This window comes from Kiloniella sp. (genome assembly GCF_965205715.1).
In the GTDB taxonomy this organism is placed as follows: Bacteria; Pseudomonadota; Alphaproteobacteria; order Kiloniellales; family Kiloniellaceae; genus Kiloniella.
The window spans coordinates 1064443-1513947 of record NZ_CBDBHW010000014.1 but is presented as its reverse complement, the minus strand read 5'-3'; the positions used below and the strand labels follow the sequence as shown (position 1 = coordinate 1513947).

The following is a 449505-nucleotide window of genomic DNA, read 5'->3' as shown; positions in this document are numbered from 1 at the left end:
GCAAGAACCTCCCAGACTTCGTCCTGGAGTTCTAGAAAACGACGGGCGTAACTGAGCAGGATTTCACCCTTTGGCGTCAAGCGTACATTCGGTCGCTCACGGGTAAAGAGTTTATGACCGAGCATATCTTCCAGGCGTTTGATCTGCATCGATACTGCAGACTGGGTCCGGCCAATGCGCGAGGCCGCGCGTTGGAAAGAGCCTTCATCGGCGATGGTGATAAAGGATTTTAAAAGCTCGGGACTGATTTGACGATTCATAATCGTGCTTCAATTTAATTGATACTGAAGATAAGTTATATCAATTTGATTAATGGAAATCTAGGGCGAAATATAGAACCAATATCATCGTTCATAAGGATCTGATTTTATGTGGTCTCTTCTCGTTCTCATAGTTCCTCTGGCTTTTTCGCTGACTATTTCGCCTGGGCCAAACAACGTTATGGCGATGGCCTCTGGTACCAACTTTGGTTACTTCCGAAGTTTGCCAGTGATATCAGGTTTTGCTTTGGGGTTGGGCTCAATGATTTTATCGGCGGGTCTTGGTTTGGGGCAAATCTTTGTGGCCTTTCCCCTTGTGCACGAGGTTCTGAAGTACGTCGCCGTTGCCTATCTGCTTTATCTGGCCTGGAGAATTGCAGGGTCTGGCGGGGTAAAAGAAACCAACGCAGAGCAAAAACCGCTGAGCTTTATGCAAGGGATTTTGTTTCAGTGGGTCAACCCAAAGGCCTGGATGGTTTCGATATCTGCGGTGGCGAGTTTCTCTTTACCTGAGGCTGATCCTCTTACGCAGAGCCTATTGATTGCGCTGGTCTTTACTTTGGTGGCTTTTCCTTCTGTTTCAATCTGGGCGATTGTCGGCAGGATTATCGCGAAATACCTGCAATCACCAAAAGCCCTGCGGATCTTTAATATCTCCATTGCAGGGCTTTTGGTCTTGTCGCTTATCTTTCTATTTACATGATGCGCTCACTACCCAAAGGCGAGATCACGAAGCAACAGGGCAATGTCGGGAACGAAGATCAACAGAGCCGACATAAAGAACAAAATCAATATAAAGGGCAGAGTACCCCTGATGACTTCCATGTAAGGTTTGTTGAAAATCGCAATTGCGGTAAAGATATCGCAACCAAAGGGCGGCGTCGCCGAACCGATTGCCATCTGCAGGGTAATCATCACGCCGACGAGTACGGGATCTAGGCCAACAGCTGCCACGATCGGCACAAAAATCGGTGTCAGGATAACCAGCACGACCAGTGAGTCGACAAACATACAGCCAACAAAGAAACTTAGGGCAATGACAAACAGGACGTATTCTTTTGACGCATTCTCCAGGCTTAAAGGTGCGAGAAGTTCCTGGGGGATCTGTTCAAAGGAAACGTACCACGAGAAGGCCTGACCAACGCCTACAAGAATGAAAACTACGGCCGTAATCAGGCCGGTGCTTAAGGCGGCATCGACAATGTCTTTGTAGTTTAGCTCGCGGTAAATGAAACACTCGACGATGATGGCATAGAGCACGGAAAATGATGCGGCTTCTGTTGGGGTCACGGCGCCTGAATAGATGCCGCCGACAATCAGGGCCGGGAACCCGAGAGGGATCAGTGCTTTTTTGATCGCCTGAAGCTTTGCTTTGGTCGTTGTCTCTTCCACGAGGGCAATGCTGTCGCCCTGATAGACGCTATAGAAATAGCAGTAGGTCGAGAACAATAAGGCCAACACAATGCCCGGTCCAATACCGGCAATAAACAGTTCCCCGACACTGGTGTTTGCCAGGGTGCCGTAAAGGATCAACCCAATACTTGGGGGGATTAGAAAGGCAATGTCGCTGGCATTGATAATCAACGCCATCACAAAGCTGTCCTTATAGCCTGCCTGTAATAACTTGGGCCGCATTATTTGCCCGACAGACACCACCGTGGCCTGGGTCGAACCAGACACTGAGCCAAACAGTGTGCAACTGATACAAGCCGTTATTGGCAGGCCACCGCGCAGATGGCCAACAAAAGCCTCGATCAGGCCCAATAGATTATGCGCAGTGTGTCCCCGGGTCATGATGTCCGCTGCCAGAATGAACATGGGCACGGCGATCAGGGCATTTGGCGAAATCCCGGTGACCATCTGCTGTATGATCACACCTGTATCTATGCCAGAGAAATGCACAAGCCCGATCAGGGTGCCCACGACCAAAGGCACGACCATGGGGAAACTTAAGAACAAAAGGATGATCATCGATACGACGATGGTAAAGGTGATCACGTAGATATCCAGATCGCCAGCTACGATGTCAGAAAAAAAATCAATAAACGAACTCATAGTGGCCCACCGTTTGAAAATGTCATTTGGGTATCAATCAGCTATCTGTCACATCGTGTGACAAGTAGATCTCTTTATGGGTCACGTTCATAAAGAAGGCGGTTACATATTGCAGTCCGGCGACCCCAAGACCCACAGGAATAATCGAGTAAATGATATAGACGGGGAACTGTAGCGCAGGGCTTAAGCGATTGATTTCTTTTAGCTCTATAACGTAAAAGACGGCCTTGTAAGCCAAATAGAACATCAAGAGCCCAGTGGTAATGGTGATGGTCGTCATGAGGGCTTTCTTGGTCCCATAACCCAAAGCGTCATACATCGCCGTCATACGTATGTTGCGCCCCCTGCGGACCGCATAGGCAAAGCCGATAAAGGTAATCGCAACGATCAGGAACTGATTGAGTTCTTCGGAAAAGAACAAGCTCTTATCAAAAACATATCGTCCAATGGCATTCGCGGTGGAATTGGCCATCATCAGTAAAATGGAAAGAAACACGATAAATTTTTCTATCGTTTCCGTAATTCCGTTTATGTATTGAAGTATATTTTTCATAAAAACATGCCTTCGAAACTCTGTTATTTTGAACGTGAAAAAACCAGAAAGCCCCGGATAAGCGTGACAGTTGATTTGTTGGGCCAGCTGCACGCTTATCCGAGGGTCAACGAAGATTAAGAAGCGTCTTCAACTTCCTGGATTAAGTTTTCCAAGAGTTCTTGAGCACTTTTACGGGCAGAAGCTTTTTCAGCGTCATCGTAAGCATTTTCAACCACATCGAGATACGTTTCATGCAGTGTGCTGCTGAGTTTTTTGAAGCGGGCACGTTCTTTTTCATTCAGGATAACAACCTGCATGTTTGGACGCTCAGCGATGATTTTGTCCATGTTTTCTTGATTGATACGTAGCTGGTAATCATGGGCGGCTTGCTCGGCTGCGGTAATCGCCTTGCGTACCATTGCCTGTTTGTCCTCGGAAAGACCTTTGTACCATTTGCTGTTGGTTGAAACGGTACCGACGTAGGGCTGCTGGCCAGGGAACATCAGGAAGTCTTGAACTTCATGCCATTTGGCGTTGTAGATGAAGTAAATTGGGTTAACCATGCCATCAACAGCTTTGAGCTGAAGGGCACCGTAAACTTCACCCCAGGACAGAGGCGTTGGGGTCGCACCAAACGTCTTGTAAGTTTTTACCGGGATTGTTGAGGTGAAAGTACGGATCTTTTGACCTGCGAAGTCTTCAGGGCTGCGGATTGCTTTATTTGCACCCCAGACCATTTCTCCCTCAGAAATCATCGTTAGCAGCTTGAGATTTTTGTTTTCGAAACGATCGGCCAAATCTTTATAGATGGTTTTACTGCTGGTCAGTACTTTACGGACGACGTCTGTATCGGTTCCCAGTACATAAGGCACACTAAGCGCTTGTACTTCAGGAACATAAGACCCCAAATGTCCGGTGCCGACAGATACGAATTGGATGGTTCCTTTGGCGGCGAGTTCAACGATATCGTTTTCGGTGCCTAGCTGACCGTAATAATAAATTTTAACTTTCACATCACCGTCCGACTCTTTCTTGATCGTATCGGCGAATGTTTGCGCGAAGATGTCCTGTACATCATTTTTGTCTTCTTCCGAAGCAAACTTCCACGTTTCAGCTTGTGCGCCAAAACTGATGCCCAGTGTGAGCAACCCTGCTAATAGTATTTTCATTATAATTCCTCAAATTTAGTATTTGGTTTGATTTCGAGAGTGATTTCAGCTGATCCCGTACAAACCGCATGCAGGAATTTTTCTTCCTGTTCTTATAATGCGGTATCCCAAAATACGGCAGGAGAGGTACATTTTAGGGTTGCGCAAAGCACACCCGTCAACGGGTCACAATCCGTATCCGTTCCCAAAAGTGCTTAGCAGCCAAGCTTCACACTTAATGTCTGAAATTTTTCCCATAAATAACGAGGGCTATTTCACCAACCTCGATATTTTTACTCTTTCGAACAGCCCGCTGGAGAGGGATGTTTCAAAGAGAGCTGATGTCTAAAAAGTCGTTAGGCTTATCATCATGTGCTCCTGGCTCAAAAACAGGTCTGTATTCTTTTTATTATTTAGACCGGTGAACATTTAATGATTAAAATAATACAGCTTTGATGCGCGGAAAATAATACAATCCATTCATGTCCGTGATGAATTTCAGCAATATTCGATTGGAATGGGTCGAATGGGATCTGTCGTGGCAAAAAGGTCAAAATTTTGAAGGGGGCGAGATCACTTTATAACGGAAGTTTTTGCGGCGTTATCTTTGGGGTTGTTCCCGCGACCTGGAGTTTATGGCTCATTTCTTTTATTAATTCTCATGTAAACCATGAATTTAGCGTGAAATCATTCGTATTAAGAACGATTCTCATTGCAATGTCACAATCTTGTCTTATATTCCCTGTAGATATACCCGCGCTGGAAAAAGCCATTAAGGGAGGCTCGCAAGCCCCTTTGGCATTTCCCAGTACATCATAAGTAGCGGATATCATTTGCCACGATATTTTGTTGATCGTTGTTACCAATCTACCTAGCCGAATGGGGGGATTACATATGAGTAAACGCAAACCACCAAGAATTCTTTCCGTGGTCCGTACCGAATACCTAACACCACACATGCTGAGGGTGACACTGGGGGGTGTTGGCCTGCATGGTTTTCCGGAAGCGCAAGAGGGAGCGCATGTCAAAGTGCTAATCCCCGAAGGCGACTTGGATCCAGCTGCTTTTGTGGCCCAAATAGAAAACGGCCAACGACCGGTTCAGCGGACCTATACAATCCGTCATCACCGGGTTGAAACCAATGAACTCGACATCGACTTTGCCATCCACGGTGATGGCGGTCCGGCGAGTAATTGGGCCAAGACTGCACTTCCAGGCGACTACATCGGCCTTTTTGGCCCTGGTCCGAAAAAGATGACCTATCTCGATGCTGACTGGTTCCTGCTTGCCGCTGATATGACAGCGATACCTGCTGCGGCCGCTGCGTTGGAAGAATTACCCAAAGATGCTGTCGGCACAGCAGTGTTCGAGGTGACCTCAGAGGATGATCGTCAACCAATCGCGGCTCCGCGGGGCATCGATATACACTGGTTGGTGCATGATAATCCAGATAGACCGAGCACACAGCAGAGCGATTTTATCCGAGGTATGCGCTGGCGCCCAGGGCACCCGAGCGTTTTTGTCGCCGGAGAATCTGGTGTTGTGAAAGAACTGCGCAACCATCTGCACAAGGAGCGCGGTATTCCAAAGGAAGATACCTATGTCTCTGCCTATTGGAAAATTGGACTGCAGGAAGATGCGCACCAGATCCAAAAACGGATGGCAGCTGCTGCCTAGGCAAAGGTTTGCCTCTTATAAATTGGGTTTGAAGGGTGTGTCCGATAGGGGCGCAACTTCAAATTCTTTTTTATACTGCATACGTAAAAAAAGAGCATCTGGACGACATGTTATGGCGTCTCAGATGCTCTGAGTGAGCAGGCTACAGGGTGTGGCCGGCTTGGGAGTGTAATTTGTTATGTCGGTGCTTGCACCAACCCTACGCCGTACCTTAGGTGCTCGGGTGCGAGCGTTGGAGATGAATGGTCTTGAGCGTTGTCGGCAAAGGGTTGAAGCGTGGCTGTTGAGGCAAGCTTATCTTTTACCGCTTCACAGCGGAGCCCTGGGCGAAGGCCCATTTTTGAGATTTCTTCCCAGTAAAGTGCAGCCACACCTGCGACATGTGGGCATGCCATGCTGGTTCCACTCATTTTGGTCAGGCCGCCGCCCAGCTTTGCTGAAATAATAGAGGATCCCGGTGCGACAATATCAGGAAGACTGGTTGAGAAGTCTGCAAGAGACAGGGTTTTTGAGGAATTCTGACTGGTCGAAAGCTGTAGGGCACCGACCGAGATCACGTCTTTTGCAATACCGGGGAGGGTGGGGGCAATATAAGCACGTGGAAGGTCATGGTTGCCCAACAGAAATTGACCCTCTGAGAGATCTTCATTACCCGCTGCCGCGATAATAATGGCGCCGCCATTAATTTCTCTATGGCTTGCGATGAGATCCATCAAGACATCAAATAATATTAAATTCTGACGGTAGGCATCAAGAGCGATAGTAGTTGCTGCGTTATCTTGATACCCCTGTTTTCTAAGCTTGCTGACAAAGCCCTGAAAGTCGAGCTCAAGGGATAGGGCAATGATTTTTGCGCCGTTATTCAGAGCCCACTCAATCCCATGATAGAGCATATGGCTGTCACCACCTTTGGGGCCAATAACTTTGCCGATTAACGCGCGATCTATCCCCGGGGCAATACCAATCCTGTTACCATTGACGTCCTTGCCGAATATTGTGCCGGCACAGTGGGTACCATGGCCGTTATGATCTTCAGTTCCTGTGCCCGTAAAGTCTATTTCTTCAAGGAGGATGTCCTTAAAGGCTTCATGTGTCTGATCTATACCGGTATCAAGTAGGGCTATGGAGACACCTTCGCCGGTATAACGGGATTTATCAGCCTTGATTGTTGTTACGCCCCAGGTCGAAGATCCCTGTCGATAGAGGGCGTTATATAGCCCGTTTATCCCAGATCTATTGATCCCGCTACGCCCAGAAGTGCCCGTAAAACCAAAGGAGTTTAGTGCCTTGGGTCTGTCGTTTTTCTCAAGTATTAGGTTTTGGTTTTCATCATTCTTTTGTTGGGAACTGGTCTTTTTGTGGGGGCGTGATTTTAACTTTGGGTCCCTTCCCAGAGCGGGTTGAAAAGCTGGCCCGTTTAATTTTGTCGGCATAACGGGTGCAATAGCCAGTATTTCAGGGTCTTGTAGTGCCTCGGCGATATTCTCCAAAGCCAAGCTTTCGATCGTGATGTCGAACTCTTTAGGTGAAGGATCATTGGGTGATGTCGTTGCAAGAGGAACTTCTCTCTGAGAAGAAGGTTTATTAAGGGAGCAAGAGCCAAAGGCAGAAGATTGCGAGGATCTAAAGCCGCCTTTTGATCTTATAGCGGTATATTTTGGCTCTTCTCCGCTTTGTTGAGTAGAAAAAGATGCCGACCGCCAAGTAACCTGTTGATATGTATGGTTTCTGATAACTTTACATAGAGCAGGTATATGACAATCAACATCTCGCAGCATATTTTAGGCCTCAAAGGGCAACGTGTAAATGAAATTAAACTGGATGACGGCGGTGTTAAGATTGTCATTCACTGCAGCCGAGACGCGCGTAGGAGGGCTATAGACCCTGCTACAGGCCAGAAGGGAAGCATCAACCAGCATGTCCGCCGACAAGTAAACGACATCCCCCTTTTTGGGTATCCTTGTGTGGTCGAGATTGAGCTGGCGCAGGTTTATATTAACAAGGGCGAACGCCGCATTGAGGGGTGTGATTTTGTTGATAAAGGGTGCCGTTTCACTCACCGATTTTGCCGACTGATCAGTGGATTATGTCGGCATATGTCTATTCAAGCGGTTTCCAGACATTTGGATATACGATGGGAAACGGTCAAGAATATCGACAGGGCATACCTTATTGAAACTCTCCCTACGCTTGATCCTGCAGAGCTAACTGGCTTGGAATATATTGGTGTAGATGAAGTTGCCCGGGCGAAAGGTCATGACTACATGACGGTGGTCTACGATATGGTTGGCGGTCATCTGATCTGGGTTGAAGCAGGCCGAACTGCCGAGGTTTTTTCAAGGTTTTTGAAACAACTGCAACCAGATACAGCCTGCAAAATAAAGGCCGTAGCGATGGATATGGGGCCTGCCTACCAAAAGGCTGTCAGAGAGTCCTTGCCGTTGGCCGACATAGTATTTGACCGTTTCCACGTCATGAAAAACTACAGCAAAGCTATCCATAATCAGCGTCGACTTGAGTTCAGAAAGGCCGATCCAAGTGGTAAAGAGTTGATGAAAGGGACACATTATCTGTTGCTCAAAAATGCGGATAAGTTGAGTGAAAAACAAAGTGACAAGCTGCAAAGGTTGCTGGAGAGCAATAGCAACCTGAATGCACTTTACGTCTTGAAAGAACAGCTTCAGCTGCTGTGGAGTGCCGCTTCATTTGAGGCGATGGCGGAGCAACTGGAACGTTGGTGCCTGATAGCAGATCAGTCACAGATGCTCTATCTAAAAAAGTTCGCGAAATCCCTACGGAAACATTGTGTGGGCATCTGCAACTACGCCAAACACAAGCTCACAAGCGCCAGGATAGAGGCTGGTAATGTCAGTATAGGAATGATCCGTAAGCGAGCCAGAGGCATCAAGGATACCGAATACTTCAAACTCAAAATTAGACAATCATCCATTCCAGATAATCAATCTATGCTCTATTTGAAATCCTAAATCTACTCAACAAAGCGGAGAAGTGCCTATATTTTATTGGCGAGACATCATGCATTTTCTTTACTCGTTGGCCTTATACTGGGCGTCTTATCGCTAGCCCGGTTTTGTATCGAACTCTTAATGGCAACGATTATATTTCCCGATTTTTGGTGTCGGGTTTTACTGTACTCTTAGAGCTCTAACTCACATTCTTTATTCCTATTTTAGAGCCCTTTTTATTGGCACGGACAATGAGACCAATAAGCAAGTAAATGGGTATTAACCGATACTGGAAATTAAATTTTTGAATAAGGTTGATTTCCAGTGGCGTCTTAATGGATGCGAACCCCGGCTTTATCATCTTTTGTTGCCTGAGTAACAAGCTTTAGGCTGGGGGGTATTTACTTGTACAATTATTGAAGCCCATTTTGACGCTGGAGTGTTAGTGAAAAGACCGTGAAAAGTAATTTAATCCGGTAAACCCCCGGCTATGCCGGGGGACTCTCAATGGTTTGACCGTTCCCACGGTCTTACATTTCTTTGTTTATTGACCAAAATAACAAAGGAATTAGCCGATGAGAGATTACAAAAGCCTTGCACATACGAGATGGGATTGTAAATACCACGTGGTTTTCATCCCTAAACGCAGGCAAAAAGTTATCTATGGCAACCTACGTCAGTATCTTGGTGAAATTTTCCATGAACTGGCCGGGCATCGCGAAAGTAAGATTGAGGAGGGCCATTTGATGCCGGATCACATTCACATGTGTATCAGCATACCGCCCAAACATGCTGTTTCAAAAGTCGTTGGATACCTAAAAGGAAAAAGCGCGATTGCCATAGCTCGAAAATTCAAAAATAAAGCACGGAATTTCAAGGGTGAAAATTTTTGGGCCCGTGGATATTTCGTCTCAACTGTAGGGCTCGATGAACAGATGGTGAGGGAGTATATCAGAACGCAAGAAGAGCGTGATAAGTACTTTGACCAAATGGATATATTCAATCCATAACCGCTTTAGCGGTTCCCAATTTGCCCCTTTAAGGGGCTCACCCGCTTAAGCCCCCGGCTTTGCCGGGGGTCATTTAACTTCACACCAAAAGGAAATGGGGAACTCTTGTTAAGTTTATGAAATATAAGATGTATTATTGTGTGGAGACTGAGTGGAAGTTATCTGCAGTGGAGCGTCAGCATGTAAATATTTTGCAATCCTGATGAAAATCAAGAGTGACAGTTCGCCCATAACATTCGGTCGAAAATAATGACGGCTTATCGGGGGAAAGCAAATCTCGGTTCTTGGCTTAGATGGTTGCGCAGTGCGAGCGCTCCAAGAACCGAGACAAGTTGCTTGCGTTAGTTATTGAAGGCTCTTCTCCGCTTTGTTGAGTAGAAAAAGATGCCGACCGCCAAGTAACCTGTTGATATGTATGGTTTCTGATAACTTTACATAGAGCAGGTATATGACAATCAACATCTCGCAGCATATTTTAGGCCTCAAAGGGCAACGTGTAAATGAAATTAAACTGGATGACGGCGGTGTTAAGATTGTCATTCACTGCAGCCGAGACGCGCGTAGGAGGGCTATAGACCCTGCTACAGGCCAGAAGGGAAGCATCAACCAGCATGTCCGCCGACAAGTAAACGACATCCCCCTTTTTGGGTATCCTTGTGTGGTCGAGATTGAGCTGGCGCAGGTTTATATTAACAAGGGCGAACGCCGCATTGAGGGGTGTGATTTTGTTGATAAAGGGTGCCGTTTCACTCACCGATTTTGCCGACTGATCAGTGGATTATGTCGGCATATGTCTATTCAAGCGGTTTCCAGACATTTGGATATACGATGGGAAACGGTCAAGAATATCGACAGGGCATACCTTATTGAAACTCTCCCTACGCTTGATCCTGCAGAGCTAACTGGCTTGGAATATATTGGTGTAGATGAAGTTGCCCGGGCGAAAGGTCATGACTACATGACGGTGGTCTACGATATGGTTGGCGGTCATCTGATCTGGGTTGAAGCAGGCCGAACTGCCGAGGTTTTTTCAAGGTTTTTGAAACAACTGCAACCAGATACAGCCTGCAAAATAAAGGCCGTAGCGATGGATATGGGGCCTGCCTACCAAAAGGCTGTCAGAGAGTCCTTGCCGTTGGCCGACATAGTATTTGACCGTTTCCACGTCATGAAAAACTACAGCAAAGCTATCCATAATCAGCGTCGACTTGAGTTCAGAAAGGCCGATCCAAGTGGTAAAGAGTTGATGAAAGGGACACATTATCTGTTGCTCAAAAATGCGGATAAGTTGAGTGAAAAACAAAGTGACAAGCTGCAAAGGTTGCTGGAGAGCAATAGCAACCTGAATGCACTTTACGTCTTGAAAGAACAGCTTCAGCTGCTGTGGAGTGCCGCTTCATTTGAGGCGATGGCGGAGCAACTGGAACGTTGGTGCCTGATAGCAGATCAGTCACAGATGCTCTATCTAAAAAAGTTCGCGAAATCCCTACGGAAACATTGTGTGGGCATCTGCAACTACGCCAAACACAAGCTCACAAGCGCCAGGATAGAGGCTGGTAATGTCAGTATAGGAATGATCCGTAAGCGAGCCAGAGGCATCAAGGATACCGAATACTTCAAACTCAAAATTAGACAATCATCCATTCCAGATAATCAATCTATGCTCTATTTGAAATCCTAAATCTACTCAACAAAGCGGAGAAGTGCCTTATTGAAACCGATTTTTACAGTTATTGGGAGTGAAAAATGCGTGAATTTGCAGCTCGCACGTATTGCGTGTGCTTAGTGTTCGCTAACTGGTTGTTATTTATGAGGTAAAATTGTGAAAAATCGAAAATTATATTATATGCAAAGCTCAAATTTCACGGATTTAGGGCTAATAATTTGTGGTATTGCTGTTGTTAACTATTCGAATCGAAGCAAAAATGAAGAATAATCTTCATATATCAACATAAGATAACAAGTATCCTCAAGGCTTTTGAGGTGAAATTGTTCTAATAATTACGGTCGTTTTGTTAGCGGTCAATTATGGGAGATTGAATTAGAGAAACTGATTACTCGGCTCATTTCCAGAGTAGTTGATTCTCAATTCATTTTATTTATATGGTCAGGTTAATTATTGCAGACTGGCTTCTGCTTCCTCGATCTGGCGCGGTGTCAAATTTTTTGAAATTTTCTCTTTCAATGTATCACCATCGGTTACGCCATTGTTTGATGCAGTACTTGCCCAATAATAGGCTTTGATAAGGTCTTTTGCTGTTCCTTGACCTTTACTTAACATTACAGCGAGATCGTATTGCGCATTTGGAATACCTTTTTCTGAGGCAGAAGAGTACCAGTTAAAAGCCTCTTTCAGACTTTCATCTGTACCCTGACCATTGGCATAAGCGACCGCCAAGCTATACATGGCTTCAGCGAAACCCTGTTCCGCCGATTTTTTAAACCAGTCAAATGCCATTTGGAAATCTTGCTCAACGACAAGGCCATCAGCATACATAAATCCAAGCTTATACTGTGCTTTGGAGTAGCCTTGCTCTGCTGATTTACGAAACCACTTATAAGCTTCATTGCCATCGATAGGTCGCCCTTCACCCCGAGCGTACATAACACCGAGTTGATCCTGGGCTAAGGTATAACCTTGCTCGGCAGATTTGAGCATCCAGTTGAAAGCGACATCGGATTGAATGTGAGTTCCTAGACCTCTACGATACATACGTGCGAGATTGTATTGAGCCTTTGCCGAACCCTGTTCTGAAGCAGTGGTATATAAACCCAGTGCTGAAGTGTAATCACCTTTTGCATACGCCATTACCGCATCACTGTAATCATCGGCCTGAACTGTTGACGTAAATACAAGCATTCCAGCTAGGGCTAAACCAAGGTTTTTCATAAAGGTCTCCAAGATGTGGATGCTAAACAGGACAATTTCGCAGGGGTGGCGGTCGAGTGATTACTCTGCATGATTTATCATTTAACAGGTTTTCTCAACTAATTTTTGTGTTGAAAAATCACTGCTCATGATCCCTGCAACTTTTCATCAATATTTGTCGAAAGTAATTTTTTACAAGGTATTGATACGTAATGATGGATTATTTTGTCAGCGCATAACCTATATGTAGCAAAATGCCTGAAAGCCGCTCAATATCAGGAAAAATCCTTGCAAATTATAGACGTCAATCCGATTTGCAGGTAATGTAAAACCAACCTTGTCATTGAGTGATTAACCGATGGTAGGGCGGTTTGGGATGTTGCCGTTAAAGATTTGGGTCAGAGCGTATATTAAGCTCGTGTTGTCACGCCATCCTTATAAATCAAGCATCACCCGCGATAAATTCACAGGCTGAATAAGTTAGATTGATCCTGCAACGATGCCATAGTGTTATCGTTGTCTAATTTGCCGATGGATTAGCAGAGAAAGGGTGCGCTTGATCCTTTGGAAACTGATTAGGTCACGATCATATTCCAGACCATCCGCATAAATAAGCATATGAAATCAAAAAACAGATATCTAATGGGGCTGATGGCTTCCGTCAGTATCCTCAGTTTAGCTATGGTATTAACGCCTCTCAAACTCGATCCGCAAAACCTCAGTATTAATCTTCAAAATGCTGAAGCCGCAAAAGGGGGAAACGGGAAGGGACGTGGGACGGAAAAAGGCCAAGGGCATACAAATGAAGCTGGAGCCAATATCGGGAGTGGTTCTGAAAACGGCTCAGGAAATGGTAACGGCAACAGTAATGCCGGTAATGGAAACACTGGTGGCAACGGGAATAGCGGGAATAATGGCAAGGGTAACGGAACACAGGGTGTTAATTCTACAGCTGGCCTCAAGAGTAATGGCAATTCTGGTAATAGCGGTCCCAAAAATAATCATGGGGCCATATCATCCGCACTCGGCGCCTTAAATGCCGCTCATGCTTCCAAAACGGCCTTGGCCAATGCCGCGCCAACCTCCCGTGTTGGCAAACTTGCGACTTATGTGGACGCTCTTGAGTTCACCAACGAAGTAAAAGATCTGCTTGATATTGCAGTTGCAGAAGCTCTGGCTGCGCGAGCTTTTGCTGATGAGCAAGCTGCAGAGGCGGAAGCCGCTCAAGATGCAGCAGATGCTGCTCAAGCCGCCGCGGACGCAGAAGCTGCAGAGGCCGCTGCTGCCCAAGCCGCTGCTGATGCTGCTCAAGCCGCCGCCGACGCGGAAGCTGCAGAGGCCGCTGCTGCCCAAGCCGCTGCTGATGCTGCTCAAGCCGCCGCCGACGCGGAAGCTGCAGAGGCCGCTGCAGCCCAAGTCGCTGCTGATGCTGCTCAAGCCGCCGCGGACGCAGAAGCTGCAGAGGCCGCAGCTGCTCAAGCTGCCGCTGATGCTGCTCAAGACACAGCTGATACCGAAGCTGCAGAGGCTGATGCGGCCCAAGGAGCTGCTGAAACTGCACAAGATACCGCGGATACTGAAGCCGCTGAAGCTGGCGCCGCCCAAGGTGTGGCGGATACGACCCAAGATACAGCTGATAGCGAGGCTGCTGAAGCTGATGCCGCGCAAGGAGCTGCTGACACGGCACAGGATGAGGCTGACGTCGCGCAAGCCGCCGCTGATGCCGATCCTGAAAATGAGGATTTAGCTGTGGCTGCTGAAGTTGCTCAGGATGCTGCTGATGCCGCTCAAGCAACAGCAGATACCGAAGCTGCAGAGGCTGATGCGGCCCAAGGAGCTGCAGATACTGCACAAGATACCGCAGATACGGAGGCCGCCGAAGCTGACGCTGCTCAAGGTGTGGCGGATGCGACTCAGGATACAGCTGATAGCGAGGCCGCCGAAGCTGATGCTGCTCAGGCTGATGCCGATGCTGCCCAGGGCGATGCCGATGGTGAAGCAGCCGAAGCCGATGTGGCACAAGGGGATGCCGATACTGCCCAAGGTGACGCGGATACCGAAGCTGCAGAAGCTGACGGAGCCCAGGGTGATGCTGATGCTGCCCAGGGTGACGCAGATAGTGAAGCCGCGGAGGCTGACGCCGCACAAGGCGATGCCGATGCCGCCCAAGATAGTGCTGACACCGAGGCCGCGGAAGCTGACGTTGCTCAGGATGACGCAGATGCTGCTCAAGCAGAGGCTGACACCGAAGCTGATGAGGCCGACGTTGCAGATGCTGAAGCTGATGAACTGGAAGATATTGCCGCTGATGCTGATGCTGCCTTCCAGGCTGCTGCTGAAGCCGAGGCCGAAGCGCTCGTTGATGCTGCCAATAAAGAAGTAACCGACGAGGTCAAAGACGCCGTTGATGAATTACTTGGGGTTGAGAGCTCAATTTAAGGCAATTTTATCATCCTGAGAACAAAGCCAGGTTCATATGAGAAACGGACTTTGTTCTTATTTTGTTTTCCTATGCAATCTACTGACATAAGGTTGTCAGTAGGGCTCGGTTATGGTCTCGCGTATAAAATATTTATGATAAACCGGGTGAGGATTTCACACGGGTTCAATACCTATGAGGGGATATAAAATGACAACCGAAATCAAAACCACCCATTCCGAAACCATGACAGGAAGTTGCCTGTGCGGTTCAGTAAAGTTTAAAACCACGGGAGTGGATGGCAACCATGGGGTCTGCCATTGTGGGACTTGTCGCAAGTGGTCAGGGGGGCCGACCATGGGGGTCCACGTTGAAAGCCTGGAGTTTGAAGGAGAGGACAACGTAGCAGCATATATTTCTTCTGATTGGGCTGAACGTGGCTTTTGTAAAAACTGTGGCACCCATCTTTTTTATCGCTTGAAAGAAGGCAATATGATTGTGGTGTGGGCCGGCGCGTTTGATGACAATGAGGGGTTTAAATTAGAAAGAGAAATTTATCTCGATAATAAGCCTGCTGGCTATAATTTTGCCGGAGACCATCCCCGGATGACCGAACACGAATTTTTGAAATCCCTGGGAATGATCGAGTAAATCATTTTCAGAGGCAGGTTAAAGAAAAGGGGGGTCTTCCTCGAAGTTGAAACTCTCTTTTCTTTGAAATTGTTTATTGTTGCCAGTTACCCTGAAGCCCGTTTCGTGCCTGGTAGGGCTTCGTCTTCTTCAATGGTAAATTCCATTAAATCGACATCTTCTGATGGGGCGTTGGTATTCAGTTGAGCGGCCTGGGGTGAGGGGCGGGATGAAGCTTGAAGGCTTAAAGGCGTACGGTCTTTAAAAAGACCTTCTATGCGTTTTTGTAGAAGAAGAGGTGAGACTGGTTTGACTAAATAATCGTTTGCGCCAGCGATCACAGCTTTCTCAACAAACTCACGTTCGGAGTGTGCTGTTAACATGATAATGGGGAGAGATGAAATTATAGGATCCGGGTCTTTCCGGATATTTCTGACCAAATCAATTCCGGATGTGGGTTTCATCGACCAATCGATAAAGATCAGGTCTGGCGGTTTGATACTAACGAGTTCAAAAGCTTCTGTCCCATCTGAAGCTATGCGAACATTCTTAGCACCGAGGGTAACCAGCATAGTTTTGATTAGCTTCTGCATGAAGCTATCATCCTCGGCTATACAATAATCCAATAGTTCGAAATCTAAAGTCGTATTCATAACCAGACCTCACGCTCAGATGGTGCGAAATTTTCTTATGCGTACTTATGGTAGTGTAGTTTGGGGTGGTTATAAATTTCTTAACAAAGAGGAATTGATTTAGACAATTTGGAGGTTTTTTTCCCCTTAATCCTTTTTTTTGCCCTCACGCTCTCTCTTTCGTACTGCAGATCTGTGGACGGTATAGAAGGTTGAAGCGATGATGATACTTGCCCCGCCGAGGGTCCAGAGGGTGGGGATTTCTGAAAAGAACATGATCCCGATCCCGGTGGCAAAGAGCAGGCGCACGTATTCGACCTGAGCGACGGTGACGGCCTCGGCAACCCGGTAGGCCTGGATATAGAACCATTGCATGGCTGAAAGCAGAGCCGCGATGGTAATGATGAGTATCAACTCGTTTAGTGTCGGCGTGACCCAGTACCAGATCGCGGGGGGCATCATGAAAAGGGTAATGAGGATCGACTGATACATCATGATGGTAGAGGGTTTATCAACTTGAGAAAGTTTGCGTAAAATTACCATAATGGCGGCGACAAAAAAGGCGGAGACCAAGGCCATGATGGCATAGATATTCATGCCTTCTGTATCTGGGCGAATAATAACCAGCACCCCGATAAAGCCGACAAAGGTCACCGACCACCGCCTGATACCAACCACTTCCTTGAGAAAGACAATGGCGAGCAGGGTGGTGAAGAGAGTGCGGACAAAACCAATGGCTGTGACTTCGGCCAACGGCATGTAAACCACAGCAGTGAAACCAGCACTCATGGCGATAAAAGAGAAAATTCCCCGCAACAGGTAGAGTTTCCAGACGCTGGTTTTAAAGGCATCGGTGCCGGAGCGAAGGATCACAGGCGAGATCAGAATTAGGGCAAAGAGTTGGCGGATAAAAAGGATTTCAAAGACAGGGATACGCTGGCCGACAACCTTGATCAAAGCCCCCATAACAGCGCCGCTAAAGGTCGCAAGTAATACCAGGATCGCCCCGCGTACATTACCTGGTATGGCTTCCCATTTCCCTAAGAAATTGGGCAGGAAGTTATCAAGCCAATAGGTCGATACGCGTTCGGGCACAAGCTGCATAACAGCGAAAATCCTCTATTCTCCACTCCCTAAAATCAAATGATCGAGAGATGAAAGTCATTGGGCCTGCAATCAGCAGGTCATTGTTGAAAGGTGCCCTGTTAAGGTGAGCGCTGTCAGATCTTTGCTGATAGTTTGCAAAGGCTGGCCCATGAGAAAAGAAAAGCAGAGGCCAGTACAGGGACACAAAATAAAATGGTCGGAGATTTATCCGACGGGGGAAAGCTCTGACAAGAATGTCTATGAGCTTTAATGCTGGCCCTAACTTGCGCCCGTTTCACCGCGGATGCAATGGGGTTATATAAAATATATTTTGAGGTTAAAGCTCGAAGTTGAAGATTTCACTGCCGCCGATCACTTCTGAGGTGCCGAGGTAATTACGAACTTGTGGATCGATCATTCTTGAATTTGGGTCGTGCAGGCCAACCATTTTAAGGGCTTCTTTCAGGTCAGCATTGGGGCCGAGATACTTCCAAACTGATTTTGCCATGTAGGGGTGACGGCGTTGGCTTGAGACGCCAAATGTAACCCCGCGCATATAGGTGAGGCGGGATCTGCTCATGGGGTAGAGCACGGTTTCGACAATGGCGTCTTTGGCGAGTTCTTGATATTCGACGACAAAAATCCGGTTCCCCAACCAGGCTGCCTGTCCCGCATATTTGGAAAGGAACAGTGTGTTGTCTTCGGGATCGCGACACCGTTCGATGGTTTTGCTCTCAACGGTGCCGTTTTTTTCGGTAAGCACGGTCAGCGCGCACAAGATCTTTCCCTTCCAACTAAAGGAATGGAAATAGCTGAGATAGGCGCCGAGGTATTTAGACAGGGGGCGGGTTTGACCTTGGAAGGCCTTGGAAAGAGGACTGTGTGAAAAGCTGCTGTTTTTAGATTTTTCCTGCCGCTGGGTGATGACGTCGCTCAATTGAAACTCATCGTGTGGCAGGTATAAATCAGCCAACCTGACTTCAAAATAATCACAGATCTTGCGCATGTTTTTATGCGAGGGCGCCGAGGTGCCGCTGAGATATTTGCTGAACTGTTGGCGGTTTATCCCCATGGCCCGACAGGCTTCGGAAACGGACGCTTCAAAACTGCATAACAAGCGCAGGTTTTCACAAAAGTCAGATTGACCGACTTCAGAGCTAGTGGTTTTGAGTTTACTGGCCTCAGATTTTACCAACTCAAGAACTCCCGTTCGTAATATTGTTCAAATTTTTGCCCCGCCTTAACGCTTATCTGACCGATTTGTATACGCGGGAAATTATTTATTTTTGCTTTGTAGCACGCATTGTTAAAAAATTTAAGCGACTTTAAGCGAATTGAGCGCAAAAAAGCAATAAGTCGCTCTCATGTGCGAAATTGTCTTTGAAAATGAGCCGAGTCACTCTTGTTCTCAAGGGTGAAGAACGTTGGACCAGAGGCATACGAAATATCCAGGCGAAACACCCATCTGAAACATCAATTTATTAGATCCATAACAGGGGTCTTTAACCGGGCAGCCATTTATCGGACATCCATTATTGGGCATCCGTTCTCAGGGAGTGAGCACAAGTGAAGAAAACAAACATTGAGTGGACCAAAGTACCCGTTAGCCGACGTGGATTTTTACAAGGCGCATCCGCGCTTGGGTTGGTTGGAGCAACCGGCCTTGGCTTTGCAGGAAATGCCTTTGCGGGCGGTTCGACCTTAAAGACACGGTCCTACGCAGATATGCGTTCGCTGGATCCGGCTTTTTCTCAAGGGGTGAGCGATGAAGAAATTCAGGCACCGATCTATAACAAACTTATTCAGTATCAACCCGGCAGTAAGTGGGGCTGGCAGTTGGATGCGGCTGAAAGCATCGAGCAGGTAGACGACACCCATATCAACTTCGTGCTCAAAGATAACATCGGTTATACCAACGGTTTTGGCGCCATGACCGCCGAAGATGTGAAGTATTCTTTTGAGCGCATCATCGATGATAAACTTGAATCCACCAACAAGCCGGATTGGAGTGCGCTTGATCACGTTGAGGTAACCGGCGAGCGCACCGGGACTATTGTGTTGAAAAACGCGTTCTTGCCGTTGTGGAGCATCACGCTTCCCTACATTGGCGGGAACATCGTCTCGAAAAAAGCCTTTGAGTCCGTCGGCGGCAAAATCGATACCACGCCTGTTGCCTCCTCTGGCCCTTACATGCACAAATCCTGGGAGCCAAAACAGAAGACCACCTTAGTGCGCAACCCGGATTGGAAAGGCGACCCGGCAGCTTTTGATGAAATCCAGATCTATCCGATCGATGATGAAAAGGCATCGGAAATTGCTTATGAAGCCAGCGAAATTGACTTTACCCGAGTGAGCCTTGATTCCCTGCAACGTTTGAAATCTTCACCGCCTGCAAATTCTACCGTCGCCGAGTTCCCATCGCTGTTTTACGTTTGGGTCGGCATGTACCTGAATAATCCAAAACTTGGCAACCTCAAACTGCGTCAGGCCATTCAGTACGCCATCGATGTGCCTTCCATCATGCAGGCGTCATATTTTGATGGCGCGGCCCCTTCAACGGGTATTATCGCACCTGGTTTGTCAGGTCACCGCGCGCAATCCCTCACCGGAGCAGCGGCCAATATCCAAAAAGCCAAGCAGCTGTTTGATGAGTCCGGCGAGAGCAATGTATCCCTGGCTATTGATGTGCTCAACAAATCAACCAATGTGACCACGGCCCAGATCATTCAGGCCAACCTTGCGGCCATTGGCATTACACTGGATGTACGTCTGCACGAAGCGGCGACTTTCTGGAACCTTGGCGGCAATGAAGATCTGGAGTTGATCCTCAACCGTTATTCCATGACCCCTGATCCGTTCTATGCAACATCCTGGTTTATCTCTGAGCAGGCAGGTGTCTGGAACTGGGAACGTTTTGCCAATGAAGAATTCGACAAAATTCACACCGACGCACAGGGCGAAAAAGATCCGGCCAAACGCGATATGATGTATCGCCGCGCTCAGGATCTTATGGAAGAAAGTGGGGCCTATAAATTCATCACCCACGAGGCGACTTCCAACATTTACCGCAACTCAATTACCCCTGCGTTGAGGCCGGATGGACTGCCGCTTTACCGGTATTTCAACAAGGCTTGATCGTTCTCCCTAAGCGGGTGGTGGTCTGTTCCGATGACTGCCACCCGTTCTTTTTGGATTTGTTTTATTGGCATGAAAGACCGTCGTGATGCTGTCTTACATACTTAGGCGACTTGGCCTGGCAATGGTCATTACGGTTCTGGCCGTGACCTTGCTTTTTCTGATCATCCACATGATCCCCGGTGATCCCGTTAGCACCATGTTGGGGCCGCGTGCTTCACCAGAACTACGCGCTGCATTGGAAGAACGCATGGGGCTAAATCGTCCACTGATCGTGCAGATTGGCCTGTTTTTCTTCAATATGCTGAACGGGGATTTGGGAACCGATGTGTTTTCCAATCGTCAGGTTACCGATATCGTGCTCGGTCAGTTGCCCTATACCCTGACGCTGATTCTAAGCTCTATTATATGGTCTGCGACCCTAGGCATTGCCTTGGGGTGTTATTCCGCAGCCAACCGGAATTCCCTGGCCGATCGCCTGACCGGTATTCTTTCTGTCAGTATGATTGCGGTGCCGGCGTTTGTGGTCTCACTTTATTCCCTGCTGATTTTTGCAGTTAACCTGAAGTGGTTTCCAGCTATTGGCGCAGGCGAGCCCGGTAATTTTTCCGATCAGCTCTGGCACTTGGTTCTGCCGAGTTTTGCTATTGGTCTTTCATGGGTCGGTTACATCGCACGGTTGGTGCGGGCCTCCATGTTGGAGATCATGGGCGAGGGCCATGTGCGTACCGCGCGGTCTTTTGGTCTTCCCGAGCGCTGGATTACTTATAGCTATGCCTTGCGACTTGCGATCCTGCCGACGGTTACGGTGATTGGTGTCGGCATGGGGTTCTTGTTATCAGCGGCGGTCTTTACCGAAATCGTCTTTTCTCGTCCTGGTTTGGGCAAGCTGGTGATCGATTCAATAACCACTCGGAACTATCCGGTCGTCATGGGTTCTGTGTTGTTCTCAACCCTGATCTTTGTCGCCTCGACCACACTCGCCGACATAGTGAACGCGGTTCTCGATCCGCGTGTGCGATCTTCGAAATAGGACGGATAGTATGAGCGAACCTATAAAAAACAATTCAGAGATCGTCGAAATTTTCCGCCATCTCATCCGCGATCAACTCGGCCTGTTGGGCCTGATTATCGTCGTGCTTATTATTGGCAGTGCGCTTTTCGCACCGCTTATTGCGCCCTACGATCCCATCGCCATGAATATTCCTGATCGTATCCAGGGACCGAGTTTTTCTCATTTACTAGGCACGGATCAATTGGGACGGGATACCTTCTCCCGTGTGATTTATGGCGGTCGTGTCGCGCTTCAGGTTGCCCTGCCAACTATCGCCGGTGCGCTTTTTCTTGGGCTCCTGCTGGGCATGATTGCGGGTTACGGTCCCAAGTGGCTCGACAATGCAATCCTGCTCTTCTTTGATACCGTGCGTTCCTTTCCTACGGTGATGTTTGCCCTTGCAGTAGTGGCTCTGGTCGGTCCCAGCCTGAACACCGTGATCATGGTGATCATGGCAACCTCTATTCCTACCTATGGCCGTGTGGTCCGCACCATGACCCAGTCGATCAAAACCAGTGATTTTATCATCGCCGAACGGTCATTGGGTGCTTCTACGATCCGCATCATGGGTGTTCATATCCTGCCAAACGTATTGGGCCCGCTTGCCGTTTTGGCGGCGATGGATATTCCGACAATCGTTGGGCTTGAGGCCGGTTTAAGCTTTTTAGGTATGGGGGTCAAACCTCCGACACCTTCGTGGGGATCGCTGCTCAATGATGGTTATTCGCTGCTGCGCAATACGCCTTGGTTGATTATCGCCGGTGGTATTCCTTTGATCTTGATAACCCTGGGTTTCACCTTCTTGGGCGAAGCGCTGCGGGATGTTGTCGATCCTAAATTACGTGGACGCGGAGGGTCAAAATAATGCCAGAAAAATCAGGAAGTGTTCTCGATATTCGCGATCTCTCGGTGAACTATGACACGCCCCGAGGTGAACTGCAGGCGTTACGCCAGGTCTCCATGTCCATTGGCAAAAAGAAGATCGTCGGTATTGTTGGTGAAAGTGGATGCGGGAAATCAACCCTGATTTCTGCGATCATTCGCTTGATGGCATCCAACGCCACGGTTCAATCCGGTGAAATCCTATTCAAGGATCAAGACCTACTCGGCCTCAAAGAAAAGCAGATGCGGGGCTTGCGGGGCATTGATATCTCCATGGTTTTCCAAGATCCGATGCAAACTCACAACCCAGTTCTGACAATCGGGCGGCAAATGGTAGATATTCAGTATCGCGACAAGCTGTCAAAAGCTGATAAGAGAAAACGCGCCGCTGAAATGCTGGCTTTGGTTGGTATTCCCGATCCAGAGGCCCGGCTCAATCAATACCCATACGAATTTTCCGGCGGCATGCGGCAAAGGATTGCTATTGCCATGGCGTTAATGGCCAAACCCGATCTCTTGATTGCGGATGAGCCAACCACGGCGCTTGATGCCACCCTTGAGGTTCAGATCATCAAGCGGCTGGAAGAACTCCAAGACGAGATCGGTTGTTCGATCCTGTTTATTTCGCACCACCTTGGCGTCATTGCCGAGCTTTGTGATGAAGTCGTGGTGATGTACGCAGGCGAAGTGATCGAACAGGGATCTGTGCGCGATGTATTCCACAATCCGGCCCATCCCTATACGGCGGCTCTGCTCAAATGTGATCCTGGTCATATCAAGGAAAAAACCCGCAATCTGCCGACTATCCCAGGAGAGGTTCCGGATCTGGTCGATTTGCCGCCCGGCTGTATCTATCAGCAAAGGTGCACCAAAGGGATTGCTCGGTGTCAAAGTGCGCGACCTGAGTTCAGGCAGATAAACCAATCTCACGCCGTTGCCTGTCATTTGAATGAAGCCAGTCAGTTTAAAGAAGAAAGACAGCACAACGAAGAGGGCATAACATCATGAGTGCACTTCTAGAATTAGAAGATGTCTTTGTCAGTTTTGGTGTGCGTGGCAAAGGCTTGATGGGAAAACGAGGCAGCATCAATGCGGTCTCTGGTGTCAGCCTCAATATCGAACAGGGTAAAACCTACGGCATCGTCGGCGAAAGCGGGTCTGGCAAAACCACTCTGGCTCAGGCTGTGGCCGGACTGCATCATGCCAGTGAAGGATCTATTCGCTACCGTGGACAAGAGTTGCGAGATCTGCCCGAAGCGCAATTTCGCCCGCTGCGAAGTGAAATCGTGATGATGTTCCAGGATCCGATCGGTAGCCTCAGCCCACGCCTGACGATCCGATCTCTGATCACGGAACCTTTTCGCATTCAAGGCATGAAAGACCGTGATCTCGATGCCGAAGCGAGCCGCTTGCTTAAAATGGTTGGTCTGCCACAGGAATTTGCCAACCGCTATCCCTACCAGATTTCGGGAGGACAGGCGCGTCGGGTTGGTGTCGCACGGGCTCTCGCTTTGGAACCCAAACTACTGATCGCGGATGAGCCCACAGCTGGTTTGGATGTGTCGGTGCAGGGTGAAATGCTCAACCTTCTGGCCCGGTTACAGGACGAGTTGGGTTTAGCGATCATGATCATCACTCACAATTTGAATGTGGTGCGTCACATCACCGATACCGTCGGTATCATGTATCTGGGTAAGCTTGTGGAGGAGGGGCCGACAGAAGAAGTCTTCGCCAATCCGCAGCATCCCTACACTCTGGCCCTTCTGGCGGCCAACCCGGAACCAGACCCGGATGCCAAGCTGATGCGAATTGAGCTTAAAGGCGAGCCACCGAGTATTTTACAGCGCCCTTCGGGCTGTGAATTTCACAATCGCTGTCCCTTCGTCCAGACCAATTGCCAAAATGAGGTCCCGCTATGGGGGGGCTCAGACGCTGGTATAGCCCAACAAGCAAGTAGTACACACCGTTGTCATTACCCTCAAATCTGGAAAGATAATCAGGTCGTTTAAAATGAGTACAGAAAACAAAATTTATACCAACGGTCATATTATGACCGTCGATGACAACAACAGAGTGGTTGAAGCGGTTGGCATTTCAGGCGACCGCATTATCTCGGTAGGCAGCTTGAAAAAGGTCCAGGCTGAAATGGCTGAAGATGCCACGGTTGTGGATCTCCACGGCAAAACCATGATCCCCGCCTTTATCGATCCGCACGGCCACTTCCCTGATCCCGGCTTTATCGATCTCTATCGGGCCGATCTTGCTTCACCGCCACGCGGGGAAAGTACGTGTTTAGCTGACGTATTTCGTCTGGTTGGCGAAAAGGTTGGCCAAACTCCTGTGGGCGATTGGGTAATGGGCGCGGCACTGGATCATACCTCGCTGATGGAAGGACGGATGCCAAGTCGGGATGAGTTGGATCTAATCTCAACTGAACATCCAATCTGGGTCATTCATGCCTCTGGTCATTGTGGATCGGCCAACTCTCTGGCGTTAGAGCGCCAGGGGATAAGTGAAGATACTCAGGATATTCTCGGCGGTCGTTTTTTACGTGATGCCAATGGTAGACTCAATGGCCAGATTGAAGGCATTTCTGCTATGGCAGAGATGGGCGACACACATTTCCTGATCAATTCGGAAAGGTTCAAAGATGGCTTTGATACCTGTCGCGAAGAATATCTTCGCCATGGGGTCACTCTGGCTCAGAATGCCTGGGCGCCGACATCGCTTTTACAGATGTTTGCCGAAGTGGCAGAACAAGGTGACCCCGGTATAGATCTCTTGGTCTTGCCCATTGCCGAGATCGAGCCTGAATTCTCGGAGTCCGGTCTTGGGTCGCGCTGGCCCGATGATAGCTATATTAAATTGGGGCCGCGCAAGCTCTTTACCGATGGTTCGTTTCAGATGCGCACTGCCTATCTAACCGAGCCATTCTTTACTGCACAAGATGGCGGCACGCCGGACTGTGGCCTGCCTTATGTGGAACGCGAAGTGCTTTTTTCCGAAATCAAAAAACTGCACGACATGGGCTTTCAGATCCACACCCATTCCAATGGCGATGCCGGAAGCGATATGTTGCTGGACGCTTTGGAGGCGGCACTGCTCGCCAATCCGAGAGAAGATCACAGGCATACACTTATTCATGGCCAGGTCTTACGCGATGACCAACTGGCGCGGATGCACAAACTCGGCGTGACGGTCAGCTTCTTTAGCGCGCACATCTATTTCTGGGGTGATAAACACTATACGGACTTCCTGGGACCTGAACGTGCCAACCGGATTTCCCCGGCGGGATCTGCTGATCGTGCCGGGGTGCGTTATACCATCCACAACGACGCCGCGGTGACCCCAACTCGCCCGTTGCATCTGATGCATTGTGCGGTCAACCGCAAGACCTCTTCCGGGCGTGTGCTCGGTGAAGATCAGCGCATCTCGGCAACGAGCGCGCTGCGGGCGCATACCATTGATGCCGCCTGGCAGGTGTTTCAGGAAAACGAACGCGGATCGATTGAACCGGGAAAACTGGCAGACCTCGCGATCCTAAGCGATGACCCGATCGCGCAATCAGATACTCTGGATCAGGTCCGGGTGTTGGAAACAATCCGTCGCGGGAAAACTGTGTGGGAACAGGGTTAGTCTATGAGAATAATATGGTGCTGCCTTTTCAAGGGCGGTACCAAAACTCATTGCCAGATTGGGTGAAGTTATAGAGTGTAGAAGGCAAGAATTGGATCAAATCTCTGTTTTCTATAACAATATCTCTCAGGATAATAATGTGAGTGCCACGCTAATTAAACGACTTCAAAATTGGTATGCTTCTCAATGTAATGAAGATTGGGAACACTCATATGGTGTTTTTATTTGTAATATTGATAATCCAGGCTGGTCGTTAAAGGTAGAGTTGAAAGACACATATTTATACGAAACCAAATTTGAAGAAATTCACATCCAGCGGGATGATGAAGATAACTGGGCGGTTTGCAAGGTGGAAGAGGGTAATTTTCAAGGCTATGGCGGCCCCGATAATTTAGAAGAGTTATTGGGTATTTTTCTTGATTGGGCTGAGGCCAGTGAGAATTCCTGAATATTAAAATGAATAGATCTCTAGAGTGATCCCTGAGACATGATGCGGTCTATCTCACCAGATTTTTGCATGTGGTATATCTCATTATCCAAAGCTTGCATGAAATCTGGTAGATAGGGGTGTTTTCCAGATAACAGTGCAGGTTTTGAATAGCCGATATAAACGGGATCTTTTCCGGATACAGCACCGCTTATAAGAACGTTATAGGGAGTTACTCTGTTTTCGAGCTCTTTTGCCAGCTTGGTGTATTCTATCTGGAAGGCTGTTTTTTCCATGAGAAGGCAATCAACACGTCCCAACATACCGCTTTTGATCAATACTTCGCTTGAGGGGAATTCTGAATAGAGAATTTTCCCGGCTTTCACCAGTTGACGAAATTCTGTCCCGCCCCAACCATCAAAACCTTGAACATTACCAATGCGATATTTTTGAAAGTCCTTGGGCCAGATCTGATCGTCTTCTATGAGTTCTTCGCGACAGTAAATCTGGATGGTTTCAACGTAAAACGGGAGTGAGTAGGGATGTAGATAAGGCCAGTCATGGCCGTGGTAAAAAGCAGGGGCAAGCCCGATGCCCTGTCCTTGTTCCATCAAGTTCTTTCCACGCTGCCATGGGACGGGTTTTAGCATAACCCTGTATTGCTTCATACGGTCAAATGCGGTGCGAAGAATGTCGATATAAAGCCCACTTGCCTGTCCGTTTTTACCCGTAAAGCTATAGGGCGGGTAAGCGTCGTCGACATGCAAGGTGATGTCAATTGGCTCTAAGGTAGAGGCCATTGTTTTAAATGGAATAATCGCAAGAGTGAGGGAGATCAAAAATGAGAACAACTTTCTGCTCATCAATATTATTCCTCTGCTGAAACGTACTTTAAATACTCTTGAACACGTTACTTATTTATAGTTGAGGAATGTTAAGAAACGGTAAGGGGGATGGCGCTCAACATTGAAGCCGGATCTTCCCATCTAACGTCGTTTTGTTCTCTTAATTGATGTTAGGCCGCTTCTTGCTCGATGCATATTTTCTCGCTGCCTACCTCACTCAGGGATTCCTTGAGAAGATCACAGTAGTGAGGTCCGCCAGAGGGTGCATTTTTACGGAAATGTTTGCAGGTTTTACAGATGCCGAACGGTCTGTTGCCTTCTTTGCGGAGTTTAGCCAGCAGTAACGTTTCCAAGGCTTCTTCTATGGCCTTTTGTTCTTGGCTGGGCAGTTCGGCCACCACTGCCTGAAAGCTGAGCAGGGCGTCTTCTTTGGCAAGGTCCGATCCCGCAGCGGTTAAGTTAAGTCCAACCGAACGCTTATCGTTGGGGTCTTGCGTTTTTTCCACCAACCCTTTTTTTTCAAGTGACATCAGTGTTTGTGAAATCGTGCCCTTGGTTGCGCCGAGGTAGGCAGTGAGGGCACCGGGACTGCGTGAAAATTTGTTGGCCTGTGCCAGATAACGCAGGGCATCCCATTGTGCGGGCTTCAATCCTTCTGCGTGGCCTTCGTGATTAATCAAGCGCGAGAGACGCGCAAGCAGACTGATGAAATGGGCCTGTTTGGAATGGGGTGCTTTGTTCATATGAAAAATAGTATCGACTAAAAACAATACTTGCAAGTGAGAAGAATCGTGTTAGATGTATAAAGGTATCGAGTCGACACTATAAATGTGGAGTAAGAGAACATGACCATTTCAAAGAACAACAGCTTGTCAAACCTAGCCTCGGGAACTTTTCTGGCTGCAGCAATCGTCAGTACAAGCATTTTGGGTGCGATTGGAAATGCAGGCGCACACGATATCAAAAGCGCGGTGAACAAAGACATTATCCCGCCGTTTGATATCATCAATGCCTCGGCCAATACAGACGGCCGTTGGGCGACTTTCTTGATGGAACTCGCTGGCAAGACCGGATCTGTAACACCCGAAGAAACCGGTGCCTTCCGCGGTTCATCTGTATTTGCCTATGTCTGGCCAACCAAGATTGACCCGGCCGGGGTCGGGTTTACTTCTAACTCTGGTGTTCTGGCTCTGGCGATCACTTCGCATCCGGATTTTGATGATACGCCGCTTTATGATGAAAACGCCGATGGTGATCCGGCCAACGATGGTAAGACCTGGCATGCCCACTGGGCGGTGCTGGCACAGGATGCAGCTTGTGGCGCTGGCTTTAAAGTACGCGAGATTTCACCCGGCCAAGATCTTGTCCCTGCTACCATGCCCGACCTGCCCATAGCTTTGGACGCCCCAGGTCAGAGCCCGATCCTGTTTGAAAATCAGCTCAAGGTCACGCTTCCGGTTAAAGGAGCCGAAGGTGCGCATTTTGATGCCATGACAGCTGTATTAAACGTTTCAAACGAAGGCAGTGACAAGCCTTTGCTCTGTGTGAACCAGGCCCACGATGTAGCTTCTGGTGATCTTTCTTTCCCGGGCATCATTATGAAAAAAGGTGAGTCCAACCTCGCCAGTAACTGACTTCGTCAGATACTACTTAATAGAATACCTCGATAGGTGTCCCGGACAGACCAAACCTATCGAGACCGGAGACCTGTCAGGTATGTGATCCCCCCGTCCCTGACAGGTTTTTCTAACCGTCGAACAAAGACACAACCCAGGAATGATGGGAAATCAGAGATGAGACAGACTTTACAAAAAGCACCCGAACTTGACGTTCAACAGTGGATGAATTCGAAAGCTGATATCACTTTGCAAGGCTGCTTGGGGAAAGTGGTCTTGATAGAAGCGTTTCAAATGCTTTGCCCAGGCTGTGTCGAACACGGACTTCCTCAGGCTCAAAAAGCCTATCAGCTATTCTCTCCCGATGACTTGGTGGTCGTTGGGTTGCACACCGTGTTTGAACATCATGCCGCCATGGGCCCTGAAAGCCTGAAGGCTTTTTTACACGAATATCGGATTTCCTTTCCGGTTGGCATTGATACCCCGGCGGATAAAGGCCCCGTGCCAAAAACTATGGCAAACTACCAATTACAGGGCACTCCTAGTCTGATTTTAATTGATCGTCGAGGATACCTGCGTCGGCAAAAGTTTGGCGCAATATCAGACCTGCAGCTCGGAGCAGAGATCATGGCGTTGATCAAGGAAGAAGTGGTTGATCATATCAACTTGGAGAAAGGAGAGGAGCAGCGAGAAGAAAGTAAAAGATCTCAAACCGTTCTTTGCGATGATCAAGGGTGCCGAGTGTGAAAGGGGGAGTTACGAGCTCCCATAACAAAACGGGCGACCCAATGGGCCGCCCGTTTGTCGTTTCGCATTTCGCTCGTTGCTACTCTGCAGGGCTTTTCCCTGAGATGGAATCAGAGGTGAACTTTCTGATTTCGCCAGTTTTTAAACGGGCGAGGTAACTCGCGAGTTCCCGTTTAACAATCGGCATGAGGAAATAGAGCGCGGTGATGTTAACCACGGCCATGGCAAAGATCGCAGCATCTGAGAAATCGATAACCGGGCCAAGGCTGGCCGCAGCACCAATAACGATAAAGATGCAGAAGATAACTTTGAACGTTAGTTCTGAGCCTTTGCCTTCACCGAACAGATAGGTCCAGGCTTTCAGACCGTAGTAGGACCAAGAAATCATGGTGGAGAAAGCAAACAACACCACTGCGATTGCCAGAATATATGGGAACCAGTTGAACGCAGAGGCAAAAGCTGCAGATGTAAGGGCAACGCCCGATGCACCTGTCGCTGTAACGATTTTACCGCCTTCAACAATATAGTTGCCAGTTTCTGGATTGATCGTCAGCTGTCCGGTAATAATGATCACCAACGCTGTCATCGTACAGATTACAACGGTATCGATGAAAGGCTCGAGCAAAGAAACAACACCCTCTGTGATCGGCTCTTTGGTCCGAACGGCAGAGTGCGCGATCGCAGCAGAACCAACACCAGCTTCGTTTGAGAAAGCCGCACGTTTGAAACCCTGGATCAAGGCACCAACAAAACCACCTGCGATACCAAGTCCGGTAAAGGCGCCTTCGAAGATTTGACCAAAAGCCCAACCAATTTGACCGGCATTCATGATCAGAATAACAACGGCTGCAGCGACGTAGAGGATGCCCATGAAAGGCACAACTTTTTCAGTCACGTTGGCAATGGATTTGATACCGCCAACAATAACAGCGAAAACAACGCCAGCGAAAATCAGACCGGTAATCCAGCCCGGATAATCCCCAACAATACCTGAGATCTGCGCATGAGCCTGGTTGGCCTGGAACATATTCCCGCCACCAAGAGCACCGAGAATACAGAATACCGAAAACAGGATCGCGAGGTATTTACCACAAGGCAATCCACGTTCTTTGAAACCCTTGGAAATATAATACATCGGGCCACCAGAAACGGTGCCGTCTTCGTATTCATTTCTATATTTTACACCCAGGGTACATTCGGTGAATTTGGATGCCATCCCAAGCAATCCAGCCAGGATCATCCAAAAGGTTGCTCCGGGACCGCCGATACCAACAGCAACGGCAACACCCGCAATATTACCAAGTCCGACCGTACCGGACAAAGCAGTGGCGAGCGCCTGGAAGTGACTGACTTCGCCTGCGTCATTTGGATCAGAGTAATCGCCTTTTACCAAAGAGATCGCATGACCAAAGAGCCGAAATTGCACAAAGACAAAATAAAGCGTGAAAACGGTTGCCGCGATCACAAGCCACATTACGATCCAAGGAAAACTTGTTCCTGGAAAGGGTGCGAAGATAAAGTTTACAAACCACCCGGTTGCAGAAGAAAATCCGGCATTGATGGTCGCGTCTAAACTTCCGGCTTCTTGTGCATGAGAAAGAGATGCCGTGCTCAAAAGAGCAAAAACAGGTAAGAAAAAATTGAAAATCTTATTCATTGTTGCTCTCCTTATCCGACCACAGTGACGGGAACGCTGGCGTGCATGACGAGGTTCGCTGTTGAGGTGCCAAAGACACGCTTTACAAATCCACCTTCGGATGAACGGGCAACAATTATTTGTTCTGCTTTCTCCTCAACGGCAACAGCGTCGAGCAGGTCGGCTACGTCGCCGTGTCGGACGATGCCTCTGGCGGCAATTCCATCCGCGACTAATGACGATACGGCAGGATTAACGACCCTTTCCGTGGCCATATGAATTTCTTCTTCGCGACGTTTGTGCCGCTCTGAATTTTCTTCTGCTGTTTGGAAAGTATAAGGTGACCATTCGATCACATAGACCATAAGTAGTTCGCAATCCCCGATAAGGTTGGCGAGCTTTTTGGCATAGGCTACGGCACGATCACCTGATCCCGTGCCATCAAGACCTACGATTAATGTAGCAGGCATCTATTCCCCCTTGTTAGATGTAGCTGTATTATCAAGACCACTTGGTGCTATCCGATTAAGTGATCTTGTAAGACGGTTACAATTTTCCGATTAAGTATTTACCTGGTAACTACTTGGTAACCATAACTTAGGGGCGAAAAAAATGCGACATTTTTTCTACTAACAAGATTGCTTGGTATTTACGTTCTATTTCAAACTCTTACAAGAAAATTATTTAATAGTTCGTTCGTGAGCGAAACATCTGGCAGAAAGTCTTCTCTATAATCGCAGTCACAAATTCGAACCTTAAGGCCCAATCTCGGGTGTAAATAGATAAATTAAAGGTGTGATCGGTGAACAGTCAGGAACAACCAAATCTCGTCATTGAAATAGGGTTTCTCGCTCTATTAGCTTTGCTTTGGGGATCGTCTTATCTCTTTATCAAAGTCGCGGTCACTGAAATTCCTCCAATTACGCTTATTGCCATTCGCGTAAGTGTTGCAGCGGTATTTTTACTCGTTGTTATGTTCTTCAAGAAAGAACGGTTCCCGCGTGATGGCAAAACCTGGCGTATGTTGTTTGTGCAATCCGTATTTAACTCTATTGCTGCCTGGACCATTCTTGCCTGGGGGCAGCAATACGTTGATAGCGGCTTGGCGAGTGTACTGAATTCAACGTCCCCGATATTTGTCTTCTTTTTCACCTTGCTAATAACTCGTCATGAAACGGTCAACGGCATGAAGTTGTTTGGTGCTTGTCTTGGGTTACTTGGGGTTTTGTTTATTGTTGGGACTGATGTCCTAAACGGATTGGGCACACAAGTCGTAGGGCAATTGTGCGCAATCGCCGGTGCAATCCTTTATGCCTGTGCCGCTATTTACGGCAAAAACTTTCCCCACCTTTCGGCAACCGTAATATCGGCGGGCACCATGGTTTGGGCAAGCCTGTGTTTGGTTCCGCTCAGCCTGATTATAGATAAGCCCTGGACGTTGGAGCCTTCTACTCAAGCTCTTACAGCAGCTCTTGTTTTGGCCATTTTTTGCACTGGCATTGCCTTGCTGATTTATTTCCGACTGGTGAAAACCCTGGGGTCAATGGGCGTTGCCAGTCAGGCTTATTTGCGCGCCGGTATTGGTGTTTTACTTGGGGTCTTGTTTTTGGGTGAGGAAATATCACTCATTGTCGGCATTGGTTTGCTTGCCGCCGTTGTGGGTGTTGCCGCGATCAATATGCCCAAGCGCGCTGCGAGACAGAAAAAATTGTCGCGGCCCTGAAAACCGTCTTCTTAATCAGCCATTGCCATAGTTGTTGATCTTGACTTTAATATATATGAGTGTTCACCGTTTGTTCGTAGTGTAGATATGTAATTTCTCCTCACTAAACTTAATTCTCTTTTATGTATGGAGGCCTCCGCCCATGAATAGCCAAACCAAATCTGAAATCTTCCGCGATCTTCATTCTAAAGACGGCCTTTTTGTGCTGGCAAATGTCTGGGATGTTGGTAGTGCAAAGATGATGGCGGCGATGGGCTTTCCGGCTCTGGCCACCACAAGTGCGGGGTATGCCTTCTCGCAAGGGAAGATTGATTGGGTTGGGGCTTTATCCCGGGAAGAAGTGTTGGATCATGCTGGCGAATTGCTCAATGCAACCGACTTACCGGTAAGTGCGGATCTGGAAGACGGCTATGGTGCAACGCCGGAAGAGGTGGCAAAAACGGTCACGCTTGCCGGTGAAATTGGCCTCGCAGGCTGCACCATTGAGGATACAACAGGTAACAAAGAAAGCCCGATCTATGATTTTGGATTGGCAAAGGAGAGGATTGCTGCGGCAGTGGAGGCGGCAAATGCCTTAAGCCACCCTTTTATGCTCACAGCACGCGCAGAGAATTATTTGCATGGCCGTCCAGATTTGGATGACACTATAAAGCGGCTACAGGCTTTTGACGAGGTTGGTGCAGATGTGCTTTATGCTCCAGGCTTGCCCGATTTAGATGCTGTTCGCACCGTTTGCCGTGCGACGGATAAGCCGATCAATGTCGTAGCTGGTATTGGCCTGCCCGGTGTGTCGATAGAAGATCTCAGGGACGCTGGGGTCAAACGGGTCAGTTTGGGAAGCGTCCTCGCGCGGACGGCTATTGGTGCTGCCTTAAATGCCGCCAGCGATATTTTGGAAAAGGGCATCCTGAACGATGCTTTTGGGGCCGCGGCTACCTTTAGTCATATCGAAGATTTGATCTCGGCTGCTTCAAACAAAGCCTAAGTTTGGTAAAGTCCGGCGATCCAATTGCAAAACAGGTTTATGTCTTCGCGTTTTTCAGCACCTTCGCGGACAATCAGAAAGTGCGATCGTTGAAGCGGGAAACGATGTTCCAACGGAAAGGTCAATAAGCCCGCGTCGATGTATTGCTTGGCAAAGCTTTCCCGGACAAGGGTACTACCAACCCCGGATATCACGATCTGAAGGGCGACGAGGGACGAGTCAGCTTTGAGCCATTCCGGGGGCATTTCCAAACCAAGCCCACAGTATTCAGACAGTTTGTTCCAATCCCCTTCAGAGCCAATAATTTGCACGACTTCTGCCTTGGCAATTTTATCAATGGTGAGGTTACGACCAAAGGAGGCGGCAAAATCTGGATGGCAGGCCAGCGCGGCGTGTTCGTGGCCGAGGTGCCAGATATTGGTTTCCTGCCAATTTCCATGACCGTAGCGGATATCGATATCGATACTCTCATCATCAAAACGATCTGCCCAAACCGTCGTTGACAGTTGGATGAAAATGTCTGGGTTCTCAGCATGAAATTGAGCCAATTGAGGGGCCATAATAAGTGCCGCGTAAGAGATCGATGCCCGGACTTTGATCACGCGTTTCTTTTTGGTGCCAAACAATCCACTTGTGGCTGTCTCCATGTCTGAAAAAGACTTGCGAATGGGGTGGGCGTAAGCCTGGCCAATATCGGTGAGCACAACACCCCGAGGCAGGCGTTCGAAAAGTTGAACTTTTAGATGGTTCTCAAGCAACCGGATCTGCTGGCTGACGGCTGCGGGTGTCAAGTTCAATTCAGCGGCTGCCGCTGAAAAGCTACTGTGTCGCGCCGCAGTTTCAAAGGCTTTGAGCCAGGTGACGTGAGGGAGATCGGCCATAGCTTACCTTCAATGAAAATTATGCCTTAGGGTATAAAAGGGTTGTTTGAATTAATCCTAATCGCATGCAAATCATTATGCAACGCCGGGATTTTCTGGTGATGCAAAAGTAGCGAGCGCAAGAAATCAGAACCGTAGTGAAAGCCATGCAGATGACCACTGGAAATTATGATTACATTATCGTGGGTGCCGGATCAGCGGGTTGTGTCTTGGCCGACAAACTCAGTGAAAGTGGCCGTTACAAGGTTTTGCTGATTGAAGCAGGTGGCACGGATCGAAAATTCTGGATCAAGTTGCCGCTTGGTTATGGCTTTACCTTTTCAGATCCCAAAGTTAATTGGCGTTACAATGCTGAGAAAGATCCCGGCTTAAAAGGGCGTGACGCATACTGGCCGCGCGGACGTGTTCTCGGCGGTTCAAGTTCGATCAACGCTATGGCTTACGCTCGGGGATTACCTCACGATTTTGATGACTGGGAACAGGCGGGTGCCACGGGCTGGAACTGGGGACAAGTCGAACCGGAATATGATGCGCTCGAGCGAAACGATGAATTTGATGCCAATGGCAAGCGACAAACTCGCGGCGACGGTCCGGTCTGGGTCAGTGATCTAAGTGATCAGATGCATCCCTTTTCTCAAAGATTTCTCCAGGCTGCACAAGATATTAACTGGCCGGTGACCAAGAACTTTAACGGACCGGAAAAAGAAGGCCTTTCAATGATCCGCGCCACCGTGCGCAAGGGATTTCGGTGGTCGTCGGCGGATGCCTTTTTGCGTCCTGCCAAAAAACGCTCAAACCTTGAAGTGGTAACAAACGCGCTGGTGGAAAAGGTTACGATGCACGAAGGGCGTGCGAACGGTGTTCGTTATCGCATCGGGGATAAAAATCATGAGGCCTCAGCTACGCGAGAAGTCATCCTCAGTGCGGGCGCGATCAACTCTCCTCAATTGTTACAGCTGTCGGGCATCGGGCCGGGTGCGCTTTTAAAGCAGCATAATATTAAAGTAGAACGTGATCTTTCCCAAGTTGGTTTGGGGTTGCAGGACCATCTCGCGGTGTCGCACTACTATCAGTCAACGGAGCCCACTCTTAACAACAGGTTGGGCAACAAGTTCGGACAGCTCTTGGCGGGGATGCAATACGTTCTAACCCGTAAGGGTCCCCTGAGCGTACCGGTAAATCAGTGTGGTGGTTTTGTTCGCTCTGATGCGGCGACGACTGGGCCTGATGTTCAGGTCTATTGCAACCCGGCCTCTTATTCCGTGCCGGCAACTGGGCGACCGCAAATAGATCAAAAACCCGGTTTTTTACTCAGCGTGCAACCTTGCAGACCGACCAGTCGCGGGGAGATCAAAATCGCTTCTGCCAATCCGTCCGAAGCACCGATCATTCAGCCCAACTCGCTTTCAACAGAGCACGATCAACATATTGCTGTCAGGGCCAGTAAGTTGCTTCAGAGCTTGGCTGTATCACCAACCATATCCCAGGTCACGCGAGAGCGCATGGCCCCGGATATCACGACAATGGATGATAACGCGTTGCTGGAGAACTTTCGCGCCCGTGCGGGAACAGTTTTTCATCCCTCTTGCACCTGTCGTATGGGGCGGGATGAAACTGATTCCGTACTGGATGCGCGCCTGCGGGTCCACGGGGTCAGGGGCTTGCGTGTGATCGATGCCTCGGCTTTTCCCAATGTGACCTCAGGAAATACCAATGCGCCGACGCTAATGTTGGCGATGAAAGCTGCAAAAATGGTGTTGCAAGACGCCGAAATTTCAGTCTGAATTAAAACTTAAAATGACGATGAACAGGAAGATCTAATGCACCTGGAAAAAATTGAAACCTTTGTTGTCGGTAACCCGCCGCCCCGTCATGGCGGCCGCTATTTCATTTTTGTCCGCTTGACCACGGCTTGCGGAATTTCGGGTGTTGGCGAAATTTACAATGCCACCTTCGGGCCAGATCTCTGTGCGGCTATGGCAGAAGATGTGTTTGAACGTCAATTTGCCGGTAGCGATCCCCATCATATCGAAAAGCTGTGGCGACAGACTTATGGCGCGGGCTTTACCCAACGCCCTGATGTCACTGTCATGGGCGTGCTCAGTGGGTTGGAAATGGCCTGTTGGGATATCGTAGGCAAGGCCGCGGACAAGCCGGTTTATGAACTCCTGGGTGGTAAAGTTCACGAGCGTTTGCGCAGTTACACCTATCTCTATCCGACGACGGGTGATGTCTATCCCGATCCAAACCTGCCAAATGTTTATAACGATCCTGACATGGCGGCAGAAACCGCCCTGGAGATGGTGGAGAAGGGCTTTACCGCCGTAAAATTCGATCCCGCAGGACCTTATTCGATCTATGATGGCCATCAGCCTCGTCTGGAAGATTTGGAACGTTCTGAATTGTTCGTAAAACGTATTCGCGAAGCTGTGGGTACACGCGCAGATCTGTTGTTTGGTACCCACGGTCAGTTCACTGTGTCCGGTGCCAAGCGTATGGCACGCCGACTTGAGGCCTATGATCCGCTTTGGTTTGAAGAGCCGATCCCGCCGGAAAATCCAGCTGATATGGCAGAGGTTGCGCGCTTTACATCGATCCCGATAGCAACGGGGGAACGCCTTTGTACCAAACATGAGTTCGCACGCTTGCTCGAAGCGGGGGCAGCCTCAATTCTGCAAATGGATTTGGGCCGAGTTGGTGGACTGCTTGAAGCCAAGAAGATTGCCTCCATGGCTGAAACCCGGTCGGCTCAGATAGCACCACATCTTTATTGTGGTCCGGTTGTCGCCGCTGCAAACATTCAAATCGGTACCTGTAGCCCGAACTTTTTGATCTTGGAATCAATCGGTACGTTTGAAGGGCCATACACATCGTTCCTGAAGGGATCGATTGATTGGGAAGATGGCTATGTGATCCCGCCAACCGCACCAGGTCTTGGGGTAGAGTTGAACGATGAAGTGGTCGCAGCCAATCCCTATACGGGCAAAGAATTACATATCGAGATGGCGACCGAGCCTGTGGTGCAATAGCGCTTCTTCGATGATCAAACGACACCTTAGAATAAGAGATCTTTTATGATGCACGCTCTAAACAAACATGGCTCTTCTCCGCTTTGTTGAGTAGAAAAAGATGCCGACCGCCAAGTAACCTGTTGATATGTATGGTTTCTGATAACTTTACATAGAGCAGGTATATGACAATCAACATCTCGCAGCATATTTTAGGCCTCAAAGGGCAACGTGTAAATGAAATTAAACTGGATGACGGCGGTGTTAAGATTGTCATTCACTGCAGCCGAGACGCGCGTAGGAGGGCTATAGACCCTGCTACAGGCCAGAAGGGAAGCATCAACCAGCATGTCCGCCGACAAGTAAACGACATCCCCCTTTTTGGGTATCCTTGTGTGGTCGAGATTGAGCTGGCGCAGGTTTATATTAACAAGGGCGAACGCCGCATTGAGGGGTGTGATTTTGTTGATAAAGGGTGCCGTTTCACTCACCGATTTTGCCGACTGATCAGTGGATTATGTCGGCATATGTCTATTCAAGCGGTTTCCAGACATTTGGATATACGATGGGAAACGGTCAAGAATATCGACAGGGCATACCTTATTGAAACTCTCCCTACGCTTGATCCTGCAGAGCTAACTGGCTTGGAATATATTGGTGTAGATGAAGTTGCCCGGGCGAAAGGTCATGACTACATGACGGTGGTCTACGATATGGTTGGCGGTCATCTGATCTGGGTTGAAGCAGGCCGAACTGCCGAGGTTTTTTCAAGGTTTTTGAAACAACTGCAACCAGATACAGCCTGCAAAATAAAGGCCGTAGCGATGGATATGGGGCCTGCCTACCAAAAGGCTGTCAGAGAGTCCTTGCCGTTGGCCGACATAGTATTTGACCGTTTCCACGTCATGAAAAACTACAGCAAAGCTATCCATAATCAGCGTCGACTTGAGTTCAGAAAGGCCGATCCAAGTGGTAAAGAGTTGATGAAAGGGACACATTATCTGTTGCTCAAAAATGCGGATAAGTTGAGTGAAAAACAAAGTGACAAGCTGCAAAGGTTGCTGGAGAGCAATAGCAACCTGAATGCACTTTACGTCTTGAAAGAACAGCTTCAGCTGCTGTGGAGTGCCGCTTCATTTGAGGCGATGGCGGAGCAACTGGAACGTTGGTGCCTGATAGCAGATCAGTCACAGATGCTCTATCTAAAAAAGTTCGCGAAATCCCTACGGAAACATTGTGTGGGCATCTGCAACTACGCCAAACACAAGCTCACAAGCGCCAGGATAGAGGCTGGTAATGTCAGTATAGGAATGATCCGTAAGCGAGCCAGAGGCATCAAGGATACCGAATACTTCAAACTCAAAATTAGACAATCATCCATTCCAGATAATCAATCTATGCTCTATTTGAAATCCTAAATCTACTCAACAAAGCGGAGAAGTGCCACAAACATTATATCGATGGCGCTTGGGTTGATCCGATAACAAGCGTTTCTTTTCCGATCATGAACCCTGCCACTAACTCTCAAATTGGCGACGTGTCTCTGGGTTGTGTGGAAGATGTGAATATTGCCGTTGCCGCAGCCAAGCGGGCTTTTGAAACCTTCTCAAAGACAACCAAGGCTGAACGTCTCGCCTTACTCGAGCGGTTGCTAGAAATTGTAACCGCGCGCAAGGAAGAGATGGCACAGGCGATCACATCGGAAATGGGTGCGCCAATTTCCATGTCGAGGGATGCTCAGGCTGATTGTGGCATCGGCCATATCGAAAGTTTTATCAAGGCTTTCAAATCCCAGGAAACCCGTGAAACTCTCCCAAGTGGAGATATTCTCTCTCGCGAACCCATTGGTGTCTGCGGGCTGATCACGCCTTGGAATTGGCCGATCAATCAAATTGCGCAAAAGGTCGTGCCCGCGCTGGCGATCGGGGCAACTTGCGTGCTGAAACCATCGGAATATACACCGCTTTCCGCCGAACTCTTTGCTCAAATGGTGCATGAGGCGGGTTATCCGGCAGGGGTGTTTAACCTCGTCTATGGTGATGGTATGACCGTGGGATCTACGATGTCACGTCACCCGGATATTGCGATGATGTCCTTTACCGGGTCGACCCGTGCGGGTGTTGCGGTTTCCAAAGATGCCGCTGAAACAATTAAGCGTGTGACGTTGGAATTGGGTGGAAAATCACCCAACCTGGTCTTTGCCGATTGTGATCTGGAGAGCCGGGTTAAGGCATCGGTGATGCAGTGTTTTTACAACACCGGTCAATCTTGCAACGCACCGACCCGGATGTTGGTAGAGCGGAGCTGTTACGATCGAGTTTTAGAAATCGCCAAGCAAACCGCAGATGCTCAAAAGGTTGGTGATCCCGCCCAAGAAGGTGATCATATCGGACCACTTTTCGATCAACTTCAATATGATCGTGTTCAAGTCATGATAGAGCTCGGCATAGGCGAAGGGGCAACCTTGTTGGTGGGGGGACTTGGTAAACCAGAAGGACTGGAATCCGGGTGGTATGCCAAGCCGACAATCTTTGCCGATGTGAACAACGATATGCGCATCGCCCGCGAAGAGATCTTTGGACCGGTTCTAGTTATCATCCCGTTTGACAGTGAAGAAGAAGCCATTGCCATCGCCAATGACAGCGATTATGGCCTCGCGGCCTATCTGCAAACCGGGGACGCTGCACGGGCCGAACGTATTGCTGATCAGCTACGGGCGGGTGCGATTGCCATCAATGGTAAAGGCAGTAACTACGGATCGCCGTTTGGCGGTTACAAGCAATCGGGCAATGGACGTGAAGGTGGTATCTTCGGGCTTGAAGATTATCAGGAGCTCAAGGTGCGCTGTCCGATAACACTTTAATGAAACTGAGAGAAGTAGGACCACAAATTTGGGGCTTACTTCTCTCCCGTTAACTCTCAATTTTTACTATATACATCACCAAAGACCCAGTTGATGGGATAACTCTGCAAAAGCATCATCGATGGCGCGTTTGAGTTCGGTCTCGGTGTTGGAGTTCTGCAGCCAGGGGGAGACCGCAAAGTAGAAGTGGGTTTTTTGCTCGAATTCATCAATTTCCCGCCACACCAGGCCGGGGTTCTTCTGACAGAAAAGTTCTGCGATCAAAACGTTGCCGATATAAAGCGCATTGAATTCTTCGGCCATCTGCATGGCGAGGGTGGAATAGGGCGTTTCCAACAGGTTTTGGATCTGTAGATTGTGGCGCTGGACGATTTCCTGGTGTTCTAGATAACAGGGATCGCTTTTGGGTACCGAGATCATTTTCTGGTTTTGTAGATCAGCCACTGTAAGCTGTGTTTTGTCTGCCAGAGGATGTGCTTTTGGTAAAACACAAACCTGACGCGCTGAAAGAAAACGCCGATTTTCGATACTTTTATGATCGAGGGGTTTGGTGTGAAAGGCGACATCGGCACGGTTTTCAATGAGAGCGGCAACGGACTCTTCTTGAGACGCTGAGGTTACTTGAAAGTGCATACTGGCCTGACGTGGCAACCGAGTAAGTAAATGCGGCAACACCAAAGACGAATTTGAAAAAGAGGCGCATATACGCAACTGATTGACCTGCCGGGTCTGGCCGCGACGCCACTTGGTAAAGGTTTTGTCGATCCCTGTGAGCAACTCTTCCACGTCTTCGTGCAGGATTTTGGCCCGTTCAGTTGGGAACACCCGACCATTTTGGCGCATGAAGAGCTCTATCTCAAAGGTGTTTTCAAGCCTTTGGATATGTTGGCTGATAGAGGGTTGGGTAACCCCCAGGTATTCCGCGGCCTTTGTTATGCTTCCCGTATCCATTACCGCGGCAAAGGCCTCAAGCGATTTTAGGTGAGCGAGTTTGCTTTCTTTAAGGCTAAACATATGTGGCCTTCTCGTATTATCTGTTCTTCAATTAAGGTTGCAGTTTGCTCTTCTTATTTATGGCTGTGTCATTTTCCGTGAGAGATTGCCAAACAAATTCATTAAGAGCTATGCTATTAAAACAACCTATAAGTTCATAAGTTTATTTTATAAGATTGTCGACAGCTTCGTAAAGCTGTAGCCGTAGTTAACTGTGATTATGTATATATTGCCTGCGTTTTATGGGAATTTATCATGTTCGCAGATCTTGAAGCTGAATTATGAGTACATAAATAAAATCTATAATAAGTGCTCATCAGTCAAAAGAATTCACTTAAAGATCCCTGTTCGTTACCGACTACTAAAATATGATGCCCCTAATTTATGTGATTACCCAATAGATTACAGGAATATATTGATGTCCATTAGCCCGAAAAAGGCCGCGCTGGCCTTTGCCACCACTTTGCTTGCTTCGACTATTCTATCTGGGCCCCTCTCTGCCCAAGAAGCCGTTCAACCCGAAGCCACCCATGCGGTGGTGGCAAAGCAGTCAGTGAAATCCGAGAAATTCATGGTCGCCTCGGCCAACCCAATCGCCACCCAAGTGGGTTATGAAGTGCTGGAGCGCGGTGGTTCTGCTGCCGATGCGGCAGTGGCCGTACAGTTCATGCTCAACCTGGTTGAGCCACAAAGCTCCGGCATTGGCGGCGGTGCCTTTATGGTCTATTGGGATGCCACATCAAAAAGCTTGACGACCTTTGACGGTCGTGAAAAAGCCCCGATGTCGGCTACGCCGGACTATTGGCTAGGTGCAGATGGTCAGCCAGTGGGTTGGTTTGACGCGGTTGTTGGCGGTAGGTCCGTTGGCGTACCGGGAACGCTCAAGCTGATCGAAACTGTGCAAAAGAAATATGGTAATCAAGACTGGGCGTCTTTGATTGAGCCAACCCGTGCGTTGGCACAGGGTGGTTTCCAGGTTTCTCACCGTATGGCGAGCTCTATCGCCAAGGCTGTGGGTAAACGCAAACTCGAAGCCATGCCGGATACCCGGGCCTATTTCTTTGATAAGAACGGCAACCCGCTCAAATCCGGGACCTTGTTGCGCAATCCTGAATTTGCCGCTGCGCTTGCCATGATCCAAAAGGAAGGTTCCAAAGTTTTCTACGAAGGTCAGATTGCCAAGGATATCGTTGCCGCTGTTAAAACAGAGGAAAACGGCGGAGTGCTGACACTGGCTGACATGAAGGCCTATACCGTTGTCGAGCGCAAACCCACCTGTGCTGATTATCGCGGTTATGAAGTCTGCGGCATGGGCCCGCCTTCATCCGGTGCTTTGACCGTTGGGCAGATCCTATCGATCCTTTCCAACTATGACATTCCTGCTATGGGGCCGGGCGCCGAGAGTACGCACCTTTATCTCGAAGCTGCGAAATTGGCTTATGCTGATCGTGGTCTTTACATGGCTGACAGTGACTTCGTGAAAATGCCTGAAGGCCTGCTCGACAGTACTTATCTCAAAAGTCGTGCTGCTTTAATCGATCCAGCTAAAGCCATGGCCAAAGCAGATGCGGGGACGCCACCGTGGAAAGAGGCGAGCCTCTATTCGCCAGATACCCAGCTCGAACGTCCTGGCACCAGCCACTTCTCTATTGTCGATGGCGATGGCAACGTGGTCTCTATCACCACCACCATCGAAACCGGCTTTGGTTCTCGGGTGATGAGCAACGGCTTCCTGCTCAATAACGAACTGACCGATTTCTCTCGTGCGCCGGAAAAAGACGGCAAGCCGATTGCCAATCGCGTCGAAGGCGGCAAACGCCCCCGTTCTTCCATGGCCCCGACCATCGTCTTAAAAGACGGTGCTCCCGTACTGGCAATTGGTTCCCCCGGTGGATCACGGATCATCAACTACGTGGCCCAGTCCATCATTGGTATTCTCGACTTTGGTATGGACCCACAAGTCGCGATCAGCCAACCGCACATCGTCAATCGTAACGGTGCCACCGATATCGAAGAAGGCACCGATGCCGTTGCCATGATCCCGGCTCTGGAAGCCCTCGGTCACGAAACCAAAGTTCGTGATTTGAACTCCGGCCTGCATGTCATCCAGATCAACGACGGTGAACTGATCGGTGGCGCAGACACCCGTAGGGAAGGCACCGTAATGGGCGACTGATTACTCAGTAATATTTTGAAGGAACGCCGAGCCTGCTTTAGGCTCGGTTTTCTTTTGTGGGAAATTTAATCAGGGGAGAAAATGAAGAGGTTCTTAGTAGTTGTTGTTTCAATAATGTTGATGGTTTTCTGTTGGATAATCTACTTAGTAGATGAGGCATTTTCTCAGAAATGTGAAGGTCCAGGTTTTGACATTTTAAGAAATACGAAAATCACATCAATTGAAGTGATCATATTACCTGAAATAGATCCGAATTCTTCACTCAGTGAAGGGATCACTGTAACTCTAGGTGATGACAATAGATCTCGGGATGACTCATTTTCTCTAGATACAAAATTCATCGACATTGAAGATGCAGCGAAAATACAGGCTATCAAATCTTTTATCCTAGAGCGCGAGGGTGATTTAGACGGCTGGTATGCTACTGCACCTCATGGAGCTAAATATGTTGAATTATGGCACTTCTCCGCTTTGTTGAGTAGATTTAGGATTTCAAATAGAGCATAGATTGATTATCTGGAATGGATGATTGTCTAATTTTGAGTTTGAAGTATTCGGTATCCTTGATGCCTCTGGCTCGCTTACGGATCATTCCTATACTGACATTACCAGCCTCTATCCTGGCGCTTGTGAGCTTGTGTTTGGCGTAGTTGCAGATGCCCACACAATGTTTCCGTAGGGATTTCGCGAACTTTTTTAGATAGAGCATCTGTGACTGATCTGCTATCAGGCACCAACGTTCCAGTTGCTCCGCCATCGCCTCAAATGAAGCGGCACTCCACAGCAGCTGAAGCTGTTCTTTCAAGACGTAAAGTGCATTCAGGTTGCTATTGCTCTCCAGCAACCTTTGCAGCTTGTCACTTTGTTTTTCACTCAACTTATCCGCATTTTTGAGCAACAGATAATGTGTCCCTTTCATCAACTCTTTACCACTTGGATCGGCCTTTCTGAACTCAAGTCGACGCTGATTATGGATAGCTTTGCTGTAGTTTTTCATGACGTGGAAACGGTCAAATACTATGTCGGCCAACGGCAAGGACTCTCTGACAGCCTTTTGGTAGGCAGGCCCCATATCCATCGCTACGGCCTTTATTTTGCAGGCTGTATCTGGTTGCAGTTGTTTCAAAAACCTTGAAAAAACCTCGGCAGTTCGGCCTGCTTCAACCCAGATCAGATGACCGCCAACCATATCGTAGACCACCGTCATGTAGTCATGACCTTTCGCCCGGGCAACTTCATCTACACCAATATATTCCAAGCCAGTTAGCTCTGCAGGATCAAGCGTAGGGAGAGTTTCAATAAGGTATGCCCTGTCGATATTCTTGACCGTTTCCCATCGTATATCCAAATGTCTGGAAACCGCTTGAATAGACATATGCCGACATAATCCACTGATCAGTCGGCAAAATCGGTGAGTGAAACGGCACCCTTTATCAACAAAATCACACCCCTCAATGCGGCGTTCGCCCTTGTTAATATAAACCTGCGCCAGCTCAATCTCGACCACACAAGGATACCCAAAAAGGGGGATGTCGTTTACTTGTCGGCGGACATGCTGGTTGATGCTTCCCTTCTGGCCTGTAGCAGGGTCTATAGCCCTCCTACGCGCGTCTCGGCTGCAGTGAATGACAATCTTAACACCGCCGTCATCCAGTTTAATTTCATTTACACGTTGCCCTTTGAGGCCTAAAATATGCTGCGAGATGTTGATTGTCATATACCTGCTCTATGTAAAGTTATCAGAAACCATACATATCAACAGGTTACTTGGCGGTCGGCATCTTTTTCTACTCAACAAAGCGGAGAAGAGCCTGAATTATTAAGTAACGAAGAGGTTGTTGTATCAATAAGTTATTGGGATTTTTATTATTCGACTTCTCTCTGTCCTAATGGAATCAATAGCTTAGATGAAACAGAGCGTCTGTATTTTAATAAACTTCTGGGTGTGCAGTTTGATGAAGATAAGTAATTAAGTTTTACCGAAGTTCGTGGGGAAAGGGGATACGATAGGAAGCTGCCCATTTTCGTCCGTTTATCTCTACAGCAATTCCATTGTCACCAGTTGATTCTAAACTTTTAAAGGCTTCCAGATTCTCATAGGGCAAATATATGCTGTAAGAATCTCCACCCCATTTATAAGTGCTTGCTGAGTTAAGATCTGGCCAATCTTGCGGCCAGCTTATGGAATTTTTTGCATATTCAAACGGCCAAACCATAATTTCCACATCAGGAGGGTACCAAACTTGCGCCGTTATACTTTTGTGATTCATGAAATATTGATAAACTTTATAAAGCTGGGAGGGAACAATGACTCCAGTATTATTTTCCGAAAACCCCCCGTAAACAGATATGGATCTTTGCACGTTATTTAGGGAAAATTGTATGCGAGCTGTTGCTAGGTCAGAAGGCAAGGCTATGGTATCGTTTTCAGGTTCAGGGTATTCCGGGGCAAGGTCCTTAAGGTTATGTAAAACAGCTACCGCGTCTCTGACTTTTTGATCGTCTAATATCAGGTAACGATATTTACCTTGGCCCTGAGATTGATCCCAGAATATGGCCTTTCCATCTTCATATAGGGCAAAAATCGGTGAATCTGATCCAATTGCCATCAGCCAAGGATTTTTATCGTATATTGCAATGACAAGATCACTTTTTGCCATTGCCGTATGAGGAAGTAACAAGAAAGCTAGAACCAGATAAAACCGTTTTATCATGAATTTATAAGCCTTATTTCAAAGTCGACAATGACTTCAGCTCCATGATAATCACCAAGTATTTTATCAAATGGTGGCGCTTCTTTGTACCATCCGTCAGATCCGAGAGTTACAAAACGATCAAAAGTAATCTCTACATTTGGGGAACTCAGTATTTGGTCATTGAGGTGGTCTTGTAGCGGGAGGTTTTCTGTTGGCGTACAGATCAATTTATGGGTGGGAAGCTGTTCAGGAAACAGGACCCTTGAACTTGCGCCATTACAGTCTGCACCTTCGCCATAACACTCCAGTACCAAGCCTATTTTACCTAAGAACCCCTCAACGAGTAATTCCCAATTCGCCTGTTGCCAATCGATAAGAAATGATCCTGTGGTGTCAACATTGGAAAGGACTGTTAAAGTCTCCCAGTTCGATGATTGTAGCTGAATGTAATTTTGTAAGACTGATTTGATTTTCATAAAAATTAGAGGTTATTTTGTGAATAACAATTCGGCTTCGGATAAGCATTTTTTACTGTATAGGCCAAGTGTTGATAGTTTTTTGAGATGCATAAGGCCGATTATATCTTGAGTGTTTAATTTAATCGTGTGTTTTGAGTGAGATACAAGACCATTTAATATCTCTGAGTAATCTTCGTGATTGCCAAATTCCTTGTTACTTGAATCACAAATTGAAAATAGAAATGAAGTTATTTCAGAAGTATCCTTGGAATTTTTATCCGAATTTGGAAGCATGTTAAAATCAGCTCCGTAATCCAATAGCGTGTATAATGTGGCTTTACTCATGTTTATTTTATCGTCGAGGGATGCGTTCTTTTCGAACTGATAATAATCAGAGTTATCTAGAAAGTTATCTGCTCCCAAGTTCCGCTCTCTAATCAATTCACCCAAGATGAATAATGCATACTTAAGGGGGTCTGCATCAGGAAGGTTTACATCTGCTTTTCTCTCTAAAAGTAAGTTTGTTATCTTTAAGTCTCCTCCAACACTCAAATTTAGTGCAGTCGATCCGTATTTAGTTTGGACATTTGGATCGTAATGGTTGTTGAGCAAACATTCCACTGATGTGATATCGTTCGTAAGCACGGCCTGATGCAGTGGGTACTCAAAATCAGAAGTCGAGCAATGTACTGTTTTGGCGTGAAGTGCTTGACCTGTAATAATTGTGAGTAAAAACACAAAAGCAAATACTTGAAATTTCATCACTTGTTGTACAACACCCTGAATAATTGAGGTTAATGGTTGGTGGATGGTAGCTAATGGAGGGTTGTTAAACAAGTTAAAGTAGTGTGTTGTGCCAGAGTGAAGTGCATATCGTTGCTTGGCTTTTAATGATATATGAAGCAATTCCAGCCAAAATTGTTCCACTCTATAATTAACTGGCTAAACTCCGTCTTATTGCAAGAAAATCGAATTAAAACTTTGATGCCTAGAACACTTTTTTCTCTGGTGATTTGCTTTCTGTTCTGCTTGTGGAGCGGGGTGGCGACTGCTGCAACCCTACAGGTCAGTGTGTTTGATCTTCATCCCTTTGGTGGCCGGGATGCGGAGGGGAAGGTTGTTGGCATCATCCCTGAAATACTCAATGAAGTCGCTCAGGAAACCGGGCTGGATCTTGAGGTCAGGGTGGTGCCTTACAAGCGTATGTTTTACGAGCTCGAAACCGGTGAAGCGGATTTTGCGATATTTTTCAGAACGCCCAAGAGCGAGAAAATCGCGAGGCCAAAGGTTCTCATTTATACTCTGCGCAATATCGTTGTTGGCAAGCAGGGGATTGATCTTTCGGCTTATGAGGATCTCTATCGGCACACGATTTCAGTGCCGCGGGGTACTTTTTATCTAGAAAAATTTGATAATGATCTCGGATTGAGAAAAACACTTGTTCCCGGATTTTCCAATGCGGTAACCCAACTGTTACAAAACCGTGCAGAACTTGTGGCCGGGCCGGAAATATCCATTGCCTATCACTTGAAAATGCTCGGATCTTCAAAGGACATCCTGGGGCAGTCTTTATTCCTGAGCGATACGTCTGCCTGGCTCCAAGTATCTGAAAAATCCAAGAACCTGACCCCGGATATTATAGATAAATTAATCGGTGCGGTGAATAAACTCCACCAGGACAAGACCATCGAAAATATCATGCAAAAGTATAACTAGGGCTTGGTGAGAATAGAGCTCGCCTCTAATCCTGAGGCGGGTTCTATTTTTATGTTTCCTAGTTACCCATCAAGTGGCTGCCGTGGGGATTGTCGATGACCATTTTCCAGCCGCCGTCGTCTTGCTGGCGCAGTACCGCAACCGAGAGACCGGACTGAGTGATTTCCTGACCATCCGGTGTTTTGCCGAGCATGGACCAAGGCGCGAGGTGGACGGCGATATCTCCGGCAACGATGACCTCGTGACCGCTATAGGTAAAGTGTGGGTTGAGGGCTGAGAACTCGGCGAAGATTTGCTTGGCGACAGCGGGGTCGGTAACCGCGGTGCCGGGTTCAAACATGATCGCGGCGTCCTTTTCATAAGTCGACATCACGACGTCGAGATTTCCCTGTTCGAAATTGGAGGTCATTTTCTCGATCAGGGAGAGGACGTTATTTTGTTCTGGTGTCATTTCTGGTGTCATTTGAGTTGTTGTTTGTGTTGTCATAGCTTTGGTTCCTTTGGTTTGTGGATCAGAAGTTATTGTGTCTGCGAGGGTATTTACGGGCAGGGAATTACTCGAAAAAAGGCCGAGCAAAACCGCGCCCAAAAGTTGGGTTTTCTTGAACATTGCTGTCTCCGTTAAGTATTTAAGTATGTGACTGGGGTTAGTGGATCAGATCAGGTCCCAAGGTGTTGGAGGAGGGGCTTTTTGTCCTCATATCTGGGGTGTGGTCTGGATCGAGGATTTGTGTGAGTTTGAAAGCAAAATCATCCGGGCTGACAAATTCCGGGGTTGCACGCTGGAGCTTGAGTGTTCGAAGTTCTTGTTCCAATGACCGTACCCCGGATATGACGCTGTTGTAATCAGGGGCTGATTTAATGGCATAGCTTGGCGCGCGACCATCATCTGGATTGGGAATGCGGCCGAGTTCTCTCGCCGCGGGCAATCTACGTGGACAACTGCACTTGGCGGCTTCATTGGCGATACCGCAGTGGTTTGAGGTAAAGGCGACGACTTCGCTTCTGGCCCGCGATAACCGCTTTCTGAAATTAGCTTTGCTCAAGCCCAGAACTTCGGCGGCCTCGGCCTGGTCAAGGTCGAGAATGTCGCCGAGCACATAAGCCATCCTGTGCTTGAGATCGAGGCACAGCAGCATGGCCATAGTGCAGGATATGCGTAGTTCGTTGAACCAGACTTCGTCTTCACCAGAGGGCGTACGGGAGGTCTTTGCTTCTGGGACCAAGCCGCTTTCGAGATCGTGGCGGAACATTTCAAAATTCAAACCGTGATCGCGGTCCCGGACCTTCTTTGCTGTGATGAGATAGTTCGCCGCCACCCGATACACCCAGGTCTTAAAGGCACTCTTGCCTTCAAAGGTCGACAGTTTGGTCACCACGAGAATGAGGATTTCCTGTGTTGCCTCCAGTGCGTCATCCGGATTGACCAGCATGCGCATCGCCAGGTGGTGCACTTGGTCTTGAACTTCCCGTACTACGCCTTCAAGCGCCTTTTGATCGCCAGCGATTGCGCTTTTGACCATCCGATTTAATCTGTCACTCATCTCACAACTGCTTATCTGTTATATGGCAGACCCGGTTTGGTATTCTAAAGTACCGGTCTTTTTTTTGCCTTCTATATAATTAGACAACAGCAAGCGCAGAGGTGTGACAAATTAATTTCCCGTGAGATGATTTTTTTGAATTACGACGTGGTCAATCTAGAGCTTTTCCTCAGTCAAAAGCCGTCGCGACACCGCGAAAGTGTTCGCGTAACAATTCAAAATTGAGCACCAACTGGAGTTGTGTCAGAAGATTTTCGAGATAATGACATCCCGAGGTCTCCATGATGGTCTCGATAGTTGCTTGTATCATGTCTTCCGGCCAGTCATTATTTTCTATGTCTTGAACCGCATTGTCCCGTTTTCGTTTACAGGCATCCAGCAAGGCCTTAACTGCATCAACTCGTTCTTGATTGGAGGTAGCTGCTCCCAATCCTGCTATTAGTGGTCCTGTATCTGACAAGCCTTTTAGGGCATCCGCCTTGGCTCTATCTGCTGCCTCTCTGGCGTCTTCAGACATGTTGTCAAATACCTCGGCTAAATTACGAAAGTTATCTCCTTGCGCAGACATCGTGATCTCCTCTGCATTGAATGAATAAATAGAGGGTATCCCGTGCTTGCTTTGCGCTTACTTTTCGGGATCCCTGATAAAACAACTATGAAGAGCAGTTTATGGCCAAGCCTCGTTGGTATCAGCTTATTGGAGATTTTAAATTCTGTTAAACGCCTATTTGGTGAAATGCTAGAGGTGAAATAAGCCCAAGGAGCTAGCCACATCACGGGTGGTGTCGTGCAATCAGATTAGTGTTCTATCGACCTGACTGGGCCTGCACTTCACTGGTAATACAATGATCGGGGTAGCGAATGAGCCGGCTTTCGGTTGTTGGACTGGCAAAGTTGTGTTGCCATACGGCACCGGGCCAGTGGGTTTCCGCGGTGCCGCGGGCGGGCCAGTAGACCGAGGTGTAGAGGGTGCCAAAGCCTTTGGAGAAGTTGGTTGAATAGAGTGGTGGTTTCAAGAACGCGGCGATAAACTTGTCGGCGGGTTCTTCGTGCATGGTCAGGCGACGCAGGAGAAAGCGTTCACGCTCGACGGTTCCGGTTGCCCGGGCGTGTTGGTGCCATTCGACACTTTCCTGATGGTTGGTGGCAACCCGGGTGTCGGTAATGACGATCTCGCGATCAGGAGACAGATAGACGGTGATAAAGTCACCGGAACGATCCACACAGGTGATGTTGTACGCCATGTGACAGGGCACCCGGCGCAGCACTGATATGGCTTGTTTTGTGGTGTCACAAAACTCCAGGATATAGCGCAGGATCAAAGGTACACCGAAACCGTCACCCACGACCCGACGACCACCAAAGGTCAGCGACAGGGCAAGGCCGGCATCGTTCATGCCATCGACCACGCCCCACATTCCATCGGAGGTCGCGATCACCCGTTTGCCGTTCCAGGCACTATCCAGAATGATGCCGTCACTGAGTGCGGGGCTGTAATCGTAGTTGCGCACCAACATGGGCTCGTCGCCGAGCCACACGGCCTGGGAACAGCCGGAGAGATAAGGGGGAGGGCGATAGAAGCTGAGAAAACGTGCTGCGAGATCGCCGCCGCCGGCTAGTTCGCATAAAGTTTCGTAGGTGGGAACAAGCTCTGGCATGTGCTCTTTTAAAGCCCGCAGACCAGAGAGATAGGTTTGACGCGCGGACAGGCTCTCGCTCATAAACCACTTCTCATAGGCAGGCCAGAGCTTGTTAAACTGCTCTTGCCAGGCGGGACCCGCCTTGAGTTCGTGAATTTTATCGAAGATAAAATCCATAGTACGCTATACCACACTCGACTTACTTGTTTCTTATATTACAGAGCCCAGATAAGGTTTTATGTTATCCGGGCTCTGTCTTTAATATCGCGATCTTGTTGTTGCCTACATGATTTTAAAGGCAGGGTCACTGACAGGGAGAGCTTCAGCAGTCGGCAAAGGCTTGGCCTTAAACTTAGACTTGATGCCTTCGATCCACTGCTTGGAGCGCTTGTTGAGCTGGAAAGCTCTGTTCATCGCCCGTCCACGGGTCACAAGGATACCGAGATCTGCGCCTTCGTAGCGATAGTCGCCGACATTGGAAATACGGAGGAAGAACGCCTCTGTATCAGAGGAAACTGCCCGGCGGTGATAGTCAAAGCGGTTGAATTCGACACTGCCATCCGGCATCAGATTCCAAATGCCACTTTCAGGCGCTTCGGTGAGAATATCGACGCTGTCGTCGGTGTGTTTGATCACCATCTGACACCAGTCATCGATGTTATCACTATCGGCCCAACGGTTGTTCAGTTCTTTGACATCGATCTTGAAGGGAACGTTGGAGAACTCAAGCAGGTGGAACAGGAACAACGGCGCATCGGCATGGGCAAAGGCGGCGTGATTGGTCATGGAGCTCGCGCCTGTCACCCGTGGGTTACACTCGCCGAGGTAAACTTCACCATCATCCTTGTCGATCAAGAAGTCGAGCTCGAAGTAACCGCGGTAGCCTTCTTTGACCAGCTGGTCGCCAAACTGTTCGGTATAGCGGCGGGACTTTTCACGGATGTCCTCATCAAAGGCATCGGGGAAAATCTCATTGCCACACCAACCGCCGCGATAAGGGGTCAGCTGTTTGAAACCAACAAGTTCCGTCATCAGCGGACCGACAAGGGTACCTTCTTTGGTGGCACAGGCTTCAACCGCAGAACCGCGGTTGTTGATGCGCTTCATGATCTTGATTTCGCCCTGACCGACGATCTCTTTTTCATGACGCTTAAAGTCTTTTTCGGTCTTGATGAAGAAGGTGGTATGACCGGAATCACCAAAGGCGGACTGGAGAACCAAGTCTGTGCCTACTGGTTTGGCGACTTCTTGCAAGTGCTTCCAGCTGTTTACCTTACTGAGCACGTTTGGCACACTCGGCACGCCGGCGGCATTACCAATGCGGACGGTTTCGATTTTGTGATCGATCTTCTCGCGCAGGGATGCTTTGGGGAACCAGACGTCGATCTTCAGTTCTTTACAGATTTTTTCAATCCGGGCATCAAACATCAAGAACACCACTTTGGGTTTCTTTTTGCAGGCTTTGATCTGGTCGATGACTTCTTTGTGCTCGAGCAAATAGACGTTGATGTCTTCGATGGACTCAAATTCCTGATGTTCGATTTCTGTTGGTACAAACACGTTGGGGTGTCGGCCGTCAAAGCAATCAATATAACTAATGAATTTAAAGTTTCGGCACCATTCATCGATACCAAGTAGATTGAAGTTTGTTGCACTTATAAAAAAGATCGGCTGTTCGTTGCGATGAAAAAATCGCCGAATTTCCGAGATATTATCCAATGTTTTTGCCACCTTCTTTGGTGACTTTTTCCCAGTAGCCTTCGTTTTTTTTGCGACAATACTGTCCATATTTAAGCTCCCTGTTTTGGTATTTATATGTCTGATTAATTCAGTTTTATATTTTGGTTTTGATTTTCATTTCTTGTTTTGCATCTGGCGTTCGATCGCCTCTTGGGTAAATACCCGCAGTCCCAGTTCCGGGCGGTACCCATGGATTTCCTTCACATCAAGGTTGCGCAGGAATTCGATAATCTCGGTGCTGGCAACCTGACCGGGGACCAGAATTGGAAAGCCCGGCGGATAGGGGATGATAAAGGATGCAGAAACAACATCTCTTCCCTCTGCCATCGCGTTATCGATCGAATTGTCGTTCAGGCTGAGGTATTCACAGTTTTCGGCATCGTAGGCCAGGAAGAACGGAGTTCTGGAATCCCCTTCGGCAACTTCACCAGAGAGATCGTGCCTGAAGGCATCGTGGAAGCGAGAGAAATCCGGCAACGGCGGGAGTTCTTCCACCATTGATTTGACGTTGGCTTCGTGGATTTTACGTTCAGCCGGGCTCATGTCTTCGAGCTGCTGTTCGAGCTCGTGAGCAATTTTGACCAGTACCTCGATCAGATAGGCAACAGAACTACGCGTGGTGCCGATGTTGGTCATAAACAAGACGGAATTACGCGATGTCTTGTTTATCTGAATACCGTATTTATCCATCAAGATCTTGTTCTTGAAGGTATCGCCATCCATACCGGTGTCACCGACAAAGAGGGTGATCCGGGTGGCATCCAGACAGAATTCATCCTTTTCCCAAGCGTTCCAGATATCATTCCAGCCCTGATCAGGGTCGTAGTAACTTTCGATGCCAGACTGGCGATATTCAGCAGGGACCACATCACCCACAGTGAGAATGCGGAAGTATTTACGCAACATTGGATGGGTCATGATGCTCTGGCGCAGAACCATGGCCATTTCGACCTGCTTTTGCACCAGCTCGAACCCTTCCAATTCGACCTGACGACGGCCCACATCCAGCGAGGCCAGAATTTGGTAGTTTGGCGAGGTAGAGGTGTGGGTCATGTAGGCTTCGTGGAACGCTTCTTCGACCTTTGATTTATAATCCTGATCGTAGATGTGGATCATGGATCCCTGTCGCAACGCGGTCAGGGTTTTATGAGTTGATTGCGTTGAATATGTTCGAATGCGTACCTTATCCGGATCTGGATAGAGACGCCTGTTTGACCAGGTCTCGATGTCATCCGGGTCGAGCCCTTCGGTTTCGTTTTTGAAGGCCTCGTACTCTTCGCGGTAGCCTTCCGACTTGTAACGTGAGATGAGCTCTGAGGCAGAGAACATGGCGGTGCGTTGGCGATAAGTCGGGCCGAAACGGGCAAAACCAAACCAGGCTTCATCCCAGAGGAAAACCAGATCGGGTTTGATCGCCAGACATTCTTCCATCACCCGCTGCACATTGTAGATAATGCCGTCAAAGGTACAGTTGGTCAGAAGCAGCATCTTGACGCGGTCAAGTTTGCCTTCGCTGCGCAGACGCAAGAGTTTCTCTTTGATGGTGCGCAAGGGTACCGCACCATACATGGAATATTCGCTCAAGGGATAGGAATCTAGATAGACCACGTTGGCCCCGGCGAGGACCATGCCGTAGTGATGGGATTTGTGGCAATCGCGATCGACCAGCACAATGTCATCCGGGCGCACCAGTGCCTGAACCACAATCTTATTACAGGTCGAGGTTCCGTTGGTGGCAAAGAAGGTGACTTTGGAGCCAAAAGCCCGGGCTGTAAGGTCCTGAGCTTCCTTGATCGGGCCTTGGGGCTCAAGCAGAGAGTCCAAACCGCCGGATGTGGAAGAGGTCTCAGCCAGGAAAATGTTGAGGCCATAAAACTCGCCCATGTCCTGGATCCAATGGGACTTGATGATGGACTTGCCGCGAGAGATCGGCATGGCGTGAAACACGCCTGTTGGTTTCTCTGAATACTTTTTCAGAGCCGTAAAGAACGGTGTTCTGTAACGGTCATCAATGCCGCGCAGAATGTTCAGATGCAGTTCAAAGAAGTCTTCGCTGTTGTAGAAAACCCGGCGACAGGTTTTTCCAACTTTGCCGGCGATGTCCTCGACTGATTGATCCGTAACCAGGAACAGGTCCAGCTCTGGGCGGATACGGGAAATCGCATCAGCCAGGATGATGGCGTATTCACTGCTATCTGCTGTATCGATGCCGTCGACTTTTGCGTCACGCAAAAACTTGTTCAGGACAGGCAAGCCATTTTCTGAATGCAGATCAAATCCAAAACGGATCACAACCGATTGGATGCTGTGATTAAAAGACGCCGCGATCAGGGCATCGTCCAGACTTGGCACAAATACGGGCGCATAGGTAAAGCGGTCTTCATCGCTGCGCATGGCAGCCAGTGCCGAACGTTGTGCTTCTTGTTGAGCATCAGACAGGTCATCGACGATGAGGACTTCAAAATAGGGGCGTTTGCGCGCGCGGTCGAAATTGGCATAGCCGTCGGGCTCAATCGTGGCATCGCGATCGGCTTCGGTTTCGGTATCACCGTTGAGGTGGATATGTTTTCGCCTATATTCGCCACTTAAAAGGGCGGTGGCTATGCGCTTCACTTTGTTGGAGAGTTTTTGGTATTCTTCTTGCTGTTCGTCACGGATCAGTTGCTTGAATACTTGTTGACCTGGAAAGGCCCAGTAAACTTCGACGGGTGCGAGATAGTCGAGGAGTTCACGCACTTTTACCAAGTGTTTATCCGTATTGGGACCACCGTTTGCCAGCTGTTGGGCGGTGTTTTTTAGTTTATTCCAAGTGTCGATACGAAATTGTGAGGCATTGTAATAATGGCTGAGCGATTTCTTATTATAAATCTTCTTAGCTTTCTCCATATGTTCCTCTTCCCTGCTGCATCTTTTTTAGATGCTGGTTTTTTATTTTTTTATTGCCTGTTTTTAGTGCGTACTCATTTTTATTTTTTGTGACGAAGTTTTCTGCGAGCTTCGTTTCTATCGGTTAATGTTGGGTCAATTATGCGGGTGGCGGCGTGCCATCTGCAGTGGTCCAAGACTATCATGGTACTCGTGATTGAATTTGTCATCATCATAAACAGAAAAATCGACATTCTTGTCTCTGAAGCTCTTGAGAACCTGTCCCAATCCGTTCTGTCCGAGTGAGCGTTGGTGGCGAACCAGATCCATATCGATCTCGATCGGGATAATCTCTTCGCTGCCACGTGCTTCATAGAGCATGTTACCGCCAGGCCCGACCACACAGGATCGACCAATGCCGCCAGCCCCGATGCCGTTGATGTCAAAAACATAACACTGGAATTGGGCTGCGGTTGCGCGGGCGATTGCCAGTTCCACATCGCGGTCAGTTGTGCCGGTTAGGACCGGGTGTAGCAGAACTTCCGCGCCCATCGCGGCGAGGGTGCGTGTCGTTTCCGGGAACCAGATGTCATAGCAAATCGAAAAGCCAAAACGTCCAACCTGTGGGACGTCAAAAACCAGAAACTCGGTGCCGCCTGTAACCCCTTGCTCGTAAGGCATAAAGGGAAACATTTTGTCATAGCGGCCAACGACGACACCTTCGGGATTTATCACAACAGATGTATTGAACACAGCGTCTTCCCTGCGCTCAAACATTGATCCTGGTATGATCCAGATCCCGTGTTGCACGGCGAGTTCTTGAAAGATCTCTATCTGGTCGGTGATCGTTTCAGGGTGATTATCAATAAGCGGGCCAAAGGGAGCCAACTCGCTAAAAATAACCATGTTGATCCACGGAAAGCGCGCGAGTGCAACTTCTGTCCGCAGCTTCATGGCGGAAACGTTTTCATGCGTTGCAGATACATACATTTGTATGCCTGCAATAGAAAATGGCGTCATATGTTTCTTTTCACGTTTTTATTGCTGACGTAAGTGCCTAAATGTGCCCCAAATATGCAGGGTGATTAGATTAAATCTTCACCCCGCACAGGGTTTTATGCGTTACGTCAGGTACCAAAGACACCATTACCGAGCATCAGAAATGCATTGAGCAAGCGATGCTTCCAATACGTCCAAACCTTCGTCGACCAAGGCGTCTTCTGCCGTGAGAGGAACCAGAATTCGGATCGTGTTTCCATATATACCACAAGATAAAAGAATAAGCCCATTTTCCATTGCTTTGGCGCAAAGAGCCTTTGCCAAGGCAGGATCCGGAGCGTCGCCTTCCATCAATTCAAAAGCAATCATACCACCAAGATTGCGAATGTCACCTATGACGGCGCCTGCGTTGGTTTTTGAAAAGTCACGCAGTCGCGCAACAGTTTTTTCACCGAGCATTTCCGCTTTGTCGTTTAGCTTTTCAGCTTCGATCACGTCCAAAACGGCGAGGGCTGCCGCACAGCCTATCGGGCTGCCGCCATAGGTGCCGCCCAAACCGCCGGGAGCGGGCGCATCCATAATTTCTGCTTTACCAATGACACCAGAGAGCGGGAAGCCACCGGCGAGACTTTTGGCTATGGTAATCATATCTGGTTCAATGCCAGCGTGTTCAATGGCGAGGGTACGGCCGGTACGGGCAAAGCCGGTTTGGATTTCATCGGCAATCAGCAAGATGCCATGCTCATCACAAATCGCACGCAATTTTTGCATGAACTCGGGAGAGGCAATGTAAAAGCCCCCTTCGCCCTGGACCGGTTCAATGATAATCGCGGCAATTCGGTTGGGGTCAACGTCAGCTTTGAAAACGGTGTTGAGAGCAGCGAGTGAATCTTCTTCGCTGATACCATGATTGGCCATGGGATAAGGCACATGGAAAATATCAGCAGGGAAGGGGCCAAAGCCTACTTTATAGGGCACAACCTTACCGGTCAGACCCATGGTCAGATTGGTGCGGCCGTGAAAACCACCGGAAAAAGCGATCACACCCGGGCGCCCGGTATGGGCCCGGGCAATCTTAATCGCGTTTTCAACGGCTTCGGCACCAGTGGTGAGAAACAGGGTTTTCTTCGGTGTTGGTCCCGGAGCAATCTTGTTCAGGCGCTCAGCCAGCTCAACATAGCTTTCGTAGGGAACAACCTGATAAGCCGTATGGGTAAAGCGCTCCATCTGTTCTTGAACACGAGACATAACCGTCGGGTGACGATGACCGGTGTTTAGAACCGCAATGCCACCAGCAAAGTCGATAAAGCGTTTGCCTTCGACATCCCAAAGTTCGGCATTTTCCGCCCGATCCGCAAAAACATTGGTTGCTGTTGCGACGCCGCGGGGAACGGCGTTATCACGCCGTGCAGACAGAGAGCTATTATCCATAATACTTTACCTTACCTCATTACCGACACCAAAACCTGTTTTCGTCTTGGGTCTGATTGCCCTGTTTTTATTTCAGCCTAGCTGTTCAATGCTTCACTGATATCAATGACTGGAACTGCGTCTTGGTCAGAAAGAGAAGCCTCAATCACGACTTCTTCCGCACTGACTTCAAGATCTGCAACTTCAAGATCTGCTTCAGTCTCTACAGCCGTAAGCTCTGCAAAACGTTTTTCGATCTCGTCTTTGCTCAGGTTTTCGATCTTTTTGCTCAGGATCCAAACGTGGCCGAAAGCATCGACAATTTTACCTGTACGCTCACCCCAATAGGTATCTTCGAGCGGAAGAACAACAGCGGCCTGTGCTTCTACTGCACGGTCCCAGGCATCATCAATGTCCGCGAGATAAAGCTGAACCGCGTTGGAAGTGCCCCCAAGGGAGATCGGTGACAAGATGCCGTATGCTGGCATTTCATCGTTCAGGTGAATAATCGAATTTCCGATTTTGAGCTCGGCACGTAGAATGGTGATGCCATCTACGTCGACAATTCGGGAGAGTTCTTTTGCACCAAACACCGAAGCGTAAAACTCAATCGCTGCGGCTGCGTTTTTCACCACAAGAACGGGTGTAGATGTGTGATAACCTTTTGGTACCGGGTTAATCTTGCGCGCCATCTTAAGCATATCCTCTTTGACAGGTTCGGTCTGGATGGTAATATTCTCCAAACATCATGCCTCATGCTGTATCAAAAAAAGGAAGCTGTCAACACCATGGACCAAGATGTAAATTTGGGCGTTACAATGGCTGTCACTCAGGCCGATCTTGTTTATCTTCGTCAAACGGCAAGATTAGGTGAGTTTCCAGTGGTTTACCGTGTCCATCGTCAGCAAAAAGGTGGCGGTTTTGGCGATCAAAGCAAACATCCCTTTTCCTGGGGAGTACTGGTTTATGTGGATACACAACTCGCCCGGATAAATTCTGCGCGGGGCTTTGGGCGTGAGTGGAATGACCTAGCGCGGGTCGAAGTATGGCTGCGTGCACAAGGTTTCAGATATTGGTGGACCCGAAATGATCTCGAACCCGTTGGCGAATTCCAAGGTTTGGAAGAAGACGATGAAGAAGCCGGCACTGTGGAAAATCCTGGGAGCAATTTTCCGGACCCTGGTACCGAGTTCGGATATTAGGCCCTAATAAACAGACAATCTGGAAATTAATATGTCGCGCTGTAAAGTCGTCCCGGAACTGCTCTGTTCTAACCTGGATGTCAGTCTTGATTTTTATCTTAAGCTTGCGGGATTTGAAGTCCTTTATGACAGGCCGGAAAATCGTTTTGCCTATCTCGGACTGGACGGGGCCGAGCTTATGTTGGATGAAACACCTGAGATTTCCGATGATGAGGGTGACTGGTGGACGGCACGGGCGACCAAACCTTATGGCCGCGGGATCAATCTTCAAATCGAAGTCTCTGACGTTCAAGCTATTCATGACCGTCTCGCGGAAGCTAAGTGGCCCCTGTTTCGTCCTCTGGAAGATCAATGGTATCGCGCGGGTGATATAGAAGTCGGCAACCGAGAATTCCTGGTTCAAGACCCGGATGGCTATCTTTTACGCTTTTTTAGCGATCTTGGTGAGCGCACAACGCCGTAGTTTTCTCCTGATATTGTTAAAGCCATTCTCTATTGAAACCGTTGTGGGCAATAGGGCGAGATGTCGAATGGGGTTGGTTCGCCCCCAATCAGCGAAGCGACGATTTTTCCGGTAATACCCCCAAGGGTTAGGCCGACATGCTGATGGCCAAAAGCCAGGATGATATTTTTATCTCGGGGTGAAGGTCCTATGACGGGGAGAGCATCGGGCATACTTGGTCGGAAACCAAGCCAGGAACTTTCCCGAGCCCCGAGACCAGGGAGAGCTTGTTTGGCTGTTTTCTCCAGATAACTCAGGAGTTGTTCGGTGTAGTTACCTTGCAGTCCACCGAGCTCAACGGTTCCGGCGATGCGGATCTGGTTAACGAGCGGTGTCATGTAAAAACCTTTTTCAGCCCAACCTACGGGGCGATTAAGGCCTGTCTTTGATCCTGCCAACATGATGTGATAGCCGCGTTCGGTATCCAGGGGCATCTTACCTGAGAGCCAAGGCAACAAATCGAGGGCATGCGCACCGGCAGCGATAACGGCTTTGTCCGCCCGGATCGTCTTGTCACCGTATATGATACCAATATTTTCTGCCTCAGAGCTTTCTATTTCACTAACATTCCCAGATATGAAAGTTCCTCCCTGCGTCACAAAGTGAGCGGTAAGTCTTTTAATGAGCTTACCCGGAAAAAGAAACTGGAAAGCTTTGTCAAAGTACACTCCTCTATGGAACAGATGCTCTAGATTTGGTTCCATGTCATAGATCTCACCAGCACTAATTTCATGTAGGGACACACCGCGTTCTTGGCGGGTGCGAATATCTGGGCGCGCGGCTTCATAACCTTTGGCGGTATTGTACAAGTATAGACAGCCACGGCGTTTAATGAGATCTGTCGCATAGGCGTCTTCGATCAAGGGCATGAGACCGCTCTCGGCATGGGACAAAATTACGGCCAGTGCATCGATAATATGGGTGACTTTGTGGGGGCGACAGTTGGCCAGGAACTGCGCAAGCCAGGGGAGCATGCGGTGAATATAATTCCACTTGATCGCAAGAGGACTGTCTTTGCGTAAGATCATACCGGGTGCTTGAAAGGGGAGAGAGGGTGAGTTTATGGGGATGCAGGCATAATCGGCAAAGGTACAGGAACTGCCGCTGGCGGTACTCTCTCCGGGTGGTAGCCGATCGATAATACAAACTGATTTACCGCTTCTCTGTAGCCACAAAGCACAAGAAATGCCGACCATTCCTGCCCCGACAATGGCGACATCGTATTTTTGTTCTTTGTACCCGGGCATCATTCAAATCTCTAACTTTTACTCTAACTTATTCAGGCGCCGCAGAGAGCTTAACGTCTCTGGCGAAGGCCCATAAGGGCGATAATAATTGCTGGGTGCCAAGTTTTTATTGCCACCTTCGTTCTAGCACGTAAATATCTGGTTGTGTGAAAACATGTCCTACGCGTGAATATAGAAAGATTGATAGATGAGTTTGAGGAAATCCCTCCCGCCCATGAGCTGCCTCACAGCCTTTGAGGCGGCAGCACGGTATCAAAATTTTCGTCAGGCATCCGAAGAGTTACATGTGACCAGAGAGGCGATAAGTCGACAGGTTCGCTTGCTAGAAAAGTTTGTCGGTGGAGAGCTGTTTGTGCGTCATCACACCGGGGTGAAACTGACACCTACGGGCTTGACGTTATTCACGTCGATAACACCTTTGTTACAGGGATTGTCAGAGACATTTTCTGATATTTCAGTGTCGGAGAATTTATCAGAATGCCGCCTCAAAATCACGACGACGATAAAGTTCGCCACTCTTTGGCTATCCCGGCGGATCATAGATTTCAATGAAAAATACCCGCATATCAATGTTGAAGTTGTGGTGAACGATCAGATTTTGGATCTGAGTGAGAATAACATTGATCTCGCAATTCGGTATGGGGCGGGACAATGGGATAATGCGGATGTCATAGCAACACTGATTGACTGTGTTCACTATTTTCTGATTTGCAGCCCATCATTTTTGAAAAAATTACCGAGCCCAGCAGGTGTGGATGATATCGCAAAATCAAGGTTGCTTTATCTGACCGGAGATCCGCATGAGTGGGAAAACTGGGATGCCTGGTTTAACGCGTTTGGCGGCAGGGATATCCAGAAATCAAATATTATCGCCTTTGATAATTACACCAGCATTCTTCAAGCCGTGATTGGTGGGCATGGTGTGGCGCTGGGGTGGGATGTGGTTGTCAACGATCTCTTAAAAGACGGAACTGTTGTGTGCCCTGTAGAAGAGAAGGTGAAATCGGTAAATGGCTATTCCTTGGTTCAGCCCCCCTCAAAGCCGACCAGTCAGGTAATGCAGCTGTTCATTGATTGGGTGACACAAGAAGTTAGAGAAACGAAAAAAGGCCAATAACTAACTGCTTAAGCTTGATGTCATGGCCCCGTAAATCAGTTTTATACCAGTTAAAAACACGGCTCCGTAGATCAGGCGATAGAACAAAATGTGAGAAACACGTTTATTAAGCCAAACCCCGAGAAAAAATCCAACGGGGACAACAGGAACAAACAAAGCAGTTGTGATGAGGACCTCAAGGGTAAGTTGTCCGGTGTAAATATAAGCAGGCAACTTGGTTGCATTTACCAGAGCAAAAAACCACACCCCTGTAGCCGCAAAGGTCGCTTTGTCCAATTTTTTTGGTAACAGATAAGTGTGATATGGCGGAGATCCTGCGTGAGCGATATAGCTGGTGTAGCCCGCAATCGATCCCCAGAAAACACCAGCCGGGCTTGGGGCCGGGGGCTGGTTAGAGAACACTTTTTTTGGCCACCAACTGTAGAGACAAAAACTAACCGCGATCACACCAACCATCAAACGGACATCATCCGGATCGACAAATTGTGCCGTTGCGGCACCGACGAGAATACCGATAAATGCACCGGGCAGAAGCATTGAAAGGTTGCGCCAATCCGCATTGCTACGCCAGGCAAAGATCCCAATTCCATCCATGATGAGCAAGAGGGGAAGCATAATCGCTGCGGCGGTAATGGGGGACACGACGAGCGAGAGAATGGGGACCGAAAGAAGGGCAATCCCGCCAAAGCCCCCCTTCGATATGCCGGTGATGATGACGGCAATAAAGCCGACCACATAAAACCAGGGATCAGAAGGCAAATTTGATAACAGAGATGTCATTGGCAAAGAAGCAATCTTTCGTCGACACTAACTACCCAAAACCGGGAGGCGATGGGGCAAATAATTTTTAAATTTATGAAGATGGAAGCACGATGTTAACACTAATTTAATCCGGTAAACCCCCGGCTATGCCGGGGGACTCTCAATGGTTTGACCGTTCCCACGGTCTTACATTTCTTTGTTTATTGACCAAAATAACAAAGGAATTAGCCGATGAGAGATTACAAAAGCCTTGCACATACGAGATGGGATTGTAAATACCACGTGGTTTTCATCCCTAAACGCAGGCAAAAAGTTATCTATGGCAACCTACGTCAGTATCTTGGTGAAATTTTCCATGAACTGGCCGGGCATCGCGAAAGTAAGATTGAGGAGGGCCATTTGATGCCGGATCACATTCACATGTGTATCAGCATACCGCCCAAACATGCTGTTTCAAAAGTCGTTGGATACCTAAAAGGAAAAAGCGCGATTGCCATAGCTCGAAAATTCAAAAATAAAGCACGGAATTTCAAGGGTGAAAATTTTTGGGCCCGTGGATATTTCGTCTCAACTGTAGGGCTCGATGAACAGATGGTGAGGGAGTATATCAGAACGCAAGAAGAGCGTGATAAGTACTTTGACCAAATGGATATATTCAATCCATAACCGCTTTAGCGGTTCCCAATTTGCCCCTTTAAGGGGCTCACCCGCTTAAGCCCCCGGCTTTGCCGGGGGTCATTTAACTTGGACATTTCAGTGTAATCTTTGCTAAATGTCAATGAGTAGGAGCTCTACGCTTGGTTTCCCCCTTGCCATCTCTACAGAGTTTTGCCTCTTTAAACAGTCAATCTGACCCGGCTGATGTTAAGAGCGCGGTTGTTGCTGTCATCAAGGACTTACGCACAACGATAGAAAATACCCGCGACACGGCCAAGTCGCGTAAATCTATTGCCGAGCTCCTTGAGTTTCTTAATGGCCTTCATGCGAAAGTTCATCCTGGTCGGGTTGAGCTGGCACAATCAATTTCGCAAGAAATTATTCGGCACTTCTCCGCTTTGTTGAGTAGATTTAGGATTTCAAATAGAGCATAGATTGATTATCTGGAATGGATGATTGTCTAATTTTGAGTTTGAAGTATTCGGTATCCTTGATGCCTCTGGCTCGCTTACGGATCATTCCTATACTGACATTACCAGCCTCTATCCTGGCGCTTGTGAGCTTGTGTTTGGCGTAGTTGCAGATGCCCACACAATGTTTCCGTAGGGATTTCGCGAACTTTTTTAGATAGAGCATCTGTGACTGATCTGCTATCAGGCACCAACGTTCCAGTTGCTCCGCCATCGCCTCAAATGAAGCGGCACTCCACAGCAGCTGAAGCTGTTCTTTCAAGACGTAAAGTGCATTCAGGTTGCTATTGCTCTCCAGCAACCTTTGCAGCTTGTCACTTTGTTTTTCACTCAACTTATCCGCATTTTTGAGCAACAGATAATGTGTCCCTTTCATCAACTCTTTACCACTTGGATCGGCCTTTCTGAACTCAAGTCGACGCTGATTATGGATAGCTTTGCTGTAGTTTTTCATGACGTGGAAACGGTCAAATACTATGTCGGCCAACGGCAAGGACTCTCTGACAGCCTTTTGGTAGGCAGGCCCCATATCCATCGCTACGGCCTTTATTTTGCAGGCTGTATCTGGTTGCAGTTGTTTCAAAAACCTTGAAAAAACCTCGGCAGTTCGGCCTGCTTCAACCCAGATCAGATGACCGCCAACCATATCGTAGACCACCGTCATGTAGTCATGACCTTTCGCCCGGGCAACTTCATCTACACCAATATATTCCAAGCCAGTTAGCTCTGCAGGATCAAGCGTAGGGAGAGTTTCAATAAGGTATGCCCTGTCGATATTCTTGACCGTTTCCCATCGTATATCCAAATGTCTGGAAACCGCTTGAATAGACATATGCCGACATAATCCACTGATCAGTCGGCAAAATCGGTGAGTGAAACGGCACCCTTTATCAACAAAATCACACCCCTCAATGCGGCGTTCGCCCTTGTTAATATAAACCTGCGCCAGCTCAATCTCGACCACACAAGGATACCCAAAAAGGGGGATGTCGTTTACTTGTCGGCGGACATGCTGGTTGATGCTTCCCTTCTGGCCTGTAGCAGGGTCTATAGCCCTCCTACGCGCGTCTCGGCTGCAGTGAATGACAATCTTAACACCGCCGTCATCCAGTTTAATTTCATTTACACGTTGCCCTTTGAGGCCTAAAATATGCTGCGAGATGTTGATTGTCATATACCTGCTCTATGTAAAGTTATCAGAAACCATACATATCAACAGGTTACTTGGCGGTCGGCATCTTTTTCTACTCAACAAAGCGGAGAAGAGCCAATTATTCCGTTGCTCTATAGTAAAAAGAGCACTCAAAAAGTCGAAATTGACGATTATAAGCACTTACAGGCTGAATCGATGCTGATTAATCATTTGTGTAATCAGTTCGGGGATGTTTTGGCTTATATGCGGGGAGAACTGTCTGGTCATCCTGGTTTTCGTAAAGGGCGAAGAAGGGAGCTGATACCCTCTCTTTGTCTTTTTGATCCAGTTTATGCTTCTGGCCTTCGAGACTTGCTTAACCTGTTGCTCATCGCACGTTTTCGCAACAAAACTATCGAAGTTAATATCTATGAGCCGCTTAGAAGAGACTATTTAAATAAAGGCAAAAATGCCGCAAGTTTTTTTGACCATAAAAAGGATTATCTCTCAGACCAAATTAGTAAATTATTTAGCTGGTTAAACGAGGTTGAAGACAGATTATTATACAATCGTTCTTCCAACACTGGCGTAGATGATGCCGAATATTCCAAAGAAGAAAACCTGGTCCTGGAGCTACTCGACAAATTAAAGGTTCATTCCGAAGACAACAGATATTTCCTCCCCAAAGCGGCAGGATTTAAACTCATAAACTGTTTGTATAACTTGGACAAAAAGCGGTTTATTAGCGGGGTTAAAGCTCTTCAGAATGCAGTGAAATATGGAGATGATCATAATTATGTGGTTCGTCAGGTCGATAAACTCATCAATGAGATTGACGGGATTGATTTTGATGTGATTGCCCTTTCTGCCTACATGATCGGTGAAAAAGAGAGCTGTTTAAGTTACCGAGCCCTTCAGGATGCCTGTATCGGGTCCGCGAGAAACCGATCCGGTATGCTCGACGCACGGCCTTTGATCTCAGCGGAGTTGGGGCGTCAACCGATACATCTGGCGAAGATGATTACAATCACAGCAGAAGGGGTTACGGGCGATATCAGTGAATTTGAAGTCATGCTTGACCTCTTTAAAACAAATATCAAGGAAATCAATAAGCTCCGTTTTGAACAAGAGATTAAATCCTGTATCGGTATCTTACTTGGTTCGGACACGATGTATCCACTTGTTAAGTGGCTTGGGGATGAAAAGGCAGAGGAGGGAAGCTGTTTTCTACGTATGCAACAAGTACTAGCGGCAGTTAAGAAAAAGTGGGGAACACAAGATCTCATTCAGGTTTAATCTGTGTATGTCGCAGGATAAACACTCTTGGTAAATGACTTGTAACTCAATCCTTTAATAAACGATCGATAACCTTTTTGACCTGGCGTCGTTCTTCTGGCGGGTCGAGTTGTTTAGAAGCCTGCGCGGCCTGAAGCCAAACGCCGTCCATGTAGGCTTGCAGGGCACGTCTTGCGACTTCGCATTCTTCGGGTGGTAATAATAGTTTTAGCTCAGCATGAAAGTTGCTGCGGACACGGGCACGATTGATTTTGTGCAGGCGGGCGAGGGCGTCTTCGTAGGGCGCGTTGGCCCAAAATTGAGTCCAGACGCTACATTGTTCGACGGAAAAAAGCTTGTTGTCAAAGTTGCTTTGCGCCATGGCAATAAGGCGCTCACGCGGATTGCTCGCATCTGAAAGCCGCTCAAGCGTTGCGTCACGCAATATATTCAACAGCCGGCGCATGGTCGCGCCCAACAGGCCTTCTTTGCTGCCAAAGTAATAATGAATGCTACCTGCGGCAGTATCAGCTTCTCGTGCGATCTGAATGATGGTTACTGCCGCGTAGCCATGTTGATGGATCGCCGTTATGGCGGCATCGATCAGTTCGCCATGACGGATTTCCTTTATCGGCTTTCGGCCCATTCATTTTTTCCTGTTTTTTCTCACTCATGAATACTGAGCGTCATATTCTTTGCTTCGTTATAGATCAAAACGACCATTTTGAACCAGATAAAATATTTCAGGTATCACCCACTGACTAAAAGTCAATTCTCTACCTTCCCAGGAGGTAAGGGGAATTGCTGGATTTCCTTAAGGACTGGATACCCGTTGCCTTGGTGCCAAAAAATTGTCAGCAGCAATAATCAACAGACCATTACTGCTTGGATTCATCCTGTTTTAATTTGTTCACAGGCTGCGATAAGAAAAAAATATTCACTTATGAAATAAATACTTAAGTTTATAAATTGAATGACCATTCAATTTTTTAATTAATCAGCCAATTAATGTGTTATAACTGCCTCTTCAGCCTTGGAAATACGAGATAAATTCATGAACGTGATCTGAGGATTATCAGGTAAATCCGGGGAAAAACTTCGCATCGGTAAGTAATAAAAAACACTCTAAACAGTCCAGAAAACGGCTGAAACCGGATGTGAGGCAAAAAATCGATGGTTAAAGTCGCAATCTCGTTTGCGATTTAAATCCCGATCTAACTCACGGTCATCTTGGGGAGAAGAAAATGACCTTTATTTTATCCGCGGGAATTATTCTTGCGTTTGGATTGATCCTGTTTTGCCTGATCAAATGGTGGAATGTGCAGTGTGTTGGGGTTACACCAGTTCCTGTTTTTACCTTTATTGCGATCCTCTTTACCTCTGGCCTGGATGTTGGTCTGATCATGTTTCCGCTGACCGAGTTCGCGGGTTATGCAGATGTTACGACCAGCCCTGAATATGCTTTTAGTAATCCCTTGGCGATTGAGTTTGGCTATTGGGGATTTTTAATCTGGGGGTTTTACTTCCTGACCAGCTTCTATTTCTGTGTTGTTGAACCCCGGGTAAAGTTCTTTGAAATTCCGTTTGTGAAGTTGATCAATAACATTGTTATCGTTGGTACATGTGCTTTTACCGCCTATTTATTCCTGATAAATTTGCCTTGGTACGTACCGCAAGTTGGCGACGGTGAAAGCGTGGTCTTTACCTTCTATGTCATCGTATTCTGTGTGATCCTGGCCGCAGCCTATTCAAGCACGGACATCAAATACGTCAAGATTTTAAGCCTGGCATCGACTTGGATGTTCTTAGGCCTGATTGCCTTGATGTGGGCTAATGCCTCTATCGGTTTGGGTGAGTTCGGTACCACAATTGGCATGATTGGCAACTATTTCACCAACATTCACAACTTTGTCCTGCCGCTCAATGATTACCACGAGTTTTATCTCTTCTGGTGGTTCGCGTGGAGTATTATGATCGGTCAGTTTACCTCTCGTTTTGTCGGTGGACTGCGCACCTGGCAGGTTCTTGCAGCTTTGCTGGTCTTCCCATCGATCCCGCTCGCGGTCTGGTTTGCTGTCCTTTATTATTACCATGCAAACTCTCTTGATATCAGCACTTTCTACAGCCTTGCCATGGTCTTTGTTGGTATTACCTTTGTCATCAACTCGCTTGATTCCCTGATCCGGCTCTATTCCGATAACATGTCGATCACGGTCAGCAAGTTTGGTAAATGGAAGTACATTGTCGGAAACGTCGTTGCTCTCTTTGGTCTGACGATCCTGTTTGAGCTCGACTTCCTCCAGATCCAGTGGATCGGTGCTCTGGTTATCGGCATTTACTTTGCTTGCCTGGTGTACATTGCGGTTTTCAAACGCAAAGAAGTTATGGCGATCAAGGCTTCTCCGGAAGAGTGTGCGGTTGATTTTGAAAAAATCGAAACTGTTCACTAGACCCAATACACATTGCTGTATTTACCAAGAAAAGCCCTCGATCATTCGAGGGCTTTTTTTGCGTGAAGCTTCTTAAACTGAACCTGAGGCACGTCGGGTTTAAAAATTGTATATCCCAAAAGGAAATAACCATGCCCTTTGTATCTATCGCTCTTATGGCAGGACGCCCCGAAGAACAAAAACAAGCCGTCGCCCGTCGTCTTAGTGAAATTATGAAAGAAGAGATGGGGGTAGCGCCAGAGCATCTCTGGATACGGTTTGATGATACCCAACCGCACGACTGGTTTACGGGGCCTAGCAGCGAGGCCGAAATCAGTAAATGAAAAGACTATAGCTGAAAGTAAGGATCGCCGGACCTTGGATGAGGCCCGGCGATTATTTCAGCTTACTATAAAGTGCGGAGGCTTCTTACTCAGCAGGTGTCGCGGCATCTGCCGAAGGGGCGACACTATCTTCTGTCACGGCCTGATCTTCTGGGGAGCTCCTCGTAATTGTCCATCCCATAACACCGAAAATTATGGTGACAATTGGAGATAACCAGCAGAAGAAAGCGAAGGGTAGGTAGGCAATGGTAGCGACGCCAAGGGTTGCGGCCTGATAGGCACCACCGGAATTCCATGGCACTAGATTGGCGGTGACGGTTGCGGAATCTTCCACGGCACGGGAGAGGTTTTCAGGAGCAAGGCCACGGTCGCGGTAGGCCTGAGCATAGGTACGTGCGCCCATGACGATCGCCATGTACTGATCACAGAGGATCAAGTTGGCCCCAATAGAGGTAAGCACTGTCGAGACGATCAGGGAACCATCGGTTTTGGCCATGGAGAGCACCTTGTCGGCGATTACTTTCAACTGGTTTGTCCGCTCCATCACACCGCCAAACATCATCGCAACGATGATCAGGCTGATGGTGTACATCATGGAATCAAGGCCACCGCGAGAGAGAAGCGAGTCAACGTCTTCAATCCCGGTTTCAGAGGCGTAACCCCCAAAAGAAGCATTGGCGATCGCACTGTAATCAGCACCCTGCAAACCAATGGCACAGATCACACCGGCAATCACGCCGAGGGTAATACCCGGAATGGCTGGCATCTTGCGGTAAGAAACAAACAACACCACGAGAGGCGGTAGGATCAATACAGGATTGATGACGAAGTTTTCATCCAGAACCGTCAGCATGGTATTGATGCGTTCCAGATTTCCATCACCACCGCTGTACTGCAGACCGATGACAATCTCGATGATCAAGGTCAGGCCAAAGGTCACACCGGTGGTGTAGGACATGTGCTTGATGTGGGTGAAAAGATCTGTTCCAGCCATGGCTGGTGCAAGGTTGGTGGTATCGGAAAGCGGAGACATTTTATCGCCGAAATAAGCCCCGGAGAGCACGGCACCCGCCACGAGAGGGAGAGGAAAGCCTAAGCCCGCGCCAACACCCATAAGGGCAACGCCGATGGTGCCTGTTGTACCCCAGCTTGTCCCGGTTGCAAGCGATGTCAGGGCACAAATGATAAGGGTAGCGGGTAGGAAGATTGCCGGAGAAAGCACGGTCAAACCATAGTAGATCAATGTCGGAACCACACCTGCGAGGATCCAGACTCCGATCAGAACACCAACCACAAGCAAGATGATCATGGCGGGGAGGGAGTTGGTTATGCCGCGCACCATCCCGTTTTGAACGTTTTGCCAGCTAAAGCCGCACCGGAGCGCAACAAGACTAGCCACAATCACGCCGAGCAGCATGGGGATTTGCGGGTCGAGGCCATAGAATACGATGGAGATACTGATGCCAACCACCAGTGAAAAAAGAGAGAGCATTGCTTCCCAGAAGTGAGGCCTTCGGGCGCCTTCGGGTATCGTTGTTTTCATTGTTTAAGTCCCTGTTTAGATGAATTTTTTCCATAGGGAGAGAGCTCTCCCTTTTGCTAGGTTCAAAAAGTGCAGTAGTGGTGTTTTTTATTTTTTTTTATGAGGCTGTGCCGTACGCGTGACGTGACGCGCACGAAAAACGCTGGGTCTCAGACGATTTGTTAATTTGAATTATGTTGGGGCGGTGGTTTCCTGCGGAGCGATTGCCTCGCAAGAGTTTCGTCTTTGCCAAAATTTCGTATTTGAAGGGGAGGGAAAGATGTCCAAATCCATCAAACACGCGTTGAGTTCATCAGCGGGTATAGCCAAACATTCAATGCCTAAATAGTCGTGCGTATTCATTTAACTGATACCCCCGCTGTCGATAATTTCAATTATATTATTATCAAGTTGGTATGGGTTCTAGTTGTTAAATTGATCAAAATTGTTACCATATTGTCAAAATGAAAGGAAAAATGGTCAAAATGGATAAGCATGATGTCAGCCTTGTCGCTGAACTCCGCCGAAATTCGAGAATATCTCTCTCAAATCTATCGGCTGCTCTAGGTCTGTCACGGGCGACTGTGCGCAGCCGAATGGATCGCCTGATATCCCTCGGGACGATCCTCGGTTTTACCGTGGTATTAAAAGAAGACGTCGAGCAAAGCCCGATCAGGGGATTGATGCTTATCGGTATTGAGGGCAGGGGCACAGACCGCATCGCCCATCGGTTGAACGGTATACCCGCGGTCCAGGCCATTCATTCCACCAATGGCAAGTGGGACATGATCCTTGAAATCGGAACCGAAACCCTGGCCGAGTTTGATAAAATCCTCAACGACATCCGCCGCATCGAGGGCATCATGACCAGCGAAACCAACCTCCTCCTCGCCACTCGAATGGCGACCTCCAAAAAGACGCTTCAATAATAGGGAAGACATAGAGAGGAGGCGCTCAGAGCAAATTTTTGCAGCGGAGCCTTTTCGCAACCTATAGCGATATAGAAATTTTATCCCTGTGATTTCAGTTTAACTAGGTTTTTAAAGTTTTTTGAAAATTAGCCGAATAAAACAATGATCGAAAAACTCAATAAAGTCTGATTTTATTTTTTAAGAATTATGTAATCTTAGAGTGTTAATTTAAATGTGAACAAAGGCTATAAGGTCGATAGGTACCTACATATCCTTACCGCTCCCAAAAATATATGAACAGAATGTAAATTTTCTGGTTTTCAAGAATAGAAAATATGGCTGACAGCGGAAATAACTACGTCAGAGACAATAACTTCACCAAGGTTTTACGATCTCTAGCGACAGATTGCTCGCAATTTAAAACGGAAGCTTGCAAAGAAGTTTTTGAGTGGTGGCAATCCTACCAACCAGACATGCCCCAGAAAAATCAATTCGACATCTTGGATCATATAGAAAAAGCGCCCAATATTTTTTTAATTGCGGTTTTGGGTAACGGCCAGTTTCGATATTGCCTACATGGTGAAGAGGTGGTCAGGCTCGTAGGAAAATCTCAGGCTGGCACACTTTTTTCAGTCGATAACGCAGATAATGACTTGAGTAGGTTTGCCCGTTTCCTTGAAGAGTTATGCAGTAAAAAATCTGCAATGCATAGCTATGGGACTTTAGATGCACATGGAAAATCTTATTTGAATTTTGAGTCTCTTGATTTCCCATTAGTTGATGAGCAAGGGGTTATCACCCATACAGTTGGACTAATTACCCTGGTTGATTAAGAGAACTTAAGCAGTGAAACCAACCTGCTTCTCGCGACGAGAATGGCGACTTCTCAAAAGACGTTGCAGTAATCGGGAGGGCCGCGAGAATTCTAGTGTACGTTTGGGATTAGCCCACGACCCATCTCTTAGCTAATCATGAGTATCGCCAATTAGGGATGTGGATTGCATTGATGTACGTAGAGAGAAATTATCATACCATTCAGTTAGTTTTGGATGGTTTCCTCTAAATGTAGCGAGATCGCGAAACTCCAGCCAACTTAATGAAGTTGCAAGCGCAATTTGTCCAATGCTTAACGGACCCGTTAAATCAACTTGTTCTTCTATATAAGCGTAACTTGCTGAAAGTTTGGCAAGAAGCCCATCTAATAATGGTTGATAGCGCAGTTCTTCAGGGCGACGAACGGCCTCCCATCTGGCAAGAATACCAATCTCGGACAATCCATCTGAAAGTGCCTGCAGGCGCACAGCTGTAATTTGATCGGCTTCATTTATCGGAAATAACTTAGGCCCCTGATTAAATTTATCCAAATACTTACAGATTACCCCTGAATCAAAAATTGTTTCATCAGTGCCTGTAATCAGGATAGGAACTTTGCCCAAAGGATTAAGTCGGATAACTTCCTCGTTTCGTTGCGTAGGGCTTGTTTCATGGTGAATAACCTCAATCCTATCCGCCAGGTTAGCCTCATAGGCAAAGACCAATACCTTGCGAGCGAAAGGCGAATGCGTCTGATAAAGTAATTTCATCTACTTAAATCCTATAAAATAAAAGTACCTATTTGTACCATCCTGCCAGGTATGATTACCCTCTAGTAATACTGACTATCATATTAACTACGTATCAATGACCTGATATCGTGCTGAAATTAAGAGTAAACAGCATCGAAATAATCGAAGTGCAATTCGAACACTGCTTTGGAATGGAATTAACTTCAGTAATCTTAAATCTTGGGACTAATGGCCTTGTTGCAGTAATACTGTTGGCCGCGCATCAAAATACGAATTGAGGAGAAACCATGAGCGACAAGACAGCCTTTCTTTGGGATGAAAAGTGCTTTTGGCATTTTGGCGGTAACTATGCGCTTCTCGCGCCAGTTGGCGGGTTGGTGCAGCCGATGGTTTCTGGAGGTTTACCCGAAGCCCCTGAAACAAAGCGGCGCCTCAAAAACCTTATAGATGTGACGGGACTGTCTGATGAGATGGTGATGACGGGCGCTGATCCCGCATCCGTCGAAGACTTGCTTCGCGTTCATCCAAAAACCTATCTTGATACGTTCAAAGAGATGTCTGACAGTGGTGGGGGTGAGCTTGGTTTGCGCACGCCTTTCGGGCGAGGCGCCTTTGAGATTGCGGCACTGTCTGCCGGGCTTGTGTCCAAAGCCGTCGAAATGGTGCAAACGGGGCAGGTGCGCAATGCATACGCCTTGTCGCGCCCGCCGGGACACCACTGCTTACCAGATTATCACAATGGGTTCTGTCTGCTTGCCAATATCTCAATCGCGATTGAAGTCGCACTGGCAAAGGGGCTGGGGAAAAAGTTTGCTGTTCTTGATTGGGATGTGCATCACGGCAACGGAACCGAGGCGATTTATTTTGATCGCGATGACGTTCTCACAATTTCGATCCATCAGGACCGATGCTATCCCCACGACACTGGTGCGACGGACGCCGTGGGGCAGGGGGACGGTGCGGGCTTGAATATGAACATTCCCTTGCCACCAGGTTGTGGCCACAAGGCCTATCTGGATGTCATGGAGCGTTTGGTAATCCCTAAGCTGAAACAGTTTGACGCTGACCTCGTAATCATCGCTTGCGGCTTTGACGCTTCCGGCTTTGATCCTTTAGCGCGAATGATGTGCTCACCAGAGACCTATAAACTGATGACCCGACAGGTGATGGAGATCACGAATGGCCGCATGGTTGCTGCACATGAAGGTGGCTACTCAGAGCTTTACGTACCGTTTTGTGGTCACGCGATGTTAGAGGAAATGTCAGGATCAAAAATTCGCGCCGAAGACCCGCTCCATGCCCGTATCACAGGGCAACAGCCCGATGCCTATGCGGATGCTTTTCATACGGATGTTGTGACGCGTCTACACAAAGAGCTTGTGGAGGGCGGTGTTCTTTAATGGCATTTCAAGACTGAGGGAGCATCAGCTGGCCGTCATCGCCAGGGTAAAGGATCTTATTTTTTGATAAAGGCCAACTTTCTTAGAAGAAAGTTGGCCTTTATGCTAACGCGCTACCCCAACATATTTTTCAATGATCTTTTTATCTTTTCCGGCGGTTCGAAACTTCGCAAGATATTCATTGAAGGCGTCTCTTACACTCTGATCATGAAATCCAACCGAAGCCTCTATTTTGGGAAAGACATGGTGAGCGTCAAAAACAGTTAGATCCCTGTTTTTATCTTTTTTTCTATAAAAATAATAAAATATGTTTTCATCCAGTACGACCGCTGAATATCTCTCCATCATCAACAGGTCGGGCATGGCGTCGACATTGTTGATTTCATTGTAGGATACTGCTTTATCTGTTGCGTTGGTAAATTCTGATCCAAAATAACCGGCAGCACCGATGAAGGTTACAACCTTGTGGGCAGTTAGAGAGCTTAATCCATCCAATGAATGTGAATTCTTACTGAGTGTAAAAACGGTTGGTTTGTAATCAATTATCGCATTAGATGTATAATAGCCTTCTCTGTCTTCTTCAAAAAAAGCGGGAACGGTTACATCGGCTGCACCGTGTTCTACCATGTTCATCGCGCGCCTTGTCGGAACAAATTTTACCGTTGAACTATAGCCCATTTCATGAAGCACACTGCGCAATATTTCGAGATCCATCCCGCTTTTTTGAGCTTCAATGACATGGGGTGGGTAGTCGGTAGCGACAATTCTGATTTCTTTCGCATAGGCTTTAGTCGAAAACAGAATTACGAAAATGAGTAGGCAAAAAAACTTAGACAATGCTCCTCTCCCACGATCTACATTTTACTGGCTACCTTTTTCCGGCCACCTTTTTACTCGCCCAAGTATGCCAGTATAATATCAATTATAAGTTAAGTCGGTTTGGTTGCAAAAATTTCATCCGGGTGCAAAACTCCCTTTTCAAGACGTATTTCAGCACATACTCATAACAAACAATCTATCCTAATTTTCACCGATCAGCTTACAATTTGGGTGTTACTTGTTTTGCACTTGGTTCAGGGTTCATCCCCAAAAGGTGGTGGTTTCAGTAAAATAGGTTGGGGATCGGAAAATATGACAGCATCACCTCCCATAAAGCATTACAGCGGTGTTTTCACCGATACCCATAACTGGGATAAATTCGAGCATCGCCCGGGGGATGTCTTTATTTGCGTGCCACCCAAAAGTGGTACGACCTGGATGCAGTCAATCTGTGGGTTGCTGATTTTCGGCGATCCCGAGGCTGAAATCCCCTATGCAGAGATATCGCCGTGGATTGAGTTTCGTCTTAGCTCCAAGAGCATCGAGACCCGTCTTGAACGACTTTCGGCACAGACCCACCAACGCTATATCAAGTCGCACAGTCCCCTGGATGGCGTGCCATATTTTGAAGATTGCACCTATCTAATCGGTCATCGCCATCCGCTGGATGTGCATTTCTCGATGTGGCATCACATACAGAACATGAACCTGGGCCATAATGATCACCTTTATACCGATGACACCGCCGCCAATTTCAAGGCCTTCCTCGACAATAGTATAGAGGATGAGGGGCTCGACCAGCCAAGTCTAGAGCTGATCGCCCACCACCTGAAATCCGCGCGCGCGATGGCCCATCAGCGGAATGTTCATATGTTTCACTACGAGACGATGTCTCAGGATCTGTACGGCCAGATGCAGCGCGTGGCTACAGCGATTGGCGTTTCGCATCCTCCGGAACTGTTCGAAAAATTGGTTGCCAAAGCTACTTTCAAAAGTATGAAATCAAACGCGCTTCTGACTGCTCCGGGCATTGCCGGCGGTCTCTATAAAGACCCCAGTGCCTTCTTCAATAGCGGCAAAGGGCGCAAGTGGGAGGGTAAATTGAATGAGGCACAACTCGCCGACTACCATGCAAAGCTCGCGTCGTTACTAAGCGCTGAAGAGATGCGCTACCTTGAGACAGGGTTGGGGTAGTCATTCGTACTATGGGCTCATTAGCGCCATTGGACAAATAGGCGTTTATAGGTTTTGACCCTCATATTTCTATCTTGCTCGTAAAAGATCTGATCGAGAGGAGCCATTCCCTCCATCAGATCCTTTTGCTTCACTTATCGTCTTCGAAGTTTCAATAACTTGCCCAAAACGAGGCGCTCATAACGCGGTACAGACATCATTTTTTATGCACGAGATGATCGCCGAACGGATTATCAATCACCATCAACCATTTTCCGTCGGCCTGTTTGCGGAGCACGACAACGGAAAAGCCGCTTTGCTCAATGGGGAAGCCATCTGGTGTTTTACCTGACATTGTCCAGGTGGAAGAATGAAGCGCAATATCGTCCGCCTGAATAACGTCGTGGTTGGTGACGGTTATCTTGGGATTGATTGCCATGAATTGTTTGAAAGCCTCTCGTAACGCCGGCGTTCCCTTGGCAATCATACCGGGTTGACCGACTAAGACGCCGTTAGGCTCAAAAGTAGCGAGAACACTCTCTATATCACCTGCGGCAACTGCTGAATTATTGGTATCGGTTGTTGCGTGAATTTGGTCATGTTCCATTGCTTGGTCTTCCTGATTATTTTGTGCCTGAGCGTAAATTGGCAAAGCGTAAACTTGCTGGGTGCCAAGCAGTAGTACTGCAAGGCAGATTAGTCTTTGAAATGGTTTTGATTTCATTGGTGTGCTTCTGGTCTGTTCATTTGGTTACAGACGAAGACTAATATGACCGTGTGTCAGAAAGTGGCAGTAGTCATTTTTGCGCATTTTCACAAACTTCGGCCTCTCGCCAAAGCTTAATAAGCTCGTGGCGACGACGTGGATATCGCGTTGGTAATTTCGAAAGTGCATCAATCCGATCGGTGCGAAAATGCCGGATGCCATCTCTTAACTCACACCATGCCGAAATAATGCGCCCACCACTAAAATAGATAAGAAAAAATGGCCATATCACGCGCTCAGAACTTTTTCCTTTTCCATCACGGTACTGCAGGAGCAACTTACGTTCTTGTTGAATGGCCTCTCTTACAACTGCAATGTCAATCGTCTCAGGAGCCCACTCTTCACTCTTCCCAATGACGGAATATCGTGCTTCAACGCGATCAACAAGTTCAACAGGCATAACAGCGGTCAATTTCGCCATCGCTTTTCGTGCTGCTTCCGCGAGCGGTTTGTCAGCCTTGTCTGCGACCCAGTGTGATCCCAGAACGAGTGCGTCCACTTCTTCAGTCGTAAACATGACAGGGGGTAAAAGGAAACCTGGGCGCATGACATAACCAACGCCGGCTTCTCCCTCGATACCAGCCCCAAGTGCCCGTAATGAGTCGATGTCTCGATAAAGAGTCCGAATTGAAATGCCCAATGCCTGCGCAAGATCGTTACCCGAAACCGGGCGGCGATGGCGTCTAAACTCTTCTATCAAACCCAAAAGTCGTTCGGCGCGTGAAATGTTGGCCTCCCTTAAATCTGCTCAACGAGTGGTTGGTGCAATATTTATCAAATATGGTGCTTCACGCAAAGTACAGCAAATGTATGCCACAAAAATCGGTTTTTACTGGACCCGTCTTAAGGACAAGCAAAATGCTGTTGGGGTTTTTTACCTCTGTCCCACTGCCAAAGGGTGTTGTCTTCGCGTAAGGCAATACTTCCGGATTGGTCCGCCGCCACAGCGCGGACTGAATTAAGCACTTGTTTTGGGGTTAACCCAATATCTCGGCCCCAACTCCACAAGGTGTTATCTGCGCGTATGGCCAGACTGTGGCTGGAGCCTGTGGCGATGGCTCGTGCTTTGTGGAAAATAGGGGCCCATTTGATGGCTTTATCACCAATGCCATGGCTGCCGATTGGACCGTAAATATTTCCGCCCGTTCCAAAGACATCGCCTGTCTCGGCCAGATATATTGCATGTCCAGTATGTGCTTTGACGGATCGAACATTGTCGGCGACCTGAACAAAATGATCGGTCGATTGCAATTTCCCATCCCCATATTGCCCGCGATGCGCTAGCCCTTTGGCATGAAGGCGACCAGTGTTTGTCACATAATAATTGGCGCTGTCACCAATACTGCCAGAGAGGGCATTTTCGGAGATTTTTACTGGTGGCGTTACATCTCCTTCACCAAACCAACTTTCGGGCCTGGCCAGATACCAGAGGCTATCATTCTGTCGAATGGCCAAGACGCCACTGCGCCCCGCAACAAACCGCTTTACTTGGGAGAGAATTTCCCGTTTTTCTCCCGGGTTATCTTCCCAGCTAAGGAGAGTCCCATCCTTGGTGAGGATATAACTCGCATCCCGACCGACACCAACCTGGGCGACATTTTCTGCAACGACACTGGGCTTATCATCACTTTCCCATTGGTAAGCCGTTGTCGTGCAAAGCACCATTTTTCGATCGTAATAGGCGGCTAGTTGTTCGGATGAGCTATCGGCGTTTGCAACAGATATCCAGCTGAAAAGAAATAAAACAGCCATCGTTCCGACAATCATTATTGAACGTTCGATGACTTGGAGACGACGCTGGGAAACGTGCGTATTTATTTCAGTCATAATACACACCCATGAAAAGTTCTTTTAAAATCTCGCCAGGGTGTGTTGGCTCATCGGGCGTTATCGCGCTGGTGGTTTGCTTATTACTCATCTGAATTTTCCCAACATATTCAATAGGAAGATTATTCATTAGCCATTTATTTTGCAAGCATCTGCCGGGGCCGGTAAATCAAATTCTTTTAAGGTTCAACGTTTGTTAGTCCCGAACTGCTAGCCTCCTTCTGAGAGGCTAGTCTGTCAGCATAATCGCTGCCAAAGAAATCAGGCTTGTGTTTTGATTTAGACGTAGAGAGAAGTCTGATGATAAGGATCAATCTATATACCCTGTTGTACCTTGTACTTTTAATTTCCATTTCAGAACCAAGTGTTGCCGCACAGGACGTTGTGAAAGTCTGTGGTGAAGAATATCCGCCTTACAGCTTTTCAAAAACTGATGATAAGGGGCAGCCCACGCGAGAACTCACCGGTGCGACGGTTGATTTTTTTGAAGAGGCCAGCAAGCAGAGCCATTTTGATTTTCAGATTACGCTTATGCCTTGGGCAGGGTGCGTGGCATCGGTTGCCAATTATAAGGGCGAGGGCGACTTTGAAATGTTTATTGATGCAACATCAAATTCAGAGCGTTTGGCTAAATTTTTACCGTCCGATGCAATGTATAAAACTCAAAACGGCTTGTTCTATTCGTATAATAAATTTTCAGAAAAGCTATCTGACATTTCGATAAAAACCCTTGAAGGCAAAACGTTTTGCGGGCTTCTGGGAAATAACCAGGAATGGTTGACCAAGCTTGGTATTCCCCAACATTTAATAAATTACGACTTCACTAATCTGAGTGCTTTATTCAAGCAAACTCGCGCTGGTTATTGTGACTTTGCGGCCTATTCATTTGAGATCGTAATGGGGCAGGTTTTCATAAAGAAATTGGCCCTGAGTGATGATATCAATTTTGTAGAATTCCCAAAAAACAATGGCCAGGCAAATCTGTTTTATCATTGGGTCAGTAAATCTTCGCCCAGTCGGCAACAGATTATAGAAATACTGAACAGGCAGAAAGTACAATTAGAGGGAGGGGCCTACGAAAATATTTACCGGCGGTACCTCCCAAATGGAAGTGGATTACAATAAAGAGATTCTGATGTCGTGGGGTATACGCAACAGCACTCCTGGATCAATCTAGTCGGGGGTTCCGAGAGTACTTGGAAGCAACTGTTAAGGCTTGGAGAGAGGCTAAAATGGGTACGATAAATTCCCAAAATTCAGATGTCGGACTAGCAGAGGAATTAATTGGCGTCTGGTGGCTTTTAACCCGCGAAGACGTCACAGCCGATGGAAGCCAGCGTGTTGATCCCACTCTTGGGCCAAATCCCCAGGGCATTTTAACCTACACATCAAATCGTTTTGCTGCTCAATTCATGAAACGGGATCGATCTGAAAAAATGGCACCGGAACCTTCGACACGGGGTGTAAACAACACCGGAGCAATTGATGGGTATGACGCCTATTTTGGTACTTACGAGGTAAAGCCTTCAACCGGAGAAGTCATGCATAAATTAGAAGGTGCGTTGGACGCCAGCAATGTGGGCATTGAAGTCTCCCGCCAAATGAATGTCGAAGGAGATCGCCTTGTCATTCGGCTCGATACCACAACACCTGCTGGCGAGCCGATTACTCGAACCCTGACTTGGCGCCGCATTGGTTAGTTCTAAACCCAACGGATCAGAAACCTGCCTTTGTTGCTGGTATTTTCGACTGGCACACGGGAGTACATGACTTCTATCGTTATATTTCTTATGTTTTGATGCTAGATGACGCTATTAAGGGTAAAGTTAGCGCCACGTAGGTGCCTTGTTACAAGTAGCAACATAACTTCCGAGCTTTCATGCTGAAGAAAGTCACAAGGATCATGATTTGTCGATCGATCCATGCAAAGGAAGGCTACAGCAAATGAAATCAATTTTAGCAATGAGCGTCGGACTGACAGCACTGGTCGCGTCCGTTACAACGGCACAAGCATCTATACTGGATGATGTGAAGGCCCGCGGAGAAATGGTTTGCGGTGTTCACTTCGGATTAGCAGGCTTCGCTGCTCCTGATGATGACGGTAATTTTAAGGGTTTGGATGTTGATATCTGCAGAGGGGTCTCTGCAGCGGTTTTTGGAGACGCATCAAAGCTTAGTTATACCTCCGTAACAGCGAAAACTCGCTTTACCGCTCTTCAGGCTGGCGAAATTGATATGCTTTCGCGCAATACAACCTGGACATATATGCGCGATACATCCCTTGGTCTCGATTTCACTGGCGTCACTTATTATGATGGCCAGGGTTTCATGGTGCGTAAGGATTTGGGCGTAAACAGTGCTTTAGAACTTGATGGGGCATCTGTTTGTACATCGACCGGCACTACCACAGAGCTTAATCTCAAAGATTATTTTGATGCCAACGGCCTGAAATACAACGTTGTTGCCTATGAGAAAGAAGCTGAAGTCGTCGCTGCTTATCAGGCTGGTCGTTGCGACGTCTACACGACCGATGCTTCCGCTCTTGCTGCTGCACGTGTTCAGCTCACAAATGCGGATGACCACGTGATCTTGCCAGAGATTATTTCCAAAGAACCGCTCGGCCCGGTCGTGCGCCAGGGTGATGATCAGTGGGGTGATATCGTTCGCTGGACGCTCTGGATCATGGACACTGCTGAAGAACTCGAGATTTCATCACAAAACGTCGATGACATAAAAGCATCAACGAATGACCCCCAAATCAAACGTGTGCTGGGCCTCGAAGGTAACATCGGAGAGCCCCTCGGCCTCAGCGCTGATTTTGGCTATCAGGTTATTAAACAAGTTGGAAATTATGGCGAAGTTTTTGACCGTAATGTTGGCCCGAACACCCCACTTGGGCTGGAACGTGGCTTGAATGCAAGCTGGACCAAAGGCGGTCTGCGTTATGCGGCACCGGTGCGCTAACACTTACTCCCTGCGCCTGTAAGTATTGATATTTTTCTTACAGGGTTACTTTTCAGGCCGTGTTTTTACGCGGCCTGAACTTTCTTTTATTGATCAATCATTCCAGAGCATCCCCATGAGAATAGTACCACGTAGTAAAAGGCAGCGAATAGGCTTGGTGGCAGGTTCCGGGCCTGAAGCCGGTGTCGATTTATGGTCAAAACTGATCGGTGAGTCCAAAGCCCTTCTCGAAAACAAATACGAGGGTGATCTGGATGGGCCACGTGTTCACATCATCTCCTCTCCGGTTCTCGGCATGTCGATGGAGCTCGAGAAGAATGACCTTGCAGTGTGGCCAGAGCTTGAACGCGTGTTTGATGAACTGGCCGAGAAAGTGGACTATATTGCAATCGCCTGTAATACGCTGAACTATTACGAACACCAGATAAAAGCGAAGCCACGTAAGGCAACTTTTATCTCGGTCTCTGATGTCGTCACATCTTATCTCAAGGAACATAACGCGACGAGCATTGCTCTTTTGGGGGCATCGCCTGTAACGCAGCTTGACGATTGGTCGGTTTACTCCAGCCTGTGTGATCACTTTGATGTCGAGATACCAGAGGATATTTCGCAGCTGCATCGGCTCATTTATGACGTCAAACGATACGGCGGAACACAACCCGCCATTATAGAGCAGTTCGAGCAACTGGTCAGTGGGCTTCGCTCCAAAATAGTGCTGCTCGCCTGCACTGAATTACCGCTTATTCCCATAATAATGCCGGAACACAACGTGGTTGATGTCACTCAATTACTGGCGCGTGAGCTCATTGCACGCACTTATTGCCATGAAGCCAGCCAGGCTTGAGTGTCGAAGATCAAAAGGGACAAATTTTGCGTTATCTTGTTATACACACGGGTGGAACCATTGGCATGGTGCAAACACCATCAGGTTTTGCCCCGCAACCAGGCATCGTGGAAGCGGAAATTAAACGCCTAAATCACGAAGTCATACCTGACTCATCGTTGGATGTCGAAGCGCTTCGTCCACTCATTGATAGCGCCTTGGCTTCTCCAGCAGATTGGTCCCGAATTGCCAATACGATCAAAGCGAATTATGAAGCATTTGACGGCTTTCTGGTGACACATGGTACCGATACTCTTGTCTTTACGGCAGCCGCGCTTTGTTTCGCCTTACAGGGGTTGAATAAGCCCGTTATCCTTACGGGATCTATGCTTCCTCTGACAGTGGAGGGCAGCGATGGGACGGAGAACCTTGTCGATGCAATATCTGCTCTTGGCAAAACCCCTGCGGGGGTTTGGGTTCAATTTTCTGGAAACCTATTGCCTGGATCGAGGCTCATCAAGAAATCCTCAATGGATCTTGATGCCTTCACAGCAAGCAAACAGAGTTCAGAACCTTTACATTCTGGAAATACACTTACTCTTCACCCTTATCCTGATGTGAAAATCCCAATCCTGACGCTATCGCCCGGCATCTCGGGGGATATCCTGGACACCGTTCTTAGTCAGGTCGACGGAGTGGTGTTGAGGTGTTACGGCGCTGGTACGGCCCCTTATAGCCAGTCCCTTGAAAAGGCCTTTCGCGACGCGTTTAACCGAGAGGTTCCAATACTGGCCGTCAGTCAGTGCTATCAAGGCGGTGTGAATTTATACACTTATCAAGCAGGGGCGACCTTGAGAGAAAATGGCGTCTTGGATGGGCGAGATATCACTGCAGAAGCCGCATTTGTGAAGCTCTACCATGCCTTAGGACGGGGACGTGATTTTGACGAAATACGTTCGCTTCTTACCACGCCTCTTTGTGACGAAATGAGCCAGTTAAAGTAGGGCTGCTTCCATTAAATTGCGATCAGGGTCAAGGGTGCTTCGAAGTGTTTGTTGGATCTCCTGATGGATTTGCTCATCGCCGTAATCAAACAGACCACACATTTTCATGCTGTTGCGAATATCCACTGACTTTCCAAGAAACTGATAAACGATCCGGGTTGCTGCCGGTGCGCGCATCGCATGGGCAGCAACGCCTGACATAATACCGGACAGATACTGTATCCGGTTTTTGTAACTTGGATAAAGAATGGTATGCGTCACCTCGTTGCGGGTTAACATCTCCATTGTCGTGATGAAAATCCGATCTCCCAGCATGTAGATTATCCCCTCATATTTACAGGTAAATCCGTTTGCTTCGGGTTGATCTTTTTGCGCGATGTTTTCAAGCGACTTTATGTTTGCACCAAACGGGGTAATGTAAATTTGGGCGAAGCCTCGGAGTATTTTTCCAGGGTTCGACATGGAATTGTAATAGGTAAAATAATAGCCGACGTATGGATCCAGCTTTGTCCGGGAGCTTAAAACCACGTCTTCAACGGTATTGACCGGAATGTTTTTGACAACTTGTACTCGGCTACCATGTGGTTTGAGGCGAACGAGTTCTGAGAATTGTCCGTGTGGTAAAAGAAGCTCTGCCTCCTCAACGCCGAAAAAATCACACAGCTTGCGCATAAGGCGTAGCGAGGGCTGAGTTTGGCCGTTTAGATAACGGTTAAATTGCGGGCGGTTAATTTTGAGCTTACGGCAGACTTCAGCTATCGATTGATGGTAGCTGCACAGCAGGCGCAAGTTCTTTGGTAGATCTGTATACATCCCCTAGGTTTAACTAATTGTCGCTATTTATGCAACAAGTAGCATCATCAATTTGCTGCTAGCGAAATTGGTTTTTGTTCTGTCCCCGATCAAAATAGGAGGAACAATAGAACCCACAGGGAGTATAGACGTTGGTCAGCAACGAAAAACCGCCCAGCAGCATTCTGCGTTTCAATATATATGACTCGAAAGTGAGAGGGCTGATAAGTCAGATCATCGTGATCGTTCTGTTCACGGCCTTCTCTATCTATATCATCAATAACACGGCGGCCAATCTGGTTGATCGCGGTATTTCCACTGGCTTCAATTTCATCAATGCGCCGGCAGGCTATGATGTCAGTCAGATGCTTATTCTGTTCGAGGAACCGATTACCCATGGACAGATGTTCGTCATTGGGCTTCTAAACACAGCTGTCGTTGCTGTACTTGGGGTTTTTCTGGCAACCATCATTGGCTTGCTGTTTGGTATCATGCGCTTGTCAAACAACTGGCTCGCAGCTGGTGTCGCCTATGTTTACGTTGATTCCTTACGTAACGTCCCAATCCTTTTACAGATCCTGTTCTGGTACGGTATCCTTTTAACACTGCCGGGTGTCAGGCAAAGCATCGTCTTGGCTGATGTCATTTCGTTTAATAATCGGGGTTTGTTTTTACCAGCACCTGTTTTCAATCAGGGCTTCTCCCTTGTCCTCTTTGGGTTTATTTCAGGGCTGGTTATTACAATTGTCCTTGTGCTGTGGAGCAAGCGGAGGCAACGGTTAACGGGGCAGAGTTTTCCGGCCGGGTTTTACGGGACCTTACTGACTGTTCTTCTTGTCTTTGTCTCTTATTTCATTTCTGGATCCCCGCTATCCTGGGATATTCCCGAGTTGAAAGGTTTCAGCTTCAGGGGGGGATTTGTTATCAGTCCCGAGTTTACGGCACTGCTTCTGGCGCTTGTCTTTTACACCGCTACCTATATCGCCGAAATTTTACGTTCTGCGATTGAATCTGTTTCTGCAGGACAAAAAGAAGCCGCTGCCGCTCTGGGTTTGCAACCTGGGCAGATGATGAAACTGATCCTCATCCCACAGGCTCTGCGTGTCGCTATTCCTCAGCTTACAAGTCAGTATCTCAATCTAACAAAGAACTCATCGTTGGCTGTTGCCATTGGCTACCCAGATCTGGTCGCAACATTCGGTGGCACAACTTTGAACCAGACAGGCCAAGCCGTTGAAGTGATCGCCATTACAATGGCTGTTTATTTGATTTTCAGCTTGGTCATCTCCCTCTTCATGAACTGGTTCAATGCACATGTTGCACTTAAGGAGCGGTAGATCCATGACTATTACTCACGAAATCATCCCTCAATCTCCTGCGCCAGCAAACATCCGGACAAATGCTTTCACCGTTGTGCGAAAGCGCCTGTTTGGATCAGTTGGGGATACCCTGATAACTCTGATAATTTTGGCCTTTCTGGTGAAGTTTTTACCACCCGTTCTTGACTGGTTGTTTTTTTCAGCGGATTGGGTTGGTCAATCGCGAAATGATTGTACCTCCGGTGGTGCTTGCTGGGCCGTTATCTCTGCTCGCTTTCGGCAGTTTCTGATCGGATTTTATCCCGCAGAAGAAGCGTGGCGTGTTTTGCTCGCGGCAGTTCTCTTAATCTTAGCGCTGATCCCCTGCTTGATAGAGAAAGTACCTTACCGTCGATATGGTCTCGCCTTTGCAGGATTTTACCCGCTAATAGCAGCCGTACTTCTGGCAGGCGGTCTGGGGCTTGAAGATGTTGCAACCTCTCGCTGGGGCGGTCTTCTTTTAACGCTTGTTTGTGGGGTTGTGGGTATCGCGGTGTCGCTGCCGCTTGGAATTTTGCTCGCCTTGGGGCGGCGCTCGACCCTTCCGGTTATCTCGACACTTTGCATCTTATTTATTGAATTTATCCGTGGGGTGCCGCTCATTACCATTTTGTTCATGTCATCAGTGATGCTGCCCTTATTCCTGCCGCCAGGGACAACGATGGATCAAATGGTACGTGCGCTTGTTGGCATATCGCTCTTTGCGTCTGCCTATATGGCCGAAGTCATTCGCGGCGGCCTGCAATCCATTCCAAAAGGGCAGTATGAAGCCGCTGATGCTCTCGGTCTCAGCTATTGGCGATCTATGAGATTTATCATTTTGCCTCAAGCTCTTAAGATCGTAATCCCAGGCATTGTGAATACCTTCATCAGCCTTTTCAAGGACACCAGCCTCGTCCTGATCATTGGACTATACGACCTGCTTGGTATCGCCAACTCTTCGATTACTGATGCCAACTGGATTGGTTTGTCGAATGAAGTTTACGTTTTCACCGCGGCAATTTTCTGGATTTTCTGTTTTGCGATGTCGCGTTACAGCCTCTGGCTCGAAGACAGGCTGCATACCGGACATAAAAAAAGATAAGGACCCATAGCTATGATGACACAAGACGCAACTCTCTCTGCCAACCCAACCAGCATGCAGGTCTCTGACGAGGTCACCATTCAGATCTCAGATATGAATAAGTGGTACGGTGATTTTCATGTTCTTCGCGATATCAACCTAACGGTTAATGCTGGTGAACGCATCGTAATCTGTGGTCCTTCAGGATCGGGTAAATCAACATTGATCCGATGCATCAATCGCCTTGAAGAACACCAGTCAGGTCAAATTGTTGTGGATGGCATAGAGCTGACATCGGATCTTAAAAATATCGATAAGGTTCGTTCAGAAGTCGGGATGTGTTTCCAGCATTTCAATCTCTTCCCCCACTTAACCATACTGGAAAACTGTACCCTAGCTCCGATTTGGGTGCGCAAAGTTCCCCAACAGGAAGCCATCGACACCGCGATGCATTTTCTGGAGAAAGTGAAAATTCCAGAGCAGGCCAATAAATATCCCGGCCAACTCTCGGGTGGTCAACAGCAACGTGTGGCGATTGCAAGGTCGCTCTGCATGAAACCGCGTATGATGCTGTTTGACGAGCCCACATCCGCTCTTGATCCCGAAATGATCAAGGAGGTCCTGGACACCATGATTAACCTTGCTGAAGAAGGCATGACCATGATCTGCGTTACCCACGAAATGGGGTTCGCTCGCCAAGTCGCCAACAGGGTCATTTTTATGGACCAAGGACAAATCATCGAAGAGAACGAACCAAACGAGTTCTTCAATAACCCGCACAACGCCCGGACCAAGATGTTCCTCAGCCAGTTGCTTGGACACTGATTGGGGGAGGCATCCATTTTTCTCGGCTTTGTTGCAACATCAATAGACAAAGAAATTCAACTAGGAACTGGCACTGAAACAAATTCTCTCTTCTTTAGTTCCTAGTATAAACGGTGGTTTTAGACAATCCTATAAACCACCGTTTATCGGATTGGTCTTTCCCTTGAGGACGGCTCTTTCTGTAACGGTTGCTATCCCCAGGCGCGTGCATTTTTGGGAGATACGCCGAAGTATTTTTTGAACTCCCTGCTAAAATGTACTGGCTTGGTTTTCCTCATCAAGCAACCAGTTGAAAAAAAGGGTCGCAAGGCAGGCTGCGGTGAGTTGGACAGCTACAAACGCCAAAATGCTGGCGGGGTCGATGCCTGCAAAGGTATTGGAAAACCCACGGGCGATGGTCACTGCAGGGTTGGCAAATGACGTCGAGGACGTGAACCAGTAGGCCGCAGTAATATAGAGGCCGACAGCGTAGGGGATGGCCTCTACGCGACTTTTCAAGCAGCCAAGAAGAGTGCCAACCAATCCAAAAGTAGCTACAAACTCACCCACCCATTGTCCCATCCCGCTGCGCACGGTTGTCGAGGGATCAATCAAGGCATTGTCAAACATCACGTGGGCAACCAAGACGCCACAAATGCCGCCAAGGATTTGAGAGAAAATATAAAGGACGGAATTTGGTACAGAGATCTCTTTGCGTATGGCGAAAGAAAGCGTCACCGCGGGATTGAAATGAGCCCCGGAAATTGGCCCGAATACCAAGATGATCACAACCAGGATAGCCCCGGTCGGAATGGTGTTTCCCAAAAGGGCAATGGCCACATTTCCGTCGGCAAGGCGCTCGGCCATAATGCCTGAGCCGATAACCGTGGCTAACAGGGAAAATGTGCCCAGCCATTCTGCCATCAATTTGCGTATCATACCCTAAACTCCGGTGTTGAAATGGCTGTGGAGATGTAAATGATGGTGGACTGAACCACACAAGAACGACTGTTCTCGATATCGTTTAGGGCCGGGGGGCAAAGCTGTTGTTCACTGGTATGGCTCATCATGATGACTTTTGATTGACCCGTTTTATCAGATCCGGTCCGCTTTCATTGCGCTCACTATAACGATCCACCAGGATATCTTTGCTATCGCGTGTCAGTAGGGTGAACTTAACCAGCTCTTCCATCACATCGACCATGCGATTGTAATTAGAGGATGGCTTCATCCGCCTTTGGTCATCAAATTCCTGGAATGCCTTTGGCGTGGAAGACTGGTTCGGGATGGTTAAAAGACGCATCCACCGACCAAGAATGCGTAATTGGTTCACGGTGTTGAAACTTTGCGAACCGCCACTGACTTGCATGACGGCCAGTGTTTTTCCCTGTGTCGGTCTTATCGCCCCAAGGGATAAGGGGATCCAATCGATTTGGGTTTTCATAATGCCTGTCATCGCGCCATGTCTCTCAGGTGAGCACCAGACCATACCTTCGGACCAGTTCACCAATTCGTGCAGTTCTTGCACTTTGTGGTGAGATGAAGAGGCATCAATATCATCGACCAATGGCAATCCAGAGGGGTTAAAACTTCGAGTTTCGGCGCCGAGCCCTGTTAATACCCTGGCCGCTTCCTCGTTCATTAATCTACTGAAAGAGCGTTCTCTGAGGGATCCATGAAGCAATAATATTTTGGGAGCATGCGTACTTCTTACGGGTGGAAAGAGTTGGCTCGGGTCAATTTTGGCAAAGGCTTCGTTATTTATGTTCGGTGTGTCAGTCAAAATATAATCCTCATTTCGATATTTGCCGTAATATCGAAATATATAGTGTTTTGGTTATTCTCTTGTCAAGTCTCCTCATTTCGGGCGATAACGAATTATGAATCAAAGACTCGCTATTGAAGCCTTCGCGGCTTTTGCTCATGACTCCCGGATGTCGATATATAAGATGCTGGTACGCGAGGCTCCAAGCGGGCTTCCGGTCGGGGAAATATCCCGGCAATTAAACATTTTACCTTCAACCCTGTCAGGGCATCTGGCCGTCCTTAAACGTGCCGATCTGGTACAGTCAACCCGACATCACCGTGAAATCCACTACGCGGCAAACCTGCATACCATGAATTCGCTGGTTGGTTTTATGCTCGCGGATTGTTGCGATGGGCAAATTGAAAATTGTACAAAAATATTAACGTTGTTGGACGGCAATTAGACAAAGCGATTAGCCAAAGGCTTTCTTAATTTGCTCTTCTGCAGCGCTTTTATTCCAATTGTTAGGTTCTTTCGTGGTTTCATCATCATCAGCAGGATCATTTTCATCATCATCATCATAAAACCACGGCGCCCCTTCTTCTAGCCACTCACGTCTTACTCCGGCAATATCGCCGACACTTCGCACTTCAAGGCCAAATTGTGTTCCACAACAGCAACAGATATCATGATTATCATACATAGGTGCTGGATCTTCTTCTAACCCGGGCCAACCGCATACACAGCATTTTATTCCACTCATTTGGAATTCTCCTAAAGCCTAGTTTAATCTGCCTAGTATCGGGTACTACCATGCCTGGCTACGCCGCGCATGGTGGTTCGAAAATCTCTTCAAATCTTTTTCAAGCGCTTCTGGTTTCCGAAGATCAACGCTTTTGTGAACACGCGGGTTTTGACTGGAAAAGCTGTTACCCAAGCGCCGGATTTTGGAACTCCACCTTAAGGTTGCAGAATTTGTTCATAATCCTTAGGCCCTATTATCGTGTTTGAATAAAAGCATCTATATCTTTAATGCGTTCAACACTGGATGGATGTGTGGATAGCCATTGCGGTGGTTCGCCTTCGCGCTCTGACATCCATATGAAGAATTTTTTTAAACCTGCAGGATCAAATCCTGCATCTTGAACCAGTCGCAACCCAAATTGATCGGCAGAGCTTTCATGCTCTCGTGAATAAGCAAGGGACATAATCAGGTTTCCCTCAAGAAGTAGATCTTCGATAAAAGGCCCCGTTTCGCCTGCTAAGAATGCGACTAGGATATATATGCTGAGTGATCGGTATGTTTGACGTAATCCATGTTTTTCGATTACATGACCCATTTCATGGCCCAAAACGCCAGCCAGGACATCTTCTTCATCAAATTGGTCAACAAATTCATCCGTGATCACGATTGTGCCGTTTGGCAAAGCAAATGCGTTTGGACCGACTTCTGGCATGCTACGGAAAAGAAGTTTGAAATCTGATGTGGCAATCTCATCTTTATCTATTTGGGCTAACAGACGATCAAAAATTTCCCGTACTTTGTTTTGTTCTGTATTTTCTAGCTGTGTTTTCTCTGCCATCGTTAAATCGATAGTGCTGAGCGTTCCGCTATCAATTTGTGCCACAACCACTGGGGGGGTTAAGGCTATGGCTGCTGTAACTATAATATCCAATCCAAAACGCCATAAAACCCAAATAGCGAGGATACATGATAAGACTAGAGCAATTAATCGGGGGCGAAATTGTTCTAATTCGTGAAGGATCGAACCGCGCGTTTCCCCGGTGAAAGCATGAACGCCTTCATGGTCATCAGTTTCAAATAGAGTGCCGTCAGGAAAGGTCATGCGCCGTGGCGCAGAACCCAGTGGTGGGTCGATTGAAACTTCGGATAAGCATGCGCAGGTAATCACAGTGCCCTGTTTATCAACAATGTCTAATACGAGATCACCTTGTTTGACCGTTTCGGATTGTTGTGGAAACCGTGATAAGATCGTTGCAGGTATACGGTTTGATTGCAACGCCGGGTATGCCCTGCCGTTTAAAGCAGGGCATTGGTTTGTGTGGTGTTCTGTCATTGGTTTAAATTGGGAGACCAACGTCGATACTTTCCAAATCTGTGAATGCATCACCAAAGGCAGATGTTTCTGATTGCTGTGTGCCAATGAAATCATCTAGTGAACCTGCTGGGATTAAGGCTGTATTTTCAGCAAGATATTTTGACATACGCACTTGGGCCCAGGGGATCATCAAGCCCACGGTACATAGTACGACTACGAAATTGGACAAAGCCAGCCAAAGTAACATACCTGGTGAAACGGTAGAGTTGAACCTGTGACCGCCTGTTAGTGTTGTTGCATTGAAAACTATGTTGCGGATCATGGCGAAGTAAATCATTGCCGCAGGCATGAGTGCAACGAAGAATAACAGGTAAAACATACCAATAAGGGACATTGCGCCTGTTGGATCGTGTTCAAGATTTTCCATCGCATGGGCAAACTCCAAGAAATTGAACCCAGTGATAGTGATACTCAGGCCACCAACAACCACGATCCATGCAAGAGAAATCAGAAATGCTATATAGAATGGCCCAACTGAGCTGTCGAAGTGGAACTCTGCTGTGCCCAAACGGTAGTTATTGATAATAAATTTTTGATTGGCACGGCTTAAAAATGGGACCGTAGTATAGGCTGTTAGGAGGGTTAGAATTGGATAGATGAAAAAGATAAGGAATGCTTTTATTCCTGTACCGATGAAGTTAAATCGTACATTCGAATAACTTGTCATGCGAGCGTTGAACATTTGTAGAGCGTCAACCACTTTGTCCGGTTGCGTCAACCACCTTGGCCGCTTTTGATGCGGCTGTGATCTGACGTTTATTTACGATGCTTCAGGCATATTTTTCACCTTTTTGTTTGTGGTTTTCCGCAACATTTTTTTGAGATTTTGGGCGGCTTCCCATTGTCTGTAGCTGTCGATATTCATCTCAAGAATGGTTGAGTGGTGAACAAGACGATCGATTGCTGCAACGGTCATGGCCTTATCTTGAAAAATATTGTCCCATCCGCTAAAAGGTTGATTGGCAGCAATTGCAATACTTCGGTACTCATATCGTCTGGCGATCAATTCAAAGAGCACGGATGTTTCAGATATATCCCTTTGTGCATAGGTAATATCATCGAGAATGATGAGATCAAATTTATCGAGTTTTGCGAGGGCGTTTTCGAGCATAAGTTCACGTCTGGCAGCCTGGAGTTTTTGCACCAGATCACTGGTTTGCGTATAGAGCACACGGTATCCAGCCTCTATAAGAGCATAACCTACGGCGCATAGGAGATGAGTTTTTCCTCCCCCTGAATTTCCAATGGCAATCAGATTTGCTCTTGCGTCAATCCAGTCACCGGCAGACAAGGCTTCGACCTGCGCCTTTTTCACGTTAGGCAGCCGCTTGAAGTTAAAAGTGGCCAGAGTTTTTCCGCCCAGCAGGTTTGATGCGTTGAGATGGCGTTGAATGCGTCGCGTGTCCCTTTCGGCCAATTCATATTCGGCCAAAACGGCAAGGAACCTGGCTGCTGACCAGCCCTCCTTGTCGGATTGGATTGCGATATCTTGCCAGTGTTTGTGAAAGCTGGGTAATCGTAAGTCAGTTAGCATAAGAGGCAGCTTGTGCTGATCCACTTCAATGTTTGTCATGCCCGATCCTCCAACAGAGTATCAAAGACTGATAATGAAGGTTGAACCACGGGAATATCAGGAGGTAAATCCGTGTTCTTTTTTGTGATATTCAGCTTAAGTTTTTTTGCGCAAGGTAGCCTTCCTGCATTGATTTCTCTCGAAATCAGGTGCGCGACTTCGGCCTCACAAGCCTCTTCGTGCGCAAGGAAAAGTATCCCAACCATCTGACGACACGCATCTCTGCGGGACAACTTTTTCTGAAACAATGTCCAGGCCAGGGAGTACTCGGTTCTTGGAAAAATACTGTCACGATAAATAGAATTGGCGAGTGCCTGAGGTTTACGTTTGAGAGCATGAATGACGTGATGATAATTGATAACATGAATGCGGGGGCCTTTGCCGTGCCCCCGCTCACGAGAATGGCTGACGACATGAGTGCTGCCTAGATAGGCTTCTATCCGGTTATCGTAAATATGGACACGCAAGCGTTGACCAATTAGGCGAGAAGGGGCGCTATAAAAAACCTGCTTAACTAAAAAACCACTTGTTTTGGTAACTCTCGACACGACTTCAGTGTAATCTGTTGTTCGCCGAGGAGGTAACGCCTTGAGAGATTTCAACTCTGTTTGGATATCTTGGTCACGATGTTTGTTCCGTCTAGCAATCAGCTCGTCCAAAAATCGCCGATACTCATCCAAAGTGTCAAAGTCATTACTGCCACGCAAAATCAGGGCCTGCTTTATCGCAGTCTTAAGGTGACCGTGGTGAGATTCAATGGCACCGTTCTCGTGTGATTCCCCTCTGTTATTTCGACTGGCCTCCATACCGTAGTGCTCAACAAAAGCAGAATAACGTTTGGTAATGTCCTCCTTTTCCTCAACGCTCAAATTCCGAAAGGCCGCAGACAGGCTGTCGGTCCGGTGGTTTTCAGGAGCGCCCCCCAAGGACCAAAGCGCATTTTGTAAGTTCTCCGCAAGGGCTGTAAAACTCTCACCGCCAAGTACGACCCCAACATGTTCCCATCGGCTATATACCAGAACAAAATGATAGAGCCGATGCACCAAAGGATCTCCTGCAATGGTAATACTTAAGTCGGCTGCATCCGTGAAATCTGATTGGCCCATGTAACCCGGCTCAGGTGTTTGCCTGAAAATGATATCCTTTTCAGGGCCATTCAGAGCCCGCCATCCCCGAACTCGGCGCTCTAACGTGCGCTTGACACGGTCATCGGGAAAACGGAGCGGATAGAGGCTCTGTATGTGGCGCAACAAAGTAATGGGTTTGACCGAGTTGTCTTTATCCAAAATGGGAAGGATGTCCTTATCCCAGATATCTTCAAGCGGATCAGAAACTGTTCGCCCTCGCTTTATATTGCGTTGTGACGGTAAAGTCGCATCAACGTCAAATCGGCGGGCCGTGCGTTCGCTAAACCCTGCGCGGGCAGCGGCGGTTCGTTGACCATGAGTTTTTCTATCTGTCATGTAAAGTCTCAGTTGTTCATCTGTGATAAATTTATACGGCAAACAGGTTCCTCCAATTACATCTAGAGGTTCCTAATTTATCAACTCACAGCAGCTTGTAACTAACACCAAATTAAGCCTTGGCCGGTGGATCTGATTATCAAACGGGCACGCCCTTTTTAATGATCAGATCCACCGGCCAAGGTGGTTGTCGCAACCGGCCAAGGTTATTGTCGCTGAACACCAATGGTCGGAGCCGCAATTAGCACGATGTTAAAGAGTATATAAACGCCAATTATGATTAAACGACCAATTAGAATTTGTTTTCCTGTTGCGTGGTAATCAAAATTTCGATCTGCAACATATGTATGGTTTGCGAAATATTTTCTTCTGCGTACTTTTGCCCAAGCAGAATAAATACCAATTGTCATGATGCTAAGTAATAGGTTTACGATCCAAATCCCAAACCATTCATTTGCATTTCCTGAAAATTTGAATTTCTCAAAAGTGTCTTCTGACATAAGTGTCCCCCTAAATTAAGTAGGACATATTTGATTTTTTTACATTTAGTTGCAAGGGATTATCTAATTGCAACTAAATGTGTCAACTTTGTTGCGCCTCGAATTGAGATAGATAAACTCACTTTGCTGCTTTTGGCGAAGTAAGGGGGAAGCAAATTTGAGCAATAACAGAAAAACATTGGGCAAATCGATTAGCCAAAAGCTTTCTTAATTTGTTCTTTTCCAGTGCTTTTATTCCAATCATTCCGAATTCTCTTAAATCGCCTAATTTGATCTGTCTAGCATTGAGGACCTAATCCATCCCCCCCCAATTTATAGATGAAGCTGGCCTAAATAATCTTCTAATTCCATCATTATGTTGCAAAAATACAATTTCGTTAGTACGCGTAGTGTGACTTACTAAATCCCATACACTGTTGAAAACACATGCAGTAGAAAACTTAGAAGATACTAAAATTTGTCTAACAAAAGTCTATCGGCAGGTACTTGATAGGGGCATCGACATGGATAAACGTAATTAGATGAAGATCTTTCTCCGTCGTCTCATTTGGGCGAGTGTGTTTATCGGGCTGGTCTTTCCGGTGACGACGATCCTTGTGTATCGGGTGCTGCCGCCATTGGCAACGCGGCTCATGCTGATCAGAAGCACTCCCATGCAGTACGACTTTGTGGAGCTGGAGGATATCTCTAAAAATCTTGTTCAAGCGGTTCTGGTCTCCGAGGATCAACGCTTCTGCCAACACGCGGGTTTCGATTGGAAACAGATGGGAATTGTCTGGGATGAGTTGTTGCATAACGGGACGGCGTCGCGCGGGGCGAGTACGATCTCTATGCAGACGGCCAAGAACCTTTTTCTCTGGCCCTCGCGCAGTAAAGTTCGAAAAGCCCTCGAGGTTCCGCTGACCTTGATGTTGGAAACGCTGCTGCCCAAGCGTCGGATTTTGGAACTCTATCTAAATATCGCAGAATTTGGCGATGGTATTTATGGCGCCGAGGCCGCCGCACAGGCCCATTTTAATCGATCCGCGAAAGTAATGACACGGGGGCAGGCCTCTCGTCTTGCGGCGGTCTTGCCCAATCCATTGGACCGAAATGCCGGGCGTCCCAGCCAGAATGTGCAAAAGCGAGCTAACCGAATTGCCGGAAATATCCGGGTCGCTCCTACCGCCCTCTGGTCCTGCCTATAAGTCAGAGGTTTACTCTCAGACAACTATCCATAAAGGGATAATACTGGTTCACCTAATCTAAGTTCAGATTTTTAGAAGCAAGACGAGTTCACAAAAATTAACTTTATTCGGCACTTCTCCGCTTTGTTGAGTAGATTTAGGAGGCACTTCTCCGCTTTGTTGAGTAGATTTAGGATTTCAAATAGAGCATAGATTGATTATCTGGAATGGATGATTGTCTAATTTTGAGTTTGAAGTATTCGGTATCCTTGATGCCTCTGGCTCGCTTACGGATCATTCCTATACTGACATTACCAGCCTCTATCCTGGCGCTTGTGAGCTTGTGTTTGGCGTAGTTGCAGATGCCCACACAATGTTTCCGTAGGGATTTCGCGAACTTTTTTAGATAGAGCATCTGTGACTGATCTGCTATCAGGCACCAACGTTCCAGTTGCTCCGCCATCGCCTCAAATGAAGCGGCACTCCACAGCAGCTGAAGCTGTTCTTTCAAGACGTAAAGTGCATTCAGGTTGCTATTGCTCTCCAGCAACCTTTGCAGCTTGTCACTTTGTTTTTCACTCAACTTATCCGCATTTTTGAGCAACAGATAATGTGTCCCTTTCATCAACTCTTTACCACTTGGATCGGCCTTTCTGAACTCAAGTCGACGCTGATTATGGATAGCTTTGCTGTAGTTTTTCATGACGTGGAAACGGTCAAATACTATGTCGGCCAACGGCAAGGACTCTCTGACAGCCTTTTGGTAGGCAGGCCCCATATCCATCGCTACGGCCTTTATTTTGCAGGCTGTATCTGGTTGCAGTTGTTTCAAAAACCTTGAAAAAACCTCGGCAGTTCGGCCTGCTTCAACCCAGATCAGATGACCGCCAACCATATCGTAGACCACCGTCATGTAGTCATGACCTTTCGCCCGGGCAACTTCATCTACACCAATATATTCCAAGCCAGTTAGCTCTGCAGGATCAAGCGTAGGGAGAGTTTCAATAAGGTATGCCCTGTCGATATTCTTGACCGTTTCCCATCGTATATCCAAATGTCTGGAAACCGCTTGAATAGACATATGCCGACATAATCCACTGATCAGTCGGCAAAATCGGTGAGTGAAACGGCACCCTTTATCAACAAAATCACACCCCTCAATGCGGCGTTCGCCCTTGTTAATATAAACCTGCGCCAGCTCAATCTCGACCACACAAGGATACCCAAAAAGGGGGATGTCGTTTACTTGTCGGCGGACATGCTGGTTGATGCTTCCCTTCTGGCCTGTAGCAGGGTCTATAGCCCTCCTACGCGCGTCTCGGCTGCAGTGAATGACAATCTTAACACCGCCGTCATCCAGTTTAATTTCATTTACACGTTGCCCTTTGAGGCCTAAAATATGCTGCGAGATGTTGATTGTCATATACCTGCTCTATGTAAAGTTATCAGAAACCATACATATCAACAGGTTACTTGGCGGTCGGCATCTTTTTCTACTCAACAAAGCGGAGAAGAGCCCTTTATTCAGCCTTCAGCGGACAGATCCTGTGCAATCATCAATGCATTTCCATCCGGATCATAGAATGTAGCCGTGCTGACCATTCCCTCGATAGTCTCTGTCGGACCATCGAATTTAACACTAGCCTCCTCTAAAGCGCTTCGGGCTGTTGCGATATCCACAACGCCGAAAACAGGGACCGTATTCCCGGGTGAAGGTTCTGATTGTTCACCTAAACCAAGCGTCACGCCGGCGGCTTTCGTCTTTAATTCGCTCCATCCTGCTTCATCTGCGTGAAATAAGACCTCAAACCCGAGAATGTCCGCATACCATTTTGCGCTGGTGTGCCTGTCTCGCACCGACAGGGCGAGAGTTATTGTGTTTTCAAGTGTAATAACGGGCATTAGGCTTTCCCTTTTTCTAAAAGTATATATACTATACTATATGGACATAAAAGTACTTGTCAAATTGACGTCGAGAGCCTGGTCGCTGAAGGTCCTTGCACTGATGCATGAAGGGGTGCCGGGACGGCAGGCCCCTTTGCTTGCTGCCTCGGGTGCCAGTCGAACGGCTTTCGTGCATTCACTTTGTCATCTAGAAGGCTTGGGTCTTCTGGAACGCAACCCAGGGCATGGACATCCCCTCCGGCCAGAGTTTCGCCTGACACCGGTTGGGCAGACATTGGCACCCATCGCTCATAAAATAGAAGCAACCGTGGGAGATGAAACCGGAGCAATTCTGCTAAGGAAAATGTGGACCGTTCCGCTGCTGGCCGTGGCGAACAGGCCAAAAGTCTTTTCAGAGTTAAAGCGCGAACTGAATCCAATAACGGATCGTGCTCTATCTAAGTCACTCCGCGAACTTAACAACCAAAATTGGATTGAACGTTCTGTGAATGTGGAACTGCACCCCCCACGTCCCTATTATCAAGTCGTCAACGAGGGAGCGGAAATCAACCACGTGATTGGCTTGGCTGGGTGAGGATTGGTCAAAAAAAATTCCAAGGAGCCGACTTTGATGAAATCTGATGCCATTGAAATTGTAGTCGTAATTCAAGTAAATCAGGAATAGTGCATTCTTCTTTTGAGCTTGTATTCATCCCTAAATTTTACCGATGTCTTCGCGAGGTTTTCGGATAACGATGCTGTAATCGGGATGAAAAGGGATACAGTGATTTCGAGCATAAGAGTAAGGTAATGAAATGAGATTTAAAAAGAAGACAATTATCGTGACAGGGGGAAGCTCTGGAATTGGTTTTGGAATTTCCCGTAAATTTGCGCAAGAAGGGGCGCGGGTTGCGATCATCGCCCGAAACGAGAAAAGAGGGGGCGAGGCGGTTAGAGAGCTTCAGTCTTCTGGCTATGGGTGTGCATTTTTTAAGGCTGATATCACCGAAGAAAGCCAGGTAAAAGCCGCGATCTTATCGGTTGTTGAGCAGTATGGTGAGGTGCACACCCTCGTGAATAATGCTGGATGCGGCCTTATCAACAGCTCAATTGAAAGTGCGTCTACGATCAGCGAACGCCTTAACTTTTATCAAGGTGCTAATTTCAATTCAGCATATCTCGTCACCGCGCATTGCCTGCCATATCTGGCAAAAACATCTGGCAGCTCTGTTATCAACATATCTTCTACCGCTTCACAGCATGGTAATTGGGGGCTTTATGGTGTCGCAAAGGCGGGGGTCGAAGCATTAACCCGGTCATTTGCCGCAGAAGCGGCGCCTCTCGGCGTTCGTGTCAACTGTGTTAGTCCTGGTTGGATAGAAACGTCTCCAGAGCAAGCCGCCAAGGCGCAAGGAGCAGGCTCTTCTGATTGGACCTGCCCTCCGTCCTTGTTGGGGCGCATGGGCGAACCTGAGGAAATTGCTGGAGCGGTTTGTTTTTTTGCGTCCTCTGATGCGTCTTTTATAACCGGGCAAACACTTGTTGTTGACGGTGGCATGATGATCACGGATTACCCGTCTCAACCATCGTTGACTAGGATGGAAAACAGAGGTTTTTCGCAAACAGCTAATAAAGACTAATAAAACAGGCCTGTTCGTATTTTTATACAATCTGTGTCGGTTTTGCGCTTGTGCTCATTTCCAAATTTTGCCAACATCCGCGCGATGGTTCCTGGATATCTAAGCTGAATCCGGGATGAAAAGGGAATACGGTAAGGTGTAACCTTATAGGTGCCAATTCCGTGACTGCCCCCGCAACTGTATGTGGTTAGCCGCTCTGAGAGTGCCACTGGATTTATAAAATCCGGGAAGGTTCAGAGAAGCTTTGATCCACGAGTCAGGAGACCTGCCATCGTGTTATTAACTCAAACCGGGCGGGGTGCCTCGGAAAGGATGATAGACATGGCGACAGGTTTGTTCGCGTCACATCATATCGGTTTTCGACCCTCTTCGCCCGGGCACGGAGGGTGCCATGGAATTTATTACACGATATCTAAATCGACTCTTATTCAAATCTAATAAAGCGACTGTATGCCAGTATTTTGGCCTGATTCTTCAGGTCGATGATTTTGTTGCTAGTTGACAATAGTAGTTATGTTATAACATAACATTAAACGCAATATCATTCTAATTGAATAAGAAAATATGGGATATGACAAAAATAGCTCTAGAAGCTCGTAATCTCTCCTGGGGGGCGAACGGGGGCGGTGTGATTTTGCATGAGACCAGCTTTATGGTTGGTGCGGGCCGCATTCTTGGGGTTGTCGGCCCCAATGGTGCAGGTAAATCAATGTTGCTGCGATTGCTCTATCGCTTTTACCGTCCGCGAACAGGTCAGGTTCTGGTTGGTGGCAAAGATATCCAGACCATGGGGGCAAGGTCAGCGGCGCAACGCATTGCCGCGGTGCTTCAGGAACAGCCCACAGACTTTGCTCTGAGTGTAAGAGAAATCGTCGCGCTTGGCCGCACGCCGCATCGCAGAGGGTTATCCAGCAATGGTGCCCGAGATGCCGAAATCATTACATCGGCACTTTCGAAGTTGGACTTGCTCAGGTTTGCCGACCGTTCCTTTGGCACACTTTCCGGCGGCGAAAGACAGCGGGTCATGGTGGCCCGTGCACTTGCGCAAGAACCTAAGGTTCTCATCCTGGATGAGCCAACCAATCATCTTGATATCAGGCACCAACTTGAAGTGTTGACGTTGGTATCAGGACTTGGTTTGACCATCATCACCAGCTTGCACGATCTCAATCTGGCCAGTGCATACACCGACGATGTCCTGGTTCTGGCCGGGGGGCACAGTCTGGCCTTTGGTCCACCTGCAACGGTGTTGAACGAAGATCTCGTGTCCCGTGCCTTTCAAGTTAATACCCGGATTGAACGGCTGGAGCCCAGCGGTCAATCCCACTTTACCTATCATCTTTAAATACCATATTTTATCATTGGAGAACGCAATGCGTAACCTTTCACATTACTTTGGCCTATCCACTCTGGGGCTTAGCCTTGGACTGTCCTTCACAACGGCGAGTGCTTCTGATTTTCCGGTCACGGTGCAAAGCTGTAACCGCGACGTGGTTTTTGATGCGGCGCCAAAAGCAGCGGTATCAAACGATGTCAATCTGACAGAGATGATGCTGGTCCTTGGGCTGCGCGACAAAATGGTCGGCTATACTGGCATTTCCGGATGGAAAACCCTGGATGAAAAAATGCGCGATGGCGTGGCGCAATTGCCAGAACTTTCTGCAAAATATCCATCGAAAGAAGTTCTGGTTGGTGCCGATGCCGATTTCTACTTTGCCGGCTGGAATTACGGCATGAAAGTCGGTGGCGAAATCACACCGGAAACCTTGGATCCTTTTGGTATTAAGGTCTACGAGCTCAGTGAATCTTGCATTCATATCGGCGACAAACCAAAAGTATCCATGCAGGATATGTATAGCGACCTGTTAAACCTTGGGGCCATTTTTGGCGTGCAGGAAAAGGCCGAGCTCCTAGTCGCTAAATACAAAGACGACCTCACTTCTTTTCAATCCAGCCTTAAGGTAACAGAACAACCCGTTCGTGCTTTTGTTTATGACAGTGGCGAAGACAGGCCTTTCACCGCAGGCCGTTATGCGATGCCAACCGCGATGATTGAAGCCGCGGGTGGGATCAACATCATGGATGATTTTGATAAAAGCTGGGCCAAGGTCTGTTGGGAAGCCGTAGTCGAGCGCAATCCAGAGGTTGTTGTGATCGTTAACTATGGCAATGTCACCGCAGAGCAAAAGATTGAGTTTATGAAAAGTAATCCTGCTTTTGCCGATATCGATGCGGTGAAAAATGATCGCTTTGTCGTGCTGGAATATGTTGAGGCGACACCAGGTCCGCGCAATATCAATGCGGTTAAAAAACTCGCAACAGCCTTTCAGGCTCAGTAGATGAGCATGAGCAAAATGGAGCGGCCTCTATCAAAGGGGGCCGTTAGGACATCAGAGTATCATTCCCGAGTTCAAGACCATTCTGGTCAAAGCCTAGCAAGACAGAACCGATCACTTGTCTTGCTGTTTACGGGCGGAGGAATTTTTCTGTTATTCTCTGTTTGCGTTGCCGTCAGTATCGGGGCCATTTCGGTCCCGATGCAGACAGTATGGGGCATTGTCTTGAATAAGGTTGTACCGGGAATGATCGATCAAAGCTGGTCGGTCGGACGTGAAGCCATCGTCTGGGATATTCGGTTTCCCCGCACCATTCTGGCGGGGCTTGTCGGGGCAGGCTTGGCCTTGGTTGGGGCCACACTTCAGGCCGTAACCCGCAATCCTTTGGCTGATCCTCATTTGCTGGGCATTTCCTCCGGCGGAGCCTTTGGTGCCATCCTTGCGTTATTGCACACAGGTCTATTCCTCGGTCTATTAACTGTGCCGTTACTCGCATTTTTGGGTGCACTCTGTGCTTCTGCAATGGTCCTTGGCGTATCACGTCTGGCATCGGCAACCTCAGCGGATCGTCTTATCCTGGCAGGTGTCGCGGTCTCGTTTGTGGTGATGGCTGCTGCAAATGTTTTGATCTTTTTGGGCGATCCTCGTGCTACACACACGGTGGTGTTCTGGATGCTCGGTGGCCTCGGTCTGGCCCAGTGGTCTCAACTGATCTATCCTCTTGTCATTCTTGTCTTTTGTGGATTTTTTTTCTGGATTAAATCCGGTGATCTCAATGCCATGACCATCGGGGATGAAACCGCATCTACGCTCGGTATTCCTGTGGCCTATTTTCGGCTCACGATCTTTATCGTCGGGGCGCTTATTACCGGGGTGATGGTTGCTTTTTCCGGCATCATTGGCTTTGTCGGTTTGATGATCCCGCATATCGTGCGCATGATGGTTGGTGGAGATTACAGGCGCGTGTTGCCGACTTCTGCCCTTATCGGCGCGATATTCATGGTTTGGTCGGATGTCGCCGCACGTACCATCATGGCACCGGAAGATATTCCAATCGGCATTATCACCGGTCTTGTTGGCGGTTTGTTTTTTATCTGGCTACTCGGTCGTCGAAACAAAGTTTAATTTAATCCGGTAAACCCCCGGCTATGCCGGGGGACTCTCAATGGTTTGACCGTTCCCACGGTCTTACATTTCTTTGTTTATTGACCAAAATAACAAAGGAATTAGCCGATGAGAGATTACAAAAGCCTTGCACATACGAGATGGGATTGTAAATACCACGTGGTTTTCATCCCTAAACGCAGGCAAAAAGTTATCTATGGCAACCTACGTCAGTATCTTGGTGAAATTTTCCATGAACTGGCCGGGCATCGCGAAAGTAAGATTGAGGAGGGCCATTTGATGCCGGATCACATTCACATGTGTATCAGCATACCGCCCAAACATGCTGTTTCAAAAGTCGTTGGATACCTAAAAGGAAAAAGCGCGATTGCCATAGCTCGAAAATTCAAAAATAAAGCACGGAATTTCAAGGGTGAAAATTTTTGGGCCCGTGGATATTTCGTCTCAACTGTAGGGCTCGATGAACAGATGGTGAGGGAGTATATCAGAACGCAAGAAGAGCGTGATAAGTACTTTGACCAAATGGATATATTCAATCCATAACCGCTTTAGCGGTTCCCAATTTGCCCCTTTAAGGGGCTCACCCGCTTAAGCCCCCGGCTTTGCCGGGGGTCATTTAACTATTTTATGTAAAAGTCCGAGCTGATCTTGAAGGTGAGGCTACATTTCTTTGCCTTTTTACGACTGATTTTTGCCTCGTAAATCCGATTTATTTGTGAGGTGAAATTAATGTCTTTTCGCCCTTAAAATTCGCTATACAGCGCCGATCAAAATTGTCATGGTTTCCTCAAAATGGTGCGTAACTTTATGCGGGATGGGGACAGACTATGCGGACGATACTTATTCTAGAATCAAACTCGCCCGAGATCGTGGACCGAAATCGTGCTGAGCGAAGAGCGACTGCGGCTGATCATTATGAAGTCGCGTTAAAAGCAAATGCGCCGGATACTGTGGTCCGCATCGCAGAGCCATATCGCAAGGTGTTTACACAAGATGATCTCATCGGCATCGACGGGGTTGTTTTTACGGGTTCGGGCGTATCTTGGTCAACTAATGCACCAGAAGCCGCAGCTTTGCGGGCTGCGGGAGAGTTGGTCTTTAACGCAGGTCTTCCCACCATCGGATCTTGCAATGGATTGCAGTTAGCGGCGACCTTGTTGGGCGGGGATATCGGGCCTTCGCCCAAGGGCATGGAGATCGGCCTGGCCCAGAATATCAAGTTGACAGCTGAAGGACGCACGCATGCCATGATGGCTGGGCGCCGTGATGGGTATTGTGTTCCTTGCGTGCATCGTGATGAAGTGCAGCGTCTTCCCGATGGCGCGACGTTGATCGCGGGTAACGACCATTCCCCCGTCCAGGCCATGGTTTATAATACAAATGGCGTGAACTTTTGGGGCATGCAATACCATCCTGAATTATCGGCTCCAGCCATTGCTGACTATGTCAAAGATGGCAGGGGGATTTTTTCGCAAGCCCAAAACCTGATAGAAGATCTAATGGTGGCAGAAACGGACGCAAGCGCGGCTGCGCGGCTGGGCAGCCGGCCAGAAGATTTACTCGAAAAAAATAGAACCACAGAGTTGGCCAACTGGTTAAGCCTTGTTTGAAGGCTGAGCTAAAAGAGTAACTCTCAATCTTTCCCAAAAGTAGTTTACCCACCTAGAAAGGCTTGACCTTCCTCCTACTGGAAAGCTTAGAACGCTGACTTGTAGAGTATTATACACGCGTCGTGGATTAAGTTTAGGGCCTGAGAAGGTGTGGGGAAGATGAGAACGTTACATCTGGTTTTGGCTTTAAGCGCGGGGATCATTTTTGTGGTGCTTGGGCTTAGCGGATCGCTGCTGGTTTTTCGTGCAGAAATACGGCAATCAGAAGTGCCTGTTGTCGAGAACATAGATCTGGATACTGAAACACTCGATAGCGATGAGATCAGAGCCAAGCTGTCCAAGCAATACAATAATTTTGAGCTCCGCTCAGTACTGCTTCCGCGCAGGATCCAGGATCCTTATGTATTTTTGTTTCGACGTGAGGCCAATGGGACACGCCAGTTGGAAAAACTCTATGTTGATCCCGCGACTGGTGCGGCTAAACCTTTTGATCAACATAAGTCCAAGCTTGAGGCGTGGCTCTATCAGCTGCATGCCAATCTGTTTTTCAAGTCTTGGGGCAATCAATTGGTCGGCTATTCCGGGCTCTTTTCTTTGGTCTTGATCGCACTCGGCCTTATGGTCTGGTGGAGAAGTGTTCGCGGATCAGGCCTACGGGGTTTGAAAAGGTCGCTTTGGATACCTCGCCGGGCAAAGGGCAACGCGCTTTTGTCTTCGCTACACAAAGTATCTGGTCTTTACCTTTCGCCTTTGCTGATGCTCCTCGCACTTACAGGGGCAATGCTGGTGTTTCGAGAGAACCTTATCGATCCGCTGGAGGTATCAAGAGAGGCTTCCAGATCAGCTGGTGGTCTTGCTGAAAATCAAGGTAATGCGACATCCCGAACCTGTGTGCGCAGGGCCGGGCTCGAAGAGTATATTTATGCAGCCGAAAGTGCTTTTCCCCAGGCCATAGCAAGCTTCATTAAACTGCCCCGTCGTGCAGGCCGTCCGGTAGAAATAACCCTTCGCCATTCCAATGAAATATCTTCACCACTGGGACTGACGAAGGTTATGCTTGATCCTAGCTGTGGGCAAGTCCTCAAGGTGCTTGATGGTCGGGACCTTGCGCTGAGCCAGGTATTCACCGAAATCGTCGTAGCCCTGCACAACGGCGCCTACTTTGGCCCGATCGGCCGCGTGCTCTACCTCGCCCTAGGTTTGGTCCCTATGTTCTTCTTTGTAACGGGCACGGTTTTCTGGGTGAGAAAAAAGCGACGCAAAGCTGCGATCAGTAGGGTAACGCCTTAATAAGCCCCGACGTTTACGCGAGAGTGAAATGCGCAGTCTTAACCGGTGGTCGTTTCATCCTCATCATTGATAAGCCATTGCAGGAACGGCGCTGTCGTTCTGTCCGACTGAGTGTCTTCCCTGAACAGGCAGTGAAACCCTGGACCCTCCAGGGTGTGTTCTCGACAGAGTTGGACCAATTGACCTTGGGCGATGTCATCAGATACGAGCACGCGGGGAGCCAAGGCAATGCCAAGGCCGTTGATGGCGGCTTGCAGGCTGAGGAAGAAGTGGTCGAAATATTGTCCGGTCAGGGTTTGCGGTGCAGAGATGTTCGCGTTCTTAAGCCAACGGGCCCAGGCATCTGACCGGCTCTTTAAATGCAGCAGCTTTCCTGATTTTTTAAGGGATTTGGCGCTGGTTATGTGTTCTATCCCAGGCAATTTGGGCGATGCGACAGCGATCATGATGTCATCAAGAAATTTGTGACACTCATGTCCCGTACGCTCCATTTGATCCCGGCGGATGACAATATCAAAAGAGTTGTGGAGATCGTCGATGCTATCGAGCGGGGAAGTAACAATGTTCACTTCTGTCTGGGGGTGTTTACGTTGAAAAGAGGGCAGGTTGGGGATCAGCCAACGCATGGCGAATGAGGGGGTGGTGTTTACCCTTATCGCGGCATTTTTGTGTGAGCCAGCCATTTGTTCTGATGCCAAGGCCAGGCGATCAAGGCATGCCCTGATATCTTCGAGATAAGCACGCGCGGGTGGGGTGAGCTTCAAGGCGCGGCCTTGTTTTGCGAACAAGGGCTTTTGAAAATAGGCTTCTAGAATTCGGATCTGCTGACTGACCGCACTAACGGAAACATTCAATTCTCCTGCAGCCAGCGTAAGGCTTTCGTGGCGGGCGGCGGCTTCAAAAATTTTGATGGCTTTGAGCGGTGGTAATTTTCTCATACTTTAGTTTATAGTTAAGAAAAACTTCAATGTCTTTAGTTTATTTGAAATTGTTACCCAAAATCAAAAATCTTATATTTTAGATGTAATCAGTTACTTTCCTTTGCAATTGTGAAGTTGGCTTTTGCAATTACAGAGTTGGTTGTTTCGTAATTCTAAAATGTGAAAGATTTGATATGAATATCATCTCCGATCGATTTTCATCGGTAAAGCCTTCCTTGACCAAAGCTATGACTCAAAAGGCGGCTGCTCTTCGGGGGCAGGGGCGAGATATCATAACCTTGAGCCAGGGAGAACCCGATTTTCCGACCCCTGAGCCCATATGTGAAGCGGGTATTGAAGCCATTCGTGCAGGAAACACGCGTTATACGGCTGTCGCAGGGATTGAACCTTTACGCGAAGCCATAGTCGAAAAATTTTCGCGGGATAATAGTTTAAGTTTTTCTACAGATCAAATAAGCGTGGGGTGCGGTGCCAAGCAGATATTGTTTAACGCCCTGATGGTATCTTTGAACCCAGGTGACGAGGTACTCTTTCCCACTCCCTGTTGGGTATCCTACCCGGATATGGTCCATTTGGCCGGTGGTATTGCTGTGCCCGTTTCTTGTTTATTGGACACTGGATTCAAATTAACCCCTGATTTATTAGAAGCCGCAATTACCCCTAAAACAAAATGGCTCATGCTAAACTCACCGTCCAATCCAACAGGGGCGGTCTATAGCCGGGCAGAGTTGGAAGCCTTGGCAGAGGTCTTGAGAAAACATGCAAATGTTTGGGTTCTCTCTGATGATATCTATGAAAAGCTGGTTTATGAGGATGTCGAATTTACCACGCTGACCCAGGTCGCTCCTGATCTCAGGGATAGGATTTTGACCGTGAACGGCGTGTCAAAATCCTATGCCATGACGGGGTGGCGGGTTGGGTATGGCGCGGGACCGGCCCAATTGATCAAGGCAATGAACACCCTTCAAGGTCAAACAACGTCCCATACCAGCTCAATCTCGCAATATGCCGCGATGGAGGCTTTGCGGGGATCGCAAGACTTTATCAAGGCGTTTCGATCTACCTATCAATATCGACGTGATCTCGTGGTGGATGGGCTGAACAGAGTAGAGGGGATCTCGTGCCGTCGACCTGATGGGGCGTTTTATGTTTTCCCGGATTGTTCAGGGTTAATGAACCGACAGACACCGCAAGGGAAAATAATAAAAACGGACAGTGACTTAACAATGTACTTGCTGGAAGAGGCCGGAGTTGCGACGGTACCCGGTAGTGGCTTTTTGGCCTCACCGTTTATTCGCATTTCCTATGCAACGTCCACGACTGACTTAGAGAGAGCTTGTGACAGAATAGCCTCCGCCTGTAGCCTGTTAAAGTGATCTAAAATAAGAAAGAGAATACCTTAAGGAAACACCAGAATGAAGTTTTGCAGCTATAATGTTCAATACGGGATCGGCAAGGATGAGCAGATCAATTTTGACCGGATTGTCGCTGAAATAGGCTCCCCGGACGTAATCTGTCTGCAAGAGGTTGAACGTTTTTTACCAGAAACGGGTATGGGCGATCAGGTCGCAGAATTCTCGTCTCGTTTTCCAACCTATCACTGGGTCTATGGTCCCGGGGTTGATGTTGATGCCGATGTGATCGAGCCCAATGGCCATGTGCGCCACCGCCGCCGACAGTTTGGCAATATGTTGCTATCGAAAACCCCGATCTTGTCTTCGCGAAACCATGTGCTGCCGAAACATGGTCTATTGGATGCTTTTAGTTTGCAGCGTTCTCTTTTGGAGGGCGTGATCAATACCTCAAGCGGACCTCTTCGGGTGTTTTCAACCCATTTTTCCCATTGTTCGCCGCAAGAGCGCGCTGATCAGGCGATGGCATTGTTGGATATCATCCGTCATGGCCCGGCACAGGGCGGATCCTGGTCGGGAAATAATGCGTCAAGCCATTGGACTGATAGCGGTACTCCACCACCAATGCCACATCAGGCTATCGTTATGGGGGATTTTAATATGACGCCGTTAGATCCTGAATACGATTTACTGGTTGGTCCCTGGGATATCGCACATGGCCGGATGAGCAAGCTTGATAATTTGGTTGATGCCTGGGACTTCACCAAAAGCGGTTCGTTTGAACAGCCAACCTGCACAGAGCGTGCTCAGGGAAATCGCCCGGTGCGCAGTGTGCGTTTGGATTACGCCTTTGTGACCCCGGAACTGGCGCCAAAAATAAAGTCGATGTCGGTGGATGTTGAGGCCCAGGGCTCAGACCATGAACCGATTTTTGTCGAGCTAGAACTCTAGATTTCCTGAAAAGTAACTAGGTTAAAAGACACAGCTAACTAAAAGGCTAAATAGGATGACTAAAGGTAAACAGCTGCGCGAGGTTATCGCGCGGCGTGGACTTGCGCGCGTGATGGCCGCTCATAGCCCGCTTTCTGCAAGACTTGCTGAAGAGGCGGGATTTGATGGGATTTGGGCCAGTGGTTTTGAACTCTCCGCGCTTTATGGATTGCCGGATGTCAGCCTGATTTCCATGACCCAGCACTTGGATATGACCCGGGCGATGGCGGCACAGATCTCTTTGCCGATCATCGCAGATATCGATACTGGGTTTGGCAATGCGATCAACGTCATTCATGCGGTAAAGGAATATGAACGGGCAGGAGCCGCCGCAGTTGTCATCGAAGACAAAAGCTTTCCCAAAGTAACAAGTCTGGTGGAAGGCGGCAGGCAGGACTTGGTGCCAGTTAAGGAATTTCAGGGCAAGATTTCTGCCGCAATCGATAGCAGGACCAGTTCAGATTTTCTGATTATCGCCCGAACAGAGGCACTTATCGCCGGGCTTGGTGAAGCCGAGGCGTTGGCGCGGGCAAGTGCTTATGAAGAGGCTGGCGCGGATATGATCTTGGTGCATTCCAAACAAGATACCCCGGTTGAGATTGAGAGTTTTGTGCGCAACTGGCAGGGAAAGATCCCGATTGTTATTGTGCCAACGTCGTATCCGGAGATGACCGAGCAGCGGGCTCTGGCGTTGGGCAAGATCCAGGTGTTGATCTATGGCAATCACGCCATACGGGCCTCTACCCAGGCCATGCAGGAGGCCTTTGCCAATATCATTCACCACGGTGGGGCTCATGAGGTCGGGAAGAATATCGCATCTGTTAAAGAAGTTTTCCGCCTGCAGAAGATGGATCAGGTCAAAGAAAATGAGAGACGCTATCTCTAAACCAAGAGGTCATAAGTAGCTATTTTTTGTTGTGCATAGGCTTGAGGAGGTTTTAGGTTGTTTTTAGCCTTTGCCAGAGGAATAGAGTATTTATGAACACCAAAGATCTTGGAGACATCCTTGAATTTCTCCGTGCCAGTGAACCCTTAAAATCAACACTTCGGAGCGGTTATACCGCATCAGGGCGCCCCGAAAGTACGGCCGAACATACTTGGCGTTTGTGTTTGATGGCGTTGTTGCTGGAAGACGAATACCCTGATCTGGATATCCTCAAGCTGATGAAGATCTGTATTGTTCATGATTTGGGTGAAGCCATTAACGGGGATATCCCGGCGGTTGATCAAGCCGCTGACGCGAACAAGAATATCGAAGAACGCAGAGATCTGGAGCGACTGAGTTCAACACTTCCGAGCACCTTAAAAGACAAGGTTATGAATCTTTGGGATGATTATGACCAAGGGAAATCTGAAGAAGCTCGCTTGGCAAAGGCATTGGATAAATTGGAAACCCTGCTTCAGCATACCCAGGGTAAGAACCCGGATAATTTTGATTACGGATTTAATCTCAGTTATGGCAAAAAACAGACCGATTACGACGACCTAACCAGTAAAGTTCGCTCTCTCATTGACCGCGATACGGCCAAGTTGGCTGAAGGGAAATAGCATGAGGCTGATTGGTAGTCGGAGAGAAGTAAAGCTTAGGGAAGAATTGGTGGCGGGGCATCAACACTTATTTGCGAATGCGGATAAGAAAGACAAAAGCATACGATCCTTATTTAAAAAATTATTCGTCAATATGAGTAAAGAGCAAAAAGAGGATAAAAGAATTTTATCATGCCTTCGGTCAAATTATCCAAACATGGTAACAGCTTATTGCCTGCACTGGATACCTGAGCAAGGTGAAGATATTTACTTTTACCTTGTTGATCTGGACAATGTCGCGGTTATTGAAATCGATCGGTTGGATGATCGTGTAGAGATCATATTTGAAAATATGACATTAAGAGCATATCGAAAAGAGTTGTCAAAATCAGGTCGGTTACTACTGGCTGTGGCCTTAGATTTGGCCCAAAAGGATATCGATAATAATAAACATGTTCAGTGTATCGAACATATGCAGAAATAAGGGGCGGCGTCGCTCTTTATTCTGGAATAACTTCGCCGGAACCGCCCAATTCAGCAGGGAAGTCTTTTAATTTTGGTAATCCGTCTTTCATTGGGAGGACGGTTTCAGCGTAATTTACGTGAACGCCGGGCTCAAATTTTAACGAGGGAATTACGGCTGCGTATACATCGATGAGCCCAATTGGGGCATGCGCCGTCATTAAATGTCCTCCACAGCTGCTACAGAATTGTCGTTTACTGAGCTCACTCTGTTGAACATGGGAAATTTTATCTGCCCCTTTGGTGATTTTGACTGCTTCAGGTTTCCATAGGGTGAAGGCATTAACAGGACCTGCTGACCAAGAGCGGCAAGAACTGCAATGGCAATACCCCATGCCCTCTGGCTCTCCGGTTACCTCAATTTCAACGGCACCACAAAAGCAGGAACCTTTATAACTGTCAGCCATTTCTAAAAGTCCTCTTGGGATGATTGCTAGTTTGCAGGGGCATAAATAGTTTTTTGTTATGGCAAGTACCGATAATGGTCCAACAGTCTTTGCATGTGCTGCTCTCTGTATTCGCCAATCACGTTCCAGATTTTTTCAGAAATTTCCGGGTTTTCATTATAAAATCCGTGACTGACCATCATGTACCAGTCGTATTCGGCAAAAGGCGGTTTGATTTCCAGCAAGCTGTCGCCGAGTTTTAAATCATCTATTAGGCTGCGACCTATATCTCCCTCGATGATATAGGCGTCGAGGTGCCCATCGGCAACATGGCGCAAACCACTTGAAGGCAGGTGCACAGTGTTGGCTTCAATGCTGTGAACCTCGTGTAATTTTTTTACCACTACATACCCCAAAGGAGCGCCTATGGACCGACGCATGCTGGTGAATTTGTTTCCGTCCCAATTAAAGGGTGAATTTTTCTTTTTGAATAGGCTGTAAGTGACACGACGTAATCTTCGAATTGGATCTAATTCAATTGGGAGATTTAAGGCCTTTGATTTCATGGGGTATCGACCTAATATTTCTCGTTCTTTCAAATAGATAGAGGCAAATATGCCATCGATCTCGTTTTGCTCGAGTAATTTTAAGCAACGTTTCCAAGGGCGCCGAATGAATTTGGGTTTAAGGCCTGCCTGCTTAACCGCTGCAGTAATGATTTCAACCAGAATACCAGGGTTCTTTTCAGGGAAAACATTACCGGTTCCCATGATAAAGGGAGGGTATTCCTGTTTTTCAGTACAGGCGGTAAAGGTTTGTTTTGCTGCTCTAGCTTCTTGGCCAAAGAGCGGCGCAAAAAGCAAAAGGGTTAAGCTTACGGCAAGGAAAACCACATACTTCATACAAACTCCCTTTCTGACAGCATCTAAGAGTGTGCCAGCAAAGAGTTAACGAAGTTTTATATAAAACAGTTAATTAGGACGACTTTGGACTAAAACGAACATTAACGGAGCCCAAACCTTTAATTGTTGCTTCGAATTGGTCGCCAGGATTAGCCGTGGCAAATTTACCAAGCGCACCTGATAAAACGACATCCCCGGCTTTAAGCGGGTGACCTGCCGCAGCCATAGTACGGGCGAGCCAAAGGGTGGCATTGATCGGTGAGCCGAGACAGTCTGATCCTTTTCCTGTCGAAACGACATCGCCATTTTGTTTCATCGCCATTGCACAGCCGAGCAAATCGAAATCTCCCAGAACAACCGGGTTGTGACCGATAACAAATTTGGCACTACTGGCGTTATCGGCAATGGTATCGGTAATGCCGATATCCCAGTTTTTGACCCGGCTGCCGACAATTTCAAGGGCAGGCAGGGAATAGTCGATCGCTGATATTATATCGACAGTGCTCAGGCGCTCTTCTGTGAGATCATCGCCGAGGACAAAAGCGATTTCTGCTTCCACTTTGGGTTGGAGAACGTCACTCCAGGGGATTTCGCCCCCGAGCATTACATCCATATCGTGAAACAGCATGCCGTAATCCGGTTGATCGACGCCGAGTTGTTCCTGAACGGCCTTTGATGTCAAGCCGATCTTGTGACCGACCAGACGCGCGCCTTGTTCCATCCGACGGTGATTGTTGATCGACTGCACTTCATAGGCCGCCTTGATATCACTTGGGCCAATAAGGTTGCGAACGGGATCACACAACACGCCTGTTTTTTGAGCATCCCAAAGGTGATCAGCTGCTTGTTGAACCGAATTTGTCATGTCTAGGTCCTATCAAAACTTAGCGTAATACGGCCATCATAGCGCTTCCGCCCATCAGGCAGCCGCCAGACACGTAATTAATTCGTTTTTTCGCGGTCCCGGTAAAGAGAAGCTTTTTGGCTTTTGCAGCCGCGAGAACATAAGCCGCGAGCACGAGGGCGACGACAATTGTCGAGGTCGCGAGCAATATGAGGATCTGGAGCCCGGTATTGCCAGTGGGCACCATAAACTGTGGTAAGAAGGCCAGGTAAAACATGATGCCCTTGGGGTTCAGGGCTGCCGAGAGAAAACCAGCTTTGAAACAAGCTAGTTTCTTGCTTGGCTGAGGCTGATCCAAAGTGCTTGCCGGCGCTTTACGGGCTTCAATAATCTGGCAATAACCAAGATAAGCCATGTAAAACACGCCCGCCCATTTCACCACTTGGAACAGGACTTCGGACGATCCCAATATTGCGCCCAAACCCATCAGGGATAGAAGCATCAAAAAGATATCGCCGAGTAAAATGCCAACAATGCTGGAGAATGCCGCCGTAACGCCACGTGATAATGCTTGCCCTATGAGCAGCAGCACACAGGGCCCGGGTGCCAGAGTAACCACGGTGCAGGCAACAACAAAGGCAAGCCACAATTCAATCGACATATTGCGGGTTCTTTCTGGTTCTGAATTTGGTTTTTAGAGTACTGGTGAAGCCCAGCGAGAAGAGGCATTATTTTTAACATTGATTTTTATAGCTGACAACAATGTTGGATATTCCAAGGGGAGGGAGGTGCTTAAATCTGGGGAACACGATTTATTAATGACGGCTGGTATATTTTGATAAGGAATAATTTAGAAGATTAATAATATACGTAAGTTCAGGGTGTAGGGAGGGATCTATGGCCGACATTATTTGTCCGCAAAATCAGGAATTTTTTGATTATTGGAATAGCATTCATCCTGTAGAAACCTTGCCTAAACTTTCTTCCTTTCGGCCTGAAGCTGTTCCCAAATTACTTCCCGCCTTTACGATCTATGAGCTTGTTTCTCCTGATTGTATTTTGATTCGAAAAGGCGGAACCGCTATCCGGCAAAGAGGAAATTACGAAGAAAAGGGCAGTAATTATCTTGATCTGGTTGCTCCGGAACGGCGAGAAAAGGCTGCCGGGGCCTTCTTTGCTCTTTATGATCAGCCCTGCGGTATGCGGGTGATTATGCGCCACACATTAATGACGGGTGCTTATGTCACTTTCGAAGGGCTGGGATTGCCGTTCATTAATGATAAGGGAGGTAAACCTATTATTTATTTTACCAATCACGAAATTAAAAATCCCGACCAATATGTTCCAGCTTCAAAAAAGGCGTTGGAGGGAATGGTACTGATGCAGCGGGACTTTATCGATATTGGTTTTGGCGTTTCTGATTATAAATATTAAATTTAAAAAAATGACGATGATCTCTTGACCTTCCCCCTAGTGGAAACATTATCTATGGCTCATGAACAGAATTATTCACATATTGCTGGCCGTGGTTTTTGTGGTTTCTGCCCCTCTTATGGCGGCGGATGCCTATGATCATAATGGTAAAGTGGGTCACCACGGTATGGCTGGGACTAGCCTGAGCCATAACGCCGTGTCAGTAGATCAAGCATCTGTGGCCCCCGTATCCGTAGATGAGAGTAATTCTGTAAAAGACATTTCTGGTTTACTGGCTTTAATGGATGAATGTTTAAAAGTCTTTCATTGTAGTTCGCCAAACACGCTGGTTTCCCCTTTATCAGAGCAAGAGGCTGTGAGCTTTTATCAACATAGTCTTTGGAGCCTGCACAAAAGCGAAGCCTTTTTCTCTCAAACTCCAACAGTTGACCTCCGCCCGCCGCGAGTACTGTAACTCCTTACGGGACTATCCGGTTCAATACGAACTCAGGGTCATTGACCGAGAACCTTTAAAAGGTCTCGGGCCATAGCTGCCGTCGTCCCCCTACATTCAAAATATCAAATCTACTGAATATATTACTGCTGGAGTTGCAGATGAAATCTACTATTTTTGGCCATAAGGCCCTTATTTCGACTTTAACTGGTATCGCTCTTTCCATCGGGGTGGTCTCTTTTGCCGCTGCAAGTCCGGGACATGGAAGTGCAAAGAAACCAACCATCGGTCAAGAGGGCGAGGCGGCCCATGCCACCAAAACGATTGAAGTAAACCTCGAAGACAATTTCTTTACCCCGGAAAACATTACCGTCAGTAAAAATCAGACGGTGCGTTTTGTGATTAAAAACACCGGTGAGTTTGTCCACGAGTTTAACATTGGCACCGCGGCCATGCATGAATCTCATCAAGAAGAAATGATGATGATGGTCGAACATGGCATGCTTGAGGTCGACAAGATCAATCGTGATATGAAGATGGATATGGGCGAAGGTGGGATGATGTCCCACGACGATCCAAATTCAGTATTGTTAGAGCCGGGTGAAACCGCCGAGATCATATGGCAATTCCCAGAATCTGCCGAGCTTGAGTTCGCCTGTAATGTGCCTGGTCACTATGAAAGTGGCATGATGGGAGAGCTTACCGTTGGTGAGCCTGATCATGACAGTGTTGAGCTCTCAACCCATTAATTTCGTTTAAACTTTCTGATTTCTCAAAATTCAGTCCCGCCAGTACTTTCAGTTGAGTTCCGGCGGGCCTGAAGAGAAGAGCCGAAACAATACCAATAAAATATGGCAGGTGCTTTTTCTCAGATCCTAAGGGTGAGATTTTGTGCCTGATAAGGACAAATTCATGAAACAAGACAAATCTCGTCTTGCTTCTGCTGTGTCTGCGTTCGCCTTTGCCGGCGTGCTATGGACAGCAGGGGCGGAAGCGGCGGTTTATGATCTCAGCGTAGATGACGTGATGATCAAAACAGCTGACTTTAGCAAAAACGGCATTGGTTATAACGGGAGCTCTCCGGGGCCGATACTTCGTTTCACAGAGGGGGAAGACGTTACCATCAATGTAAAAAACAATCTCGATACCAGCAAGTCCATTCATTGGCACGGTTTGATCCTGCCAACGGACATGGACGGTGTGCCGGGGATCAGTTTTGACGGCATCGCGCCGGGTGAGACTTTTAGTTACCAATTCCCGGTGGTTCAGTCCGGAACCTATTGGTATCACAGCCATTCCGGGTTTCAGGAGCCGGATGGAGCATATGGCGCCATTGTGATTACACCGAAAAAGCGCGAACCCTTCAAATATGACCGGGATTATGTGGTTCAATTCACAGACAAACACTCGGACTCTGGCGCTCAAATTATGCGCAATCTCAAGATGATGGATGATTATTACAATCGTAGCCAACGTACCCTGGGCGACTTCTTTTCCGACGTTTCTGAAAAGGGATTTTCGGCAGCCATTGATGATCGTATGTCCTGGGGGGAAATGCGCATGACCCCGACAGACATCGAAGATGTTCAAGGGTTCACCACACTGATTAATGGCCAAGACCTAGAACAGAACTGGACAGGTCTCTTCAAACCGGGGGAAAGAGTTCGACTACGTTTCATCAATTCTTCAGCCATGGCCTATTTTGATGTGCGCATCCCCGGTCTGGAAATGACGGTGGTAAGTGCCGATGGTAATAACGTACAGCCGGTCAAGGTTGACGAGTTCCGCATTTCAGTAGCCGAAACCTACGACGTCATTGTCCGCCCCAAGGAAGATCGGGCCTATAGCATTATTGCTGAGTCCATGGGGCGAACCTCTTATGGAATGGGCACCCTTGCCCCCAAAGAAGGCATGAGTGAAGGGGAGAATGCAGAAGCACCGCAAATGCGTGAAGCCCCACTTCTGACCATGGCTGACATGGGCATGGACCATGCCAATATGAATAAGTCGGGAATGGATGGCATGGATCACTCGGAAATGTCGGGCGCAGACATGCCAAAAACAGATATGCCCATGAACAACATGAAGGACATGGATCATTCCAACATGTCGAAAACAGATATGAAGGGTATGGACCATTCGAATATGCCCGGTATGGATATGGGATCTAAGTCCGATCCGTTTTACGCGGCGGGTAGTGGGCTTGCGCCTGTGGCCGCTAACGGTGGGAAATTCCTCTCTTATTCAGATCTAAAAGCACAAAAGCCACTTTATGACGACCGGGAAGCAACCCGAGAGATTGAGTTGCGCCTGACCGGAAACATGAACCGCTATAGCTGGTCAATCAACGGGGTGAAGTACGAAGATGCTGATCCGATCCGTTTGCAATACGGCGAACGGGTGCGTTTCAAGTTCGTCAACGAAACCATGATGACCCACCCCATGCACCTGCACGGCATGTGGTCCATTCTCGATAATGGTAACGGCAAATGGAACCCGGTAAAGCACACCATCTCTATTGCGCCGGGAACCACGGTTTATTCCGAAACTGAAGTCGACGCTTCGGGGCAGTGGGCTTTTCACTGCCATCTATCCTATCACGCTGCGGCAGGCATGTTCCGTAAGGTGATCGTCGAAGGCGGCCCTGATGTGGCGACGGCCCCAGTGATAAATGCCCCAAAATTAAATGCGAATGAGGGTTAAGCCATGAATTCCATATATAAAAAAGTGATGCTTTCTGTTTCTAGTGTTTTGGGTCTGACATTAGCAACAGGACCTGCAACCGCGGGCGAAGATCCCTATGTCTATTACGGCATTAATTTTGAGCAGTTCGAATACCGTCTCGGGGACGAAAAGGATCTGCTGGTCTGGGATGGCGATGCCTTTGTCGGTACCGATGAGGTCAAACTTCGCTTACGATCAAGCGGGGATTATTCTCTAGATGACAGCGCTTTTGAAGCTCTCGAACATCAGGGACTGGTACAGGTTCCGGTATCCGATTTCTTTGATGCCAAAGCGGGTCTTCGATACGACAGCCCGGTGGGTGAAAATCGGGGTTATGCCGTACTGGGCTTTCAAGGTCTGGCTCCACAGTGGTTTGAAGTCGATGGTGATGTTTTCCTGAGTGAAAAGGGCGATCTATCCGCCCGGTTGGAAGTGGATTATGAATTGCTTCTCACCAATCGGCTGATCCTGACACCAACTGCCGAGATCGATGTAGCCTTTTCAGATGACGAAGAAATCGGTGTGGGTTCAGGACTGAGCTCTATCGAAACCGGACTTCGTCTGAGTTACGATCTGGTCGGTCGATCAATTGCACCCTATGTCGGTGTCAACTACGAACGCAGCTTTGGCCAGACCCGTGATTATGCCCGCGAAGACGGTGAAGCAGCCGACGACGTTGCCCTGGTCGCAGGCCTTCGTCTGTTGTTTTAAGGCATCGACAGATAAACACCCCCGGCGTCTGTCGGGGGTGTCTTAGGCCAGGGGTGTTCTCTTTAGAATTAACGCTTTGTGATCTAAAGAAGGGTGGTCTATAGCGGAGAGACGTCAACATAGACCTGATAATCCTGGATCAGATCGTTTCTCATCAGCAAGACAGTCGCGAAAGGAATGGTGAGTTCGCTGTCATCCAAGCGGGTGTAGTGCACTTGCCCGGTACAGATAATGTTATCTGCTTGCTCCCAAAGGCCGTCAAAACTGTGGGACATGGATTTAATGCTGGCAAAGAAAGCCGCATTGGCGTCGAGGACAGCTGATTTACCGTGCAACGCGTCAAAATTACCGAGTTGGAAGCGCAGGTCTTCGCCGAGAAACGTTTCTAGTTGATCGAGAGATCTATTATCAACGGCCTGATAGAGTTCGCTCACAAACTTGCGGGTTTTTGAGCTTACGGGGTTCTTATCTAACATCAGAAATAACCTTCTTAATATGAAATTGTCTTTTTAATTAAAGGGGCTCCATGGATCCTTTAGGGCGCGTCATAGAGATTGCGTTCGGCGGGGTTGTCGCTGAAGTACTGAATGAACTCGAATTGGAAACCCTGGGGATCAACAAAGTAAACTGTTTTGCGAAAAGGGTGATCGCCGCCATCTATATCGATTACATAACCTTTTGCCTCTAGCCGGGCGACGATGCCTTTTACATCGTCAACTTCAAAGCCGAGATGGGCGAGACCGGGTTGATGACCTGCGAGCTCTCTGTTGTCGCCTTCGCCGTTGTCGTTCAGGGTGATGTAAGTGGTGTCATCGCCCACGTGCAGCCAATAGCGGGGCTTGCCTTTCCAATTCATTTTGCCTTCGCCGCGGACGACCCATTTGGGAAAGGCGGTTTGAATGAAATCCAGTGTAGCGGCGATATCTGTGACAACCAGATTGGCGTGTTCAAAACGAACCATAACGTCTCTCCTCTTTATAAATACGGGCATCAATGTGTTTTATTTCTTGCCTGAAGTAGAGATAGTATGTTTCTTAAAAGATGATAATTGGTCGATATGGAAACATATTGGTGAGTAAAAGTTGACGATATAAAAGGAAGAGCTGTGCACGACAGTATTGGCGCGATCCCGGTTTTTGTGGCGGTGGTGGAAGAGGGCGGGTTTTCTGCGGCGGCGAAAAAGCTGCAGGTTTCCAAATCCGCGGTCAGTAAACGCATCACCCAACTCGAAGCCAGACTTGGTGTGCAGCTTTTGTACCGTTCAACCCGTAAGCTCAGTCTCAGCGAGGCGGGCGAACAGTATTTTGCCCACGCTGTGCAATCTCTTGCCGCTGCCCGTGAAGCCGAGGACGCGGTAGCGCAGATGCAGGGTGCACCGCAAGGGCGCTTGCGTATCAATACGACGATGTCCTTTGGCCGTCTGCACGTTGCGCCCCTGGTATCTGAGTTTCTCGGCAAGTACCCGGGTGTTGAACTTGACATGGTTATGGATGATCGGGTCGTGGATATGGTCGAAGGTGGCTTTGATCTCGCCATTCGGGTGCGTATGCTGGAGGATTCATCGCTTTTTGCCCGCAAGATTGCGCCAAGTCACAACCTGCTTTGTGCGGCACCGGATTATCTAAAGTCGAGAGGGACACCGACGCATCCAGAACAACTCCACGATCACAACTGCCTGCATTATGCCTATGCCAGCAGTGTGCAAAGCTGGCGGTTTACCAATCCCAAAACCAGCGAGAGTATTGCGCTGGATACCACGGGAAACTATCAGGTTAATAACTCTGAAGCGATGTACGAAGCCGTCTTGCAAGGATTGGGGATCGGCCGTATGCCGACCTTTATTGCTGGGCCTGATGTTGCGGCTGGAAAACTGGTCTCTTTGATGCCCGACTATATCTTGCCGAGCCAGACAATCTACGCAATGTTCCCCGAACGCCGTCATCTCCCCGCCAAAGTCCGCGCCTTTATTGATTTTCTGGTCAGCAAACTCGGCGGTGATGTGCCCACTTGGGACCAGCCAATATCTGGCTAAGTCTTAGTCTTTTACTGGCTCTGGAGCACCTAAAGCTCGGAGGTAGCGGGATACTGATCTTTTGACGGCTTTGTTGCCATCGCTTGCAACCGTACGTCCGGGAAAGGCGCCGTGGATGGTCTCGAAATCAAAGTCTTCAACCGCCTTGCCAATGTTGCGAACTGCCTGAGCGGGTAGGGGGATGTAGTTGGGATAGCTGCGCATAAAGCTGACATGGTGAAGATCGGCGACCACCTGCATGATATCGCCAGTAAAGAGCATCCCTTGATCTTGGTTCCAGTGAAGCACAGTGCCGCCTTCGAAGTGACCACCACACCGGATCAGGGTGAGGTCAGAGGTGAGGGCTTTAGCTTCTCCCGACCAGTGATGGATGGCAGGGTGCGGCTTTTGAACCCAGGCGGCATCATCTTCATGCAGGTAAACCGGGATGTCACCAAATGCTTCACTCCAACTGCCCATGGCAGTGTAATAGTGTGGATGCGAAATGGCGATCGCCGTCAATCCACCCTTGGCATTGATCCAATCAATTGTGGCGTCATCAATCATGGCCAGACAATCCCAAAGCACGTTACCTGCGGGTGTCTCAATGAGAAAAGCGCGCTGGCCAATTGCAAATCCGGGCTCAATGGTAAGAGCGTGAAGTCCCGGTGACATCTCGGTCCGAACAATGTGATGGTCTTGCCGCAGGGCTTCAGCCGTGGTCCAGGCTTGCCCAGTTACCGGAACGTATTGCCGTTCATCCTCACAGATCGGGCAACAGACCGGCGGCGTTTCGGCATCTGGAAATTGGGTGCCACAGGTTGCGCAAATAGGTTGTATCAAATCGGCCTCCGGAAAAGTCCTGAGCAGCGTTCTTAAATGTGAAGTCTGGGTTGCAAGTCTGGGTAAAGCTTAAGCGCAAAGCCCAAACTTGCAACACTGGGATAACGGTTTACTGCGGTGGGATTAGCACCAGCTTTCCGGGGTATTGTTTGCTGATGAAATCTTCCTGGGCGGTGGCGATATCGCTCAAGGGATAGGTCTTGGAGATCAGCGGTTTAATTTTACCGTCGTTGATGAGTTCAACCAATTCCGCGAAGACTTCTTTGGGTTGATAGGTGCTGCCCAAGAGGGTGAGGTCATTGAGGTAGATGGTGCGTAGATCTGCGGCCACGATGGGTCCGGCGATGGCACCGGAGACCGCGTATCTTCCGCTCGGTTTCAGCGCGTTGATAAAGTCCGGCCAGTCGTCACCGCCGACGAGGTCAATGACAACGTTATAACTTTGCGCCTGTGGTACCTCGCCACGGGCAATACAGTCCCTGGCACCTGCGGCAAGCACGTCAGCCTGTTTGGCAGGGCTTGCAATGCCAGTGATTTCTGCGCCGCGTAGCTTGGCGAGTTGAACCGCCGCCATGCCAACGCCGCCGGAGGCGCCGGTAATGAGTACTCTGTCGCCCGCAGCAACCTGAGCGCGGGTTAAAAGGCCCATGGCGGTACCAAAGGCGCAGGGCAACGCGGCGATCTCTTGATCGCTTAAGGGCGAAGCGCTGACATCAAATACCTGATCAGCAGGAAGGGTGCAGTACTGGGCAAAAGCGCCATCGTATTCAGAGCCGATGGTGACAAATTTTGTCGGCTCTTCTTTCGTGGGGACCGCTTGCACGGTCGCGCTGGTGACCCGCATACCGACCTCAAAATTGTTGACGCCTTCGCCTAGGGCAACGATTTCACCGCAGAGATCACCGCCTTGAATGAGCGGGAAGGGAAGTGCACCAGACCAGCCGCCGTCTTCGATCTCGGCGTCCGGATCTACATCGGCTGTGGAGTTGGTCACGGCGCTGGAGTACCAGCCGATCCGGGTGTTGACGTCGGTGTTGTTGACCCCGGCGGCCTTGACCCGAACCAGGACTTCACCCGCGCCAGGTTTTCGAACGGGGATATCGTCGTTCCAGACCAGTGTTTCTGGGCCGCCGTGACGGGTGAGTTGAACGCCGCTCATTGTTTCTGGAAGTGTCATCTTGTCCCCAATTCCCGTGCTTGTTTTTATGTTTGTTGCCCGAATTATAATCGTTACATTTTTTAAGTGTATCCTGAACGACACATTACAAGATATTTTTCAGGCGTTCTGTTCAAGGCTCGCCAAAATTGCATATTTTCTACAATGCTGCTTGCAATAAAGAATGAAAGCTTGCTCTATAGTCCAGAGTATCTTGAGAAAAAGTATCTTTGAGGCAGAGTCTTCCCAAGGCAATGTCTCTTTGCGACAGCGTATTTTCGAAAATGGATTAGGGTTATGGGCTCAGCTAACAACAATAGTTCTGGGGTTTCTTCGGCTGAAAACTTCAAAGGCGCAGCCTTGATGGTGCTCAGCCAGGCGATGTTTGTCTTCAATGATGCCTTTATGAAACTGGCTTCTGCTGATCTGTCTTTGTTCCAGACCATTTTCCTGCGCGGGCTCTTTACCACCTTCTTTCTTGGTGTTTTGGCCTGGAGAGCGGACGCGCTTTTTCGCCCGCTTTCAAAACCTGATCGCAAAGTCTTAGGGCTACGGGTGGTGGGTGAGGTCGGCGCAACGCTCTGTTATCTGACCGCGCTTTTTAACATGCCGATTGCCAATTCCACCGCGATCCTCCAGGCCTTGCCACTGGCGGTCACCCTGGGTGCAGCGCTATTTTTGGGCGAAGCCGTGGGCTGGCGGCGCTATTCGGCGATTGCTGTAGGTTTCATAGGGGTGATGATTATTGTTCGCCCGGGGGCAGAGGGCTTTAACGCTTATTCTTTCTGGGCTCTGGCTGCGGTGGTCTTTATCGTACTGCGTGATCTCGTAACCAAAAAGATTTCTGACGAAGTGCCCTCTATCTATGTCGCGCTTTTGACGTCGATTGCACTGACGATTACCGCGGCGGTTCTGCTGCCCACAACTGGATGGCAGCCGATAGAAACTTCCTCGCTGGGTTACCTTACCGGGGCAGGGTGTTTGCTTATTGTCGGGTATTTGTCTGTGATTGCCGCGATGCGCACCGGGGAAATCTCTTTTGTGTCGCCATTCCGCTATACCATTTTGATCTGGGCGATCCTGCTTGGCCTCTTCGTCTTTGGCGATCTGCCGGACAAATGGACCATTATCGGCAGCCTGATCCTGGTCGCAACGGGCGGGTATACCTTCTATCGCGAGCATAAACTGAACAAGCGTTTGGCGTTTGAACAATTGCATCATGATACCGTCGATCTCGGCGACTGGCCGGAAAAGGCTTCTGAGTTGGAACAGGCAGAAGAGCTGACCAACAGATAGCTCGTCAAAAAATAAGGAGTGCACGAGCACTCTTCGTAAAGCGTAAATATTAAACAAAGGAACGAGTAAGTGAGCGGCCCAGAAGGCATGACACCGGAAAGTATTCCAAAACCATCAGGCCTAACGGCCTCTGATGCAAAAGCGAAGGATTTGTCTGGCGGTAATCTCAAGGGGGCCGCTTTGATGTCGCTCGGCATGGCGGCCTTTGTCGGCAATGTCACCTTTATGAAACTGGTGTCTTTTGAGCTTTCTCTTTTTCAGGCCATCTTCCTGCGCGGGTGTTTTGCCGCTGTCGTGCTTGGCGGTTTTGCGCTTTATAGGCGGGAATTATTCATCAGAGTTTCAGGCACTGATGCCAAGGTTTTGGGTATTCGGGTGGTCGGGGAAATCGGGGCCTCGCTCTGTTACTTTATGGCCCTGTTCAACATGCCGATCGCCAACGTTACCGCAATTTTGCAAGCCCTGCCGCTGGTTATCACTCTTGGCGCGGCGATCTTCTTTGGCGAAACCGTGGGCTGGCGTCGGTATGGCGGTATCGCCTTGGGGTTCGTCGGCATCCTGATCATCGTCCAGCCGGGCACAGATGGTTTTAGTGTCTATTCACTCTGGGCGCTGGCATCGATGTTTTCTGTGGCAATCCGCGATCTCGCAACCCGGAGATTTTCCTCTGGTCTGCCGTCTTTGTTTGTGGCCTTTGCCACCATGGTCTGCGTTACCCTGGTCACGGGATTGCTGACCCCGACCATGGAATGGAAGCCGGTAACCTTAAGTACCGTGGGGCTGTTGGCCGGGGCTTCCTTTTTCATCATGATGGTGCACATCACCCTGATCCGTTCCATGCGCGTTGGTGAAGTCGCTTTTGTTACCCCGTTCCGCTACACCGTCATGGTCTGGGCCATTGCCCTGGGATATCTGATTTTCGACGAAACCCCCGACAGCGCCACCCTGATCGGATGCAGCATCCTCATCCTCACCGGGATCTATTCCTTCTGGCGCGAACGCAAGGTGAAACGGAAAACTGTAGAAAAAGGGGAAGATGCTTCTCTCTGAAGAGATTATTTAGCTTGGACGATCCGTATCGGGAATAAAAGGTTCAGGCTTTTCTTAATAAGCCAATTTTTTTGACATGGATCGCAGAATAAACCCCAAGAAGTATTAGGCCCGTACCTATGGTAATTCGCCAGGTCAGAATTTCATCAAGTAAAACGATACCAATAATTATTGCTGTTACTGGAATGACATAAGCCACCATAGTTGCTTTTCCGGCCCCCCATGTCTGGATGAGGTAGAAAAACATGTAATAGGCGAGGGCAGAACCAATCGCACCCATCCAAAATAGCGACACGTGAGTGGATAATAAAACCGGGAGAGTGAATTGTTCATCACTTATACCAACGGCGGCCCACATTATTATCGTTGCCGAAGCCATCGAAGCCGTTGCGAGACAAATGGGATGTACCCCTTCCATTGTCAGGCGTGAATATACAGCGCCAATAGCGTTGCTTAAAGCCGCAGTAATCAAGATTATGGTGCCATACCACTGTCCTGTGATGGTGATACCTGAAAAGCTAACGTTTTCACTGAGAAGTACCATTAAGCCCGCAAAACCAAACAGGCAGCCCAGTAATTTGGGGCCCGTGAGTTGTTCGTTCGATATCGCAAGAGCGGCAATTATCATTGTAAAAAGGGGAATAGAGCCGTGGATTGCACCAGCAATGACAGAATCAACCTCCTTCCCAGCCATGGTAATGAGGGTAAGGGGAAGGGCCGTATTTATCAGGCCTAAAATAATGAGGTGAAACAGGCTTTTCTTGTCTTTTGGAAATGTCACTCTCGACAAAACAGACATGGCACACAACACCACCAGCCCGAGTGAAAAACGCCAAGCAACGATGTTAAATGGTTCGAGTTCTCTCAATGAGATTTTAATAAAATAAAACGATGGTCCCCAGGCAAAGACCGACAATAGAATAAAGTAAATCCAAGCCTGCATGCTCTATAGGTCCTCATAAAATGAGATGATTAGTTAGAGGGAGTTTTAATTATATAGTCGCAATTGGTAATTGATTACCTTTGGGAGTGAGCGCTTTAAGGTAGAATTTTGTCGTTGACTATCTTGGTTGAAGTTAGCAATGATTTATTCACGCTATGGCTTTATTGGCTGTAGAGTCAACCTTAAACAGGGAGTGTTCTGATGAAAAAAATTGTGAATAGTACTGTTGTTGATGTTGTTTCCAGTAAAGAGTGTTCAGCGACAATAACCTTGGCCGGTTGCGACAACCACCTTGGCCGGTGGATCTGATCATTAAAAAGGGCGTGCCCGTTTGATAATCAGATCCACCGGCCAAGGCTTAATTTGGTGTTAGTTACAAGCTGCTGTGAGTTGATAAATTAGGAACCTCTAGATGTAATTGGAGGAACCTGTTTGCCGTATAAATTTATCACAGATGAACAACTGAGACTTTACATGACAGATAGAAAAACTCATGGTCAACGAACCGCCGCTGCCCGCGCAGGGTTTAGCGAACGCACGGCCCGCCGATTTGACGTTGATGCGACTTTACCGTCACAACGCAATATAAAGCGAGGGCGAACAGTTTCTGATCCGCTTGAAGATATCTGGGATAAGGACATCCTTCCCATTTTGGATAAAGACAACTCGGTCAAACCCATTACTTTGTTGCGCCACATACAGAGCCTCTATCCGCTCCGTTTTCCCGATGACCGTGTCAAGCGCACGTTAGAGCGCCGAGTTCGGGGATGGCGGGCTCTGAATGGCCCTGAAAAGGATATCATTTTCAGGCAAACACCTGAGCCGGGTTACATGGGCCAATCAGATTTCACGGATGCAGCCGACTTAAGTATTACCATTGCAGGAGATCCTTTGGTGCATCGGCTCTATCATTTTGTTCTGGTATATAGCCGATGGGAACATGTTGGGGTCGTACTTGGCGGTGAGAGTTTTACAGCCCTTGCGGAGAACTTACAAAATGCGCTTTGGTCCTTGGGGGGCGCTCCTGAAAACCACCGGACCGACAGCCTGTCTGCGGCCTTTCGGAATTTGAGCGTTGAGGAAAAGGAGGACATTACCAAACGTTATTCTGCTTTTGTTGAGCACTACGGTATGGAGGCCAGTCGAAATAACAGAGGGGAATCACACGAGAACGGTGCCATTGAATCTCACCACGGTCACCTTAAGACTGCGATAAAGCAGGCCCTGATTTTGCGTGGCAGTAATGACTTTGACACTTTGGATGAGTATCGGCGATTTTTGGACGAGCTGATTGCTAGACGGAACAAACATCGTGACCAAGATATCCAAACAGAGTTGAAATCTCTCAAGGCGTTACCTCCTCGGCGAACAACAGATTACACTGAAGTCGTGTCGAGAGTTACCAAAACAAGTGGTTTTTTAGTTAAGCAGGTTTTTTATAGCGCCCCTTCTCGCCTAATTGGTCAACGCTTGCGTGTCCATATTTACGATAACCGGATAGAAGCCTATCTAGGCAGCACTCATGTCGTCAGCCATTCTCGTGAGCGGGGGCACGGCAAAGGCCCCCGCATTCATGTTATCAATTATCATCACGTCATTCATGCTCTCAAACGTAAACCTCAGGCACTCGCCAATTCTATTTATCGTGACAGTATTTTTCCAAGAACCGAGTACTCCCTGGCCTGGACATTGTTTCAGAAAAAGTTGTCCCGCAGAGATGCGTGTCGTCAGATGGTTGGGATACTTTTCCTTGCGCACGAAGAGGCTTGTGAGGCCGAAGTCGCGCACCTGATTTCGAGAGAAATCAATGCAGGAAGGCTACCTTGCGCAAAAAAACTTAAGCTGAATATCACAAAAAAGAACACGGATTTACCTCCTGATATTCCCGTGGTTCAACCTTCATTATCAGTCTTTGATACTCTGTTGGAGGATCGGGCATGACAAACATTGAAGTGGATCAGCACAAGCTGCCTCTTATGCTAACTGACTTACGATTACCCAGCTTTCACAAACACTGGCAAGATATCGCAATCCAATCCGACAAGGAGGGCTGGTCAGCAGCCAGGTTCCTTGCCGTTTTGGCCGAATATGAATTGGCCGAAAGGGACACGCGACGCATTCAACGCCATCTCAACGCATCAAACCTGCTGGGCGGAAAAACTCTGGCCACTTTTAACTTCAAGCGGCTGCCTAACGTGAAAAAGGCGCAGGTCGAAGCCTTGTCTGCCGGTGACTGGATTGACGCAAGAGCAAATCTGATTGCCATTGGAAATTCAGGGGGAGGAAAAACTCATCTCCTATGCGCCGTAGGTTATGCTCTTATAGAGGCTGGATACCGTGTGCTCTATACGCAAACCAGTGATCTGGTGCAAAAACTCCAGGCTGCCAGACGTGAACTTATGCTCGAAAACGCCCTCGCAAAACTCGATAAATTTGATCTCATCATTCTCGATGATATTACCTATGCACAAAGGGATATATCTGAAACATCCGTGCTCTTTGAATTGATCGCCAGACGATATGAGTACCGAAGTATTGCAATTGCTGCCAATCAACCTTTTAGCGGATGGGACAATATTTTTCAAGATAAGGCCATGACCGTTGCAGCAATCGATCGTCTTGTTCACCACTCAACCATTCTTGAGATGAATATCGACAGCTACAGACAATGGGAAGCCGCCCAAAATCTCAAAAAAATGTTGCGGAAAACCACAAACAAAAAGGTGAAAAATATGCCTGAAGCATCGTAAATAAACGTCAGATCACAGCCGCATCAAAAGCGGCCAAGGTGGTTGACGCAACCGGACAAAGTGGTTGACGCTCTACAAAAGAGATATGTGCCCATGCATTTGGTGGCGGGTTTAAAAAAATTGTTAAAACGAGCTCTGTTAAAACTGTGTCGAGCAAGGACATAGAAGCTATTGCCTTTGGAGCTGGGATGAAAAAGATTAGTAAATCTTCCATGGTTAAAGCTGTGTCTAGCAAAGGCATAGATGCACATGCCGTTGGTGGAGGGATGAAAAAGATTGGTAAACCTTCCACGGTTAAAGCTGTGTCGAGTAAAGGCATAGATGCACATGCCATTGGCTCAGGGATGAAAAAGATCACCAGTTCTTCTGTCGTGAAGTCGGTGTCGAGCAAAGATATCAAGGGTCATGTTTACGGCGGAGGGATCTAACCGTAAGAGACAAAAAGAATAGCTCTTTTTGTGGGATGAGAAGGAGGAGTGTAACTCCTCCTTCTTTAGGTTTACTGCTGATAGTACTTATTTCAGGGCCTATAAATTCAATTTTTCTCAACTTAAGCGTATGTTTTTATTTCTTATTTTAGGGGGTATAAATTATATTTGAACACGGTATAGTAGAAAAATTATTTGACAATGCTTAGTGTGCAGGTCGATACTTTTTCGCGCACTGGCTTTAACGTGCTGTAGTGCGAACGATTAACAGGGAGTTTTTCTGTGAAAAAGATCGTTAAGTCTTCCGCTGTAAAGAGCGTTTCCAGTAAAGATATCAAAGGTTTTAATATGGGATCTGGAATAATCCATCCCCGTAAAACCATGACCAGGGAGTAACTTCATGAAAAAAATTGCCAAGGTTACTGCAGTTAAATCTGTATCTAGCAAAGACATCAAGGGAATTACCATGGGTTCTGGAGCAATCCATCCTCGTAAATCTATGAGTAAGGAGTGAGTTCATGAAAAAGATTGTCAAAGTTTGTGCTGTAAAATCTGTATCCAGTAAAGACATCAAAGGCCTCAACATGGGGGCAGGCGCAATCCATCCTCGTAAAACTATGACCAAGGAGTGATTTCATGAAAACAATTACAAAGGTTACTGCAGTTAAGTCGGTGTCCAGTAAAATTATCAAGGGTTTCAATATGGGCTCAGGTACGATCCAGCCCCGTAAAACCATGGCCAAGGTGTGAGCTGATGAAAAAGATTGCCAAAGTTTCTGCTGTTAAATCGGTATCCAGTAAAGACATCAAAGGTCTCAATATGGGGGGAGGTACAATTCATCCCCGTAAGATTATGAGTAAGGGGTGAATTCATGAAAAAGATCGTCAAGGTTACAGCAATAAAATCGGTCTCTAGCGTCGACATCAAGGGCGGTACCATGGGCTCTGGCCTAATTCATCCTCGCAAATCAATGAGTAAGGAGTGAAATTATGAAAAAGATTGCCAAAGTTTCTGCTGTAAAATCTGTATCCAGTAAAGACATCAAAGGCCTCAACATGGGAGCTGGTACAATTCATCCCCGTAAGATTATGGCTAAGGACTAAAATTCCTTCGTAATAAGTATGCTCAGTAAAGGCATCTGTACCGGACTAAGGGATGATGGAGAGATATATCATTCATATACCAACGATTGATTTTGGTTTGTTATCTAAACTTTTGTTGTCGCGAAAAGCTTTAACTGTGTCCTCTCGGTAATGCCGTTGAGGATTTTTTTTGAGTAGGTGATGGTTTTATGATTTCTTTTTACAAATGTTGGCCAGATTTACCCGATCCCATACTTCCTCGACCCGATTTGCGCGGGGAAATACCTGCCCGGGCGCTTAAGTTCTGTGAACCCTTTACCAGAGCGAACTCTAGTGGGGCTCTGATCTGCCCGCCGATGGACTTTACTCTGACTTGGACAGGGACTGAAATTCTTGCTGACTTAAAAGGTATCGAAGAAACCATTTTAGTCGAGAGACTATATCTGCCTGAGTTTGCAGACTATTGGAAAGAAAATGCACCTGCAAAGGCCCTGGAAGCCATACCACCGTTTTTAGAGGCCATACCCGAACGCGGCGTCATTCAAGTTTGGTCTGGTTTATTTGCCCGTACTAAGCCCGGTATTAGTTCCTGGATAAGATCCCCGGTTAACTGGGGAAATTCTGGTGCTTATTCTGTGCTGGAAGGCGTTGTTGAGACAGATTGGTGGGCTGGACCGTTATTTTTTGTCATTCAAATGCAAAAAACGGATTTCCCAATCTCTTTTTATTATGATGATCCCTTTATGCAGGTTGTTCCTGTCGACCGTAACCTGCTGGATTTAGGCAGTGGCAGTGTCCCTTTTGAGAATGTCACAGATGCACCTCAGGATTTTTGGGATTCAATGGTAGATTTTGCCGAAAAACGGAATTCAGGCCGACCGGGTTCTTATCGTAGAGAAGCACGAAAACGCCGGAAGGCCTGCCCGATGACAGGATCAGGTCTAATTCATGAAAAAGCGGATTAAAACTCTAAACAAAATGAAATCATAAAAATGAATGGTGTACTACATTAAAAATCTTCGGTGTGGCACACTTTATCAGCTAGGATCGTGAGCCAGGATATGACTTCCTTGCTTTCTGGCGAAAGCTGAGCGCTTGAGAGTTGTTCTTCACTTGCGTGTACCTTCAGGTCATTCCATTTTTGGCAAAAATCGCTAAGGTCTCGCGGATTAGGGGAATCCTGATCAGGTATCAAATTAAGGGTCGGGTCATTACTTCTGTTCACAATACTGTCCTATCTTCTATACCCAAGCCCCTATAAGAAAAGTTATTTTTCTTCAGGTTTTTTAATTGTTGCCTTCGAAATAGAAGTTCAACAGGGCTCAGGTGTTTATACTACCCGCCAATTTTATCTTTAATTGTTATATTGCCCATTATGAAGCAGTTACCAGTACAGGTAGCGTCCAAAAAGCGTGAAAAAAATGTAAATAGTTTTTTAACTTAGCGCAGAGGTGGTAATCTTTGTGAGCTTATGGGGGTAATTTAGAGGCACAACTTAGCGTGTCTCTAACATCAGGGAATAAGGTCTGGGTCAATAATAATGTTAAATAGCCCTGAAAACAGAAAACTTAGGTTACGTCTTTACGGAGCTTTCTCTGCCGAATGGTCGAGTGGCGGTAAACTCGATATTCGCAGCACGAAGCTGCGGGCGTTGGTCGCGTTACTGGCGACAGCGCCAGATATGAAACGGACAAGGTCCTGGTTACAGGACAAACTCTGGAGCCTATCCGGCCAGGAGTTGGGCCGGGCAAGCCTTCGTCGGGGGTTGAGCGATCTTAAACGGGCCATTGGGTCAGATTTCGAGGTGTTATTCGACATCTCTCATGATGATGTCGCTCTTTACCCGGATGTGATCGAGTTTGTTGGCGTTCCTGCTGAGGGAGAATTCCTCGAAGGGATTAATATTGCTGAAGCTGGTTTTACGTCCTGGGTGAATGATCAGAGAAAAAGCCGGCCGCAATTAATCTCCGAGCTTGAGTATTTTGCTCCATCAGAAAAAACGGGCATTCTTCCGGCCGTAGCAGTCCTCCCTTTTTTACAGAGTTTTCGTAGGGATGGCGAAGATGTTCTTGGTGACATGTTGGCTGAAGAGATTTCACGGGCACTTTCCAAATCTCAGTTGATAGATGTGATCTCGCACCTTTCTTCCCGCAATCTCAATATGCGTTTACTCAATCTTGCGGATGTAAGGCGAGCGCTTAATGTGGAATATGTTATCCATGGCAGCTACCGTCAGGACGGTGAACGCTTTCATCTTGATGCCGATTTTCTGGATGCCGAGAGTGGACGGATTATTTGGTCGCGGCAATTTTCAGCAAAAATGTCCGATTTTCTTAACGGTGGGGAGGAAATCGTCGCCGATATTTCCCGTCAAATCGGACAATCTATACTCTCTACTTCTATTGAATTGGCCACTAGTAAACCTTTGCCAGAAGTCGCCAGTCATGCACTCCTGGTCTCTGGCGTTAGTTTGATGCATCGTTTGAAGCTCGCCAGTTTTGCTAAAGCGCGTCCGTTGATAGAGGAAATTATCCGTAAATCACCCAAACACGCAAACCTCTATGCGTGGTTAGGCAAATGGTACGTACTCTCTATTCATAAAGGGTGGAGCAATGATGTTGTTAAGGATAGCCAAATAGCCTGTGATTGTACCGCCAGAGCATTGGATCTTGACCCTGATTGTTCCTTCTCATTAGCTGTCGATGGATTAGCACAGATCACGCTATACAAAGATTTTGATTTGGCTTTTAAACGTTATGATCGTGCTGTTGATTTAAACCCGAACGATGCGCTTGCATGGCTTTTGAAAGGAACGAGTCATGCGTTTCGCGATGAAGGTGACAGAGCTGTAGCGTATACCCAACGGGCCAGATCATTATCCCCTCTGGATCCGTATAAATATTACTATGAATCCCTTTCTGCTACAGCATTGATTTCTAATCAACAGTATGAAGAAGCATTAAAATTTGCCGAGAGTTCCTTACTGGAAAATCGACGCCATGTGTCAACCCTACGTGCAAAAACCATGGCATTACAATTCCTTGGTCGGGAACAAGAAGCTGCGGTAGCAGCAAAAGAGTTATTGATTATTGATCCCAATTTAACTGTATCAGGTTATTTGAAAAATCATCCTGCTTCTGAGTTTTCTACAGGGCAAGAGTGGGCCAATTCTCTTCGGGCAGCAGGGATCCCTGAAAATTAATAAATAGGTAAGCGAAAATATTAGTATGTTTGGGTAATTTTGCCAAAAAATGAACGAAAACAAATAGAGCAGGAGCTGGGTAATGTCGATTTTATCAACACAAACTGGGGTCACTGGTGTTACTGGTGTAACAGGAGTTACAGGCGTAACGGGAGTTACGGGTGTTACCGGAGTTACTGGTGTCACTGGCGTCACGGGGGTTACAGGGGCATCGGGAGCATCCCTAACTCCTGCTTTACTCTCTTCTTCTGATGCTATTCGAAATCCATGGAATTTACCTGAACCTGGTGTGGGGCCTCGTCCTATTCCTGCGGATCAGGTGGGTAATCTAGAAAAGTGGACACCTCAGGTCCGAGAGTTAACAATGTTAACAGATCTTCTATCCCGTCCTTCCTTTAAGACTGACGGCGAAGAAGGCGCAATTTCTATCTGGTTCCAGCATGACCATTCACATGGCGGATTGGACCATGCTCCTCACCCGGCTTACTCCAGACTGGTTAAGTTAACACGGCCAAGTGCAGAGGTATTTCGTGAACAACTGGAGTATGTCCGTAATTATGCCGACCAACGCGCTGAACGCGGTGCGGAAGTTCTGGCACAGGTTGGTTACCCGACAGAATTTTTTACCTCGGTTGTGCCTTTGAACCCGTCTGTCCATGCACATACTTTGCAGCTTATTAACCTTGTACAGCAGTATGCTTCCCATGTGGTGTTGAGAACAAAACACAGTTTGGCGTGTCGTCGCCCGGATATCTATTCGGCGCAAATTCAGCCTCTGATCCCGACACCCGGACATGGCACTCTGCCAAGCGGTCATTCGACTGAAGCCTTTGCAACCGCAACCGTATTTGGAGCGCTGCTTGATGGCACTGTTATGGATTATCAGCAAAGTCCTTCGATTAAAGATATGCTGCTCTCCGTGGCGGAACGCATTGCGGTTAACCGTACTGTCGCAGGTCTTCACTTTCCGGCAGATAGTACAGCTGGTGCCGCACTTGGGACGACGCTTGGGAACTATTTGCTTCAGATGGCTTCAGGTGTTGAAGGTGAAGTTCAGGCGCTTGAGTTTATTGGTAATAACGCGACCGGTGACTTTACCAAGGCTTCTGCTATTCCGGGTGATGCCACAGCTCCTGTAACCGAGTGGGGAACGTCTGAGGTTCATGCCGAGCCGGATAATCTGTTCCGTTGGCTATGGCTCAAGGCCAAGAGTGAGTGGGAGGAAGCTCCTGCAGCAGGTGGCTCACATGGCTGATATCTTTCAATGGCAAGATGATGGCGTGAAAGCCGTCGATCCCTATGAGGATTGGCTGCTGAACACGGGGAAGGGCTATGGCTTTCCCTTTGGCCCGCCATTGGAGACACATTGGCATACGGGAACCGAGGCCTCTGCAGACTTTACCGCAGGTGACAAAGATCCCAATGCCATATATCCCAGGCTCTATCAGCCTGTCGGATCCGAGCCAGATAAGTTTGAGCCGAGCTTTCGCCCCTTTGTTCTATGCGGTAGCCCGGTTACCGATACCCCGATTTCAGGAGGGGCTGGTAGCAATATAAAGCGGCGTCTGAGTGTGCCGCTTCGGGCTGCTAGCGTAAATGTGGGCTATGACCCTGATCAAGGTTCTAAGCCGAGCCCTCTGCTCGAAGGTAAAGCAAAAGTTGTGATCGGCGTGATTGATGATGGCATTGCCTTTGCCAATCGCCGTTTTCAATCTGCACTCGGAAGCAGTCGGGTCGATTTTGCCTGGGTCCAGGATGGTGATACGGTCCCGGGATCGGATGTTGCTTTTGGTCGCGAATACACCCGCGCACAAATTGAGGGTGCGATTGCCGAGCACACCGATACGCGCGGCTCCACCGACGAAGCCGCGCTTTATCGGACACTGGGCCTAACCGACAGCAAGCGGGTCATGCCCAATTCGCTGGATAACAAAGCCACACACGGGAGCCATATACTCGATCTCGCTGCGGGGGCTGATTACAATCAACATGCGCCTGAGGAACTGGAACAGGACCGCATTATCACGGTTCAGGTTCCCGCTGCTGTGACCTGGGATACCTCGGGCATGGGGCTGGATATGTTTATCCTCAGCGGCGTGCACTATATCCTCGAGCGTGCTGATCATATCGCACCGGGCTTGCCCGTGGTGATCAACTTCAGCTACGGCGTCTTTGGCGGCCCACACGACGGTACTGCTCTGTTGGAAAAGGCGATTGACGAGATCGTTGCGGCCCGAAATGAACGTGTGGCACCAACGTCTGTGGTCTTGCCTGCGGGAAATCACTATTTGGAACGCTCCCACGCAGTGATTGCAGAGAGTGATTTTTCCTTTACCGAACCTGCTGGAAGTCCGAGGCCAGTTGGCTCTTGTGATCTTCCATGGCGAGTACAGCCCAATGACCGGACGTCGAGCTATCTCGAAATCTGGATGTCCAAGCAAGGCTATGCTGATGGCGATATCGAGGTTGAAGTTATCCCACCTGGAGGCATCTCGGGCCATAAACTTTCGGGTGTGGCTAATACGGCAGTGGTGTTAAATCACGGTATCCGGTCCATTGCCCGGTTGTCCTATGATCGGTACGCGCCTTTGGATGCGGGGGACGAACGCGGCCGCTTTATGCTGACCTTGGCACCAAGCGACGTGCGTAACGACGGTGATGTTTCTGTTGATCCCTTGAAGCCTGCTCCATCAGGTATGTGGAAGGTCCGTCTGATCAAGACAACAGATAAGGCCATGCCAGAGCCGATCCACGCCAGAATTCAGCGCGATGCCAGTCCTTTTGGCTATCCTGCTTTGGGACGGCAATCGTATTTCGATGACCCGGACTATAAAGTCTATGGCGCTATGGGCAAGCTCGAGTTGGAGGATAATGATGACTCCATCGTCAAGCGAAGTGGGTCTTACAACGGCCTTGCCACCGGAGATGCTGTCATCGTTGTCGGAGGGCACGTAGAAAGTACGGGCGAGCCCGCTGTTTACAGTGGTGATCAACCCGCAACGATAGGTTATCCGGGCTCATCCGTTGGTCCAATGGTATCTGCGGAAAGCGATCGTTCTCCGGTCTTTCGCGGAATTCAGGCAACAGGTGTACGCAGTGGTGTTTCTGTCGCGCTCGATGGAACTTCAGTTGCGGCGCCAATCATCACCCGCCGAGTTGCTGCAATCTTAAAAGCTGGCAGTACCACACCAAAGGTCGACATCCTCAGTGAGGCAGAAATCATAGAGGCCGAACGTCGAGAACTCGGACACTTTGCCGAGCGCAATCCAACCCGGCAAGGCGCCGGACGTTTCCCGCAAGGGAAAATCTACGGCAGCTAACCGATAGTTGGGTTGCACTAGAAGAGGCCGGGCAATTTCTCTGTGAGGGGGAGAGAGCCCGGCCTTTTGCTGGAGAACTCAATAGTTATTCTTTGCCGAAAAATAGTCTCTTAAAGAATTTTCGGGTCTGTTTTCGGGTTTCTTTCCTACTGATGACTTCTTCCACAATAGTGGGAATGGGGATCTTTGAGGGGTCTTCCCCAAGAGCAGTAAGCCAATAGCGGCGCATTATCTCAAGGAGCTGTTGCCTATTAAGGGGTATAAGAATACTGCTGAGTAATTGTTCTTTTTCCGGAGTTTGATTATTTCTCCGAGCACTTAACTCCTCGTATATTCCGGTGCCTTTTTTATAGAACTGACATTGTTTGTAGATGATACGGATCGCCCGATTTCTTATGGGGAAAAGTAACCTAGGTACGTGAATGGTTTGTTTTATCTCCTCTATTCTTACAATATTCTGCCAATAAATGGGACGGTGTCTTATGAATTCATTATTTGGGAGGTAAAATTCATGGGTGAGGGTAAGTGCCGCCCCCTTGCGAAAGAACCTATAGAGGAAAAGAAAAACTCCTAGAAGTCCGAAGGAAACAACAAGGCCAGAGATTGCATACCAAACAATTTTCCTATGTTGAGGATCAATTTTTGGTTTGTAGGTCCGACTAACGGAATCATAGGGTTGGGAACTGCGCCAGCTCTCGGTGTCGAGGCTAAGCATCCAAATTCCTAAAGCCAATATCAGTAAATACATGACCAGACAAAAAACGATTTTCGTTTTACTGTATTTAATATGAAGATCCGGTAACGGCGTCTTTGTTTCTGGTGGCAACTTGATACTCGTGAAAGTTTTAATGACTTTGGGAAATACACATTGCCATTTGATATCTTAACTGACCGTGAAGTTTCGCAGATAAATCTTGTTAAGATTTAAAAGGGGATGGGGCCCGTCAAAAAGGGGGGAATCTGACAGGCCCCATCGGTCAGGTTTCGATTTCTCAAAACCTAAGAGGGTCGTGATATGAGCTTATTCACATATAAGCCCTATTATTGACTAATCAAGCAGGTGACAGCGCGCCCGCCTTGCTCTTGTTGGCGGCCAAAACCAGGATCAGAGCGGTAACACCACAAAAACACAGTGCGATGACCATGTGGATGACGGTCTCGTCATAAAGACGCCCGGCAGAAACAGATACCGCGACCGCGACCAGGCTGGAGATTGAGGCAATCACAGAAGCCCCGAGGCCAGCCATCTTACCAAGGGACTGCATCGCCATGGCATTGATGTTGCCAAAGAGAATACCAATCCACAAAAAGATGAAAAAGCCGTTGATCATGAAGATCGAGAAGGGCGGAACTCCTTGATAAGGCAAAGAAAATAAAAACAGTGTGCCCGTGAAAAAAATCATTCCGCACAAGGCTGCAACCACCATTCTGTGCATGCCAAAACGCATCACCAATTGAGAATTGATCAGCGAAGACAGCGCGACAGAAGATGCCAGGACGGCAAAGTAGAGCGGAAAGTTATCAACCACGCCATAGAGATCCTCGAAGATTGATTGCGAGGTGCTGACATAGACTAGAAGCGCGCCAAAGATCATGCCGCCGGATACGGAATAGCACATCACTTTTCCGTGCTTGAGGATCCGCCCGGTTGATATCATCAAATTTCTGGGAGAAAGCGGAATGCGGTTTTCCGGTTTCAGAGTTTCCGGCTGGCGGACCATGAGCCACAGTCCGGTTGAACATGACAGTACCAAAAAGGAAAAGAAAATATAACGCCATTCAGCAATGGCCAGGACCAGCTGTCCAAAGGCGGGGGCGATCATCGGGATCATGATGAAAATCACCATGATAAAGGACATGATCCGGGCCATGGCCGCGCCTTCGTACTGATCCCTAATCAGGGCGCGGGTGGCGATCTTTGGACCAGAGGCACCGATGCCCTGAATGATACGGCCGAGGATAAGGATTTCAAAACTTGGCGCGGTCATGGCGACAAGGGTGCCGATCACATAAATGCCAATGCCCATAAGGATCGCACCTTTGCGGCCAATAGCATCAGATATCGGACCAATGAAAAGCTCACCAAAAACCATCCCGAAAATAAATAACGAGATGATCAGCTGACTGTCGAGCGGATCAGATATGTAAAGGCTCTCACTTATCTGCGGCAGGGCGGGTAACATGGCATCGATACTCAATGCCGTAATAGAGGTTAGAAGGGCAAAAAGGATAATAAATTCAGGTAATCGTAATGGGCTCTTATTCATAATTTCACGTTTAATCTCTTATGACTTCCGGATAGTTTTTGGATCCTGTCCGGTGGGGCCACATCGAGCGACAGCTAAGGGTCGTTATCTCGATATGGCACGCTGAACGGCGGGGCGGTTTTCCATACGTTTAAAATGCGCGTTGAGACGCGGAAAAATAGCGATATCGACGCCGTCTCCCCCGAGCCAACGCGCGATGGTATAGAGATAGGCATCGCTGACCGTATAGTCTGCGCCCATCACCCAGGGTTTGTCTTCAGAGCCACTGAGATAGGTCTCTTCAATCAGGGTAAAAAGCGTCGTCATATTTTCAGGTACTTTGGCATGCATGTCATTGAGCGAGCTTTGCTCATTCGCCCAACGGCTGCCGCGAAAGCGGTGTGCGTGGGCAACGTGCACGGTAGAGCAGAGGAAATTATTAAAGGACTGGAGCTGTGCCAGTACAAAAATATCATCAAGCGGGGCAAGCGTGGCTTCGGGATAGCGCTGCGCCAGATAGAGCAGGATTGCCGGGGTTTCGGTGAGAATGCCAGATTCCGTGAGCAGAGCCGGGACCCTGCCTTTGGGATTGATAGATAGATATTCTGGTTTGTGTTGATCGCCATCCGCAAAAGAGACCTTTTTGACTTCAAACTCAGCACCGGTTTTTTCCCAGATTTCTTCTAGGGTGATGCAAGAGGCCAATGAGCAGGTTCCTGATGCGTGAAAAAGCGATAACATATTTAAATTCTCCAATTTTCTCTCCCAAAATAAGGAAGAGGGTGTGTGCGCGAATAGCCTTTGGGAATGATCGCAAAGGTATAGAAAACCAACAGTTCATCAGAACTGTGGGTCATATCGCCAGTTTCGTTGGATTAACCAGAATGGTGGGGTGATAAAAACCTGAAGAGGTTGTCAAATCCCTGGATAAAGATTTCATTATTATGAAAACCAATCCACCATCTGAAATCCCCCGAAGGAGATCCAACGTACTGTTCTTGTTTTTGGTTTTGGCTGGGGTCCAGTTCCTGTCGATATCAAATCAAAGTTAAAAGAGATGATAAGCGGGGCGGGGGCCAGTCGGCTGTTTGCTTAAACACACTGATTAAAGATCAGTGCAGCTTTAACATACAATTAGTTATGAAGTGCAATTGCATCAAACCATTTGCCCCGTTTGAGGTCAAGACGGAAACGAAAATCATATGGTTGAGTAAGGTAGCAAGCTATTCAATTACCACAAATATTTTACAATCTTCATGCTTTGAAAACATTTTACACTCTATAGTGTGTTATAGTGAGCTGGGGTGATTGAGTTCGCACAAGAGGACGAATAGGGTGGTGACTTGATCGAGATTAAAAACGCGAGAAACCAGCAATTTTATGATTACTGGCAAAATTTAGAGCGTAAGGGGGAGAGCATAATACCTCTCAAGAGTTCCTTTGTGCCTGAAGACATCGGTCATTTGCTCTCCAACATGATTGTTTATGAGCTCATTTCCAAGGATAACATCAAGATCCGCCTGCAGGGGACGGCAATTAACGAACGCTTTGGTCAAGACATGACCGGTGGCAATTATCTCGATTATGTTGAAGCAGAGCGCAGACCTGTTGCCTCAAGCGCTTTTTGGCTGATGGCACAACAACCTTGTGGTGTTATTGCAACCTTGGAACACGCCCTCTCCAGTGGTCGAAAAATCACCGTTGAATCCATTGGATTTCCTTTTGAAAATGATCGAGGGGATAACCCGATCATTATTTATCAAAGCAATGAAATCGAAGACTACAATCCTATTGACCATAAAAATGATGGCTTGCTTAAACTGATTTTCGTCGTCGATCGGCAAATTATAGATATCGGCAATGGCGCGCCGTCCTTTGTTGATTGAATTGTTGCACTTACAATATTTTTCCATTTTGCAAATCTCCTAAGAAGAACGCGTGAAAACCATTGACCTTTTTGTCTCAGGGTTTCAGCCTGTTTAAAATTAATGGTAGGAACAAAGGGGAAATTAAACGATGGATATCCTGATAGGGCTGGATTATGCCGGGGTTGCTGTCTTTGCGGCGACCGGGGCACTGGCGGCCTCGCGTAAGCAGCTTGATTTCATCGCTTTTTTGTTTCTGGCAGCTGTTACCGGGATCGGTGGCGGCACCATCAGAGATACGATTTTGGGGCAAACCCCGGTGTTCTGGGTGCAAGATCACATCTACCTTTTGATCTGCGCTGCTGTTGGTGCTCTGGTGTTCTTTACTGCGCACCGTTTTGAATCCCGCTATAAAGTCTTGCTATGGCTCGATGCCATCGGCATGGCGGCCTATGCCGTAAAGGGGGCCGAGATTGGTCTGCTAGCTACCGGATCATCGGTGATTGCTGTCGTCACCGGCATTTTAACCGCGACTTTTGGTGGGGTGTTACGCGACCTTCTCTCTGGCGAGCAATCGGTTCTGATGCGGCGCGAGATTTACCTCACCGCTGCCCTTTTTGGGGCGCTGGCTTGGGTGGTCTGTCATCACGCCGGGCTTAGCCCGGTTGTTGGGTCTAGTATCGGCTTTGTCGTCGCCATGGTGATCCGGGGGGGAGCGTTACATTATGGCTGGACGCTGCCGACCTATAAAGGAAAACCCGGCCGCACTATGGAAGAGATCGAGAAGCTTTAAATCGCTTTCGCTAGCTATCTCCGTCCTTACCCACCCTGTGTCTTATCCAGCCAGTGTATTAACCCGACCAATGTCTTTATCCTCCGAGTATGACAGGCAGCATGGAGCCGATGAGCAGCAGTGCCATGAACCGGTTAAAGATGACGATCCGATTGCCTTGCCCCAGGATCCGCCGAAGAAAAGTGCCTGATAATGCCCAGAGGGAAATACTCGGCAGGTTCACCATGGCAAAGAACAGGATGAGAAGCATTAAGCTTGGCAAATAGTTGTCCTGAGTGGTGAAGCTGACAGTGACAATGAGAGACACGGCCCATGCTTTTGGATTTAGGAGCTGTAACAAAGCGGCCTGTAGAAAGCTTACAGGCGTGTCATTTTTTTCGGGCTTGTCTGAGGGAATGGAAGCTTTACCCCTAGAATTTTCCGGAGAATTACCCGGAGAGTTACCGAGAGACTTGCTGCTTGCGATTTTCCAAGCGAGCCACAACACATAAGTAATACAGGCAATTTTGAGCCCGGCATAAAGCAGGGGAACCGTGTTCAGGAATTGCCCAAAGCCGAGCCCAACAACAAGAACCATGGTTAAAAAACCAAGGCTTATGCCAAGGATCAAGGGGATCGATCGGACAAAGCCAAAATTCACACCGGATGTCAGAAGTAGAAAATTACCGGGCCCGGGAGAAACCGAGGTAACAAAAGCAAAGCCTATCAAGGCGATCAGAGTTTCCAATGACATCAAGAATTCCTTTGGCGAAATAAACGTTAAAGGTCGTAATCAGGAAAAGGCAATTCTTTTGCTGATAGCTAAACTTGACAGTTGTCGGGTGGAATATCATTTTTGAGCAGTCTTTAATTTTTATTCAATCGTCTCAAAAGTCGGCCAAATGGATAGTTTATGACTGATAGTGACCTGTTAAGTGATGTGTTCTCTACCCTGCGCATAGAAAGTCAGCTTTATTTTAAAACTGATTTCAAAGGCAATTACGCAATTGAAATTCCACAAGAACAGCGGCGGATCCGTTTTCACCTCGTGCTGCAGGGACAGTGCTGGTTGACCCCAAAGGGCGAACCGCCGTTGTTGCTGTCAGAGGGCGATCTGGCATTGGTGCCGGATGGTATTGCACAGGTACTTTCTGGCACTTCTCCGCTTTGTTGAGTAGATTTAGGATTTCAAATAGAGCATAGATTGATTATCTGGAATGGATGATTGTCTAATTTTGAGTTTGAAGTATTCGGTATCCTTGATGCCTCTGGCTCGCTTACGGATCATTCCTATACTGACATTACCAGCCTCTATCCTGGCGCTTGTGAGCTTGTGTTTGGCGTAGTTGCAGATGCCCACACAATGTTTCCGTAGGGATTTCGCGAACTTTTTTAGATAGAGCATCTGTGACTGATCTGCTATCAGGCACCAACGTTCCAGTTGCTCCGCCATCGCCTCAAATGAAGCGGCACTCCACAGCAGCTGAAGCTGTTCTTTCAAGACGTAAAGTGCATTCAGGTTGCTATTGCTCTCCAGCAACCTTTGCAGCTTGTCACTTTGTTTTTCACTCAACTTATCCGCATTTTTGAGCAACAGATAATGTGTCCCTTTCATCAACTCTTTACCACTTGGATCGGCCTTTCTGAACTCAAGTCGACGCTGATTATGGATAGCTTTGCTGTAGTTTTTCATGACGTGGAAACGGTCAAATACTATGTCGGCCAACGGCAAGGACTCTCTGACAGCCTTTTGGTAGGCAGGCCCCATATCCATCGCTACGGCCTTTATTTTGCAGGCTGTATCTGGTTGCAGTTGTTTCAAAAACCTTGAAAAAACCTCGGCAGTTCGGCCTGCTTCAACCCAGATCAGATGACCGCCAACCATATCGTAGACCACCGTCATGTAGTCATGACCTTTCGCCCGGGCAACTTCATCTACACCAATATATTCCAAGCCAGTTAGCTCTGCAGGATCAAGCGTAGGGAGAGTTTCAATAAGGTATGCCCTGTCGATATTCTTGACCGTTTCCCATCGTATATCCAAATGTCTGGAAACCGCTTGAATAGACATATGCCGACATAATCCACTGATCAGTCGGCAAAATCGGTGAGTGAAACGGCACCCTTTATCAACAAAATCACACCCCTCAATGCGGCGTTCGCCCTTGTTAATATAAACCTGCGCCAGCTCAATCTCGACCACACAAGGATACCCAAAAAGGGGGATGTCGTTTACTTGTCGGCGGACATGCTGGTTGATGCTTCCCTTCTGGCCTGTAGCAGGGTCTATAGCCCTCCTACGCGCGTCTCGGCTGCAGTGAATGACAATCTTAACACCGCCGTCATCCAGTTTAATTTCATTTACACGTTGCCCTTTGAGTCCTAAAATATGCTGCGAGATGTTGATTGTCATATACCTGCTCTATGTAAAGTTATCAGAAACCATACATATCAACAGGTTACTTGGCGGTCGGCATCTTTTTCTACTCAACAAAGCGGAGAAGAGCCTTTTTGGCACTTCTCCGCTTTGTTGAGTAGATTTAGGATTTCAAATAGAGCATAGATTGATTATCTGGAATGGATGATTGTCTAATTTTGAGTTTGAAGTATTCGGTATCCTTGATGCCTCTGGCTCGCTTACGGATCATTCCTATACTGACATTACCAGCCTCTATCCTGGCGCTTGTGAGCTTGTGTTTGGCGTAGTTGCAGATGCCCACACAATGTTTCCGTAGGGATTTCGCGAACTTTTTTAGATAGAGCATCTGTGACTGATCTGCTATCAGGCACCAACGTTCCAGTTGCTCCGCCATCGCCTCAAATGAAGCGGCACTCCACAGCAGCTGAAGCTGTTCTTTCAAGACGTAAAGTGCATTCAGGTTGCTATTGCTCTCCAGCAACCTTTGCAGCTTGTCACTTTGTTTTTCACTCAACTTATCCGCATTTTTGAGCAACAGATAATGTGTCCCTTTCATCAACTCTTTACCACTTGGATCGGCCTTTCTGAACTCAAGTCGACGCTGATTATGGATAGCTTTGCTGTAGTTTTTCATGACGTGGAAACGGTCAAATACTATGTCGGCCAACGGCAAGGACTCTCTGACAGCCTTTTGGTAGGCAGGCCCCATATCCATCGCTACGGCCTTTATTTTGCAGGCTGTATCTGGTTGCAGTTGTTTCAAAAACCTTGAAAAAACCTCGGCAGTTCGGCCTGCTTCAACCCAGATCAGATGACCGCCAACCATATCGTAGACCACCGTCATGTAGTCATGACCTTTCGCCCGGGCAACTTCATCTACACCAATATATTCCAAGCCAGTTAGCTCTGCAGGATCAAGCGTAGGGAGAGTTTCAATAAGGTATGCCCTGTCGATATTCTTGACCGTTTCCCATCGTATATCCAAATGTCTGGAAACCGCTTGAATAGACATATGCCGACATAATCCACTGATCAGTCGGCAAAATCGGTGAGTGAAACGGCACCCTTTATCAACAAAATCACACCCCTCAATGCGGCGTTCGCCCTTGTTAATATAAACCTGCGCCAGCTCAATCTCGACCACACAAGGATACCCAAAAAGGGGGATGTCGTTTACTTGTCGGCGGACATGCTGGTTGATGCTTCCCTTCTGGCCTGTAGCAGGGTCTATAGCCCTCCTACGCGCGTCTCGGCTGCAGTGAATGACAATCTTAACACCGCCGTCATCCAGTTTAATTTCATTTACACGTTGCCCTTTGAGGCCTAAAATATGCTGCGAGATGTTGATTGTCATATACCTGCTCTATGTAAAGTTATCAGAAACCATACATATCAACAGGTTACTTGGCGGTCGGCATCTTTTTCTACTCAACAAAGCGGAGAAGAGCCTTTTTTTTAGGTAAAATTTTAAATATATTTGTCTTAAATTTAACAACTTGTTTTTGTATTATTCTCTTAGTATTTTCCCAGTGTAATCTCAAAAAGTACAAAACTCAGCAGTGATGAGACTATTTTCCTGGTTAAACCAGCATGAAAACACTGCGATATGATAAACGACTGTACTCTGAAACTGAGTATCGAATGATTTATCATTTAAGAATTTGAAGCAGGTGCGACAGGCTGGTGACAGGTGGATGACTGGGGGAAGTATGCCAAAAAACATAAACTATAAGGCTCGGCTGGCTTTGTTATCTGGCCTGCTGATATCAATATTTACCTTCTCTGGTCAGGCTGTACAGGCAAATGAGTCTTGTGGGCAACTTACTGTAGGTTGGCTTGACTGGCCGCCATATCAAATGGAAAATCCTGCTTTTCCTTCTGATGCTGTTCCCCAGGGAAATCCGATCGGTATTGATATTGCCGCCGCCGAAAAATATCTCGGCGCTCTTGGGTGTGAACTCAGGTACGTTAAAAAGCCCTGGGCTCGTCTGTTAAAAGAAATGGGTGAGGGCAGGCTTGATGTTCTGCTTGGTATGTCGGATACGGAAGAACGGCGCCAATATGCAAAATTCAGTAAAGCTTATCGCAATGAAACAGTTTGGCTGTTTATGAAGGCGGGACGTACAGAGTACGATCATTTCCGAGGACTAAGTGATTTAATCGGGACCAATTTTCGCCTTGGTATTTCACGCAATGCCTATCTCGGTGAAGAATTTGAAAAGTTGTCAGAAAATCCAAAGTTTCGCGAGCGCCTGTTTAAAAATATCGGCGGTGAAAATTTCCACATGCTCGTCGGAGGCCGGGTAGATGGTTTCATGGTCGATAAGGAAACCGGCAAGGCACGCATTAAAGCTGATGGTCTGGAAGGGCTTGTCGTTGCTCATGAGAATGTGAAGGTTGATTTGGGGTCGATCCATATCATGGTTGGCCAGAATTCGTTGTCTGATGAGCTCTTAACCCGCCTTGACGAGATTATAGAGCAGGATTTATCTCGTATCCAACAAAACGCCATGTTTAACTTTGCGGCTGACCCCAGTAGTTAAGATAACGCTCCCTTATGGTTTGTTTGGATAGCTTCTTTGGAGCGATATCACCATTTTCAGATCCTCTTAATCTTTCTCAGGCATGATCTTTATGAGCCAAGCTCTGAAATTTGATCAGGGAAGAGGAGAAAAGAATGAAAAAATACGAACTCGTGCTCGAACACAGTCGTGAGGATCTCAATGAAAAGATCACCTCCATGCTTAATGATGGTTGGGAAGTTGCTGGAAGTCTGACCATTAGTAAAGACGACGAAGGTTTTCCTTACCTATATCAACCCATGATCAAACACGATCTCGGTACCCCTCACTGATATAGATATTAATTTAATCCGGTAAACCCCCGGCTATGCCGGGGGACTCTCAATGGTTTGACCGTTCCCACGGTCTTACATTTCTTTGTTTATTGACCAAAATAACAAAGGAATTAGCCGATGAGAGATTACAAAAGCCTTGCACATACGAGATGGGATTGTAAATACCACGTGGTTTTCATCCCTAAACGCAGGCAAAAAGTTATCTATGGCAACCTACGTCAGTATCTTGGTGAAATTTTCCATGAACTGGCCGGGCATCGCGAAAGTAAGATTGAGGAGGGCCATTTGATGCCGGATCACATTCACATGTGTATCAGCATACCGCCCAAACATGCTGTTTCAAAAGTCGTTGGATACCTAAAAGGAAAAAGCGCGATTGCCATAGCTCGAAAATTCAAAAATAAAGCACGGAATTTCAAGGGTGAAAATTTTTGGGCCCGTGGATATTTCGTCTCAACTGTAGGGCTCGATGAACAGATGGTGAGGGAGTATATCAGAACGCAAGAAGAGCGTGATAAGTACTTTGACCAAATGGATATATTCAATCCATAACCGCTTTAGCGGTTCCCAATTTGCCCCTTTAAGGGGCTCACCCGCTTAAGCCCCCGGCTTTGCCGGGGGTCATTTAACTTAATATCGTGACCACTGTTATCTCGGTGCCTGCTGAATTGCTCTAGGACGTACCGATCATTTGAATGCGTCCAGCTTTTGCATAGGCTTCTTGCGCATCGTTTTAAAAAGCAAAAAAATAACCCGGTCGCGCACGACCGGGTTATTTTGTCTGTCGGAACTTCTTTTCTTACATATCAACAATCAACGCATTACTGGCGATTAAATCGTCGATTACTTCCAGATCGGTCAATGTGTTGGCAGCTGTTAGATCAACACCAAGGAGGGTGATGGTCATATCTGTTCCTCCACCATCGCCATCAACATCAACGGAAATCGTGGTGGTTCCGCCGGCTTCTGTAAAGCTGAGGAAATCTTCTAGATCGCCCGCTTCTTCACCAGTCAACAGATCGGCAAGGTGAAGGATATCACCATCTACCAGAGAGAAATCGAAAATAGTATCACTACCAACATCTCCAGCTGTGAACAGGAAGACATCTGACCCTGTACTGCCGAACATAAAGTCTGCGCCAGCAATACCATCGAGTACATCATCAAAGTCTCCGCCTATTAGGAGTTCTCCTCCGGGTGTACCCGTAAATGTAGCGCCATCTGGGCCCAGATTATCGATGTCGATGTCCTTGCTAATAATATTACTATCAGCTTCGGAATCATTGACGGTCACTTCCACTGTTCGTGTTGAGGCCAGACCACTAACATCTGGGTTTAAAGAAGTAGAGCTGTAGGCGACATGCTCAATCGCGTCTTCATATTCAGCTTTAGTACCTGCACGGTTAGTTCTAACTCACCCGTTAAAGCATCGTAGGTCGCAATAAGACTTCCTGCATAACCTGCGTCCATACTGAGGACATCACCAACGACAAAGTCGGTAATAACGATTTTCGCTGATTCCATGTCGTCGTCGTCAACATCTGTGAGCGTCAGATCAGAGAAGACAATTACAGCAGGGTCAGCTTCGGTATAGCTGACAGATCCTGGTGCTTCATCGACCAGAATAGGGGCATCATTAGATCCGGTGATTGTTACTTCGACATCTGCGGTACCAAAATTACCTGCACCATCTCCAACGGTATAGCTAAAGGTGGCCGTGGCCTCTTCACCCGTGCCAAGGAATTGATAGGAATCACCGAAATCATAAGTCACGGTGCCGTCGCCATTGTCGATGACAGTCCCAAATACGAGTGTGCTCTCATCGATTGAAGTGACAGTCATCACCTCACATTCAAATTCAATATCGTTGGCTAAGAGATCAATATCGACGGTGCCATCATCCTCACCCGCCGCAGCGGTATCATCAACGGCATAGGGGTTATTGTTGGTGCCATCGGTAAATAGGATGAAATCTTTGAAATGCACTTCTTCAAAGTTGACCAGGGTGTCATGATCAGCGTTGCGGGTATCGTCTATCGCGCTGAGGCTCGAGGGGACGCACGGAGTGTCAAATGTCAGAACATAATTGTACAGCTCGTCATAACCCGCGGCAGTATCGTAGTCGTCTCCGCCATCCATATCGTCACTGCCAAGTCCGCCTTTGACCTCGTCATCGCCGGATCCAGCCAGAATTTCATCATCGCCATCACCGCCTTTGACCATGTCATTGTCAGCGCCGGAATCTATAAAATCATTACCGTCACCACCGTGGATGTCGTCTTCGCCTTCATAAGTCCAGACATCATCATCGCCATCGCCGGCATTGACATAATCAATACCAATACCGCCATGAACTTCATCATTGCCATCACCGGCATTGAATTGAAACCTTCCGTCTATACCAAACCTAGTAAGAACGTTGTCGTCGTCATCGCCCCGGATGGGTCTGTTCCCTTTTCCGTGAAACCCTTTTTTCGACATGATTTGCTCCTTGAATTCTTTGTCCTCACCCCAGTTGATCTGTAGAAGCTTTTAACAAAACAGTAATAGGCCAGTTATTCCGCCCCAGGCCCCGGTAGTATTAGTGTGTCACGAATATTCTTTTAGGAGGATAGAACTGTATAAGAGATGAGGGTTTGTTGGTCCCTCGGAGCCGCTTTTCAGGAGGAGGCTTCAAACCACCTTAAGCTGCTGTGGTAAAGAGCTATGGTAGTGAGCGTTAAGGAAAAGGCATCCATGAGATGTCAGGTAAGTGTCAAAGGAGACGAACGCAAGTGAACCGCTGATGAGGTGTCGAAAACGGGTTAGATGATGTCAAAACCAGGGGGCTAGTACACAACTGGGATAAGTCCAGCCGAAACCTGATTACGGGCTGGACGGCATCCGGCATAGAGGCGGCGTGACCTTGACACAGGCTCTTTTATGGAACGTGAGAACCTGTCGCCCGAATGTTAAGGGAGAAGCTCAAGTGGAAGCACCATAAGAGCCAGAACACCGATGTCGGGCACAGGGGCGGAGTAGTTCGTAGTAGCGTTGAAGAGCTTGTAACGAGCTTGGAGCAAAGGGACTACCCTGTTTGAGTATGAATTATTTATCAACCAGTATTGGGATGAATAGATGACAAATACAAAGCCTTTTACAATTTCTAAACGGCTTGTTTGGGAAGCGTGGAAGAGAGTAAAAGCCAATGGTGGAACCCATGGTGTTGATTCCGTGTCTTTGGAGACATTCGAAGGGAAACTTTCGAAGAATCTCTACAAGATTTGGAACAGGATGTCATCTAAAATCTCGCGCGGATACCCCGTCCTTTAGGTCGGGGAGGAAGCGCGGCCTTTCTTTACGTTGCCACCGATTGGTGGTAGATTGCGTTTGAAACAGTGATAACCAAGCTGTTTCGCTTTTACCCAAACGGCGGTGGAACACACCGTTGCTGGACGTGGAGGGTAGCACTGGCTCCCCTGTGAAGCGTCAACCTGACGGGCTAACCGCCCCGAAAATCCCCTGCTTTCAAGCGGGGGAAGGTGTTAACGGGCACCTATTTCCCCCCGCCAGTTCGGCGGGTGGATATCCCGAAAGGAGATGGCCAGACAAGGCCGCTTGGTATTCCTACAGTTGGAGATCGGGTAGCACAGATGGTTGTTAAGATGGTGTTGGACCCGGAAATTGATCCAGTCTTTCACCCAGACTCATACGGCTATAGGCCGAAGAAGTCAGCAATTGATGCGGTGCGACAAGCGCGGCAACGTTGTTTCCAATATGGTTGGGTGGTTGATCTGGATATTCAGGGTTTCTTTGATAACATTGACCATGATTTGATGATGAAGGCGTTAGCCAAGCACACAAATTGTGTCTGGATACGTTTGTACATCGCAAGATGGCTGAAAGCGCCAGTGTCACTGACAGATGGTAGTATAGCTGAAAGAGACAAAGGAACACCGCAAGGGGGAGTAATTAGCCCGCTTTTGGCAAATTTGTTTCTGCATTATGCGTTGGATGTCTGGGTACAGCGACATTATCCAAAAGTTCGTTTTGAACGGTATGCGGATGATGGCGTCTACCACTGTTCTAGCCAGAGAGAAGCGGAAAAGCTTCTAAAGGTGCTAAGAGTGCGATTAAAGGAATGTCATCTAACACTTCACCCTAAGAAAACCAAAATTGTGTACTGTAAAAATAGTTTCCGGAAAGGAAAGTATGGGCAGGTCAGCTTTGATTTCCTCGGGTATACCTTCCGGCCTCGAAGGGCAATGTCAAAGTACGGTAAAATATTTACTGGATTTTTGCCGGCGATAAGTCGGAAGGCTCTTAAGCGGATAAATGTAACTATACGGAAATGGAATTTTCAACGTTGGAGTAAATATGATGTTGAAGACATAGCCCGTATATTGAACCCCGTTGTAAGAGGTTGGGTTAACTACTATGGACATTTCGGACGAACCGCTCTCAAGCGTGTAAAGGCTTTGCTCGAATTCTCGTTGATCAAATGGGCACGGAAGAAATTTAAGAAGCTGCGAAGAAGCTATCGAAAGAGCAAGGATTATATCAGGCGTGTGCAAAAGCAACGACCCGCCTTGTTTGTACATTGGCAACTAAGTAGTAAGGGATGAACAGGAAGAGCCGTATGAGTTGAGAGGCTCACGTACGGTTCTGTGAGAGCCTGAGGGTGCAACTCCCTCGGGCTACTCGACCTCTTGTATTTTGTTCCGGTATTTGTGTGCCACGGGCTCGACTAGTCTGGAGTATCGTGGTCAAGACAATTTGAGCCCATGTGGCCTCTGTCATTGGCGTTTAATTGCTAAGGATTTTTTCATGATTTTCTCACACCTTTTGGCATGCGGATGGCTCATATACGAATTGCTGTATGAGCTTTCCCACATGGGGTTAACACTGTTTTTTGTGCGAGCTATCTTCAGGGAGATTGCGAACCCTGCGAATACTGCGTTTGGGTAAATACAATCTTCTCTACCCTGGGGTAATCTACCTTGGGTAGAGAAGAGAAGTGTAGCTAAATTTTGTCAAAAATTGAAGCAATTTATCTCAAAAACCTACATACCATAGTATGTTTTGTTGAAAAAAAACTCAACTTACCAAGGAAGGTAAGCGTCGGGTTGCTGCCACTGCTTCGTCGATAAAACGCGAAATAATTCTCTCTACAGGCTCAATCTCATTGGCAAAACAGGCACTCTGACCATAGTCGAGCAAGCCCTGACTGGTATCGCCCGATGTGTAAGCTTCCTTTGCCAGGGAGCCACTGAGCAGGTGGGCAAAACTTTCGTAATCTTTGGCACCTTGGCGTTCGAGCTCTATCACGGCTTCTGCGGTTTCGTTGTGTAGCACACGGTGATGATTTTTGATCGTGGTCTGAACCACAAGGCTGTCTTGTCCGGTGCCTTCGACCATACGTTGTTTATAATCCCGGTGCGCCCAGATCTCTTCGGATACCAACATGCGCGTTCCCATGAGAACGCCTTCACAGCCCATGGCGAGAGCCGCCGTCAGTTGGCTGCCCTGTCCAATGCCACCGCCTAAAACCACAGGGATCGATAATTTTTGAGGACCATCTGCACCCTGAACCATGGAGCCAACCATCATATAACCGGGATGGCCACCACATTCGGCCCCGACCAGAATAACCGCGTCGACACCTGCGCGCTCTGCTGACAGGGCGAAACGAACGGCGGGCACCTTGTGAATGACTTTAATGCCGGCCTCTTTCATAAAGGGGACGATCTGCCCCGGGTTTCCTCCGGCAGTTTCAACCACAGCGACCTTTTCGTCGCGAACAACAGATAACAGATTATCCAACCTGCTATTGGCATCTTCGCGCGGGGAGATATAGAGGTTCACACCAAAGGCTTTATCCCCGGCAAGTGCACGGCATTTTTGGATTTCATCCCGAAGTTGTTTGGGGTCGGGAAAGGTCAGGGCCGAGATAAATCCCATGGCCCCCGCATTGACCACTGCCGAGACAAATTTCGCATCCGCAAGATGCATCATTCCACCACAGAGGATCGGGTGCCTAATGCCGAGAAGGTCGGTAATCCGGGTTTTAAAACCTTGCGCCATGAACGTGTACTCAAGTCAGGGTGTTGTCTTTATGGGCTCTCTTATCGAACCCAAACGGGAATAAACATTTGGTCTGACGTTACTGAGGGATTTCACCGAATGCAAAGCTATTTTTCCCCAAACAGAGCAGCGGCAAAGGCCTGTTTTGTAAGCTTATGCATCCTTCGTTTTTTCGGTCGAGATTGACATAAGGAGTAAGTCACTTACTGTTCTATCTTTAGTTGAAAAAAAGAGGCGGGTGATGGCGCAAGGCAATGTGACAGTTCGCACAGACAATATCCCCTTGGCGGTTGGCACTATAGTGTTCACCGTCTTGGCGCTTTCTCTGGGGGATGCGCTTATAAAGCTCACAAGTAGCAATTTCGTTATCTGGCAGATATTTGTTCTCCGCTCAGCTATGGCGATCCCGGTTTTATTGGTTGTTATGCGCGTTCAGCTGAGTACTGGCTGGCATTGGCCTGTTGATCTTGGCTGGACGGTGCTTCGCAGCGGGTTGCTGGTGTGTATGTGGATCAGCTACTATCTGGCCTTACCCCATTTACAGCTTTCTGTCGCGGCGGCGGCCTATTACACGCTGCCAATTTTCATCACGCTCTTCTCGGCCTGTCTTGTCGGCGATCGTATTAGCCGTTTTGGTTGGCTAGCGGTGTTTCTCGGTTTCTTTGGGGTGCTGCTGATCCTCAAACCCAGCTCTGGGGATTTCAATTGGTATGCTTTGTTCCCGCTTGCATCGGCAATGCTCTATGCGGTTGCGATGATTTTAACCCGGACAAAATGCGGTAATGAACACCCCTTGATACTCTCGCTGGCCCTGAACGTCGCCTTTGTCGTGGTCGGCGGAGGCGCGACGTTACTAATCAACTTGTTTGCGAGTGCCGAAGGCGGCAGTTTTCTACTCGCACCCTGGGTCGTGATGGGGATAGCAGAATGGGGGACCATGGTATTGCTCGCAGCTGCGATCTTGATCGGAAGCATCGGCGCGGCTGTTGCTTACCAAAACGGCCCGTCTTCAATGGTTGGTACTTTCGATTTTGCCTACGTTGGCTTTGCGGTGCTTTGGGGAATTCTCTTCTTTTCGGATGTTCCGGATCTCACATCGATCCTTGGTATGGGCTTGATCGTTTGTGCAGGCGTATTGTCGATACGGCAATGACGCAACTCAAAAACAAACCCCGCCAAAAATGACGGGGTTTTAGGGTAGTCAGAGGAGGTGAAAACCTCCTCTTTAGCGTTGTAGGGGCCCTATTACTTAGGACGCACGCCTTCAAAGAAGATTGAGATTTCAACTTCCTGAGCGGTTGGACCCATGTCCATCATGCCGTAATCGGCAACAGGAATGACTGTAGATCCTTCGAAGCCTTGACGCACATAACCCCAGGGATCATCGCCGCCACCGATCCATGTTACTTCCATAGAGATTGGGGCTCTTCTCCGCTTTGTTGAGTAGAAAAAGATGCCGACCGCCAAGTAACCTGTTGATATGTATGGTTTCTGATAACTTTACATAGAGCAGGTATATGACAATCAACATCTCGCAGCATATTTTAGGCCTCAAAGGGCAACGTGTAAATGAAATTAAACTGGATGACGGCGGTGTTAAGATTGTCATTCACTGCAGCCGAGACGCGCGTAGGAGGGCTATAGACCCTGCTACAGGCCAGAAGGGAAGCATCAACCAGCATGTCCGCCGACAAGTAAACGACATCCCCCTTTTTGGGTATCCTTGTGTGGTCGAGATTGAGCTGGCGCAGGTTTATATTAACAAGGGCGAACGCCGCATTGAGGGGTGTGATTTTGTTGATAAAGGGTGCCGTTTCACTCACCGATTTTGCCGACTGATCAGTGGATTATGTCGGCATATGTCTATTCAAGCGGTTTCCAGACATTTGGATATACGATGGGAAACGGTCAAGAATATCGACAGGGCATACCTTATTGAAACTCTCCCTACGCTTGATCCTGCAGAGCTAACTGGCTTGGAATATATTGGTGTAGATGAAGTTGCCCGGGCGAAAGGTCATGACTACATGACGGTGGTCTACGATATGGTTGGCGGTCATCTGATCTGGGTTGAAGCAGGCCGAACTGCCGAGGTTTTTTCAAGGTTTTTGAAACAACTGCAACCAGATACAGCCTGCAAAATAAAGGCCGTAGCGATGGATATGGGGCCTGCCTACCAAAAGGCTGTCAGAGAGTCCTTGCCGTTGGCCGACATAGTATTTGACCGTTTCCACGTCATGAAAAACTACAGCAAAGCTATCCATAATCAGCGTCGACTTGAGTTCAGAAAGGCCGATCCAAGTGGTAAAGAGTTGATGAAAGGGACACATTATCTGTTGCTCAAAAATGCGGATAAGTTGAGTGAAAAACAAAGTGACAAGCTGCAAAGGTTGCTGGAGAGCAATAGCAACCTGAATGCACTTTACGTCTTGAAAGAACAGCTTCAGCTGCTGTGGAGTGCCGCTTCATTTGAGGCGATGGCGGAGCAACTGGAACGTTGGTGCCTGATAGCAGATCAGTCACAGATGCTCTATCTAAAAAAGTTCGCGAAATCCCTACGGAAACATTGTGTGGGCATCTGCAACTACGCCAAACACAAGCTCACAAGCGCCAGGATAGAGGCTGGTAATGTCAGTATAGGAATGATCCGTAAGCGAGCCAGAGGCATCAAGGATACCGAATACTTCAAACTCAAAATTAGACAATCATCCATTCCAGATAATCAATCTATGCTCTATTTGAAATCCTAAATCTACTCAACAAAGCGGAGAAGTGCCGAGATTGGCTTGGTCACGCCTTTAATGGTCAAGTCGCCGTCCAGCATAGCTGTTTTGTCGCCGGTAGATTTCAGACCTGTAGATACGAAAGTTGCGGTTGGGAATTTAGAAACATCAAAGAAGTCCGCGCTTCGCAGGTGCTTGTCGCGCTCAGCGTGGTTTGAATCCAGGCTTGCAGTATCAACGGTGATGTTAATAGAAGATGCTTCTGGTTTGCTTTCGTCGAATTGGAGCTGACCTTCGAACTTGTTGAAGCGTGCTTGGATCCAAGAGAAACCCAAGTGGCTGATTTTAAACTGGATGTTGGCGTGAGCACCCTGTGTGTCCAGGTTATAGCTGTTGGCAGAAGCAGAAGTTAGGCCAGCGGCTAGACCACCTGTGACCAGTAGTGTTGCCAATACAGCTGATTTGATTTTTGATTTAAACATTACGTTTTCCTGATTGTTAAGAAGATAGAGTGTGAAGGCCGAACTGATATTTTCAATTCGGGTCCTTGATCATGCGAAGTAGGGTGCGGTCTTTATCTATAAAGTGATGTTTGAGAGCTGCGAGAACGTGCAGTACAACCAGACCCGCCAAAGACCAGGCGATAATTTCGTGGATGAGACCTGCGAGATCTTCCATACCCTTAACCGGGGGCAAAAGAGCGGGAACTTCGAAAAGGTCAAAAACAAAGATAGATCTGCCATCTGCCGTCGATATCAGATAACCAGAGATAAACAGGGCAAAGGGCAGGGCGTAGAGAACAAAGTGAGCCAGGGACGCGGCTTTATGTTCCCAAGGTTTTCCGCCTGGTATGGGGTTGGGGATGACACTTATCAGGCGCCAAACAAGACGTAGAACCATTAACACAGCGACCAGAATGCCAATCGACTTATGCCAATGCGGGAAGGTTTGGTAGTTGGCATCGTAATAAGTGAGCTCAACCATATATAAACCAAGGCCAAAGAGACCAATAGCCGCCAGGGCAACTAGCCAATGCAGGGATCGGGAAACCCAACCGTAATTATCCTGTGTATTGCGCATCATATGATCTCTCGGGTTGTTTTTAGTGTTGGTATTTATTTTCTTACTGCATCAAATATCGGATTGAACTTGATTTAAAAAAGTATAATTATTTTATTGAATTGATATAAAATATAGATCGAGTTGAAAAATGACCCTGGATCAATTGAAAGCACTTTGCGCGGTGGTGGATTACGGTGGCTTTCGAGCGGCATCGGAAGCTCTACACAAAAGTCAGTCAGCCATCAGTATCGCGATTAAAAACCTGGAGCAGGAACTCAGAGTTAGCCTGTTTGAGCGCGAAGGATATCGTCCCCAATTGACGACCAGAGGCAAGGTCATCGCGCAAAAAGCGCGCGCGGTTTTATCTCAGACAAAAGGCATATCGGACCTTGCGCATCATTATGCACAGGGAATAGAGCCGGAATTACGGATTGTGGTCAGCGAATTGATCGACATGCAAACGATCCTGGCTGCTTTAACGACAATACGTGAGCAGTTTCCCTCAACCCGATTAACCTTGTTTGTGGAGAACTTCAATGCCCCGCTTGAATTGATAGAAGAAAATCAAGCGGATATTGCCATTGGGGGAGATGCACTTCGAGATAAAATAGACCCCACGCTGTTTACTAAATTACCCACAGTGACCTTGATGCCGGTTGTATCTGATACATCTGATTATGCCCCTAAAGCAGCTGTAATTACGGCCACTGATATGGATGGCAGCACACAGGTTGTTTGTCAGTGATCGCAGTCGTAATCGGGATGAAAAAAACTATGGCGTGCTTGAAACCACCGTGCCGTGGCGGGTGAACGATTTTTTGACCAAGAAACAAATTATCCTCTCCGGCCTTGGCTGGGGAAGATTGCCCATGCATATGATTTGTGACGAATTGAAAACGGGCCGTTTGGTTGCGCTGAGTTCACCAGATTTTGGTTCGGTTGGGGTCGAAACCTTTATGGCCCGCACCCGCAGCCACCCCTTCGGCCCCGTCGCCGAAGCCTTCTGGGATTTGATGGCAGGGGAGAAATAATCAACTTTTTTGCAGGCTACGCAGGTTCACCCTTGGGCATGGTGGTGGCCTCTAGGTTTGCACCCTCCATTTTGGCATCGGTAAGGCGGGCATCTCTGAGGTCCGCCTGGCGGAGATCTGCACCCAACAGGCTTGCCCCAACCAAGTTGGCGCCGTTGCATTTGGCATTTACCAGTTGAGCCCCATCGAGTGTTGTCATTGAAAGATTGACTGCCCAGGCGCGAGTGGTGGGTTGTCCCGATTTATCCATCAGCATTAGCGGAACCAGGCTTGCATTGGTTAAATTGGCTTTTACCAGTGTAGCACCGCGAAGGTTTGCCCCCTCCATTCGGGCTTCGGTAAGGTTCGCATGGTTCAGAGTTGCACACGACAGATCAGCCATAATGAGCCTGGCCCCCGTCAGATCCGCACAACTGAGATTGGCACCGCGCAAATTGGCACCATCGAGGACACTATTCGAAAAATCCATATCGCTGAGATCGGCATTTTGAAGCGAGCAACGTTCGCCCGTGGTGCCGTTGCTATCCACCCAGAGTTTGTGGGCCTCAAGGGTGAGAGAAAGTCGTTCACGAATGCGGGCTTTGATTTGTCGTGGCGTTTCGCCATTATCATCTGGGTTAATACCAGTAACGCCGTCAAGGTTCGCCCCTGTCAATTGGGCACCAGCCAGATCGGCGCCAAAAAAGTTGACCTGTTGCAAGTCGGCACCCGCAAGGTTGGCCCCTTGTAAATTGACGTCACTCAGGTCAGCACCCACCAGTGTGGCGCCCCCCAAATCAGAGTTCTCGAAACTTGCGCCGGCAAGATTAGCCCCGGAAAGGTTGGCTTTGTTGAAATCGCAATCTCCAAACATGGCGCCCTGGCAATCAGCATTTAGAAGTGACGCCCCGGCCAGGCAGCCACCTGTTAGAATGATATTCTGCATATCTGCATCATCGAGTTCTGATTGGCTAAGGTCAGAGGAGATCACCTTGACCGCCTCACCCTCGCTATTAAGCAGGGTGCCGCGGCGCAGGTCGGCATTTCGCAGCTTTGTTCCGTGCAAAATTGCTTTGTAAAACTTTGTCCCCCTGAGATCGGCACGTGATAAATCGCTGTCGGTAAGATCGGCGCGGATAAAAGAAGCGCTGAAACCATCGAGATCCTGCAAATCCGAGTTGCTGAGATCACAGCCTTCTAGGTTTGAGCCCACCACCTTTGCGGAACGGAGGTTGGAGCTGCTAAAACTAAATCCACTTAAATCGGAAAGCGTAAGATCGGCACGCTGACCATCATTCTGATCTATAAGCCATTTTTCATGTTCATCAATAAGTGCAACGAGACTGTGTGGATCCATTATTCATCCCCATTTCGGCAAAAAAATCATCATATCAACCATAGGTAAATATTTCGTTTCTATTGCTCTTATATGGGGTGTTGGCGAGGTTCGGATAATCCTTTTGTTTCGAAGTCGCTTCCAGTCGGAATTAACCTTTCTGGGGTCATCTTATGCGCAGCAGTATTTTTACCATCTCAACCAGGGAAGAATAGCCCTGGGCTGTTCGTCAGCCTGCTTTGCAACTTCATGCACTTTTCCTGGATGCAACAGACCATCTGAACCCATAGCCAAAGCCTCGGCATGGATGCCGCCGCCGATCCATATGGCATCAATGCCAGCCTGTCTGGCGCCCCTGATGTCGGTGGAGAGGCTGTCGCCAATCATCACGGTCCGGGAGCGTTGAAATTCAGGGCTTTCAGCAAATACCCGTTCAAAAATAACTGGGATGGTTTGCCGTAACGCTCTACTGTGCCGCCCAACTTTTCGTAGAAGGCTGCCAAAGCACCTGCACAATGGATGACTTTCCCGCCCCTGTTGATAACGATGTCGGGGTTGGCACAGATCATCGGCAGGCCGCACGCCAAGGCTGATTTTAACAGCTCGGCATAATCTTCGACCCGCTCGGTTTTCTCATCGATCAAGCCGGTGCAAATGAGCAATTCAGCGTTGTCCAGAGTGACTTCCCGGCCGCCGCAGGCTTCCAGAGTGGGGCGACAACGCTCTGGCCCCAAGTGGAAATAAGCCGGACCTAGTTCATGATCTTGGGTTTCATCAACTTGGGTGTTATTTTTGGGGCCGTTGCCTTTAGCGGCGACGGCATTGGCTGTTACATCTCCAGAGGTCAACAGCCAGTCATACATGTCTGCTTTCACCCCCAGTTTGAGCAGATGCGCGGCAATGGCGTTACTGGGCCTAGCTGCATTGGAGAGTAGGACCACCCCGGCGTTTCGTTGCCGTAAGAGGCGCAGGCATTCGGCGGCACCGGGATAGATAGTTACGCCATCATGGACCACGCCCCAAAGATCAAGGATGAAGAGATCGTAATCATCAGCTATTTCTGACAGGCCGGTCAGGATTGGAATATTCATCTGAGATTATACCCCAACATTTCCCCCAAAATTCTCACCCGCACTTCTCTGGTGATTTACTAATTCGGTATAACCATACTCACCAAAACCCGATTGAATCACAACGGTTTTGCTGGATGGATTTTTCAATCACTGGACACAGCCGCGTTAGATAACGTTAGGATCTTTGGAGACTTACTTCCCTTTCCAAACGGGGTCGCGTTTTTCCGCGAAAGCAGTAATTCCTTCGACCGCGTCTTCAGACGTGACCATTTTTTGGTAAATCGGGCAGTCGCAGTCGCCCCCGGGTTTGACCTGGGCCATGGATTGTTTCACGGTCAGACCGTCCATATAGCCGAGAACTTCCTTGAGGGCCTGCAGGGCGAGGGGTGCGCCTTGGGCGACCTCCTGAGCCAGGGACATGGCTTCAGATTCAAGCTCTGCCACCGGAATAGCTTTATGAACCAGCCCCCAACGTGTGGCTTCTTCCGCGTCCATGGCCCGGCCGGTCAGGAACAGTTCCTTGGCGACGTTGGGTGGGATCATGCGAGGAAGTTTTTGTACAGCACCACCGTCGGGCAGGATACCGCGCTGCATTTCCGGTAGGCTGAAAAAAGCGTGATCGGCCATAAGCACAATATCGCAGGCGAGCACGATCTCGAACCCACCGCCAACGGCAGCACCATTGACGGCGGCAATGACAGGTTTGGTCAGGTCGTGGAACTCAGTGATACCAGCAAAACCTCCGGGGCCGTGACCGTGCACGGGATCAACTTCGAGCGCGAGATCAATACCGCCTTCATCAGCAGTTTCCTTGAGATCCCAACCGGCACAGAAAATCCGCTCACCCGTGCCGCGGATTATACCGACGGAATAGTCCGGGTTGTCCTGTAATTCGCGCAGGGCGGCATAGATCGCGCGGCTCATGGCCCGGTTGACCGCATTTGCCGGGGGGCGATTGAGAATGATCTCGAGCACCCGACCGTGTGCTTTGGTTAGGACCCAGTCTTCTGAGTTATCTGGCATCGTCGTTTCCCCCTCAGGCAGCATTGCTAATAGTTTTACACATCATGTCACGATAGCGTTTCAGGTGATAGCGCGGATCGCCAAAGGTGGCATTGATCATGGTGATGCGTTTGTAATAATGGCCGATGGGAAGCTCTGTCATCATGCCCATGCCGCCGTGAAACTGTATGCCTTCCTGTCCGACAGATCGTGCATCAAGTCCGACCTGATACTTCGCTGCAGATACTTTTTGCGCGATATCTTCCTGTGCAGTCGTATTTATGACGCCGTCCGTACTTTCATCAGGGAGATCAAGGCCACAGACGGCGTCATATACCAGCGACTGGCTGAGCTGGCATTTCATGTAAACTTCGACCAGGCGGTGTTGCAGCGCCTGAAATGATCCCAGGTTTTGTCCGAATTGTTCTCTGGTTTTAAAGTAGGCACCGGATTGTTCTGAAATCGCCCACATTGCCCCAGATGCTTCTGCGCATAACGCAACAGAGGCTTGATCAATGACTTTTTCCAGATGTGGATAAGCGGTGCCGATTTCTCCAAGTAGGGCTTTTTCAGGCAGTAATGCATCATCAAAAACGATGTCACTGGCGCAACCACCATCGTGGGTTCGATAGCTCTTTATCCCCAAACCAGCCATGGTCGGGTCGAGCAAAAACAGGCTCAGGCCTTCTTTGTCATCGGTTGCACCAGAAGTTCGCGCCACCAGGATGATGATATCGGCGGACTGGGCGTGGAAGACGGCGCACTTTGTCCCGTTCAGGCGATAGCCATTGCCCTCTTTCTCTGCAGTGGTAGCAACGTGCGCAATATCAAAACCAGAAGCGGGCTCGGCATAAGCCAGCGCCAGTTTCAGCTGACCAGCACCAATCTGCGGAATCAGGTCAAGCTTCTGATTTTCCAACCCTGCGGTCGTGATCAACTGCCCGGAGAGCAAAACAGTTGAGAGGAAAGGGCTGACCAAAAGCGCACGCCCAATTTCCTCCATGACAATCATGGTATCAACCGCGCTGCCGCCGAGGCCATCGTATTCTTCGGCAAAGGGCAGGGCGAGCCAGCCAAGCTCGGCCAGGCTCTGCCACAGCTCTTCGGTATAGCCATTGGGCTGATCTATGATCTTGTGACGGCCTTCAAAGGGATAGGTCTCTTCGAGATAACGACGGATGGAATCACGGAACAGGTTTTGCTCTTCGCTAAAGGTAAAGTTCATGTCCTATAGTCCCAGTACGGCTTTGGCGATGATGGTTTTCTGGATCTCGTTTGATCCGGCGTAGATCGAGGTCTTGCGGAAATTGTAATGCGCTTTTGCTATGGCTGCAGGGTTGTGCGCGGGACCTGTCGCAGTCTCATCAATTTCGGCATGGGCATGGTACCCCAGCGCCTGATGAGCCAGCTCGAGAATATCCTGTTGGATTTCCGTGCCCCTGACTTTCAGCATGGAAGCCTCGGCCCCCATTGATTCCGATCCGCCGGGACCAAACAAAAAGCGTTGCTCGGTGACTTCCAGCGCGCGCAGGGCGATCTCTGCCTGGGCGACCTCGTTCATAAAGTCCATATCATCGAGCAGGGTTTTTGTGCCTATCTTAATGGACTTGGCCAGCTTTTTTAGACGTCCAAGACTGGCGAGCGAGCGCCCGACTTCTGCGGTGCCAAAGCGTTCCAACCCCAAAAGATATTTGGCAACGCCCCAGCCTTCGTTTTCTTCGCCGACCCGGTTATCTACGGGCACGCGGACATTATCAAAAAACACCTGATTGACTTCGTGGGTGCCTTCAAAATTCTCCAGCGGACTGATCGTAACCCCTTCGGATTTCATGTCGATCATGAGGAAGGTGATGCCCTGTTGCTTGCGTCCGGAACTATCGGTGCGAAACAGGCCAAACATCCAGTCGGCAACATGAGCGTCGCTGGTCCAGGTCTTGGAGCCGTTGATAACGTAATGATTGCCCTCAAGTTCAGCCTTGCACTTTAGTGAAGCCAAGTCTGATCCGGCATTTGGTTCCGAGAAACCCTGACACCAGAGCTGATCGCCGGTGAGGATACCGGGCAGAAACTTTTCCTGCTGGACCTTGCTGCCGTATTCCATCAGGCAGGGCGCTAGCATAACCACACCATAGGGAATAGGCCGCGGCGCATCGGCAAGGGCGATCTCGCGCTCAAACAAATAGTGCTGCTCGTCACTCCAGCCCGCACCGCCGTGTTCTACGGGCCAGGAAGGACAGCCCCAGCCCTGTTTATAGAGCGCGTGATGCCAGCGTTGCATCATATCTTGAGGCAGGATCATCTCTTCTTCAGAGACCTTGGCCCGGATATCATCTGGAAGATTACTCTCGACAAAGCTTCGAACTTCCGCCCGAAAATCCTCGGCCTGAGCATCAAATTTCATATCCATCGCGCGTTCCCATTCCCGGCTCAATACTACAGACGAAAGCACTCTCTAAGGGAGTGTCAGGCTTCGTCGTTCATCGTTGTCATACCCCAAAAGACAACCATATATGGGACGGTAAAATTAAACATTATGCGACAAATGCTGCACAAAATTATTTACTCAACTCGCCTCGATCCATCATGCCGCGAATGTCTGTCAAAATATCTTCTGCCGCGTCAACGGTCATTTTTTCCAAAGAACTTATCAGGCCGTCGGTATCACCTTTGATGGCTTTTGCACCACCGACGATGGAGCGTTGTAAATCGTTCAGGGGCAGGTCCGAGCAATCCCTTTTCTCTTGATCACTAGGGATCGGTTTCGCGATTTTGGGAGAAGGCCAATCTTCCGGGGGGCGTTTTTCGGTGGAGGTAAATACCGACGTATGGAATTCGGGAGAAGCATTGCTACGCGCGGTAAGCGGTGGAAATTTACCAGGGGCCGTTTTGTTCCATTTGGCCTGCATTGTTTTAATAAATGATGTGTGATCCATCCGATCATTGACGACGGTGTTTTTGGCAATATTGGCGGAAACCATGATCATGGGTACGCGGATGCCCAGCCGGTCGTACTCGAAACCCATCCACTTTTTATAACTTTTCAAGTCAGGGGAAACCGCATCAGTGGGTGGAGCGACATGGTCATAACAACCCCCGTGTTCGTCAAAGGTGATGATTAAAAGCGTATTTTCCCAGTTACTGCCCGTGGTGCTGTTTGAGTTTTTGATCGCATTGTAAATGTCGAGTACAAATTTTTCCCCGAGTAGAACACTGCCTATTGCCTCTTTCCCATCTGTGAGCGTTTTATCGAACGCGGAGGGATGCATGTCATTGTGGTTACACATGAACCGTGGCTCTACAAATGAATAGGAGGGCAGGTTTCCGTTTTTGCAATCGTCCATAAAATCATCGGTGACATTTTTGAAATGAAAAATGTGATCATCAAGTGCCCTGAAATGAATTATACCTGTGAGCGGAATAATATCGTCGGTATAAATTTTCCAGGTGAGATCTGATTCAGAATCTTGAATTTGGTTGAAAATGGTTTTGCCAACACTGTCGTCCAACCAGCCAAAAGTATTTTCCATTTCATGTTTCGTTTCAGAAGAGGCGCCGTTGACCACATGACCCCAGGATGTCCCTGCATTCCAGAAAGCCCGGTTGCACCAGGTTTGACTGGGGACGGAACAGTACCACTGATCAAAAACCGCAAACTCCCGAGCCAGTGTTGTGAGAACCGGGATCGCGGCAGGGTCGAAACACTGCATGATTTGTGCATATTTATTAAAGGGCGGTGTGACGGGTGGTTTAGGGGTCTGGTTGTAGGTAAGGTTTTCAATGTAATCAGCGACAAACCCCTTCATGCCTGCCTGGGGGAGAGGGGAGTTTGGCAAATTGTAAGGTGGAGTTTTGTCTCCAGTATTCTGGGGATCTGGGGCGTTAAACAGCTGTGTATTGACGTGCGGATAGGTTTCGCCCGGATCGGGAAAAGGCTGATGGTAATCACAGGTCTTGTGGACGGCGATCTCTTTTATGTTGTCAGGAATGTTTGGAGAATTTGTGGGAATTGGGTTTGTCAGCCCCTTTTTGACAACGCCATCCTGAGTAACACCGTTGAAGGTTTTCCCGAGGGGGGCGTTCGCAGGCACTCCCTCAGGATAGAGAAATCCTAGAATATTATCGAAAGACCGATTTTCGAGCATGACCACCACCACATGATCAAATGAGTCCAGCATATCCTGCATATCAAATCATCCCCTCATAAGCCCTGATTGATTTACTCATCATCTTATTTATATAAGGATATGCGCAAGCTATAATTGTAAAATAATGTGTGGATAAAATACTATAAGAATAAAATGAAATTCAGGTTTTACCTTCAGAGCCATGACTAGATCTATGACCAGGGACGGTTCTGAAACTTATTCTTTAAAAAATCAACGAATACCCGGACCCGGGGCAGGGAAAGTCTGCCTGGTGGGGTGATGGCCCAGATCGGGACGGGTTCGGCAATGTGATGCTGTTCGAGCAGGATCTCTAAGGTGCCGGATTGCAGAGCGTTGCCGCACACCGTTTCCAGCAGGCGGGTAATACCCTTACCCGCGAGGGCGAGATCAAGCAAAAGGTCGGTATTATCGCACTTGATGTTTCCGGTGACATCGATGGAAAAGGGCTCACCCTTTAGCTCAAACTGCCAACGGGAAAGCGTGGGAAAGCCCGAGGTTGTCAGGCAATTGTGTTCTCGTAAATCGATCGGGGTTTGAGGGCGGCCGTGGCGGGCAATGTAATCCGGGCTTGCGCAGATATGGCGATCTGCTTCGGCCAGCTTGGTGCCGATTAAATTGCTGTCGATCAGCGCGCCGGGGCGAATGGCGATGTCGTAATTTTCTTTGATGATATCGACGTGCTGTTCGGTAATGTTGAGATCGACTTCAATCGCGGGAAAGCGTTCGAGAAATTCCGGCAGCAGCGGGGCGATCTGGTGTTTGGCGAGCGCCGCGGCAATGGTGAGGCGCAAAGGACCGGACGGGGTTTTACTTGAAGAAGCGGTCTCGGCTTCGGCGCGTTCTATGGCGGCGGCAATATCTTTTGCATGTTTGAGGTAAATCCCGCCCTCTGTTGTGAGGGTGAGGTTCCGCGTGGTGCGCGCCAGTAGGCGAACGCCCAAACGGTCTTCCAGCCGCGATATCGCCTTTGATACTGCAGAGGGGGTGAGGCCGAGATCCTCGGCAGCGCGCGCAAAGCTTCCCCGTTCAATGACCCGGAGGAAGATGGCCATGTCGATTGGAATACCAGCTAATTGATGAATATTTTTCACTTAACAATCTCAAATTTAGCAATTTATCAGCTTTGAATTCACTTGTACTCTGTTCTGCAAGTAGAGGGAAATTTAAAAGTGATCCCTCTTCGGGCGTTTAAAATAAAGGGAAATGAAAAGTGGCCATAGAATTACGGAAGCCAGAGGGCAACCCTTCCATGTTGCAGATGTTCACCCGCTATAAAGCCTGGGCCAACAATCTCACCTTTCAGACGATGGCTGAATTACCGCAGGCGGAATTGGTAAAAGCCCATCAGACAACCTTTGGAACCATGATCCATACCATGAACCACACCTATGTGGTCGACGATATATTCAAGGCCCATCTTGAGGGGCGTAAGCATAGCTATCGCGCGAGGAATACCGACACCTCGCCACCGCTTAACGAGCTAAGACAACTCTGCGAAGAAATGGACAGTTGGTATATCGAACAGGCCGATAAATTTAACGATGCACAATTGGCAGAGGTTATCGAATTTGAGTTTGTCGGTGGTGGCAATGGCGCGATGTCACGCATGGAGATCTTCTTGCACATCGTAAATCATGGGACCTACCACCGCGGCATGATCAGTGCCATGATGCACCAAATCCCTGTCATGCCCGAGGCCAATGACTTACCCGTTTTCCTGCGGGACGTCTGGCACGCCGGATAATATCGTTACTGGCGTTCACTGCGCCACATCCTTAACACGAACAGTATTCCAGGCATTAACGTGTTTGCCGAATATTAAACATTTTTACGCATTCTTAAAAACGTGGAGGCCAAGTTATGGTTCGAATACGTTTGAGCGTATGCACGATTTTGTTTTTGCTGGGTTCGTTTTTCTGGATGATGCCATCAGTTGTATTTGCGGATGGTCGAAGCTGTACTTCCGTACGGATCAATGGATCCTCGGAGTGGTATCCGGTTTCAATGTATTCAGAGGATACAAAAAAGTTTCATGGGTTAGCAATTGGAGTGGCGCGTGAAGTCTTCCGTCGTCTGAAAATTCCTGTAACCGTTGAGCCTAAGTTGCCCTGGAAAAGAATGCTGAAACAACTTCGCAATGGAGACTTCGATCTCTTGCTCGGTGGGTATTGGACCCAGGAACGTGCGCTTATCTATAGTTATTCAGACCCAATACTGAAAGATGAAATCGCCGTGTTTGTCCGAAAAGGAGAGGAGTTTCCATTGGTTGAACTCGCTGATTTAATTGGGCGCGTTGGCCTTCGACCTTTGGGTGGGTCTTATGGTGAAAAATTTGATCGCTATGCAAAAATATACTTGTCTTTCCATGAAGTTCCCGAAGACCTATCTATTACGTTATTAGGGGCCGGACGGGCGGATTATGCTGTGTTGGGCCGTTATGATGGTGTTCATCAACTTCGGGAAACGGGTGAATTGGACCGCATCGTGGATCTCCCTTGGCCAGTAGCCTCTAACGATGTTCATTTTATGTTGAGTAATCTATCCCCCTGCACCAACCTATTGGAGGATATCAACAAGGTGATCCGGGATCTCCACGAAGAAGGATTTATTCAAGAACTAGAGGCTCAATACCTTGGAGGGTTTTGAGGGTGCTTTAAAAGCTCATTGACAACATTGAACTATATTCCCAACTAAGTCAGACTGATCCCAGCTCTACCTCTTAACGTTTTGAATTTCCTTAAAGCGCAACGCAGACGGAATAGTTCATGATCCTCAATACCGAGAACAACTTTTCAAGTCTTGATCAGGCCAAGATGCTGGTCCATGAAACTGAAGGGTGGCGATTGGCGCCGGTGATCGACTGGATGTTTAGTCCTGAGGCGAAAACTCTGGAGCCGGATAAGTTAATACAGGGCTGTATTGATAAGTTTATGGAGGTCGGTGCGCCGATAAACCGCCTTCGTTATTCGGTTTGGTCAATCCACCCACAGCTTGCGCTTTATTATCTTATTTGGACTAAAAAATCGGGTAAGGTGGAGACGATTGAAATCCCTCATGGGGTCAGGGAAACCAGCGCCTTTATCGGCAGCCCGGCAGAGGCCATCACCACAACCCGAAAACCCCATAGATATCGGCTCGAAGATCTCGACCTCGAAAAAGAGCACCCGATTTTTAAAGAGCTTTACGAGCAGGGCGTTACTGATTATCTCGGCATCCCCCTGTTATCGGCCTCGGGTGAGGTGCATGTCATGTTTATCTCGACCGACAAACGACCAGGTTTCAGCGATCAGGATATTACCAAACTGATCCGCTTTAGTGACTTTTTACAGCCCAAAATGGAAGTCCTGTCCATGCACCGTTTATCGGTGGAATTACTGAACACCTACCTGGGCAAACGGACCAGTCATCAGGTTTTGGGCGGTCAAATCAAACGTGGGGATGGCGAACTGATCGAGGCGGCACTTTGGTACTGTGACCTGCGTGATTTCACGCCTTTAAGTGAGACCCTGTCGACAGATGAATTGCTCGACACTCTCAACACCTATTTCGAATTAGTATTTGACGCGGTCGATGCCTATGGCGGTGAAGTCCTGAGCTTCATCGGCGATGCCATGCTCGCTGTCTTTCCCAAAGAAACCGCCGGAACCATTGCCAATGCTTGCAACGCCGCGCTGAACGCCGCAGAAGAGGCCTTTGCAAGTTTAGCCGTCTTTAATCAGCAACGCCTGGAAGAAGGCAAGCCTGAAATAAAATTTGGTGTTGGCCTGCACGAGGGAACGGTGATTTATGGTAATGTCGGAGCCCCGTCGCGGTTGGATTTCACGGTGATGGGGCCTGCTGTTAATCGCACAGCGCGTTTGGAGAGCCTGACCAAAACAACCGGTAGCCCGCTTTTGATGAGCAAAGACTTTGTCGGGTTGGTTGATCGGGAAACAATGTCTCGCGGTTTCCATACCATGAAAGGAATTGAGGAGCCACAGGAAGTCTTTACCCTGCTTTCGTGCGAAAATTGCTAATTACACGGTGGTAGAGGCGTTGGAGCCGACGGTCCAATTAAGCGTTTGAAGGTTCTTGCAAAATAGTTCTCACTTCACTCAGTAACGGATCATTTGCCCGACCCTGGAGATGAGAAAACAGAACCCGTGCCGATTTATGAGCTTCGCATAGCAGGTCAACCTCTCCAAGGGATTGGGCGTCCACGGCCGTGTCGGTATGCAAGAGCCCGATACCTACCCCACCGGCAATTAAGGAGCGTGCGACGCTTTCCCGGTCGATATTGATAATGCGTTCGGGGCGGATTTGATGCGTTTCAAATAAGTTCTTAACTGCCTTACCGCAACAGCTATTGGCAGGAGGACATATCCAGGGCATTTGTGCCAGCGCCTGCCAATCCAAGGGTTTAGATCGTGGCACAAGCCCGGGTGCGGCTGCCAGATAGATACCAAAATGCGATACTGCGAGAGTTGATAAAACAGGATCGGGGTCCGGTGTCGGGTCGGACGTGCCGGCATCGTTGTAAAAGCCAGCATCCAGACTGCCATTTCGGATGGCATTGATCGTTTCGTGGGAGTCTCCATGTTTGACCGCCACTTCTACTTCTGGAAAGCGTTCAGAGAAAACCTTGATAAGACGCTCGAGAGCTTCTGTGCTCGAATTCGATCCCGCGCCAAGGTTGAGCTTTCCGCTTAAATGGCCTTTGATGCGCGAGGCCTCTTCTATCAGCTCCCGGTGCGCCCCCAGGGTCTGTTCTGCTTTGCTAAGCAGGCGCTTTCCTTCACGGGTCAGGCTCATTCCCTTGGGATTACGTTCGAACAGGGTGACGCCAAGGGTGTCTTCTATCGCCTTGATATGTGCGCTCACGGCGGGTTGGCTTAAAAAAAGCTGCTCTGAAGCCCGCGTAATACTGCCTTCGCGGGCCACAGCAACAAAAGTTTTCAGTTGGTGGATTTCCATTACATCCCTTTTGGGCTAACTCTTTTAAAGCACACACATTTAAGTTGGGCAAAGCGTTGTTACAGCAGCCCCAGAAAATACCACCACAGCATATCCAATGGGGTCAAGACAAGAGTGTTAACGGCGAACAACGCCAGACACATTTTGGAAATTGCGCCGATAGGGAGGCGGGCAAGCTGTGCGGCCATGATCAACGGTGGTGCCTGATAAGGCAGGAACACGTTGGAAAAGGCCAACACCTGGGTCATAAGCACAGTTGTTAGGGGTAACCCTGTTATATCGGCCAGGTTTTCAGCAATCGGGGTCATAACCGCAGGTACGCCCGGAAGGTTGGTGGCGATGGCAACCAGGGTGGATATCGCAGTAAGAGCGCTTAAGTTCCAAATCGGTTGATCCGCTGAAAAGCCAGCGTGGGCACTGAGGCTCTGAACCACCTTTTCCCCGAGGCCCGTGGTCGATACCACCGCGCCAAGCCCCATGATCCCGGCGACAAAAAGCAGGGTGCCGTAATTGATCTCTTCGTTGATACACTTTTTGGAGGTCAGGTTTGATTGCGGCCATAGGCAACAAAGCGCCACGGCGAGACCGATCCACCCCGGCAAAATGTGGTGGAGGGTATCGCTGAACCAGAGGGCGAGGGATAAGCCAAGCAAAACCACCAGGCGACATTCTCCTGCACTCATGGGATCAGACGTTGGTTTGGAAGCCGTATCGTAAGTTGGGGCACGATCTGGGAACATCCACAGGATAAGTATAATCAGAATGATGGATTTAACCGCACCGAGCACCGGAAAGTGCAAAATTAGATAATCCCAGTAGCTGATCTGATAACCAAAGAGGTTTTCAGCCATCCCCGCCAGCATCATGTTGGGCGCGTTGGAGGGAAGAACGGTAAACCCGGGGAGCCATGTGCCAAAGGCTGCACCGATCAGCATACCAATCCGGCCATTGGATAAAGCGGCGTAGCCCATGTGATCAGCCAGGGCGATGATGATCGGCACCAGAAGAACAATGCGTCCCATAGCTGACGGCATAACAAAATTAAGCGCCAGAGCAAAAAGCACGATCCCGGAAATGACGCTGGCATAACGGGTGCCGAGCATACCTGAAAGCAAGGCTGCGGCACGTTTGTCGAGGCCCGTATGGCGAATGGCGGCCCCCAAAATCAATCCACTGAAAAGCAGCCAAAAGGTAGAGGTCTGGAACCCGGAAAATATGGTTTCGGTCGGGGCGATCTCGAAAACAACAGCAGCCAGAAAAAATGCGAGCGCGGTCCAGTAAGCGGGTGCCAACGACGTGATCCACAGGCCAATGCAACAGACCATTAAGGTGGCCGCGGCAGACATCTGAAAAGGCAGGGTGTGGGCGGTCAACAAGCCAACCATGCCTGTTGAAACGATAACCCCCGTGATTTGCAAACTGCGCCCGGTCGGGGTTTTCGGGGTCTTTGCCTTTGAAATCGGGGCATTGCCCTTGTCAGTAGGTAATGCCTTCTCCAATTGGGGCTGCAATTGGGACTGTAGTTGGTTGGTCATAAAATTATTCGGCCTCTGATTTATGTTCTGTCACTGCCAAAACATAAATCTCAAGGTGTAAAATAATCCAATCGTTTGTCCGAAGGTGGCACCTCAGAAAAACTGAGGGGGTTAATACTCGTTTCATCTCCGTCGGGTATTGTGACAACAAAAGTATCTCTGGTTATGGTGTTCGATGAGTATAATTACTGTCTTCCTTCTGTCTGTATTAAAGCGTCTTAGTATTTTGTTACGGGTTCTATTTGTCCTCTCTGGTTTATTTTTGGGAGGTGTGGCATCCGATTTATCTGGAGCTCACGCGGCAGAGATCAGTTTTGTTGTTCCCTCTAATGCGACGGCTTCTTTGTCGATACAATATCAAGACATTGTTCGCGATTTTAACCGAGCCCATCCCGAGGACAACGTTAACTTTCTCCCGCGGTCGAGTTACAATCAAGTGCTTGATCTCATGCTCAGAAAAGAGACCCAAGGGATTTTCGCTGCCGAAATTGCAGAGCTCTATACCCTGCAGGATGCAGGCGCGATTGCAGCCATTGATAATTTCGTGGGTGGAGACGAAAAGTGGGGCCGGTATCTAGAGAGCTTCGTACCGGCTTTTCTCACCAATAGCCGCGATGATCAGGAAAGGCTCTATGCGTTGCCTCTTTTCCGCAGTACCCCGATCATTTATTACAATCTGGATATGTTAAAAGCAGCCGGGCTGAATAGCGGTCACCGGCCTAAGACATGGTCGGAGCTCACTGATACTCTTATCGTTTTACGCGATCACTTTAACAGGCCCCCCCTGGCCTTGCCGGGAGTGTGGCGAGAGTGGATTTTTGAATCCTTTGCTCAGCAAAACAACAGCCCTCTCTCCAGTTCCAGAAAGCAACTCAACTTTGATAACCCTCGCACGATAGAGGCGCTTGAACGTTGGGTTGAGTGGCACGATCAGGGCTTGGTGCTTTTGCCAGAAAACTGGCGTGATGGCATTCATGGATTTCTCCGGGAGATTTTCCCCGTTACCTACTATTCAACCGCAGGAATGGGATTGGCGAGAGAAAAGGCATCCTTTGATTGGATTACAGATGTCATGCCGGGAAATCCTGGTCCAGGTGCTGTGGTTGGGGGCGCAAATTTGTTTTTATCCTCTGGAATGGACCCAGAACAGCACTTGCTCGCCAAGAGATTATTACGCCATTTGCTCGTCGCCGAGAACCAGGCAAAAATCAGTGCTGTGTCGGGGTATTTTCCGGTGGTGAAGTCTGCATTCTATTTAACCGTATTGTCTGATCTCTATGATAGAGAACCAGCCTATATCAACGCGCGTAGGCAGCTTGATACCGCCCACGCCCGGATAATGGTGCCCAGACACAAAGAAATACGTGTTATTTTTCAACAGGCCATAGCAGATGCCTTTGGTGGACGCTATTCAGCGCAAGAAGCTCTATCAATTGCCCAGAAGAAAGCGAGCAAACTTCTGGCCGAATAAGTTTACATTCGCAGGCGGTTAACCTACCCGTAAGCCTTGGGATGATGGAAATTTGGCATCGGGGGCGTTTTATGCGTGCTTAAGGGTTAACTTAGGAAAGTATTTAGGGCGGTATATGCCTCGTCCGGTGCTTCTTCTGGAATGAAGTGGCCACTCTGGATCGGAGCATACTGCGGTTCTTTGCACCAGCCATCCCAAATTTGGCGGATATCGAAATGGCGTCCAACGATGCCTTTTTCTCCCCACATCACCAGTGTTGGACATTGGATTTGTCGTTGGGTTTTGCGATCTTCAATATCGTGTTGGCGGTCGATGCCAAATCCCGCGCGAAAACATTCGCACATTGCGATGGTCGCTTCCGGGGTAGAGGCTGCTTTGAGATAAAGCTCGAGGGTTGCTTCATCGTACGGAACCTGGCTTGGCGATAGTCCGGTTAAAATCTCTGACATAAACCCCGTGGGATCACCTCCGATAAGGGCTTCAGGCATAGGATGAGGTTGGGTCAGGAAGAAAAAGTAGTAATACTCCTGCGCGATTTCTGCAGTGGTATTTTTATAAAAATCATATGCGGGCACGACATCCATAACGGCGAGTTGTTCAACAGCCTGAGGATGGTCGAGGGCCAGGCGACGGGCGACACGTGCCCCGCGGTCATGGCCAACGAGGGAGAAAGATGTAAAGCCGAGCTTGCTCATAACCTGGAGCTGTTCGGCTGCCATGGAGCGTTTAGAATATTCTATGTTGTGTGCTGATATACCGGGCTTATGGGTTTCACCGCGGCCTCTGATGTCCGTGAGAACAACCGTAAAGCGTTCAGCAAGGCGCGGGGCAATGAGATGCCAGCAAAGGTGTGTTTGAGGATCACCGTGCAGCATGAGGAGGGGAGGGCCGCTCCCCCCAACCAGCGTAAGAACGTCTTTACCATCCACAGCGATTAGTTTTCGCTCGAAACCGGGAAGTAACTTTTGGTCCAGTTCTTCAAAGAGTGTCATTTAACCATACCTTGTATTCAGCAATGCCAGCTTCGTTACGGGCAAAAAAAGACCATCGCCCGATCTTGTTGACGGTTAGAAAGTCAGCACGTTTTAAAAGCTCTAAATGCCGGCTCACCGTTGGTTGGGACATCCCGAGTTTTTCAGTGATCAGCGTAACGCAAACGCCGATCTCCGACGGATCCCCTGTTTGTTGGTGGGCGAAGTGTGCGTTCGGGGACACCAGCCAGCCCAGAATGGATAGCCGGGCATCGCTTGCTAACGCTTTTGATTGTTCCAGTCGATTTGTCATATATCCTTATATATAGTTAAAAAGCTATTTGTAAATATATTTATTCATACATCATTTTTTTCATCCTTATTTTAGGAAGAGGATACGTCGTAAATCACGAAGTGATAACTGGGCTGAAGGATAGATAAAACCCAACCACCCGAAAGCCTCGGGATAAGGAAGGCCTCGCTGCCTTCGGGGGCTCGCTTCTTAGCAATTGTTGTGCAATTGACACGTAGCTCTTATTCTTCAAATGTTTAGTAGTGTCGGCAATTTGTTTTGTCGCTATGTGGGGGACAAGTCATCTCTTGATCCTCAGTATATTTTCGGAGTTCCTTTTGGCCATGAAATGCAACTATTTAACCCTTGAACAGTTGGAAGACGACGTGTGGCCAGAGCCTGATTTCGCTTCGAGGCTCGTTACGACATGCCACAAGTTGCGCAAAAAGCCTCTGGCAGATTTTGATGTCGAAGATCTACGTATAATGATTGGCCAGAACATTGGCTTACGGCACTTGCTGCCAATGGCGATTGACAAGCTACGAAAAAACCCACTCTGTGAAGGTGATTTTTATGATGGAGATCTTCTATCTCAAGTGATTACGCGCAACGGTTCAGAATTATCAAAACATACAGATATTGTTGAGCTTGTGCGCATTTGCGAAGCGGCTTTAGTTTCTGAAAATCCCATGTGTCCCGATGAGGTGCAGGCAGAGATACAAACATTTTGTCAATCGATAAAGATATAAGGCTGACCTTAGGTGCGTTTCCTGTCGGCACAAACTCAATGCCCCTATAAAGGAAAATGGTCTCCAGAGAGGAGATGCTTGCCAGAATTGTGACTATCCAATTCATAGAGCAATCTATCCACCAAAATAGCTCTAAGTATAAGGGTTTCAATCATGCTGGGATTACATGCTACCCACCCGCAAGTCTTGGGATAATAAAGACTTCGCTGTCTGCGGGAATGGGTTGGAACCAGTCGTCGCGGTAGATGGTGCCGTCGATGGCCACGGCGATGCCTTTTTCGATGAGGGGTTTTAGTTCAGGGCACTGCTTTTCCAGACCGTTGAGTAACTGGCGGATATTCTTGGCTTCTATTTCAAGCAAAGAAATGCCGCCAGCGGCCTGTTGGATTGATCCGGAAAGCGTGACCTGAACCATATTTCCCTCTGTAACAGTCGTTACTTATTCAGCAGCCACTTTGGCGTCATCAATTGCCTTGAGAACGCGTGGGGGTGACATCGGAAGTTCTGTGAGACGCACACCTGATGCAGCCGATACAGCGTTGGCAATTGCAGCCAATGGCGGCACGATCCCGGTTTCGCCAACCCCACGCACACCATAGGGGTGGCCCGGGTTTGGGACTTCGACAATAACGGTATCGATCATCGGAAGGTCTGAGGCCACAGGCATACGGTAATCGAGGAAGCCCGCATTTTGCAACCGCCCGTCTTCGCCGTAGATGTATTCCTCGTTCAGTGCCCAGCCAATGCCTTGAACCGCACCGCCCTGGAACTGGCCTTCGACGTAATCCGGGTGGATTGCCTTACCGGCATCCTGCACAACGGTATAGCGCAGGATATCCACGCGACCAGTTTCGGGATCAACTTCGGTATCAACGATATGGGTACCAAAACTCACACCCGCGCCATCGGCGTTGTATTCGTGGTGTCCGGCAATCGGTCCACCGGTTTTCGCCGCCGTTGCTGCAATTTCAGCCAGAGACATCGGCTCGAAATCACCTGCATTGGCCCCGGAAGGTTTGGCATGGCCATCTTCCCAGGTCACGGCTTCAGCCGGGATATCCCAGATCATGGCAGCGCGGCTGCACATTTCGGTGATGGCTTTTTGTGACGCCTTGATCACGGCCATTCCGCTGGAGAAGGTTACACGGCTGCCCTCGGTAGTGTCGTTATAGCCAAGTGACGAAGTGTCGGCGACAATGGTGCGGACTTTGTCGTAAGGAATGCCGAGCTCTTCCGCAGCCATGATGCACATAGCAGCACGTGAGCCCCCGATATCAGGTGTTCCCACGGCAATGGCGACGGTACCGTCAGCATTAATGTTGAGGGTAGAGCAGGTTTCGCCACCGAAGTTGAACCAGAAACCACTGGCAACACCACGACCCTGGTTGGGGCCAAGCGGCGCTGAATAATGCGGGTGATCTCTTGCTGCTTCGAGGGTTTCCACCAGACCACAGGAGCCAAATTTTGGACCGTAAGAAGACCTGCTGCCTTCCGTGGCGGCATTTTTCAAACGCAGTTCAATCGGATCCATGCCAATTTCACCAGCGAGTTCTGCGATTACAGACTCAACGGCGTAAACCGACATCGGCGCACCGGGGGCGCGATAAGCGGCACCCTTTGGACGGTTGGTGACGACGTCATAAGCAACTGTTTTTACGTTGTCGAGCGCGTAACAGGCAAAGGCCGACATGGCACCAAAATCAGCAGGCGCACCCGCAAAGGCACCGCCCTGATAGCGGAATTCACCTTCGCCCGCAGTAATGCGGCCGTCTTTGGTAACGCCGATTTTCACGTTCATGCTGGAACTTGCAGTCGGGCCGGAAGCCTTGAACACTTCATCCCGTGTCATGGCGATTTTCACCGGGCGGCCAGCTTTGCGAGAAAGCGCGAGCGCAACGGGTTCGATGAAGACGGTGGTCTTACCGCCGAAACCACCACCGATTTCAGAAGCGGTCACACGCAAGCGGGAGACATCAATGCCGAGCAAAGAGGCACAGACCTGACGAACGTGGAAGTGGCCCTGGGTACAGCACCACAGCTCACTCATGCCATCTGCACCGACATTGGCAACACAGGCGTGGGGTTCGATGTAACCCTGGTGGGTCGCTGCGGTTTTGAAATCGCGTTCGATAATAACGTCAGCCTGGGCAAAACCAGCCTCGACATCGCCGTGGCCAAATTCACTGCGCCCGGCAATGTTGGATGGTTTGGTTGGTGCGGGTGTGACACCAGAAGTGATCATATCCGCATGAAGCAAAGGTGCATCGGGCGCCATGGCCAGATCCACGTCGGTGACGTGTGGCAGGATTTGATAATCGACCTTGATCAGCTTTAAGGCTTTGCGTGCAACCGCTTTACTGGTGGCGGCAACCGCGGCAACCGCGTGACCTTCGTAAAGTGCTTTTTCACGGGCCATGATATTGCAGAGCACGTCGTGGTGATCAGCATTCGCGGCAAAGTCGTCGCGGGTGATGACAGATTTCACACCGGAAAGCGCTTCGGCTTCGGATGTATCAATGCTGACGATGACCGCGTGCGGGTGTGGGCTGCGCAGGATCAGGCCGACCAATTGGCCCGGCATGACCATATCCGCCCCAAAACGGGCGCGGCCTGTTACTTTGTCCATACCATCGGGACGTGGCGGGCGAGAGCCAACAACTTTGAAGGTCTTCGCTTTATCCGCATCAAACTCGGAAGTCGGTGTTTTAACGGCTTTTGGTGCGGGAGTGCTATCAGCGTCTGGATTACGTGCCATGATTATTGCCCTCTCATTTCAGCGGCGGCGTCCATAACCGCGCGAATGATTTTGTCATACCCTGTGCAACGACAGAGATTTCCAGCCAACCAGAAACGAACTTCGGTTTCGGTCGGATCGGGGTTCTTTTCCAATAGTGCCTTGGCTGCAACAACAAAGCCGGGTGTGCAGACGCCACACTGCAGGGCAGCGTTATCGAGGATCTTCTGCTGCACCGGGTGGAGTTGTGTGCCCTTGGCAACGCCTTCGATGGTGCCGATGTCGTGGCCTTCGGCCTCGGCACCCAGCATCAGGCATGAACAGGTCAGGCGACCATCAACGGTGACAGAACACGCACCGCAGTCACCGGATGCACAGCCTTCTTTGGACCCGGTCATACCGAGTTTGTCGCGCAGGACGTCGAGAAGGGTTTCTTCTACATCACAGACGAATTCAACGGCGTCGCCATTGATTTTAGTGGAAACATGAATACCGGACATAGTTATTTCTCCCCCCCGTTTGAGGCTCTTGTATTGGCTCTCACGTTGGCTCTTTCTTGGGCAATCTTGGCTGCGCGCACCGCGAGAACGCCAGCTACTTTAGTGCGGAATTCGATGGTGCCACGTTTATCGTTAATCGGCTTACAGGCGGCGGAAGTGGCCGCAGCCATCTTGTCCAGTGCCGCTTCGTCCAGCTTGGAGCCGATCAGCGCTTGTGCCGCGTCTTCGACCAGTAGAACCTTGATCGCGACAGCGCCAAGACCCACACGGGCGTGGGTGCAAACACCGTTATCATCCAGTTCGATACTGACGCCAACGCCAACCACGGCGATGTCCATTTCAGTACGCGGGATAAAACGCAGATAAGCATCGCCAGCACGTTTTGGACGGGCCGGAAGGAAAACGCTTTCAACGATCTCGCCTTTGGTCAGGGTGGATTTACCCGGGGCGACCGGAATGTCGATCACAGGCACTTCACGACGGCCAGCTAGCCCAACGATTGTGGCAATCGCATTGGCCGCAACCATACCCGGGACACTGTCTGCAGCAGGGCCACAGTTACACAGGTTGCCCACCATGGTGGCGCGTCCTTGCACCTGGGTAGAGCCGATAAGATCAGCGCCTTCCATAACGCCGGGCCACAGGGCGCAGAGGCCTTCGTGCTCGTTCATTTCGGCAGAGGAAACCGCAGCACCGATCCGATAGCCGCCGTTCTCTTCTGTTATTGAAGTCATGGCCGGGATGTTTTTGACATCGACAATGAGGTCAGGCTCAACCATTCCTGCGCGCAGTTGCACCAATAGATCAGTACCGCCAGCGAGGACACGGGCGAGACCCGCTTCACTAGCAAGCAAAGCGGATGCTGCTTCTATTGTTCGGGGGGATTCATAACGCATGTAGTAGATCCACTTGTTTCATCTCAACGAAAATTTCTTCCTGATCACGAATTTTAAGCCACCAACACAAATGTACTCAGTACGAATGTACTCTGTTAGTACTGGGGCCCTATCCGTTCATTTTGTATCTTTGATACCAGTAAATAGGGTGCAGGGGCTATTTGTAAACATCAAACAGACGACAAAGCCCATTTATAATCAATATCCTGCAATCTCGGACACCGTACGCTTTTTGCACTGTTTAAAAAGCGACATCGATGTCTCTAATGAGCAAGTGTTCAGTTTTGTTTGTGGTTGCCTGTGTTTGAGGGAGATCGCAGGAAACTCAAATGCCTCAAAATGGATATTATAAATTCATAGTCTTACAAGTCGGAGAGTGTATGCAATGCCTTAACGGAACGATACGATGCGACTCTCAAAATTTTTTCAGTCATCAATTTTCCACCAAAGTCTCTCGTCATCCAGCGGTGTATCTGGATGCAGAAAGGGATTTTCCAGTTCCAGTAGCTTCCGTTTTTTCATGCCTTTGAGCATATCTAAAACACTTTTGGTCGCCGGATGCTCTTTCATGTGTTTTTCAAACATACCGTTATCGAGCAAGATATTGAGCCCGATCGTTAATCGTTCCGCCAGCTCAGTGTCTTGTTTTTTTAGATAAAAATAAGTTGCGAAGGGATAGTGTATTAACCAGGTGTTCTCTATAACAAGGTCTGGAAATTTATCTTTGCGAGCAAGAAGTTCCAAATAGGGCTCGTGAACGGCGCGGGGAAAGAAATCACAACGACCCGAGCTGACCATTTTAAATAAGCCTTCATAGGTTGTTGCTTCGTGAACCCTAAGTCCTCCCTCTTTTAAGATATCGCTATCCGGCCATCCCACCCCCTGGCAAGCCGTCAACTTTGTCAGGTCGTCAATAGAGCGAGCCTTTTCAAAAACGTCCTTTTTGTCTGCCCTGATAATAAATATCCTGTAACCCAACATGCCTTTGGCGATGGGTATTCTGATCGGCAGAAGCATTTCGTCGCGCAGAGTAGATGCCCCGGAAAATGTTAGATTGATTTCGCCTTTTCCTGCGGCCATTTCCTTTAAAACGCGTTCTTGAACACGTACGGCCTTTGCCCATTGTATGTCATAAGGCCCATGGGTTTTAACCGTAGCATCAAGAGCTTTTCGGAGAAGTTGAACAGTATAGTCACTCCGGGTATCTGTCGCATTACGATCTGCGGGTAAGACTATTCTGGTTTCAGCCACCGCGATGCCTGGAAGATTAATAAGCAGGCAGCATACAAATATGAAAACCCTAATCAAAGATTGCATTCGCTGATTTCTAACTATTGCTGACACTGTTTACCCAAAGTATCACCCAAGCGTTAATAATTTAATCCGGTAAACCCCCGGCTATGCCGGGGGACTCTCAATGGTTTGACCGTTCCCACGGTCTTACATTTCTTTGTTTATTGACCAAAATAACAAAGGAATTAGCCGATGAGAGATTACAAAAGCCTTGCACATACGAGATGGGATTGTAAATACCACGTGGTTTTCATCCCTAAACGCAGGCAAAAAGTTATCTATGGCAACCTACGTCAGTATCTTGGTGAAATTTTCCATGAACTGGCCGGGCATCGCGAAAGTAAGATTGAGGAGGGCCATTTGATGCCGGATCACATTCACATGTGTATCAGCATACCGCCCAAACATGCTGTTTCAAAAGTCGTTGGATACCTAAAAGGAAAAAGCGCGATTGCCATAGCTCGAAAATTCAAAAATAAAGCACGGAATTTCAAGGGTGAAAATTTTTGGGCCCGTGGATATTTCGTCTCAACTGTAGGGCTCGATGAACAGATGGTGAGGGAGTATATCAGAACGCAAGAAGAGCGTGATAAGTACTTTGACCAAATGGATATATTCAATCCATAACCGCTTTAGCGGTTCCCAATTTGCCCCTTTAAGGGGCTCACCCGCTTAAGCCCCCGGCTTTGCCGGGGGTCATTTAACTTTAATCATGCCATTGTACATACTTGTTTTTGCAGATGCAGATATATCTGGTGCCACGTTCAGGCATCGTCCTCATGGTCGTGCTGCATTTTTTGGGATAGCAATTCAGGAATGTTCTCTTCCAGCTTTCTCACCTTAGCCCTCACACCATCTATAACCTGCTTTGCCAGAGGAGAGGGTTTCGCGTGTAACTGCCGGATCAGCTGGCAATTGCGCCAGCCCTTATGCGTATTGATTGGGCGAAAGCTGAGGCCAGAGTGAGAGCTCAGCTTCGCCGAGAGTGCAGGTAAAATCAACAAACCCAATCCGGCACGCGCCATGACTTCCATTGTCATCAAGCGTGACGCTTCAGCAGAGAATGAAAACTCTCTTCCGGACATCCGTTCAAAAATGCTGATCATCCGATTTGCCGAGGTATTGGTGGGCGGCCGTATTAATTCAAAAGTAAGGATCTCTTCAATATCGATTGGTCCATCGCCACCAATCGGATGCCCATCTGGATACACCAGACAAGGACGATCACTCAGCAGGAATGTACAGGACAGCCCATTGTCGTTGCCTGTCATCGAAGTGAGGGCAAACTCGACTTCTCCGGCGCGGACCATGTCATAGACACGATGGTCGTCAACTTCTCTAAATATCGGAAATATCTCGGTTTTTGCTTTGCGCATCTGCGCCACTGTCGGTGCCAGAAGATACGTCACCAAAGAGGTTGGGGTGGCGATCTGGATTGTCTGGCGTCCACCTTGTGAAATCGCCCGTGCTTTTTCAAAAATCAGTCCGGTTGAGCGTTCGAACCGCTCAAGGTCCGGCAGTAACGCTTGAGATTCTGGCGTTGGTAAAACCACACCTCGGCTGCGCTCTATCAGGCGAAAGCCCAATATTTCCTCCAGCCGTGCAATGTGTTGGGTGATCGCCGGTTGGGTCAAGTTCAACGCTTGCGCCGCCTTTGTATAGCTTTGCATTCGCAACACACTCAAGAAGCTTTGGACGAGTTTTGGGGGGAGGTCGTGTCGGCGCATAACGGGAGCTTATTATCTATAAGTTTTCTTTATTGGATTACTTTTAAATAAGATTTCATGATTAAACCAGAAGGTGAAACGAAACGCAAGAGGGGCTTCCATGCCCACTAGCGAAGTCAGGGTCGAAGCGGCAGGAATGTCAGTCATTCTGTGTCTTCGTGAATGAACGGATACTGGATCAACGATGAACACGTGTAACAAAATTACCATTGCAGTGTTGCAGCATAATGCGCGGCTAAAAGGACCTGACGAAAGGTTTGCGTGGCTGGACAAGCAGGCGCGAATAGCCGCCAGCAAAGACATTGAGTTGCTGGTTTGTCCTGAGCTCTTTATGACCGGATATCACGTCGGCGACGACTTGCACCAGTATGCGGAACTTGCCGATGGCGATTTTGCGCAACGTGTGAAATCACTGGCAAAGGAGCTTGGGGTTGCGATCTTGTACGGATATCCAGAGCGTTTTGGAAAAGCCGTTTACAACTCTGCAATCTGTTTTGACGGTGACGGCCTGGTGCTGGCAAATCACCGTAAGGTTGTTTTGCCGCCCGGCTTAGAGCCCAAATATTTTGAGAACGGTTCCAGCCTGACGATGTTCACGTTCAAATCGATTAAAATGGCGCTGATGATCTGCTATGAGTGCGAGTTTCCGGAAACAGTGCGCAATGTGACCGCATTGGGTGCCGAGGTCGTTCTTGTCTGTACGGCTTGCTCTTGGGATCAGGTGCCCAATTTTGTTGCCCCGGCCCGGGCCTATGAAAACGGTGTTTTCCTGATCTATGCAAACCACGCCGGCCTGGAAGACGGCGTTGAGTTTCCTGGTCTTAGCTGCATCCTGGATCCTTACGGGGGTGATCTGGCGCGCGCAGGTGCCGATGAAGAGGTCATATCAGCCTGCATCGATACCAGACTGGTCAGGAAAGCGCAGGAACGGCTGCCCTATCTTCGCGACCATAAGAAAATCCCCTCGTCCTGTGCCTGACCTGCAAATAAGCCAAGAATTTCAAAAATCCAAAGGTTTTACCATGAACATCAAAGACATCCGCATAACACCGCTACGTCTTGAGACCAAGGTCCCGTACGTCTGGTCGCAGGGGGCCGAAAACGCGTTCACAGTCAATCTGATCGAAATCGAAGCCGAAGACGGCACAGTTGGATATGGTGAAACAACCGCGGCACCAGATGCAGATGCGCAAAAAATCGTGCTGAAAAAATTGGCCCGTTCATACCTCGGCCGCTCTGTATTTGATTGTACCGCCGCCCAGGACGATGCCTACCGGAAGAACTTTCTTGTTTTTGGTGGTAATATGCAACGCTATGCCAACCAACTGTTTTGCGGGTTGGAGATGGCAGCACTGGATCTTCAGGGTAAGCTCTTGGATCGTCCTGTGTGGGAGTTGTTGGGGGGTGAAAAGCGCAAGGAAGTTGGATATTTCTACTTTCTGCAAGGACAAAGCACAGAAGAACTCGCCGCGGACGCTAGAGCGGGCGCGGATGCTGGTCACCCGATCATATATCTGAAAGTCGGCATTTCACCTGAATATGATCTGGCTAACATCAAGGCCGTCCGCAAAGCCATCGGTGATGAGCACAGATTGCGTCTGGATGCCAACGAAGGGTGGAGCCCAGCACATGCCCTTCGCATGATCCAGGCAATCGAACCCTATAAAGTCGAGTATATAGAGCAACCAACGACAAGCTTGTCTCTCTTGCCGCTAAAACACCTGAAAGAGCGTTCGCCTATAGCACTTGGTGCGGATCAAAGTGTGTTCACCATTCAGGAGGTGTATCAGGCTTGCGCCACGGGTGCTGCCGACATGATCGCCGTTGGACCCCGCGAAATCGGTGGCCTGCGCGGTATGATGAAGGCTTCGGCGATCTGCGAAGGCGCCGGGTTGACCCTTTGTATCCATTCCAGCATGACCAGCGGGATAACGACATGTGCGGAGCACCACATCGGGCGCGCCGTTGCCAATCTTGATGACGGAAACCAGATCATGTGGCAGTTGCTCAAAGACAACGTGCTGGCCTCACCCAGTCTCGAACCTCAAAAGGGCAAACTGTCATTGGAGGGGCGCCCCGGTCTGGGGTTCGAGTTGGACCATGATGTGATTGCCAAAGCGGCAGAGCGCCATCGTGCATATGCATGCCAACAAGCCGATTGAGCGGAAGAACCTCCTACAGGTCCACAGTAAAAAAATACAGGACACTCGTAAAAGAGGACAAAAGTCATGCCCAATATTGAGATATCCGTCCTTGAAGATCTTGCTTGCGGTTACCTGGTGGCGGCAGGTAGTTCCAAAGCGGCTGCGCAACTGGTTACGAGGTCCATTGTCCGGGCCGAAGCTGAGGGGAATACCGCGTGCGGTCTATTCTATCTGAGCGTGTTCAAGCAGCAATTGGCGCAGAATAAAATTGACGGGCAGGCGGTACCGCAGATCTTGAAGCAGAGTGATAGTTCCATTCTTGTCGATGCTGCCAATGGTTTTGCCCATCCTGCAATCGGTTTGGCCACCAAAATGTTGATTGAGGCGTCCCGCAAGAATGGCATCGCAGCAGCGGGTATCACCCGTTCGTACAATGCATTGTCTCTGGCGCACCACGTTCTACCTCTGGCCGAGGCTGGTCTGATCGGACTCTGTTGTTCCAATGCGCCTGCAAGCGTGGCCCCTCCAGGCGGCACCAAGGCGATCGTTGGCACCAATCCAATGGCTTTTGCTGTTCCGGGCGAAGAAGGTCCAGCCCTGGTGATCGACCAGTCTGCCAGCACCGTGACCAAGACCCGAATTCTTATGCACGAAGATTGTGAGGAGCCAATCCCTGAAGGGTGGGCACAAGACAACCATGGTCAGCCGACCAATGATCCGTCGGTCGGGTTGGCTGGCTCACTGTTGCCATTTGGCGGGCAGAAAGGCGCAAATATTGGGTTGATCGTCGAGGTATTGTCAGCGGTCCTGACGGGAGCAAGCCTGAGCACAGCCGCTCCATCGTTTTCCGGACATGATGCCGGATTTCCGAATGTGGGGCAGTTCCTGTTGGCAATTGATCCCACCCATTTTGCCGGAGCGGCCATTGCCCGCTCTATGGAAGAGCTGGCCTTGAAATATAGGGCGTCAGGTGTGCGTCTGCCCGGACAGAAATTTCGTACTGACGGTCCTGCCGCGGTCACCAGGACAATCGATGTAAATCCTGTACTCTGGAAAGAGTTGACGGCCACTCCTCCAAGCGCCGAGTAGATTAGGCCAAATACAGAAGGAAATAACAATGAGCATTGTCGTTTTTGATCCCGACAGCACGTCGGACGTGGATTTCCGTGACCGGATGCGTCACCCGATGGGTGAGGATGATTCCGGAGGCATGTTTCTTTCCGACACCGAACCGTCCTTTATTGATACCAGAGTGCTACGTCGAGAGCGGTTAGAAAAGCTCCGAGGATGGATGAGGGAGGAAGAGTATGGCGGTGTGGTGCTTTTGGACCCCTACAACCAGCGATACGCCACTGGTTCGCGCAATATGTTCGGCTATTTCCTGCGGAACTCGACCCGATATTTCTTTGTGCCGGTAGAGGGGCCAATTGTCCTGTTTGAATACCCACAGAGCTATCATGTCTCCATGTGTCTTGAAACCGTGGACGAGGCGCGTCCGTCTAAATTGGTTTGGTCATCTGTCTCCGGACGCGACGACGAAACCGCCGATCCCTTTGCGGCCGAAATTGCCGAGTTGATGCAGTCTTATGGACAGGGATCGATGAAGGTGGGGCTGGATCGTTGTAATCACTTGCATGCCTTGGCTTTGCAAAAATATGGATGTGAAGTAAAGGACTGTCAGGGTGAAATCCTGAACGTTCGTGCAATCAAAACACCTCAAGAAATCCGCTGCCTTCAGGCCAGTATGGCCGGAGCAGAAGCGGCAGTTTCTGCTGTGCGCGAAGCGATCAAACCGGGCGTGAGTGAGAACGAGCTTTTTGCCGTTATGTATCACGAGGTGATCCGGCAGGGCGGTGAATTCATCGAAACGCGTTTACTGAGTTCTGGCCAACGTACCAACCCCTGGTTCAATGAGGCCGGTGGTCGAAAGGTGCGGCCGGGTGAATTGGTGGCGCTCGATACCGACACCATCGGTTGCTATGGTTATTATTCGGACTTCTCGCGGACGTTCCGTTGCGGTCCCGGCCGCCCGACTGATTATCAAAAGGGCCTCTACCGAATGGCCTATGACCAGGTTCAATACAACATGGACATTCTCAAGCCGGGAATGGAATTCAGGGAAATCGCAGAAAAAGCCTGGCAGATCCCCGAGGCCTTTGTCGATCAACGATATACTTCGGTCATGCATGGTGTCGGCATGCACGGAGAAACACCCTTTATCGCCCATTCCATGGACTATGACACCTATGGGCGAGACGGCGTTCTCATGCCCGGCATGGTGCTGAGCATTGAAAGTTACATCGGTGAAAAAGGTGGGGCTGAAGGCGTCAAGCTGGAGGACGAAGTTCTGATCACCGAAACTGGGATCGAACTGCTGTCACGCTTTCCCTATGAAGATGATCTGCTGGGGAGAGATATTTGATGTCAGGCAATTCCGAAGGGTGACGTAGTCCAATGCAGCGATACGATGGCTTCCAAGTTTTGTGATATGGGGCAAAGCCTATTGTGAGGCCTGGGCTTCTGTGATGATCCATTCGTGTAGATCTGATGCCATGCGGGATGATTTGGCCTGGTGCAGGTTGATGTAATAGCCGCGTCCCGTGGTGACAAAATGGGGCATTAACATAGTTAGGTCATGCCTTTTTAAGAGCGGTTCGATCAATCCGTGCCATCCCAACGCAATGCCCTGACCGTCAATTGCGGCACGCACAATCATCTCGTAGTTGCTGAACACCGTGTCCTTGGTCAGGTGGTCTATGGTCACGTTTTGGGATTCCAGCCATTCCTCCCAATTACACCACCGCGTATCCGCCGAGGGTGAGTTTAGGTGGATAAGTTTAGACGGTTGCTCCAAGAGATCACAGGGCCGGACGATCGCGAAATTTTCCTGCTTGAAGGTCGGGCTGCAGACAGCGGATACTTGCTCTGCCAGGACCAGTGTTTCGCTTGCTCTGACCTGATGAGATCCTGCCATGTGCAGGGTGATGTCGGTGTCGTTCCCGGCATTTTCAACCGGGTTTTGAGAGGTCAGCACGCATATATTGGTGGTGCCCAGCGCCTCACGCATGCGGGGAATTCGGGGCAACAGCCAAAAGGATGCAAAGGCGTAATCGACCGAGATCAGAACCCTGTCCGATCTGTCCTTTTCCATGAAATCCTGGAAACGGCTTGCCACCTTTCCCAGCGGCTTTTCCATGCTTCTGAACAGGCTTAAGCCCTCGCGGGTTAACTCGACCCCTTTTGAAGTGCGGTCAAACAGCTGCTGACCCAGCGCGAGTTCAAGATTTCTGATCCGTTGCGAGAGGCTGGGTTGGGACAGCTTCAGTTCACGTGCGGCTGAAGAAAGCTGTCCGTGGCGGCAGACCACCATGAAGGCACAGAGGTCGGCCGAGTTCCGTGCAAAGTCGTCATAGTTTATTCCTATACCCTGCGTCAGAACTTCCCTCTACACATAGCCATTTAATTCACTTAGCGTATCACAGCTATAGGATAAATCTATCCAGCACTAGGTAAATTTAACTTTAGCTGTCGATGTAATGAATACCATCCGGCCAATGGGGCAACAGAACCCCAAGATCCCCTGAGCGAGTTACGGGACCCAATCCCATTAGTAAAACTGGTGATCATATCTGGGGATCAGCCGAAAAATTCAAAAACCTAAATTTTTGAAACCTTGCGAATGGGGAAGACAAGAGTCCAATGAAACCTCCTTTAACTGATCTACCGATCAAAACTGCTGATACTGGATTTTATTCCGGTTTCAGCGTCGATGTCACCGTTACCTCCAAGATTGCCGTGGGCCTTCTGGTCCTTTGGGCGGTGGCTTTTCCCGACCAGGCTGGTGCCGTTCTTGGTGCCCTCAACAGCTTTATTCTAGCCAATTTTGGCGCCTGGTACACTTATGTGATGGCCTCCTTTGTAATCGTCTGCTTAGGCCTCGCCCTGTGGCCCTACGCGGGTCGTCTCAAGCTTGGAGGGCAAGATGATAAGCCGGAATTTTCAAACTTTTCCTGGTTCTCGATGATGTTCGGTGCCGGGATAGGTGTTGGCATGTTGACCTGGGCCGTGGCCGAACCAATTTATCATTTCAAGAATAACCCCGATGTCATTCAGGGCCTGGCCCAAGGCGCGACCGAGGGTAATTTTCTGAATGCCTATAAATGGTCATATCTGCATTGGGGTTTTACCGCCTGGGCTTCTTATGCCATCGCTGGATTGGCGCTTGCTTTTTTTGCCTATCGACGTGGTCTACCACTGACCATTCGCTCTGCCCTGACGCCGTTGTTTGGTAAAGCCCTGTCAGGTCCTTTGGGCAGTGTAATTGATACGGTTGCCGTCATTGCGACAATCCTTGGTGTTGCTCAGACCCTGGGCTTTGGGGTTGAGCAATTTGTCGCCGGTATGAACCGCATCGGAATTGGTGCCTGGTTGGTTAATGCAGAGGGGAACGCCTCTACACTTGGTATCATCGTCGCCATTGTGGTGATCATGGGTGCCTCTACACTTTCTGCGCTTTCGGGTGTTGGCAAAGGCATCAAGTGGTTGTCGAACGTGAATATGGCCCTGTCCATTTTCCTGCTCGGCTTCCTTATGCTTTTCGGATCCACCTTCTTTGGCCTGCAGGCCTTGTTTGTCGGCATGTACGAATATGTGGTGGCGTTGCCCGCCATGTTATTCACCGTCTATTCCGGCGACGGCACAGGTGGCGTTGCTGATAAGTTAGAGGGATGGCAGGGTGCCTGGTCCGTTTTCTATTGGGCCTGGTGGGTGGCTTTCGCCCCGTTTGTTGGCCTGTTCCTGGCCCGCATTTCCAGGGGCCGCACTATTCGCGAATTTGTGCTAGGCGCTTTGATTGTTCCGGCCATCATGTGCTTCGTCTGGTTTTCCTTTGCTGGCGGTACCGCGATTGACTTAGAGCTTTCAGGCATCGCCCAAGGGCAGATTTTCAATGCCACCGATGGTGATAAAATCTTTGCCATGACCGGCATCATGCTGGGCGATGTGCTTGGATGGGCCATGGCCGTGGTGATTGTGATCTTGCTTATGACCTATCTGGTGACTTCTGCAGATTCAGCCGTTTTGATTGTGAACACCATTAATGCCGGAGGCGATGAAGGCCCGAAAGCGCGATTGCACATCATCTTCTGGGGCGTAGCGTTGGGCGCGGTGGTTGCGGCCTTGTTGCTCGTCGGTGGCCTCAAGGCAATCCAGTCCGCCATGGTCATCGGCGCCCTGCCTTTTTCACTGGTAATGGCTTTGATGTCGATCTCCCTAATCAAGGCAATCTACCGCGATGGAAAACGTGAAGCCGTTGGTGTCACCACCACACTCGATCTGGAAGGAGCCTAACGAAGAAGCACTACGCTACGCTAATGGAGGAGGGGCTATAAGAGGCCCTTCCTCTTTTTGTATCTTTGGTACAAGTACATAAGGGGGCGGGGATTATATCTCAGGGTTAATGTTTGGTTTGAATGCCGAATTATCTGGAGAAACCTGAACGAATAACTTGATATTCATTAGTTAAGTTCGTGCCCCTATAATGCTATAGGTTTGACGTTTTCATCTGAAGGATGGTGATTTGTAAACGTCATTTTCCATCAGCGATAATCCTCATAATTAACAATGTAGACGTTGCCATTCTCAATTATGAATGTACTACGCGACTTTACTCTCCGTTATCAACGAATTTAACAAAGGCATTGTTTTTTAGTAATTTTTTTGCGCTAGCTGAACGGAGGCTTGGAATCTTTCCTTCGGCGTAGTTTGCTACCAATAAATATACTTTTGAATAGGCTAATAAATGCTCTTGAGGTACTTTGTTTTCGGACAAATATTGATCTGTAATATTTTTTATTAGCTCGACGTCTATGTCGAATTGCTCTTGAGTGTATTTATCCCAATCCATATGATATTGTCGTACCATGGCATCAACAACGTCTTGATAATTCATAATATATTCTGCACAGCAGATGAGAACATCTTTTGAAATTTTTACTAATTCATATGTAGAAGATTTTTCTTTAGGTTTATTGGGCACGGGATTTAAACTTTCCTAGAAAAACGTTCTTAGTAATGTTTTGTCGTGAGTGGGGATAATCAGGTGACTTAATGGCGGTAATTTATAGCTTAGTCTACGCTATCGGTATTCCAACAGACAAACTGTTATCCTATTAGGAAATTCATCATGCTTTGGATAATTCGAGTGCATAATTTCCCCTCAGGGTAGAACTCCGCCTTAGCGTTTTTTTTCTTATTCTACACCGAACAATTTTGTTGTCAGCTTTGGCTCTCTATTCAATTCTGTCTATAATTAAGTGATCTCACCGTTAATTTAAAATATATCCAAAGTTATTTAACTTGTCAGTGCTAGTTTTGGCGTTCTCGCTGGATATGAAGGAGGATAAAGTGGCTGCTCGAATGATTATATTATTTATTTTTATGATCTTTCCAAGCTTTGCCAGTTCTCAAGTTCTTGAGCGGATCGTTACCGCAGAAGAAACCCCAACCAACTATACGATCAATGGGGAAGTAACAGGAACAACAACAGCGATTGTTCGGGAACTCCTACGTCTTCTTGATCGCGAAGTTGAAATTGAATTGTTTCCTTGGGCACGGTCAATGCGCATTGCCCAAAAAGAGCCCAATGTGATTATCTTTACCGCAGGTAAAACATCTGAACGCGTAAATTATGGCTTTCATTTTTTAGGCCCCGTCAGCACGCGAAAACATGTTTTGTATAAAAAGAAAAATAGCCCCATTGAGATCAACAATATCGATGATCTTATGTTGTCAAACTGGGTTATTGGCGGTTTACGAGAAGACTGGCGCGTTATTTATTTCAAATCGATTGGTCTGCCCGTTCAAGAGTTCAACACTCATGAAATAGCTTTAGGGCATGCTATTCGTGACCACGTTGACCTTTGGATTTCCTCTGATCTGGAGGCCCCTATGGTCGCGCGAAGTATTGAGGCTAACATCAATGATTTTGAAATCGCCTATGTTTTTAAAAAAGCGCCGAGCTATATTATGTTTTCCAGGGACTTTTCACCAAAGCTTCTTCAGGAATGGCGGCGAGCTTTTTCAGCGATGAATGAAACCGATTTTTTCGCCAAAACAGCCATGGAATGGAGCGCTCATTTGAATATCAACCTCGATCACCATCGAGATCGCGGTTTTTTTATAAAAGACTAGGGTACAATCACAGTGATATGAAAATACTTTTGGTTATTAGTGCCATACTTAACCGCAGCAAACACCCAGCGAAAAACCTATCCGTTCAAACCTTGTAATTTGTGATAATTTTCATCGGTGAATTCTAAGGTTTCATTGGTCTCGGTATTGAACAGGCTCCGGTCCACGGTGGTTAATTTGCCGAGGTAGACGTGGATGCCGCAGCAGGGTTCCTCACTGATACAGGTGACGGAGTGAATGGCACTGGGGCCGATGGACAGGACCTCGCCGGGGGTGAGCTCTGCTTTGCCGCTTTTTCTTATGCTACCCTGAGAGGCATTAGTAGGATCGTTTTCATAGAAATCGTTGCGTTCTGCCCCGAGGTAAACCCCGATTGTTGCCGACATCTGATGGTCGTGCGGCGGCACGGAATTACCGGGCTGAAAGCGGCAAAACCAAACCGATATGGTCTCATCCTCAAACAAAATGGCCTCATCCTCGGCAAAGGCAGGCATACCGCAGGCAACGGCTTCCGGGTTGGAAACTGTTTGCTCTAAAATAACCCGAACAGCTTTGGGCGCATCGGGTGTTATGGCGGCCTTTTTTAAACGCGTGAGCAAGTCGTCGAGATCAAACTTATCCGTTTGGTTCATTCTTTTTCTCCCCTTTTTCTTATTGTTAATAGGGATTAGTCCTTTTGCCAACTCACTTGATCAGTTCGGTTCGAGGCTGATTGGAAAGTATCGTGATACTGGTAGCTGTTGCGGATCGGGGTGCTGATCGCCCAGGTGGCGCTGGCGCCTTGGCGGATGGTGAGGGTATCGCCGGGCTGAAGGTCAACGATATCGCCACCCGCGAAAGTGAGCACGGCGGCGCCTTCGTGGACATACAGGGTTACAGTGCGGTCGTAGTCGTGCCTAAAGGTGGGATCGGCACATTCCCAGATTTCCCAACCCGCTATTTTGCGTTTGGTGTCTTCGGTCGCTTTGCGGCGTTCAAAGAAGGGGGCATCGATACGGCGTTCTTCTAGTCTGGTCATGATGTTATTTCGCTTTGCTGGTAGGTCACGTGTTGTGGGGGCAGGGGTGTTTTGCCGAGGATCAGATCGGCGGCTTTTTCCGCGATCATAAAGACGCAGGCATTGATATTGGCACTTGGCACCGCCGGAATCACCGAGGCATCGACAATTCGTAAGCTTTTGATGCCGCGAAATTTCAGCTCCAAATCAACAACCGCGCGTTCATCTCCTTCTGCGCCCATGCGGGCCGTACCACAGGGATGGTAGGCAGAGGAGGCGTCGTGTCGGATAAATTCATCCAGTTCGGCGTCGCTTTGCACATGTTTTCCCGGCAGGTCTTCGCGGCTGTAAAAGTCAGCAAATGCGGGTTGGGCAAGCAGGTCGCGGGCCAGTTTCAACCCTTGGCGCATTTCGGTTCTGTCGCGCTCGGTTGCCAGATAATTGGGATCTATCAGCGGCGCGTCCCCGGGATTTGCAGAGGCCAGTCTTACCGTGCCACGGCTTTCCGGTCGCATGGTGCCTGCGCCGAGGCGATAGCCATTTTTGTTGGGATCGGGGATCCAGTTTTCGCCAAATAAAATCGGGAAGAAGTGGAATTGAATGTTGGGGTGGGTCACTTCGGGATCAGACTTTAAAAAAGCCCCGACGTGGCATTGGTTGACCGCGGCGACGCCACCTTTCCAGCCGAACCATTGCATCCCGGCCCAAACCATCAGATGGGGTTTGAGGTACTTGTTCAGAGAGACCTGCTTATCGGTTTCGATCTGGACGTGGGCTTCAAGATGATCCTGCAGATTTTCACCGAGCATGGGCGCGTTACAGACGACATCAATGCCGTGCTCACGCAGGTGATCTTCGGGGCCAATGCCCGACAGCATGAGGATTTGCGGGGTGCCAAAAACACCCGCGGACAGGATCACTTCAGATCGTGCCTCAGCGGTTTGGACTTTGCGCCCCTTGGCGAACTCAACCCCAGTGGCGGTGCCGTTTTTGGTGATAACGCGCAAGACCTTTACACCGGTGGCAATGTCCAGATTGGGACGTTTTTTCTGGTTGTGCAGATAGGCCCGGGCCGAGCTGCTGCGATAGCCCTTTTCCACCGACATCTCAAAGCGACTGACGCCTTCCTGGGCATAGCCGTTGACGTCTTGGGTCAGCGCATGCCCGGCTTGCTGCCCCGCTTCGAGGAAGGCAGCGTTCAAGGGGTTCAAGTCGGTTTGGGTTTTGACCCCGACCATGCCTGTGTTGGATCTGAAATCATCCGAGGCACCGTCGCGGCGTTCGAACTTTTTGAAGTAGGGCAGGCAGTCCGCATATGACCAGCCAGTACAGCCTTCTACACTTGCCCAGTCGTCATAATCGCGCGGGTTACCGCGTAAAAAGGTCATGCCGTTAATCGACGATGATCCGCCCAGCACTCTACCACGCGGTTGGTCGATCTCGCGGCCGTTGAGATGGGCTTGGGGGGTAGTCTTAAACCAATAGTTATATTTGCTGGTGGGTTTGAATGCCGAGCGCAGACCAGCTGGCATCTGCAGGATCCAATTGCGATCATCGCCACCGTGTTCGAGCAACAACACCGAGTGCTCGCCGCTTTCACTGAGCCGGTGAGCCAGAACGCAGCCCGCGGTTCCGGCCCCGACCACGATATAGTCATAATTCATTCTCACAGAACTGGTTCTCACAGGTAATCTTCCTCAAACGGGCAATCGGTCAGCGCTACAGGACCGTCTTTGGTGATCAGCACGGGTTGTTCCAGTTTTACGCCTTCGTCACCGCCGACAGGGCCGATATAACTTTCCACGCAGACGGTCATGCCTTCCATAAAAGTGCCTGAATACTGCCAGGTCTCATGGTCTTCGGGGTAATAAATCACCGGATATTCAACGCCGAAACCAATGCCGTGGATCATTTCGGCGTAGCGGTTGGGCACATAGATATCGTGCATCTTCCACGACAGTTCGCCAAATTCTTCAAAGGTCATACCGGGACGCAGCAGGGCCATGTTGTGTTCCAGTTGCTCATGGGCATGGGCATAGAGCTGGCGCTGTTGGTCGGTCGGTTTTTTATCGCCGATGACAAAGGCGCGGGTTTGGTCGGCAAACATGCCGTCGGGTCCAATGAGGTCGCTGTCGAACACCAGCATTTCACCGTTTTCAATGACCTTGTTCGAAGTCTCGGTAAACCAGGGATTGGTGTGATGGCCCGAAGACAGCAGCCGGGTTTCCTGAGCTTCACCGCCGTGTTCAAGATTGTACTGGTTCATGATCGACAACAGATAGTTTTCGGTCACTCCGGGGACGGTATGTTTGCGCATTTCCGCAATCGCACGGGTGCAGACGTCCATAGAATTGCGAATAATGGTGACTTCATCGGCTGATTTAATCGACCGCGCCATTTCCATCGGCGCCTTGGCGTCTTTCATTTTAATGCCGCGGTTTTGTAGCGCCAGCATGGGTAACAAGTCCGCCCGATCAATGCCTAGGGTCGCGCCTCGGCCGCAGGTGCTGTGCAGCAGATCGATGATTTCTTCAGCCCATTTGATCGCGTGTTCTTCAGCCCGGTTTCCGGAACCAAAAAAGTCCCAGGATTTGGCCGGACGGGCCTCGTCTATGGTCTCCAAGCCATCTGACAGGTGCAAGGCGCCGCCGTAATCAAACAGCACTACGGGACCCTCAACTGGGACAAAGACGTACCGAGACAGGTGGTGCGAAGTCCAGACCTGCATGTTCCGGCATCCCGTCGCATAACGCAGGTTTAAGGGATCAAACAGCACGGCCGCATCCATCTTGAACTGGGCGAGAAGTTCTCTGGTTCGATTGAGGCGATAAGAACTGACAGCCTTTTCATCGATTGCCTTGTACTGATCAATTGTTTTGAGATCTGAAATCAACTGCCGCACTCCTGTAGGATTGCTCTTAAACATTTGAACTTGGATTATTATGGAACCGCTCTATAGTTAAGGCAAACGAAACTACTTTAACTTGTGGGTAAATAATATTTAATCATGCTGCCAGCGCTGAACCTCGAATTGATCCGAACATTCCTGACCGTCTTGAAAGAGGGCGGCTTTAAAGCTGGTGCGGAGCGGCTTAATAAAACGCCTGCGGCCATCAGCATGCAGATCAAACGGCTGGAAGAGCAGCTTAACCAGCGTTTGCTCGAGCGAAGTAACAAAGGCATCGTCCTGACCGCTGCGGGAGAAGTGCTCAAGGAAAAGGGCGAACGCCTTTTGAGCCTCAACTATGAAATCCTGGGTGACATGCGGCATGAGGAGCTTTCCGGTCGCCTGAGTTTTGGCGCGCCGACGGATTATGCGCCAACGCTCCTCAAGAAAATTATGCCGATTTTTGTGGTGGAGTTTCCCAAGGTCGACCCCAAGATTATTCTCGAACCCAGTAGAAACCTGCGCCGCCGGGTGCAATCCGGCGCACTGGATATGGCGATTGTTGCCAGAGAGCCCAATACGGATGAGGGCGATCACCTTTGGACCGAGGAGGTTGCATGGTATGGCAATGCCTCTGACCTCGTTGGCGGGTTAAATATAGGTGTTCTCGGTGTTGATTGTATCCTTCGGGACCGCGCACTGGAGATGATAAAGGCAGTGCAATCTCCCTATACAATTTCGCTGGAATCAGCTTCGGTCGCGTCTTTGTTTGAGGGAGTAGAAGCCGGGTTTTGTCAGGCTTTTTTACCTGTGAGTGTGGCAGAAAGTGAGCTCAGGTCATCGGCGCTAAATAGTACCGAGACCATGAAGCTGGAGTTTGCGCTTATCTTTGGTAAACGCTTTGAAAAACTCGATACCAGTGATTTGACCGCGCGGATCAAAAGGGCGCTGGAATAGTCGTCATTTTGCTCAGGGATAATCTGGCGCTTTAGACAGATGTTCGGCGAGGTAATCGATCAGCATACGCACTTTTAGGGTCGAAGCTGCGCCAGGTGGATAAACTGCGAAGAGATCCAGTGGCGCCATTTCGTATTCAGGCAGCAGCATGATGAGATTGCCCTTGGGTTGTTCCCAAAGCTCGTGTTCGGGCAAGAGGCCAAGACCATGGCCGCCGAGGACAAATTGTAATCGTGCTCCAGCGTTGTTGGTGCGGATCGGCCCGGTAATGCGCACCTTATAGGAACGTCCTTCCCGGTTGAGCGACAACACACCGGAATGGCGGCTATAGGTCACCCAGTTGTGGGAGGCCAGATCTTCAGGTTCGGTTGGGGTTCCCGCACTTTCCAGATACGCAGGCGCGGCACAAATCCGGCGCACGGTGCTGCAGATTTTCTTCGACATCATATCGGAATCAGACAAGGGACCGGATCTGATTGCGATGTCGTATCCGCCTTCAATAACGTTTGTGACCTCGTCGGTAAGCTCGACATCCAGTTCGATCTTTGGATAAAGGTGGCGAAATTGACCGAGCAGGGGGACGATCCGCTTCAAGCCAAAATTGGCCGAACAGGTCAGGGAAATTCGCCCCACTGGTTCATCACTCAGACTTTGGATCCGCCGGTTGGCGGCTTCTGCTTCTTCGCTGATGCGTTTACAGCTCTGGTAATAATCCTCGCCGGCGTGGGTCAGGCTGAGGCTGCGGGTACTGCGATGCAAAAGACGGATGCCAAGTCTTTCTTCCAACAGTTTGACCTGATGGCTGATGGCGGCGCGACCCAGGCCAAGCTTGCGCGCGGCTTCGGCAAAGCTGCCACTTTCCACCACCCGGGCAAATGTGATCATTCCCCTTAAGTCATCCATGTAAATCACCCATTCTGGTACCTGAGTATGAAATTTATTGTCAAAATAAATCATACAAAATGTCTATAACTTTGGCTATTATCATTTTTATTATAACGAATTATCTTTAGCTCAACGCCAAAACAAACAGGCACACGAGTACAATTTAATTTTACTGCTAAGGAATTTGTTATGAAGATTTTGATGGTTATGACCTCTCACGAAGATTTTGGCACCACCGGACGTAAAACCGGTGTTTGGATGGAAGAGTTCGCCGCCCCTTACTATCGCTTTAGCGAAGCTGGCGCAGAAATAACACTGGCCTCACCTGCGGGAGGTCAAATCCCAGTGGATCCCGCAAGCCTGGGCGATGATTTCAAAACCAACGATACCCGTCGCTATGAAAAGGATGCAGAAGCTCAAGCGCTTCTGGCCAACACCAAGAAGTTGGATGATGTCCTAGCCAGCGACTTCGATGCAGTCTTCTATCCTGGTGGCCACGGTCCGCTCTATGACCTCACAGACAACGCTGCTTCTCTCGCTCTGCTCAGTGAATTCCAGGCGGCATCCAAGCCAATCGGGGCGGTTTGCCACGGCGTAACGGCCCTGATTAAGGCCAAATCTAAAAGCAATGAACCCTTGGTCGCCGGTCTGGAACTCACGGGCTTTACTGACAGTGAAGAAGCCGCCGTTGGCGCCACAGATATCGTTCCCTTCTCCGTAGAGCAAGAGCTGAAAAATGCCGGAGGGAAATTCCGTTCCGCCGATGATTGGGCTGATTTTTCAGTCCGGGATGGCCTACTTATCACCGGGCAAAACCCGGGATCTTCCGACTCATCCGCGCGTTTTCTCCTCGAAGCTTTGAAAGCCTAATACTCGCAGGTTTAACTCATCCCCTTGGGCTCTTATCCATACCAGATAGAGCTCAAGGTCAGATGATGAAGCCCGAGGCTCGAGGGGGACGCTTTAAAAATGATCCAGCGGTGCTTTCACAGTCATTCTGGCTTTTATTCCATTAACCGATGTCCAGTCTGTGCGGCTTGTTGTAAGCCTTTTAAGTGCTTTGGCAGGTCATCAGCGGGGTGAACCCACGGCAATCGCTCTGACCAAAAAATGTGCGCCGTCGGTTGGTAAACCGAAACATCGTCCAGCGTTAACGCGTATAGATGGGTTTCGTCCGGAAATATGTCCGTTTCAAAGGATGTTGGGGACCAGCATTCTTTGCAAAAGCTGCGCTGAACCTGTTTGGACGAATTGAAAATATTACGTGGTCCCTGCCAGGTAAGTGTGTCTCGCCGAACACCAAACCAGCTAACATAGTCCGATGAGGCTACACGACGACAATCTTCGCAATGGCACATTGCCGCCCAGAGAATTATTCCGGACATCCTCCATGTTACTGCACCACAAAAACACCGCCCCGTGATGTTAAGCATTTTCTATCTTTCTTTGTTTTGAGTAGGCTTAAGTTCCAGTTATCAGGCTCATTCTGAGTTATCTTATAGTCATGGCTAATATAACATTCGCAAAAGAGTGAGAGGCATTCTCCCTCTTTTTGTTATACAAAGTAATAAACTTAAAGTGGAATTAAGTAATAATATTGCATACAAAATAGTAACAACCATGTACAATTGATCTCAACAAATAACTAATATTACGTGTTAAATGTAAGTTTTGGTTGGGGGAGTTCGCTTTGGAGCAGGGGGAAAGGCTCTTTGAGTTTTCAAGAGCAGCATCAAGCGCTAACGATTCAAATGAAATCTGGGATATTTTAAAAAAAACGCTTCAGCCTCTTGGGGTAAACTGGATCAATTACGCCTATGGCAACCCAGAAGAAGAGCTGTTGCTCTATTCCACGATGTCTGAAAAGTGGTTGAGCTACTATTTCGAGAATTACGTCGCCACCGATCTACTGGTTCACCACTGCGCCAATGAAGATCATACGCTCTTTCTCGACAAGAGCTTCTTCAAGGGAGAGGCGGGGCTCGATAAGCAAAACGATACCATGCTGCAGGAAGTCAGAGAGCAAGATACCCATGCTGGCATGGGGATTCCGCTGCCAAAATCCAAGGCGGATTATCTGGCTGCGACGGGCGTGTTTTTTGGTTTGAGCGAAAAAGACAGTCAGGATGTCATGCGCATACATGGTCAGGAAATCACCTTGATCATGAACGCCGCGCACCAGTTTTTTAATGGCCACGAACTCACCCTCAATCAGGAACTGTTTTCCTCGCGCGATGGGGCGCTGGTGAAATCAAAGGGTATTCTCACCGACCGGGAAAAGGATGTCCTGCGCTACCTCGCTCTTGGTATCCGCCCTGATCGCATCGCCCACCAAATGGGTCTGGAAGTGGTGACGGTAAACATGCACCTGCAAAAAGCCCGCCGCAGGCTCCGCGCGACCACCCGAGAGCAGGCCATTATCAAAGCATTGCAGATGCGGCAGTTGGTTTTGTAACTGTTGCAAGCTGGTTTCTTGGGGTGGGCTTATTGTGTAACAAATTCTTCTTGTGCGATTGAGATTAATTCAGCCGCGGCCAGTGCCGCCTGATCAGCTTTTGGACCCTGGTTGGGCCAGACAAGGCGGCGCTGGATTGTGAGATCTGGCCCGTTTTGGGCAACTTCAACCAGGTCCCCACGCTCCAGATAATCGCGGATAACCATCTCGCTGCACAGTAGGACACCTTCCCCCGTTATCGCAGCCTGGGCCACCATGACTGTTAAACCAAAACGCGATCCCTGATCGTGACCTTCTGTCTGCAATCCTGCGGCTTTGAACCAGTCGTGCCAGGTGGGGTAAACGTTATCACCCATGGATGGATCAATATGCAAAAGCGGTAGGGTGTTGAGGATTTCAGCTTGGTCTGTTTTGTCCTTATGCTGGATCAGTTTCGGTGCACAGCTGGGGATAACCCGTTCGCTTGAGAATTCTTGCGATACCAGGCTGTCCGGGATTTCATTTGCATAACTAATGGCAAGATCAACCGCTTCTTCGATCATGGTGTCGAGGGGGACAGGAGAGACAATCCGCACATCCAGATTGGGGAGCACGGCGCGAACCCTGTTCAAGTGCGGGGCAAGCCATTGAGAGGCAAAAGAGGTATCTGCTGAGATCGTAAAAGTCTCTGCCCGTCTTTCTGAACGCAACCGAGACATGCCTGTGGTCAGGGCATCAAACCCACGCGTGATATCAGGCAGGGCGCGTTCTGCGGCGTGGGTCAGGACGATGCCGTTGCCAACACGCCGGATCAACTTGATCCCCAATCTTTCTTCCAGTTGCCTGATCTGATGGCTGACGGCCCCGGGCGTCACCCCCAGTTCTTCTGCTGCACGGGTTAGGCTGGACGTCAGTGCTGCGGTTTTGAGTGCTCGTAAGGCTGAAAGGGGGAGGTCTCTAATTTTTGTCATGGTGTTGAGAATAACTCAAAACTTGAAGAAAGAAACTCGTTTGAATGGAAATCCCGCGAATTGTAGGATCAGAGAATAAAATTCAATAGTTCTTAGGGAACCCCTGATGATGCCTGATGATCATATCTCACCAATTTCCAGCGGCCAATCTAACTGCGACCAATCAAGTGGTCATATCGTACTTGAAATTAGCAATGAGGGGGATCGCATCGCGCTTGAGTTTGACGGTAAAGCAAGTACCTGCTTATCCACGCGTTGGCTGCGTTTGGCCTGTGACTGTGAGATTTGCGGGGATACGCATTCCGGAAAAAGGTGGCTCACGCCGAATGATGTTCCAGCGTCTGTGCGGCTTGAGAGCTTTGATGTTTCAAACCCAGAGAAAGTACGCGTTACTTGGGATGACGGCCACATCTCTCATTATGATCCCGATTTTCTTCTACGGTATGCAGAGGGTATCCCTCGTTTTCAGCCGGATCACTGGGGAAGTGATTTAAGCGGTAAGATAGGTAAGTTTTCCTTTAGTAGTGTCGTGGATGACGATGAAGCGCTGTTCGGCTCTCTGTGGGCTTTGCGCGATCATGGCATCATGATGTTGACGGATGTACCAACCGACGCAGAAGATACCATGCGCATTGCCGGCCGTTACGGGCCGATACGCGAGACCAGTTACGGCAAAGTTTTTGATCTGATCTCACTACCAGAAGCACGGGTGGCTGGAGAAACGTCGCGCGCCCAGATTCCCCATACCGACGAGCCCTTTCGGTATTCACCGCCGGGGTTCATCTTTTTCCACGCGATCAAAACCGGTGCTCATATGGGCGGCACATCTCTTATGGTTGATGGTTTTTACATTGCAGAACAGATGCGGGCCCAAACCCCGGATCTGTTCGAGATCTTAACGCGACATGGGGTGACTTTCCACCGCGAACACGCGGGTGAAGTGTTCTTTAGTACGGAAGCCCATGTCATCAGCCTTGATAGCAAAGGGCAGGTCACTGGGATCCGTTTCAACGATCGCTGCCTTGCGCCCCAAGAAGTACTCCAGGTGGCTCCTGAAGATCAGATCGACGACCTGATTGCTGCTCTTGCCGAATATACCCGGCTGGTCTGTCTGCCGGAAAATCAGTTCCAACATCAGATCCAGCCGGGTGAGATGCTGGTTTTTGATAACCAGCGCATCTTACACGGCCGTTCAGCCTTTGATCCGACCATCGCAAAGCGACATCTGCGCAGCTGTAATATTGACCGCGACGCTGTTCACAGTGCCTTCCGCACCCTGGCCCGTCGTTTTGCCCCCCAAGAAGCAGAGCAGGTTCTCTATCAGGGGGCTATTTTGTAGAGACAAGTCTCAAACATCCTCTATTACTAGGAGGTGCTGGTTTAGATCTTTTGGGATAACTCAAATAGGTTATCCCAAGGGTCTGAAACAAAAGCGAGTAGGCGGTTGATATCTTCGACCACAAAGGGTTCCGCGACCACGCTGACCCCGCGGGATCTCAGTTCTTCCAGCGTCTTTTTCGTGTCCGCAACCGCAAAGCAGATGTGGTGTGATCCACCTTCGCTGAGGCTAGCACCGAGGTCTGTGTGTTTTGTGCGCGGGGTTTCGAGCGCCCCCCCGATAAGCTCTATGAGAAAACCATCATCTGCCGCCGGGGCGAGATAGGCGAGATTGAGATCGCCAAAGGGCCATTGGTGAATGACGCGAAAATCAAATTTTTCGATGAACCAGTCGCGGCTGGCCGCAAAATCAGGCACCCGCAGGGCTATGTGATCGGCTTTCATAGATGAAAGAGCGCTGGATTGATTTTTGGCGGGGTAAGTGGGGATCGGCATCGTAAGTTCCTTGAAATGGAAAAGGATATTTGATGGCCTGACTATGTGATTAAAACAGTGGGCAGGGTTATCACGTTGCTCTCGATCTCTTGCCTAAAGCTCCAAAAAATACTGTTAGTCGCTGTTAAAAGTGCATTTTTGTGTCATGATCCTGTGGTCCATCCTGATAAATTCAAGGCTTTAACCGACGCATGGATGATGCAGACAAGCTAGTTGAGATTGTAAACAAACTGGCCCCGGACGAGGGCGAGAACCTGACCGCGATCCCTGATATCAAGCTTTATCGTCACGAAGAGAGCTTTCGTCGCCGCCCGTATATGTATGGGCCGTGCATCTGTGTTGTGGTGCAGGGACGCAAGCGCATGTACTATGGCGGGGCGGGAAATCAGGACAAGTTCAATGACTACAATCCCAACAATTACTTGATTAATTCGGTGAGCCTGCCCATTGAATCCGATGCCTACGGTCTCTCACCAGAAGTGCCATTCCTGGCAATCCAGCTGGATATCGATCAGGCACTGGCCAGTCACCTGATTGCAGAGATTGGCGAAGATAGTGGCACAGAATATTCGAGAGAAAATACCGCCGATAATTTGGATATTTCTCTTTCAAGTCCCCTGAGCAACAGTCTGTTGAAAATTGTCCTTCGCCTTATTAATACCCTCAATGATCCCACCGATGCCCGGGTGCTGGCTCCGGCGATTACCCATGAGCTTTATTACGAAGTCCTGCGCGGCCCACGAGGGCAGTTACTGCGTAACTGTGTTGCCAACGATGCCTATGCCAATAAGATTGCGCCGATCGTACACTACATTGAACGCCATTTTGAACAGCCGATTGAAATTGATACCCTTGCTGCGGTTGCGGGCATGTCGGCCTCGTCCTTGCACAGTAAATTTAAGCAGGCGACGACCATGACCCCGATCCAGTTTATCAAGAACTTCCGTCTGCATAAGGCACGCAGGTTGATCCTTTCCGGTATTGCGGCAGGGGATGCGTCCTTTGCTGTGGGGTACAACAGCCCGAGCCAATTTAGCCGTGAGTACAAACGCCTGTTTAATCAATCACCCAGTAAAACCTTGACTTAAGACTCGAAAGTACCATTTGTGACCTGTCTTGGTAGTAATACTTGCCCTTTTAGATTTTAAAGTAAGAAAACTATTTTGGGAATTTGCAAGCCTGTCAAAGTCTTGCTGTCATGGTGATTCTGTATATAGAACCAATAGGTTGAATTTAGTGGTTTTAACTAAGTTTTATCCAGAATGATGGTATCTATTAGGTAATAATAAATGAATGGATAAACGGGAAATAAGGGTAGGGGAGATTGATATGATGTGGCGATTATTAGTCCTCTTGAGAGGTCTTTTCTTTTCTCTGGCCCTTTCTCTAGCCCTTTCTTTGGGGCTTTTATTGAGCCCGATCTCTATTTTTTCACACTCTTCCGCTCAGGCAGCGGATGACAAAATTACCGTCACCGTTGGCGAGTGGCCGCCGTTTTTATCGCAACAACTCGAAGATGGTGGTGTGATCGCGCAACTGATCAGAGATGTCTTTGCTGCTGATGGCATTGAGGCCAAACTCGAGTTTCTCCCGTGGGGCCGTGGTTATCACGAGACTGCAGGCGGTAATTACAACGCCATGGGCGTGTGGATGCACAAAGAGGAACGCGAAGCCGATTTCCTCTTCAGTGATCCGATATTAACCGAAAGATTTGTATTCTTTTACCGCAAAGACCGCCCTTTTGACTGGAAAAGCCTGGAAGATTTGAACGGCTACCGTATGGGCGGTGGTATTAAATACAGCTATGGTCCCGAATTTGACGCAGCCCTTGCCGCAGGCAAGTTCTCGATGGATCGCGAAGCCAATGATCGTACCAATTTTGAGAAACTCCTGGCCGGGCGGGTTGAGCTTTATCCTCAGGAAATTTCTGTGGGATATTTTGCCATCCGTGAAAACTTCACCCCGGAACAACGGGCCAAGATTACCCATCACCCCAAGGCGATCCTAAACAACCAGAGCTTTGTCCTGTTTCCCAAAAAGCTGCCGGGAAGTGAAGTTCTTATAGCCCGGTTTAACAAACGTCTGGCAGAATTTAAAGACAGCGGAAAATACCAACTCTACATCGATCGATTAACGGCCAAAGAAGCGTCTTAATTTCAAACGCCGATAATCTTAATCTGCGCCTTTCCTGCCCGGGGGCAAGGGGGTAATCGCACGATTTCCAAAACAGCTTTTAGCTATCAGCGTATAAAACAGGATTTACTTTCAAGAACTAACCTATCCAGCAGATCAGCGACAGCTGAGACACGTTTTGCAATACGCATGTCCTCATGCCATACCGTCCAATATTGGCGGGTGATGAAATGCTCAGGGAAAAGTGGAATAAGGTCTGGGTTAGAAATGGCCATGAAGTCGTGTAAAATCCCAATGCCTGCTCCCGACCGGACCGCTTCAAACTGCCCCATTGCTGTTGATACTTCGATGGTGGATCGCCAGTCGCGCAGAAACTCTGAACTGTAATTTAGGGCAGGAGTATAAATCAGATCCTCAACATACCCAATAAGAGTATGGTCCTTAATATCGGCCAGACTGTTGGGATGTCCTGCTTTTTCAAGATAGGATCTCGCCGCATATAACCCGAGTGAATAGTCAGACAAACGTTTGACACGCAATCGTCCTTTATCTGGGCGGCCGATCATAATGGCAATGTCGGCTTCGCGTTGAGAGAGAGAAAAGTATCGCGAAACCGGGACGAGTTGAATATTGAGCTGGGGAAAGGCCTGGGTAAAACGGCTCAATCGGGGGGCCAGGAAGGCAACTCCAAACCCGTCTGGTGCTCCGATCCTGATTGTGCCGGATATCTCACTGTCACTGCGTTTAAGGCGTGAAAGACCCTGAAGAAACTCAGCTTCAATCTTTTCAGCGGTCTCGAACATGGCCGCACCATTTTCAGTTAGGCGACAACCGCTGGTACTGCGGTCCAAAAGCCGGGTACCAATCGCTTCTTCCAGGGAGGTAATCCTGCGGCTGAGTTTTGCCTGACTTACCTTAAGCCGTTTTGCCGCGCCCAGCATCTGTCCTTCGCGGGCAATGGCGAGGAAGTATTTAGCATCGTCCCAATCCATTTTCTTATCTCCATTTATGAATAACGGATAGCCGATATCGTCTATTTGTATTTGTAAATGTGCATTGTACAAAAGGCTAGAAAAAATGGAGAGAGCCTCATGACTGAAATTGCACACTATATCAATGGCGCCCACACAGAGAGTACCTCTGGACGCAGCCAAGCTGTTTTTAACCCTGCGACTGGCACAAGTAGCAAAAGTGTTGCTTTGGCTTCAGTTTCCGAGGTTGAAAGCGCCATTGCCGCTGCCAAGGCTGCCTGGCCAACCTGGTCAAAAATGCCAGCCTTACGCAGAGCGCGGATCCTTGATCGTTTTAAATCTATTCTGTGGGAACGCGGAGACCAGCTTGCAGAAATCATTTCTAACGAGCACGGTAAAACCCACGATGATGCGATGGGCGAGGTTACGCGCGGACTGGAAGTTGTTGAGTTTGCCGTCGGTGCGCCGAACTTCCTAAAGGGTGAGTACTCTGAAAATGTTGGCACAGGTGTCGACAGCCATATGATCCGTCAATCACTCGGTGTTTGTGCTGGTATCGTTCCGTTCAACTTCCCAGCCATGGTTCCAATGTGGATGTTCCCGGTTGCTCTGGCTACGGGTAACACCTTTATCCTCAAACCATCCGAACGGGTTCCGTCAACGTCTCTTAAAATTGCAGAATGGCTCACCGAAGCTGGTCTTCCAGAGGGCGTTTTTAATGTGGTACAGGGCGACAAGGAAGCCGTCGATGTGCTGCTTTCGCATCCTGATGTTAAAGCAATTAGTTTTGTTGGTTCAACACCAATTGCGCAATATATCCATCAAACCGGTTCAGCCAATGGCAAAAGGGTTCAGGCCCTGGGTGGTGCCAAGAACCACATGATCATTATGCCGGATGCCGATTTGGATATGGCCGCTAACGCCCTTATGGGTGCTGGTTATGGTTCCGCTGGTGAACGCTGCATGGCGATCTCTGTCGCAGTTCCTGTTACAGATGCGGTTGCCGACGCCCTTATCGAAAAACTGGTTCCAATGATCAAAGCCCTTAAAATTGGTCCTTCTGTGGATAGTACCTCGGAAATGGGACCCCTGATAAGTGCGCAACATTTGGATAAGGTTCGTGGGTATATCGATGCGGGCGAAACCGATGGCGCCAAGGTCGTTGTTGATGGACGTGACTTTAAACAAAATCAACAGGGTTATGAGAACGGTTATTTCATCGGTGGTACTTTGATCGATAACGTTACCCCGGATATGTCAATCTGGAAGGATGAGATCTTTGGTCCTGTGCTTTCAGTTGTACGCCGCGATTCCTACCAAGACGCTGTTGATCTCATCCATGCCCATAAATACGCCAACGGAACCGCTGTATTTACCCGTGATGGTGATGTTGCCCGCAACTTTAACCAGGATATCGAAGTCGGTATGGTCGGCATTAACGTGCCAATTCCTGTGCCAATGGCTTTCCATAGCTTTGGTGGCTGGAAAGCATCTATCTTCGGCGATCATCACATGCATGGCATGGAAGGTGTGCGTTTCTATACCCGGATTAAAACAACAACAAGCCGTTGGCCAAGTGGCATCAGAACAGATGCTGAATTCACGATGCCAACTTTGGGTTAAGTGCTAAGGTTTAAATTTAGATAGGAAATATAAGAGGCTAAGGTTTGAGCGTTAAATGAACCAACCTTTATAATTCTATTAGAGCCTTAAAATAAATGCGGAGCGTAGACGGGTAGGTATCCCGGCTGTGCTCCGCATTTTTATTATGTGTAATTTGTTCGCCTTGAGGCGTGAAAATATTTTAAATTATTTCTTTTCTACGAGTTGATCATTAATTGCGTACAAGACACATACAGCACCCGAAGACTTATGCTCACATTTTTTGATCGCAGATAGTTTAACCTCGGAATAATCGTCCTTTGATTTATTTTCAGAGTAACTAGACCTCGCAGAGTACCCATTTTCACTGATTGCAAAAGCATGGGTAATGCCCGTTTTCTCTATCGATACGAGATCAAGATATCTTTCGAATTCTATTTTTTGGCCAGATGTTATTCTGAACTTTTTGGGGTCGTATAGGCTTATTCTAAATTTGTTTAAGTCGATGTCTAATTCAACTTGCTCTGCATTGGATTTTTCGGGTTTTGTGTAGCCCTTCCATACTATTTTACCGTTAACTCCAAAGAGAAAACATCCCTCTCCACAATTACTCAAAGCGGATTGTTTCGCCCTGTTCACAGGGTCAACACCATGGATACCCACTACCGAGGCGGCCTTGCCTGTTATTGGGTTCAGGGCAAATGCCCCTCCAGTATTCATTTTTCCAGTGCGTATATTATAGCTTTCTAGATATCGATTATAAGCATTTTCCAAATTGCCGTTAAGAATAAGCGGCCCGGACCCGATCTTATTTGTGGCATTACAACCGGAGATAATAAATAAAAGATAAAGGAGACTTAACTTCTTGAAAGGAAACATTATTAGCCGTCACAGTTGATCAGAGTATCACATTTAAGCTTCAGCTATATTGTATCTCTGCATAAAAGGGAAGTTACTTTCCCACTAATTATTAACCCTTTGGTTGTATTCTGCTTCTATCACGAACTGTGGGAGCAAGCTTATCGCCTCGGGTTCATTAGGGTATAAAATTGGTTTGGGATCCTTTCTAATCCTGGCCTTGTTGGTGCCCCCGATTACAAAGGGGCAGGGAGCTGCTTTAGCTCAAACCACCTCACCAATTTTTCAACAAAATACCTTAAGCAATAATCCGCACGAAATCGAAATTGCAGCCGTTTCTACCCCCGCAATTCCCGCCACTAAAGAGAATGAAACGACACCACTGAAGCAGGACATTTATATCCGAAATGACGGCTTGCAGACCAAGCGTCACGATGCAGCCGCGGCCAAGGGGATTGTTCTGCACATCAACGCGCACAACGAGGTCCGGCGCAATGCGGTGGCAATGGTCCCGGCGATTTATGGCGATCTTAATCGCGAGGGCTGGGATGTTCAGGCGCTTTACATCACGTTACCGCTCGCTGAAATTGTCGCCAATCCTCCGCAGCATATTAACCTGGACGAGTTTGCAGCGTTATCTGAAGGCCCGGTTTCTGAAGATAAAAATCCTGGAGACAAGGTATCTGGCAGCCTGAATGCCGATCCTGATAACAGAGCTATTGATAACCGGGATGTGTTCGCCCGGATCCTGGCGCGCTTGTTGTGGGATTATCGGCGTCAGGGTTATGAACGCATCGTGCTCTCCGGCCAACGGGTACCCGCGTTTCATCTCCTGCATGCGACGTTGGTTTACCCTGACCTGCCGTTCGATCACCTGGTCATCAACGATCCAACACCCGATTGGACCGGGCAGCTCGATAACAGCTATGGCAACTGGTTAATCGGGGCGATGAAAAACTTCCCGCGCAACCATGCGGTGCTGTTGAGTTTTTCCGAGCACAGCAGCTTTTTCCCTGGTAGTGATTATTTTGATGAGCTGGAAGAGGTGATCGAAGCCGAAGGGCTCAATGCCCATGTCATTCGGGGTGATGAGCAACGGGTACGGCGTAAACTGACCAGCTGGTCTTTCTCACCACAAGTCTTTTCCCATTTTTACAAACACTGCTTTGTCGGTTTTCTCGAAAGGCCGCGGGTTGGAACATCTGGAACTTATGACTGTGCGCCGAACGATAACAAAGAAGCAAACGGCGACTGGATACAGGTACGGGCGGATATCGTTGCAAGCGGGGCCGAGATGATCAGGCCTGAAACCTTTGAGCAATTCTTGGTTGGCAAACCCCTTGAGATTAAAACCGTCTTTGGCATCCGCGCCCAGAGCAAATACACCACCGACGGCCGCCACATCTTCAGCGCCCGGGGCAAGAGTTATGAAACCAGCTGGTTTTTCGAAGGCTTTAACATCTGCACCAAACGTCCAGAAGGCCAAACCTGCCGCCGGATCTACCGCTACGGAGACAACCACTTCATCTTCCTCAACCCCGCCAACGGAAAAGTCACCAGCTGGTCGAGGTATGTGGAGACCGAGCGGGTGGAGATGGAATAGGATGGCGATAGACGAGATCGCCTTGATCAGTTGCATTTGCCTTGGGATCTAAAGTCGCCCCAAGTCGCTCGGCTAAAGCTATCGAACGATGATTGGCAGGATCTATATAACTTACCAGTGACCCCATCATTTCATTTTCAAAGGCCCAATCTCTGGCCGCGGTCGCAGCTTCAAAGGCGAGGCCCTTGCCTTCATGGCCTTCGAATAAGAACCAGCCTAATTCAGGTTCCGGGAAATGGGCATGCCATAGAATAGCGACCTGCCCGACCAAAGCTTTGTTTTCTTTGAGCTCCAGTGCCCAAGGCCCAAATCCCAGTAATGCCCAATGCCCGACTTCAGCGGCATAGGAATACCAAGCTTGGCGTCTGCCAAGTTGCCCCATATGGAGAGCACGTTCCGAGGCAAACATCTTGGCATAATCGTCAAAATCAGACCTTTGATGAGGACGAAGGAGTAAACGCGGGGTATCGAGTGTTGGTGCGGTACCCATGTTTATATGGCCTTTCTTAGTCAGTAGTGTTTTGCCGTTTTGTTTGATGGGTTCATTGAATTTTGAGAACGTCAATTCGGGGTCTTCAGTCCTGAATTGATATCCAACTGGCTATCGCAATGCTCAGACGCTCCTTCGATCTGTTTCCCGGTTTCAGCGTGATAAATGCAGGAATGGCCTGGGTCGACCTGGGGGAGAGAGACATCTTCGGGCAGAATGAAATTGACGGATCGCCCTCCAAAGAGTTCGGCGGGGAAGCGATCAAAAGCTGAGTTTATGCGGTAGGTGTTATACTTCACACGTTCCAGATGCCCTTCTTCCATGAGTTGAATAAGTCCGGCATAACTGGGGAGAGTTTGGTATTTCTCTACCTCTTTTGAAGAGACGATGGAGGCATGGTTTAAATTCGCGACACCATCCGGGGTGAATTGTCTAAAGATACCGACCGTTTCAGGATGTGCTTTTGAGCCCTTGGGTAAGTCCTTGGCCCAAAGCTCTTTGATATCTCTTTTCTTCCCCTTGTATAAAAAATAGGGGATGCCTTCTTCGATCACAATATAACGCATGGCAGACCCCGAAGGGTTTTTGGACTTTAAGACAGAGGGGAGGGTGATTTTGGCTATTTTATAACCGGCGATAACCTCTGTAGCATCGCGACCAAATATATCTTTAATGAACCTATGCGCCTGCTTAGCAACTTCAGGCGTTTCCTTGTTGAAATTTTTAATACACGCGCCGGGTGCTAAGAACGTAATCTTTGATTTATCGACACCTATGACACCAACACCGTCTTTTTCGCGTTGATGTGTTAGGACAATATGAGAGACCCGCTCTCTTGCGCCTTTAATTTAATCCGGTAAACCCCCGGCTATGCCGGGGGACTCTCAATGGTTTGACCGTTCCCACGGTCTTACATTTCTTTGTTTATTGACCAAAATAACAAAGGAATTAGCCGATGAGAGATTACAAAAGCCTTGCACATACGAGATGGGATTGTAAATACCACGTGGTTTTCATCCCTAAACGCAGGCAAAAAGTTATCTATGGCAACCTACGTCAGTATCTTGGTGAAATTTTCCATGAACTGGCCGGGCATCGCGAAAGTAAGATTGAGGAGGGCCATTTGATGCCGGATCACATTCACATGTGTATCAGCATACCGCCCAAACATGCTGTTTCAAAAGTCGTTGGATACCTAAAAGGAAAAAGCGCGATTGCCATAGCTCGAAAATTCAAAAATAAAGCACGGAATTTCAAGGGTGAAAATTTTTGGGCCCGTGGATATTTCGTCTCAACTGTAGGGCTCGATGAACAGATGGTGAGGGAGTATATCAGAACGCAAGAAGAGCGTGATAAGTACTTTGACCAAATGGATATATTCAATCCATAACCGCTTTAGCGGTTCCCAATTTGCCCCTTTAAGGGGCTCACCCGCTTAAGCCCCCGGCTTTGCCGGGGGTCATTTAACTTGCCAGATCATCCCCTCAAAAGTCGTCGCATAGATGTAGATTTTGCCGGCGCCAGGCTCTATTTCAATTGTACCTGTGGTGGTTTCCCGGTCTTGGCCGGATACAGATACTGTCGAGATCGCGCTTCCTTCCCGAGCACCGATGACATAGATTTTATCGAGGTCGCCGGGCTGAGGGAGTTCGCAGGATTGAACTCTGGCAAGGTACTTTTTCTGCTGCTCATGCTGATACTTTCTCTTTGCCGCAATCCCTTTTGCTGTCCTTACCCGTTTGAATTCATCTGGGCCAACTACGGCATCTCCATTGTCGTCGTAATAGTCAAAGGCTTCCACGCCAAGATTGGCGAGCTCTGTGAAGGTAAGTTTTCCATCTTTATTGGGATCAAGTGTTAGTAGTTCAGCAATCCTGCGGGTTGTCGTCAGAGGTTTCTTGAGGGCATAATTCTGGGAGGCGATCCGGATTTCTTCAGGGTCAATGGTACGATCACCATTTGTATCTGCATTCAGAATTTTTTCTATTTCGGCTTTAATTCTGGTTAGTTTTTTCTTTTCAGATTTATTTAAGTTAAGCTGTTTCAACCGATCAGGTATCAGGGTCAACAACTCTTCTTCGGTTATAGAGCCATCTTTATTGGTATCTTTTTTAGAATAGTATTTTTGTCTTCGATCTCTGTATTTCAGGATCTCTTTGCTGTCGATCTCAATGATCACCTTTTGATCGATAAATTTATGGTGCCGCCCCAATTTTCTAAGCGGCAGAACCAAGCGAGCAATATATTGCTCTTTAAAGGTTATACGATTGAAACCCCTGATCAAAATTGGCGCTGGTATCTTTGCTTCAAGCTCTAATTCCTGCGGAGTTAAAGGCTGGCGAGTTTCATAACCAGCTTCTTTAAGCAACGGAGGAGTTGCGTCTGGGGACAGATAGAAAAAGAGACCGATAACGGCGGAAAATCCTATAAGGACCGTGAACGCTATAACTTTAACTGGCTTCATCGATAAACAAACTCTTTTGCTAAACTAATCCTTGATTTCAAAGCGATAGTATTTGTTAGTTGTGACCAATTACTTAATTATATCTTGCATTGGTTGTATCTTCATGCTGCCCTTGGATGCCAACTTCGTTGTTCTCTCAGGTGGGGTCCTATGTATATTCTGTTCCGCTTTTTTCTACTGTTTTGCTCGAAAGATTTTATCAATTATTACCTGGGTTTACGCCAAAAGAAGGTTGTGAACCCTAGAGTTTTATCATCTACGGCAACTCTCTCGTTTTTATACATGGGTGGCTTTCTTTTTGCCTGTGGAGCGATTTATTACAATCTGTGGGATACGCGAACTCAGCATAACTGGGAACTTCGCGGTGGCTTGATATTTATTTGCTTTATCATTTTTCTGTTTTGTTATTCCTGGATTAAATCCCTCGAAGAAGCCGTATACGCCTATAGCGACGGTGAACTTACAACAGGTACTCTTGTGCAGAAAGAATGGTCTAAGAGTGGGTTTGATTTGAAATACGAATTTGAAGCCGTTGGCGAAAAATTGACCCTGACAAAAGGTCGGCAGTCTTATTTTGCGGCTAAAAAGGTTAATCTCGGCCATAAGATACCGATTATTTATGCTCGGTCTTCTCCACGCCATGCCAAGTTTTATAATCCAGGAAAATTCTCACAATATTGTCTTGATACCACGAAAGAACGACCTGAATACCAAAAGCCCGAGAGAGTATACATTCTGTAAAGAGCCCTTTATTTTTGCTGTAATGGATTTATTCAATACTTATTTTATGCACGGGGTTCCATGTCTTTACTCTTCCGCTTTTTCCTTCTGTTTTGCTCGAAAGATTTCATCACCTTTTATGGAAAACTGAGACGTGAGGGCAAAGTGAACCCGGATGTTATGGCGATTTATGCGACAAGCTTTGCACGTTGGATGGGGCTCTATCTGTTTGTGGTTGGGGTATTTTATTACAATGCCTGGCAGTTTTATCTCGCGCCGGAAAACCCTTGGGTGCGGGGCGGGGGGCTTTTTGTCCTGGTATTTTTCTTTGGCCTGTTTCTCTGGCCGCGGATCAAGGCGTTGGAGAAAACCGCTTTCGCCTATAGCGACGGCGCTCTGGTGGAGGGCAGGCTTTTTGATCGGGATTCATATCGCAAGCTGAGGGTTTTGAAATACGCCTACAAGGTGGATGGTAAAATCTACAAGCTGAAGCGGGCCGGACAATCTCTTCTCGATTTTATCGGCACAAAGCAGGGCGACGGCGCGACGGTAATCTATGCCCGATCCGCCCCGGAAGTCGCGGTCATATTCGATCCAGAGCTCTTTGACCAACGCTGTTTGGACCGGGAAAGAGGGCTGCCAGAACATAGGCCTGTTGAGAGTGTGAGCACATAGAGTGATGGATAAGCATTTTGAGATCGTTCGAAATCTTGCCCCCTTTAGTGAGAAGGAATGGGAAAGCGCGCTTCCTTTATTCTCCTTCAAGAACTACGCCGCCAATGAGATGATTTTTTCTGCCGCGGACAAACCTTTGCAGATCCATTTTCTGATCGAAGGTATCGGGCGCTATTTTTATATCGATATCGAAGGCAGGGAACGCAACAAGTCGCTGGTCAAACCGGGCGGGGCTTTTGCCTCTATCAGCACACTGGTCAGCGGCGAGGGTAGTCCCTTTTTTACCCAGGCGATTACCGCCTGCTGCACCGGGGCGATTGCCTATTCGGACCTGATTAAATTGTCAGAGCAAAACAACAACTGGGCGACCTTTTTGCGTCGGGTTTATGAAAATCTGGCCTTGAAAAAAGAACGCCGCGAGGCCGGGTTTTTACTACTCTCGGCCCGGCAACGTTATGAGGAATTTTTACGCGATTTTGAGGGTCAAAGCGAACGGCTCCCGCTCAAGCACGTTGCGATGTACCTCGGCATAACCGATGTCAGTCTGTCACGCATACGCAAAGAAATGGGCCTCACATGAGAGTGCTCCACATGTTTGTGCTTAACATAGGATAAGGCAGCCGAGGCACCACTCCCTTAAGGTTTGGATTTTTAAGGGAGTTTAACATGAAAAAACTACTGCCGCCTGTGCTCTTTGCCTTGTTTGTCAGCCTTATGGCCTTGATCTGTTGGAGTCAGACGAAATGGGGGGGCGCCTCGCCACATAATGTCCTTCGGAACTATAACCTGCTTGCGATCCCCTTTGCCCTTGCCGGGCTTATGCTTGCCCTGACGGGGAGCCGCCTGTTCAAACAAAAGGGCACCAACATCATGACCTTTGATGAGCCGGATGTGTTGGTGACAGAAGGGGTGTTCAAATGGTCTCGAAATCCGATGTACCTCGGCTTTGTTATCGCGCTTTTCTCAACCGCCATCCTTATGGGCGCTGCCTATAGCTCGCTCGCGATCGCGGTGTTATTTCTGCTGATCACCGACCGCTGGTATATCCGGTTTGAAGAAAAGGTGATGCGAAAGAAGTTCGGTGCTGATTACGACGCCTATTGCAGCCGTGTCAGGCGTTGGATTTGATTATTGGGGATCTAATTAATGGGGATCTAGCTTTTAGGGGATTTAAAACCACTATTTCGCAAAAAGTGGGCTTTGCGCCAGACCGTCGAGCACAAACTGGGCGGCAAGTGCGGCGAGGATGACGCCAAAAACCCGTGCGATCACGTGCACACCTATTTGCCCGAGCACCTTCTGGATTTGTGACGCAAGCAGCATGCACACCAGGGTCATGACCAGAACCGCGACCAAGCCGCCGATAACCATGGCAGTATCGATCAGATTACCATCGGCATCAGCCATAAGCAGGACAACCGCGCCCATGGCACCGGGGCCGGCGATGAGGGGGGTTGCGAGCGGGAAGATGGAGATATCTGATTTTGCTTCGGCTTCTTTGGTTTCGTCCTGGGTGGTAGAAGATGCCCCGGAAGACCGCGCAAAAACCAGATCGATGGCAATCAGCATCAAAAGAACACCACCGCCGATGCGAAGCGCCGCCAAAGATATGCCAAAGAGATTTAAAACCGCTTCGCCAAACAGTACAAAGATAAAGAGGATCCCGGTGCCGATCAGGAAACCCTTGAGGGCGGAGGAGGTTCGCTCTTTTGGAGATTGATCCCCGGTAAGGGATGCAAAGACGACCGCCACATCCAAGGGCCCAATGGTGGCGAAAAAGGTTGCGAATGCGGTCAGAAAGATCTCATGCAAAGAATTTCTCCTATTCCTTAGGTCCTATAAGTTCTGGTCGGTTCTATAAGTTATTGCGCCGAATTTTATTCAGAAGTTCAATTATCAAAGTAACGAGGAGCATCGTAACACAGAAGAATATTTTTCGTGATCTTAGGATACGGGAGTCGATTTAAGGTTGAATATTTGCTAGAATATTGCCTCGAATATTTCCTTCCTGCTATTGGAGTTGAGATCATGAAATCTCCAACCTCGTACAATCAGGTAGTTGTGTTTTTTTACCGCTTTCGTCGGGTTATTTTCTCCATTTTATTATTATCATTCTATTCTCTCTCACCCACGACCGCCTCTGCAAATGAGTTGAAATTCTATGCCACCGACTATCCACCCTATGATATTAAACAGCATCCAGATGGTCTGAAGGGGTATGACGTTGATATTGTTGAAGCCGTACTCAAACAAGCCAAGATTGATGCAACAGTTAGCTTCCTTCCTTGGAAACGGATCATGGCTATGCTTGCTTCTGGTCAAGCCACTGGAGCAGTCACTTGCGGAAAATCACCGGGCAGGGAGTCGTTTGCATACCTTTCCGATCCAATAAGCCAAGCACGCGTTGCCATCGTTACCTCTAGTGACTTTGAAGGGATGCTCCAGTCAATTCAAGATCTTCATGGGTTAAAGGTTATTGCCGTCACCGATTGGGTAACAGAACGTGAGTTAACGGCCGCTAATGTCGATCATGGTACCGTCAGGTCTTTGGAAATAGGACTAAACACGTTAGCCCATCGGGAAGTGGATGCCTTTTATGTTGGGTGGGAAAGTGCACAATATCTTGCCCAAGTACTCGGCTATAGAGAAAAATTTTCATATCATCAGGTGACAGACAAAGAGCCAGTCCCCTTCCATGTCTGTTTTAGTAAACTATGGCCTGGACATCAGAATCTTGCTAAGCGCTTTAATACTGCGTTAGCTCAGATCCGGGCATCAGGCTTGTATGATCGTATTCGTGCGAAATACGAATAGGACATATGCTGAAGGATAAGAGGGCCACTCTGCTGGCACTTTAATTCTGCAAAGTGTTCCTCCCTGGTTTATTTCCCCTTTAACAGCGCTTTCAGCTTTCTGGCCGGATTGGCGAGATCTTCGGGGGTGGGAGAGATACCTTGCTCGAGCATCATCTGCACCAGACGGATATCGCGGGCGGCCTTAGTGCCGGGGGCAAGGCCCGCGGCCCCGATCAGTTTGCCATCGCTCAGGGCAAAGTCGATCCGCAGATCGCCGTCAATCCGGGTGATGATCTCATCGCCTTCTGCCGGGAAACCCGTGGTTTGAAGACCGTAATCGAACTGATCCGACCACAGCCAGGGCACGGCATTGTTTTCCAGCTTTACACTCTCTGTTGTCTGTTCTGGTTCTTTAGCCTCTTCTTGGGGGGCGTTAAAGATACCGTATTGTTGAGCGTGCCCATTCTGAATTTCGGGAGCTGACATGATGTCCTGAGCAACCACTTCGGCCATGAGTTCGGCGTTCTTCCAGCTTTCCAGACGGAACGCCCGATTGTACCGGCTGTTTTGCGCATTGGCACAATCACCCGCTGCCCAAATCGCGGGGTGGGAGGTACGGCCAAAGGCATCGGTTTGAATGCCATCTTTTACCGAGAGACCTGCTTTATGCGCCAGTTCAGTGTTGGGGCGAATGCCAACCCCAACCACAACAAGGTCGGCACTTAAGGTCTCGTCGTCGAGCAGGACAACACGCTTAAGCTTCCCGTTTGAGCCTTCAAAACTGGTCGCGGCGACGTTGTTGCGGATTATAACGCCGTGTTGGGTATGGAGTTCAGAAATAGCTTCTGTTGTCTCGGCAGGGAGGCCACGGGCCAAGGGTCGTGCCCCAGCTTCGAGTACAGTGACGGTGCAACCCCGCATTTTGGCCGCAGCGGCAACTTCGAGGCCGATAAATCCCGCCCCAATAACCACGACCTTTTTCCCCAGCGAGAGTTGGGCTTCAAGGGCTTTGGCATCGTTGCGGGTGCGAAGGTACATGACTTGAGGTTGACCAGCCCCGGCGAGCGGGAGCTTTATCGGGCTGCCCCCCGTGGCCAGAACCAGTGCATCAAACTTCAAACGCTGGTTACTATCCAGGACGACTTCTTGTTGCTCCGGATCAATATCGATGCAGGTGCGCCCCCCGATCCAGTCGATCTCTTGCGCCGCGAGTTGATCCGGGCTGAGCAGGGTGATGCTTTCTGGATCCCATCCCTCTTGGCTGCCAGAGGGAGCTGCCTTGGAGAGGACTGCTTTAGAGAGGGGAGGCCGTTCGTAGGGGGCGTGCCTCTCGGTGCCAATCAGACTGATCGATCCTCTAAAACCACGCTTGCGCATGTGTTCGGCCACACGTCCACCGCAGTGACCAGCGCCGATGATGACTATTCGTTGGGACATGGCCGTCTCTCTAACTCTCTCTCTTTGTGTTTTTTGGGCTCTTTGTACTCTTTTGGCCCTTAGGCAACTGTCTTGTTCATATCAGTTATTTCCAACTGGAAGACGGGATTATCCCGCGATCTGGATGAAGATCTCATCGCCCTCCAGCTTGACCGGATAGGTGATGAGATCAACACAAACCGGGGCGGACAGTGCTTTGCCACTTTGAATGTCAAAGCGCCCCTGGTGCAGGGGACATTCGATTACCTTGCCGATGACGATGCCGTCTTCGAGGTGTTGCTGTTCGTGGGTGCAATAGCCATCGGTGGCAAAAAAGCCATCATCCGTATTGTAAATTGCATAGGTTTTATCGCCGTGATCCCAGCGGATCAGATCTTCTTCGTCGATGTCGTCTGTGGTGCAAACGTGGATCCAGTTTGTCATGGGAAAGTCCTAAACTGCTTTAAATTTCTTTACTGAGGAGATCTTCCTCGAACGGATAGCGCGACAGAGTGATCGGGCCGCTTTCGGTGATCAGGCACTGGTCTTCCAGTTTCACGCCTTCGATCCCGCCGACTTCGCCGACGTAGCTTTCGACACAAATCACCATGCCGGGCTCCAGCTCTCCGTCGTAGTACTGCTCGTCTTCTGTTGAATAGAGGATCACGGGCCATTCATCGGCCATGCCGAGACCGTGGGCCATGCAGGGATAGGGTTGATCGCCAAAGCCAGGCTCTTGCTGATATCTGGCGCCAATGATCTCGGCAAAGCTGGCACCGGGTTGCATGAGCTGGGTGTTGTGCATGACCTCGTTCCAGGCCAGGGTATAGAGCTTTTTCTGATAGTCGCTTGGACGCCCCGGGCCACAGTGGAATGCGCGGCTGATATCGGCGCCATAACTAAAGGGTCCGATCATGCCGCAGTCAAAGACCACCATGTCACCGGCACGGATCATCCGGCTCGAGGCTTCTTGCTGCCACGGATTGGTGCGCTCGCCCGAGGCCAGCAGGCGATAGTCGAGCCACTCGCCGCCGCCTTCGATCAGTGCTTGCCACATCACAGCCCAGAGTTCCTGCTCCATAATGCCGTTGCGCAGCATGTCACGCATGCGGGTCATGCCGTCCTCGGCCACGGCAATGGTCTGGTTCATGGCCAGAATTTCTTCCGGGCTTTTGATCTTGCGGGCATGGGCCAGAACGGGGGCGACGTCACTGAGGATGAAACCTTCGGCCATCAAGGCCTGCTCGGCATGGATACCGGGGCGTTCAATGCCAATCCGCTTACCATCGCCGCAATGTTGGCGCATGAGATCGCCCATTTGGCGGGCCCAGTTGCGGGTCCATTCTTCGTGGCGGTTGCCGGCAAACATGAACGAAAGCGGGAGGAGGTCGTCCCTGATTTCGTCGATAGTCTCGAGCTGGGATCCGGTTTCCCGGCCGGGCTCACTGTCGAAATAAACCACGGGACCTTCGGCGGGGATAAAAAGATAACCCGCCTGAATATGCATCTGGAACAGGGTGCAGTTGCGCACGCCGGTTGCGTAGCGGATCGACAGAGGTTCGACCAGAATGATGGCATCAAGGCCTTGTTTTTTGATCTGTTCGCGCAGCCTGTTTTGGCGATAGGCCCGCATGCGCGGCACGTCGATCATGCCTTCGGTATCAACGGCTTGAACCGGGGGGGTAATCCAGGCGGCCTGTTCCAACGTCAAAGGCTGTGGCTTGGCCGGAAATTTTTTGGAGTAATCGGTTGCGTCGTTATATGTTGGGCTCATTGGTGTAGTGGCCTCCAGCCTTCTAGCGCTTCGTAGAATTTCTCTTTTTCGCCCGGTTTCATGCTCACGGTATGAGCGGGGTCGGGGAAGGAGCCTGCCGTGACTTCTGATTTAAAACCGCCGACGGCTTTTTCCTGTTCGGCGGCAATGGCTTTACGCAGCGACAGGACATCGCCCCAGGCCTTGGCATGGCGCGGGGAATTTTCGACATCACCACAGATATCCATCAAAAAGGAAAAGATCACATCGCCGCCAGATCCTGATCCAATGGAATAGGTCACAAGGTTGGTGTGATCGCGGATGGCTTCGAGCGCTTCGACGGCAACACATTCTACCTCGCAGGCATAAGCACCAGCATCTTCAAGGCGGCGAAAATCTTCGAGCAGGCCTAAGGCCTCTTCGGCTGTTCGGCCGATGGTGCGCAGTCCTCCGACCAGGGTTGATCGGCGCGGCACCAAACCGAGGTGGCCTTGAACTGCCAGGCCTTCTTTTGAAAGGCGTTCTACCACGCCCAAACCACGCGGGGTGTAGATCGCATCCGCACCGCGTTCGGCGCAGCGGATTGCAGCCCCGAGTGCTTCGTCTTCGCTCACGTATTGTACCATGGTTTGTGATCCGGTAACGAAAGTATCCGGGGCACCCGCACGGACTTCGTCGATATCGAGATCGGCAATGGTAATGACGTCGATCCCAAGGTTCGCCAGCATGGCGGCTTCGTCGCGTGTATGCGCGTCAACCTGGGTCATCTTGAGACCCCGGGCCTTATTGGCCTGAATGTCGGCCACGGTCAGGTTGCGTTTGGCAGGGCGGCCGCCATAGGTGTAGATGTTTTTAAAGGTCATTAGCTTGTCCTACATGGTTTTCCCGGCAACGCGCTCATAGCTGCCATCGGTGATCATGTGCGGGGCCTGACGGATGGTCGCGGCCTTGGTATTGCGCCCGAGAGAACGCCGGAACACGACCGAGAGAACCTGGAGATTGGTGCGCCAGAAACCGGGATCATTTTCAGGCAACTGATCTTTGATCGCGATGTGTAAATCCGGCAGGGCATAGAACGGCACCTGGGGGTAGAGATGGTGTTCAACGTGGTTGTTCATATCCATGTAGAGAAAACGGCCGAGCCAAGAGGTGGTGAACGAACGGGTGGATTGCACAATCGAGGGAGAGTTTTCCTGAAGCTCTACATGCTGGATCAGGGTGAAGAGCAGCATCACGGGCGCACCGATAATGCGGGGGATGACAAAGAACAACAGCGGCCAGATCTGCCCCATGATCACCAAGGCTGCCAGCGCCGCATAGATCAACACAAAGATCCGGGCGTTGCGTTTTAGTTTGGGTAATTCTGCCTCGGGGATGACTTCAAGCATCATCGGACTGAAATTGCCAACGGTGAGGCGAACGAGCGCGCGCAGGTGAAACTGAGCCAAGCCGAGGCCAGTGATTTCAAGCAGCCAGCCTTTAAAATCCATCGGGGTATCAAAGGGCATCTGGCTGTCTTTGCCGACAAACCAGGTATAGGTGTGATGGTTGGTGTGGGTATAACGACGGTGCAGGGGCTCTTCCACATAGATCAGGGAGGTAAACCAAAGTACAGTTTCGTTGAGCCACCGGGTCTTGAACGCAGTACCGTGCGCTGTCTCGTGTGACAGGGAATAAGATGGCACGCTCAAGAAAATGCCATAGACCAACATCGCCAGCCATAACACCGGATTGGCCCAGATTGAGGCACCTAATAGCCAGCTTTCAGGGGTGTAGTTTATGGCAAGGGGGATCATCGCCCCGGTCACGATCAGAAAGGCAAACCACTGCGCGAGGTAAATCAGACCGGGACGGTCCGACCTGCGCGACATGGCTTTGAGCTTTTTCTTGTCGAGCTTGATGCCCGAAGATGCAGCATTGGTCGCGACAAAGCTATGGGTATCAGATGAGGCACTGGACATGTTTTCATTCCTGATATTTATCTTTTATGCAGGCAGCACAAAGGGTTGGCTAGATCTCGTGTTAGGTGATCTGGCGTTAAGCGCGTTTGGTTCGCCTGGACTGATTGCTTGTTTGTTACTTTAACGAGAAGGCACTAAGTGCCTTATTCTCTAATAAGCCCTATTCCCGATAAGAGGGATCCGTCTTGTCGAGCATCGCTTTGAGATGATCAAAGTGTGCAAAGGCGGCGTCGCCAAACTCTTCCCAGCTTTGGGCGGTCTTCTCGGCGATTTCATCGCTTAGAATGTTCAGTTCCTGTCCGGTGGAATATGCCAGGATCAAGGTCTTGGCCGCACGTTCGAGGAAGTAGAGATCTTCAAAGGCTTCGGCTACGGTATCGGCCGCGACGGATACGCCGTGATTGCCCATCATCATGATCGACTGATTGCCAAAAGCACGGGCAATACGCTGGCCTTCTTCAGCTTCATCTGCGAGACCGCTAAAGTTACTGTCGATGGACATGCGGTTGAAAAAACGGGCCGTGTTCTGATCGATCGGCTTCATGCTTGGATCTTTCAGGGTGGCCAGGGTGGTGGCATAGATTGGATGACAGTGCAGGATAACCCGGGCGTTGGGCACAGCGGCGTGGACAGCACCGTGGATGCACCAGGCGGTGGTGTCCGGGGCATCGGGGCCGTTCATGACTTCGGGATCACCCGCATCCAACAGAAGCAAGTCGCTGGCGCAGATTTCGGAAAAGTGTTTCCACTTAGGGTTCAACAGGAACTTCTTGCCATCGCTTGATACCGCGGCAGAGAAGTGATTACCCACGGATTCGTGCCAATCAAAATGCACAGCCAACCGAAAAGCAGCTGCGAGATCTACCCGGAGTGCCCATTCTTGCGCATCATATTCTTGCCCCGTCCGGCGGCTTGTTACCTGTGACATCTCTTTATTCCCAAGATTTTGTACATTGTCAGATCTGATGGTCTTTTTGCGCCGATCAGTATGCTGAGTTCATTTTTAAGTTCTGGCTTAGAGTGAAAGACTTGGCGCCACTTTACAAACGAGAAAAGTGACGTACTGTCATAAGTCAAACTAATGCATAACTAATGTGCAAAAGACTTGGGTATTCAAAGAACGGGAAGAGCAATAAACAATGAGTGGAAAACAGCTACCGCCGTTGAACTGGCTGCGCGCGTTTGAGGCTTCAGCCCGCCATCTTTCCTTCACCGGGGCGGCGCGCGAGCTGAACATGACCCAGTCGGCGGTATCTCAGCAGATCAAAAGCCTGGAGCAACACCTCGGCCACCCCCTTTTTATTCGTCAGCCCCGGGTTTTGCATCTGACCGAAGCAGGGGAGCGCTATCTCCCGGTTATTCAAGATGCCTTTGAGCGCCTGCAGGCTGGCACGCAATCTCTCACCGGGGGCCAGCGCCATCAACGCCTGACCATTCAGTGCAATATGGCTTTTTCGATTTTTTGGCTGGCCCCGCGCTTATCAAAATTGCTCGATAAACATCCCTGGCTGAGCATCAACGTGGTGCCGGAAATCTGGACCACTCAGACCGAACCCTCGGCCTCGGTTGTGATCCGTTATGGCCGTGAAATTGCAAAATCTAGCGGTGCGGAACGCCTGGCCCAGGGCGCGTTCTATCCCGTGTGTTCTCCTGCGTTGGCCGCCACAGCCGACTGGCGCAAAGACCGTCTGTTTGATTGCAGTGCCGTGCTATGTTCCTGGGAGGCATGGTTGTCAGATCAGGGTTTGCGCTTACCTGCGGATCAGATCGTCAATCTGGCCTCAACCTATTCCATCACCCTGACCTCTGCGATTAACGGCGCTGGCCTTGCCATGGGCCACGACGTCCTGGTCCAGGACATGATCGATCAGGGACGGCTGGTCAGACCTTTTGAGCACTCTGTCCCCATGCAAGAAGCCTACTTCCTCATGCTGCCCGCCCGCCACAGCCAAACCCCCGCCACCCGCGCCTTCATCGACTGGATCCAGGACGAGTTTACGGGGCAGATGAGAAGTTAATAGTTATAGTGTATAATGTTTAGTGAATTTCAATCGACAAGGGAGGAGTGATGTCTCGCGGGTACAAGGTAATACTTAGTGTTACTCTGTCACTCTATATTCTCGGTTATGTTTTTGGCGGGCCCGCTCTTTTTTATACCAGAGAGAGTAACTTTCTAAACAATACTGCGGGAGCCATAATCAAGTACACCTATGATAGGCCAATTTATTACATTATGGGCGGATACGATAATTTCTGTAGAGCGTCAACCACTTTGTCCGGTTGCGTCAACCACCTTGGCCGCTTTTGATGCGGCTGTGATCTGACGTTTATTTACGATGCTTCAGGCATATTTTTCACCTTTTTGTTTGTGGTTTTCCGCAACATTTTTTTGAGATTTTGGGCGGCTTCCCATTGTCTGTAGCTGTCGATATTCATCTCAAGAATGGTTGAGTGGTGAACAAGACGATCGATTGCTGCAACGGTCATGGCCTTATCTTGAAAAATATTGTCCCATCCGCTAAAAGGTTGATTGGCAGCAATTGCAATACTTCGGTACTCATATCGTCTGGCGATCAATTCAAAGAGCACGGATGTTTCAGATATATCCCTTTGTGCATAGGTAATATCATCGAGAATGATGAGATCAAATTTATCGAGTTTTGCGAGGGCGTTTTCGAGCATAAGTTCACGTCTGGCAGCCTGGAGTTTTTGCACCAGATCACTGGTTTGCGTATAGAGCACACGGTATCCAGCCTCTATAAGAGCATAACCTACGGCGCATAGGAGATGAGTTTTTCCTCCCCCTGAATTTCCAATGGCAATCAGATTTGCTCTTGCGTCAATCCAGTCACCGGCAGACAAGGCTTCGACCTGCGCCTTTTTCACGTTAGGCAGCCGCTTGAAGTTAAAAGTGGCCAGAGTTTTTCCGCCCAGCAGGTTTGATGCGTTGAGATGGCGTTGAATGCGTCGCGTGTCCCTTTCGGCCAATTCATATTAGGCCAAAACGGCAAGGAACCTGGCTGCTGACCAGCCCTCCTTGTCGGATTGGATTGCGATATCTTGCCAGTGTTTGTGAAAGCTGGGTAATCGTAAGTCAGTTAGCATAAGAGGCAGCTTGTGCTGATCCACTTCAATGTTTGTCATGCCCGATCCTCCAACAGAGTATCAAAGACTGATAATGAAGGTTGAACCACGGGAATATCAGGAGGTAAATCCGTGTTCTTTTTTGTGATATTCAGCTTAAGTTTTTTTGCGCAAGGTAGCCTTCCTGCATTGATTTCTCTCGAAATCAGGTGCGCGACTTCGGCCTCACAAGCCTCTTCGTGCGCAAGGAAAAGTATCCCAACCATCTGACGACACGCATCTCTGCGGGACAACTTTTTCTGAAACAATGTCCAGGCCAGGGAGTACTCGGTTCTTGGAAAAATACTGTCACGATAAATAGAATTGGCGAGTGCCTGAGGTTTACGTTTGAGAGCATGAATGACGTGATGATAATTGATAACATGAATGCGGGGGCCTTTGCCGTGCCCCCGCTCACGAGAATGGCTGACGACATGAGTGCTGCCTAGATAGGCTTCTATCCGGTTATCGTAAATATGGACACGCAAGCGTTGACCAATTAGGCGAGAAGGGGCGCTATAAAAAACCTGCTTAACTAAAAAACCACTTGTTTTGGTAACTCTCGACACGACTTCAGTGTAATCTGTTGTTCGCCGAGGAGGTAACGCCTTGAGAGATTTCAACTCTGTTTGGATATCTTGGTCACGATGTTTGTTCCGTCTAGCAATCAGCTCGTCCAAAAATCGCCGATACTCATCCAAAGTGTCAAAGTCATTACTGCCACGCAAAATCAGGGCCTGCTTTATCGCAGTCTTAAGGTGACCGTGGTGAGATTCAATGGCACCGTTCTCGTGTGATTCCCCTCTGTTATTTCGACTGGCCTCCATACCGTAGTGCTCAACAAAAGCAGAATAACGTTTGGTAATGTCCTCCTTTTCCTCAACGCTCAAATTCCGAAAGGCCGCAGACAGGCTGTCGGTCCGGTGGTTTTCAGGAGCGCCCCCCAAGGACCAAAGCGCATTTTGTAAGTTCTCCGCAAGGGCTGTAAAACTCTCACCGCCAAGTACGACCCCAACATGTTCCCATCGGCTATATACCAGAACAAAATGATAGAGCCGATGCACCAAAGGATCTCCTGCAATGGTAATACTTAAGTCGGCTGCATCCGTGAAATCTGATTGGCCCATGTAACCCGGCTCAGGTGTTTGCCTGAAAATGATATCCTTTTCAGGGCCATTCAGAGCCCGCCATCCCCGAACTCGGCGCTCTAACGTGCGCTTGACACGGTCATCGGGAAAACGGAGCGGATAGAGGCTCTGTATGTGGCGCAACAAAGTAATGGGTTTGACCGAGTTGTCTTTATCCAAAATGGGAAGGATGTCCTTATCCCAGATATCTTCAAGCGGATCAGAAACTGTTCGCCCTCGCTTTATATTGCGTTGTGACGGTAAAGTCGCATCAACGTCAAATCGGCGGGCCGTGCGTTCGCTAAACCCTGCGCGGGCAGCGGCGGTTCGTTGACCATGAGTTTTTCTATCTGTCATGTAAAGTCTCAGTTGTTCATCTGTGATAAATTTATACGGCAAACAGGTTCCTCCAATTACATCTAGAGGTTCCTAATTTATCAACTCACAGCAGCTTGTAACTAACACCAAATTAAGCCTTGGCCGGTGGATCTGATTATCAAACGGGCACGCCCTTTTTAATGATCAGATCCACCGGCCAAGGTGGTTGTCGCAACCGGCCAAGGTTATTGTCGCTGAACAAATTTCCTTACAGCCAATTGGAAAAAGCTTGCTGCATTTTGGTGTGAATTTGAACCAGAATGTGTTGTCTGGGTGGCTGAAGGACAAAAAAAGGTAGATCAGGAGAGAAAAGACATTGAACCATGAAGAATCAATAAGGAACTATTCTCATATATTGGAAATTGTAGAAAAAAGACTTCTAACAATTTACCAAGCTTTTTCTGATGGGAAGAAGCATTTATTTACTTCATGTGAACTGCCGAACAAGACAGATAATTTATGACTGATAAATTACATACTCCAATAAGAAGAATTATAAATGGAATTGTTGCGTTTTGGTTGGTTGCCATAATAATTGGCATGGTTATAGCAAATGACACTGCAGTAGAAAGTGCATATAAACACGTCAATGAACATTCAAAAAATCTACATAGTTTTTCGGATGTTTCTGAAAATAGCTATTTTAAAGCGATACATATTTTATTGCCCGTAAATCCGGCGAATATTTCTTTATGGGGTGATAAGTCTGATAAGGATGGGTATGTTTTATCATTTTCTACGGTACTTTTTATAATTCTCAGCACGGTAGTGGTCTTAAAAAGTAGTAAGAAAATACTTTACCAAGTCCCGATTATATTTTTGGTTTGTGGTATAGTGTTTTTGTTTGGTGATGTGAATAGTGCTGTTCCCCTTATTTTGTCTAATTGTATATTTTATGGATTTGCAATCTATTGCATATATATTGGGATTGTAAAAAGTAGGTTAAATATCAAACTATTCGGTATTGTTTTTTGGCTTTGGCCTAATGTATATCAGGTAATGTTTTTAGACGGGTTGTATATTTAATTATCGATTTATAAAAATGTATATGAGCTTGAGAACAATGAGGGGGCTGGATATCTAGAAACTAGCCATTTTGTTGTACAAGTAAAATAATGAAAGAATTTTTCGGCCACTTAGTACATTAAACGATAAATTTTGCGCTGTCTTTGATGCTCAGGCACAATGGCTTGGTAATTTTCTTCCGTATCAATTCTCCACTTTTTAGATTGCTTAGATGTCATTTCTTTTTGAGTTTTTTCTCCACGTCGGTGCCCGTGATTTCCTTCCCTATTACAAAGAGCTGAAGTCTGAGGGGCGCATTAAGTCGGGTGTGGTTTCCTATTACCTGCTGCGCTTTCTAGGCTATAGCCTGCTTTCCATTGCTATAGCTGTATTATTGCTGTGGGTCCTGGGTGGACTTACTTTTGACGGCGGCATCAAGCTGGATCTGACCCTCAATGTTCCGGTGCCGATTTCGCTTCTGGTATCGCTCTATCTGTGGTGGACCATGATCGAGATGGTCGGCAATACCCTGCACATCTATAGCCGGGGCGGGATTGCCAAGGCCACCGTGATGGGGACCAAGTCGCGCATGGGGCGGGGGTTTAATGTGCTGCTCCGCTTCGAAGCCGATGGCGAGGTCATCGAAACCAGCTTTAACAAACAAATCGGTCAGAAAAGTTATTGGGATAGTCTGGGCGGGCAGGGGCTAGATATTATCTATGCGGAAGACAATCCGGAATTGACCCTGGAATATAAGCCCGCAACCTTTGTTGATCGTTGTTTGGATAAGGATCGCCCAGAACTAAAGTTATCATAAGGGAGCCAAGAGTATATTTTCAGTATGGTAACTTTTAAGCTGTTATAAGGTTGGTGTTGAGAGAATTGATTTGGCCGGAATCAATAATGACCAGTTGGGGATGAGTGTTGGCGCAAAAGAAGGCTAGGGCACTAAAGCAGGGCTTACCCGCAATAAATGAAATGGAGACCAGTGATCTGGTTGATTTTCTGTTGCAGGAACGGCGGTCTTTTATTGCTGAGCTGGAAACCCGTAATCCGCCCTTGTCGTCTGCCGAAGCAAAACATGAAATTGAAAGCTTTGATGAGGCGGTTCAGCTGGTCCTGCAAGATCAGATTGAAGCCCAAAGACCCCAGTTCGAAAATGAGGGCCTCGAAAATGACGGCCCCAAAAATCAACCAAAAAAGAAGCCCAGGAGTAACGGTAATGATTATGACCTGGGCGAAAGATGGCTCTTCTCCGCTTTGTTGAGTAGAAAAAGATGCCGACCGCCAAGTAACCTGTTGATATGTATGGTTTCTGATAACTTTACATAGAGCAGGTATATGACAATCAACATCTCGCAGCATATTTTAGGCCTCAAAGGGCAACGTGTAAATGAAATTAAACTGGATGACGGCGGTGTTAAGATTGTCATTCACTGCAGCCGAGACGCGCGTAGGAGGGCTATAGACCCTGCTACAGGCCAGAAGGGAAGCATCAACCAGCATGTCCGCCGACAAGTAAACGACATCCCCCTTTTTGGGTATCCTTGTGTGGTCGAGATTGAGCTGGCGCAGGTTTATATTAACAAGGGCGAACGCCGCATTGAGGGGTGTGATTTTGTTGATAAAGGGTGCCGTTTCACTCACCGATTTTGCCGACTGATCAGTGGATTATGTCGGCATATGTCTATTCAAGCGGTTTCCAGACATTTGGATATACGATGGGAAACGGTCAAGAATATCGACAGGGCATACCTTATTGAAACTCTCCCTACGCTTGATCCTGCAGAGCTAACTGGCTTGGAATATATTGGTGTAGATGAAGTTGCCCGGGCGAAAGGTCATGACTACATGACGGTGGTCTACGATATGGTTGGCGGTCATCTGATCTGGGTTGAAGCAGGCCGAACTGCCGAGGTTTTTTCAAGGTTTTTGAAACAACTGCAACCAGATACAGCCTGCAAAATAAAGGCCGTAGCGATGGATATGGGGCCTGCCTACCAAAAGGCTGTCAGAGAGTCCTTGCCGTTGGCCGACATAGTATTTGACCGTTTCCACGTCATGAAAAACTACAGCAAAGCTATCCATAATCAGCGTCGACTTGAGTTCAGAAAGGCCGATCCAAGTGGTAAAGAGTTGATGAAAGGGACACATTATCTGTTGCTCAAAAATGCGGATAAGTTGAGTGAAAAACAAAGTGACAAGCTGCAAAGGTTGCTGGAGAGCAATAGCAACCTGAATGCACTTTACGTCTTGAAAGAACAGCTTCAGCTGCTGTGGAGTGCCGCTTCATTTGAGGCGATGGCGGAGCAACTGGAACGTTGGTGCCTGATAGCAGATCAGTCACAGATGCTCTATCTAAAAAAGTTCGCGAAATCCCTACGGAAACATTGTGTGGGCATCTGCAACTACGCCAAACACAAGCTCACAAGCGCCAGGATAGAGGCTGGTAATGTCAGTATAGGAATGATCCGTAAGCGAGCCAGAGGCATCAAGGATACCGAATACTTCAAACTCAAAATTAGACAATCATCCATTCCAGATAATCAATCTATGCTCTATTTGAAATCCTAAATCTACTCAACAAAGCGGAGAAGTGCCCGAAAGATTGGGATGGGAGCCGGAAGATGATCCCAAAAAGGTCATAACACAAGCCTCTGCTCATGCTGTAGAAACTAATCCTAAGGAAACCCCGGAACCGTACGACATAGAGTTAAAAGATCAAGTGCCAGAAATACTTGAGCCAGAAGTACTTGAGTTAGAAATATCTGAACGGGAAATACCCGAATTAGAGGTGCCCGAGTTAGAAATGCCCGAGTTGGAAATGTCGGGCCCTGATGACGAAACGCTTGAGCCGATAACGCTAACGCCTTTGGAAAAACCGCTTGTTGCCGATGCGCCTGTCACGGGGACCATTGGAGAAGCAGAAGAGAATTATCCCGAAGACTGGCCGGATATCTTACCCGCAGCAATTCTCCCAGATCCTCAACTTCACAATAGATCTCATCAAAGCAGGGGTTCTCATCATAACAGTGGGGCCAATCAACATAGCGGAGCTAATCACAGCCTATCGGACCATCACGATGATCTTGATGACGGGGACTTTAAGGATCACACCAGATATCAGATTAATCGGCGCGCAGAAAAAAAGCCCATAGGTGGGCTGCTCGGCATGCTGATCGGGTTAATGGTTCTAGCCATATATATCCTGCTACCGCTTTTGGCGACGACATCCCCGTTGGTCACCCCGGCGATGGCCTGGGAGGAGCTAATTAATATCGGTATTATCAGCGGACTCTTTGCGGTGGGAACCTTTCTTTGTTCGATCCTCAATAGCCACCGGTTTAGTTATGCGCTCTATGCCGGCGTGGTGTTCTTTGGCCTGAGCTACGGCGCGCATCACTATGCCCCTGTGCGAAGTTTTATTGATACAGAAAAGTTTGTTCTTCCGTTGATCGCGGAACCGATGCGAGAGGGCTATTTCCGCGCGGCGGAATACACGGGCCTGCCTGAAAAAACCGGTACAATTAAGCTTATGCCCGGCGATTTTCAGGGAGGAGTGCCGGGAGATCACAAAGTATCTCTTATGCAACGGCAATCGACCTTTGATCAGGAGGTTGAGGGGTGGCTGGAACAGTGAGTAGCGCCCGGATTATAAGCCTTCTTCCTAAGAGCGCTGTTCTCTTTGCGGTGTTCGCGGTGGCTCACTTGGGATCACTATCTGCGCACGCGGATATTGCCGGGCGGGAAGAAGGCAGTTTTCAATTTCTCCTCCAATCCGCAAGCCCGCCAAAAGAAGGGGTTCGCATACAAAATCAATACCCGGGCTTTGAATATGATGTTGGCTGGCAGGTAGAGGATGTGGAGGGTAAAGCAGTTACTTTCGCCCAAATTATGTGGTGGTTTCCGCAAAATATGAGGTTTCCCTTACCCCAGCCGCCGGGGGGAAATGCCCCGATGTCACAAATCCCCGAAACGATCTGGAGGCATATCGCGCTTTATGATCTCAAGTTCCAGGTGATCCTCTACCGCAAGGGAACACCAGGGAAGCGTTACTCTCTGATTATGGATCTTGGCATTCCCAATGATCCCGGCGAGAAAAAATGGAGCTTAAACGTCCCGGTGGTTCGAGCATGGGACCGTCTGCTTACCCACTATGAAGGACCCGGTCAAAACAACGATATATATCTGACTGCCGATGAAGCAATAGCTCTGATAAACCCGAGCAACCAGACGAATGCCGCTGAGCCGGGAGATAAAAACACAATCCTTGTGGAGAATTCCTGGTTGCTGGATCCGCAGATGAGTACCGTTGATTTTAATCATGAACTGCTGACAACGCGACTGGACTGGCATGCGGATATTATGGTCCGTGCCATTCGTGATCAGGTGGGGATACTCAAAAACGTAGTACGTTTGCCCACCGAGAAAATAGAGCTCAGGCTTGGAGTGTACGAAAGCTTGCTCCATAAGGATATGGTGGCCATTCCTGATGATCTGCAACATCTTTTTGACAAGTTGAATTCCGGCGTACCTGAAAAATATATTTCCCCCGCGCGCCGGGCCTATTACCATAAAGAGCGCCTGAGAATTATAGAAAAAGCCAAGCGGGAAGAACTGCTTTTAAGTTTGGGGCGTTATGTTGACGACTATCCTGTGTGGTTTAATAACAAGTTGCAGGACCTGGGCCTTGAATAATACCCACAGTGTTTCTCTTTCCTGGTTTATTAAGAAGTCGCTGCTTTATATGGGTACAGGCCGAATAAGCTGATTGAGACTAACTAGCCGATCATTCTCTGTAAGCGGGTGGTAATCTGTTCCATTTTAAAGGGTTTTCTGAGGGTATCCGTTGCCCCCAGCGCTTTAAAAACGGTAAGGTATTGAGGATTGGCTGAAATACCGAGAATGTTGATGTCAGGGTTCTTGTCTTTTATCCAGCCCAGCGTTTCAAAACCTTCGCCCTTATCCATCATCACATCCATGATAACGGCATCAAACTGTTGAGATTTGAAAAGGCTAAAACCTTTCCTTCCTCCTGATGCCGTGATTACGTTATAGCCCTTATCCTCGAGATAATCCTTGATCAGGCATAAAATTTCTTCATCGTCCTCAATAACCAATATTGACTTAACATTCAGCAGAGCCTGTATTTTTGAGAGCAGTTCTGTGCGCCGATAGGGTTTCTTGAGCAGCGGGGCTTTGATGTTGGTGTTTTTTGCTTTTGTGACGGTATTTTCGGAATGGCCCGTTGTGTATAATAGTTTGATTTGCGGGTGAAGTTGTTTGGCCTGTTCTGCAATATCAAGACCTGTCATGCCACCAGGCAAGATTACATCGGTGAATAATAGGTCGATTTTTTCAGCTACTTTTAATTGCTTAAGAGCTTGCTCAGGTGAACTGGCCTCGGTGACCTCATAACCACGATTTTTGAGAGTGCTGACAGCAACCTCCCGAACATCGTTGTTGTCCTCTACAATCAGTATGTGCCCCTGAACTGGGCCGTTTGATATTGGCTCATCACCTTGGTGTACAATTGGGGCAACTGTTTCTAAAGAACGCGGGAAATAAAGGGTAATGGCTGTACCCTGATTTTCTTCACTCTCAATACTTATATGCCCGTTTGATTGTTTGACAAAGCCATACACCATGGAAAGGCCCAACCCACTTCCTCGGCCATTTTCCTTGGTTGTGAAAAAGGGTTCGAAGGCTTTGTCCAGTACTTCTGGGGGCATCCCAAGTCCGCTATCGCTAATCTCTATACGGACAAAATCACCAACAATAATATCTTCTTGTGTTGTTTCGACGTTGTCATCTTTAATTCGTGGAAGATCCCCCGGTTTTAAGGTCACGTTTGATGTCTCAAAGGTTAGAAGACCACCTTTTGGCATGGCATCGCGTGAATTAAGGGCAAGGTTAACCAGGGCATTTTCAAACTGACTTTGATCGAGTAAGGCGGGCCATAAATTAGTCGCTAGCTTTATCTTTATATCAATGGTTTCGCCAAGACAGCGAGATAAAAGATCTTCTAATCCCTTAATCATACCCGAGAGCTGTACTGGTCTCGGCGACAAGTCCTGTTTGCGGGAAAAGGCCAGCAGTCGGTCTGTAAGTGCGGATGCTCGCTCGACAGTTTTGATAATGGCTTGAACGTTTTTATGTAATTTTTTATCGCTGTTGAGATGTTGCGACAGGACTTCGGTGTTGCCCATTAAAACAGCGAGCAGATTATTGATATCGTGGGCGATCCCCCCGGTTAGTTGACCTACGGCCTCCATCCTGCTGGCTTGGCGCAGTGATTTTTCGACCAATTTCAGTTCTGTGATTTCTTCGACCACTGCACTGACACCAATGATGGGTCCGCCTTCAGATCTCACCGGAATAAAGCTGTGTCTAAAAGTTCTGATCACACCGGGATGAGCGGGTGTTTCGGCAGAAACTTCTCCACCTAAAAGGGGGATGCCAGTCTCGAGGACCTGGAGAATGGGTTGTGACGCATGTTCTGCAACATCGGGAAGAACGTCTGCTATGGAACGGCCGATATGTTGTTCTGGAGGAATGCCATTTATATCGGCCAGCCATTTATTAATGTAGAGATACCGCAGATCAGTATCAAAGTGGCACAATCCGATGGGTAGATCCTTGAAAATACGGTCCATGAGCATGCGTGACGTTCCCCATTAGCCTTATAAGACGAGTACCTTGAACGCAGTTTTCATCGTATTGCTGTATATCGTATTGCTATATACCGTATTGCTGCATTCAGGCTCGTAACCAACTATCCTAAACTTATTGATAATGACGAGAGCTCATCATATCAGAATTGGATTAGTATACATTAAGAATTACTACCAAAAGACGAATAAATAAAACTTATTTGCAATCAATTTTAATTTTTAATCAAAAAAATGGAAAGATTTTTGGGTTGGGATGGCTGTACGATTGTCGGTCAATGCACGGATAGAAAATTCAGGATAAGGGTTGTAATCTCTTTACCATCTTTGCCAACCAGTAAATCCTGACCATGAGCAAAACCCTCAAATTCATAAAGTTTTTTAGGTTCAGTGCTTTCTTCAAAGATGTCATGGCTATCTGATCCCCACATATCCGATTTTGCCACGATGAAGAGTTTATCTATGCCGGGGGTGACAATTGCAGAGGCAGAGCTTGTACTGAGTAGGACAACTTTTGTCACAACCCCGTCCATTTTTTTATTGGCTTGGCTGCTGGCCTGAAGAACCGCACCTCCACCTATGGATGCACCCACAAGCATGACCTTTTGGTGCCCCTTATCCTTCAAATATTGAATGGCATCAAGAACGTCCCGCCTTCCGACATCTTCTATGGAAAGAGACGGGATACCCTTGTTTTGAAGCGCTAAAGCAAAATCGGTCCAACTTTCTTTATGAGCCGATGACTGATGGACCAGCACAACAGCTGTTTCTGGTGAGCCTGATTCAGAGCCTGGGAAATATAGCGCTTCATTGCTATAACCAAATTCGGAGAGAATTTTGACTTCTTGATAATGAGATTGCGCCTGTAACGCAGAGTTTGCAGAGCTAAGGTAAATACCAACAAGCAAGAGGAGAAGAGAATTTCTGATGCTGGAAATATACTTTACAATCATTCTCTCGCCCTTGAAGTTTTACTCTTAGCTATAAGCGAAAGGTTACATACCCAAGGGAAAAGCATCAAGGAGAAGAAGCTGTATTGTCGCAACGTCTTATGTGAAAATGCGAGGATATCTTTCTATTAAAATATAACCTATAGTAGTCTATAGTGTATTGGGAATGTTGTTGCCCAAAAAGTCAGAGGGGGAAGCATGTTAATTAAATTTGATATACAACCTTTTAAAGTAAAACTGCTATTTTTAACGCATAAGATTTTCTTTGGTGGCTTCCTATCTGGTGTTCTTACTGGTGGTCTGGTTGTATCTTCAGTTTTAATTGTTTCTCTTACTTCTTCTCAATCCTTTGCCCAATCCCAATCCCAACTCCAATCCCAATCACTGGCACTGGCTGATGAACCCGTAGCGATTGTCGATGATATCGTCGGGGATGTACAAGAAGTCGAAATCATGGACTTACTATGGGAAGGTCAGTCTCTGAGTTTAAATAGTGGCTCTCAAATTTCCATAGGCTATATGAACGCTTGCTTGTCTGAGAAAATAACCGGTGGGAAAGTCACCATTGGTATAGATAAAAGCACGGTTGTCGGTGGGCTTGTTGAAACCGAACAATTGGATTGTGGGCAAAAAATCCAGGGTAAGAGCGCGAGTAGTAAAACCGTGGCCCTGACCGCTGTATTTCGGAACCCTAACGCACCCAAAACACCTGAACCTGATCACACACTCTATTCTCTTTATCCCGCAATTGTCGTGGCAGAAGGCCAAACCGTAGAGGGAGAATTGGTACGGGTCGCGCGGCTGGATAAGAACAATGTTGATCCGGTGGAATTCGCATTGGAAAATGGCCGGGTTGATTTCCATCGTCACAATATCCGGTTGTCATCTGGAGGGGTATACCGCATTTCTGTTGGCCAAAAGGAGACAGTTGTGAAAATAAGCCCGCGTGCCAAAGCCCGGAATATATCCCTTGTTCAGCGTCTGGTGAAATTTTGAGATATTTGGTGGTTAGACGTTAGTGGCAGTTCATTTTTTCAAACAAAAACTCTTTGGTACCCAATCCTCGGGTAAACCCTTGTATCAACTTGGCCACGGTATTTGGCATTCTCTTGGGTTGGGGCTTTGTATCCTTCTGATCACGGCGATAACACTGTTTTGGGGCCGTGATCAATTACGAGGAATTTCCATTGATGTGTTGCAAGCCGCGGCCTTTTGGGAACACAGCCTCCTTGCTCCAGAGGGGCGGAACCTGAATATTCAATCAGATGTAACCTTGATCCTGTTGGATGAGGCCAGTTATCAAAGCGAGGCTCTGTCCAAAACTCCAGAGTTCTCTGGACCCCGGAGTTTGCCGAGGTCATTTCTGCGGTTATGGAGGCGGACAGCAAAGTTCTCGGCCTTGATATTATTCTCCCCACCACCGCAGCAAACTGGACAGGTAATCGCACCCACGATCGAACTTTTATGCAGGCGCTGGCCAAATACGGCCGGAAAGAAGGACGATTATTAATGGGTGAAGTATATCTTCAGTTCTCGTCCCTGAGCCCGTTCAAGGGCTTTGCCCATGCTATTGGCGGGGCAAAGAATATCTTTCCCCTCAATGTCATTCCCGATGAAGACAATGTGATACGGAAAATTCCGAATTATATTCCCCTGCTTACGGATAGCGGTCAGGAGATAAAGGCGCCTTCATTTGCCGCAGAAATTATTCGTCGTGCTTCAGGGGAACAGAATTCCGAAGAAGCATCCGAAGTTTCAGATCAGGATTTTATTATCAACTATGACCCAGATAGCCCGGTTGAAGCCTACTCCTTTAGCCAGATACTGGCCTGTGCCAAAGAGGGCAATCCGAGGTATTTTCGAAACGCCTTCGCAGGTAAGGTTGTACTTCTCGGGCTCGACCTTGCTGTCGAAGATCGTTTTCAATCCTCTAACAGGTTTACGCGTAAAATTGACGATCCCTACTTTCCCGTCAACAGCGATAACACGATCGCGATGGCTGATTGTCACGGTGAAACGCTGGTGCGTGAGGCCGGATTATTTGGAACGGCGGGTGTCGCCATTCTTGCCAATGGGATCAGCAATGAATTGGCGGGCACCAGCTTAAGCCAGTCAGGGGATCTTCAGGCTCTTACAATGATCCTTTTCATCGCCCTGATCAGTATGATCATTGCTGTACGCTATCATTCCTGGCAATCCCTTGCCGGAATTTTGTTGACCTTCGTTATTTGTTTCTTGATAGCCTTTGGCGTACGGCAAGGGAATTTACTGGTTCTTCCTTTGGCAGAAGCTCTGACTGTGGGCACACTGGTTTACTTTACCGGAACGCTTTATCGCAACCTGATCCTTGATCGACAGCGGGCCCAGATCCACAAGCTTTTTTCCCACTATCTTGATCCTGTTGTCATCGACAAGATGGTGGATGAGGGATCGACCCCGAAAATGGGGGGCGAGACCCGTTTACTCACCATGCTTTTTAGCGATATCGAAGGTTTCTCCGCTATTTCAGAGGAAACTGAACCAGAACTGCTGGTGAAATTTCTCAATGCCTATTTCAAAACTTTTGAGCAGGTTATCAAAGCCAATGACGGTATCATCGACCATTTTGTTGGCGATGCCCTTATTGCGATGTATGGCGCCCCGGTGGCAAACGAAGATCACGCGACCAGTGCTGTCGCCACTGCTCTGCGTGCCCATAAAGAGCTCGAACCTATTGGCCCCGCCATTCTTGGGCGTGAAGTCAAAACCCGCTTTGGCATCAATAGCGGCATGATGACGGTGGGTAATGTCGGCGCTGAAAGCCGGGTGACCTATACCGCTATGGGCGATGGGGTTAACCTTGCTGCACGGTTGGAAAGCGCCAACAAGCAACTGGGATCAATGTTACTTGTAGGGGAAGAGACCTATAAACGTTGCGCGGATCTATTCGAATGGCGCCGAGTGAACCGGGTTCAGGTGGTCGGACGGGAACAAGTATTGGATGTATACGAGCCCTTGTGCCGAAAGGGGGAATTGTCTGGGGAGGAGGCCAAAGCCCGCGATGCTTACGAGCAAGCTTTGGAGATTTTTTGGATCGGTGATTTTAATAAGGTCATCAACCTTTGTGAAAGCTCTCTTTTGATAAATGACCCCGCTGCCACATTGATGAAACAGCGCATCATTCAAGGCCATGCCGAGGCTGTCCAACGTGACGGCGTCTTAAAATTGGACGAAAAATAACTCCCAAAAGAACCAATTAAGAATGCCTTTGGGAGTTATGATTACTTACCTTTGATCTTTATTCTTAACTTGCGGGGAGGGTCGCTCCCTTGCCACTATCGCCGATCACCATGAAAGGTGCCCAGAAGATGGGGTGGCTGTAGGAAAACAGCATATCGCCATTTTCATCCCGATAGCCGCCGTTTTTGATCAGGTTCAGGTTGGATTGTTGCAGAGCGCTCATAGGAGAAGCGTCTTTGACCTTATCAAAGTTCTCAAACAAGGTGGTGGTCAGCTGGCGGGCACTGGTGGTTTCCACAGGCCAGCCGGAAACCAGCATGGTTTTTGCGCCCGCATAGAAGAAGGCAGCTCCGAGGCCCGAAACGGCCTCTGAACCTGCACCATCTGCGGAAGCGGTGTTACAGGCTGACAGGACAACAAGATCAGCATTGAGACGCAAGCCGAGAATTTCAGAGGTTGTGAGAAGACCGTCTTCCCCCGTGCCGGTAATTGCTGGGGAGGTCAAAGCCAACGCTGGTTGGTTGAGGCCATCGAGATCACCGGGTACCAGGCCATGGGTGGCAAAGACCAGAAAGCGACGGTTTGATAGGTCCTGTGTCTTGGCGTTTGCTTCGGTGGCGTTGATACCGGTGAAAAGATCGCGGGAAATATCCGCTTTGAGCGCCAGGGCGATACTTTCAACCTCTTGAAGGGTATCTGGTAAACGCGGCAAATCCGCAAGGCTCGCCGAACTGGACGCACGCGTTACAGGGGCCGCCCGACGTTTGAGTTTCAGGCCTCGGCTTTGGAAAACCCCACTTGAAACCAGGCCGCGTGATACGAGATTATCAGTCGTTCCTTCAAGAGCTGCAGATTGTTGTGCCGGGCTGAAGTAGGGGTCGCCAAAGGCGGCGAGCTGCAGACGCTCAGTTACAGGCTTGGTTATGCTCCGCTGATTGATCAACACATTGGCCGAGGGGAGAACCGCAATCGCATAATCGCGTGCCAACCAGGGCGCATTTTGATAGCTCTCAAACAGAACCTCTTTGTCTTCCGGAAGCTCGTAAGCCGCTGTAGTCAGAACGCCCAATGGTATCTGCCAAAGATCACTGTGGGGAATGACATAGAGGTCTTTAACCCCTGCTAGATCGTTTGATAACGGTGCGAGCAGTTTTTGATATAGGGCGTGGGATGCTTCCATGTCAAAACTTGGAATATCACCAAGAGTTTCCGCATTGGGCTCCAACGCATCTCGAAGACGTGCCACATAGGAAGCCAGTTCTTTTTTGGTAATGGCAACTTCGACAAACCGCGTTGGTTGATCTTTTCTCGCCATAAAGACCAGAGCTTTTGATCCCGTGAAGTAGAAGGAGACAACGGCCTCATCTTGGGTGAGTTTGTCCGAGAGTTTGTCAGGTCCTTGCGCCTTGGGGTTAATCAGGGATGCATAATCCGGGAATTCGCTCTCAATCTGTTCAAAGAGAGCAGCCCGAGCGGCGCGTAGGTTATCAATGGATGTACGAAGAGGAGTGAGCTCATCCTTGGATGTCCCTTTGCTGGTTGCATCTGCGAGCAGGGCATAAAGCGCCTGAATTTGGCGCTGGGCATCCTGTTCTCGGCGGGCAAGTTCCTGGAGTTCCGGATTGTCAAAGCTGGCGCGGACCGCACTGGCCGACATTGATTCCGCAACCATTTGACCGCGGGCGGTTGCCGCAATTTTATAGGCCAGAGCGATCAACGCGTCTTTAGCAGGGCCTTCTGCACGTATTATTTCTTCTGACAGAAGGTCGAGATATGCCTCCATCAAGAAGATGGTGCGCAGGCGCTTGAGCACATTGCTTTCTCCGCCATTGCTTGTGCGGCGGGAGCGTGCATTGAGTATTTTAAAGGCATCCTCAAAAAGTACTCTGGCTTCAGCTGTTTTTCCTGTTTTTGACAGGTAAGTTGCCTTAAGGGCAGCAAATTCAGCCGTCTTATAGTGTTTGGCACCCAGGCGCTTTAAGGCCGTGGTATAGATGTCTTCAATAACAACAAGGTCTGCGGGTTTGGGATCAGTCAGAACATAGGTCAGTAATCTGTTTATATTTTGCTTAGACCATTTTTCATAGGCAAGAGGAGCCACGGTCTCATATATGCGTTGCTGCTCATCAAAGACCTCGCGGGCTTTGTCAAATTGGCGAAGGGCGAGATAGCCTGTTGCCTCAGTCCTATATGTGCCAGCTGTTATCCATGATGCCTGAGGGTAATTGATTTCGCTCAGGATTTCCTGAACTTTATGGGCAAGAGTGATAGAATCTTCAAAACGTCCGGCGGCCTGAAAGTTGTCAGATAAATCATTGAGCAGGACGGTTACAGTCTCAGTCTTGGATGTTTGCGTTCTCTTCAACAGGCTATTGAGTTCATTGCGGAGGATTAATTCAGATTCTGATAACCGTCCCTGCTTTCGCACTGTCTTGGCGATACGTCGGGCGTTAAAGACCATGGATCTTTTTGCCCATTCTTCCCCGCCTCTCGTACGCAAGGCAGATTGAGCCTTTCTGAATTGAGCCTCGGCTTCGGCCCATTCCCCTTTACTCTGGGCGATCATAGCCAGTAAGCGAGGCACATGATGATCGTTTCGTTTCTCTGCGCGTGCTTTCTTGGTACGGGAAAGCATTATTTCTGCTTCATCGAGTTTCCCTTGCCAAACAAGGAACCTGGTCATCTGGCTATAGGTCCAGGAAGGGGGCGCGTTGGTGGCAAGGGCTTCTTCTGAAATCTCGATTGCTTCGCTAAAAAGGCCGAATTCAAGTTCCTGCCAGGCAATGTTGGTCAGCATGCCTCCGCGTGAATAATCTGATTCAGGTTTGGTACTTTTGTTGTATTTCCTCACCAAGGGTAAGGCACGTCTGGCATCATCAAGTGCCTCCTGGCCCATGCCGATATTTTGTCGGGCCAGCATACGCTTGAACAGGAAATTCATTAAGCGCTTCGGATCGGCTTCTACCTCTGGTGAGATGGTTTTATTCGCATTTGCCCTGTGCTTCGCAATTTGTGGATCTGGTTCTTCATCATAACTTGCCAGTGTTGCCATCAGATCTTCAATACCCCGCGGTGGGGTCTCGACTGATTTTCCGACAAAGTTGGCTGTAATGGATTTAGCCTCTTTAAGGGAGACCGATTTCTGGGTCGTCTGACATGCCGCTAATCCAATAATTGGAACAAGAAAAATTGACCAACGAGTTAGAGACGACATACAGATACCCCCGAAAATAAGCAGACATAATGGCTGGCATTTTAGCTTATTGCGCCATCGCATTATCGTTAGGGTAGCAAAAATCAGTCCCAATTATAAGGTATCAATTTTGATATATGATTTGTGTCTTATGGATTTAGAGGGAACATCAGAGAAGCTTTAGTATGAATGGCACTCTTCATAGGCTTCGATGAAATTCCCAAAGAGAGAAGTCTGTGTGCTGCTTGGAGTTGCAAGTGACAAGGCTTCGAAGGCCCGGTTGGTCTCTGGCGCGCTATTCAGGATAAAGTGGCGAATTTTTCCGGCGAGGTGTGGATCGCAACAAATCTCGTAGGCACCGTTATGATCGTTGTCATAACCATAGAGTTCAACTTCACCCGCAATCAGGACGCCATCTTCTTGATCGATACTGACCCGTGCATCAAACTCTGCCGCAACCCGGCCGCCACAGGTATATTCATAAGTGATCTCAAGCTTTGCCGTGTGCATTGAAGCTGCCATTCATCACTCCTGATAATTTAAGGATAGGGCAGCTATTTTAAGTCTCCACCAAGAGGCTGACAAAGTATCTGAAGTCTGATCAGTCCTATTCAAACACCGCGAGATCTTGAGAGCTGAAATGATGCTGACGTTGATAGAACCAGCGATGGGCAAACCAGCCAAACAGCCCCCACAGCGGCAGAATAACAAATATACTTAGGCTATATATCGATATTATAAAATTAAGTAATCGGTATAGGAAGGCCTCTATAAAAAATTTGAAATGCAGGCCTGGAAACTCAAGAATTCCCTCCATTTGAAAAATCGATAAACGCTCTTCAATTGCACTGATAAAGGTGTAGAGGATTAAGGCAAAAGTTCCTGCCAGCATGCTGCCAAGGATGACTTGTTTGGGGGCATAAGTATCGGTGAAAACGAAGCGGGGCAGGAGGGTGGATCCCAGTAAAAAACCCGAAAGAAATGATGCCAGATCTATACCTCCCCCCGATGGGCCAAGCTGTAAGGCGAAGGCTGCGGGCGACGGACCCAGGCGTAAATATATGTAATAAAAAATCAGAAAAAGAGAGAAGAGAAAGGGGATCGTAATCAGTAGGATGAGCATACCTTTGATAGCAGTAACTGTTCGGGTCCTGAGTTTTACTTCAGTGCCAGCTTTTTTAAAAAGGAGGGTTATGAGAAGGAAGCCAAGAGTAAGACAGGAAAGTAATATTGTGAGGTCGTAGAGTTGGTACCCATCCGCGCTAAAACCATGCTGAAGATTGGTGATTTCACCACCGAGCAAACTAGATAAGCAGGCTATTATTCCGGCGTAGAGGCCTAGAAATAAACGTAAGGATATGGGGGGATCTTTGAGTGTCATGTTTGTTATCGCCAATTTTTATACTATCGAGATTGGTGCTGATATTAATCAAATACAGCTAAATCTATAGTCTCTTTTCCAACATTGTCTGAAATCAGAATAGGATTGCCATTGTGTAATAGATAATAATATAGGGGTAAGGTAAGAATGCTGCCGTAGAGACTTGCAATTATAAATAATCCGGATCCTGCTTTAAGAAAAAAGAAGGCAAACTCGATTTCTTGCTCACTTGGTTCTCTGATAAAGCCTATTATTCCTGAAATGACACCTTCTTGCATCAAACCAAAAAAGCCATAAATTACAAGAATAAGGCCGTAGGTCTTTAAACATGCCAAAAAATAACGCACTAACCGGAAACGCAAGGGCGACAGTTGTGTTGGCAATAAAAGAAAGCCAGCAATCAGTGCCCCAGGTAAAATTGCTAAACTCCTAGGCGTAACATAATCAAAGAAGCCTTTGACGTAATATTTCCCAATGTCTTCGATATACATGATCGCGACAATTGTCCCAAAACAAAGTGTCGTTGTGTAAAGCGTATTTATTATCTTTAGGCGTTGGATCTGAGATATTTGAGATATATTTCTGGTCATTGGGATATCCTAAAAAATCTCTTGAAAAGGAGAGAAGATTGGTTGCTCAATCAAACACGGCTAAATGTGTTGAGGTGAAGCGGTCACGAAAGCGAAAAATGAGGCCATATATGATCCGTGCCAACCAGCCACCAAGCAAAGGCAGTAGGATGCTTGCAAGTAAAAGGAAAAGAAGGTGCGAACCTAGGATCGATAGCCAAATTTCGGATAAATTTTCAGAGGTTATCAGGGTAATTACCATGGAGGTCATCAGATAAAGAGCTAGTGCCACCCAGAACGTAAGTATACCTCCCCTAAAAGCGCGTTCTCTTTTGTATTCAAAGAGCTCTATGTATTTAGGAAAGATAAAATATCCAGCGATTAAAGCGCCAGGAATAGAGAGAAAATCATCCCCAATAACAATTTCTACACTTTCTTTTGCATCTTCTGAGCTAAAAGAGTAGCTGGCATTAGAAACATCGAGGCCAAAGATCAGGTAAAAACAAAGGCCGGTAATGGTTGCCAGTAAAAGGCGGAGGGAAAGCGAGATTGGTGGAGACGGTAGATCTCTCATACGGTACTGCTCTTTTTTAGCTTCTGAATTTAAGTAGAGGGAGCAGTAAAGGGAATAATTATCCATTGGTCTAGCTAAAATTTCTACTCCTGATTGCTATAAGCCCTCCTGTCGTCGATGTGGCGAGATTCCATCGTTGAGAGGAACGGAGCCAGATTAATTCTGACTCCTCCCTGTAAGGTATAATCCCGATTTATAAGCCACCCAGTTTCATGTGGCGGTTGACGTCTTTGTAGAGCAGGTAGCGGAAGGGGCCGGGGCCGCCGGCGTAACAGGCTTGCGGGCAGAAGGCGCGCAGCCACATGTAATCTCCGGCTTCCACTTCGACCCAGTCCTGGTTCAGGCGGTAAACCGCCTTGCCCTCGAGCACATAAAGCCCGTGTTCCATGACGTGGGTTTCGGCAAAGGGAATGACGCCGCCTGGCTGGAAGGTCACGATGTTGACGTGCATGTCGTGGCGCAGGTCATCAGGCTCGACAAAGCGGGTGGTCGCCCATTTGTCGTCGGTGTCGGGCATGGCCGTGGGGGCAACGTCTTTTTCATTGGTGACAAAGGCTTCGGGTTTGTCCAGGCCCTCGACCGCTTCATAGGCCTTACGGACCCAGTGGAATTTCACCAGTGCGTCGGTGTCGTTGACAAGCGACCAGTTACAGCCCGCAGGTAGGTAGGCATATCCGCCTTCTACCAGGGTGTGGGTTTTGCCTTCGATGGTGAGTGACAGACCGCCTTCAACCACAAAGATCACCCCCTGAGCATTGGCATTAGGCTCTGGTTTTGTGCTGCCGCCACCGGGTTGAACTTCCATGATGTACTGACAAAAAGTCTCGGCAAAACCGGATAGCGGACGAGAAAGTACCCACAGCCGTGTCTTGTCCCAATGGGGCAGAAAACTGGTGACGATATCGCTCATGGTACCTTTTGGGATAACGGCATAAGCATCTGTAAACATGGCGCGGTCTGTTAAAATCTGGGTCTGCGGGGGCAGGCCGCCCTGGGGAGAGTAGTAAGAAGACTGCGACATATTTTGGGCCTCAATAACGGAGAGTGAAAAGAAAAAGTAAAAGACAAGGATATTGCTGTTAATATCCCTTTTCTATACCGCCGGAGGCAAGCTTTAAACGCGAAAAGACTTGTGCCTTAAAGGAAAAAGGGGCCAAGATTTTGGCCCCAAAGTTATGATCGGAAATTATTCCGCCAGATTACGTGAACGATTACCCGAACGATTATCCGTAATAAGACTGGAATAATAATAGTCGATTTATACGGGTATCACCTGGCCCAAAAGGTTCTGCGGTTTGCCAGCTTGAAAAGCCCGAGATAGAACGCCAGAACAAATGCCCCACCAATAGGTGACAGGCCTGTTGCGACCAGGATCATGGAGCTGAAATCAAAGAGAATAAAGTTTAAATTATCCGCAGTAATCGGGAAGTAGAGTTGAACCGTGACCGGGCCCAGACCGAGGACGGTATCAATGAGGGTGTGGACAACAATGGCAAAGCCATAGGCGAGGGCACCGCCTATAAATGCTTTGAAAATCTTGTTTTTTGCCCCGGAGAGAAAGCGCGGCAAGATAAAATAACCAGCCAGAAAAAAGCCCGGCAGAGAAATGAGGTCATCATATCTGGCGTGGTTCAAATGGGAGTGGTCATGAACGTGATAAATCCCCAGATGAGCATAAATTTTACCTAGGGTAAGGTACCCAACCAATATCATAAAAGCCGCCATTGTCAGGCGGAGCGTGACTGTCGGTTTATCCATGTTCGTAACCCCAAATGTATATGGCCTAGAGAGAGGTAATTCGGCAAAATCACCAATAGGTTGATTTGTATGGTAGGTAAAATTTGTTAGGATTTTGTTAATAATTGCTAAAATTTGACCCTTATTGGTGTCGATTTTACTTTAAATATTTGAGTATGAATTGTTAAAATTAATAAAATACAATATGTTAAGTAAGATTTTCTTGTCTTTGTTGTGCGTGTTTTGCGAAGCCTTGTCCCTATTACTCAAATTTTCCTCGTTGAAATTTTCGATAAATAAAAAGGTAGGCAATCCAGGCGGCAAATCCACCAATGGGGGAAAGCGCAATGCCGAGAATGCTCCCGACCCCAAGGAAATAGGCCACGACCTTTGTAAAATCCTCAAAAGTTTCCGGGAGGAAATCCTGGGAAAGTTCCGGGGCCAGTTCCGGGTTGTTAAAAGTGGCAAAGATATAGGTCCCCATAAGGAACAGGGTTGTGAATATTGTGGCCAGAAATTGGGTCAGGGCACCGCCAAAAAATTTTCGCAACGGTCTAAATTCATTGCTGGCCAAAAACCGGGGCAGGACAAAAAGGCCCGCTAGAAAAAATCCGGGAATGACCGCGGTTGCATCGATCTTAAAATGGAGAATAACGCTGCCCTTGGATATGACATCGTATCCAAGTAAAGCCAGCAGGAGGCCAAATGTAATGTACCCAACCACCGCACTATAGACGGCGAGTAAGACCCTGCTGAGAATGGTCGGCCTCGTATACATGAAGGTATTAAAACTGAATTTCTCCTAAAAGTCGAGTGAGTTAGGAAAAATACCCTTCGCTTATTCTTGCTGCAGAAGGTGAGCTATCCGATAGAAAAACCAGGTTAACCCTCCGTATAGGGGCGCACTCATCACCGTAAAAATCAGAAAGAGAGCAAAACCGAAGAAGGGGTTGTTTGCTTCGGGTATTAGAGGGGCAAGAAAACTTAAGCCAAGCTCAGAGAGCGGTATCGCGATGTTCAGCGACAATAACCTTGGCCGGTTGCGACAACCACCTTGGCCGGTGGATCTGATCATTAAAAAGGGCGTGCCCGTTTGATAATCAGATCCACCGGCCAAGGCTTAATTTGGTGTTAGTTACAAGCTGCTGTGAGTTGATAAATTAGGAACCTCTAGATGTAATTGGAGGAACCTGTTTGCCGTATAAATTTATCACAGATGAACAACTGAGACTTTACATGACAGATAGAAAAACTCATGGTCAACGAACCGCCGCTGCCCGCGCAGGGTTTAGCGAACGCACGGCCCGCCGATTTGACGTTGATGCGACTTTACCGTCACAACGCAATATAAAGCGAGGGCGAACAGTTTCTGATCCGCTTGAAGATATCTGGGATAAGGACATCCTTCCCATTTTGGATAAAGACAACTCGGTCAAACCCATTACTTTGTTGCGCCACATACAGAGCCTCTATCCGCTCCGTTTTCCCGATGACCGTGTCAAGCGCACGTTAGAGCGCCGAGTTCGGGGATGGCGGGCTCTGAATGGCCCTGAAAAGGATATCATTTTCAGGCAAACACCTGAGCCGGGTTACATGGGCCAATCAGATTTCACGGATGCAGCCGACTTAAGTATTACCATTGCAGGAGATCCTTTGGTGCATCGGCTCTATCATTTTGTTCTGGTATATAGCCGATGGGAACATGTTGGGGTCGTACTTGGCGGTGAGAGTTTTACAGCCCTTGCGGAGAACTTACAAAATGCGCTTTGGTCCTTGGGGGGCGCTCCTGAAAACCACCGGACCGACAGCCTGTCTGCGGCCTTTCGGAATTTGAGCGTTGAGGAAAAGGAGGACATTACCAAACGTTATTCTGCTTTTGTTGAGCACTACGGTATGGAGGCCAGTCGAAATAACAGAGGGGAATCACACGAGAACGGTGCCATTGAATCTCACCACGGTCACCTTAAGACTGCGATAAAGCAGGCCCTGATTTTGCGTGGCAGTAATGACTTTGACACTTTGGATGAGTATCGGCGATTTTTGGACGAGCTGATTGCTAGACGGAACAAACATCGTGACCAAGATATCCAAACAGAGTTGAAATCTCTCAAGGCGTTACCTCCTCGGCGAACAACAGATTACACTGAAGTCGTGTCGAGAGTTACCAAAACAAGTGGTTTTTTAGTTAAGCAGGTTTTTTATAGCGCCCCTTCTCGCCTAATTGGTCAACGCTTGCGTGTCCATATTTACGATAACCGGATAGAAGCCTATCTAGGCAGCACTCATGTCGTCAGCCATTCTCGTGAGCGGGGGCACGGCAAAGGCCCCCGCATTCATGTTATCAATTATCATCACGTCATTCATGCTCTCAAACGTAAACCTCAGGCACTCGCCAATTCTATTTATCGTGACAGTATTTTTCCAAGAACCGAGTACTCCCTGGCCTGGACATTGTTTCAGAAAAAGTTGTCCCGCAGAGATGCGTGTCGTCAGATGGTTGGGATACTTTTCCTTGCGCACGAAGAGGCTTGTGAGGCCGAAGTCGCGCACCTGATTTCGAGAGAAATCAATGCAGGAAGGCTACCTTGCGCAAAAAAACTTAAGCTGAATATCACAAAAAAGAACACGGATTTACCTCCTGATATTCCCGTGGTTCAACCTTCATTATCAGTCTTTGATACTCTGTTGGAGGATCGGGCATGACAAACATTGAAGTGGATCAGCACAAGCTGCCTCTTATGCTAACTGACTTACGATTACCCAGCTTTCACAAACACTGGCAAGATATCGCAATCCAATCCGACAAGGAGGGCTGGTCAGCAGCCAGGTTCCTTGCCGTTTTGGCCGAATATGAATTGGCCGAAAGGGACACGCGACGCATTCAACGCCATCTCAACGCATCAAACCTGCTGGGCGGAAAAACTCTGGCCACTTTTAACTTCAAGCGGCTGCCTAACGTGAAAAAGGCGCAGGTCGAAGCCTTGTCTGCCGGTGACTGGATTGACGCAAGAGCAAATCTGATTGCCATTGGAAATTCAGGGGGAGGAAAAACTCATCTCCTATGCGCCGTAGGTTATGCTCTTATAGAGGCTGGATACCGTGTGCTCTATACGCAAACCAGTGATCTGGTGCAAAAACTCCAGGCTGCCAGACGTGAACTTATGCTCGAAAACGCCCTCGCAAAACTCGATAAATTTGATCTCATCATTCTCGATGATATTACCTATGCACAAAGGGATATATCTGAAACATCCGTGCTCTTTGAATTGATCGCCAGACGATATGAGTACCGAAGTATTGCAATTGCTGCCAATCAACCTTTTAGCGGATGGGACAATATTTTTCAAGATAAGGCCATGACCGTTGCAGCAATCGATCGTCTTGTTCACCACTCAACCATTCTTGAGATGAATATCGACAGCTACAGACAATGGGAAGCCGCCCAAAATCTCAAAAAAATGTTGCGGAAAACCACAAACAAAAAGGTGAAAAATATGCCTGAAGCATCGTAAATAAACGTCAGATCACAGCCGCATCAAAAGCGGCCAAGGTGGTTGACGCAACCGGACAAAGTGGTTGACGCTCTACAATCGCGAGGTCGTACCCCAATACGTCATAAGGTAAGGGGGCGGGTTGAAGTATAAAGGGAGTAAATGCCAATAGGAAAAAGGCAAAAAAGAAGAGCGCTGCGATTACGGCACGTCCCGGTTTGTATTCACTGGAATGAAAGAAACGCGGCAGGATGAGAACCCCGGCAAAGAAATAACCAGCCAAGGGAATAAGGAAGCTCTCTGGGTTGATCACGACATAGTAACTGTTCTGCAGGCCATCGCCATAAAGTGCGATAAAGGAATACAGATGGGAAAACAGCAGCATTCCCGGCAACCCAACAATGGAGCTGAAAAGCCCAAGGGCTAGACGGTGTAATATACTGGGTTTAAGTTTTGGTTTTATGGGCATGGGATTAGTCAGATCTATTTATATTTTGTTTCCAATATTTCTCTTTCCTTGGATACAAAACGCAATAACCCAGCCACGAAAATAAACCTCCTATTGGGGCAATTAAGATGGAAAGGATTATTAGACTAGGGGTAAGGTTAATTAGCAGGTCGGTAAGGGGTAAGGAAAATTCACTCTCTAACGGAGCTTTCGAAGATTGGTTCATAAAGTATAGAATGTGAAGAATACTGTATAAGCCTTGGAGGAGGGATCCTGTGAAGAACACAAGCATTCCACCCCAAAAAGCTCTCCCCATTTGAAATGCTTTTGGAGACAGCCTTTGAAGTAACAAAAAATAGCTCAGGAGAAATAATGTCCCAAGAATTACAAGGTCTGTAAAATTATAAGGCCATAGTAGTGAAGGGTTGAAAGAGAAAGGCACGGTAGGATTTTTAATATAAAAAATAAGTTCGCCGAATAAGGTGCTGGTAAATAATCCAGCTATGGCCATGTAAATCGCAAGATAAATTCGCGGGCGAATTTGTAGTTTTATTCTTAATGCTTTACCCATTTATATGACTTCCTTTTATAAACAATACCAGCCTTTGGTTGAGATTAAATGCCCCAGCTGGGCGATAAGCTTATGGGCGTGGGGCTAGTCAAATACAGACCAAGGTTGGGGATGGTTCGTCATTCGCCGAATAAAGAGTAGGCGATAGCCGGGCCATATAATCAGCCCGCCTATAAGAGAGCCTACTAATACCAAAAATGTCGCGGTAGGGAGGTTAATTGACAGAAACAGAGTTAACTCTGAAGTCATCCACGATTTGATTTTTTCATTTGGGACTGTGTAGAGAGCATAACTGATAATGGTAATGAAACTGGTTAAGCCAAGAGCGAGCATTCCCCCCCCAAATGATCTTTTCGGTTTGTATTCACTGTAATTCAAATAGCGCGGGATAAGCGTAAAACCAAAAAATAAACATCCCGGAACCAGGATGAACATTTCAATTTCAAGGTCGCGTTCTAAATCAAAGGACCTACCTTCAGCTATAAGATAGATCAGCGTGAGTATGGCAGGAATTATTAATCCGATTGCCCCACAGTAAGATGCTGTGATCAAACGAAACTTTTGTGTTGTTCTGTTTGGGTTGAGCCTAGATGGGTTATAAGTTTTTATTAATTTAGTAGAGAGTGTCTCTGTCCATAGTGAAGTATTGGTGCTGCCAATATATGCCGGGTTTGAAAAGAGGAGTTTATTGATAAACCAGGCTGAAAATCCTCCAAGAAGAACCGCGATAACCATAGAAATTGTAAAGAGAGGTAATAGGTTCTCAATAAAAAGGGATAAGTAGATAATCGGCTGTGAGAAAATTTCTAAGTCGCTCATTAAGTACCCGGCTATGAGAGACCGAATAAACTGTGCAATAACAAAGGTAATAATCCCACCCAGGATGGCTTTGCCTGGATTGTACCTATCTTGTGACATAAATCTGGGAAGCAGAATATAGCTAAAAACGATGTTAATACTCGCGAAAGCTGCTTTTTGGAGGTTGAGCTCTAGATCCAACAACTCAAGATAACCAAAGGTATAATAGTACCACCCGATGGGAATAAGAAAAGTGGATATAAGGCCGACGAACCCGGAATAAAGCCCAAGTATCAGGCGAAGCCGTTTGGTGGGTTTTGATCTGATATCGATCGGTAAATCTGCTGTCGCCATTTCTTGTGTCATTGATTTATTTCCCTTCCGGCCTTTGGTAGAGATAGAAATGCGCCAGCCAGGCGAAGAAACCGCCGAGGGGGAAGGCGATCACGAGCCAAATTTTAGTGGTGAGCAGGGCCATGGGCAGGATTTGATCTGCAAATGTGATCTCGCTGGCGTGTAATAGCTGGGTGAAGGGAAGGTCCTGATCCGGGAGGTTTTCCTGGGTGATGCCAAGGGCGTAAAGCAGGGTAAAACACGCGAGAGCAAAGAGGCTGGCGATAATGCCGCCGATAAAGACGTGAACCGGGCTGTAGCTATCCCGGTTTAAAAAGTGCGGCAGGACCAGAGCGCCGGATAAAGCGCCGCTCAACAGTATGGCGGGCAAGTAGCTCTGACTGTTGTAATCACTGGTGAAGTAGGCCGTGAGACCATAGACAATCGCCAGCAGAATAAACAGGGTGGCGATCGCCAGGCGGGCAATTTTTTGCGATAAAATCGTAACGAAAATTCCCTTTTCGGCAAAGATTACAACGTTGAAAAGAACGCACCAGAAAGCGAGGGCAGAGCCGAAGAGAGCAAGGTCTGTGACCGAGGTGAACAGCCAAAAATCAATCGACAGAGAGCCGTCAAAAAGACTGCTGACGACAAAGCCCAGCAGATAGCTTAGCAAGGCCCCGTAGAAGGTCATAATCAACCGCAGGCGTAACAGGGGATTGGGTATTTTCGAGCCAGATTTCATAACGCACCAACAATGGAGCCTGAGGCCTTATGCCGACGTTGCAGCCAATAGGCCATAAGAAAGCCGATGGGAAGCAAAAAGATAAGGTAGGTAACATCTCCCACAGCCAAAACCGGCAGAGAAAGCGCCACCGCGCCACAAACTGCAATGACTTTTTTTTGCTTTTTAGTAAAACTGTTTTCTATGAGGACTGGTTTAACTGGTTCTGACACAGATGTCGTTACTCAAAAGCAGCTTTGTCGAGAGGTGGGCATTTTTGTTGATGGCGATGCATCAGGTAGGCCAGCAGGATCACTTCGGGTCCGGCAAAAGCAAAAGCGATGGCTGCCTTGGAATATGAAGAAAGCACAAGCAGCGAAAGGCATGCCAGATAGGCGGAGTAGAGCGTGATAATCACGCGCTGTTTTCTCGTAAAAGTCGTTTTTATCATGCTGCGGAGTATGAGTAGGATTTGCTGAGACGTCAAAGGCTAATTGTTTGATTTTGAACAGGACCATTTGCGAAATTTGAAATAGAGGTAATCAAGCCAGACGGCGAGCAGGCCAAAGGGGAAGAGGGTCGCCAAAGCAGCGATGATCAGATCAAGCATTGTGATGGTATTGATTATCGAAGGGCCCCTGGTTAAATCGCGAAGGGAATAGCCTGTTATAGAACTGAGCAGAAAGAATATTACCGCGTTGATTGCAAAGGCCGCGATCATCGTCAGGCAGCTGCCCATAAAGGTTTCCAGAGGATGGTGTTGCTGTTTTGATAAGAAGCGATGCAAGAGATAATAGCCGGCCAAAAGTCCCCCCGTTAGATAAAACACACCGATCGCAATCGCGGTATTCTGACCGATGATAAATGCGGGCATTATGGGAAGGAGGCCAGTACAAAAAGCAAAGCAGATTTTGTGTCTCCAGCTGTAAAACGGGGAGATGCCTTTGTTCAGTCTTGACTTGCCTTCTGTCTTGCCCTCTGGGGGGTATTTGAGGGGCGGTTTCTGTTCAGGGGTAGGTTCTGGAGTGGCGGGCGTGTCTGCCTGCAAAGGATAGTGATGTAGCAGTCGTGCAAATAACAGGGTCAAGGGGGCGGAGAACAAAGAGAAAGCTAGGGCCTGTGCGGGGGCTTTATATAGTATCGCGGCATAGGAGGGGCGCGGTGTTATCTGGAAAATTTCAACGAGAATTTGATAAAGAACAAGTGCGAAAGCACACGCCGTGAGAGTGCTCAGGCACCCCCCTAATAGGGGCTGCTTGATACTAAATTTCTGATGCAATAGTCCCCGGTCAATTTTTCCCTGATGAGTTCCTTGAGATAATAAATACCGGGGAAGAATAAAGTGGCACTTCTCCGCTTTGTTGAGTAGATTTAGGAGGCACTTCTCCGCTTTGTTGAGTAGATTTAGGATTTCAAATAGAGCATAGATTGATTATCTGGAATGGATGATTGTCTAATTTTGAGTTTGAAGTATTCGGTATCCTTGATGCCTCTGGCTCGCTTACGGATCATTCCTATACTGACATTACCAGCCTCTATCCTGGCGCTTGTGAGCTTGTGTTTGGCGTAGTTGCAGATGCCCACACAATGTTTCCGTAGGGATTTCGCGAACTTTTTTAGATAGAGCATCTGTGACTGATCTGCTATCAGGCACCAACGTTCCAGTTGCTCCGCCATCGCCTCAAATGAAGCGGCACTCCACAGCAGCTGAAGCTGTTCTTTCAAGACGTAAAGTGCATTCAGGTTGCTATTGCTCTCCAGCAACCTTTGCAGCTTGTCACTTTGTTTTTCACTCAACTTATCCGCATTTTTGAGCAACAGATAATGTGTCCCTTTCATCAACTCTTTACCACTTGGATCGGCCTTTCTGAACTCAAGTCGACGCTGATTATGGATAGCTTTGCTGTAGTTTTTCATGACGTGGAAACGGTCAAATACTATGTCGGCCAACGGCAAGGACTCTCTGACAGCCTTTTGGTAGGCAGGCCCCATATCCATCGCTACGGCCTTTATTTTGCAGGCTGTATCTGGTTGCAGTTGTTTCAAAAACCTTGAAAAAACCTCGGCAGTTCGGCCTGCTTCAACCCAGATCAGATGACCGCCAACCATATCGTAGACCACCGTCATGTAGTCATGACCTTTCGCCCGGGCAACTTCATCTACACCAATATATTCCAAGCCAGTTAGCTCTGCAGGATCAAGCGTAGGGAGAGTTTCAATAAGGTATGCCCTGTCGATATTCTTGACCGTTTCCCATCGTATATCCAAATGTCTGGAAACCGCTTGAATAGACATATGCCGACATAATCCACTGATCAGTCGGCAAAATCGGTGAGTGAAACGGCACCCTTTATCAACAAAATCACACCCCTCAATGCGGCGTTCGCCCTTGTTAATATAAACCTGCGCCAGCTCAATCTCGACCACACAAGGATACCCAAAAAGGGGGATGTCGTTTACTTGTCGGCGGACATGCTGGTTGATGCTTCCCTTCTGGCCTGTAGCAGGGTCTATAGCCCTCCTACGCGCGTCTCGGCTGCAGTGAATGACAATCTTAACACCGCCGTCATCCAGTTTAATTTCATTTACACGTTGCCCTTTGAGGCCTAAAATATGCTGCGAGATGTTGATTGTCATATACCTGCTCTATGTAAAGTTATCAGAAACCATACATATCAACAGGTTACTTGGCGGTCGGCATCTTTTTCTACTCAACAAAGCGGAGAAGAGCCAATAAAGTATCCCCCAATCAGCCCCCCGATAAAGTAGAAGGGCAGTGTTTGGGAGGGGGCGTGAGATCCAGAATTTGAGAGCTCAAGAATACCAATTACATGACCAAACAAGGCTGTTGAAAACAGCATCGCCAAGCTTGTCGTTGCCGCGCAGAACAGTGCCAATCCGCACCGTCGTAACTGGGTGAGCTGCTGGTACTCCATACGCCATTGTCTCACTTCCTAAACTGTGTTCATAGAAAATACTGATTCTGGACTAATGGAGAGATTTCTGGGACTGGTTTGGGGAAATGGGCTGGCCAATAAAGCTATGTTTTGGATAAGAAAAGCGCTTTGCTAATCAAATATCTCAGGCCTCAGTTCCGGGGGTCGATTTCTGGAGAGGGCGAGCCTGTACGAAAAAATGGCGGCGGCAATCGCGCCGATAATACTGTAGGGAATGGCAAAAAGGGCACCGAAAACCGAAATGGCCAAAACTCCGGTAAGGGCTTTTTTTAACTTATAGAAGCTTATATCTGAGAGAGAAAGAGCGGTGAGACTGTCCATTTCAGCGAAAATAGAGAGAAATAAGGCTGAGAAAAGGGCTGCGGCAAGAGTGGTGAGACACCCTGTTGCGATACTGCGCAAGACGGTAAATTTTTCAGGGGTGAGAATAGCAGGTGTAACGATAAGGCCACTGAAGAAACCGCCCAGAAATACAGCGATAAAGAACTCAATGTGGGGAAGTACAATAACCAGACTCAACGCGGCGACAAAGCCGAAGTAAATCCCTGATATAAACCGTTCTCTTTTTGTAAAAGTTGTTTTCATAATTTGATGTTACGTTCTTCTGCGACGAGATTATCGGTGGGGAATTGTTTTGTCGAATTTCAAACTTGATTACTGCTTCAATCACAATTTGCAAAGCGTTGATTTATCCCGGCGTACCACTGGTATAAATAATTGAGTAACCAGGCGAAAATAGCGCTGTATATCAAATAAACGGAATAGGTTACATGCCAATCCCTGAGTACGATTGCCTCGAGTAAACCGGTAAAGCCTGATTGCATATAGATATAAATTGCAAAGTGAAATAGTCCCGCGAGAGCCATGCAGATTTGTCCGTTAAAAGCGGGGGCAAAGAAGTTTCGCTGACGGGGGAAAACGAGATTGGGGAAAAGATGGTACCCCACGATAACGTATCCGGGAAGAGCAATAAAATCCTTGAGCAGGAAACCGGAAATTATCGGTAATTGGTTCGGGTTCAGGATATCGGCTTCTCTGTAATAATGGGCATATAGATAATAGCCGAGCACGGTAAAGAGAACAGCGGTAACAAGGCGGATCCATATAGGAAATTGATCGTCGTTGTCGGATGAAAAAAGACTCAGCATTGACCTAAACTTTGAGACATAGTGAAAACTGGAGAAACATGAAGGTGGTCAATCAAATGCCACGGTTTTTGATTTGTCAAAATTGTTTGCGGGGTTCGCGAGAAAAACATGCGCAAAGCAGGCTAGGAAAGCCGGGAGTGGTATAACCAGCAGATACCAGAGCTTCGGAAAAGAATAGTAAAAAATCATGTTGTGTTGAAAGGAGCTCTCAAGCCTGAGTTGATAGAATTTGCTGAAATAGTCGCTTATTTCTCCGGGTGGTAACCCAAACATAATCCTCGTTTCTTCGGTAGTAACAATAGTGGTGATGAGAAGGAAGAGAGTAAAAATTAAGATGCCAACCATGGTACCACCCAATCCAGCCCGAAATGGGTTGTAATCGGATGACACCACAAAACGGGGTAATAGCCAGAAGCCAAAAATCATTGCGCAGGGCAGCAAGGTCATTGTTGAGGTGAGTGAGGAATGATCTGTAGTCTGATGAAGTCCAATGATCCAAAGTATGCAGGTTAAACATAGAATGGGCATAAGGGCTTTATGAACATGATAATTTCGTAACGCTTTTGTCAGGTATGTACGGTCGTGGAATAGCAAATAAACGCAGGCAAATGTACCAATTGGAAGTAGCGCTAAAAAGATCATCCGATCAAAGTAAGAATGAAACGCCAGAATGCCATCTCGAAATCCTAGATCGGCATCCATTAACAAAATAATTGCGTAATAACTGATGAGGTAACTCAGGCCCGTTACATAGAATGCTAGAGTTATCCGTAGGCGGAAAGTTGGCTTTTGCATCGCGACCTAGATCCTCTTCGAACGGGAGCGGTAATTAAAGTAGAGGTAATCCCCACCAGCGCTAAGCAGCCCAAAGGGGAGAAGGGCACTAAAACCAAAGGCAAAAAAGAACAGCGCTTCTGTAAAGGGGCCGCCATCCATAAACATGTCACCAAAATTTTCACTGATAACCAAATCAAAAAGTATGTAAAAAAGATAGTTGATGATCACGGCTGTAATAAGCGAAAGAGCACCGCCTATCCCTGCATAGGCATGCCGTTTTTCTTTCCAAGAAAGGTAGTGAGGGAGAATAACAAGGCCTGTGATAATGCCCCCTGGGAAGAGTAGAAAGCAAATCAGTTGTTTAGAAATAGTAGCCCCATAAAGCATAAGAGCTACTATAAGTATGGTCGGGGGAAGGGACATGGAAAGGGCACAAATCAGCCTCTGTTTCCAGCCTATGATAGCTTTCCTTTTTTCGGACTCTTTTCTTTTTCCTCGTCTGAGGAAATAGGAAAAAAGTACTGTTGCAGGAGCGCCTAGGCTGGAGAACATGAGCCCTGATAACGTGGAGGTCTTTATTAAAAATGAAAAGATGGAAAACCAAATTGAAGCAGAAGAAGGATCGTTTTGAGAAAGAAGGGGACTGATAAGAGGTCCTGAGTAGAAGGCAAAGAAAATACTTGATAAGACGGCTGTAAAGACGGTGGTGATACAACCGGCGGCCAAGGCACGTAATGCAAGGAAACGATCTGGATTGAGGATGGCGGGAAAAATTAAAAGGCCCCCTAGAAAGCCTGATAAAAATGTACAGACAATAATAACTGGTTCTCTGCCAGTTGTAATAACGGCAAGCGTAAGTGAGGCGAGAGTGGCGACATAGAGCCCGGCAGCAAGGCGTTCTTTCAGGGTGAATTTATATTCATCATTCACGAATGTTGCGCTCTTCAGGGGTAATAATGTCGATGGGTAATTGATCTTGTCGATATTCAAATAAATACCTGTCGAGCCTGAGAGTTAGCATGCTTATGAAAGGAGACAAGACCGCTGAGGCAATAAAAACATATGGATGGGGGATTAAACTTTTGGCGGCATAGAAAAACTCCAGATCACTTACCGCCATAATAAATTCACCGCCACTTGAACCTAAGTAAATGGTGAGGAGGGTTACAAGGCAGCCTCCTAGTAAGACACGTTTAATATTTCTGGTTTTTTGCGACAGAAATAAAGGTAAAATAAAATAGCCGACCCCAAAGCCAATAAAAAGCGGGGGGAGAGTGTCGATGCTGGGTATGTCAAAGACTACAAAGGCTATCACCACAAAAAATGCTATAAATACCCCACAGATCAATTTTTCCCTACGTTTGAGAATTTGAGCTTTTTTGGCTGCTGTTCTGGAAAAGTCTTGGGAAATAAAATTTGCCATTACTCAAATACTTCCGGGTTCACAGGATCTTTTCTCTGTCGTTGATTGAAAAGCCATTTGTCCAAGACAATGGTTAAAAGCCCGACCAGAAGGGAAAGACCGCCAGCTATAACGCTGGTGATATAGATGAGAAGTAACAGTCCGAAAGCTTCGTTATCCCCGCCTATATAGCCGTCATAATTGTTGATGAAAATGATAAGCGCACAACTGGCGCCGGCTACTAGAGTGGCAATGCCACCACCTAGAAAAGCGAAAAAAGGTTTTCGAACGTCTTTGGATAGTAAAAGCGGGGTAACCAGATAGCCGGATAAAAAGCTGCAGAATACAAATATGAACATAATCGGAGAGCGAACAGTAGGATCAAGTGCGAAGAGGCCGAAGAAAATGGCCGATAAAAATCCGAGAGCTGCTCCGCACAGCAATTTTTCCCACAGTAGTAATTTGATTTGAGGCTGGGAGATTTCGGACAGAGGATTTTCTGAGATACTGTCTGCCATGTACTTCCTGAGAATTGTGAGTGTGGGTTGTTTTCTGGATCTTATTTAATGCATTAGTCGTGGTCTAGCGGAAAGTGTTTTCTCGAAATATTGAAATGTTAGATTTTTGCGGGTGAGTGCGGCGCTTGAAATAGAGGTAATTAAGTCATATTATCAAAAGGTTAATGGGTAAATGTTAGCAGATAATTTGAGCCTACACCGACCACTTATACCCCGCCGCTTAAACTCTCTCTTTAAACGCGCCGGCCATACCAGATGATGCGGCCGATGATGTTTACTTCGTCGAAGGTGCGCTGGTATTCGTTGTGGTTGGCGTTATCGGAGCTGATGCGCAGCAAGGCGGGGTCCGAATTGGGCACGTGCTCCAGGCGTTTGACCACCACGCCGATGCCATCCCACAGGGCGAATATTCCCGGCGGGGTTGGGCGCTGGTCGTTGGTGTCGATCATGACCCGGTCGCCGGAATGCAGGGTCGGGGTCATTGAATCACCCTGGACCTCGATGATGCGAGCGGCGGCTGGGCTGACGCTGAGTTCTGATCTCAGGTAATCACTGGGCAGGAACCAGTTGCCTTTGACATCATCGGCAATCGCCATGTTGCCGTCGCCATCAGGGCTATAGGCCACCGCGGCTTCACCACCGCCACCCATACCGCCACGCACGGCAATCTCTGCCACGGGATCACAGCCGGGTGCGGGGGCCGCGACTTTGGCCGTCCGGGCTTTTTTCAAGCTGCCCTGGGAATTGCTGCCTTTTATGTTGCTGACCGTTTTGGATTTAACCGGTTTAACCTTTATTCCCTTAGGTTTTTCCTCGGGTAAGAGAGAAGAGAGGTTGGCGTCAAGTGTTGCCTGGCTCTCGTTGGTAGGGGGGGTGTCGCTGGCAGGCGTGTTTGTCGGTAGTTCGGTGATGTTTGAGGTCTCAGCAACAGTCTCGGCCGTCTTCTTGTTGTTGACGCTGGTGACGACGGGATCGTTCAAATCGTAGTCAATGATCTCTCGTTCACTTGCTAGTTGCTCTGTTTCAGATCGTTCGGCATTCGGCAATTCTGGGGTGGTCAATTCTTCATCGGGCAGGTGTCTGCTGTCGCGGCTGGTGCCCATAAGCTCTTTTGGGTCACAAGACATGGCGAGGGAAAGTCGAACCATCCAGACATCTGTCAGGCGACGATCACCCTTTTCCAGTTTCATCACCTGTGCTTTGGTCGTGCCCGCTTTGTCGGCAACCTGTTGTAAGGTCATGCCTTTTTCTGTGCGGATCTCTTTAATTCTGTTTTCCATCTCATCAGCCTGACGTTTTTTTTAAATCAGTTTCTTAAAACCAAAGGTTTATTTTACTTTGCAGATGCCTTTAACAAACCAAAGGCGCCCAGACCAACTCTCATACAAAACCTCATACTTGCATATGTATCCACAATGGAAACAAAAATAGTTTACAAAATGGATACTTTTTTCTTGACTTCGGTTTCCACTATGGATACATTCTGGCTACCAAGTCAAGTGAATTATCACATTGTATCTTTAACATAAAACCCTGTTATCAGCATCCGACAGGATATCTGTAGGCAAGGCAATTTACCCGTAATACTTTCAACTACTGTCAGATTAATACCAATTCGTTTCCAAATAGGAAACTATACAAAAAATATAGAACAAAACGCGAACAAGTGATGATGAATGCTATTATTCACCTCTCCAAAGCAAGGGGGCCAGAGCAAGGATGATGAATGATCAAGAGAGATGACTGGCAGGCGTTTTATCGTCAGCAAGTCAAGACCTATGGAGATCTTATCCGATTGCCAGAGGTCTTACCGCCACGGTGCCGCTCCTCAACACAAGAAGGAGAGCAGCAAAAGGACCAGGGGGGGGAGATCAGGAGCCGATAAGTCCCTAAACCAGCCGGCAAAACAGCGATTAGACAAGACCCGTACACGGATTTCTTCGCTCGTAAAGGAAGATTGAGAACATGAAATATCAAATCAGAGAAGACCTTACTCCCGACCAGTCGATTGGCTTTTCACCCACGGATCAGGCTCCGCTTAAGAACAACCTGTTGGATAAAATCCAACTGACCCCAACCCCTTACGCAGTGTTCAAGGTTTTGTCCAAGGCCCGCGGACAGGAAATGGATTACCGTACCCTCAAGATCAAAAGCGGCATGGGCGCGGTCAATTCCTTTCCCAAACATATCCAGGAGCTGGTCGCAAAGGGCGTGGTGCAGTGCCTTGGTCCGCACCGCGATCGTTATGTCATCCTCAAAGTTGATCCCGCGCGTGTGGAATTGGTGCAACGTTACGCCCGCAAAACCAGTCAGCACTCACGCCCGGAAATCAACACCAAGACCAAAGAGCGCAAATGCCTTTCCTGCCAGAAAAAGTTCAAAAGCGAATGGGCCGGCATGCGGATCTGCACAGACTGTAAAACCACCCCAGCATGGCAAGACCCGGACAACCCCTACACTCCCGAAGGCGACACCGACGGTTCCGGCCTGTCCGATCTGACCACGGGGCTTTATTGAATGGGGAAGGTGTTAGCAGTCGTTTGCTTCAATCAAGGCTTTGCGAATAAGCGACGGTGCACTTTGCGACCATTCTGTTGGGTGGTCGTCGAGATAATCTATTACTTGCTCAACAAAATATTGGGATGGGTCACCGTAAGTACAGAAATCTACACGGTCTTTGAGCCCGTCATGAATGCCCATGATATAGCCGGTGCAATAAAGCCCTCCGACGGTTTTTTTTGGGGTTCCGGGAACCGGAGAACATTGTTTGTACAGGGACCGGCCCGTGTTCGGACGGGGGTGTTCTTGTTCAGTAGGGGATCCCAGACCGAGGCCAATACCTGTTGCGAGAATTATCAAACCAAAAGAATTCATTTTGCCTTGTTACCTTCGGGTGAATTACTGACAGCGGTGGGTTTCTTTGAGGGCAGCGGTAACGGCTATACGGGCGTTATCCTTTGCCAATTCGGGATGAGTTTCAAAATAGTTGAGGATAGCTTTAAAAGATGCTTTAGCCGAATATTTGGAATGGCAAATTTCGCCTTTCTCCATGAGATCATCTTCAACGGCCTGAATGTATCCGATACAATATATGCCTTTTTTCGTCCCGCGCAAATTTCCGGGAGAAGAGAAAAGTTCGCCGTTTTTATAAACGCGATCTGCGGTTTCTTTGCCACTGCGACAATATTTGAAAAGGACTTCTCCTTTGGTTGGATCGGCCTGTGCAGGTCCCGCCCACAACAGCGTAACGGCAAAAAAGGAAACCAGATATTTCATTTAACACATTCCCCCATAACGTGTGCTGAGAAGATGGCGAAAAGGCTGCGGGCAGTCAAGTGTGTGTTCTGTAATCACTATGCTCTAGCTTTTAGCATTGAAGAGGGAGTGCATGCATGAGCAAACTTCCGTGGTTTAAGTTTTTTCCGACAGATTGGCGGGCGGATGTGGGGCTGAAGTTATGCTCGCTTTCCGCGCGCGGTTTGTGGCTCGAGATGATTTGTATCATGCATGAAGCCGGGGGATATTTAGAGATCAATGGCAGCCCGGTCACGATACCTGCACTGGCGGCCCTGTCTGGCACCACGCCCCAAGAGATCACCGCATTGCTCGGCGAACTTGAAGAGGCCGGGGTGTTCAGTCGGGATCGCAAAGGCAGGCTCTATTCCCGGCGTATGCTACGTGATTTAAAAAAGGCCGGAGTGGCGCAAAAGAACGGACGCAGGGGCGGCAACCCAAGCCTTTTAAAACAAAGGGGAAATGGGGTCTCGGATAAGCAGGCGGATAAACCGCGGGATAATTCCGGGCTTAAACCCCAGAAGCTAGATGCCAGAGTCCAGACTCTCCCCATAACTCCCAAGGGAGTTAAAGGGGGGACGAAAGCGCAACCGGAACACCTTCCCAATAAAAACACCCGAGGCGTGCGCCTTGGGGAAGATTGGGAGCCGACAACAGATGATATTTCCTTTGCCAGAAAGAAGGGGCTGAATGATGAGTTACTTGCCGCCGAAGCACTCAAGTTTCGCAATTACTGGACCAGCCTCGCCGGACGCAAGGCCTGCAAGCTCAATTGGCACCGCACATGGCAGAACTGGATCTTGCGTGGGTTTGAAACTGGATACGAAACCGGATCTGGCTACCCTGCAACGGGCCGGGGCACGTCTGGCCGAGGTGGTGCGCACGGGCTCAAGTCCGGCGGACAACGACCGGGCGGTCTTGACCTCGCTGAAATCGGTGCTCGGGTGCTCAATCGGGCTCAGGCACAAGACGATCTTTCCCCAGAACGGGGCCAAGGACGGGGGCAGGAGCGGGGCCAAGAACGAGGGGTGTCATGCAAGACTGGAAGAGGTGATCTTGCCCACGGGGATGACAACTGAGCAACAGGCAGAAATGGTGCGCATTCTCAAACTCTCCCTGGCACCTCTGCCGCGCACAGAGATCATCCGCGAGCTGCTCAAGCTCAAGGTCAAAACCAACAGCCGCAACATGGACGCGGCGACTTTAGAGTTGCAGTTGGAGGTCTATGCCGACGAACTGGCAAAGTTTCCCGCCGACTGCGTGTTGCAGGCGCTCAAGGATGTCGGCCGACAAAAGTGGTGGCCGGAATGGGGCCAGCTCGAGCGCTTGCTCACCCCCCTGGAAGCCACAAGACGCCGGGTCTTACGTGAAGTCGAGTTGGCAAACGGGTTGATCAAGCCGAGAAGTTTAAATGCACGAACGGCGAGGAAACAGCCTACGCGACTTGGCGAATACATGAGCGAACTAAGCACAATCTAACTCTCCCCTAGCCGACGAGAGCACCAATCCAAAACTTATTCCAAGTTTTGGCAAGCGCAAGTGCGCGCCCGAGTTAATACGAGGCCAAGACTTAGCGGCGCTTGAGCTAAAACAAGTTCTGGCTTCAGAACTGATTAATTCTCAGTGGCGTTTGAGCGAAAACAAGTTCTGGGTTCAGAACGTAACAATTTTTAGCGGCACCTGAACGAATATACCAAAACTCACCCCGAGTTTTGGCAAGTGCGACTGCACGCCCGAGCTTATGCGAGGAGCCTTAGCGGCACCTGAGCGATAAAATAAAGGACACACTTATGAGCAAAAAACTGGACATCATCACCCCGGAACGCCGCAACAAGGACGATGTGATCGTGACAGGATCAGCCCATGCCAGTACCTCTGCCGCAAGAACATCAGGGGAAACCACGCAGGCCTTGCGGGTTGAGGCCCCAAGCCTGATCGAAACCCTGTATGAGCGCGGCCTGTTTGGCCCCAAGGAAGGTCGCGATCGCCTCGCTGAACGCCGCCGTGATAATGGCTTTTGGCTGATGGAGCTCTATGAGTTCCTCTATCATTCCGAGGGCGTCGCCCGCTATGAGCCCTTTTCCGGTGGCGCCAAAGGTTACGGCGCTGAGATGAGTGACGCAGAAGCCGAATTGCGCGCGCTCTATCACCGCTACCTGCGCGCGCTGCCCGCCGCCATGACCCAAAGCCTGCGCTTTCTCTGTAAAGATCAGCAACTACCCAGAGTACAAACCGTGCCGATTATCGATTGCCTCGACCAACTGGACAACTGGCGCGAAAAAGAACGCCGGGAGCGCCGGGAAATGGAGAGGGGTGAGAAAGATGGGAGAGTTAAAAATTGAAGGATGACAATCCTGAAGTTATTGTTATGGTTGAAATAGTGTTTGCTTTTAAACTTGTGTAGTAGGGGTGGTATGCGGTTTGCCAGAATGAGTGTTGCCTGTATCCGTGGTGTCAGAGGCGGTGCACTGATCGGTTTGGTGCTCTTGACGCAAGGTATTACCTCTCTGGCTTCGGCCTGTCCTGGCGATGAATCCGGATACATGCCGATTTGCGGTGGGTTAACGACCGTGCCAGACACAGATGTTGTTGTGATCGAAAGTTCTCAAAGCAAAAGCCGCAGCAATATTCTTTTGGGTCCCAAGGAATATTCAGCTGATCATGTGAAAATTGTAATTGGAAACGTAGAGCGCCCTCTTACAATTGTGGTCTCTCATTATGAAGCAGCTATTTTACACTTCTCTGGTAATGTTGACAAAATCGCAAAAGTAGTTGCGATGGGGGCCCGTATACAGGGATGGGATCATGTGGCCGTAACAGGGATCGATGCCAGAAAGGTAACTTTCCTGCCTGTGATTGGGAAAAACCAAGATTTAAAAACCACTTGCTCTGCACCACCAAAGGCCTGTGTTCCGCAGCAATATTTCAAGCTTGGGAAGTGGTGGCAGCGCTGGTTTAGTCATCTGCCACTTGACCCCTGGGTGTTCAGAACATCACCTGCTATGCACATCAAGGTGCTTCGTGGTGGCACTATCTTTATTCCCCCACAACCGGAAACAGAAACAGTCACTGCAACAGCCACGGAAAACAGCTTTTCTTCTGGGTGGCGTGGCGAAGTCGAACGGTATCGCGCCGAAACTCATGCCAGAGCGATTTTTGAGCAGGATCAACTTCTCTCTCCGACCACAATTGAGCTTGATCCCAACCTGCCATCCTGGGAAGGGATCGCCAATTTGGTCAAGAAAGGACAGATAAGGCCGGCTGGGGATTACGCAACCGACCCTGATTTAATTAACTTTTCCGAAAAATTCAGCGCGAAATATCGCAGCCGATTTGATCCGGATTTCAGTTTTAAACCGAGAATAGATTTCGTTTTGACGCCGAGCTTCCGGGGGCCTATACCACGCGATCTTGAACACAGTCAGTGGCGGCCAGTTACCTTCTTGTCGCGCTACCTTGACAGGCAAGAACGCAGAAAAGGCGATAAAGGTGATTATTGTTTTTATTCTGAAAATGACCCCTTGCTCTTACCTGAAGGTAGTTCATCAAAAGGTATTGGTTGGGAGAGGCGGCAACCAATGTGTCGCTCTGTCCGCCCCTTACTCGCATCTTCAGAGAAAAAGACTGACAGGCTAGCGAGGCTTCAATTGAACGCAGCTCTTGACCTCAGAAACCATCGCAAATGGGGGACGAAGCTTTGCCCCTTACTCGATATTCCGAAAGAAGCGGAGATAGTCGTCCTATCTACGCAAAACGGACGAAGAGGTGAGGGGATTGCGTTTAAGCATTGCGGCATTAAAAAATCTCACCACTCGGTTGGATCTGGCCTCGCGGGAGAAGTCACCAATGGAGTTGTTGGCCAATGTAATGTTGGACAAGTTAATGTCAAAGTCGACAGAGAGGGGCCTGTATTCCTTTTTTTGAAAGCGAGTAGTGCACTTAACTGGAATTTGGATGTTTCAAATGCGAGCCAGATTTCTGGCGTTGCGTCCATCGGAGATCGCCGTCAAATGGTGACGGGCCTGCCTGAAGGCGTCCCCTATAGCCAGTACGTTCCTGGTGACCGAGAGCTTCCCGATAGTTGTAGGAATGGACTTGTTTATGCCCATCCTCTCGTCGGAGGACCCGCAATCCAGCTTTTCGAAATGATGTTTAAAAAGGTATCTGGCAGTAGGATTGATGTTTTAATGAATAAGGGAATGTCGCCAGAGCAGGAGGATCAAACGCCGGAAGTGGTGAACAACTATACAAATTTTGTAGTAGAGTGATTACTCCTTCTATTTCTTAGGTGCGTACACTACATAAATGCTAAATAAGTAGTTCTAAACCGGAATTAATCATGGAATTAGCAACATTTGGCGCCGGATGTTTTTGGGGCATTGAGACGGCCTTTGGCCGGGTTCCCGGTGTTGTCGCGACCTCAGTGGGTTTTATGGGTGGGCGCACGGATAATCCGAGCTATGACGCGGTTTGCATTGGCAACACCGGGCATGCCGAAGTTGTTCAGGTCAGGTTTGATCCCGCGGTTACGTCTTATGACAGCTTGCTCGATCTGTTTTGGACCTTGCACGATCCGACGGTATCTATTCTAAATGATATGAATACGGGAAGCCAGTACCGCTCTGTGATATTCTTTCACTCACCGGTGCAAGAAGCGGTTGCTTTGCAATCCAGGAAGATTGTCCAGATCCTGAACCGGGATCCCATCGCGACAGAGATAGTTCCGGCAGGGCCGTATTTTCTGGCCGAGGAATATCACCAGCAATATGAAGCAAAGCAACGTCGACGTTAGGCCGGTCAAGCATTGATCCTCACTGTAATTTTACTGGCCAGGCTAAGAGCTGTTATTCATAACGAGGGACGGAATTTTACAACAGGTACGGTTCATGGATGATATTGAGTTTGTTCATCTCTTTGAAATCAAAGAAGAACAAATCATCGAGCTTATGAATAACGAGATGGTCGGCGAGCAGATGCCTTTACTTGCGGGCGGGTTTTCCAGTGAGAATTGCCAGGCCTTTCTTGCGGCGAAAAAGCAGCTTTGGGATGAGCACGGTTATGGCCCCTGGGCTTTCCTGATCAAGGGGGAATTCGCTGGTTGGGGCGGGTTACAACCCGAACACGGTGAGGCTGATTTTGCTTTGGTGCTTCACCCCAATTTTTGGGGTTGGGGCCGGAAGATTTTCAATAAGGTACGCGACCGGGCCTTTAGTCAGATGAACCTGAACTCGATAACGATCCTGTTCCCGCCAAGCCGGACAAACTGGAAAGCGATCACCCGTATGGGCTTTGCCAATGATGGTGAGATGACCGTTGATGGCGAGCTTTTCAAGAGGTTTCGCCTTAACAAGCCTCAGCTATAAACCATCCCATTTGAAGCATCAGAAAAAACGTCTGGGTTAGTTAACTAAAAATATCACCTGAGAGCTCTTTAAGTGATTATACTCTTCTAGAATTATCGCCAAATCTTTTGACGCCAAAACCTTTACGGAGATTAAGCCATGTCCAATAAATACGACATTATTATTCTGGGTGGAGGTAACGCCGGGTTTGGCGTTTCGGCCATTGCGCATGAAGCGGGTAAGAAGATTGCCTTTGTCGAAAACTGGGATTTTGGCGGCACCTGTCCCAATCGCGGTTGCACCCCTAAGAAGTTTCTGGTTTCTGCCGGACAAGCGCTGCACGATATTGAGCGGGCCGCGTTCCATCACATTGATGGCCTATCCCCCAAGCTTGATTGGGCAAAGTTAATCCAGCGCAAAAAAGAAGCAATCGATTTCCTTCCCGGAGCCATGGCCGGGCTGGCAGCAAAACGCGGCGACGTCTTTACCCAGGCGGGTAAATTTGTCGGCCCAAATGCAATCCAGGTTGGCGATCAGGTCTTGGAAGCCGACAATATCGTCATTGCCACGGGATCAAAAACCAGGCCCCTCCCAATCCCCGGGGCAGAACACATGATAACGTCGGATGAAGTCATGTTAGAAGAAGAACAGCCGGGGGAGATCGTCTTTATTGGCGGTGGCGTTATTGCCATGGAATTCAGCCACCTCTATGCCCGCGCAGGTAGCAAAGTCACCATTCTCGAAGCCATGCCGCAGCTCTTGCCACGGATAGATTCTGACGCTGTTGCCGTAATCCAAAAGGAAAGCGAGCGCATTGGCATTACCGTTGATACAAACGTTCAGATCAAAGAGATCACGTCTGAGGATGGCAAGTTCCACGTCTGCTATGAAGCCGGCGGGGAAATTCAGACCATCGCCGCGGATAAGGTCGTCAACGGGACGGGAAGAATAGCCAATGTCGATGGCCTCGACCTTGATGCCGGGAATGTTAAACACGACAGGATTTCCATCGCCGTCGACGAACACCTGCGCTCTGTAAGCAACCCGGCTGTCTGGGTGGCGGGTGATGCCTTGACCACCAGTCCACAGTTGGCACCTCTGGCAACCTATGAAGGACGGATTGTCGGGCAAAACATTGTTGAGGGGCTCAAACATAAACCCGATTATGCGACCATCCCGAATACGATTTTCACCGTGCCGACCTTAAGCTCGCTCGGGTTAACCGAGGCCGAAGCACAACAGAAAAAAATCAAAGTTGCCGTTTCAGTAAACGATATGACCGATTGGTTTACTGGCAAAAGTTATGCTGAGTCCGCGGCCTGGTCAAAGGTCCTGGTTGATACCAAAAAGGACCGGATCGTCGGTGCCCATCTGGTCGGGCATCACGGAGAGGAAATCATCAATCTTTTTGCCCTAGCCATGCGGCATGACATCCCGGCAAGCCAATTGAAAGAAGGCATTTACTCTTATCCGACTTTCTCCTACGACGTGAAGAGTATGTTCTGATTGAGGTTTATTCTAAAGCCCGAGTAAAAGGGCGTTATGTCATAAAATAAATTACGCTCCAGCCCTTGAAAACCGGGGTGAAAATACCCATGTCATTTCTACTGGTCGCTCCCATATTAGCGCACTATCAAGAAAAAGTATCAGGAAACTGATATGTGTAGATTGGGTGGAGGTGTTAAGCCGACCCGATCATCGGCTGGTAAATTTGGATGGTCCCGCTCCCATAACGTAATCCCATATGGGGGATCACGATATGCGTAGATCCAAAGACACAAGCGGTCATTAAAACAGATCGTTAAAATTAACAGATAACCCTTGAAAACGGTTGTCAAAATTGACTGTTAATTTTAGGTGTTTTTTCTTCATCGGGACTTCCAGCCTATCTTTCATAAAGCCCATAATATAACCGTGGATTTTGCCACGGTATTTTTTTTGTCTTTATTTCATCTCGCTTGGCAGAATGATTGTTTGTAATTTTACCCTATTGGTTGTGTTGGTGGGGTGCTCTGGTATAATTTTTCCCTAAAAGAACAATGCCGATTGCAAGGCAAAGTAATGGAGAGGGAGAATATTATGCCACCCATCAATATATCAGTAGATACAGCCATAACTGTGGGGCCTGTCATCGGCTTGGTGACGGATACAACTGCACGCATCGCCATAGAGGTCGACACCGCAGCAGAGGTGACTTGTATTGCCACGGATGACAGCGGTCACAGCATAACAATGCAAAAGCAACTGGCTAAAGACAGGTTTACCGCTTTTCAACTCACAGGGTTGGAACCGGGATTAAGCTATAAGGTAACTTTTGAGGGTGCAGATAGCCCGGTGGCGTCCAGCTTTCACACCATTGCAACAACACCGGATCGCATGAACGTCTGCGCGGTGAGTTGTAATTTCACCATCTTTCGTGAAGATACCGATTGCTGGCGTGATCTATACGACCGGAATATCAAACCCGGTAACATTGACCTCTTGGTTCATATTGGCGATCAAATCTATGGCGATAGTGCGTTTCAAGAAGCAGAGAGTATCCTGGATGGTGATCTGTTCGGCAGTCCGGATCAACAAGAACAAATCAGGGATCTCTATCGCCGCCTGTATCGCATGACATGGCGCTTTCCAGCCACCCGTGATGTCCTGGCCAACGTTCCTAACCTGATGATCTGGGACGACCATGAAGTCCGCGATGACTGGGGCAGTCGCGCAGGTGATAACAACCCTGAAACACAGGCACATCATATCGGTACCCTGGCCCATGAAGTCTTTCGCGAGTATCAGCGCCAGCTTTGGCAAGATACGGGTGACTGGCCGACGCAACGCTTTGAAGGTCATTTTCACAAATGGGGCGAGATTGGCGTACTGTTTGTTGATCAACGCGGCGGTCGGTCTTTTGAATATGATCCCACCCGCCCTTATTTGGGTTCCCAGCAGTGGCAGGAAATATCAACAGCTTTGTCCCCGGGGGGGTATTTTGACGACGTGCGTGGTCTGATCGTCATTACATCAGTGCCGCTGGTTTATCTCGGCGATGCCATTACCAACGGCGGATCAGGGCTGGTCGATGATCTCCAGGATCACTGGGCCTATGGAACACACCGTGCTGAACAGGTGGAGATGTTGCGTGCCCTTCGCAAATGGAAAGCCGTGGGTGGGCGTGAGCTCCTGGTGGTTGGTGGTGATGTTCATATCGGGCTGCACACGGATATCAAACACAACAAGGAAACCTTGTTTAAACAGCTGATTACCAGCCCGATGACCAATAAACCTCCGGGGTTCCTTGGATTTAAAGCGCTTAAGGGGATGCTGGAGTTGGAAGAAACTCTGACCGACAGCTATTCATTTGAGCACTCGGATTATACCCGGCTTCGCAACTACGGCATGATCCTGGTCCGGATCCCCGAAGACACGACGGCCATTCCCAAGGTCAGTGGCGGATTGGAAAAACCGCACAATCAAAAGAGTCGTGGCTAGGGAGCTTTCGCAAAGGAAATCGGATAAATCTATAAGCCAAAATGGAAGGGAGACCATCCCTTCCAAGCCACCCCTTTTCGTTAAACATCAGAGATTTTACTCAAATTATGAGTATATAACGAGTGTGAAAACATTCTCGTTTTAGGTTTGATCTAAAAGTTTATTACTATCATTACTTGCTTGTGTCCCCCGGGTTGTTTTATTCTTTTGTCCAGACAAACTCCTTTAATAGATCCTTTTTTCTCAATCTATTAGATTTTTTGTTCTTTTTTTGTTCCAATGCATAGGTCCCACATGAAATATATTGTTCTTTTCCTGAGTATTGTTCTCTCGTCTTTTGCTTTCGCTGCAGACTTCCAGAAGGGGGCTGATGCCTTTAAGACGGAAGATTATGCGCTTGCCATGGAAGAGCTATCTCCCTTGGCCGAGCAAGGGGATGCAGAAGCGCAGTTTTATCTGGGGGTAATGTATTTTAAGGGGAGTGGTGTTTCTCAGGACTATGAGGCCGCAACCAAATGGTCGACACTCGCTGCTGAACAGGGCCATGCGCGCGCGCAACATATCCTTGGTTTGTTGTACAGGTATGCCGAAGGAGATAAACGGGATTATCTGGAAGCGACAAAGTGGTTCAGACTATCGGCAGAACAGGGTGAAGCACCGGCGCAGTCCAATCTTGGTGATATGTACCGCTACGGGATCGGCGTTCCACAAGACGACGCGGCCGCTGTAAAGTGGATCAAGCTTGCTGCGGAAGGGAACTATGTTCCGGCTCAGTTCAATCTCGGTTCTCTATATCAATCCGGTCAGGGCGTTTCTCAAGATTTGGATTACGCCGAGATCTGGTATCAGGTTGCTGCGGAACAGGGTTTTGAAAAAGCAAAGATCAAATTGGCTCAATTGAGATCTCCAGAAAGTTATAATATTCAAGATGACCTGAAATACGGTTTGGAAGCACAAAAAAAGGGAGATTATTCCGAAGCCTTGGCAGAACTGTATCCCCTGGCTATGCAAGGGTCAGCAGAGGCTCAATTTGCTTTGGGGGTGATGTATCGACGTGCTCAAGGAGTGACCAAGGATGAAGCTGTAGCTCAAAAATGGACGCTTTTTGCGGCGGAACAGAACCACGTTGAGGCACAATACTTTCTAGGTATCATGTATCAGTTTGGGTTTGGGGTTACAGAAGATCACGATACAGCGGTTGAATGGTACAAACTTGCAGCCGCTCAGGGGCACATAGAGTCAGGGGGAAACTTGAAAAAGATGGCTCTTCTCCGCTTTGTTGAGTAGATTTAGGATTTCAAATAGAGCATAGATTGATTATCTGGAATGGATGATTGTCTAATTTTGAGTTTGAAGTATTCGGTATCCTTGATGCCTCTGGCTCGCTTACGGATCATTCCTATACTGACATTACCAGCCTCTATCCTGGCGCTTGTGAGCTTGTGTTTGGCGTAGTTGCAGATGCCCACACAATGTTTCCGTAGGGATTTCGCGAACTTTTTTAGATAGAGCATCTGTGACTGATCTGCTATCAGGCACCAACGTTCCAGTTGCTCCGCCATCGCCTCAAATGAAGCGGCACTCCACAGCAGCTGAAGCTGTTCTTTCAAGACGTAAAGTGCATTCAGGTTGCTATTGCTCTCCAGCAACCTTTGCAGCTTGTCACTTTGTTTTTCACTCAACTTATCCGCATTTTTGAGCAACAGATAATGCGTCCCTTTCATCAACTCTTTACCACTTGGATCGGCCTTTCTGAACTCAAGTCGACGCTGATTATGGATAGCTTTGCTGTAGTTTTTCATGACGTGGAAACGGTCAAATACTATGTCGGCCAACGGCAAGGACTCTCTGACAGCCTTTTGGTAGGCAGGCCCCATATCCATCGCTACGGCCTTTATTTTGCAGGCTGTATCTGGTTGCAGTTGTTTCAAAAACCTTGAAAAAACCTCGGCAGTTCGGCCTGCTTCAACCCAGATCAGATGACCGCCAACCATATCGTAGACCACCGTCATGTAGTCATGACCTTTCGCCCGGGCAACTTCATCTACACCAATATATTCCAAGCCAGTTAGCTCTGCAGGATCAAGCGTAGGGAGAGTTTCAATAAGGTATGCCCTGTCGATATTCTTGACCGTTTCCCATCGTATATCCAAATGTCTGGAAACCGCTTGAATAGACATATGCCGACATAATCCACTGATCAGTCGGCAAAATCGGTGAGTGAAACGGCACCCTTTATCAACAAAATCACACCCCTCAATGCGGCGTTCGCCCTTGTTAATATAAACCTGCGCCAGCTCAATCTCGACCACACAAGGATACCCAAAAAGGGGGATGTCGTTTACTTGTCGGCGGACATGCTGGTTGATGCTTCCCTTCTGGCCTGTAGCAGGGTCTATAGCCCTCCTACGCGCGTCTCGGCTGCAGTGAATGACAATCTTAACACCGCCGTCATCCAGTTTAATTTCATTTACACGTTGCCCTTTGAGGCCTAAAATATGCTGCGAGATGTTGATTGTCATATACCTGCTCTATGTAAAGTTATCAGAAACCATACATATCAACAGGTTACTTGGCGGTCGGCATCTTTTTCTACTCAACAAAGCGGAGAAGAGCCAAAAAGATGCTGATCCAGATGCTCCCTCTAATAGTGCCTTTGAAAAAGGGGAAGAAGCTTTAATCAAGGGAGACTATACAACAGCCCTGGTGAAATTAATTCCTCTTGCAATGAAGGGACAAGCCGAGGCGCAGTTTTATCTTGGCATCATGCACAAAGAGGGTCAGGGATTTCCCGTCAGTGATGAGAATGCCTATAAGTGGCTAACACGGTCAGCAGAGCAGGGCCAAGGACAAGCGCAACTCATTCTGGGGATGATGTACCACTTTGGATCTGGGGTACCTGAAAACATCGAAACGGCCCGAAAGTGGTACCAGCTTGCCGCAGATCAGGGCGTCGAAGAAGCGCAGGGTATTTTGGAAATACTTACTGAGTAGAGGGTGATCCTGAAATATCGTACAATCAGAAAACTGCTGGCTGAGGTTTGAATCGGGCTTGAATTTATAGGCCAAAATCATCGCCGATGAATGCTTGGTAAAACCCTATGGATATTACGGGTGTTGCCCCCTTCTTATACCGTTTTCGCATTTGAATTGCTCTTTTCCAACCGTGACCATACGTAAAATCACAGGCCCCACATGAAGCGTTTATTTGTTCTGTTCATTTTTGTTCTGACCTTCTGGTCGAGTACTTCTGCATTTTCTGATGGGTTCCAAAAGGGGACAGAGGCCTACGATAGAGGGGATTATGAGACCGCCTTAAAAGTGTTCAAACCGCTTGCGGAAAAGGGCGATGCAGATGCGCAGTTCAACGTCGGCTTGCTGTACTTGCGGGGGCAGGGCGTCACCCAGGATTATAATGTTGCGGTTAAATGGTTCAGACTTGCCGCGGATCAGGGCTATACCAAGGCTCAGTACAATATGGGCATTGCGCACAACAGGGGAGCGGGCGCGAAAAAGGACGAAAAGGCCTCTTTCCACTGGAACAAGCTCGCGGCCGAAGGCGGGCACGCTGGCGCCCAATTTCAATTGGCCTATGCCTATGCTGTGGGGGAAGTGGTCCCGCACGATCTCCTCCGTGCCTATATTTGGTTCAGTTTCGCCGCTGAACAAGGCGTAGATAACGCCGCGGGAAATCGCGATTATGCCGTCGAACAAATGAGCGCGTCGCAAGTGCTCGAGGCCAGGAAAATGGCCCGGGAATGTAAAGAAAATAATTACCAAGGCTGTTGATAATCTGGACTTGTACGCAACTATCTCGTGCAAGGACATCCCGGAGTTGTTAAACAGACTTTCCACTCTTTTTTCTACTTCTCCTTTATCCGCCACAGGTTCCCCATGAAGCGTTTGTTTATTCTTCCTCTCTTCACATTTATTCTTGTATTTAGCACCTCTGTCTTATCAGCTGATGCTCAAAACGAGCCAGCCATTTTTGAAGACGGAATACAAGCTGCGAATAATGGGGATTACTCCAAAGCCTATGAAGTTTTTAAAGCATTAGCAAAGCATGGGCATGCTAAAGCGCAAGCTAGTCTAGGCAGTATGTATGTACATGGGGACGGGGTTCCTGTCGATTATACTTTGGCCCAAAAGTGGTTCAAACTATCTGCGGAGCAAGGTACAGCGCTTGCTCAATATAGTCTGGGCTTAATGTCAAACCTTGGTCATGGCGTTCCAAAGGATAATGAGCTTGCAGTGCATTGGTATAATCTCGCCGCTGAGCAAGGATATCCTGCGGCTCAATATAATATGGGCGTTTCATATTTTAAGGGCGAGGGTGTTGCTCAGGATTATGAACACGCATACCAATGGTACAAAAAAGCCGCAGTACAGGGATTTACCCGTGCTCAGTTTAACCTGGGCTGGATGTCTTATAAGGGGCTCGGTGTTCCTTTGGATGCCGAACTCGCTTATACATGGTGGAAGATTGCTGAATTAGCCGGAGATAAAAGAGCGGGAGGAAATCTTGTTGAGATGAAGAAAGAAATGCTCGCCAGCGAGATTAAAACAGCGCAACTAAAAGCTGAAAACTGCATCCTCAATAATTTTAAAGGCTGCTGAGTATTTCTCTACGGTCATACAGGCGCCCATTCCTTTATTGAGTAATCATTTATGTTCAAGAATTATATATTGTTTAGTACTGTCATTGCCTTATTTGTGGGATCTTCCGTTAAGGCGATGGATGAGGTTGAGTTTGGAAAGCTGTTATTGCCCGGCAAGATTACGGTAACAAATCCCTATCTGGATAGCTGTGATAGTAAAGTGGAGTGTGGCCGTGCTTATAAACGGCTTCATGCCGGAATTGACTACAGAGCAAGAACCCCGACTAAAGTGACCTCGCCTGTTGAGGGCATTGTTGTGAAAATGGAGTTCCGGGGAAAAGAATATTCCCCGCAACAAGATCCCTCTGGAACAATTATGGTTGAGACCCAGGGTGAGAAGCCAATGTACTTTATGTTTCTTCATATGAGTAAAAGCTTCGTCAAAGCTGGGGATAAAGTTCAAATTGGCTGTGTTATCGGATTATCTGGTAAAAAGGGAACGATTTTTCCCCATCTCCACGTTGAGTATAAAGAATATCAACAAGGAGCGTATAGACAGCCTACGCCAGCTTTGAAAACCATCGCAGAAATAAAAAAGCGCGGTAATTTCTCCCCAACAGAGGCAGTTCTGGGAAAAGGGCCAATGGTCCCCAGCCGGAAAAGCTGTATCACTGGTAATTAACGAGACCGTAAATACGAGTACTAAAAGTATATTGCTAATAGCTATAATGGTTGTAGGGGTTAATAATAGTAGAAGTTTAGTTCAAGGAGAAGTGGTTGACTGAAAAACGTATCTATCAGCCTTTACCTGAGATTGAGGATCGGCAACAGGCGAGAGAAGTGCTTGCCTCTGGTGATCTGGAGGATATTCGGCTCTTGCCACTGGCTTTTTGCAATGAATGCGAAGAACAGGACAAGGTTTTTGCGCAAGAACTCTGTTTGGAAATAGCTGATCATGAAGATATGTATGCGCGCGCGAATGCGATAATGGGCTTGGCCTATATTGCGAGAAGGCATCAATGGTTGGATAAGCGGCTGGTCAAACCTTATATCTTACGGGAGCTGAAGGAAAACCTTGAGCGGAAGTCTTATATTCTCAATGCGATTGAAGATATCAACCTTTATTTAGGATGGCGACTTGCCCGAAAAACAATACCTTCTCCACCACTTTATCATAGAGATCCGGAATAGTTATTCAGTTATTTGTTATTGTTAATCATTAGCTTAAACAGTAAATTTGATTTTTCCAAAATAGCTATTGAATGTCTCTCCAACAACGACAAGGTTTTGAATAAACCATCTATCAATAATTTAATATTACCGGCGTCTATAGACGCCCATGGAAACGCCGTTTTTTGTTGTGTCGGATTTTATCAATGTCAGGTCTTGAGGGATAACACCTTTACCAAACAGGCGTTTGCCCTGCCCGAGAATGACGGGGAATGTCCAAAGACGGAACTCGTCGATTAGATCGTGTGTAGAGCGTCAACCACTTTGTCCGGTTGCGTCAACCACCTTGGCCGCTTTTGATGCGGCTGTGATCTGACGTTTATTTACGATGCTTCAGGCATATTTTTCACCTTTTTGTTTGTGGTTTTCCGCAACATTTTTTTGAGATTTTGGGCGGCTTCCCATTGTCTGTAGCTGTCGATATTCATCTCAAGAATGGTTGAGTGGTGAACAAGACGATCGATTGCTGCAACGGTCATGGCCTTATCTTGAAAAATATTGTCCCATCCGCTAAAAGGTTGATTGGCAGCAATTGCAATACTTCGGTACTCATATCGTCTGGCGATCAATTCAAAGAGCACGGATGTTTCAGATATATCCCTTTGTGCATAGGTAATATCATCGAGAATGATTAGATCAAATTTATCGAGTTTTGCGAGGGCGTTTTCGAGCATAAGTTCACGTCTGGCAGCCTGGAGTTTTTGCACCAGATCACTGGTTTGCGTATAGAGCACACGGTATCCAGCCTCTATAAGAGCATAACCTACGGCGCATAGGAGATGAGTTTTTCCTCCCCCTGAATTTCCAATGGCAATCAGATTTGCTCTTGCGTCAATCCAGTCACCGGCAGACAAGGCTTCGACCTGCGCCTTTTTCACGTTAGGCAGCCGCTTGAAGTTAAAAGTGGCCAGAGTTTTTCCGCCCAGCAGGTTTGATGCGTTGAGATGGCGTTGAATGCGTCGCGTGTCCCTTTCGGCCAATTCATATTCGGCCAAAACGGCAAGGAACCTGGCTGCTGACCAGCCCTCCTTGTCGGATTGGATTGCGATATCTTGCCAGTGTTTGTGAAAGCTGGGTAATCGTAAGTCAGTTAGCATAAGAGGCAGCTTGTGCTGATCCACTTCAATGTTTGTCATGCCCGATCCTCCAACAGAGTATCAAAGACTGATAATGAAGGTTGAACCACGGGAATATCAGGAGGTAAATCCGTGTTCTTTTTTGTGATATTCAGCTTAAGTTTTTTTGCGCAAGGTAGCCTTCCTGCATTGATTTCTCTCGAAATCAGGTGCGCGACTTCGGCCTCACAAGCCTCTTCGTGCGCAAGGAAAAGTATCCCAACCATCTGACGACACGCATCTCTGCGGGACAACTTTTTCTGAAACAATGTCCAGGCCAGGGAGTACTCGGTTCTTGGAAAAATACTGTCACGATAAATAGAATTGGCGAGTGCCTGAGGTTTACGTTTGAGAGCATGAATGACGTGATGATAATTGATAACATGAATGCGGGGGCCTTTGCCGTGCCCCCGCTCACGAGAATGGCTGACGACATGAGTGCTGCCTAGATAGGCTTCTATCCGGTTATCGTAAATATGGACACGCAAGCGTTGACCAATTAGGCGAGAAGGGGCGCTATAAAAAACCTGCTTAACTAAAAAACCACTTGTTTTGGTAACTCTCGACACGACTTCAGTGTAATCTGTTGTTCGCCGAGGAGGTAACGCCTTGAGAGATTTCAACTCTGTTTGGATATCTTGGTCACGATGTTTGTTCCGTCTAGCAATCAGCTCGTCCAAAAATCGCCGATACTCATCCAAAGTGTCAAAGTCATTACTGCCACGCAAAATCAGGGCCTGCTTTATCGCAGTCTTAAGGTGACCGTGGTGAGATTCAATGGCACCGTTCTCGTGTGATTCCCCTCTGTTATTTCGACTGGCCTCCATACCGTAGTGCTCAACAAAAGCAGAATAACGTTTGGTAATGTCCTCCTTTTCCTCAACGCTCAAATTCCGAAAGGCCGCAGACAGGCTGTCGGTCCGGTGGTTTTCAGGAGCGCCCCCCAAGGACCAAAGCGCATTTTGTAAGTTCTCCGCAAGGGCTGTAAAACTCTCACCGCCAAGTACGACCCCAACATGTTCCCATCGGCTATATACCAGAACAAAATGATAGAGCCGATGCACCAAAGGATCTCCTGCAATGGTAATACTTAAGTCGGCTGCATCCGTGAAATCTGATTGGCCCATGTAACCCGGCTCAGGTGTTTGCCTGAAAATGATATCCTTTTCAGGGCCATTCAGAGCCCGCCATCCCCGAACTCGGCGCTCTAACGTGCGCTTGACACGGTCATCGGGAAAACGGAGCGGATAGAGGCTCTGTATGTGGCGCAACAAAGTAATGGGTTTGACCGAGTTGTCTTTATCCAAAATGGGAAGGATGTCCTTATCCCAGATATCTTCAAGCGGATCAGAAACTGTTCGCCCTCGCTTTATATTGCGTTGTGACGGTAAAGTCGCATCAACGTCAAATCGGCGGGCCGTGCGTTCGCTAAACCCTGCGCGGGCAGCGGCGGTTCGTTGACCATGAGTTTTTCTATCTGTCATGTAAAGTCTCAGTTGTTCATCTGTGATAAATTTATACGGCAAACAGGTTCCTCCAATTACATCTAGAGGTTCCTAATTTATCAACTCACAGCAGCTTGTAACTAACACCAAATTAAGCCTTGGCCGGTGGATCTGATTATCAAACGGGCACGCCCTTTTTAATGATCAGATCCACCGGCCAAGGTGGTTGTCGCAACCGGCCAAGGTTATTGTCGCTGAACAATCGTGTTTAAGCAGTGTTTGTATGAGGTCGCAGCTGCCGTGGACCTGGATCAGGTTTCCGGGCTGCTGTTTGAGCTCCATAATTTAATCCGGTAAACCCCCGGCTATGCCGGGGGACTCTCAATGGTTTGACCGTTCCCACGGTCTTACATTTCTTTGTTTATTGACCAAAATAACAAAGGAATTAGCCGATGAGAGATTACAAAAGCCTTGCACATACGAGATGGGATTGTAAATACCACGTGGTTTTCATCCCTAAACGCAGGCAAAAAGTTATCTATGGCAACCTACGTCAGTATCTTGGTGAAATTTTCCATGAACTGGCCGGGCATCGCGAAAGTAAGATTGAGGAGGGCCATTTGATGCCGGATCACATTCACATGTGTATCAGCATACCGCCCAAACATGCTGTTTCAAAAGTCGTTGGATACCTAAAAGGAAAAAGCGCGATTGCCATAGCTCGAAAATTCAAAAATAAAGCACGGAATTTCAAGGGTGAAAATTTTTGGGCCCGTGGATATTTCGTCTCAACTGTAGGGCTCGATGAACAGATGGTGAGGGAGTATATCAGAACGCAAGAAGAGCGTGATAAGTACTTTGACCAAATGGATATATTCAATCCATAACCGCTTTAGCGGTTCCCAATTTGCCCCTTTAAGGGGCTCACCCGCTTAAGCCCCCGGCTTTGCCGGGGGTCATTTAACTTTCGAGCAGACATCATTTGAAATTTGCACAGAGTTTTGCCAGGTCAGATCAAGGTTCTGGTTGGAGACGACGTGCTTTTTGGCGTTGTTCATCATTGTCGCGAGGGGATCATCGCTGCCCTGGCTTGACCAGTGCGGGGCAAAAAGCTCGTAGGTTTTTCGGCCAAAGAGCATGTCATAGGGCACGTTCATGGCTTCGCGTTGGACTTGCTCCATGACCTCTGCCCAGTAATCCCGGGCCCATCCACCATGCGTGAACCCACCAGAAGTATCTTCGTCGGGGCTGGAAGGGGCCTGCATCACGCCATCGAGGCTGAGAAAAGACAGAACTGCAAGTTTGCGTTGATGTGCTGGTGTAGGGTTCATGAGAAATCTCCGGTGTCACATAGCATCATGGGGAAACAAGGCACTTGGGGAGTATTCAAAACGATCTACATAATTTGTAACGTTAGCAGGAAAAGCCAGTTGTAGAAAACTTTAGGGGTGTTGGTTACTTACCTCCGCCCCTTCAGCATGGTTAAAGAGCATGAATGAGAGGGGCGGGAGGTCGTTAGGTGCAAATATTTTACTTTTCCGCTTTTTGTATTGGCTCACCATTGTCATAGGCAGTAATGGCTAGCTGGAGTTCTTCTTCTGAAAAGTTTCTCACGTTCGTATTTCCAATGAAGTGAACTTTACATTCGCCAAGTACTTCATAGCTGTCTTTGTTTTCCAGGCAGCCTGACATTGCACTATTAATGGCTTCATCGGCACTCGACTGGTTCCAGGCCCAACCGAAGGTATAGGCACCGTTTGTATCCATGGCACCAACCATCGCTTTTTTCTCACCAAACGTCAGGTATTTTTGCTGACTGTGATACATTCCAGGTGGAACAGGTCTAGTGGTTTGACAAGCGGCAACGGATAGAAGTAGTGAGCCGAACACGGCTATTTTTAGTAAATTCATTAATGTAACCCTCTAATAACATACGCTATTTATTCTTGACGTGCGGTTCCCCACCCCCATAGCAATATTTAGTTGCGAGCTTGCTATGAGTTGGCCTGGATTTCTTGTGATGATTACGAATGAAGAAGTCCGATGTAGGGAAGTGTTTTATACTTGTTTGTAAGAAAAATTACAACTAAATCGCGATAAATAGTTTGTCGATGAAGTTGTTTTTTTTTATCAGTATTTATCGTCGAGTAGTATGTAAAATCGTATAACGCATTAAATTATAGGGGAATGCTAATAATTTTTAAAGGTAATGACTTAATATTGTTTATCTTAATACTAGAAATAAATCGTTTCTCTGTTCGCCTTTGAGTTTAGAGTTTTCTTTGATCTATGCTTAACCTTCATTCTTAAACATCCTATCCATCCTTTCACGATCATAGCTTAAAAGCATATCGTTTAGCTTGTGGTACAATGGGGCAAGGGCTTCCTTTTTTAGGGCTGATTAGATCCATGCCTCTATCGTCGTAAGGATAGGCGAGGATCTCTTCTTCCCGATCAAAAAAGAAGATGTTGGCATTGATGGTTGGCTTTACCCCCAAGTCAGAGGCGATGGCCATCCATAATAGGGGGGTAATGTCCTTATAAGGTGCCTCGTACAAAAGGGTGTGACGGTACACATGCCATTCGTCGTCTTCATCAGGATTATTAAGTTCTGACCAATGGTCGCGATCCCCGGGGAATAAAATGTGATTACCTTTGAGGGTGTCAATTTGATTTCGTACAGAAAAAAGAGATTTATCCCCCCACATTAATAGGCAAACACCAATAGGTTTTTCTGGAGTGAAGAGTTCCCGGATAATCTTTTGTGCCCGTTCAAATGAGCTTAAAAATATCTCAGGATAGCTCCATTCACCCTCATACAGGGTTTGGAGATTAAAGCGAAGGGCATATTCGTGGTTATAAAAAAGAGGACTATCTAGAGCCTTCGTACCGAAAACAGCTTCAAATTCCGCTCTTTTGAGGGGGGTACTCACAGGCGCTCCACTTCATAGCCCAATTGTTTGAGGTAGTGCTGCACGGATTGCTCTCCGCCGAGGTGACCGGCGCCGACGGCGATGAAGATTTTGCCGGAACCGCGCATCATTTTGTGGATCTGGTAGGCCCAGTTGAGGTTGCGGTCGGTGAGCAGGGCGGCTTTCATTTTATCATCGTCTTCGAATGCAGCGTTCATTAACTGGGCGAGGTCTTCGATGTCTCCGTCTTTCCAATAGCTAAATATCTGATCCTGTAGATTGGTGTCTTCTACCATCTGTTGCATTGTTGCCTCGAAAAGCTCGATATCTTCTTGTGGGCTCAGGTTGCCAAAAATACTTAATTGAAGATCTATGCTTTCGAGATAGCCAAGCCTCTTGCCGTCTGCTTTTGCTGCGTCCCAAAGGACTTTATCAACGCCTGCCTCTGGGTCGATACCCTGAGCCTTCATTTGTTCTAGAACTAAAGTCACTGCGACTAACCAGGGGCGCATTGGGGCGAAATTAACCATAGAATTTTCGGGGAGGCCAAGAGATTCTAGCGCCTTCACGAAATAGTCACGACCTTCAGGGCTAAGGTCCTCGTAGAAGGGTTTTCCGGAATGATTGACGCCGTATTTTTGTACTATTGGAGCCATAATTTCTGGTGTTGCATCGTTAGTAGGGGCTTCCGTGTAAAAAGTCGTGGCGGCATCAAAGGCGCGGTTGATCTTATCCGTACGCCAGCGTAGGTTTTTCTCGAGCGCGTGCACGGTGCCAAACAACCAGATCTCACTGTCTTCGTCACTGAGCTTCCAAATCGCGGGGTTTACGTGATCTTCTGCAATCGCGCGCGAGCTGTTCAGGACGAGGCTACTGCCTCCTATGCTGGTCACCACAAATACCGGGATCAGAAACTGAGCCGTTGCGCGTTTAAGAGAGGTCAGAAGGTTCATGAGAAATCCTTGGAAATGAAACTGTTAGCAAAGATTAGTAGTAATCAGTATTAGGTTTTGAGCGTACAATGCAACTCTTGTTTGTCTGTTTTATGGCAATATATTTGTCAATTCTGATGAATATTCCATCACGTAGAATTCACAGGCGATTGGCAAAAAATATATTCTAGGACTAGAAGTTACCTTGTGAAGTCTCTATTTCTATTAACAGGGTAAAAAATAATCAGGTCCTTAAAAGGGGCTCAATGGGTAACAGCCCAGTAGAGGGAATTTCATGTCCAGTTTGTTGCTAGAAAAGCTCGTTACCGAAGTGCGCCGTTATCAAAACCGTGACTTCCTGCACGCGGCCATGGCCGTTTGTGCGATCACCGCCTACAGCGATGGCGAGGTCTCACTCCAGGAGCGTTATTCGATAGATTACGCCATCGACAACATCGAAGCCATGAAAACCTTTGACCCCGTCCGAGCCATCGAAATCCTCGATGATTATATCTATCTGCTCAAAACCGAAGCCGAAGGTACAAAAAACGAGCTCTACAAAAAAATCAAAATATTCGAAGGCAATTACAAAAAATCCCGTACCTTACTCCGTGTGGCCCACCTGATCATCTGCGCCGACCGCACCGTCGACCCACGCGAAGAAAAAGAGTTCGCTCTGCTTTGTAACCTCTTGGGGTTAGAATCTGGCAAGCTCTGGAAACAGATCACCGCACAAAAAGCACTTTAAGAAAAGACCTTAAGTGAAGGGATCGAAAGGGAGGATCTCCCTTTCAAAATTTCCTGCTAGAAATATGTGATAAAACGAGAGTGTTAAGTCATGGATAAATCAAGCTCGACACTCGATTTTTACGCGCGTAATGCCGAGGAATTCGCGGCGAAAAGTTATGCGGACTCTTTCTTTGCCCATCGCGAGCTTTTTAGCTCAAAACTGGCGGCGGGATCACGGGTTCTGGAACTTGGATCAGGTAGTGGCGAAGACGCCCTGGCTTTGTTGGCCCAAGGGTTTGATGTCACCGCAGTGGATGGTTCTGCCGAACTGGCCGCGATAGCCGCACGCCGGATCAAGCGTGAGGTTCTGGTTATAAAGTTCGAAGACCTCGCCTTTGTGGAAGAATTCGATGGTGTCTGGGCGGCGGCGTCCCTGTTGCATGTACCCTTTGATCAACTTGGTTCCGTTGTGCAACGGGTTGCACAAAGCTTGCGGCCGGGAGGTGTTCTGGTCGCAAGTTTTAAAGAGAGCGAAGTCGATTGGACAGATTGTTTTGGCCGATATTTCTGTGCGATGACCAAGGCATCTCTGGCGGATCTCATTAAAACGAACGGTTTTGAACTTGAGACCATCGATGCGGTGCCCGGAAAAGGTAGTGATGGCAAGCCGACCACCTGGCTTTGGGTAACCGCGTTTAAAATCTAATAACGTCTTTACGAATTTTGGCACGATTATCAAAGCTGGGATAATGTTACGGCTTTACTGTATCTGAAACATATTCAGGTGCAGTGACATGATTAAAATCAACAAGACAGAAATAGAAATCCCAAATCACCTACGAGAGGTTTCTCTGGTGACTTTCCTTCGAGACTTGGCAGGCTTGCGCGGGACGAAGTTTGGGTGTGGTGCAGGGCTTTGTGGGGCCTGCACGGTGCACGTGGATGGTATCGCCACCCGCGCCTGTCAGGTTTCGGTGGACGATGTCAAAGGCCTTGAGATCACTACGATTGAGGGCTTGGCTGATACGATACCAACAGGGGGGCTTCATCCGGTACAAAAGGCCTGGATAGACGGATCTGTCCCCCAGTGCGGGTATTGTCAGGCTGGTCAGATCATGACGGCCGCAGCCCTGTTGCGCCGCAATGCCAGCCCGAGCAAAGAGGATGTAAAAGCCGAGATGAACGGTAATCTCTGCCGCTGTGGCACCTATGGCCGTATTCAAAACGCGATATTACAAGCAGCGAAAGAGATCTGATATGGCTGAAATAACAAAAGGTTTAACCCTAAGCCGGCGACGATTTTTACTTAACTGCGGCTGGGTCGCCGGAGGGGTAACCGTGCTCTCTTCCTGTAGTTCTATTCTGCCCGCGCTGCCCTCTATGAACGATCCAGAGCTGGAAGATGCTTTTTCGTGGATCCAAATCCTGCCTACCGGGCGGGTACTGTTTTTTAGCCCCAGAATGGAAATGGGGCAGGGGGCGGCACTGGGCTTGTGCCAGGTCGTGGCCGAGGAACTGAACCTGCGGCAATCTGAAATCGAATGCGTTATCCCTAACACCGACCAAACCCCGCCCTTTAAAATGACCGTCGGAAGTGATGGTATTGCAAGTTATTTTAAACCTGTCGCTTTTTGTGCCGCCAGCCTACAGGAAAAACTGCGTGAACGCGCCGCAGAGAAAATGGGGCTGCCGATCAGTCAAGTAACAGATGGCAAAAGTGGCTTTGTGGCACCTGATGGCCGAGTTCTGACTTACAAAGAACTGGTTCAGGGTGACCCGTTGATTGTTGAGGCGGGAGATCCGGGCGTTCTGGCAAAAGGCAATGGTGGTTTAAAGAAAAAAGATGAGTACCAGGCAATAGGAGAAAGTTGGAAAGACCCTGCGCTGGAAAGCATCGTAACTGGTAAGTCTCTCTATAGCCGGGATGTGGCAATCCCGGGTATGCTCTATGGTCAGGTTCTGCATCCGCCCGCTTTTGGGGCACAATTGGAAAGCGTGAATGTCGGCACTGCGAGATCGCTTCCCGGTGTGGTGAATGTGGTTGCTGATAAGGACAATAATTTTGTCGGGGTCGTGGCTGAAGATCCCGTCATCCTGACAAAAGCGCTGGAAGTCATCAATGCTGCGTGGGAAATCCCACTAAACGTGGATCAGGAAAGGCTATCAACCCTACTGGACGTGGAGCGGTTGCGTTCCCAGAATTCATTTGAGCACGAATTGCAGTCTTCTGGGGATTTGGCTTTGGGGAAGGAAAAGTCCAAACACCAGCTCGCGGCCCGTTACGATACCCCCTTTGCTGCCCATGCCGCGATCGAGCCTCGCTCGGCTGTGGCATGGATACGTGATGATCGGGTGGAAATTTGGTGTGGCAGTCAGGACCCTTTCTTTGTCAAAAGCCGGGTGGCCAAGGCGATTGGCCGGGGGGCGGATGATGTCTTGGTTCATTCCCATCGCCTCGGTGGTGGATTTGGCGGCCGGGTCCGGTGTCAGGCTTCCGAAGAAGCGGCCCTTCTGTCGTTACCTCTCGGTCAGCCAGTGAAGGTCCAGTGGGATCGGCAAATGGAATTTCAAAACAACTACTTACAGCCTCCCTTTTCTCACCATATCGACGCAGGGGTGGATGAGGCCGGGATGATCAGCCATTGGGAGCACGACTTTGTATCCGCACCCATAATCACCGGGGCGGTCCCGAAAAGCGTGTCCTGGATGGTTGATCTGGTTGCGGCTGACAAGGGTACCGCAAGGGGCGCTTTGGTACCATATGAGATTGAAAACAAGAGGGTTCGCTATTCAGATATTCGCACGGCTGTTCCCATCGGGGCGTGGCGTGGCTTGGGTTCCGCGCCGAACTGCTTTGCCATAGAGAGCTTTATTGACGAGCTTGCAACAACGGCCGGGATTGATCCGCTAGAGTTTAGGCTCCGGAATTTACCGCAATCGAGCCATCGACTTGCATCTGTTTTGCAAACGGTTGCCAAGATGGCACATTGGGGTCAGCCGGTTTCACCAGATGTCGGGCGCGGGATGGCCTGCGGGGTGTATAAAGGCGAAACCCCCGTCGCGGTTGTGGCTGAAATTCAAATAGATCGCGATGAACAGAAAATACGGGTCACCCGGATATGGTGTGCGCAAGACAGCGGCTTGGTGATCAATCCGGACCAAGTTGAAAACCAGATTATGGGCAATATTGTTTGGGGCTGTGGTTTGGCCTTAAAGGAAAAAATTACAATCAATGACGGCGCTGTAGAAGCAACAAATTTCGATGGCTATGAAATCCTTCGCCACGCGGATAGTCCGGATATCAGCATTAAATTGATCAGGCCAGAGAACACACCGCCTACGGCAGTGGGAGAGGCCGCGTTTGCCCCGGTGGCCCCGGCCATCACCAACGCGGTTTTTGCGGCAACAAAGAAACGGATCCGTAGCTTGCCTCTGGACTACTCTCTTGTGTTTCCAAGCTCAGATACTTAACTTTGCAGCCTTAAAGCAAACTTTGGGGAATAATTTTTAACCGGTAGGGGAACTGCACCATTCGTGAATTTGCCAAAGCAACTATGGTCGATCTTCTGCGCCGGCAACTTGGGAAAAACCATTCTGAAATGTCATCTGAAAAGAGGCATGGGAGGGATGTCATTGTCGATGGGATCAAACAGGCTCAGGTCCCTCTCGAATACAAGGCGAACCTGCTTGGCCTGATTTGGCAACAGGACGGACCACGGGGCGTTCTGTCAGTTGGCGGAAATATCAGAGAGGTCGAATATGATCCAATCTGGCGCTCTGCTTTACGCTCTGTCAGTCCGGAAGTCTTGCTGGATAAGTGGCAAAGGTTTGAAGTTTTCGCCCACTCGCGCAACCGGGTTAGAATAATACGGTGTTCAGATACCAGTTATCGGTTTGAACGTCATACGGTGGATGGAAATATCCCCACTGATCCTGAGAACTTTCTTATATGTGGTTTGTTGATTGCCTTGCTGGAAAAGATTGGATGTCAGGCGCTGAAATGCCATATGAAGACGGTTGCCAGTACAGAACTTGATTGTACTGAATTTTGTCTCCGCAAAAATAGTGACTTTATTCTTCCTGAGGATTTAGAACGTCTCAATACTGCTGAGTGGGTGATAACGTGGAAGGAATTTGTCGCTCAGGCTGATCCGGAAAAGGATGAACTTGAAGCCTACAAGAACACACTACTGCGGCCCTATGGTTCAGATGAAAACCCGTCGCTTGAAAAGGCGCTCGGTCTGTTAGTCCGGGATGTCGCCCGCACCTGGAAAGTGGAAGATCTGGCCCACGATGCGGGCCTGTCCAAAAGATCTCTACAACGAAAATTAAAAGAAATTGATCTTAGTTTTTCTCACCTTGTACGGATGGTTCGCATTAACGAAGCCTGTCGGTTGCTAAAGGAAGGTAAGGGAGAAATCACCACGATTGGATTTTGTTGTGGTTTTTCTGATAGTGCGCATTTCAGCCGCGATTTCCGTGCGAGCATGGGGATGACCCCAACGTACTACCGCGAACTTTCGCGCTGATCTCTCTTTAAACCGAGGAACTTCAGTGAAGGGTTTCGAAAGGGAAGACCTCCCTTTCTTACATTCTTTGGCACACTTTACCCTTTCTTTAGTCAACCAAGTTATCGGTGCGCAGGCCTGCGCGTTCGATATGGATCGGTAGGACACGACCATAGAGTTGTTTGGTGCGTTCGGGGCTGCCGACCATGCCGTCTGCCTCAACGTAGGAAAAAATCGCGACGTAGCGCTTGCGATCGCCCTCTACAGGTTTGACCCGGTGCAGGGCGAAACGGCCCTTGAAAATTTGCAGGTCTCCGGGCTCGAGCCTCAAGGTTTTAACGCGGTTGGAAGTGCCTTCGAGGACTTCTTGCACCGCTGGGTAGTTTTCATCGCGAGAGTTTCTGATATTGGGGCAGTATTCAAACTCTCCCCCCTCCAGCCCGTTCTGAATGGCCAGAGTAACCGTGAAGTTGTTGGTATCGAAGTGCCAGGGAAACCCACCGCCTTCTTCAACCGTGTTGATGATGACATCTGCGAGGGGGTCGGCGTAACGATAGAAGTTATCTTCGCCGAGGGCTGCCTGAATAAAGTTTGGAAAGGCCGACCACTCATAGATGTTGCGCAGGATGGTATCGTCAGGGAAGTTATCGGCAGGGACGAATGAGTTGGAGCGATCATAGAACCTTCGCAGGGGATGGCTTTCCGGTAGGCTGGGATCGTCCTGGGTGAAATAGGCGTTGGTCCGGCTAAAAGATCGATGTCCCTTGGCCGCGACGGCATCCGCTTCTGCAATCAATTCCGGAATACGCTCGGGGCGGATAAAACCACGTAGGACTGCGCAACCATCCTCGGCTAAATCTGCGTGAATACCCGATAGAAGTTCCTGGTAGGACGGTGAGCTGGGGTCGCTTAAAGGGTAGCGGTTGAGATCTATATAATTGGTTGGGTCTATAAGGGCCATGCACTGAAATTCCCGTTTTAAGAACTTACCCGGCTGTGTGTCGATCCGGTATATGGGTGAGCTGATTTGCTTTTTCTCGTTGTTGATATTGTATTTTTAGTCGTTAATATGATCAATATTTAACAATGACTTCGTTAAGCTGCTGAAACTATATGATCTGTAATTGAGTTTGTTCAGCTTACTTAACGGCTTAACAAAATGGGTTTTCCACATGTCCTCTGATGCGACTGTTTCTTCCGGTTTGGATGATAATCCGGACACGAACCCGGATATGAACCCGGATATGAGCCCAGATACGAAACCAGACACGAGCCCAGACACGAATGAGGTCGGAAAGCGGTTGCGGCTGACACGAGAGAAGTTTGGCTACTCGCAACGAAAGCTGGCCAAGCTCAGCGGGGTCAGCAACGCGGCGATATCTATGATCGAAAAGGGCAGCCTCAACCCCACCATCGGCACCATGGTCAAGCTGCTGCGGGTGTTTCCGCTTTCCATGGCCGAGTTCTGGCAGGCCGAGACCATAAGCATGGAAAAGGTGTTCTTTCGGTTTGAAGAACTGAACGCAATAACCAACAACCGGGTACGCTATTGGCAGGTCGCATCGAACAAAGAGCCCTCTATTTTATTTCAGTATGAGAAGTATGAGGTCGGTGCCGATACCGGACTGTCACAAATGCAGGAAGAGTGCGAAATGATCGGCATTGTTATCGACGGTGTTCTTGCCGTTGAAATCGGCGACCAAAATCAATTGCTCCGGGAAGGGGATGTGTACAAGTTTGATGGCCGCATCCCCCATCGTTTCAAGGTGCGGGGAAGAAAGCCGGTGACAATGGTGTCGTGCACATCGCCTGCCGTTTTCTAGCGGGGCTGAAAAGGGTTTATAAATTGATTATATTTTTGTTTTCAATGCCCATGGAGGGATCTTCTGCGCCGTGGGCTTCTTTAGAATAAAGCGGGAGTTTGAAGCCGAATTTTGCCCCTAGTCCTTCTGTACTTTCTAGAAAAATGGTCCCGCCTTGACGCTCAACGAGATCTTTACAGAGGTACAGTCCAAGCCCGGTTCCGGTTTCGCCTCCGGTTCCTTTTGTTGTTGTGTTTTTATCCAGATGGAAAAGGCGTGCTGCTTTCTCTTTGGAAATACCGACACCAGTATCTGAAATTTCTACCTCAACCCAGTCACCGTCCTCTCGGGCGCTTACGATTATTTCGCCTTTTTCAGGGGTGAATTTGATCGCATTGCTGATCAGGTTACGGATAATGGTGTCGACCATGTGCGTGTCAGCCCATAACTTCAAAGCGGCATCGTTGTCAGAACAGAGCTTTATATTGCTTATGAGATCAATTTGTTTTTTGGTGGCGATGGATTGAAAAAGCACCAGGTTAGAGACAACAAGGCTGTTTAAATCGACCGGGGAGGGATCAAAATCTATGCGCCCCATCTGTAGCCGGGACCACTCCAGTAAATTTTCCAGTAGCTTAAAGACATTTTCCGCAGATTCATGAACAATCTCTCCATATTCTTTGGCAATTTCCAGTGTGAGTTCATCGCCTGCATTTGCCAGCATGTTGCTAAAGCCCAATAGAGCATTAAACGGCCCCTTGAGATCGTGGGCAATGATTGAGAAAAACATATCCTTTTGCTCGTTGAGCTTCTCCAGCTCACGGTGTGTGATAGACAGGTTTTCAGCGAGTGAGACCAGGTTTGCAGCCTGTGCTTCCATGTGTTCATCTTTATTGCGAAGCTCCGCGATTTGGCTATTTAACCGCTCTTCTCGTGATAAAAGGGCTTTTTCAAAATTTTTGCGCTCAGTAATGTCTGTTTGTATGTGGATGTGGCCACCATTACTTGATCTGTGGCGTTTGTAAAAATAGCTGAGGCCCGTGGCGTGCGTGGTCTCGCCCTCGGTATTCGCCGTTTCCCGCCTCTGCGCCAGACGCATTTTCAGCCAGGCATCCGGATCGGATCTGGCCAGTGGGTGATCAATCTGTCCGGCATCGAGTGTAGAGCGCAACATGTCGACCATTGTGAAGCCAACAGCCTCGTTTTTGGGGGGCGCACTCGGATACATTTCATGGTATCGGTCGTTGGTGAATATGACCTCTTCTTTTTCATTGTAGAGGATGACGCTGTCAGAAAAGGTTTCGATCGCCTCGCGCAGTAATTGGGATGATTTTTCACGGTCAATAACATCGGTAATATCTGTAAAGGTGGTAATGCGCCCGAAGTCTTTTATCGGATAGCGCCGAACATAAAGTTCTCGCCCGGTTTTTGTCGTGTGGCGTTGCTCGTGTTGCTCCTGCTCTCTCATAATTTCATGATAACGTTTTTGCGCCTGCAACTCGCGATCACCTTCGCCGTAATATCCCGCTTGAGCCATAAATCGCAGTAAGTCGAGAAGTGTTGTTCCGGGTTTTAAAGAGCCGGGTGGGATTTCAAAGAACTCACAAAACCGATCATTACTGACCACAAGACATTGGTTTTCATCCCACACGACAAAACCCTGATCTATGGAGTTTAATGCCAGTTCAATGAGTTGCGATTGCTCTGCAAGTTCCTGTTCAACTAACTTTCTCTCGACAATCTCACGGCTTAATTTAATCCGGTAAACCCCCGGCTATGCCGGGGGACTCTCAATGGTTTGACCGTTCCCACGGTCTTACATTTCTTTGTTTATTGACCAAAATAACAAAGGAATTAGCCGATGAGAGATTACAAAAGCCTTGCACATACGAGATGGGATTGTAAATACCACGTGGTTTTCATCCCTAAACGCAGGCAAAAAGTTATCTATGGCAACCTACGTCAGTATCTTGGTGAAATTTTCCATGAACTGGCCGGGCATCGCGAAAGTAAGATTGAGGAGGGCCATTTGATGCCGGATCACATTCACATGTGTATCAGCATACCGCCCAAACATGCTGTTTCAAAAGTCGTTGGATACCTAAAAGGAAAAAGCGCGATTGCCATAGCTCGAAAATTCAAAAATAAAGCACGGAATTTCAAGGGTGAAAATTTTTGGGCCCGTGGATATTTCGTCTCAACTGTAGGGCTCGATGAACAGATGGTGAGGGAGTATATCAGAACGCAAGAAGAGCGTGATAAGTACTTTGACCAAATGGATATATTCAATCCATAACCGCTTTAGCGGTTCCCAATTTGCCCCTTTAAGGGGCTCACCCGCTTAAGCCCCCGGCTTTGCCGGGGGTCATTTAACTTGGCGGTACGTTCTTTGACCCTGAGCTCTAACTCATCACGGGTATCACGCAAAGCTGCTTCGGCTTGTTTGCGCAGGGTGATATCCTCAGTTATTCCCATCAATCGGACGACATTACCCTGATCATCTTTGATCGGATCAAAGCTGCTGGAAAAATGTAAAGGGCCTTTATCACCAGGGGCTTGAAATTCAAAACGAGAGCTTAAACCTTTTTTGGCGTGCTCCAATAGTTCAGATATGCGTGTTCGGTCTTCTATTATCGGGACATCAATATATTTTAATCCACAAACGCTGCTTTCTTCTGCAGCTCCCATCATTTCAAGGCCCGCAGGGTTCATGGATATAAATTTCCCATTGAGGTCGATTTCATGAATACATACAGGTGATGCAGTTATCACAGATCGCAACCTGTACTCACTTTGTTTTAGGGCTTGTTCGGTTTCAACATGCTCTACGCGTCTCCTGCCGCGATCAAGCAGCTTGGTTATGATAAGGTGGACGTAGTTTAGATAAGCCTCTTCATCATCCCTAATGACGTAATCAACCGCGCCGTGGGACATGGCTTCGAAGGCTAGGTGCTCATGTCCTCTGGTTGTTACCACGAGGAGGGGAAGATTTATATTCACGCTCAGGAGTTTGTGGGCAATGCTTGCTGCGCTCAGGTCGGGAAGATTACAGCCTATCGCCACCAAGTCATAAGTGGATTGAACCCATTGTGTTAGGCCCATTTCTCCGGTTTTTGCAATGTCGATTAAGAACTGTTGTTCGGATTGTTGACTGTCTGTGTCGTCCCTGTTTTTTTTCTCAGTTCTCTCCCCAGTTCTCTCCCCAGTTCTCTCCAGGGCAGCCTTGAAATTTTGGCTGATACGGGGATCATTCTCTATATAGAGAATGCGAATGTCAGGACATTCATTCATGGTCGACCCAAAGTTGGCATAATACGTTTATGCTCTGTTGTATCCCCCAAAAATAAACGACAGTTTAGATAGTATTAACAAGTACGATTAATTTTAGGTTTCGATAATTCATTTTTTTGTGAAAATACCAAATGGCACTTTCGACTTAAACTACGGAAGAGTTAGAACCTTAGAGTTTTGCCGTTGATCTGTTCTCACTGTTCTTCCTATTCCTCCTTCCGATAGCGTGGCAGGGTAATGGTGAATTTTGATCCCTGACCTTCAATACTTGCGACCTGAATTTTGCCACCTTGGCGTTCAATCAGGTCTTTGCATAAATGAAGCCCGAGGCCAGTCCCGGTTTCCCCGCTGGTACCAAGGTTTGAGGTGTTTACATCTAATCTGAACAGGCTGGCGGCGACCTTATCCGAGATACCAATCCCTGTATCGGCGACTTCAAGTTCGACCTCATTATCTCCCGGCCTGATGCTAACTGTGACTTCTCCTTTTTCGGGGGTAAATTTGATCGCATTGTTAATCAGGTTACGTACGATCGTATCTATCATGTGGACATCAGCACGTACCAAAGAACGAGGCCCTGCCTTATCATCTGTTGAGGGAGATAGATGCGTACTGTGCAGGTGAATAAATTTTTTAGCGGCAACAGGTTTAAACAGGGAAATGTTGGTAAGTACGATCTCGTCCAAATCAACGGTGCCGGGTACAAATTCCATCCGCCCCATTTGTAAAAGAGACCACTCTAGAAGGTTTTCCAGTAACTTATAAACCTGCTCGGCTGATTCGTGAACGTATGTCCCGTACTCAATAACTTTATCAGGGGTAAGATTTGTTTCCTTGTCAGAGATCAAACGGGAAAAACCGAGCAGGGCATTGAACGGCCCCTTGAGATCGTGGGCAATGATGGAGAAAAATTTATCTTTTTGTTCGATCAATCGCTCAAGCTCACTGTGAGTCACCGAAAGGTCTTCGGCCAGGTAAACCAGTTCAGCAGCCTGTACTTCCATACGCTCGTCTTTGGTTCTTAGCTCTTCTATCTGTATAATCAGTTGTTCTTCACGTCTGAGCAGCTTTTCCTCGTCTTGTTTGCGTTCCGTGATATCTGTTTGCACATGGATGTGGCCGCCGTTTGTCGATTTTCTAGTCTTGTAGAAATAGGATAAGCCAGAGGCATGATGGATTTCCCCCTGAGTTTCTATGTTCTCCCGCCGTTCCGCCAACCGCATTGCCAGCCAGGCATCGGGATCCTTTTTGGCCAGGGGATGATCTACCTGGCCAACGTCAAGTGTGCGCCGTAAAATATCCTTCATTAAATACCCGACAATTTCATCTTTTGGTGGCGAGTACGGGTAAACTTCGTGATAGCGCGCGTTGGTAAAGATTACCTTTTCATCCTGGTCGTATAAAATGATGCTGTCAGAAAAAGTCTCCATTGCCTCTTGCAGCAGGGCGGCGGTTCTTTCACCCTTTCGAATGTCTGTAATATCAGTAAATGTTGTTATCCGCCCCAGGCCCGCCGCCTCATGCTGTAATACATGAAGAATGCGCCCGTTATTGGTTGTTTGTTGTTGTTCTGGCACGATCCCTTCGGTCACAATTTCGAAGTATCTTTTTTGGGCAAGATCTTCGGGATTACCCTTACCGTAGAGGCCTGATTCTGCGAGATAGCGAATGATCTCTATCATTTCTGTACCAGGCTTGATCGCGGCTTGTGGAATATCAAACAGTTCACAAAAGCGATTGTTGCAAACCACCATACGCTCCTCTTTATCCCAGACAATAAAGCCCTGATTGATTGAATTTAAGGACAATTCAAAAAGTTTGGAACGTGCGGCCAGTTCTTTTCGCCCCATGGAGGGCGTTTTTCTTCCCTTACTTTGTTCACTGTCTTGTTCTGAGACGTTGGTTTTGATGTTTTTGGGGACCGCCTTACGCGCTTTTAATTTTGCTTTTACAGCTTTAATGCGCCGTAGTTTATTACTGGCTCGGGTAAGAAGTTTGCTTATGAGAATAGGGGCATGCAATAGATAGCTTTGGCTTTCATCGCGTATGAGATAATCCGTTACTTCATGCGACAGAGCGTCAAATGCCAAGTGTTCATAGCCTTTACGTGCCGTCATCAATAAAGGACATTCGGGTGTTTTTACCAAAAGGGTGCGCGCAATAACACTCCCGGACATATCAGGCAGGTGACAGTCAATTATGACAAGATCATAGTCATTTTCAGTACAAAGGGAGAAGGCAGTAGATCCGTTATCCGCTATTTCTAGTGAACATTTTTTTAAATGTTCAAGAGCTGATCCAGATCTTTCCAAAGCAGCTTTGAAATCATTGGCACAATCGGGGTCATTGCCTACGAAAAGAAAACGTAGCTGAGTAACTAAATTCTGGGCCGGGCTATTTTTGGTCAACGTTTATTACAAACCTATTGCAAAAGCCCCCAAAGCTCTCGGCCCATATAGTATTTGGCATTAGGATTAATAATACGTTTCGGCGGGTAAATTTATTTTTGCTCGAAGTTGAGATTTAAATGAAGCTCAAACCTTTGCGCAGGAATAGAGCTTGAGTATGTTGCGGTCGATCTGTTGCAATCTGCGGTCCAGATTTCTCCGGGTACGTTCCTGATCTGGGCTGTCATCCCGACACCAGCCCCGCAAAGTGGCTAGGAAGAGGGCGGTGAGGCCTATCTCTTCAATCTGCGCTCTGCGCCCTCTGGCATGAAGACCGGCAGCATCGCGCAACAGCTGTATGGTTCGCGACAGTAAAAATATCGCCGGCGCCCAATGATGAATATGAGGGTAATGCACCTTGGCACAGAATATTTGTGCGGCAACTTCTCTGTGCGGGGCCAAGGCATCAAACCAGCGCAACATAATCAGGTTGATGCGTTCGCGAACGGGAAGGGTATCAAAGCCACCTGGCTTTTTACCGAGCATGGCATCCTGAGCACGCGTGAACCAGGCATTGGCGATGGCATTGGCATCGGGGAAATGTGCCCGGATGTCATTGACCTCTACCCCCATATGATCTGCAAGAGGCCCAAGCGTTGACTGGCTCCAGCCGTGATTGTCGGCAAAGGATAGAGCTTCATCAATGATGTGCTGTCGAAAGGCATCAGTTTTGACACCCGGAGGTTTTTTGATTTTTTTCTCTGCCATCAGCCTCGTCTCCTTATGAGTGAGCGATCCAATAAATGGCTGTTAGTATTATAAACTAAAAGGGCCTCATTTGGAAATTGAGCAACTCGCAAGTGAGTTCAAAATACTCTTTCTACTTTGTTGCTTTTACGGCATCTACTCAGCACTATGAAATAGTTCCAGAAATTACCCCAAAAAAATCCAGATCTTGAGGTGTGTCATATCAGATAAACAAAAACTCAAACTGCGCTCTCCCAGATGGGCGGTGGCGGCGATGTTTATTCTCAATGGCGCGCTTTATGGGGCGTGGGCGGCGCGCATTCCCTCACTCCAGCAGAACTTTGATCTCTCTCCGGGGGATCTCGGTCTGTTGCTTTTACTCTTGGCGGGCGGGGCGATTGCGGCTTTTCCAATCTCGGGAAGTTTGTCGGATCGGTTCGGTCCCAAGGCGGTCACTCTTGTCTGTGCGCTGATCTATTGTCCGGCGTTGGTGATGATCGGCTATAGCCCTTCCATACCTTTGCTGGCGTGCTCTATTTTTCTCTTTGGCGCGGGGCATGGGGCCATGGATGTGGCCATGAACGGTTGGGCGGCCGAGGTCGAGCGCTGGTATGGTCGATCCATCATGTCGAGCTTTCACGCGCTGTTTTCGCTCGGTGCTGGTATCGGCGCGGGCGTTGGGGCCATCGCGGCCTGGGAAGCGATCAGCTACAGCCACCAGTTCGCCTTCTTCGCTTTGCTGCTCGCGCCCCTGATTTGGTTCGCCAATGTGCCCTGGAAGAGCACCAATCCCCTTGAGCAAAGTGGAGCGGATAAACCAAAAGGACCGCGACTGGCCTTACCCCGCGGTGCTCTTTTGGTGGTAGCCTTTGTCGCCTTTTCCTGTTCGGTGGGCGAGGGTGCCATGGCCGATTGGTCCGCGGTATTTCTGAGGTCAGTCATTAACGCCAGCGAAGGCCAAGCCGCACTGGGCTTTACGGTTTTCTCCGTAACCATGGTCGCCATGCGCTTTGCCGGCGATCGCCTGATCACCCGCTTTGGCCCGGTCAACACCCTGAGGTTCTGCGGTACGGCAGCTCTGATTGGCAGCACCCTTACCGCCACAGCCACAACCCTTTCCATGACCTATCTGGGGCTTGCTCTTATGGGTGTGGGTTATTCCATCGTCTTTCCCCTGGTGTTTTCCCGCGCGGCCAACAGCAAGCAGCTCAGCCCCGGTGTAGCTATTGCCTCGGTCGCGACCTTTGGCTACGGCGGCCTTCTGCTGGGCCCGCCCATGGTCGGTTTTATTGCCGAAGTATCCTCACTGCGCTTTTCCTTCGGTCTCTTCGTCCTGCTTGCGCTGGTGGTTATCGCCGGGGCAGCAGCTTTTGGGCGTGGGGAAAGGGAGACCAGAACTAGGGAAACCCAAATGACTTCAAGTAATTGAATGCAATATTTGATAATACTGTTGGACGAGAATGCGGAGTAACGGTCTATCACGATTGGAGTATTTTGGTGCAGGAAAGACGGCGGAAATCCCTTTACATGTAGACACGTTCCTGCTGATCCCCTTGCAAAATCTTACCCGCCGACGATGCTAAGAGCGATCTTAAAATAGCATTCTTAATTTAAAATTTACAACTCCAAATCGCCAACGGCTTTAACCGCGTACGTAACATTTTTTTCAAAATGTGAGGGTGAGCGACTAGCGCCAATCATCATAAATTTTCATAAAGGCGAAGAAAATTTTTACAACAAAAAATATTAAGATAACGACAGTAATAAATATGCTGGTGATGTTCGCAACACCAAAAAATTCAAATATATAGAACACAAAATTATAAATACTACTTTGTATCGCGTTCATTAAACACCTTGTGACGTTCACGGTTTATGAATGAAGTATTTTGCAGGTGATATATTTGGACGAGTTTTGCTATTTTCAAGAAATTATTCCTAAACGTTTCATGCTTCTTACCGTCGTAATTTGTCATATCTAAATTATCGCTGTGAGAAGTGTTGGTTAAAAATCAAAGAACTTTATTATAATTCAGGATATTAAAAAAAACTGTTCTTACATTCTCAAAACCGTGAAAGTCTTATTCACTGTTTATTCACAACAGGAGCCTTCAGGGGTGTGTTTTACTGCTTGTCGATGGCATTGGGAGGCCATCTTAATGAGTAAGAGGTTTCTGAGAGCAAACAGGTAAAGCTCTATCTGAGGCATGACGTAATCGTTTCCTAACTCCTTTGCTTGCGATTAGGTTGTTGATGAATAGGGATCGTCCAAAAGGTATGGTCGCTAATTTTCAATTTACTTGTTACGGGAATACTTCAGCATCGGTTGAACGGTTCTTTGGTGTCTAAATTTTAAAAATTTAAGGCAAGTGCACAAAGAAGCGGGAACATAAGATTGATTCAAACAGGATATATTTATGGGGGATATATCTTGAAGGAAGAACTCATGGTGCTTGAACTGCACTTTCAAGAAGGTTTTGACGGCGAGGATATTGAAATTCTCGTTGGCGGTCGGGTTGTGGCACGAATGCGCCTGCGAACCCGGATGCAAACCGGACTGGCTCATATTGAAAAGCTTATGCTTTCGAATGATGAAGCCAAACGCGAAGTGCAGATTGCGATTGCATAACTTGGCCAGATAAGCTGTGTAAGGGCGGCTGATAGTGGAATTGGAATGACCGAGCCAGAGTATATCTTGATTAATATTCAAGATGGAAAGCTGGTATTTCAATCAACGCATAAAGCCCCCGGTTACCTTTGAATTCAGGACCTCCTTTTTAAAACGAACACTGTTTTAAAGGAGAAATGCAATGGCTGTTAAAACCCCTGCTTCCGGGACTAAAACACCAGATTCAACACTCAAGAAAAAATCACAAGGCAAGCAGATTGATTTGGATACCGATAATTTGGCGCATGATGTTGTCCTGCTGCACGACGAAGAACATCCGGATTATCTCGACGGGATTTACGCCGACGAAGAAGGGCAATTGGACCCGGATCTTGAAGACGCCGATCCCGACCTCGAGGCTCTGACCCCTGTACCCGGAGGTCCCTTGCCCGGCCCCTTGCCCGGTCCTTTCCCTAATCCTTTGCCAGATCCGCGACCCAGAATTCCCGGGCGTTTACCAGGTAGGGTACCAGGACGTATTCCAGGTTGGCGACCACCGTTGAATTTTTGTTCCGCGGTCAGTGGAACCTATAGTTATTCTTCGCCCTTCAGGCCCACCCCCATTCGTCCCCTTCCGCAACCCTTACCACACCGATTTCCGCTCCCGGTGCCGTCTGTACCCGCACGTCCGGCCAGACCTGCTGGACCTTTTATTCCCTTGCCTTTGATCAGTATAAAGGTCCGAGTTGATGTGGATCGTTTCTTCCCTCAAAACCGGATCTCTATTGAGGTCAATCGCCGTTTTCCCTTCTCTTCTGCACACGCCATAGCAGAGGTGACGAATGATCGCTGTCTGGGGTGGAATAAGCGCCGGGTGGAAGGCAATATTACCTACCGCGATGGCAATTCCAGTCTGATCCAGGGTGATCGGGTGATATTTGAGGCCGCACGCGGTGTTGGCTTTGGTTATGGTGACTTCAAACTCACCTTGATTACAGCAGGGGGTAGCCGTCGGAGCTACAACCTTAATTTCGACAGCCAGCATTTTGATGAGGTCGAGTTCGAGGTTGATCGGGTCTCTAACGCCGCCGCGCCAACCACGACCTATGATATCGGCTCTCACCACAACCGTCCGGCAAACCTGCCTGCAGAAAATATTTCACTGCAAACCGTTTATGAGCGCGCGGGCTTTGGGGTTTCCATGTCGCCCAATACCTCGGTTATTCCGACCTCGGGTGCGGGGGGCAATAGTACCTGGAGTGATGCCGAGATGCACAACGCCATGGTGACCTATTGGTCGCGGTTCCAGAACCGTCCGCAATGGGCGCTCTGGGTGTTGTTTGCCAAACGACATGATCAGGGCCGTGGCCTCGGGGGTGTCATGTTTGATGATATCGGTGCCAACCATCGACAGGGAACGGCGATCTTTACCGACAGCTTTATCCAAGACGCCCCCGCAGGAGATCCCAATGCGGCGGCCTGGCGTCAGCGCATGGTGTTCTGGACCGCAGTGCATGAAATGGGGCACGCCTTTAACCTTGCCCATTCCTGGCAGAAATCCTTGAGCCATAACGGTGGCGATCCCTGGATACCTCTTGCCAATAACAATGAAGCGCGGACCTTTATGAGCTACCCCTTCCGGGTTGCGGGTGGGGAAAATGCTTTCTTCTCGGATTTCCGCTTCCGCTTTATGGATGAGGAACTGACCTTTATGCGCCATGCGCCGCGCCGCTTTGTGCAGATGGGTAACGAAGACTGGTTCCATAACCACAACCTGGAACAAGACGAGCAGCATAGCCACACTACTGAGGGCAACTTTAATCTTGAGATCAGGCCAAACAGATCTGAAAACAGCTACCAGTTCCTGGAACCTGTTTCTCTTGAGCTCAAGTTGAGCAATAAAACAGATCAAGCCCTCGAAGTTGATCATGATCTCCTGGAAGACGGACGTCATATCGCCTTGTTCGTGCAACGCAAAGAAGGCAAAACCCGTAAGTGGCGGGCGCTTTCCAGTCATTGTCACGAGACTAAAGCCGAAACCCTCAATCCAGGCGATGCGATTTATGGGTCCCATCTGATCAGTGCATCCACCGATGGCTGGACCATTGATGAGCCGGGCTTCTATAACGTTCAGGCGGTTGTTGATATCGATGGGGAAATTGTCAGCTCTAACGTGCTCAAGATCTTTGTGAACCCACCCGTGTCAAAAGAGGAAAGCCGTCTCGCACCGGATTACTTCACTGAAGATGTGGGCCGCGCGCTGTCTTTTGCTGGGGCGCCTTCGTTGGATCAAGCCAACGATGTGCTGCGTGATGTAGTCGCTCGTTGTGCAAAGAACCCAGCCGCACGTCATGCGGATCTGGCCCTGAGTGCACCGATGCTGCGCGATTTCAAGGTCTTGAACGGAGCGGCGGACAAGGTTGATCTCGGCATTACGTCGATCAAAGCCAAAATCGATCAGGGTTCAAAATCCCAGATCGCGGCCTTGGTCAACGATCCGGATAACGCGGCCGATACTCTTGGCCACATCCGCTATTACGGCATGCTGGACCAACTGGCCACAGCTCTGTCGAGTGCAGGTGATGAAAGGGGCTCAAACAGGGTGCTGAAATCAGCCGTGAGTTCGATGAAAACCCGTAAGGTTCTGGGTTCTGTGATCAAAAGCGCTGAGAAGAAAATCAGTGGAAAATAACGCCTCTGGTTAACATCTAGTACGTTTGAATTTCTAAGGGGTATCTGGTTTCGATCTCAAGATACCCCTGAAAAGAGCGGCCTCCAGTCCCCCTGCATTCGATTTGGGCTGGAGGTCGCTTTTTATGGTGCAGGGTTATTTCGTAGGAGTGTTTTCCGGTGCAAAGCCAAAGTTCTTTTTTCTTGTCTCTCATTGAATTTAAAACGATGGGACTTTTATGGCTGCTTCATTTTTTTAATCCTTCATCTTCAAAGACTTGAAACGCGAGCCAAAAATCGAGGTTCCTGGGGCTTCTTAGAACCTCGATCCCATTTTTTAATTGTGGAGGGGGTCTAACCTTGATGTATTTCAGTAGTATGCGAAACTGAATTAGCCAATTAGTGTCTAAAGTGTTGGTATCCCTACCAATCCGTTGGGATCGGATTTTCTGAGTTTTTTTTGAGATTTTTCATAATTCAAAGATGTTTTCTCTCTAACATTTCCATTTTCATCAATAACTAAATCACCTACTCCGGGGAAGTTCCCTGTAAAATCCTCCCACATGTCTTTTCTTTCGGGTATTACTTTGAGTGGATCAAACCCGCCTTGGCTTAAGGCAAGACTTATAACAGAATTACTATTTGAACCCTCCATGTCGTAGTCAATTTTAGCTTTGTTGATCTTAGTGACAGTTTTAGCCATTTCTTCCCATGTGGTAAGTGCCTTATCTCCTTTGATTATTACCGCTGAATATCGATCTTCTGGAGTGTCATTATTTAATCTGTCGATAGACTCTTCTTGAGGTAATATCTCTGCGATAATATTGGAATGGAACCAGTTACTCGAAATCCCTGTTTTATGATAATTTTCATGTCTCCCAGATAATGCCCATTTTTTACCATTTTCGTCTCTGTACACGAGATATAGATGCCCTTTCTTTCTAACGTTATCGACGGGTCTTGATTCAATACTGATTTGTGGTTCGAATCTTGGTTTGGGTTTGCCGTATAGCTTTTCTGCGTGGTCGTTCGCCTGAACCATTTGGATATCCTTTTTGATGGAGAGGCCTTAAGGATTATCGGCAAAGGGTTGGGTTACAATTCATCTTGGATAAGGCGGTAATTGTAAGGCGCTTTAACAATTTCATTATAGCCTGTAATTATGCCTGAAATTAATTTTAACAATTATACTTATGTCTCGATCCGAGACATATTCTAGAGATCTTCTCTCAGAATTGGTTATTCAGCCATGGTTTCTAGAACTCAGATCATCACCGTTATCTCTTCCCAAATTGGGGGCGTTTAATGTCCCAGTTCAGCCTTGTTCTCATACTTCTGGGGGCTGCGTTGATGCATGCGGTCTGGAATGCGGTGGTCAAGTTTGATGGTAACAAGCTTTACATCTTATCGATGATTGATGGCATGGCCATGCTGGTTGGGCTGGTGTTATTGCCTTTTGCTTCTTTCCCGGAGGCCCAGGTCTGGCCTTATTTGGCGATATCAGTTGTCTTAAACATTCTCTATCGAATATTTCTGATCAAGGCATATGAGCTGGGCGAATTCAGTCGGGTTTATCCGCTGGTCAGAGGGCTTCCACCCTTAGCCGTTACCCTGCTTGCAGTTTTCTTTTTGGGGGAGGAGGTCTCAGTCCTAAACCTCCTGGGGATAGGCTTTATATCTCTGGGTATTATCTCTGTGATGGCAGTGAAGTTTGGCGGTCATCGCAGGACGATAATTTTCAGCTTGTTTTCCGGGCTTTGCATTGCCCTCTATACCCTGGCAGACGGTATGGGCATCCGCGAAAGCAAAGACCTGTTCTCTTATATCATTTGGTTTACGGTACTGGAAAATATGCCTTTTCCTTTGTACACAACCCTATTCCACCGTCCGGAGTTTAAGTCTTTTCTGAAGGCATCATATCGTCGAGGACTTATTGGCGGCTTTAATGCAGCGGCGGGGTATGGAATTGTTTTGTGGGCCATGACCTTTGCCAATCTCGGGTCGGTTTCTGCCCTTCGAGAGTCCTGTATTCTGTTCGCAACATTGATTGGCATATTTTTCTTCAAAGAAGGTTTGGGGATACAAAAAATTATCGCTTCAACCGCGATTGTATCCGGGATCTTCCTGATACAGTTTTCACTTTAACAACTTTGACATCAGGTGTTTCTCTGTTGATTGGGGCAATGAGATATTTGTTACTCTTCAAGGGTGAAGTATGAACCATCTTTAAGGCGAATGGTGCTTTTGGGGATTGGTGCGGGAACTAAGATTTCGCTTGGTAGTGGATCAAATATGGGATGATTGTAATAATTGTGAAACTTCATGTACCAAAGTGACACCGAGATTAGGAGGGTAAATGTTAAGAATAAACCCACAATATATTTACTGATATTTGCCCGATACAATTGCTCATATACGAGCTTAAATATATAACTAAAAAACGTATTCAATCTTCCCCTCACTAAGCAATTTCAAGAGCATAAAGTTTTTTGTAAATTCAAATATGGTGGTTGTTATTCTTCACTTAAAGAATTTTCTACTTTTGGTGGATGTTTTTTCGCTAATGATAAGTTAGAGATTTTTGTTTCTCATAATAACTGGGAAACACGAGCTCATTGTTTCAAATACCAAACCCAGTCTACAGACAGACTTCAAGAACTACCATCGGTCTCTGAGGTGATGAAGTGGATTGTTTGTATGATTTCAGCAGGGATCTCAACATTCAATCTATGGATTGTATCCTGGTTCATCATTATATCTGGAAGCAGGATAGAGCCGATCGGCATCTGGGCGATATTTTCGCCAGCTTGAACGCTCAATAACATGTCGCCACAGTTTTGCCCGATGGTATAAAAATCAGCAACCAAACCAATTAAAGCGCCTTCGCGGATATAATCGACGTTATTGGCGATAATTTTAAGATTGGTTTTTCGTAAAACTGCCATGGCCTTGGCTGCCTGGCTTTTTAGATAAGAATCCCCAGGAATGAGTACAGTATCGAAGTGGCGGGCATTTATGCTCAATTGGTTTAAGACCTGATCCAGAAACGCATCTTTCGGTACCACTCTGATGGGGGTTACCTGAATGCCGATTTGTTTGCCTAAGGAAATGAGTTCATCTACCTGAATAAAGGAATTTTGCTCGCGTGGATTAAACAAAACGGCGAGATGTTTTATCTGAAATATCGAGGTCGCCATTTCCACACTTTTGCGAATTGGGATGCGGCTGCTGACGCCTGTAATATTGTCACCTGACCCGTTTAAGCTGTTGACCAATTTTGATTTTACAGGGTCAAATGCGACACAAAATATTTGCGGTACTTTGTTTTTGATATTGGTTTTAACCACGTGGGAAACGGTGGTGCCGAATGTATAGATGTAATCAAAGTTATGTATCTTGAGTTCCCCGGTTCGTAAGGCTGTTGCTAAAGCCTGCCTGTCTTGACCTGCATTATAAATTGTGATCCGCGCATCCGTGCCCGTTTGTTTTAATTTGTCTCGAAATCCTCTTTCGGCGTCAGTTTCTCCGCGCCATAAGACCATTAGAATATCAATCGGTTCAGCTGAAATACTCGACGTAAATGAGCCCATCGGAATTTGAGCGAGGATCAAGCAGACACATAAACCGATAGTCTTAAGGGGTGGAGAACTGAAAAGCTTACGGAGTAGAGCCATGTCATTTATGCCCTTTCAGGGCTGATTGCTTTCATCCATGAGCCACCTATCCTAACCAAGCAGATTTAAATATTGGTGAACTTGTCGGACTCTCTATAAAGTCCAGACCAATTAAAGCTCTATATAGAATTGTACCGAGAATAGAGTTCCCAAATCTTGATCTTTAGACCCACGCATTAAGTTAGGGAAAACACCTTGAGTAAGCCACCGAGCAATATTACTGCGGCCCTATCGCAAGTTAAACAAGACACACCGATCTATCTCGTGGGGCTCGGGCATGGCGCGACCCATTGGGTGATCGCGACATTTTATTTTTTGCTGCCTTTTATGGCTCGAGATCTCGGCCTGAGTTATGTCGAAGCAGGGTTGTTTGCGTCGATCTTTTCTGTGGCGTCTTTTGGGGCCAACTTTATCAGTGGTCCGGTGGTGGATATGACCGGGCGCCGGGTGTTGTGGCAGGTGGTCTCACTTTTGATTGGGGCGGTGGCGATTTTCCTTATGGGCAATGCCAGCCTGTTTTTTGTTCTCGTCATCTGCATGGTCTTTATCGGGGCGTCCAATAATCTGTGGCACCCTGCGGCGATATCCTATCTGTCTATCCGTTATCCTGAGAGACGGGGATTTGTGCTCTCCATCCATGCGCTCGGTGCCAATCTCGGTGATGCGGTGGCCCCGGTGGTGATGGCACCAGTCTTGGCGGCGCTGAGTTGGCGCACGACCATGGAAGCTAGTGTCGTGGTGCCGCTAGTGGTTGTAGTGCTGTTGCTTTGTTTTGTCGGCAGGACAGGGCGCAAAGGGGCAAAAGTCGACGCCCACGATGCGGCCCCTTCTATTGGTTTAAAGGATTATCTCAGCGGGGTCGGTGCGTTGTTGAAAAACCGGGCCGTGATGGTGCTGTGCTGTATGTCCGGTTTTCGCAACATGGCCCAAATGGGCTTGTTGGTTTTTCTGCCGCTCTATCTGGCTAATGAGATGGAATTGCCGCCGTTTCAAATGGCGCTGGCGTTGTTTGCCTTTCAAGCTTCTGGACTTATCGCAGCGCCGTTGGCCGGGATCTGGTCGGATAAGGTTGGTCGTCGTCCCTTGATCGTTGGTGGGCTTGGCTTGACCACCGTGATGTTGCTTCTGATAACTCTGATCGACAATCCGACCGTCTTTGTCGCCGGAATTTCTGTGCTCGGATTTGGCCTCTTTGCCATCCGGCCCGTGGTCCATAGCTGGCTTATGGACATGACCCCGCCTCATATGGGCGGCACCGCAACATCAGTTCTGTTCGGGGTGCAATCCGCGATGACCGTCTTTGCCCCGATTATCGGCGGAGCGCTGGCGGATCGTTACGGATTGATCTCGGCGTTTTACTTCCTAGGCGTGGCACTGTTGATTGCCAATTTTCTGGTGCTCCTGATCCCAAAGAAAGTGAGCGGATAACCCTGCTATATCAGGACAATCCTTTATTTCCTGCCTTTAGTCTTTGGCGGGGGTAACTTTCGTATGGGAGAGGGGCAGAGTAACCGTTACTGTAGTGCCTTTTTTGATCTCACTCTCAAGCTTTAATGTGCCGTTATGTGTATTAACGAGTGTCTCCACGATAGAAAGACCTAATCCGGTGCCAACCTGGGTGGTGTGCGGATTGCAATGGAGCTGGGAAAAGGGCTGCGTGATTTCAGGCAGTTTGTCAGCCGGAATACCAATGCCGGTGTCTTTAATCCTGACGATCATCTCTTGCTCTGTCGTCATGGCCGAAACGAAAATGCTGCCCTTGCTAGGGGTGAATTTTATTGCATTGGACAGCAGGTTCAGGAAAATCTGCCGGACTGACCTGATGTCAGCTTGAATAACGGGTAAGTCTTCTGGGATATCAGCCGACAACTCGAGTTCATTTTTATGGGCTGCCTGTTCAACATTTCTAAGGCAGCCTTTGAGCAAATCTCCGATCGCGCAGGGTTCTTTGACAAATTTGCGTTTTCCGGCCTCAATAGCTGCGATATCCAGAACATCGTTCACCAGATCGAGCATGTGTTCCCCGCTGATGTGAATGTCGTTGGCGTATTCGATATAACTTTCGGAACCCAGCGGGCCGAAATACTGAGTTCGCATCACATCGCTGAAACCGAGGATGGCATTGAGCGGAGTACGGAACTCGTGGCTCATTGTCGCCAGGAACTTTGACTTGGTTTTATTGGCCTGCTCCGCTTCGTTATAGGCGGCATCGCGGGCATCCTCGGTCAGTCTTTGAGTGGTAATGTCCGATCCTGTACCGCGATAACCTGCAAAGTTACCGGCCTTGTCGAACACGGGTTTACCACTGATGCTGATTGTCAGTTTGGTGTTGTCCTGACGGGTGAGATTGTACTGGAAATCGCGAAACTGGACGTGATTATCCAGATCTTCAAAGTGTCGTAACCAGTTCTCGTCGGTGGTTTTGCCAACCGCAACTTCTTGTCGGGTCTTGCCAATATAAATCGATGGCTCGAAACCAGTAATTTGTTTGTTGCGTTCTGAAAAATAGGTAAAACGCAGATCTTTATCCATCTCCCATAACCAATCCGAAGTGGATGCGGCAAAATCCCTAAAGCGGATTTCGCTTTTCTTCAGCGCTTTTTCTATCTGTTCGCGCTCATTGATCTCTTCTTTGAGATCAGCTGTCCGCTCCTTAACCCTTTGCTCCAATTCGTTGTGGGACTTGCTCAACGCCGCTTCGGCTTCGATGCGTTTAGCAATACTTTGTGTCAGGGCGCCCCGCCATTGAATGACCGATCTGTAAACGGCGATCCAGGTTATAACCGTCATGCCGATAAGCAATAATACGAGGCCGATTGATACGGTGTTCTGGTATCGTTGATCCAGGATGTGTTGGTCGATAATATGATTAAGAAGGTTTAATAGGTTGGCCATTCCCTTGGCATAAACGGATTTTTGCTGGGTGTAGGTCTCGCTGGAAAGAAGGCTTTGTGCCTCCTGCATGCGTCCTTGTTCAAGCAACTGAAACGATTGTCGCTCCATGGTGACAAGCTTGGCATTGGCAACATCGGTGGCCTGCACGGCTTCAACCATGGTGTTGCTTTGCGAGAGGTTGATAACTTGTTTAATCGCATCGTCAAGCAGAGGCTCATAGTGCAAATAGCGTTCTATCCAGGATTTGTCACCTGTGGCTGCCGCCATTCTTGCAGACATGGTCAGGACTTCATCGTAGTGAAGTATTTCGCCGTGCAGATGCTCCAGGGTGAGAAACTTGCTCTTGGTCAGCTCTGCAAAACGAGAAGCATCAAAAATAACCCAGGCCATCCAGGAGATCATCAAAATTGATAGGGCAATTGCACAGCCGACAATTTTTGCCGGAAAGGATGGCGAATAGGATAGGGGATCAGAATTATTTTTGCTCAATCAATTGCTCTCTCTGCATCCCTGTAAACTCAAGTGGGGCATCTCATCAAAAGAGTTCTTCCTAGACCTTACTCGATTATAGCAATTATGTAAGGTCAAAACTGCGAGCAACCTGGCGATAGTTCATGAATAAATTCATGGGTTTAGTGTGGGGAGTTCTGTTCCTCTTATCGTTGTGAAAATATCGTTTTTTATGTAAGCACTTGTTTGTGATAATCAGGTTCCAACGCCCTAATTTATGTCCTCGTGGCAAGGTGTCGGTCTTCAGTGTAGAGCGTCAACCACTTTGTCCGGTTGCGTCAACCACCTTGGCCGCTTTTGATGCGGCTGTGATCTGACGTTTATTTACGATGCTTCAGGCATATTTTTCACCTTTTTGTTTGTGGTTTTCCGCAACATTTTTTTGAGATTTTGGGCGGCTTCCCATTGTCTGTAGCTGTCGATATTCATCTCAAGAATGGTTGAGTGGTGAACAAGACGATCGATTGCTGCAACGGTCATGGCCTTATCTTGAAAAATATTGTCCCATCCGCTAAAAGGTTGATTGGCAGCAATTGCAATACTTCGGTACTCATATCGTCTGGCGATCAATTCAAAGAGCACGGATGTTTCAGATATATCCCTTTGTGCATAGGTAATATCATCGAGAATGATGAGATCAAATTTATCGAGTTTTGCGAGGGCGTTTTCGAGCATAAGTTCACGTCTGGCAGCCTGGAGTTTTTGCACCAGATCACTGGTTTGCGTATAGAGCACACGGTATCCAGCCTCTATAAGAGCATAACCTACGGCGCATAGGAGATGAGTTTTTCCTCCCCCTGAATTTCCAATGGCAATCAGATTTGCTCTTGCGTCAATCCAGTCACCGGCAGACAAGGCTTCGACCTGCGCCTTTTTCACGTTAGGCAGCCGCTTGAAGTTAAAAGTGGCCAGAGTTTTTCCGCCCAGCAGGTTTGATGCGTTGAGATGGCGTTGAATGCGTCGCGTGTCCCTTTCGGCCAATTCATATTCGGCCAAAACGGCAAGGAACCTGGCTGCTGACCAGCCCTCCTTGTCGGATTGGATTGCGATATCTTGCCAGTGTTTGTGAAAGCTGGGTAATCGTAAGTCAGTTAGCATAAGAGGCAGCTTGTGCTGATCCACTTCAATGTTTGTCATGCCCGATCCTCCAACAGAGTATCAAAGACTGATAATGAAGGTTGAACCACGGGAATATCAGGAGGTAAATCCGTGTTCTTTTTTGTGATATTCAGCTTAAGTTTTTTTGCGCAAGGTAGCCTTCCTGCATTGATTTCTCTCGAAATCAGGTGCGCGACTTCGGCCTCACAAGCCTCTTCGTGCGCAAGGAAAAGTATCCCAACCATCTGACGACACGCATCTCTGCGGGACAACTTTTTCTGAAACAATGTCCAGGCCAGGGAGTACTCGGTTCTTGGAAAAATACTGTCACGATAAATAGAATTGGCGAGTGCCTGAGGTTTACGTTTGAGAGCATGAATGACGTGATGATAATTGATAACATGAATGCGGGGGCCTTTGCCGTGCCCCCGCTCACGAGAATGGCTGACGACATGAGTGCTGCCTAGATAGGCTTCTATCCGGTTATCGTAAATATGGACACGCAAGCGTTGACCAATTAGGCGAGAAGGGGCGCTATAAAAAACCTGCTTAACTAAAAAACCACTTGTTTTGGTAACTCTCGACACGACTTCAGTGTAATCTGTTGTTCGCCGAGGAGGTAACGCCTTGAGAGATTTCAACTCTGTTTGGATATCTTGGTCACGATGTTTGTTCCGTCTAGCAATCAGCTCGTCCAAAAATCGCCGATACTCATCCAAAGTGTCAAAGTCATTACTGCCACGCAAAATCAGGGCCTGCTTTATCGCAGTCTTAAGGTGACCGTGGTGAGATTCAATGGCACCGTTCTCGTGTGATTCCCCTCTGTTATTTCGACTGGCCTCCATACCGTAGTGCTCAACAAAAGCAGAATAACGTTTGGTAATGTCCTCCTTTTCCTCAACGCTCAAATTCCGAAAGGCCGCAGACAGGCTGTCGGTCCGGTGGTTTTCAGGAGCGCCCCCCAAGGACCAAAGCGCATTTTGTAAGTTCTCCGCAAGGGCTGTAAAACTCTCACCGCCAAGTACGACCCCAACATGTTCCCATCGGCTATATACCAGAACAAAATGATAGAGCCGATGCACCAAAGGATCTCCTGCAATGGTAATACTTAAGTCGGCTGCATCCGTGAAATCTGATTGGCCCATGTAACCCGGCTCAGGTGTTTGCCTGAAAATGATATCCTTTTCAGGGCCATTCAGAGCCCGCCATCCCCGAACTCGGCGCTCTAACGTGCGCTTGACACGGTCATCGGGAAAACGGAGCGGATAGAGGCTCTGTATGTGGCGCAACAAAGTAATGGGTTTGACCGAGTTGTCTTTATCCAAAATGGGAAGGATGTCCTTATCCCAGATATCTTCAAGCGGATCAGAAACTGTTCGCCCTCGCTTTATATTGCGTTGTGACGGTAAAGTCGCATCAACGTCAAATCGGCGGGCCGTGCGTTCGCTAAACCCTGCGCGGGCAGCGGCGGTTCGTTGACCATGAGTTTTTCTATCTGTCATGTAAAGTCTCAGTTGTTCATCTGTGATAAATTTATACGGCAAACAGGTTCCTCCAATTACATCTAGAGGTTCCTAATTTATCAACTCACAGCAGCTTGTAACTAACACCAAATTAAGCCTTGGCCGGTGGATCTGATTATCAAACGGGCACGCCCTTTTTAATGATCAGATCCACCGGCCAAGGTGGTTGTCGCAACCGGCCAAGGTTATTGTCGCTGAACACTTCAGAGTAACTCAATATAATGAGGATGAGGTAAAGAAGACGAACTTCGCGACGTTTGAGGATGGAGCTGTATGATGTATTTTGATTGAGAGTCAGCAGATATGGTAACCGCATCTCGGACCATGAGCCGGGAAGTTAGGGTTGATAGATAATCATATTTAAGTTAATTGGGGCTGTATTGTAAATTTCATGTATTGGTTGTGTCTATAAATGTCCGATAATTCATCAAAAACCGTACGCCTACTCCTTTGCATTATCACAGTATTGCTTCTTGTTAACTTGGTTGGAACGGGTTGGATTGCTACTAAGGTTGTGAATCAAAATAGTGTCACTATAGATGCAAGTGAAACCCTTCCTGAAATATTCAATGATAAAGTTATTTCAGGCCTATACGATAATTTTGAAGAGGCAATTAACTCAGAAAATTATCAAGGTCTTTATAATAGTTTTGACCCTTTCATTAAACCTCAATTAGATTTCAATGATTTAATTCAACTGGGAGCAAAGTTTCGATCTTCTTTTGGATCTCTTTCAGAAGGCGCTTATAGTCATTATGAGTATTTGGGCAGTGAAAAAGGAAGAGATTGGTACAATATTATATATATTGCGAAATCTTCAGGCGGCAAGCTTGCTACTCCATCAGTTGAAGTGACAATTGGGGTTATTACTCTAGGAGAAACCTATGGAATTTCAAAGTATAATATTAAGGGAAATTTTTAAAATAGCATTGTTTTCAGGGGGCGTTCGCATTTGCACCTAATCGAACTCTTCAAGCTATTGTTAATCAAAACCTACTTTACGATGGTCAGTTAAATTTTTTATCCAGAAGAAGTCATGAATTAGAAGTAAAATACCAACCCAAAAACCAATTATCCATGAATTCACAAAAAAATAGCTAAAGGTACGAGAATAGCTTGAAAACACACCTTCATAATGGGTGAAGGAATTGATAATATCTTGAACGTCAAAAAGAGAGTAAATTGCATTCATCATTACTGGCTGCTGAATGCTCATCAGATAGAACAAAAAATTAATAATAAATATGGTGATGAACAAAAAATATCCGCTTTTCTTATATCCCAAGTACCATCGGTGCCCACCGAAGATGCCAGTGAACAGCCAGAGAAGGTAGGCTAAGGGGAGGGATTTATTGGGGGAATTCGTCATGCTCATGTGTTATAAAAAAAACTTCGTACTTAAGAGGTCAAAAGATTCGTCATCGATTTTGTGAATAGTATATTTGTTATCAGTGAAGCGCCAACTTTTGCGCATTTCAAATTTATGACCATGATCAGTCTCTAAGGCTGCTTTGATTTCAGAAAGCCGTACTTTTCGCTCCGAATATGTCAACATTTTACCTCCTCCGAAATCAAAGTACTCAGAGGTATAAGCGTCTTTCTTACGGACATACAGTTTCTTATCTCTCTTATATGAATGATATAAAACAATCCAAAGCAATTCATAGAGAACAAAGAAAACGGTGAGTACTAATAGTGTGAAACGAGCAGTTAGGTCGAGGTTTTTTAAAATTATATCCATTTAGTGTGAGCGTGACGTTAACCGCACCTATTTTTGCATGATGTAAGGTGTTACGTTGTTTCTGTTGACGTTCCAGGGCAGCAGAGCTTCAAAGTCTTCGACGGTTTTTGCTTTAGGTAATTGGGTAAAAATGTGTCGAAGATATGAATATGGCTCGATCCCGTTAGCCTTGGCGGTCTCGACGATAGAGTAAAGATTTGCACTGGCCTTGGCACCATTTTGGGATTTTGAGAACAGCCAATTTTTCCTTCCTATTACAAACGGCTTAATTACGCGCTCCATTTCATTGTTATCAATTGGCAAGCGGCCATCATCAAGGTAGCGAATGAGCCGAGGCCACTGCTTATCAATGTAGTGCAAAGCCTTGCCAAGTAACGATGTCGGCGGCACCGACGATTTGACCTTGGTAATCCACTCTCTCAAGTCTTTAAGGATTGGTTTGGCCTTTTCCTTGCGTAATAGCCGACGTTCGTTATCGCTCATGTTTTTTGCGAGCTTTTCAATGCGGTACAAAGCTCTGATGGCCTCCATGGCATGATCGGCAAGGCCGGGTTTTCGCCTTTTGGACTTCTTCCGTGCCTTGATGACATCATTGAACTTACGCCGGGCGTGAGCCATGCATCCGACGCCGATGATTGTGCTGTCGGATGTCACATTCAGATAGACCTGATATCCATCACTAACAAGATACCCAGTGTAACCTTCCAACAATCGCCTTGCCACATCCTCCGCCCTGGAGGGATCGTAGTGGAACAGGATCACTGGCTGGTCCGGAGGGCCTCCTTTTTGCCCCCACATGTAGGATTTGCTTTGAGGTTTTTTCCCAGGTTCTTTCAAGACCTGAACGCCAGTCTCATCCATGGCAATGATATCGTAGTTTAGGAGATGGTCGGTAAACAGATTAATCAGGGGCTGAACAAGATCACCACATTTGATCACCCACCGCGAGAGTAATGTACGGTTAAACTCCACACCGGAGCGGTTCAGAACAGGTACCATACGATAGAGAGGCAGGCCATCCACATACTTTCCCGTTACCACATAAGCAAGAAGTCCAGCAGAAGCGATGCTTTTGGGGATGGGCTGTGGTGGCAAGGGCGCGATTGTTACGCCTTCTTCGCATGATTTACAGGCGTATTTGAAACGCACATGCTGAAGAACCTGCATTTTAGCCGGAATTATATCCAATTGTTCGGTGACTTCTTCCCCAATTCTGGCCATAAGACCACATCCGCAAGCGCAAATCTTTTCTTCTTCGGGGATATCGTGTTCAATCCGCACACGGGGCAAGTCTTTTGACAAAGAGCGGCGTCCACCCCTTTTACGGGTATGAGCTGGAACTTTGATCTCTTTATCATCGTCTTCTGCCCCTGTGTCGTCCTCAGCCGCTTCCTCTGCTTCATCAAACAAGAGACCTTGCTCTTGCGGGGATGTCTTCTCACTGGAAGCGGCAAACTGCTGATGACGCAATAATCTGTTTTGCTCTTCAAGAATATCAATACGCGCATGAAGACCACCTATTAAAATACGTGATTCTTCAAGGCTTTCAGGGAAAGAAATGGGCGCTTTTGACATAGCCGAAGTATACCAAATTTATACTCTTCAAAACAGTATAAAGTGCTGTAAATATTTAATATATCTCCGAATAATTTACAGGCTTATGCTCTTTCACATGACGGAGGTCAACACCATCCAGCAACCAGTTCAATTGGCGACCACTGAGCTCTATACGGGCTCCTTTGCTCAAGTGTCGTGGCCAATGAAACCGATCTTTTTCAAGGCTCTTTTGCCACAAACAAAATCCGTTTTTCTCCCAGTAAAGTAACTTGACCTTGTTGCTTAGACGATTAGAAAAAACAAAGAGGTAGCCAGAGAATGGATCAAGGCTGAGGATGTCGTCAACAAGCATCGACAAACCATTTATGCCGCGACGAAAATCAACGGGATTTGCGCAAAGATAAATGACGGGCAAAGCATCTGAAGGCCGCCGCATCACAGACCTTCAAGTGCATCTACAATAGATGTTAAATCCGATGTTCTCCCCGAAACAGGCCATTTGACTTCTAGCCCGTTACGAAGGCAAACCTGACAATACAATAAGCCTGGGCCATCAGCTGAACCATTTACAATCTTGTGTAAATTTTCATCTCGACTAGAAACAACAAAAAGACCCCGCTTAACAAGCTCCCCCTTTTGATGATAAAAATCCTGGCTCTTCTCCGCTTTGTTGAGTAGAAAAAGATGCCGACCGCCAAGTAACCTGTTGATATGTATGGTTTCTGATAACTTTACATAGAGCAGGTATATGACAATCAACATCTCGCAGCATATTTTAGGCCTCAAAGGGCAACGTGTAAATGAAATTAAACTGGATGACGGCGGTGTTAAGATTGTCATTCACTGCAGCCGAGACGCGCGTAGGAGGGCTATAGACCCTGCTACAGGCCAGAAGGGAAGCATCAACCAGCATGTCCGCCGACAAGTAAACGACATCCCCCTTTTTGGGTATCCTTGTGTGGTCGAGATTGAGCTGGCGCAGGTTTATATTAACAAGGGCGAACGCCGCATTGAGGGGTGTGATTTTGTTGATAAAGGGTGCCGTTTCACTCACCGATTTTGCCGACTGATCAGTGGATTATGTCGGCATATGTCTATTCAAGCGGTTTCCAGACATTTGGATATACGATGGGAAACGGTCAAGAATATCGACAGGGCATACCTTATTGAAACTCTCCCTACGCTTGATCCTGCAGAGCTAACTGGCTTGGAATATATTGGTGTAGATGAAGTTGCCCGGGCGAAAGGTCATGACTACATGACGGTGGTCTACGATATGGTTGGCGGTCATCTGATCTGGGTTGAAGCAGGCCGAACTGCCGAGGTTTTTTCAAGGTTTTTGAAACAACTGCAACCAGATACAGCCTGCAAAATAAAGGCCGTAGCGATGGATATGGGGCCTGCCTACCAAAAGGCTGTCAGAGAGTCCTTGCCGTTGGCCGACATAGTATTTGACCGTTTCCACGTCATGAAAAACTACAGCAAAGCTATCCATAATCAGCGTCGACTTGAGTTCAGAAAGGCCGATCCAAGTGGTAAAGAGTTGATGAAAGGGACACATTATCTGTTGCTCAAAAATGCGGATAAGTTGAGTGAAAAACAAAGTGACAAGCTGCAAAGGTTGCTGGAGAGCAATAGCAACCTGAATGCACTTTACGTCTTGAAAGAACAGCTTCAGCTGCTGTGGAGTGCCGCTTCATTTGAGGCGATGGCGGAGCAACTGGAACGTTGGTGCCTGATAGCAGATCAGTCACAGATGCTCTATCTAAAAAAGTTCGCGAAATCCCTACGGAAACATTGTGTGGGCATCTGCAACTACGCCAAACACAAGCTCACAAGCGCCAGGATAGAGGCTGGTAATGTCAGTATAGGAATGATCCGTAAGCGAGCCAGAGGCATCAAGGATACCGAATACTTCAAACTCAAAATTAGACAATCATCCATTCCAGATAATCAATCTATGCTCTATTTGGCTCTTCTCCGCTTTGTTGAGTAGAAAAAGATGCCGACCGCCAAGTAACCTGTTGATATGTATGGTTTCTGATAACTTTACATAGAGCAGGTATATGACAATCAACATCTCGCAGCATATTTTAGGCCTCAAAGGGCAACGTGTAAATGAAATTAAACTGGATGACGGCGGTGTTAAGATTGTCATTCACTGCAGCCGAGACGCGCGTAGGAGGGCTATAGACCCTGCTACAGGCCAGAAGGGAAGCATCAACCAGCATGTCCGCCGACAAGTAAACGACATCCCCCTTTTTGGGTATCCTTGTGTGGTCGAGATTGAGCTGGCGCAGGTTTATATTAACAAGGGCGAACGCCGCATTGAGGGGTGTGATTTTGTTGATAAAGGGTGCCGTTTCACTCACCGATTTTGCCGACTGATCAGTGGATTATGTCGGCATATGTCTATTCAAGCGGTTTCCAGACATTTGGATATACGATGGGAAACGGTCAAGAATATCGACAGGGCATACCTTATTGAAACTCTCCCTACGCTTGATCCTGCAGAGCTAACTGGCTTGGAATATATTGGTGTAGATGAAGTTGCCCGGGCGAAAGGTCATGACTACATGACGGTGGTCTACGATATGGTTGGCGGTCATCTGATCTGGGTTGAAGCAGGCCGAACTGCCGAGGTTTTTTCAAGGTTTTTGAAACAACTGCAACCAGATACAGCCTGCAAAATAAAGGCCGTAGCGATGGATATGGGGCCTGCCTACCAAAAGGCTGTCAGAGAGTCCTTGCCGTTGGCCGACATAGTATTTGACCGTTTCCACGTCATGAAAAACTACAGCAAAGCTATCCATAATCAGCGTCGACTTGAGTTCAGAAAGGCCGATCCAAGTGGTAAAGAGTTGATGAAAGGGACACATTATCTGTTGCTCAAAAATGCGGATAAGTTGAGTGAAAAACAAAGTGACAAGCTGCAAAGGTTGCTGGAGAGCAATAGCAACCTGAATGCACTTTACGTCTTGAAAGAACAGCTTCAGCTGCTGTGGAGTGCCGCTTCATTTGAGGCGATGGCGGAGCAACTGGAACGTTGGTGCCTGATAGCAGATCAGTCACAGATGCTCTATCTAAAAAAGTTCGCGAAATCCCTACGGAAACATTGTGTGGGCATCTGCAACTACGCCAAACACAAGCTCACAAGCGCCAGGATAGAGGCTGGTAATGTCAGTATAGGAATGATCCGTAAGCGAGCCAGAGGCATCAAGGATACCGAATACTTCAAACTCAAAATTAGACAATCATCCATTCCAGATAATCAATCTATGCTCTATTTGAAATCCTAAATCTACTCAACAAAGCGGAGAAGTGCCAAAATCCTTCAGGTCAAGATCGTGTGCCTCGGCATAAGCTTTCATGCCCACCCCGTTTAACTCACACGAACGCGCATGCTCAAGCCAATGGAATTCTGTTCGCGATAAATCGTTCTCAATTGCTGACATTAAACGCTCCATTCAAAAGAAAAATGAAGCATAACCATTATTCATTAGCTCAAACAGATGCGGTTAACGTCACGCTCACCATTTAGTTTCCCTCCGTAGATGCCCGTAAATAGCCAGAAAAATAGGCCATGGGGATGGGTTATCCGGCATTGATCCTTCCCATGCAAAGAAGGATGAGTGAGAGAGGAATTACATTTCTTCTAGATCATCGGGAATTCTGGCCCAATGGGGTGTGTCCTGGGTAAAAACCTTTTTTGTTGGCTGAAATAAATTTGCATCATCCAGTGATCCAGCTGTCACGCTGATGAGGCCAAACTCGGTTTCTCCCCAGAGGTTAGAGCCGCAAACACCGCAAAAATTCCGGTTCACAGTTCGACCTTCTTTTGAGATTTTTTTATGTACCGTGGGTTTTCCTGATGTCTTTTGAAAATCAGAATTTTTGACCATGTAACCGGCGTACCCATCTGTGCCGGTAATAGAGAGGCAATCTTTACAAAAACACAAGAGCTGCAGGACTGGATCACCTGTAATCTCGTATCTGACTTCGCCGCAAAAACACCCTCCCGTAATATTTTTTGACATTTGAGCACCTTATCTTATTGCTGAAAAATTGATGTACGCGAGACTGATTAGAAAGGCTCCGAGCAGGGCCTCATCACTGTTAATCGTACGTTCATTGATGAGCCAAATTATGGTTCCGGTTGCCAGTACCAAATTCATAATTAAAGCCAGGCCTCTCATGATTCTTGTTCCTGTCGCGGTCTATGTACAATAACTCGTATTATTTATACGGACTAATACGCTCAAAGGATCAATGTTCCCGGGGTCTTTTGTCAGGTTTTGGGCCTCTCGTAATACCAGCAGTCTGTGTCGTCGGCCGGGTCGCATGTCCTTTGAAGGTCCATTTTATCCGCTTCGGTTTGGGACATTACCGTGCAGCCTTTGTTGCAAAGAAGAGGGGATATCTCGTTGATGTACAAGGTGCCAAACTTAGCGACGGCAATAAAACACTAAGATGAACAAACATTATAACCCCGACTATATACTCTTAAAATGATAGCTGGTATGAAAAGAGTCAGCTATAAGGGGATTTACGATAGCAGCAGGGTCAAGCGGAAAAGATAAATTACCGCGACTTTGGGAGCGGGGTGAAGCATTTATCAGCATAGAGAGAAGGCCCCTTAACTGGGGCCTTTTTTAGTTGGGTTGTTGGCTTAACACTCAATGTTTTCTGCTGAGGGGTCAAATAAGGTTTCAATTCTTGATGACTGGCCGTTTTCTCCAGGAAAGTTCTGAAATAATGCTCGAACGAGAGGTTTCATGATGGGATTAAGTTGATTAAGGCAACCAGAACTAACTATCCGTCCTTCGTACACTTTGAGGGGTTTATCTGACTGTAGAGAGCTTGTTTCAATCATATCCATAGCAATGCTACGCGTAAAAGTAGTGACGTTGTATGAGTACGTTTTAGAGCCAACTACGCCATACGTAGGCATAGTGTATGATGTCCCTGTGTAAGTACTGTAACTGGACCCTGTATTTAGTGACCCGCTGTGATAAGTGGTTCCGCCCCCGGTTTGACCGTAGATTGATCTCGATCCTGAGTGAGTTGAGGTTTTGCCGCCGTCTATTCCGTACGACACAAATGCAGTGTAATCAGATGCGCTTAAGTCATTTGTAACAAGATATCCATTGTTTAAAAACTCTTGCTCAAACAACTTTTTGTAGGCGGCAAATTCTAAGGTACCATTAACCTCTTCGGGGTAGCCGACTATAAAAACCGATTGCGAACTACTCGTGCCCAGTTGATGGAAAGTTGTTCTGTCTGATATGATTCTTGGATATTCGCATGCGGTTAATATAAAGAACGAGAGTAAAATAAAAATAGACCCTCGAATATTATATGTTTTCATACTTCCTGTTCCTGCTGTGTTCTAACTAAAGTTCGTATTATTTGTACGGGCTAGCACGCCCAAAGGCTTTGCGTTCGCGGGGCCTTTTTTGAGTTTAATGGTTAGAGAATTTTAGGAGTTAGTCAACCATAAGGAGTTAAGCTATGCAGTAGGACCAAGTAGAAAAGGGAATGCTGATGCAGCAAGCGGTCGAGGAGGGCGAAGTAAGGGGCAGAGACCGCAATGGACGATATGTCCAAGATGTTCAGCTCTCGGCCTCTACAGGATTTGAACCGCTTTGCAGCAGCAATTGAAAGTCTTTTACCCCCGCGTGGTGCTGTCGCGCTGTATCAGCTCAAAGCCGATGTCGATTTTTTTTTGCGTGGGCGCTTCGCCCTTGAGCCTTTGGAAGATGCTGTCGACGGCGAGCTCGCCGATTTTATATCTGTTGGTTCGCACGCTGGTGAGCGACGGGTAGGCGGCGCTCATCATCTCGAAATCGTTAAAGCCGATCAGGCCCATTTGATCGGGCACGGATATGCCCTGGGACTGACATTCAAACAGGGCGCCCAGGGCGATATCGTCATTGGCACAAACAACGGCGTCGGTATCGGGGGCGTTTTCCAATAGTTGGCGCATTAACGCCCGGCCGCAGTTTACCGATGAAGATTTATCCGTGAGGATTACGCGGGTGGGATCGTAGAGATCAAGAGGTTTAAGCTTGCTGCGGTAGGTTTCCAGGCGTCGTTCCATCCGTGGATCCATCCGGGCTGCTAAATAGCCAATCTTGCGGAAATCTTGCTCTAGCAGATGCTCGATCATGGCTTGGCTGGCCTCGATATGGGACAGACCAATACTGATGTCGATTGGGTCTTCGCCGATTTCATAGATCTGCACGATGGGTATGCCGGCATCGCTGAGCAGTTGGATCGATTTCTCCGACTGATCAATGCCTGCCACAATTAAAGCCGCTGGCCGATGGCCGAGGAAAAGAGAAATCAGGCGGTCTTCCTCTTGAGTATCGTATCGGGTATTACCGATCAGGACCTGGTAGGGCGTCCCTTTGACGCCGTCGTGGATCGCACGCAGGGTATCGGCAAAGACAATGTTTGAGAGCGAAGGAATAAGCACACCGATGATGTCTGCCTGTCCCGAAGCCAGAGCGCGTGCCTTGGGATCCGGGATATAGTTCAGGGCATTGATCGATTGTTCGATACGGGTTCGAAGTTTATCCGAGACTTTTGTCGGGTCGCGTAACATGCGGGAAACGGTGATCGCGCCAACTTGGGCGTGTTCGGCTACATCTGTAATGGTTGCTCTGCCAGAGCCTTTGCGTTTGCCCAACGGTAATTATTCCTCACTCTTTCGGTGTAGATGATTTTTACGTCTGACCGATCCATTTATCAAGGATGTTTGTTCCCTTTGCTCAGTACAATTATTCATTCAATTTATTTCTGTGATTGACAATATGGTAGCGCTACCATATTGTCAATCATGACTGTGGTAGCGCTACCATAAAAATAAAATAGTTACCGAATACAGTCACACCGGAGAATATTATAGAAATTCAACAGGTTGTTATAACGTTTGCTTTTTCAAAGAGCATCAGCCTGCACAAAAAACCGATAGAATATCGTCCTTGGGAGTAGTAAAACGATGTTTAAGAAAATCACTAAAGGTCTCGTCATGGGACTTTCAGCAGCACTAATGTCGACTGCAATTTCTGGGGCATCATTTGCCGCAGATTACAACTTTAAATTCCAATCCAGCGATCCAGCAGGCAACCCAAATTTCTTGTTAAAACAAGAATGGGCTGAGCGCGTAGGCGTGATGACCGGGGGCCGTCTTAATATTGAAATGATGCCTGTGAACTCTGTGGTTCAGCACTCTGAAACTCAGGACGCCGTTGCGGGTGGTATCCTTGATGGTCACATCACCGATACAAGTTATTTCGCAGGTAAAGATCCGGCCTTTGGTTTGATTGCCAATCCTGTTGGCGCCTGGTCTTCGCCATCTGAAATGTTGCGCTTTATCAATTACGGCGGGGGTTCCGAATTGATGAACGAAATTTTGGAGCCTTATGGTCTGCACTTCATCGGTGCCACAACACCAGGTCTGGAGGCGTTTATTTCCACCAAGCCGTTGGATGGTGTCGCTGATCTCAAGGGTCTGAAAATGCGTGCCCCAGAAGGTATGGTTCAGGAAGTTTTCGCGGCGGCTGGTGCGACACCGGTTAACCTGCCGGGTTCAGAAGTATTCACTTCTTTGGATAAAAAAGTAATCGAAGCCGCTGATTACACAGTGTTTTCAACCAACCATGCCCAGGGCATGCACGACATTGCGAAACACCCGGTTTATCCTGGTTTCCACTCCATGCCGATGGTTGAAGTGTCCATGAACAAAGCCAAGTGGGATGCGTTGCCTGCAGATATTCAGAAAATTCTGGAAATCTCTGTGCGTGATTTTGCGACGGATATGACATCCAAGTTGGCGATGAAAGATCTGCAGGCGGTTGCCGAAGCATCTAAAGATTCCAGCCTTACTATTCACAACTGGTCAGCTGTTGAGCGCGCGAAGTTCCGCAAAATTGCTCAGGATCAATGGGCTAAGGTTGCTGAGCGTTCTGAAAATGCGCAAAAAGTTTACGATGTACTCCTCGGCTATCTTACCAGCCAAGGCCTAATCTGATACGTTAATGGCGCCTTTTAGATGGTGCCAATAGATGATGCCGGTAGATGATGCCAGTAGATAATGTACGGGGGGAGGGAGGTTCCTCTCGTACATTTCTTGCCAGGAGTAAGTTATGGCCGACCCCAATACCCCCGATAACGCTTTAGAAACCCCAGACGTTCTAAATACCCTTGAAAATGAAACTGCTCCAGCAGAAGCTGGCGCCCTCGGGCGTATAATCAATGCAGCAGGTTCTGTGTTTGCCTTTTGCTTTGTCGTCAGTATGGCAGTGCTGATCTATGAAATCGTGCTGCGTCACTTGTTTGATGCGCCGACTTTGTGGGCCCATGAAACCACGACATTTCTTTGTGCCTCCGGGTTTATTTTTGGCGGGCTCTTCAGCGCCTCGCGCAATAAACACATTCGGGTGGTGATCATTTACGATTACGTAAGCTCAAAAGTTAAGCGTTGGTTGGATATCGGGATCTATATCACCTGTGCGATCTCAACCGGGTTTTTCTCTTATGCCGCATGGCTTGTAGTCAAGCGGGCGATTTTTACCCCCGGCGGAGAATTGCGCTTTGAGACCAGTGGCAGTGCGTGGAACCCCCCAACACCTGCTTTGTTGAAGATGTTCTTGTTGGCGGTTCTCGTGGTCATGACCGTACAGTTCATCGTCTTTGCCATTGCCCACATTCGCGGTAAAGCATCACCAAATGGCTCAGGCTCAAATGGTTCAGGCTCAAATAAAGCCTCCCCGGAAAACGCCTAAAATCGGAATAAATTGATGATTGATCTTTCTTTGCTCGGCGTTGAATACGGGACGCTGGTCATGTTTATAATGCTGCTCGTGATGTTGCTCACGGGCATGCCACTTGCGTTCGTGACCTTGCTTGTTGCCCTTGTCTTTGCCCTGGGTTGGTTTGGCCCCATGGCCGTTCCCCTGATTACCAGTCGGGTATATTCTTTCGTATCCTCCTTTGTTTTTGTCTCTGTCCCCATGTTTGTCCTCATGGCAGCCCTACTGGATAGATCGGGCATTGCCCGGGATCTTTTCGATGCCATGAAGCTTGTCGGTGGACGGGTCAGAGGCGCCGTTGCCATTCAAACCATTTTTGTCGCCGTTGTCCTGGCTGCTATGAGTGGCATTATCGGTGGCGAGATTATTTTGCTCGGCTTGTTGGCGTTGCCACAGATGTTGCGACAGGGCTATGACCGCAACCTTGCCATTGGTGTTGTCTGTGCCGGTGGATCGCTTGGCACCATGGTGCCGCCATCTATTGTGCTCATCATCTATGGCCTGACCGCCAATGTCTCCATTGGTGATCTCTTTACCTCTGCCTTTATACCCGGTTTGATGCTGGCGAGTTTTTATGTCGCTTATGTTTTAATCCGTTGTTACCTCAACCCGAACCTCGCGCCTGCACCCGAAGTTGAGCCGATGCCGACTAGAGAAAAGCTCAAGCTCCTCAAGGGCATTGTCCTGCCAATTATGGTGGTGATCTTTGTTCTCGGGTCGATCTACGGCGGGATTGCGTCTGTGACCGAGGCCTCGGCCGTTGGTGTCGCCGGGGTGTTGCTGTCGGTGATTATCCGCGGAGAGTTCTCTTTCTCTATGTTTAAAGGTGCGGCGGTTCAAACCCTGTCCACCTGCGGCATGATCGTTTGGATTGGCATCGGGGCCAGTGCACTGGTCGGCGTATTCAACCTTATGGGCGGGATTAACTTTGTCTCTTCCTTGATCACCGGCATATCCGACAACGGTATCGTTATCATCCTCTTTATGATGTTGATCCTGTTCGTGCTTGGCATGTTCCTCGACTGGGTAGGCATCGCGCTTTTGACTATGCCGATCTTTGTGCCAATCGTAATTTCCCTTGGGTATGACCCGGTATGGTTTGGGGTGTTGTTTGCCATGAACATGCAGGTGAGCTTTCTATCGCCGCCCTTTGGTCCGGCAGCGTTTTATCTTAAATCAGTGGCGCCGCCTGACATTAGTCTGGGGATCATTTTCCGATCGCTGTTGCCCTTTATCTGTATTCAAATTGTCGCCGTAGGTTTGCTGATCGCATTCCCTGGTTTGACCGGCCGTTGAGGGAGCTCATATTTTGACCGACAAAAAACCACAACTTCGTTCCCGGGCCTGGTTTGATAATCCCGATCATCCCGATATGACGGCGCTCTACCTCGAACGCTATCTCAATTATGGTCTGACCCGTGAAGAGCTCCAGTCCGGCAAACCGATTATCGGCATTGCCCAAACCGGGTCTGATCTGTCGCCCTGTAACCGCCCGCATCTGGAACTCGCCAAACGTATCCGCGATGGTATCCGGGATGCGGGTGGGATTGCCATGGAGTTTCCGGTCCATCCGATCCAGGAAACCGGCAAACGACCAACGGCGTCACTGGATCGAAATTTGGCCTATCTCGGCTTGGTTGAAATCCTCTATGGCTATCCGTTGGATGGAGTGGTTTTGACCGTTGGGTGCGATAAGACCACGCCTGCGTGTTTGATGGCGGCTGCTACGGTGGATATTCCAGCCATTGTTTTGAGCGGCGGGCCGATGCTCAATGGGTATTCCGGTGGGCGTCTGTGTGGTTCGGGAACCGCGATCTGGGAAGCTCGCGAAGAGCACGCCAAGGGCGAGCTTGATTACGAAGGCTTTATGAAGCGCGCCGCTGATTCCGCCCCTTCTGCAGGTTACTGCAATACCATGGGCACGGCCTCGACCATGAATTCACTCTCGGAAGTTCTCGGCATGCAGCTTCCGGGTGGCGGATCAATTCCGGCACCCTACCGCGAACGTGGTCAGGTTGCCTATCATACCGGACAGCGCATCGTCGATTTGGTGAGGGAAGACGTCAGGCCTTCAACGATCTTGACCCGTGAAGCCTTTGAAAATGCCATTGTGGTCAATTCCGCGCTTGGCGGATCGACCAACGCACCGATCCACATCACGGCAATTGCCCGTCATATCGGGGTCGAGCTTGAGATCGAAGATTGGGAAACCCACGGTCTGGAAATCCCGATGCTGGTCAATCTCCAGCCTGCGGGGGAATATCTCGCCGAAGATTTTCACCGCGCAGGGGGCGTCCCGGCGGTGGTTGGTGAACTGGTCAAAAAAGGCCTGATCCACGAAGACTGCCTTACCGTTTCCGGGCGCACCATCGGCGAAAACTGTAAGGGCCGGGGATCTGAAAATCCGGATGTGATCAGGTCGTACGATAAGGCCTTGATGCCGTCCGCGGGCTTTAAAGTTATCAGCGGCAATCTGTTTGATTCCGCGATCATGAAACTGAGCGTTCTGTCCGATGAATTCCGCGGTCGCTATTTGAACAACCCTGAAGACCCCGATGCATTCGAAGGCGACGCAGTGGTTTTCGATGGTCCGGAACATTACCGCGAAGTGATCGATGATCCCGCCTTGAACATTACTGAAAAATCGATCCTCTTTATCCGTGGAGCCGGACCTATTGGTTATCCCGGTGCTGCCGAAGTGGTGAACATGCGGGTTCCAGATTACCTCCTCAAGCAAGGTGTGAAATTCCTCCCCTGTATTGGTGATGGCAGACAGTCCGGGACGTCGGGGTCGCCCTCCATTCTCAATGCATCGCCAGAGGCCGCGGTTGGTGGCGGGCTCGCTCTGCTTAGAAACGGCGACCGGATCCGTATCGATTTAAAAAAGGGCCAAGCCAATATGCTGGTGTCCGACCAGGAACTGCAAAGTCGACAAAAAGACTTGGAAGCAGCAGGCGGTTACGCCTATCCTGAAAACCAAACCCCGTGGCAGGAAATTCAACGTGGGATTATCGATCAACTATCAGAGGGCATGGTGCTGAAAAACGCGGTTAAATACCAAAGGATCTCTACGAGCAAGGGCCTTCCCCGGGATAGTCATTAAAGTAGGGTAGTCACAACGAAACGAGTGAATAAGTAACGAAGATGACAAAAATTCTGGCAATCGGTGAAGTCATGCTTGAGATGTCCGATGTGGGCAACGGGCTGTTTAAAAAGAGTTTTGCCGGCGATACCTTTAACGTGGCCCACTACATCAATGTGGCAAGTCGGGGCCGGATAAAAGCCGATTATCTCACCGCCTTGGGAGATGATGACAGCAGTCGGGACTGCTTGGCTTTCCTCGAAGAAATGGGAGTTTCAACAGGTAAGATACAGACGCTTGAGGGACGGACCATTGGTCTTTTTGTCCTCAGCAACGATGCCGCCGGGGAAAAGAAATATGGCTATTGGCGGGGTCAGTCCGCGGCGCGTCATTTGTTTGATCAAACGCAGGATCTCACTGGTTTTGACATGGTTTACTTTTCCGGGATCACCGCGGCGATCACTGAAAACAGAAACAATCTGATTTCCTCTCTCGCCGAGGTTAAGTTCCAGGCTAAGGCACAAGGTAAATCCGATAGCGCAAAAATCATCTATGACTTCAATCACCGGGCTCAGCTATGGTCAAAAGAGCAGGCCTGCAGCTTTGCCAATGAGATCCTGCCTCTGGTTGATATTGCGAAAATTTCCGATGAAGAGCTGGTTCTTCTCTATGGTGATAAAGACGTCCAAGGGTTCTCCAAGCAATATCCCGATACCGAATGGGTTCTCACCTGTGGCGGAGAAAAGGCCGAGGTCTGGCAAGCGGGCGAACGCTTAGCAGCTCAAAGTTTTACGTCAGTTGTCGATGTCGTGGACACCTCTGCTGCGGGCGATGCTTTTATCGGCACTTATCTGGCGGCGAAATCCGACGGTTCCTCCTTTGAGGAATGCTTAACCCGGGCCCATGCCATTGCCTCTCAGGTTGTCTGTGCCAAGGGATCTATTGTCAAAATCGACCTCTCCATACTCAATTAATTTCTGGAAAATTTCATGTTTAACGATTTAAGAAAACGCATTGAACAGATGCCCCTGATCGCAATTTTGCGAGGTATTACCCCGGATGAGGCCGAAGGCGTTTCGGATGCGCTGGTTAATAACGGCATGACCTTTATGGAGGTCACGCTCAATAGTCCGGAGTGGGAGGAAACCCTACGCCGGATCAAGGCAAAACACGGCGATAACATCATTCTGGGGGCAGGAACCGTTCTGACCCCAGAGGACGTTGACCGTGTTAAGGCTGTTGGCGGTCAGGTGATTATCTCGCCCAATATGGATGTGGATGTTATCCGGCGGACCAAAGAGCTAGGCCTTATTTCCGTGCCGGGTTGTTATACACCCTCTGAATGTTTTACGGCCTTAAAAGCGGGTGCAGATATCCTGAAAATCTTCCCGGCCGATACACTTGGTGTGCCCTTTATAAAGGCGATATCAGCGGTATTGCCTACGGGAACACCGATCTGCCCCACCGGCGGGGTAAAAGCAGAGAATATGCACACCTTCATTGCCGCGGGTGTCTATGCCATGGGCATGGGATCAGCACTCTATAAACCCGGAAAATCCCTGGGCGATGTTGCAACGTCCACGGCTGAATTGGTCGCCGCTTATAAAAACGCTGCTAAATAAAAAGAGCGGCTCAACCGCGTTTCTTCAGTTGGGCCTCGCGCAGGACAATGAACAGGCCGCTGCCACAGATCACGGCGATACCGGCCCAGGTCAGAAGGTCAGGGAAGTCGCCAAAGACAAAGAAGCCGATCAGGGTGCCAGAGATGATCTCGACATAACCCAGCGGCGCCAGGATTGAGGCCGGAGCCAGGGCACAGGCTTTGGTGATGAAGTAGTGCCCGAGGCCAGAGCAAAGGCCGAGCACCACCATCCACATCCAGCTATCCACGGTCGGTGCGGACCAGTAAAACGGTACGAACAGTGACATCACAACGGTGCCGACAACCCCGGTGTAAAACAGGGTGACAAGTGCTGGGGTGTGGTGGGCGAGGGACCTTGTCAGCACGATGTAGCCGCCATGTAATATGCCCGCAGCAATGGCGAGCAGCGCCGGGGTGCTTATATTCCCTGCTTCGGGCTTGAGCACCAGGAGCACGCCCAGAAAACCAACCACCACAGCGCCGTAACGCCTAGGCCCGACCCTTTCCCTCAAAATCAGGCCCGACATCACAGTGATTGCGAGGGGATAAACGAACAGCAGCGCGAGTGCATCGGCGATTGGCAGGTAGGCCAGGGACCAGAAAAACAGGAAGTTGGATCCGATAATCAAAAGGCCGCGTAGACCTTGCCGGGCAGGGGCCTTTGGCCTCAGGACTTCATGGCGATAGCGCAGCAGAATAAAAGGCAGCAGGATAATCGTCATAAAGATATAGCGCGACCAAACAATCTGCGAGGTCGAGTGATCTGTGCTGAGATATTTGGCAATGCCATCCATGCCCGGCACCACAATCATGGCCAGAGCCATAAGGGCAACACCAAGATAAAGCCGGGTGGGGGTGTCAGTTGCCTGAGCGGGCGTGCTCACCTCAGGCGTGCTCACCTCAGGCCTAGTCTTCATGTAATTTGATCATAAGACCTTCAGAAGCAGATGGCGGAACGAAGTAACTGGTAAGTTCGTCGAACTGTTCGTCGGTCGGGGCAAACTCATGAGAGCCAGAGGCATTGCGAACGTGCAGGCGGTCCTTGCAAACATCGTCAGGGACATCAAGATAATGCAGGAGGTTGGCAGCACCTGCACGCGCCGAAATCCCTAGCATCCACTGGCGAATTTCAGTTGTGTTTGCCGGAAAGTCGAGCACGACAGAGAGGTTTGCCTGCAGTAAGAGTTGGATGTGGTCTTCCATGATGCTGCGCAAACGCGATGAACAACGGATATAGTCTTCAATCGTGTTAATTTCATCGGGGTAAAGCCTGGAAAGCCACGTATCTTCATTGATCAAAATTACTTTGCGGTCCGTGGAAAGGAGCTGTGCTAAAGTGGATTTCCCCGAAGCGATTTTGCCGCAAACAAGGTGAAGAGTGGCTTTTGTGTCCATTATTCCAAATTAACCTTTAGCTTTCCAAGGGTTCAAAAGTCATTGTTTTGAACGTATGTCTTTGATGAAATTGTGAGTGTTGTTAAATAGTTTAGCTGTTCTTTAATCAAGAGTAACTCATTATTATTCAGATATATAGCGATGATTTCATTCATCTGAAAGTCAGTAAAATGACTCTAATTTAGAAATGAGAAGTCCTTTAAGTCTCGATAAGGTAACGCAGGATCAGGATTGTGTGTTATCTTAAGGATATGAAAGTTGTTCGATTAATCTCTGCCAATGAAAACATCACAACTTTTGTATAATATAATGCCAATACGACCTTTTTAGCAGGCCTTAAGGGGTACAATGGGGTGAGAACTTAACCAGTCTCGCGTTGTTTTACTGGAGGCGATGCCATGAAGGCCGTTGTTGCTTGTTATTTGGCAGTGTTTTTCTTTTCAGTCTTTATTTATTCCAGCTTTTCTTTTGAAGGCTCACCTTTTTTGCGGAGCGCTTTTGCTGCAGATATCAAAGTTTGCCAAACAGAAAAGGCAAAATATAAATACCGTATGGAATTGGCGAACCTTTTGTTACGCAAAACAGAAATGCGTTACGGACGAGCTAAAATCGTACCCCATAGCGCGAATAGAAAGGATCCTTCACAAGATCGGTGCATCGCAGAATTGTAGTTCGGCGATGTCGATCTGATATATCTGCCGCCAACAGAACTGCGACTGGAAGAAATGAGTACGGTCAAGATCGATATCCATAACGGCATGCTGGGCTATCGTGTTTTTCTGATTGATCGGAAAAACAAAGAGAAATTCTCTTCCATAAAAACTCTGACGGACCTGCGTAATTTCAAAGGGGGCTTTGGGTCACAGTGGGGTGATTTTAAAATATTTGCGTTAAATGAGTTGCCCGTTGTCGGGGTAGCGAGAACCGAACATCTGACGACAATGTTGGTGAACGGAAGATTTGATTACTTTCATCGCGGATTAAATGAGGCATGGGCGGAAGTCGAAGAGCAAAAAGCCAGAATTCCATCTCTCATGGTCGAAGAAACAATCGCCCTGATCTACGATCTTCCGGTATATTTTATGTTCAAAAAAACCAATTATCTGCTCAAAGAACGCTTTCAACTAGGCTTTGAGTTGATCCACCAGGACGGGTCATTCCACGCGCTCTTCATGAAGCATTTTGGTGACATCAGCCGTATGGCAGCAATGGAAAAGAGAACCATCATCCGGATAAAATACCCCGGCCCACCCGGTCTGCCCCCCATCGACACTCATCTTTGGCTCAAATAAAAATTTTAAGTACTGTGTAAATCTTGCTAAAGTGAATTGTAAGTCAACGGGTAACAGCCTGAAATGATACGTTTTTTTAATAAGGTGTTGTCTGTAATACGATGCCTTTGGACAGGGGGTGATTAAGTAGTGCCGTACACACGCGTGATGAAGCAGTATATCTATTGTTTTGAAAAAGAAGGTGATGATCTCATTAAAATAATCGAGCTCCCCAAGCTTGAACTGAGCATTATGCAGGAGCTGTTCAATATTAAGCCAGAGAACCCAATGTATGATTCCTACCCCATTGGCCCCAAAGAAATTTTTTTCTTCAAGCCCATGGTGGACAAGGACTTCGATTTCTCTGAATTCTCCTGTTTTTATGAGCAGAATTAAGGGGTGAAATCCCGTTGAATTATTTTAGGAGAGTTATGTCTCGTAATGTGAAAAGAGGTATTTCTCTTTGGTTTTTCTAATTGAATACAAAGGAATACGAGGTTTAATAAGTATCCAAAAAAAGTTTGTACCTTCAATATACAATACATATATTTTTTGATTTTTCTTAAAAGATTTTGTTTGCTCAAATTCTATTGGGCAGCCTGGTGTTCTTAGTTTGTTGTTATCATCATAAAACTCCACATCCATATATGGCCTACCGTAAAGACCTCTATGTATTCCTACAGCTTTACCAATATAAATCTTTCCAAATGAATGGCATAACAACCCTCGGATTTCGGTTCCAATTGTTATTTTGAACAGCCAGTAATGAGCTGTGAGGAAAAACAGAATAGATAAACCATAATACGGGGAAACTAGTGGGCCGTCGTGTTTATAAGTGAACAGCTCAGCTACAATTCCAAAAATAGAAAACCAAAGAACGGCAAATATAAATAAGGTTCTTTCTGTATTTTTAATACAGCTGATGTTCAGGTCTTTACTATCCTTGGCAGACTTGATTTCTTTTTTAAGTTGGTTATCCAGGAACCATAAAAGTGACATTTATCTGTCTCTAGTCAGGTTTGTCGTTCAAAGTCCCAGTATCACTCGTGCATCATCAGGGGTGGCAAGCGTTCCACCTAGGTGATCGATGATATCGGCTGCTTTTTCTACCAGCTGGGCGTTGTCGCGGCAGAGTTCGCCTTTGCGGATCTGCAGGTTGTCTTCCATGCCGACACGGACATGACCGCCGAGCAGGAAGGATTGTGCCAGGATCGGGAATTCGTGACGGCCAATGCCAAAGGCGGCCCAGACGGCGTCTTTTGGCAGTTGTGAAACCAGATACATCAGGCTCTGTGGGTTGGGTAGGATGCCATAGCGCACGCCCATGACGATCTGCATCATCACTGGGCCTTTGAGGATACCTTTGTCGAGAAAATCCAGAGCCATATTGAGATCACCGACATCAAACAGCTCGATTTCTGGCTTGGTGCCCGCAGCGTAGATGCGATCGGCCATGATCTCGACATTGCGCGGGGTATTGATTACCACCGCTTCGCCGGACCACATGGTGTTAAAATCCAGGGTACAGATCTCGGGCTTGAGTTTTTCCACGTGGGCGACACGCAGTTCCGGAGTACAAAGCGTGCTGCCCTGAGCTGCGATCTTGGGCTGATCCTCAGAGGGCACAAAACGCCCGCCTTCACCCGTGGTCAGGTTGAGGATCACATCCTTATTTTTTTGCCGGATCAGTCCGACCATTTCCTCGTAAAGCGCAAACTCCATCGTGCCTTTGCCCGTCTCGAGATCGCGCACATGCAAATGCACAATCGCCGCCCCAGCCTCTGCTGCGCCAAGGGCTGCATCCGCGATTTGTTTCGGTGTGATCGGCAGACCCGGATGCTGCTCCGGCTTGGTCAGGTTCCCGGTAACGGCACAGGTGAGGATAGTTTTCTTTACGGCTTTGGACATGGTGAGGGCTCTAGGGTTTGAGGCGAATTGTTCTTTTTTATGAAGTTACTCTGACCCAACTCGCGAAGGGAAACAAGTCGTTAGAAGAGAAAGCTTGTTAGCGCCCGTCATATTGGGTGACTGCGCCGGATTTCTATCAGACGCTGACAAATTTCGCGGGTTGCTTGCTGATATCCTGTCGGGAGGTTCTCTGTTCTATTCTTCTGGATTTTTTCAAACCAGTGAAAGCGTTTTCCATCCCATCGCCGGAAGAGATATAGAAACACATCCATCTCGCTCTTGTGTCCGATCCAACGTGCCATCAGGTGGCGGCGCCAAAGGGGGATTGCCGCCCAAATTTGCTCGGTTAAATCGACAGTCTTTTTTTTATTCTCAGTAGTGTAGCTTTCTTCTTCCTGATCCCAGAGGTTCTCTGCGACCATGATCGGGGCAATTTTGTCACTCCAGACAAAGCCGTTGGCTTCGCGGGTGGCATAGCCACACTGGACAAAGGCCCACATGGCTTGTTGAAAACCTCCTTGGACTTCAAAAGTTGCTTTTTCGTCAGAAATTTCCTCTCTGTAATGGCTTGTCGTAGATAAAAAATTTCCAATAATACTTTCTAGACGATAGTTCGAGATCGGGATGTGGGATTTGAGGTGTTCTCGTACGTTATCCAAAGGCATGGCGAAAAAGTAGTACGGGTCTTTATCGGCATCAAAAACGCCAAGTTCGCCCATTATGTCACAACCAACTTCAAAGATAGATTGGCCATTGTTCCACATTTCAGATTTGAATGTGGGATCTGATTCGCCCAGACAATGCCACATTACGCGGGCGATATGATATCCCGTTTCAACGAAGAGAGTTCGCTCATCCTCCGTGAGTTTTAGCTCCTTTGCAGATCTGGGGCGGCCATCGGCAAACAGATCATCGTCGCTGTTACTCAGGGTGTGATATCCAGTTGCGAAGATCTCTTTTAAAAACTCATTTTGTTCGTTGCTTAGAACTTTGGTAAAAACACTTCCTCCTTTGCCCGGTTCACCTTCGATTTCACCATTCAGATCAGGCTGTTCTAGGGGGGCATATTGGAATAGATCTAATATAAAATCGCGCAGGATGTCTTTGATGTAGTTTTCCACCTCAGCATGTCGAAGTCGGAGAATTTCAAGACAGCTTTTGGCATTTTCTAAAGTAATGAGAGACTTGCCATGTTGTGTCAGTTTTTTTGCAGCGGTGCTCGATCCCATGTCACAAATCAGGTAACTCGCGGCCTCGATAAAATCTATTCCAGTCAGGGCAGGGGTAGGTTGTAGCTTTTTCTCTTTATCAAGAATGAAACAGGGTCCTTGAAAGCAACCCAGTAGATACTGGGTGAAATTATCTGCCCGATCGGGCCTCCCTTTTAGTAAAGGATGGGTAGGCATGAACCACTTTCGAAAATTGTTTATCGAGATAAAGCTTTTTTCAAACCCGGTAACCGACCGGATATCGAGCCAGAGGTTCGGCACCCCGAGTTCGTTGCGCCGCATCAGTTCTTTAAGGGTATTGTCCTCAGGATTGATCTCTCCAGACGCAATCAAGGCTGATAGTTTATCCTGAACCTCTGCATCGTAAGACGCTGGGGGAGATGTCATGTGCGCTATTCCTGAAAACGGATTGCCGATAAAGACTGGCTTTGGGTTCTTGGCTGTATTTTGGATAGATATTCAAGGAAAAACAAGTGGTTAATACGGGCTCTGACAGCTTGCTAATTCGAATGCATTGAACACTGTTGTGTTGGTTTCGGTCATTGATCTCAAAAAAACAATGGTGATAAGGTAATCGCGCCCGGGATGGGGCGCGATTTAAAAGTCAGTTAACTGATTGGATCAAGATATAGGGTTTTAACCTGAGGCACCCGCAGGTCGGAAACCGGCGCGGACAGCGTTGGCTTTTTCCATAGCTGTTTTGGCTTCTTCTGGAGTGAGGGCCTGGACAGTTTTTAAATTGCACACACCGCCGGTTGATCCCGCAATCAGCAACCCTGATACCAGATCGGTCAGGTTTTCGCCTTCGACCACAATCAGGAAATCGTACTCACCCGTTGTTATGTAGTATTGGAGGAGTTTGCCGCCGACTGATTCCATAAGGCCGGCGACCGCTTGCTCTCGGTTTTCCGGGGTGTCGACCAAACCTTTAAGTGCTTTTTCAGTATAATTGCCTTGTGTAATAAAAAGTCCCATTTTTTAGGTTCCTTTTCTACTTGGTTAAGTGGATTTAAGGCAGTGCCACATCCCAACCCGTTTTATACTGAAATTTACCTTTAAACCGAGCCCTGTTATCTGGGGGTGTCGTATAAAGTAAAAGGTCGAAAGATCGGTAACGTTACCCCTGTCTATGCTAGCGAAACTTTATTCACTGGAAGTGGGGCGTAAGTGATATCCGACTTACTTTAAGAGCATATCATTTTGTCTTCTGAATGCTGGCGCGACAGGGTAACACAAAGGCTGCAAATTTTGTAGATACAAATGCAAACTGCAGAGCTGTGCAGCTATTACAAATCTTGTCTTACAAAATTGATAGGTCAAATTGAGAGGTGATTTGCCCAGGCCTCTCACTTCTTACTTCTCACTGGCCATACCGGGCCATGATCGATTTCCATTCTTTCGAATTCCGGAGAAAGGGGATCTGAGACTTAAGAAAGGCATATAGCTCATCATCGCCTTTGGTCAATAAATGGCGTTGAAATCGACTGTGAGGTTCCGTGGAAAAATGTATTCTCCCGGCAAGTTTCTTCTTGGCCAGGAGGTACTTGGCAATCGGTGTCGGCAGCAGGCCCGCATCAACCTTTTCAAAATACACCATGCGCATGGTATCCCAATAATTTGAGGTGGTTACGCGTATCATACGGCCATCTTTAATCAAGGACTCTAACCCCACCCACTTCGCACCTTCTTGCCCTGCGACCGTTAGGCCTTCGAGAGAGGCGGGGCCCCTGTATTCAATTGGATTGTTGGGGGAGGAAATTATGCTATTGCTGTCCTCTTGATATCCTTCCGTCCAAAGGTATTTCGTTTGGTTGATGTCTCCAAACCAGGCTGGGTTGACCCAGGGTATAACGACGATGGGATCTTGCTTCAGTCGCTCATTGAGCTCTAATCTCGGTAACCGAAAAACCTCAAATTTATACCGTCCTTCAGAGCGATCACTCAAGACGTCAGCGAGTTCGTATGTAAGGCCAAGCCTTGCCTGTGTGTTGACAATAAAAGGCTCTGCGACGTGATAGGTAAGGAAAGGGATCTTCTGCTGGGCCGTCGGTTCTTCTGCCCATAACCCGGCGGGGAACAGGAGGGAGAACAAAGATGATATCAGAACAAAGCAATAAACCGCCAGAGTTCTGTTAAAAACGGATAAGCCCACTATTAGTTTATTACTCACCATGGAAAGGCTTTACCTTCCGAGCATTTATCAACGGTATGACCGTATTAACGTGAAATCTTAGGTCATTGGGATTAAGGAACCGATAATTAGCCTGTTGTTTAGAATGAGGGGGTGCCTTAAGGCCTGATACCTTTGAGGATATCAACAAGGATTTCATGAGCAGAAAAACTCGTGCAGAAAGAGAGATCTTGATAGATGTTTCTGGCCGAGCAACCTTCGGCACGTTCATAAGGGGTGCCTAAAACATCGCCTCGGGCTCGGCTATACCTCCATAAGTTCCCAGGCGTCGGTGAGCGCGCATGATAACGAAAGCATCCTTGACGACATGGACGAATAAAATCGCTTTTTCGCAGTCATTACTTGGCTTCCAAATGGTGTGAAACCTACAACAGAGCGCCGCTTTGAATTGAGGCGCTCTGTAGGATAGAGGTGGGCCAGATAAATAAATTTGATAGGTACGCAGGTTATATATCTATTCATGTAATAAAAACAGCTCGGTAATCCTTATTAGGATTATTTATTCCTAAGAGTGTTAACCGGCTAATAGGTTCTCTTTTTCACCTTTAAACAGTGTCCTTGCTTGTCCAATTAACCCGGTAATTTCTTCTAGAATATCTGTAGCAGGATTTTCGACTTGAATATTTTTAGTTACCTCCTGTAACTCATTGATTAATATGGAAAGCAATGCTGTGCGTCCTTCGATTGTTTTTAGAGTATAGGCATGCATTGCAGCAGTAATATCATAAAGAGATTGTGGCACTTCTCCGCTTTGTTGAGTAGATTTAGGATTTCAAATAGAGCATAGATTGATTATCTGGAATGGATGATTGTCTAATTTTGAGTTTGAAGTATTCGGTATCCTTGATGCCTCTGGCTCGCTTACGGATCATTCCTATACTGACATTACCAGCCTCTATCCTGGCGCTTGTGAGCTTGTGTTTGGCGTAGTTGCAGATGCCCACACAATGTTTCCGTAGGGATTTCGCGAACTTTTTTAGATAGAGCATCTGTGACTGATCTGCTATCAGGCACCAACGTTCCAGTTGCTCCGCCATCGCCTCAAATGAAGCGGCACTCCACAGCAGCTGAAGCTGTTCTTTCAAGACGTAAAGTGCATTCAGGTTGCTATTGCTCTCCAGCAACCTTTGCAGCTTGTCACTTTGTTTTTCACTCAACTTATCCGCATTTTTGAGCAACAGATAATGTGTCCCTTTCATCAACTCTTTACCACTTGGATCGGCCTTTCTGAACTCAAGTCGACGCTGATTATGGATAGCTTTGCTGTAGTTTTTCATGACGTGGAAACGGTCAAATACTATGTCGGCCAACGGCAAGGACTCTCTGACAGCCTTTTGGTAGGCAGGCCCCATATCCATCGCTACGGCCTTTATTTTGCAGGCTGTATCTGGTTGCAGTTGTTTCAAAAACCTTGAAAAAACCTCGGCAGTTCGGCCTGCTTCAACCCAGATCAGATGACCGCCAACCATATCGTAGACCACCGTCATGTAGTCATGACCTTTCGCCCGGGCAACTTCATCTACACCAATATATTCCAAGCCAGTTAGCTCTGCAGGATCAAGCGTAGGGAGAGTTTCAATAAGGTATGCCCTGTCGATATTCTTGACCGTTTCCCATCGTATATCCAAATGTCTGGAAACCGCTTGAATAGACATATGCCGACATAATCCACTGATCAGTCGGCAAAATCGGTGAGTGAAACGGCACCCTTTATCAACAAAATCACACCCCTCAATGCGGCGTTCGCCCTTGTTAATATAAACCTGCGCCAGCTCAATCTCGACCACACAAGGATACCCAAAAAGGGGGATGTCGTTTACTTGTCGGCGGACATGCTGGTTGATGCTTCCCTTCTGGCCTGTAGCAGGGTCTATAGCCCTCCTACGCGCGTCTCGGCTGCAGTGAATGACAATCTTAACACCGCCGTCATCCAGTTTAATTTCATTTACACGTTGCCCTTTGAGGCCTAAAATATGCTGCGAGATGTTGATTGTCATATACCTGCTCTATGTAAAGTTATCAGAAACCATACATATCAACAGGTTACTTGGCGGTCGGCATCTTTTTCTACTCAACAAAGCGGAGAAGAGCCATAAGGGCTCTTCTCCGCTTTGTTGAGTAGATTTAGGATTTCAAATAGAGCATAGATTGATTATCTGGAATGGATGATTGTCTAATTTTGAGTTTGAAGTATTCGGTATCCTTGATGCCTCTGGCTCGCTTACGGATCATTCCTATACTGACATTACCAGCCTCTATCCTGGCGCTTGTGAGCTTGTGTTTGGCGTAGTTGCAGATGCCCACACAATGTTTCCGTAGGGATTTCGCGAACTTTTTTAGATAGAGCATCTGTGACTGATCTGCTATCAGGCACCAACGTTCCAGTTGCTCCGCCATCGCCTCAAATGAAGCGGCACTCCACAGCAGCTGAAGCTGTTCTTTCAAGACGTAAAGTGCATTCAGGTTGCTATTGCTCTCCAGCAACCTTTGCAGCTTGTCACTTTGTTTTTCACTCAACTTATCCGCATTTTTGAGCAACAGATAATGCGTCCCTTTCATCAACTCTTTACCACTTGGATCGGCCTTTCTGAACTCAAGTCGACGCTGATTATGGATAGCTTTGCTGTAGTTTTTCATGACGTGGAAACGGTCAAATACTATGTCGGCCAACGGCAAGGACTCTCTGACAGCCTTTTGGTAGGCAGGCCCCATATCCATCGCTACGGCCTTTATTTTGCAGGCTGTATCTGGTTGCAGTTGTTTCAAAAACCTTGAAAAAACCTCGGCAGTTCGGCCTGCTTCAACCCAGATCAGATGACCGCCAACCATATCGTAGACCACCGTCATGTAGTCATGACCTTTCGCCCGGGCAACTTCATCTACACCAATATATTCCAAGCCAGTTAGCTCTGCAGGATCAAGCGTAGGGAGAGTTTCAATAAGGTATGCCCTGTCGATATTCTTGACCGTTTCCCATCGTATATCCAAATGTCTGGAAACCGCTTGAATAGACATATGCCGACATAATCCACTGATCAGTCGGCAAAATCGGTGAGTGAAACGGCACCCTTTATCAACAAAATCACACCCCTCAATGCGGCGTTCGCCCTTGTTAATATAAACCTGCGCCAGCTCAATCTCGACCACACAAGGATACCCAAAAAGGGGGATGTCGTTTACTTGTCGGCGGACATGCTGGTTGATGCTTCCCTTCTGGCCTGTAGCAGGGTCTATAGCCCTCCTACGCGCGTCTCGGCTGCAGTGAATGACAATCTTAACACCGCCGTCATCCAGTTTAATTTCATTTACACGTTGCCCTTTGAGGCCTAAAATATGCTGCGAGATGTTGATTGTCATATACCTGCTCTATGTAAAGTTATCAGAAACCATACATATCAACAGGTTACTTGGCGGTCGGCATCTTTTTCTACTCAACAAAGCGGAGAAGAGCCAATATAAGGCGCGATTTCTGAACGCAGTAGGTCGAATAGTCCGCAATTCATTGCAGATCGTCCGTAAATCATGGTCGAACGGTTATTGTCGCTGTTTGGGTGATGATGTCTTTAACGGAGTTTATTTCGTTATTCTTTGCAAGGAAATTCGAACTGTAAAAGCTCGACTGTCATCTGTCCCATAATGTGTGTGCGATGTTGTGGGTCTTTTTTGAGTGCCATAGCTACAGTCTCGCGCGCATAGGTAAAGCTTGCTTGGTCAAGAGGACAAATATTGTTCAATGATAAAATATTATCCGTGACCCCTGCTATATAGCCGCTACAAAAGTCGTCACTCAGTTTTAAATCAACTTTTTGCCCTATCAATCTATTCTCGACGCATTCGGTGTAAAGGTTATTTTTCTCGAAATAATCAGCCCTAGCCGGACCAGATATCAATAAGGTCGTCATCAGAAAATAAAATAAATACTGCACAATCATTACCTGTTTAAACATTTAATATAGCCGTTAAATTCCGCTTTGATCTTGGTTCTTTTTCTTTATTTTACCCATTAATAAATAAAGGGTTCTAAAAAATACTTTCATTTTTGGGCGAGCTTTAAGAAGCATTTTATATGCATAAGCATCGGCTTCTTCTTCTTGATCAGGGACTTGTCCACCTTCTATATGTTTATGAAAGTGGTGGCCGATTTCGTGGTAAAGAGTAATTTGTTTAAAGAGCCGATTAAGTAGTTGTATGGGATTGTACGGATGCTTATTGGTGTACCAGACAACGGTAAGCACACTGATATAGTTGAGATGATATCCGGAAAAATCATAATGAGATTTGTATGGGATGAGGTAAATACGGGGTACGCGTTCATAATCCTCAAAGGGGATAGATTCTAACCATTTCAAAATACATTTTGTAGCCTGATGTCTCTTGTCGATGGCCTTGTCTTCAAGGATGATGGTGTCACCAACCTTGGTTTCCAGGAAATTTGACCTCTTAAAACGTAGGATCGAATTGAAGGCTCTGGCTGTTGTATCGTCGCATTTTTCCGATATGGCTTTTTTTATAAATTTCTCAGATATCTCTTCGTCCAGATCATGAAGAATCACGAGCAGCCCCGTTGCCAGGACTAACATTTCTGGCCGTCTATTCTTTTTAAACTCTATGAGCTCTAGTTCCCGGAGTAACAAGGGAATAGATTTTGCTCCAGCCTCATACAGCCTTTTATAGGCTTTAGCTTTAGTAGGATGATGTCTGCTAATCAAGCCCCGCTTCAATTGATTGACTACGGTTTCCAGATCGTCTTCTCCAGTACCCTCTATTTCCTGGGCGCCTGTTCCCGATTGCACGGTTTCGTTATCGGTATTTATCACCAAGCACTGGCCTTTAGTATAGGTAAGAGGAAATAAGGTGAATACTACTTATGCTTGATATTACCTTTTATGTCCATATAGTTAGCACTCTTGATATCGTTTTAGTGGCGCAACAGAATGTTTGAAACAATCGTTTTTACGGGGTTACAGGCCTGCGGGAAATCCAGCTTTTATCAGTGGAAATTTTCCAATACGCATTTGCGCCTGAACCTGGATATGCTCAAAACCCGGAACCGAGAAAAAATACTGCTCGAGGCCTGTTTGAAGGCGAAGCAGAATTTTGTCGTGGATAACACCAATCCAACAAAGGAAGCGCGAGCCAAATACATCTCTGCGGCTAAAGAACATGGCTTTAAGGTCATTGGATATTACTTCCAGTCCAATATTCAAGACTGCTTGCGGCGAAATGCGACCCGGGAAGGAAGGCAGAGAATTCCCGATCCCGGTATCAGAGGAACGGCTAGCAAGATGGTTGTGCCGAGTTATTCTGAAGGGTATGACGAATTGTATTACGTGGTCATGGATGAGGCCGAAGGTTTTAAAGTAAGTGAGTGGGCGGATGAAGTTTAACGATCTAGATAAATCTATGCGTATTTACGAGACCGCACACGACCAGTGCGTGCTCCCGGGAATTTTCATCGTTGTCCGCTTGGATGGACGGGGATTTACCAAGTTAACCCGAGAAGTCCACAATTTCGAAGCCCCCTTTGATAGCCAGTTTCGCGATCATATGGTCGCAACTGTTGCTCACCTGATGGAGTGCGGCTTCAACGTCATTTATGGCTATACGCAAAGTGACGAGATTTCTCTACTCTTTCACCTGGGCGATGAAACCTTTGGCCGTAAAGAGCGCAAGATAAACTCTGTCCTAGCGGGAGAAGCCAGTGCCAAATTTTCACTAAGCCTTGGGGCTATGGCTTGTTTCGACAGTAGAGTGTGTCAGCTGCCGAATGCGCAAAAAGTCGTCGATTATTTCAGATGGCGCAACGAAGATGCCCACCGTAATGCCTTGAACTCTCACTGTTATTGGATGCTACGTAAACAGGGCGAAAATGCTCAAGCTGCAACCAATCAGTTAAAGGGCATGTCGGTCGCCGACAAAAATGAGCTCCTCTTTCAAAACGGAACTAATTTCAACGAGGTTCCAACCTGGCAAAAGCGCGGCATTGGCCTCTATTGGGAAGAATACGAAAAAGAGGGCTTTAATCCTAAAAGCCAGCAGAGCGTGTTGACGACCAAACGCAGGGTCAAAACCGATTATGAGCTGCCGATGAAAGAGGGTTATGAAACCTTTATCGAGAATATCTTGATAGCAAGTCAGGAAAATAACTAAAATCAGGATACAGGCAAAATGCCATCCGTACTCCTTCGTTGTTATTGCTTACAGGATTTGCATTTTCCGCTGATCTAGGCCGCTTCTTCAAGGTCTCCAAGTGTGCCTTCTTCCTGAAGCTGCAATAATATATCCTGCATGCTGTTCGACATCATACCGGCTGGGGGCCTACCACCTGTTCTTTCCTGGTGTCCCATTCTATCTTGATGGAAAGACTGCAATTCCTCCTGGGTAAGTTCTCCGCTATTGTCGAGATCAATGGAGGCAAAGAGTTCTGTGGTGTCTTTTGTTCCTGATGCGCGACCGGTTTCTTTTGGTTTTTGCTCAAGAAGAGAGGCGAACTCATCTACATTGAGCCCACCACTGCCATTGGTATCGGCAGTTTGGAACATTTGTTGCTGCATGAGCTGCTGCATCATCATGCTGTCTTGTGTGGAACCAACGCTCGACATAATAAAACCCCTTCAGTTTGGTTGGGAAGCGCCTATATCCAGGCAGCTTCTTAACCAATGGAAATATTTTTGTTCTGAAGGGTTACACGTCCAGGGGCGGAAAAACTGTCTCTGTTTCGTAAATAAAATGATTTTTACGAGATTGAGCGAGCTAATTCAATTCTTCAGCAAAGCGCCATACCTCTTCCATGGAAGTAATGATCTCAGCACCCGCATCGGATAAGGTTTTTTGCGGGGTGAAGTCATCTCCGCAGTAGCCCAGAACTTTCATCCCTGCAGCCTTACCAGCCTGAACGCCGGAAAGTGAGTCCTCGATCACAATGCAATGTTCGGGGGAATAGCCCATTTTCTCAGCGGCATAGAGGAAGACATCGGGGTGAGGTTTGCCGCGGGATACCTGGCTGGAGGAAAACAGAACCTGTTCTAGCTGGGGGAGCAGGGATGTTTGACCAAGGGTGGTGTGCATCTTCTCTATTGTTCCGGAAGAGGCAACGCAGACGTCTATACCGGCATCTATGAGTGTTGATACCAGTTTTTCCACCCCTTCGATGGCTTTGACCCCAGATCTCAGAGCGTGGTTTATCTCTCGCTGAATGGCTTCCGGCTGTAATGTCTGTTCAATATGTCCTGATATTTCATCGCAGACGGTGCTCATCGACTGGCCTTGAAATTTTCGACGACATTCCGGCCCGGTAAGTGGATAACCAAGTTCCGTGAAAATCTCTGCCATACGCTCATTGGCTTTGCTTTCAGTATCAACCAGGACGCCATCGCAGTCGAAAATAATCAAGGGGGTCAAATCGTTACTCCGTAAACTTAAGATCTTAAAGCTTGAGTATAAGAGGGAGTATTAAAGCGTCAATTCAAATGAGAACAGAAGGTTGATGTCCCTCTGTTCTCATCTTACGATCCTCTTACTTACGTGAAAAATCCATAGTCCAGTTGACTTCCCAGGTGGCACCGTCATCGGGGGAGAAAGCCTGTTCCCACTGCGGAGTAGGCGTATCGGTGCCGGTCCAGCGAAAGCGGACCTTAATTGCTTTTCCGTCCAGAGTGTCTTCGGCGTAAAATAGCCCAATGCCGTTTTCGAACTGACCCAGTACCGGGACATCAAGGCTGTGCGGCGTGCGGCTATCGAGCCACCATATTGCCCACTTATCGCTATTGGGATTATAGGTGCGCAGGGAAATCGCACGGTAGGGATCACCGGGCAGATTGAGTACGTTGTCATCCATGTTACCACCCAAATTATCAGGTCCGCCAAGGATCGGCTGTGCGTTCATATGTCCTCCGAATTCCTGCCAATTTTCCGATCCGGTTAAGCGCTCGGTGAGGCGGCGGTGATGTACATTCCAGGTGCCCATCAGAAAATCAAAGGCGTGTGCCTGTGAAGAATTATTCAGTGAAACATCATTCTGGGAAGGAATATCCTGAACTTCGATATTGGCTGTCTGTGTCATGGGGAGATCGGCTTTCTATTGGTCAATTTTTTGTGGAGCACAGAGGTTATTTCGTTATACTTGCCAAATAATGTCAGGTTTTATTTGTACCCCAAAATAAAAGGGAATTAAATGCGGGCGTCGCGGCTTCTCTCCATCCTCATGCGTTTGCAAAAGGGCCGAGTGACGGCTGAACAACTTTCTGCCACCCTCGAAGTTTCGGTGCGCACCATTTACCGCGATATGGATCACCTCAGCCTTTCCGGGGTTCCGGTTTATGCTGATCGGGGCAGGGCAGGTGGTTTTCAACTCTTGGATGGATGGAAAATGCCCGCTACAGGGCTGACCGGGATCGAGGCCGAGGCTCTTTTATTATCGGGTATGCCGGATCAGGTCAGGCAGCTCGGCCTGCACGCCGCTATGCTCAGCGGTCAGGACAAGATCATGGAAACCCTGACCGAAGATCAGCGTGCCTTTATCGGCAAGATATCCGGCCACGTCCATATCGATCCGGTTTCCTGGTTCGGCGAAGAAGAACAGTCCGACAACCTGCAGGAACTTGCTCAGGCGCTTTGGAGCCGACGACAGATTTCTTGCCACTACGAGAGTTGGCGCGGGGTTGTTGAGCGGACCCTTAACCCGCTGGGACTGGTGGTCAAAGGCGGCAAGTGGTATCTCGCCGCAGAGATAGAGACAGAGATAGAGGATCCAAATAATAATGCCCAAAATAAAAGCCCCCAGAGGATCTATCGGGTCGCAAAATTCCAGAAGGTCAACCTGCTTGAAGAAGGTTTCACCCGCCCCACAGATTTTGATCTCGCTGACTTTTGGCGCCGCTCGGTAGAACGCTATGAAACTGACATCTACCGATCAACCGCCAAGCTCAGGTTGAGCCCACAAGGCCTCGCCCAAATCCACAAACTGGGAGCCCCGGTCGCAAAAGCCGCAGAGCTAAGTAAATCAACCCCAGATGCCGAAGATTATGTCGACGTAACCATCCCGATTGAAACCCTGGGACAAGCCTGTTCCGATATCCTTCTACTCGGTACCAACTGTCAGGTCCTGGAACCGCCGGAATTGGTGGAGAGTATCAAGCGCGAGTTGAAGGGAATGAACGATCTTTATCAAGTTGGGGCTTAATTAAACATTTCATAATGGACTTACATTACAAATAATGTGCCGCATAAATTTTTCTTTAGTAAAGAGCGTTGCGTAATGTTTTTGAAGTTAATTGTTTTCGCAGCAGTATTATTGATTTCATCAAAGTCGATCGCAGACGAAACAATCACGCTCACAACGGGGGAGTATCCTCCTTATAACTCAGAATCAATTCAACATAATGGTCTGGTGCCGAGAATTGTAACCGAGGCATTTCGAACACAAGGCGTTCAGGTTAAGTATGCATTTTTCCCCTGGAGCAGAGCATACGAACTCTCAAAGCGGGGGGATTACGATGGCAGTGCACAGTGGTTCTATTCGGACGAACGTGCAGAATACCACTATTACAGTGATGTCATTATGGAAGAAACAATGGTGTGGTTTCATCTTAAGGACACATCGTTTAACTGGGACGATTTATCAGATTTAAAGCCCTATAAAATAGGGGCCATGAAGGGCTACACTTACACGGATGAATTTTATGATTTAATTGACCAGGGAGAACTCAACGTTGATTTTTCCAACCGTATAGAGATCCCCTATCAAAAATTACTGAAAAACCGTATAGAGGTATTCCCTGAGACACTCGATATCGGCCTCCATGTCTTACGTAAAAACTATCCAGCAGAAACGGCTGATTTATTTACCTATCACCCCAAACCGCTGGTTAAGGCAAATACGCACCTAATCTTTCCAATCATTAATCCCCAGTCCCGGCGGTTATTGGCTTTGTTTAACCGTGGTCTCTCTCTCATAAAACAAAATGGCCTATACGAGAAAATCTTTCTGGAATCCCGACAAGGAAAGTTTGAGGCGGGGTAAATTTTCTAATGCAAGTAATGATTTGAAGGGTATGGAATTTTCTGGTGGGTACAACCAAGCCGATTTCGACCTAACCTTCCCCATAGAAACCTAACAACCAGCCTGTCGGATATCCTATGCCTCGGCACTGATTGTCAGGTTCTGGGACAACGGCAATTAACAGTTGATACTCCGGTACTCATCAAATGTTTTATATTTGTTTATAATTCCGTCAGTACCGCAGAAGAAATACAATCCCGGATTGTCTAGTGTTTCAGTTTTCAGGCTATTCTTTGCGATAGTAGAGAGTGCTTTTTCTAGTATTGAGATGCAGTCGAGTTTTGACTTGAATATGAAATGGGATTCGCCATCATCATGCGTACTCAGGCTACCTATATTTTCTATTGTTGCATCAAAATCAATGAGAATTAAATCGGGTTCAAATTTGAAATAATTAAAGAGGTCTTGGATAGTCGTAATTTTTGGAAGGTTTTTATTTGATATCCAGCCATATTGCTTGAACCTTTCAGCCCCGAAGTCAGTAATTTCAATCTTTGTCTCAGGGGGGAAATATGACAAACCTTGCTGAGTTGATAATTCGCTCATATAGAGTTCAAAACCGCGTTCTGTATGGTTATATTGGAATAGATGTAATCGAAGGTAATCGCACATAATGATAAACTGAAACCCCCAGTAAACTGTTTGTAAAATTACTTCGATCTGGAATTGGTCCAAAGAAAAAAATGGTAGGGGTGATGGGACTCGAACCCACAACCTGCCGCTTATCTAGCTGTTACGGAATATAAACCCGCTGCTCTGCCAATTGAGCTACACCCCCACAACAAGGGCGCAACCACAACGCGGTTAAGCCCCTATGTGTTCTAGGGTGCTTGGTATGAGAAAGTCGTTGAGCAGATAAGTTGTCATGCACCATATGGTAGTGATGGCGGTTTGGTCGGTCAAGCCTTGGTTTAGGAAACCCGCTTTTTCAAATAGCCGTTAGCCAACTCAGACAACAGCACGAGGACGATGACGGTTAGTGTTGCTGTGGCGGCCTTTTCGTATTGGAACGACCTGACATAGGTTTGGATGTAGAGGCCGATGCCCCCGGCACCGACGACGCCCAGAACCAGGCTTTCGCGTAAGTTGAGCTCAAACCGGAAGACGGTATCGCGGAGGATAACCGGCGCCATTTGCGGCCAGATGCCGTAGCGTAACTGCTGTTGCCGACTTGCGCCGGCGCTTTCCAGGGCGGTGATCGGCCCGGCGGCGACGTTATCAATCGCTTCAGCGTAAAACTTTGCCAGCATTCCTGTAGCGTGAAACGTAATCGCGAGTATACCAGGCAACGGCCCCAGACCAACGGCGCCAACCATCAGCATGGCCACAAGGATCAGTGGGATCGCCCGGATGGCAGCAAGAAGGGCGCGGGTTGAGCGGGAGATAGAGGGTGGCATTAAGGTTTCGGAAGCGAGTACACCCAGAAACACCGAAAGAATGACCGCAAACAAGGTGCCAAGGATGGCGATTTGCAAGGTTTCAGCTAAACCACGCAACATGTCTTGCCAGATCGAAAAATCTGGCGGGATCATCCGGGTGAGAAAGTCCCACAAACGGGGGCCGGCCTTGGTCAGTTTTGCCATTTCCACATCTGCGGTGAGAGCAGCCCATGCAATCGCGCCGATGACAACCAGCCAGGTAATTGTCCGATGCATTATTTGACCACCCGTAGACCGGGTTCCGTCGCGCAACCGAAATAAAGCTTTTTGATTATGCTTTCAGATACTTCGTGGGTTGGTTGATCAAACTGTATGCGACCATCGCGCAGGCCGACAATGCGATCGGCAAAACGTTGTGACAACTCTGGTTGGTGAGAGGTGAATATCACCCCGATACCGCGCTTACGCGCTTCACCCGTGAGGAGTTGCAAGACCTTTTCAGCCAACGCAGGGTCCAGGTTACTTACGGGTTCATCCGCCAGGATCAATTTTGGTTCCTGGGCCAGACAGCGGGCGATGGCAACGCGTTGGCGCTGTCCACCCGAAAGCTGATCCACCCGTCTGTCGGCGAATTCCACGAGGTTGGTATCGCGTAGGATCGAGCCGACGATCATGTGATCCTGTGTGCTGAAATGGCCCAAGACCGAGGCCCAGTTTTTCGTCCGGCCCAAGCGCCCGTTCATTACATTTTGATAGGTGCTCAAGCGATCCACCAGGGCAAAGTCCTGAAAGATAAACCCGGTATCGGCGCGTGAATTTCTGTGTGGATGGTGGTTCGCATCCAAAGGGTTGTTCAATACACTGGCTGTGCCACTCCATCCCTTTAGGCGCCCGTCCAGCAGTGTCAATAAGGTCGATTTACCAGCACCCGAAGGGCCGATCAGCGCAAGGCACTCGCCAGGTTCCATCGACAGATTGATATCCGAAAGGGATAACCCGCCGTTGAAATCATGGCTAATGCCAGAAAGAGTGAGCGCTGATGTCACTTCAGATATCCGTACCGTTTCGCTGTTGATCTCACACCGTCGTAATCATTTACATTTGCTTTGACATAACCATCCGGGCCGTAGAGGTAAGCCAGAAGGTGTTTGTTTTTATCCGCATTCAGGCTGAGCATGGCCTTAATAAACCGGGCCTGTACGTCTGCGTCAAGACCGTTTCTGGCGATGACCACGTGGCTGGGGATTTGTTCGGAATCAGCAATCCATGTGACCTCGGCTTGTTGGTCGGGCAACAGCAGCAGATCAGCGTACTGACTGGCACCGGCGGCATCGACCAGGCCAGATGCCATGGCCTGCATTGCCTGTTGATAACCCCCGGCAAAGAATTTGCGGCCAAAGAACTGATCCGCCTGATCTGGCGAAGCAATCAGACCTTCTTTGACAAACAGATCCAGCGGATAAAGATAACCGGATTCAGAGATTGGATCGGCAAAGGCAATGTCGCGCCCCTTGAGATCGGCCAGAGTTTTAATCCCGCTATCCCGACGCACAAAGATACGGCCGGAATAACTTGGTGTTCCGCGGTAAACTTCTGATAACAAGGGAACAGCTCCGATTTCGGCTTCGGCCAAGACAAAAGGCAACGCCCCCATAAAGGAAATATCGGCATCGCCATTACGCAGTGCCTCGACAGCAGCGGCATGATCAAAGGTGACAAACCCACTGACCGGCACGTTCAACTGTTCAGACAGCCAGGCGCAGATTGTCTTGATATCACCCAACAGCTTGTCGGGGTTTTCCTGCGGGATAAAGGCAAGCTTCAAACCATCAGATTTTGCTGCTAGGACGGCGTGGGTCGGCAAAGTGAGGCCAAGGGCAGTCATTGCCAGAAAGTTACGACGTGACAGCATTAGAACATCCTCGCATCATATTGGTCTTGCAGGGATTTGAATTCCTGCCATTTCGTTTCGGCCACTTGCCACTCACCCGCAGCCACGGCATCACCAACAGCGCGCAATGTGCTGGCCAGTTGATAAACCTGGGGACGGGCTGAAAGATTGCTCATGGTGCCGGCATCCGCCGCCAAGTCAGGCGCCACTGTATCAACCAGAATGGCGATGTTCTTGGTATCACGGGCAGGCAGCAATGTATTTAGGGTGGATGCAAAGGTGGTCAACTCTTCAAACGCCAGGCGGAAGGTGCTCTCTTTGCCCTGGAAGACTTGGTATGGTTCTTCACCATCGCCGACGGCTTCTAGATAGGCAGTGAGATCCGCGCGTTGGTTAACATCGAGGCCAAGAGATTTCGTGTCGTTGAACCAGTCGACCACACTTGCCAATGTCGGTAGCGATCCGTCGTGCATGTAGGGAGCGGTAAAGTTGATGTTGCGCAGGGTTGGTGTTTCAAATGGCGTTGCTGTTCCATTTTCAAAGGGGGGCTCTGAACTGACGATGTCATAAGTTTTACCATCGCGAAAGTTGCGATCCGGCGTATGGCAGGAAGAACAGGCGCGGCCGTTTAATCCGTCAAACGGGCTGTTGAATAGGGCTTCACCGCGCAGGGCAGACGCTGAGGCGCCATCGGTTAACCGACCACTGCGGTCAATTTTTGGATTTGGTAGAAAGTCGAATTGGCGCATATAGGCGACCAAGGCATCAAGCTGGAACGGGGTTGGTTCTTCACCGGCGAATTCTGTCACGATCACATTGCGGGTAAAGCGGCGTAAGCTGGGTTCGCGTCCATCACGACCGTAAGGGGCGGTAAAACGGATGCCGCGGAGGGATGGGGTATCGAGCGCATCATCACTTCGATCGTTAAACAGTGGATTGAAGAAGGCACTGTCAACATCCATGCCGCCCGCACGATGGCTGAGTCCCGGAATGAAGAAGTCACGGTTCACGTCAGAACGATTGTGACAGGTGGAACAGGCAATGCCCAATTCACTGGCTGGTTTGCCAAAAATCACCGGGCTGTCGAACAGCATGTCGCCATAAGCAACCAGCGGAAGATTGGCTTCGTCTTCGCCTGCTTCTTCAAATTGCAGGATCAACCGCGGGAGCTGCTCTTGATCTGCAATATTGGATCCGGGTGGCAAGGTGGCAGGTAGATCGATCTCATCCCCGCGCAAAATTGCGCTTTCAGGAATGGAGCTCAATTTCGCCCGATCAGAGAAATCATCGGGGGCGTAATTGGTGTTCAAGTATGTTTCGATGGTCTCACGTGCAGAGTTAAATGATCCGGCATCCGCTTTTAATGCACCAGTCCCCAGCACCCCTTTGGAACCGAGGGCGGAATTTATTTCCAGCCACGCCCGACCAAGCGCGCGGTAAGACTTGGGATCAGCCGCCTTTATGCCGTCTTCAAACGCACGATACAACGCTTGCGCCCGGGCAACATCCAGGGCTGCTTTTGGCGTCCCCATGTTTTTATCTGCGGCTGCTAAATGCTCAATAATTCCCTGATGGATCGTCTTGGTTGCGGCTTCAAACAGGGCTTGTCGATCTTCACCAGTGAAGGCGCCCTCAAGCGAAGTCCGCTCCGCTGCACTCAATAGCGACAAGGCAGGGACATCCGCAGATGCACCATCCACCGGCTTTTCCCAACTGTCTTCGATTTTTTGCCAGGGAACAGGGTTGAGATTGCCCATAAACAGGGTCAAACGATAAGCCGCAGCTTTCGGAGCCCAGGGAGCTTGCTCGACAACAGTGGCAAAACTTAAGGAAGGGACGAGGGCGAGTGCCAATGCGGTGAGGATGCGTTTCATGTTAGCTCTATGAATATAATTTAGCCGTGGCTACATTTATTAGCATTTGCTGTCGCAATGTCAAGTTTAGAATTTATCTAAAAGCAATAAAATTTGTGTGAGTATTCAATGAGTTTCAGTCGCGGGAGTGTTAATACAACTGGTGGAAATTCTAGTTTTCGACTTCTTGGGATGAAAATAGGATTGATAGTGTAGAGAGAATTCGGGCAGATTCCGCCGATAACCGTTACCAGTTCCTTTTGAATGGTCTGATTTTGATTTAGGCCTTAGCCTTTGATAACGGCAACCCTATTGTCGGGAATTGGATTGTTCTGGACAGCTTATTCGGATGCAACCAGCCGTATACCAAACCCGACAAAGACTGTACCGGCAAAGGCTGTGAGGCCGCGTTTTGCTTTGGCGAGAGCTTGAGACATGACCCGGGTGGTAAAGGTGAAAGCCATCAGCGAATACCAGAAGAGGGATATCGAGACCATTATCAAAACCGATAACGCGCCGTCACTCCAGACGTAGTTTTCAGGAAGTGCCGCAGCAAAAAGACTGGTAACAAAGACAGCGGTTTTAGGGTTCGCCAAGTTGGTTGTCAGGCCTCTGAAGAAAGCACGTTTGCGAGATTTTACCCGTGGATTTTGTGCACCTTGCGACCAATTCATCGGCTTTCGTGCCGCCCAGATCATCTTTGCCCCCATCCAGATCAGATAGGCCGCACCAACAAATTTGAGAAGAATATAAAGAGTAGGGGCCGCGGCAAAAAGCGCAGAAATGCCCAACCATCCCGCCACACCCCAAATCAGAGTGCCAAGGCCAATGCCAAGCGCGGTCATGAGGGCAAAGGATCTGTTCGAGGTCGTCGCAGAGCCTAAAATCACAAACAGGTTCGGCCCCGGCGTAACAGCCGCAATAAGCCATATAATCCCGACAGATATAAGAAAGCTCATGTTTTTTTCTCTAGGGTAGAATGGAAGTGAAAAGTATGGTGTACTACTTATGCTTGTTTTTTCTTGGCCTGTCCATATGGTTTGAAAGACCCCCTAATTTACCGTGTCGAGGCCATCAAAACACTGCCGCCGATGAGGAAACCTCCGCCGGCGTAACCAAAACGTTTCCGGGCCTTGTGGCTTTGTAATGTCTTTCGCGCCCGGGCGGCGGCGAGGGCGTATCCGGTGAGAATAAGGCCTACAACAACCGTCGAGGTGGCAACCAGTATGGTGAATTGCAGCAAAGTATTGCCAGTGGGGTCCATAAATTGAGAGAGAAAGGCCATGTAAAAGATGATTGCCTTGGGGTTTAGAACGCCAGTGAAAAACCCGGCTCTCATGCTGGCGAGTTTATAATTTGCCAGTTTCGTTTCTGGTGTGTTCTCTGGTGCCTCTGACATCTCTGGCGTTTCAGGAGCCGGGCTTTTTCTGGCATCCATAATCTGTCGATAACCAAGATAGGCCATGTAACAGACACCACCCCATTTAACGAACTGGAAAAGCACTGCCGACGTCGCCAACAGGGCACCAACCCCAAACAGCGCCAGTGTCATCAGAACTATGCCGCCAAGGATATCACCGAGGATACACAACAAAGCAGCGGGCAAACCACGGGTAAGCGCCTGCCCGGTGACCATAAGGACACTGGGACCCGGTGTGATAGATACCAAAATATCCGCGACAATAAACGCCAGCCAAAGTTCTAAACCCACAACTCACCCTTTCATAATATTCCGCTAACAGGAGGCTATTAAAACCCCCTGCTGTAAAGGGGGAATTAGATAATTAGGCACTAATCACTCTCTATTATCCCTTTCCGCTCCTTGATCCGCTGGGTGAAAAAATCGATGAAGGTGCGGATGCGGGGGACGCGGCGGAGGTCTTGGTGCATGAGCAGCCAGATGTCTCGGCTGCTGACGGTTTGACCAGGGGTGAGGCGGACAAGGTTGGGGTCTTGCTCGCCGATAAAACAGGGCAGGATGGTGGCGCCGATACCAAAACGCACGGCTTCCAAAAGGGTGGCCACGGAATCACTGCGCAGGCGGCACATTTTGTCGGGGATTTCTGGGGCCAGTCTCGGCCAGCTTGGGGTTGCGGAGCCGTCGTCCCAATTCAGCCACACCATATCTTCGGTGCGCCCTTGTAGGCTGTCGACATATTCCCGCGCGGCGTAAGAGGCAAAGGTCGCGGTTGCGAGCTTGCGGCCGAAGAGCTCTTCTCTGGGATTGTTGGTCGCGTAGAGGGCGAGGTCGCCGGGCAGGCGTTTGTCGTCAATCTCCTGGGTTCGAATGCGCAGGTTGATATCGGGATAGAGCTGCAGGAACTCGGATGTTACCGACATCAATAAATGGTTGGAGAGGATATCCGTGGTCACGATGTGGACGGTGCCGCCCTGTTGTTCGTCAAACCCGGCGATGTTTTGATTGATATCTTCGACTTCTTTTTCAAGGCGGGCGGCGCCCTCGTAAACGGTTTGTCCCGAGGGGCTTAAGGTGTTGCGCTTGGCCGTGCCCATAAAGAGGTTGAGGCCAAGCCGCTCTTCAAAGGCCTGGAGCTTACGCGATACTGTGCTTTGGTCGAGGCCGAGTTGATGAGCACCCGCAGTGATAGAGCCACTGCGGGCGACGGCTAAAAATATACGAAGATCGTCCCAATTTTCCATCCATGCAATATAGCATTGTTTTTGCAATGGTCCATCTGTTTGAGGTTTATGTGCATTGAAAAGAGTGAGGTCAATGTCTGCTCTCTGGCCCAGACATGCACGACTTTGGCATTAACTTGAGAAGCAGGGCTTAACTGGTTTCATCTGAAGTCTCGTTTATAAAAAGAAGCGCCAGAGTGAGCACCAGAAAGAGCACCTGAGGAAGCGTCCAAGAATGTTAATCAATTTGGGCTAAATTGATGATATTATTGCGCCATGCGGGGGGAAACCTCCTCAACTATAACATCCGGGTGGATTGGCCATTGTGGCCGAGAACGGAAAAAGAATGACGATAAAGGTCCATGTTGTTGCTATTTTTGCAACTCTACTTGGTTTGCTTGGCGCCATTATTTTTACAATGAGCCTGATGACGGCCAACCACGAAAGTCTGACCAAAAGCGAAACCAACCGTTTTCAGTCTGTGAAACTGGCTGATCAGCTTCGGCAAAGTTCTGATGACCTGACACGCATGGCCCGGACATATATTGTTACGGGCAACCCGACGTACGAAGAGTATTTTCATGAAATTTTTTCGATCCGTAATGGAACGGCTCCTCGGCCTGAAAAATACAACGAGGTTTACTGGGATTTCGTCACAGAAACCGGGGACCGCCCTACTTCTTTCGGTCCCCCCGAGGCGCTGTTGGATATGATGAAGCATCTCGGGTTATCGCGCAGGGAATTAGCGAAGCTTGAGGAAGCAAAAAAGAACTCTGATGATTTAACCAAGCTGGAGAAAATCGCCTTTGGGGCTATGAAGGGTTTTTTTGAAGATGCCTCGGGTAACTTGACCTTAGAACGCGCGCCGGATCAGGCCTTTGCGCGGCGTATCCTTCATGGTGAGGAATATCACAAGGCCAAGGGCAGTATCATGCGTCCCATCAGGGAATTTATGATCCTTGTTGAGCAACGCACGCGGGGGGAAGTGGAGGCTATTCGGGAGACGGTGGTTTTTTATCAGGGGGTCGTATCCCTGTTGGTCGTGGCAACGATCCTGTTCTCGGTCTTTGCCTTCTTACATCTCAGGCGTCGCGTCATTAATCCGGTGCTTTCCCTTGCCAAAACTGCAACACGCATTCAGGCCGGGGAACTGGAAGCGCGGGCATCCGTTGCATCACCTGGTGAGATAGGGACCTTGAACGACGCTTTTAACAGTATGGTTGGGCAAGTCCATAGAGCGATCCTAGAGCTTAAAATTGAGAATACGCAATGCAAGCAATTGGAAGAAAAGTTGCGCCAATCCCGTGAATTTTTCTCCCGTGCCTTTCATGCCAATCCGAACCTGATTGCTTTGGTCGATCCCGCCACAGGCGAGCATCTTGACGTCAATGATGCCTGGTTGGAAACGCTAAAGTTTTCGCGTGAAGAAGTTATTGGCAAAACCTCTTTTGAGTTTGATAACTGGGCGGATATCAACGACCGGGCCCAGATCTTGGAAATTCATGCACAACAGGGCTATGTCCGAGATTTTATTGGCAAACTCAAAGCCAAAGACGGCAGCGTAATCGACTGTTCCTTTTCCACGGACCCGATCAAAATGGATCACCAGGAACTGGTCTTATGGACGGTTATTGACATCACCGAGCGCAGGCGGTTTGAAGAGGCGCTGCGGACCCGTGATGCCTGGTTAAGTGCGATTTTGGATTTTGCTCCCATCGAGATCGTTCTCAAAGATACCGAAGGTAAGATCGTTGCCATCAGCCGTAGCGTGGCGGATGTTCTGGATCTTAAAAGGGAAGATTTTATCGGCCACACCACGGCTGATTTCTTTCCCAAACATGTTGCCGATATTTATATGGCTGCCGACCGAGAGGTCTTGGCAACAGGCAAGCTGTTACAGCAAGAGGTCGTTGTTGATGTGGATGGTGGCAAGCGTTATTCCCTGAACGCAAAGTTTCCTCTGCCGGATCTGGATGGCAACATCACAGGTGTTTGTAGCCTGACCACAGACCTTACAGCGATAAGAGAGGCGGAGACAGCTGTGCGCCGTGCTCTGGTTGAAGCCGAAAAGGCAAGCTTGGCCAAGTCAAGTTTTCTGGCCAATATGAGCCACGAATTTCGTACGCCCTTAAACGCCATCATGGGGTTTTCACAGATGCTGACCAATCAGTATTTTGGAGAACTGGGATCGCCGAAATATAAGGAATATGCTGATGACATCCTTATCAGCAGCATGCACCTACTTGATTTGGTCAATGATATCCTCGATCTCTCGGCGATTGAAGCGGACAAACTTGCTCTTAATATTGAATATATAGACGCAAATGAGGTGATCAAAGAATGCGCGCCGATCATCACATCGGCCGCCAGTGATAAGGACATCACCTACAGGGTTGAAAGCCCTGAAACCTTATCGCCTCTCTATGCTGATCGGAGAGCATTGAAACAGATTTTGCTCAATGTTCTTTCCAACGCGGTGAAATTCACACCGGATGGCGGAAAGGTCAGTTTAAAAGTTACAATGTCAGATGGTCATCATGTCTTTGAAATCGGCGATAGTGGCGAAGGTATCCCGGAAGATAAGCTGTCCAGCATCACGGAACCTTTTGTCATGGCTGGTAACGATTATCAAAGATCTCAGACCGGAACCGGGCTTGGGTTGGCGATCGTGACATCGCTGGTGGAGCTTCACGGCGGAGAGTTGGATATTAAAAGCAACTTGGGAGAGGGGACGACCGTCACGATAATGCTACCCAATACCCAGTCTTAGATAAAATTTGGAATAACTAGGAAATTTCCCAATTTAACGCCCATGCAATATGGCATGGTTTTTATGCAATTCCGTCTATTTATTGTATTTATGCATTGTGAGAGGGTGAGGTCAGTCAACAAGACGCCCTCAGCCAGAAGGCTCATCAAAAGGAACCACGATATGTCTGCTTACCTCGTTGCCCACTTTGCCGTTAAAGACCCTACTAGAATGGCGGCCTATTCCCAAGCTGCTGGACCTGTAATTGCTTCCTTTGGCGGCAAGTTGCTCTTTAAAGGTGGCGTAGACGGCGTCCTAACCGGAACAGACGCGTTACCCGGAACCGCCGTGTTCCAATTCCCGGATCAAGACAAGCTCAATGAATTTTATAACTCTTCAGAATATCAGGCGCTGACATCTGCCCGCGAAGCCGGTGCCGAGATGGTGCTGTCTGCCTTTGCAGCGGCGTAAGGCTTTCGGCATAACTAAATGAAAAGCCAGTTGGGGGTCCCAACTGGCTTTTCTGATGAGAGGAACCGGATGTCTCAAATAACAAAAACCTTGCGACCCGAGAATACAAACATGTTCGTGATTGATTTGGAATATATCGTGCCCTTTGAGGAGATTGATCCGCTCATCGAGGATCACAGGGTTTTCCTGAAGAAATACTATGCGCAAAAAATCTTCATCGCCTCGGGAGCAAAGGTCCCCCGCGAAGGTGGTGTTATCCTGGCGCTCTCAGACGCTCGAGAAAAAATAGAAACCCTGATCAAAGAAGACCCCTTCCACCAATATGGCGTGGCCCGCTATACGATTACCGAATTTTACCCAAGCATGATGGACCCGGCTTTGTCAGGACTCTCGTAAACTCAGGATACTATGCGTCTTCCGGGAGTTTCGCTTTACGAAGGCTGTCGCGATAGTGCTCGCGGTCGCTGGTTTCAATGAAGGGCAGGCTTTGCACATGGTCGGCGATGGTGAAGTCAGGCTTCAGGCTCAGCACTTTATCGGAGTGCTGGCCTGCCTTTGTGTCTGATCCCAGTTGGGCATAACAGGCGGCGATCTCGGCATGATGGCGGAAACTTGGCGCTGGGACCTGTTTGAAAGCCTCGATTGCTTCTGCGTAGTTTTTCGCGACGTAATGAGCACGGCCGAGCAAGTGTGCCCGTCCGGCGGCGGCATAAGGATCCAGACGCATAGCCTGATGTGCCCAGTCCGCAGCTTCCGTCGGTCGACCAAGCCATGTCAGTAATTCGCTGTGCTGAGCAACAACGCGCGGATCGTTAGAGTTCAGGGCAAAGGCCTTTTTATGGTGACGTTCGGCCTCTTCCAACCGGGCTTGCATCATGCGCACTTCACACATAATCCAGTGGCATTCAAAGTTGTTGTCATCGAGCGAAAGCGCTTTTTCTATGGTCTCCACAACTTGGGCAAACAACTCTTCTTTGTTTTCGCCAAAACCCCGGTTTAGCGCCTGCCCCAGGGTACAGGCCTTCCAGGCGTAGGACTCAGAAAATTCCGGATCCAGTTCAATCGCTTTGTTAAGCACCTTGAGCGCCTCAATGTTATCGTCTTTTGTGCTGCGGTGATGGAACATCTTGCCATGGAGAACGTAATCGTAGATCGCCATGTCTTCCGGACGCTTGCGCTTGATCCGGTTGAGATCAGCACTTTCTAACCGGCCGGGAATGGCGGCGACGATGGCCTGGGTGACTTTGTCTTGAAGGTCAAATATATCGGTCAGGTCATGGTCGTAGTGCTCGGCCCAGATGTGATTTCCACTCGCGGCCTCGATAAGCTGGGCGGTGATGCGGACCTGGTTACCTGCTTTTCGCACGCTACCCTCGACAACGTAGGCAACACCCAGTTCTTGTCCGATCTTCCCGACGTTGACCGACTGCCCTTTGTAAACAAAGGTTGAATTGCGCGCGATGACAAAGAAGGACTGAAAGCGAGCAAGCTCGGTGATGATATCCTCGGTCAGGCCGTCAGCAAAATAGTCCTGATCTGGGTCATGAGACATATTGTCAAAAGGCAGCACGGCGATTGAAGGCTTGTTGGGAAGAGATAGCGGGGCTTCTGTCCCCGATAATTCGCCAGTCGTGGAATTTGAATCTGTTGAGTTGATTTTTGGAGAATTAGGAACAGCCGCGCCATTGGTCCAGTGGTACACCCGGATTGGTTCTGGAATATTTTTGACCTTTTGTTCGCCCCTGTCTTCAAAGGTGGTGGGAAGCTTGTCGCCGACTTCCTCATAGACTTTGCCCGAGATACAGATCCCGCCTGGCTCGGCAAGGCCTTCCAGCCGCGCAGCTATATTGACGCCGCTGCCATAGATGTCTGATCCCTCGATAATGACTTCCCCGAGATTGACGCCGATACGAAGCCTGATGCGGTGATCTTCGGCCTGATCAATTTCGTGCTCTGTCAGCGCGGTTTGAATGTAGACGGCACACCTAACGGCCTCAACCGCACTATGGAATTCAGCCAGAAGGCCGTCGCCCATAAGTTTCACGACGCGGCCTTTGCAGGCGTTGATTTGGGGCTGTACGAGTTTTTTGCGGAGGTGTTTCAGACGTTCAAACGTCCCTGTTTCGTCCATATCCATGAGGCGTGAGTAACCAACCACGTCGGCCACAAGTATCGCTTCTAAGCGTCGCTCCATAGCTTCCTCCATCCGACGCGATCTTATCATAAAGCCGAAAGAAAATCTACGGAACGGGGAGCGCCCGTTCTGCAATAGCAAGGCAACTGCCTATTCCATCACAGGCTCTAATCCAGTGATGATGGAACTGAATCTGCGCTTATATGGCTGCTTGAATTTATGTGATGAATATTGAGTGAACTTTGCTGAGAACAGGATAAGAACCACTAGTTTATTGTTCTTATTCGGTGTATTTTTTTCATTGTAAAATTCATTTTTGAATTGGATTTAGGGGAGATTAATTATGTTTTTCAATGGTGAAAAGGTCTTTTATCGCCCTTTGTCGCAAGACGATCTAACCGCCTTATACAAGTGGGCCTGTGATCAAGACGTTACGAAATACAGCTCTTCATGGTTTGTTATTCCCAAACCAAAAGAATGCCATAAGGCGTGGTTAGCCTCTCTCAATGAAAGAGATACATCTATTGATTTAGCGATTTGCTGTAACGATACACAACAGATAATAGGCTACGCGGGAATTACTTCTATAAATTATATAAACCGCACTGGAGAGTATTATATATTAATTGGGGAGAAAGATTATTGGGGCCGCGGCATTGCGAGTGAAACGACCAAAATTATAACTTCATACGGCTTTAAAAGCCTGGGGTTAAATAGGGTTGAACTTACCTCTTTTGCAGATAACCCTGCAGCCATCGCAGCCTATACGAAAGCGGGTTACAAGCACGAAGGAGTGTTGCGCCAATCGAGCTTTAGGGAGGGCGAATACCTGGATAAGGTCATGATGTCTGCTCTTTCTACAGAATGGGTGTTTTGAACAAGGTATAGGCCAATCTAGCTATTCAAAATCCTCGTACTTCTCCAGAATAGCTTGCCCGTTACACGATCACCGAATTTAATCCGAATATGATGGGCCCGATTTTGATACAAGTTCATCGTCATCCATTTGTTCCAGGGGGTAAGCTGATAACATCATTAATCCATGGAAAATCCGGACACCAACAGCAATAAAATAAAGCTGGCTGAATAATTGCTGTAGGATCTAAATTTGACGTGCATTTCATGAACCCCTTGGTTCTTAGCGGGGACTTCTCTTCTAATGAATGGCCAATTCCGAAAGCTTCCAAAGAAATTGAGATTTTGATATGGCTCGTCAGGGAACAGTTTTTTTGCTTCCAATTTTAAATGTTTGGAAAAGTCCAGAAGCAGAAATATCCGCACAAAATTCAGAATAATTGCGGAGAGCATCAAAAACTCACCAAACTTAAAGCCCAGAATCTCAAAATCCACCTTATAGCCTTCTGTTATCCCACACCCTAATAAGGTTTCGCACACGGTCGATTTACCGCCAAAATAATGGTTGTTTTTCAGATTTGAAACAAGAGCGTATTTATATAGAGATACTGTACTTAAAAGTCGAAAGCTCTAAAGTTATTAGTTGTTTACGGGGAAATATTGTTGGCTTAAGGTTCGTAATAATAGTTACCTCCTTCTATCCTCCTTTCCTAACGGATCCCTCCATGATTATTCGCGCGGCGCAAGAAAAAGACTATCTCTCTGCTGTTCTCCTCTACGCAGAATTTGGTGCATCGGTCCCAGTTATTTCAGGTGGGGAAGGCAAGCGGCAGTGGCGGAAGTTGCTAGAGCATCCCGGGACAGAGGTTGTCGTTGCGGTTGAAAAGAGCGCGGAAGGTAAAGAGGAGCAGGTCTGCGCTATTGTGACTTTGCATCTTCTGCCCAACATGACTTATCTCGGCAGACCTTACGCTTTGATTGAGAACGTCATCACCGCCGAAAACTGCCGAGGGCAAGGGCTGGGACGAAAGGTGATGGAGCACACCATTGAGATCGCCTGGGGCGCCAACGCCTATAAGATTATGCTACTGACCGGGAAAGGTCGCCAAGACGGCGGCGCCAAGGGCTTCTACGAAAGCCTTGGATTTTCCGATGACGATAAATACGGCATGACTTTGCGCAAAGTTCCAACGCGTAAATAGGCAGGTTGTATCTGAACTTTTTTATACGGATCCTTCGGCAACGATCACCGGAAGATCGGTGCAGCCATAGTCCACACCGTTTAAACTCAGCAGACAAGTAATCTGTCCTCTGTGATGGGTTTGGTGCTGGAATATATGGTGGATAATATCGATCGCTTTTTGCCTGACATGATCTCCTTGAGTGCTCTGATAAGATAGTATGGAGCTGATGTCCTTTGTGCTCAAAGTCTCACACCAGTTACTAAGAATGACATCCAGCTTATGACGGTGAGCAGAGAAGCTCTCAAGGCTATCGTAGTATCTGTCCTTGGGAGAGGTCGCGGCTGGGAAATCGTCGAGAGATTGGAGTTTTGAGGGGTTGATGCCCTGTGATCTCATTCGGGCCATTAAAACGAGATCGCTGAACATGATGTGGTTCCAGTAATCCAGAATGGAACAAAAGAAACTTCCGGTGTCCCGATGGAGTTGTTCTTGGGACAAGCCAGCACAAACAGACAACAGCTGACTGTTCATACGTTGGTTATAACGCGCCATCATGGTGAGAATAGCCGTTTGGTTCATTCTGTTAGCCCCCTCTATTGAATTTATCTCCAGATTTTATTCACAATTTCAGGTCCGGTAATATTCAGAACACGTCAGAGGCGAAAAAAAACATAAAAACGGCGTAAATGAGATATCCGACCAAAAAAATCAACCATTTTTGTCGGTGATAAGAGAGAAGCCATCTCCAAAATATGCTTATTTAAAATCAACAGGTTATGAGGTGGTTAGATGTTTCAGCGTCGGATTCCCGAATGGCTTCGCCATGCCCCAACGCCAGGTGCAAAAGGCTTTGCCGTACTTTCTAGTATCGAAGCGATTTCTCGCGGTATTTTGATATCAGTTTTTCCCCTTATTATGTATAAGGCCTTTCAAGATACCGTTGTGGTATCCGAGATATATTTTTATGTCGGGATCATATCCCTGGTCTGTGGTTTGCTGGTGCCCTGGTTGACCCGCTATATTCCCAGACGATGGATGTATTCCGGTGGTGCGGTACTCTTTATCGTCAGTGCTTTCCTCGCTATCGAAGGCTCGCCCATTGCTATTGCTTTGGCGCTCTTTTCCTACACCGTGGCGGTTGTCATTCTCTTTGTCTGCTTTAATGCCTACGTGTTGGATTATGTTGCAAAGGTGGAGCTGAAAAGGTCTGAAACCCTGCGTCTTTTCTATAGTGCCGTGGCCTGGTGTGCGGGGCCCGCAGGGGGCGTTTGGCTGTTGCAGTGGTGGACGCCCGCGCCATTTTTGGTCTCTGGGCTTGGGGCGGCAGTGCTTCTCATCGTTTTTTGGTGGATGCGTTTGGGCGATGGTAAGCTCATCACCAAGGCCCGTGCGCCAGCGCCAAACCCGGTGGCGTTCTTGATGCGTTTTTTTGTCCAGCCGCGATTGATCGCCGGCTGGCTGTTTGCGATGATTAAATCCTGTAGCTGGTGGGTCTATATCGTTTACCTGCCAATTTACGCGGTAGAGTCCGGTCTTGATGAAAGTATCGGCGGTATTGCGCTTTCGATTTCGAACTCACTGCTTTTCATCACCCCTTTTATGTTGAAATGGATAGACCGTTATTCCGTGCGTTATGCGATACGTTTTGGCTATTTTGTCGGTGGGGTCATCTTTGTTATCGCCACTTTTAGTGCTGGCTGGCCGTGGGCCACAGTGGCACTCCTCGTATTTGGGACGGTGTTTTTAATTCTGTTGGATATTTGCGCAGGTTTGCCATTTTTGATGGCGGTAAGACCTTCTGAACGTACTGAAATGTCCGCGGTCTATTCAACCTTTCGGGATATCTCGGGTATTGTGAGCCCTGGTGTGGCGTGGCTGGTTCTGTTGTTTGCGCCTGTTTCCGCCATCTTTGCCACGGCAGGTGTTGGGATGTTTGCCGCCTGGGCTGTGGCCGGGCGATTGCACCCACGATTGGGGGTGCCAAAGTCGAAACCTGCACCAGCTACGCCCATTGTGACAACTGTTGGTGAATATGAAGCCTCTGAAGGGACTGAAACAACAGAACTCTCGCCGACTTCCTAAGGTGATTAAACAAAAACGTAAAGACCAGCCCCTAAAAAAAAGGGCTGGTCTTTTGGTGTTTAAACCGTTCTTTAAATCTTATTTGGCGTTCACAACCTTGCGGTATAGATGCCAAGTTGAATGGCCCAGTACCGGCATGACAACGCAGAGACCGACAAAGAACGGGATTGATCCCAAGAGCAGCGACCCGGCGACGATAATCCCCCAAGCTGCCATAGGAATAGGGTTGGTGAGAACAACCTTTACCGAAGTCTGAACGGCCAGTGCTGCGCTAACATCCTTGTCGAGCAGCATGGGAAAAGACACCACGCTGATGGCGAGGACAACCACGGCAAAGCCAAAACCGACACCACACCCGATTACAATCAAGGACCATCCAGCGGCAGTGGTCATGACTTGGCTGATGAAGGCGCTGACCGACGTGGGTTCGACCACCCCAATAGTCATTTGATATATGGTAAGCGCGGTTACCAGCCAGATCAGGAAGATCACCATCAATAACACGCCGAGCGCACTGATGGAGCCAATCGCGGGGGAGTGGCAGACATCAAAGGCATTTTTCCAGGCGACTTCGAGGCCTTTTTCCCGGCGGCGGCTCAGTTCATACAAGCCAATTGCGGCCAGCGGACCGATCAAGGCAAAGCCAGTCACTAGGGGAAATACCAATGGTAAAATATCATATCCGGCGGCCAGTCGGGCGGCGAGTAAGCCTACGATGGGGTATATGACAACCAGAAGAAGGATGTGACTTGGCTTTTCTTTGAAATCGCTGAGGCCCTTGGCCAAGACTTCCTTGAGATCCATGACGCTGATTTTGTTAATCGCAGGAATAGAATGAATAGCTGGCCTATCCGTTACTGAAGCAGTGTCATGATGTGTCGCTGTTTTGGGCATATATTTTTCTCCTGAACCAGTTGTCCCTAAACTAGGGGGCTCAAGCGAAAACGGTGCTCATGGACCGTACACAATAACAAACACATCAGGGGCGATCAGCTCAGCCGCCGAACAGAGAAGGATATCTAAAGCAATAGCCTTCAGAGAGGGCGGTCAATTGAGCCCCCCACAAGGGACCGCTATCCGCTTATTTCAGACTATTCTACTCGGATTAACGGAATTTGTCACCTTTGTCGTGTTTTCTTGTTTTTGTTAGCGCTCAACCGAGTTTTCTTAACCCATATTTCCTAAAGCGTGAATTGATTATTCACAACCTTTTCACTTATTGAGGATCGGGTTATTCGCGTAATTAGATAGGAGTGTTTTTAGAGACAGTCTTGCGATCTGGTTTACTCTCTCGCTTGATCAATCTTTGGGCGATTAAACTTACAGAGCCTATTAGGCCCTGAATAGGTATAGAGGGGAACGTGGTCATGGCAGATCCAACCGATACACAGGTACTTGAAAAGGGCGCTCTGGATACTCCGGTCGTCGCGTCTACTTCGTCGACAAGCAGCCAGCTTCCCGGGTGGGCGCGGTCGATGATAGATGGCCAGTTTAAGAAACTGTTCGGGCGACCCTATTCCATTGATAAGGCAATTGAGTTGCTGACCGCGATCAGCACTCTATCTGAAGTATCCGACGAGGACGTTGTCGAAATCGGGGTGATGTATGCCTATTACTTACAGCACCATCAGAAAAGCCAGATGGCCGCTGAACTGTTGCTCTTGTACCTCAACCAAACTGCCCCGGTCGTCTTTACCCCAATAAGCTTTCAATTTGATACAAGCACACGGCGGGCGGTTATTCCCCAATCGACCGTGCGATCCCTTCCGAATTTTGATGGTCTGGTGTGTGCTAATGCCACGGTTATTTTAGAACGGGCTATCCAAAAGCGGTTGGATAATGCTGCAGATCTCCATCCTGGTTCGGCAGCAAGCTTTACCAGGCCTGATGGCAGCGTCGAAAACATCACTCCTGCGATCAGCCCAATGGAGGCAGGAGGGACCGAAACCATCTATTTTGATTTTAATATCTTGTTGCCTGTGGATGAAAAAAATCCAATTAAACAGGCGCTTGGTACCATCACGGTGGTTGCGAAAGTGATCGTAACCAGTACTCCCGCAGACACAAATTCACCCCAAGATTCAAATAACAGTTGGCTGATCTCCATAGATAGTTGGGAAAGCTGGGGTTACGACGAGGGGGATTTTGAGTGGAATGTTTTATCTGTAGATGCAGATGATCAAAAAAACCAACCCGTCGGTATTTCAATTGAAGATCTATTGCCCAGTTGGCTGCCTGGTAAGAAAAGACTGCTGGCTGAAGTAAACAAAGTATTCCCTGACCTTGAGGGCTTATTGGAGGGGTTTCAGGTCAAGGACAAGTACATGCATCAGATCGAAAACAAAATTATCAACCTGCCGGATGGTTTCAAGTATCACCCCAAGACCTATGAAATATTTATTGAGGCATGGGACTTAGATCCAAATTCCGGAGCTTGCCGTGTGAAATCTGAATTCAAGAAATCTAATTAGAACAAGAGTATATCAAAACAGGAGAGCATTTCCCATGAGTGATAGCACATCATGCACCCCGAAAGAGCCACTGATTAAACTCGACGAAGCAGGGTCGGCTTCTATTCTCAATTACAATTTACCACAATCGACAACCTACGATGTGGTCAGTTTTATCAAGCTGGATATCAATCCCAAAAAATTTAAAGCCAGTTTGAGAGTTTTACCCAAAAATCATTTCTGGGGACAACTAGATCTGCTTAAAAAAGATGACAATTTTACCGTCAAAAGCATCGAAAGCATTATATCCGGAAAGCAGTATTCGGCAATTCCCGAGTTGCAAAATCTTAGTATCAATCTTAATGCCACAAAACCACGTACTCTTAAGAGAGCAGTGCCCGGGGTAAACAGTCTTGCCACGCCCGTCGTCCCGACCGGACTGGTCTTGAAATCGGCAAATATTCCGGTGTCGACCTCTTCGCTTGAATTCTCGACCAACCATATTGCCAGCAGAATTTATGATGGTTACATGCCGAGCCTCTACACCCGACTGAGCGGACGGCAGGGGTTGAACTTCATCAAGCGCCCGACCCGGGCCAAGCCGGCGATTTATATGGTGATGAAGATGAAGATGGCGTCGTATCTCGGTGATTACGGTGCAGGCCAAACCCTGAAGACTTTTAGTCTTTTACCGGGGGAAACCACCACCATTTCTGTCAAAAGCTATCATCAGAACGAAGAAACCAGCAGTGCTTCTGAAAGCGTGCTGGATAGCTATAGCGAGTCCTGCACCGATGAATTACAGACAACTGTCGAAAATTCAACTCAGCAAACCGAGAGTTCGTCCGAAACGGATACTGACACTCTGTCGGTGAGCGCTGGTACGAGTGGCGGTGTTAACTTGGGTATTGTCAGTTTTGGCGGCAGCGCAAGTGGCGGTGGGTCATCTGTTAATACCACAACTGAAGCCGTAGAAACCCAGGTTGGCAGCTTGGAAAGCGCCGTTGATCACCACGTTCAAACCGCAGATACAAACCGTCAGGTCGAGGTGAATACCGAAACCAGCAGTTCCAGCACCAGCGGCGGCGAAGAAACAATTACCCGTACTCTGGAGAATATCAATAGAAGCCGGGTTTTGAACTTTGTCTTCCGTCAATTGTTGCAGGAATACTTCACCATTACGTATCTCAATGATGTGACGTTTGTTTATGACAACGGTGTGCCTGGAGATCGGAAAACGGCGAACCTGTCATCGATTGGCAACCTGCTCAAAGAGGTTTTGAGCGACCCTGCTGAGGCCAAGGAGGAAGAAAATAAAATCTATGAACATCTGTGTAATATTCCTGATCATACAGGCACACGTTCGAGCTTTATCGAGCTGATCAAAGGCACCAATAAAAACTGTATTAACCCGAGTGCGACCTCTACCAAATACGAATACGTGAAAAAGCGTGGCGATTTAATGCAGGAATACAGGGGTAAAACCGTCAACGGTATTATCCTCAGTGCCAAAGACCGTATCCTGCGCACACCGTCGGTTATCGTCGATGCGTTACTGGGGCAGGGCGAGGCACTGGATTGTTACAATATTCAGTTGCAAGAAGCAGCCAACAAGGAAGCTCATCTCGAAAATGATCTCACCGAACAGGCCATGGCCATTATCGACGGCATCACCGACCCTGAAGTAAAAGCCGCGCTTTATAAAAAAGTTTTTGGTGAATGCTGTGAAGGCGATGAAGCTAGTACGAGCGAATAAGGATTTTTGATAGCTAAAATCATTTTGAAGTTTGAGCTAAGGATAGGGAAGTTCTCAAGTTTTGAGGACTTCCTTTGTCATCATTTCCTGCCTAGCTGGTTTCGTTTCATTTCTGAGCCAGGACGCAAATTTTTTAGCTGATATATTTTTTTTCCCTCTATCCGATAAGCAACAATAATACCCTCGTTCGGTACGGACCCGCCGATCACCTATCGGTATTAATCTACCGTTATTAATAAACTCCTCTATGAGACCAGCCCAAGCTAGAGCAACTCCCTTGCCGTTTAGAACGGCATGAAAATAAACCATAAAACTATTATATACGTTGGATTTTTCAGGTTCTTTCGGCGTCTCTTTCGTACCCGAAAAGTAGGTTTTCCAATTATTCAAATGGGCTGATTCTGCAAAAGTTAGTAATTTTTCATCAGATAGATTGACCTGTCTCTGCTTCTGCTCGGAGGTGAAATAGTTTGGAGCGCAGACTGGAACAAGGACTTCTGGAAAAATGAGATGTGTTTCGTAATTAGATAATTCATCTTGATGGCCAAAGATAACTGCGACATCGAAATCTGTTGGATCGTATTCATGAAACCGATCACTGGTGACGAGTTCTAGCTCCACATCAGGGTGTAAGTCGTTGAATTCACTAAGGCGATTTATCAAAAAGCAACTAGCAAAACCGATTGACGTCCGTACAGACACAGTATTTGAGCTGTTACGATTTTGAATTGCCGCCAATGCGACACTAATTTCAGAAAACCCATTTGTAACCGCTGTGTATAGAGCTTGGCCATCTGAAGTTAATGATAATCTAGGTCGCGTTCTTAAGAACAGTGTGGTGCCGAGTTGCATCTCCAAAGCAGCAATTTGCCGACTGACTGCAGGTTGGTTCACATTTAGTTCGCTGGCAGCAAGCGTAAAACTGAGTTTCCTGGCAGCGACTTCAAAGGCACGTAACATATTCAAAGATGATACATCAATTTTCAAATTGCATTCCTTTTATGAATGAATTGTATGATATTTTTCTATCTGTTTTATTGTTTTATCTCGAAATAATATTCTTTAAAAGAATTTATGAAAGAGACTTCTATGGACCTCACACGTTATATACATGAAGCCCGCCAAGAACTTTCGGCGCTTCCCCAAGTGGATGAACCTAAGATGCGCATGGAACGTTTAGCACGCCTTCAGCATTGTCTGGCAGAGAATGATTTGGGCGGCATCTTGCTCTACGACCCTATCAACATTCGCTATGCAACCGACTGTCGTAATATGCAAATTTGGACAATGCATAATGCTGCTCGTTATTGCCTGGTACCTACTGAAGGCAAAGCGGTCATGTTTGATTTTGTCAATTGTGGGCACCTTTCCAAAGGTCTGGACACGATTGCAGAATCACGTCCCGGAACACTGTGGTATCACCACACTGCAGGGGATAAACGCCCTGAATTGATTAGCGCTTGGGCAGATGAGTTGGCCAGTGTCATTGCGGAGCGTTGTGGAAGCAGCCGAATAGCAATCGATAAGTTAGAACCTGATGGCCGTGACGCTTTGGAAGCAAGACAGGTATCAACCGTATTTGGACAGGATATCATTGAATACGCACGCTGCATCAAAACGCCAGAGGAATTGGTAGCTCAAAAACATTCTGCGACTGTTTGCCTGACAGCTCTGCGGGCAATGCGTGATAAAACTGTGCCCGGAGCTACCGAAAACGATCTCTGGGCTGTCTTGGCATCAATGAATTCAAACCTAGGCGGAGATTACATCGAAACCAGGCTCGTTGTTGCGGGGGGCAACACAAATCCCTGGTATACCGAGGCGAGCAATAAAGTGTTGGTCCCCGGCGATTTCTTAGCCATTGATACGGATATGATCGGTCCTTTCGGATATAATACTGATATTTCTCGTACCTGGCTGTGCCAACCTGCCAAGCCAACGGCGGAGCAGAAGATGCTGTATCAAACTTCCTATGATCAGGTGCATACGAATATGTCTTTGATTAAACCGGGAGTGTCATTGCGCGAGTTTGCTGAAAAAGCGTGGAAGATGCCGGAAAAATATCAAGATTTGGATTGTCGTGTTTTGGTACACGGTACGGGTATGTGCAATGAATATCCTCAAGTCCCACCGCTCGCATTTTGGGAACGTTCTGGTTATGACGGTGTGTTCGAAGAGAACATGACCATCTCTATTGAAAGCTATATAGGAGAAAGCGGGCGCTCACATGGTGTAAAGTTGGAGCAGATGGTGCGCATTACCGAAACGGGAACCGAGATTATTGCCGACTTCCCTTATGAGGATGAACTTCTGAGTTAAGCTTATACGAGTTAGTGTTATGGGTAGTGGGCTGCGATTGAATAACGGACTATTTCTCTGGCAGTTTTTGGGAAATATCTTTATTCCGTGGCCCATGCTAATGCGCTATCCATGTCATTGAATGTGCGGGCTTCCCAATTCCAGTTCACGACTGACTTTGCGTAAATTTGAGCCAGATGGATGACCTCGGGCTTGGTGGCAATAATGGCAACTTTATGCCGTAATGAACTGAGCGTTGCCGCGTTATCCAAATGTGCTATTTCCATAGCACAATCCTCACTAATATCGACGGTAATAGCTTCGCTTAGATCTGCAATTTCATATTCTGCTTTATCCCAGTTCTGCTGGCCCCACATTTCTTGACCAGAAGCGATGAAATCGTCCCGAGTTACAACACCGTAAAAATGGATAATGACACCAGTTGCTTGAAATTTTACCTTATATGGCATTTTTATTATCCGCTAGGAAGTGTCTGTAATTACCAGAACTTCCATCTTGCAGCCTAGAAGTGAATATTTATTGAAAATCGATGTGTTGGTTTCCTTTAACTCTCAACTCTTCACAAAATGGCTGGTGTGCGTTTTTCATTGCAGTAGGCCGATTGAAACAGCACTAAGGCAGTGGTAACAGCTCGCTCAATGTATCCAGCTTAACTGATCTATAGTCCACCCTTGAGGTTAAAAGGGTCTTTATTTTGGAATATTTTCCAGGCAACGGATAAATCTGAAAAGTGCCTTTTGTGTTCACTGTATCCAACACAGATTGTGGCACGATGGCAAACCCTGTCCCAGCAGAAACATTGGCGAGAATAGCCAGGTATGAACTGATGGCAATAAAGCCTCCTGGCACAATCCCGCATTCTAACATCCATTCTTCCAGATAGCGCCGATAGGCGCACCCTTGTTCAAACGCAATTACTGTTTTACCGCTAATTTCATCTACATTCATTAAAGGCGGAAAGGATTGGGGCACAACCAACACTAGCTTTTCCTCAAAGACAGGCTGGGTGGATATATTTTCAAACACCACAGGTTCCGCAATAAAGGCGACATCAATATCGAAATTCGTCAACCGAGTGATTAACCCGCCTGCAGTATCTGTTTTTAGCTCGACTTTTACCTCTGGGTATAGCTGATTATACAGTGACAGAATTTCGGGTAGGCGGGCTGCGGCTGTACTTTCCATAGCCCCGATTTTGAGCACACCACTTGGCTTCCATTCGTTCAGGGCTTCGGTTGCCTCCAAAGACAATTGCAAAAGTCGCTCTGCATACGTCAATAAAATTTGACCTTCAGGTGTTAAGGTCAACTTCCTGTTTTTACGTATAAAAAGGTCTTTATTTATACGCTCTTCCAACTGCTTTATGCGCGTACTGATATTTGATTGCACCCGGTTGAGCTTTGCAGCTGCCTTTGTCACGCTGCCTTCTACGGCAACATGTCGAAAGATCTCAAGGGATTGAAGGTCCAAGTTTTGCATTTGCATCTCGTTTTGAGAATTTAATGTTCACATATATTCATTTTTATTAATACATAATAGCACTTATTTTACAGACAAGATCAATCGATATTTTGAAAGAAACGGGTATGTCCCAGTCCGCACTTGATGTCCGTTACGCCTTAATCGGAGCGCTTTCTTTGGCACTAGCCATGGGCATTGGGCGGTTTGCATTTACCCCTTTGTTGCCCATGATGCGAGAAGATGGACTGATAAATATTATGGATGGCGGCTATCTGGCCTCAATTAATCTGTTTGGATATTTATTAGGGGCACTCTTTGTCACAAAACTATCCTGTTCCCCTAAAATTCTTCTACGTTTTAGCTTATTGACCGTAGGTATTAGCACCATAGCAATGGGACTGACGGGGGATTTTTACCTGTGGCTGATGCTGCGTTTTGTTTGCGGTATTTCCAGCGCATTAATTCTGGTTCTCGTCAGCAAGTATTATCTCAAACACCTCACGGTCACTTTTCAAACTTGCGTGTTTTCTGGTGTTGGCGGCGGCATTTTAATCGCAGGGCTACTTACACTTCTCTTTATGGTGTACCGAATTGATAGTGCTGAAAGCTGGGTCCTTATCGGCATCGCATCTTTGATAGTGGGTTTTTGGCTGTATCTTCGAATAGGGTCCGAAATTCCGTCTGTTTTTCCTCAATTGCTCCAAAAAAAATCACAGCGAAGTCCCTTTGATTGGCCAATTGTCATCGCCTATGGTGCAATGGGGATGGGGTATATAATCCCGGCGACCTATTTGCCAATGATGGCGCGTGAAATTATAAATTCGCCCATGATATTTGGTTGGATCTGGCCGATATTTGGCGCCGCAACTTTCATGTCAATATTGCTGAGTGTTAAGGTTCAAAAGCGATATTCAAATCGGCAATTATGGGCAGCAAGCCAATTGATTATGGCAACGGGGCTTTTTCTTCCAGTTGTTTATCCCCACATCATAACCATCATAATTGCGGGACTGGGTGTTGGCGGTACTTTTATGATCATCACGATGGCAGGGATGAAAGAAGCTCACCGGATCGCCACGCCAGATGATGTCATGCGACACATTGCAGCCCTGACAACTTCTTTTGCAACGGGACAAATGTTGGGGCCTTTACTGGCAGGATACCTCTTTGAGCAAACTCATAGCTTTGCGTTATCTCTCATTATGGCAAGTGCGACACTCATCATTACTGCCGTTATCCTGCTGGCTTCCCGATCAAAAAAGAAAGTTGTTCACTCATGAAGTTATATCTAAATCAGGCTTCCCCCTATGCGCGTTTGATAAAAGTTCTTCTGATTGAAACTAATTTGATTCACGAAACAGAGATGATCTTTGTGGATCCTTGGGCATCATCTGATGACCTATTGAATGTTAACCCAGCCTCTAAAGTGCCCGCCTTGGTCTTGCAGGATGGTACGCAGTTGATCGAAAGCAGTTGCATCTGCGATTATCTTATTCAGCGCTCAGGCCAATCCTCTCTTTCACCAACATCACATAATGGTTTGGCCACAAGGTGTCAGGTCCTAGGTCTTGGGCGAGCTGCGATTGATTGCTCTTTCTCAAGTGTTATTCAACAACGCTATGCGCCCAAATCTCCCTTAAAAGAACGCTGGCTCACCGCTTTGCCACGTATCGCGAGAACTCTTGACGAGGTTTATTCTCGGGGTAGCTCTCACCATGTTGATCTCGCGGATTTAACCATCGCCGTTGCCTTTGAATATATTGATTTTCGATTGCCAGATATTCAATGGAAAGAACAGGCTCCCCACTTGGCACAAAGGGTCAATTCTCTTAAGAAACGTAATTCCCTGGCATCTACATCACATTGATTTTCAAACTGGAAAAGAACCAACTCCCACCCTTGGCTATAGGCGGAAGTTGGAAGTAACTCAAAGCTATGTATTTAAATGTCGGCTGATATAGTTTCAGCCTAGATCTGAAATTTCATGTTCTGATTTATTCCGGTCCGGTTGGGGGGATTAAACTACCTCTGATTAAAACTAGCACAGGCTATATTACCAACGGCGCCTGAGTTCATAATACAGGGGGTCATTCCAAGCCCGGTGTTTACCCAATGGGTCATTATTTCCTCTGGGCTGATTGATATCCTTTAACAGGTGATCGTTGAGGTATTTCAGCTCAACGCGGGCTCTGTGATTTTTATAACGGGCCCATAATGTATAAAATGAATGAGATACAAGGCGAAGGACTCTATTCGTTTTGGGGACAGAAAGACTGTAGGTGGAAATATTACATGGTAATTCATGTTGTAATTGGGGTTTGCAGGATGTGACCATGGGACCCTCTCTTTCTATATCGGGCTCTATAATAAGTTGAATATCTTGCTTACCTCTAATATTTATAACTTTATTAAAATGTACAAACGCCTTTGCTTGACATGTAGTGTTAGAAAAAGTCACATATAACCATGCCGCGTTATTTACCTCCCTTAAATGCAGTTCGAGCTTTTGAAGCTGCAGGTCGACATGAAAGTTTCAGTGGTGCTGCTGAAGAGCTGAATGTGACCCATGCCGCTATTAGTCGGCATGTGCGCGGTCTTGAGAAGCAATTGGGGGTGCAACTATTTCGAAAGATAGCCCGGGGAGTAGAGTTAACCGAGAACGGCAAAGCCTATCTCGTTAAGGTTACACCCGCCCTGGATCAGGTTTCCGATGCCTCGGAAGTTCTTAGAAACCAGCAAACCGGCACTCTATCGATAAGTTGTGAGCCCACATTTGCTATGAAGTGGCTTATGCCTCGGCTTGGAGAGTTTCAAGAAATATCACCCGAGGTCGACGTGTCCTTGGTTGCCTCATCGGAACTGGCGGATATCAAAAATCATGAGTGCGATCTCGGGATACGGTATTACAATCAGGTTCCTGTGGGAATAAGCTGTGATTTAATTTCGACTTCCCCTGTATTTCCCTATGGTATCCCTACCTTTTCAGAGGTTGTAGATCCTGAAGATCTCTTGCAGTACAGATTGCTGCATGAAGATAAAGGCCAATCGTGGGCGAGTTGGTTCTCCAAGGCAGGACACTCCAACTTTCAAATGCCGCAAAAACCCACCCCTCTGTCATCGTTACTCGCGATTGAAGGCGCTTTGGCAGGTCAGGGTGTGGTGCTGGCATCAGCAGAACTTGTCGCCAAGGATGTGGAAAATGGACGCTTAAAACGCTTGTCCAATGTCAGCCTCGATTATGGCAGGTATTATCTTGTCTTTCTGAACGAGGTCGTACGAAGAAAACCAGTCGCATCCTTTCGGCAATGGATTATAAATTCCACCACAGAATTTCGTGACAGTTAGACTTTCTATGTTGATTAGAAATCCCAAACACAACCCTAGTTAAAGGAATTTTCCCCGATATGCCATTTCAGCCAGATCAGTTGCAAGCCGTCGTTTTTGACATGGATGGCGTGTTGATTGATTCAGAAGTTCTTTATCAAAAATCGGCAATTCAATCGGCTAAGGAACACGGGTTTTTATTAACTGAAGAACTTCATCGGTCCATTGTTGGTCTTCCTCAAGAGATCTGTGACACTATTATTCGAGAAGCTATGGGACCAGACTTCCCATTTGAGAAATATAATCAACGCTACAGTCAGATTTTAGCCACAGAATTTCAGCGTGATATCCCTGTTAAATCTGGTGTGAAAGAGCTCCTTACCCTGTTAACGATACTTGGAATTCCGACGGCAGTGGCAACATCGTCTAGTCGCAAAGTTGCCATAGATCACTTAACGCGGGCTGAACTGGTTTCTTATTTTAACACCATCGTTACCCGTGATGATGTGAACAACGGTAAGCCACACCCCGAACCTTATTTATCGGCTGCGGGACGTTTGCAAGTGAAGCCGGAGAACTGTCTGGCGCTGGAAGATTCCCACAATGGCGTTCGATCTGCCCATGGTGCTGGAATGCAAACCATCATGGTTCCAGATATGCTGCCCGCGACTGAAGAAATTAGAGGCCTTTGTATTGCGATAATGACGAATTTACATCAGGTGAGAGATCGTTTTAAAGCAAGCTAGGTTGATTAATCTAATTATTTTTACCTGCTATAGATCTTCATTTGTTCGTGACTTTCTCAGGCATTTTCTGGTTTGAAATGCCGTTCTTTTTGCATGTAATCCTGGGTTTCATCGCCCCGTACAGTGGCAATTAAAAGTCCAGTAGGACTGGTGTCTTTTTCATCCAAGAACAAAGGGACCATGAAACGTTCAATCCGAAGGAGGCGGTGGTCATAATCCCAAGTGATATCTTGAGCAACTTGGTGTCCGTGGTCGATGGCGAGATTATAATATTTTATCAACGCTTGAGAATAAAAGTCGGGGGTGAGGTCTTCTATGAAATGGCCAGCCATGTATCCTAAGGTACGATTGACGATCTCTTCACCGACCAGTCGAATTTTGAATATTTTGGAACCACTGTTCAGCCGTTCTACCAAAGAGATATGGGGAAGGCATTCAGGCATTTCGGTGGGACATATATCGCATTTTTTAACCGGACCGGTCCCCTGTGCCCAGGCCAGGGTACAATCCCGTACCTGGGTCAAAATTTCAGATTGGAGAGCCTCTAATGGCTTCTCCTCCACTATTATGATCTTGTCTTTGTCGACCATATCCCGTGCAATCGCATTGCTGCTGTCAAAACCCACCTTAGCAGATCAACGTTAAAGAAGGCATTAAGCTTGGATCTGCAGTTACTCGCCCGAAGTTACTAGGATATTGTTTACCTTTTTCGATAATAATCTTCGGCTCTACGGAGGGAGCTTAAGGGGGGCGACCTGTGCGGGGATGATATGGGCTCTCTTTCTTGTCGTTTTCAATGGTACTGATCAAAATCGGGGTAGATTACATGATAGGTAAAAGTGTGTTGAAACTATTGGCTGTGGTCGCGTTGTTCACAGTTTCAGGAAATCACGTTGTTGCGGGGATGGTTCGGGGGATGGAGCACGTCGGTGTGACCGTGCCGAATTTGAACGAAGCCAAGAGTTTCTTTGTTAAAAGCCTGGGGTGTCAGGAAGCTTTCGATCTTGGCCCGTTCGCAGATCCCAAAGGGAGCTGGATGACGGAAAATGTCGCCACCCATAAAGATGCGACGCTTAAGATCGGCGCTCTCAAGTGTGGGAATGGTACCAACGTTGAGCTGTTTGAATTCTCATCGCCTGCACAGAACAAATCCTGGCCAAAGCGCGAGGATTTTGGCGCAACGTCCCTCGGGTTTTATGTGGATGATCTAAAGACGACCATTGCAGATCTCAAGGCTAATAACGTCGAAGTCCTGGGGGAAGTCAAATCCGTTGATCAAGGTCCCATTGCCGGACGAGATTGGGTCTATGCCCGTGCACCCTGGGGCCTGTTGATTTTCCTCCTCAGTGAGCCCAACGGTATTGCCTATGAAAAACAACCTGGTGCCTTGCACTTGTTTAGCCCGCGAACCCTTCCTGAATAAGGGGCTGGTTTAATTTGATGCTTTTACAGGGAAGCGTGGCTTTTAACGGTAATAGAAGATTTGCGTTTGCTTTCAGTTGAATAACACCTCATTTTCAATGGCAGCACGGTCGCTGCTGGTCATTTCTGTACTATTGAGGATGAAATCTCCCTTTACGGCCTGAACCCAGCTAAGACGGTTCGACTTGGGCTGGTGGCGGACAGTCTCTCCTTCCGGGACAATCGAGGTATAAAGCTCTAAATCCTGAGAAATTAAAACGGACCCATCTCGCCCCCAAGATCAAACGCCTGATTGATTTCCTCTACGACCGTTTTGGTGGTCGTCCTTATTGGGACTTGTTTGAATAGGGAACATCTCAAGCCCTTTACGTTTTAAATGAAGCCAAATAAGTCCCTGTTTTAGGCGGTGATAATTTTTCACGCTCTATTCACTTCGGCAAAGAGCTGAACCTATGGTTCAATGATTTGTAAGAAGAAAACTTGTTTCAAACAGGTCAATTTATAATAGCAATCTTTCAGTTCAAAATATCTCATATTCCTAATTTTATTAGGATTTTCATGAGTTTAAAAGGTGATCTTTATTGTAAGGAACCGGAATGCTGACATGAAATTGCATCCATAATCAGGACTGGGGACCCTAACGTGATTTTGCGAAAGTCTCCTTTAGTCACTGATGTCAAGGAGAGCTAGAATGACAAGATCTATAAAAGATTTACTGGCAAATATCGGGCATGAATTTGCCCCTGAACTCGTCAGTAAACTGGCAATTAATGCCTTTGCCAATGCAACAACTCCACGGCCGAGACCCTATAGCCTTTGGTCTGATGAGAAGGGGAAAACATGTGATTATGTTTCCTGGCCATCGCTGACAGATCGCACGTTTTCTGGTCGTCACCTAAGGGCAGCATCAGAAAGTTACACCGCAGGCCTGCCCGAAGATGCAACCTATGATGGCGTGGACCCAGGGGAACATGGGGTGATTACAGGGCTTTTTAAACGAACAGAAACCGTACCTTGTCCACGATCAAGCCTTTTGTTCCCCCTTTTTGCCCAGTGGTTTACCGATAGTTTTCTTCGCGCTGATCCAAAGGATAGGCGCAAGAACACTTCCAATCACGAAATTGATCTCTGTCAGATCTATGGTCTAACCGAAGAGACGGCAAACTTGCTTCGAACCAAAAACGGCGGAAAGCTCAAAAGTCAGATGGTCGGGACAGAAGAATATCCTGATAATCTGTTTGGTGATGATGGGGAGGTGAAGCCTGAGTATGGCAAACTGCCTTATGTAAAGGACAACAGATACAAAGGCATTTTGAAGAGGTTTGGCGACCCGGAAAACCGTAAGGAAAATTACTTTGCCACCGGACTGGAACGCGGTAATTCGACGGTCGGTTATACTGCGATCAGTACTTTGTTCCTCAGGGAACACAATCGGCTTTGTGATGAACTGAATGCCCGCAATCCTGCCTGGAATGGAGATGATGAACGTTTGTTCCAGACCGCAAGGAACATCAATATCACCCTGTTACTTAAAATTGTTATAGAAGATTACATCAATCACATATCCCCGGTAAAAGCCCCGATATTTATGGTTGATACCTCTTTCGCCGAAGAGGAGGAGTGGTATCGCACCAACTGGATGGCTGTTGAGTTTGACCTTCTCTATCGCTGGCATGGCCTTGTTCCCAATACCATGACCTTTGGTGGCGCCACGCTTACTCCGCCAGAGTTTATGCTCAAAAACGATGCCATGATCGAGAAGGGCCTGGGGGTCATCCTTGATAGCAGTTCCAAACAACGCGCTGGAAAGATCGCGTTGCACAACACACCTGATTTCTTGCTGAGAGCAGAGCACGCCGCCATTAAAATGGGACGCGATTACCGTTTGCGGCCGTTCAATGAATACCGGGTCCAATTCGGTTTGGATGAACTTGATGATTACGACGACCTGACGTCTGATAAGGAACTCGGTGCAGAGTTGAAGTCTCTTTACGGTGACATTGACAACCTGGAGTTCTTTATTGGTCTTTTTGCCGAACAGGGCGACGACAATGAATTGTTTGGCGATTTGATGCTCAGTATGGTGGCATCCGATGCTTTCACTCAGGCTCTGACCAACCCCTTGTTATCGAAACATGTCTTTAACAAAGATACCTTCACCAAATACGGACTGAAGGTGATCAAGAATACAAATTCGCTACAGCACCTGGTGGCGAGAAACGTTGCCAACCCTGATACAATAAGGGCATCGTTTACTTTCTAGTTTTTATTTAGGGTAACTGGTTTAAAGTATTCCTGAATAATAAAAGGCCCGGTTCTCTTCAGGACGGGGCCTTTTAGCATTGTCCAAGCTCAGCTTGAAAATGTTCTGCGCATTTTATCAGGTTGAGGCCATTACGGAGTTGATCCTAGCCGTGATTTCTTTCAATCGGGTGAGGGCCTGTAAAGCCATGGGAAGGGCAACGGCAGATTGAACAAATTCGTAGGAATACGTGACAATGGAGAATATCTGACCAGGGCTTGCGCCACTCTGGGTGGCTGCAAACCAAAGATTGAAAGCAAGCATGCTCAGGAGAACCAAAAAGATCAACCCGTAGACAAAGCTTTCAGTGTCTGAAAGGCGAACTTCCTGCTTGCGAAGCCCGGTAAAATGCCCCGCGATGGCGGTAAAATTATGGGTTGCGAGAGCATTGATCTGTTTTTCAGATTGAGTGTTTAAACCGGCGTTCAGCCTAAAGAACCTATGGGCAAACAGGCTGTAGATGATCAAAGTCATCAATGTTGCGCCCCCGGCCGACAAAGCAAGCGTACTGTGAAAGGCGAGGAGTACGCCCAGCGAAACGATCACTTGAATAAGAGCGGTCATGGTTTCTGGGGCTTCTTTCTCTAGAAAATCGACCAATTCTCGCCCCATGAGAACGCGGGCATTAACGACAGATATCTCTTTATCTGCAGATCGCGCAGCCAGAGCCTTGCTCAACTCCACTCTCATGGTTCCATAAGCACGTGTGTCATAGACCCGCCGGGCAGTGGCTACGTTCAAAAGCACAGCAAATACAATCAGAAGATTTATGAAATCTGCCCAATCCCCACCTAGAAGACCGTCGATCGAACGCCCGATCAAAAGCGGGATCAGGGCGAACATGGCTGTTTCCACCAGGGTCAATCCCCAGGTAATGGTGATCTTGCCCCAGAAAATACGAAAAAGCGTGCCGATCGACAGACGATCAGAAAGTTTGATCATTTAGATATGGGCACTTCTCCGCTTTGTTGAGTAGATTTAGGATTTCAAATAGAGCATAGATTGATTATCTGGAATGGATGATTGTCTAATTTTGAGTTTGAAGTATTCGGTATCCTTGATGCCTCTGGCTCGCTTACGGATCATTCCTATACTGACATTACCAGCCTCTATCCTGGCGCTTGTGAGCTTGTGTTTGGCGTAGTTGCAGATGCCCACACAATGTTTCCGTAGGGATTTCGCGAACTTTTTTAGATAGAGCATCTGTGACTGATCTGCTATCAGGCACCAACGTTCCAGTTGCTCCGCCATCGCCTCAAATGAAGCGGCACTCCACAGCAGCTGAAGCTGTTCTTTCAAGACGTAAAGTGCATTCAGGTTGCTATTGCTCTCCAGCAACCTTTGCAGCTTGTCACTTTGTTTTTCACTCAACTTATCCGCATTTTTGAGCAACAGATAATGTGTCCCTTTCATCAACTCTTTACCACTTGGATCGGCCTTTCTGAACTCAAGTCGACGCTGATTATGGATAGCTTTGCTGTAGTTTTTCATGACGTGGAAACGGTCAAATACTATGTCGGCCAACGGCAAGGACTCTCTGACAGCCTTTTGGTAGGCAGGCCCCATATCCATCGCTACGGCCTTTATTTTGCAGGCTGTATCTGGTTGCAGTTGTTTCAAAAACCTTGAAAAAACCTCGGCAGTTCGGCCTGCTTCAACCCAGATCAGATGACCGCCAACCATATCGTAGACCACCGTCATGTAGTCATGACCTTTCGCCCGGGCAACTTCATCTACACCAATATATTCCAAGCCAGTTAGCTCTGCAGGATCAAGCGTAGGGAGAGTTTCAATAAGGTATGCCCTGTCGATATTCTTGACCGTTTCCCATCGTATATCCAAATGTCTGGAAACCGCTTGAATAGACATATGCCGACATAATCCACTGATCAGTCGGCAAAATCGGTGAGTGAAACGGCACCCTTTATCAACAAAATCACACCCCTCAATGCGGCGTTCGCCCTTGTTAATATAAACCTGCGCCAGCTCAATCTCGACCACACAAGGATACCCAAAAAGGGGGATGTCGTTTACTTGTCGGCGGACATGCTGGTTGATGCTTCCCTTCTGGCCTGTAGCAGGGTCTATAGCCCTCCTACGCGCGTCTCGGCTGCAGTGAATGACAATCTTAACACCGCCGTCATCCAGTTTAATTTCATTTACACGTTGCCCTTTGAGGCCTAAAATATGCTGCGAGATGTTGATTGTCATATACCTGCTCTATGTAAAGGGCACTTCTCCGCTTTGTTGAGTAGATTTAGGATTTCAAATAGAGCATAGATTGATTATCTGGAATGGATGATTGTCTAATTTTGAGTTTGAAGTATTCGGTATCCTTGATGCCTCTGGCTCGCTTACGGATCATTCCTATACTGACATTACCAGCCTCTATCCTGGCGCTTGTGAGCTTGTGTTTGGCGTAGTTGCAGATGCCCACACAATGTTTCCGTAGGGATTTCGCGAACTTTTTTAGATAGAGCATCTGTGACTGATCTGCTATCAGGCACCAACGTTCCAGTTGCTCCGCCATCGCCTCAAATGAAGCGGCACTCCACAGCAGCTGAAGCTGTTCTTTCAAGACGTAAAGTGCATTCAGGTTGCTATTGCTCTCCAGCAACCTTTGCAGCTTGTCACTTTGTTTTTCACTCAACTTATCCGCATTTTTGAGCAACAGATAATGTGTCCCTTTCATCAACTCTTTACCACTTGGATCGGCCTTTCTGAACTCAAGTCGACGCTGATTATGGATAGCTTTGCTGTAGTTTTTCATGACGTGGAAACGGTCAAATACTATGTCGGCCAACGGCAAGGACTCTCTGACAGCCTTTTGGTAGGCAGGCCCCATATCCATCGCTACGGCCTTTATTTTGCAGGCTGTATCTGGTTGCAGTTGTTTCAAAAACCTTGAAAAAACCTCGGCAGTTCGGCCTGCTTCAACCCAGATCAGATGACCGCCAACCATATCGTAGACCACCGTCATGTAGTCATGACCTTTCGCCCGGGCAACTTCATCTACACCAATATATTCCAAGCCAGTTAGCTCTGCAGGATCAAGCGTAGGGAGAGTTTCAATAAGGTATGCCCTGTCGATATTCTTGACCGTTTCCCATCGTATATCCAAATGTCTGGAAACCGCTTGAATAGACATATGCCGACATAATCCACTGATCAGTCGGCAAAATCGGTGAGTGAAACGGCACCCTTTATCAACAAAATCACACCCCTCAATGCGGCGTTCGCCCTTGTTAATATAAACCTGCGCCAGCTCAATCTCGACCACACAAGGATACCCAAAAAGGGGGATGTCGTTTACTTGTCGGCGGACATGCTGGTTGATGCTTCCCTTCTGGCCTGTAGCAGGGTCTATAGCCCTCCTACGCGCGTCTCGGCTGCAGTGAATGACAATCTTAACACCGCCGTCATCCAGTTTAATTTCATTTACACGTTGCCCTTTGAGGCCTAAAATATGCTGCGAGATGTTGATTGTCATATACCTGCTCTATGTAAAGTTATCAGAAACCATACATATCAACAGGTTACTTGGCGGTCGGCATCTTTTTCTACTCAACAAAGCGGAGAAGAGCCATGTAAAGTTATCAGAAACCATACATATCAACAGGTTACTTGGCGGTCGGCATCTTTTTCTACTCAACAAAGCGGAGAAGAGCCTTTATTAATAAAGCATGCAACGAAGGTGATGCCACTGGATGTAATGATGTCGGATACGTCTATCAGCTTGGAATTGGTGTCAGACAGAGCGACAAAAAGGCTGTGCACTATTACGAAATGGCTTGCACGGCGGGTAACGCTATGGGCTGCAATAATCTTGGCAAAATGTATCTGCTTGGCAAAGGCGCCGAGAAGGACGATAAAAAATCTTTCCTCTATACTAAACAAGGGTGCGATGGGGGTAATGCCCAAGCCTGCTCAAATCTCAGCTGGTTATATCGCGAGGGCGTCGGCGTGGGACATAATCACTACACAGCTTTACGCCTGGCAAAACAATCTTGTAATGACGGTAACGCAGATGGTTGCTTGCATCTGGGGTGGATGTATCAACGAGGGCTAGCGGTAAAGCAAAGTTATGCAAAGGCCAAGGAAATCTATAGTCAAGCATGTAACGAGGGGAGTGCACAGGCTTGCAAGTTGGACAATTCCATCTTTTTAACCAAGGACAATACCTATATTGTCACCTATTAGTGTTTTCCCACCTTCTCCCCAGTCAATGAGTACTAACTATATCGCGAAATCTTAAGTTTTGAGCCGTTTCAATCTCACATATTTTGAAAACTCAACCGCCTAGAATGTACTCAAAGGAAGTCATGCATGTTTTGTAAGTTATTAGCGGGTGCCTTTCTGTTGGGGGGACTTCTCTTGCCGGGATCAAATCAAGGGGCACAGGCTGCAAAGGCTACTCCTGCTGATTGGACTGAGTATTTGCTAAAGGTCATAAATACGAAACCTGATGACCGGTTGAGAGACTACAAGGCTTATTGCGAAGCTGGAGAAAACCTATTTTGTATTGATCTTGCTGCTATTCATTTGAATGAAATAGGTGGGAAAAAGGGAGAAGAAAAGGCTGCTTTTTATTACAAAAAAGCCTGTGATATGGGAGAGTTGAACGGATGTCAAAAACTTGGAGATATGTATGCTTTTGGTACGGGCGTTGAACCAAGTGATACCACGGCTTTTAAGTATTATGAGCAAGCTTGTGTCGGCGGATATAGTCTGGGTTGTGTCTCCCTGGGGGAGGCTTACGAAGAAGGTTATGGGGTACAAGTAGATGAAGCCAAGGCATTTGAGATCTATAATAATTCTTGTAACCACGGAGCAGAACCGACCTGCGTCAATCTCGGCATCATGTACGAGTTAGGTCTCAGTGTTGCGCAGGATTATTCCAAAGCTTCTGGTCTCTACAAACAAGCCTGTCTCGGTGGCGTTGGCTTGGGCTGTGACTATTGGGGTATCCTGAAGAAAAAGGGCCTTGGGTCTGAATAGTTCCATAAGGAGTGAAAGTCGGGGAGTTAAGTATATGTGTTTGTTGAAAAAGGGGATTAGCGTATCCGCGTTAAGTGTTATTGCCGGGCTTGGCTTAAGTGCCTGCCAGACGACCTCAGCGAATAAAATGCAAGTTAATTGTGATAATGGTTATCAGGGTTTCTGTACAAGTCTTGCAGATATGGACCCAGAAAAAAGTATAGAATATTACAAGGACAGCTGTGATCTTAATGATTTCGCGGCGTGTTCTTGGCTTGGTGATTTACATCTAATGGGGATTGGGGTGGATCAAAGTTATGCTAAGGCGGGGCTTTTTTACAAAAAAAGCTGTCTCGGGGGAGATCTGCAAACTTGTGAAAAATTTGGATATAATCATGAAAGAATATTGTTCCTAGGAATTAGTGGCGAAGACGTAAACGAGTATTTTGAGCATATTTGCAAGACGGGCCTAGATGAGGCATGTAAACAGCTTTGATGGAGGAATTTTTATTGATTGTCTTTGCTGGTAAGATGCTGTTTTTGAAGGTAATTTTAACGGCCATTGCCTTGGCTTTTATCCTCCCCACCCAAGCTTCAGCACAGGCGACGGAACAAGTCGATAATCAGAACCTCACCAGCTACTCCTTGTTGTGTGAGGCGGGTGATACTCAGGCTTGTGTGAAACTGGCGAGGGCATACGAAAGGGGGCAGGGTGTCGAAGCCAGCCCTGTGCATGCGGCTGAGTTCTATGCCCTGGCCTGCGTGGGGGATAATGATGAAGGCTGCACCAATCTGGGTATGATGTATAGCCAGGGCAGAGGCGTTGAGGAAAACTATACCAAGGCTGCAGAGCTTTTTAACACCGCTTGTGATCGTGAATACCCAAAGGGTTGTTCGGCTCTTGGCTACATGCATCTCACCGGGCGAGGTGTGGAAAAGGATGCACTGCTGGCTTTTATTTTTGTCGGCCAGGGCTGCAAAGGCGGTGATGCCTATGGCTGTACCAGACTTGGTCTGCTGTATGAAAAAGGTCATGGTGTGGTCGAGAACCCGGCCAAGGCTGTAGCTTCTTACAAAAAAGGTTGTGACGGCGGCGACATCACGGGCTGCGCAAGCCTGGGGGTTATGTACCAAACAGGCAATGGTGTGGCATTGAATAAAGTAAAGGCGGCCAAGTTATTCTTCCAGGCGTGCGATGCTGGGCATGCTGATGCTTGTTCAAAGCTGGAGCCCCTACAAAATTAAACAATTAAGGAGAGGCTTTTGGGGCTTCCTGTGAGTTTGGGAAGCCCTCTCTAGTTTGGAAAATCCTATTCTCTGACCCAAATGATTTTTACATATTTGCCAGTAATGAAAATCCCCAAATTTTAAAGCTATCTGCGATAGCGTCCTTCTTCGATGTCCTTTTGATCTCGCTCCAAGGCTTTTAAAAGGTTGGCGGCAAAGGGATCGTTGGCGTCTTTGTCGTATTCTTCAAAGTTAACAACATCCCCCATAGGAAGGCGTGGCAACCATCCCGCTGATTGCAGTTCGGGTTTGTCAAAGAACTCGGACACGTAACCGAGACAGAGATAGGCCACGGGTGTTACCCGTTTGGGCAGTTTGAGGGTTTGTTTGAGCTTTTTCTGATCGAGAATACTGACCCAGCCGACCCCGACCCCCTCGGCCCGGGCGGCGAGCCACAAATTCTGCACCGCGCACACGGTGCTGTAGAGATCCATCGCCTTGATATGGGTACGCCCGATCACAACAGGCCCGGTGCGATCCTTGTCACAGGTGATGCAGATATTCAGCGGAGATTCCATAATTCCTTCGAGTTTCAGTGTTTTATACGTCTCACGCTTTTCTCCTTCGAACATATCTGCGGCTTCGTCGTGGGCTTTTGAGAACAGATTGCGCACCCGTTGTTTGGTCTCGTCTCCGCGGATCAGAATAAAGTTCCACGGCTGCATAAAGCCAACAGAGGGCGCGTAGTGTGCGGCGGTTAAAATACGGCTCAGGACTTCTTCGGGAATAGGCTTTTGGGTAAACTGCCCGCGCACGTCCCGCCGGGAAAAGATGGTTTGATAGAGCGCGTCGCGTTCTGCTTCACTAAAGCTATGATCGCTAAAACTGGGATTTGTATCTGTTTCGATGTCGGTATTCATAACTGTTTGGTCACAGGTTTCCATTTCAGTCCCCTTGATGGAAAGTCAAAACGGCGCTTGTCCATACGCTGCATAAAGCTCTCCAGGCCGGTCTTCTGACTTGGGTTCACGTTGGTCCTGCCCCTTCCCGGATGTTGAAAAAACACCAGTGGGTAACTCCCAGGATCAATCCCCCTTACAGCGTTGGGCACGTGACGGAATTCCACCGCCTTCCCGATTATCCCCGTCCAGATGGAAATCTTTCCCAGATTACAATCTTTCCAGGACACCTGAAGATATGATTGAAGCCGGAATTGAAGTTCCGGCAGCTCGTAGGCTTATCACTGGAAAAGCGATCCGTCCTTGAGCTTGATCAAGAAGGTTGATCAGGGATTAAGATTAACCCCGTTTGTTGTTGTTGTCGTGCATTCCTCAGGATAAGAACAACGTAGGGGAGAAATGAAATGACCAAATTTGTTGCTGGATGTTTATTCTTTGTGTTGTGTGCCATTGGGCTGAGTATACCAGTCTTAGCAGCAGAGCAGGATGACAAGTGGTCTGTTATGTTGAACGAGTTTGCATGTAATTTGGGCAACGCGGAAAGCTGTGTAAATCTAGGAGTACTGTATCAACAAAGCTCTAGTGTATATAGAGATGATGAAAAGGCAGTCGCTCTGTTTCAAACTGGTTGTGAAGATGGGGTATCCCAAGGGTGTGCAAATCTAGGGGCCATGTATGAAAGTGGAAAAGGAGTAGAGCTGGACTCTAATATAGCAGCTTCCTTTTATCTGAAGGCCTGTGAAGTTGGTAATTCACTTGGATGCTCTAATCTTGGGTCCATGTATGAACATGGTAGGGGGATCTCACAAAATTATATAAAAGCTAAATCTTTTTATAAGAAAGCCTGTGATGCCGGAAGAGTTCAAGGGTGTTCTAACCTAGGTTTTTTGTACGATGAGGGACGCGGTGTTGATCAAGATCTTCCTAAAGCTATTGGTTTATACAAAGAAGCATGTGATGCGAGCTATGGCGAAGGGTGTTTTAATTTAGGCTGGATGTACAACCAAGGTAGAGGGGTTGGAAAAGATAATAAAAAGGCTGCTGATTTTTACAGCCTAGCCTGTGAGATCGGCCTTGCTAAAGGGTGCGCTTATCTTGGAGTTTTGTACTTTCAAGGTGAGGGAGTAGAGCAGAACGATAAGTTAGCCTTTTCCTCCTTTCAAGAAGGTTGTGATGGCGGTTCCGCACGGGGGTGTGGGTATCTCGGCACAATGTATTTCCTTGGTAAAGGCGTCGATCAGGACGATGAGAAAGCTGTGAAATTTTTAACTCAAGGGTGCGATGCAGGATCCACCAAAAGTTGCGATATTCTTAGTCTTATGTCTGAATAAAGCTTGAAAACTCATTAGCAATTATTTTTTATTCAAACTCTCGCCGAAATATCTTTCTCAAGATCGATCAGTTTTTGTTTACGCCACAGGCCGCCGCCGTAGCCGGTGAGGGAACCGTCGGCGCCGATGACCCTATGACAGGGGACGACGATGGCGATCTGGTTGGCGCCATTGGCGCGCGCGACGGCGCGGGTGGCTGTCGGGTTGCCAATGGTTCTCGCAATGTCGCTGTAACTTCTGGTTTGTCCCACCGGGATTTCACGCAGGGCATGCCAGACGTCCTTGGTAAAGCCGCTGCCGTGAAGGGCGAGGGGGACATCAAACTGGTCGCTTTTTCCGGCAAAGAAATCTGACAATTCAGTCTCTATCTGGTTGGTCGGTTCGTACCTGCCGATACCGAGGTCGCCGCGTACTTGCTGGCGCAGTTTTTTAAGCTCTGTCGGCAGGGCCTTACGATCCGCAAATTCCAGAAGATGAAGCGCTGACTTGTCACTGACCGCAACCATGGCCCCAAGCGGCGTGTCGATCCAGTCTGCTTTGAGAAAGGCATCTGTATTATTGAGGCCATCCGCTGTAAAGCTGGCGGGCGTGGTACCGAGCAGCTTGGCAAAGGCAGTGCGAAAGGCGCTTGGAGAAGAGAACCCGGCATCGAGCTGGGCGTCGATCACCCGTCCCCCGCTGGAGAGGGTTTCAAAGCCATCGCGGATACGCGACAACCGGGCCATTTCCAAAAAGGTTATTCCGAACTGTCTTTTAAATGAGCGCCGTACGGTTGAAGGATCAAATCCGCGCGAGATGATATCATCTTCGCTCCAGCGATGCGCCGGATTGTTTTCCAAGGCGGTTACCAAGGTTTGAATGACAGGGTCATTTTCGGCCTTTGGTGCCAGAGGGTGGCAGCGTTTACAAGGCCTGAAGCCAGCCTCGATACACTCGGAAATGGTATCAAAGAAGTGACAGTTTTCAGACTTTGGTTTCCTCGCCGGGCAGGTCAGGCGGCAAAACACACCTGTGGAGCTGACACCGACAAAGGCGCGTCCGTCATAGGCGGGATCGCGGGCCAAAAGTGCCGCATAAAGCGTGGTATGATCGGGTAAGTTAAATAGCATGATCTCAATATAACGGCTTCGTTAAACCCTGTCCGTCTAAAATCGGGCGGTTATTAAATTTTGTCTGTTACTTAAATTTTAACAGGCTGAGCTTTATGATGGACCTCTTGTTAATAGGAGGTTTTTATGCGCCGTTCTTTTTGCGAGCTCTTATTCCTCATATGTTTAATTCTCCAAACCAGTTGGGCTGCCCTAGCAACCGCTGACGAGCTTGAAGTGAATGTTGCCACTCTGGAATATCAACCCTATGTAAGTGCACATTTGCCGGACAACGGCTGGGCCTGGGAAGTCTGTTCTACTGTTTTTACAAATATGGGCTATAAACCAAAACTCCATATTTACCCCTGGGCACGGGCGCTTGCTTTGGTTCGGAATGGCAAAGAAGATGCGCTTTATCTCACCAATATTAATGAGGAGCGGCGTGAATGGGCTGTGTTTAGCAACCCGATTGGCGATGAAATAAGTGTGGTGTTTAAACGTAAAGACTCTCCTGTCGACTTTACCGAACTGAGCGATCTGGCTGAGTATGAGGTTGCCGGCCTCAGAGGGGCGCATGTGGTCAAGGTATTGGAACGTCATGGGGTCGAGGTCTATCCCGTTGCTTCATTGCAGCAGGGTTTTAAACTGGTTTTCTCCGGTCGCCTGGATATGCTGGTAACCGATCGTTTGGTCGGGCTTCATATGCTGCGTACCGAAATGCCAGCGGGTTATTCCGAGGCCATCGATTTTATCTCGACCCCGGTGGACAGTAGTCAATTACATCTGGCGATCTCCCGCAAAAGACCTGACCACAAACAACTCCAGGAAGACTTTAACCTCGGCCTGGAACAACTTCGCCAATCCGGCGCTTACAGCGAGATCCTGGCCAAACACGGCTTTCTGATCAGTGACTAGCTACGACTGTAGCTTATTTAGTTTAGTTTTCGGGTAATCTCTTACGCAGGGCGTCGATGACCTTGGTTTCGGCGGAGGCGGCGTAACCGTCGTCCATTGCCCCTTGGAATGCATTTAGTGTTGCTTTGCCGATGGCGGGGTTTAGGCCGAGTTTTTTTGCGTATTTAAAACCGTAATCAGTGTCTTTTAGGCGCCACTTTGTGGAAAACAGCACGTCCTTTTCGTGCTCACCCTCAACCATCAATGCCGCATTGCGGGCCACTTGTGGGCTGCCACAACCACCAGAGGCCAAGGCCTTGGCAACGAGATCGAGATCAAGGCCCGCGCGTTCTGCTGTAATCAGGCCTTCAGCCGCGGCGGCGATCTGGATCGATCCCATCAGGTTCACGATCAGCTTGTAAGCACTGCCGGAACCAATGGGGCCAAAGTACATCTGGTTGGAGGATAGAGGTTCGAGTAAAGGCATGGCCTTGTCGATGGTGGTTTGCTCGCCACCCAAAAACAGGGTGAGAAGTCCGTTGGCTGCGGCCTCTGGCAATCCAGTCACCGGACAGTCGAGATAGTCCAGGCCGGCTTCTTTTGTCTGCTCGGATAGTTCTATCACCCAGTCGTGGGATAGGGTCGAACATTCGATGGCAAGCGTCCCCGGTTTAAGCTCTTGGGATAGAACACCGTCGGGGCCAGTCCAAAGTGCGCGGGAGGCGATGTCATCTCCAACCATGGCAAAGATCGCGTCGGCATCCGTTGCGGCTTTTGCTGGTGTAGAAGCAAGAGTAGCCCCGCGCTCTACCAAGGGCTGCGCACGTGCAGAGGTCCGGTTATAGACATGGATATCGTGACCCGCGTCGATCAGACGTCCTGCCATGCCCGTGCCCATAAGACCTGTACCTAGAAATGCAATGCGTGCCATGTAACTGTTCCCAAAAGATATTTTTACCCTATCAGGAACGGTAAAATACAACCGTCCGCTTTGAAAGCGGAATGTTGCGTCTTCTATTTTTAATCAGGATTTTGATGTCAGGAGTTTGTAACTGGCAAAGCAGAAGAAAGTCCCCAAGCCTGCTTCTATCCATCGGCGTGCCCGTTGATAGGCCGCAACCATGGGGGAAGTGGAAAAGGCGATCGCATAAGTCAAATGGCCAACCAGCGAAATCAACGTTGTGCCAAAGACAATGACAGATCCAACCCAAAGAGGTGCAGAGGCATCAACGGCTAAAGACATCACGGCAACCCAGGTCAGGGCAGCTTTGGGATTGGTCATCTGGATCAACAAGCCACGGCGATAATAGGCGGCGGGGGCACCTGTCATGCCGAGATCACCCGTTATGAGCTTTTTGTCTGATGCCGCTGAACGAAAAGATTTGAACGCCAGCCAAAGCAAATAAGTCGCGCCAAATATCTTAATGGCAAACATGACCGAAGCGTAAAGCGAGAGCACAGTGGCAAAGCCGATGAAGGATAGCAGGCCCCAACAGAATGTCCCCGTTGCCACTCCGAGCGCAAGCGACTTTCCAGATTTTCGGCCCACAGACATAGAAGTGCCGATAACAGACATAATGTTTGGTCCCGGGCTCATCATACCAAGTGAAAAGGCGCCATAGGCAATGAGAATGCCGGGCAGGTAATAGGCGAGTTGTTCCATTCTGATGTCCCAGAGATATTAGTTGGTGGCTGTAGTGATCGGTATTCAGCTTAACAACTCAGGGGCTTTGATAAAGGGCCAATGCTGAAAAGGGGAAGGAGCCATTAAGGCGTGTTATCAATACCCCATTATTGGGTCAAAACTTCAACGGGGCGTTGTCGGTGACTTCTTTCATGACAAAGAAGGTACGGGTTTGGCGGACGCCGGGCAGGGCGATGAGTTTGTCGCCGTGCAGCTTGTTGAAGTCAGCCATATCCCGGACCCTTATTTTCAGGAAATAGTCGAAATCCCCGGCGACCAGATGGCAATCCAGGACAAAATCCAACTTCTTAATCGCGGTTTCAAACTCGGCGAAACTTTCGGGCGTTGATCTGTCGAGCACGACCCCGACCATGACCAGGGCTGAGCGATCGACCTTGTCCGGGGAGATTTCGGCGCGGACGGATTTGATGATGCCCTGTTCAAAAAGCTTTTGCGTGCGCCTGTGACAGGTGGCGGGGCTGACGTTGACTAACTCTGCCAGCTCTGCGTTGCTTAGGCGTCCGTCGCTTTGCAGGTGTTTTAACATCTTGCGATCAATGCGATCGATTTCATGCTGCATGGAAGATTCTTCCGGATTTATTCATTTAATTTGTTCAAGTAGATCGGGATTTTTCAAAAATGTCATTATTTATGAATTTATGGCCATACATTGGAGAGCACCTTTCAGTAAGATTTCGCTAGGCTTGTGGAGAAAAATAACTTCGATAAAAGCGATAACATACTGAAAGGTATTGCCTTATGAACCTTAATAAATTTGAACGCTATCCCCTGACTTTTGGGTCGACCCCGATAGAATATCTCCCCCGGATGAGCGAGGCACTGGGCGGCAAGGTTGAGATCTATGCCAAACGCGAAGACTGTAATTCCGGGCTTGCGATGGGGGGAAATAAACTGCGTAAACTGGAATATATCGTGCCTGATGCCCTGGCTTCAAAAGCGGATACTCTGGTTTCCATCGGCGGTGTGCAGTCAAACCACACCCGAATGGTCGCGGCGGTTGCGGCAAAGCTTGGCTTGAAGTGTCGTCTGGTCCAGGAAAGCTGGGTCCCCCATGAAGACGCGGTTTATGACAGGGTTGGCAATATTCTTATGACCCGATTGATGGGCGCTGATAGCCGGATTGTTGACGACGGATTTGACATTGGCATTCGTCATTCCTGGGAAGAAGCCATGCAGTCCGTGCGAGACGAAGGCGGTGTCCCCTATGGCATCCCGGCAGGGGCATCGGTGCACAAGTATGGCGGGCTTGGTTATGTGGGCTTTGCCGAGGAAGTGCGCGCTCAGGAAGAAGAGCTTGGTTTTAAATTTGATTATATAATTGTCTGCGTTGTCACTGGATCTACCCAGGCCGGGATGATCGTTGGTTTTGCCGCAGACGGTCGGGCTGAGCGGGTGATTGGTATTGATGGATCGGGCACGCCAGAGCAAACGCGGGCTCAGGTGCGCAAGATTGTCGATAACACAGCTGATTTGGTAGAGCTTGGTCGTGTGGTACGTGATGACGAGATCATGATCAACCCGGATTATGCCTATCCGGCTTACGGGGTGCCAAGTGCTGAGACCAATGAAGCCATTCGCTTTGCCGCCCGGACAGAGGCAATGATTACTGACCCGGTGTACGAGGGTAAATCTATGCAGGGCATGATGGATTTGGTTGAGAAAGACTTCTTCCCACGGGGAGCAAAGATACTCTATGCCCACCTTGGTGGTGCCCCCGCGCTCAATGGCTATAGTTACACCTACCGTAATGGCTGATTTTCGATTTGTTTGATTTGGAGGTGAAAGAGGCTGCAGCACTCATAACGTTAAGTCATTCAGACGAAGTTTGCTGTTTCTTTTGCTTGAGATAGTTATAGATCGTGGCCCGGCTGAGGCCGAGCACGCGAGAGGCATAGGCGGTGGAGTGTTTGCCGCTGAAGGCGCCGCTGTCTTCGAGGGCATAAACCAGAGCCTTGCGTTGGGCCCCGGTCATCTGCTGGATAATCACACCGTGTTCTATCACCCAGGCATTGACAAACTCGTTGATGCGCTCGTGCCAGTCTTCCTTGAACAGGACTTCAGGTTTTTCACCGTTATCCGGCACTGCGATCAAGGCATCAAAGGCCTGTTTTGCAATATGGAAGTGAGAGACATCGGCGTTCAGACACATGATCCCGGTTGCTTTGTCGCTATCATCGCGGATAACAACAGAAATGGATTTGAGCCGTTTGCCATCCCAGTTGACCTTTTCGTAGGGGCCGATGATCCGGTCATTGGGATTGAAATCTATTTCGTGCAACAGGGAGGGCTCGCCCAACTCGCGCTTGGAGAAATTATTGGCAATGTGAACCACTTGTTCGGTTTCGAGGTCATGGATAACGACTTCGATATAGGGGCGGAACAAGGCAGAGATTGCGTTGGCAATCTCTGCGTAATTTCTTAAGCCGGGCTTCATTATGGGTTCCATCAGGCGTTTAGGACTAACCAAAGTTACTTTTGGTGTAATCTGATAGTTCTTTCAACCCGGTACGTAAATGCTCAATCGGTGCGCCGATACCAATGCGAATATAACCATCAAGACCATAGACGTCTCCGGGCAATAACATGATGCTCCGCTTTTCCCGGATCTCGTGGATCAGCTTGGTAGAATTAATCGGCATTGCATAGCGCATAAAGGCCATGCCACCCGCCTTGGGCAGGTGACAGCTGTATTGATTGTTTTCCTTCAGCCAGCCCGATAACAGATCCACGTTAGCGTTTAAAAGGGTTCGACTTCTATCCAGAACCTCGGCACGTTTTTCTGGCTGGATCACGATATTGGCGATGTATTCGCTAATGGCGCTGGTGGTGATAGAGGTATAATCCTTGGCCTGCCACGTGGTGTAGATGACATCGGCGGGTCCAACCAGCCAACCGATGCGCAGGCCGGGCAGGGCAAGGGCTTTTGACAGGCCGGCGGTGACGATGGCTTTGTCATAGAGATCAGCAAAGGTTGCGGTTTCATTGCCATCAAGCTCGGAGCCGCGGTAAACTTCATCTGCGTGCAGATAAAGATCGTGCTCTTTGGAAATATCCACCAACTCTGCCATTGCCGCTTCGTTGAGCAGGCTGCCGGTTGGATTGTTCGGGTGGCAGATGGTAATCATTTTGGTCCGCGGGGTAATGGCCGCGCGCAATTCGTTCATATCCGGGAGCCAGCCGAGCTCTTCACGCAGTTGCACTTCGACAACATTAATTCCCAATGCCTTTGCCCAGCCCCACATTTGCAAATAGTTCGGGACAAAGACAATCAGATCATCGCCGGGATTTAACACCGACATCACCAACAGGAAGTTGGCTTCAGCTGAGCCATTGGTGATGATCACGTTATCCGGGTTGCGATCCTTATAGAGGTTGGCGACGGACTGGCGGAGCTCGGTTCCGCCATTGGTCCAGCCATATCCCAACTCAACATCCAACAGGCTCGCGAGTTGATCCGGGTTCAGGAGTTCACGCAGGGTATAGGGATGGACACCACTGTCTGAGAGGTTGTGCTCAACCGTATTTTCATAAAGCGACTGAATACGCTCGAGGGTGAATTCCTGAAATTCCATTTGGCACCTGTATTCTTAAACGAGGTTTTTAAAAGTTGAAGCCATCATAAATATAAAAATTATAAAATAAAGTCTAAAATAGACTCTTATATAGAAATAGAGGTGGTGCTTGAGGTCTAGGTCGATTTAATGAATTGAAAATTATTTTTGTGATAGCTTGATAAGCTCAAATTTCAGCTTTTGACTGGCTTGATTTCTATGGAACTTCGTCGCTTTCAAAAATTTGCCTTGTCGATTTTGCCCCTAATTTTTCTTGGGCTAATGTTCAGCACTCATTCTGCTCGGGCAACGGAGAAAATAAGGGTGATGGCAGAACTGGCACCGCCATTTCTTAACGCAGATGGCAGTGGTTATAGCATTGCGTTGCTTAGAGAGATCGAACAGGAAGTCGGAATGGAGTTCACGGTGCAGGTTGTTTCCTCTTTTGAGCGCGCCTGGCGCTATGTGGCCAGTGGGGATGCGGATATTGTGCTGCATATCGCTCAGGGTAAGGAGGGCATTGAATTTTATAACAATATGCTAGAAAGCAGTTGGTATTTTCCTGTGCATCCAACGATTTACTTCAAGGATGTTGCAAAGCGCGATCTCTTTCTAAAAGCAACGAAAGAACCAGTTGATGAGTTGCTCAGGATTGGTCTGCCGATGGGAAATGTTCATTACGGGGTGAGCAGTTTAGGTCTTCCTTCGGGGACCTTCCTTCAGGCACCAATGGATAGTCTTGTGCTACAGCTGGATAAAGATCGCATCGATATCATCTGGTGCATGAAACTGACGGTGGATCGGGCTTTGCGAAAACATAACATCCAAGGGGTCAGTTCTATGCGTTATCCTGTCGGGGCAACCATTCATCTCGGTGCAGGTTATCGAGCGACATCTGGGGGGCGGAAGCTCCAGCAAAAACTCGATACAGCAATAAGTAAATTGAATCTAGAAGAGATGTTTCCCAATATCTATCAAAAGTAAGAATGATGATACCTTTGGTTGTGAAAATTCTTGTTTTTGAATGCTTTTCCTTGTTAGGGTGCAACTCATATTAAATATTCAATTTTTTCAAATGGTTATATTCTTACTTCTCGAGGCTTTGTTTCCGACATCACCAAAAATCCCTGAATAACCGGTTTATAAGAGACTATGACAATGGCAAAGTTTGGTTGGGCTAAAACGGCCCTCATTCTCCTAAGTACATCACTTCTTTTGATCGGGTGCAAAAGCCAGACCACGGGCACCGGAACTCAAGCAAAACAACAAGGTCTGCTTGCTGAAGAGGCGATAAAACCTTATGGGCTCTATACAGAACTTTGCAAGGATGGAAGTGCTGTCGGCTGTCGAAAGCTTGCAACGATCTATTTCGAAGGCAAAGTCGTCGAGAAAAATGAGAAAAAAGCCGCCACTCTTTACCAAAAAGCCTGCGCCGGAGGCGATGAAAAGGCCTGTGTGACACTTGGTTACATGTATGAGTATGGCCGTGGGGTGGATCACAATCACAGCAGATCATTCGAGCTTTATAGCCAACTCTGTGAAAGTGGTAGTGGTATCGGTTGTGTTAATCTTGGCAGGTTGTACGAAATTGCCCGTGGTGTTGAGTGGGATCTCACTAAAGCTGTGTCTTTATATGTCGAAGCATGTGAGGGCGGGTATGGACCCGGCTGTGTTGAAGCGGGGAAAAAATATGGTCGGGGTTTCGGTGTTGAAATGGATAAATCTATATCCTTTGAATATTACAAAAAAGGTTGTGACAGCCTTTATCCCTTGAGCTGCAGTGTCGTTAGTTATTTATATAAAACGGGTATTGGCGTTGATAAAGACCCCAACAAGGTGAAGATTTATGACCAAAAGGCTTGTTCCTTGGGATTAGAACTAAAATGCCCTGGTTTTAAACTTTTCAATTGATGAATTTTCCTGAGTAGGAACAATAAAGTGTCGAGATTCATACCGTTTTATCGTGCCCTGATCTTGGTTACACTTATGGGGTTCCCTACATCTGTTCAAGCATTTGGCTTGGATGACGCAGCAAAAGCTTATCAAAATAATCAAGCTTGTGATGAGGGGATTAAGAGAGAATGCACAATCCTTGGCTGGAGATATAAAAAAGGTGAGGGCGTTGAGCAGGATGATGGTAAGGCGGTAGCTCTATTCCAGCAGGCTTGTGAAGGTGGCGACGCTTTGGGATGCACTTATCTTGGTCTCATGTATGCCAAAGGACGAGGGATAGAACAGAGCTACACAAAGGCAGCGGAACTTTATCAAAAATCTTGTCGTGGTGGAGATGCCCGCGGATGTACTAACTTGGGAATATTGCATTATAGGGGGCAAGGGCTTGAGAAAAGTGACAAAAAGGCCTCCCTTTTTCATGAGCAGGCCTGTAAGGGGGGCTACGCAAGAGGTTGTTATAACCTCGCATCCCTTTATCGAATGGGTAAAGGAGTAAGCCAGAATGATGTTAAAGCCGCTAGGCTATACAAGAGCGCTTGCAAGGGCGGCAATAGCAAGGGTTGTACCGCTCTGGGCTGGATGCATAAAGAAGGTCGAGGCGTAGAGCTAGACGATATACTCGCTGCTAGTTTTTATGAAAAAGGGTGTCGTCGTGGAAATGCGAGGGGGTGCACGAACCTTGGTTGGATGTATCAAAGGGGAAGAGGTGTCGCCCTGAGTGATACAAAAGCCGTGGCACTTTACCAGAAATCTTGCCAAGAATTAGATCTTCTTGGTTGTACCAACTTGGGGTGGATGTACAAAGAAGGTAAAGGGGTTAAACAAGACGATAATAAAGCTCTATCGTTTTATCGTTTTGCCTGTGAAAAAGGCGATGTATTGGGCTGTGAAAAAGTAGATGAACATTATAGTGGGGGTTTTTAGTTTGAAAAAGTTTGGAATGCTTGTCGCTACAGTACTTTTGGCTGGGTGTCAGGGCGAAACGATGAGTGCGTCGCGAGCGGGTAATGTTCAGTTTGTTAAAGCGAATTGTGATCCTGTTACGCAATCACAGTGTGACGAGGATTTAAGAGCGTCACTTCGGGCACTAAGGGCAACGATCCATTCAGACGGGGTGATAAAGAAAGAGGACCAAATTCAAGCCGAACAGAATAAACAAGCTTGTGATGCTGGAGATGCCGAAGGGTGCGAAAAGCTTGGCAATAATTATTTTTCAGGAACGGGCGTAAAGCAGGATGACCAGGTAGCTGCAAAGTATTTTACCCAAGCGTGTGAAGCTGGCAAGGCATCAAGTTGTTCAAGTATTGGTAGCTATTACAGGTATGGTGAAGGTGTAGATCAGGATATGCACAAGGCTGTTGCTTATTTTCAAAAATCCTGTGATGCAGAGCATGCGCAAGGGTGTAGTAACCTTGCAAAAATGTATGCTCAGGGAAATGGCGTAGAGAAGAACTTTGTCAAAACTGTGGAAATTTATACACAAGCCTGCAATGGGGGATACAACTTGGCCTGTATGCAAGTTGGTAATATGTATGAAAAAGGAATGGGCGTTGATAGTGACCCTGTTCGCGCTACTGCTTTATTCCAGAAAGCTTGTGATGGAGGCCTGAAAATGGGTTGCCGTCGAGTATTGCAATAGCTGCAACCTTTTCTCAATTCTCCTCATCCCACCCATTAAAAATTCTCATTGGTCAAAGCCCACTAATAAAGCAATTATAAGGTCCATCGTTTTTCTGGTGGGAGCTCCATAACATGATTGATTTGACTGTGTTGCCGTTGTTTTTTACGGCGATTTTCTTTTTGGTAATTTCTCCGGGGCCGGATCTGGTTTTGATCACGGCTTATTCTTCTACCCGTGGATTTCGTTTTGGTTTGATGATTACGCTGGGGATCTTTCTGGCCGGAGTGATCCAGACTTTGCTGGTGGCTTTTGGTCTTGGTCAGTTGATGCAGGCGATGCCCGCTTTTGCTTATGGGGTGAAAATCGTTGGGGCGCTTTATTTGGCCTGGCTTGGTTTCAGGATGCTCAAGTCCTGGTATGGGAATAAGCATCTCTCCACCGTACCGAAAAAGGCGAGTTCATTAAGCGCGCTTGATTTTATATCCAAGGGGCTGTTGAGCAATTTACTCAATCCCAAGGCTCTGATCTTTTTCAGTCTTTTTATTCCCCAATTCACCCGTGGATCAGAAGGTCTGAGCCTTCAGATTTTGATTCTCGGCACGTTGCTTTGTTGCTGTGCTTTCCTTGCCAACTTTGGCTTTTCCCTGCTTTTTAGTAAACTGGGACGTGTCCTCGGCGATAAACTGAAATCTGGTAAGAAAAACTCCCGCCATCTTGCCCGTCATATAGCCCGGCATTCAGAAGGTCTGCTCGGTTTGGTTTTTGTTGGCTTGGCAACACGTCTTGCCACCAGTAAATAGATGAGCAAATAGGCTGGACTCATTTTTGAGTTCCAGTATTGGGCATTTTGTTAGATAGAAAGATAATTGATGAGACCTGTGGTTCTGGTTCATGGCCTTTTAGGCCACTTAAACGATCCTCGTATTATGAGCGCTATCGCTGACCGGAACACCTTTGCGCCCGACCTCCTGGGCTATGGGGCCTACCGGGACTGCCCGACAGACGGCCTTACCCTCATGGAACAGGCCGATCACGTCGCAGGTTTTATCCGTGATATCAATCTGGAGCCCGTGAACCTTGTCGGCCATTCCGTTGGAGGCGCCGTATCCGTCTTGCTTGCGGCGAACTACCCTGATCTTGTTGCCACGCTCACCTTTGTAGAGGGTAACTTTACCCTCAAGGATGCATTTTGGTCGGCGCAGGTTGCCCAGCAGGACATCACATTTGTCGAGACAACACTCGCTGGTTATAAAGCTGATCCCAATGGCTGGATTTCAGGCGCTGGGGTCGAGATCAACGACTGGACCCACACCTTGGCCCGCGACTGGCTGAACAACCAGCCCGCGACAACCATAAAAGCCCAAGCCCACGCCGTGGTTGAAGCAACCGGAAAGCCAGAATATCTCGAGCTTGTCCGAAAGCTGATGGCATCGGACATGCCCTATCACCTGCTTGCGGGCGAGAATTCTCGCCAAGGATGGGATGTGCCCGACTGGGCTGCCAATGCCGCGACCAGCAACCAGGATATCCCTGGCACGGGCCACCTGATGATGGCGGAAAAGCCCGAAGCCTTTGGCGCGGTTATCCGGGGAAACTGTGTGTGATCTCAGGAAAACTTCATTTCTATGAATGATCTGCTCTGTCTTGCGACGGCTCAAAGCTCAATAAGTGCAGATGTCTGTGCAAATGGCTCTCAAATACGAGCATTAATGCGAGAAGCGAGCGAAAAAGGTGCGCGGATTATCCATTTCCCCGAAGCAGCTCTTTCGGGCTATCCAAAAGCACAGATTAAAGACTGGCAAGAGGTTGATTGGACTGCCCTTGAAGAGGAACTAGCATCTATTGAGAGAGAAGCCGCTAGGCTTGGTATATGGGTTGTGCTGGGGTGCAATCATCGCCTTGAAAGCCCGAAACGCCCCCATAATAGCCTTTATGTTATATCTGATCGCGGCGAGATCGTTCATCGTTATGATAAGCGGTATTGTTCGCATACTGAAGTTACAGATTGGTATACCCCAGGGACCGAGCCACTTTATTTTGAAGTAGATGGGTTTCGGTTTGGATGCGTTCTTTGTATTGAAATCAACTTCATGGAAGTTTTTGCACATTACGAAAAGATGCAGGCCGACTGTATTTTGTTTTCAGCCTATTCTGAAGATCCGGTATTTGGAATACAGGCACAAGGTTATGCCGCGACCAACAACTTTTGGATTTCGGTCTCTACTCCCGCACAGTGTTCTCATAGCCTAACAAGTGGCCTTATTGACCCCAGAGGCTATATCGTCGCTCAGTGTGAAAAGAACGTTGAACCACAGATCCTCATACAAACGCTCAACCGTAAGGCCCCTGCATTAGAGATTGCTCTGACCAAGGCGCGGCCATGGCGTAGAGAGGCTCGTAAAGGTGATATCTATGCTCAGGTGTTTGCTGGGGGGGAAGATACTTCCTGAGAGGCGATCTCTCTGATCAGCGTTGATAGCCAGGTATCAATGGCACTGATTTCGATGCCGTATTCTTCCAATCGGGAGGGATCGATGGATCGATTGCTACTGGTGAGGAAATCAGAGATCAGGCCCACTTCCGGGCTATCCTCCAGCTGGGCCTTCTTACCCACAATATTTTCGATCTGGTTAAGCAGGTACCCGGTTGAAATCGGGGTTTTTGGTGCGATGTTCAAGGGGCCGTCGAAATCAACCTCTTTTAAGTTGCACAGGGCTGATGCTATTTCGGAGGAGCTGATCATAGAGAGGCGAGCGCCGAGGGAGGGCACGTATATCGGCTCACCTTTTGCCACTGCCTTGATAATTTGTTCCAGGCGCTTTGTGTAATCGTCGATGCCAAGGACAAAGGGGATTCTGGCCGCAATCACCGAAAGGTTGGCATTTTGGAATAAAAAGCCTTCAGCGTTTCTTTTCCCCTCTGCATAGGAAAAGTCTGATCGAGATCCGGTCTCGTAAGAAAATGTTGAGGGATCAAAGTCGGTTTCGTGTTTATTCAAACCGTTTTCATAAACCGCTTCTGAGGAGGCAATGATAAGCTTACCTGCTTTACCTTCAATGGCCCGAAGGGTCGCCGCAGCATCATTGCTGCAATAGCAGATCTGGTCATAGACGACATCCCAATAAGTGCCGAGCTCGTTTAACGGGCCTTCGAGGTCGTCACGGTCTGCCAGGATATGGGACAGTGCCTTTGAGGTCGGAAGTTTTTGGTTTCCTCGTGAAACAATGGTGACCTCGTGACCTTGCTCCCCGAGCTTGGACACCAATTCTTTACCGAAAAACCTCGTGCCACCAATGACAAGTATCTTCAATGTTACCGACCTCACTTCTGTAGGTCTCAGACGTTAAATCAATAAGTTATCAGCCGCAACTATAACGTTTAAAATGAATGATCCTGAAGCCGTGTATTTGATGTGAATTAAATCAAAAATTCAGAACGCGGGGCAGGAACCAGTTGATGAAGGCGAGAGCGGGGTCGGGCAGTTTGGAAAAATCACGCGCGACCAGCCAGTAAGAGCCCTGATGGAACGGGACATCAAAGGGAATGGTTAGGCGCCCGGAATTGAGATGTTCAGCAATAAATTTTTTGTCACAAAAACCAATGCCGTGGCCATCTAATATCTCCTGACAGATTAAACCAGCGTTGTCGTAGATTGGGCCACGTTCTATTTCATTGTCAGTAATCTCTAGAGCCGCGAACCATTTTTTCCAATCTTCGCGGTCATCTTCATGTAAGAGGGTGTAGCTCAGCATATCGCGTGGCGATTTAATCGGGCTGTTCCCGTTTATAAGGCTGGTCGATATCACCGGTACCATTTCAATGTCGAGGATATGTTTACTCTCACAGGTTGGCCAGGCCTTAGGATCCGTACCAAAGCGGATCGCCAGCTGTGCTTCGGAAATGCGAAAGTCAATCACACGGATATCGGAATCAAGATCAAGGTCGATCGATGGATAACTCTCCCTGAAATCCTTTAGGTGCGGTAGCAACCAGCCAGAGGCAAAGGAGGGTTCGACACTCAGTGTCAGGACAGAAGAGGCATCCGATCTACAGAGCTCGCTCAAGCAGCTGTCTATGGTGTCGAAGGAACGCCGTAACACGGCCAGTAACTGAATGCCTGTCGGGGTGAGCTGGACCCGTCTATGGCTGCGGGCAAACAGCTTTTTCCCGATCTGGCCTTCGAGATCGCGCACCTGTTTACTGATGGCGGCCTGAGAGACAAACAGCTCTTGTGCAGCCAAGGTAAAGTTTTCATGTCGGCCCGCGGCCTCGAAAGATCTCAGCGCGGTTAGAGGGAGGCGATTTCTTTTCATGCATAACCTCAGGTTATTCTAACCTCTTGCATAACTCGTTTGTCAGGCCAACGCAAGGATGCCCTTAATAAGTGAATTAAGGGAATAGGTTTATGGTTACTGTAATAATTGAAATATTGAGGAATACGATCTTACTTTTCACCTTTCGCTACGAGGGAGAAAGGCCGGATCAGGCTCGTTCACGATCAAGAAAGGGGACAAAATCTGGTGAAAAGGAAAATACATCACCGAAATAGGGCTCTTATTTTTTCCGGAAGTGATGTCCATACTTCAGTCATAAGTTCGGGGTATAGTGAACTATCAAGTGATCTGAAATTCAGGTTAGGGGTTTGACAGGTGATGAAATTTGATGGCTTTGATCGTGACCACGAGTTTGAAAGTGCATTGGTTAAGAACAATCCTCACTCTTGCCTGAAGAGCTTTAATCTGGCGGAGGGAACCCTCTCAATGACGATCGCGCCAGTCAATAATCAATCCGATGAACGCCGTGTTACTTTTGAAGATGTCCGCCTGCAGAATTTTGATCTTTTTGATTTTGAACAAAGCCATAACCTGCCGTGGGATATCATGGGACTTAATTGCAAAGGTCACCAGGACGGATTGTCGTTTTTTTGTATCCACTGTCTGGAATGCGAAATGGTTTTCCTGTCCCGTTGGCCAAGGGTTCACAAACCGACAAAGCATTAGTTAACGAAGATCCCGTAACATCACCAATCAAATAAATTTATTGGAGTGATTTACTCATGGGTTCTACTCACGTGTTTTATTCGTGGGTTCTGTGGCCGATGTAATCGAGTAGGGAAGCCAGCCAAACAAGATGGTAGTTGATGGGAACATCATCACAGCTTGATAGTTTGGTCATGACATCATAGTTATCCGAGAGCTTCCCCAGCATGGTCAGTTCGGGCTTCACAGTCGGGTCCACGGCTTCTTCGTGATCAACAACCCAGTGATAATTATGATCCAACGGGATTTCTGTAATCCCAAGTTCTTCGAGATGAGCGAATAGTTTTTCACTCGCGGTTTTAAGCACTTCCACCTTGATTGTCATTTTTATCCTGACCCCAGTTTTGTCTGTGTTCAGTATTATTGCGACACCAAATAATTTCTAATCTTAACTCATATTGATCGAGACACCGATTATTTTTCATTCTTTAAAGGTAGGAGAGATTTTTCTATCCAAACTATTCTGGTTTAGTGTTGGCGATGGCCGATATAATCCAGTAAAGTGGCCAACCAAACCAGATGATAGCCAAACGGATCATCTTCACCCTTTGCCAGTTTGGTCATTGCTTCATAGTTATCTGTAAGTTGGCCCATCATGTTAAGCTTGGGCTCTTTTGTAAGGTCAAGAGCTTCATCGGCATTCATTACCCAGTGATAATCATGCTCCAAAGGAATCTCTGTGACTCCCGTTTCTTCTAGGTAAGCGAATAGTTTCTCGCTCGCGGCTTTGAGAACGTCAACTTTCAATGTCATTTGATTATAATTCCGTGTTGAAAAGGCAATATAAGGTGATGGGCTGACAATGCTTTCGGAATATCTCTATCTCCGGCGTTTTACTGTTGGAGGAGAAAGTGTTTCTTTAATTTTTATCTCTGGCGTATTTTTGTCGATGACTTTTTTTGCCCTGGCGTAGAGATCGCGGAGTTCTTCGTGATTTACGCTGTACTGATATCTAATTTCAATTGAATTTGGCGTATCGATACCTAGAACATTGTGTAATTGCGTAATTACGATGCCATCGACTGTAATATGATTAGGGTCTTCGCCGGATATTTTATTTGAAATTCGGCCAAAGAATGACGTCTCATTTTTGCGTACATACTCGTTAAGTTTCAGTTTGTTTGAAGCATGTATCAATAGGTCTTCTGGGCTATATACCAATCTTGATACGGCTTCACCCACACCCCTTGCAATTCGCAGCATGAAGCTGTCCTGCAGTATTGATTTTTCTTGCTTTTTTTTCAAAGAATACTCGTCGACCTGTATTTTTTCCATTAGTTTCCCGTAAGTTGGTTTTAAGTGGTGCGGTGTATATCTGTTGGGGGCAGATTGAAAATATTTAAAGGTAATAGTCGCATTGTAGAGCAATTATTCCCCATAAGACAAACTTTGAATATCAGTAATATCCTATATTGAAGAGCGTCTTACCCGTTTCATAATTGCGTTTCATAATGTATGCTGGTAACCCTAGGCCATTAGAACTGAACTATTGATACAGTCATCCATGAAAATTGGTTACGCGCGGGTATCGGGGGAAGGGCAGAATTTGGCACAGCAGATTGCTGAGCTGGAAAATGCCGGATGCGAACGGGTGTTTTCTGAAGTGATTGCTTCCAACCGGGTGGTTTGCCCCGCACTTGAAGAGGCCCTCGCATTGGCGGGACCAGAAGATAGTATCGTGGTGTGGCGGTTAGATCGTCTCGGTCGGCGCACGGCAGAGTTGATTGAATTTATCCAGACCCTGGAGGCAAAAAAGGTTAATTTTCAATCCCTGAACGAGGGGATCAACACGGCCACGCCGCTGGGTAAGATGGTCTATACCTTTATTGCGGCGCTGGCGGATAACGAACGGGATTTGGTCATTGAACGCACCCTCAAAGGTATGGAAGCGGTTAAAGAGCGCAACATCAAAGGAGGAAAAGCCGCGGGCCGGCCACGCACGTTAAAGCGAGAGGAAGTCGAAGCTGCCATGGCTCTGCTCAGCACGCCTGACCAAAAGGGTGAAGTCCCTTCGCTTGGGACAGTTGCTCAAGCGCTCAATACCAGCAAGGCAACACTTTCGCGCCGATTGAAGGAGATTGCGCACGAGGGAAAGCCTTAGGCGTTATACCTTGGCCAAAAGGTTACTCAATATATGTTTCTAATGGCTGCCGAGTTCCTGGATCAGGTGCTTGATTTCACCCTCTGAAAATTCGAAATCAGAGCCTTCTTCCATGGCTGTGAGTTGCATCAGTTTGTTGTCGAGGTAGGGACTGAGTTCCTGGCAATGATCGTTATGGATTTTACCGGCGAGTTTTGCGACTTTGGTCGCGCGGTAGCCGTGTTCCATTTCTTTTCCCAAATCATCACACAAATTTTTTGCACTGTAGGCCACAACCCTAACTCCTTGATAGAGTGGTTAAAACTGGCAACGCGAAAAAATACTGAACCAAAACTATATGAGCAGAACCAAAGCTGAAAAGGTCTCTGTCAAAGCGATGCGAACGATGTAACTGTCGGCATAAACAAACAAAATAAAATAGACCGAAAACAAAAAGGGTGCTTTTGTAAAGACAAAGCAGCCCATAAAAAATTGGCTCAGATTACCTGCGAGCCGAAGCCAGTATAGAAAGCAATTATTAACAAACCGCTTACCCATTTAGTATCAATTATGATCGGGGAAATTAACCAGAAAATTGATCAATGATAAGGACCCGAAAGACCTATAATAACATCAAAACGGTCCTAGACCTACAGGAAGAGGTTCCTATAAACCATGATTGTGATTGGGTACTGGTTTTGCTCGAAATGCGGTAATAGGATAAAATAGCTACGGCCAAAATCTACCGATTTCTGCGAATTTTTGTTGTGAAGTGTTCAGATGATATGGCGTGAATTAGCAGGCTCTTCTCCGCTTTGTTGAGTAGAAAAAGATGCCGACCGCCAAGTAACCTGTTGATATGTATGGTTTCTGATAACTTTACATAGAGCAGGTATATGACAATCAACATCTCGCAGCATATTTTAGGCCTCAAAGGGCAACGTGTAAATGAAATTAAACTGGATGACGGCGGTGTTAAGATTGTCATTCACTGCAGCCGAGACGCGCGTAGGAGGGCTATAGACCCTGCTACAGGCCAGAAGGGAAGCATCAACCAGCATGTCCGCCGACAAGTAAACGACATCCCCCTTTTTGGGTATCCTTGTGTGGTCGAGATTGAGCTGGCGCAGGTTTATATTAACAAGGGCGAACGCCGCATTGAGGGGTGTGATTTTGTTGATAAAGGGTGCCGTTTCACTCACCGATTTTGCCGACTGATCAGTGGATTATGTCGGCATATGTCTATTCAAGCGGTTTCCAGACATTTGGATATACGATGGGAAACGGTCAAGAATATCGACAGGGCATACCTTATTGAAACTCTCCCTACGCTTGATCCTGCAGAGCTAACTGGCTTGGAATATATTGGTGTAGATGAAGTTGCCCGGGCGAAAGGTCATGACTACATGACGGTGGTCTACGATATGGTTGGCGGTCATCTGATCTGGGTTGAAGCAGGCCGAACTGCCGAGGTTTTTTCAAGGTTTTTGAAACAACTGCAACCAGATACAGCCTGCAAAATAAAGGCCGTAGCGATGGATATGGGGCCTGCCTACCAAAAGGCTGTCAGAGAGTCCTTGCCGTTGGCCGACATAGTATTTGACCGTTTCCACGTCATGAAAAACTACAGCAAAGCTATCCATAATCAGCGTCGACTTGAGTTCAGAAAGGCCGATCCAAGTGGTAAAGAGTTGATGAAAGGGACGCATTATCTGTTGCTCAAAAATGCGGATAAGTTGAGTGAAAAACAAAGTGACAAGCTGCAAAGGTTGCTGGAGAGCAATAGCAACCTGAATGCACTTTACGTCTTGAAAGAACAGCTTCAGCTGCTGTGGAGTGCCGCTTCATTTGAGGCGATGGCGGAGCAACTGGAACGTTGGTGCCTGATAGCAGATCAGTCACAGATGCTCTATCTAAAAAAGTTCGCGAAATCCCTACGGAAACATTGTGTGGGCATCTGCAACTACGCCAAACACAAGCTCACAAGCGCCAGGATAGAGGCTGGTAATGTCAGTATAGGAATGATCCGTAAGCGAGCCAGAGGCATCAAGGATACCGAATACTTCAAACTCAAAATTAGACAATCATCCATTCCAGATAATCAATCTATGCTCTATTTGAAATCCTAAATCTACTCAACAAAGCGGAGAAGAGCCAATTAGCAAGTGTCTGGGATTTGGTGGATGGCAGGAGCAAAAGGGACTCGAATGCGAAAATAGGAGAAGTTCAAAGACTGATCTAGAACTGTCTAGAAATTTAATTAATGGTCATTTTAAAACCTGACGGGAGTTTTTTCCTTCCGAACCATCCCGTCAAGTAGCGTCATTCTTGGTTAATTTTTCTCCAAATACCATAGATGTATTCGGCTGTGAATAATTCTACTGGTTGTGATTATCCCTTATGGCGCGTTTCAGGCTGGGGGAAGCTGTGCCAAACAAAGCCGTTCATTCTGTCGGCCGCCATCCACAAACCAGAAGCTCTCCAGATAAAAAACCAGTGCCGTGATATTGAAGTTCACCATCTTTGGACCAGGTTAGGGTAAAAAGGTCTCCCTTCTGGGTAATTGAGAGATCCCAAGGTTCTGCAGGTTGGTTGTCTGGCCCGTAATAGGTAATGCTATAGTCCCCAACGAAGCTGGTCTTAGAAGGGATGGTGTTCTCTGTTTTGGGAATAGCAATGCCTTTGCATACGGTCTCAACTAGACTTTGTGCGCTAAATGCCCAGTCGGCTGTTAACTCTCCACTGTCCCCGCTTAAAGAATAGGTTACAACGCCAATGGGTAGATTTGGGGGTAGTGTATTAATGGTATTAGAACTGCTCTTTGTCATTTCACTTTGCTTTATTGCCATTGGTCTTGTGATTTTTATCGCGAGTTATGGTATATAGGTTTCGCTAGTTCGTAACAAAAATTTACGAGAGTTTGCTTGTTGGTCCTCTCTTGATAAGGACAGCGATGATAAATTTAGAAGGAAATTTGAAGGCGGATAAGGTTCTAGAGTATGCAACAGACAGCATATTGATAACCTCTAATGATTTTGACCACCCGGGACCAACGATCATATATGCCAATGCGGCGTTTGAAAACATGACTGGGTGGTCAAGAGACGAAATTATCGGACAATCTCCACGCATTTTACAAGGGCCAAATACAGATCATTCAGTTTTTAAAGACATGGTCGAGGTTTTGAAATCGGGTCAGGTTTGGCAAGGACAAACGGTTAATTACAAAAAAGATAGATCTGAATTTGTCATGGAATGGTCTATTTCGTCTATTCCAGATACACAGGGAAAGCCTGAATATTATATCGCTGTTCAGCGTGATGTTACGCATCGGGTTGAAATGGCAAGAAAGCTAGAAGAAACAAGGCAACTTGCTGCAGAAGCGAATAGAAAGAGGATGAATTTATCCCGCTATTTCTCCCCTTTAACAGCAGAACACTTGGCTGAGCGAGACAATCCTTTAGGGGATATCAGAAAACAAAAAGTTGCAGTATTATTCATCGATATTGAAGGCTCGACAACCTTCGCAGAAAGTATGGAGCCTGAAAAAGTTATTGCTATGTTGCGCTCTTTCTATCAGCGAATGGCGAGGGTTATTTTTAAATACAACGGATCTATTGAACATTTTGGAGGAGATTCCTTACTGGCTGTTTTCGGGGTTCCAGATACCAAGCCCAGCGATGCAACAAATGCACTACAGTGTTCAAAGGAAATGTTGGCCGTACTTTCAAAATGGAATAATAAGAGAATTCACCATGGACGACAGGAAATCATAGCAGATATTACCGCACATTATGGTGATGTTGTGCTGGGTGATATTGGTGTTCAGGAATCAATGAGTTTTACTGTTATTGGGGATACGGTTAATACCACAAGCAGGTTGCAAGAGCTCTGTCGTTCTTTGAATAAGCAGCTTTTGGTGAGTGAAGAAATTCTTACACAGGCGAGTATTGAAAGTAGTGAAGTCGATGATCAAAGCATAGGCAATGGTTTCAACGATTTAAAGTCGGTTGGCTCTCACGCTATTCGCGGGCGTAATAAGAACATTCACCTGTATTCTTGGCCTTGAAAGGCTAGAGAACATATCGCCAATTCATAATATTGGGAGATAAAATAGGTATAGATCATTCATAAAACTCATCAATTGATGAAAAGATATCGTTTTTATTCGCACCTGCACAAATGCTATCTCCTGTTTTAAATAAAGGCTGTTGAACTTGGTTGCGTAAATTTCGCCCGAGTTTTGGAATGGAGATAAAGTAATGACGCTTGCTAGTAATAACGACAACTTCGTATCGAAAAATGAAATCCGTGCGCAATTCTCACAGGCGATGTCTGCGATGTATCGCGAAGAAGTACCCGCCTATGGTGAGTTGATGGAATTGGTCGCAGATACGAATGCCTCTGTTTTAGAGCGTGACGACAGCCTGCGTTCTCAACTTAGCCAAAGCAATGGTCTGGATCGCATTACCGAAGAACGCCATGGTGCCATTCGGGTCGGAACAGAGAAAGAGCTCTTTACCCTCCGTCGTCTTTTCGCGGTTATGGGGATGGAACCGGTCAGTTATTACGATCTCGCTGTTGCAGGCATTGCTGTGCATTCCACTGCTTTCCGCCCAGTGGCCGAGAGCGACCTCAACGTTAATCCATTCCGCGTGTTCACGTCTTTGCTGCGCCTGGAGTTGATCGAAGACGAAGATTTACGTGCTGCCGCCCAAGAAGTTCTCGACAACCGCGAAATTTTTACAACAGCGGCCCTTAATCTGATCGAGCGCGCTGAAAAACAAGGTGGACTGAACGGCGAAGATGCTACGCAGTTTGTCACCGAAGCGCTGGAGACTTTCCGCTGGCACAATAAAGCCAACGTTGATCTTTCACTTTATAAAAAGCTTCACGACGAGCATCGTTTGATCGCTGATATCGTCAGCTTCCACGGACCACACATTAATCACCTGACACCACGTACCCTCGATATTGATGCGGTACAGGTTGGCATGCCCAAACGCGGTATTGATCCCAAGGCTGTGATCGAAGGCCCGCCACAGCGCGATTGCCCAATCCTGCTGCGCCAGACTTCTTTTAAAGCGCTGGAGGAAAAAGTCCTTTTCAAAGCTGACAATGAATTGTGGGACGAAGGCTCACACACCGCCCGCTTTGGCGAAATCGAACAGCGGGGCATTGCGCTGACACCTAAAGGACGCACGCTGTATGATACCTTGCTCGACGATACCCGCGCCCGGGTGCGTGCTGGTGAGGGGACATACCAAGACCTCTTGGTCGAGAGCTTTAAAGCCTTCCCTGACACATACGGGGAACTTCGGGCTGAAGGTCTTGCTTTCTTCCGTTATTCATTGAGTGACAAAGGTGAAGAAATTGCGCGCTCTGTTGGCATCAGTGGATCACTTGACGGCTTGCTCGAAGCAGGTCTTCTGCGCATGGATCCGATTATATACGAAGACTTCCTACCCGTGTCTGCTGCTGGGATCTTCCAGTCCAATCTCGGGGACGGCGGGGCAGAGGTTGTTTACAGCAATCCAAGCCAGCAGTCATTTGAACAGGCTTTGGGTGCCAAGGTTTGGGATGAACTCGCGCTCTATGCCGAATTGGAACAAGCTTCGCTCAAGGCCTGTCTTGCAAGGCTATCGGAAAAAGCTCTAAAACAAGACGCTGATATCGCGGCTTAACCTCACCTAAGCGTGCAGAGCCCATAATCCACTAAGAGATGAGACCAGATGATGACTGCCCCAACCCGTGAAAACATCGACGCTTTAAAAGCAATCGTTGGCGAAAAGGGCCTGCTCGAGCCAAATGGATCTGATCTCGCGGTTTATGAAACCTGTGTGCGGTATGGGGCGGGCAAGGCTGCTTTTGTAGTGCGGCCTGCTTCCTCTACGGAAACATCCAAAGTTTTGGCCTATTGTGTGGGCCAGGATATTTCTCTGGTACCACAATCGGGCAACTCTGGCCTGGTCGGGGCTTCAACGCCGGATACATCTGGTCATCAGGGCGTGCTCAGTTTTGATCGTCTCACAGGCACAGCCGAAAATGACAAGATCATCTTTGATGAAGAAAACCGTTCGGTCACCGTTGGTGCCGGGGTGCGGTTGTCTGATCTCAATGCCTTTCTCGCGCCCAAAGGTTATGTCTTTCCCATCGATCTTGGTGCTGATCCTCGTATTGGGGGCATGATCGCCACCAACACCGGTGGCGCGCGTTTCCTGCGTTACGGCGATGTGCGCCAAAACACTCTGGGTGTTAAGGTGGTACTGGCAGATGAGGCCGGGACCGAGCTTGATTTCATGTCCGGCTTGCGCAAAGACAATACCGGCATCGACTGGAAACATTTGTTTATCGGCACCACAGGTGTGCTCGGTGTGGTGACCGAGGCGATACTTAATGTGGAACGTCTGCCACAACAATCAGCGGCCGCCCTTCTGGTGCCCCGCGACGAAGCCGCTGTTCTCAAACTGCTGTTGGAAATGGAACAGCGCTGCGATACCAATCTTACCGCTTTTGAGGGCATGTCTTCCGACGCAATGGCCGCGGCCTTTGATCATGTGCCCTCTTTGCGCAATCCGTTTCCCGGTGGCGAGTTGCCGGGTTATGTTTTGCTGGTTGAGCTCTCTCGCACCTGGGCCAAACGCGAAAGCGAACAGAGCCTGGATGAGCTCCTGGAAACTGTTCTGGCCGAGATCTGGGAAGACGAAGAAGCTCCACTCGAAAACGCCTTTATCGGTCGCCCCGAAGAAATGTGGTCCTTGCGTCATACGCTCTCAGAAGGGGTGAAACATGCAGGTAAGCTGGTGGCGTTCGATGTTTCCTTCCGCCGCGGTGATTTGATGAGGTTCCGTGCCTTTATGGCACAGGAACTGCCGAAGAAATTCCCCGATGTGCGCATCTGTGATTTCGGCCACGTCGGCGACGGCGGCCTGCACTTCAACCTGGCGATCGCCAAGGATGATACCCGGTTGGATGATGAGAGCTTTATCCCCGAGCTCCGCGCCTGGGTGGTGGAGTGCGTGGTCGATAAATACCACGGCAGCTTCTCCGCCGAACACGCCATCGGCCGTAGCAATCAGGGCTTCTATGATCTCTACACCCCAGAAAAGGTGAAAGAGCTGGCCGCAGGCCTAAAGGCACTGACATCAGCCGGGGAACTAGGTGCGGTTAAGCTGGGGTAAGCAGTGATACTTAGAGGTCGATTTAATAAGTGGGAATGTAGTAGGGGGCGCCGGTAACCATGTCCCGGTATTTGCCTTGGGTGACCAGCTGTAAAATGGCGTTTGAGAAGGTGTTGGAAAGGATGGCGCCTTCCTGATTGAGCTGGAAGGTAAAGGAGCCGCCCCAAAATTCAATAACCTCGCCGTAATGCAGCCCTTCCATAAGTCCTTGTTCTCTCAAGGTTGGGATCCAACCTGTTTGGATTATACCTGCATCCACTCTCTCCCCCAGCAGCATCTTGGGGATACTTTCATTACTGTTGGTCAGGGATTTGGTGATGTTGGCATTTTCGTCAAACTCCTTGGGGATGCCATAACCCCGGGCACTGACGGCGGTTTTGCCCTCCAGTTCCTCGATGTTGTTGAGGACGGGGTCTTCTTCTCGCGTGACGATATGGTAGCCGCCCATGATGATTGGCATGGAATAGATCGGGACGAAAGAATAGCCACTCTCCTTAAAGCGTTCGAGATCCTCGGAAATAATATAGGGCCAGATAATATCGATTTGATTGGCAAAGAACAGGTTCTGGCACCGAAGGGCCGGCGCGAACTGTAGCTCGAATTCATCCCCGGTTTTCTGGCGGACCATCTCAATGACTTCCTGATAGAAATTAAAGAGGGGCTGGGGACCTTCCTTGTCTGCAGTCATGCCACCGGGGATATCAACCGTGCAGACTTTGTAGGTTTTTGCATATACATCTGAAGAGCTTAGCGCCAAGAATAACAGCGACAAAAAGCTTAGAGGGGCTAACTTCTTCATATTTAGTCCTAAACAAAAATACTTGATAAAAGCTTATTTCTGTCAACCATACATACAATAACTTAGTGATTTAATAACGTGCAAAATTTGGTTCTATTGATGTTTGGCTATCTCTAGCTAATGAAAATTTGTGTAATATTCATCGAAATCTTGACGGCATAAGTCTTTAAATTTGACAGTATGCCGATAAAAAGAGCGATCATCTGGGCGGGTTATGATCAGAACCTCTATAATTGTCAGGTTATTCAGGTTGAATAAAAAACTGTATTCGTAATTTTTGTCGTTTGGTAAAATGTTTAAATTGATATAGGGCGGTAAAATATCAAATTCATGATACCAGGAACCACTTATTTCTAACTCGCTATTTTCGGGGCTTTGGAAATACTGTCTTATACAATCCGGCATTAAAAATTCATTTTTACCGAGAGAGATTGCACCTTTGTCGCGATCGATTTTTGCAGGTTGATACTGTTTAGGAAGCCCGACCAATTCACCATTTTTATTAATTTTGATGCGGGTATCAACATGGGCGAGAGCACGAAAGCTTATGAGTGTGAAGAGGGCAATTAGAAGTAATTTTTTAAACATTTTATACCTGGATAAGAGTATCTGGTGATTATTTCTTCTAGCAGTGTTTTTTGGGGTTAGAAGATAGTTCTCGGTGTTACTTACGCGCAAGGCATCCAACAACATTTGCGAGTATACGTCCTGCGGTGATCGCGGATATACCGTTCGGATCCAGTGAAGGCACAAATTCAATCATGTCAAAGCCAACAAGTTTGGATTTTTTGATCACGGCATCTATTAAGTCAATCGTTTGAAAATAAGATAAACCGCCTGGTGTTGGGGCAACAACGGCTGGCATGATACTGGGGTCCAAGCCATCACAATCCAAGGTTATCATGCAGTTACTATCGCTTTTCAGGTGTCTAGTTACTGCCTCTATGCCACCTTGGTGAAATTCCCTAGCCGTTATGAGCTTTGCACCCCAGTTCTGTGCAATTTCTACTTCTTCCCGGCGTGCAGAGCCGAGGCCGCGGATACCGACCTGAATAATGTTCTCAACATGATCAAACTCTGAAGCCCGTCGCATGGTACTGGAGTATCCCAGAGGCTCTCCCCGACGTTCATCCCGCCAATCAATGTGCGCATCAATCTGTATAATGGTCAGCGGTCCCAGAGGTTTGAGTGATTTGATAAAGGGAATAGGCGTTGAATCATCCCCACCCAACATCAGAGGAATTGCCCCTGTTTCCACAATCTGTGTGGTTGCTTGTCTGATCAGATCTCGATTACCTGGCCCATCCAAAGAGGACGTCTTGAGGTTCCCTGCATCAGCAACCCGAAAGTTTCCTTCCGCTAACAGAGGACCATCGAGATCAAAATCCCAATGATCTAGCCAGCGGGCGTCTTCTTGTTGGGCGTTACGCAATGTATCCGGAGCTGAAGCATAAGCAGTATTGTCAACCTCGGGATAAGGTGTGCCATGCGGTGCCCCAAAAACAACCAAGTCCGCCTCTGATATAGAGGTTTTCTTGTCTGCACCAATAAAGAGGAAATTTACAGGGTCGAAGATATTCGGCATCAATAAATCTTTCTTGATATTGGGATAAACGAACAAACAAGTGAAAGCCAAAACACAGTTATATCATTATATTGTTACAGCTTACGCGCTAAAATTTTGCCTGCTCATCGCATCTGGTAGTAATAGCGGTCCAATTCCTGTCCAGGTGATCCACATCCCAATGTGATGAGGTTATAACCATCCGATTTTAATTTTTCTGACAAGTCTCTCTGTATAAAAATACAATCCGGGCAGTAGGTCAGCCCAAAAATTTTTGAGCCATCGGGGATGATGCCAGGCCGGAAGACGATCTGGGTCGCATACTTAAGATCCGGATATCCTCTGTAGTTTCCGGAATTTGTGTTCCTAATACCCACGTCTGCGTCGGGCGGTAGCTCGACTTCGTAGGCGTTCTCGGACAGAGATGTCTCCTCCAACTGTTCCCGCCTCCACTTGAAACCAGTGCTTTCTTCGGCAATACAATCGATCTGTGTCCGTAATTTGGCTATCCAGAAGGGACCTGGATAATCAGCTTCTTTCCAGTAATGAGAATAATAATCCCGTTTCCCTGCTGTTTTGAGACGAAGTTCGATTATGGCTTGCGCGAAATCGAATTGATCCGGAAAGGCTTGGGCCAAAATCTGTTTGTTGGTTTCCTTGATCAGCCAAAAATCTTTAAAATGGTAAATGGAGCTCGGTGAGGTTTGACAATCGAAAACGAAAGTGGCGTTTTGTAGATCATCTGTAAGCTGATTACGGTAAACATCCCTCCCGGATGCTTCCCTTGCTGCTTTGGTAATATCTGGGTACTCGGGGGAGAATTCAACCAGTGGACAACCCTCATCGCCATAACCTGTATGCGCGATGAGGACATATTGTGCTTCCGGTGCCATCATCCTGTTGGTTACCTTTTTGTTTTTCCTGTTTTATTGTCCAACATATCTCTCTGGATGTGTGATGCTCAAGCCCGGAATATACTTCAATTGTTAAAAGCATGGGTGGATAGAGAAGCTACTGGACCGGATCATAAACTCTATTGGGTCGAGCTTGTGTAATTAACTCTCCTCAACTCTCCCAACGTACAAAAATGTATGCTGGTTTTTTTTCGTTCCCACTTCTTGATCGTGCCTTATTGCCTTTTATTGAGTCTAAAGAACGACATGCGTATTTATTTAATTAATGTCTGGTGTTTTCTGCTTTCACAAAGTCGCCTGACCTATTAAACATCTCTATCTTCACTATCCTGGGATAATCATGGCCCCAAAAATACTGACCTCAGAAAATCATGGAACAGAGATAATTCATGGCGCAGAAAGCCACCATTTATAAAGTTGAACTTTCCGTTGCCGATATGGATCGTCACTATTACGAGACCCATAATCTGACCGTTGCCAAACATCCTTCAGAGACGGATGAACGGTTGATGGTGCGTATTCTTAGCTTTGCGTTAAACGCCCATGAGCAATTGGAATTTACCCGGGGTCTTTCAACCGAAGACGAGCCGGACCTGTGGCAGAAAAGTCTGAGTGGCGAGATTGAACTGTGGGTGGCGTTGGGGATGCCGGGCGAGAAAATTGTGCGCCAGTCCTGTGGCAAGGCTGATAACGTGCTTATCTATTGTTATGGCGGCAGTACGGCTGAGATGTGGTGGGAGAAAATCAAAAACAGCACCACCCGATTTGATAATCTTCAGGTTACAAATTTTTCGAGAAAAGACACCAACGAACTGGGGAAACTGGCCAATCGCTCGATGAAGCTACAGGTTAATATTCAAGACGGCGATGTGATGGTCAGTGTTGATGACACCATCGTTCATGTTACCCCGGAAAAATGGAAAACTTAGCCAACTTGAAAAATGCGGAACCGCTTTGGAGCGGTTCCGGCAGGTGTGTCAAAGGCGGACAGCATGCGCTACTTGTTCGCAGAGCTCATAAATAAATCACTTATTTATAATCGCTGAGGTCTTCGGGTGCATGAAGAAGGGTGCCTTCATACTTCGTAAGGTCATCATGCATTTCAAGCCAGGGAAGTTTGCTTTCATAATTAACGTGGAAAGTCGGCTTAAAGTTATTTGGATCATCCAAAGTTGCCGCGTAAAGATGCATGCCGCCATCATAGTGTTCTGCTTCAAATCCCATGGGTGTCCCACAAGTATCACAGAAAGACCGATGAACGCCTTTGGAGCTCTCAAAAGTTTTTGGAACCTCCCCAGTCCATTTAAAATTCTTAAGGGGTACCCCAAGCCATGCAACAACGGGAGCTGCACAATTTCGGCGGCAGTCATCGCAATGGCAGTAACACGCCCACGTAACTTCACCCTGAAATTCCCAACTGGTTTTTTTGCACAAACAATGCCCTTTTGTGGTCATGCCTAACACCTCTATCGACTTAAGTTTTTTGAACTTATTTCCGCTCAGTTCATTAAACTTATTCGGATAAAGATAATTGGACTTATTCGAGCGAGACACAGTTTGTCTTTTTTAGGAGTTAAATCAGACATGCTTTAGGTCATAAAAAAGATGATAGTTACTTCCGCTTAGTGACAGGAGCAGACATTAGTGCATTGTGCAGCGAACGACAGCCTTGAGCCCAAACTGACAACCACAGTCAGGTCCGCATTGTAGACAGCACGTCGAATGTCCTAAGGTGGTTTGCAGGGGGCAAACAGGATCACCGATCAGAAGAACGCGTAGAAGTAAGTCCTCTGGCACTCATCGGGAGCGCCACACAGCTCTGAATTTTATGGAAGCCGCACGATGAGTAAGCCGAAAGAGTTCTGGGATAAATCTGCCGACAACTACGACCGGACCGAAGAGCGATTTGAACATATCCATCAAACATCAAGGGAATGCGCAAAGAGGCACCTCAGGGAAAGCGATGTTGTTTTGGATTATGGGTGCGGAACAGGCACGACAGCTTGTGAACTAGCCAGCCATGTCAGAGAAATTCAAGGCATTGATATTGCGGGCAGAATGATTGAACTTTCAAAGAAAAAAGCAGCTGCAAATGGCGTTGGTAACGTCAGCTTTGCGCAGGCTGATATTTTTGATGAAAGGTATAGTAAGGGCTCGTTTGATGTCATTTTAGCTTTCAACATGCTCCATACCGTGCCTGATCCGCAACGCGTCGTGCGGAGGATACATGAACTTCTAAAGCCTGAGGGGAGTTTTATTTCTGTAACGCCGTGCTTACGGGATAAGATGTCTCTTATTGTAAGCGCCCAAATTCAGCTTGTTCGTCTACTGTGTTGGCTTGGGATCATTCCTGTCCCGATCCGACGGCTGCAAAGCTCTGACTTGGATGAGTTGGTAAGTGGCGGTGACTTTCGAGCTGCGGAAACACAGAAAATATTTTCGGGGGCCTCTAGCTACTTTATTGCAGCCAAGAAGAACGCAAATTGAGTTTTACCAGCAGGCCGAAAGGCTACTTTGTCATGTTGAACACACCGCCAGAGCTGCCGTTAACACACAGAGCCGCCATGTTTGCTAGGGTTGGTTCCAGCCCCTTAGTGCCATTAGCGGACATGGCCGTTGAGGCACAATTAACGACAATAGCCTCTCTTTATACCAACCAGACGTTTACGCTTTTATAACCCTATGTTGTTGTGTGAGGATGCTTACAGTTTAACCATTCCACCAAGATGGAATCTTGTAGATAAGCTAGGGAAATGCATGTTTGACATATTCAAGAAAAAGGAAGCCGAGTGGCCTTTTGACCAACCCAGAAATTGTGCTGTTTTTACAATTAGGCAGATCGTTGAGGGCGAGTGCACTATTCAAGTGGTGTATCACGACTTGGAAGATGATGGTTGGCAATTCTTGAGCAATATTGAATACAGCATGGATGATGCAAAATTAGTTAGTTTAGAAGAGATCACTAAAATTGATCCTAGTGTTTTCAAGGTTGCCAATATTCAACCTGGTTTTCACGCTTGGAGAAGTGCTGTAGGAGAAGAGTGGACTATTGTTCAAACTCCTCCCGAAATTGAAGAGTAAAACTAACAAGCGATTAATGTCGCGTGACTTAAAAGCTACCACACTTAGTGCCATAAACGGACATTTGGGTATTTAATAATCTGGCCAAAGTTCGTGTATTATAAGCACTGAAATATACTGGTTCTCTCAATAACAAGAGGATCAGTCATGTTAAATTTATCTCAGAAATCAATCCGGTCAATACCTTGGAATAAAGGAAAACTGGTCGGTCAGAAACCGCCTTTAAAGGTACAAGAGGTCTGGTCTATCCGTATCCGACTACAGATAGCTAATCGCATCAGAGATCTTGCTCTCTTCAACCTAGCCGTTGATAGTAAATTACGTAGCTGTGACCTGGTTAAGCTCAAAGTTTATAACGTTACTCAGGGCTCAACCATCATGACACGTGCCATGGTGTTGCAGCAGAAAACACAACGCCCAGTGCAATTTGAAATCACTAAACAAACTCGGAAATCCCTCTTGAAATGGATAGAATACGCACAGTTGTCAGGCCAAGACTATCTATTCAGAAGCCGTATAAATCACTCAACACATATGACGACAAGACAATATGCAAGAATAGTCAAATCCTGGGTTTCAGAAATTGATCTCGACCCTAAAATGTATGGCACTCATTCACTTCGTAGAACCAAGGCGACCATCATCTATAGACGGACTAAAAATATAAGAGCAGTTCAGCTATTACTTGGACATACAAAGCTAGAAAGTACCGTACGATACCTAGGTATAGAAGTAGATGATGCCTTGGAATTAGCTGAACAAACAGAGGTTTAAATTATCTCCGTTGGTATAAATATCAATCTAGGCAATAACGGGTTTATGCTATGCACTAGGCAATTGTTAAAAGTAAAATATTTGAAATTAAGTTTATTTATCAGCCGGGTATTATTTCTGGTTAACTACTCTACAGTGGACCGTTGAGGAGCAAGCCATGGTTCACTTTGAACTCTCAACATTGCTCCCAATCTATTTGGAACATTTAGTTTACTTAGGATAGATGAGACATGGTTCTCGATTGTTCGTTGTGATCTCGATAGAAGTTTGGAAATTTCGCGATTAGATACACCATCTAAAATAAATCCAAGGATTTCTTGCTCTTTGCTTGTCAGGCCAATGGGGTGCTGTCGGGATATTTTGTACGGTCCTCGTCTTGAGCGAGGTAGCATGTTTAGTAGACCAAACTCCTCTGCCTTGCTTCGGATCATAGAAAGTCCGGTTTTTGCCTCCATTGTCTCAAGAATTTTATAGGCTTTTGGGAGAGCTTCTATGGCTTCATCTTTACCTACCTGCATTAGGCTTAACGCAGCATTGTACGGTAAACCTAAGGACTGCCATTTATTTGCGGCTTCAGTAAACTTTCCTTTAAGTTCCAGTGTATAAGGCTCGGGCAGAGATAGAGACGTATTATAGGGTAAATCAAAACCAAAACGTCGGATCCAGACAGCGATTTCACCGGCACTCCAATGATCTATCTTTGAATCGTCAAGCTCAGTAAGAAACTTTAATTGCTGATAAGCCGCATCGTCGTTTTTATGCAGCCATGCCGCCTCAACTGCACATAAACGAGCTGGAATTATGTATTGTAATTCATCCGTAGAGAAAGCATTTTCAATAGCTTGATTGAGTGTCTTTTTGTAATTTGGTCGGTTGAGGCGTAGCTGTACCCGCGCCAAAACGCTGAGTGCTGGTAATTTCATAAGTAGGGTTAACTTATCAAGTCCGAGAACGCCCTGGGCAATTGTTTCAGCATCCCGAAGACGACCTTGCTCCATCCTTAGTTGAGCAAGAATACCGATAAGATAATATGTCCATGAATCAAGGTCGTATCGAGTATCGAAAGCGATACCATCGGCGATGAACTTTTCTGCTAATTCCAATTTTTTGTATTTTACACAATAGTCAGACATGTTGGTGTAAACACGTGCAGCGTGTTCATGGAAGCCAAGCTCTAAAGATAGACTGAGACTTGTTTGTAAGTGTGCTTCACCTTCTTCATTTCCGCGTAACACCATTGCCGAACCAATATTGTTCAACGCATGAATTCTGACTTCAACGTTTGGGTGTTGTTTTTCTAGCTCCAGAGCATGGTTTCCCCATTTTACAGCCTCATCCATGTGATCATTCAGCATGTTAAATTGAGATTTGAGGGAATAGGCCATAGCCCGTTCACAAGAGGACGGTATACTTTCTAGGCACTTCTCCGCTTTGTTGAGTAGATTTAGGATTTCAAATAGAGCATAGATTGATTATCTGGAATGGATGATTGTCTAATTTTGAGTTTGAAGTATTCGGTATCCTTGATGCCTCTGGCTCGCTTACGGATCATTCCTATACTGACATTACCAGCCTCTATCCTGGCGCTTGTGAGCTTGTGTTTGGCGTAGTTGCAGATGCCCACACAATGTTTCCGTAGGGATTTCGCGAACTTTTTTAGATAGAGCATCTGTGACTGATCTGCTATCAGGCACCAACGTTCCAGTTGCTCCGCCATCGCCTCAAATGAAGCGGCACTCCACAGCAGCTGAAGCTGTTCTTTCAAGACGTAAAGTGCATTCAGGTTGCTATTGCTCTCCAGCAACCTTTGCAGCTTGTCACTTTGTTTTTCACTCAACTTATCCGCATTTTTGAGCAACAGATAATGTGTCCCTTTCATCAACTCTTTACCACTTGGATCGGCCTTTCTGAACTCAAGTCGACGCTGATTATGGATAGCTTTGCTGTAGTTTTTCATGACGTGGAAACGGTCAAATACTATGTCGGCCAACGGCAAGGACTCTCTGACAGCCTTTTGGTAGGCAGGCCCCATATCCATCGCTACGGCCTTTATTTTGCAGGCTGTATCTGGTTGCAGTTGTTTCAAAAACCTTGAAAAAACCTCGGCAGTTCGGCCTGCTTCAACCCAGATCAGATGACCGCCAACCATATCGTAGACCACCGTCATGTAGTCATGACCTTTCGCCCGGGCAACTTCATCTACACCAATATATTCCAAGCCAGTTAGCTCTGCAGGATCAAGCGTAGGGAGAGTTTCAATAAGGTATGCCCTGTCGATATTCTTGACCGTTTCCCATCGTATATCCAAATGTCTGGAAACCGCTTGAATAGACATATGCCGACATAATCCACTGATCAGTCGGCAAAATCGGTGAGTGAAACGGCACCCTTTATGGCTCTTCTCCGCTTTGTTGAGTAGATTTAGGATTTCAAATAGAGCATAGATTGATTATCTGGAATGGATGATTGTCTAATTTTGAGTTTGAAGTATTCGGTATCCTTGATGCCTCTGGCTCGCTTACGGATCATTCCTATACTGACATTACCAGCCTCTATCCTGGCGCTTGTGAGCTTGTGTTTGGCGTAGTTGCAGATGCCCACACAATGTTTCCGTAGGGATTTCGCGAACTTTTTTAGATAGAGCATCTGTGACTGATCTGCTATCAGGCACCAACGTTCCAGTTGCTCCGCCATCGCCTCAAATGAAGCGGCACTCCACAGCAGCTGAAGCTGTTCTTTCAAGACGTAAAGTGCATTCAGGTTGCTATTGCTCTCCAGCAACCTTTGCAGCTTGTCACTTTGTTTTTCACTCAACTTATCCGCATTTTTGAGCAACAGATAATGTGTCCCTTTCATCAACTCTTTACCACTTGGATCGGCCTTTCTGAACTCAAGTCGACGCTGATTATGGATAGCTTTGCTGTAGTTTTTCATGACGTGGAAACGGTCAAATACTATGTCGGCCAACGGCAAGGACTCTCTGACAGCCTTTTGGTAGGCAGGCCCCATATCCATCGCTACGGCCTTTATTTTGCAGGCTGTATCTGGTTGCAGTTGTTTCAAAAACCTTGAAAAAACCTCGGCAGTTCGGCCTGCTTCAACCCAGATCAGATGACCGCCAACCATATCGTAGACCACCGTCATGTAGTCATGACCTTTCGCCCGGGCAACTTCATCTACACCAATATATTCCAAGCCAGTTAGCTCTGCAGGATCAAGCGTAGGGAGAGTTTCAATAAGGTATGCCCTGTCGATATTCTTGACCGTTTCCCATCGTATATCCAAATGTCTGGAAACCGCTTGAATAGACATATGCCGACATAATCCACTGATCAGTCGGCAAAATCGGTGAGTGAAACGGCACCCTTTATCAACAAAATCACACCCCTCAATGCGGCGTTCGCCCTTGTTAATATAAACCTGCGCCAGCTCAATCTCGACCACACAAGGATACCCAAAAAGGGGGATGTCGTTTACTTGTCGGCGGACATGCTGGTTGATGCTTCCCTTCTGGCCTGTAGCAGGGTCTATAGCCCTCCTACGCGCGTCTCGGCTGCAGTGAATGACAATCTTAACACCGCCGTCATCCAGTTTAATTTCATTTACACGTTGCCCTTTGAGGCCTAAAATATGCTGCGAGATGTTGATTGTCATATACCTGCTCTATGTAAAGTTATCAGAAACCATACATATCAACAGGTTACTTGGCGGTCGGCATCTTTTTCTACTCAACAAAGCGGAGAAGAGCCCCCTTTATCAACAAAATCACACCCCTCAATGCGGCGTTCGCCCTTGTTAATATAAACCTGCGCCAGCTCAATCTCGACCACACAAGGATACCCAAAAAGGGGGATGTCGTTTACTTGTCGGCGGACATGCTGGTTGATGCTTCCCTTCTGGCCTGTAGCAGGGTCTATAGCCCTCCTACGCGCGTCTCGGCTGCAGTGAATGACAATCTTAACACCGCCGTCATCCAGTTTAATTTCATTTACACGTTGCCCTTTGAGGCCTAAAATATGCTGCGAGATGTTGATTGTCATATACCTGCTCTATGTAAAGTTATCAGAAACCATACATATCAACAGGTTACTTGGCGGTCGGCATCTTTTTCTACTCAACAAAGCGGAGAAGAGCCACTTTCTAACACTTTTATTGCTTCGTTGGAGAAATGTCCCGCTTCAGCGGCCTCACCGCGATACCAGTGAAGCCTTGATAACCAACGCAAGTTCTCACCAACTTTGTCTTTGCGATCAAGCGCTCGCCATAAAGTAATCGCATGCCGCCGAGCTTCGATAACTTCATCATCAATTTGTAGTGCGAGACCCGTTTCATAGGCCCAATCGTCATAGAGCTGGGCAGCAAGCTCTGTAGGGGCTTCATCGACAAAGCGTAGTGCCGTCGCAAGATAAGAGGCAGCCTCTTGATGTGCCCCGAGATCCGCTGCATTTTTTGCAGCCATTGGGGCATATCTTAAAACACGCGACCCATCAAGAGCCCCAGCCGCATGATGAACTAGTGAACCAATATTATTGTCGTTGCACTGCTCCAGCGCTGTGACAATTTCGCTGTGAAGTATTTTTTGTTGGTTGACTGAAACACGCGCCAATGTGCCAAGGCGTGCGAGTTCATGACGAAAGCGAAAATCACCATGGCTATCGATAACGAGGAAGTTACGGTCAACACATGCCATCGCAAAGGTCTCACCAGTTGGGCCACATAAATTATCGACCAGTTCTTGAGATATGGCGTGTGGGATCAAACTTATTGTTTCTAGGAAATTACGCTCTTGTTGGCCAAGGCGAATGAGGCGGGCATTGATGGCATCCCGCACAGAAGCTGGCAGTGACTTATCAATTTGATCATCGGTCTCAAGTAATTCCGTCACAAAGAATGGGTTACCTGCGGTAATTTCATGCAGCTTGGCGAAATCATGTTTGGAGCAAGGGGCGAGCTGGGTAATGCCTTCTTCTGTTAGGGGTTCAACGATGATCCGTTTGGTGTGTGCAGATGGCAAGACATCTAAAACTGGCCGTAAAGGGTGCTGATCATTAATTTCATCATCCCTGAAACTTATGATCAGGAGGCAATTTAAAAATGAGATCCGGCGTCCTAAAAACCTGAACAGATCTAGTGTTGCGTTATCTGCCCAATGTACATCTTCAAATACCAATATTATCGGTGAGCGTGACGTTAACCGCATCTGTTTGAGCTAATGAATAATGGTTATGCTTCATTTTTCTTTTGAATGGAGCGTTTAATGTCAGCAATTGAGAACGATTTATCGCGAACAGAATTCCATTGGCTTGAGCATGCGCGTTCGTGTGAGTTAAACGGGGTGGGCATGAAAGCTTATGCCGAGGCACACGATCTTGACCTGAAGGATTTTTATCATCAAAAGGGGGAGCTTGTTAAGCGGGGTCTTTTTGTTGTTTCTAGTCGAGATGAAAATTTACACAAGATTGTAAATGGTTCAGCTGATGGCCCAGGCTTATTGTATTGTCAGGTTTGCCTTCGTAACGGGCTAGAAGTCAAATGGCCTGTTTCGGGGAGAACATCGGATTTAACATCTATTGTAGATGCACTTGAAGGTCTGTGATGCGGCGGCCTTCAGATGCTTTGCCCGTCATTTATCTTTGCGCAAATCCCGTTGATTTTCGTCGCGGCATAAATGGTTTGTCGATGCTTGTTGACGACATCCTCAGCCTTGATCCATTCTCTGGCTACCTCTTTGTTTTTTCTAATCGTCTAAGCAACAAGGTCAAGTTACTTTACTGGGAGAAAAACGGATTTTGTTTGTGGCAAAAGAGCCTTGAAAAAGATCGGTTTCATTGGCCACGACACTTGAGCAAAGGAGCCCGTATAGAGCTCAGTGGTCGCCAATTGAACTGGTTGCTGGATGGTGTTGACCTCCGTCATGTGAAAGAGCATAAGCCTGTAAATTATTCGGAGATATATTAAATATTTACAGCACTTTATACTGTTTTGAAGAGTATAAATTTGGTATACTTCGGCTATGTCAAAAGCGCCCATTTCTTTCCCTGAAAGCCTTGAAGAATCACGTATTTTAATAGGTGGTCTTCATGCGCGTATTGATATTCTTGAAGAGCAAAACAGATTATTGCGTCATCAGCAGTTTGCCGCTTCCAGTGAGAAGACATCCCCGCAAGAGCAAGGTCTCTTGTTTGATGAAGCAGAGGAAGCGGCTGAGGACGACACAGGGGCAGAAGACGATGATAAAGAGATCAAAGTTCCAGCTCATACCCGTAAAAGGGGTGGACGCCGCTCTTTGTCAAAAGACTTGCCCCGTGTGCGGATTGAACACGATATCCCCGAAGAAGAAAAGATTTGCGCTTGCGGATGTGGTCTTATGGCCAGAATTGGGGAAGAAGTCACCGAACAATTGGATATAATTCCGGCTAAAATGCAGGTTCTTCAGCATGTGCGTTTCAAATACGCCTGTAAATCATGCGAAGAAGGCGTAACAATCGCGCCCTTGCCACCACAGCCCATCCCCAAAAGCATCGCTTCTGCTGGACTTCTTGCTTATGTGGTAACGGGAAAGTATGTGGATGGCCTGCCTCTCTATCGTATGGTACCTGTTCTGAACCGCTCCGGTGTGGAGTTTAACCGTACATTACTCTCGCGGTGGGTGATCAAATGTGGTGATCTTGTTCAGCCCCTGATTAATCTGTTTACCGACCATCTCCTAAACTACGATATCATTGCCATGGATGAGACTGGCGTTCAGGTCTTGAAAGAACCTGGGAAAAAACCTCAAAGCAAATCCTACATGTGGGGGCAAAAAGGAGGCCCTCCGGACCAGCCAGTGATCCTGTTCCACTACGATCCCTCCAGGGCGGAGGATGTGGCAAGGCGATTGTTGGAAGGTTACACTGGGTATCTTGTTAGTGATGGATATCAGGTCTATCTGAATGTGACATCCGACAGCACAATCATCGGCGTCGGATGCATGGCTCACGCCCGGCGTAAGTTCAATGATGTCATCAAGGCACGGAAGAAGTCCAAAAGGCGAAAACCCGGCCTTGCCGATCATGCCATGGAGGCCATCAGAGCTTTGTACCGCATTGAAAAGCTCGCAAAAAACATGAGCGATAACGAACGTCGGCTATTACGCAAGGAAAAGGCCAAACCAATCCTTAAAGACTTGAGAGAGTGGATTACCAAGGTCAAATCGTCGGTGCCGCCGACATCGTTACTTGGCAAGGCTTTGCACTACATTGATAAGCAGTGGCCTCGGCTCATTCGCTACCTTGATGATGGCCGCTTGCCAATTGATAACAATGAAATGGAGCGCGTAATTAAGCCGTTTGTAATAGGAAGGAAAAATTGGCTGTTCTCAAAATCCCAAAATGGTGCCAAGGCCAGTGCAAATCTTTACTCTATCGTCGAGACCGCCAAGGCTAACGGGATCGAGCCATATTCATATCTTCGACACATTTTTACCCAATTACCTAAAGCAAAAACCGTCGAAGACTTTGAAGCTCTGCTGCCCTGGAACGTCAACAGAAACAACGTAACACCTTACATCATGCAAAAATAGGTGCGGTTAACGTCACGCTCACTATTATCGGTTGAGTTGCATTCTCTAAAGCATCGTGGAAGGCCGAAAAAATAGTTGAAGGAGGGGCCCCATTTTCAAGGAGATGATGGACTTTTTCAGAAAAATTAGCGGCAAAATCATAAAGCGGTCCGAAGGGACGAGGGGTGAACAGCGGGTCACATCCACTCCAAAGAATTTCGTATTGCTGATCGAGTGTTCGCTTAATCTCTTCCAACAATGAGGTCTTACCTATACCGGCTTCGCCACTGACTAAGGCGATGTTACCGTTGCCATTATTGAGCTGGTTGGCAGCGACTGTTAGGTTAGCGATCGCATTTTCTCGTTCAATCAACATACTCAATATTTCTCTTTGGTTATTTTTCTATGGTTCTACTGTTCGGCCGACTAGTTTTTAACTTGAAAACTGTTCTTTAGGAGGAAAGACATGGATAGGGGAGTTGAAAACTAGGTATGGTTTATTGAAATATGAGTATGCCTACTCATGATTTTAATAGCAAATTTAATTACAACTTTATAATTAACGCCCCAAAAGCACTGGAGAACAAGCTTTCGTGGGGTGAAATAATTATAAAATAGGCCTCGGGGGATCATTATGTTTGGAAATGCAGAAGACCTGGAAGGTGATGTTTTGCGAAGTAAAGATGAAGAAAGTTCGTCTGCAGAGCTCAAATTAACATTATCCAACGCAGATCAGGCTGAAATTAAAATAAGAAGTATTGATAAAGTTCTTTCTTCCTCAGAACAAGAACTACAGATCAATAGGTTACTTAGTCACATGAGATTGGGCCCATAATTAAGCTTAGTTTTACCCGTATTGGGCCTGATCGTAGTGTTAAGAAGAAATTTTTGAATTCGTCTTCTTAGACCGATCGACAGTTAATATTCCCAAAAAGTACCCCAAAAATATCCTGACATTATCCGGAATTACTTCCGACAGAGTTTCTCTCGAATGGTTTCAGAACCGCTGTTGTAGATACGATCATTTTGAGTTTTAAGATGCCATTGGAGGGCATTGTGATGGGCAGATTTAGAGGCAATAAACATGGTTTTCCGTTCTCAAATATATGTCAAAATGAGGATAATGTCAGAGTCTTTTTTGTAGGCTGGCATCGCCTGTTTATTGGCTTAAGGGGCCAAAACCACTTTAGATACAATGAATCAGAACCTGATAGCGGGCGAGACTGGATTGTGGGTTATAGGCCGGGTCGTGAAGGTGATATTCTTGATATTACTCCCTTGCTGGCGTCCGAGGCCAATATTGATAATCTCGACCAATATATTTCTCTAAAAAGATCCCGCGGGGGCACTCTTCTCCAGATTGACCGGGATGGAAATGGGAGTATTGATAAAGAAATTTTGCTTATCGGTACTCGGATTAAAAATTTCGACGATTTAAAAGAGCTTGTTGAAAATGGTAATCTCGTCATTTCCGATGAGTTCACCTGGTCTGCGGCAAACGGTCGAGATGGTAATTACGACGGTGGTGATGGCGACGACACCGTCACTGTTGATATGTCCGGTACGGCATACTCTGGTGTCTCCATTACGCCTGATGATGATGGCAATATTATTATTCGATTTACGGGTGGTCCCAAACTAACTCTGGATGGCGTTGAAGACATCGTCATTGAGGGCACAGATGGTGATGATAACATTATAATATCAGGGGATTTTAGCGGAACGGATTTGGCGACGAGTACCATCGTTGTACACGGTAATAGTGGTGATGATACAATTAACGCTGCCAGCTATACCTCAGGTCACAATTTAGTTGCTTATGGGGGTGATGGTGATGATGTCATTACTGGTGGGGCTGGTAACGACACATTATATGGCCAGGGTGACCATGACTTTTTAAATGGAGGTGATGGTGACGATTTTTTGCAAGGAGGTGATGGTGACGATTTTATCTCTGGAGGTGATGGTCGGGATACCGTTGATTTTTCTTATCTAGATCCTTCCCAAAAATTAAAGATCGATCTGCTGACCGGATACGCTGAAGTTTATGACGCTTCGGGCTGGGTGGAAACTGACTCTCTTTATGGCATAGAGATCGCTATCGGTAGTGCTGGTGATGATAACATGTCAGCGCATCATTCTGGCAGTGAACTTCATGGTGAAGACGGCGACGACCGATTGTATGGTCATCAGAGCGATGACCAGCTATATGGGGGTAAGGATGATGATTACTTGCGTGGATTTGCTGGTAATGACCACCTTTATGGCGATGATGGTAATGATCACTTTCGCGGAGATTCTGGTAATGACCGTATTTATGGCGGGAGTGGCTACGATACGGCGGATTATAGCTATTTAGCTGCAGGTCAATTTATTGACTTTTCATTGGCTGCTGTACGTGTTCGCGATGAAAATGGTCAAACAATTGAAACGGATACCTTGATCGATATAGAAGAAATAATTGGCAGTGATGGCAATGACGTTATGCAAGGAAGGTATACCTCAGTAACTCTTTATGGTGGTAACGGGTTAGATATTATAACCGGAAGTAATAGGAGTGACTATCTTTACGGTGAAGAGGGGGATGATACGCTAGATGGAGCCAGTGGTAACGATTACCTTTTTGGCGGATTGAATGATGACATAATTATCGGTGGTCTGGGGAACGATCAGCTGTTCGGTGGTAACGGACAGGACACTGTTGATTTCCGGTATTTAACGGGCACAGATTATGCTGTTGTAAACCTATATACCAACCGCACGGATGTTTACGATGTCAATCATGTATCAAAATCTGATTCCGATATTTTGTCCGGTATTGAAAATGCCACCGGTGGTGCTGGTGATGATCGGTTAATCGGAACCTATCAAAACAATGTTCTGAGCGGTGCTGGGGGCAATGATCACCTGATTGGTGGTTGGGGATATGATGAGCTTTATGGTGGCTCTGGATTTGATACCGTTGATTACAGCTGGTTGACAGACGATTTCAAAATTAGCCTACAGCTTCATGATGGAAATGGTTCAGCTAGTTTATATTCTTCTTCTGGTGGTCCACTTATTGAGTTTGACCATTTATATGGCATCGAAAATGTAATTGGTAGCGATGGTGATGATTACATTGTTGGGGATGATAATCATAATATTATTGAGGGACGTGGCGGTGATAATTATCTACGAGGGGGGGGCGGTAGTGACACCCTAATCGGTAGTGAAGGTTCTGATGTGCTTCGGGGTGGGCGAGGTAATGACACCCTAGTTGGTGGATATGATTGGGATAGTTTATATGGTGGTTCTGGGGTTGATACAGTTGATTACAGCTATCTCGGAAATGGAGAGTATGTTGTCCTCGACCTTCAAGATGGTAAATCCAATGCCTTTAGTACATCGCATAATTCAATCAATGATTACGATCGATTATACGACATTGAAAATGTCATCGGTGGTGCTGGCAATGATACTTTAATCGGGAACGATGAACGAAATATCCTAAGAGGCGCCGATGGCGATGATCACCTTGAAGGTCTTGGAGGAAGAGATACCCTCTGGGGAGGTGATGGCAGTAACACCCTTATCGGTGGGTATGGTAGTGATCGTATCATAGGTGGTATTGGTGTTGATACCGTCGATTACAGTTATTTAGTTAATAATGAACATGTAATCGTTGACCTAGGAGAGCTTGAATCTCATGCCTATGGTAGTTCTAATGTAAGCGATGATGTTGACAGTTTTTTTAGTATTGAAAACGTTTCGGGTAGTTCTGGTAATGATACTTTAATCGGGAATTATTTCGCTAATGTCTTGAATGGTGCAGGAGGCAACGATCGTATTCGAGGTGGCAGAGGAAGTGACAGTCTTCACGGCGGAGAAGGAGACGATACATTATATTTCGATGCTCTGGATGATATAATCGATGGTGGGGCAGGTACTGACACACTGATTATTTCGGGAGAGGGGAACGATTTAACTCTCGCAGATTTTGTAGAAAATAATACGACGGGAATGCCGGGATTACTTTCCGGTATAGAAAAGATATCCCTGACAGAAAATAACCCCTTAGCAACGGGCAACAGCATTTATGTTGGGGTGCAGGATGTTCTGAACCTGTCTGATACATTCAATACGCTTACTATAGTAGGTGCTTCTGTTGATACTATTTATCTTTCACTTGAATATTCTTTTATTGGCCAAGTCGTATTGGAGGGGCAAAACTTCAATCAATATGTAGCGGGGGAAGCCACTGTTAATATCAATATAGAAGCTTCTCAATTTATTGACGCGCCACCTGTTGTAACTGGTTTTGAGCAGGCAATAGATGAAAATATTAGAGTAACTACATATTTGGGCACAGTTGATGCCATAGATGAGATCGGCACAATCGTTTCCTATGAGATAACAAGCGGCAATAATAGCGATTTTTCTATCAGTGATACAGGTGAACTGTTTGCGATCGGGCGTCTTAATCATGAAGCGAATGAGCAACATACCTTAACCGTCACGGTTACTGATAACAGGGGTCTTAGCGCAGATACGCTGGTTACGATTAATGTCAGTGATGTCAATGAAAGGCCTACGGTTCGTTTCTTTGGTCGGCAAGCAGATATACCTGAAGGTCAGGAATCCGTTCTTGTTTGGGAAACCTGGTGGACCGATCCTGATGAGGGGGACACTCAATTTTTCGAGATTGTTTCAGGAAATGACGATGGCAAGTTCACCATTGATCCCCAAACCGGCGCAATCTGGACAACCGGTCCTCTGGACTACGAAACGAAAACTGACGGTTATACACTAGAGATCCAGTTAACTGATTCTGGTGGTTTATCCTCTTCATCGTTCTTCAAGGTGAATGTAATTGATGGGGCTGATGGTCCAACGGTTGCCGGATTTGAAAAAACGATAGATGAAAATACTTCGGGTGTATCTTCGCTGGGTACTGTCATTGCCCGTGATGATGGGACAATTGTGTCCTATGAGATTACCGATGGAAATAATGGACAGTTTTCTATCAATAATTCTGGCGAAGTGTTTGTAACAGGCGGCCTCGACAAAGAAACGCTGGATCAGCATATACTTACTGTTACCGTCACAGATAACGATGGTTTAATAACCGATGCCTCTGTCATCATAAATGTTGGTGATGTTAATGAAGCACCAACTGTTAGCTTGCAGAATACAATTTCTAATATAGCAGAGGATCAGGATACCTCTAGTGCCTTTAAAGTTGCCGATATTATTATCTCCGATGATGTTCTGGGGACCAATAACCTCAGCTTATCAGGCACGGATACAGCCTTATTCGAGATTGTCGGCAGTGAATTGTATCTGAAGGCTGGGACTTCCCTTGATTACGAAACCAATCCTACTTTTGATGTAACGATTGAGGTCGATGATGCTGCTATAGCTGGAAATCCGGACAGTAGTGTGAATTTTTCTCTCACCATTACCGATGTAAATGAAGTACCAACTGTTAGCCTTCAAAATTTAACCACTGATATATTAGAAGATAGTGATACTACGAACGCGATCAAAGTTGCGGATATTGTTGTTACGGATGATGCCTTGGGTACTAATATCCTTGGTTTGACAGGAGCAGATGCTGGTTCTTTCGAAATTATTGGTAATGAATTATTTCTGAAAGCAGGTGCCAACCTGGATTTCGAAACCAATTCGTCAATGGATGTGACAGTCACCGTTGATGATATTGCTATAGCAGGAAATCCGGACAGTAGTTTGAACTATTCACTCTCCATAACCGATGTTAATGAAGCGCCATCAGTTAGTCTTCAAAATGTTACAACTGAAATGTCGGAAGCGACCAACACCGGGACCGCTATTAAAGTTGCTGATATCGTCATTGCAGACGATGCGCTTGGGACAAATAATTTGAGCTTGTCTGGCGCAGATGCAGGATTGTTCTTGATCTTTGGTAGTGCAATTTATCTCAAACGAGACAGTGTACTTGATTTTGATACCAACCCCTCTCTTGATGTTACGCTCGAAGTAGATGATGGCTCAATTGTTGGAAGTCCTGACGATACTGCGAATTTATCTATAACTGTGCTCGAAGAAAACCAATCTCCGCATCTGGCCGTACAAGGGTGGCTCAATACGCTTGCAGAAGATACCAATACAAGCGCGGCGATAAAAGTCGCAACAGTGTATATTAATGATGATGATTTGGGCACCAATGTTTTAAACCTTTCCGGTGCTGACGCAGGCCTGTTTGAAATTATCGGTAACGATATTTTCTTAATAGCTGGTGCCCTGCTTGATTTTGAAACCAATCCTACTTTGGATTTAAGGATTGAGGTCGATGATGCATCCATTCCCGGTGATCCTGATAGCAGTGTAAATTTCCCGATCACAATTACAGATGTTAATGAAGGTCCCTCAAACCTGACGGCCTATGATAGTGTTTATTCTTACCACACGGATAGCCATTCGATTGCCAGTGGAATGGGCCTTATTAATCCGTTTGATGGAACAGATTTATTACCGAGTGTTCTGGTTGAGGGGGGCGCAACGAATTATTCCGCGAGTAACGCGGTGAATGGCACGGCTAGTTTTACAGATCCTGCGCAGCCTGTTTTCGGCTTCATCCCAACTGACATCGCCGCCTTTGAGGGGAGTAACAATACAGGGTCGTTCTCTTTTAGCGCGGATGATGGTGGCGCGCCGGTATCAGGTACGGTGGAAATAAAGTCATACACATCGCTCCTCCCTACCTTAATCGGTGGCGATGGGAATGATGTGCTGATTGGAGGCATAGGAACAAACTACCTCTATGGTGGCCTAGGAAATGATATTCTGTCTGGCAGCTCCGGTACCAATACGCTTTATGGTAATGCGGGTGATGACTTTATTATCGGAGGCATCGGTACAGACAGAATTCATGGACAAGAAGGCGATGACATCATCCACGGCGGTGCTTTTTACGATCAGATTTTCTACAATCTGGATAAGGATTATGGTGAAGACCGGATAGATGGTGGTGATGATAATGATACCCTTTACATGTATGGGGTAAGCACAACTCAGGAATTTATAAATATTACCGCAGGCACGGATAATACCACTCTGATCCAAGATGCCTTGTCTGTGCCTGCTGACTGGTCAACCGCCAGAACACAAACGGTTAGTAATGTCGAAACACTTTCCTTTATTGATCAGCTACCGGGGACTGACGGGATAAATATGACTATCGCCGGTGATTTGGCCAGTGTGTCGCAAATCAGTGTTTCAACAAATGGTGATGGTGTTTTGAATGTCGATGGCAGTGGTATTAGTAGCAATACCAAATTAAATATTGTTGGTGATGCTGGTGATGATATTGCCCACGGCGGTGCAGGTGGTGATTGGTTTTATGCACAAGAAGGCGGGACAGATGTCTTTAACGGCAATGCCGGTGATGACCTTGTCCGATTTGACAGTAATGAGGGAATATCTTCTGTAACAGCTGACGGTGGAGCTGATAAAGATCATGTTCAATTGCATTTGAGCGGCAATCGGGCCGATGTTGTGAGTGTCACAGCAAGCGCTGGGACAGATTTTACCATGGACATCAATGGTACAACTTCCACTTTTGACAATTTCGAAAACCTTTATGTCTATGAATACGATACTGATCCCGGTCAGGGATTAAACATAACCTTGTCAGGGGATTTTAGTTTTGCGTTTAGTGGGGCTGAGACGCCGCAAATTCATAGCTTTGGCGGCCCGCTTAATATTGATGCGTCTGATGTAACATCTTTAACTGGGATTAGGATGGGTGGTGGTATTCATGTTGATGAGCTTACGGGGGGAGCCGGGTCAGACATTATCGATGGCAAGGGCGGTAATGATACAATAGAAGGTGGTCGTGGATCAGACAATATGACAGGTGGAACAGGAAATGACACCTTCGTCTTCACGGCTGATGTATTTGCACAGACGTCTCTATTTGCGATCCAAAAAGACGACATTATGGATTACACTGCAGGTGATATTATCGACCTGACTGACGTCTATGATTACATCGAAAACACCCTTTTCGGCACTGTGGATAGCGTTGAAAATTTTGTTGATGTTGGGGCTGCCGACGGTATTTTACGAGTAACATATACCAATGTTGATGGAACGACTATCGTCGATCTTGCTGATTTGATCGGCTATACAGGGGACCTGAATATTGTAGGTGCGACAAGTGCTCTGTCGGCTTATGACAGTGTTTATTACTATCACACCGATAGCCATTCGTTAGCACCAGGCATGACGTTGATTAATCCGTTAGATGGAACAGATCTATTCCCGTCTGTGTTGGTTGATGGTGGAGCAACGAACTATGTTGCCACCGGGGCGGTTAATGGTACGGGTAGTTTCGGTGATGCAACTCAACCCGTTTATAGCTTCAGTCCAACAGACCTAGCCACGTTCGAGGCCGCTGATAGTACGGGATCCTTCACCTATGACGCGGATGATTGTGGCACGCCAGTGTCGGGTACGGTTGAGATCAAATCATTTACTTCGTCAACGGGCAAAACCTGGAATGGTGGCGCAGGTCATGATGTTTTAATCGGTGGTGCAGGTGGGGATAATATCTCTGGAGGTGCCGGTGATGACATTATATTTGGCGGCGGCGGTTTTGACCGGTTGTATGGTGAAGACGGGGATGATTTTATTTATGCTGGCGATGGTAACAGTTGGCAAATTTTTGGTGGCGCGGGAAATGATACCCTTGTTGGCGGTACCGGCAATAATGGCTTCTTTTATAATTTATATGAAGAAAGTGGTGAAGATATAGTCTATGGCGATGCGGGTAATGATTCTGTTTGGCTTAGAGGCAACCCTGAAGTCGAAGAATTTGTCCATATTAGCGCAGGCTTGGACAGTACCTTGCTTGTGCGTGATTCCGCTACAGCTACCAACTGGACAGTAGATGATTTGGAAGCCGCCAGAACCCAGACCTTGTCGAGTGTGGAAAGTATTTACTTTGAGGAATACTATACTGCGGAAAACCCTGCGGGTAATGCTGGTTACAACATTACGGCCACGGGTAATTTAACTGGTATTGGATACATCAGAGTTAGTAACAACACTAACGGTGCCATAACATTTGATGGCAGTGGTATCACCAGTGCCACGACTAATACACAGGTAAATGACTCTATTGGAAATGATACCTACCATGGCGGTGCCGGAAAAGACTGGTTCATTGTTCAAGATGGTGGTGAAGAAATATTCCAGGGCAATGGAGGGGATGATACCGTTTCCAATTGGGGTGGGGTATCGAAAATAACCGCCGATGGTGGCGTTGGTATTGATAGAATGAGCCATAACACTCTGTCATCTGAACTTGATACCGTGGAAATTACGGGTGATGGCATCGATACCTACACAATTGATGACGGAAATGGGAATATTTCCAGTTACACCGATTTTGAATTTCTTACCATGACAGACTCATCAACGGATGAATTAAATGGACTAAACGTTACCATTGTCGGGGACTTCACCGGAACACTCGATACCGTGAACCAAAATACAATGACCTTTTCCAGCGGGGGCATCTTGAATCTGGATGCAAGTGGTGTCACTTCTTCCAGCACATTTATCGCAGGTAATGGCAGTTCTTTTGGTGATATTCTACGCGGTGGTGCGGGGCAGGATTACCTTCGTGGTTATGGTGGTGATGACACCATTGAAGGTGGCCTTGGGAACGATCATCTCGTCGGTGGTGAGGGCAGTGACACGGTTAATGGCGGCGAAGGTAATGACCTGATTGAAGCCGGAGGCCAATGGGCAGACATTCTAACAGGTGGTGCTGGCGCAGATGAATTTGACTTGTGGTATGAAACCGATTTCTTTGGATCATCAGCAGGCGCTAACCCAGTAAACACGATCACTGATTATTCATTAACGGAAAATGACCTCTTGGATCTTGGTGGAGCCTTTTATGCTATTGAATCTCTTACCAACGGAACCGTGGATTCAATAGTGAATAACGCAGGTGATTTAACTGCCAATTACCACGATGATTCAGGAAGCTATTCGACAGTCATTGCCGACTTAGGAACCTATACTGGTATCGTAAGGTACCAAGATGATGACAATAATTACTTAGATAGTGGAGTAGCTTAACTAATAATTAAACTCGTAAGGAAAATTGTTTTTATGCTCTTAAATCTTATTGGCTGCATCTTTATAGTGCGGATGCCCAAATGCGTTCGCCTGGTCGTGTACATTGTTCCGTGTTTTATTCACATCACTTAGGGGGTACTTATGAGAACTCCCTAAGTGATGGAATTTTGGAGGAACATAATTTAGCGATGGTAATGTCCGCTCAGGGTTGGTTGCAGATATTTGAACTACTGTATTATCAGTGGAATTGCATTACCTGTTTCAGGCATATCCTGGGAGTGTTGGGATTAACACAACCATTAAACGTTGGACTTCTTCACCTATGCCGAGAGGCAGGATTAGCCTCTCCCATTTGGAAAGCTCTAGAGAATGGTGCGGCTGATGGATTGTATATAGGGGCTCTTTCCGGAGGAGTATTGCCCGGTAGTTAATCATAAAAAAGGGCCGTATTGGGGTCCAGATTTCTGATAATAGCTTCCCGGTAAGATCTTTCCCGATTTTGGGAACGATTTCAGATCCATATAATCGGTATCTAAAATCCGCCCCGTTTTCTATTACATCTAATAGCGCAATCCTTCCTAAAATGGATTTTAAGAGTATTGGATCAACATCTTGAGGGCTTGGGTAAGACCTGTTGTTACGTGCAGCATTCCACCAAGCCAGAGCTATTTTAAACTGAGGATTGGTTATATTCTCAAGTTGGGGGTTCCAACGTATGACAGGTTTAGGGCTGCCTAAATCCGCCATAATATTATCGGTTTCAGTGAAATCGTCTTCTGCAAAATTATTTGCAAAATCCCACAAATCCTCACTCATCAGATTTATTTCGTGCACATTTTCCATCGGCTGCCCCCTCTAGTAGGTGCGACTTGACTATATTTTGAATTTACAATCAACAACTATCGAGTGCAATGAGAGATAATGTTTTCTAAAATTCGATGTGCTTGTTAATGACATTCTCTAATTGGTGGTTTGTTAAGAGGGAACTCTCCGGTCTTTGCTCAAGTCAGTTTTGCTTCACTGCCGTCGCCGAGCCAGCAATAGAGGGCGAGGAGGGGCTGGTCTCCGGTTTTGGTTTCGTGGATCATCCAGGGGGCGTGGTGGATGGTGCTGCCAGCGGGGTGGGTGCACCAGTCTTCTTCGGCCCGACGCCACAAGGTTTGGTCGCCAGAAAGCACGTGATAGATTTCTTCTGCGGCATGGTTATGGGCGGGATAGTGCAGGCCAGGACCAAGCAAAAGCAGGCCACAGCGCACGCCTTCAGCCTCATAAAAGCCGGCCTTGTTTCCGACCAGCTCGATAAAGCCGTAGTTATCCATATACCCCGGCCCCATGAGGTCATCGTTGTAATTCGGGTTCTGCATCCAGTGGAAACCTGGTGCCGTGGCAGAGAGAGCGTCACGCAAACCTAGTTGATCGGGACGAACGAGGTTCTCTATCACGCGATCCCAATGCCGCGCCCCACCGAGCAAGCGTGGCTCTGGTGCCGTTAAAGTGGTTGCGCCTTCGAGACGGGCGATGACCTCTTTCAGCATAGGAGTGGCTGAACTCTCGTTTTCATTCAGCCGCGCGCGATAAAAGGATACGACCTCATCAAAGAGTTTCTTAGCTTCGCTCAACCTCATTCTCCTGCCAGTGGGTTTCACTTTCTCTGGGACCTACTGAATTGGAGAATTGAGGATAAGTCAAACTTTATAGGGTGTTATTTTCCGGTTTTACCCTTCTGTGAAAGCCAGATCCTGAACTTTTTCCCTGAGGACGAACTTTTGAATTTTCCCGGTAGAGGTTCGAGGGACTTCGGTGAAAACAAATTTGCGTGGCACTTTGTAAGAAGCCAGATGTTCTCTGCACCAGTGGTGAAGATCGTCCGCGGTTACATCCTGACCTTCAGCCAGCTCCACAAAGGCACAAGGAGTTTCCCCCCATTTGTCGTGAGGCATGGCGACGACGGCGGCAATGGTAACGGCGGGATGTCGATATAACGCGTCTTCAACTTCGATGGAGGAGATATTTTCCCCCCCAGAAATGATGATGTCTTTGGATCTATCTTTTAGTTGTACATAGCCGTCGGGATGCATCACACCAAGATCTCCGGAATGGAACCAGCCACCGGCAAAGGCTTCTTGCGTTGCTTTCGGGCTCTTGAAATAGCCTTTCATGACGACATTGCCCCGGAACATGACTTCGCCCATTGTTTCGCCGTCCCGTGGTACGGGAACCATAGTGTCTGGGTCTATAACCTCTAGCCCTTCCAAGGGCAGATATCGAACACCCTGCCGGGCTTTCAGTTCTGCTTGTTTGGCTTCGGGTAAGTCGGACCATTCCTGATGCCAGTCATTAACCACGGAAGGCCCATAAGTTTCGGTCAGGCCATAAAGATGAGTAATGCCGAAGCCCGCCGATTTCATATCAGCCAAGAGCTTTTGCGGGGGAGGTGCCGCGGCGGTGAAAAACTGAACCGTGTTCTTTAGGGGACGTTTAATTTCATCGTCGGCTGTGATCATCAGTGACATGACGATTGGCGCCCCACACAGATGAGTGACGTCATGGTCTGCCAAAGCATTCCAGATCATGTCTGCCCGGACATAGCGCAGGCAGACATGCGTTCCGTTGATGGCTGAAAGCGTCCAGGGAAAACACCATCCGTTGCAATGGAACATCGGTAACGTCCAGAGGTAAACAGCATGTTTTCCCATCGAAGTAGTGAGCGCGTTTCCCTGGGCCAACAGATATGCGCCGCGGTGGTGAGAGACCACGCCTTTGGGGTCTCCTGTTGTGCCTGATGTATAGTTGATGGAAATGGCGTCCCATTCGTCTAACGGCATCAACCAGTCGAACTCGGCATTACCTTGCGATAGGAATTCTTCGTAATCCAGAGCCTTAACCAGGGTAACGGGATCTGTCATGGTCGAGGCTAAAAATTCTGGGTCATCATATTGAATTAAAAGTGGTTCTACATCTGCCAGCAAAAGCGCCTCTTGCATGAGCGGCATAAACTCACGATCAACGATGACAACCTTTGTCTCTGCATGATCGAGCTGAAAGGCAATGACCGCGGCATCCAGCCGTGTGTTGATTGAATGCAGGACGGCCCCGCACATGGGCACGCCATAATGACATTCCAGCATCGCAGGAGTATTGGCAAGGAGGGCTGATACCGTATCGCCACGGGAAATTTCACGTTGTGTCAGAGCAGATGCCAACTGTCGAGAGCGCGCATAGAAATCGGCGTAACTGCGGCGTAAGTCACCGTGAATAATGGCGGTTTGCTCTGGGAATACGCTGGCGGCACGTTCTAGAAATGTCAGGGGAGTTAAAGGCTGATGGTTGGCGGGATTACGGTCGAGGTCCGTGTTGTACGGGTTGGATTTGAAAGCTTCATTCATCGTGCCACTCCGGTGCTCGTTTTTCGATAAAGGCGTTGATGCCTTCTTCTGCGTCGTGCGCCAGCATGTTTTCTACCATGATGTTCGAGGCATAATCGTAAGCCTGTGGTAAATCCATTTCACGTTGTTGATAAAAAGCCCGTTTCCCGGTCGCAAGCGTCATGCTGGATTTGGACGCAATCTTGAGCGCAAGCTCCCTTGTGGTTTCAGACAAGGTTTCCTGAGAAACAGCACGGTTGATCAAACCTATTTCAGAGGCGCGTTCCGCGGTGATCATGTCGCCGGTCAAAAGCATTTCCATGGCGTGTTTGTTCGAAACATTGCGCGACAGGGCAACCATCGGCGTGGAACAAAATAAGCCAATATGAACCCCGGGCGTGCTAAATTTCGCGGTATCTGCGGCTACCGCCAGATCACAACTTGCCACGAGCTGGCATCCTGCCGCCGTGGCGATGCCAGTGACTTCGGCAATAACGGGTTTGGGACAGGTGACGATGGCTTGCATAACGCTGGAGCACAAGGCCATCACATGGGTGAAATAGGCTTTGCCGCGATCTGATCCGGCACGGCCCGCGGTCATTTCCTTGAGGTCGTGTCCGGCACAAAAGGCGGGACCATTGGCTGCGAGAATGATAACCCGTACCGCGGCATCTGTGGAGGCCTTAGCAAAGGCGGTTTTTAATCGCTCCAGCATTTCTTCGGATAGGGCGTTGCGTTTGCTAGGGTTGTTTAGGGTGAGGCGAAGGACGCCGTTGTCATCCTGATCGCTCAGCAAAATATCCACATCGGTTTCGGCATTTGGCATGGTGGGCCCCCCTTGTCCTCTAAAGGATGTTGATCTCTACATAGTCTGCTAAGGTATTGGCAATGAAGCAATAGCGATGGGCGCGATTTTGCATTTTCTCTAATTCATCAGGCTCAACCGTAAAGCCGGTGTCAAAGCGAACAACGGGATGCAGATCGACCCGTGTCACCGACATTTGGCCTTTGGGGTTCTTTCCCAGATGTGCAACCGCATTGTCTTCAAAACTTGCAACCGCCCAACCTGCCTTGGCCGCGAGTGCCAGGAACGTCATCATGTGACAGCTGGACAAGGCAGCAGCTAAAGCTTGTTCCGGATTGGTGTTGCTGGCATCTCCGCCCCAGCTTGGGGCGGCATCCGCCTTTAGCTCATAGTCGTCATTGTAGCGGACGGTATGGGCGTTGGTGTATTTACCGGGAGACAATTCTGGCTCGGAACGCTGCCAGTGCAATTGGATCGAAAGTTCAGACATAATGTTGATCTCTATATTTATGGTAATAGTTACGCTGCGGCTGTGATCTTCTTTTTGGGATCAAAGAACGGTTTTTCAACAACAGTTGCAACAGTCAGGCCCGAAGGAGTTTGTACCTCGAACTTAGCCCCAATTTCTGCGTAATGAGCAGAGACCATGGCTAAAGCTATATTTTGTTTTAGGCGAGGAGAATAGACGGCAGATGTTACCTTGCCGACAGATACTCCGTCTTTACTCAGGGACCAAAACGTGGTGTTCGGCCCCTCTAGTGGAGCACATGCGATTTGTAAGCCAACCTGCTTGCGCGTTATAGGTCTGCTGCGGATTTGTTGCAGGGCAGCTTTACCAACAAAGTTGGCTTCCATATCCGGGTTTATCAACCGATCAAGACCGAGTTCATAAGGGTTGGTATTGATGTCCATATCAGCATGGTAGGATAACATCCCGCCCTCTATCCGACGGATGGAGGAAGTGTGTCCCGGCTTGAGGTCAAAAGGCGCCCCTGCGGCCATGATTTTTTCCCAAAGCTCATCGCCACGTGAGCTGTCCCGTAGATAGAGCTCATAGCCTAATTCGCTAGACCAGCCTGTCCGCGACACAATCAGCGGAATACCATCGAGATCAATTTCACGCAGCCAGTAATAGCGCAGATCCATAATGCTATCGCCAAACAGCGCCTTCATTACTTCGCCGGATTTTGGACCCTGTAATTGCAGCGGTGAGACATCAGGCTCTCTGATCGTTACATTCAGACCAGAATGAACGGCTAGCCCCTGTGCCCACAAAAGGACGTCGCTATCGGCAAGTGAAATCCAGAAATGGTTTTCACCAAGCCGAAGCAGGATTGGATCGTTTAAAATACCACCCTCGGCATTGGTAATCAGGATGTATTTGCATTGTCCAACAGCTAGGTTTGATAGATCGCGTGGGGTGAGCAATTGAGTGAACTCTGCTGCATCCGGGCCGGTTATTTCAACCTGGCGTTCAACCGCAACGTCACACAGGATCGCGCAATTTACCAAGTTCCAGAAATTTTGCTCCGGATCGCCAAAGTCGCGTGGAATATACATGTGGTTATAGACGGAAAATGCCTTTGCACCCCATCTAACCGTTGCATCAAAATAAGGAGACTTGCGGATCTGTGTTCCAAAACCAAAATCATCTGTGTTTGCCATGTTACTTGCCTTTTCTGGAACGGCCTTTAGCAGTGCCGTATAGCGTCATTCACTTCGAGATGAATTTAGCAGAAATCAGAAAGGTATAGTGGACTGTAGTTTTGGATCCCGAGGACTGATCGGGCCAATTTTCACCACGATCTAGGCCATATGGACTTTATGGCTTGCGATGGGATCTCTAGGCTTACTTTTCTCTTATTTTTTTGGGCCAGAAAACAGTCGTTCAAGATTTGGCGGCGAAGATTTGACCTCTCGGGTAACGATATAGGTAATATAGCGATCTATATGTAAGTCAGAGGCAAGCAGGGTTTCCATAAGGTCCTGAAAAGCAGTGAGGTTTGGACTGATAACCTTCATGACATAATCCATACCACCGCCTGTCGCGATACATTCAACGACATCGTCCAGTTTGTGGATATGGGCTTCAAACCTCTCGAAATCGGACTTTCGATGATTTGTCAGGGAAATGGTCACAATTACTTTGGAAAAGTTGGCAATTCGGTCAAGCGCGATTTCTGTGTGGTGGCCACATATAAATCCCGCCTTCTTTAATCTGTCTAACCGGGTCCAACACGGGGTTGGAGAAAGATTGACCATCTCAGCAAGTTTGGTTTTGCTGAGTTGCCCATTCTTTTGTACGGCACTGAGAATGCGGATGTCGGTGGCATCAAGAGCAAAATTTTTCATATATCCAAGGTTTTCACTAGACGTATTTGAACAGGCGGTACCGTGACAAAACAAGAGTTGATAGATCACATTGTTACGTAGGAAATAACAAGAGAAATTATACAAGAAAGAACTCGATGCCAATTCTGTCTGATCGTATATTCATTCCCAAGTCGATGCCTAGCGAGTGAGAGGATAGATTAGCGGTCATCTGGAATTGCAGTTCCCTTATGAGGTTTTCTTATGAGATTTTCCCAGCAACGCCCTCAATTATATATCAAAAGTATTTACCTCAAATCCCAAAATTAAGTCTTAGGTAAGGGCTATTTGTTATATCTGATTACAATCTAAGGCTGTGGTGTGTTTTAGATTTGCTCGACAGTATATAGGGGGGGACGATGGAAGCCAGTGTTGCCGACACATTTTGGATCATTATTTGTTCTTTGTTCGTTTTTTTAATGCAACCCGGTTTTACGGCTTTGGAAACCGGATTTACTCGATCAAAGAACGCCATCAATGTGGCGATGAAAAACCTCTGTGATTTCTTACTCTCAAGTCTTATTTTTTGGGTAATTGGTTTTGGTTTGATGTTTGGGGCGACTTACCAAGGGTTTTGGGGCACCAGCAACTTTTTTAATAATTGGCAAAATGAAAACTTAGATCAGGTCGCCTTTTTTATATTCCAAACCGCGTTCTGTGCAACCGCTGCCACACTGACCTCTGGTGCCATCGCCGAGCGTATGCGCTTTAAGAGTTTTCTCTATATGATCATTCTATTGGCGGCCGTGGTCTATCCCGTATTTGGACATTGGGCTTGGAATGTTAGCGGGTGGCTCAATACCCAGGGGTTTTATGACTTTGCCGGCTCAACAGTTGTTCACTCTCTTGCGGGGTGGGTGGCGCTGGCTGCCGTCATTCTTGTTGGTCCCAGAATTGGTCGATTTAATGAGAACGGATCCCCGCGTCACATTCCTGGCAGTAATATTTCCGTGTCGGCCCTTGGTTTTTTACTGATTTGGGTTGGATGGCTCGGTTTTAACGGTGGATCCGTCGGGAAATTCTCTCCCGATGTCGGTTTGATCATCATTAATACCATAATCGGTGGGGCCGCGGGCGGAGCAACAATCATTGCCTATTTTCACGGTTATAAACGACAAATAATAACGCCCGATTTATTAATCAATGGCGCCCTGGCCGGGTTGGTCGCAGTGACCGCAAGCGCAAATGTAATCTCTCCTTTTTCCGCATGTTTGATCGGGGCCATGGCGGCCATCGCGATGCTTGGTTGTCACTGGCTGCTATTAAAAAAACAAATAGATGATGCCATTGGCGTTATTCCTGTTCACTTGGCAGGTGGGATATTGGGCACCCTGTGTGTTCCGTTCTTTGCTGACCCTGAACTGGCATCTGGCATCCCATCTTTGAACGTTTCTATATTTGAACAAGTGATTGTTCAGTTCATGGGGATTGTTGTCTGTGGATTATGGGCTTTCGGTATTACCTATTCAGTCCTTTATCTTATTAATCGGGTTTCTCCCTTACGGGTTGATATAAGAGGGGAAATCAAAGGCCTCAACGTTGTTGAACATGGGGCCACAACAGAAATTTTAGACTTCTTGAACTCTTTGGATGAAATTGAAAAATCCACAGATCTAAGTGTGCGTGTGCCCGTCGAGCCTTTTACCGAAATCGGGCAAATAGCTGAAAAATACAATGTTGTTATGAGCCGGTTACAAAACACATCGGCAAAAACAGATAGCATTATTCGGTCATTGCCTGTCTCTATTATCACCTTTACCAGAGACACATTAAAGATCACATCGTTAAATCCGACGGCAATAAACTTGTTTGGATATCCTGAAGACAGCCTTGTTGGCCGTACGATCACCTCTTTGTTTGATATTCCTCACCAAAGCCAAAACTTAACGATTGAGCAGCTTCTGATAGAGGGGAAAAGCAAATCAGGCCTAGAACTCGTGGTCAGGTGTGCAGATAGCGTCCAAAGGGTGGTCCGAGTGTCCGTATCCGAAACGGGTACCAGTGAAGGCGTTTTTTATTCCGCCGTAGTTATTGATATCACAGAGCAGGAAAAAGAGGACCGGGATAAGTATTACAAGATATCAAGCTAACCAAAGCCTGATAATCTCTAACATCCCATTTGCAGGGGTAAGTCTCCCTAAATCCAGCTGAGCACCAGTGTTGGCTTCCTTGTTAGATGATATTAAAGCGTCAATCCTTCGTGAGCTTTTGCGTGACTTCGATCTTGCCGACAATATTGTCGTTGAATTCGTCCATTTCTTCTGCAGGTATCCACCATTCGGTGTGGTTTCTGCCACCGACGCATTCAATTTTAAACCGGGAAAGATAAGCTTTGTTTACCTCAAATTTGGTTACGTAGCCCACGCCTGTAGTGTTGACATTCCAGCGGGTGAGTTCAACGGCGTATTCTTCGTTGGTGACCGGGTAGAAAATCGGTTGATCTGGCAAGCGCGGTGGCCATTTCCTGTAATCGCTCTCGGCAACGAGATCGAGTTCCTTTTGTCCCGTAGGTCGATAGCATGTGACTGTATCCATAATTCATTTGTCCTAATAATATTTATTGAAATTATAAGCGAGATTGTGATTTTAAGTCGGCTGATATAATCCTGTCGCTGCGTCTTGATAGCACGAGAACCACGAGGGCCACTGCTGCGCACAGCAGTGACAGTTGTATAGCTGTTTGGTAACTGAAAGTACTGGCGATCAACCCCATAGAGACATTTCCGATCATGCCGCCCAGGAATAAGCTGTTCATATAGAGAGAGGTCGCCCGGCCCATGCGGCCGTTGGCAAAGCCCTGAACGAAAGTAATACTGACGCCGGCAAATATACCATAATAAAGCCCCTCGAGTGCGGACCCGATGATCAGGTGCGGCATGGTCTGAACTTGTGACAGGATGTAGTAAGTTGGCATCGCCAGAAGCGCAGCACAGCAAAGCGCGTTCCGTAAGCCGATCCTGTGCATCAAGGACGGAGCGATCAATATGGCAACGACCTCCATAAAACATTTGATCGTAAAGGATAGCCCCGGCGCATAGGTGGGCAGCCCGGCTTGGTGGGTAAAGTAAAGCGGCAGAGCTGAACTGGTGAGAACGTGGCCGATGGCAAAAAACAAGCAAGCGGTGACAGC

The 449505-nt window shown here is 47.9% G+C and carries 460 protein-coding genes, 1 tRNA gene, 4 pseudogenes and 2 riboswitches (2 of these 467 cut by a window edge); of the genes and pseudogenes, 220 read left to right on the top strand and 245 right to left on the bottom strand.

Translation table 11 applies throughout. The features are described from left to right. Positions 1–260, bottom strand: the beginning of a protein-coding gene (locus tag ACOGW3_RS24305) for a LysR substrate-binding domain-containing protein (protein WP_419905304.1). 598 nt of this gene lie to the left of the window's left edge; 260 of the gene's 858 nt are visible here — the first part of the coding sequence; its start codon is at positions 258–260; its stop codon lies beyond the left edge, outside the window. Between the two features lie 109 nt (positions 261–369). Here ACOGW3_RS24305 and ACOGW3_RS24300 point away from each other — a divergent pair, with 109 nt between their 5' ends. After that, the gene (locus ACOGW3_RS24300) at positions 370–963 is read left to right on the top strand and encodes a LysE family translocator (RefSeq protein WP_419905303.1); all 594 of its coding nucleotides are present in this window, start codon (positions 370–372) and stop codon (positions 961–963) included. A gap of 8 nt (positions 964–971) precedes the next feature. Here ACOGW3_RS24300 and ACOGW3_RS24295 read toward each other — a convergent pair whose 3' ends face one another. The 3 genes from ACOGW3_RS24295 to dctP form a co-directional block, all read right to left on the bottom strand. Continuing rightward, positions 972–2315, bottom strand: coding sequence for a TRAP transporter large permease (locus tag ACOGW3_RS24295; protein WP_419905302.1), 1344 nt, complete (start codon positions 2313–2315; stop codon positions 972–974). Positions 2316–2352: 37 nt separating this feature from the next. Beyond that, the gene (locus tag ACOGW3_RS24290) at positions 2353–2868 is read right to left on the bottom strand and encodes a TRAP transporter small permease (protein WP_419905301.1); all 516 of its coding nucleotides are present in this window, start codon (positions 2866–2868) and stop codon (positions 2353–2355) included. 116 nt (positions 2869–2984) lie between these two features. Further along, positions 2985–4019 (bottom strand): TRAP transporter substrate-binding protein DctP, encoded by a 1035-nt coding sequence (gene dctP, locus ACOGW3_RS24285; RefSeq protein WP_419905300.1) that lies wholly within the window; start codon positions 4017–4019, stop codon positions 2985–2987. A gap of 858 nt (positions 4020–4877) precedes the next feature. Here dctP and ACOGW3_RS24280 point away from each other — a divergent pair. Continuing rightward, positions 4878–5675, top strand: a complete 798-nt coding sequence (locus ACOGW3_RS24280) for a siderophore-interacting protein (RefSeq protein ID WP_419905986.1) — start codon at positions 4878–4880, stop codon at positions 5673–5675. 176 nt (positions 5676–5851) lie between these two features. On the opposite strand, the gene ACOGW3_RS24275 is transcribed toward ACOGW3_RS24280, so the two are convergent. Together ACOGW3_RS24275 and ACOGW3_RS24270 are read right to left on the bottom strand one after the other, a co-directional pair. Then, entirely contained in the window at positions 5852–7171 is a 1320-nt protein-coding gene (locus ACOGW3_RS24275; protein ID WP_419905299.1) for a S8 family serine peptidase, read from the bottom strand. Positions 7172–7317: 146 nt separating this feature from the next. Further along, complete coding sequence (locus ACOGW3_RS24270; RefSeq protein WP_419905298.1) at positions 7318–7443, bottom strand: hypothetical protein; 126 nt, start codon at positions 7441–7443, stop codon at positions 7318–7320. Between ACOGW3_RS24270 and ACOGW3_RS24265 the strand changes: the two genes are divergently transcribed. From ACOGW3_RS24265 to ACOGW3_RS24255, 3 genes are all read left to right on the top strand, one after another. Beyond that, positions 7430–8662 (top strand): ISL3 family transposase, encoded by a 1233-nt coding sequence (locus ACOGW3_RS24265; protein WP_419901077.1) that lies wholly within the window; start codon positions 7430–7432, stop codon positions 8660–8662. The two genes, ACOGW3_RS24270 and ACOGW3_RS24265, sit on opposite strands and share 14 nt — an antisense overlap. Before the next feature lie 554 nt (positions 8663–9216). Then, positions 9217–9651 (top strand): IS200/IS605 family transposase, encoded by a 435-nt coding sequence (gene tnpA / locus ACOGW3_RS24260; protein WP_419901154.1) that lies wholly within the window; start codon positions 9217–9219, stop codon positions 9649–9651. 448 nt (positions 9652–10099) lie between these two features. Continuing rightward, positions 10100–11332, top strand: a complete 1233-nt coding sequence (locus ACOGW3_RS24255) for an ISL3 family transposase (RefSeq protein ID WP_419901077.1) — start codon at positions 10100–10102, stop codon at positions 11330–11332. A 435-nt stretch (positions 11333–11767) separates the two neighbouring features. Here ACOGW3_RS24255 and ACOGW3_RS24250 read toward each other — a convergent pair whose 3' ends face one another. Continuing rightward, the gene (locus ACOGW3_RS24250) at positions 11768–12541 is read right to left on the bottom strand and encodes a tetratricopeptide repeat protein (protein ID WP_419905297.1); all 774 of its coding nucleotides are present in this window, start codon (positions 12539–12541) and stop codon (positions 11768–11770) included. A gap of 630 nt (positions 12542–13171) precedes the next feature. On the opposite strand from ACOGW3_RS24250, the gene ACOGW3_RS24245 reads away from it, so the two are divergent. After that, positions 13172–14959: a hypothetical protein gene (locus tag ACOGW3_RS24245; protein WP_419905296.1), complete on the top strand. Its 1788-nt coding sequence runs from the start codon at positions 13172–13174 to the stop codon at positions 14957–14959. Positions 14960–15149: 190 nt separating this feature from the next. Continuing rightward, positions 15150–15590: a GFA family protein gene (locus ACOGW3_RS24240; RefSeq protein WP_419905295.1), complete on the top strand. Its 441-nt coding sequence runs from the start codon at positions 15150–15152 to the stop codon at positions 15588–15590. Positions 15591–15676: 86 nt separating this feature from the next. Here ACOGW3_RS24240 and ACOGW3_RS24235 read toward each other — a convergent pair whose 3' ends face one another. The 3 genes from ACOGW3_RS24235 to ACOGW3_RS24225 form a co-directional block, all read right to left on the bottom strand. Next, positions 15677–16222, bottom strand: coding sequence for a response regulator (locus tag ACOGW3_RS24235; protein ID WP_419905294.1), 546 nt, complete (start codon positions 16220–16222; stop codon positions 15677–15679). Between the two features lie 126 nt (positions 16223–16348). After that, positions 16349–17305, bottom strand: coding sequence for a DMT family transporter (locus ACOGW3_RS24230; protein WP_419905293.1), 957 nt, complete (start codon positions 17303–17305; stop codon positions 16349–16351). A 319-nt stretch (positions 17306–17624) separates the two neighbouring features. Further along, on the bottom strand, positions 17625–18482 hold the full coding sequence (locus tag ACOGW3_RS24225; protein ID WP_419905292.1) for a helix-turn-helix domain-containing protein: 858 nt from the start codon (positions 18480–18482) through the stop codon (positions 17625–17627). A gap of 371 nt (positions 18483–18853) precedes the next feature. On the opposite strand from ACOGW3_RS24225, the gene ACOGW3_RS24220 reads away from it, so the two are divergent. From ACOGW3_RS24220 to ACOGW3_RS24190, 7 genes are all read left to right on the top strand, one after another. Next, the gene (locus tag ACOGW3_RS24220; RefSeq protein WP_419905291.1) at positions 18854–20422 is read left to right on the top strand and encodes an ABC transporter substrate-binding protein; all 1569 of its coding nucleotides are present in this window, start codon (positions 18854–18856) and stop codon (positions 20420–20422) included. An 88-nt stretch (positions 20423–20510) separates the two neighbouring features. Further along, on the top strand, positions 20511–21455 hold the full coding sequence (locus ACOGW3_RS24215; RefSeq protein WP_419905290.1) for an ABC transporter permease: 945 nt from the start codon (positions 20511–20513) through the stop codon (positions 21453–21455). Positions 21456–21465: 10 nt separating this feature from the next. Then, positions 21466–22341 carry an ABC transporter permease gene (locus ACOGW3_RS24210; RefSeq protein ID WP_419905289.1) on the top strand — a complete coding sequence of 292 codons (876 nt, stop codon included), beginning with the start codon at positions 21466–21468 and terminating at the stop codon, positions 22339–22341. Next, complete coding sequence (locus tag ACOGW3_RS24205; protein ID WP_419905288.1) at positions 22341–23366, top strand: ABC transporter ATP-binding protein; 1026 nt, start codon at positions 22341–22343, stop codon at positions 23364–23366. The genes ACOGW3_RS24210 and ACOGW3_RS24205 overlap by 1 nt, the downstream gene beginning before the upstream one ends. Next, complete coding sequence (locus tag ACOGW3_RS24200) at positions 23363–24367, top strand: ABC transporter ATP-binding protein (RefSeq protein WP_419905287.1); 1005 nt, start codon at positions 23363–23365, stop codon at positions 24365–24367. The genes ACOGW3_RS24205 and ACOGW3_RS24200 overlap by 4 nt, the downstream gene beginning before the upstream one ends. A gap of 1 nt (position 24368) precedes the next feature. Then, complete coding sequence (locus ACOGW3_RS24195) at positions 24369–25994, top strand: amidohydrolase (RefSeq protein ID WP_419905286.1); 1626 nt, start codon at positions 24369–24371, stop codon at positions 25992–25994. A 139-nt stretch (positions 25995–26133) separates the two neighbouring features. After that, positions 26134–26442 carry an immunity 53 family protein gene (locus ACOGW3_RS24190; RefSeq protein ID WP_419905285.1) on the top strand — a complete coding sequence of 103 codons (309 nt, stop codon included), beginning with the start codon at positions 26134–26136 and terminating at the stop codon, positions 26440–26442. Between the two features lie 20 nt (positions 26443–26462). Here ACOGW3_RS24190 and ACOGW3_RS24185 read toward each other — a convergent pair whose 3' ends face one another. Beyond that, positions 26463–27284, bottom strand: coding sequence for a substrate-binding periplasmic protein (locus ACOGW3_RS24185; protein ID WP_419905284.1), 822 nt, complete (start codon positions 27282–27284; stop codon positions 26463–26465). Between the two features lie 152 nt (positions 27285–27436). Further along, a complete protein-coding gene (locus ACOGW3_RS24180; RefSeq protein WP_419905283.1) occupies positions 27437–28045 on the bottom strand; it encodes a MarR family winged helix-turn-helix transcriptional regulator in 609 nt (202 codons plus the stop codon). A 66-nt stretch (positions 28046–28111) separates the two neighbouring features. Here ACOGW3_RS24180 and ACOGW3_RS24175 point away from each other — a divergent pair, with 66 nt between their 5' ends. Further along, on the top strand, positions 28112–28900 hold the full coding sequence (locus ACOGW3_RS24175; protein ID WP_419905282.1) for a hypothetical protein: 789 nt from the start codon (positions 28112–28114) through the stop codon (positions 28898–28900). A 159-nt stretch (positions 28901–29059) separates the two neighbouring features. Then, positions 29060–29629 (top strand): redoxin domain-containing protein, encoded by a 570-nt coding sequence (locus tag ACOGW3_RS24170; RefSeq protein ID WP_419905281.1) that lies wholly within the window; start codon positions 29060–29062, stop codon positions 29627–29629. Between the two features lie 79 nt (positions 29630–29708). On the opposite strand, the gene ACOGW3_RS24165 is transcribed toward ACOGW3_RS24170, so the two are convergent. Both ACOGW3_RS24165 and ACOGW3_RS24160 read right to left on the bottom strand, forming a co-directional pair. Further along, the gene (locus ACOGW3_RS24165) at positions 29709–31286 is read right to left on the bottom strand and encodes an alanine/glycine:cation symporter family protein (protein WP_419905280.1); all 1578 of its coding nucleotides are present in this window, start codon (positions 31284–31286) and stop codon (positions 29709–29711) included. An 11-nt stretch (positions 31287–31297) separates the two neighbouring features. Next, positions 31298–31735 carry a universal stress protein gene (locus ACOGW3_RS24160; protein WP_419905279.1) on the bottom strand — a complete coding sequence of 146 codons (438 nt, stop codon included), beginning with the start codon at positions 31733–31735 and terminating at the stop codon, positions 31298–31300. 332 nt (positions 31736–32067) lie between these two features. Here ACOGW3_RS24160 and ACOGW3_RS24155 point away from each other — a divergent pair, with 332 nt between their 5' ends. Together ACOGW3_RS24155 and ACOGW3_RS24150 are read left to right on the top strand one after the other, a co-directional pair. After that, positions 32068–32988 carry a DMT family transporter gene (locus ACOGW3_RS24155; protein ID WP_419905278.1) on the top strand — a complete coding sequence of 307 codons (921 nt, stop codon included), beginning with the start codon at positions 32068–32070 and terminating at the stop codon, positions 32986–32988. Between the two features lie 142 nt (positions 32989–33130). After that, positions 33131–33973 (top strand): isocitrate lyase/PEP mutase family protein, encoded by an 843-nt coding sequence (locus ACOGW3_RS24150; RefSeq protein ID WP_419905277.1) that lies wholly within the window; start codon positions 33131–33133, stop codon positions 33971–33973. Here ACOGW3_RS24150 and ACOGW3_RS24145 read toward each other — a convergent pair. After that, positions 33970–34854, bottom strand: coding sequence for a LysR substrate-binding domain-containing protein (locus ACOGW3_RS24145; protein ID WP_419905276.1), 885 nt, complete (start codon positions 34852–34854; stop codon positions 33970–33972). The genes ACOGW3_RS24150 and ACOGW3_RS24145 overlap by 4 nt on opposite strands. Before the next feature lie 146 nt (positions 34855–35000). Here ACOGW3_RS24145 and ACOGW3_RS24140 point away from each other — a divergent pair, with 146 nt between their 5' ends. Continuing rightward, positions 35001–36638, top strand: a complete 1638-nt coding sequence (locus tag ACOGW3_RS24140; RefSeq protein WP_419905985.1) for a GMC family oxidoreductase — start codon at positions 35001–35003, stop codon at positions 36636–36638. Positions 36639–36674: 36 nt separating this feature from the next. Beyond that, the gene (locus ACOGW3_RS24135; RefSeq protein ID WP_419905275.1) at positions 36675–37883 is read left to right on the top strand and encodes a mandelate racemase/muconate lactonizing enzyme family protein; all 1209 of its coding nucleotides are present in this window, start codon (positions 36675–36677) and stop codon (positions 37881–37883) included. A 43-nt stretch (positions 37884–37926) separates the two neighbouring features. On the opposite strand, the gene ACOGW3_RS24130 is transcribed toward ACOGW3_RS24135, so the two are convergent. Further along, entirely contained in the window at positions 37927–38061 is a 135-nt protein-coding gene (locus tag ACOGW3_RS24130) for a hypothetical protein (protein ID WP_419905274.1), read from the bottom strand. On the opposite strand from ACOGW3_RS24130, the gene ACOGW3_RS24125 reads away from it, so the two are divergent. Together ACOGW3_RS24125 and ACOGW3_RS24120 are read left to right on the top strand one after the other, a co-directional pair. Then, entirely contained in the window at positions 38048–39280 is a 1233-nt protein-coding gene (locus ACOGW3_RS24125) for an ISL3 family transposase (protein WP_419901077.1), read from the top strand. The two genes, ACOGW3_RS24130 and ACOGW3_RS24125, sit on opposite strands and share 14 nt — an antisense overlap. Beyond that, positions 39256–40725, top strand: coding sequence for an aldehyde dehydrogenase family protein (locus ACOGW3_RS24120; RefSeq protein WP_419905984.1), 1470 nt, complete (start codon positions 39256–39258; stop codon positions 40723–40725). The genes ACOGW3_RS24125 and ACOGW3_RS24120 overlap by 25 nt, the downstream gene beginning before the upstream one ends. Before the next feature lie 75 nt (positions 40726–40800). Here ACOGW3_RS24120 and ACOGW3_RS24115 read toward each other — a convergent pair whose 3' ends face one another. Continuing rightward, positions 40801–41739: a LysR substrate-binding domain-containing protein gene (locus ACOGW3_RS24115; protein WP_419905273.1), complete on the bottom strand. Its 939-nt coding sequence runs from the start codon at positions 41737–41739 to the stop codon at positions 40801–40803. Between the two features lie 397 nt (positions 41740–42136). Here ACOGW3_RS24115 and ggt point away from each other — a divergent pair, with 397 nt between their 5' ends. Continuing rightward, positions 42137–43894, top strand: a complete 1758-nt coding sequence (gene ggt, locus ACOGW3_RS24110) for a gamma-glutamyltransferase (RefSeq protein ID WP_419905272.1) — start codon at positions 42137–42139, stop codon at positions 43892–43894. 81 nt (positions 43895–43975) lie between these two features. After that, on the top strand, positions 43976–44401 hold the full coding sequence (locus tag ACOGW3_RS24105) for a hypothetical protein (RefSeq protein WP_419905271.1): 426 nt from the start codon (positions 43976–43978) through the stop codon (positions 44399–44401). Here the strand turns inward: ACOGW3_RS24105 and ACOGW3_RS24100 are convergent. From ACOGW3_RS24100 to ACOGW3_RS24085, 4 genes are all read right to left on the bottom strand, one after another. Next, positions 44379–45611 (bottom strand): ISL3 family transposase, encoded by a 1233-nt coding sequence (locus ACOGW3_RS24100; RefSeq protein ID WP_419901077.1) that lies wholly within the window; start codon positions 45609–45611, stop codon positions 44379–44381. The genes ACOGW3_RS24105 and ACOGW3_RS24100 overlap by 23 nt on opposite strands. A gap of 259 nt (positions 45612–45870) precedes the next feature. Next, positions 45871–46608, bottom strand: coding sequence for a hypothetical protein (locus ACOGW3_RS24095; protein WP_419905270.1), 738 nt, complete (start codon positions 46606–46608; stop codon positions 45871–45873). Further along, positions 46605–47066, bottom strand: a complete 462-nt coding sequence (locus tag ACOGW3_RS24090; protein WP_419905269.1) for a hypothetical protein — start codon at positions 47064–47066, stop codon at positions 46605–46607. Before ACOGW3_RS24090 ends, ACOGW3_RS24095 begins: the two co-directional genes overlap by 4 nt. 12 nt (positions 47067–47078) lie before the next feature. Beyond that, entirely contained in the window at positions 47079–47975 is an 897-nt protein-coding gene (locus ACOGW3_RS24085) for an ankyrin repeat domain-containing protein (RefSeq protein ID WP_419905268.1), read from the bottom strand. 114 nt (positions 47976–48089) lie between these two features. Here ACOGW3_RS24085 and ACOGW3_RS24080 point away from each other — a divergent pair, with 114 nt between their 5' ends. Further along, the gene (locus tag ACOGW3_RS24080; RefSeq protein ID WP_419905267.1) at positions 48090–48764 is read left to right on the top strand and encodes a substrate-binding periplasmic protein; all 675 of its coding nucleotides are present in this window, start codon (positions 48090–48092) and stop codon (positions 48762–48764) included. A 58-nt stretch (positions 48765–48822) separates the two neighbouring features. Here the strand turns inward: ACOGW3_RS24080 and ACOGW3_RS24075 are convergent, their stop codons facing one another. The 9 genes from ACOGW3_RS24075 to ACOGW3_RS24035 form a co-directional block, all read right to left on the bottom strand. After that, positions 48823–49374, bottom strand: coding sequence for a YybH family protein (locus ACOGW3_RS24075; protein ID WP_419905266.1), 552 nt, complete (start codon positions 49372–49374; stop codon positions 48823–48825). 37 nt (positions 49375–49411) lie between these two features. Beyond that, positions 49412–50308: an RNA polymerase sigma factor gene (locus ACOGW3_RS24070; protein ID WP_419905265.1), complete on the bottom strand. Its 897-nt coding sequence runs from the start codon at positions 50306–50308 to the stop codon at positions 49412–49414. Between the two features lie 169 nt (positions 50309–50477). Next, the gene (locus tag ACOGW3_RS24065) at positions 50478–50876 is read right to left on the bottom strand and encodes a hypothetical protein (RefSeq protein WP_419905264.1); all 399 of its coding nucleotides are present in this window, start codon (positions 50874–50876) and stop codon (positions 50478–50480) included. Between the two features lie 238 nt (positions 50877–51114). After that, on the bottom strand, positions 51115–52125 hold the full coding sequence (locus ACOGW3_RS24060) for a C45 family autoproteolytic acyltransferase/hydolase (protein ID WP_419905263.1): 1011 nt from the start codon (positions 52123–52125) through the stop codon (positions 51115–51117). 105 nt (positions 52126–52230) lie between these two features. Next, positions 52231–53736 carry a biotin carboxylase gene (locus ACOGW3_RS24055; protein WP_419905262.1) on the bottom strand — a complete coding sequence of 502 codons (1506 nt, stop codon included), beginning with the start codon at positions 53734–53736 and terminating at the stop codon, positions 52231–52233. 66 nt (positions 53737–53802) lie between these two features. After that, positions 53803–56574 carry an aminotransferase class I/II-fold pyridoxal phosphate-dependent enzyme gene (locus tag ACOGW3_RS24050; RefSeq protein ID WP_419905261.1) on the bottom strand — a complete coding sequence of 924 codons (2772 nt, stop codon included), beginning with the start codon at positions 56572–56574 and terminating at the stop codon, positions 53803–53805. A 135-nt stretch (positions 56575–56709) separates the two neighbouring features. Further along, on the bottom strand, positions 56710–57573 hold the full coding sequence (locus ACOGW3_RS24045; protein WP_419905260.1) for a carbon-nitrogen hydrolase family protein: 864 nt from the start codon (positions 57571–57573) through the stop codon (positions 56710–56712). Between the two features lie 126 nt (positions 57574–57699). Continuing rightward, positions 57700–58983: a 4-aminobutyrate--2-oxoglutarate transaminase gene (gene gabT, locus ACOGW3_RS24040; protein ID WP_419905259.1), complete on the bottom strand. Its 1284-nt coding sequence runs from the start codon at positions 58981–58983 to the stop codon at positions 57700–57702. A 77-nt stretch (positions 58984–59060) separates the two neighbouring features. Next, on the bottom strand, positions 59061–59705 hold the full coding sequence (locus ACOGW3_RS24035; RefSeq protein WP_419905258.1) for a VOC family protein: 645 nt from the start codon (positions 59703–59705) through the stop codon (positions 59061–59063). A 45-nt stretch (positions 59706–59750) separates the two neighbouring features. Here ACOGW3_RS24035 and ACOGW3_RS24030 point away from each other — a divergent pair, with 45 nt between their 5' ends. Beyond that, the gene (locus ACOGW3_RS24030; RefSeq protein WP_419905257.1) at positions 59751–60164 is read left to right on the top strand and encodes a hypothetical protein; all 414 of its coding nucleotides are present in this window, start codon (positions 59751–59753) and stop codon (positions 60162–60164) included. 31 nt (positions 60165–60195) lie between these two features. After that, positions 60196–60627 carry a bleomycin resistance protein gene (locus ACOGW3_RS24025; RefSeq protein ID WP_419905256.1) on the top strand — a complete coding sequence of 144 codons (432 nt, stop codon included), beginning with the start codon at positions 60196–60198 and terminating at the stop codon, positions 60625–60627. Positions 60628–60656: 29 nt separating this feature from the next. Here the strand turns inward: ACOGW3_RS24025 and ACOGW3_RS24020 are convergent, their stop codons facing one another. Beyond that, on the bottom strand, positions 60657–61916 hold the full coding sequence (locus ACOGW3_RS24020) for an NAD(P)/FAD-dependent oxidoreductase (RefSeq protein ID WP_419905255.1): 1260 nt from the start codon (positions 61914–61916) through the stop codon (positions 60657–60659). Positions 61917–62127: 211 nt separating this feature from the next. Here ACOGW3_RS24020 and ACOGW3_RS24015 point away from each other — a divergent pair, with 211 nt between their 5' ends. Continuing rightward, a complete protein-coding gene (locus ACOGW3_RS24015; RefSeq protein WP_419905254.1) occupies positions 62128–63030 on the top strand; it encodes a LysR substrate-binding domain-containing protein in 903 nt (300 codons plus the stop codon). Here the strand turns inward: ACOGW3_RS24015 and ACOGW3_RS24010 are convergent, their stop codons facing one another. After that, positions 63031–63810 (bottom strand): sulfite exporter TauE/SafE family protein, encoded by a 780-nt coding sequence (locus ACOGW3_RS24010; protein ID WP_419905253.1) that lies wholly within the window; start codon positions 63808–63810, stop codon positions 63031–63033. It abuts the gene before it with no gap. 213 nt (positions 63811–64023) lie between these two features. Here ACOGW3_RS24010 and tnpA (ACOGW3_RS24005) point away from each other — a divergent pair, with 213 nt between their 5' ends. Then, on the top strand, positions 64024–64458 hold the full coding sequence (gene tnpA / locus ACOGW3_RS24005; RefSeq protein WP_419901154.1) for an IS200/IS605 family transposase: 435 nt from the start codon (positions 64024–64026) through the stop codon (positions 64456–64458). Positions 64459–64589: 131 nt separating this feature from the next. Continuing rightward, the gene (locus tag ACOGW3_RS24000) at positions 64590–64883 is read left to right on the top strand and encodes a hypothetical protein (RefSeq protein WP_419905252.1); all 294 of its coding nucleotides are present in this window, start codon (positions 64590–64592) and stop codon (positions 64881–64883) included. Here the strand turns inward: ACOGW3_RS24000 and ACOGW3_RS23995 are convergent. Beyond that, positions 64861–66093, bottom strand: coding sequence for an ISL3 family transposase (locus ACOGW3_RS23995; protein ID WP_419901077.1), 1233 nt, complete (start codon positions 66091–66093; stop codon positions 64861–64863). The two genes, ACOGW3_RS24000 and ACOGW3_RS23995, sit on opposite strands and share 23 nt — an antisense overlap. Here ACOGW3_RS23995 and ACOGW3_RS23990 point away from each other — a divergent pair. Together ACOGW3_RS23990 and ACOGW3_RS23985 are read left to right on the top strand one after the other, a co-directional pair. Beyond that, positions 66080–66274, top strand: coding sequence for a hypothetical protein (locus ACOGW3_RS23990; RefSeq protein ID WP_419905251.1), 195 nt, complete (start codon positions 66080–66082; stop codon positions 66272–66274). The genes ACOGW3_RS23995 and ACOGW3_RS23990 overlap by 14 nt on opposite strands. Before the next feature lie 41 nt (positions 66275–66315). Then, positions 66316–67347: a hypothetical protein gene (locus ACOGW3_RS23985; protein WP_419905250.1), complete on the top strand. Its 1032-nt coding sequence runs from the start codon at positions 66316–66318 to the stop codon at positions 67345–67347. A 46-nt stretch (positions 67348–67393) separates the two neighbouring features. On the opposite strand, the gene betI is transcribed toward ACOGW3_RS23985, so the two are convergent. Further along, a complete protein-coding gene (gene betI, locus ACOGW3_RS23980) occupies positions 67394–67972 on the bottom strand; it encodes a choline-responsive transcriptional repressor BetI (protein ID WP_419905249.1) in 579 nt (192 codons plus the stop codon). A 598-nt stretch (positions 67973–68570) separates the two neighbouring features. Between betI and ACOGW3_RS23975 the strand changes: the two genes are divergently transcribed. Next, positions 68571–69776, top strand: a complete 1206-nt coding sequence (locus ACOGW3_RS23975; RefSeq protein ID WP_419905248.1) for a hypothetical protein — start codon at positions 68571–68573, stop codon at positions 69774–69776. Positions 69777–69907: 131 nt separating this feature from the next. Further along, positions 69908–70099, top strand: a complete 192-nt coding sequence (locus ACOGW3_RS23970; RefSeq protein WP_419905247.1) for a tautomerase family protein — start codon at positions 69908–69910, stop codon at positions 70097–70099. 85 nt (positions 70100–70184) lie between these two features. On the opposite strand, the gene nhaC is transcribed toward ACOGW3_RS23970, so the two are convergent. Beyond that, a complete protein-coding gene (nhaC, locus tag ACOGW3_RS23965) occupies positions 70185–71642 on the bottom strand; it encodes a Na+/H+ antiporter NhaC (protein WP_419905246.1) in 1458 nt (485 codons plus the stop codon). A 464-nt stretch (positions 71643–72106) separates the two neighbouring features. Here nhaC and ACOGW3_RS23960 point away from each other — a divergent pair, with 464 nt between their 5' ends. Next, positions 72107–72550 (top strand): Lrp/AsnC family transcriptional regulator, encoded by a 444-nt coding sequence (locus tag ACOGW3_RS23960; RefSeq protein WP_419905245.1) that lies wholly within the window; start codon positions 72107–72109, stop codon positions 72548–72550. Between the two features lie 317 nt (positions 72551–72867). Beyond that, entirely contained in the window at positions 72868–73365 is a 498-nt protein-coding gene (locus ACOGW3_RS23955) for a hypothetical protein (RefSeq protein ID WP_419905244.1), read from the top strand. A 132-nt stretch (positions 73366–73497) separates the two neighbouring features. Here ACOGW3_RS23955 and ACOGW3_RS23950 read toward each other — a convergent pair whose 3' ends face one another. Next, positions 73498–74115 (bottom strand): glutathione S-transferase family protein, encoded by a 618-nt coding sequence (locus ACOGW3_RS23950; RefSeq protein ID WP_419905243.1) that lies wholly within the window; start codon positions 74113–74115, stop codon positions 73498–73500. 368 nt (positions 74116–74483) lie between these two features. Between ACOGW3_RS23950 and ACOGW3_RS23945 the strand changes: the two genes are divergently transcribed. Next, complete coding sequence (locus ACOGW3_RS23945) at positions 74484–75497, top strand: class II histone deacetylase (protein ID WP_419905242.1); 1014 nt, start codon at positions 74484–74486, stop codon at positions 75495–75497. Positions 75498–75602: 105 nt separating this feature from the next. On the opposite strand, the gene ACOGW3_RS23940 is transcribed toward ACOGW3_RS23945, so the two are convergent. After that, positions 75603–76334 carry a substrate-binding periplasmic protein gene (locus ACOGW3_RS23940; RefSeq protein ID WP_419905241.1) on the bottom strand — a complete coding sequence of 244 codons (732 nt, stop codon included), beginning with the start codon at positions 76332–76334 and terminating at the stop codon, positions 75603–75605. A 294-nt stretch (positions 76335–76628) separates the two neighbouring features. Between ACOGW3_RS23940 and ACOGW3_RS23935 the strand changes: the two genes are divergently transcribed. After that, positions 76629–77510 carry a sulfotransferase domain-containing protein gene (locus ACOGW3_RS23935; RefSeq protein WP_419905240.1) on the top strand — a complete coding sequence of 294 codons (882 nt, stop codon included), beginning with the start codon at positions 76629–76631 and terminating at the stop codon, positions 77508–77510. 196 nt (positions 77511–77706) lie between these two features. On the opposite strand, the gene ACOGW3_RS23930 is transcribed toward ACOGW3_RS23935, so the two are convergent. The 3 genes from ACOGW3_RS23930 to ACOGW3_RS23920 form a co-directional block, all read right to left on the bottom strand. Continuing rightward, positions 77707–78213: a YybH family protein gene (locus ACOGW3_RS23930; protein ID WP_419905239.1), complete on the bottom strand. Its 507-nt coding sequence runs from the start codon at positions 78211–78213 to the stop codon at positions 77707–77709. Between the two features lie 73 nt (positions 78214–78286). Then, positions 78287–78955: a helix-turn-helix transcriptional regulator gene (locus ACOGW3_RS23925; RefSeq protein WP_419905238.1), complete on the bottom strand. Its 669-nt coding sequence runs from the start codon at positions 78953–78955 to the stop codon at positions 78287–78289. A 143-nt stretch (positions 78956–79098) separates the two neighbouring features. Beyond that, positions 79099–80082, bottom strand: coding sequence for an RCC1 domain-containing protein (locus ACOGW3_RS23920; protein ID WP_419905237.1), 984 nt, complete (start codon positions 80080–80082; stop codon positions 79099–79101). Between the two features lie 300 nt (positions 80083–80382). On the opposite strand from ACOGW3_RS23920, the gene ACOGW3_RS23915 reads away from it, so the two are divergent. The 5 genes from ACOGW3_RS23915 (at position 80383) to ACOGW3_RS23895 (ending at position 84873) form a co-directional block, all read left to right on the top strand. Beyond that, a complete protein-coding gene (locus ACOGW3_RS23915) occupies positions 80383–81207 on the top strand; it encodes a substrate-binding periplasmic protein (protein WP_419905236.1) in 825 nt (274 codons plus the stop codon). Between the two features lie 107 nt (positions 81208–81314). Then, entirely contained in the window at positions 81315–81782 is a 468-nt protein-coding gene (locus ACOGW3_RS23910) for a lipocalin-like domain-containing protein (protein ID WP_419905235.1), read from the top strand. Between the two features lie 208 nt (positions 81783–81990). Then, the gene (locus ACOGW3_RS23905; RefSeq protein ID WP_419905234.1) at positions 81991–83046 is read left to right on the top strand and encodes an amino acid ABC transporter substrate-binding protein; all 1056 of its coding nucleotides are present in this window, start codon (positions 81991–81993) and stop codon (positions 83044–83046) included. Between the two features lie 157 nt (positions 83047–83203). Then, positions 83204–83890, top strand: coding sequence for an aspartate/glutamate racemase family protein (locus ACOGW3_RS23900; RefSeq protein WP_419905983.1), 687 nt, complete (start codon positions 83204–83206; stop codon positions 83888–83890). Beyond that, positions 83887–84873, top strand: coding sequence for an asparaginase (locus ACOGW3_RS23895; RefSeq protein ID WP_419905233.1), 987 nt, complete (start codon positions 83887–83889; stop codon positions 84871–84873). The genes ACOGW3_RS23900 and ACOGW3_RS23895 overlap by 4 nt, the downstream gene beginning before the upstream one ends. On the opposite strand, the gene ACOGW3_RS23890 is transcribed toward ACOGW3_RS23895, so the two are convergent. After that, positions 84865–85686: a helix-turn-helix domain-containing protein gene (locus ACOGW3_RS23890; RefSeq protein WP_419905232.1), complete on the bottom strand. Its 822-nt coding sequence runs from the start codon at positions 85684–85686 to the stop codon at positions 84865–84867. The genes ACOGW3_RS23895 and ACOGW3_RS23890 overlap by 9 nt on opposite strands. A gap of 131 nt (positions 85687–85817) precedes the next feature. On the opposite strand from ACOGW3_RS23890, the gene ACOGW3_RS23885 reads away from it, so the two are divergent. Genes ACOGW3_RS23885 through ACOGW3_RS23875 form a run of 3 tightly spaced genes read left to right on the top strand, consistent with a single transcriptional unit; the run spans position 85818 to position 88911 of the window. Further along, a complete protein-coding gene (locus ACOGW3_RS23885; RefSeq protein ID WP_419905231.1) occupies positions 85818–87002 on the top strand; it encodes an amino acid ABC transporter permease in 1185 nt (394 codons plus the stop codon). A gap of 4 nt (positions 87003–87006) precedes the next feature. Then, positions 87007–88107 (top strand): amino acid ABC transporter permease, encoded by a 1101-nt coding sequence (locus ACOGW3_RS23880; RefSeq protein ID WP_419905230.1) that lies wholly within the window; start codon positions 87007–87009, stop codon positions 88105–88107. A 15-nt stretch (positions 88108–88122) separates the two neighbouring features. Next, entirely contained in the window at positions 88123–88911 is a 789-nt protein-coding gene (locus ACOGW3_RS23875; protein ID WP_419905982.1) for an amino acid ABC transporter ATP-binding protein, read from the top strand. Positions 88912–89160: 249 nt separating this feature from the next. On the opposite strand, the gene ACOGW3_RS23870 is transcribed toward ACOGW3_RS23875, so the two are convergent. After that, positions 89161–89829: an aquaporin gene (locus tag ACOGW3_RS23870; RefSeq protein ID WP_419905229.1), complete on the bottom strand. Its 669-nt coding sequence runs from the start codon at positions 89827–89829 to the stop codon at positions 89161–89163. A 127-nt stretch (positions 89830–89956) separates the two neighbouring features. Further along, the gene (gene arsH / locus ACOGW3_RS23865) at positions 89957–90673 is read right to left on the bottom strand and encodes an arsenical resistance protein ArsH (protein WP_419905228.1); all 717 of its coding nucleotides are present in this window, start codon (positions 90671–90673) and stop codon (positions 89957–89959) included. A 97-nt stretch (positions 90674–90770) separates the two neighbouring features. On the opposite strand from arsH, the gene ACOGW3_RS23860 reads away from it, so the two are divergent. Then, a complete protein-coding gene (locus ACOGW3_RS23860) occupies positions 90771–91100 on the top strand; it encodes an ArsR/SmtB family transcription factor (RefSeq protein ID WP_419905227.1) in 330 nt (109 codons plus the stop codon). 9 nt (positions 91101–91109) lie between these two features. Here the strand turns inward: ACOGW3_RS23860 and ACOGW3_RS23855 are convergent, their stop codons facing one another. The 6 genes from ACOGW3_RS23855 to ACOGW3_RS23830 all read right to left on the bottom strand — a co-directional run bounded on the left by ACOGW3_RS23855 (position 91110) and on the right by ACOGW3_RS23830 (position 96293). Beyond that, on the bottom strand, positions 91110–91400 hold the full coding sequence (locus tag ACOGW3_RS23855) for a hypothetical protein (RefSeq protein ID WP_419905226.1): 291 nt from the start codon (positions 91398–91400) through the stop codon (positions 91110–91112). Positions 91401–91635: 235 nt separating this feature from the next. Next, positions 91636–92811: a M48 family metallopeptidase gene (locus ACOGW3_RS23850; protein ID WP_419905225.1), complete on the bottom strand. Its 1176-nt coding sequence runs from the start codon at positions 92809–92811 to the stop codon at positions 91636–91638. Further along, the gene (locus ACOGW3_RS23845; RefSeq protein WP_419905224.1) at positions 92720–93457 is read right to left on the bottom strand and encodes a YjgN family protein; all 738 of its coding nucleotides are present in this window, start codon (positions 93455–93457) and stop codon (positions 92720–92722) included. Before ACOGW3_RS23845 ends, ACOGW3_RS23850 begins: the two co-directional genes overlap by 92 nt. Positions 93458–93517: 60 nt before the next feature. After that, positions 93518–94330: an IS21-like element helper ATPase IstB gene (gene istB, locus ACOGW3_RS23840; RefSeq protein WP_419901088.1), complete on the bottom strand. Its 813-nt coding sequence runs from the start codon at positions 94328–94330 to the stop codon at positions 93518–93520. Next, positions 94327–95835: an IS21 family transposase gene (istA, locus tag ACOGW3_RS23835; RefSeq protein ID WP_419901087.1), complete on the bottom strand. Its 1509-nt coding sequence runs from the start codon at positions 95833–95835 to the stop codon at positions 94327–94329. The genes istB (ACOGW3_RS23840) and istA (ACOGW3_RS23835) overlap by 4 nt, the downstream gene beginning before the upstream one ends. 164 nt (positions 95836–95999) lie before the next feature. Beyond that, complete coding sequence (locus ACOGW3_RS23830; protein ID WP_419905223.1) at positions 96000–96293, bottom strand: DUF898 family protein; 294 nt, start codon at positions 96291–96293, stop codon at positions 96000–96002. Between the two features lie 521 nt (positions 96294–96814). Between ACOGW3_RS23830 and mtgA the strand changes: the two genes are divergently transcribed. Next, the gene (gene mtgA / locus ACOGW3_RS23825; RefSeq protein ID WP_419905222.1) at positions 96815–97480 is read left to right on the top strand and encodes a monofunctional biosynthetic peptidoglycan transglycosylase; all 666 of its coding nucleotides are present in this window, start codon (positions 96815–96817) and stop codon (positions 97478–97480) included. Positions 97481–97649: 169 nt separating this feature from the next. Here mtgA and ACOGW3_RS23820 read toward each other — a convergent pair whose 3' ends face one another. After that, positions 97650–98882, bottom strand: coding sequence for an ISL3 family transposase (locus ACOGW3_RS23820; protein WP_419901077.1), 1233 nt, complete (start codon positions 98880–98882; stop codon positions 97650–97652). Here ACOGW3_RS23820 and ACOGW3_RS23815 point away from each other — a divergent pair. Beyond that, positions 98869–99048, top strand: a complete 180-nt coding sequence (locus tag ACOGW3_RS23815) for a hypothetical protein (protein ID WP_419905221.1) — start codon at positions 98869–98871, stop codon at positions 99046–99048. The two genes, ACOGW3_RS23820 and ACOGW3_RS23815, sit on opposite strands and share 14 nt — an antisense overlap. On the opposite strand, the gene ACOGW3_RS23810 is transcribed toward ACOGW3_RS23815, so the two are convergent. Further along, positions 98984–99361 carry a VOC family protein gene (locus ACOGW3_RS23810; RefSeq protein WP_419905220.1) on the bottom strand — a complete coding sequence of 126 codons (378 nt, stop codon included), beginning with the start codon at positions 99359–99361 and terminating at the stop codon, positions 98984–98986. The genes ACOGW3_RS23815 and ACOGW3_RS23810 overlap by 65 nt on opposite strands. Here ACOGW3_RS23810 and ACOGW3_RS23805 point away from each other — a divergent pair. The 8 genes from ACOGW3_RS23805 (at position 99336) to ACOGW3_RS23770 (ending at position 107344) form a co-directional block, all read left to right on the top strand. After that, positions 99336–99938, top strand: a complete 603-nt coding sequence (locus ACOGW3_RS23805) for a winged helix-turn-helix transcriptional regulator (RefSeq protein WP_419905219.1) — start codon at positions 99336–99338, stop codon at positions 99936–99938. The genes ACOGW3_RS23810 and ACOGW3_RS23805 overlap by 26 nt on opposite strands. 220 nt (positions 99939–100158) lie before the next feature. After that, on the top strand, positions 100159–100983 hold the full coding sequence (locus tag ACOGW3_RS23800) for an SDR family NAD(P)-dependent oxidoreductase (RefSeq protein ID WP_419905218.1): 825 nt from the start codon (positions 100159–100161) through the stop codon (positions 100981–100983). 68 nt (positions 100984–101051) lie between these two features. Continuing rightward, a riboswitch (cobalamin riboswitch) is annotated at positions 101052–101271 on the top strand. 283 nt (positions 101272–101554) lie between these two features. Continuing rightward, positions 101555–102328: an ABC transporter ATP-binding protein gene (locus ACOGW3_RS23795; RefSeq protein WP_419905217.1), complete on the top strand. Its 774-nt coding sequence runs from the start codon at positions 101555–101557 to the stop codon at positions 102326–102328. Between the two features lie 28 nt (positions 102329–102356). Continuing rightward, the gene (locus ACOGW3_RS23790; protein ID WP_419905216.1) at positions 102357–103322 is read left to right on the top strand and encodes an ABC transporter substrate-binding protein; all 966 of its coding nucleotides are present in this window, start codon (positions 102357–102359) and stop codon (positions 103320–103322) included. Between the two features lie 120 nt (positions 103323–103442). Then, positions 103443–104444 carry a FecCD family ABC transporter permease gene (locus tag ACOGW3_RS23785; protein ID WP_419905981.1) on the top strand — a complete coding sequence of 334 codons (1002 nt, stop codon included), beginning with the start codon at positions 103443–103445 and terminating at the stop codon, positions 104442–104444. Between the two features lie 108 nt (positions 104445–104552). Then, positions 104553–104987 (top strand): IS200/IS605 family transposase, encoded by a 435-nt coding sequence (tnpA, locus tag ACOGW3_RS23780; RefSeq protein WP_419901154.1) that lies wholly within the window; start codon positions 104553–104555, stop codon positions 104985–104987. Between the two features lie 326 nt (positions 104988–105313). Continuing rightward, positions 105314–106054, top strand: a complete 741-nt coding sequence (locus ACOGW3_RS23775) for a type 1 glutamine amidotransferase (RefSeq protein ID WP_419905215.1) — start codon at positions 105314–105316, stop codon at positions 106052–106054. Positions 106055–106213: 159 nt separating this feature from the next. Beyond that, positions 106214–107344 (top strand): PepSY-associated TM helix domain-containing protein, encoded by a 1131-nt coding sequence (locus ACOGW3_RS23770; RefSeq protein WP_419905214.1) that lies wholly within the window; start codon positions 106214–106216, stop codon positions 107342–107344. A 38-nt stretch (positions 107345–107382) separates the two neighbouring features. Here ACOGW3_RS23770 and ACOGW3_RS23765 read toward each other — a convergent pair whose 3' ends face one another. Continuing rightward, a complete protein-coding gene (locus ACOGW3_RS23765; RefSeq protein ID WP_419905213.1) occupies positions 107383–108282 on the bottom strand; it encodes a LysR substrate-binding domain-containing protein in 900 nt (299 codons plus the stop codon). A 176-nt stretch (positions 108283–108458) separates the two neighbouring features. On the opposite strand from ACOGW3_RS23765, the gene ACOGW3_RS23760 reads away from it, so the two are divergent. The 5 genes from ACOGW3_RS23760 (at position 108459) to ACOGW3_RS23740 (ending at position 112638) form a co-directional block, all read left to right on the top strand. Then, on the top strand, positions 108459–109661 hold the full coding sequence (locus tag ACOGW3_RS23760; RefSeq protein ID WP_419905212.1) for a pyridoxal phosphate-dependent aminotransferase: 1203 nt from the start codon (positions 108459–108461) through the stop codon (positions 109659–109661). Positions 109662–109700: 39 nt separating this feature from the next. Continuing rightward, positions 109701–110588 (top strand): endonuclease/exonuclease/phosphatase family protein, encoded by an 888-nt coding sequence (locus ACOGW3_RS23755; protein WP_419905211.1) that lies wholly within the window; start codon positions 109701–109703, stop codon positions 110586–110588. Positions 110589–110643: 55 nt separating this feature from the next. After that, a complete protein-coding gene (locus ACOGW3_RS23750) occupies positions 110644–111513 on the top strand; it encodes a phosphonopyruvate hydrolase (RefSeq protein WP_419905210.1) in 870 nt (289 codons plus the stop codon). Between the two features lie 92 nt (positions 111514–111605). Beyond that, positions 111606–112175, top strand: coding sequence for an HD domain-containing protein (locus ACOGW3_RS23745; RefSeq protein ID WP_419905209.1), 570 nt, complete (start codon positions 111606–111608; stop codon positions 112173–112175). A 1-nt stretch (position 112176) separates the two neighbouring features. After that, complete coding sequence (locus ACOGW3_RS23740; RefSeq protein WP_419905208.1) at positions 112177–112638, top strand: hypothetical protein; 462 nt, start codon at positions 112177–112179, stop codon at positions 112636–112638. Positions 112639–112654: 16 nt separating this feature from the next. Here the strand turns inward: ACOGW3_RS23740 and ACOGW3_RS23735 are convergent, their stop codons facing one another. The 4 genes from ACOGW3_RS23735 to ACOGW3_RS23720 all read right to left on the bottom strand — a co-directional run bounded on the left by ACOGW3_RS23735 (position 112655) and on the right by ACOGW3_RS23720 (position 115469). Next, positions 112655–113083, bottom strand: coding sequence for a GFA family protein (locus ACOGW3_RS23735; protein WP_419905207.1), 429 nt, complete (start codon positions 113081–113083; stop codon positions 112655–112657). Positions 113084–113139: 56 nt separating this feature from the next. After that, positions 113140–113964, bottom strand: coding sequence for a substrate-binding periplasmic protein (locus ACOGW3_RS23730; RefSeq protein ID WP_419905206.1), 825 nt, complete (start codon positions 113962–113964; stop codon positions 113140–113142). Positions 113965–114037: 73 nt separating this feature from the next. Further along, positions 114038–114829 carry a 2-keto-4-pentenoate hydratase gene (locus ACOGW3_RS23725; protein WP_419905205.1) on the bottom strand — a complete coding sequence of 264 codons (792 nt, stop codon included), beginning with the start codon at positions 114827–114829 and terminating at the stop codon, positions 114038–114040. Between the two features lie 19 nt (positions 114830–114848). Further along, complete coding sequence (locus ACOGW3_RS23720; protein WP_419905204.1) at positions 114849–115469, bottom strand: LysE family translocator; 621 nt, start codon at positions 115467–115469, stop codon at positions 114849–114851. A 236-nt stretch (positions 115470–115705) separates the two neighbouring features. Here ACOGW3_RS23720 and ACOGW3_RS23715 point away from each other — a divergent pair, with 236 nt between their 5' ends. The 5 genes from ACOGW3_RS23715 to ACOGW3_RS23695 all read left to right on the top strand — a co-directional run bounded on the left by ACOGW3_RS23715 (position 115706) and on the right by ACOGW3_RS23695 (position 120110). Then, positions 115706–116242, top strand: coding sequence for a PAS domain-containing protein (locus tag ACOGW3_RS23715; RefSeq protein WP_419905203.1), 537 nt, complete (start codon positions 115706–115708; stop codon positions 116240–116242). A 61-nt stretch (positions 116243–116303) separates the two neighbouring features. Continuing rightward, positions 116304–116696 carry a hypothetical protein gene (locus ACOGW3_RS23710; RefSeq protein WP_419905202.1) on the top strand — a complete coding sequence of 131 codons (393 nt, stop codon included), beginning with the start codon at positions 116304–116306 and terminating at the stop codon, positions 116694–116696. 140 nt (positions 116697–116836) lie between these two features. After that, entirely contained in the window at positions 116837–117424 is a 588-nt protein-coding gene (locus ACOGW3_RS23705) for a cupredoxin domain-containing protein (RefSeq protein WP_419905201.1), read from the top strand. A 163-nt stretch (positions 117425–117587) separates the two neighbouring features. Further along, positions 117588–119378, top strand: coding sequence for a copper resistance system multicopper oxidase (locus ACOGW3_RS23700; protein ID WP_419905200.1), 1791 nt, complete (start codon positions 117588–117590; stop codon positions 119376–119378). A 3-nt stretch (positions 119379–119381) separates the two neighbouring features. Next, positions 119382–120110, top strand: a complete 729-nt coding sequence (locus ACOGW3_RS23695; protein WP_419905199.1) for a copper resistance protein B — start codon at positions 119382–119384, stop codon at positions 120108–120110. Between the two features lie 98 nt (positions 120111–120208). Here ACOGW3_RS23695 and ACOGW3_RS23690 read toward each other — a convergent pair whose 3' ends face one another. Further along, positions 120209–120586: a nuclear transport factor 2 family protein gene (locus tag ACOGW3_RS23690; protein ID WP_419905198.1), complete on the bottom strand. Its 378-nt coding sequence runs from the start codon at positions 120584–120586 to the stop codon at positions 120209–120211. A gap of 59 nt (positions 120587–120645) precedes the next feature. Beyond that, positions 120646–121071: a VOC family protein gene (locus tag ACOGW3_RS23685; RefSeq protein ID WP_419905197.1), complete on the bottom strand. Its 426-nt coding sequence runs from the start codon at positions 121069–121071 to the stop codon at positions 120646–120648. A gap of 144 nt (positions 121072–121215) precedes the next feature. On the opposite strand from ACOGW3_RS23685, the gene ACOGW3_RS23680 reads away from it, so the two are divergent. Continuing rightward, the gene (locus ACOGW3_RS23680) at positions 121216–122142 is read left to right on the top strand and encodes a LysR family transcriptional regulator (protein WP_419905196.1); all 927 of its coding nucleotides are present in this window, start codon (positions 121216–121218) and stop codon (positions 122140–122142) included. Positions 122143–122145: 3 nt separating this feature from the next. On the opposite strand, the gene ACOGW3_RS23675 is transcribed toward ACOGW3_RS23680, so the two are convergent. Both ACOGW3_RS23675 and ACOGW3_RS23670 read right to left on the bottom strand, forming a co-directional pair. Further along, positions 122146–122964: an MBL fold metallo-hydrolase gene (locus tag ACOGW3_RS23675; protein ID WP_419905195.1), complete on the bottom strand. Its 819-nt coding sequence runs from the start codon at positions 122962–122964 to the stop codon at positions 122146–122148. 109 nt (positions 122965–123073) lie between these two features. After that, complete coding sequence (locus ACOGW3_RS23670; protein WP_419905194.1) at positions 123074–124141, bottom strand: alcohol dehydrogenase catalytic domain-containing protein; 1068 nt, start codon at positions 124139–124141, stop codon at positions 123074–123076. A 276-nt stretch (positions 124142–124417) separates the two neighbouring features. Between ACOGW3_RS23670 and ACOGW3_RS23665 the strand changes: the two genes are divergently transcribed. Together ACOGW3_RS23665 and ACOGW3_RS23660 are read left to right on the top strand one after the other, a co-directional pair. After that, positions 124418–125416, top strand: coding sequence for a DMT family transporter (locus ACOGW3_RS23665; RefSeq protein ID WP_419905193.1), 999 nt, complete (start codon positions 124418–124420; stop codon positions 125414–125416). Positions 125417–125485: 69 nt separating this feature from the next. Further along, complete coding sequence (locus ACOGW3_RS23660; protein WP_419905192.1) at positions 125486–126466, top strand: DMT family transporter; 981 nt, start codon at positions 125486–125488, stop codon at positions 126464–126466. Between the two features lie 43 nt (positions 126467–126509). Here ACOGW3_RS23660 and ACOGW3_RS23655 read toward each other — a convergent pair whose 3' ends face one another. Continuing rightward, a complete protein-coding gene (locus ACOGW3_RS23655) occupies positions 126510–127409 on the bottom strand; it encodes a DMT family transporter (protein ID WP_419905191.1) in 900 nt (299 codons plus the stop codon). Positions 127410–127841: 432 nt separating this feature from the next. Between ACOGW3_RS23655 and istA (ACOGW3_RS23650) the strand changes: the two genes are divergently transcribed. The 4 genes from istA (ACOGW3_RS23650) (at position 127842) to ACOGW3_RS23635 (ending at position 132635) form a co-directional block, all read left to right on the top strand. Then, positions 127842–129350, top strand: coding sequence for an IS21 family transposase (gene istA / locus ACOGW3_RS23650; RefSeq protein WP_419901087.1), 1509 nt, complete (start codon positions 127842–127844; stop codon positions 129348–129350). Continuing rightward, positions 129347–130159 carry an IS21-like element helper ATPase IstB gene (istB, locus tag ACOGW3_RS23645; protein WP_419901088.1) on the top strand — a complete coding sequence of 271 codons (813 nt, stop codon included), beginning with the start codon at positions 129347–129349 and terminating at the stop codon, positions 130157–130159. Before istA (ACOGW3_RS23650) ends, istB (ACOGW3_RS23645) begins: the two co-directional genes overlap by 4 nt. A 188-nt stretch (positions 130160–130347) precedes the next feature. After that, entirely contained in the window at positions 130348–130587 is a 240-nt protein-coding gene (locus tag ACOGW3_RS23640; RefSeq protein WP_419905190.1) for a hypothetical protein, read from the top strand. Positions 130588–131879: 1292 nt separating this feature from the next. Further along, on the top strand, positions 131880–132635 hold the full coding sequence (locus ACOGW3_RS23635) for a DUF6065 family protein (RefSeq protein WP_419905189.1): 756 nt from the start codon (positions 131880–131882) through the stop codon (positions 132633–132635). 44 nt (positions 132636–132679) lie between these two features. Here ACOGW3_RS23635 and ACOGW3_RS23630 read toward each other — a convergent pair whose 3' ends face one another. Beyond that, positions 132680–132895, bottom strand: coding sequence for a hypothetical protein (locus ACOGW3_RS23630; RefSeq protein ID WP_419905188.1), 216 nt, complete (start codon positions 132893–132895; stop codon positions 132680–132682). A 315-nt stretch (positions 132896–133210) separates the two neighbouring features. Between ACOGW3_RS23630 and ACOGW3_RS23625 the strand changes: the two genes are divergently transcribed. From ACOGW3_RS23625 to ACOGW3_RS23615, 3 genes are all read left to right on the top strand, one after another. Next, a complete protein-coding gene (locus tag ACOGW3_RS23625) occupies positions 133211–134872 on the top strand; it encodes a hypothetical protein (protein WP_419905187.1) in 1662 nt (553 codons plus the stop codon). An 82-nt stretch (positions 134873–134954) separates the two neighbouring features. Beyond that, positions 134955–136127 (top strand): phosphatase PAP2 family protein, encoded by a 1173-nt coding sequence (locus ACOGW3_RS23620; protein WP_419905186.1) that lies wholly within the window; start codon positions 134955–134957, stop codon positions 136125–136127. Next, the gene (locus ACOGW3_RS23615; protein WP_419905185.1) at positions 136120–138192 is read left to right on the top strand and encodes a hypothetical protein; all 2073 of its coding nucleotides are present in this window, start codon (positions 136120–136122) and stop codon (positions 138190–138192) included. Before ACOGW3_RS23620 ends, ACOGW3_RS23615 begins: the two co-directional genes overlap by 8 nt. Before the next feature lie 85 nt (positions 138193–138277). Here ACOGW3_RS23615 and ACOGW3_RS23610 read toward each other — a convergent pair whose 3' ends face one another. From ACOGW3_RS23610 to ACOGW3_RS23600, 3 genes are all read right to left on the bottom strand, one after another. Beyond that, the gene (locus tag ACOGW3_RS23610) at positions 138278–139018 is read right to left on the bottom strand and encodes a hypothetical protein (RefSeq protein WP_419905184.1); all 741 of its coding nucleotides are present in this window, start codon (positions 139016–139018) and stop codon (positions 138278–138280) included. A 226-nt stretch (positions 139019–139244) separates the two neighbouring features. Next, positions 139245–140459 (bottom strand): multidrug effflux MFS transporter, encoded by a 1215-nt coding sequence (locus ACOGW3_RS23605; RefSeq protein WP_419905183.1) that lies wholly within the window; start codon positions 140457–140459, stop codon positions 139245–139247. A gap of 84 nt (positions 140460–140543) precedes the next feature. Then, positions 140544–141194, bottom strand: a complete 651-nt coding sequence (locus ACOGW3_RS23600) for a glutathione S-transferase family protein (RefSeq protein ID WP_419905182.1) — start codon at positions 141192–141194, stop codon at positions 140544–140546. Between the two features lie 587 nt (positions 141195–141781). On the opposite strand from ACOGW3_RS23600, the gene ACOGW3_RS23595 reads away from it, so the two are divergent. Both ACOGW3_RS23595 and ACOGW3_RS23590 read left to right on the top strand, forming a co-directional pair. Beyond that, positions 141782–142324, top strand: a complete 543-nt coding sequence (locus ACOGW3_RS23595; RefSeq protein WP_419905181.1) for a PAS domain-containing protein — start codon at positions 141782–141784, stop codon at positions 142322–142324. A gap of 130 nt (positions 142325–142454) precedes the next feature. After that, positions 142455–143096 carry a trimeric intracellular cation channel family protein gene (locus ACOGW3_RS23590; protein WP_419905180.1) on the top strand — a complete coding sequence of 214 codons (642 nt, stop codon included), beginning with the start codon at positions 142455–142457 and terminating at the stop codon, positions 143094–143096. A gap of 76 nt (positions 143097–143172) precedes the next feature. Here ACOGW3_RS23590 and ACOGW3_RS23585 read toward each other — a convergent pair whose 3' ends face one another. After that, positions 143173–143829 carry a LysE family translocator gene (locus ACOGW3_RS23585; RefSeq protein WP_419905179.1) on the bottom strand — a complete coding sequence of 219 codons (657 nt, stop codon included), beginning with the start codon at positions 143827–143829 and terminating at the stop codon, positions 143173–143175. A gap of 159 nt (positions 143830–143988) precedes the next feature. On the opposite strand from ACOGW3_RS23585, the gene ACOGW3_RS23580 reads away from it, so the two are divergent. After that, positions 143989–144249, top strand: coding sequence for a cupin domain-containing protein (locus ACOGW3_RS23580; protein ID WP_419905178.1), 261 nt, complete (start codon positions 143989–143991; stop codon positions 144247–144249). 6 nt (positions 144250–144255) lie between these two features. Here the strand turns inward: ACOGW3_RS23580 and ACOGW3_RS23575 are convergent, their stop codons facing one another. Then, positions 144256–145488 carry an ISL3 family transposase gene (locus tag ACOGW3_RS23575; RefSeq protein WP_419901077.1) on the bottom strand — a complete coding sequence of 411 codons (1233 nt, stop codon included), beginning with the start codon at positions 145486–145488 and terminating at the stop codon, positions 144256–144258. Here ACOGW3_RS23575 and ACOGW3_RS23570 point away from each other — a divergent pair. Continuing rightward, complete coding sequence (locus tag ACOGW3_RS23570) at positions 145475–145609, top strand: hypothetical protein (RefSeq protein WP_419905177.1); 135 nt, start codon at positions 145475–145477, stop codon at positions 145607–145609. The two genes, ACOGW3_RS23575 and ACOGW3_RS23570, sit on opposite strands and share 14 nt — an antisense overlap. A gap of 6 nt (positions 145610–145615) precedes the next feature. Here the strand turns inward: ACOGW3_RS23570 and ACOGW3_RS23565 are convergent, their stop codons facing one another. After that, on the bottom strand, positions 145616–146848 hold the full coding sequence (locus ACOGW3_RS23565) for an ISL3 family transposase (RefSeq protein ID WP_419901077.1): 1233 nt from the start codon (positions 146846–146848) through the stop codon (positions 145616–145618). Between ACOGW3_RS23565 and ACOGW3_RS23560 the strand changes: the two genes are divergently transcribed. The 4 genes from ACOGW3_RS23560 (at position 146835) to tnpA (ACOGW3_RS23545) (ending at position 148903) form a co-directional block, all read left to right on the top strand. Beyond that, a complete protein-coding gene (locus ACOGW3_RS23560) occupies positions 146835–146957 on the top strand; it encodes a hypothetical protein (RefSeq protein ID WP_419905176.1) in 123 nt (40 codons plus the stop codon). The two genes, ACOGW3_RS23565 and ACOGW3_RS23560, sit on opposite strands and share 14 nt — an antisense overlap. A 246-nt stretch (positions 146958–147203) precedes the next feature. Beyond that, entirely contained in the window at positions 147204–148037 is an 834-nt protein-coding gene (locus tag ACOGW3_RS23555; protein WP_419905175.1) for a substrate-binding periplasmic protein, read from the top strand. 134 nt (positions 148038–148171) lie between these two features. Then, positions 148172–148348, top strand: a complete 177-nt coding sequence (locus ACOGW3_RS23550; RefSeq protein ID WP_419905174.1) for a DUF1737 domain-containing protein — start codon at positions 148172–148174, stop codon at positions 148346–148348. 120 nt (positions 148349–148468) lie between these two features. Then, a complete protein-coding gene (gene tnpA, locus ACOGW3_RS23545; RefSeq protein WP_419901154.1) occupies positions 148469–148903 on the top strand; it encodes an IS200/IS605 family transposase in 435 nt (144 codons plus the stop codon). Positions 148904–149150: 247 nt separating this feature from the next. Here the strand turns inward: tnpA (ACOGW3_RS23545) and ACOGW3_RS23540 are convergent, their stop codons facing one another. Further along, entirely contained in the window at positions 149151–149645 is a 495-nt protein-coding gene (locus tag ACOGW3_RS23540; RefSeq protein ID WP_419905173.1) for a type I secretion C-terminal target domain-containing protein, read from the bottom strand. Positions 149646–149686: 41 nt separating this feature from the next. Then, positions 149687–150832, bottom strand: coding sequence for an Ig-like domain-containing protein (locus ACOGW3_RS23535; RefSeq protein ID WP_419905172.1), 1146 nt, complete (start codon positions 150830–150832; stop codon positions 149687–149689). A 1040-nt stretch (positions 150833–151872) separates the two neighbouring features. Here ACOGW3_RS23535 and ltrA point away from each other — a divergent pair. Continuing rightward, positions 151873–152955 carry a group II intron reverse transcriptase/maturase gene (gene ltrA / locus ACOGW3_RS23530; RefSeq protein ID WP_419905171.1) on the top strand — a complete coding sequence of 361 codons (1083 nt, stop codon included), beginning with the start codon at positions 151873–151875 and terminating at the stop codon, positions 152953–152955. Positions 152956–153427: 472 nt separating this feature from the next. On the opposite strand, the gene ACOGW3_RS23525 is transcribed toward ltrA, so the two are convergent. Continuing rightward, positions 153428–154414 (bottom strand): NAD(P)H-dependent flavin oxidoreductase, encoded by a 987-nt coding sequence (locus ACOGW3_RS23525; RefSeq protein ID WP_419905170.1) that lies wholly within the window; start codon positions 154412–154414, stop codon positions 153428–153430. A gap of 241 nt (positions 154415–154655) precedes the next feature. Between ACOGW3_RS23525 and ACOGW3_RS23520 the strand changes: the two genes are divergently transcribed. Beyond that, entirely contained in the window at positions 154656–155567 is a 912-nt protein-coding gene (locus ACOGW3_RS23520) for a DMT family transporter (protein ID WP_419905169.1), read from the top strand. Positions 155568–155659: 92 nt separating this feature from the next. Here the strand turns inward: ACOGW3_RS23520 and ACOGW3_RS23515 are convergent, their stop codons facing one another. Further along, entirely contained in the window at positions 155660–155827 is a 168-nt protein-coding gene (locus tag ACOGW3_RS23515) for a hypothetical protein (RefSeq protein WP_419905168.1), read from the bottom strand. Beyond that, positions 155796–155945 (bottom strand): hypothetical protein, encoded by a 150-nt coding sequence (locus ACOGW3_RS23510; protein WP_419905167.1) that lies wholly within the window; start codon positions 155943–155945, stop codon positions 155796–155798. The genes ACOGW3_RS23515 and ACOGW3_RS23510 overlap by 32 nt, the downstream gene beginning before the upstream one ends. Here ACOGW3_RS23510 and ACOGW3_RS23505 point away from each other — a divergent pair. Beyond that, entirely contained in the window at positions 155932–157164 is a 1233-nt protein-coding gene (locus tag ACOGW3_RS23505) for an ISL3 family transposase (protein ID WP_419901077.1), read from the top strand. The two genes, ACOGW3_RS23510 and ACOGW3_RS23505, sit on opposite strands and share 14 nt — an antisense overlap. 2 nt (positions 157165–157166) lie before the next feature. Here ACOGW3_RS23505 and ACOGW3_RS23500 read toward each other — a convergent pair whose 3' ends face one another. Both ACOGW3_RS23500 and ACOGW3_RS23495 read right to left on the bottom strand, forming a co-directional pair. Continuing rightward, positions 157167–157619, bottom strand: a complete 453-nt coding sequence (locus ACOGW3_RS23500; RefSeq protein ID WP_419905166.1) for a YceI family protein — start codon at positions 157617–157619, stop codon at positions 157167–157169. A 52-nt stretch (positions 157620–157671) separates the two neighbouring features. Further along, positions 157672–158217, bottom strand: coding sequence for a cytochrome b (locus ACOGW3_RS23495; RefSeq protein WP_419905165.1), 546 nt, complete (start codon positions 158215–158217; stop codon positions 157672–157674). Between the two features lie 130 nt (positions 158218–158347). Between ACOGW3_RS23495 and ACOGW3_RS23490 the strand changes: the two genes are divergently transcribed. Continuing rightward, positions 158348–158944 carry a LysR family transcriptional regulator gene (locus ACOGW3_RS23490; RefSeq protein WP_419905164.1) on the top strand — a complete coding sequence of 199 codons (597 nt, stop codon included), beginning with the start codon at positions 158348–158350 and terminating at the stop codon, positions 158942–158944. Further along, entirely contained in the window at positions 158931–159230 is a 300-nt protein-coding gene (locus tag ACOGW3_RS23485) for a LysR substrate-binding domain-containing protein (RefSeq protein ID WP_419905163.1), read from the top strand. The genes ACOGW3_RS23490 and ACOGW3_RS23485 overlap by 14 nt, the downstream gene beginning before the upstream one ends. Positions 159231–159246: 16 nt before the next feature. Here ACOGW3_RS23485 and ACOGW3_RS23480 read toward each other — a convergent pair whose 3' ends face one another. From ACOGW3_RS23480 to ACOGW3_RS23445, 8 genes are all read right to left on the bottom strand, one after another. Continuing rightward, entirely contained in the window at positions 159247–160566 is a 1320-nt protein-coding gene (locus tag ACOGW3_RS23480; RefSeq protein WP_419905162.1) for a pentapeptide repeat-containing protein, read from the bottom strand. A gap of 168 nt (positions 160567–160734) precedes the next feature. Then, positions 160735–160932 (bottom strand): HAD hydrolase-like protein, encoded by a 198-nt coding sequence (locus ACOGW3_RS23475; RefSeq protein ID WP_419905980.1) that lies wholly within the window; start codon positions 160930–160932, stop codon positions 160735–160737. Further along, entirely contained in the window at positions 160932–161636 is a 705-nt protein-coding gene (locus tag ACOGW3_RS23470) for a TIGR01459 family HAD-type hydrolase (RefSeq protein ID WP_419905161.1), read from the bottom strand. Before ACOGW3_RS23470 ends, ACOGW3_RS23475 begins: the two co-directional genes overlap by 1 nt. Positions 161637–161810: 174 nt before the next feature. Further along, a complete protein-coding gene (locus tag ACOGW3_RS23465) occupies positions 161811–162641 on the bottom strand; it encodes an enoyl-CoA hydratase-related protein (protein ID WP_419905160.1) in 831 nt (276 codons plus the stop codon). Between the two features lie 13 nt (positions 162642–162654). Then, positions 162655–163845 carry an acyl-CoA dehydrogenase family protein gene (locus ACOGW3_RS23460; RefSeq protein ID WP_419905159.1) on the bottom strand — a complete coding sequence of 397 codons (1191 nt, stop codon included), beginning with the start codon at positions 163843–163845 and terminating at the stop codon, positions 162655–162657. 3 nt (positions 163846–163848) lie between these two features. Then, positions 163849–165027 (bottom strand): acyl-CoA dehydrogenase family protein, encoded by a 1179-nt coding sequence (locus ACOGW3_RS23455; protein ID WP_419905158.1) that lies wholly within the window; start codon positions 165025–165027, stop codon positions 163849–163851. Between the two features lie 148 nt (positions 165028–165175). Next, positions 165176–166804 carry an alkaline phosphatase family protein gene (locus ACOGW3_RS23450; RefSeq protein WP_419905157.1) on the bottom strand — a complete coding sequence of 543 codons (1629 nt, stop codon included), beginning with the start codon at positions 166802–166804 and terminating at the stop codon, positions 165176–165178. A gap of 152 nt (positions 166805–166956) precedes the next feature. Next, on the bottom strand, positions 166957–167877 hold the full coding sequence (locus ACOGW3_RS23445; protein ID WP_419905156.1) for a LysR family transcriptional regulator: 921 nt from the start codon (positions 167875–167877) through the stop codon (positions 166957–166959). A 119-nt stretch (positions 167878–167996) separates the two neighbouring features. On the opposite strand from ACOGW3_RS23445, the gene ACOGW3_RS23440 reads away from it, so the two are divergent. The 3 genes from ACOGW3_RS23440 (at position 167997) to ACOGW3_RS23430 (ending at position 170802) form a co-directional block, all read left to right on the top strand. Beyond that, positions 167997–168530, top strand: coding sequence for a DinB family protein (locus tag ACOGW3_RS23440; RefSeq protein WP_419905155.1), 534 nt, complete (start codon positions 167997–167999; stop codon positions 168528–168530). A 116-nt stretch (positions 168531–168646) separates the two neighbouring features. Continuing rightward, positions 168647–169432: a substrate-binding periplasmic protein gene (locus ACOGW3_RS23435; RefSeq protein WP_419905154.1), complete on the top strand. Its 786-nt coding sequence runs from the start codon at positions 168647–168649 to the stop codon at positions 169430–169432. A 119-nt stretch (positions 169433–169551) separates the two neighbouring features. After that, a complete protein-coding gene (locus tag ACOGW3_RS23430) occupies positions 169552–170802 on the top strand; it encodes an adenylate/guanylate cyclase domain-containing protein (protein ID WP_419905153.1) in 1251 nt (416 codons plus the stop codon). 37 nt (positions 170803–170839) lie between these two features. Here ACOGW3_RS23430 and ACOGW3_RS23425 read toward each other — a convergent pair whose 3' ends face one another. Both ACOGW3_RS23425 and ACOGW3_RS23420 read right to left on the bottom strand, forming a co-directional pair. After that, a complete protein-coding gene (locus tag ACOGW3_RS23425; protein WP_419905152.1) occupies positions 170840–171739 on the bottom strand; it encodes a LysR family transcriptional regulator in 900 nt (299 codons plus the stop codon). Between the two features lie 59 nt (positions 171740–171798). Further along, positions 171799–173157: an SLC13 family permease gene (locus tag ACOGW3_RS23420; RefSeq protein WP_419905151.1), complete on the bottom strand. Its 1359-nt coding sequence runs from the start codon at positions 173155–173157 to the stop codon at positions 171799–171801. A 388-nt stretch (positions 173158–173545) separates the two neighbouring features. Here ACOGW3_RS23420 and ACOGW3_RS23415 point away from each other — a divergent pair, with 388 nt between their 5' ends. Continuing rightward, positions 173546–174745 carry an extracellular solute-binding protein gene (locus tag ACOGW3_RS23415; protein WP_419905150.1) on the top strand — a complete coding sequence of 400 codons (1200 nt, stop codon included), beginning with the start codon at positions 173546–173548 and terminating at the stop codon, positions 174743–174745. Between the two features lie 86 nt (positions 174746–174831). On the opposite strand, the gene ACOGW3_RS23410 is transcribed toward ACOGW3_RS23415, so the two are convergent. Both ACOGW3_RS23410 and ACOGW3_RS23405 read right to left on the bottom strand, forming a co-directional pair. Next, a complete protein-coding gene (locus ACOGW3_RS23410) occupies positions 174832–175737 on the bottom strand; it encodes an alpha/beta fold hydrolase (RefSeq protein ID WP_419905149.1) in 906 nt (301 codons plus the stop codon). Further along, on the bottom strand, positions 175724–176029 hold the full coding sequence (locus ACOGW3_RS23405; protein WP_419905148.1) for an ArsR/SmtB family transcription factor: 306 nt from the start codon (positions 176027–176029) through the stop codon (positions 175724–175726). The genes ACOGW3_RS23410 and ACOGW3_RS23405 overlap by 14 nt, the downstream gene beginning before the upstream one ends. 323 nt (positions 176030–176352) lie before the next feature. Between ACOGW3_RS23405 and ACOGW3_RS23400 the strand changes: the two genes are divergently transcribed. Continuing rightward, positions 176353–176757: a contact-dependent growth inhibition system immunity protein gene (locus ACOGW3_RS23400; protein WP_419905147.1), complete on the top strand. Its 405-nt coding sequence runs from the start codon at positions 176353–176355 to the stop codon at positions 176755–176757. 169 nt (positions 176758–176926) lie between these two features. On the opposite strand, the gene ACOGW3_RS23395 is transcribed toward ACOGW3_RS23400, so the two are convergent. The 5 genes from ACOGW3_RS23395 to ACOGW3_RS23375 all read right to left on the bottom strand — a co-directional run bounded on the left by ACOGW3_RS23395 (position 176927) and on the right by ACOGW3_RS23375 (position 182204). Then, positions 176927–177172: a MoaD/ThiS family protein gene (locus ACOGW3_RS23395; RefSeq protein ID WP_419905146.1), complete on the bottom strand. Its 246-nt coding sequence runs from the start codon at positions 177170–177172 to the stop codon at positions 176927–176929. A gap of 24 nt (positions 177173–177196) precedes the next feature. After that, positions 177197–179512 carry a xanthine dehydrogenase family protein molybdopterin-binding subunit gene (locus ACOGW3_RS23390; RefSeq protein WP_419905145.1) on the bottom strand — a complete coding sequence of 772 codons (2316 nt, stop codon included), beginning with the start codon at positions 179510–179512 and terminating at the stop codon, positions 177197–177199. Between the two features lie 2 nt (positions 179513–179514). Then, positions 179515–179991: a (2Fe-2S)-binding protein gene (locus ACOGW3_RS23385; RefSeq protein WP_419905144.1), complete on the bottom strand. Its 477-nt coding sequence runs from the start codon at positions 179989–179991 to the stop codon at positions 179515–179517. Positions 179992–179993: 2 nt separating this feature from the next. After that, on the bottom strand, positions 179994–180887 hold the full coding sequence (locus ACOGW3_RS23380; protein WP_419905143.1) for an FAD binding domain-containing protein: 894 nt from the start codon (positions 180885–180887) through the stop codon (positions 179994–179996). 426 nt (positions 180888–181313) lie between these two features. After that, the gene (locus ACOGW3_RS23375; protein ID WP_419905142.1) at positions 181314–182204 is read right to left on the bottom strand and encodes a hypothetical protein; all 891 of its coding nucleotides are present in this window, start codon (positions 182202–182204) and stop codon (positions 181314–181316) included. A gap of 168 nt (positions 182205–182372) precedes the next feature. Here ACOGW3_RS23375 and tnpA (ACOGW3_RS23370) point away from each other — a divergent pair, with 168 nt between their 5' ends. Continuing rightward, on the top strand, positions 182373–182807 hold the full coding sequence (tnpA, locus tag ACOGW3_RS23370) for an IS200/IS605 family transposase (protein ID WP_419901154.1): 435 nt from the start codon (positions 182373–182375) through the stop codon (positions 182805–182807). A gap of 137 nt (positions 182808–182944) precedes the next feature. Here the strand turns inward: tnpA (ACOGW3_RS23370) and ACOGW3_RS23365 are convergent, their stop codons facing one another. After that, complete coding sequence (locus ACOGW3_RS23365; RefSeq protein ID WP_419905141.1) at positions 182945–183907, bottom strand: LysR family transcriptional regulator; 963 nt, start codon at positions 183905–183907, stop codon at positions 182945–182947. A gap of 184 nt (positions 183908–184091) precedes the next feature. On the opposite strand from ACOGW3_RS23365, the gene ACOGW3_RS23360 reads away from it, so the two are divergent. The 4 genes from ACOGW3_RS23360 (at position 184092) to ACOGW3_RS23345 (ending at position 188473) form a co-directional block, all read left to right on the top strand. After that, positions 184092–184886: a carbon-nitrogen hydrolase family protein gene (locus ACOGW3_RS23360; RefSeq protein WP_419905140.1), complete on the top strand. Its 795-nt coding sequence runs from the start codon at positions 184092–184094 to the stop codon at positions 184884–184886. Further along, positions 184879–186069, top strand: a complete 1191-nt coding sequence (locus tag ACOGW3_RS23355; protein ID WP_419905139.1) for a mandelate racemase/muconate lactonizing enzyme family protein — start codon at positions 184879–184881, stop codon at positions 186067–186069. The genes ACOGW3_RS23360 and ACOGW3_RS23355 overlap by 8 nt, the downstream gene beginning before the upstream one ends. 66 nt (positions 186070–186135) lie before the next feature. Further along, on the top strand, positions 186136–187140 hold the full coding sequence (locus ACOGW3_RS23350) for an Ldh family oxidoreductase (RefSeq protein ID WP_419905138.1): 1005 nt from the start codon (positions 186136–186138) through the stop codon (positions 187138–187140). 28 nt (positions 187141–187168) lie between these two features. Beyond that, on the top strand, positions 187169–188473 hold the full coding sequence (locus ACOGW3_RS23345) for a M24 family metallopeptidase (RefSeq protein ID WP_419905137.1): 1305 nt from the start codon (positions 187169–187171) through the stop codon (positions 188471–188473). 78 nt (positions 188474–188551) lie between these two features. Here the strand turns inward: ACOGW3_RS23345 and ACOGW3_RS23340 are convergent, their stop codons facing one another. Continuing rightward, entirely contained in the window at positions 188552–189469 is a 918-nt protein-coding gene (locus ACOGW3_RS23340; protein WP_419905979.1) for a LysR family transcriptional regulator, read from the bottom strand. A gap of 281 nt (positions 189470–189750) precedes the next feature. On the opposite strand from ACOGW3_RS23340, the gene ACOGW3_RS23335 reads away from it, so the two are divergent. Continuing rightward, positions 189751–191400, top strand: a complete 1650-nt coding sequence (locus ACOGW3_RS23335) for a BCCT family transporter (RefSeq protein WP_419905136.1) — start codon at positions 189751–189753, stop codon at positions 191398–191400. A gap of 316 nt (positions 191401–191716) precedes the next feature. On the opposite strand, the gene ACOGW3_RS23330 is transcribed toward ACOGW3_RS23335, so the two are convergent. Further along, the gene (locus ACOGW3_RS23330) at positions 191717–192088 is read right to left on the bottom strand and encodes a hypothetical protein (RefSeq protein ID WP_419905135.1); all 372 of its coding nucleotides are present in this window, start codon (positions 192086–192088) and stop codon (positions 191717–191719) included. Positions 192089–192468: 380 nt separating this feature from the next. On the opposite strand from ACOGW3_RS23330, the gene ACOGW3_RS23325 reads away from it, so the two are divergent. Continuing rightward, on the top strand, positions 192469–193242 hold the full coding sequence (locus ACOGW3_RS23325; RefSeq protein WP_419905134.1) for a substrate-binding periplasmic protein: 774 nt from the start codon (positions 192469–192471) through the stop codon (positions 193240–193242). 77 nt (positions 193243–193319) lie between these two features. On the opposite strand, the gene ACOGW3_RS23320 is transcribed toward ACOGW3_RS23325, so the two are convergent. Genes ACOGW3_RS23320 through ACOGW3_RS23305 form a run of 4 tightly spaced genes read right to left on the bottom strand, consistent with a single transcriptional unit; the run spans position 193320 to position 197132 of the window. After that, complete coding sequence (locus ACOGW3_RS23320; RefSeq protein ID WP_419905133.1) at positions 193320–193874, bottom strand: hypothetical protein; 555 nt, start codon at positions 193872–193874, stop codon at positions 193320–193322. Between the two features lie 35 nt (positions 193875–193909). After that, the gene (locus tag ACOGW3_RS23315) at positions 193910–194260 is read right to left on the bottom strand and encodes a cupin domain-containing protein (RefSeq protein ID WP_419905132.1); all 351 of its coding nucleotides are present in this window, start codon (positions 194258–194260) and stop codon (positions 193910–193912) included. After that, positions 194257–195903 (bottom strand): choline dehydrogenase, encoded by a 1647-nt coding sequence (locus ACOGW3_RS23310; protein ID WP_419905131.1) that lies wholly within the window; start codon positions 195901–195903, stop codon positions 194257–194259. Before ACOGW3_RS23310 ends, ACOGW3_RS23315 begins: the two co-directional genes overlap by 4 nt. 17 nt (positions 195904–195920) lie before the next feature. Then, entirely contained in the window at positions 195921–197132 is a 1212-nt protein-coding gene (locus tag ACOGW3_RS23305) for a M24 family metallopeptidase (protein ID WP_419905130.1), read from the bottom strand. Positions 197133–197246: 114 nt separating this feature from the next. On the opposite strand from ACOGW3_RS23305, the gene ACOGW3_RS23300 reads away from it, so the two are divergent. After that, positions 197247–198083: a LysR family transcriptional regulator gene (locus tag ACOGW3_RS23300; RefSeq protein WP_419905129.1), complete on the top strand. Its 837-nt coding sequence runs from the start codon at positions 197247–197249 to the stop codon at positions 198081–198083. A gap of 12 nt (positions 198084–198095) precedes the next feature. On the opposite strand, the gene ACOGW3_RS23295 is transcribed toward ACOGW3_RS23300, so the two are convergent. Beyond that, complete coding sequence (locus tag ACOGW3_RS23295; protein WP_419905128.1) at positions 198096–199040, bottom strand: LysR family transcriptional regulator; 945 nt, start codon at positions 199038–199040, stop codon at positions 198096–198098. A gap of 117 nt (positions 199041–199157) precedes the next feature. Here ACOGW3_RS23295 and ACOGW3_RS23290 point away from each other — a divergent pair, with 117 nt between their 5' ends. Further along, positions 199158–199838, top strand: a complete 681-nt coding sequence (locus ACOGW3_RS23290) for a type 1 glutamine amidotransferase domain-containing protein (protein ID WP_419905127.1) — start codon at positions 199158–199160, stop codon at positions 199836–199838. A 134-nt stretch (positions 199839–199972) separates the two neighbouring features. On the opposite strand, the gene ACOGW3_RS23285 is transcribed toward ACOGW3_RS23290, so the two are convergent. Further along, on the bottom strand, positions 199973–200326 hold the full coding sequence (locus ACOGW3_RS23285; protein ID WP_419905978.1) for a GFA family protein: 354 nt from the start codon (positions 200324–200326) through the stop codon (positions 199973–199975). A gap of 332 nt (positions 200327–200658) precedes the next feature. On the opposite strand from ACOGW3_RS23285, the gene ACOGW3_RS23280 reads away from it, so the two are divergent. After that, positions 200659–201423: an autoinducer binding domain-containing protein gene (locus tag ACOGW3_RS23280; RefSeq protein WP_419905126.1), complete on the top strand. Its 765-nt coding sequence runs from the start codon at positions 200659–200661 to the stop codon at positions 201421–201423. Positions 201424–201452: 29 nt separating this feature from the next. On the opposite strand, the gene ACOGW3_RS23275 is transcribed toward ACOGW3_RS23280, so the two are convergent. Then, positions 201453–202373: a LysR substrate-binding domain-containing protein gene (locus tag ACOGW3_RS23275; protein WP_419905125.1), complete on the bottom strand. Its 921-nt coding sequence runs from the start codon at positions 202371–202373 to the stop codon at positions 201453–201455. A 106-nt stretch (positions 202374–202479) separates the two neighbouring features. On the opposite strand from ACOGW3_RS23275, the gene ACOGW3_RS23270 reads away from it, so the two are divergent. Beyond that, entirely contained in the window at positions 202480–203712 is a 1233-nt protein-coding gene (locus ACOGW3_RS23270; RefSeq protein WP_419905124.1) for a TauD/TfdA family dioxygenase, read from the top strand. A 41-nt stretch (positions 203713–203753) separates the two neighbouring features. Here ACOGW3_RS23270 and ACOGW3_RS23265 read toward each other — a convergent pair whose 3' ends face one another. After that, positions 203754–204206 (bottom strand): VOC family protein, encoded by a 453-nt coding sequence (locus tag ACOGW3_RS23265; RefSeq protein ID WP_419905123.1) that lies wholly within the window; start codon positions 204204–204206, stop codon positions 203754–203756. 191 nt (positions 204207–204397) lie between these two features. Between ACOGW3_RS23265 and ACOGW3_RS23260 the strand changes: the two genes are divergently transcribed. Both ACOGW3_RS23260 and ACOGW3_RS23255 read left to right on the top strand, forming a co-directional pair. Further along, on the top strand, positions 204398–205294 hold the full coding sequence (locus ACOGW3_RS23260; RefSeq protein ID WP_419905122.1) for an AraC family transcriptional regulator: 897 nt from the start codon (positions 204398–204400) through the stop codon (positions 205292–205294). 205 nt (positions 205295–205499) lie between these two features. Beyond that, positions 205500–206360, top strand: coding sequence for a substrate-binding periplasmic protein (locus ACOGW3_RS23255; protein WP_419905121.1), 861 nt, complete (start codon positions 205500–205502; stop codon positions 206358–206360). Between the two features lie 86 nt (positions 206361–206446). Here the strand turns inward: ACOGW3_RS23255 and ACOGW3_RS23250 are convergent, their stop codons facing one another. After that, positions 206447–207331 (bottom strand): LysR family transcriptional regulator, encoded by an 885-nt coding sequence (locus ACOGW3_RS23250; RefSeq protein ID WP_419905120.1) that lies wholly within the window; start codon positions 207329–207331, stop codon positions 206447–206449. A 99-nt stretch (positions 207332–207430) separates the two neighbouring features. On the opposite strand from ACOGW3_RS23250, the gene ACOGW3_RS23245 reads away from it, so the two are divergent. Further along, the gene (locus ACOGW3_RS23245) at positions 207431–208933 is read left to right on the top strand and encodes a CoA-acylating methylmalonate-semialdehyde dehydrogenase (RefSeq protein WP_419905119.1); all 1503 of its coding nucleotides are present in this window, start codon (positions 207431–207433) and stop codon (positions 208931–208933) included. A gap of 186 nt (positions 208934–209119) precedes the next feature. On the opposite strand, the gene ACOGW3_RS23240 is transcribed toward ACOGW3_RS23245, so the two are convergent. Further along, the gene (locus ACOGW3_RS23240; protein ID WP_419905118.1) at positions 209120–209632 is read right to left on the bottom strand and encodes a hypothetical protein; all 513 of its coding nucleotides are present in this window, start codon (positions 209630–209632) and stop codon (positions 209120–209122) included. A 334-nt stretch (positions 209633–209966) separates the two neighbouring features. On the opposite strand from ACOGW3_RS23240, the gene ACOGW3_RS23235 reads away from it, so the two are divergent. Beyond that, positions 209967–211373 carry a hypothetical protein gene (locus ACOGW3_RS23235; RefSeq protein ID WP_419905117.1) on the top strand — a complete coding sequence of 469 codons (1407 nt, stop codon included), beginning with the start codon at positions 209967–209969 and terminating at the stop codon, positions 211371–211373. Here the strand turns inward: ACOGW3_RS23235 and ACOGW3_RS23230 are convergent. Together ACOGW3_RS23230 and ACOGW3_RS23225 are read right to left on the bottom strand one after the other, a co-directional pair. After that, positions 211324–211863, bottom strand: coding sequence for a GNAT family N-acetyltransferase (locus ACOGW3_RS23230; RefSeq protein WP_419905116.1), 540 nt, complete (start codon positions 211861–211863; stop codon positions 211324–211326). The genes ACOGW3_RS23235 and ACOGW3_RS23230 overlap by 50 nt on opposite strands. A gap of 71 nt (positions 211864–211934) precedes the next feature. Beyond that, entirely contained in the window at positions 211935–212429 is a 495-nt protein-coding gene (locus ACOGW3_RS23225; protein ID WP_419905115.1) for a hypothetical protein, read from the bottom strand. 389 nt (positions 212430–212818) lie between these two features. Between ACOGW3_RS23225 and tnpA (ACOGW3_RS23220) the strand changes: the two genes are divergently transcribed. Then, entirely contained in the window at positions 212819–213253 is a 435-nt protein-coding gene (tnpA, locus tag ACOGW3_RS23220) for an IS200/IS605 family transposase (RefSeq protein WP_419901154.1), read from the top strand. A gap of 69 nt (positions 213254–213322) precedes the next feature. Here tnpA (ACOGW3_RS23220) and ACOGW3_RS23215 read toward each other — a convergent pair whose 3' ends face one another. Next, a complete protein-coding gene (locus tag ACOGW3_RS23215; RefSeq protein ID WP_419905114.1) occupies positions 213323–214327 on the bottom strand; it encodes an EF-hand domain-containing protein in 1005 nt (334 codons plus the stop codon). 150 nt (positions 214328–214477) lie between these two features. Between ACOGW3_RS23215 and ACOGW3_RS23210 the strand changes: the two genes are divergently transcribed. The 4 genes from ACOGW3_RS23210 to ACOGW3_RS23195 all read left to right on the top strand — a co-directional run bounded on the left by ACOGW3_RS23210 (position 214478) and on the right by ACOGW3_RS23195 (position 216850). Continuing rightward, complete coding sequence (locus ACOGW3_RS23210) at positions 214478–215068, top strand: hypothetical protein (protein WP_419905113.1); 591 nt, start codon at positions 214478–214480, stop codon at positions 215066–215068. 60 nt (positions 215069–215128) lie between these two features. Beyond that, positions 215129–215722, top strand: a complete 594-nt coding sequence (locus tag ACOGW3_RS23205; protein WP_419905112.1) for a hypothetical protein — start codon at positions 215129–215131, stop codon at positions 215720–215722. Between the two features lie 4 nt (positions 215723–215726). Further along, positions 215727–216302 (top strand): Crp/Fnr family transcriptional regulator, encoded by a 576-nt coding sequence (locus ACOGW3_RS23200; protein ID WP_419905111.1) that lies wholly within the window; start codon positions 215727–215729, stop codon positions 216300–216302. An 86-nt stretch (positions 216303–216388) separates the two neighbouring features. After that, positions 216389–216850 carry a methyltransferase family protein gene (locus tag ACOGW3_RS23195; RefSeq protein ID WP_419905110.1) on the top strand — a complete coding sequence of 154 codons (462 nt, stop codon included), beginning with the start codon at positions 216389–216391 and terminating at the stop codon, positions 216848–216850. Positions 216851–216901: 51 nt separating this feature from the next. Here the strand turns inward: ACOGW3_RS23195 and ACOGW3_RS23190 are convergent, their stop codons facing one another. After that, a complete protein-coding gene (locus tag ACOGW3_RS23190) occupies positions 216902–217534 on the bottom strand; it encodes a MarC family protein (RefSeq protein WP_419905109.1) in 633 nt (210 codons plus the stop codon). 216 nt (positions 217535–217750) lie between these two features. On the opposite strand from ACOGW3_RS23190, the gene ACOGW3_RS23185 reads away from it, so the two are divergent. After that, the gene (locus tag ACOGW3_RS23185) at positions 217751–218536 is read left to right on the top strand and encodes a substrate-binding periplasmic protein (RefSeq protein ID WP_419905108.1); all 786 of its coding nucleotides are present in this window, start codon (positions 217751–217753) and stop codon (positions 218534–218536) included. Between the two features lie 68 nt (positions 218537–218604). Here the strand turns inward: ACOGW3_RS23185 and ACOGW3_RS23180 are convergent, their stop codons facing one another. The 6 genes from ACOGW3_RS23180 to ACOGW3_RS23155 all read right to left on the bottom strand — a co-directional run bounded on the left by ACOGW3_RS23180 (position 218605) and on the right by ACOGW3_RS23155 (position 224575). After that, positions 218605–219954, bottom strand: coding sequence for an NAD(P)/FAD-dependent oxidoreductase (locus tag ACOGW3_RS23180; RefSeq protein ID WP_419905107.1), 1350 nt, complete (start codon positions 219952–219954; stop codon positions 218605–218607). 108 nt (positions 219955–220062) lie between these two features. Beyond that, entirely contained in the window at positions 220063–220377 is a 315-nt protein-coding gene (locus ACOGW3_RS23175) for a non-heme iron oxygenase ferredoxin subunit (protein WP_419905106.1), read from the bottom strand. 19 nt (positions 220378–220396) lie between these two features. Further along, the gene (locus tag ACOGW3_RS23170; RefSeq protein WP_419905105.1) at positions 220397–221707 is read right to left on the bottom strand and encodes a M24 family metallopeptidase; all 1311 of its coding nucleotides are present in this window, start codon (positions 221705–221707) and stop codon (positions 220397–220399) included. Further along, a complete protein-coding gene (locus ACOGW3_RS23165; protein WP_419905104.1) occupies positions 221704–222549 on the bottom strand; it encodes a 3-methyl-2-oxobutanoate hydroxymethyltransferase in 846 nt (281 codons plus the stop codon). Before ACOGW3_RS23165 ends, ACOGW3_RS23170 begins: the two co-directional genes overlap by 4 nt. Positions 222550–222558: 9 nt before the next feature. Next, positions 222559–223647 carry a fatty acid desaturase gene (locus tag ACOGW3_RS23160; protein WP_419905103.1) on the bottom strand — a complete coding sequence of 363 codons (1089 nt, stop codon included), beginning with the start codon at positions 223645–223647 and terminating at the stop codon, positions 222559–222561. A gap of 160 nt (positions 223648–223807) precedes the next feature. After that, complete coding sequence (locus ACOGW3_RS23155) at positions 223808–224575, bottom strand: class II aldolase/adducin family protein (RefSeq protein ID WP_419905102.1); 768 nt, start codon at positions 224573–224575, stop codon at positions 223808–223810. A 211-nt stretch (positions 224576–224786) separates the two neighbouring features. Here ACOGW3_RS23155 and ACOGW3_RS23150 point away from each other — a divergent pair, with 211 nt between their 5' ends. After that, complete coding sequence (locus ACOGW3_RS23150; RefSeq protein WP_419905101.1) at positions 224787–225665, top strand: LysR family transcriptional regulator; 879 nt, start codon at positions 224787–224789, stop codon at positions 225663–225665. A 313-nt stretch (positions 225666–225978) separates the two neighbouring features. Here ACOGW3_RS23150 and istB (ACOGW3_RS23145) read toward each other — a convergent pair whose 3' ends face one another. From istB (ACOGW3_RS23145) to istA (ACOGW3_RS23135), 3 genes are read right to left on the bottom strand one after another with little or no spacing between them, the layout of a single operon-like run. Further along, positions 225979–226635, bottom strand: coding sequence for an IS21-like element helper ATPase IstB (istB, locus tag ACOGW3_RS23145; protein WP_419905100.1), 657 nt, complete (start codon positions 226633–226635; stop codon positions 225979–225981). 6 nt (positions 226636–226641) lie between these two features. Continuing rightward, positions 226642–226791, bottom strand: coding sequence for a hypothetical protein (locus tag ACOGW3_RS23140; protein WP_419905099.1), 150 nt, complete (start codon positions 226789–226791; stop codon positions 226642–226644). Further along, the gene (gene istA, locus ACOGW3_RS23135; protein ID WP_419901087.1) at positions 226788–228296 is read right to left on the bottom strand and encodes an IS21 family transposase; all 1509 of its coding nucleotides are present in this window, start codon (positions 228294–228296) and stop codon (positions 226788–226790) included. The genes ACOGW3_RS23140 and istA (ACOGW3_RS23135) overlap by 4 nt, the downstream gene beginning before the upstream one ends. A 438-nt stretch (positions 228297–228734) precedes the next feature. Here istA (ACOGW3_RS23135) and ACOGW3_RS23130 point away from each other — a divergent pair, with 438 nt between their 5' ends. Together ACOGW3_RS23130 and ACOGW3_RS23125 are read left to right on the top strand one after the other, a co-directional pair. Further along, positions 228735–229301 carry a hypothetical protein gene (locus tag ACOGW3_RS23130; RefSeq protein WP_419905098.1) on the top strand — a complete coding sequence of 189 codons (567 nt, stop codon included), beginning with the start codon at positions 228735–228737 and terminating at the stop codon, positions 229299–229301. A gap of 211 nt (positions 229302–229512) precedes the next feature. Further along, positions 229513–230097, top strand: a complete 585-nt coding sequence (locus ACOGW3_RS23125) for a hypothetical protein (RefSeq protein ID WP_419905097.1) — start codon at positions 229513–229515, stop codon at positions 230095–230097. A 409-nt stretch (positions 230098–230506) separates the two neighbouring features. Here ACOGW3_RS23125 and ACOGW3_RS23120 read toward each other — a convergent pair whose 3' ends face one another. Then, complete coding sequence (locus ACOGW3_RS23120; protein ID WP_419905096.1) at positions 230507–230635, bottom strand: hypothetical protein; 129 nt, start codon at positions 230633–230635, stop codon at positions 230507–230509. On the opposite strand from ACOGW3_RS23120, the gene ACOGW3_RS23115 reads away from it, so the two are divergent. The 3 genes from ACOGW3_RS23115 to ACOGW3_RS23105 are packed head-to-tail and all read left to right on the top strand — an operon-like array spanning position 230622 to position 233978. Continuing rightward, positions 230622–231854, top strand: a complete 1233-nt coding sequence (locus tag ACOGW3_RS23115) for an ISL3 family transposase (protein ID WP_419901077.1) — start codon at positions 230622–230624, stop codon at positions 231852–231854. The two genes, ACOGW3_RS23120 and ACOGW3_RS23115, sit on opposite strands and share 14 nt — an antisense overlap. Positions 231855–231876: 22 nt before the next feature. After that, a complete protein-coding gene (locus ACOGW3_RS23110) occupies positions 231877–232920 on the top strand; it encodes a hypothetical protein (RefSeq protein WP_419905095.1) in 1044 nt (347 codons plus the stop codon). Then, entirely contained in the window at positions 232905–233978 is a 1074-nt protein-coding gene (locus tag ACOGW3_RS23105; protein WP_419905094.1) for a hypothetical protein, read from the top strand. The genes ACOGW3_RS23110 and ACOGW3_RS23105 overlap by 16 nt, the downstream gene beginning before the upstream one ends. Before the next feature lie 83 nt (positions 233979–234061). On the opposite strand, the gene ACOGW3_RS23100 is transcribed toward ACOGW3_RS23105, so the two are convergent. Then, on the bottom strand, positions 234062–235936 hold the full coding sequence (locus tag ACOGW3_RS23100; protein WP_419905093.1) for a response regulator: 1875 nt from the start codon (positions 235934–235936) through the stop codon (positions 234062–234064). Positions 235937–236226: 290 nt separating this feature from the next. Continuing rightward, positions 236227–236904 carry an alpha/beta hydrolase gene (locus ACOGW3_RS23095; protein WP_419905092.1) on the bottom strand — a complete coding sequence of 226 codons (678 nt, stop codon included), beginning with the start codon at positions 236902–236904 and terminating at the stop codon, positions 236227–236229. A 195-nt stretch (positions 236905–237099) separates the two neighbouring features. Between ACOGW3_RS23095 and ACOGW3_RS23090 the strand changes: the two genes are divergently transcribed. The 3 genes and pseudogenes from ACOGW3_RS23090 (at position 237100) to ACOGW3_RS23080 (ending at position 240120) form a co-directional block, all read left to right on the top strand. Then, positions 237100–237897: a hypothetical protein gene (locus tag ACOGW3_RS23090; RefSeq protein WP_419905091.1), complete on the top strand. Its 798-nt coding sequence runs from the start codon at positions 237100–237102 to the stop codon at positions 237895–237897. A gap of 360 nt (positions 237898–238257) precedes the next feature. Further along, positions 238258–239049: pseudogene (locus ACOGW3_RS23085) on the top strand (CHASE2 domain-containing protein); the annotation flags it as partial. Continuing rightward, positions 239038–240120, top strand: a complete 1083-nt coding sequence (locus ACOGW3_RS23080; RefSeq protein ID WP_419905977.1) for an adenylate/guanylate cyclase domain-containing protein — start codon at positions 239038–239040, stop codon at positions 240118–240120. The pseudogene ACOGW3_RS23085 and the gene ACOGW3_RS23080, both read left to right, overlap by 12 nt. A gap of 64 nt (positions 240121–240184) precedes the next feature. On the opposite strand, the gene ACOGW3_RS23075 is transcribed toward ACOGW3_RS23080, so the two are convergent. From ACOGW3_RS23075 to ACOGW3_RS23040, 8 genes are all read right to left on the bottom strand, one after another. Then, a complete protein-coding gene (locus ACOGW3_RS23075) occupies positions 240185–243334 on the bottom strand; it encodes a CHAT domain-containing protein (protein WP_419905090.1) in 3150 nt (1049 codons plus the stop codon). 159 nt (positions 243335–243493) lie between these two features. After that, complete coding sequence (locus tag ACOGW3_RS23070) at positions 243494–243835, bottom strand: hypothetical protein (RefSeq protein ID WP_419905089.1); 342 nt, start codon at positions 243833–243835, stop codon at positions 243494–243496. An 85-nt stretch (positions 243836–243920) separates the two neighbouring features. Continuing rightward, complete coding sequence (locus ACOGW3_RS23065) at positions 243921–244694, bottom strand: hypothetical protein (protein ID WP_419905088.1); 774 nt, start codon at positions 244692–244694, stop codon at positions 243921–243923. 44 nt (positions 244695–244738) lie between these two features. Then, the gene (locus ACOGW3_RS23060) at positions 244739–245284 is read right to left on the bottom strand and encodes a hypothetical protein (RefSeq protein WP_419905087.1); all 546 of its coding nucleotides are present in this window, start codon (positions 245282–245284) and stop codon (positions 244739–244741) included. Positions 245285–245330: 46 nt separating this feature from the next. Then, the gene (locus tag ACOGW3_RS23055; RefSeq protein ID WP_419905086.1) at positions 245331–245837 is read right to left on the bottom strand and encodes a hypothetical protein; all 507 of its coding nucleotides are present in this window, start codon (positions 245835–245837) and stop codon (positions 245331–245333) included. 193 nt (positions 245838–246030) lie between these two features. After that, positions 246031–246858, bottom strand: coding sequence for a bifunctional allantoicase/(S)-ureidoglycine aminohydrolase (locus ACOGW3_RS23050; protein ID WP_419905085.1), 828 nt, complete (start codon positions 246856–246858; stop codon positions 246031–246033). Between the two features lie 248 nt (positions 246859–247106). Next, entirely contained in the window at positions 247107–247595 is a 489-nt protein-coding gene (locus tag ACOGW3_RS23045; protein WP_419905084.1) for a hypothetical protein, read from the bottom strand. 241 nt (positions 247596–247836) lie between these two features. Continuing rightward, positions 247837–248352: a hypothetical protein gene (locus ACOGW3_RS23040; protein WP_419905083.1), complete on the bottom strand. Its 516-nt coding sequence runs from the start codon at positions 248350–248352 to the stop codon at positions 247837–247839. Positions 248353–248768: 416 nt separating this feature from the next. On the opposite strand from ACOGW3_RS23040, the gene istA (ACOGW3_RS23035) reads away from it, so the two are divergent. Continuing rightward, complete coding sequence (gene istA / locus ACOGW3_RS23035; RefSeq protein WP_419901087.1) at positions 248769–250277, top strand: IS21 family transposase; 1509 nt, start codon at positions 248769–248771, stop codon at positions 250275–250277. Then, on the top strand, positions 250274–251086 hold the full coding sequence (gene istB, locus ACOGW3_RS23030; protein WP_419901088.1) for an IS21-like element helper ATPase IstB: 813 nt from the start codon (positions 250274–250276) through the stop codon (positions 251084–251086). The genes istA (ACOGW3_RS23035) and istB (ACOGW3_RS23030) overlap by 4 nt, the downstream gene beginning before the upstream one ends. Before the next feature lie 7 nt (positions 251087–251093). Here istB (ACOGW3_RS23030) and ACOGW3_RS23025 read toward each other — a convergent pair whose 3' ends face one another. The 16 genes from ACOGW3_RS23025 to ACOGW3_RS22950 all read right to left on the bottom strand — a co-directional run bounded on the left by ACOGW3_RS23025 (position 251094) and on the right by ACOGW3_RS22950 (position 262021). Beyond that, positions 251094–251450 (bottom strand): hypothetical protein, encoded by a 357-nt coding sequence (locus ACOGW3_RS23025; RefSeq protein WP_419905082.1) that lies wholly within the window; start codon positions 251448–251450, stop codon positions 251094–251096. A gap of 88 nt (positions 251451–251538) precedes the next feature. After that, entirely contained in the window at positions 251539–252084 is a 546-nt protein-coding gene (locus ACOGW3_RS23020; protein WP_419905081.1) for a hypothetical protein, read from the bottom strand. 84 nt (positions 252085–252168) lie between these two features. After that, positions 252169–253248 (bottom strand): hypothetical protein, encoded by a 1080-nt coding sequence (locus tag ACOGW3_RS23015; protein ID WP_419905080.1) that lies wholly within the window; start codon positions 253246–253248, stop codon positions 252169–252171. Positions 253249–253252: 4 nt separating this feature from the next. Beyond that, positions 253253–253960, bottom strand: a complete 708-nt coding sequence (locus ACOGW3_RS23010) for a hypothetical protein (protein WP_419905079.1) — start codon at positions 253958–253960, stop codon at positions 253253–253255. Beyond that, positions 253957–254172, bottom strand: coding sequence for a hypothetical protein (locus ACOGW3_RS23005; RefSeq protein ID WP_419905078.1), 216 nt, complete (start codon positions 254170–254172; stop codon positions 253957–253959). Before ACOGW3_RS23005 ends, ACOGW3_RS23010 begins: the two co-directional genes overlap by 4 nt. An 8-nt stretch (positions 254173–254180) precedes the next feature. Further along, on the bottom strand, positions 254181–254357 hold the full coding sequence (locus ACOGW3_RS23000) for a hypothetical protein (protein ID WP_419905077.1): 177 nt from the start codon (positions 254355–254357) through the stop codon (positions 254181–254183). Positions 254358–254429: 72 nt separating this feature from the next. Then, the gene (locus tag ACOGW3_RS22995) at positions 254430–255218 is read right to left on the bottom strand and encodes a hypothetical protein (RefSeq protein WP_419905076.1); all 789 of its coding nucleotides are present in this window, start codon (positions 255216–255218) and stop codon (positions 254430–254432) included. 125 nt (positions 255219–255343) lie between these two features. Next, positions 255344–256576 carry an ISL3 family transposase gene (locus tag ACOGW3_RS22990; protein WP_419901077.1) on the bottom strand — a complete coding sequence of 411 codons (1233 nt, stop codon included), beginning with the start codon at positions 256574–256576 and terminating at the stop codon, positions 255344–255346. Positions 256577–256753: 177 nt separating this feature from the next. Then, positions 256754–256882 (bottom strand): hypothetical protein, encoded by a 129-nt coding sequence (locus tag ACOGW3_RS22985; RefSeq protein WP_419905075.1) that lies wholly within the window; start codon positions 256880–256882, stop codon positions 256754–256756. Between the two features lie 125 nt (positions 256883–257007). Further along, positions 257008–257481, bottom strand: a complete 474-nt coding sequence (locus tag ACOGW3_RS22980) for a hypothetical protein (RefSeq protein WP_419905074.1) — start codon at positions 257479–257481, stop codon at positions 257008–257010. 77 nt (positions 257482–257558) lie between these two features. Beyond that, on the bottom strand, positions 257559–258044 hold the full coding sequence (locus ACOGW3_RS22975) for a hypothetical protein (protein WP_419905073.1): 486 nt from the start codon (positions 258042–258044) through the stop codon (positions 257559–257561). 48 nt (positions 258045–258092) lie between these two features. Then, on the bottom strand, positions 258093–258839 hold the full coding sequence (locus ACOGW3_RS22970; protein WP_419905072.1) for a hypothetical protein: 747 nt from the start codon (positions 258837–258839) through the stop codon (positions 258093–258095). 6 nt (positions 258840–258845) lie between these two features. Continuing rightward, complete coding sequence (locus ACOGW3_RS22965) at positions 258846–259751, bottom strand: hypothetical protein (protein ID WP_419905071.1); 906 nt, start codon at positions 259749–259751, stop codon at positions 258846–258848. Next, positions 259744–260244: a hypothetical protein gene (locus ACOGW3_RS22960; RefSeq protein ID WP_419905070.1), complete on the bottom strand. Its 501-nt coding sequence runs from the start codon at positions 260242–260244 to the stop codon at positions 259744–259746. Before ACOGW3_RS22960 ends, ACOGW3_RS22965 begins: the two co-directional genes overlap by 8 nt. Beyond that, a complete protein-coding gene (locus tag ACOGW3_RS22955; protein WP_419905069.1) occupies positions 260244–260741 on the bottom strand; it encodes a hypothetical protein in 498 nt (165 codons plus the stop codon). Before ACOGW3_RS22955 ends, ACOGW3_RS22960 begins: the two co-directional genes overlap by 1 nt. A gap of 233 nt (positions 260742–260974) precedes the next feature. Further along, the gene (locus ACOGW3_RS22950; RefSeq protein WP_419905068.1) at positions 260975–262021 is read right to left on the bottom strand and encodes an XRE family transcriptional regulator; all 1047 of its coding nucleotides are present in this window, start codon (positions 262019–262021) and stop codon (positions 260975–260977) included. A gap of 685 nt (positions 262022–262706) precedes the next feature. Here ACOGW3_RS22950 and ACOGW3_RS22945 point away from each other — a divergent pair. Next, positions 262707–263258 (top strand): hypothetical protein, encoded by a 552-nt coding sequence (locus ACOGW3_RS22945; protein ID WP_419905067.1) that lies wholly within the window; start codon positions 262707–262709, stop codon positions 263256–263258. A gap of 12 nt (positions 263259–263270) precedes the next feature. Here the strand turns inward: ACOGW3_RS22945 and ACOGW3_RS22940 are convergent, their stop codons facing one another. Both ACOGW3_RS22940 and ACOGW3_RS22935 read right to left on the bottom strand, forming a co-directional pair. Next, positions 263271–263615 carry a Rap1a/Tai family immunity protein gene (locus tag ACOGW3_RS22940; protein ID WP_419905066.1) on the bottom strand — a complete coding sequence of 115 codons (345 nt, stop codon included), beginning with the start codon at positions 263613–263615 and terminating at the stop codon, positions 263271–263273. Positions 263616–263639: 24 nt separating this feature from the next. Beyond that, positions 263640–264017, bottom strand: a complete 378-nt coding sequence (locus tag ACOGW3_RS22935; RefSeq protein ID WP_419905065.1) for a Rap1a/Tai family immunity protein — start codon at positions 264015–264017, stop codon at positions 263640–263642. A gap of 326 nt (positions 264018–264343) precedes the next feature. On the opposite strand from ACOGW3_RS22935, the gene ACOGW3_RS22930 reads away from it, so the two are divergent. From ACOGW3_RS22930 to ACOGW3_RS22890, 9 genes are all read left to right on the top strand, one after another. Continuing rightward, a complete protein-coding gene (locus ACOGW3_RS22930; protein ID WP_419905064.1) occupies positions 264344–265114 on the top strand; it encodes a hypothetical protein in 771 nt (256 codons plus the stop codon). After that, positions 265104–265514, top strand: coding sequence for a hypothetical protein (locus tag ACOGW3_RS22925; protein WP_419905063.1), 411 nt, complete (start codon positions 265104–265106; stop codon positions 265512–265514). Before ACOGW3_RS22930 ends, ACOGW3_RS22925 begins: the two co-directional genes overlap by 11 nt. 311 nt (positions 265515–265825) lie before the next feature. After that, entirely contained in the window at positions 265826–266377 is a 552-nt protein-coding gene (locus tag ACOGW3_RS22920; protein ID WP_419905062.1) for a hypothetical protein, read from the top strand. 87 nt (positions 266378–266464) lie between these two features. After that, positions 266465–268303, top strand: coding sequence for a hypothetical protein (locus ACOGW3_RS22915; RefSeq protein ID WP_419905061.1), 1839 nt, complete (start codon positions 266465–266467; stop codon positions 268301–268303). A gap of 71 nt (positions 268304–268374) precedes the next feature. Then, positions 268375–268827: a peptide-methionine (S)-S-oxide reductase MsrA gene (gene msrA, locus ACOGW3_RS22910; RefSeq protein ID WP_419905060.1), complete on the top strand. Its 453-nt coding sequence runs from the start codon at positions 268375–268377 to the stop codon at positions 268825–268827. A gap of 94 nt (positions 268828–268921) precedes the next feature. Further along, complete coding sequence (locus ACOGW3_RS22905) at positions 268922–269398, top strand: GNAT family N-acetyltransferase (RefSeq protein WP_419905059.1); 477 nt, start codon at positions 268922–268924, stop codon at positions 269396–269398. Between the two features lie 138 nt (positions 269399–269536). Then, positions 269537–270883, top strand: coding sequence for a dihydrolipoyl dehydrogenase family protein (locus ACOGW3_RS22900; RefSeq protein ID WP_419905058.1), 1347 nt, complete (start codon positions 269537–269539; stop codon positions 270881–270883). A 573-nt stretch (positions 270884–271456) separates the two neighbouring features. Further along, complete coding sequence (locus ACOGW3_RS22895) at positions 271457–272857, top strand: alkaline phosphatase D family protein (protein WP_419905057.1); 1401 nt, start codon at positions 271457–271459, stop codon at positions 272855–272857. Between the two features lie 294 nt (positions 272858–273151). Next, positions 273152–274144 (top strand): tetratricopeptide repeat protein, encoded by a 993-nt coding sequence (locus ACOGW3_RS22890; RefSeq protein WP_419905056.1) that lies wholly within the window; start codon positions 273152–273154, stop codon positions 274142–274144. Between the two features lie 2 nt (positions 274145–274146). Here ACOGW3_RS22890 and ACOGW3_RS22885 read toward each other — a convergent pair whose 3' ends face one another. Continuing rightward, complete coding sequence (locus tag ACOGW3_RS22885) at positions 274147–275379, bottom strand: ISL3 family transposase (RefSeq protein WP_419901077.1); 1233 nt, start codon at positions 275377–275379, stop codon at positions 274147–274149. Here ACOGW3_RS22885 and ACOGW3_RS22880 point away from each other — a divergent pair. From ACOGW3_RS22880 to ACOGW3_RS22860, 5 genes are all read left to right on the top strand, one after another. After that, entirely contained in the window at positions 275366–275851 is a 486-nt protein-coding gene (locus ACOGW3_RS22880) for a tetratricopeptide repeat protein (protein WP_419905055.1), read from the top strand. The genes ACOGW3_RS22885 and ACOGW3_RS22880 overlap by 14 nt on opposite strands. 201 nt (positions 275852–276052) lie before the next feature. Further along, positions 276053–276646 carry a tetratricopeptide repeat protein gene (locus ACOGW3_RS22875; RefSeq protein ID WP_419905054.1) on the top strand — a complete coding sequence of 198 codons (594 nt, stop codon included), beginning with the start codon at positions 276053–276055 and terminating at the stop codon, positions 276644–276646. A gap of 105 nt (positions 276647–276751) precedes the next feature. Then, a complete protein-coding gene (locus tag ACOGW3_RS22870) occupies positions 276752–277474 on the top strand; it encodes a tetratricopeptide repeat protein (RefSeq protein ID WP_419905053.1) in 723 nt (240 codons plus the stop codon). Between the two features lie 117 nt (positions 277475–277591). Further along, a complete protein-coding gene (locus tag ACOGW3_RS22865) occupies positions 277592–278137 on the top strand; it encodes a M23 family metallopeptidase (protein ID WP_419905052.1) in 546 nt (181 codons plus the stop codon). 95 nt (positions 278138–278232) lie between these two features. Beyond that, the gene (locus ACOGW3_RS22860; RefSeq protein ID WP_419905051.1) at positions 278233–278646 is read left to right on the top strand and encodes a hypothetical protein; all 414 of its coding nucleotides are present in this window, start codon (positions 278233–278235) and stop codon (positions 278644–278646) included. A 126-nt stretch (positions 278647–278772) separates the two neighbouring features. On the opposite strand, the gene ACOGW3_RS22855 is transcribed toward ACOGW3_RS22860, so the two are convergent. The 3 genes from ACOGW3_RS22855 to istA (ACOGW3_RS22845) all read right to left on the bottom strand — a co-directional run bounded on the left by ACOGW3_RS22855 (position 278773) and on the right by istA (ACOGW3_RS22845) (position 281326). Further along, the gene (locus ACOGW3_RS22855) at positions 278773–278922 is read right to left on the bottom strand and encodes a hypothetical protein (RefSeq protein WP_419905976.1); all 150 of its coding nucleotides are present in this window, start codon (positions 278920–278922) and stop codon (positions 278773–278775) included. An 86-nt stretch (positions 278923–279008) separates the two neighbouring features. Continuing rightward, positions 279009–279821 carry an IS21-like element helper ATPase IstB gene (istB, locus tag ACOGW3_RS22850; protein ID WP_419901088.1) on the bottom strand — a complete coding sequence of 271 codons (813 nt, stop codon included), beginning with the start codon at positions 279819–279821 and terminating at the stop codon, positions 279009–279011. Beyond that, positions 279818–281326, bottom strand: coding sequence for an IS21 family transposase (istA, locus tag ACOGW3_RS22845; RefSeq protein WP_419901087.1), 1509 nt, complete (start codon positions 281324–281326; stop codon positions 279818–279820). Before istA (ACOGW3_RS22845) ends, istB (ACOGW3_RS22850) begins: the two co-directional genes overlap by 4 nt. A gap of 371 nt (positions 281327–281697) precedes the next feature. On the opposite strand from istA (ACOGW3_RS22845), the gene tnpA (ACOGW3_RS22840) reads away from it, so the two are divergent. Next, positions 281698–282132 carry an IS200/IS605 family transposase gene (gene tnpA / locus ACOGW3_RS22840; protein ID WP_419901154.1) on the top strand — a complete coding sequence of 145 codons (435 nt, stop codon included), beginning with the start codon at positions 281698–281700 and terminating at the stop codon, positions 282130–282132. Positions 282133–282201: 69 nt separating this feature from the next. Here tnpA (ACOGW3_RS22840) and ACOGW3_RS22835 read toward each other — a convergent pair whose 3' ends face one another. The 4 genes from ACOGW3_RS22835 to ACOGW3_RS22820 form a co-directional block, all read right to left on the bottom strand. Continuing rightward, positions 282202–282576, bottom strand: a complete 375-nt coding sequence (locus ACOGW3_RS22835; protein ID WP_419905050.1) for a hypothetical protein — start codon at positions 282574–282576, stop codon at positions 282202–282204. 199 nt (positions 282577–282775) lie between these two features. Next, on the bottom strand, positions 282776–283156 hold the full coding sequence (locus tag ACOGW3_RS22830; RefSeq protein ID WP_419905049.1) for a hypothetical protein: 381 nt from the start codon (positions 283154–283156) through the stop codon (positions 282776–282778). A 422-nt stretch (positions 283157–283578) separates the two neighbouring features. Next, positions 283579–284178 carry a DUF3885 domain-containing protein gene (locus tag ACOGW3_RS22825; RefSeq protein ID WP_419905048.1) on the bottom strand — a complete coding sequence of 200 codons (600 nt, stop codon included), beginning with the start codon at positions 284176–284178 and terminating at the stop codon, positions 283579–283581. Beyond that, on the bottom strand, positions 284175–285110 hold the full coding sequence (locus tag ACOGW3_RS22820; protein WP_419905047.1) for a TraB/GumN family protein: 936 nt from the start codon (positions 285108–285110) through the stop codon (positions 284175–284177). The genes ACOGW3_RS22825 and ACOGW3_RS22820 overlap by 4 nt, the downstream gene beginning before the upstream one ends. A gap of 274 nt (positions 285111–285384) precedes the next feature. On the opposite strand from ACOGW3_RS22820, the gene ACOGW3_RS22815 reads away from it, so the two are divergent. The 5 genes from ACOGW3_RS22815 to ACOGW3_RS22795 all read left to right on the top strand — a co-directional run bounded on the left by ACOGW3_RS22815 (position 285385) and on the right by ACOGW3_RS22795 (position 290347). Continuing rightward, positions 285385–285837: a tellurite resistance TerB family protein gene (locus ACOGW3_RS22815; RefSeq protein ID WP_419905046.1), complete on the top strand. Its 453-nt coding sequence runs from the start codon at positions 285385–285387 to the stop codon at positions 285835–285837. A gap of 90 nt (positions 285838–285927) precedes the next feature. After that, positions 285928–286524 (top strand): class I SAM-dependent methyltransferase, encoded by a 597-nt coding sequence (locus ACOGW3_RS22810; RefSeq protein WP_419905045.1) that lies wholly within the window; start codon positions 285928–285930, stop codon positions 286522–286524. Positions 286525–286612: 88 nt separating this feature from the next. After that, entirely contained in the window at positions 286613–287074 is a 462-nt protein-coding gene (locus ACOGW3_RS22805; protein WP_419905044.1) for a (2Fe-2S)-binding protein, read from the top strand. 1 nt (position 287075) lies between these two features. Beyond that, positions 287076–289289, top strand: coding sequence for a molybdopterin cofactor-binding domain-containing protein (locus ACOGW3_RS22800; protein ID WP_419905043.1), 2214 nt, complete (start codon positions 287076–287078; stop codon positions 289287–289289). An 83-nt stretch (positions 289290–289372) separates the two neighbouring features. Next, complete coding sequence (locus ACOGW3_RS22795) at positions 289373–290347, top strand: helix-turn-helix transcriptional regulator (protein ID WP_419905042.1); 975 nt, start codon at positions 289373–289375, stop codon at positions 290345–290347. 88 nt (positions 290348–290435) lie between these two features. Here the strand turns inward: ACOGW3_RS22795 and ACOGW3_RS22790 are convergent, their stop codons facing one another. Then, positions 290436–291287, bottom strand: a complete 852-nt coding sequence (locus ACOGW3_RS22790) for a HalD/BesD family halogenase (protein ID WP_419905041.1) — start codon at positions 291285–291287, stop codon at positions 290436–290438. A gap of 211 nt (positions 291288–291498) precedes the next feature. Here ACOGW3_RS22790 and ACOGW3_RS22785 point away from each other — a divergent pair, with 211 nt between their 5' ends. Further along, on the top strand, positions 291499–292149 hold the full coding sequence (locus ACOGW3_RS22785; RefSeq protein ID WP_419905040.1) for a helix-turn-helix domain-containing protein: 651 nt from the start codon (positions 291499–291501) through the stop codon (positions 292147–292149). Between the two features lie 16 nt (positions 292150–292165). On the opposite strand, the gene ACOGW3_RS22780 is transcribed toward ACOGW3_RS22785, so the two are convergent. Then, a complete protein-coding gene (locus tag ACOGW3_RS22780; RefSeq protein WP_419905975.1) occupies positions 292166–293797 on the bottom strand; it encodes a PAS-domain containing protein in 1632 nt (543 codons plus the stop codon). Positions 293798–293989: 192 nt separating this feature from the next. Here ACOGW3_RS22780 and tnpA (ACOGW3_RS22775) point away from each other — a divergent pair, with 192 nt between their 5' ends. After that, positions 293990–294424 carry an IS200/IS605 family transposase gene (tnpA, locus tag ACOGW3_RS22775; RefSeq protein ID WP_419901154.1) on the top strand — a complete coding sequence of 145 codons (435 nt, stop codon included), beginning with the start codon at positions 293990–293992 and terminating at the stop codon, positions 294422–294424. Between the two features lie 5 nt (positions 294425–294429). On the opposite strand, the gene ACOGW3_RS22770 is transcribed toward tnpA (ACOGW3_RS22775), so the two are convergent. The 3 genes from ACOGW3_RS22770 to ACOGW3_RS22760 all read right to left on the bottom strand — a co-directional run bounded on the left by ACOGW3_RS22770 (position 294430) and on the right by ACOGW3_RS22760 (position 298574). Continuing rightward, positions 294430–295419 carry a PAS domain S-box protein gene (locus ACOGW3_RS22770; RefSeq protein WP_419905039.1) on the bottom strand — a complete coding sequence of 330 codons (990 nt, stop codon included), beginning with the start codon at positions 295417–295419 and terminating at the stop codon, positions 294430–294432. Between the two features lie 206 nt (positions 295420–295625). Continuing rightward, complete coding sequence (locus tag ACOGW3_RS22765; protein WP_419905038.1) at positions 295626–297827, bottom strand: PAS-domain containing protein; 2202 nt, start codon at positions 297825–297827, stop codon at positions 295626–295628. 126 nt (positions 297828–297953) lie between these two features. Next, a complete protein-coding gene (locus ACOGW3_RS22760; RefSeq protein WP_419905037.1) occupies positions 297954–298574 on the bottom strand; it encodes a hypothetical protein in 621 nt (206 codons plus the stop codon). A 253-nt stretch (positions 298575–298827) separates the two neighbouring features. On the opposite strand from ACOGW3_RS22760, the gene ACOGW3_RS22755 reads away from it, so the two are divergent. From ACOGW3_RS22755 to ACOGW3_RS22745, 3 genes are all read left to right on the top strand, one after another. Further along, entirely contained in the window at positions 298828–299982 is a 1155-nt protein-coding gene (locus ACOGW3_RS22755) for an MFS transporter (protein ID WP_419905036.1), read from the top strand. A gap of 1002 nt (positions 299983–300984) precedes the next feature. Beyond that, a complete protein-coding gene (locus tag ACOGW3_RS22750) occupies positions 300985–301182 on the top strand; it encodes a hypothetical protein (RefSeq protein ID WP_419905035.1) in 198 nt (65 codons plus the stop codon). Between the two features lie 181 nt (positions 301183–301363). Further along, complete coding sequence (locus ACOGW3_RS22745) at positions 301364–303853, top strand: hypothetical protein (protein ID WP_419905034.1); 2490 nt, start codon at positions 301364–301366, stop codon at positions 303851–303853. A 384-nt stretch (positions 303854–304237) separates the two neighbouring features. Here ACOGW3_RS22745 and ACOGW3_RS22740 read toward each other — a convergent pair whose 3' ends face one another. Then, positions 304238–304873 (bottom strand): hypothetical protein, encoded by a 636-nt coding sequence (locus ACOGW3_RS22740; protein WP_419905033.1) that lies wholly within the window; start codon positions 304871–304873, stop codon positions 304238–304240. Positions 304874–305136: 263 nt separating this feature from the next. Between ACOGW3_RS22740 and ACOGW3_RS22735 the strand changes: the two genes are divergently transcribed. Next, on the top strand, positions 305137–305976 hold the full coding sequence (locus ACOGW3_RS22735) for an EamA family transporter (RefSeq protein WP_419905032.1): 840 nt from the start codon (positions 305137–305139) through the stop codon (positions 305974–305976). Positions 305977–306482: 506 nt separating this feature from the next. On the opposite strand, the gene ACOGW3_RS22730 is transcribed toward ACOGW3_RS22735, so the two are convergent. Then, a complete protein-coding gene (locus ACOGW3_RS22730; RefSeq protein ID WP_419905031.1) occupies positions 306483–307505 on the bottom strand; it encodes an ABC transporter substrate-binding protein in 1023 nt (340 codons plus the stop codon). 195 nt (positions 307506–307700) lie between these two features. Between ACOGW3_RS22730 and ACOGW3_RS22725 the strand changes: the two genes are divergently transcribed. Next, positions 307701–308933: an MFS transporter gene (locus ACOGW3_RS22725; protein WP_419905030.1), complete on the top strand. Its 1233-nt coding sequence runs from the start codon at positions 307701–307703 to the stop codon at positions 308931–308933. Positions 308934–308969: 36 nt separating this feature from the next. Here the strand turns inward: ACOGW3_RS22725 and ACOGW3_RS22720 are convergent, their stop codons facing one another. From ACOGW3_RS22720 to istA (ACOGW3_RS22710), 3 genes are all read right to left on the bottom strand, one after another. Next, positions 308970–310889 carry an ATP-binding protein gene (locus ACOGW3_RS22720; RefSeq protein WP_419905029.1) on the bottom strand — a complete coding sequence of 640 codons (1920 nt, stop codon included), beginning with the start codon at positions 310887–310889 and terminating at the stop codon, positions 308970–308972. A 345-nt stretch (positions 310890–311234) separates the two neighbouring features. Next, positions 311235–312047 (bottom strand): IS21-like element helper ATPase IstB, encoded by an 813-nt coding sequence (gene istB, locus ACOGW3_RS22715; RefSeq protein WP_419901088.1) that lies wholly within the window; start codon positions 312045–312047, stop codon positions 311235–311237. Continuing rightward, positions 312044–313552, bottom strand: coding sequence for an IS21 family transposase (gene istA, locus ACOGW3_RS22710; protein ID WP_419901087.1), 1509 nt, complete (start codon positions 313550–313552; stop codon positions 312044–312046). Before istA (ACOGW3_RS22710) ends, istB (ACOGW3_RS22715) begins: the two co-directional genes overlap by 4 nt. A gap of 391 nt (positions 313553–313943) precedes the next feature. Between istA (ACOGW3_RS22710) and ACOGW3_RS22705 the strand changes: the two genes are divergently transcribed. Next, complete coding sequence (locus ACOGW3_RS22705; protein ID WP_419905028.1) at positions 313944–314453, top strand: hypothetical protein; 510 nt, start codon at positions 313944–313946, stop codon at positions 314451–314453. Positions 314454–314513: 60 nt separating this feature from the next. Here the strand turns inward: ACOGW3_RS22705 and ACOGW3_RS22700 are convergent, their stop codons facing one another. From ACOGW3_RS22700 to ACOGW3_RS22680, 5 genes and pseudogenes are all read right to left on the bottom strand, one after another. Continuing rightward, positions 314514–314747: a hypothetical protein gene (locus ACOGW3_RS22700; RefSeq protein ID WP_419906018.1), complete on the bottom strand. Its 234-nt coding sequence runs from the start codon at positions 314745–314747 to the stop codon at positions 314514–314516. Between the two features lie 9 nt (positions 314748–314756). Continuing rightward, a pseudogene (locus ACOGW3_RS22695) lies at positions 314757–314900 on the bottom strand (NINE protein); the annotation flags it as partial. Between the two features lie 399 nt (positions 314901–315299). Next, complete coding sequence (gene tnpC, locus ACOGW3_RS22690; protein WP_419901110.1) at positions 315300–316847, bottom strand: IS66 family transposase; 1548 nt, start codon at positions 316845–316847, stop codon at positions 315300–315302. A gap of 55 nt (positions 316848–316902) precedes the next feature. Further along, positions 316903–317265: an IS66 family insertion sequence element accessory protein TnpB gene (gene tnpB, locus ACOGW3_RS22685; RefSeq protein WP_419901111.1), complete on the bottom strand. Its 363-nt coding sequence runs from the start codon at positions 317263–317265 to the stop codon at positions 316903–316905. Next, positions 317265–317591: a hypothetical protein gene (locus tag ACOGW3_RS22680; RefSeq protein ID WP_419905027.1), complete on the bottom strand. Its 327-nt coding sequence runs from the start codon at positions 317589–317591 to the stop codon at positions 317265–317267. Before ACOGW3_RS22680 ends, tnpB (ACOGW3_RS22685) begins: the two co-directional genes overlap by 1 nt. Here ACOGW3_RS22680 and ACOGW3_RS22675 point away from each other — a divergent pair. Further along, entirely contained in the window at positions 317578–318825 is a 1248-nt protein-coding gene (locus ACOGW3_RS22675; protein WP_419902967.1) for an ISL3 family transposase, read from the top strand. The two genes, ACOGW3_RS22680 and ACOGW3_RS22675, sit on opposite strands and share 14 nt — an antisense overlap. On the opposite strand, the gene ACOGW3_RS22670 is transcribed toward ACOGW3_RS22675, so the two are convergent. After that, complete coding sequence (locus tag ACOGW3_RS22670; protein ID WP_419904612.1) at positions 318766–318909, bottom strand: hypothetical protein; 144 nt, start codon at positions 318907–318909, stop codon at positions 318766–318768. The two genes, ACOGW3_RS22675 and ACOGW3_RS22670, sit on opposite strands and share 60 nt — an antisense overlap. Between ACOGW3_RS22670 and ACOGW3_RS22665 the strand changes: the two genes are divergently transcribed. After that, positions 318896–320128 carry an ISL3 family transposase gene (locus ACOGW3_RS22665; protein WP_419901077.1) on the top strand — a complete coding sequence of 411 codons (1233 nt, stop codon included), beginning with the start codon at positions 318896–318898 and terminating at the stop codon, positions 320126–320128. The two genes, ACOGW3_RS22670 and ACOGW3_RS22665, sit on opposite strands and share 14 nt — an antisense overlap. A 6-nt stretch (positions 320129–320134) precedes the next feature. Here the strand turns inward: ACOGW3_RS22665 and ACOGW3_RS22660 are convergent, their stop codons facing one another. From ACOGW3_RS22660 to ACOGW3_RS22645, 4 genes are all read right to left on the bottom strand, one after another. Continuing rightward, a complete protein-coding gene (locus tag ACOGW3_RS22660; RefSeq protein WP_419905026.1) occupies positions 320135–320284 on the bottom strand; it encodes a hypothetical protein in 150 nt (49 codons plus the stop codon). A gap of 189 nt (positions 320285–320473) precedes the next feature. Next, entirely contained in the window at positions 320474–320866 is a 393-nt protein-coding gene (locus ACOGW3_RS22655) for a GFA family protein (protein WP_419905025.1), read from the bottom strand. A gap of 632 nt (positions 320867–321498) precedes the next feature. Next, the gene (locus tag ACOGW3_RS22650) at positions 321499–322197 is read right to left on the bottom strand and encodes a hypothetical protein (protein WP_419905024.1); all 699 of its coding nucleotides are present in this window, start codon (positions 322195–322197) and stop codon (positions 321499–321501) included. Between the two features lie 300 nt (positions 322198–322497). After that, positions 322498–323520, bottom strand: a complete 1023-nt coding sequence (locus tag ACOGW3_RS22645) for a LacI family DNA-binding transcriptional regulator (RefSeq protein WP_419905023.1) — start codon at positions 323518–323520, stop codon at positions 322498–322500. A gap of 312 nt (positions 323521–323832) precedes the next feature. Between ACOGW3_RS22645 and ACOGW3_RS22640 the strand changes: the two genes are divergently transcribed. The 6 genes from ACOGW3_RS22640 to ACOGW3_RS22615 all read left to right on the top strand — a co-directional run bounded on the left by ACOGW3_RS22640 (position 323833) and on the right by ACOGW3_RS22615 (position 330349). Continuing rightward, complete coding sequence (locus ACOGW3_RS22640) at positions 323833–324864, top strand: TRAP transporter substrate-binding protein (protein WP_419905022.1); 1032 nt, start codon at positions 323833–323835, stop codon at positions 324862–324864. Between the two features lie 115 nt (positions 324865–324979). Then, the gene (locus ACOGW3_RS22635) at positions 324980–325618 is read left to right on the top strand and encodes a TRAP transporter small permease subunit (protein WP_419905021.1); all 639 of its coding nucleotides are present in this window, start codon (positions 324980–324982) and stop codon (positions 325616–325618) included. Between the two features lie 15 nt (positions 325619–325633). After that, positions 325634–326941 carry a TRAP transporter large permease gene (locus ACOGW3_RS22630; protein ID WP_419905020.1) on the top strand — a complete coding sequence of 436 codons (1308 nt, stop codon included), beginning with the start codon at positions 325634–325636 and terminating at the stop codon, positions 326939–326941. Between the two features lie 13 nt (positions 326942–326954). Continuing rightward, complete coding sequence (locus tag ACOGW3_RS22625; RefSeq protein WP_419905019.1) at positions 326955–328748, top strand: IlvD/Edd family dehydratase; 1794 nt, start codon at positions 326955–326957, stop codon at positions 328746–328748. A 41-nt stretch (positions 328749–328789) separates the two neighbouring features. Further along, positions 328790–329701, top strand: a complete 912-nt coding sequence (locus tag ACOGW3_RS22620) for a sugar kinase (RefSeq protein ID WP_419905018.1) — start codon at positions 328790–328792, stop codon at positions 329699–329701. A gap of 15 nt (positions 329702–329716) precedes the next feature. Continuing rightward, positions 329717–330349 (top strand): 2-dehydro-3-deoxy-6-phosphogalactonate aldolase, encoded by a 633-nt coding sequence (locus tag ACOGW3_RS22615; RefSeq protein WP_419905017.1) that lies wholly within the window; start codon positions 329717–329719, stop codon positions 330347–330349. Positions 330350–330359: 10 nt separating this feature from the next. Here ACOGW3_RS22615 and ACOGW3_RS22610 read toward each other — a convergent pair whose 3' ends face one another. Beyond that, positions 330360–331253 carry a DMT family transporter gene (locus ACOGW3_RS22610; protein WP_419905016.1) on the bottom strand — a complete coding sequence of 298 codons (894 nt, stop codon included), beginning with the start codon at positions 331251–331253 and terminating at the stop codon, positions 330360–330362. A gap of 22 nt (positions 331254–331275) precedes the next feature. Then, on the bottom strand, positions 331276–331764 hold the full coding sequence (locus ACOGW3_RS22605) for an AAA family ATPase (protein WP_419905015.1): 489 nt from the start codon (positions 331762–331764) through the stop codon (positions 331276–331278). A 398-nt stretch (positions 331765–332162) separates the two neighbouring features. Between ACOGW3_RS22605 and ACOGW3_RS22600 the strand changes: the two genes are divergently transcribed. The 3 genes from ACOGW3_RS22600 to ACOGW3_RS22590 all read left to right on the top strand — a co-directional run bounded on the left by ACOGW3_RS22600 (position 332163) and on the right by ACOGW3_RS22590 (position 333431). Continuing rightward, positions 332163–332435, top strand: coding sequence for a hypothetical protein (locus ACOGW3_RS22600; protein WP_419905014.1), 273 nt, complete (start codon positions 332163–332165; stop codon positions 332433–332435). Between the two features lie 54 nt (positions 332436–332489). Next, a complete protein-coding gene (locus ACOGW3_RS22595) occupies positions 332490–333056 on the top strand; it encodes a hypothetical protein (protein ID WP_419905013.1) in 567 nt (188 codons plus the stop codon). 129 nt (positions 333057–333185) lie between these two features. Beyond that, the gene (locus tag ACOGW3_RS22590) at positions 333186–333431 is read left to right on the top strand and encodes a DUF7683 domain-containing protein (protein ID WP_419905012.1); all 246 of its coding nucleotides are present in this window, start codon (positions 333186–333188) and stop codon (positions 333429–333431) included. Positions 333432–333464: 33 nt separating this feature from the next. On the opposite strand, the gene ACOGW3_RS22585 is transcribed toward ACOGW3_RS22590, so the two are convergent. The 7 genes from ACOGW3_RS22585 to ACOGW3_RS22555 form a co-directional block, all read right to left on the bottom strand. Next, positions 333465–334034 carry a hypothetical protein gene (locus ACOGW3_RS22585; RefSeq protein WP_419905011.1) on the bottom strand — a complete coding sequence of 190 codons (570 nt, stop codon included), beginning with the start codon at positions 334032–334034 and terminating at the stop codon, positions 333465–333467. Between the two features lie 27 nt (positions 334035–334061). Continuing rightward, entirely contained in the window at positions 334062–334943 is an 882-nt protein-coding gene (locus tag ACOGW3_RS22580; RefSeq protein ID WP_419905010.1) for a 3-keto-5-aminohexanoate cleavage protein, read from the bottom strand. A gap of 107 nt (positions 334944–335050) precedes the next feature. Beyond that, positions 335051–336559, bottom strand: coding sequence for a hypothetical protein (locus tag ACOGW3_RS22575; RefSeq protein ID WP_419905009.1), 1509 nt, complete (start codon positions 336557–336559; stop codon positions 335051–335053). 249 nt (positions 336560–336808) lie between these two features. Next, positions 336809–337147 (bottom strand): GYD domain-containing protein, encoded by a 339-nt coding sequence (locus tag ACOGW3_RS22570; RefSeq protein ID WP_419905008.1) that lies wholly within the window; start codon positions 337145–337147, stop codon positions 336809–336811. Positions 337148–337532: 385 nt separating this feature from the next. Beyond that, positions 337533–338345: a substrate-binding periplasmic protein gene (locus ACOGW3_RS22565; protein ID WP_419905007.1), complete on the bottom strand. Its 813-nt coding sequence runs from the start codon at positions 338343–338345 to the stop codon at positions 337533–337535. Between the two features lie 532 nt (positions 338346–338877). After that, positions 338878–339105, bottom strand: a complete 228-nt coding sequence (locus tag ACOGW3_RS22560) for a hypothetical protein (RefSeq protein WP_419905006.1) — start codon at positions 339103–339105, stop codon at positions 338878–338880. A 22-nt stretch (positions 339106–339127) separates the two neighbouring features. Further along, positions 339128–340360, bottom strand: a complete 1233-nt coding sequence (locus tag ACOGW3_RS22555) for an ISL3 family transposase (protein ID WP_419901077.1) — start codon at positions 340358–340360, stop codon at positions 339128–339130. Here ACOGW3_RS22555 and ACOGW3_RS22550 point away from each other — a divergent pair. Then, on the top strand, positions 340347–340481 hold the full coding sequence (locus ACOGW3_RS22550; protein WP_419905005.1) for a hypothetical protein: 135 nt from the start codon (positions 340347–340349) through the stop codon (positions 340479–340481). The genes ACOGW3_RS22555 and ACOGW3_RS22550 overlap by 14 nt on opposite strands. Positions 340482–340487: 6 nt before the next feature. Here the strand turns inward: ACOGW3_RS22550 and ACOGW3_RS22545 are convergent, their stop codons facing one another. After that, positions 340488–341720, bottom strand: coding sequence for an ISL3 family transposase (locus ACOGW3_RS22545; protein ID WP_419901077.1), 1233 nt, complete (start codon positions 341718–341720; stop codon positions 340488–340490). Between ACOGW3_RS22545 and ACOGW3_RS22540 the strand changes: the two genes are divergently transcribed. Continuing rightward, entirely contained in the window at positions 341707–342000 is a 294-nt protein-coding gene (locus ACOGW3_RS22540) for a hypothetical protein (RefSeq protein ID WP_419905004.1), read from the top strand. The two genes, ACOGW3_RS22545 and ACOGW3_RS22540, sit on opposite strands and share 14 nt — an antisense overlap. Here the strand turns inward: ACOGW3_RS22540 and ACOGW3_RS22535 are convergent. Together ACOGW3_RS22535 and ACOGW3_RS22530 are read right to left on the bottom strand one after the other, a co-directional pair. Next, positions 341945–342265: a Rap1a/Tai family immunity protein gene (locus ACOGW3_RS22535; protein WP_419905974.1), complete on the bottom strand. Its 321-nt coding sequence runs from the start codon at positions 342263–342265 to the stop codon at positions 341945–341947. The genes ACOGW3_RS22540 and ACOGW3_RS22535 overlap by 56 nt on opposite strands. A gap of 57 nt (positions 342266–342322) precedes the next feature. Then, positions 342323–343180 carry a hypothetical protein gene (locus ACOGW3_RS22530; protein ID WP_419905003.1) on the bottom strand — a complete coding sequence of 286 codons (858 nt, stop codon included), beginning with the start codon at positions 343178–343180 and terminating at the stop codon, positions 342323–342325. 117 nt (positions 343181–343297) lie between these two features. Between ACOGW3_RS22530 and ACOGW3_RS22525 the strand changes: the two genes are divergently transcribed. Both ACOGW3_RS22525 and ACOGW3_RS22520 read left to right on the top strand, forming a co-directional pair. After that, a complete protein-coding gene (locus ACOGW3_RS22525) occupies positions 343298–343750 on the top strand; it encodes an AAA family ATPase (RefSeq protein WP_419905002.1) in 453 nt (150 codons plus the stop codon). Beyond that, positions 343740–344513, top strand: a complete 774-nt coding sequence (locus tag ACOGW3_RS22520; RefSeq protein WP_419905001.1) for a tRNA(His) guanylyltransferase Thg1 family protein — start codon at positions 343740–343742, stop codon at positions 344511–344513. The genes ACOGW3_RS22525 and ACOGW3_RS22520 overlap by 11 nt, the downstream gene beginning before the upstream one ends. 74 nt (positions 344514–344587) lie before the next feature. Here the strand turns inward: ACOGW3_RS22520 and ACOGW3_RS22515 are convergent, their stop codons facing one another. From ACOGW3_RS22515 to ACOGW3_RS22505, 3 genes are all read right to left on the bottom strand, one after another. Next, the gene (locus tag ACOGW3_RS22515; RefSeq protein WP_419905000.1) at positions 344588–344965 is read right to left on the bottom strand and encodes an EF-hand domain-containing protein; all 378 of its coding nucleotides are present in this window, start codon (positions 344963–344965) and stop codon (positions 344588–344590) included. A gap of 151 nt (positions 344966–345116) precedes the next feature. Continuing rightward, positions 345117–345764 (bottom strand): HAD family hydrolase, encoded by a 648-nt coding sequence (locus ACOGW3_RS22510; protein WP_419904999.1) that lies wholly within the window; start codon positions 345762–345764, stop codon positions 345117–345119. 115 nt (positions 345765–345879) lie between these two features. After that, positions 345880–346425: a DUF1579 domain-containing protein gene (locus ACOGW3_RS22505; protein ID WP_419904998.1), complete on the bottom strand. Its 546-nt coding sequence runs from the start codon at positions 346423–346425 to the stop codon at positions 345880–345882. A gap of 111 nt (positions 346426–346536) precedes the next feature. Here ACOGW3_RS22505 and ACOGW3_RS22500 point away from each other — a divergent pair, with 111 nt between their 5' ends. Both ACOGW3_RS22500 and ACOGW3_RS22495 read left to right on the top strand, forming a co-directional pair. Further along, entirely contained in the window at positions 346537–347544 is a 1008-nt protein-coding gene (locus ACOGW3_RS22500; protein WP_419904997.1) for a helix-turn-helix transcriptional regulator, read from the top strand. A gap of 75 nt (positions 347545–347619) precedes the next feature. Then, positions 347620–348384 (top strand): substrate-binding periplasmic protein, encoded by a 765-nt coding sequence (locus ACOGW3_RS22495; protein WP_419904996.1) that lies wholly within the window; start codon positions 347620–347622, stop codon positions 348382–348384. A gap of 156 nt (positions 348385–348540) precedes the next feature. Here ACOGW3_RS22495 and ACOGW3_RS22490 read toward each other — a convergent pair whose 3' ends face one another. From ACOGW3_RS22490 to ACOGW3_RS22450, 9 genes are all read right to left on the bottom strand, one after another. Next, a complete protein-coding gene (locus ACOGW3_RS22490) occupies positions 348541–348969 on the bottom strand; it encodes a hypothetical protein (RefSeq protein ID WP_419904995.1) in 429 nt (142 codons plus the stop codon). 138 nt (positions 348970–349107) lie between these two features. Continuing rightward, positions 349108–349201, bottom strand: a tRNA-Ile gene (locus ACOGW3_RS22485). A 133-nt stretch (positions 349202–349334) separates the two neighbouring features. Then, entirely contained in the window at positions 349335–350078 is a 744-nt protein-coding gene (gene phnE / locus ACOGW3_RS22480) for a phosphonate ABC transporter, permease protein PhnE (RefSeq protein WP_419904994.1), read from the bottom strand. Next, entirely contained in the window at positions 350078–350848 is a 771-nt protein-coding gene (locus ACOGW3_RS22475; RefSeq protein ID WP_419904993.1) for a phosphonate ABC transporter ATP-binding protein, read from the bottom strand. Before ACOGW3_RS22475 ends, phnE begins: the two co-directional genes overlap by 1 nt. Then, complete coding sequence (locus ACOGW3_RS22470) at positions 350845–351714, bottom strand: phosphate/phosphite/phosphonate ABC transporter substrate-binding protein (RefSeq protein WP_419904992.1); 870 nt, start codon at positions 351712–351714, stop codon at positions 350845–350847. Before ACOGW3_RS22470 ends, ACOGW3_RS22475 begins: the two co-directional genes overlap by 4 nt. After that, positions 351714–353567, bottom strand: coding sequence for a cytochrome c peroxidase (locus ACOGW3_RS22465; protein ID WP_419904991.1), 1854 nt, complete (start codon positions 353565–353567; stop codon positions 351714–351716). The genes ACOGW3_RS22470 and ACOGW3_RS22465 overlap by 1 nt, the downstream gene beginning before the upstream one ends. Before the next feature lie 320 nt (positions 353568–353887). Further along, the gene (locus ACOGW3_RS22460; protein WP_419904990.1) at positions 353888–354505 is read right to left on the bottom strand and encodes a LysE family translocator; all 618 of its coding nucleotides are present in this window, start codon (positions 354503–354505) and stop codon (positions 353888–353890) included. 98 nt (positions 354506–354603) lie between these two features. After that, complete coding sequence (locus ACOGW3_RS22455; RefSeq protein WP_419904989.1) at positions 354604–355257, bottom strand: LysE family translocator; 654 nt, start codon at positions 355255–355257, stop codon at positions 354604–354606. 80 nt (positions 355258–355337) lie between these two features. Further along, a complete protein-coding gene (locus ACOGW3_RS22450) occupies positions 355338–356207 on the bottom strand; it encodes a LysR family transcriptional regulator (RefSeq protein ID WP_419904988.1) in 870 nt (289 codons plus the stop codon). Positions 356208–356511: 304 nt separating this feature from the next. On the opposite strand from ACOGW3_RS22450, the gene ACOGW3_RS22445 reads away from it, so the two are divergent. The 3 genes from ACOGW3_RS22445 (at position 356512) to ACOGW3_RS22435 (ending at position 359802) form a co-directional block, all read left to right on the top strand. Next, positions 356512–358956 (top strand): ATP-binding protein, encoded by a 2445-nt coding sequence (locus ACOGW3_RS22445; RefSeq protein WP_419904987.1) that lies wholly within the window; start codon positions 356512–356514, stop codon positions 358954–358956. Between the two features lie 162 nt (positions 358957–359118). Further along, the gene (locus tag ACOGW3_RS22440; RefSeq protein ID WP_419904986.1) at positions 359119–359406 is read left to right on the top strand and encodes a DUF1330 domain-containing protein; all 288 of its coding nucleotides are present in this window, start codon (positions 359119–359121) and stop codon (positions 359404–359406) included. Positions 359407–359475: 69 nt separating this feature from the next. Continuing rightward, positions 359476–359802, top strand: a complete 327-nt coding sequence (locus ACOGW3_RS22435) for a YciI family protein (RefSeq protein WP_419904985.1) — start codon at positions 359476–359478, stop codon at positions 359800–359802. A gap of 10 nt (positions 359803–359812) precedes the next feature. On the opposite strand, the gene ACOGW3_RS22430 is transcribed toward ACOGW3_RS22435, so the two are convergent. Next, complete coding sequence (locus tag ACOGW3_RS22430) at positions 359813–361600, bottom strand: adenylate/guanylate cyclase domain-containing protein (protein WP_419904984.1); 1788 nt, start codon at positions 361598–361600, stop codon at positions 359813–359815. Positions 361601–361883: 283 nt separating this feature from the next. Between ACOGW3_RS22430 and ACOGW3_RS22425 the strand changes: the two genes are divergently transcribed. Together ACOGW3_RS22425 and ACOGW3_RS22420 are read left to right on the top strand one after the other, a co-directional pair. Continuing rightward, positions 361884–362417, top strand: coding sequence for a GNAT family N-acetyltransferase (locus tag ACOGW3_RS22425; protein WP_419904983.1), 534 nt, complete (start codon positions 361884–361886; stop codon positions 362415–362417). 703 nt (positions 362418–363120) lie between these two features. Continuing rightward, positions 363121–363597: an N-acetyltransferase family protein gene (locus ACOGW3_RS22420; protein ID WP_419904982.1), complete on the top strand. Its 477-nt coding sequence runs from the start codon at positions 363121–363123 to the stop codon at positions 363595–363597. Positions 363598–363618: 21 nt separating this feature from the next. Here ACOGW3_RS22420 and ACOGW3_RS22415 read toward each other — a convergent pair whose 3' ends face one another. After that, positions 363619–364158 carry a DinB family protein gene (locus ACOGW3_RS22415; RefSeq protein ID WP_419904981.1) on the bottom strand — a complete coding sequence of 180 codons (540 nt, stop codon included), beginning with the start codon at positions 364156–364158 and terminating at the stop codon, positions 363619–363621. A 210-nt stretch (positions 364159–364368) separates the two neighbouring features. On the opposite strand from ACOGW3_RS22415, the gene ACOGW3_RS22410 reads away from it, so the two are divergent. Then, entirely contained in the window at positions 364369–365661 is a 1293-nt protein-coding gene (locus ACOGW3_RS22410) for an MFS transporter (protein ID WP_419904980.1), read from the top strand. A 78-nt stretch (positions 365662–365739) separates the two neighbouring features. Here ACOGW3_RS22410 and ACOGW3_RS22405 read toward each other — a convergent pair whose 3' ends face one another. Next, positions 365740–366555: a DUF2189 domain-containing protein gene (locus tag ACOGW3_RS22405; protein ID WP_419904979.1), complete on the bottom strand. Its 816-nt coding sequence runs from the start codon at positions 366553–366555 to the stop codon at positions 365740–365742. A gap of 473 nt (positions 366556–367028) precedes the next feature. On the opposite strand from ACOGW3_RS22405, the gene ACOGW3_RS22400 reads away from it, so the two are divergent. Then, on the top strand, positions 367029–368132 hold the full coding sequence (locus ACOGW3_RS22400) for a hypothetical protein (RefSeq protein ID WP_419904978.1): 1104 nt from the start codon (positions 367029–367031) through the stop codon (positions 368130–368132). Between the two features lie 34 nt (positions 368133–368166). Further along, entirely contained in the window at positions 368167–369867 is a 1701-nt protein-coding gene (locus tag ACOGW3_RS22395) for a hypothetical protein (protein ID WP_419904977.1), read from the top strand. A 54-nt stretch (positions 369868–369921) separates the two neighbouring features. Here ACOGW3_RS22395 and ACOGW3_RS22390 read toward each other — a convergent pair whose 3' ends face one another. Further along, positions 369922–370854, bottom strand: coding sequence for a LysR substrate-binding domain-containing protein (locus ACOGW3_RS22390; RefSeq protein ID WP_419904976.1), 933 nt, complete (start codon positions 370852–370854; stop codon positions 369922–369924). Positions 370855–370956: 102 nt separating this feature from the next. Between ACOGW3_RS22390 and ACOGW3_RS22385 the strand changes: the two genes are divergently transcribed. Beyond that, complete coding sequence (locus tag ACOGW3_RS22385; protein ID WP_419904975.1) at positions 370957–372186, top strand: M24 family metallopeptidase; 1230 nt, start codon at positions 370957–370959, stop codon at positions 372184–372186. Between the two features lie 80 nt (positions 372187–372266). On the opposite strand, the gene ACOGW3_RS22380 is transcribed toward ACOGW3_RS22385, so the two are convergent. Beyond that, positions 372267–372635 carry a hypothetical protein gene (locus tag ACOGW3_RS22380; protein WP_419904974.1) on the bottom strand — a complete coding sequence of 123 codons (369 nt, stop codon included), beginning with the start codon at positions 372633–372635 and terminating at the stop codon, positions 372267–372269. Between the two features lie 163 nt (positions 372636–372798). Further along, complete coding sequence (locus ACOGW3_RS22375) at positions 372799–373665, bottom strand: LysR substrate-binding domain-containing protein (RefSeq protein WP_419904973.1); 867 nt, start codon at positions 373663–373665, stop codon at positions 372799–372801. A gap of 107 nt (positions 373666–373772) precedes the next feature. On the opposite strand from ACOGW3_RS22375, the gene ACOGW3_RS22370 reads away from it, so the two are divergent. The 4 genes from ACOGW3_RS22370 to ACOGW3_RS22355 all read left to right on the top strand — a co-directional run bounded on the left by ACOGW3_RS22370 (position 373773) and on the right by ACOGW3_RS22355 (position 377717). After that, the gene (locus ACOGW3_RS22370; protein WP_419904972.1) at positions 373773–374927 is read left to right on the top strand and encodes a YbfB/YjiJ family MFS transporter; all 1155 of its coding nucleotides are present in this window, start codon (positions 373773–373775) and stop codon (positions 374925–374927) included. Beyond that, positions 374924–375514 carry a glutathione S-transferase N-terminal domain-containing protein gene (locus ACOGW3_RS22365; protein WP_419904971.1) on the top strand — a complete coding sequence of 197 codons (591 nt, stop codon included), beginning with the start codon at positions 374924–374926 and terminating at the stop codon, positions 375512–375514. The genes ACOGW3_RS22370 and ACOGW3_RS22365 overlap by 4 nt, the downstream gene beginning before the upstream one ends. 599 nt (positions 375515–376113) lie before the next feature. Next, positions 376114–376992, top strand: a complete 879-nt coding sequence (locus tag ACOGW3_RS22360) for a LysR substrate-binding domain-containing protein (protein ID WP_419904970.1) — start codon at positions 376114–376116, stop codon at positions 376990–376992. Between the two features lie 59 nt (positions 376993–377051). Then, positions 377052–377717: an HAD family hydrolase gene (locus ACOGW3_RS22355; RefSeq protein ID WP_419904969.1), complete on the top strand. Its 666-nt coding sequence runs from the start codon at positions 377052–377054 to the stop codon at positions 377715–377717. Positions 377718–377773: 56 nt separating this feature from the next. Here the strand turns inward: ACOGW3_RS22355 and ACOGW3_RS22350 are convergent, their stop codons facing one another. After that, on the bottom strand, positions 377774–378343 hold the full coding sequence (locus tag ACOGW3_RS22350; RefSeq protein ID WP_419904968.1) for a hypothetical protein: 570 nt from the start codon (positions 378341–378343) through the stop codon (positions 377774–377776). Between the two features lie 215 nt (positions 378344–378558). Here ACOGW3_RS22350 and ACOGW3_RS22345 point away from each other — a divergent pair, with 215 nt between their 5' ends. Then, positions 378559–379140 (top strand): VOC family protein, encoded by a 582-nt coding sequence (locus ACOGW3_RS22345; RefSeq protein ID WP_419904967.1) that lies wholly within the window; start codon positions 378559–378561, stop codon positions 379138–379140. A gap of 72 nt (positions 379141–379212) precedes the next feature. On the opposite strand, the pseudogene ACOGW3_RS22340 reads toward ACOGW3_RS22345, so the two are convergent. Beyond that, positions 379213–379401 (bottom strand): annotated as a pseudogene (locus ACOGW3_RS22340) (hypothetical protein); the annotation flags it as partial. Positions 379402–379830: 429 nt separating this feature from the next. Here ACOGW3_RS22340 and ACOGW3_RS22335 point away from each other — a divergent pair. Next, positions 379831–381402, top strand: coding sequence for a peroxidase family protein (locus tag ACOGW3_RS22335; protein ID WP_419904966.1), 1572 nt, complete (start codon positions 379831–379833; stop codon positions 381400–381402). A 117-nt stretch (positions 381403–381519) separates the two neighbouring features. Here ACOGW3_RS22335 and ACOGW3_RS22330 read toward each other — a convergent pair whose 3' ends face one another. From ACOGW3_RS22330 to ACOGW3_RS22320, 3 genes are read right to left on the bottom strand one after another with little or no spacing between them, the layout of a single operon-like run. Further along, positions 381520–382383 (bottom strand): ABC transporter six-transmembrane domain-containing protein, encoded by an 864-nt coding sequence (locus ACOGW3_RS22330; RefSeq protein WP_419904965.1) that lies wholly within the window; start codon positions 382381–382383, stop codon positions 381520–381522. 36 nt (positions 382384–382419) lie between these two features. Further along, complete coding sequence (locus tag ACOGW3_RS22325; protein ID WP_419901077.1) at positions 382420–383652, bottom strand: ISL3 family transposase; 1233 nt, start codon at positions 383650–383652, stop codon at positions 382420–382422. Positions 383653–383698: 46 nt separating this feature from the next. Beyond that, entirely contained in the window at positions 383699–384931 is a 1233-nt protein-coding gene (locus ACOGW3_RS22320; protein ID WP_419901077.1) for an ISL3 family transposase, read from the bottom strand. On the opposite strand from ACOGW3_RS22320, the gene ACOGW3_RS22315 reads away from it, so the two are divergent. The 5 genes from ACOGW3_RS22315 to ACOGW3_RS22295 all read left to right on the top strand — a co-directional run bounded on the left by ACOGW3_RS22315 (position 384918) and on the right by ACOGW3_RS22295 (position 387663). Then, positions 384918–385118 carry a hypothetical protein gene (locus ACOGW3_RS22315; protein WP_419904964.1) on the top strand — a complete coding sequence of 67 codons (201 nt, stop codon included), beginning with the start codon at positions 384918–384920 and terminating at the stop codon, positions 385116–385118. The genes ACOGW3_RS22320 and ACOGW3_RS22315 overlap by 14 nt on opposite strands. Further along, positions 385066–385641, top strand: a complete 576-nt coding sequence (locus ACOGW3_RS22310) for a tetratricopeptide repeat protein (protein ID WP_419904963.1) — start codon at positions 385066–385068, stop codon at positions 385639–385641. The genes ACOGW3_RS22315 and ACOGW3_RS22310 overlap by 53 nt, the downstream gene beginning before the upstream one ends. Positions 385642–385767: 126 nt before the next feature. Next, the gene (locus tag ACOGW3_RS22305; RefSeq protein ID WP_419904962.1) at positions 385768–386439 is read left to right on the top strand and encodes a tetratricopeptide repeat protein; all 672 of its coding nucleotides are present in this window, start codon (positions 385768–385770) and stop codon (positions 386437–386439) included. Between the two features lie 34 nt (positions 386440–386473). Further along, a complete protein-coding gene (locus ACOGW3_RS22300; protein WP_419904961.1) occupies positions 386474–386914 on the top strand; it encodes a tetratricopeptide repeat protein in 441 nt (146 codons plus the stop codon). After that, positions 386914–387663, top strand: a complete 750-nt coding sequence (locus tag ACOGW3_RS22295) for a tetratricopeptide repeat protein (RefSeq protein ID WP_419904960.1) — start codon at positions 386914–386916, stop codon at positions 387661–387663. Before ACOGW3_RS22300 ends, ACOGW3_RS22295 begins: the two co-directional genes overlap by 1 nt. A gap of 128 nt (positions 387664–387791) precedes the next feature. On the opposite strand, the gene bluB is transcribed toward ACOGW3_RS22295, so the two are convergent. Continuing rightward, entirely contained in the window at positions 387792–388589 is a 798-nt protein-coding gene (gene bluB / locus ACOGW3_RS22290) for a 5,6-dimethylbenzimidazole synthase (RefSeq protein ID WP_419904959.1), read from the bottom strand. Positions 388590–388632: 43 nt separating this feature from the next. Beyond that, positions 388633–388823, bottom strand: a riboswitch (cobalamin riboswitch). A 185-nt stretch (positions 388824–389008) separates the two neighbouring features. On the opposite strand from bluB, the gene ACOGW3_RS22285 reads away from it, so the two are divergent. Continuing rightward, entirely contained in the window at positions 389009–389935 is a 927-nt protein-coding gene (locus ACOGW3_RS22285) for an SEL1-like repeat protein (protein ID WP_419904958.1), read from the top strand. Between the two features lie 32 nt (positions 389936–389967). Here the strand turns inward: ACOGW3_RS22285 and ACOGW3_RS22280 are convergent, their stop codons facing one another. Continuing rightward, positions 389968–391044: a bifunctional transcriptional activator/DNA repair enzyme AdaA gene (locus tag ACOGW3_RS22280; protein WP_419904957.1), complete on the bottom strand. Its 1077-nt coding sequence runs from the start codon at positions 391042–391044 to the stop codon at positions 389968–389970. A 126-nt stretch (positions 391045–391170) separates the two neighbouring features. Between ACOGW3_RS22280 and ACOGW3_RS22275 the strand changes: the two genes are divergently transcribed. After that, complete coding sequence (locus ACOGW3_RS22275) at positions 391171–391938, top strand: substrate-binding periplasmic protein (RefSeq protein ID WP_419904956.1); 768 nt, start codon at positions 391171–391173, stop codon at positions 391936–391938. Positions 391939–391960: 22 nt separating this feature from the next. On the opposite strand, the gene ACOGW3_RS22270 is transcribed toward ACOGW3_RS22275, so the two are convergent. From ACOGW3_RS22270 to ACOGW3_RS22260, 3 genes are all read right to left on the bottom strand, one after another. Continuing rightward, complete coding sequence (locus ACOGW3_RS22270) at positions 391961–392848, bottom strand: NAD(P)-dependent oxidoreductase (protein WP_419904955.1); 888 nt, start codon at positions 392846–392848, stop codon at positions 391961–391963. Positions 392849–392941: 93 nt separating this feature from the next. Beyond that, positions 392942–393580 carry a LysE family translocator gene (locus tag ACOGW3_RS22265; protein WP_419904954.1) on the bottom strand — a complete coding sequence of 213 codons (639 nt, stop codon included), beginning with the start codon at positions 393578–393580 and terminating at the stop codon, positions 392942–392944. A gap of 136 nt (positions 393581–393716) precedes the next feature. Continuing rightward, positions 393717–394181 carry an Lrp/AsnC family transcriptional regulator gene (locus tag ACOGW3_RS22260; protein WP_419904953.1) on the bottom strand — a complete coding sequence of 155 codons (465 nt, stop codon included), beginning with the start codon at positions 394179–394181 and terminating at the stop codon, positions 393717–393719. 179 nt (positions 394182–394360) lie between these two features. Here ACOGW3_RS22260 and ACOGW3_RS22255 point away from each other — a divergent pair, with 179 nt between their 5' ends. After that, positions 394361–395377: a 1-aminocyclopropane-1-carboxylate deaminase gene (locus ACOGW3_RS22255; RefSeq protein ID WP_419904952.1), complete on the top strand. Its 1017-nt coding sequence runs from the start codon at positions 394361–394363 to the stop codon at positions 395375–395377. Positions 395378–395432: 55 nt separating this feature from the next. On the opposite strand, the gene ACOGW3_RS22250 is transcribed toward ACOGW3_RS22255, so the two are convergent. Together ACOGW3_RS22250 and ACOGW3_RS22245 are read right to left on the bottom strand one after the other, a co-directional pair. Further along, complete coding sequence (locus ACOGW3_RS22250) at positions 395433–396056, bottom strand: helix-turn-helix transcriptional regulator (protein ID WP_419904951.1); 624 nt, start codon at positions 396054–396056, stop codon at positions 395433–395435. A gap of 25 nt (positions 396057–396081) precedes the next feature. Continuing rightward, on the bottom strand, positions 396082–397194 hold the full coding sequence (locus ACOGW3_RS22245) for an aminotransferase class I/II-fold pyridoxal phosphate-dependent enzyme (RefSeq protein WP_419904950.1): 1113 nt from the start codon (positions 397192–397194) through the stop codon (positions 396082–396084). A gap of 198 nt (positions 397195–397392) precedes the next feature. Between ACOGW3_RS22245 and ACOGW3_RS22240 the strand changes: the two genes are divergently transcribed. The 7 genes from ACOGW3_RS22240 to ACOGW3_RS22210 all read left to right on the top strand — a co-directional run bounded on the left by ACOGW3_RS22240 (position 397393) and on the right by ACOGW3_RS22210 (position 403197). Continuing rightward, positions 397393–398157: a hypothetical protein gene (locus ACOGW3_RS22240; RefSeq protein ID WP_419904949.1), complete on the top strand. Its 765-nt coding sequence runs from the start codon at positions 397393–397395 to the stop codon at positions 398155–398157. A gap of 174 nt (positions 398158–398331) precedes the next feature. Next, entirely contained in the window at positions 398332–399084 is a 753-nt protein-coding gene (locus ACOGW3_RS22235) for a tetratricopeptide repeat protein (protein WP_419904948.1), read from the top strand. Between the two features lie 108 nt (positions 399085–399192). Beyond that, entirely contained in the window at positions 399193–400050 is an 858-nt protein-coding gene (locus ACOGW3_RS22230) for an SEL1-like repeat protein (protein WP_419904947.1), read from the top strand. A 1-nt stretch (position 400051) separates the two neighbouring features. Then, positions 400052–400765 carry a tetratricopeptide repeat protein gene (locus ACOGW3_RS22225; RefSeq protein ID WP_419904946.1) on the top strand — a complete coding sequence of 238 codons (714 nt, stop codon included), beginning with the start codon at positions 400052–400054 and terminating at the stop codon, positions 400763–400765. 113 nt (positions 400766–400878) lie between these two features. Then, positions 400879–401547 (top strand): LysE family translocator, encoded by a 669-nt coding sequence (locus ACOGW3_RS22220; RefSeq protein WP_419904945.1) that lies wholly within the window; start codon positions 400879–400881, stop codon positions 401545–401547. Between the two features lie 69 nt (positions 401548–401616). Next, the gene (locus ACOGW3_RS22215) at positions 401617–402351 is read left to right on the top strand and encodes an alpha/beta fold hydrolase (RefSeq protein WP_419905973.1); all 735 of its coding nucleotides are present in this window, start codon (positions 401617–401619) and stop codon (positions 402349–402351) included. 21 nt (positions 402352–402372) lie between these two features. Further along, on the top strand, positions 402373–403197 hold the full coding sequence (locus tag ACOGW3_RS22210) for a carbon-nitrogen hydrolase family protein (RefSeq protein WP_419904944.1): 825 nt from the start codon (positions 402373–402375) through the stop codon (positions 403195–403197). Here the strand turns inward: ACOGW3_RS22210 and ACOGW3_RS22205 are convergent. Together ACOGW3_RS22205 and ACOGW3_RS22200 are read right to left on the bottom strand one after the other, a co-directional pair. Further along, complete coding sequence (locus ACOGW3_RS22205; protein ID WP_419904943.1) at positions 403164–404057, bottom strand: NAD-dependent epimerase/dehydratase family protein; 894 nt, start codon at positions 404055–404057, stop codon at positions 403164–403166. The genes ACOGW3_RS22210 and ACOGW3_RS22205 overlap by 34 nt on opposite strands. Positions 404058–404169: 112 nt before the next feature. After that, the gene (locus ACOGW3_RS22200; RefSeq protein ID WP_419904942.1) at positions 404170–405060 is read right to left on the bottom strand and encodes a LysR substrate-binding domain-containing protein; all 891 of its coding nucleotides are present in this window, start codon (positions 405058–405060) and stop codon (positions 404170–404172) included. Positions 405061–405396: 336 nt separating this feature from the next. On the opposite strand from ACOGW3_RS22200, the gene ACOGW3_RS22195 reads away from it, so the two are divergent. Next, complete coding sequence (locus ACOGW3_RS22195) at positions 405397–405747, top strand: hypothetical protein (RefSeq protein WP_419904941.1); 351 nt, start codon at positions 405397–405399, stop codon at positions 405745–405747. Positions 405748–405823: 76 nt separating this feature from the next. Here ACOGW3_RS22195 and ACOGW3_RS22190 read toward each other — a convergent pair whose 3' ends face one another. The 3 genes from ACOGW3_RS22190 to ACOGW3_RS22180 form a co-directional block, all read right to left on the bottom strand. After that, positions 405824–406111: a hypothetical protein gene (locus tag ACOGW3_RS22190; RefSeq protein ID WP_419904940.1), complete on the bottom strand. Its 288-nt coding sequence runs from the start codon at positions 406109–406111 to the stop codon at positions 405824–405826. A 143-nt stretch (positions 406112–406254) separates the two neighbouring features. Then, entirely contained in the window at positions 406255–406539 is a 285-nt protein-coding gene (locus ACOGW3_RS22185) for a hypothetical protein (RefSeq protein WP_419904939.1), read from the bottom strand. A gap of 66 nt (positions 406540–406605) precedes the next feature. After that, positions 406606–407061 carry a hypothetical protein gene (locus ACOGW3_RS22180; RefSeq protein ID WP_419904938.1) on the bottom strand — a complete coding sequence of 152 codons (456 nt, stop codon included), beginning with the start codon at positions 407059–407061 and terminating at the stop codon, positions 406606–406608. Between the two features lie 229 nt (positions 407062–407290). On the opposite strand from ACOGW3_RS22180, the gene ACOGW3_RS22175 reads away from it, so the two are divergent. Beyond that, positions 407291–407887 (top strand): recombinase family protein, encoded by a 597-nt coding sequence (locus ACOGW3_RS22175; RefSeq protein WP_419904937.1) that lies wholly within the window; start codon positions 407291–407293, stop codon positions 407885–407887. 39 nt (positions 407888–407926) lie between these two features. On the opposite strand, the gene ACOGW3_RS22170 is transcribed toward ACOGW3_RS22175, so the two are convergent. After that, on the bottom strand, positions 407927–408160 hold the full coding sequence (locus tag ACOGW3_RS22170; protein ID WP_419904936.1) for a hypothetical protein: 234 nt from the start codon (positions 408158–408160) through the stop codon (positions 407927–407929). A 448-nt stretch (positions 408161–408608) separates the two neighbouring features. After that, positions 408609–408776: a hypothetical protein gene (locus tag ACOGW3_RS22165; protein ID WP_419904935.1), complete on the bottom strand. Its 168-nt coding sequence runs from the start codon at positions 408774–408776 to the stop codon at positions 408609–408611. Between ACOGW3_RS22165 and ACOGW3_RS22160 the strand changes: the two genes are divergently transcribed. Next, positions 408763–409995 carry an ISL3 family transposase gene (locus tag ACOGW3_RS22160; protein ID WP_419901077.1) on the top strand — a complete coding sequence of 411 codons (1233 nt, stop codon included), beginning with the start codon at positions 408763–408765 and terminating at the stop codon, positions 409993–409995. The genes ACOGW3_RS22165 and ACOGW3_RS22160 overlap by 14 nt on opposite strands. A 315-nt stretch (positions 409996–410310) precedes the next feature. On the opposite strand, the gene ACOGW3_RS22155 is transcribed toward ACOGW3_RS22160, so the two are convergent. Beyond that, complete coding sequence (locus ACOGW3_RS22155) at positions 410311–410694, bottom strand: hypothetical protein (protein ID WP_419904934.1); 384 nt, start codon at positions 410692–410694, stop codon at positions 410311–410313. Positions 410695–410819: 125 nt separating this feature from the next. Between ACOGW3_RS22155 and ACOGW3_RS22150 the strand changes: the two genes are divergently transcribed. From ACOGW3_RS22150 to ACOGW3_RS22140, 3 genes are all read left to right on the top strand, one after another. Next, positions 410820–411935, top strand: coding sequence for an adenylate/guanylate cyclase domain-containing protein (locus ACOGW3_RS22150; protein ID WP_419904933.1), 1116 nt, complete (start codon positions 410820–410822; stop codon positions 411933–411935). A 193-nt stretch (positions 411936–412128) separates the two neighbouring features. Next, the gene (locus tag ACOGW3_RS22145; RefSeq protein WP_419904932.1) at positions 412129–413550 is read left to right on the top strand and encodes a VOC family protein; all 1422 of its coding nucleotides are present in this window, start codon (positions 412129–412131) and stop codon (positions 413548–413550) included. 48 nt (positions 413551–413598) lie between these two features. Beyond that, positions 413599–415047 (top strand): FAD-binding oxidoreductase, encoded by a 1449-nt coding sequence (locus ACOGW3_RS22140; RefSeq protein ID WP_419904931.1) that lies wholly within the window; start codon positions 413599–413601, stop codon positions 415045–415047. 22 nt (positions 415048–415069) lie between these two features. Here ACOGW3_RS22140 and ACOGW3_RS22135 read toward each other — a convergent pair whose 3' ends face one another. From ACOGW3_RS22135 to ACOGW3_RS22120, 4 genes are all read right to left on the bottom strand, one after another. Then, positions 415070–415846 carry a hypothetical protein gene (locus ACOGW3_RS22135; protein ID WP_419904930.1) on the bottom strand — a complete coding sequence of 259 codons (777 nt, stop codon included), beginning with the start codon at positions 415844–415846 and terminating at the stop codon, positions 415070–415072. 117 nt (positions 415847–415963) lie between these two features. After that, a complete protein-coding gene (locus ACOGW3_RS22130) occupies positions 415964–416434 on the bottom strand; it encodes a hypothetical protein (protein ID WP_419904929.1) in 471 nt (156 codons plus the stop codon). Positions 416435–416510: 76 nt separating this feature from the next. Beyond that, the gene (locus tag ACOGW3_RS22125) at positions 416511–417431 is read right to left on the bottom strand and encodes an arginase family protein (protein ID WP_419904928.1); all 921 of its coding nucleotides are present in this window, start codon (positions 417429–417431) and stop codon (positions 416511–416513) included. Between the two features lie 104 nt (positions 417432–417535). After that, positions 417536–418306: a hypothetical protein gene (locus ACOGW3_RS22120; RefSeq protein WP_419904927.1), complete on the bottom strand. Its 771-nt coding sequence runs from the start codon at positions 418304–418306 to the stop codon at positions 417536–417538. A 407-nt stretch (positions 418307–418713) separates the two neighbouring features. On the opposite strand from ACOGW3_RS22120, the gene ACOGW3_RS22115 reads away from it, so the two are divergent. Continuing rightward, entirely contained in the window at positions 418714–419253 is a 540-nt protein-coding gene (locus ACOGW3_RS22115; RefSeq protein WP_419904926.1) for a YaeQ family protein, read from the top strand. Positions 419254–419353: 100 nt separating this feature from the next. On the opposite strand, the gene ACOGW3_RS22110 is transcribed toward ACOGW3_RS22115, so the two are convergent. Beyond that, a complete protein-coding gene (locus tag ACOGW3_RS22110) occupies positions 419354–419779 on the bottom strand; it encodes a GFA family protein (protein WP_419904925.1) in 426 nt (141 codons plus the stop codon). Positions 419780–420166: 387 nt separating this feature from the next. Here ACOGW3_RS22110 and ACOGW3_RS22105 point away from each other — a divergent pair, with 387 nt between their 5' ends. The 3 genes from ACOGW3_RS22105 to ACOGW3_RS22095 all read left to right on the top strand — a co-directional run bounded on the left by ACOGW3_RS22105 (position 420167) and on the right by ACOGW3_RS22095 (position 422179). Then, positions 420167–420811: a class I SAM-dependent methyltransferase gene (locus ACOGW3_RS22105; RefSeq protein WP_419904924.1), complete on the top strand. Its 645-nt coding sequence runs from the start codon at positions 420167–420169 to the stop codon at positions 420809–420811. A gap of 270 nt (positions 420812–421081) precedes the next feature. Then, positions 421082–421405, top strand: a complete 324-nt coding sequence (locus ACOGW3_RS22100; protein WP_419904923.1) for a hypothetical protein — start codon at positions 421082–421084, stop codon at positions 421403–421405. Between the two features lie 147 nt (positions 421406–421552). After that, positions 421553–422179 carry a tyrosine-type recombinase/integrase gene (locus ACOGW3_RS22095; protein WP_419904922.1) on the top strand — a complete coding sequence of 209 codons (627 nt, stop codon included), beginning with the start codon at positions 421553–421555 and terminating at the stop codon, positions 422177–422179. A gap of 125 nt (positions 422180–422304) precedes the next feature. Here ACOGW3_RS22095 and ACOGW3_RS22090 read toward each other — a convergent pair whose 3' ends face one another. From ACOGW3_RS22090 to ACOGW3_RS22080, 3 genes and pseudogenes are all read right to left on the bottom strand, one after another. Then, positions 422305–423564, bottom strand: a complete 1260-nt coding sequence (locus ACOGW3_RS22090) for a LuxR C-terminal-related transcriptional regulator (RefSeq protein ID WP_419904921.1) — start codon at positions 423562–423564, stop codon at positions 422305–422307. Positions 423565–423623: 59 nt separating this feature from the next. Further along, positions 423624–424598: pseudogene (locus tag ACOGW3_RS22085) on the bottom strand (ISL3 family transposase); the annotation flags it as partial. A 2-nt stretch (positions 424599–424600) separates the two neighbouring features. Beyond that, positions 424601–425833, bottom strand: coding sequence for an ISL3 family transposase (locus ACOGW3_RS22080; protein WP_419901077.1), 1233 nt, complete (start codon positions 425831–425833; stop codon positions 424601–424603). Here ACOGW3_RS22080 and ACOGW3_RS22075 point away from each other — a divergent pair. Next, entirely contained in the window at positions 425820–425978 is a 159-nt protein-coding gene (locus tag ACOGW3_RS22075) for a hypothetical protein (RefSeq protein ID WP_419904920.1), read from the top strand. The two genes, ACOGW3_RS22080 and ACOGW3_RS22075, sit on opposite strands and share 14 nt — an antisense overlap. Here ACOGW3_RS22075 and ACOGW3_RS22070 read toward each other — a convergent pair. Both ACOGW3_RS22070 and ACOGW3_RS22065 read right to left on the bottom strand, forming a co-directional pair. Continuing rightward, positions 425908–426219, bottom strand: a complete 312-nt coding sequence (locus ACOGW3_RS22070) for a hypothetical protein (RefSeq protein ID WP_419904919.1) — start codon at positions 426217–426219, stop codon at positions 425908–425910. The genes ACOGW3_RS22075 and ACOGW3_RS22070 overlap by 71 nt on opposite strands. Before the next feature lie 74 nt (positions 426220–426293). After that, positions 426294–427379: an ATP-binding protein gene (locus ACOGW3_RS22065; protein WP_419904918.1), complete on the bottom strand. Its 1086-nt coding sequence runs from the start codon at positions 427377–427379 to the stop codon at positions 426294–426296. 57 nt (positions 427380–427436) lie between these two features. Between ACOGW3_RS22065 and ACOGW3_RS22060 the strand changes: the two genes are divergently transcribed. Genes ACOGW3_RS22060 through tnpC (ACOGW3_RS22050) form a run of 3 tightly spaced genes read left to right on the top strand, consistent with a single transcriptional unit; the run spans position 427437 to position 429740 of the window. Continuing rightward, on the top strand, positions 427437–427775 hold the full coding sequence (locus ACOGW3_RS22060; protein WP_419901112.1) for a hypothetical protein: 339 nt from the start codon (positions 427437–427439) through the stop codon (positions 427773–427775). Continuing rightward, positions 427775–428137: an IS66 family insertion sequence element accessory protein TnpB gene (gene tnpB, locus ACOGW3_RS22055; RefSeq protein ID WP_419901111.1), complete on the top strand. Its 363-nt coding sequence runs from the start codon at positions 427775–427777 to the stop codon at positions 428135–428137. Before ACOGW3_RS22060 ends, tnpB (ACOGW3_RS22055) begins: the two co-directional genes overlap by 1 nt. Before the next feature lie 55 nt (positions 428138–428192). Then, entirely contained in the window at positions 428193–429740 is a 1548-nt protein-coding gene (tnpC, locus tag ACOGW3_RS22050; protein WP_419901110.1) for an IS66 family transposase, read from the top strand. On the opposite strand, the gene ACOGW3_RS22045 is transcribed toward tnpC (ACOGW3_RS22050), so the two are convergent. Continuing rightward, on the bottom strand, positions 429727–430095 hold the full coding sequence (locus ACOGW3_RS22045; RefSeq protein ID WP_419904917.1) for an AAA family ATPase: 369 nt from the start codon (positions 430093–430095) through the stop codon (positions 429727–429729). The genes tnpC (ACOGW3_RS22050) and ACOGW3_RS22045 overlap by 14 nt on opposite strands. A gap of 258 nt (positions 430096–430353) precedes the next feature. Here ACOGW3_RS22045 and ACOGW3_RS22040 point away from each other — a divergent pair, with 258 nt between their 5' ends. Both ACOGW3_RS22040 and ACOGW3_RS22035 read left to right on the top strand, forming a co-directional pair. Further along, positions 430354–430554 carry a hypothetical protein gene (locus tag ACOGW3_RS22040; protein WP_419904916.1) on the top strand — a complete coding sequence of 67 codons (201 nt, stop codon included), beginning with the start codon at positions 430354–430356 and terminating at the stop codon, positions 430552–430554. Between the two features lie 224 nt (positions 430555–430778). Continuing rightward, on the top strand, positions 430779–439835 hold the full coding sequence (locus ACOGW3_RS22035; RefSeq protein WP_419904915.1) for a cadherin domain-containing protein: 9057 nt from the start codon (positions 430779–430781) through the stop codon (positions 439833–439835). Between the two features lie 261 nt (positions 439836–440096). Here ACOGW3_RS22035 and ACOGW3_RS22030 read toward each other — a convergent pair whose 3' ends face one another. The 7 genes from ACOGW3_RS22030 to ACOGW3_RS22000 all read right to left on the bottom strand — a co-directional run bounded on the left by ACOGW3_RS22030 (position 440097) and on the right by ACOGW3_RS22000 (position 446357). Then, positions 440097–440678, bottom strand: coding sequence for a PAS domain-containing protein (locus ACOGW3_RS22030; RefSeq protein WP_419904914.1), 582 nt, complete (start codon positions 440676–440678; stop codon positions 440097–440099). Positions 440679–440836: 158 nt separating this feature from the next. Then, a complete protein-coding gene (locus ACOGW3_RS22025) occupies positions 440837–441454 on the bottom strand; it encodes a dimethylsulfonioproprionate lyase family protein (protein WP_419904913.1) in 618 nt (205 codons plus the stop codon). Positions 441455–441550: 96 nt separating this feature from the next. After that, on the bottom strand, positions 441551–443221 hold the full coding sequence (locus tag ACOGW3_RS22020; protein ID WP_419904912.1) for an acyl-CoA synthetase: 1671 nt from the start codon (positions 443219–443221) through the stop codon (positions 441551–441553). Further along, positions 443214–444026, bottom strand: coding sequence for an enoyl-CoA hydratase (locus ACOGW3_RS22015; RefSeq protein WP_419904911.1), 813 nt, complete (start codon positions 444024–444026; stop codon positions 443214–443216). The genes ACOGW3_RS22020 and ACOGW3_RS22015 overlap by 8 nt, the downstream gene beginning before the upstream one ends. Positions 444027–444045: 19 nt before the next feature. Beyond that, positions 444046–444495, bottom strand: a complete 450-nt coding sequence (locus ACOGW3_RS22010) for an OsmC family protein (protein ID WP_419904910.1) — start codon at positions 444493–444495, stop codon at positions 444046–444048. A 29-nt stretch (positions 444496–444524) separates the two neighbouring features. Further along, complete coding sequence (locus ACOGW3_RS22005; RefSeq protein ID WP_419904909.1) at positions 444525–445670, bottom strand: glycine cleavage T C-terminal barrel domain-containing protein; 1146 nt, start codon at positions 445668–445670, stop codon at positions 444525–444527. Positions 445671–445865: 195 nt separating this feature from the next. Next, positions 445866–446357 (bottom strand): Lrp/AsnC family transcriptional regulator, encoded by a 492-nt coding sequence (locus ACOGW3_RS22000; protein WP_419904908.1) that lies wholly within the window; start codon positions 446355–446357, stop codon positions 445866–445868. 377 nt (positions 446358–446734) lie between these two features. On the opposite strand from ACOGW3_RS22000, the gene amt reads away from it, so the two are divergent. Next, positions 446735–448465 carry an ammonium transporter gene (gene amt / locus ACOGW3_RS21995; RefSeq protein ID WP_419904907.1) on the top strand — a complete coding sequence of 577 codons (1731 nt, stop codon included), beginning with the start codon at positions 446735–446737 and terminating at the stop codon, positions 448463–448465. A 100-nt stretch (positions 448466–448565) separates the two neighbouring features. Here the strand turns inward: amt and ACOGW3_RS21990 are convergent, their stop codons facing one another. Both ACOGW3_RS21990 and ACOGW3_RS21985 read right to left on the bottom strand, forming a co-directional pair. Beyond that, positions 448566–448910, bottom strand: a complete 345-nt coding sequence (locus tag ACOGW3_RS21990) for a hypothetical protein (RefSeq protein ID WP_419904906.1) — start codon at positions 448908–448910, stop codon at positions 448566–448568. A gap of 31 nt (positions 448911–448941) precedes the next feature. Then, a protein-coding gene (locus tag ACOGW3_RS21985; RefSeq protein WP_419904905.1) for an MFS transporter crosses the window boundary here: on the bottom strand, positions 448942–449505 show its 3' portion. 645 nt of this gene lie beyond the right edge of the window; 564 of the gene's 1209 nt are visible here — the last part of the coding sequence; the start codon falls outside the window, past its right edge; its stop codon occupies positions 448942–448944.

What these genes read in the sequence shown, in the direction of transcription:
- ACOGW3_RS22770 (WP_419905039.1), bottom strand. Translation starts at nt 295,419, where the DNA reads ATGAATGAATGTCCTGACATTCGCATTCTCTATATAGAGAATGATCCC.
- ACOGW3_RS22090 (WP_419904921.1), bottom strand. Translation starts at nt 423,564, where the DNA reads ATGGCCTATTCCCTCAAATCTCAATTTAACATGCTGAATGATCACATG.
- ACOGW3_RS24195 (WP_419905286.1), top strand. Translation starts at nt 24,369, where the DNA reads ATGAGTACAGAAAACAAAATTTATACCAACGGTCATATTATGACCGTC.
- ACOGW3_RS23520 (WP_419905169.1), top strand. Translation starts at nt 154,656, where the DNA reads ATGGCGCAAGGCAATGTGACAGTTCGCACAGACAATATCCCCTTGGCG.
- ACOGW3_RS23075 (WP_419905090.1), bottom strand. Translation starts at nt 243,334, where the DNA reads ATGTCGTCTCTAACTCGTTGGTCAATTTTTCTTGTTCCAATTATTGGA.
- ACOGW3_RS22395 (WP_419904977.1), top strand. Translation starts at nt 368,167, where the DNA reads ATGAGTGATAGCACATCATGCACCCCGAAAGAGCCACTGATTAAACTC.
- istB (WP_419901088.1), bottom strand. Translation starts at nt 94,330, where the DNA reads ATGACAAACATTGAAGTGGATCAGCACAAGCTGCCTCTTATGCTAACT.
- ACOGW3_RS22500 (WP_419904997.1), top strand. Translation starts at nt 346,537, where the DNA reads ATGCGGGCGTCGCGGCTTCTCTCCATCCTCATGCGTTTGCAAAAGGGC.
- ACOGW3_RS22915 (WP_419905061.1), top strand. Translation starts at nt 266,465, where the DNA reads ATGAGTGTTGCCTGTATCCGTGGTGTCAGAGGCGGTGCACTGATCGGT.
- amt (WP_419904907.1), top strand. Translation starts at nt 446,735, where the DNA reads ATGGAAGCCAGTGTTGCCGACACATTTTGGATCATTATTTGTTCTTTG.
- ACOGW3_RS23815 (WP_419905221.1), top strand. Translation starts at nt 98,869, where the DNA reads ATGTTGATTGTCATATACCTGCTCTATGTAAAGTTATCAGAAACCATA.
- ACOGW3_RS23200 (WP_419905111.1), top strand. Translation starts at nt 215,727, where the DNA reads ATGGATAAGCATTTTGAGATCGTTCGAAATCTTGCCCCCTTTAGTGAG.
- ACOGW3_RS23960 (WP_419905245.1), top strand. Translation starts at nt 72,107, where the DNA reads ATGGATAAGCATGATGTCAGCCTTGTCGCTGAACTCCGCCGAAATTCG.
- istB (WP_419901088.1), top strand. Translation starts at nt 250,274, where the DNA reads ATGACAAACATTGAAGTGGATCAGCACAAGCTGCCTCTTATGCTAACT.
- ACOGW3_RS22040 (WP_419904916.1), top strand. Translation starts at nt 430,354, where the DNA reads ATGTTTGGAAATGCAGAAGACCTGGAAGGTGATGTTTTGCGAAGTAAA.
- ACOGW3_RS24070 (WP_419905265.1), bottom strand. Translation starts at nt 50,308, where the DNA reads ATGAGTGACAGATTAAATCGGATGGTCAAAAGCGCAATCGCTGGCGAT.
- ACOGW3_RS22265 (WP_419904954.1), bottom strand. Translation starts at nt 393,580, where the DNA reads ATGGAACAACTCGCCTATTACCTGCCCGGCATTCTCATTGCCTATGGC.
- ACOGW3_RS23020 (WP_419905081.1), bottom strand. Translation starts at nt 252,084, where the DNA reads ATGGGTAAAGCATTAAGAATAAAACTACAAATTCGCCCGCGAATTTAT.
- ACOGW3_RS23290 (WP_419905127.1), top strand. Translation starts at nt 199,158, where the DNA reads ATGAAGATTTTGATGGTTATGACCTCTCACGAAGATTTTGGCACCACC.
- ACOGW3_RS22035 (WP_419904915.1), top strand. Translation starts at nt 430,779, where the DNA reads ATGGGCAGATTTAGAGGCAATAAACATGGTTTTCCGTTCTCAAATATA.
- ACOGW3_RS24290 (WP_419905301.1), bottom strand. Translation starts at nt 2,868, where the DNA reads ATGAAAAATATACTTCAATACATAAACGGAATTACGGAAACGATAGAA.
- ACOGW3_RS22680 (WP_419905027.1), bottom strand. Translation starts at nt 317,591, where the DNA reads ATGTTGATTGTCATATACCTGCTCTATGTAAAGTTATCAGAAACCATA.
- ACOGW3_RS24060 (WP_419905263.1), bottom strand. Translation starts at nt 52,125, where the DNA reads ATGGATTTTATCTTCGATAAAATTCACGAACTCAAGGCGGGTCCCGCC.
- phnE (WP_419904994.1), bottom strand. Translation starts at nt 350,078, where the DNA reads ATGCATCGGACAATTACCTGGCTGGTTGTCATCGGCGCGATTGCATGG.
- ACOGW3_RS23310 (WP_419905131.1), bottom strand. Translation starts at nt 195,903, where the DNA reads ATGAATTATGACTATATCGTGGTCGGGGCCGGAACCGCGGGCTGCGTT.
- ACOGW3_RS22815 (WP_419905046.1), top strand. Translation starts at nt 285,385, where the DNA reads ATGTCCAGTTTGTTGCTAGAAAAGCTCGTTACCGAAGTGCGCCGTTAT.
- ACOGW3_RS22370 (WP_419904972.1), top strand. Translation starts at nt 373,773, where the DNA reads ATGTCCCAGTCCGCACTTGATGTCCGTTACGCCTTAATCGGAGCGCTT.
- ACOGW3_RS22810 (WP_419905045.1), top strand. Translation starts at nt 285,928, where the DNA reads ATGGATAAATCAAGCTCGACACTCGATTTTTACGCGCGTAATGCCGAG.
- ACOGW3_RS22470 (WP_419904992.1), bottom strand. Translation starts at nt 351,714, where the DNA reads ATGCTGTCACGTCGTAACTTTCTGGCAATGACTGCCCTTGGCCTCACT.
- ACOGW3_RS23770 (WP_419905214.1), top strand. Translation starts at nt 106,214, where the DNA reads ATGAGAACGTTACATCTGGTTTTGGCTTTAAGCGCGGGGATCATTTTT.
- ACOGW3_RS23915 (WP_419905236.1), top strand. Translation starts at nt 80,383, where the DNA reads ATGATAAGGATCAATCTATATACCCTGTTGTACCTTGTACTTTTAATT.
- gabT (WP_419905259.1), bottom strand. Translation starts at nt 58,983, where the DNA reads ATGGATAATAGCTCTCTGTCTGCACGGCGTGATAACGCCGTTCCCCGC.
- ACOGW3_RS24215 (WP_419905290.1), top strand. Translation starts at nt 20,511, where the DNA reads ATGCTGTCTTACATACTTAGGCGACTTGGCCTGGCAATGGTCATTACG.
- ACOGW3_RS22980 (WP_419905074.1), bottom strand. Translation starts at nt 257,481, where the DNA reads ATGAAAACAACTTTTACAAAAAGAGAACGGTTTATATCAGGGATTTAC.
- ACOGW3_RS23425 (WP_419905152.1), bottom strand. Translation starts at nt 171,739, where the DNA reads ATGGAAATCCACCAACTGAAAACTTTTGTTGCTGTGGCCCGCGAAGGC.
- ACOGW3_RS22875 (WP_419905054.1), top strand. Translation starts at nt 276,053, where the DNA reads ATGAAGCGTTTATTTGTTCTGTTCATTTTTGTTCTGACCTTCTGGTCG.
- ACOGW3_RS22665 (WP_419901077.1), top strand. Translation starts at nt 318,896, where the DNA reads ATGACAATCAACATCTCGCAGCATATTTTAGGCCTCAAAGGGCAACGT.
- ACOGW3_RS24010 (WP_419905253.1), bottom strand. Translation starts at nt 63,810, where the DNA reads ATGACATCTCTGTTATCAAATTTGCCTTCTGATCCCTGGTTTTATGTG.
- ACOGW3_RS23115 (WP_419901077.1), top strand. Translation starts at nt 230,622, where the DNA reads ATGACAATCAACATCTCGCAGCATATTTTAGGCCTCAAAGGGCAACGT.
- ACOGW3_RS22515 (WP_419905000.1), bottom strand. Translation starts at nt 344,965, where the DNA reads ATGTCGAGCGTTGGTTCCACACAAGACAGCATGATGATGCAGCAGCTC.
- ACOGW3_RS22355 (WP_419904969.1), top strand. Translation starts at nt 377,052, where the DNA reads ATGCCATTTCAGCCAGATCAGTTGCAAGCCGTCGTTTTTGACATGGAT.
- ACOGW3_RS23450 (WP_419905157.1), bottom strand. Translation starts at nt 166,804, where the DNA reads ATGCAGGATATGCTGGACTCATTTGATCATGTGGTGGTGGTCATGCTC.
- ACOGW3_RS22925 (WP_419905063.1), top strand. Translation starts at nt 265,104, where the DNA reads ATGACAACTGAGCAACAGGCAGAAATGGTGCGCATTCTCAAACTCTCC.
- ACOGW3_RS22650 (WP_419905024.1), bottom strand. Translation starts at nt 322,197, where the DNA reads ATGAAAACATATAATATTCGAGGGTCTATTTTTATTTTACTCTCGTTC.
- ACOGW3_RS22425 (WP_419904983.1), top strand. Translation starts at nt 361,884, where the DNA reads ATGTTTTTCAATGGTGAAAAGGTCTTTTATCGCCCTTTGTCGCAAGAC.
- tnpB (WP_419901111.1), top strand. Translation starts at nt 427,775, where the DNA reads ATGCGGCGGCCTTCAGATGCTTTGCCCGTCATTTATCTTTGCGCAAAT.
- ACOGW3_RS23760 (WP_419905212.1), top strand. Translation starts at nt 108,459, where the DNA reads ATGAATATCATCTCCGATCGATTTTCATCGGTAAAGCCTTCCTTGACC.
- ACOGW3_RS23625 (WP_419905187.1), top strand. Translation starts at nt 133,211, where the DNA reads ATGTTAAATAGCCCTGAAAACAGAAAACTTAGGTTACGTCTTTACGGA.
- ACOGW3_RS22270 (WP_419904955.1), bottom strand. Translation starts at nt 392,848, where the DNA reads ATGGCACGCATTGCATTTCTAGGTACAGGTCTTATGGGCACGGGCATG.
- ACOGW3_RS24265 (WP_419901077.1), top strand. Translation starts at nt 7,430, where the DNA reads ATGACAATCAACATCTCGCAGCATATTTTAGGCCTCAAAGGGCAACGT.
- ACOGW3_RS23570 (WP_419905177.1), top strand. Translation starts at nt 145,475, where the DNA reads ATGTTGATTGTCATATACCTGCTCTATGTAAAGTTATCAGAAACCATA.
- ACOGW3_RS22180 (WP_419904938.1), bottom strand. Translation starts at nt 407,061, where the DNA reads ATGGAAAAAATACAGGTCGACGAGTATTCTTTGAAAAAAAAGCAAGAA.
- ACOGW3_RS22360 (WP_419904970.1), top strand. Translation starts at nt 376,114, where the DNA reads ATGCCGCGTTATTTACCTCCCTTAAATGCAGTTCGAGCTTTTGAAGCT.
- ACOGW3_RS24235 (WP_419905294.1), bottom strand. Translation starts at nt 16,222, where the DNA reads ATGAATACGACTTTAGATTTCGAACTATTGGATTATTGTATAGCCGAG.
- ACOGW3_RS23500 (WP_419905166.1), bottom strand. Translation starts at nt 157,619, where the DNA reads ATGTTTAAATCAAAAATCAAATCAGCTGTATTGGCAACACTACTGGTC.
- ACOGW3_RS22630 (WP_419905020.1), top strand. Translation starts at nt 325,634, where the DNA reads ATGATTGATCTTTCTTTGCTCGGCGTTGAATACGGGACGCTGGTCATG.
- ACOGW3_RS23270 (WP_419905124.1), top strand. Translation starts at nt 202,480, where the DNA reads ATGATGCCTGATGATCATATCTCACCAATTTCCAGCGGCCAATCTAAC.
- ACOGW3_RS23325 (WP_419905134.1), top strand. Translation starts at nt 192,469, where the DNA reads ATGATTATATTATTTATTTTTATGATCTTTCCAAGCTTTGCCAGTTCT.
- ACOGW3_RS23525 (WP_419905170.1), bottom strand. Translation starts at nt 154,414, where the DNA reads ATGGCGCAAGGTTTTAAAACCCGGATTACCGACCTTCTCGGCATTAGG.
- ACOGW3_RS22440 (WP_419904986.1), top strand. Translation starts at nt 359,119, where the DNA reads ATGTCTGCTTACCTCGTTGCCCACTTTGCCGTTAAAGACCCTACTAGA.
- ACOGW3_RS24030 (WP_419905257.1), top strand. Translation starts at nt 59,751, where the DNA reads ATGGACCAAGATGTAAATTTGGGCGTTACAATGGCTGTCACTCAGGCC.
- ACOGW3_RS22070 (WP_419904919.1), bottom strand. Translation starts at nt 426,219, where the DNA reads ATGACAATCAACATCTCGCAGCATATTTTAGGCCTCAAAGGGCAACGT.
- ACOGW3_RS23880 (WP_419905230.1), top strand. Translation starts at nt 87,007, where the DNA reads ATGACTATTACTCACGAAATCATCCCTCAATCTCCTGCGCCAGCAAAC.
- tnpA (WP_419901154.1), top strand. Translation starts at nt 212,819, where the DNA reads ATGAGAGATTACAAAAGCCTTGCACATACGAGATGGGATTGTAAATAC.
- ACOGW3_RS23460 (WP_419905159.1), bottom strand. Translation starts at nt 163,845, where the DNA reads ATGAACTTTACCTTTAGCGAAGAGCAAAACCTGTTCCGTGATTCCATC.
- ACOGW3_RS23870 (WP_419905229.1), bottom strand. Translation starts at nt 89,829, where the DNA reads ATGATACGCAAATTGATGGCAGAATGGCTGGGCACATTTTCCCTGTTA.
- ACOGW3_RS22585 (WP_419905011.1), bottom strand. Translation starts at nt 334,034, where the DNA reads ATGTCACTTTTATGGTTCCTGGATAACCAACTTAAAAAAGAAATCAAG.
- ACOGW3_RS23335 (WP_419905136.1), top strand. Translation starts at nt 189,751, where the DNA reads ATGAAACCTCCTTTAACTGATCTACCGATCAAAACTGCTGATACTGGA.
- ACOGW3_RS22135 (WP_419904930.1), bottom strand. Translation starts at nt 415,846, where the DNA reads ATGAAGAAGTTAGCCCCTCTAAGCTTTTTGTCGCTGTTATTCTTGGCG.
- ACOGW3_RS24020 (WP_419905255.1), bottom strand. Translation starts at nt 61,916, where the DNA reads ATGATGCCCGGGTACAAAGAACAAAAATACGATGTCGCCATTGTCGGG.
- ACOGW3_RS22380 (WP_419904974.1), bottom strand. Translation starts at nt 372,635, where the DNA reads ATGCCATATAAGGTAAAATTTCAAGCAACTGGTGTCATTATCCATTTT.
- ACOGW3_RS22895 (WP_419905057.1), top strand. Translation starts at nt 271,457, where the DNA reads ATGCCACCCATCAATATATCAGTAGATACAGCCATAACTGTGGGGCCT.
- ggt (WP_419905272.1), top strand. Translation starts at nt 42,137, where the DNA reads ATGTCCATTAGCCCGAAAAAGGCCGCGCTGGCCTTTGCCACCACTTTG.
- ACOGW3_RS24150 (WP_419905277.1), top strand. Translation starts at nt 33,131, where the DNA reads ATGAATAGCCAAACCAAATCTGAAATCTTCCGCGATCTTCATTCTAAA.
- ACOGW3_RS23665 (WP_419905193.1), top strand. Translation starts at nt 124,418, where the DNA reads ATGGGCTCAGCTAACAACAATAGTTCTGGGGTTTCTTCGGCTGAAAAC.
- ACOGW3_RS23585 (WP_419905179.1), bottom strand. Translation starts at nt 143,829, where the DNA reads ATGTCATTGGAAACTCTGATCGCCTTGATAGGCTTTGCTTTTGTTACC.
- ACOGW3_RS24200 (WP_419905287.1), top strand. Translation starts at nt 23,363, where the DNA reads ATGAGTGCACTTCTAGAATTAGAAGATGTCTTTGTCAGTTTTGGTGTG.
- ACOGW3_RS22820 (WP_419905047.1), bottom strand. Translation starts at nt 285,110, where the DNA reads ATGAACCTTCTGACCTCTCTTAAACGCGCAACGGCTCAGTTTCTGATC.
- ACOGW3_RS22130 (WP_419904929.1), bottom strand. Translation starts at nt 416,434, where the DNA reads ATGTTTAAAAAATTACTTCTAATTGCCCTCTTCACACTCATAAGCTTT.
- ACOGW3_RS22405 (WP_419904979.1), bottom strand. Translation starts at nt 366,555, where the DNA reads ATGCCCAAAACAGCGACACATCATGACACTGCTTCAGTAACGGATAGG.
- ACOGW3_RS23100 (WP_419905093.1), bottom strand. Translation starts at nt 235,936, where the DNA reads ATGGACCGTATTTTCAAGGATCTACCCATCGGATTGTGCCACTTTGAT.
- ACOGW3_RS23090 (WP_419905091.1), top strand. Translation starts at nt 237,100, where the DNA reads ATGTTAATTAAATTTGATATACAACCTTTTAAAGTAAAACTGCTATTT.
- ACOGW3_RS24105 (WP_419905271.1), top strand. Translation starts at nt 43,976, where the DNA reads ATGAAGAGGTTCTTAGTAGTTGTTGTTTCAATAATGTTGATGGTTTTC.
- ACOGW3_RS23045 (WP_419905084.1), bottom strand. Translation starts at nt 247,595, where the DNA reads ATGGATAAACCGACAGTCACGCTCCGCCTGACAATGGCGGCTTTTATG.
- ACOGW3_RS24295 (WP_419905302.1), bottom strand. Translation starts at nt 2,315, where the DNA reads ATGAGTTCGTTTATTGATTTTTTTTCTGACATCGTAGCTGGCGATCTG.
- ACOGW3_RS23605 (WP_419905183.1), bottom strand. Translation starts at nt 140,459, where the DNA reads ATGAATAAGAGCCCATTACGATTACCTGAATTTATTATCCTTTTTGCC.
- ACOGW3_RS22900 (WP_419905058.1), top strand. Translation starts at nt 269,537, where the DNA reads ATGTCCAATAAATACGACATTATTATTCTGGGTGGAGGTAACGCCGGG.
- ACOGW3_RS22300 (WP_419904961.1), top strand. Translation starts at nt 386,474, where the DNA reads ATGTGTTTGTTGAAAAAGGGGATTAGCGTATCCGCGTTAAGTGTTATT.
- ACOGW3_RS23735 (WP_419905207.1), bottom strand. Translation starts at nt 113,083, where the DNA reads ATGGCTGACAGTTATAAAGGTTCCTGCTTTTGTGGTGCCGTTGAAATT.
- ACOGW3_RS23755 (WP_419905211.1), top strand. Translation starts at nt 109,701, where the DNA reads ATGAAGTTTTGCAGCTATAATGTTCAATACGGGATCGGCAAGGATGAG.
- ACOGW3_RS22740 (WP_419905033.1), bottom strand. Translation starts at nt 304,873, where the DNA reads ATGGTTCAGGCGAACGACCACGCAGAAAAGCTATACGGCAAACCCAAA.
- ACOGW3_RS22495 (WP_419904996.1), top strand. Translation starts at nt 347,620, where the DNA reads ATGTTTTTGAAGTTAATTGTTTTCGCAGCAGTATTATTGATTTCATCA.
- ACOGW3_RS23820 (WP_419901077.1), bottom strand. Translation starts at nt 98,882, where the DNA reads ATGACAATCAACATCTCGCAGCATATTTTAGGCCTCAAAGGGCAACGT.
- ACOGW3_RS22155 (WP_419904934.1), bottom strand. Translation starts at nt 410,694, where the DNA reads ATGACAAAGAGCAGTTCTAATACCATTAATACACTACCCCCAAATCTA.
- ACOGW3_RS23250 (WP_419905120.1), bottom strand. Translation starts at nt 207,331, where the DNA reads ATGGATTGGGACGATGCTAAATACTTCCTCGCCATTGCCCGCGAAGGA.
- ACOGW3_RS22705 (WP_419905028.1), top strand. Translation starts at nt 313,944, where the DNA reads ATGTCCGATAATTCATCAAAAACCGTACGCCTACTCCTTTGCATTATC.
- ACOGW3_RS22835 (WP_419905050.1), bottom strand. Translation starts at nt 282,576, where the DNA reads ATGAACCCTACACCAGCACATCAACGCAAACTTGCAGTTCTGTCTTTT.
- ACOGW3_RS23095 (WP_419905092.1), bottom strand. Translation starts at nt 236,904, where the DNA reads ATGATTGTAAAGTATATTTCCAGCATCAGAAATTCTCTTCTCCTCTTG.
- ACOGW3_RS23430 (WP_419905153.1), top strand. Translation starts at nt 169,552, where the DNA reads ATGATCCTCAATACCGAGAACAACTTTTCAAGTCTTGATCAGGCCAAG.
- ACOGW3_RS22080 (WP_419901077.1), bottom strand. Translation starts at nt 425,833, where the DNA reads ATGACAATCAACATCTCGCAGCATATTTTAGGCCTCAAAGGGCAACGT.
- ACOGW3_RS22210 (WP_419904944.1), top strand. Translation starts at nt 402,373, where the DNA reads ATGAATGATCTGCTCTGTCTTGCGACGGCTCAAAGCTCAATAAGTGCA.
- ACOGW3_RS22175 (WP_419904937.1), top strand. Translation starts at nt 407,291, where the DNA reads ATGAAAATTGGTTACGCGCGGGTATCGGGGGAAGGGCAGAATTTGGCA.
- ACOGW3_RS22430 (WP_419904984.1), bottom strand. Translation starts at nt 361,600, where the DNA reads ATGGAGCGACGCTTAGAAGCGATACTTGTGGCCGACGTGGTTGGTTAC.
- ACOGW3_RS22015 (WP_419904911.1), bottom strand. Translation starts at nt 444,026, where the DNA reads ATGCCAAATGCCGAAACCGATGTGGATATTTTGCTGAGCGATCAGGAT.
- ACOGW3_RS23455 (WP_419905158.1), bottom strand. Translation starts at nt 165,027, where the DNA reads ATGGATATGAAATTTGATGCTCAGGCCGAGGATTTTCGGGCGGAAGTT.
- ACOGW3_RS22160 (WP_419901077.1), top strand. Translation starts at nt 408,763, where the DNA reads ATGACAATCAACATCTCGCAGCATATTTTAGGCCTCAAAGGGCAACGT.
- ACOGW3_RS24145 (WP_419905276.1), bottom strand. Translation starts at nt 34,854, where the DNA reads ATGGCCGATCTCCCTCACGTCACCTGGCTCAAAGCCTTTGAAACTGCG.
- ACOGW3_RS22800 (WP_419905043.1), top strand. Translation starts at nt 287,076, where the DNA reads ATGGCTGAAATAACAAAAGGTTTAACCCTAAGCCGGCGACGATTTTTA.
- ACOGW3_RS24130 (WP_419905274.1), bottom strand. Translation starts at nt 38,061, where the DNA reads ATGTTGATTGTCATATACCTGCTCTATGTAAAGTTATCAGAAACCATA.
- ACOGW3_RS22935 (WP_419905065.1), bottom strand. Translation starts at nt 264,017, where the DNA reads ATGAAATATCTGGTTTCCTTTTTTGCCGTTACGCTGTTGTGGGCGGGA.
- ACOGW3_RS23495 (WP_419905165.1), bottom strand. Translation starts at nt 158,217, where the DNA reads ATGCGCAATACACAGGATAATTACGGTTGGGTTTCCCGATCCCTGCAT.
- ACOGW3_RS22555 (WP_419901077.1), bottom strand. Translation starts at nt 340,360, where the DNA reads ATGACAATCAACATCTCGCAGCATATTTTAGGCCTCAAAGGGCAACGT.
- ACOGW3_RS22415 (WP_419904981.1), bottom strand. Translation starts at nt 364,158, where the DNA reads ATGAACCAAACGGCTATTCTCACCATGATGGCGCGTTATAACCAACGT.
- ACOGW3_RS22435 (WP_419904985.1), top strand. Translation starts at nt 359,476, where the DNA reads ATGTCTCAAATAACAAAAACCTTGCGACCCGAGAATACAAACATGTTC.
- ACOGW3_RS22295 (WP_419904960.1), top strand. Translation starts at nt 386,914, where the DNA reads ATGGAGGAATTTTTATTGATTGTCTTTGCTGGTAAGATGCTGTTTTTG.
- ACOGW3_RS24255 (WP_419901077.1), top strand. Translation starts at nt 10,100, where the DNA reads ATGACAATCAACATCTCGCAGCATATTTTAGGCCTCAAAGGGCAACGT.
- msrA (WP_419905060.1), top strand. Translation starts at nt 268,375, where the DNA reads ATGGAATTAGCAACATTTGGCGCCGGATGTTTTTGGGGCATTGAGACG.
- ACOGW3_RS23015 (WP_419905080.1), bottom strand. Translation starts at nt 253,248, where the DNA reads ATGACACAAGAAATGGCGACAGCAGATTTACCGATCGATATCAGATCA.
- ACOGW3_RS23765 (WP_419905213.1), bottom strand. Translation starts at nt 108,282, where the DNA reads ATGAGAAAATTACCACCGCTCAAAGCCATCAAAATTTTTGAAGCCGCC.
- ACOGW3_RS23010 (WP_419905079.1), bottom strand. Translation starts at nt 253,960, where the DNA reads ATGAAATCTGGCTCGAAAATACCCAATCCCCTGTTACGCCTGCGGTTG.
- istB (WP_419901088.1), top strand. Translation starts at nt 129,347, where the DNA reads ATGACAAACATTGAAGTGGATCAGCACAAGCTGCCTCTTATGCTAACT.
- ACOGW3_RS23070 (WP_419905089.1), bottom strand. Translation starts at nt 243,835, where the DNA reads ATGGCAGCTTCAATGCACACGGCAAAGCTTGAGATCACTTATGAATAT.
- ACOGW3_RS23065 (WP_419905088.1), bottom strand. Translation starts at nt 244,694, where the DNA reads ATGACACTCAAAGATCCCCCCATATCCTTACGTTTATTTCTAGGCCTC.
- ACOGW3_RS22420 (WP_419904982.1), top strand. Translation starts at nt 363,121, where the DNA reads ATGATTATTCGCGCGGCGCAAGAAAAAGACTATCTCTCTGCTGTTCTC.
- ACOGW3_RS23295 (WP_419905128.1), bottom strand. Translation starts at nt 199,040, where the DNA reads ATGATTTATTTTGACAATAAATTTCATACTCAGGTACCAGAATGGGTG.
- ACOGW3_RS24025 (WP_419905256.1), top strand. Translation starts at nt 60,196, where the DNA reads ATGTCGCGCTGTAAAGTCGTCCCGGAACTGCTCTGTTCTAACCTGGAT.
- ACOGW3_RS23390 (WP_419905145.1), bottom strand. Translation starts at nt 179,512, where the DNA reads ATGGCACGTAATCCAGACGCTGATAGCACTCCCGCACCAAAAGCCGTT.
- ACOGW3_RS22880 (WP_419905055.1), top strand. Translation starts at nt 275,366, where the DNA reads ATGTTGATTGTCATATACCTGCTCTATGTAAAGTTATCAGAAACCATA.
- bluB (WP_419904959.1), bottom strand. Translation starts at nt 388,589, where the DNA reads ATGGAAACCTGTGACCAAACAGTTATGAATACCGACATCGAAACAGAT.
- ACOGW3_RS22795 (WP_419905042.1), top strand. Translation starts at nt 289,373, where the DNA reads ATGGTCGATCTTCTGCGCCGGCAACTTGGGAAAAACCATTCTGAAATG.
- ACOGW3_RS24135 (WP_419905275.1), top strand. Translation starts at nt 36,675, where the DNA reads ATGCACCTGGAAAAAATTGAAACCTTTGTTGTCGGTAACCCGCCGCCC.
- ACOGW3_RS23040 (WP_419905083.1), bottom strand. Translation starts at nt 248,352, where the DNA reads ATGTATACGAGGCCGACCATTCTCAGCAGGGTCTTACTCGCCGTCTAT.
- ACOGW3_RS23395 (WP_419905146.1), bottom strand. Translation starts at nt 177,172, where the DNA reads ATGGTTCAGGTCACGCTTTCCGGATCAATCCAACAGGCCGCTGGCGGC.
- ACOGW3_RS22640 (WP_419905022.1), top strand. Translation starts at nt 323,833, where the DNA reads ATGTTTAAGAAAATCACTAAAGGTCTCGTCATGGGACTTTCAGCAGCA.
- ACOGW3_RS23810 (WP_419905220.1), bottom strand. Translation starts at nt 99,361, where the DNA reads ATGCCCGTTATTACACTTGAAAACACAATAACTCTCGCCCTGTCGGTG.
- ACOGW3_RS23315 (WP_419905132.1), bottom strand. Translation starts at nt 194,260, where the DNA reads ATGACCAGACTAGAAGAACGCCGTATCGATGCCCCCTTCTTTGAACGC.
- ACOGW3_RS24240 (WP_419905295.1), top strand. Translation starts at nt 15,150, where the DNA reads ATGACAACCGAAATCAAAACCACCCATTCCGAAACCATGACAGGAAGT.
- ACOGW3_RS23165 (WP_419905104.1), bottom strand. Translation starts at nt 222,549, where the DNA reads ATGACCTTTAAAAACATCTACACCTATGGCGGCCGCCCTGCCAAACGC.
- ACOGW3_RS23210 (WP_419905113.1), top strand. Translation starts at nt 214,478, where the DNA reads ATGTATATTCTGTTCCGCTTTTTTCTACTGTTTTGCTCGAAAGATTTT.
- ACOGW3_RS23380 (WP_419905143.1), bottom strand. Translation starts at nt 180,887, where the DNA reads ATGCGTTATGAATCCCCCCGAACAATAGAAGCAGCATCCGCTTTGCTT.
- ACOGW3_RS24160 (WP_419905279.1), bottom strand. Translation starts at nt 31,735, where the DNA reads ATGCCTGCTACATTAATCGTAGGTCTTGATGGCACGGGATCAGGTGAT.
- ACOGW3_RS22125 (WP_419904928.1), bottom strand. Translation starts at nt 417,431, where the DNA reads ATGCCGAATATCTTCGACCCTGTAAATTTCCTCTTTATTGGTGCAGAC.
- ACOGW3_RS22235 (WP_419904948.1), top strand. Translation starts at nt 398,332, where the DNA reads ATGGCAAAGTTTGGTTGGGCTAAAACGGCCCTCATTCTCCTAAGTACA.
- ACOGW3_RS22280 (WP_419904957.1), bottom strand. Translation starts at nt 391,044, where the DNA reads ATGCTATTTAACTTACCCGATCATACCACGCTTTATGCGGCACTTTTG.
- ACOGW3_RS23185 (WP_419905108.1), top strand. Translation starts at nt 217,751, where the DNA reads ATGAAATCTCCAACCTCGTACAATCAGGTAGTTGTGTTTTTTTACCGC.
- ACOGW3_RS23995 (WP_419901077.1), bottom strand. Translation starts at nt 66,093, where the DNA reads ATGACAATCAACATCTCGCAGCATATTTTAGGCCTCAAAGGGCAACGT.
- ACOGW3_RS23695 (WP_419905199.1), top strand. Translation starts at nt 119,382, where the DNA reads ATGAATTCCATATATAAAAAAGTGATGCTTTCTGTTTCTAGTGTTTTG.
- ACOGW3_RS23705 (WP_419905201.1), top strand. Translation starts at nt 116,837, where the DNA reads ATGAAATCTACTATTTTTGGCCATAAGGCCCTTATTTCGACTTTAACT.
- ACOGW3_RS23985 (WP_419905250.1), top strand. Translation starts at nt 66,316, where the DNA reads ATGCGGGGAGAACTGTCTGGTCATCCTGGTTTTCGTAAAGGGCGAAGA.
- ACOGW3_RS24140 (WP_419905985.1), top strand. Translation starts at nt 35,001, where the DNA reads ATGCAGATGACCACTGGAAATTATGATTACATTATCGTGGGTGCCGGA.
- ACOGW3_RS24175 (WP_419905282.1), top strand. Translation starts at nt 28,112, where the DNA reads ATGACCATTTCAAAGAACAACAGCTTGTCAAACCTAGCCTCGGGAACT.
- tnpC (WP_419901110.1), top strand. Translation starts at nt 428,193, where the DNA reads ATGTCAAAAGCGCCCATTTCTTTCCCTGAAAGCCTTGAAGAATCACGT.
- ACOGW3_RS23795 (WP_419905217.1), top strand. Translation starts at nt 101,555, where the DNA reads ATGACAAAAATAGCTCTAGAAGCTCGTAATCTCTCCTGGGGGGCGAAC.
- ACOGW3_RS23480 (WP_419905162.1), bottom strand. Translation starts at nt 160,566, where the DNA reads ATGGATCCACACAGTCTCGTTGCACTTATTGATGAACATGAAAAATGG.
- ACOGW3_RS24230 (WP_419905293.1), bottom strand. Translation starts at nt 17,305, where the DNA reads ATGCAGCTTGTGCCCGAACGCGTATCGACCTATTGGCTTGATAACTTC.
- ACOGW3_RS22950 (WP_419905068.1), bottom strand. Translation starts at nt 262,021, where the DNA reads ATGGAAAACAGAATTAAAGAGATCCGCACAGAAAAAGGCATGACCTTA.
- ACOGW3_RS24065 (WP_419905264.1), bottom strand. Translation starts at nt 50,876, where the DNA reads ATGTCTGCGCAAGGAGATAACTTTCGTAATTTAGCCGAGGTATTTGAC.
- ACOGW3_RS22615 (WP_419905017.1), top strand. Translation starts at nt 329,717, where the DNA reads ATGTTTAACGATTTAAGAAAACGCATTGAACAGATGCCCCTGATCGCA.
- ACOGW3_RS23715 (WP_419905203.1), top strand. Translation starts at nt 115,706, where the DNA reads ATGGCCGACATTATTTGTCCGCAAAATCAGGAATTTTTTGATTATTGG.
- ACOGW3_RS22730 (WP_419905031.1), bottom strand. Translation starts at nt 307,505, where the DNA reads ATGGCTCTACTCCGTAAGCTTTTCAGTTCTCCACCCCTTAAGACTATC.
- ACOGW3_RS23255 (WP_419905121.1), top strand. Translation starts at nt 205,500, where the DNA reads ATGGATAAACGGGAAATAAGGGTAGGGGAGATTGATATGATGTGGCGA.
- ACOGW3_RS22140 (WP_419904931.1), top strand. Translation starts at nt 413,599, where the DNA reads ATGATGACTGCCCCAACCCGTGAAAACATCGACGCTTTAAAAGCAATC.
- ACOGW3_RS24270 (WP_419905298.1), bottom strand. Translation starts at nt 7,443, where the DNA reads ATGTTGATTGTCATATACCTGCTCTATGTAAAGTTATCAGAAACCATA.
- ACOGW3_RS23575 (WP_419901077.1), bottom strand. Translation starts at nt 145,488, where the DNA reads ATGACAATCAACATCTCGCAGCATATTTTAGGACTCAAAGGGCAACGT.
- ACOGW3_RS22760 (WP_419905037.1), bottom strand. Translation starts at nt 298,574, where the DNA reads ATGGCAGAGAAAAAAATCAAAAAACCTCCGGGTGTCAAAACTGATGCC.
- ACOGW3_RS23385 (WP_419905144.1), bottom strand. Translation starts at nt 179,991, where the DNA reads ATGTCCGGTATTCATGTTTCCACTAAAATCAATGGCGACGCCGTTGAA.
- ACOGW3_RS22785 (WP_419905040.1), top strand. Translation starts at nt 291,499, where the DNA reads ATGTCCTCTGATGCGACTGTTTCTTCCGGTTTGGATGATAATCCGGAC.
- ACOGW3_RS23565 (WP_419901077.1), bottom strand. Translation starts at nt 146,848, where the DNA reads ATGACAATCAACATCTCGCAGCATATTTTAGGCCTCAAAGGGCAACGT.
- ACOGW3_RS23750 (WP_419905210.1), top strand. Translation starts at nt 110,644, where the DNA reads ATGACTAAAGGTAAACAGCTGCGCGAGGTTATCGCGCGGCGTGGACTT.
- ACOGW3_RS23405 (WP_419905148.1), bottom strand. Translation starts at nt 176,029, where the DNA reads ATGACAAATCGACTGGAACAATCAAAAGCGTTAGCAAGCGATGCCCGG.
- ACOGW3_RS22675 (WP_419902967.1), top strand. Translation starts at nt 317,578, where the DNA reads ATGACAATCAACATCTCGCAGCATATTTTAGGCCTCAAAGGGCAACGT.
- ACOGW3_RS23670 (WP_419905194.1), bottom strand. Translation starts at nt 124,141, where the DNA reads ATGACACTTCCAGAAACAATGAGCGGCGTTCAACTCACCCGTCACGGC.
- ACOGW3_RS22375 (WP_419904973.1), bottom strand. Translation starts at nt 373,665, where the DNA reads ATGCAAAACTTGGACCTTCAATCCCTTGAGATCTTTCGACATGTTGCC.
- mtgA (WP_419905222.1), top strand. Translation starts at nt 96,815, where the DNA reads ATGAAGATCTTTCTCCGTCGTCTCATTTGGGCGAGTGTGTTTATCGGG.
- ACOGW3_RS23975 (WP_419905248.1), top strand. Translation starts at nt 68,571, where the DNA reads ATGACCTTTATTTTATCCGCGGGAATTATTCTTGCGTTTGGATTGATC.
- ACOGW3_RS23050 (WP_419905085.1), bottom strand. Translation starts at nt 246,858, where the DNA reads ATGTCGCAGTCTTCTTACTACTCTCCCCAGGGCGGCCTGCCCCCGCAG.
- ACOGW3_RS22065 (WP_419904918.1), bottom strand. Translation starts at nt 427,379, where the DNA reads ATGCGGTTAACGTCACGCTCACCGATAATATTGGTATTTGAAGATGTA.
- istB (WP_419901088.1), bottom strand. Translation starts at nt 312,047, where the DNA reads ATGACAAACATTGAAGTGGATCAGCACAAGCTGCCTCTTATGCTAACT.
- ACOGW3_RS23970 (WP_419905247.1), top strand. Translation starts at nt 69,908, where the DNA reads ATGCCCTTTGTATCTATCGCTCTTATGGCAGGACGCCCCGAAGAACAA.
- ACOGW3_RS22285 (WP_419904958.1), top strand. Translation starts at nt 389,009, where the DNA reads ATGACCAAATTTGTTGCTGGATGTTTATTCTTTGTGTTGTGTGCCATT.
- ACOGW3_RS23160 (WP_419905103.1), bottom strand. Translation starts at nt 223,647, where the DNA reads ATGTCCAGTGCCTCATCTGATACCCATAGCTTTGTCGCGACCAATGCT.
- ACOGW3_RS24100 (WP_419901077.1), bottom strand. Translation starts at nt 45,611, where the DNA reads ATGACAATCAACATCTCGCAGCATATTTTAGGCCTCAAAGGGCAACGT.
- ACOGW3_RS22885 (WP_419901077.1), bottom strand. Translation starts at nt 275,379, where the DNA reads ATGACAATCAACATCTCGCAGCATATTTTAGGCCTCAAAGGGCAACGT.
- ACOGW3_RS24095 (WP_419905270.1), bottom strand. Translation starts at nt 46,608, where the DNA reads ATGATAAAACGGTTTTATCTGGTTCTAGCTTTCTTGTTACTTCCTCAT.
- ACOGW3_RS23505 (WP_419901077.1), top strand. Translation starts at nt 155,932, where the DNA reads ATGACAATCAACATCTCGCAGCATATTTTAGGCCTCAAAGGGCAACGT.
- ACOGW3_RS23260 (WP_419905122.1), top strand. Translation starts at nt 204,398, where the DNA reads ATGGATGATGCAGACAAGCTAGTTGAGATTGTAAACAAACTGGCCCCG.
- ACOGW3_RS22305 (WP_419904962.1), top strand. Translation starts at nt 385,768, where the DNA reads ATGTTTTGTAAGTTATTAGCGGGTGCCTTTCTGTTGGGGGGACTTCTC.
- ACOGW3_RS22955 (WP_419905069.1), bottom strand. Translation starts at nt 260,741, where the DNA reads ATGGCAGACAGTATCTCAGAAAATCCTCTGTCCGAAATCTCCCAGCCT.
- ACOGW3_RS22635 (WP_419905021.1), top strand. Translation starts at nt 324,980, where the DNA reads ATGGCCGACCCCAATACCCCCGATAACGCTTTAGAAACCCCAGACGTT.
- ACOGW3_RS23470 (WP_419905161.1), bottom strand. Translation starts at nt 161,636, where the DNA reads ATGAATATTCCAATCCTGACCGGCCTGTCAGAAATAGCTGATGATTAC.
- ACOGW3_RS24075 (WP_419905266.1), bottom strand. Translation starts at nt 49,374, where the DNA reads ATGTTCAAGAAAACCCAACTTTTGGGCGCGGTTTTGCTCGGCCTTTTT.
- ACOGW3_RS23620 (WP_419905186.1), top strand. Translation starts at nt 134,955, where the DNA reads ATGTCGATTTTATCAACACAAACTGGGGTCACTGGTGTTACTGGTGTA.
- ACOGW3_RS22330 (WP_419904965.1), bottom strand. Translation starts at nt 382,383, where the DNA reads ATGATCAAACTTTCTGATCGTCTGTCGATCGGCACGCTTTTTCGTATT.
- ACOGW3_RS22145 (WP_419904932.1), top strand. Translation starts at nt 412,129, where the DNA reads ATGACGCTTGCTAGTAATAACGACAACTTCGTATCGAAAAATGAAATC.
- ACOGW3_RS22220 (WP_419904945.1), top strand. Translation starts at nt 400,879, where the DNA reads ATGATTGATTTGACTGTGTTGCCGTTGTTTTTTACGGCGATTTTCTTT.
- ACOGW3_RS24245 (WP_419905296.1), top strand. Translation starts at nt 13,172, where the DNA reads ATGGCTTCCGTCAGTATCCTCAGTTTAGCTATGGTATTAACGCCTCTC.
- ACOGW3_RS24250 (WP_419905297.1), bottom strand. Translation starts at nt 12,541, where the DNA reads ATGAAAAACCTTGGTTTAGCCCTAGCTGGAATGCTTGTATTTACGTCA.
- ACOGW3_RS24125 (WP_419901077.1), top strand. Translation starts at nt 38,048, where the DNA reads ATGACAATCAACATCTCGCAGCATATTTTAGGCCTCAAAGGGCAACGT.
- istB (WP_419901088.1), bottom strand. Translation starts at nt 279,821, where the DNA reads ATGACAAACATTGAAGTGGATCAGCACAAGCTGCCTCTTATGCTAACT.
- ACOGW3_RS22620 (WP_419905018.1), top strand. Translation starts at nt 328,790, where the DNA reads ATGACAAAAATTCTGGCAATCGGTGAAGTCATGCTTGAGATGTCCGAT.
- ACOGW3_RS22790 (WP_419905041.1), bottom strand. Translation starts at nt 291,287, where the DNA reads ATGGCCCTTATAGACCCAACCAATTATATAGATCTCAACCGCTACCCT.
- ACOGW3_RS23350 (WP_419905138.1), top strand. Translation starts at nt 186,136, where the DNA reads ATGCCCAATATTGAGATATCCGTCCTTGAAGATCTTGCTTGCGGTTAC.
- ACOGW3_RS23465 (WP_419905160.1), bottom strand. Translation starts at nt 162,641, where the DNA reads ATGCCAGATAACTCAGAAGACTGGGTCCTAACCAAAGCACACGGTCGG.
- ACOGW3_RS22565 (WP_419905007.1), bottom strand. Translation starts at nt 338,345, where the DNA reads ATGGTGAGTAATAAACTAATAGTGGGCTTATCCGTTTTTAACAGAACT.
- ACOGW3_RS24300 (WP_419905303.1), top strand. Translation starts at nt 370, where the DNA reads ATGTGGTCTCTTCTCGTTCTCATAGTTCCTCTGGCTTTTTCGCTGACT.
- ACOGW3_RS23345 (WP_419905137.1), top strand. Translation starts at nt 187,169, where the DNA reads ATGAGCATTGTCGTTTTTGATCCCGACAGCACGTCGGACGTGGATTTC.
- ACOGW3_RS22110 (WP_419904925.1), bottom strand. Translation starts at nt 419,779, where the DNA reads ATGACCACAAAAGGGCATTGTTTGTGCAAAAAAACCAGTTGGGAATTT.
- ACOGW3_RS23930 (WP_419905239.1), bottom strand. Translation starts at nt 78,213, where the DNA reads ATGAAATCAAAACCATTTCAAAGACTAATCTGCCTTGCAGTACTACTG.
- ACOGW3_RS22670 (WP_419904612.1), bottom strand. Translation starts at nt 318,909, where the DNA reads ATGTTGATTGTCATATACCTGCTCTATGTAAAGTTATCAGAAACCATA.
- ACOGW3_RS22200 (WP_419904942.1), bottom strand. Translation starts at nt 405,060, where the DNA reads ATGAAAAGAAATCGCCTCCCTCTAACCGCGCTGAGATCTTTCGAGGCC.
- ACOGW3_RS23150 (WP_419905101.1), top strand. Translation starts at nt 224,787, where the DNA reads ATGAGTGGAAAACAGCTACCGCCGTTGAACTGGCTGCGCGCGTTTGAG.
- ACOGW3_RS23360 (WP_419905140.1), top strand. Translation starts at nt 184,092, where the DNA reads ATGAACACGTGTAACAAAATTACCATTGCAGTGTTGCAGCATAATGCG.
- tnpA (WP_419901154.1), top strand. Translation starts at nt 281,698, where the DNA reads ATGAGAGATTACAAAAGCCTTGCACATACGAGATGGGATTGTAAATAC.
- ACOGW3_RS22320 (WP_419901077.1), bottom strand. Translation starts at nt 384,931, where the DNA reads ATGACAATCAACATCTCGCAGCATATTTTAGGCCTCAAAGGGCAACGT.
- ACOGW3_RS22535 (WP_419905974.1), bottom strand. Translation starts at nt 342,265, where the DNA reads ATGACGACCTTATTGATATCTGGTCCGGCTAGGGCTGATTATTTCGAG.
- ACOGW3_RS23215 (WP_419905114.1), bottom strand. Translation starts at nt 214,327, where the DNA reads ATGAAGCCAGTTAAAGTTATAGCGTTCACGGTCCTTATAGGATTTTCC.
- tnpC (WP_419901110.1), bottom strand. Translation starts at nt 316,847, where the DNA reads ATGTCAAAAGCGCCCATTTCTTTCCCTGAAAGCCTTGAAGAATCACGT.
- ACOGW3_RS23225 (WP_419905115.1), bottom strand. Translation starts at nt 212,429, where the DNA reads ATGCGTTATATTGTGATCGAAGAAGGCATCCCCTATTTTTTATACAAG.
- ACOGW3_RS23700 (WP_419905200.1), top strand. Translation starts at nt 117,588, where the DNA reads ATGAAACAAGACAAATCTCGTCTTGCTTCTGCTGTGTCTGCGTTCGCC.
- ACOGW3_RS22960 (WP_419905070.1), bottom strand. Translation starts at nt 260,244, where the DNA reads ATGGCAAATTTTATTTCCCAAGACTTTTCCAGAACAGCAGCCAAAAAA.
- ACOGW3_RS22115 (WP_419904926.1), top strand. Translation starts at nt 418,714, where the DNA reads ATGGCGCAGAAAGCCACCATTTATAAAGTTGAACTTTCCGTTGCCGAT.
- ACOGW3_RS23830 (WP_419905223.1), bottom strand. Translation starts at nt 96,293, where the DNA reads ATGTCAGAAGACACTTTTGAGAAATTCAAATTTTCAGGAAATGCAAAT.
- ACOGW3_RS22505 (WP_419904998.1), bottom strand. Translation starts at nt 346,425, where the DNA reads ATGACACAGACAGCCAATATCGAAGTTCAGGATATTCCTTCCCAGAAT.
- ACOGW3_RS22465 (WP_419904991.1), bottom strand. Translation starts at nt 353,567, where the DNA reads ATGAAACGCATCCTCACCGCATTGGCACTCGCCCTCGTCCCTTCCTTA.
- ACOGW3_RS23685 (WP_419905197.1), bottom strand. Translation starts at nt 121,071, where the DNA reads ATGGTTCGTTTTGAACACGCCAATCTGGTTGTCACAGATATCGCCGCT.
- ACOGW3_RS23155 (WP_419905102.1), bottom strand. Translation starts at nt 224,575, where the DNA reads ATGTCACAGGTAACAAGCCGCCGGACGGGGCAAGAATATGATGCGCAA.
- ACOGW3_RS22000 (WP_419904908.1), bottom strand. Translation starts at nt 446,357, where the DNA reads ATGAAAAATTTTGCTCTTGATGCCACCGACATCCGCATTCTCAGTGCC.
- ACOGW3_RS22550 (WP_419905005.1), top strand. Translation starts at nt 340,347, where the DNA reads ATGTTGATTGTCATATACCTGCTCTATGTAAAGTTATCAGAAACCATA.
- ACOGW3_RS22255 (WP_419904952.1), top strand. Translation starts at nt 394,361, where the DNA reads ATGAACCTTAATAAATTTGAACGCTATCCCCTGACTTTTGGGTCGACC.
- ACOGW3_RS23725 (WP_419905205.1), bottom strand. Translation starts at nt 114,829, where the DNA reads ATGACAAATTCGGTTCAACAAGCAGCTGATCACCTTTGGGATGCTCAA.
- ACOGW3_RS23435 (WP_419905154.1), top strand. Translation starts at nt 168,647, where the DNA reads ATGGTTCGAATACGTTTGAGCGTATGCACGATTTTGTTTTTGCTGGGT.
- ACOGW3_RS22215 (WP_419905973.1), top strand. Translation starts at nt 401,617, where the DNA reads ATGAGACCTGTGGTTCTGGTTCATGGCCTTTTAGGCCACTTAAACGAT.
- ACOGW3_RS23475 (WP_419905980.1), bottom strand. Translation starts at nt 160,932, where the DNA reads ATGATTGGCGACAGCCTCTCCACCGACATCAGGGGCGCCAGACAGGCT.
- ACOGW3_RS24280 (WP_419905986.1), top strand. Translation starts at nt 4,878, where the DNA reads ATGGGGGGATTACATATGAGTAAACGCAAACCACCAAGAATTCTTTCC.
- ACOGW3_RS22975 (WP_419905073.1), bottom strand. Translation starts at nt 258,044, where the DNA reads ATGCTGAGTCTTTTTTCATCCGACAACGACGATCAATTTCCTATATGG.
- ACOGW3_RS21990 (WP_419904906.1), bottom strand. Translation starts at nt 448,910, where the DNA reads ATGGATACAGTCACATGCTATCGACCTACGGGACAAAAGGAACTCGAT.
- ACOGW3_RS23490 (WP_419905164.1), top strand. Translation starts at nt 158,348, where the DNA reads ATGACCCTGGATCAATTGAAAGCACTTTGCGCGGTGGTGGATTACGGT.
- ACOGW3_RS23615 (WP_419905185.1), top strand. Translation starts at nt 136,120, where the DNA reads ATGGCTGATATCTTTCAATGGCAAGATGATGGCGTGAAAGCCGTCGAT.
- ACOGW3_RS23790 (WP_419905216.1), top strand. Translation starts at nt 102,357, where the DNA reads ATGCGTAACCTTTCACATTACTTTGGCCTATCCACTCTGGGGCTTAGC.
- ACOGW3_RS22165 (WP_419904935.1), bottom strand. Translation starts at nt 408,776, where the DNA reads ATGTTGATTGTCATATACCTGCTCTATGTAAAGTTATCAGAAACCATA.
- ACOGW3_RS22805 (WP_419905044.1), top strand. Translation starts at nt 286,613, where the DNA reads ATGATTAAAATCAACAAGACAGAAATAGAAATCCCAAATCACCTACGA.
- ACOGW3_RS22985 (WP_419905075.1), bottom strand. Translation starts at nt 256,882, where the DNA reads ATGGCGTATGGAGTACCAGCAGCTCACCCAGTTACGACGGTGCGGATT.
- ACOGW3_RS23855 (WP_419905226.1), bottom strand. Translation starts at nt 91,400, where the DNA reads ATGAGTGGAATAAAATGCTGTGTATGCGGTTGGCCCGGGTTAGAAGAA.
- betI (WP_419905249.1), bottom strand. Translation starts at nt 67,972, where the DNA reads ATGGGCCGAAAGCCGATAAAGGAAATCCGTCATGGCGAACTGATCGAT.
- ACOGW3_RS23300 (WP_419905129.1), top strand. Translation starts at nt 197,247, where the DNA reads ATGCTGCCAGCGCTGAACCTCGAATTGATCCGAACATTCCTGACCGTC.
- ACOGW3_RS22970 (WP_419905072.1), bottom strand. Translation starts at nt 258,839, where the DNA reads ATGCAAAAGCCAACTTTCCGCCTACGGATAACTCTAGCATTCTATGTA.
- ACOGW3_RS23635 (WP_419905189.1), top strand. Translation starts at nt 131,880, where the DNA reads ATGATTTCTTTTTACAAATGTTGGCCAGATTTACCCGATCCCATACTT.
- ACOGW3_RS23875 (WP_419905982.1), top strand. Translation starts at nt 88,123, where the DNA reads ATGACACAAGACGCAACTCTCTCTGCCAACCCAACCAGCATGCAGGTC.
- ACOGW3_RS22595 (WP_419905013.1), top strand. Translation starts at nt 332,490, where the DNA reads ATGAGTACGGTCAAGATCGATATCCATAACGGCATGCTGGGCTATCGT.
- ACOGW3_RS23550 (WP_419905174.1), top strand. Translation starts at nt 148,172, where the DNA reads ATGAAAAAATACGAACTCGTGCTCGAACACAGTCGTGAGGATCTCAAT.
- ACOGW3_RS22010 (WP_419904910.1), bottom strand. Translation starts at nt 444,495, where the DNA reads ATGTCTGAACTTTCGATCCAATTGCACTGGCAGCGTTCCGAGCCAGAA.
- ACOGW3_RS23410 (WP_419905149.1), bottom strand. Translation starts at nt 175,737, where the DNA reads ATGACACTCTTTGAAGAACTGGACCAAAAGTTACTTCCCGGTTTCGAG.
- ACOGW3_RS22240 (WP_419904949.1), top strand. Translation starts at nt 397,393, where the DNA reads ATGGAACTTCGTCGCTTTCAAAAATTTGCCTTGTCGATTTTGCCCCTA.
- ACOGW3_RS22600 (WP_419905014.1), top strand. Translation starts at nt 332,163, where the DNA reads ATGAAGGCCGTTGTTGCTTGTTATTTGGCAGTGTTTTTCTTTTCAGTC.
- ACOGW3_RS24090 (WP_419905269.1), bottom strand. Translation starts at nt 47,066, where the DNA reads ATGAAAATCAAATCAGTCTTACAAAATTACATTCAGCTACAATCATCG.
- ACOGW3_RS23510 (WP_419905167.1), bottom strand. Translation starts at nt 155,945, where the DNA reads ATGTTGATTGTCATATACCTGCTCTATGTAAAGTTATCAGAAACCATA.
- ACOGW3_RS22315 (WP_419904964.1), top strand. Translation starts at nt 384,918, where the DNA reads ATGTTGATTGTCATATACCTGCTCTATGTAAAGTTATCAGAAACCATA.
- ACOGW3_RS23890 (WP_419905232.1), bottom strand. Translation starts at nt 85,686, where the DNA reads ATGTATACAGATCTACCAAAGAACTTGCGCCTGCTGTGCAGCTACCAT.
- tnpA (WP_419901154.1), top strand. Translation starts at nt 293,990, where the DNA reads ATGAGAGATTACAAAAGCCTTGCACATACGAGATGGGATTGTAAATAC.
- ACOGW3_RS23740 (WP_419905208.1), top strand. Translation starts at nt 112,177, where the DNA reads ATGAGGCTGATTGGTAGTCGGAGAGAAGTAAAGCTTAGGGAAGAATTG.
- ACOGW3_RS23720 (WP_419905204.1), bottom strand. Translation starts at nt 115,469, where the DNA reads ATGTCGATTGAATTGTGGCTTGCCTTTGTTGTTGCCTGCACCGTGGTT.
- ACOGW3_RS22490 (WP_419904995.1), bottom strand. Translation starts at nt 348,969, where the DNA reads ATGAGCGAATTATCAACTCAGCAAGGTTTGTCATATTTCCCCCCTGAG.
- ACOGW3_RS23955 (WP_419905244.1), top strand. Translation starts at nt 72,868, where the DNA reads ATGGCTGACAGCGGAAATAACTACGTCAGAGACAATAACTTCACCAAG.
- ACOGW3_RS22020 (WP_419904912.1), bottom strand. Translation starts at nt 443,221, where the DNA reads ATGAATGAAGCTTTCAAATCCAACCCGTACAACACGGACCTCGACCGT.
- ACOGW3_RS23125 (WP_419905097.1), top strand. Translation starts at nt 229,513, where the DNA reads ATGTCATTTCTTTTTGAGTTTTTTCTCCACGTCGGTGCCCGTGATTTC.
- ACOGW3_RS23025 (WP_419905082.1), bottom strand. Translation starts at nt 251,450, where the DNA reads ATGCTGCTGTTTTCCCATCTGTATTCCTTTATCGCACTTTATGGCGAT.
- ACOGW3_RS22185 (WP_419904939.1), bottom strand. Translation starts at nt 406,539, where the DNA reads ATGACATTGAAAGTTGACGTTCTCAAAGCCGCGAGCGAGAAACTATTC.
- tnpA (WP_419901154.1), top strand. Translation starts at nt 104,553, where the DNA reads ATGAGAGATTACAAAAGCCTTGCACATACGAGATGGGATTGTAAATAC.
- ACOGW3_RS23265 (WP_419905123.1), bottom strand. Translation starts at nt 204,206, where the DNA reads ATGCCGATCCCCACTTACCCCGCCAAAAATCAATCCAGCGCTCTTTCA.
- ACOGW3_RS22920 (WP_419905062.1), top strand. Translation starts at nt 265,826, where the DNA reads ATGAGCAAAAAACTGGACATCATCACCCCGGAACGCCGCAACAAGGAC.
- ACOGW3_RS23285 (WP_419905978.1), bottom strand. Translation starts at nt 200,326, where the DNA reads ATGTGCCATTGCGAAGATTGTCGTCGTGTAGCCTCATCGGACTATGTT.
- ACOGW3_RS24115 (WP_419905273.1), bottom strand. Translation starts at nt 41,739, where the DNA reads ATGTTTAGCCTTAAAGAAAGCAAACTCGCTCACCTAAAATCGCTTGAG.
- tnpA (WP_419901154.1), top strand. Translation starts at nt 148,469, where the DNA reads ATGAGAGATTACAAAAGCCTTGCACATACGAGATGGGATTGTAAATAC.
- tnpB (WP_419901111.1), bottom strand. Translation starts at nt 317,265, where the DNA reads ATGCGGCGGCCTTCAGATGCTTTGCCCGTCATTTATCTTTGCGCAAAT.
- ACOGW3_RS22890 (WP_419905056.1), top strand. Translation starts at nt 273,152, where the DNA reads ATGAAATATATTGTTCTTTTCCTGAGTATTGTTCTCTCGTCTTTTGCT.
- ACOGW3_RS22275 (WP_419904956.1), top strand. Translation starts at nt 391,171, where the DNA reads ATGCGCCGTTCTTTTTGCGAGCTCTTATTCCTCATATGTTTAATTCTC.
- ACOGW3_RS23640 (WP_419905190.1), top strand. Translation starts at nt 130,348, where the DNA reads ATGAAAAAGATTAGTAAATCTTCCATGGTTAAAGCTGTGTCTAGCAAA.
- ACOGW3_RS24205 (WP_419905288.1), top strand. Translation starts at nt 22,341, where the DNA reads ATGCCAGAAAAATCAGGAAGTGTTCTCGATATTCGCGATCTCTCGGTG.
- ACOGW3_RS24050 (WP_419905261.1), bottom strand. Translation starts at nt 56,574, where the DNA reads ATGGAGAAAGCTAAGAAGATTTATAATAAGAAATCGCTCAGCCATTAT.
- ACOGW3_RS22655 (WP_419905025.1), bottom strand. Translation starts at nt 320,866, where the DNA reads ATGTCAAAAAATATTACGGGAGGGTGTTTTTGCGGCGAAGTCAGATAC.
- ACOGW3_RS22870 (WP_419905053.1), top strand. Translation starts at nt 276,752, where the DNA reads ATGAAGCGTTTGTTTATTCTTCCTCTCTTCACATTTATTCTTGTATTT.
- ACOGW3_RS22905 (WP_419905059.1), top strand. Translation starts at nt 268,922, where the DNA reads ATGGATGATATTGAGTTTGTTCATCTCTTTGAAATCAAAGAAGAACAA.
- ACOGW3_RS22190 (WP_419904940.1), bottom strand. Translation starts at nt 406,111, where the DNA reads ATGACAATCAAGGTGGAAGTGCTTAAAACCGCGAGTGAAAAACTATTC.
- ACOGW3_RS22105 (WP_419904924.1), top strand. Translation starts at nt 420,167, where the DNA reads ATGAGTAAGCCGAAAGAGTTCTGGGATAAATCTGCCGACAACTACGAC.
- tnpA (WP_419901154.1), top strand. Translation starts at nt 64,024, where the DNA reads ATGAGAGATTACAAAAGCCTTGCACATACGAGATGGGATTGTAAATAC.
- ACOGW3_RS23120 (WP_419905096.1), bottom strand. Translation starts at nt 230,635, where the DNA reads ATGTTGATTGTCATATACCTGCTCTATGTAAAGTTATCAGAAACCATA.
- ACOGW3_RS22540 (WP_419905004.1), top strand. Translation starts at nt 341,707, where the DNA reads ATGTTGATTGTCATATACCTGCTCTATGTAAAGTTATCAGAAACCATA.
- ACOGW3_RS23180 (WP_419905107.1), bottom strand. Translation starts at nt 219,954, where the DNA reads ATGTCCCAACGAATAGTCATCATCGGCGCTGGTCACTGCGGTGGACGT.
- ACOGW3_RS23555 (WP_419905175.1), top strand. Translation starts at nt 147,204, where the DNA reads ATGCCAAAAAACATAAACTATAAGGCTCGGCTGGCTTTGTTATCTGGC.
- ACOGW3_RS22660 (WP_419905026.1), bottom strand. Translation starts at nt 320,284, where the DNA reads ATGTCAGCAATTGAGAACGATTTATCGCGAACAGAATTCCATTGGCTT.
- ACOGW3_RS23730 (WP_419905206.1), bottom strand. Translation starts at nt 113,964, where the DNA reads ATGAAGTATGTGGTTTTCCTTGCCGTAAGCTTAACCCTTTTGCTTTTT.
- ACOGW3_RS23580 (WP_419905178.1), top strand. Translation starts at nt 143,989, where the DNA reads ATGACTGATAGTGACCTGTTAAGTGATGTGTTCTCTACCCTGCGCATA.
- ACOGW3_RS23195 (WP_419905110.1), top strand. Translation starts at nt 216,389, where the DNA reads ATGAAAAAACTACTGCCGCCTGTGCTCTTTGCCTTGTTTGTCAGCCTT.
- tnpA (WP_419901154.1), top strand. Translation starts at nt 182,373, where the DNA reads ATGAGAGATTACAAAAGCCTTGCACATACGAGATGGGATTGTAAATAC.
- ACOGW3_RS22460 (WP_419904990.1), bottom strand. Translation starts at nt 354,505, where the DNA reads ATGAGCTTTCTTATATCTGTCGGGATTATATGGCTTATTGCGGCTGTT.
- ACOGW3_RS22045 (WP_419904917.1), bottom strand. Translation starts at nt 430,095, where the DNA reads ATGTTGATTGAACGAGAAAATGCGATCGCTAACCTAACAGTCGCTGCC.
- ACOGW3_RS23170 (WP_419905105.1), bottom strand. Translation starts at nt 221,707, where the DNA reads ATGAGCCCAACATATAACGACGCAACCGATTACTCCAAAAAATTTCCG.
- ACOGW3_RS23950 (WP_419905243.1), bottom strand. Translation starts at nt 74,115, where the DNA reads ATGAAATTACTTTATCAGACGCATTCGCCTTTCGCTCGCAAGGTATTG.
- ACOGW3_RS23920 (WP_419905237.1), bottom strand. Translation starts at nt 80,082, where the DNA reads ATGACTGAAATAAATACGCACGTTTCCCAGCGTCGTCTCCAAGTCATC.
- ACOGW3_RS22095 (WP_419904922.1), top strand. Translation starts at nt 421,553, where the DNA reads ATGTTAAATTTATCTCAGAAATCAATCCGGTCAATACCTTGGAATAAA.
- ACOGW3_RS22580 (WP_419905010.1), bottom strand. Translation starts at nt 334,943, where the DNA reads ATGTCCAAAGCCGTAAAGAAAACTATCCTCACCTGTGCCGTTACCGGG.
- ACOGW3_RS23205 (WP_419905112.1), top strand. Translation starts at nt 215,129, where the DNA reads ATGTCTTTACTCTTCCGCTTTTTCCTTCTGTTTTGCTCGAAAGATTTC.
- ACOGW3_RS22410 (WP_419904980.1), top strand. Translation starts at nt 364,369, where the DNA reads ATGTTTCAGCGTCGGATTCCCGAATGGCTTCGCCATGCCCCAACGCCA.
- ACOGW3_RS23375 (WP_419905142.1), bottom strand. Translation starts at nt 182,204, where the DNA reads ATGCAATCTTTGATTAGGGTTTTCATATTTGTATGCTGCCTGCTTATT.
- ACOGW3_RS22945 (WP_419905067.1), top strand. Translation starts at nt 262,707, where the DNA reads ATGAAATATCAAATCAGAGAAGACCTTACTCCCGACCAGTCGATTGGC.
- ACOGW3_RS22865 (WP_419905052.1), top strand. Translation starts at nt 277,592, where the DNA reads ATGGATGAGGTTGAGTTTGGAAAGCTGTTATTGCCCGGCAAGATTACG.
- ACOGW3_RS22400 (WP_419904978.1), top strand. Translation starts at nt 367,029, where the DNA reads ATGGCAGATCCAACCGATACACAGGTACTTGAAAAGGGCGCTCTGGAT.
- ACOGW3_RS23245 (WP_419905119.1), top strand. Translation starts at nt 207,431, where the DNA reads ATGACTGAAATTGCACACTATATCAATGGCGCCCACACAGAGAGTACC.
- ACOGW3_RS22060 (WP_419901112.1), top strand. Translation starts at nt 427,437, where the DNA reads ATGTCAGCAATTGAGAACGATTTATCGCGAACAGAATTCCATTGGCTT.
- ACOGW3_RS23745 (WP_419905209.1), top strand. Translation starts at nt 111,606, where the DNA reads ATGAACACCAAAGATCTTGGAGACATCCTTGAATTTCTCCGTGCCAGT.
- ACOGW3_RS24055 (WP_419905262.1), bottom strand. Translation starts at nt 53,736, where the DNA reads ATGGACAGTATTGTCGCAAAAAAAACGAAGGCTACTGGGAAAAAGTCA.
- ACOGW3_RS23080 (WP_419905977.1), top strand. Translation starts at nt 239,038, where the DNA reads ATGATCCTTTTCATCGCCCTGATCAGTATGATCATTGCTGTACGCTAT.
- ACOGW3_RS22250 (WP_419904951.1), bottom strand. Translation starts at nt 396,056, where the DNA reads ATGAAGCCCGGCTTAAGAAATTACGCAGAGATTGCCAACGCAATCTCT.
- ACOGW3_RS22570 (WP_419905008.1), bottom strand. Translation starts at nt 337,147, where the DNA reads ATGGGACTTTTTATTACACAAGGCAATTATACTGAAAAAGCACTTAAA.
- nhaC (WP_419905246.1), bottom strand. Translation starts at nt 71,642, where the DNA reads ATGAAAACAACGATACCCGAAGGCGCCCGAAGGCCTCACTTCTGGGAA.
- ACOGW3_RS22745 (WP_419905034.1), top strand. Translation starts at nt 301,364, where the DNA reads ATGGCTGTTAAAACCCCTGCTTCCGGGACTAAAACACCAGATTCAACA.
- ACOGW3_RS23990 (WP_419905251.1), top strand. Translation starts at nt 66,080, where the DNA reads ATGTTGATTGTCATATACCTGCTCTATGTAAAGTTATCAGAAACCATA.
- ACOGW3_RS23860 (WP_419905227.1), top strand. Translation starts at nt 90,771, where the DNA reads ATGAATCAAAGACTCGCTATTGAAGCCTTCGCGGCTTTTGCTCATGAC.
- ACOGW3_RS23710 (WP_419905202.1), top strand. Translation starts at nt 116,304, where the DNA reads ATGAACAGAATTATTCACATATTGCTGGCCGTGGTTTTTGTGGTTTCT.
- ACOGW3_RS23655 (WP_419905191.1), bottom strand. Translation starts at nt 127,409, where the DNA reads ATGCAGGCTTGGATTTACTTTATTCTATTGTCGGTCTTTGCCTGGGGA.
- ACOGW3_RS23515 (WP_419905168.1), bottom strand. Translation starts at nt 155,827, where the DNA reads ATGGAAGTAACATGGATCGGTGGCGGCGATGATCCCTGGGGTTATGTG.
- ACOGW3_RS23275 (WP_419905125.1), bottom strand. Translation starts at nt 202,373, where the DNA reads ATGACAAAAATTAGAGACCTCCCCCTTTCAGCCTTACGAGCACTCAAA.
- ACOGW3_RS23240 (WP_419905118.1), bottom strand. Translation starts at nt 209,632, where the DNA reads ATGAATACTGGAGGGGCATTTGCCCTGAACCCAATAACAGGCAAGGCC.
- ACOGW3_RS22365 (WP_419904971.1), top strand. Translation starts at nt 374,924, where the DNA reads ATGAAGTTATATCTAAATCAGGCTTCCCCCTATGCGCGTTTGATAAAA.
- ACOGW3_RS24015 (WP_419905254.1), top strand. Translation starts at nt 62,128, where the DNA reads ATGAGCTGCCTCACAGCCTTTGAGGCGGCAGCACGGTATCAAAATTTT.
- ACOGW3_RS23535 (WP_419905172.1), bottom strand. Translation starts at nt 150,832, where the DNA reads ATGTCGAAAAAAGGGTTTCACGGAAAAGGGAACAGACCCATCCGGGGC.
- ACOGW3_RS23230 (WP_419905116.1), bottom strand. Translation starts at nt 211,863, where the DNA reads ATGGGTACCGCACCAACACTCGATACCCCGCGTTTACTCCTTCGTCCT.
- ACOGW3_RS22735 (WP_419905032.1), top strand. Translation starts at nt 305,137, where the DNA reads ATGTCCCAGTTCAGCCTTGTTCTCATACTTCTGGGGGCTGCGTTGATG.
- ACOGW3_RS23945 (WP_419905242.1), top strand. Translation starts at nt 74,484, where the DNA reads ATGGTTTCTGGAGGTTTACCCGAAGCCCCTGAAACAAAGCGGCGCCTC.
- ACOGW3_RS24185 (WP_419905284.1), bottom strand. Translation starts at nt 27,284, where the DNA reads ATGAGCAGAAAGTTGTTCTCATTTTTGATCTCCCTCACTCTTGCGATT.
- ACOGW3_RS24170 (WP_419905281.1), top strand. Translation starts at nt 29,060, where the DNA reads ATGAGACAGACTTTACAAAAAGCACCCGAACTTGACGTTCAACAGTGG.
- ACOGW3_RS22525 (WP_419905002.1), top strand. Translation starts at nt 343,298, where the DNA reads ATGTTTGAAACAATCGTTTTTACGGGGTTACAGGCCTGCGGGAAATCC.
- dctP (WP_419905300.1), bottom strand. Translation starts at nt 4,019, where the DNA reads ATGAAAATACTATTAGCAGGGTTGCTCACACTGGGCATCAGTTTTGGC.
- ACOGW3_RS23590 (WP_419905180.1), top strand. Translation starts at nt 142,455, where the DNA reads ATGGATATCCTGATAGGGCTGGATTATGCCGGGGTTGCTGTCTTTGCG.
- ACOGW3_RS22150 (WP_419904933.1), top strand. Translation starts at nt 410,820, where the DNA reads ATGATAAATTTAGAAGGAAATTTGAAGGCGGATAAGGTTCTAGAGTAT.
- ACOGW3_RS22755 (WP_419905036.1), top strand. Translation starts at nt 298,828, where the DNA reads ATGTTTATTCTCAATGGCGCGCTTTATGGGGCGTGGGCGGCGCGCATT.
- ACOGW3_RS23690 (WP_419905198.1), bottom strand. Translation starts at nt 120,586, where the DNA reads ATGTTAGATAAGAACCCCGTAAGCTCAAAAACCCGCAAGTTTGTGAGC.
- ACOGW3_RS23130 (WP_419905098.1), top strand. Translation starts at nt 228,735, where the DNA reads ATGACTGATAAATTACATACTCCAATAAGAAGAATTATAAATGGAATT.
- ACOGW3_RS23055 (WP_419905086.1), bottom strand. Translation starts at nt 245,837, where the DNA reads ATGAGAGATCTACCGTCTCCACCAATCTCGCTTTCCCTCCGCCTTTTA.
- ACOGW3_RS23910 (WP_419905235.1), top strand. Translation starts at nt 81,315, where the DNA reads ATGGGTACGATAAATTCCCAAAATTCAGATGTCGGACTAGCAGAGGAA.
- ACOGW3_RS23060 (WP_419905087.1), bottom strand. Translation starts at nt 245,284, where the DNA reads ATGACCAGAAATATATCTCAAATATCTCAGATCCAACGCCTAAAGATA.
- ACOGW3_RS24165 (WP_419905280.1), bottom strand. Translation starts at nt 31,286, where the DNA reads ATGAATAAGATTTTCAATTTTTTCTTACCTGTTTTTGCTCTTTTGAGC.
- ACOGW3_RS23400 (WP_419905147.1), top strand. Translation starts at nt 176,353, where the DNA reads ATGAAATGCAACTATTTAACCCTTGAACAGTTGGAAGACGACGTGTGG.
- tnpA (WP_419901154.1), top strand. Translation starts at nt 9,217, where the DNA reads ATGAGAGATTACAAAAGCCTTGCACATACGAGATGGGATTGTAAATAC.
- ACOGW3_RS22700 (WP_419906018.1), bottom strand. Translation starts at nt 314,747, where the DNA reads ATGAGCATTCAGCAGCCAGTAATGATGAATGCAATTTACTCTCTTTTT.
- ACOGW3_RS22385 (WP_419904975.1), top strand. Translation starts at nt 370,957, where the DNA reads ATGGACCTCACACGTTATATACATGAAGCCCGCCAAGAACTTTCGGCG.
- ACOGW3_RS22575 (WP_419905009.1), bottom strand. Translation starts at nt 336,559, where the DNA reads ATGACATCTCCCCCAGCGTCTTACGATGCAGAGGTTCAGGATAAACTA.
- ACOGW3_RS22990 (WP_419901077.1), bottom strand. Translation starts at nt 256,576, where the DNA reads ATGACAATCAACATCTCGCAGCATATTTTAGGCCTCAAAGGGCAACGT.
- ACOGW3_RS24045 (WP_419905260.1), bottom strand. Translation starts at nt 57,573, where the DNA reads ATGACGCCATTTTCTATTGCAGGCATACAAATGTATGTATCTGCAACG.
- ACOGW3_RS22245 (WP_419904950.1), bottom strand. Translation starts at nt 397,194, where the DNA reads ATGGAATTTCAGGAATTCACCCTCGAGCGTATTCAGTCGCTTTATGAA.
- ACOGW3_RS22545 (WP_419901077.1), bottom strand. Translation starts at nt 341,720, where the DNA reads ATGACAATCAACATCTCGCAGCATATTTTAGGCCTCAAAGGGCAACGT.
- ACOGW3_RS22830 (WP_419905049.1), bottom strand. Translation starts at nt 283,156, where the DNA reads ATGAATTTACTAAAAATAGCCGTGTTCGGCTCACTACTTCTATCCGTT.
- ACOGW3_RS23935 (WP_419905240.1), top strand. Translation starts at nt 76,629, where the DNA reads ATGACAGCATCACCTCCCATAAAGCATTACAGCGGTGTTTTCACCGAT.
- ACOGW3_RS22075 (WP_419904920.1), top strand. Translation starts at nt 425,820, where the DNA reads ATGTTGATTGTCATATACCTGCTCTATGTAAAGTTATCAGAAACCATA.
- ACOGW3_RS24210 (WP_419905289.1), top strand. Translation starts at nt 21,466, where the DNA reads ATGAGCGAACCTATAAAAAACAATTCAGAGATCGTCGAAATTTTCCGC.
- ACOGW3_RS22335 (WP_419904966.1), top strand. Translation starts at nt 379,831, where the DNA reads ATGACAAGATCTATAAAAGATTTACTGGCAAATATCGGGCATGAATTT.
- ACOGW3_RS23365 (WP_419905141.1), bottom strand. Translation starts at nt 183,907, where the DNA reads ATGCGCCGACACGACCTCCCCCCAAAACTCGTCCAAAGCTTCTTGAGT.
- ACOGW3_RS22325 (WP_419901077.1), bottom strand. Translation starts at nt 383,652, where the DNA reads ATGACAATCAACATCTCGCAGCATATTTTAGGCCTCAAAGGGCAACGT.
- ACOGW3_RS22030 (WP_419904914.1), bottom strand. Translation starts at nt 440,678, where the DNA reads ATGGAAAATGTGCACGAAATAAATCTGATGAGTGAGGATTTGTGGGAT.
- ACOGW3_RS22605 (WP_419905015.1), bottom strand. Translation starts at nt 331,764, where the DNA reads ATGGACACAAAAGCCACTCTTCACCTTGTTTGCGGCAAAATCGCTTCG.
- ACOGW3_RS22940 (WP_419905066.1), bottom strand. Translation starts at nt 263,615, where the DNA reads ATGAATTCTTTTGGTTTGATAATTCTCGCAACAGGTATTGGCCTCGGT.
- ACOGW3_RS23320 (WP_419905133.1), bottom strand. Translation starts at nt 193,874, where the DNA reads ATGAACCAAACGGATAAGTTTGATCTCGACGACTTGCTCACGCGTTTA.
- ACOGW3_RS22100 (WP_419904923.1), top strand. Translation starts at nt 421,082, where the DNA reads ATGTTTGACATATTCAAGAAAAAGGAAGCCGAGTGGCCTTTTGACCAA.
- ACOGW3_RS22520 (WP_419905001.1), top strand. Translation starts at nt 343,740, where the DNA reads ATGAAGTTTAACGATCTAGATAAATCTATGCGTATTTACGAGACCGCA.
- ACOGW3_RS22005 (WP_419904909.1), bottom strand. Translation starts at nt 445,670, where the DNA reads ATGGCAAACACAGATGATTTTGGTTTTGGAACACAGATCCGCAAGTCT.
- ACOGW3_RS23175 (WP_419905106.1), bottom strand. Translation starts at nt 220,377, where the DNA reads ATGACAAACTGGATCCACGTTTGCACCACAGACGACATCGACGAAGAA.
- ACOGW3_RS23140 (WP_419905099.1), bottom strand. Translation starts at nt 226,791, where the DNA reads ATGACAAACATTGAAGTGGATCAGCACAAGCTGCCTCTTATGCTAACT.
- ACOGW3_RS22120 (WP_419904927.1), bottom strand. Translation starts at nt 418,306, where the DNA reads ATGATGGCACCGGAAGCACAATATGTCCTCATCGCGCATACAGGTTAT.
- ACOGW3_RS23560 (WP_419905176.1), top strand. Translation starts at nt 146,835, where the DNA reads ATGTTGATTGTCATATACCTGCTCTATGTAAAGTTATCAGAAACCATA.
- ACOGW3_RS23800 (WP_419905218.1), top strand. Translation starts at nt 100,159, where the DNA reads ATGAGATTTAAAAAGAAGACAATTATCGTGACAGGGGGAAGCTCTGGA.
- ACOGW3_RS22450 (WP_419904988.1), bottom strand. Translation starts at nt 356,207, where the DNA reads ATGGAAAATTGGGACGATCTTCGTATATTTTTAGCCGTCGCCCGCAGT.
- ACOGW3_RS23850 (WP_419905225.1), bottom strand. Translation starts at nt 92,811, where the DNA reads ATGATTTCATTGGCACACAGCAATCAGAAACATCTGCCTTTGGTGATG.
- ACOGW3_RS22260 (WP_419904953.1), bottom strand. Translation starts at nt 394,181, where the DNA reads ATGCAGCATGAAATCGATCGCATTGATCGCAAGATGTTAAAACACCTG.